The sequence below is a fragment of the Staphylococcus sp. GDY8P94P genome (assembly GCF_017892255.1).
Classification (GTDB): domain Bacteria; phylum Bacillota; class Bacilli; order Staphylococcales; family Staphylococcaceae; genus Staphylococcus; species Staphylococcus cohnii.
Genome location: NZ_JAESKU010000008.1, coordinates 1 through 461,373 on the forward strand (window position 1 = coordinate 1; position 461,373 = coordinate 461,373).

Genomic DNA, 461,373 nt, shown 5'->3' on the forward strand with positions numbered 1-461,373 from the left:
TCAGCCAATCGCTTAAGGGGAGCCGTTCTTATGGCCCTACAGGATGACTGGATGTAGTCTTCAAGAAAATACATCAATTTTGATAAGTAGAACTGGTAAAAACCTGGTATAGCCTTGTACACAGGAGTCTGGACTTGACTTAGAAAACCTAAAATTTTTATTATTTTAAAAAATAAAAAAAGGAATGAGTTAAAAAATCAACTTTAATAATTGATTTTTATACTCATTCCAAAATATAAAGCTTGTTCAAAGTATTCATTTACTTTAAAAACAAGCCATGTTTTCTGTATTCATTTGAAGTGACCTAATACACTATGAGCAATATTAGTATAAGCCATGTCTTCCATAGGTGGATTATGGAGTCCAGCCCGCATATCTCTATAGTAACGTTGTAATGGACGTTCCATTTCTAAACTCTTAGCACCCACTATTCGCATGGCAATATCTATCACTTCTAAACCTTGGTTCATCACCAACACTTTACTTGCTGAAGTTTCATTCCAAATTGGTATGTCTTGTTGCTGATTGTATAACGCTGCAGTACTCCATAAAAAGTGACGAGCTGATAATAGTAAGGATTCCATTTTACCGACATTTTGCTGTACGGTCGATATATCTCCAATCACACCATCAATACTTGCTGGGCTATAATTTTTTGCAAAATCAACAGCATAGTCTCTCGCTGCTTGTGCAATGCCTAAATAAGTACTAGGGATATGTAATATCCAACCATTAGGTTTTTTACCACTAGCACCTCTTATCTCAACAAAATTTTCTTCTGGAATGAAAACATCATTTAAAATCAAATCATGACTTTCAGTTGCACGCATACCCACCATATTCCAATTGTCTGCAATCTCAACACCAGGTGTATCTTCAGATATCAAGAAAAACCCAACCGTATCTATTTCTTCATAATAGGCACTTACAATAAAATGGCTTAACCTTCTACTCATTGAAGTAAATGTTTTGACCCCATTAATCACAAAACCTTTGTCTTTTTTTATTGCATGTGTAGCAGGTCTTGCCCCACGTGTAGGGCTGCCTGTTTCAGCTTCACTGACAGCTCTGTTAACTAATGCACCTTTTTTCACTGCTACTGCAAAGCGCTCTAGCATATCTTGTTCCCAAGCATGTTGTTCATATAATTGTCCAACAACGCTAAGGTGCCAACCAACTGAAAGTGCAGTTGCACCATCTATTGCTCCTAAATATGTCTGTAGTACAACCATATCTTCAACAGTCGCACCCTCACCACCATAAGCTTTAGGCAACGTTAATAGCGTATAACCTTCTTTTACCAACCAATCAATATTTTCATATGGAAATCTTGAATGTTTATCATTATACTCAGCTTTTTCTTTAAATTGTTCTTTTATTGAATCAAATTTATCTATCCATTTTTTTTGTATCTCTGTATGTATTAATGCAGAATAATTCACAGTGTCCACCTCATTTTAGACTTTTATCTATTAACCTTAGTGTAACACTCGCTTATAACGAATAAAAGCCTTTAAACTATCTAAAATCTTACTTTACCGATAAGGATTAATGTGATACTTTGTATTTATTGATATTCTGGGGGTTTAAAATGATTACAGTTGAACATTTAGTACATAAATATAAAGACCATACTGTTCTTAATGGCGTTAGCTTTTCACAAAATAAGGGTACTGTGACAGCTATTATAGGTCCAAGTGGATCAGGTAAAACGACACTGTTAAGAACATTGAACGCGTTAGCCATACCAAAATCAGGCACAATTCAAATTGATAACCAAAAATTTGTCGCCGATAAACATTCAAAAAAAGACATCTCACAGTTACGAAAGAAATCTGCGATGGTATTCCAAAACTATAATTTATTTAAAAACAAAACAATAATTGAAAATATTACAGTAGGTTTGATACATGGTAAAAAAATGCCCGCTAAGCAGGCAAATGAAATAGCCATCTCTTATTTAGAACGTTTTAATTTATTAAATCAAAAGGATAAATACCCTTCTCAACTATCTGGCGGTCAAAGTCAGCGTATAGGGATTATCCGTGCTTTAGCGCTTAATCCAGATGTATTACTATTAGATGAACCTACATCTGCATTAGATCCTGAATCAATTCAAGGAGTATTGTCGCTTATCAAGTCTATTGCACAAGAAGGGATGACCATGGTTATAGTCACTCATGAAATACAATTTGCTAAAGCGATTGCTGATCAAATTTTATTTATAGATGAAGGTAAAATATTAAAACAAGGTACACCACAATCTGTTTTAGCATCTTCAGATTCCAAAAGAATTAACCGTTTCTTAAACACCGTAGAAATGGAGCGTGACTTTTTATGAAAAATAATAAGTTACGCTTTTTAATGATTACACTTTTGATTACGGTATTATGCAGCGGATGTAGTCAAGTTCAAAAATCATCAAATCAGAATAAAAAAGAAGAAATCAAAGTAGCAATATCTGCAGAAGTTAATCCACCTTATTTGTATACAAATAAGCAAAATGAATTTGCTGGTTTAGATATAGACTATCTAAAACTACTAGAAAAAAAGTTACCTCAATACCAATTTAAATATGAAGTTGGTGAAGAAGAATCTAATCTTGTAGGTATTGGCGCTGGAAAGTTTGATATGGGTATTAATTGGTTTTTTAAAACACCTGAACGCGAAAAACAGTTTCTCTACCAAGACGTTCCTTATAGTTACGCCTTACCTTTGATTGTTGTTCACCAAAATAATTCTGATATACATGCACTTAATGACCTACCTGAAAAAAAATTAACACCGATGGCACCGAGTGGCGGGTTATATTCTATATTATCTCAGTATAATAATTCACATTCTCCAAAAATTGATATTGATACCATTCAAGAGCCTTCTAACGGGGATAATTTAAAAATGGTTAGTAATGCCAGACGTGATGCCATGATTTTAAATTGGAACACTTATAATGCAATTCAAAAACAAATCAATGCTGATGTCAAAATTGGTGGCATCATAAAAAAAGAATCATTGCATATCGTCTATAATAAAAAACATCAAAAATTACATGACGATATTGATGAAGCTACTCAAGAACTGATAGATGAAGGCAAATTACAGAAGCTTTCTGAAAAGTACTTTGATGTTAATGTATTTGATGATTTGGATGAAATAAACAAGCAAAAAGATAAATTGGAGGTACAATCATGACAAATTCTGTTGATTGGGTCGATTTATTTAGACAAGTTTTACAGCAATTACCCATAACATTATTAATCTTTATATTGTCACTTTTTTTCTCTTTAATACTGGGATGCTTCCTAGCAACAATTCGTATCAAAAAAGCGAAAATATTATCACCTATTGTCCGGATTTATCTGTCTTTTATTCGAAGTACGCCTTTAATTTTACAACTTTTTTTGGCATATTTTGCATTGCCACAATTATTATTATTCATCCAAATCGATATTAATCATTTCAGTAGACTGTTTTTTGTAATTTTAGCATTTACATTACATACAGGTGCTTACCTATCAGAGATTATACGGGCTGGATACCAATCAGTAGATTATAGTCAAATTGAAGCAGGACTTTCTGTCGGTTTATCTTATCCACGGATTTTAAAGGAAATTATTATTCCTCAAGCGTTGCGTAATAGCATCCCAAACTTGACGACACAAGTCATTGAACTGATCAAAGACACTTCTTTAGCTTTTACAATTGGGATTATTGATATGATGGGCCAAGTTAAATTAATTATTGGAAATAATTATGGACTAGGCATGTTAGAAGTTTATATCGTTATATCCATTATTTACTGGATTATCGCCCTTATCATACAAACTATATTTGCACTCATCAATAAACAAGCCCAAAAACCATATCGCATCTAAGGAGGCATTATTTTGTCATTTATACTTTATACTTTTTCAGAAGTACTTAAAGGTGTACCTAATACAATCATCATCTCAATTGTAGCAATGATCGTAGGTTTAATCATCGGCACTTTATTTGCCTTTATTCAAACCAAAAATATTCCATTAATCTCTCAACTTGTAGTGATATATAATTCTTTTTTTAGGAGTACACCGCTTATTGTTCAATTATTTATTATGTATTACGGCTTACCAAAATTAGTGATGTGGGGTAATGAAAAATTCACATTGACAATTAATCCTGATATTTTCTCACCGTTAATTATTGCCTTTATTGTTTTTTCGTTACATGCTGTTGCATATTTGTCAGAATCTATTAAAGGTGGATTACTTTCAGTCGACACTGACCAAATTGAAGCCGCTCAAACTGTAGGGCTTTCAACAATAAGAACGTACAAAGAAATTATACTACCGCAAGCATTCAGTTATGCACTTCCCAATATCGAAAATCAATTTATCATGCTTATCAAAGGGACTTCTTTGGCATTTGCGGTACAAGTTACTGAAATTATGGCAGTCAGTCATGTTATCGCTAATGAAGGTTACCGATTTATAACAGTATATAGTGTTGCTGCATTATTTTATTGGTTACTTGCCATTGTATTAGAATTGATATTTTCAAAAATAGAAAACCGTTCAACTCAATATATGTATGCAAAAACTTCAGCATAAATAACTTCAGCATAAATTACGAAATTGTATACTCATTTAGATTTGTCATTTTATCAATTTTCAATACTACGTTAACTTAGCTATACTTTTAAAGTTAATGTATGTAATACGAAGTGTCTTATTTGTTATAAGTAAATATATAAGTTAATCATATGTAATGTGAATATTTCAGGAGAGGCACTCGATATTCTGTTATACAAAACAACGACGCTATGTTGCTACTCTATAAGGATAAAAAACATAAACATGAAAAAAGCCCGTTAATACATTTTAATAATAATGTATTAACGGGCTTGATACTGAGATTGATATTTCAGTCTTATTCAAATTTTTGGATCTTAGCATTCCTAAATCATTAGACAACTACATTGCCAAACGTTCGGCATACTGTCTTTTTCTTTTATAATAATTTTTAACTTTTTTAGGCTTTGTACCGTTTTGTAATTCATCTTTAGTAATAATAGGATAATTTTTGAATACAATCGATCCTAAGTAACCACAAATAGCACTACCTATCGCACATAATAACGCAACAACTATCACAGTTAATGCATTATTAAAGCCAAACATCACCATTAAACCTGCAATTGGCGTAGCCGTACCTGTAGCTTCATTAACGAGTCCAAACATTGCGATAATTACGCCTGATACTGCACCGCCTATAAAATTAGTCGCATAGACAGGAATAGGATTTGCAGTAACAATATCTGCTTGTGATAATGGCTCAATAGCGACAGAAATCGTTGTTTTTCGATCACCAAACTTCATTCGCTTAAACAATACAAAATTCATAAATGATGACCCAAAAACTGCCAATGCTCCAATTGCCATAGGTGTACCTGTTAGTCCTAATAATGCAGTTAATGCCATCGAACTTAAAGGTGCAGTAGCTACAACTGTTATAATGCCACCTAGTACTATCCCCATTAGTACTGGGCTTGACGTTGTCGATTCTTTAATGATATTACCTATTTGCAATAATGTCGCATCTACAACAGGTGCTACACCGATTGCAATAATTCGTGTAATAGGTGCAATGATAATAATTGAACCTATTAAATCCAAACCATCCGGAAATTTTTGCTCTATCCATTTCATACCAAAGCTTGCTATGTAACCTGCGACAAAACCTGGTAGTAAATCCATGTTACCGCATGCAACTGCAATAACAAATGCGTATACAGGAGAAACACCCATTGCTAATGCAACCAAACCAGCAGCAGCAACACCACCTAAGCCGCCTGCCGCTTCACCTAACTGACCTAAAAATGGAATCCCTAGTAAATCCCCGCCAACATATTTATGAAATGCTTCCACTAAAAAAGAAGCTATTGCAGCATTTGCCAGGGCCCCCATTGCTTTTCCACCATTTGGAGCCTTACTAGTAAAAAGTGTAAACAAACATAAAACAATACCTAAAAATATAACCCCTAAAAGTAAATTCATAATAACACCCTTCTAATATTTGTATGCGCTTTCATTTAACAAATATTAGTATATCACATTTAAAGTTTTACTCAAATAATATTTTAGTTCAATATATAATTAATAAAAGAAAATTACACTTTTCAGAATATTCGTTTTTTTATATATGTAACACGGCTCATTTTCAAAAACAAGTTACTTAAGATAATCTTTTAATGTTTTTATCATATGTTCAATTTTTTGATGTTGTGCTTCATTTATATATACAACAACCGTACGTTCATCAATATCACTTCTCTTTTTACTCAAATAGCCCATTTTAATTAATTTTTGTAATGCCTTCGTTAAATAGTACGGTTTTAACTCTGAATATTGTGCGATTTCTTTCGCAGTAACTTCATAAGATTGACTTTCATGTATATAATTCAAAATAAATATTTCTTCATAATTTAATTTGTGATATTTTTTAGTTTCTTTGAAAAACTGCTTTCCTTTTTGATACAAAGTTATTAGTTCATTTAGTTCTTTTAATTTTTCCATAAAACCACTCCTTATGTTTTTTCATGATGTTAATATATTTCAAAGTGTGCCTATCTTTATGTAATATAATTTTATCCTATTTATGCTATTGAATTCAATATGGCTTACTATGAAAAATATTAGGAATTGCTACTATTTTTTTAATACCACTTTTTATTATTAAAATTTAGTGCTACATATATCCTTTTTGTTACTAAAAATTCATTAATACCTCTTATAAATTTTTAAAATTATTAGTATTTGACGTTAATTTAATAAATTGAACTCCACAAAAGCAAACTAAATATACTTTGAAATATCAATTACAAATATGGTTACATAAGACAACCAACTATATTTAAATCAACAAGTCTAACGTAATGCATCTATATGTAGCATATACTCATTTTAAACGCATAACTATTAAATAATCATTTTCAAATTGAACGATTCGCGTTTTACTATTTCTACTATCGCTATGTACAAGCGTTTCCTCACTTGACGTCTGCCGATAAATAAAAAACAACTTGAGACATTTATTAAAGTCCCAAGTTGTGTTAACTATCATTTTTACTTTTTCATTTAAAACGAAACGCTTTATTATATCAATATCCAGCTGGTATTTTAATGATTAATTATTTCTTTTTACAATCTAAAGTATCTAATAAGCTAAGTGTTGCTAATCCTGTTAAATCAAGTGCATGTTTTGCACCTGCTTTACCATGACCAGCTTCAAAGTGTTTATACGCTGCTACACCTAGCACTGTAATAGTTAATAGAGAAGCAATGCGTGATAGTCTTTTACTTGCAAAGCTTAATACGAAAAATATTGCACTTAATCCTTCTAAAGCACCAGCTAAAGGTACTGCATTTGCTGGCAAATTAAACACTTCAGTAAAGGTATCTTTCATAGATTTGTCACCTTTTAATTTAGGTTTTGCCGCACCATATAATTCTTTTGCTAATTTTAAATTTGTTAAATAACGTAATATCATTTTTACTCTCCTTCTATTTGTTTTCAAAATATTTATCTACAATAGGTTTTACCCGCTCACCTAATAATTTAATGGTGTTAATTGTATTTTCATGAGGCATTGAGCCCACAGGGGTATGCAACATAAAGCGAGATAAACCTAATGTTTCAACAGTTTCAATAATTTTATTAGCTACAGTTTCTGGACTACCAACATATAATGCCCCATGCGGTCCTGCTTCACGTATGAAGCTATTTTCATCATATAGTGGCCAGCCACGTTCTTTAGCTAATACATCATGGCTTGCTTTTACTGAAGGGAAAAATTCACGAAAAGCTTGTTCGTCCGTTTCAGCAATGTAACCCCAAGAATGTGTAGCAATCGGTAATTTACTCACATCGTGACCATAAGATTCAGCTATCGATTTATACATATCAATATTTCTACGGAATCTTTTAGGGTCACCGCCAATTATAGCATAAGTGATGGGTAATCCTAATGCTCCTGCTTTCAATGAAGATTCTGGCGTTCCACCAGTGGCTATAGCAATAGGTAAAACACCTTGCTCAACTCTAGGATACACACCTAAATTTTGTATGTTCGCTCTCAGTTGACCAGTCCAATTTACAATTTCATTTTGATTAATTTGCGTCAATAATTCAATCTTTTCATTAAATAGCTGTTCATAGTCATTTAAGTTATATCCGAATAATGGGAATGATTCTATAAATGAACCTCTTCCTACCATTATTTCAGCACGACCATTTGAAATTGCATTTAATGTTGAGAACCTTTCATAAACTCTTACAGGATCATCTGAGGATAATACAGTAACAGCACTACTCAATTTAATTTGCGTTGTATTTCTAGAAGCTGCAGCTAATACTGTAACTGGATCAGAAACAGCATAATCAGGTCGATGGTGTTCTCCTAATCCATAAACATCAAGACCATAACGATCTGCAATTTCAATTTCTTCTATTATATTCCTTATCCTCTGAGCATTACTAATTGCAGGTTCTTTACCTTTATCGGTGAAAATTTCACTATTATCAGCAAAAGATGTTAAGCCAATCTCAATTTTCATTCATTCACCTCGCTTATCAAGTATATTTTTTATACTCACTATCTTAAAACCTTTCAAATAAACTGTCAATATCATTGCTCATTAATATCACGCAAACATTTATATCAATTATTCTCAATTTTTTCAAAAATAAATAATCTTTCTTTTCAGAAAATAATATATTATTTAAATAACTAAATTTTAGCATTTATTAGCATTTGTAATTTTCTGTTATTTTACAGATTTGTAATAAATTAGAGTGCAATATTACACTTAAATGACCGTAAAATACGATGACAATGGGCATTTAAGACTATAAAAAGTTAATGTTTTTTGTTACATCTAATGATTAATTATTAGAGTTAAATTACAAAATGATAACATTGCACACAAATCGACCATTATCTGATAAAGTATTGCTTGTCGTTAAAACAACGAAAAAAACTATATTAAACTATTGTCATTTAGAGACTGAGATAATAAATTAAATGCTTTATAATTATTAGGAGGATATTTTACAATGAAAAAAATCGCTACAGCTACAATCGCTACTGCAGGAATCGCTACTTTTGCATTTGCACAAAACGAAGCAGATGCTGCTGAAAACAATAATGGTTATAACCCTAATGATCCAACTTCTTATAGCTATTCATATACTATAGATCAACAAGGTAATTACCACTATACTTGGCAAGGTAATTGGAATCCAAGTCAAGCTGACCAAGCTCATTCAAATAATAATGGTGCTACAAATAATGGTCAAAGCAGTAATTACGGTTCTACATATGGTAATTCAACTCAATCATATACAGCTAACAATACAACAGGTGGCGGTGGAGCTGCTTCAAACTCAACTTCAGATCGCAACATCAAAGTAACTACAACTAGTGCACCATCAAGTTCATCAAGTTCTATTTCAAGTACTTCAGGTTTTTCTAGCAACCTTTATACTTCTGGACAATGTACTTATTATGTATTTGATAAAGTTGGCGGTAAAATTGGTTCAACTTGGGGTAACGCTAACAACTGGGCAAGCGCTGCAGCTGCTTCAGGTTACACAGTAAACAACTCACCTTCACAAGGTTCAATCTTACAATCTTCAACTGGTGCTATGGGACATGTAGCATATGTTGAAAGTGTAAACAGTGACGGTTCAATCCGTGTATCTGAAATGAACTATGGCCAAGGTCCTGGTGTTGTTACTTCACGTACAATTTCAGCTAGCCAAGCTTCAAGCTATAACTACATTCACTAATAATCGTAAATATATAAGCGGGTAGGATACAAAATCACTGGCTAAAAATAAGCGCCAATTTCTATTGTAATAATATAGAAATTGGCGCTTTCTTATTTCACTTTTAGATATTGTTTCGATAACATAATGGCATTCATGATATATATTTGTACAATGTCTTCATTTAAAACGATTTTAAAATTGCTGACGACTCATGTGTTTTATGAAATGAAACTATTTTGACATTGAAGCATTCTACAATATAAGCAATAAAATAAAAAAAGTCTGGGACATCATTGATTCGTCCTAGACACTTTAAAATCATAAAACATTTATTCATCGAATAGTATCTCAATTTAGCAATTTCATTCATATCTATATTTTTGTAAATATAACATTACTATCATCATAGATTAAACTGAAGTATAGTCATGAAAATTTTCAATTAATACTTTATTTATTGATATGTAACGATACATATATCATGATTGTATTTTCCAGATAAATCGGTTTTATACTGTACCATCGCTACAATATACAATATAAAACCGACTATAAAATAGATAATAGAAGGATATTTAAAATCTTTACCTATATTGAAATATTGATGTATTCCTTAAATTAAAGTATTATCGCTACAATAAACACTATATTTAATACGGAACCACCTCATCCATAGTTTTGTTTAGCCGAATTATCTATCTCATAAACATATTATTATTAATTTCACTTAAATCTATCTAAAGCGTAGTCATATAAACAAGTTTAAAGTTTGAATATATGACTACGCTTTATTTTAGCATGTTGCTAATATATAATTTTTATCCTTCGCTAGCTTTAGCTTTTTTTATGCCAATACCACTAAAGCCATAAAATATCGCAAATAGGACACATAAATAACAAGGTACAGCCCAAATAAAGAACTGATCAACAGAAACACCTAATTGTTGAGTATAATAAATGCCAGACGTGCCCCATGGTATCAATGGTATAATCATTGTACCTGAATCTTCTAATGTTCTGGATAAATTTGAGCGATCCAAGCCCATTTTATTGTACATATCCATCATTAATACACCAACCATAATTATTACTACAGAAGCAACACCTGCAGCTAACACCATCATTAATCCACCTAAAACTGTGGCAAGAATTAAAGTACCCACTGAATTGATATTACTAGATATTTTCTTCAAGATCACATCTAAACATCCTGCTTTTTCCACTATACCAGCAAAGGCATAACCACAAAAAATAGTAACTACAATTTCAGTCATACTCATCATACCGCCCTGTTCTATTAAATTAACAGCTTTGTCGGATAATGAGCTGTGTAAATTGGGTACCATGCTTTTATTAAATCCATCAAAAGTGGCTTTAAAGCCATCTATCATATTAAACCCATTATTAAATGCGCCGATAACAATCGCACTTACACTGGAGATTAACATCGACGGCACCGTGGAAATTTTAAACAATAAACATACAATGATAATGATTAACGGTAACCATACAAAAAAGTTGATGTTATAAATCGTTGATAGTTCCTTAAGCATCGCATTAACTTGCGAAGTATTCGCGCTACCTTTAAATTGTAAACCAGCAAAATACCATACAATTAGTCCAATGATAGATGCTGGCACCGTTGTCCATATCATCGCTTTTATATGTGAGAAGATATTTACTTTAGTTACCAACGCTGCTAAATTGGTCGTGTCTGATAGTGGTGACATTTTATCACCAAATACTGCGCCTGCAATGATTGCACCTGCAGCCATCCCAGCTGGAATATTTAGTTGTGCACTTATCGCCATCAGTGCTATGCCTGCCGTAGATGCTGATCCCCATGCAGTTCCAGTAGCAACTGAGATAATTGCACAAATAATAAATGCTGATACTAAAAACAAATTAGGATTTAAAAACTCTAAACCATAATAAATCAGTGCAGGTACTGTTCCAGAATACATCCAAGTACCTACGATAATGCCTACAGATAATATAATAAATATCGCTGGCATTGCTGTTGCTAAGCGATTAGTTATGCCTTCTTCTAAATCTTTCCATTTTAAACCTACCCGTCTCGCGATAATTGCAGCATAAGCTGAAGAAAGAATAAGCAATGCTTGAATTGGAATATCAAACACAACAAAACCAGTAATTACAATAATAATCATCACTATGATTGTTGAAATTGATTCTAAAAAAGTTGGTTGTCTTTTCATACACATTTCCCCTTATTTATATGAATGAATATTATAATTAGTACAATCCTAACTTATCTTTTCCTAACTCATCTATCGTTAACCCCTCTTCAAAGAAGTCACGTTCTAATATTGTAGATGCAATAATAATAATCGCATCAATGTTAGGCGTTGGTACATCAATTTCCCGACCTAAACTTGACCAAAGTACTAAACCATGTGCAATATCTTCTGTTAAATAACGATTCTTCACATGATTAGGTCCCTTAATTTGAGAAAATACGGGACTCGTATTAAACAAACGGTTAAGTGGTTCATCCTCATCTTGTCTTTCTAAATAACCACGTTCAATTCGAGCTTCTTTTGCAGATGATAACTCAAATCCTAATTTACGTCCTAATGTTAGTCTTTCTAACTCTACTGCATGTAATAAGCGCACAGTATGTTTCGTAATCCCTTCTTCGTACAGTGCGAACGTGTCAGCATAATCAATTCTTCCTACATTTAATAACGTTGGCCCAGGATGAACTTCAGGGTTACCATTTTCTAAATTTGTTTTCCACAAGCTTTCTTCTTTGACAATATAAGGATACAATTTTTCTATTGTATCGAAGCTATCACTTAACTCTTCTTTATCATATGTTGAAAAATGTACTTTTCTAACATTTAAAGATAAATCGACACGCGCTGCCTCAAAATCGACACGTGTACCATAAGTTAATGTATTTACTTCAGCAAACTTAGGCATTACATCCATATGCATATCTTCTAGCACATTCATAAAACGTATTGATCCCATTGCAGCAGCAATATTAAAGAATATTAATTGATGTGCTTTGATAAATGGTGCCATAGTATGTGCATAATGTTCAATGAATGATGAAGGTATAACAACTTGTATAACTTCAGCACCTTCAAGTACGTATTCCATATCGTCACTTATGTCAGTAAATTTTACGAAGGTTTCCTCACCTTCATTATTAAATGTAAAACCACCTTGCTCAATGGCTTTATCAAATTTATCTATCGATTGATTTCTACAATATAATTTGACTTCATGTCCTTTGCTAACCATATCTAGTGCTGCAGTAACAGCACCATTACCTGATCCTACAATAGCTATCTTCATAAACACCCTTCTTTCTTTAAACATTGAATTTTTCGTGTTAAACATTACTCTCATGTATAACCTATTAAGAAAAATGATAAACACTGGTATACAACCTATTTAATTTTTTCAATTAAATACCTGCTTATGTGCATTTCTATATTTTAACAATATCGCAACATTGTAAACAGTCTTTTTTATAAAATTTTTCAAATAATGTACAACTCATTTTTGGTTTTGTTATAGTAATAGTAAGTTAAAAGGAGGAATAATAATGACTGAAGCATACTCAAATCGTGAAGTATTCAATCAAGAACCTAATAGCGATGCAAGATTGATGGCAACATTAATTTATGTACTTAGTTTTTTTACTACATTTTTAGCACCACTAATCATTTGGCTTATTAAACGTGAAGACTCAGCATTCGTTGATAGGGCAGGTAAAAATTATTTTAATTTCCTAATTTCATATGTTATTTGGTTAACCGTTTCAACTATTTTGATGTTCATTCTCATAGGATTCATTCTATTTCCTATCATCGCAATTTTAAACTTTATTTTTACAATTGTAGCAGCAGTAAAAGCGTATAATGGTGAAGATTATTTACCACCGTTATCTATTAGATTTTTCAAATAATTTTAATCAAAATTTTGTGATTCTTTACACTTAATGTAATATACAAATCCAATAGATGTGTAGTTGATGTACTTAAACCTTATACTTGCGCATTTTTTACCATATTACAACAATATTCCCTTTTGTAACCTCACGTGTTGTTTATTACAACAATATGTGAGGTCTTTTTAATTGTTTTACAAATACGTAACAATCCACACAAAGTGATGTTCTTCTGTTATTGTATAAATTGTCGTTGAAACTAACGCAGTAATTATAAAAATAAATTTTATTAAAATAATAGATGAATTAAATTTGGGAGGACTTTTTTATTATGAAAAAAATAGTAACAGCAACAACATTGACAGCAGGTATCGGCGCAGCAATTGTAGGTTTAGATCACGGAAATGAAGCAAATGCAGCTGAACAAACTACACAAGCTAACCAAAACACAACACAAGCTACATCAGGTTCAAGTGCAAACTTATACACTGCTGGACAATGTACTTGGTACGTATTTGATAAAACAGGTGGCGAAATTGGTTCTACATGGGGAAATGCAAATAATTGGGCTTCTGCAGCATCTTCAGCAGGATATACAGTTAACAATTCTCCAGAGGCAGGTTCTATCTTACAATCTAGTGAAGGTAGCATGGGCCACGTAGCATACGTTGAAAATGTAAACAGCGATGGTTCTGTAAATGTTTCTGAAATGAACTATAATGGTGGACCATTCTCAGTAAGTGAACGTACAATTTCAGCTGGCGAAGCTAGTTCATATAACTATATCCACCTTAACTAATATTGGCATTAAATAATTACTATTGGGAGACATACGTATAAAGTCATGTGCTTAAATGACGACTTTATACGTAAGATAAATATGATTATTAACGTTAAAAGAGCCAATAACAATTCTTTTCAATAATAAGTAGTAACTTATAAAACGTCTAAGACATTCTTTAATGTCTTAGACTTAGTCTGTCGACAGAGTCTCCGACTTTGTTGGCAGTTTTTTATGCACGCTTTCCGCGGGCACTGCCTTAGCCTGTAGTCTTCGGCTAGTGCTCTTCCCGCAGGAGTCGGCATACATCACTGCCAATATCACACTAAAATATTACTAATTCAGAGACTATTTTGTCTCATTGATTTGAATTTCTAAAAATTGAAATGAGAAAGCCACCTTTTTATAAAAGGTGGCTCAGACTGTCGACAAAGTCTCCGACTTTGTTGGCAGTTTTTTTATGCACGCTTTCCGCGGGCACTGCCTTAGCCTGTAGTCTTCAACTAGTGCTCTTCCCGCAGGAGTCGGCATACATCACTGCCAATATTATAATATATGTAAATTAAGCAGTGGTCGTGTTTATTATGATGAATAAATCAATTGATAAAGGAGATCAATATGAAATGGTTTCTATCTCTGATTTAGTCCTTAATAATCATTTATTACGTAAAGTCGATGTGATATTAGATTTAAAATTTGTGTATGAACTTATCGAAGACAAATATTGTCTTGATAATGGTAAACCATCAATAGCTTCAGTTGTTTTAGTGATAATATTGCTCATTCAAAGACTATTTGTTAACAAATCAATCAGGCAAGCGATTAAAGAAATAGAAACAAATGTAGCATATCAATGATATATAGAATATAGAATTTTTAAATAAAGTACCTCATTTTGGAACTTTTAATAAAATTATATACGTCGTTTTCATGATACAGATTTATTTGAACAAATATTTGAGAAAATAATAGAAATAGAAATGAGGTTTACATATTGCAGGCTCATTAAAAGTTTGAGAAAATAATAGCGTTTCATGCAAAAAGGAGGTTGAAGCAAATGCAGTGGCTTAAAGTTATCGTAGCAGGAATTATAGAAATATTATGGGTTACTGGATTAAACACTGCTGACTCATTCTTGAGTTGGGCTGGTACGATTATTATTTTAATATTGAGTTTCTATTTAGTCATTTCAGCTTGTAAATCGTTACCTGTTGGAACTGTTTATGCTGTATTTGTAGGTATTGGTGCAATTGGAACGGTACTGGTTGATATGATGTTTTTCGGAGACCATTTTAACATTGCGAAAATAGCATTAGTTTTCTTACTTGTAATTGGAATTATCGGTCTTAAATTAACTACAGAGGAGGCTGAACAATAATGGCATGGATCATACTATTTATGGCTGGTTTACTAGAAGTTGTTGGTGTCATTATTCTAAATGAAATTGCTCGTACTAAAAAGAAAGCATTCGTTGTGCTTTTAGCAGTTGCCTTTATTTGTAGTTTCAGCACACTTAAACTAGCGATGACAATGGGTATACCTATGGGTACTGCTTATGCTGTATGGAGCGGTATTGGTACAGGTGGTGGCACGCTAGCTGGCATGCTCATCTATAATGAATCTAAAAATATCAAACGTATTTTCTTTATTGTTATCATTGTTTTAGCAATTGTTGGTTTAAAAGTTGTTGGCTAAAATAACTTTTTAAATTAACGCAATATCTACGATAATAAAATAATCACTTTATTTTAGAACTATAATCATATGTAATATGTACTTTGTTATAATTGAGAGCAATGTAAAAGTTTGTTTACTTATATAAAATTTACTATACTTTAGGTAAAGGAAGTGATTATACATGGTAAAAGTTTTCATTGCAGGCCCAATACCAGAAGTTGGGTATAACTTGCTAAAAGAACAAGGTTATGAAGTCGATATGTATGAAGGCAAAGGAATTATTGATAAAGAAACATTGATCCAAGGCGTTAAAGATGCTGACGCTTTAATCAGCCTTCTATCTACGAATGTTGATAAAGATGTGATTGATGCAGGCTCAAACTTAAAAATCATCACAAACTATGGCGCTGGTTTCAATAACGTAGATGTTGAACACGCACGCCAAAAGCAAATTGATGTAACAAATACACCAAAAGCTTCAACAAACTCTACAGCAGAATTAACTTTCGCACTTGTATTAGCTGTAGCGAGACGTATTCCTGAAGGTGATAAATTATGTCGTACAACCGGATTTGACGGATGGGCACCATTATTCTTCCGTGGCAGAGAAGTTTCTGGTAAAACAATAGGAATCATTGGTTTAGGAGAAATTGGAAGCGCAGTGGCAAAACGTGCGAAAGCATTTGATATGAACGTACTTTACACAGGACCTCATCAAAAAGTTGATAAAGAACGTGAAATAGGCGCTAAATATGTTGATTTTGATACACTCTTACAGCACTCAGATTTTATTACAATTAATGCTGCATATAATCCTGATTTACATCATTTATTTGACACTGAACAATTCAAATTAATGAAACCAACAAGTTATCTCATTAATGCAGCTAGAGGCCCTATCGTAAATGAAGCCTCTTTAGTAGAAGCATTGAAAAATAAAGATATCGAAGGCGCAGCATTAGATGTGTTTGAATTTGAACCTGAAATTAATGATGAACTGAAATCTTTAGATAATGTTGTTATTACACCTCACATTGGTAATGCTACTTTTGAATCTCGTGATATGATGTCAAAAATTGTAGCTAATGACACAATAAGTAAACTTAATGGTGAGGAACCTAAATTTGTCGTTAATTAATCACTGATTATTTAACAAAATATAGACATTGATATATTCATTTTTGACTTATGTTTAAATGCCAGTTTCTATTGAAAACAGTTATAAACTCCTGCAATTAATGGGATTAAAATAAAAACACTTCCGTGCTATTTATTTGAATGAATAGCACGGAAGTGTTTTTTCTATTTGCAAGATTGTTTATGCAATAAAAATTAAGAGCAAATTAAATTTAATCAGATTGTTCTATATGACATAATTTAAGCATTGAAAATGACAAACTAGATTATCACCTTAGTAAAGTTAACAAAATAATAGTCAATTTAGATAAAAAGCCGTAAATGTATTTTTCTAAAATACATTTACGGCCTTTATGATATTGAGCGTTTTGTTCCAAATATATGTTTTACTTTTCTTTCGATTTATAAATAAATTTTGTCTGATTGGATAATAATCGATCAGGAAGGATTTGAGCAATTTTATTTCTCACTTTAACGACAAATTTATTTGTTCTTTGCGCAGTTTTCCCAATTTTTCTAGAGCGCTTCACTATTTTTTTTGTATGCTTCACACGTAATTTATCATAGCGTTCCAAAGCTAAATCAAAATCATATGATTGCACACAATTCGCAAGAACAATAGCGTCTTCCATTGCTTGACCAGCACCTTGCCCCATGTTAGGTGTCATTGCATGAGCAGCATCACCTAAAAGCACAACACGTTGATAAACAAATGATTTCAATGGGTTTAAATCATACATATCATGTAATAATACGTCTGTTTCACTTTGTTTATCTAAAACTTGTCTAACCTCATTAGGAAAATGATTAAATCTTGCCTGTAGATGTGGTTTCGCAAAAGCATGTATTTTAGTATCATGTGCTTTGGCAGAAATTGAAATAAACCAATAAGCCTGATTATTTAATAATGGCACAATACCCACTCTACCTTTTGTAGACCAAAATTCCTTAGCAATGTGGTTATCTTTTAAATCAATATCTTCAACTAAGCCTCTGAATACTGTGTATCCTTGATAGATTGGTTTACTATTTGGTACTAATGCTTGCCTTATATTTGAATGTATACCATCAGCGCCGATACATAAATCAAATGATTGTGAAGTTTGTTCAGAAAATTGTAAGGTCACTTTCAAGTCCCCATTTTCAATTCCTGTTACATTATGATTTGTGAAAATTACGCTATCAGGCACATAAGATTTAATCACATCTAATAAACTTTGGCGTGACATTGTTAAATTAACAGTGTTTTTTTTCAACTTAAGTTTTGATAATTGTTTGTCTTTTTCATCCCGAACTTCCATCACATCAATAACTTGTCCAATGTTTTTCAGTCCTTTTGCTAAATCATGACCATTTAGTTTTTCAATGACATTACCACCAATGCCAATACCAGCACCTAATTCAGATACTGTATCTTCTTTTTCAAATACACTTACATCATGACCTTGCTCTATTAATAAAGCTGCTGCAGTTAAACCACCTATACCTGCACCGACGATGGCTATTTTCATCTTTATTCACTCCAACTTTCCCTAATCTTTTAATATTATATTCACATTTGTATAATAACATAACAAAATGTAATGTAAGTTTCTAAAAATTGCGGTTGTAATCTTTGTTGATGTCACTACAAATAATAATCTTTGTTGATGTCATCTTTTTTAATGCCTAAATTTTTATAAAAATGTTTCATAAACCAAGCGATATTGTCATCCCAATCCACATCACTTGCATATTGATGCTCACCAGGTGTCTTAGGATTCCATCTCATTTGATAAAGTGATATTTGTTTATTATCAAAGTAATTTTTCCTTACAAATTGAGCACCACCCATAATTGCTTTTTCAGGGGATGTCCACGATTGTTTTTTTGCAAAGCTACTACCAGTATGTACTGCATTTTCATCAAATGCACCTATACCAAAAAAGTTATAATATCTTTCATCTCCATCTTTAATACCTTTTGCTAATTCTGATTTACCATTACCTGTTTCAACTAGGGCATGACTCACTAAATATAAAACATTAACATCATACTTATCTTGTGCCTTTAGGAAAGTTTTACCTTTCCCTTTTAATATACCTTTATTTTTTAAAATTTTATTTATCTCGTCTTCGGACATAGATACTTTTTCAGAAATATCCATATGATTTAAATCATCTTGATCACTATTAACTTCCATTGCTTTTTTCACATCTGCAGTAGAAGCTTTAATAAATTTACCTTCTTGTTCTTTCATATTTAATGCATCTGAGCTTACTTGTTTATCTACCGCTTCATTAAAAGTATGGGTCTTTTGTTTCTCAAATAAAGATGTTTCATTTACTATTAATAAAATCACAAATATAGCGATAATTAATATTAATAATATTAACGGTATACGTTGCTTAACACGCTCATTCATATTTTAAAATCTCCCTGCATTGCAATTTTATTGAGTTAATGTGAAATAGGCAAAAATAACCGCAATAAGAACGATTATAAAGGAAACGTTAATTGCAATACGCATGCCCTTTCGATTTCTAAATAATGTGTTGAAAATTACTAAGCTAATTGTCAAAGAAACAACAAACATTGTAATTGCCATCACAACATTTAAAGTAATTAAAAATATAATACCAATGACTAAAAATATATTTGAAATAATAGCCATGGTTTTAATTAATTTCGGATTAATAAGTCTCCACTCCTTGTAACTAAATTCTAAATCAATCATTCTATTCATTGAAATTGTATCATATTTACTTAATTTTCAATATGTCATTTATAATAGCAAAAAGCTCTTATGTGAATAAAATTCACAATAAGAGCTTTTTCATATAATATATGCACTTCATTTTATTATCTAGACATACCTCTGAGCATATTTAACATATAAGTTAAACTACGATTCATTTCATCATCTTTAAGTACACTCATTAAACCAGTAATAGATGTTTTTTGGTTTGGACTAGCTTGATTTGCAACACTTAAGCCTTTATTTACTTTATTTAACATAATGCTCAAATCGTTGACATTCAAATCACCTAAAAGGAAAACAAGTGATGCCATATTGGTAATCAATCCTGTGTATTGTTCTTTATTTAATTCAACTGCGAATTTATTAGCGATAACACCTCGACTATTGACGATACCTGATAGCGCATCTAGTATTTTGGCATCGTCTAACGTGCTAATAATATTAATAGCTTTCATGATACTATCTTTATTTGCTGCAATTGCATCGGTAACTTCTGCTAAACTTTCTTGTTTAATTTGTTCTTCAGACTTTTGCATGCGTTTAATTTTCGTTATTCTCTCAGCCATTATTTATTCACCTGACTTCCTGGGAAAGTGTAATCATCACGTTTCCATTTGTCTTCAACACGTACACTATACTGTGGTTGTCTTTGTTTATTTACTCGGAAGTTTGTTGGGTTCAATGGTGATTTTCCTCTGCGTGTTTTAACTTCCATACGACAACTTGTACGTTTATAAGAGGGTGTATCTGTATCTTTATCCACATCACTGTTTGTCAATAAGTTAATAGCGCCTTGATCGCCATTAATCATGGCATTGTTATTTAATGGAATATAAATTTCTTTGCCTTTCACTCGATCTGTTACATGTGCAATCAATTCAGCTTCACCACTGTCTGAAATCAACTTAACCTCTGCCCCTTCATGAATATCTCTTTCTTTTGCTAGTTCTGGAGATACCTCTACAAACGGTTGAGGAACTTTATATGCAAGTCCTGGTACTTTATATGTCATATTTCCTTCATGGAAATGCTCTAATAAACGTCCGTTGTTAACATGTAAATCGTATTCTTCATTAACTTTAAAGAAATTATCAAATGTTAAAGGATAGAAATTCGCTTTACCGTCTTCAAAGTTAAATCCATCTAAATACAATGTTGGTTGGTCTGTGCCGTCTTCAGCAACAGGCCATTGTAAACTATTATATCCATCTAATCTGTCATAATTAACACCTGAATAAGATGGTGTTAATTTAGCAATTTCATCCATAATTTGACTTGGGTGTGTGTAATTCCAATCATAACCTAATGTTCTAGCTACATCTTGGATAATGACCCAGTCTGGTTTTGATTCACCTTTAGGTTCAAGCGCTTGATATAAGCGTTGAATACGACGTTCAGTATTGGTGAAAGTACCCGTCTTCTCTAGTGATGGACATGCCGGTAGTACTACATCTGCATATGAAGCAGTGAAAGTGAAAAATTCATCTTGTACGACTAAAAAACCAACTTTTTCTAGTGCAGCTTGTACATAATTAATATTTGAATCAACGATACCTGTATCTTCACCATATAAATACAAAGCGTCAATTTCACCTGCATGAATGCCTTCCATCATTTGATGGTTATCTTTACCAGGAACACTTGGTAATGTTTCACCATATTCTCTTTCAAATTTAGCGCGGATTTCATCATCTGCCACTTTTTGGTAACCAGGGAATTGATCAGGCATACTTCCCATATCACTACATCCTTGTACGTTGTTGTGACCACGAAGCGGATATGCACCAGTACCTGGTTTTCTATAGTTACCAGTAGCTAATAATAAGTTGGATATTGCAGTAGACGTGTCACTACCAATATCTTGTTGTGTTACACCCATAGCCCAGGCAATTGACACTGTTTCAGCATTAACCATTTGATGCGCAAAATCAATGAGCGCTTCTTGCGAAATACCTGTTGTATCTTCGGCAAATGTCATCGTATATGGTGCTAAAGATTTATGATATTCATCGAAGCCATTTACCCATTCATCAACAAAAGCTTTATCATGTAGGTCGTTATCTATAATATATTTTGTCACAGCTGATAACCATACTAAATCAGTACCTGGTTTAGGTTGATAGAAGTTATCAGCTCTTTCAGCCATTTCATGTTTACGTATATCAAACACATTTAAAGTATTATTATATAATTTATGTCCACGTTTAATACGAGAAGCGATGACTGGGTGCGCTTCTGCAGTGTTTGTCCCTATTAAAACAACCATGTCAGCGATTTCAAGATCTTCGATTGAACCAGAGTCACCACCATGTCCTACTGTTCTAAATAATCCCTTGGTTGCAGGGGCTTGACAGTAACGAGAACAGTTATCCACGTTATTTGTACCAATCACTTGTCTCGCAAGTTTTTGCATTAAATATGATTCCTCATTTGTCGCTTTAGATGAAGAAATGAATGCTAGACCATCTGAGCCGTGAGAAGCTTTTACCTTGTTAAAGTTTTCAGAAATCACTTGCAGTGCTTCATCCCACTCTACTTCTTCGAATTGATTATTTTTGCGTACTAATGGTTTAGTTAATCTTTCTTCTGAATCAATATAATCCCAACCGAATTTACCTTTCACACATGTTGCAATCTTGTTTGCTGGAGATTCGTGTTGAGGTTGTACTTTCAATACTTCTCTACCTTTTGTCCAAACGTCAAATGAACAACCAACACCGCAATATGTACATACAGTCTTAGTTTTTTCGATGCGTTCTTCACGCATCGCTGCTTCTGAATCAGATACCGCAAATAGCGGCCCATAACCTGGTTCTGCTTTTTTAGTTAAATCAATCATCGCAGCAAGTGATCCTGGCTCTAAATCTGTCATATAGCCAGCGTTACCTTCCATATTGACTTCTAACATTGCGTTACAAGGACATACCGTCGCACACTGACCACACCCAACGCATGATGAATCATTTATTGTTGTATCATTATCCCAAATGACACGCGGTTGTTGACGTTCCCAATCAATCGTTAAAGTTTCGTTGACTTGGACATCTTGACAAACTTCAACACAGCGTCCACATAGAATACATTGGTCTGGATCATAACGATAGAATGGACCATAATCTTTTTCATATGGTTTTTCCTTGTATTCATATGTTTGATGTTCGAGACCCCACTGATCCATTGTATTATGAATTTCACAATCACCATTATTATAATCACATACTGTACAATAAAGCATATGTTTTTCTAAAATACGGTCTAAAGCTTCTTTTTGACTTGTTTGTACATTATCATTTTGTGTATTAACAATCATTGGTTTATCTATCGTCGTACTACAAGCTCGTTGCATCACACCGTCTATTTCTACTGTACACGTATCACAAGTTTCTATAGGACCAAGCGATTCGTTATAACATATAGAAGGTACAAACGTATCTTGTGATTTAATAAATTGTAGTAAGTTTGTGCCGGGTTCCACAAGATAATCTTTGCCATCTAATGTAATAATTAAATGTTCTTGCATACTATTCACCCCTATTAATTTTATAAAGCCCATGTTTATGAATCAAAGATGTTTGATAACATTCCATCCTAAAAGCCCCACACTTTTTGGTAATGTTATTTATATTGTATATGTAAATCAATAAAATGTTAAGGCTTTCCACTATTTTTCGCCTGCTTAATATAAATATTATTTTATAGTGCTAAACATTTTCGCTGAGTATTGATTATTTTAATGACAAAAACAAAAATACACGCAACCAATGTAATTGATTGCGTGTATTTATTAAATTAAATACCTAAATTATCTTTTATATCGCTTTCTATTTCAGATAACGAGCTTTGGCTAGGTATAAAGTAATAAAGCCCATCATCTTGTATACCGCCTTGACCTTCTAATTGATGACGGTGCACGTTATCGTTTGCATCTTTATAATTACCTCTAACTTTGTTTAACTCTCCTAAAGTCAAATCTGTTTTCACATTGTCTTCAACGTGATTCATCAACGAATTAAAATGTGTAACTGAACTGATACTCGTTAATTTGTTGGCTAGACCTTGTATCACTAATTGCTGACGCTCTTGTCTACCAAAGTCGCCACCAGCGCCTTCTTCTTTACGACTTCTTATAAACGCCATTGCTTCTTTTCCTTCCATATGAGACTTTTGTCCTTCATTAAATTGGAATCCATCATATGAGAAAGTAGCGTTACTAGTGACATCAATACCACCCACGGTATCTATCATATCTTTCATGCCGTCCATATCTACCGTTGCATAGTGATCTATTGGCACATTCAATAGTTTTTCTACTGACTTCACAGCCATGTCAGGCCCACCATAAGCATACGCATGATTAATTTTTTCAGTTGTACCTTTACCTACAATATCCGCTTGAGTGTCTCTAGGTATACTCACAATTTCAGAGGATTTCTTCTCAGGATTGATAGATAACACCATAATCGTATCACTACGTTGACCCCCACCTTCGGCATCCCTTTTAGCATCTGAATCTACGCCAAATAAAGCAATCGTAAAAGGATCTCCATTATTAAGATTAGCTTTTTCTTCTCTCAAAGATGATTTCTCTCTATCTAATGGGTTATGTATTGCCCCACCAACAGAAAATATTTTAAACCCTAAATAAACAACGGCTAAAATTGCTAAGATTAGCAATATACCCAAGAACCACAAAAATACTTTCGTGGGCAACCCCATTTTCTTTTTATTATATTTGTTAGAACGATTCACCTTTTTCATTCTCCATTCTATATTCGATTTTCTATTTCAGTTAATTATAAATTATATAGTAAACTTATTTAATGAACATGGTGCTTAAGACCTATTGTTAAATAATTAATATTTTTAAATAATTATTTTTGATATCCAGATCCTGAATTTAGAATCGTCAACATTTCTTTATGGCAAGCTTTGTTGCTAATAATAAAAGGTCCTGCTTTCGCAAAATCTAAAGTTGTATTATTTAATGTCGTCATTTTTAATCCCAATTCTTCAGCGAATAAAAACTGTGCAGCAATATCCCATGGTTTGGGATTAGTATTTACATGCGCACCAAATTGCCCTAAAATCACACGCACGGAATCTAAACCACATGAACCAATGAAACGATATCCAAAAGAAGCATCATTGAGTTCATGAATCGTATCATCATTCATCACCAATGTATTAAATGAAATAATTGCATCTTCTAATTGAATAGCTTCAGGCTGTTGCAATAAATTACCATTCATATATGCGCCTTGCCCTTTGATTGCTTTATAAAGCTTGCCGTGTGGATAATCATAAATATATGATAGTGTAGGTTCCCCATCGACAAAGTAGCCCAAAATAATACAATAATCTTCTTGTTGCTTAACCAAATTTGTAGTACCATCAATCGGATCCATGACCCATACATGTCCTTTTTTTGCTAAGATGTCATCATTTGATTTTTCTTCAGCGAAGAGTTGGTGGTTTGGAAAATGTTGCTGTAAAAATTGTTCAAAATTTTGTTGAATAGATTTATCTACATTGGTCACTAAATCAAATCGATTTTGTTTCGTTGAAGTAACCATTTCTTTGATTAACTGTGGAATAATATCATCTAATGTTGTTAGCCAATCTCTTACTAAATTATCAATGTTTAATAACGCTTCTTTATTCATTTGAGACCCCCTCTTTAAACGAATCAATAAATTTTTTTCATTTTAATTATTTAATATGTATAATTTGTTTTATTTTATCATATAAATATAATTACAGTAACAAACCTTTACCATTAATTATTGTTCAATATAGACTCAATACCATAAATAAAGGAATAGGACTGAAATCGAATTTATTTTAAAATCATTTCATTGCAATCATCCTGACAAAGATGAAATCCAATAAAACGATAAGAGGCTGAGACAATTAATTTGCCCCAGCCTCTAAATAGAAAGGAAAGTAAGTAATAAATATTGAAGATGTTTGCTTAGTAACTCGTACGAAAAAGATATTAACAAAACTATATGTAATAGCCTACCCCTTTGTTATCTTTTCGCTACCCCCTTGTTACTAATTATTATACTAACATAAACAATCAGAAAATGTAAGCGTTTTCTATAACTTTTTTTAAAACTTTATAAATGTCGTCATTGTCACTTTTATGCTATAATGAATGTAATATGTAATCATTTGGGAGGTGACTTTCTAATGAATAAACGCGAAAGGCAAAATAAATTGGTACAAGCAATACAGCAAAATAAGCAAATTACCGCTTCAGAACTTGCGATAGACTTAGATGTATCGAAACGTACGATTTTAAGAGATATTCAAGATTTAGAAGATCAAGGGGTAAAAATTCTAGCAAAACATGGCAAATTAGGCGGTTATCAACTTCAAGAAACGCCTAATAGTTATGAGCTCGAATTAACTGACAATCAACTTACTGCTTTATTCTTAGTATTGAATGAAAGTCAATCATATACAACACTTCCATATAAAGAAGAGATAAACGCAATTATAAAAAAATGTTTAAATTTACCTTATACGAAAATGAGACGTGCGCTTAAAAAGCTCGACCGGTATATAAAATTTAATCAACAAACACATGTTGACTTGCCACCCATCTTTTCAGAGGTTTTAATCTATTGCACTGAACGAAATGTGATGGCAATGGAGTATAATAAAGATGACGACATTATTACTGAAAATGTAATTTTTATCGGATTATTATGTACAGACGGATTATGGAAAGCAGTTATTTTTGAAATTGGTCTCGGTAAAACAAATGAAATACCTATTGTTGATATCCATGATATTTCATATTCTTTTGAGAAAAAAATAAAAACACAAGATATTACTATCAATAACTATCAACAGTTTTCAAATCCCACTGAGTCCTAAAAACTCAATGGGATTTTTTCAAAGGTTCATATTATGTATATAACGTAATAAGCGTAAAAATAAATGAAATTAAATTATTAAGCATGTGTATACTTACACTTGCTATTAATTTAAATCCTGATTTGATGTATACATATACCATAGCAATTGCTAAAATTATATAACTCCCTATTTCTAATGGAGATTCCGCTCCCATCACATGCATTAATGAAAATAGAATAGCTGAAATAATCCCCATAACAATAGCATTAAATTTCTTCCCTAGTTCACCTATCAGTAAATGTCTAAAAAATATTTCCTCCACTAATGGCGCTCCAATTACAATCAATAAAAATGTAAATGGCAAAAATGAAGGTTGATCAAACAAATTCATTAGTTCTAGCTCGTTTTGAGTTTCATTAAAACCAATGTCATCAGGTAACATTTGCATAGTCATATTATAAATTGCACTACAAATCATCATTATAATTGTTACTGTAATCAGAAATAAATAATGTTGCTTTATAAATGCTGTATTTTTCTTCAAATGCATTTTAAAGTCTTTACTATGTAAAAAATAAAAACTAAACACAGTGACAACATATGAGAGTAGTTGTATAACAACACTTAACTTTATCACTATTTTTTCTGTTAAATGATCTACATAAACGAAACTAAATAAAATACCAACCAATGTAAAAACAATCATACTTACAATTAAAATCGCAATCAGAGAAAAGTCTTTCCACACAATATCTTTAAAACGATATTTTGTTCTTTCCACTTTCAACAGCTCCCTTTAAAATCATTTTAAATTTTATATTGTATATCCTACCATTCTTAACAATTCCAGAAAATCATATTCATCATTTTAAATTTTATATGAAAGGATGCGTTTTATGTATAACTTAGAATATCATCAACTCGCTCAACACATTCATAAACTACTCAATTTAATTGAAACATATAAATTTGCCATCGTTACTCAAAATAAAAAGAAACAACAATACAAACAAGATATCCAACAATTTATTGAAGACGAGCTCATCCTATTCTCAGACATATCCTTACAACGCTTTTCTTTGCCACATTATAATTATTACCAATTCCTTTTAATACATGATCAGAACCCTATTGAAGAACTCACTATCGGCAATACAATTAAGTATCTTGATACCTTACAAAATCAATTATTAGAAACACACAAGTTATTACAAACATTTTTGTAATAATATTTCAAAATGATATTTTTTTAAATTTAAAATTGTAATACTTTTTCATGTATTGTAAAATGAAATCGATTACAGCAATATAGGAGTGATAACATGCATGGCTTTTCCATTTATTTAGGACAACCCATTGATAAATCGTATATTAGACGAATGATTGCTTTAGGATATACTACCATTTTCACATCTGTTCAAATTCCAGAGGAAGATGAAGCATCTAAATATCGCTATTTGGGAGAACTTTTAAATTATTTATCAGACAAACATCTTACGTATATGATTGATATCAATCCTTCATTGCTGAATCATTCTTTTTATGAATTCCTGCAATCATATCATCATGCTCAATTTATGATTCGTATTGATCACAGTACTTCTATAGAAATTATTAATGACATCATTCAACACGGTTTTGACTGTTGCTTAAATGCAAGCATACTTTCCGAATCACTACTTCAACAACTCTATGAAAAACTCGAAGACTTTACGCATTTATGTTACTGCCATAATTATTACCCACGTCCAGATACAGGTTTAACAACTAAATTTGTACATCATCAAAACTCACTAATTTTAAAGTATAATCCAAACGCAACAATTTACGGTTTTATCTCAGGTACAACAAAACGTGGACCTTTATTTAAAGGTTTACCAACTATAGAATCAACAAGAACACAACACCCTATTGAAAGCGCACAACTACTATTAGATCATCAGACAACGCAAATTTTGATTGGCGATTCTAAACTTAATACGCCACTCGACGAACAATTAATGAATGTATTATGCCATAGAACATTCACATTCACAGTTGATTTATTTGATATTCAAGCGACTACAATATTACAGCAAACGCACACTGTACGCCCAGACAACCCACAAGATGTAATTCGATCACAAGAAGCTAGACACTATTGTACAAGTGAAATGAATACTTTTAATACGACAAATCGAGACACGGGTACTGTGACAATTGATAATAAACTGAACGGACGCTACCAAGGAGAATTACAACTCTTGAAAGCTGACTTACCAGCGCATCCGCATGTTAATGTTATAGGTAAAATTTGTGAGTCTGAGCGCAGATTGGTTCATTGCATGAAGCCAAATGATACATTTAAATTTATTATTAAAACAAGGGAGTAGAAATTAATGAGTGATTTAACTACTGAATCCAGAAATAAAGCTACAATGCATTTAGATGAAATGTCTATTACAGAAATTCTTAAAACAATGAATGATGAAGACCAAAAGGTTCCTCAACAAATTAGAAAAATCATACCAGAATTAACTAAAGTCATAGAAATCACGACAAAACAATTTAGAGCTGGTGGTCGAATAATTTATATGGGTGCTGGAACGAGTGGAAGATTAGGTGTGCTTGATGCTGCTGAATGTGTCCCCACCTTCAATACGTCTCCAGATGAAGTGATTGGATTAATTGCAGGCGGTCAAAGAGCAATGACAGTTGCTGTTGAAGGTGCTGAAGATAGCACTTCTTTGGCAGAAGAAGATTTACATCATATTCACCTTAATGAAAAAGACGTTGTGATCGGTATTGCTGCAAGTGGTAATACACCTTATGTTATCGGAGGATTAAAATATGCAAATAGCATTGGTGCACATACCGTTTCGATTGCATGCAATACAAATACTAAAATAAGTAAAATAGCTACAAAAGCAATTGAAGTAAATGTAGGCCCTGAAGTATTAACAGGTTCCACTAGATTAAAATCAGGAACAGCACAAAAATTGATACTTAATATGATTTCAACTATCACAATGGTTGGTGCCGGTAAAGTATATGATAATCTCATGGTCGATGTAAAAGCTACAAACCAAAAATTAATTGACCGTTCTATACGCATCGTACAAGATATCTGCGACACATCATATCAACAATCTGAGAAGCTATATAATGCCGCAGATCATAACCTTAAAGTTGCTATCGTTATGCATATGTGTGATACATCAAAAGCAGACGCAATACAGCGTTTAGACAATAATAATCACATCGTTAAGCAAGCAATCAGAGATTAAACCAAGTACTTAAAATAATTTATGTATATTGGAGGGTTTTACGATGACTAAAGAACAAAAACTTGCAAAAAACATTGTAAATGCAGTTGGCGGTTTAGAGAACATGGAAAATGTTATAAATTGCATGACGCGCGTTAGAATTAAAGTGCACGATGAAAATAAAGTTGACTATGATAAATTAAAATCTACTGACGGCGTTATAGGTGTGGTCAAAGACGACCGTGTACAAGTTGTCGTTGGGCCTGGCACAGTTAATAAGGTAGCTGACCATATATCTGAAATGAGTGGTGTGCGTTTAGGTGAAACCATTTCACACCATGATAAAAATTATAAAGCTGAAACTGAAGCAAGAGCTAAAGAAAACAAGGCGGCTTTTCAAAGCAAACAAAAACGTGGTAAGTTCAATAAACTATTAAAAACAATCGCAAATATATTTATTCCATTGATTCCAGCATTTATTGGTGCAGGTTTAATTGGTGGTATTGGTGCAGTTTTAAGCAATTTACTTGCGGCCGAGGTCATATCTGGCCCCTGGATCACACAACTTGTCACTGTTTTTAATGTAATTAAAGATGGTATGTTAGCTTATTTAGCAATCTTCACGGGTATAAACGCTGCAAAAGAATTTGGTGCAACACCAGGTTTAGGTGGTGTTATTGGAGGGACAACGTTATTAACAGGTTTAACGGAAGAAAATATGATTACTAATATTTTCACAGGTGAACCTTTACAAGCAGGACAAGGTGGTATAATAGGTGTTATCTTTGCAGTTTGGTTATTAAGTCTCGTAGAAAAGAGATTACATAAAATTGTACCAAATGCCATAGATATCATCGTAACACCTACGATTACTTTGTTCGTTATCGGCTTATCAACAATCTTTATCATCATGCCATTAGCTGGCTTTGTTTCTGATGGTTTAGTATCCGTAGTCAATGGTGTTATTGATATCGGTGGCGTCTTTAGTGGCTTTATCATTGGTGCTTTCTTCCTACCATTAGTTATGTTAGGATTACATCATATATTTACGCCTATTCATATTGAGATGATAAATCAATCTGGTGCTACTTACTTATTACCTATTGCTGCCATGGCAGGGGCAGGACAAGTTGGTGCCGCATTAGCACTTTGGGTAAGATGTAAGAAAAATACTACTTTGAGAAATGCAATTAAAGGTGCACTTCCTGTTGGTTTCCTCGGTATTGGTGAACCTTTAATTTATGGGGTTACGTTACCTCTTGGTAGACCATTCTTTACAGCATGTATTGGTGGAGGTATTGGTGGCGCAGTAGTTGGTGGTATTGGACACATCGGTGCCAATGCTATTGGACCAAGTGGTATTTCATTGTTACCTTTGATTTCAGATCATATGTACTTAGGATATATTGCAGGATTAATCGCTGCTTACATCGGTGGTTTCCTCTTCACCTTCTTTTTAGGTACAACAAAATCAATGAGAGAATCTGATAACTTAGGTGGTTAAACTATGACCAACGTACTTTATAAAATTGATAATATCTATGAAACTTTTACAAAAAGTGAAAAGAAAATTGCTGATTTTATTTTAAATGAACCGCATCGTATTATTAATATGTCTGTCCAAGATCTTTCAAATGAAATTAATACAAGTACTGCTTCAATTGTACGTTTTAGCAAGAAAATCACAGAAAAAGGCTTTCAAGAACTTAAAATTACAATTTCACGTTATTTGCCTGAAGATGCAATTAACAATAATCATATGGAATTAATTGATAATGAATCAGTCGATATTATCAAATCTAAAATGTTAGCTAGAGCAACCGACACAATGAGTTGTGTTGCGTCACAAATTGAGCAACCTCATATCGATGACATCTGCGATACATTGAAACATGCGCGTACTATATTCTTATTTGGTTATGGCGCATCACTCGTCATTGTCACAGATTTATATCAAAAATTGTCTCGCATAGGTTTAAATGTGCGCTTAATACAAGAAACGCATTTATTAATGACTACTATGGCTACACATGATGAACAAGATTGTATTATTTTTGTGACCAACCAAGGTAGTCATAGTGAAATGCAATCTATGGCAAAAGTTGCTACCGACTATAATATACCTATCATTACGATCTCGAGTTCGAACAATAACCCTGTAGCTAAAATTTCTGATTATACTTTAATTTACGGTCAAACAGATGAAAATGAACTGCGCATGGCCGCAACAACATCTTTGTTTGCGCAACTTTTTACTGTAGATATTCTGTATTATCGATTTATTGCTTTAAATTATCAACGCTCATTGGATTCAATCACACAGTCAAAAATGGCACTTGATAATTACCGTAAACATTTATCTAAAATCCAATTTAAACACTAAAACAATGCTAACATCACTTTTTAAATAACATAATAAATAAGAACGACCTAGAAATCACGTTTTTATAAAGGATTTCTAGGTCGTTCTCTTTTTTTAATCTGAAGTTAACATTATTTTACATCATTTTGAAAAAAGTCGAAAATATTTTTGGCATTATCAGTATTATCAATATTTCCTTTAAATTTATCACTACCAGGACCATATGCATAAGTATTTACATCTTCTCCAGTATGGCCATTTGTAGTCCAACCAGTATGAGATTTGTCATTAATCGGTTTTTGTACAGCATCTTGAACTTTTTGTAATTGACTTTCATATGCTTTTTCGTCTTTTTTAAGATCTTTAAGTTTTTTAGCTTCCTCTTTTATTTTATCAATTTGATCTTGTGAAACTTCAAAACCATAGCCATCTTTAATCACTTTTTCCACATTTTTACCCTTACTGATTTCTTCAGTCATATATTTACCTGAATGTTTCATTTGGTGGATAGCATCTGGATTCCAAACATAATCCTTACCTTTCGCTATAGACATACCACCTGTAGAATGATCTGCAGTAGCTACCACAAGCGTATCTGGATTGTCTTTTGCATAATTCATAGCATATTCAAATGATTTTTCAAATCCAGACATTTCAGACATTACCCCTGTTACATCATTTGGATGGCCTGATTTATCAATAGAAGCGCCTTCTACCATTAAAAAGAACCCTTTGTCATTTTGTTTTAATTTATTTACAGCACTATCTGTCATATCCACTAATTTTGGATTTTTATCTGGTGCGTCTATCTGTAACGGCATATCATTATCTGCAAATAATCCTAATACCTGTTTATTTTTAGAGTTTTGTAGTTCATTTTTATTAGTAACTACATCGTAACCATCTTTTTTAAATTTATTTTTTAAGTTGCCGTTATCTTTACCAAAATACTCAGCGCCCCCGCCTAATAGTACATCTACTTTATGTTTGCCATTAATTTTGTCATTGTAAAATTGTTTAGCAATTTCATCCTTTTTATCACGATCATCTACATGTGAAGCGTATGCAGCAGGTGTAGCATCTGTGATTTCAGCAGTAGATACTAAACCAGTTGATTTACCATTTTCTTTAGCTTGTTCTAAAACCGTTTTAACATTATTTTTATTAGCGTCGACACCAATAGCACCATTATATGTTTTTTGTCCTGAACTAAATGCGGTTGCACCGGCTGCAGAATCAGTAACATTCTCTTTTGGATCATTTGGATTTGTACGCTGACTACCTATTAGATATTTATCAAAAGCAGTTTGATCCATTTCTTTAGTATCAGGATTGTCTGCAAAATAGCGATAAGCAGCATTATACGAAGGTCCCATACCATCACCAACTAAAAAGATGACGTTTTTAGGGTTTTTTGTATTGCCCATGTAAGCTACATCAGAATTCTGATTTGAATCTTTAGTCTCATCTTTTTTCCCAGCTGCATAAATCCCTTGTCCACTCCCTAATGATGAACCGGCAATAATTGTCCCTGCAATTGTAGCAGTAGCTAGTTTATTAAGTATTTTCATATAATAACTCCTTTAGATATGTATTATGACCTCAGCTTTATTCTAAAGCACGAGTTTTGAGTGAGTATTTTTATATTGTTAATTTTTTGTAAAACATTAGTGTAATCACATTTACGATATTGTCGATAACAAAATAAGCCATAAATGATACAAGTTAATATATCATTTATGGCTTTTTAAAAGTTGATTATAAAACGACCTACTGTTTTACGTTTTGTTTTACTATTTAAATTTGCTTATCATCACTTAATTTATGATAGCCCTTCAGGTAATAGAACAATGTCATACAACCTAAGAATACGATACCAATAACAACTGAAACAACTGTTTCTTTATTAAATAACATGCCTATTAACACCATGATAAAGAACGCCATTGTAATATAATTTGTTATTGCACCGCCTGGCATTTTAAACGGATGATTCTTGATTTCTTCACTGTGATTTTTTCTGAATCTTAAATGACTAATTAATATCATAAACCACGGTACCATACCTGGTAAAATTGAGGCACTGTATACATAAACAAAAATGCTGTCCGCGCCTTTAATGAATAAAGGCAAAATAACGTTCAATAATGCCCCAATTAAAATACCAATTGCTATTGCAGTTACTGTCCAAATAGGAACACCATTTTTCATAACTTTACGGAAAAACTTAGGTAACATTCCTTTTTGAGATAAGTTCAACGTCATTCGACTAGCACTAAATATACCAGAATTACATCCAGACATCGCTGCCGTTAAAACTACAAAGTTAATGAGTCCTGCTGCGAATGTAATACCTACTTTTGCAAATGTTGCAACGAATGGACTGCCGATATTTCCTAATTCATCCCAAGGATAAACAGTTACAATAACGAAGATAGCTCCGATATAGAATATTAATATACGCCATATAACACCATTAACCGCACTTTTAATATTTTTTTGCGGGTCTTTAGTTTCACCAGCAGTGATACCAATTAATTCAACACCTTGATAAGAACCAATTACAATAGAAAGTGCAAAGAAGAATCCTATCCAACCATTAGGCATAAAGCCACCATGTGACCATAAATTAGAGAGTCCAATAGCTTCTCCTCCATTACCAATGCCAAAGAATATCAAACCGAATCCTGCGATAATCATTAAAATAATTGTTACTACTTTGATCATTGCAAACCAAAATTCAAATTCACCAAATGCTTTAACTGATACTAAGTTAGCACCTGCCAACAATAATACTACAATAATACCTGGTATCCACTGTGGTAAATCAGGGAACCAATAATTCATATATTCTCCAACGGCGATAACTTCACTCATACCTACAACAACCCATTGGAAAATATTGCTCCATGCTGTCAGATAACCAGCAACTGGATTTATGTAATCACTTGCAAAGTTTGCAAATGAACCTGAGGTCGGATGTAAATATACCATTTCCCCCATAGCTCTCATCACTAAAAATAAAAACAGGCCTGCTATTAAATATGCAAATATTACTGAAGGTCCTGTCCACTTGATTGTACTTGTCGCCCCCATGAAGAGTCCGACACCAATTGTTCCACCAAGTGCTATCATCCGCATTTGACGTGCACCTAGTCCCCTTTGTAATTCGTTATTCTCATTCATCATTCAAACCCCATCTCATTCAAATATAAGTGATAATAATTCACTTATTATGACGCTATTATACTATAAATTCTAAAAATTAAAACAATTATTTTTCATTTATGTAAGCCCTTACATATGTTTTTATTTTAGATTATTTTGTGAGAAAACGCAATGTAAATTTTATTTTCGATATTATAGCGAACAATTAAATATTCATATTAGTTAATTAATCGGCAGTTTTTAATTAATAGAAAGTGAGGATAAAGTTTTGAATGAAAAAAACATAAAATGGGATAAAGTTTTTTATGGTAAAGCTTGGGTCCATCATGTCGTAGAGACAATTCGAGCCAAAGATATATTGCAAAGTTTTTATTTAAGACGCTATCTGCTACGTGCCATTATGGCTGGATTTATCTTAGGCGTGATAGCAGTTTTTGTCTTACTCATTAAAGGTTCATTAGCATCTGATGTGCCAATGGGTGTTACAAATTTAGTCGGTGCGATTGCATTCAGTTTTGCTTTAGTATTAATACTTTTTACAAATTCCGAATTATTAACAAGTAACTTCATGTATTTTACAGTAGGACTTTATTATCGAGTCATTTCGCCATTCCGCGTTTTTAAAATTTTTACACTTTGTTTTATTGGTAATGCTCTAGGTGGATTAATATTCTTTTTATTGATACGTTCCTCAGATATAATGACTCCTGAGATGATGCAACAATTAGAAGCTACAATCGACCATAAAACACTAACTGCAGGTTTTGTCGCCATTCTAATAAAAGGTATTTTTGCTAATTTCTTTATAAACATCTCCTTTGTAATAGCTATGCAAATAGACGATGTTCTAGCAAAAATGTTCGTCATGATGTTTGGTGTATCAATTTTCGCATTTATGGGTTATGAGCACGTTGTTTATAATACTGTATTATTCGCAGGCGGCCTCGTATATCAAAGTGACGTCCTTTCAGTCATACCAGCTTTAATCAATTTGCTTGGTGCAGGTATTGGCAATTATATCGGTGGTGGCTTAGTTATAGGCTTGTTCTATGCTTATTTAAATGATCATAAGCAATATCAAAACAACAAAATTCATTAACTGCAGCTTGAGTTATTGTAATTAAAAGTTGAAGTCTAGTATTTATGAAGTTATAGTTCCTAATTTTATATGATATAATGCTCAATAGATTTTATTATAAAGGAGTTCAATATGAATAAACATCTATTGAAACGAACAATCACAGTTTCAATTATATTTGGCATATTATTTTTCCTGATCAATTATTTTAGTGATAGTGATGTTTCTGCCAGAAATTTAGTGCTAAAAAGTTTACTTACGATTGTTGTATTCGGGATACTATATTACTTAATTTTTACTATTGTAAATTCACCAGAACAAAAATATAAATTTGGTATTACTTTACCTATTTCTCTACTAATTGCTATCATTATCAGTGCTATGTTTTCTGCTCTGAAAATCGGTATTATAACCGGCCTAATCATTGGTATAATAGCAGGTTATCTATGGGAATTTATAGATAATCATAAAAACGGTGGTGATAAATCGTGAGCATTTTCATTGGTATTATTGTTATCATTTTATTAAGCGTAAGTTTAATTCCTAATTTAAAAGCTGTAAAAAAATCTAAAGCTACTGGAGAAAAAAATCCACGTTTTGCAATTATGGTAGGTATTGATTCTATTTTACTCGTGTTAGTTATTGTGACACTAATACTTCAATTTTTAAAATAGTCTATCATTTTCATCTTATATTACAAAAACCCCTTATCGACACATTTTTTTCAATGTCAAAATAAGGGGTTTTAAATTAAAATTGATTTTGTAAAACAAGAAAATATAAAACCAAAGCTCCCAATAAGTAAACAAGACTTCCAACCATAAATGAGCGAAATTGTATCTTTAACGGAACTTTTTTATTAAAGATTGGACCTAAAACTAAATTTCCTATTGCTAAAACAATTGGACCACCTAAAAAAAATAGAATTAAATATCCATTCATACACTAGCCTCTACTTTTTTTCAAAATATTTTTCAATGATAGCTGTACCTGATAAATCTTTACCTACATAGGCTATGTTACTAAAATCTTGTTTTTCCGTCATATCATTCGTGTTTACAATCACATCTAAACCAGCATTTACCGCAGCGGTTGCCCCATTGACTGAGTCTTCTATGGCTAAACAATTAACTGGGTTATAATTTAATCTTTGAACTGCTGTTAAATATAGTTCAGGACTTGGCTTTATTTCTTCTACATCTTCTCTTCCAACAACAACATCGATATACGTATCTAACCCCAATTGCTCGAATGTGGGTTGAATATCGTTTCTAAAACTACTTGTCGCAATAGCCATTGGTATATGGCGCACTTTACAATAATCCATAAGTTGTTTCATATGCGTAACAATCGGTAAATGTATACTTGTTTCATTATGCTCTTGATAAATTGCTTCCTTGCGTTCCTGTCCGAGTTGAGCCTCCAAGTACTGGTGCAAATCTGAAGCCAATCCCCCGATGGATTGTCGATAAAAATCTAAACTAACTTCCTCCAAACCATAATGATTTAGATGTTTATTTATTATTTCAAACAAGTGTTTTTCTGTATCAATAATTGTTCCATCAAAATCAAATATCACTGCGCGATACATACAGTACCCTCCTCTAAAATAAACAAGATAAAATCAAATTATTGTCAGTGTATCATACTTTCCGTCCCTCTAGCCTGCCATCGCCTCAGATAAAATAAACTAAGATGAAAACACAAAAATATTAATGTTTTCATCTTAGTTATGAATTCCTTATTAATTTCAACCAAAAATCAGTTATATTTACCTTTTGTTCCAGTATTTTGCAAGAATTGGTCCTGTAATATTATGTATTAAGCTAAATACCGCCCCTGGCACTGCAGACAATGGATTAAAATGTACTGTGGCTAAAGAAACTGCTAATCCTGAGTTTTGCATACCTACTTCTATTGATACTGCTTTTTTATCCGGTCGATCTAATTTTAAGATTTTGGCAAATGTATAACCCAATACATATCCAATCAAATTATGAAGAATGACAACCGCAAAAATAAGTAAACCAGTGGCCAAAATTTGTGCTTTACTACTACCAACTACAGACGCAAGTATTAATGAAATAGCTACAACAGAAACAATTGGCAATGCAGTAGCAGTCGTATCAGCAAATTTCTTAAATACTTTTTGGAGTACAAAACCAATGATTATTGGTATTAAAATGACTTGAACTACTGACCAAAACATACTAATAAATGAAACTTGCAACCATTCATGCGCAAATAAATATATTAAAGCTGGTGTTAAAAATGGAGCTAGCAATGTTGAAACACTAGTAATAGCTACTGACAAAGCAACATTTGCATTTGCTAAGTAACTCATAACATTACTAGATGTACCACCCGGACAACATCCAACTAAAATCACACCAATAGCAATTTCTGGAGGCAAATGAAACAGTTTGACAATTAAAAATGCACTTAAAGGCATAATTGTATACTGCAATATCACACCGACAATTACTGATCTAGGTGCTTGAAATATAATTTTAAAATCTTTAGGATCTATAGTTAATCCCATACCTAGCATAACAATCCCTAGTAAATAAGGTACCCAACTACTTAAAGTAGCAAGTTGCGTTGGAAATATAAAACCAATGATAGCTGCAATAAGCATCCATACTAAGAACGTATTCGTTGCAAACTTACTTACTTTTGATAACATCTAAACACTTCCCTCTCTGTATTAATAAAGAAGAATGTATCATACTTTAAGCCTTGAAACAACAGAATTTTCTAAATATTATGAATTCAAAATTTGTAACTTTTAAAAAATTTTATACTTCGTTCTAAAGACCTAGTGTCTTCTTTTAAAAAGAGTGGTACAATTTAATAGAATTTAAAACATGTACAATTTTAAGTGCAGTAGAATATTATTTTTAATATACGCATGTCACTTTATATAGATATGGAGGTATAATATGTTTTTAGATAAAACTGAAACGTTTGTATTAAACATCAGTGGTTTAAATAAACGTCATATCCGCAAAAATTTGTTAAAACTTTTGAAACAAGTACACTTTTGTAAATCCTTCAAGTTTACTATTTTCAAAAATAATCATTTATATGCTTTAGAAGTGAATTTACCTAAGCAACAACTACCTTATTTAATTAGTTTTCTCAGTTTCCACAATTATTTAATCTATCAAATTTTAGAAAATAATCATGCACATGAACTATTAGACTTAGATCATTTACTATTATCATCTAAACGTTTCGAAATCGCTGTTGACGGCCTTCACGATGCTTTTATTAAAGATAAAGTTATCGATATTATGAATTTACTCAATCACACTGAAACTATTGTTTATACCTTCAATCGAAATACCATCAACGTTTCTTGTTCACCTACAGCATTCTCTAAATTAATTCACGCTATCGCAACACATAACATTGATATTTATAGTGCGACCTATCAACCACGTTTAATGCATAAAACTAGAATTTCTTAAAGCACACTCATGCACGTTATCACTAATATAAACAACAAACTCGATTTGTTTCTTTTCCACCGATAATTAATAAACATGAGTCTAAAGTATCAACATCTAAGACTCAATCATAAACGTCAATTTTTATTGTAATTATATAGAAATTGACGTTTTTGTGTTTTGTAATGAACCTTTTCTTTTGTATCTTGAGAAATATTTCAAACGATTTTGTACCGTGCTGACGCCCAGGGAAATGATATGAGTGAGAGACTACAGGCTCGAGCCATATCCCCAGGCAAGCATGCACGATCAAAATCGCAATTTATTCATATAAAAAGGACTAATCCATTTTTTTCATATGGATTAGTCCTTTTGTGAGCATAGTCTTATATGCAACTTTTTTATTAATTATTTTTTTCTTCAAATACTAAATTTTCAAATGCTTCTCTTACTTGAGGTACAGACATACCTACTACGACTTGCACATTTTTCCCACTTTTTACTAAACCATGTGCCATTTGTCTATGCGTAAAGTAATCACTATCTTCAACTTTATTGACATCATTCACTGTCAATCTTAGACGCGTCGTACAATTTGTGACATCTTTAATGTTTTCTTTTCCACCCAAACCTTCTAAATAATATATTGCTTTATCTTCAAACTCATTTGTTGAGCCAGTTTTTTTAGTACCTTCTGCTTTACCATCTTTGTTTTTATAATCATCTTTACTATATAATTTCATATCCTTGTCGTCTTTTTTACGTCCAGGAAGCGGAATATTAAATTTTATAATTAAAAACTTGAATAAAAAGAAATAAATTGCTGTAAAACCAAAACCAATTGCAATTTGTATCACATAAGTTAACCAATGATTTTGTGCCAAAGGTATCCAATTCGTAGCAAAGAAGTCTAATAACCCTCCGCCAAAATTACCTACTAAGCCAAAACCATACATTAACGTATCCATTGTTGCTGCTAAGATTGCATGTAAAACGAATAAATAAGGTGCTATAAATAAAAACGTAAACTCTAATGGTTCAGTAATGCCAACAACAATTGCTGTCAATGTTGCTGGAATTAACAATGCTGCAATTTTCTTTCTATTTTCTTTCTGTGTTGTTGCGTACATTGCTAAAGCAATACCAATTGAACCGAAGACTTTCCCGTTACCTTGTAACATAAAACCATACGGGAACAATTCTTTTAATGGCTCTTTACTTTTAGCAAATTCATTTACATGTTCAAACCATTCTGCTTTTAACCCATGATTCACAACAACAGGACCTACTTCTATTGGTGCATAAATAAAATGGTGTAATCCTGTTGGTATCAATACTCTTTCTAAGAAATGATACAACCATACACCTATATAACCAGACCCAATAATAAAACCTTGCAATGAAGAAATACCGTTTTGTACCGTTGGCCATACGATACAAGTAATTAAAGCAATCGGTAACATAACAAAAAATGAAATCGTTACTACAAATGTCAAACCTTGAAATACACCAAGCATTTCAGGTAATTTTTTACTATAAAATCGATTATGTATCCATGTCACAATGCTTGAAATAATAATACCGCCTAGAATATTAGTGTCTAATGTTTCTATACCAGCAATCGCTTTTAACCCCGTTACATTTTCCACACCTTTTTCCAAATTTGCTCCGAATGTATGTGGCCATTGCGTTAATATGGCATTGATAAAAGTATTAAACATTAAATATCCCATTAATGCTGCTAATGCTGCATGTCCAGGTGCTTTCTTGGCCAAGGATAAAGGTAGTCCAACAACAAACACCACTTCCATGTGATTAAATATTGTCCAACCACCAGACTCTATCACTGACCATATTTTGAACCAATTCGTACCTTCATCTGCAATACTCCCCATTATTGAAGGATTTTTAAATAGCGTCGCTAAACCGAGTACAATACCAAAAAATGCAAACATTAATACAGGTACAATCATTGCACTCCCAAATCTCTTTATTGCGTTCATATAAAATTCCCCCTTCTTTCTAAATTTCTGAAATTATCCATTTATAATTATAAAGTGTTTATCAATTCGAATGATTAAATATCAATTTATCTTTGATTTTATAGTAAACGCTTACATACAAACAATAGTTTGACGTTATTACGAACAATTTTGTACAATAAGATTATATTTTCAAAACATGAAAATATTTTCAAAAATTTGAGGTGAGACCATTGCTTTTAGATGAACGTATTAACAATAATTTTAATAAATTAAATGAAAATGACCTACAAATCGCTCATTTTATAAATACACATATATCAGAATGTAAAACAATGAAAATACAAGACCTAGCGGCTTATACACATGCATCAAATGCAAGTATCCATCGTTTCACTCGTAAGTTAGGATTTGATGGCTATAGTGATTTTAAATCATATTTAAAATTCGAATCTGAACAAGTTCATCAATTGCCTTCTGACTCTATGAATGCTTTTAAGCAAGAAATCGAAAACACCTTCACTTATTTAGAGCGTATTGATTACGACCTAGTTACAGACAAAATATATCAAGCTGAAACGGTATACTTATATGGCACAGGTTTAGCACAAATGAACGTTGCGCAAGAAGCTCAAAGAATTTTATTAACCATACATAAGAATATTATTGTGCTACACGATGTACATGAATTTAAAATGGTATTAAATAAAGCTTCTGATAATGATTTATTTTTTATTATTTCTTTATCCGGAGAGACAGATCATTTATCTGACATAACGAATTTATTGCAACTGCGTCAAAAATATTTTATTTCTATTACTACGCTCCAAGATAACACATTAGCTCAAAAAGCAAATTATAATATTTACGTTTCAAGTAATACTTTTTATTTAACAAATGGCATCGATTATTCCAGTTTTATCAGTTATCATATATTTTTTGAAACGGTACTGCGTAAGTTTAATGAGCGTAAACAATATGGTCAATTTACCCATAATAATTAATCTATAAAATAAAAGAAGGCTGGACAAATTAATTGTCTCAGCCTCTTAGTCCAACTACTTTTTTATTGAGTTCGGTTGAATTGATATAATGATTTTATTGTTCTTCTTCATATGCTTCTAGCGTTGTTTGAAGCTTATCAAATAGCATTTCAAAACCATGCGCAGTGGAATCATGATATTCCTTTTTCTTTTGCTTATACTCTAACGATGTCAGTCTACGTTCTCTAGGCACATAAGCCGTGTAACTAAAAATCATTTGTGTAATACCTGGTTCTCTTTCAAACATCTCAACTTCAATAGTATCTTCAGAGTCACTTAATTCAGGCATACCTATAGTCATAACAATATATTCATTTGGGTTCAATGTAACATATGAACCCTTTACTATATTTTCTTTTCCCTTACGTACATCAATAATTTCATAGCCACCGTTTTGTACAGCATCTATTTCTATTGATTTATTCGTTCGTTCTGTTGTCATAAACCATTGTTTAAGAAATCGTTGCTCGGTCCAAGCTTGATATACTAATTCAGGTTCAACTTTAAAAAGTCGTTCCAATTGAATTTCTACATTTTCATTTTCCACATTGTATCTAGCCATGATTGTTCACCTACTTTCACTCTTATTACTATTCTAACTCATTATACTAGACTTCTAAACAATAATGCTATGAAATCCAACTTCCCTTTATTTTCACTAAAAAGTGATAGCCTATTTATTTTATCGTTGTTAGTCAGAAAACGTCAAAATTTTACCCTTTTTTATTTAAAAAGTTTATTTTTAAATATCGTATTATTTATTAAAAACAGGGGAGTCAGTCTATATTCAATTGGTATAAACCGACGCCCCTCCTTATAATTAATTTTTTTTATTCAATTTTGGTAATCTAAAGAAGATTGCAATTAGTCCACAAATACCTAGAATTATAGGATAAATTGAATACGGCATTAATGAAACTGGCGAAATAGACGCCACACCTGCCGCTGCTATAACTTGCGGGCTATAAGGTAATAAGCCTTGGAAACAACTTGCAAACATATCTAAAATACTTGCAGATTTTCTTGGATCAATATCGTATTCGTCCGCTATATCTTTAGCCAAGGGCCCTGCCATTAAAATCGAAATTGTATTATTGGCAGTTGAAATATCAGCTGCACTTACAAGTCCTGCTATGCCTAATTCTGCACCACGTTTTGATTTAACCCTATTGCGTACAAAATTCAATAACCAAGTTATACCACCATTATGTTGTATCAATGCTACAAGTCCGCCAATTAATAGTGCAATAATTGCAATATCTTCCATGCCAACAATTCCTTTTGAAATCGAACTAAGCAAGCCTGACCAACTAAATGACCCATCAACTAAGCCAATAATAGCAGATAATACAGTGCCACCAATCAATACGATAATTACATTGATGCCTGCAAGCGCTAAAATCAGTACCAATAAGTATGGAATAACTTTAATAAAATTGTAATCATATGATTTTGTTGTATCTATCTGAGCACCATGAGTTAAAAACCATAGCGCTATAACAGTAAATATCGCGCCCGGTAATACAATTTTTATATTCACTTTAAACTTATCACTCATTTTAGTCTTTTGAGTACGTACTGCAGCAATTGTCGTATCAGAAATCATTGATAAATTATCACCAAACATTGCGCCACCTACTACAGTAGCCATTGTAATCGCTGCAGAGACATCCGTCGCCTGACTTAAACCAAAGCCAACCGGTGCTATTGCTGCAACTGTACCTACTGAAGTACCCATTGAAAGTGATACAAACATACAAATGATAAATAAACCGACGATAATTAAGTTCTCTGGTATGAAAGATAGTCCTAAATTAACAGTTGACTTGACTCCACCCATATCTTCTGTGGTTTGAGAAAATGCACCCGCAAGTAGAAATATTAACATCATCAAAATAATATTTGAATGTCCTGCACCTTTTGTAAACACATCTACTTTTTTATGAAATGTTTCTTTTCTATTCATCAATAAACCCACGATAGATGCAATAATGATTGCAACATTAAGTGGCATTATTGAAAAGTCACCAGTAATAACGCCCACACCTAAAAATATACCAACAAATATGATAAGCGGTACAAGCGCCCATGCATTACCTTTTTTATTTTCCGCCATACAAAACCAACTTTCTTTATCATTACTTTTATAATCAATCGTTTTATTTACTTACCATAAAAAATAAAAAACTCTTTTCTTGTAGAAGAAAAGAGTAAATCGTTACATCTTTAATCTTATCTTCTAGCACAATTTATGCTACTGGAATTGGCACACGCATCACCATGTTGCCGAAGTTTCAATGGGCCAGTCCCTCCACTTCTCTAGATAAGCTATTTTATTTATTTTATAACAGTACACTATCCATGCGACTTCGTCAATTATATATTTGCAGTATGAAATGATACTTTAACTCAAATATTATTCCGTTGGCCTAACAATTGTAAATGTATCACCGATTGATGCATAATCATTTCCGGCTAACCGGCACACGGCTTCTAGTGTTTGCGCATTTATCTTACTGTCCTCAAAATACACATCTTCATTAATATGAAACATCAATACCTCACCAATAATTAGATCTGACCCCTCTTCAGTATCTCCTAAAGGAATAATCCGCTCTAATTTACATTCCATACGTATTTTCGCTTGCTCAATGCCAGGTACAGATATAAGTTCCGAATCGACAAGGGTTAATTCTGTGCGATCTAATTCATTTTCTCTACGCTCCAATGGTGCAGCTGTGCGATTAATTTGTTCTACATTTGTTTCATCCGTAATATGCACTACAAAAGTTCCAGTCTCTTCAATATTAAGCGAAGTGTCTTTACGCTTGCCTTTTGAACGTCCTGTAGAAATCATAATCATCGGTGGTGCACTATTTACTACGTTAAAGAAACTGAACGGTGCCGCATTTAACTTGCCATTTTTATCTTGAGACGTAACAAATGCTATCGGTCTAGGTATGATACTGCCACTCAATAATTTATAGTTTTGCCTTTTAGACAATTGACTTGCTTTAAAATGTTTCACTGAAATTCACTTTCCCTTCATAAATAAAAAGTGGCTATGTCAATATGTTAGTGCGTAAAACGTTCATTTAAGCACTAATCACTTTGAAATAGCCATCTATCAAATTAATCTAATTGTGTACCACCTGTAACACCATATACTTGGCCGGTTGTGTAACTTGATTCATCAGCTGCTAAATGAACATAGACACCAGCTAATTCTACAGGTTGACCTGCTCTACCAAGCACTTCTTTTTGGCCAAATGTCGGAATTTTCGATTGTGGTTGTCCACCTGATATTTGAAGTGGTGACCAAAATGGTCCTGGTGCGACACAATTAACACGAATACCTTTAGCACCTAATTCTTCAGACAAGCTTTTAGTCAACGATATAATTGCAGCTTTTGACGCTGCATAATCATGTAAAATAGGACTAGGATTATAACCTTGTACAGATGATGTTGTCGTAATTGTAGCACCTGGTTCCAGATAATCGATTGCTTTTTGTACAGTCCAAAATATTGGATACACATTCGTTTCAAAAGTTTCAGCAAATGATGCTGTATCAAAGCCTTTAAGTGTTTCTCTGTATTGCTGATGACCAGCTACGAGTGTAACATTATCTAATCCACCTAATGCATGATGTGCTCGCTCTACTAACTCATAATTGAATTGTTCATTGCGTAAATCACCCGGTATTAGCACAGCTTTTTGTCCAGCCGATGCAATAACTTCTTTTACCTCTTCAGCATCCTCTTGTTCTGATGGCAAGTAATTAATCGCAACATCGGCACCTTCTTTAGCATAAGCTATCGCAGCAGCCCTACCTATAGCCGAATCTCCACCTGTTACCAACATCTTCAAACCTTTCAATCTACCATAACCAATATATGAAGTTTCTCCACAATCTGGTTTAGGGTTTAGATTTTTTTGTAAACCTGGAACTGCTTGCTCTTGTTTTGGAAAATCTGCATTTGAAAATTTCGTTCTAGGATCTTGAGACACCATGGCTTAATCCTCCTCAAAAATAATGATTATAATTATTTTTTACCCAAATTAAATCGTCCATAACATAAGCTATTACTTTAAGATTCATTTAATAGTTTCTGTACAAATGTTACAAAGTAATCTGGTACTTTTTCTAAAATACGTTCATCGGGATCGTATTTTGGATGATGTAAATCATACTCACTATTCGAGCCAATAAAGACAAATACACTTGGGTACTTATTGGCAAAACCAGAAAAATCTTCACCAATGGTTAATGGCTGTTCCATTATATTCACTTTATAACCCACTTGCTTAGCAATGTTGATTGCATCATCTGTTAATTTTTCGTCATTGATAACCGCACCTGGTAAACGGATATATTCTGTTTCAATTTCAACATCAAATACTTCTGCTAGTCCATTACCAATTTCTCTCAACCTTTTTTCAATGAATGTACGAATACGTTCATCAAAACTTCTCACTGTACCTTGTACATAAGCTTGATCTGCAATAACATTCCATGTGTTACCACAAGAGACTTCTCCTATCGTTACCACAGCATTATCAAAAGCAGATAAATTTCTGCTGACGATAGATTGAACGCTATTGATTAATTGACCTAACACCACGACTGGATCATTGCCTTGTTCAGGTTTTGCTGCATGCGCACCTTTACCTTTAATTTTAAATTCAAAACGATCTACAGAAGATGTCACAGCACCTGATTTCACTGCAAATGAACCTATATCCATAGTAGGATAATTATGATAACCTAGCACTGCTTTTGTACCATCAATGGCACTTGACTCAGCTAATTTAACAGCACCATAGCCTAGCTCTTCGGCAGGTTGAAAAATAAAACGTACTCTCCCTTTTAATTGACCTTCAATTTCTTTTAATCTTGTAGCTACTGCTAAAATACTGGCCATATGGATATCATGCCCACAAGCATGCATAATGCCTTCATTAGTTGATGTGAATTCATGTACAACTTCTTCATTGATTGGTAATGCATCAATATCTGATCTAACAGCAACAAATGAATCTCCTTGTCCTACTTCTGCAATCAAACCAGTTTCCAAAGGTATATCTAAAATTTTAATTTCATAACTCTCTAAAATACGTCTTAATCGTTTCGTTGTTTCATATTCATCATCCGACAATTCAGGAAACTGATGAAATGTACGTCTCCACTTTACATAATCTTCATATTGTGGCATTACATGTCACGTCCTTTCTAAATTTATAAAACGTTTTAAAAAATAATATAGTATTGTTACAATCACTACTCCGAGCGCTAAATTATTAGAAATTAGGATAAGCACCATCGTTAGTATTACGATGAAAGCGTTTATTAATGGCGCTTGGCGTATAAAAGGTATTGTGCGTCGATCAAATGTGTTCAGTGAAATGGTAATGAGTACAGTAGCTAAAACAGCCATTGGAATATGTCCTATAATTTCACCAAAAACAAATAAACTTACCAGTAAAAAACTACCGGTAACAAACGTCGAAATTCTAGAATTCGCACCCATTGTCACATTAAAACGTGATTGCCCAACAAGCGCACTTCCACCATAACCACCAAATAACCCTACTACAAAATTGGCTATACCTTGACCTATCGACTCACGATTTTTATCACTTGTTGTAGCGGTTACTTCATCCATCATACTTGCTGTTAAAGTCGTTTGAACAATTGCAACAATAGCCATCATCAACCCATATAACAACGCAGTTAAGAAGAAATTAACATTTAATATTTCAGTAGGAATACTTGGATAAGGTAGTTTAATATGTATTGAAGATAGATCATGCACATATTTAATATCAGGCTTTAATATCCACGAAAATATAGTCAATATTATGATTGATATTAACGGTGCAGGGATAATTTTGATATATCGATTGCCCAACCAAATAATTAAAAATGATACGATTGCAACAATATACGTTGTCATAGAAATCCCCAAGATATGCTTTAGCTGAGATGTGAATAATAGTATTCCTAAAGCATTCATAAATCCAATTACTACACCTGCTGGTATCAATTCTAACCATTTATTAATTTGAAAATATCCCAATATAACTTGAATAATCCCCATAAATAATGTAGCTAATATGACTGCTTGCATCCCATGACTTGCTGCTAAAGGTGTTACGACTAATGATACACCACTACTTGGTGCTGAAACCATCAAGGTTCTATTTCCAGTCAAGCTGAGTACGAGCATCATCAAACCAGTACTTAACATACCGATTGTTGGGGTCACGCCTGCTATAAATGAAAAAGCAATTGCTCCAGGCAACAATGCAAGTGCAAGTAATATACCTGTAAGCATATTCTGTACTATGTCGCCTTTCCATTGATCAATATATCCAGCGTTACTCACACTATACTTCACCCCCAACCCCTTTAATTACTATACTATCATAATTGTCAAAATATTTTATTAACTTGCCTTTTATGTACTCTTAGATTTTACGTTTAGGAAGTAGGTATATTACATAAATATATAAAATGAAAATAGAGCAAGGAACAAATCAATATTGTTGATTTCATTCCTCACTCTATCTAGTGTCAAAAGTCTTAATGATTCATTTTAATTACAGTTTCACTTTTAAAGTTTTACGCGATTATCAAATAGTACCTTGCCATCTTTAATCACTCTTTCTGCGTGATTAATACCATAATGATAAGGAATATATTCATGGTTCGGTGCATCCCAAATTACAATATTTGCTTTATCACCCTTATTGATGGTACCTGCATCAACATTAATCGCTTTAGCTGCATTCACTGTCACTGCATTCCAAATTTCATTTGGGGATAATTTTAATTTTAATGCTGCAATAGACATCACTAATTGTAAATTATTAGTCACACAACTACCTGGATTGAAGTCAGTAGCTATGGCAATAGCACCGTCGTTATCTAACATACCTCTCGCATCTGCATATGATTCCTTATCAAGGTAAAAAGTTGTACCTGGCAGTAATACCGCAACCGTATCACTATCTTTCAATTTTTGTTTGCCTTTTTCACTAGATGCTACTAAATGATCTGCAGAGATGGCATTTTCATCAATTGCAAGTTCTAAACCACCTAATGGATCAATTTCATCCGCATGAATTTTAACATCAAAGCCTTGTTTTTTAGCCGCTTCCATATAAGCTTTAGATTCATCTACAGTGAACACACCTGTTTCACAGAAAATATCAGCAAAGTCAGCATACGGTTTTACTTCTGGCAATAAATCTATCATTTCTTGTAAGAAAGCTTGGTTAGACTTCGCATCCTTTGGTACAGCATGTGGCCCAAGGAATGTATGTTTCATGTCTAAATTATATTTTTTTGCTAATCGATTCGAAACGCGCAATTGTTTAAGTTCATTTTCTTTATCTAATCCATAACCACTCTTACTTTCAACTGCTAAGACACCGTGTTGTAACATGGTTAATAGGTTTTTTTCCGCTTTTTCAAAAAGTTCGTCTTCTGTCGCTTGACGTGTAGCTTCTACAGTAGATAATATGCCGCCACCTTGTTCAAGTATTTCTAAATAAGAGACACCTTGACGTTTGAGTGACATCTCATGTTCACGTGAACCACCATGCACGAGATGCGTATGTGCTTCTACTAATGCAGGTGAAACGACTTTTCCTGAGGCATCTATTGTCTCATTTGCTTCATAAGCCTCAGAATGTTCACCAGCATAAACAATCTTGCCATCTTGCACAACTACTGTTCCATTTTCAATAATGCTTAAATCATCTAATTCTTTGCCTTTTAAAGGACGATTGGTAGCCTTCGGTAAAATTAGTTGTTTAATGTTTTGAATAATTAAGTCGTTCATTTTTTATCTCCTTTTCCCGTAATCATTGGAATGTGAATACCTTTTTCATTTGCTACATTAATCGCTGATTCATAACCTGCATCAGCATGTCTTACTACTCCCATACCCGGATCTGTAGTTAGTACTCGTCCTAACCGTTTGTCTGCCCTTTCTGAACCATCAGCAACAACTACCATGCCGGCATGTAATGAATAACCCATACCAACACCTCCACCATGATGGAATGAAATCCAAGATCCACCTGCTGCAGTATTGATTAACGCATTTAATATTGCCCAGTCTCCTACTGCATCTGAGCCATCCTTCATGCCTTCAGTCTCACGATTAGGACTAGCTACTGAACCTGAATCTAAATGATCTCTACCAATTACAATTGGTGCTGAAATTTCACCTTCACGTACAAGTCTATTTAATGCCAATCCCATTTTTGCACGTTCTCCATAACCTAACCATGCAATTCTTGAAGGTAATCCTTGAAATGCAATTTTCTCTTGTGCTAAATCTAGCCAACGGATAAGTTTTTCATTTTCAGGAAATAGCTTTCTCATTTCTTCATCTGCACGCTCAATGTCTTTAGGATCTCCGCTTAATGCTGCAAATCTAAATGGCCCCTTACCTTCACAGAATAATGGTCTGATATATGCTGGCACGAACCCAGGAAAATCAAAAGCATTTTTTAAGCCGTCATTATATGCGACTTGTCTTATATTATTGCCATAATCAAAAGCGACTGCACCTTGTTTTTGAAATTCTAACATCAACGAGACATGTTTATGCATTGATGCTTGAGATTCTTTTACGTATTGTTTTGGGTCTTTATTGCGTAGTGCACTTGCTTCTTGTAATGAATACCCTTGTGGCACATATCCATTTAAAGGATCGTGTGCACTCGTTTGATCCGTAATAATATCAATTCTAAATCCTTTATCTAAAATTGCTTGATGTACATCGACCGCATTACCAACCAATCCAATAGATAATGGTTTGCCCTGTTTGCGTGCGTCTTCCGCTAAAGTTAATGCTTCATCTAAATCTCGTGTCTTTACGTCACAATAACGTGTATCAATACGCTTATCAATGCGGGTTTCATCTACGTCAACTCCAATGACAACACCGCCATTCATTGTAACTGCTAATGGTTGTGCACCACCCATACCGCCAAGACCAGCAGTTAGTGTAATCGTCCCATTTAATTTGCCATTAAAATGCTGATTAGCGAGTTCACCAAATGTCTCATATGTACCTTGAACGATGCCTTGTGAACCTATGTAAATCCAACTACCCGCAGTCATTTGTCCGTACATCATTAATCCTTTTTGATCTAATTCATTAAAATGATCCCAGTTTGCCCATTCAGGTACTAATACAGAATTAGAAAGTAATACACGTGGTGCTTCTTCATGTGTTTTAAATACAGCAACTGGTTTACCTGATTGGACTAACATCGTTTCATCAGCTTCTAATGAACGCAATGTGGATTCAATCGCTTCAAATGCTTCCCAGTTTCGAGCTGCTTTACCTATGCCACCATAGACAACCAAATCTTCAGGTCTTTCTGCAACTTCAGGATCTAAATTATTATATAGCATTCGTAATACTGCTTCTTGTTCCCAACCTTTACATTCAATCTCTAAACCTTTTTTTGCTTTGATTTTTTTCATGAAAAATCTCTCCTTCATCGATTTTAATTCAACCTTTGTTTTGATATTTAAAATATCCATAATGCAAATGGAATTGTAATCAGTAGTGTTAGTACTACTCTTTCAAACCAAATAAGCACAAGTTTTCCTACTGAAATTTTAATTTCTGTAGATAATATGACTGGAACAACGCTTGAAAAAAAGATAATCGCTGAAACACTCATTACTGCTACTGTAAATCTTGTTGCTAAATCTGCTGATTGTGCAATTGCAGCTGGTAATAACATTTCAACAATTGAAATCGTTGAAGCCTGTGCTAATACCCCCACATTTTCTACTGGAAAAATGCTAATGAATGGATAAAAGATGTAAGAAATATATTCGATAACTGGTGTAAATTCTGCGATTACTAACCCTAGAAAACCTATTGACATGATAGAAGGTAAAATAGCTATAGTCATTACGACACCATCTCTTAAATTTTCAAATACATGCTCCATCAATGACTTTGACTGTTTCACAGCTAATTTTGCTTCTAACCAAGATTCTTTTAATAATGGCATATTTCTACGAATCTCTTTTTTATATGGCTGGTCTTTATATGTCGTATGCTTTTCAAATCTGATAGGTGGGAGTTGTACGGTAATAGCAGTAACAATAAATGTCACTACGAGTGTAAACCAAAAATATAAATTCCAATGCTGAATAATTCCTAATGTATTAGCTACAATAATCATAAACGTAGCGGAAACCGTAGAAAATCCTGTTGCTACAACTACTGCTTCTTTATGTGTGTAACTACCACTCTTGTAGACTTTGTTTGTTATCAGTAAGCCTATTGAATAACTACCAACAAATGATGCTACTGCATCGACCGCTGATTTTCCTGGCGTCTTAAATATTGGTCGCATTATCGGACGACAAATCACACCGATAAACTCTAACAAGCCGAAACCTACTAAAAATGATAAAAATATCGCTCCTATAGGAATTAAAACACTTAATGGTATTGCTAGCTTTTCGTATAAAAATGGTCCGATACTTTCTTTTAAAACAAAAGCAGGCCCTATATTGAAAACAACCATGAAAGCAATGAATACCCCTACCACTTTAAATAAACTAAAGATTATGTTTGTTTTCGATTCATTCCACCGTTGATTGAGAAATGGATGAATTGCACCTATAATAATTAAAATCAATACATAATATGGTAAGACAGGTTTCACGATTAGTGTGATCCATTGCACAATATGATCAATCATAATTGTTGATTGACCATGTATAGTCACAGGAACAAAGAAAAATATAATGCCAATCAAGCTATAAATAAAAAATCTCCACATGTACTTCACGCCCCTAACATGAAAGTACGACTCCCTCTATATCTAAAAGTATAATATGTTATTATATAGACTACCAATATCAATAAACTAATTATTAATAGTTTTAAACTATAAATACACGAATCATTTAGGAGTGACATTCATTTGAAAATTGTTCAACTAGAATATTTTATTGCCGTCGTTAAATATAATAGTTTTACAAAGGCTGCAAATTTTTTACATATAAGCCAACCGTCTTTAACGAATACAATTAAAAGAATAGAAGCAGATTTAGGTTATGATTTATTTTTAAGAACTACAAAGGATATTAAAATTACAGAAAAAGGTATCCATTTTTATAACTATGCCGTTCAACTCGTGCAAAGTTATCATCAAACGCTGGAAAAAATGTATGATTTAAAAATGGGGCATGCACCTAAAATAAAATTTTCTATTCTTGAATCGTCAAATCAATGGATCTCACAAGTAGTTGCTATGCATCAAAAGGAATATGCAGATCAAACATATCATGCTTCAGAAGTACATGATCAGAGCACCATATTAGAGCGACTTTTAAATTTTGAAAATCATCTAGGCCTAACAAATGAGCAGATTGTCCATGACGATATACACTCTGTCCCACTATATAAAGAATCTTATGTACTCATAACGCCTAAAAATACATTTCCGAATAGCAAAAAAGTTTCTATTAAATCTTTACCACTAATTTTACCTACAAAAGGTTCACAAGTACGCAAGCATTTAGATGACTATTTTAACCGTCTAAATATTCATCCAAATATTATTATTGAAGCCGACCGCTTTGAAGCTTCAACTAATTTCGTTCATCGAGGATTAGGTTATGCAGTCATACCACGTGTCTATTACCAATCTTTTAATGCACGAGATTTAGATGCAATTGAAATTAAGCCAACACTCAGTCGTACGATTTACATCAATTACTTAAAAAAAAGAAAGCACCCTGAACGAGTACTTTCCTTTATAGATTTATGTCTTTATTATTGGAATATTAAAGAATAAAATGATGTAAAAAATTAGCTGAGAGCTTTGCTGTACGATTATCGACATCATATTTAGGGTTGGTTTCAGCAATGCTAATCGTTGAGACTTTTTCATTTGGGATAATACGTTTGGCAAGTTCAAATACAATATGCGGAAATAGGCCTAATACTGCATTAGCACTTACACCTGGTGCGTATGCGCTATCGATAACATCCATACATATTGTGAACATAATAACGTCATGGTTGTGTATAAAACGTTCTACCTTATCTTTTACAGGAGGAGATATTTGATGTAATAATTCCTCGGCATAAACAAAGCCGATATCTTTTTCGTTTGCATAATCAAATAGGCCTTGTGTATTACCACCTTGTTGTATGCCTAATACTAAATAGTCTGCTTGATTATCTTGATCTAAAATCTGCCTAAAGCTCGTTCCAGAAGTAGACTGTGCTTCTGCTCTGGTATCAAAATGCGCATCAATATTAATAATACCTAAAGAAGCATCAGGATAAACTTCTCTTATACCTAAATACTGAGCATAAGCGATATCATGTCCGCCTCCCAATAAAAAGGTCTGTTTATGTCTTTGGATTGAGGTTGCAACATATTGTGCGAATTCTTTTTGGGTATCTTCTAAGTGATTGTGATCATGTTCTACATTACCATAATCATATATCTTGCAGTCACTCAACACAGGTAGATTGGCAAATGCTTTCTTAATTGCGTCGGGACCTTCTTTTGCACCTAATCTTCCTTTGTTCAATTCAACACCCTTGTCTACTGCGTAACCTAATAACCCCACACCTTGGCGTTTCTCACGATAGTCATCTTTGATATTCCTAAAATTTACAGTTTGAAAATGTCTAAATTGAGATGAATCTGTTTCACTATCGACTCTACCTGTCCATAAATCGCGCTGTGCTAATTTATACATAATTCTCCTCCTTTTAAAACAATATCCTCATATAAAAGTATACGCTTACATTGAATTCAATTCAATTTATGCTTTTATTTACCCAATATTCAGCTGCTTAATTTTTCAAATTACAATTAATTATTTCATTTAGATGTTAGTTTTGGCATTACTATTACATTTCAATGATAAATATCTAAATTTAATTTATTTCTGATTAATAAATATGTATAATTAGTGATAAATGATTTTCTGAACCCTATTGGAGGTTACATAATGAATAAACAACGTATATCAGGTTTTCAATGGGCAATAATGATTTTTATTTTCTTTATTATTGCTTATGCAGCTCCTATTATACTAAAAGATTTACAAAGTACTATTTCACTTAAAACTTTTGTCTTTGACTTAAGTGCTATAGCACCATTTATTGCTGCGCTTATTTGTATTATTGTTTTTAGTAATCGCAAGGCGCAGTTATCTGGTTTAAAACTAACAATAGATTTAAAAGTGATTGAACGAATTCTACTTGCATTTATATTACCTTTAGTTATTTTCTTAATCGCTATGGTAAGCTTCAACATCTTTGCAGATAGTTTTGTATTATTACAAGCAGAAGATTTATCAGTTTCTATAACTGCAATTATACTCGGACAGCTAGTGATGGCATTCTTAATAGAGTTCGGTTTCCGTTCTTATTTGCAAAACATTATAGAAACGAAAATGAATACATTTTTTGCATCAATTATTGTTGGTATATTATATTCTATTTGGAATATAAACATGGCATTTAGTCTTGAATATACTTTATATGGTTTATTATATACATTTGCATTCTCTATGATTATAGGTGAATTGATTCGTGCTACAAAAGGACGCACGATTTATATCGCAACGATATTCCATGCAGCAATGTCATTTGGTCTTGTTTTCTTATTTAATGAAGAGCTTGGCAGTGTTTTCGCAATGAAAGTAATTGCACTATCTACATCAGCTGTAGCAGTCGTTTACATTTTATTAAGTATTATTATTCGTGCGATACTTTATTTCTTTACGAAGCGTAGTTTAGATGAAGTCGATAGCAATAATTATTTAGACCACGTAAATGAATATTCAGAAGCACCTCAAGAAAAAGACAGCAGTGAAACATCCGATGATGTAACAACAAAAGCACAAGTTCATACAGAAGACGATGAGCACAGTGAATCTACTACTTCTCAAACTGAAGAGGCAACAGACAAACATGTAAATTCAGATGATGCTGACTCAAAAACATCAACTGAACTTATGGATGATACTGACACTCAAAATAATCACCAACCAACAAATCATGATGACAGTCGAAACAATATTATAGATGAAAACACACCACAAACACCGGAGAATAACGACGTTCAAGGAGAACATGAACATGTTGAAACACAGGTAAACGGTGCTGTTGAAAATTCTACTGAGAGAGCACAAACAGAAGCAACATCAACAGAACATGATAATGATCAAAATATTTCTGAGCCAAACACACCACAAAATAAAAAACGACAACGCTCACCTTTTAAACTTAAAAACAAACATGATCATCGTCGCTAATTAACAAAAAGCAGGTTATACTAACCGTATATTCAGATACCATGACTAAACCTCATGATTATCTTAATTTATACAGTTAGTTAACCTGCTTTTATTATATTTTAATATACCAAATTATTATTTATTTAAAATTTTAACACCTTTTTGTGTACCTATAATGACTTGATCTGTAACATCGATAAAATATCCAGTTTCTAAGACACCTACTAAATGAATTAAAAATTCATGCATAGCATAAGGATCGATAGATGAATTCAATGTAACATCAAGAATATAATTTCCATTATCAGTGATAAATGGGACATCATCCACCATCCGACGTACCACTTGCAAATTATCGTAAGCTGCAATTTTTTTAGAAACTAATAACCAATTAAATTTATCTACTTCTACAGGTAAATTAAACGTTTCACCTAAATATGATACACACTTAGATTCATCGACTAAAACAATAAATTTTTCCGCCATGGCATCAATCACTTTTTCTCTAAATAATGCGCCACCGCCACCTTTAATTAAATTCAAATTGTTGTCCACTTCGTCTGCACCATCAATTGCAACGTCTATTTTCTCAATATCATTGACATCCACTACTCGAATACCTAATTCTTTGGCGATATAAGCGGTTTTATTAGAAGTGCATACACCTGTAATATCAATCTGTTCATGGTTCAATTTCTCAGCTAATTTTGGGACAAGCAACTCTATTGTTGAACCAGAACCAATTCCAACTACCATACCGTCGCTGATTTGGCTTAACGCGTCATTAAATGTACTAATTTTCAACTGTTTCGTATCCATAATGCGTCCCCTTTACATAACTTACTCTCACCTTTATTGTACATGAGATTGAAAAAAATACATAGCTAAAAAATATGTATAAATTTTAAATTAATATATCTTCTTGCATAATCAAATATGTGCTTTACAATAATAATACATAACCAACAAGGGGGATTGTCATGATTTATGATTTAAAAGCGATTGCTACAGGAAAAATAGAAGATTTACCTTATAGTTCTAAAAGACCGATGCGTTCAGCACTTAACAAACAGCCTTTCACCGGTAGAATGTGGCTTTCAAAAACAGGTTTTTCTGAAGATGAGCAAGAATACAAAGGACATGGCGGTCCCAATAAAGCTGTGTGTTTATATAGTGAAAAAAATTATAATTTATGGAAAGATGATGTCTCGGTTTTACCAGAGTTTGCAATGTTTGGCGAAAATTTAACTGTCAAAGATTTGGATGAAAAAGACTTACATTTTGGTGATCAATTTCAATTAGGTGAAGCGATTATCGAAGTTTCAGAGATTAGAGAACCTTGTTGGAAAATACAAGAAAAGTATAAAATTCCTAACCTTATTAAACGTATGTCCAGTTCATGTAAAACTGGTTGTTACCTTAGAGTCGTTAAAGAAGGTTTCGTTAGCGACTCATCTCATCTTCAGCTCATAAAATACGGAGAGCAAGATTCCCTTTTATCTGTATTTGAACTCAATGATATTTATTACAATGATAATAAAAATGTTGCGCGCTTAGTCTATGCCTTAAAAAATCCTTATTTAACTGAAGAAAGACGACGCAAATTAGAAAAGTATCTAAAACGCGCTCAAAAATAAACCTCACAATATGCTAAAATACCATATTCCAATGCGTAATAAAAAAAAACAGATACCTGTACAACAAGCATCTGTAAATATTATACACTTATTAAACTCAGGTTAAGTAACTGACAAAATATGATATTCATACAGATTCACTAACCTGAGTATTTCTTTTAAACTATCTTCTATAGCACGATATTATAAAACGTCGGTTGCTTATTCACAAGTATCACTTGATTATTTTGCATTACTTTAAATCACTTCAATGTACTTGATTCAACCACAGTAATATTATTCTGCTTCCCCACCTGTTTTTTCAGCAATTTTATATGAAGTCTTAGAATAAAAAGGTTGATTCGCTTCTAATATTGATGGCGCATTTTCTCCATACAAATTAATATCATTGGGGATGCATTGCGTTTCTAATGTAAATCCTGAATGTGCTTTATAAATATTAAAGTCACTTTCCCATTCCGTAGTATCATTAAAAGTAAAAATCACGACATTAGGCATATCTGTCTCAACAGACAGTTGAAAATGCTTATTTTCAACTGTCATACCTTGCTCTCCAATTTGAAACGGATGATCCAGACCACCATATCTTTTCATTTGTGCTTGAATATCATGGTGTTCACTATTAAAAATATCTTTAAATTGAATTTGACTACGCTCAAACACACTTTCTAAATTTAATGGTTCTTGTTTTGTTACAAAATGATTATTGTCTAATAAGTGCATTTTTAATACTGAACTTGAGATGCTATGATTATCGATGACGTTATTGTCTCTGTTCAAATTAAAGTATACATGATTCATAGGATTAAAAATTGTTTTTTCGGTAGCTACAGCTTTATACTCAATTGTCCATTTGTGGTCAACATCATAAGTATGTATCACCTCTAAATTGATATTTCCTGGGAAATGATCATCTGACTGCTGAATTGTGGTAGAAAATACAATTTTCACTTGGCCTACTTGCTCAAATATTTCATAATCGAAATAACATTTATCTATACCTTTAAAGCCACCGTGAATATTATTTTCACCATCGTTTGTATCTAATCGGTACGTTGTACCATCTAAATGAAACTCAGCATTTGCTATACGTCCGCCATAACGACCTACAGTAGCACCAAAATAAAAAGGGTTTTGTTGATAGAATTCATCCGCTTCTACCACATTACCTAATACAATATTGTTATCATCATATTTCCATGACACGATACGGGCGCCATAGTTCGTGAAAACAATCTTAGTTGCTTCATTGTCTATTTTAATTAAGTCAATACCATTACTTTGTCTTTCTACTTTTGCAAACATCATCAATTACTCCCTTTCGAACCAAACATATTATTATTCACTTTAACTTTCAGCTTTATCTTGAATAAAACTTCAATCACAACTGTAACGAACATCATTCTTGCTTTATTAAACAAGATACAATATTCTCATCAGTTTAATAATGCATTATTTTTAAAGTGAATTGCACAGCATTTTAAATTAGCTTAGATAAATATGCGCTCAATATGTCCCCATTTACTGAGCAAAATACTTCATTCACTAATATTTAAAATTTTAAAACAGTTTACTACTTCCCTAGGTAGTTATCTTACTTTCCTATAGTGTAACAACTTAACCAAATCATTATCTATACTAATTATTAATTCTATCAAATATTATTTAAAATTGTGATGTTTTTTCTAGTTTTTTATAGATATGATTTATTTAGCATATTTAATGCACTTGCAAATCACGCTTCCAAGTATTTTTTATAAAAAAGTAGGGATGAAACCATTATGTTGTTTTAGTTTCACTCCCCTTCTCATATATTTTAATACACTACAAAAAGTTATTGGTTTATCTATAACTTATCTTAATGATTGTTAACACACTTTAATTTTTACTGAAGACACGTTTCATAGACTTTAACAAGCCTTTATCAAAACTTAATATTGTATCTTTATAACTTCTTACTGCAATATAAAGCAAGATAAATATTGTTAATATTGATAAACTCATACTTACTACAATTTCCCAAGTAGCTACGTCAGGTGTTGATGCACGTAAAAACATGATAAAGGGAGATAATAAAGGAATAAAACTTGCAACTTTTATGAGTGTCGTGTCAGGATTTATAACACCAAACATTGCCATATATAATGCAATGATACTAATCAAAGTCATCGGCATAAGTGATTGGTTAATATCTTCGATTCGTGCAGTAATCGAACCCAATATAGCGGCCAATATAATATAAGAAAGTATACCTAAAATAAGAGAAAGTATACCTACGATAATTAATTGTACTGTTAGATCATTAGGCTCAACATCAAATCCTTTAAGCATATCTCCAATATCAAATAGCAACACACTTATGATGCCTACAATAATGAAAATACTAATTTGTGTTAATGCCACAGCGATGACGCCACACAATTTTGCAAGTATGTGTGTTACTGGAGATATGCTTGTGATAATCATTTCAATGACACGTGAGGTCTTCTCAGTTGCAATTTCCATTGCCACTTGATTGGCATAATTTATGATTATGAAAAACATGAGCATAATGCCTGCATAAACGATAATCGTATTAAATGCTTTTTGTGACTCACTTAAATTTGTCTCGTTCGCACTATCTGAAAGCACTTGTGAGCTTACTTCACTTTGGGATTGCAATTGTTTTAGCTCATCTTCAGATAGATTTAAACTAGATGCCACAAGTTTGGTTTGAACGGCTGACAAAGTAGTTTGTAATTTTTGTTCATCTGTTTTTGACACGGTATCTTTACTTAAAATTTTACCAGTCAGTTTGTGATTATCATGCAAATCAATGACATACGCTTTATCTAACTTTTCATTTTTTACTTGTTGATGTGCTTGTGATTTAGTCACTTTTTTAAATTTCGCATCACTATCAAGGTGATTACTTTGTGCTTTAATCACTTTATATACTTGGTCCTGATTAACTACAATACCAATCTTATCAGGGCCATTATCAAATAGATCGACGATTTTATTAATATTAGCGGCTGCCAACATTAATACAACTACAATCGCAGTGAAAATCATAAATGATTTTGTTTTTACTTTACTTTTATACGTAAGTGAAAAAGTAGCCCAAAATTTATCCATTTGCATCACCTACTTTATCTATAAAAATCTCATTTAACGTTGGTTCTATAACTTGAAACCTTTTGACAAAACCATACTGAACTACAATATTATATATTTCTTCAGCAATCACTTCGTCTTCTATCAACGCTCTTATTTCCCTTTTATTACGTTCAACCTGGATAACACCAGTAATATCATCTATTTCTGACATCACATGATTTGTTTCAATTATAACGCTTTTATTGCCATGATTTGCTTTCACCTCATCAATTGGCCCAGAAACAACAAGTTCACCTTTATTCAAAATGCAAACATCATCACATAGTTCTTCTACATGTTCCATTCTATGAGAACTATAAATAATCGTCGTTCCTGCATCATTTAAATCTTTTACGGCTGATTTTAATAATTCAACATTAACTGGATCTAAACCACTAAAAGGTTCATCCAAGATTAATAATTCTGGATTATGTAACATACTTGCTAAGAGTTGAATTTTTTGCTGATTTCCTTTAGATAACGCTTCTATTTTCTTTTCTCTATTTTCTTCAATATCAAAACGATTTAACCAATAATCAATAGATTTGCTTATCTCTTTTGATTTCATCCCTTTTAATGTAGCTAGATATCTCAATTCATCTTCTACTTTCATTTTCGGATGTAACCCTCGTTCTTCAGGCAAATATCCTATTTTATCATATATTGATTGGTCAATTGCTTTATCTTTATATAAAATTTGCCCTTCTGTAATCGGCGTCAAACCAAGTATCATTCTAAAAGTTGTCGTCTTTCCTGCACCATTACGTCCTAAAAATCCTAGCATCTTTCCTGATTCTAAAGTTATCGATATGTCATTAACTGCTGTAAAATCCTTATATTTTTTTGTAACATTTGCTATTTTTAAGGACATGATAAGATTTCCCTCCCTTAAAGTCGAATGAATATATATTGATAATAACATTTCGCACCTTAAATATACATTTCAAATTGTATTTTAGCTTTTCAAGCTATTTATATGATGATTCATATCAACTCTAACTTCCATTATTATCTAAAAACGTTGTTATCTTTACAATGATTTTAGCAAGCACTATTATTAGATTAAATAAGTAATCAGAACTTATTAAAATGATTATTGGGAGGCAATGCCGCATGAGTTACAGTATTGGGATCGATTTTGGTACAGCATCTGGTCGTGTATTTCTCGTAGATACCTCCAATGGTGAGATTATTTCTAGCTACATAGAAGCATATCCTCATGGTACAATTTCAGGTTCATTGAACGGCCATGATTTACCGCATAATTATTTTTTACAAAACGCTGAAGATTACACAAATATATTAGAAAAAGGTGTTCAACACGTTTTATCAGAAAGTAAAATTGATCCATCAAATGTAATTGGTATGGGAATCGATTTCACAAGTTGTACGATTGTCTTTTTAGATGAACATTTCAAACCATTACATACACATGAATCATTAAAAGATGAACCACATGCTTATGTTAAGCTTTGGAAACACCATGGTGCTCATGAAGAAGCGACATTTATGAAAAAAATAAATGACACATATAACGCAAATTGGTTAGACTTTTATGGTCATAGTGTTAATAGTGAATGGATGATTCCAAAAATATTAGAGGTTAAACACAAAGCGCCAGAAATTTTAGCGCAAAGTGCATATATTATGGAGGCTGGAGATTATATTGTTAGTTTATTAACCAATCGCAATATTCGTTCAAATTGTGGCATAGGGTTCAAAGGTTTTTACAACGAAAAAGATGGCTTTAATTATTCGTTTTTTGAAGCAGTAGATAAAGACTTACCTTCAATTGTAAAAAATAAATGTGAGGCACCGGTGATAAATATTGGCGAAAGTGCAGGGGCTTTAACTACTTATTATCAAAAATTATGGGGGCTATCAGATAAAGTTCAAATTTCTCCTTATATTATAGATGCGCATTCAGGAGTACTCGGCGTTGGTGCAATCGAACAGGGTGAATTCACACCTGTTATAGGTACTAGCACTTGTCATCTCATGCTCGATGCTAAGCAAGTTGCAATTCCTGCGATTACAGGATCAGTCAAAGATGCAATTATCCCAGGTTTATATGCTTATGAAGCTGGTCAAGCTGCAGTTGGTGATTTATTTAGTTATTCAGCTAGTCAGGCCCCAGCGTCCATAGTAAAACAAGCTGAAAAAGAAGGTATTACTATATTAGAACACTTAGAAAATTTAGCTTCTGAGATACCAATTCATCAACAGCACGTAACCGTTTTAGATTGGCATAATGGGAATCGTAGTATATTAAGCAACAGTAACCTTACTGGTAGTATCTTTGGCTTAACGTTACAAACACCATTCGAAATGATTCATCGTGCTTATATTGAAGCAACGGCTTTTGGAACTAAGTTAATTATGCAACAATTTGAAGATAACCAAATACCGGTTAATACTGTTTATGCTGCTGGTGGTATACCAATTAAAAGCGAATTACTCGTAGATATATATACTAATGTCTTAAATAAAGAAGTCGTCGTTATGGATTCTTCCAATGCTACAGCATTAGGTGCAGCAATGTTAGGTGCAAATGTAGGTGGTGCTTATCAAACACTTGAAGAAACAGTACATCATATGAAACAACCTGTTTATTACCGTTTACAGCCTGATCCAAAAAAGGTAAAACAATATGAAGTACTTTTTCAACGCTACAAAGCTTTGCATGACGTATTAGGAAAACATTATCCAAATTTATCATATATTAATAATTAAACTTTATAAAAACCCAATTATGACAAAAAACAGTCTAACAGTTTGACTTGTCATAATTGGGTTTATTTTAACTATTGCTCTCTATACATGTCATCAATTTTAGTATATTGGTTTGCATATTTATGGCTTGGACCATATTTATTTGTTTTTCGTTCACTATCCAAGCAACTAACGACTAGCGCATAAATACCAAAACCTATATAGAATGCGTATATCAATACGATGAAAATCACACTTGCCATATGATTGAAATCTGAATCTAGTATAGCTATTACTGTAAATATGATATATGAAAACACTGAAATACCTAAATAAATAAGTGGTAGTAACATCGATCTACCTGTATCATGAAATCTTCTAATAAATATCGCCCAATTAGGTATTAAAGTAGCTAATCCGTACACAGCTATATATATCACACTGATAATAAGAAAAATTACGCTTATTATAATGGCCGTTTCAGATTGAGAAGCAGCAGCGCTAATTAATGCAATCAAACCAATGAAATATACAACAAACGCTGGTACTAGAAAAATCATATGCCATAAAACCATATACCAATATTCACTTCTGCGTGCACGGCCTTTGAAGTTAAAATAATTTTTCCAAAATAGTTTTAATGCTTCTCCAAATCCAATTTTTCTTTCCAAATTGCTCCCCCGTTTCAAGTACATTTGATATAATGTTCATTTAACTTTAATATAGTCATTGATACTTTAACTTATGAGTTTTTAATTTTTAGTAAACTTATAAGGTTATTCTATCAAAATTCCCACATGCTTGTAACACAATTTTACAATTTAATAAAAAATTTTTAAAAACATTTAATTTCGAAAACTATTATATGGAGGATTAATAAATGGATTTTTTACAACGTGATACAATCACTATCGCCAAAGATTTATTAGGTGTACGTGTCATTTTCGAAGATGATTTACATACATTTACTGGGTACATCGTTGAAACAGAAGCCTATGTTGGTGAAAAGGATCAAGCCGCTCACGGATTTAATGGCAAACGCACACCCAAAGTTGAATCATTATATAAACTTGGTGGCACTATTTATGCACATGTGATGCATACGCATTTACTCATCAACTTCGTAACACAATTAGAAGGTGTACCTGAAGGTGTCCTGATACGTGCTGTTGAACCAGAAGAGAATATTGAGGCTATGCGTTCAAATAGAAACAAAGATGGCTTTGAATTAACAAATGGCCCAGGAAAATGGACTAAAGCTTTTAATATACCGAGGCATTTGGATGGTTCACGATTAAATGAAGGCAATCTAAAAATAGATACTAAAAATCGTAAACATCCTAAACACATTGAGGAAACACCGAGAATTGGTATTCCTAATAAAGGTGAATGGACACATAAACCACTTCGCTTTATTGTTAAAGGCAATCCCTACGTTTCAAGAATTTCAAAACGTACTACCATACCACCACAAGATACATGGCGATAATAAAAGGGAAACAGAGATTAAAATTTAATATAATCTCTGCTTCCCTAAAATATTATTAAATTATAAACGCTCACTTTGAATGCCTAGTCTGCGATATTTCATTTTCACTTTCTAATAATCAATCTAATTAAAGCAAAAATTATTTAGAAAGATTTTTGTCTTTATCAAGTAAACCAAATTGTATCGTAATAACCGTACAAATGACAAATATCACAGGATAAAATGTGTATTGTAAAACTTCTATATAAGAAACATCTCCATATTGTTCAACCATTAACATACCACTATCATGGGGCAGTAGCATTAAGGCACAACATGCGAATATATCTAATAAGCTTGCCATACGTTTAGGCGGAACCTTATATTCATCTCCAATTTCTTTAGCGATAGGCGCAGAAATTAAAATTGCTAACGTATTATGTGATAAAGCAGCAGAAAGCACACCGGACATTAAACTAATCACATATTCTGCACTTTTTCGGCCTTTTGCTTTTTCTTTCATTGTTTTAATAATCCAATCAACACCGCCATAATAGCGAATTAACGCCACAAGTCCAGAAACTAAAAACGCCACAAGAAAAATAAGGAACATGCTTTCCATACCTTCACCAATAGCTTTTGTAAACTGGAATATGCCCAAATTGCCTTGAAGCAAACCAATGACACCTGCCATTATGATACCGATGATCAACACTAAAATCACATCTAAACCTACGATTGCTGCTATAAGTACAAATAAATACGGCAGTATATTTATAAAATTAAAACTTAAGTCACCTTCCACTTTACCTGTTCCACCCACAATTGCATATATAACTGCAGTAATAAGTGCAGCAGGTAGCGCAATCAACACATTCATCTTAAATTTATCTTTCATCTTAGCACCGACACCATTTGTAGCTGCAATCGTTGTATCTGAAATAATGGATAGGTTATCACCAAAATATGCACCTGCAATAACAGCGGCACCTGCTGATGCGACACTTAAATCAGCAGCTTGAGCTACAGCAACACCTACTAGAATAAAAGCAGCTTGCGCCCCCGTAGAAGTACCCAACGTTAGCGCAGCAAAACCACTCATAATGAATATACCAGGTATGAGTAGACTTGGCGGGATAACAGTAAGCCCCATATTCACCATCGCTGACTTACCGCCCATTTCCGATGTAACCGTAGAAAAAGCGCCTGCTAATAAGAGTATCAAGCCTAGATTAACAATACCTGAATTGCCTGCATGCGCTGTAAATATTTCTACCTTTTTAGAAAACTTCGTTTTTCTATCATAGCATGTCCAAGCAATAACGATGCCGATAAAAATAGCAACATGTCTTGGTAATTGATCAAACGCATCTTCTTTACCCATTATAGTAAAAGTGATGCCTACACCAATATATAACCCTAAAAATATGATTAATGGTAGAAGTGCTAAAACACCATATTGCTTATCACTTCTATTCAATTCCTGCATAACACTCCTCCTGATAAACCTAGTAATTTTATATGGCTTATAGTATATCAAAAAATGAGTAAACACAGAAATTTAAAATCTCGTCACGTCTCATGCTAAAAATAAAATGTGAGCATTAGTCAAAGCCAAATTGACTTATGCTCACACTCTGTTACTTAATAATTAATATTTCAAATTTAGTTGATTTCAGCATTACCTGTATCTGTTTTAATATGAATGAGATTTGATCCATTTCCTACTTGTTTGTTTTTAAACAAGTGATTGTTAATATCCAACTCTCCAACGTCACTATCAAATTCTATACGTGTATTGTTAGGCTGTTTATCCGTGTAATCCATTGCTATATCGCCCACATCCGTTTTCACTTTAATCGGCTTATCAGCTGGCATATCTTTGATATCAATTGATCCAGTATCAGCTTCGAACTCACCAGAATTAAATTGAGTCGTTGCCATATACATATCTGCAACATCAACTTCAGCAATTAAACGGTCAAATTTTGCATGACTAATATTCAATTTTCCAACATCTGCGTATAACTTAGCATAATCTGCTTTTATTTGATCAATCATAATCGAACCAGATTCAGTATTAACATTTAAATGGCTTAATGGTTTAGGTAATGTGATAATGACATCATTATTTTTAAAGTCCATAAATGTAATATCGACATTGCTGTCTAATGGTTTATCTTTCACATATAACGTACCGTTTTTTATAGTAGTATCCATATTTATTTTGTCGTTAGAACCTCGTGATTCAACTTTGAGTTGATCACCTTTTTTAAGTTTTAAATTACTATTGTTCAAATCTACATTGAGTTTTTTCACTTTATTTTCATCATATGCTTTATGATAATTCTCTGTGACTTCTTTCGACTTTTTACTTTCTACTTGAAATTGGTTTATCACGCCAATGCCACAAACAATCGTTACAATTAATCCTATTACAAAAAGACTAATCAATGTTTTCTTCATGAAATCCCACTCTTTTTCACAACACTTATATTCCACTTGAGATACTTCACACAAATTAAATAAAATGCTTTAGAAATTAAATACGTAATCACAAATAACATTAATCCCATTCCAAACAGTGCACCTACTGCATATACATCAAAAAGTAATACATTTTCAAATCCACTTAAAAATCCTTTCACTAATAACAATATTGGACTTAAAACGAATGAAATTGTCGTTACAATTAATGAAACAACGATGCTCAAAACGAAAATAAATGGTACTAAAATTACAAAGAAATTTAATATACTTAAACCCATCACTGCAAAAATGGCATTCCCAACGTCGCCAAATTTTTTACTGTCAGCAGCTTTTTCTACAGCAGCTGTCGCATTCATTTCTTTAGCTAAAGTTCTAGGATCACCTAGTTCTTTTGAAATTTGTGCTTCTGTTTTACCTTCCTTTAATCCACTATAAAAATGTGTTTCGTACTCATTTAAAATATCTTGTCGTTCTGCATCAGAATCATGTTTCAAATGTCTATGCAATTGTTTTAAAAATTCATTTTTAGTCATTCCATTCACTCTCCTTTATAAATACTTCTACAATATTCGAAAATGATCGCCATTCATGTAATAAGTCAACTAACCTGTCATTACCTTGGTCAGTCACTTTATAATATTTTCTTGCTGGACCCTCTGAAGAAGGTTGATAATACGTCGTGAGTTCACCATTTTTCACTAATCTTCGTAGCAATGGGTACACTGTTCCTTCTGCAATACTCATATGTCTCGAAATATTTTGAACGAGCGAGTAACCGTATTGGTCATTTCTTTTGATAATGAGCAGCACAATAAGCTCTAACGCACCCTTTTTAAATTGACTATTCATATGTTACCTCCTATGTAAATCCAGTACTATACATTACACAGTAGCTGTCGAAAAGAATATAACACAGACTACTATACATTGCAAGGTACTATGTTATATATAAGCAATGTATTCATTCTTCTAACATCTATTTTTGCGTATTAGACAAGAGAATGATTATCTGAAAATTACAAATAAAACAATCTCTATTTATTCTATTTAATATATAATTCCAAACTAGATTTATACTATTTAAATATGTATAATAAATAGCATGGAGTTTTGTAAGCACTTTCTTTATTGTCATTTTGCACATGACTCCATCTATATAACCAGACACATAGGATAGTTTCATTTGAAATTTAAGGGGGATTGAAAATGCTAGAGCTAGATGCAATTACTACTTTAGCAATCGCAAGTTTGTTATACCTTTTAGGTATATATATTGTTAACCATATTTCAATATTAAGAAGGCTTTGTATTCCTGCACCTGTTATCGGTGGTTTAATCTTCTCGATTTTAGTTGCAATATTACAATCTACAAATATCATAACAATCAAACTGGATTCTGAATTTATACAAAACTTCTTTATGCTTGCGTTCTTTACAACAATTGGATTAGGCGCTTCATTAAAGTTATTACGTTTGGGTGGGAAAGTACTTATTTTATATTTTATATTTTGTGGTTTTCTTGCAGTCTTCCAAAACCTTATTAGTATTTCATTAGCAAAAGTATTAAACATACCACCATTATTAGGCTTGACAGCAGGTTCTATGTCTATGGAAGGTGGTCATGGTAATGCTGCCGCCTATGGCCAAACCATACGCGATATGGGCTTTGATTCTGCATTAACCGCAGCTTTAGCAGCAGCAACATTAGGTCTTGTAGCTGGTGGTTTAGTAGGTGGCCCAGTAGTAAAATTTTTAATCACTAAATATAACTTAAAACCAGAACACGCAGAAGAAACTACGACAGACTATGGTAACGTAAAATCTAATGAATATTTACATAATCGCATGAACTCTACAACCATCTTTTTCTTACAATTTACGATTGTAACCATTTGTATGGCTATTGGCTCATATTTAGGAAATACATTCTCTGATTTAACAGGTATTAACATTCCTATATATGTTGGTGCAATGTTTGTTGCGGTAATTATTCGAAATATTTCTGAATATAATAATTTAAATCTTATTGATATGAAATTCGTGGATAAAATTAGCGACATATCACTAAGTCTATTCTTATCTATTGCTTTGATGAGTATACAACTTACAGAAATATATCAATTAGCTTTACCTTTAATTATTATCGTTTTAATACAAGTCGTGTTTATCGTGCTATTCTCTATATTTATCGTGTTCCGCGGTTTAGGAAAAAATTACGATGCTGCTGTAATGATTGGTGGCTTTATTGGTCATGGTCTTGGTGCAACCCCAAATGCTATGGCAAACCTAGATGTAATTACCAAGAAATTCGGAGCTTCACCAAAATCATATCTTGTCGTACCAATTGTGGGCGCATTTTTAATTGATTTGCTTGGTGTCCCAATCGTTACTACATTTATCAATCTATTCTAATGATATCATTTGATTTTTAACATAAGAAAACCTGAGACATAATGTCTCAGGTTTTTTCTATAATCATTTCATTTACGAAAATCAACACAGTAGTTAATGACCTAACCTACAAAAATGATTTCTTTATGAGATATTAATTAGAAATATCAATATTTCGCTGATCTATCCAAGATTGTAATTTAGGACCAAAGATCATTTTCGAACCTTTTAAATCATTTATTGTAGGTGCATTTAGCATCGTCATAATTTTTTTCATATGTTCAGTGAATTGTTCTGTATAGTTTAGTGTTTCTGTAATACCATATTGTTCAACTTGATTTAAAAATGGTCGCGACATACCAACTGCACTCGCGCCAAGCGCTAAACATTTCACAGCATCTAAAGGAGAGCGCACACCACCACTAGCAAGTATATCCATATCTTTTTGATAAGCAGTACTTTCTAATAATGATTCCACAGTCGTTTGTCCCCACATACTTAAATAGTCCATGTCCTTATATGCACGTCTTTCATTTTCAATATTTACAAAGTTCGTACCACCACGTCCACTCACATCTACATACCTAATACCAATTTCATATAAGTTTTTGATTGTTTCTTTACTCATACCAAACCCTACTTCTTTGACAATTACTGGAACATTTACCCGTTCCACAATTTGCGCAAGATTGTCCATCCATGTAGAAAAGGTTCTATTACCTTCAGGCATGACTAATTCTTGTGGTGCATTCACATGTACTTGTAATGCTTGAGCATCTAGCAATTTTACTGATTCGACAGCTTTATCAACAGGTACATCGGCACCCACGTTACTAAATATAATCCCCTCTGGGTTTGTGTCACGCACGACTGTAAAAGATGATGCCATATTAGTATTACGTAACGCTGCATGTGTAGAACCAACTGCCATTGCAATACCGTTTTCTCGAGCCACAATTGCCAATTTTTCATTAATTTGTTTCGTCCATTCACTGCCACCAGTCATCGCATTAATATAAAGTGGTTGACTAAGTGTAAAATCTTTAAGCGAATGCTCAAGATTAACATCACTTACATCTATACTCGGAATAGAATCATGTACAAATCTAATTTCATCAAAATCTGAGATTGTAGCATCCGTTTGTGCCATTGCAATCTCAACGTGCTCATTTTTTCTTTGTTCTCTTTTTAAATCGCTCATTATTTACTCCAATCCTCAATAGTTATTTTACTCAAGTCAGTTTAAAACTGTATTATTAATATAATACTATGTTATTAAAACCATTTTTCTTTTTTAAAATAAATCACACAACCTATACTAATACATAGCATAAGTGCTAAAACAAAATAATAACCATATTGCCATTTTAATTCTGGCATATTTATAAAATTCATACCATAAATACCTGTAATTAATGTCAATGGTAAAAAAACAACCGAGACCAAGGTAAGGACTTGCATAATCCGATTCATTTTATATGAAGCATATGATGTCAAATTATCTTTTATTTCATTTGTCATTTCTTGGCATATTTTCAAAATATTTTGTTGTTTAATCATATGATCATCAATATGTTGAAGATAAAGTTTATCCTTGTCATCTAATAATAATTGATTACTTTCTTTTAATTGATTAACTAATTCTGTCATTGGATAAATCACACGCTTTAATTTAATTAGCTCAGAACGTATTTTAAATACATTATCCATCGCAAATTTCATAGAACCATTCATATTTTCACTGTCTTCGAAGTCATACACCTTATCTTCGATGGCATAAACGAATTCAAAATAACGATCTACTAAACAATCTAACACCAAGATAAACATATATGTTGGGAGAATATTACGTATTGTTTGCGTTTTGAAAGTAGTTTCTATCTTCTTTAAAATATCAAATGGCTGATGATGGTATGTAATAAGCAAACGATCTTTTATAAAAATATTTAATGCTTTTGCACTAAAATTCTCGGAAGCTACATCATGAACAACTATATACTGATATGTGTCATATGCTTTGTATTTAGCTCTCGGTGTCCCGTTCACTGTATCATCAATTTCAAGTTTATTAAAGTTAAAACGTGTTTTTAAAAATGTATTTTCAGCCTCGGTTGGTTGGTTAAAATCACACCATATAAACTGCGCTGTTTCAGGAATGTCTTCTAAACAATTAACGCTTGCTAATGTATTTTCAGAAGATAAGTATCTAATTGTTATAGCCATAGGTCACCCCTATAATCAATTTTCTTTATTTTATCATGAAATACTATTTGTGTATGTTATATACAATTTTTAGTAAACTTAGGTTAGCTTAAATAATATAAATATGTCTATTTTAACAATTAAAGTTTTAAAGGAGATGTAACAATGAAAAATCCTTTCACAATTTCCAACAATGTGACACCCGATATGATTGACCATAACGGTCATGTACATGATGCGAATTATAATATGGTCTTCAGCGAAGCTATCAATCAATTTAATTATACACATGGTTTATCTTTAGAAGAACGTACCAAGTTAAATTACACACTATTCACTGTTGAAGAACAAACAGCTTATTTATCTGAACTAACTGAAGATGACACATTTACCATTACAATTTACATCTATGATTATAATGAAAAAAGCTTACATTTCTTTTCTGTTATGACGAACCAAGACGGCAGCAATATAGCAACAAATGAAGCAATGATGTTAGGGATTGATCGCACAATCAACAAAACAGCGCCATTCCCTCAATCATTTGCTGACCAAATTAGCAATTATTATGATAACCAACTATTAATCGAATGGCCAAAACAATTAGGTCATAAAATCGGTATCTCAAGATAAGGAGTGATAAATATGTCACAAGGATTAATCGACACAATCAAAGTGCAACTTTATGATTTAAATGATGATATGAAAGCTGCACTTAGTGAACTCAATCAAAACAAACAGCTGGTCATTAATGGACCTGATAGTCAATTGATTAAACGCGGTTTTGATATTAGTTACTACCAAGGTCAAAAACAAGCTATAGATACTATTACTTCATTAGTGGAACAAATTGATGTAGAAGCAGCTTTTATACAGCGTTACACAACTTTTGTTCAAAAAGAAACACAACTATATGAAAAATATCTCTCGAAATTTAACAATATGGATATACCAACGCAAGATTTTAACGACTTTATAGCGCAATACTATAAGCTAAAAGGGACACAATCTATATTAACTGTCCTTGATACAACAATGAATAATCACCATTAATTGACCGAATTATTTGAGCATATAAAAACAGAAGCAAGGCGATATCAACAAAATTATATTTGGTGTCTGCCCCGCCTCTGTTTTTAATTTTTCGTAGCCTTATCATCATTTTAAAAATCGAGTGTATGCTTCCACATTAACGTTTATCGTGAATTGTATTGACGATTTCTTTCACAACTTTATGCGATTCTCTAATAGGTAATAATGCGAATGCATTCACCATTTTTTTAAAAGTATACAGTTGAACTGGCTGACGCATATCTTCTAACATATAAGCCAATTTTTTCATATCTGGTAAGTAAATCTCTCTTCCACCACCAAATAAATATATGGGTGGTAAACCAAATAATTCTCCATTAATTGGTGATATCCTACTATCGTTTAATGGAAGATTTCCAGACCATACTTTCATAATTTTTTGTAAACCTTCTATATTTATAATGACATCTTTATCGATTAAATCATCTGTAATATTTTCATTATCCAATTGAGCATCTAGCATCGGTGAAAACAAATACAATTTAGCTGGTAAAGGTTGATTATTTGATTTTAACTGTTGCACAAAACTCAACGCCAATGCGCCTCCAGTTCCATCTCCCATCACAATAATATCTTCATTATTACATTCTGTTAATAATTGTTGGTACACTTTATGAATTGCAGCATAAGTATCCTCAACAAGATATTTGGGTGCTTTTGGATAAATTGGCAAAATAACTTCATTTAAAGTACTTAACGCAAGTTTATCCATAAATCTCCAGTGAAATGCAGAAGGTTGTAAAATATTATATCCACCGTGAATATATAATATTTTCTTTTGTTGACTGTGTCTAAAGCGAAATCTGAACACCTGCATATCATCCATCATTTGTTTTTCTAAGTCTGATTTTACATTTAAAGTTTCAGGTTGCTTGTGCTTTTTTTCATTCATCGTTAATCTTTTTTGTAAAAATTTTTCAAAGCTTTGTTGGTCATCAAATATAATTGAACGATGTGGCAATAAGTATTTATTAACAAATTTTGTTGTTAGTCTTGATTTCATTCATAATCATCCCTATCTTTTTTGTAACAAATTTTAGAATTATAGAATTTTTGTTTCAATTCAGCATTTAAAATAAATTATATGATAAAATAAAAATAATGACATAAAAACGAAGTTATAATAGATATTGAAGTTTAAAAGTATGACAATTCATACTAAAAATTAAATTATCCAACTTCATTGGTTAAAATGTAACAGTTATTACATATTATAACAAAATAAAAGTCATAAAATAACTAGATCCCCATCTAATGTAATGAAAGGAGTAAGTTATGACCGCAAACAATCACCAATTTAAAGATTTTGAACATACTTTAACGAGTGAAACAATGCAACGAGGCGCCCGTTATGGAAAAAAGAAAAAATCTTGGGTTAGCCTTATCATACAAGTTATCGTTTTAATTCTAGTTGCTATTTCAGGTTATAGTATGTTTAAGGAACCTATATTCAATTTAGTTTTTGTAGATAAAACGGTTAATTTTAAAGAATTAACAAATTTTCAAGAAACTATCAATAACTTAACGAATTTAAATATCAATGTTGAAAGTATCGATAACTTACAAACAAGCATTGATCGCTTGATACTTGTATTTTATGTATTTTTTATTTCCTGTATATTAAGTTTAATCTTAACTCTTTTTACGTTGTTTTTTAACAAAACGATATTGAAAATAGTTAACATGTTTATCATAGCGATCATGCTTGCAATTACTTTCGGTTTTTCTGCATTGATTAAAAATATTGCAACAAGAATTGCTGATTCAATGAATCAGTATTATATCACTGTTGATTCAACTCAAATATTAACAGAGTCAAATGCAATCCATAACGCTTTTATTTTATTAAGTTGTAGTATCGCTTTACTTTTAATTAGTTTATTTTTTAGAAATCGAAAACCTAGAATATAACTTCATTTAAACTTTATCAAAAAGCTGATACATATACTATCATTGATTACACCCGTAAATGAATGACTAAAAAAATTCATTTGCGGGCTTTTTTTGCCTCCACTTAATCGATTAGTGCATCGATTAAGTGGATTTTTGAACAAGCAATTTTTCAAAACTACAATCAATAGCATGTATATTATCTAATTAACTTGCGCATTTATAAAGACGATTTAGCTTCACTGATAATGTAAAATAAATCAACTTAGTACAAATTTTTGTCCTAATCGCTATAACTATATGAAAATATTAACTCAGACTGTATTAATAACAAAATAAGCGTCAATTTCTACGTAACTATTATAGAAATTGACGCTTATTCATTAGTCAGTGATGTTACTTCACTGATTTTTTTACTTATTCTTCATTTGAAATATAATGTGACTTGCCTTTTAAGAACAAGCTCAAAATAAATGCCAAAGCACTTAATAAAGTAGCTATTAAGAAAGCACTATTTACACCGTTAATAGAAGCTAGCTTTTGCACAAATTCTAAAACTTGTGAAGTTGCCATTTGTTCTCCACCCATTGCTTGAGCCATTTCTTGTAAACGGTCTTTAATAAATGGATTTGTTTTATCTAAATCTTGTGTATATGAGGCGATGTGTTGTGTTGTTTGTGTAGACATTACTGTAACCAGTAAAGCTGTACCAATTGAACCTGCCAATTGTCTCAATGTATTAGATAAAGCATTACCATGTGCTATGAGTCGTTGTGGCAATGCGTTCATACCAGCGGTCATTATTGGCATCATGATAAAACTCATACCAAATGAACGAATGATATAAATAACCATTAAGTGACCATACGTTGTATTCATGTTTAATTTTGTTAATTCCCACGTAGCATAGGTCATAATTGCTGTACCTACTAAAGCTAGTGGTTTAATACCAATCGTATCTAATAATTTTCCTGCGATCGGTCCCATGATACCCATTATTAAAGCACCTGGTAATAATAATAAACCTGATTGTACTGGGGTAAAGCCTCTAAAGTCTTGTAAATAAAGTGGTAATAAAATCATACCACCAAATAAACTCATCGTTACAATCATGTTAATAACGGTAGTTAATGTAAAACCTGAATATTTTAAAACTTCCATGCTTAGCATTGGCACACGCATTGTAAGCTCTCTAATTACAAAAGCAGTAATGAATATGACACCAAGAATAAGAGAGACTACAACAATTGGAGAACTCCAACTATTATTCCCTGCTTCACTGAAGCCGTATAATAGCGCACCAAAACCTATTGTACTAAATATGATGCCTGGAATATCTGCTTTAGGATTTGTAGTAACTTGATAAACTCTGAACCATATATAGGCGATTGCTAATGAAATAAGTCCTATGATGAACATACCATAGAACATCACGTTCCAATGATAATTTTCTACAATATAACCTGACAATGTCGGGCCTATAGCGGGAGCTAAAATCATTGCTATACCGAGTGTCCCCATAGCTGCGCCACGTTTTTCAGGCGGAAATATAGTCATAAATACATTTGTACCAAGTGGCATTAAGATACCTGCACCAATTGCTTGCAGTACACGGCCTACCATCATTATTGTAAATGAACCTGACATACTACAGACTAAGGAACCGATTGTGAACAATGCCATCGCTATTAAGAATAATTTACGATACGAATATTTATTAAATAAATAAGCACTGATTGGTATCAGAATACCATTCACAAGCATAAATCCTGTCATAAGCCACTGACCTGTATTTGCAGAAATATTAAAATCTGTGTTTATTTTAGGCAATGCAACATTTAATAACGTTTGGTTCAAAATAGCTATAAACATACCGAAAATCATCGCTATTAAAACTTTTCCTTGAGAAGTGCCTTTTCCAAACATAAATGAACTATGTTTAGCTTTCAGCTTTTCATTTACTTGTGCTTCTTCAGAATTCGGATTGATTTGTTCATGATCCGAATCATTTTGTGTTGATGATTCAGAAGCGTAACTATTAGCATTTGCATTTTCTGACTTTTCTTCTGTAGATTCACCTTTGTTTTGCTCTTGATTTTCTGTTGTTGCTTTATCGTCTTTAACTTTAAATTTAGATTGATAACTTTCGTTAGAAGCAATGCTTTCATACTTAGATTGTTCCATTTTTTGGGTGGATTTTTGCTTATTTCTTTTCACGAAAAAGAAATTAAGTCCACCGACAAGAATGAGCGCTATGACTACGTAAACAATAATGAAGGTCATTGTCATTTTAAGACCTCCTTAATTTTTATGAATTTTTACTTCAGCGTTCATTCCTGGAACAACATTTTTAGATGGTTTTGAATCTAGTGAAATTTTCACTGGTACCACTTGTGATACTTTTGTATAGTTGCCATCACTATTTGATGAAGGCATCATTGAAAAGCTTGAAGCAGTTGCTTTACCTACTTCTTCTACTTTACCTTTTAATTCAGCGTCTTCACCATCTAATTTAATATTTACATCTTTACCTTCTTCAACGTCTGCAATATCTTTTTCATCCACATTAGCAGTTATATAAGAATCATCTAAATTATAAGCGTAAGCGATTGGTGTGCCAGCTTGAGCCATTGAGCCTTCCATGCCATCAACTTTTACAATTGTGCCATCTTTAGGCATTTTAATACTCATATCTTGAGATTGACCACCTTCACCTTTAGCAGCAACCTCTGCAACTTTATCACCTTTGCTTAATTTTTCATTATTTTTAACATCAAGTGACTTGATTTCGCCAGAAGCTGGAGCTGACACCTTAATTTGTTCTCCATCCACTTTAGCATTATCTGTACTTACAAAAGATGTTGCTTGATTATAAAAATGGAATCCTACGACACCAATAATTACAAGCACAACAATGGTAATGACATTGATTAATACCATTTTCTTCATGATACTTTCCTCCTATTTGCATTTAAAATTCACCTTGTATATTATAAAAAGATGAAATTTAAAAGTATACCGACACTTAAATAAAATGTGTTGGGTACATTATTTATGTTCTATGAAGGAGTTATTATGAAACAAAATGCAAAACGAAAAATCATCCGTAATATGATTGCATTACTCGAGTTACATCCATTTGAAAATATAACTATCAAAATGTTATGTGCATATAGTGGTATAAATAGGACCACATTTTATGATTACTTCGTAAATAAATATGACCTTTTAGCTACAATACAATCACACCATATTCAAAAATATAAAACACTATTAGAAAATCTATACAAAAGTTCTGAAGAAATTGCGGATAATCACTCTAAACTATATCAATTTTTCAAAATCATTTTGCGTTATATCAAACGTCATTATGGCTATTTCCATGCTATTTTAGTCACATATCCTAATCGTGATTTATTTTTTGAGTATATGCATGCAACGCGGGACACTTATATTAAAATTTTGGACGACTATACCGATGTATTAAACAAAAAACAATTTGTAATATATGCACTAGGTGGTCAAATGGGCCTTGTTTATACTTGGATTAAAGAAGGTTGTAATCAGTCAGTTAAAGATTTAGCTCAAATTTTATTAGCTAATACAATTAAATTGAATCGTTAATAAATTATCTAATTAAAAAGACTACTAAATTTCTACAAAATAATAGAAATTTAATAGTCTCATTATACTAACTTATTCGAAGACATATATTAAAAAATTGATACTATAATAGTACAACATGATCTAGTATCTGTAGATCAACATGGTATACCAAAAGCAAATAGATTTTCACCAACCTCAATCACTCATACAAATAAATCAGAGTATGACAGTAATCTAATTTATTTAAACGGATGTCATTGTCACACCAAGATTTTACGCATATGCGCTTATGTTCGTTTCCTTGTTCTAAACACAAAGTAACTCATCACTTGCAGTAATATTAATAACAGACCCGCGATGATGATAATTGTGACATAAGGCACATAATTCCCTTCTCCCATTAAACCTACGAGCGGTGAGACCACCCCTCCTAGTAAGTATTGCATAAGTCCAAGTAAACTTGATGCACTCCCATTACCACCAGTACGTTCATCCATCGCAATAGAAAAACCAAGCGTTGCTACACCAGTAACTGGTGCAACAAGAATGATAAAACCTAAGAATAAAATCCATATTGAAAAATGGTTTAATAAAGTAATCGTTACACTTAAAATTCCTACTAATTGAATCAACGTCAAAATCCGTAATAATGTTTGTCGATTGATATAATCAACGAACTTACCAGTCAATTGACTTGAAACAATGAGACTAATACCAATAACTGCAAACATAATACTAAATTGTTGTGGTGACATACCATATACATGTTGCGTGATGAATGGAGAAGCTGAAATATAACTAAACAAGATGATAAATGTAACACCTTGAATCAACATTGGTAATACAAAACGTGGCGTTACTAATAATTGTTTAAAATTCTTAAATATAATTGCTATATGAGGACTGTCCCTATGTTCGATAGGTAATGATTCTGGTACTTTAAACATAGTCCCCAAAAACATAAGTATCCCAAATAAAGTTAGTATGACAAAAACCATATGCCAAGTGGAAAATGATAAGATCATGCCACCTAAAGCAGGTGCTAACACAGGTGCCACACCATTGACTAACATAAGTAAAGCTAAAAATTTTGTTAATTGTTTGCCACTGTACAAATCGCTAGAAATCGCCCTAGAAATAACTGCGCCTGCGCCTCCACAAAAACCTTGTACAAACCTTAAAATGATCATCCACCATATATTGTTTACAAAAATAATACCTATACTTGCTAATGTAAATAACAACATCGCAATCATAAGTGGTTGCTTACGTCCGATTGAATCAGAAAAAGGACCCGTAAATAAATTCCCAACGGCTAAACCTATCATAAATAAAGATAAAGTTAATTGTGAAGTTGAAGTTGTCGTATTAAAATCAGACTGAATTTGAGGTAAACCAGGTAAAAACATATCAATCGATAAGGCACCAATCGCAGTTAATGCACCTAGAATTAAAATAAAAATGAATGATTGCTTTTGTTGTTGATTATCCACCATTTTATAACTCCTTCAAAAATTACTTGAAATATCCAGTTCGACGATATTTACACTTGTTTATGTATTGTTAACTAACTTATTACAAATTATTAATTAATAAGCATTATTACTATTATAGCTTTAGCTCAAAAACAAAGAAAGTGTCAATTTCTATTAACTATTATAGAAATTGACACTTATTCATGAGTCGGTGTTGGCTTGTTTCCAGATTTCTCTGCTTAACCACTACTCCATATATTATAGTATTATCAGCAAGCATATCTTTATATTACTCTTCCGAATATTTCACAACTTTAAGGTTACTGGCATCATCATCGCCTTCAAGTTGGTAATCCACTTCGCCATATTGACCATTTTCTTTGACGGTTTGAGCTGTAATATAAAATGTTTCACCTTGTCTCACAATTTCAGTGATTTGTGGCTGAGGTAAATAAAATACAGCATTTTCTTTCACATTATTTTTTATAGATTTATAGTTATCAGTATTTTTTTTCAAATAAGATGAAACTAAATTAAAGTTACTTTGACTATGTGCATTATTCATTGCAGCAGTATAATTACCGAAAAAACGAGCCACCTTATTTCTGAAGCTATTTTCTTCTTTTTCTTTTTTATCTACATAGTCTTGAATTTCATCACCATCAAAGTTCAATGTTACATATGTTTTATCCTTCAAGTTATCCGTTTTAACAGTCGTTTCAGCTGATTTAAATGTCTTTTTCTTCGCTTCTCCTTCAGCAGAAACTGTTAATTCTTGTGTTTTTGGATATGGTCCTATTTCTTTATTATCAGCATAGTCATATGTTTTATCATTCACTTTCACTTTAACAGTATCTTTATCTATTTCAGATGCACCTTTCAAATCTAAGACGATATAAGCTTCATTAAAATCTTCTGATACATCAACTGTCTCATGATTACTATTATTAAAATTAAATTTGAGTTCACCGCTAAACTGTCCGTTAGCCATCTCTTTTTTAGACTCTATGACGTAATCACCTGGTATAAATTCACCGAGTACTGTCGTCTTATTCTTCTGTGCATGTACTGTTCTTTGTTTATCATTTGCTTTGAATTTGTAAGTTGTATCGTACTTAGGCTTTACAATCGCTTCTTTTGTAGGCGCTGTAAAACTCATATTATCAAATATCAAGTAACGTCGCCCATTTTTGCTGATACGCAAAACTTTTTCACCATTTTTTGCTGTTACAAAGTCTTCTTCACTAGTCTCATTTTTATTTAATGATTTTATTTTTTGCTTAATATCTTTCGTATATTCTTTCATGCCAACTTCTTTTTTTATATATTTAATATAAGCTTTTGCCTCATTTTCATCTACACTATTATTTTGCGTGCTTAATAAGGTTGATAATTTTTGAGTATCATTATTATCTACTGCGTTAATTAATATTTCCGATTGTGCTTCCGGCGAATTAAAATTTTTCAATAAGATAAATATAATAACCAGCAGGATAATGATAAAAGCTGCAATACCCCAGGGAATAATTTTCCTTGCTTTGCTATTAACAGTTTTTTTATTTTCTTTTGAAGTTCGAGTCATTTTTTCGTTACTAGTCGACTCTAAACGATAGCCACAATGACTACATCTTCGTTGTCCTATCCTTATGTTTTCCCCACATTTAGGGCACTTTTGCATTTTATCACCACGCTTAGTCCTTATTTTTTACATTATCCCGTTATTTTAACATAATATATTCATAAACTATACGGCTTTATCAAGCCATTTCCACCAATTTTTTGTAGTTTTTTAATTAAGTAAAATTCATTTTTACACTACTTTATTTCTATTATATGTACATGAATAAGTAAAAGATATACATCATTAGTCCAATGTCTTTTTACAATTCCTTTAATTTTTTCTTCAATCTTATATAGTTGTTCTTTTAATGAGGCGCTTCAAATAAATCATTTTTACATGGACACATCATTCTAGTTATTGAAATATGTTTTAATTAAACGCATTTTGCTTTACTTAAAAATATTATCATTGTTTTTACTATTAAACACTGTGTTTCAAATTGAAATTTTTTAATCTTTGATCAATAATTTCTAAAACATATCGTGCTTGTTCGATTTGTTCATCCGATAAGTCGTGTAATATATCACTGACAATTGTATTGATAATTTCCTTACTTTGTTTATTAAATTGTTTACCTTTTGCTGTTAATTTAATATATTTTAACCTTTGATCTGCATTTTCTTCAGCTTTCTCCCATTGCACTACTTCTGCTTGTATTAATTTTTTTATTCTCCGGCTAACGGCAGCTTTATTTACGCCTTGTCTTTCAGTTATTTCTGTTAATGTCATTGCTTTTTCGTTTTCTAACATTAATATAACATTGGCTTGCTCTTTTGATACGTTATAGTCTTCTCTTAGTTCTTTTAACAATTTAGCTAATAAAGTATTCACATCATTTATAAATTCACCCATAAAATCAATATGACTACTTAAATTTTTAACCATAACTTCTCGCACCTCTACTATTCTAGCTCACATAAGTAAACGTTATTTTTTTTATATTATGTTAATAATATCAATATTCGAGACGGTATAAAAGCAGAAATTTCTAACCGTTGCGTTTTTAATTTTTAAACCTAACTAAATTACAATCAACAATACCTATAAAATTTGATTAATTTTAAGAATTGCTCTACATTTAAAATATTATAAATTTTCGGGGTGAACCATGTATTCGTTGTCTTTAATTATAAGTTTATTTATTCTATGTGGTTTTATTGCTATGTATAAGAATTTAAAATTTACTACTAATTTAACTTTTTTTGTAATTCAAATCATTTTAGGCTACATTGTTATCATCTTACATGTAGGTAAGTCATCTTTACCTATTCCACTAATCATAACGATGTTTGTTGGTGTATTGCTTTTACACATCAAACATCATCATCTATTTAAACATAGTGTAAGCACACTTTTTTTGCGCCGTTTATACGCTATAACATATAAGGTATTACTGTTCATGATTGCTTGTGCTTATATTAGTCTAGTTCCTGTGGGCATCAATGTGATTTTTTATTGGTTAGCCGCTATTGCCTTTAGTGCATGTTTCACCTTCATTTGTTATGCACTTTGTGCCTCTGCCTTTTCAAATGTTACGTATAAACAAGATTTTGACGTCATATTGGTGTTGGGTGCAGGTATTTTTACAGAACAAGTAACACCTATGCTTGCTAAAAGATTGGACAAAGCTATAAGGTTATACCATTTACATCCAGGCGCACATATCATTGTTAGTGGTGGGCAAGGACCTGACGAACCAATTTCAGAAGCCTTGGCTATGTATCGATATTTAGTGCAAAGAAATATTAATCCTTCAGCAATCATACTTGAAGATCAATCGACGAGCACTTATGAGAATCTTAAATATACAAAAGTGCTCATTCAGCAATTATTTAAATATGAACCAAATATCATATGTGTCACTAGTCAATTTCATATTATGCGCGCTTTAAGGTTTGGACAAAAATTAAATCTCAATTTAAAAGGTGTCGGTAGTCATACACCTTATCATTTTTTTGAAATTGCATTAATTAGGGACTTTTTAGCCATCATGTACCAATATAAGCTTTTACTAACTTGTTTTTTTGCAGTGTTATTTTGGGCATGTATAATGGCATTGTGGCACATACCAACTATTTAAAATCATTAACTACGAAATAATGTGTGGATATTACATTCGATTGAATGTGCAATGCTATTCATAAAAAAAGGGAGTGAGACAGAAATCTAATTTTACTAAAAAGATTTCTATCCTACTCCCATTTAATTTGAAAACACGACTTTTATCATGTCACTTTTAAATATACTATCGATTAACAATGACACCATCATCTAATTCGATTACTCTGTCAGCATAATCAAATAGTCTTTTATCATGTGTAATCATAATACCTATCATATTTTTACTTTGAATTTGATTTTTAATCATATCTATGACTTCTGTAGCACGTTCGGCATCTAAGCTTGCAGTTGGCTCGTCAGCTAATATTATTTTAGGATTATTCATTAATGATCTCATGATGGCAACACGTTGCTTTTGTCCACCTGAAAGTGTGTGTGGAAATACGTTTAACTGTTCTGCTAAACCGATTTGTGTTAATAATTTTTCTGCTCTATCAGTGGCTTCTTTTTTAGCCATTCCCGCTTCTTTACCTATAGTTATTAACTGATCTTTAACTTTTAAATATGGTACTAAGTGTGAAGATTGAAATATAAATCCAATTTCATTTAATCTTAGTTCAGAAGCTTTTTTATCACTATCATATAAATGTTCACCATTATATAATATTTCTCCACTACTTTGTGACAATAATCCACCTAAAATAGTTAAAAGCGTCGTTTTACCAGAACCTGAGGCTCCATTTAAAATTATAAATTCTCCTTCATTCACTTCAAAATTGATCCCTTTTAGTACTTTAGTTTCGGAAGAGCCTTTACCAAAAGATTTTTTAATATCTTTAACTTGTAAACTCATTATTCTCCACCTCCTATAGCTTCAATAGGGTCTACTTTAAATAATTTAATAAATGATAGTGCTGCACCGACAATTGCAACAACTATGAAAATACCCACGACTAATAATATATTTGTAACAGTTACATGGAAAGGCATAGAAATTGGCATTACTAATGACAATCCACTGATTAACGCCACAGAAATAATAACTGCAATCATTGTAGTTATTAATATTTGAATGATTAATGCACTTAATAAATGTCTTGTCTTAATTCCAATTGCTTTTAAAATACCGATTTCAGGAATTTTTTGTATCGTCATAACATAGAAGAATGCACTAAGGACTATAGCAGAAATAACAAACAAGCTAACTATCATCATATTAAGTGGTGCTTGTTCTGCTTGATAACTTGGTATTTCACTTGTGATATCATCTTCTGTAAATACATCTATACCATTAATATCTTCTAATTTATTCATCTGTTTTTGTGACATATCTTTAATTGGATAAACAGTACTCACATTTTTATTCAATTCATCAAATCCATTATTATTCATCATAACCACTGAACTATGAGAATACATTGTGTCATCCAAAACACCTGAAACTTTTAACGTTTTACCGTCTTTAATTTTAATGTTGTCTCCAACATCTACCCCACTTGCAGTTAATTTACTATTAATTGCAATTTCATTGTCTTTTTTAGGATAATGCCCTTCTGACAATTTGGGTTTTTCATTTTTCACTGTATTCGTCATAACAACATCTTCTTCATCTTTATCAATTTTCAAAGTTTGAGATGCTATTTTTAAAGGTGACTGCCCGCTAATATCTTCAATCTTCTCTTGCTGTTCTGGTTTAATAATTGATTTTTCAATTTGTGGTGTTTTGTTATTTTGCATCACATATTTTTCAGCTTTCATATTGTCTAACATAGAAATATTTTCTCTTGCTAAACCTTGTGCCAACCCACTAATAAATAGAACCATAACGCCTAATAATAATATAATTAACATGATTAATATATAACGAAATTTATAATATTTTATTTCTTGCCATGCTAATTTCATAGTGATTCACTCCCTTTCAAGAACTTATATTTAAAGTTTAGTCTCTGTATATGAACTCAATATGAACTATGATTAACTTTTTGAAATATTTCCTATTTGTTAAGTTAAATTTTTCCATATATAATGTCTGTAAAATGATTAAGGAGATTTTGAGCATGACAACTTGTTTAATTGTCGATGATGACAGTAAAATTTTAGAATATGTTTCAAATTATATTTCACGAGAAGGATTAGATGTAGTAACACAATCAAGTGCTGAAAACGCATTGTCATATTTAGATACACATCAAGTTGATATTGCTATCGTAGATGTAATGATGTCTGGCATGAGTGGTTTTGAATTATGTAAAATTTTAAAAGAAGATTTTGAAATGCCAGTTATTATGTTAACAGCTAGAGACGCACTTAGTGATAAAGAACAAGCTTATTTAACTGGCACAGACGATTATGTTACCAAGCCATTTGAAGTGAAAGAACTTATCTTTAGAATAAAGGCCGTATTAAAACGCTATAATATAAATGCTAATAATGAGTTGAAAGTTGGAAATCTTACGCTTAATCAAGCTTATTTAGAGCTTCAATCTTCTACTAAATCAATGAACTTGCCAAATAAAGAGTTTCAACTCTTATTCTTACTTGCCTCGCATCCAAAACAAGTATTTAACCGTGATGATTTGATTGAAAAAATTTGGGGGTTTGATTATGAAGGTGATGAACGAACAGTTGACGTACACATTAAACGTTTGAGAAAACGTTTATCGAAACTAGGAGCTACTATTACAATTCATACAGTGCGTGGCTTAGGTTACAAGGTTGATGACAATGTTTAAATCACTATATTCACGTATTGCTATATATACAATCGTCATCTTACTATCAAGCGCTGTGCTTAGTTTCCTATTAACTAACGTCATTTATCATAATCATTTAAAAGAGAATAATGATGCTAAAATCATGAGAACATTAAAAGATGCAATTTCTTATGAAAAGCAATCTAAAATACAATTGCCAAAACCCTTTTTCGAACACCTTGGACAGATGAATTATCAAGTTATGACCGTATCAGAAAATGGTAAAAAAGCTTATTATGGTACTGCATTTAGAAAAGACAATGTTGACTCGAAAAATATTAAATCTGTCTTAAAGGGAAATGACTATCACGGGATAAGCAATTTACCATACAATCCTTTCATCACTGGATTCTTTGAAAATACTACTCAAAATACTGTTGGTGTGCAATTTCAATCCAATGGTCATAACTATGCAGTATTTATGAGACCAGACATTGGAAAAACATTTAGTGAATTTAGAATTTTCTTAGTCATATTAATTACACTATTATTAGTCATCTCAATCATTTGGGTTATTTCTTCAACTTACATGATTATTAAACCAATACAACAGTTAAAACAAGCGACTGAAAGATTAATGGAAGGCAATTTTGATGTGCCAATAGATATTAAGCGTAATGATGAATTCGGCACGTTGCAATACCGTTTTGATAAAATGAGACTTTCTTTAAAACAAGTAGATGACATGAGACAACACTTTGTTCAAAATGTTTCACATGAGATTAAAACACCCTTAACGCATATTCATCATTTACTTGATCAATTAAAATTTACAAAAAGTGCCACAGAACGAGAACAGTATATAGACGAAATATACCAAATTACAACGCAACTAAGTGAATTAACAAAAGAACTTTTATTGTTATCAGAAATTGATAATGGGGAGCATCTAGAATTAACTGATCATATCGAACTCAATAAGCTCATTAAACAGATTATACGTCATGAACAATTTGCGACGAACGAAAAAGAGTTAATTATTATGTCTGATTTAGCTAATATATCATTAATAGGAAATGAGCGACTATTAAATCAAGCATTTCAAAATTTAATAACTAATGCGATTAAATATTCAGAACAAGGTGGTACAATTGACATTACACTCACACATGATACTGATCACATTCGTTTTAATATAACTGATGATGGTCAAGGTATGACACCAGAAACTCAATCTCGTCTATTTGAACGTTTTTATAAAGCAAGCAATCATGATAATAGTAATGGCTTAGGCTTAGCAATTGCTAAAGCTATTTTTGAATTACACAATGGCACAATTGAAGTATCAAGTAAGAAATATGAAGGTACTACTTTCACTGTTAATATCAATAAATAACAAGCGTGTAAACGCCTAGAAAACCATATGTTTCAGAGGCCACGGGTTCGATGCTCGAACCATCATACAACATACTTGTGGTATACATGCACGATCAAAATTTCAAGATTTAAATATAAAGAAGCGCTAACCCGTAATGGATTAGCGCTTCTATTTTAAGTATGGAAATTTATCTCGCAAGAACTTCATTTAATAAAATGAGTACATCATACTTATTAATTAATTTTTAAGTTTTTAGTTATTTCTTTATTAATTTGAGTGTATAAAGCTTCATTTTCTGATAATTTCATACCAAATGAAGGCACTATTTCTTTAATTTTTTCTTCCCAATTGTTAAATTCATCTTTGTAACAACGTTGAAGTACATCAAACATGATGTCAACTGCAGTCGAAGCGCCTGGAGAAGCGCCTAAAAGTGCTGCTAAAGAACCATCTTCAGAAGTAATAACCTCAGTACCAAATTGTAAAGTACCTTTTCCTTTATCAGTATCTTTAATGACTTGTACACGTTGTCCTGCAACTACAATTTCCCAATTTTCACTTTTAGCATTTGGCACAAATTGACGTAAATCTTCCATTCTCTCCTCGTTTGACAGTGTTAGTTGAGAAATTAAATATTTAGTTAAGTTCATTTCTTTAATTCCTGCCGATAACATTGTTATAAGGTTGTTTGGTTTCACTGATTTTATTAAATCCATATTTGAACCTGTCTTTAGGAATTTTGGTGAAAAGCCAGCAAATGGTCCAAACAATAAGGTACGCTTGCCATCAATATAACGTGTGTCTAAATGTGGTACTGACATCGGTGGCGCACCAACAGCTGCTTTTCCATAAACTTTCGCAAGATGTTTTGAAGTAATAGCCTCGTCTCTACAAACTAAGAACAGACCACTTACTGGGAATCCACCAATATGTTTAGACTCCTTAATGCCTGTTTTTTGTAATAAAGGTAAACTCGCTCCACCGGCACCTATAAATACAAAGTCGCTATCTACTATTGTAACTTCATCCGTTTTCAAATCTTTCACTTTAACTTCCCAAGTTCCATCTTTACGTTGACTCAGATTTTCTACTTCATGTTCGTAATTAAGTTCTACGTTTTTATCTTCTAAATTAGAGAATAGTTTTTTTGTTAGCGCGCTAAAATTTACATCAGTCCCCGTTTTGTCATATGTAATAGCCATTGGTATATTTGATGTGCGCCCTTCCATAATCAACGGTGCCCATTCTAAAATTTGATCTTTGTCATCCGTAATTTCCATATTACTAAACAAAATATTTTTATTTAATCTTTCAACACGTCTTCTTAAAAAATCTACATTACGTACGCCCTGTACAAAGCTCATATGTGGCACAGGTTTAATAAAAGCTTCTGGTTTTGATAATTGACCTTGCTTAACAAGGTAATTCCAAAATTGTTTTGTAATTTGAAACTGTTCATTAATTTTAACAGCTTTAGTAATATCAATTGATCCATCTTTGTTTTCGTTTGTATAATTTAGTTCGCATAATGCAGAATGCCCTGTTCCTGCATTATTCCATGCATTCGAACTTTCTTCTGCTGGTGTAGATAATCTTTCAAACATTTTAATGTCTTTCTCAGGTGCAAGTTCTTTTAATAAAGTTCCTAGTGTTGCGCTCATGATACCGCCGCCAATTAATATGACATCTGTTTTGCTATGTTGTTTACTCATAACAAACACAGTCCCCCTTTTATATATGTTTATAGACACGTTATCTTTATCTAGGAAAGTCTCAACCATGATAAAGCGTTTTCTATAGTAAATGATTTAAATCTTAATCTACTATAATTATACGAAGTACTTAAAAAATAGCAGAATCTTTTGGTACACTTCTAATTATATACGTTATTGCCCTATGAAAAAAGGGCTTTCAGTAATTCTACTTAAATTATGTTAATACCTGTTAACTATCATTGCTATGATACGACTTAAATTACTATTTTAAATTTAAATATATTGAGCAAATTACATTGTGTCTCATATAACCTTCATTACTTTATCAATCACCTAAATTTCATGCTATAATAAATTCTAATTTAATTCTTATACTTTTGGAGGTATTCCAATGAAATCTATCACTTTTTTTACGCATAACTTATATGCTATGGGTGGTACCGTTAAATCTATTTCTCAATTAGCTAATGTTTTAGCTGAAAAAGGCCATCAAGTTGAAATCATTTCCGTTTTCAAAGGGGCTTCTAAACCTTATTTCAAGCTACATAAATCTATTAAAGTGCGTGCTTTAACAGACTATCAATTACAATTTTTTAATATTAAGGATATTTTTTTCAATAGAATCCACAAATATACCTCTTTTTCTAAACCAAAATTAATTTCTCAATATGAACCAGGACTATATCAGTTTTCACATTATATTGAAAACAAAATGATTAAAGCAATACGTAATGTTTCTACTGATATACTCATAGGTACACGCGCGAGTTTCAATATATTAATTGCTCACTATGGTTCACAAAATGTAGAGAAGATTGGTATGGAGCATATGAATTTTGAAGCACACAACATTGCTTTACAAAGAGAAATTGCAGATGCTTATCAATATTTAGATAAAGTAACCACACTAACAGAAAGTGATAAAAGTAAATATGAAGCTTTCATTCAAACTCCTGTTTATGTCATACCCAATATTTTAAATGAACCTCGCCTCTCAATATCAAAAGATAAAATCATCACTGCTGCAGGACGATTAGAATACGAGAAAGGATTCGATCTATTAATTCAAAGTATCATACCTATTCAACAAGAGGTCAGACGTTTTAAATATCAAATACACATCTATGGTGATGGAAAAGAACACGAACTCTTACAACAATTAATCATAGAGCATCAACTGGCAGATATCATAAAGCTTTATGGTTCAACTCAACAATTAAACGAAAAATTAGCTAAAAGTGATATTACAGTCATCCCCTCTCGTAATGAAGGTTTCGGAATGGTGATTTTAGAAGCAATGAATCAAAGTAATGTTGTGGTTAGCTTTAATGGTAACGCTGGCCCAGATGCACTGATACAAAATAACGTCAATGGATATTTAGTAGCACATGGAAATGTAGAAGATCTTTCTAATAAACTACTACGACTTATAAACCAAGAATTTAATAAACAAGCGATCATAGAAAATGGATACCAAACTGTTCAATCATTTTCATCAGATTCTGTCTACCATTACTTTCAAATGATGATAGCGTCGAAATAAAAAAGAAACTTTTAGTTTTTTCCATATGCCAGCTTTAGTACATTATTTCACTATGATTCCATTTATCAATTGATTTATTCACCATAACAAACAACGCCACTGTTAATTATTATATATTAAATATTGGTAGTGATTTGTCCGTCTCCTGTGGGAATATCACTAGCCGAAGACTACAAGCTAAGGCAGTGCCCACGGATAGTGGGCACAAAAAAACTGTCAACAAAGTCGGAAACTTTGTCGACAGCCTGAATGAAGCCATATGGCTTCTTTTTTTCTATCTTTATATTTAACTTCGTGTTTCGATATAATACCAAATCAAAGCAGCCTTAATTCTGCGTATTTACAGATAACTGACTAGCAAACATATCAATGCTGTTGTTTTAATGAATGATAAAGCTCAACATAAATGTCCATAAACATACAAAGATAATAAATGCAAAACTATAACGCAATGTCATTTTTAATAATTCCGATTCCTTACCTACCTGTTGTACAGATGCAGTTGCAATAGCAATGGACTGAGGTGAAATCAATTTAGCTGCTACACCACCAGCAGTATTGGCTGATACAAGTAATGCACCACTTGTACCAATATTATTAGCTACTGCTGCCTGTATCGGAGCAAATAACGTATTATTATTTGTCACAGAACCAGTTAAAAATACGCCGATCCAACCTAAAACAGGTGATAATAGAGGGAAGACTGATCCTGCCTTAGCAATACCTTCACCTAAAGCATTACTTAAACCTGCATAAGTCATTAATTTAGAAATAATTAAAATAATACAAATTGTAATAATAGGCAACCATAATTCTTTAAAAGTTAATTTTAACAAACGTGTTGCATCAAGCATATTCACTTGTTTTGACATCAATATAGTTATTAAAATTACTAATAAAATTGCTGTACCAGTTTGTCCAATGATATTGAGTGGCAATGTAATTGCTTTATCAGCAATAGCGCTATACGTACCTGGAAGTTGAATATTAAATACTAATGCACTCAATGCACCATTAGATGTGAACAGTCCTTTAAATTGTGGTGCGCTCCAAACCATAACCAATACTGTTAAAATCACAAATGGACTCCACGCATATATTAAAGTTTTAAAATTATGTTTTACAATAGTCTTAGGTTCTCCGCTATCTTTCAATCTAAATATATTTTTTGGTTGATGTTTTTTAGAATATACTGCTAAAGCTAACATTGATACTAACGGTGGGATAATATCAGCTAGTTCTGGTCCAATAAACACCGTGATCAAAGCTTGTAGTATGGTAAAAGTCCCACCAACAATAAGGATTGCTGGTAATGTTTCTTTAATACCTTTAAAACCATCAATAATCCATACTAATAAAAATGGTATAAACATATTCATAACCGATAAAGTTAAAGCCGACATTTGAGAAACCGCAAAACCTGTAACATCACCTGGCAAACCAAGTGTATCAATTACAGTGACAGGTAAACCAATAGCTCCAAAAGCACCAGCTGAAGCGTTGGCAATTAAACATAACATTGCAGCTTCTAAAGGCTTAAAGCCCAACTGAGTTAATAATAAAGCACATATCGCAATCGGTACACCAAAACCTGCTGCACCTTCTAAAAATCCATTAAATGCAAAACCTATGAGCAATAATTGGATACGATGGTCTTGAGATACACTCGCAATACTATCTTGAATCTTATCAAATTGCCCAGTTTCATTTGTAACTTTATATAACAAAACTGCCATAATTACAATATAACCAATTGGAATTACACCTTGGAAAAATCCTTCAATTGATGCACCTGTAGCGATATTCATAGGCAATTTGAATATCGTTATGGCAAGTATCAACGTAACGACTAATGTCGTAATTGAAGCGTATATCCCTTTCATTTTAAAAATGGTTAAACATAATAAAAATAAAATGATAGGGATAGCAGCCACAATACTGGATAATAATACATTGTTAAAGGGGTTAATACTTTCTACAAACATATATACTCACTTCCTATACTTAAAATAATTAATCATCCTTTTATTTGTGAATTATTTCACATAAATTATAACATCTACTTTAAGTAAAATACAATAATTTTCAAAAAATTAAAAGCCCAAAATTAAAGTTTTTTAATTTTCTAATAAACTCCAATTGAATATATATCAATTCAGGCGCTGTACGTCAGTAATGATATGAATATCAATGTTTCTTTTATCTATGACATATTAAATGATAAAATAGGGATAATAATATTTAAATAGAGGGATTATAAATGATAAAGCAAATAGAATTTTCAACGTGGGACCTTTTAGCTCAGCATCTTGAGAAAGCTACAGCGGAAGGATATTCTCATTTTGTATATATAGATCAAAATAGTGAGATTTATCAATCAATGTTAGAGGCAGTTACACTAAGACCCGTCACTATCGTTGCAGATTATACAATCAATCAGCAATATTTAAATGATTGCCGATATTTCGGTAAATCAGAAATCACTTTTAATGATTGGATGGATAATCTAAATCATTTTCCAAATATTATTTTTCATATAGAAACTGCTCAAAAAATAATAAACAAATATACAGTTAATAATATATTTGATTTAGCATTATTATCACTTTTACAAGATGATGTTGCTACAGATAGCCATGTTGTTTTTAATTTCAAACATACGTATACAACTAGTGATGCTGTTTGGAATTGCATTCAAGCGTTCACGCCATTAAACACTACTAAATTTAATTTAAACAAATTAGCCTTTGAACATAAACACACGTTACCATTTAAAAATAGTGAAACATTAGCACCTAATAATGATGATATTCGATTTACAGATAAAGTGCTTAAAAATACTAAATTCAAACTTCCACATTGGCTTTATAATTTAATTCAACATCATTACGAAAAAAAACATGATGAAATCAGTTATATTTACAAAAAAGATAAATCGAAAGTTAAAAATCATATTGTCTTTTTAGGTTTTGATTATGGGTTCCGAGGTAATTCTCGCTATTTATTTAATCATTTTGCAAAATATTTTTCTAAATTACCTATATTTTTTATAACTAATGATGTAAATGGACCTAATTTTATTGATCCAAATGATGCGAAAGCAAAAAGTCTTATCGAAACAGCAAGTGTGGTCATTTTAGAAAACGATATCCCCGACGATATCAAACCAAATGGTACAATTATACAACTGTGGCATGGCACACCTATAAAAAAACTATTTTTAGATAGTCATGAACCAAATGAAAATCTCAATATTTATAATTATCGCGCACGCAAATATAATAAATGGTTACAACAAGACTATTTCATCAGTGATTCCGGAGCCATTATGGAACATTTTAAATCTGCATTTCCACAACAACATACTCATTTATTAAATTGTGGTTATCCAAGAATTAGATATTTATTAGATAAACAATCTGATCAACCTTATATCTCATTCATTAAGAAAGAATTAAAGCTAGACCCTCAAAAACAAACATTACTTTACGTTCCTACATGGAAAGCAGCAAATGAAACAACCGATTTATTACCAATTAGTGATGGTTTATTAAATAAATATAACGTTATCTTTAAAGGACATGTCAACGATCAATCTAACTATATGCCTGAAAATGCTATCATTGCACCTTCACATATAGAAATTCAAGATTTGTTGTTAGTATCAGATACAGTATTGACAGACTATTCTTCAATTATTTTTGATGCACTCACGATTGATAAAACTGTCTGCCAATATACGCCTGATCACGAAAAATATGTTTGCGAACGTGGTGTTTATGAAGATGTTATGCATTCTCTTTCTACAGTTCGATATAGTGATTCAAAAGCACTTTTAAATGATTTAATCAGTCATCAAATGAAAGATATACACGATAATCCATTTATAAACAAAGACAATCATGCTTTTGAAACGATTTCCCATATTATTCAAAAGTCTATTAATTCCAACACATAAACTTAATAATCAAAAATACAATCAACGATTTGTTGCCGACTTTAAACTTCAAAGTTTTCATATTCCAATGTTAACTTTGGAGTTTTTTTAAATATAAAATGTGTTTTAAGTGATAACAATAGTAACATGAGTATATACTGCAAAGTTAAGCAAAAATAAAAAGAAGCAAGTTAGAAATCAATTTTTTTCAAATTCATTTCATCTACTTGCCTCTTTATCATATTAAGTATAAAACTTGCACTATTTTATGATTCTTTATTGTTGATATGCTGGGTCAACTACTCTAACAGTACCTTGTTGGTCAACTGTTACAATTGAATAACTACCCGGTTGTGCTTGATTTTGGAAACTAAAAATATAGCTATAATTGCCTTCACTACCTTCAATAGCGTAATCATTATAAGGATTAGATTGGCCATTTAACGCATTAACTTCTGCAGTTGCATTATCTAATGAATTTTGGAAATTAGGCAATGACTGTAAAGCTGTTTGTGGGTCAGTACTACCTGAAGTAATGTTTTGTGCAACAGGTACTGCATTTTGACCTTGATAAGGTGCCACATATTGAGAAGTTCCACTGTTATTTGTGTTACCCTCATTCGAACTGCTTGCACTATTAGAAGCTTGGTCTGCATTACTATTTGCATTACTTGCTGTACTATCATTGTTACTCGTATTGCTTGAATTATCACCATTATTTGAAGTACCGCTATTGTTAGCACTTTCATTGGAACCATTAGTCGAACTATCATTGGCATTGTCACTATTTCCAGAATTGCTACTGTCATCAGAGCTAGAACTAGAGTCAGAATTAGAGTCAGAGCTAGAGCTAGAACTAGAGTCAGAATTAGAGTCAGAGCTAGAACTAGAGTCAGAACCATTTTTATCAGCATCACTATCTGAGTTGCTGTCTGATTTGCTATCCGAATTTTCATCGGAACTATCATTGTCTTTTTTGTCATCACTCTTAGAATCTTTTGAGTCTTTTGATTTGTCATCGGAAGACTGTTTGTCTTTCGAGCTATCATCTTTATTACCACCATTGTCATCACTACCATTAGAACAAGCAGCAAGCGCTAATGTAAGTGTAAGAAAACCTGCTAATAACTTTTTCATATAATAAGCCTCCTTAGTTGTGTCTTTCTCATTGCCTAATTAAAAGTTATGTAATGTATTTAGCAATTAGGATGAATGAGAATTATTATGTTATTCACTATTATTATTAAAATAAACACCTTTTATCAAAACTTTTTTTGAAATAAATATAATTTTTACAAAAACTTAAAACTTTAGAACTTTAATTAAATAATTAGCTTTTATAATAGACAAACAGCGATTCAAAATAATTAAACAGATTAAAGAAAAAATGACTTTTTCAAAAGCTACTATATGTTTTTTTCCATAATTAAATCTGTATCTACCACGTTACCAGTATAAAATTCATGAGAACCTGTTATACGCAATCCTTGATTTTTATAGAAATTTAATGCTTTGTCATTATATTCCCATACGCCTAACCAAATTTTTGTCTTGTACAACTCGCGTGCTTTCTTAATTGCAAAATCAAAAACTTTTTTCCCTTTACCTCCACCTTGCGATTGAGGTAAAAAGTATATTCTTTGTATTTCTAAGTAGTCTTCCCCCATTGCTTCAGTTTGTGCATCATCTATATTCAATTTAAAATAACCTACAATTTCATTATTACTGAGATAAAAATATGTGAATGAATGTTTATTACGTAACTCTTCTTGTAACGTTTCCACATTATATGCCTGTTTAAAATAGATTTCAAAATCTTCCTCTGTATATCCACCATCTCTAAATGTATGTTTGAATGTCGCAATACTAATTTCTCTTAATTGGTGTACTTCCGATTCTTTTACTAATTCAATATTATCAGTCATACTTCATCGCCCCTTTTTATCATCTTGTCAATTAGTATACTAAAATGTTAAATATGTTACTATACGACTTAATATATTTATTTGACAACTTAAAGTATAGCGTTATGACATAAAATTCAAGTCCCCTAAAATTAAAACGCTTACTTTTAAATCAGTGCTTTTACGCTTATTGTGAAATTAACAATAACATGATAAAGTAGTTCTAGTTTTTTAATTGTTCATAAATATATACATAAGGGAGTGCCATAAGGCAATGACTAAAACATTTAAAGCTTTTGTGGTCAATGAACAAGACGGCAAAGTAACAAGCGAATTTAAAGATATGACAATAGATGAGCTTCCAGAAGGTGAAGTATTGATTAAAACAAAATATTCTGGAATTAATTATAAAGATGCACTAGCTACATTGGACAATTCAAAAATTGTTAGCAGTTATCCGATGGTGCCTGGCATAGATTTGGCAGGTGTTGTGGCTCACTCTGACACACATGCTTTTGAGCCAGGAGATGAGGTCATCGTTACTGGTTACGGTTTAGGGACAGACCATTTCGGAGGTTTTAGTGAATATGTGCGCGTAAAAGAAGAATGGATTGTACCTTTACCTAAAGATCTCACACTTGAAGAAGCTATGATATATGGGACAGCAGGTTACACAGCTGGTTTAGCAATTGAAAGATTAGAACATAATGGGCTATCAGTAGAAAAAGATCAAGTACTTGTGAGAGGTGCAACAGGTGGTGTAGGAACATTAGCGATAATGATGTTAAATGGAATTGGATACGATGTAATCGCTAGTACAGGTAAAACCGAAGCTACTGAAGCACTCAAAACGATAGGTGCAAAAGATGTTATATCTAGAATTACCAAAGAAGATAATAAACCTCTAGGTAAACGCACATGGCAAGCTGTTATCGATCCAGTTGGTGGCGACAGTTTTTCACAAGTTATTAAACAACTTAATTATAATGGTAGTGTTGCACTCATCGGCATGACAGGAGGCGCTACATTCGACAGTTCAGTCTTTCCTTTCATATTAAGAGGCGTAAACGTTATAGGTATTGACTCGGTATATACAGAAATGAGACAACGAAAACACATTTGGCGTCGTCTATCTAAAGATTTAAAACCAGACCAATTACATGATATAAAACATAATATAAAATTTAAAGATATTAAAAAAAGCATAGATGAAGTGATTCAACATAATAATTCTGGTAGAATTGTTATCGAATTTGACTCATAAGATGATTCTATAAACTCCGCACATCAAGCAAAAATGGATGTGCGGAGTTTTATTTGATATCAACTTATATAACTATACATTTTTATTTAAACTACAAAAATATTATAATTCATATAACTATATATCAATAGATAAATTTATTATACTTTAACATTTACAATTAAAATATGAAAGCGTATACTTATTATTATTGAATATTATCAGGAGGGTTTATATGGGAATCAAAGTGAATAAAAAGCTCATCTTTTTCCTTGGTGCATTGGGAGGATTACTCTATGGTTATGACATGGGAGTTATATCAGGTGCACTATTATTTATAAAAGATGATATACCGTTAAATAGTTTTACTGAAGGTCTTGTCGTTGCGTCTATGTTAGTCGGCGCTATATTTGGCTCCGGTGCGAGTGGACCTATGTCTGATAGGTTAGGTCGTAGACGCGTTGTATTTATTATCGCTATTATTTATATTGTCGGTGCATTAATTTTAGCCTTGGCACCATCAATGCCAGTATTAGTAATCGGTAGACTTGTTATCGGATTAGCTGTCGGTGGTTCAACAGCAATCGTACCAGTATATTTATCTGAAATGGCACCTACCGAACAACGTGGTTCGTTAAGTTCATTAAACCAATTAATGATTACAATTGGTATTTTATCTTCATATTTAATTAACTATGCTTTCACACCAATCGAAGGATGGAGATGGATGCTCGGTCTAGCAGTATTACCTTCACTCATTCTTTTAATCGGTGTGGCATTTATGCCTGAAAGCCCTAGATGGCTACTTGAACATAAAAGTGAAAAAGCTGCTCGTGATGTTATGAAATTAACGTTTAAAGAAAGCGAAATCGATAAAGAAATTGCCGATATGAAAGAAATAAATGCTATTTCTGAAAGCACTTGGAATGTTTTAAAATCACCTTGGTTACGACCAACACTTATCATTGGTAGTGTATTTGCTTTATTACAACAAATTATAGGTATTAACGCTATTATTTATTATGCACCAACGATATTTAGTAAAGCTGGTCTTGGTGATGCAACTTCTATATTAGGTACGGTTGGTATTGGTACTGTAAACGTCCTTATTACGATTGTAGCGATTATGATTATTGATAAAATAGATCGTAAGCGATTATTAGTAATTGGTAATATTGGTATGGTGGCATCACTATTAATCATGGCAATATTAGTTTGGACAATCGGTATTCAATCTTCTGCTTGGATTATGGTCGCTTGTCTAACACTTTTCATCATATTCTTTGGATTCACTTGGGGACCAGTACTTTGGGTTATGTTACCAGAATTATTCCCAATGCGTGCACGTGGTGCTGCAACAGGAATCGCTGCTTTAGTACTATCGATTGGTAGTTTACTAGTTGCGCAATTATTCCCTATTTTGACTGATGTTTTATCAGTAGAACAAGTATTCTTGATCTTCGCAGCTGTTGGTGTCTTCGCTTTAATCTTTGTCATTAAATACTTACCAGAAACACGTGGACGCAGTTTAGAAGAAATTGAAGCTGATTTGCGTTCTAGAACAAATGCAACAGATGTCAATGTTAAAGAGTCAAAATAAACACTATATTTCTAAATCACAACTAAAATGAGTTTTTATGATATTAAAAAATCCATTCTCAAAATAAGAGAGCTAATCCATCTTGGATTTGCTCAGACTGTCAACAAAGTCTCCGACTTTGTTGGCAGTTTTTTTGTGCACGCTTTCCGCGGGCACTGCCTTAGCCTGTAGTCTTCGGCTAGTGCGCTTCCCGCAGGAGTCGGCCCAAATACTGCCAATATCACACTAAAAATATTATTAATTCAGAGACTATTTTGTCTCAAATCAATGAGACAAACAATCAAAGAAGTTGTGAAAAGTAGATACTTTTCACTCCCAAGAAGCATTGGGGATTGAAACAAATAAATGAAGATTAACACAAGAAAAAGCTATATAAATAAACATTAGACATACCCTTCGCAAATTAATGCGAAGGGTTTGTTTACGTTCTGAGCTAATCCACCTTGGATTACTCTTTTTGTATCTTGCAAATTAATCGTGCATGCTTCCTTGGGATATGGTTCTACTCGTATCATTCCCCTGAGTGCTAACGCGTATAATTATCGCTAAAAAATGAAAACATTTAATATAAAATAAAAACACGTCAGTTACTATAATGATGATATAGAAATTGACGTGTACTTTCAGATATATCTATCTCCATGTCACTTCTTTGCATCTTAATATTTTTAAAAATATTTAGTATTTGATATACATACCACAAGAATGAGGTTCCGTAGTCGTAAATCCGAATTGTTCATATAATTTATCTGCCGGATAATCTGCCATTAAACTCACATAAGTACCATCTTCTGAAACAGATGAGATATATTTCATAATATCTGTCATTACCTGTTTACCATAACCCTGACCTTGATAACGTGGTTCTACTGCTATGTCAATAATTTGAAAAGCAGTACCTCCATCACCAATTACTCTTCCCATCGCTATTAATAAGTCGTCATCATATATTGTGACGTCAAAGCATGCATTTGATATCCCTTTTTCTGCCGCCTTTTGTGATTTTTCACTCAATCCAGCTTTTTTCCTCATATTTCTATAATCTTGTACCGTTGGTGCCTCATATTTTACTTTAACCATGTTGTGTCATCCCCCAAACTACAAAGCAAACATTTATAGCATAATCATATAAATGTGTTTATAAATATTTTTTCATCACTACTTTATTAGACTCTTTAAATGCATCATTATGACTAGATACATAACCTTCAGGATCCGCTTCAGGTTCAACATAAAGTTTAGCTAGATTAGCTGCGTTTGCTGCATCACTAAAAGCACTCGCGATTAAATGTGCTTTTGCTTCATGATAAATAATATCACCACAAGCATATAAACCTTCAATACTCGTTGCCGTGTTACCAAATCCTTTAATATTATATTCACTATGCATATCAACTTGAGTTGTAGACTGTTCTAACAATGTATTTTCTCTATCAAATCCATGACTGACAATAACTTCGTCGAAAGATCGTACCTCTTGTTCTCCTGTTTCAATGTTTTCTAATATTACTTGTTCTATACGTGACTGGGTTTCGTCACCTATTAATTGATAAATATGTGTGTTGGCTAACTTTTCCACTGCAAGTTTATTTAATATATCTTTCATTGCTTCATAACCTTTGATATCCGCTTTTCGATAAATTAATGTCACACTATTAGCATAACCACTTAAATCATTCGCCCAGTCTAGCGCAGAATTACCTGCACCTGAAATCAACACATCTTTGTCTTTAAAATGTTTTAAGGACTGAACTACATAATGTAAATTTGTTAATTGATATCTTTCTGCTCCCTTGATATCAAGTTGTTTTGGATTAATGATACCACCACCAATGGCGATGATGACAGATTTTGATTCATATACATTTCCTTTATTGGTCTCTACTTCAAAATGGCGTTCAGCCATTTTTCTAATATCTATAACGCGTTCCTCTAAATTTACTTTAGGATTAAAATGTAAACCTTGACTAACAGTATCTTGAATAATTTCATAACAAGGCTTCGGTGCCAATCCCCCGATATCCCAAATAATCTTTTCGGGATAAACGTGCATTTTACCACCTAGCTTATCTTGAATATCAATAATTCTTACATTCATCCCTCTTAATCCAGAATAAAAGCTCGCGAACAAACCGGCTGGTCCACCACCGATAATGATTACATCATCCATAATAATCCTCCTACATGTACTTCTTCTTAATACCTATTATCCTATTATTGATAATGCTTATCAATTAAAAAGGCAACTTTTTAATAAATAATTACTTTATATGTAAAATGATATAAAAAAAGACGATCAAATTCATAACGATCGTCTGCTATATATATAATTATATTTATTTAGAAAAATTTATTTATACAAATTATTTTTCTGTTTTTTTGACAATGGCGTTTTTAAGCAAGAAAAATAATAAAATAAAACCAGCTGTAATTACTGTATGTCCAATACCAGCATAGCCGGCAAATGATTCTGGAACTTTAAGTCCAATAACTTGGTATGTCCCTTTTGTAAACATCATGCCAATCGTCAATAATACACCTATATTATACACAATAAAGAACCAATTAAATAAATAGTAACTACTCAAATTAAATACCTTCGTTACCGGTAATAAAATGAGATGCATAAACATTCCTAATATTAACGTATGCGTATGTACTACAACCAATTGTGTATCACCTGTAAAGTCATAGGCAAGTGTTAATTCACGATAATAAAAACCACTAAGCAATCCTAAGATTGTATAAATTAAAAAAGCGTATAATATTCTGCGCATTCAAAATCCTCCTTAAAAATATTATAAAATAAATCTTCTTAAATTACAGTGACAATTCATCAAACTTCAAAAAAAGCTAGTAATCAGAATCTGATTACTAGCTCAATCACTTATACTTTATCTTTCTTTACGAGATTTTTTAAAAATTGCTATTAGCGCTAAAATAATGGCTACGATAGACACAACCCATAAAGCGATAGAATCATTAGCAGGTTGACTGTTTTCAGAATCAACATCAGCATTTTTTGATACTTTAGTTACAGGTGAAGGTTTTTCCGCGTCTTCATCTCCATCCCATTTAACGGTTTCTCCATCATCATAAGTTTGATAAGCATCCCACTTAAATTCGCCTTCTTTATCTGGATTTGCTACTTGTATAGGCAAATCAACGAATTCATTAGGTCCAATACCTTTTTCTTTAGCTATCCAAGTTATTTTTGTAATATTACCATCATCATCTTTAGTTAATTTATGGTCAAATGTTTCCTGTGGTGCTACACCTACAACGTTTACACCCTCAGGTACCTTTAACTCTATTTTTGTTGTATTTGCTTCTTTTTCTACTGGAACTCTTACATCATATTTTTCATAAGAACCTGGTTCACTCGTATCAGGGTTCATTGTCACATGGGCATCTGCACTTTTTGAAAATACTAAAACAGTAAAACAAACTACGAGGGCTAAAATAAATTGTTTTTTCATCTTTTAAGCTCCTATCCTGGAATATTTAATTGACTCATCATTACACCTGCTAATATAAGTAAGATACCTATACTTAATTCTATGATTAATGCATATCTATTTGTCTGACGATGCTTACCAAGCGCTCTAGTTGTTTGATAAAATCCTAGCGTCATCATCACAATTGTTAGCAGAACCTTAACAAGTAATAATACGGTCCATGTCTGAATGTTTTGCCATAGTGACAAGACATTCGTTTGATCTATTGACATCAGGACACCTGATATGACAATTAACATGACAGCGCTAATATTTACTTTTAATAAAAAAGGTCTCATTTGAATTACTTCAAATTGCTTTTTACCTAATACCATAATGGTCAAATAAATCAGTGCACCTAACCAAAATGATATACCTACAATGTGTATTACTCTGATGAAAATCGACCATATTGGTATAGACTGAGACCAAGCATGTCCTGACATACTAAGTGTAATTAATATTAGACTAGGGATAAATATGTACCAACTTGTTGCCATATTTTTCAAAGTGAAAAGTAATAGTAATATGATTACTGCAACCATCGTTAATATGAATGGTGTTTGCAATAAGGTGGTTTTTTGCAGACTTAACACATCTGACACAATATCAGAAGATAAAGTCATCATATAAATTAACACTGTGATAACGGAAGTCATAACCAATATTAAAACGGTTGGCAGTGTATACGTTTTTAAATTTAAATGAGGTAATCTTTGTCTTTTAGCTAAGGCGTTAACTAAATAAAAACCTGTAAGTGTAATCAATAGTCCTTCTAATATAAAGCGCGTAACTCCAAACCAAAAGTCTGCTTGTTCATAAAATGGTGGTGCCGTGTCGATGCCATTTGCTGTTTGTTTTCCAACTGAAAATTCAAAACTATCATTGATTTCATGCCCATCTGCAGACATTGTATGCCAATGAATGCTATGTGTTCCTTTATTTAAATTTTCAATTGGAAACGTCAATGTTTGTGAAGACCCTGTTGTACTTGGCTTTACTTCTGTAATTTCAGAACCTTTATCATCATAGATTTGTATACTTGAATATTTTGCATGGACTGGTTCATTAAATTGTAATGTTATTTCATTTGGTGCGTTATCAACCACACTGTTTTGCGTTGGTGTGACTTTTTCTAAAGTTGCATGTGCTGATACTTGCTGAGAAAAGATAACAACCCCAATTATCAACGAAATTATAAATATAACATAAGAAAACTTATGGATTTTAAATGTTAATTGCACTTTCATCCCCCTTTTCAAAAAGTTTATATTATCAATAATATTAAATGAAATATACATTCACAATATAAATTTGATTTTGTCATTTTTTGGACAAATAATTACAATTTAAATATTATTGTTTTAATTAATTAAAAACAAAATATTAGTTTATATTCCATTATTAAAAATATTTATAATGTATCGTTATTAAAATAACAAAGGACTAATCCGTCTGTCTGATACGGACTAGTCCTTTGTTTTATGAACGGGCTTTAAATCTCATATTCTTACCAAGAAACCAATGAATTAAACTAGAGTATAACTCATTGAAATTCATCTTGCTCAACTTGTACAATTTTATCTACTTTTCGTTGAGAGCCGCCTTCCCAACTTACATTCAAGTAAGCTTCAACATTCTTTTTAGCAACTTCTATACCGATTATTTGTGCACCCATTGTAAGTATTTGTGCATTGTTACTTAACTGGGCACGCTCTGCAGAATAATAGTCATGCGCCAAAGCAGCACGAATTCCTTTTAATTTGTTGGCAGTTATTGCCACGCCGATGCCAGTTCCACAAATAAGAACGCCACGTTCATTATCCCCTTGTTGAATACTTTTACCAACTTCAGCAGCAACATCTGGATAATCCGTTTCTGCACAATGATGACAACCAAAATCTTCTACTTCATGACCGAGTTTTTCTATATGAGCTTTCACTGCCTCTTTTAAATTGTAACCATTATGATCTGCACCTATTGCTATTTTCATGCTAACTCACTCCTCCTTATATATTTATCACTTAGCTTATACATATGATTTAAATGTATTTAACATCAGATACGCTGACATCGCACCAGGATCTACATGGCCTTGCGAACGATAGCCTAGCCTTTTGGAACGACCCTTATTAGAAACAATATCCTTTGTGCTTTCCATACCTTTCTTAGCTTCTAGAAGTGCAAGCGCAAATGCTTCCTTGAAATTAATATTTTGAGATTTAGATGATTCTAATGAGAGATAAAATGGTTCAAGTGTATCAATCATCGTTTTATCACCTATTTCAGCTTTACCTCTAGCCTTAATTCCTTTACTGAATGCAATCCAAAATTGGTATAAGTCTGTATCATTCAGTTCAGTTTTATTTTTTACTGCAACTGCTGCCTTTAAATAACCTGAAGCATATAAAGGGCCAACAGATGAACCTACAGCATCTAAAAAACTTTTACCCACAGCAACACTAATTTTTGCAATATCATTTTGTGCCTGTAATTCGTTGTGAATTGTATCTTTTACAGCTTGATAACCAATATTCATCGTCACACCATGATCGCCATCACCAATTTTTCTATCTAATTCACATAGGTTATCCTTTTGTTCTTCAAACAACTCAGCTAACGCTAGGATGAATGATTTATATGTTTCACTTGTTAATGTCATAATAAATTCCCCCTAGACTTCCTTAAAGTTTGGACAATCGACAGGATGATCTATGCATGACTTTAATGTCTCGTCCAATTTCATCAACGTCACTGAGAAACCACCCATTTCCATTGATGTAATAAAATTACCCACATATGATTTATATGTCTTAATATTGTTTTCACTTAATATTGCATCAACTTCTTTATTGATAATATATAACTCCATTTGTGAAGTCGCGCCTAAACCATTTACTAGGACAACTACTTCGTCGTCTGGTTGATAAAGTCCCTCTTTCAAAATATTTTTCATAATCACTTGGACGGTTTCTTGTGCTGTACGTATCGTCGTTTTTTCAATACCTGGTTCACCATGATGTCCTAATCCAATTTCCATCTCATTATCTTCAAGATCAAAACTTGGTTTGCCTGTTTGAGGTAAATAACAAGGGCTTAATCCAATACCCATAGAGCGTGTGTGATCATTAGCCAGTTGCGCAATACGACGGACTTCCTCTAAATTGTATCCAAAATCTGCAGCAGCGCCTGCTGCTTTATAAACCAGTAATTCACCTGCTATACCACGTCTCTCTTCAATTTCCTTCGCTGAAGCGACATCATCGTTTCCTATAACAACTGCAGTTTCAATATCATCTTCAACTTCTGTCATTTCGCTGGCCATCTCAAAATTCATTAAATCTCCTGCGTAGTTTCCATAAATATATAACACGCCATGACTATCATGAATTTCTCTGGTAACAGCTTGTATAGGAATTGGTGAAGGTGAAGCAAATATATTACCTATTGCCACACCATCAGCCATACCTTGGCCAACATAGCCGATAAAAGCCGGCTCATGTCCTGACCCTCCACCAATTAAGACACTCACTTTACGATTGGGGTGGCGTTTTTTACCAATTAGTGCTCTTTGATGTAAGTTTGAACGTTTAATATATTCGGGATAAGCAATTAAATATCCAGCCATTAGTTCATCTATGACATTATCAGGATTATTAATCATCTTTTTCATTTATAGTCTCTCCTTTTAACTGTCTATGCTTATCTATCATTTCGCTGTTTTAAGGTACAAGTACAATTTTCAGTGACTTATCGCCTTTTTTCATTAATTCGAATCCTTCTTCAAATTCTTGAAGTGGTAATTGATGGGTCACTACACCATCAGTAGGGTAGTCGCCATTCTGTATACCATTTATCACAAGAGGATAACAATAAGGTCCTAAGTGACTTCCCATTAAATCTAGTTCTTTACGATCAGAAATGATGCTCCAGTCAACAGTTACTGGATCGCCAAATACAGAAAACTCTACAAATCTACCTAACTTCCTAATGGCACTTAAACCTTGTTCAACAGATTTAGGATGACCTGTCGCTTCAATATAAGTATCACAACCATAACCTTCCGTCATATCTTTGATTTCTTTTACCACATCAACTTTAGCTGGATTCATCACAATGTCTGCACCAAATTGTTTCGCTAATTCTAAACGGTCATCTTTCATATCTAGTACAACCAGAGTTTCAGCTCCTGATTTTTTAGCTGCTCCTATCATACCTAGACCCAATGTTCCAGCACCTGATAATACAACGAAATCCCCTAATTTGATGTTTGCACGTTGTACTGCATGTAAACTACAAGCATATGGTTCAATAAGAATTGCTTTTTCTATCGGTAAGTCTTCAGGAACTTTATAATTTATTGCTTCCTTAGTGAATTTCATGTATTCAGCCATACCGCCATTTACATTATTTTGGAAACCATATAAGTCGTGTTTTTCACACATCCAATACTCGCCACGCTTACAAAATCTACATTCCCAACAAGGTACAATCTGTTCGGAAATAACACGATCACCTATTTCAAAATCAGTCACATCTTCGCCTTTTTCAACAATACGTGCAATAAACTCATGTCCAGGTATCATCGGTGCTTTAATATAAGAAGGTTGTGTTTCATCGCCCCAAAAACTTGGTGCGCCACCATATGCTTTAATATCTCCTGCACAAATGCCACATGCTTCAACTTTTACAATAATTTCTTTTGAATTCTCAATTATCGGTGTATCTACTGTTTCATATTTATAATCCCCTGGCGCATATGCTACAACTGCATTCATTTTGTCTGGATAATTTTTATTTGTCATTTTCAACAACCCCTTCTTTTATTAGAAAACGCTTTCATTTATAACTACAATTCTAATATATATTTTCATTTCTTTCAAATATTTTTTCGTTTATTTCCGTTTTGCTTTTGTTTTGTTATTTTTATAAAAAATTGTGTTAAACTAAATCATGAGCATAAGGAGGTTGCGAATCATATGAAAATGTATGCAGATGAACGACGAGAGCACATATATACTTATATAAAGTCACATAAAAGAGCTACTGTAAAACAGCTTTCAGATTACTTAAGCGTGACAGAAGCAACAGTTCGAAGTGATTTAAGACTTTTAGAAAGTGAAAATAAGGTTACACGCACACATGGCGGTGCAAAAGTAAATGATACGATGACTTCAAAGTTAAACTTTTCTTACCGCTTAACACAAAAACATCGTGAAAAACATAAGATAAGTGAGTTTGCACTAAATAAAATAGAACCACAACAATGCATACTCATAGACGCAAGTTCAACAACGTATGAACTTGCAAAATTAATATCTGAAACTACCATGGAACTTACTATTATTACAAATGGGTTGGAAAATGCAGTACTTTTAAAAGAAAATCCTAACTTAACAGTGCTCGTAGTTGGAGGGTTTGTTTCTCAAGATTCAAACGCGATTACCGGAAACATTGATTCACAAATTTTAGAAATGTACCATATTGATTACTTCTTTTTATCTGCAAATGGTTTTACCTTAGAAAATGGTTTAACTGATTTTTCATTACCTGAAGTTCAACTCAAAAAGCAGATGGTTCAAGAAAGTGAAAAAGTAATTGCTTTGATAGACCACAGTAAGTTTGATATCTCATCTACTTTATCATTCGCTAAAATCACTGACATTTCTGAAGTTATAACAGATGAAGCACCCAATAAAAAATGGTTACAACACACACCATTTAAATTAACTGTTGTTTAATAACAAAATTTCACAAAATAAAAAGCTGTACCAATTAGGAAAAACATTACTCACCTAATTGGTACAGCTTATTTTTTACTTAAAATACTTATCCAATCATTTTATATACCACCTGTCCATCCAACAGTAGTGAAGATATACAACACAATTGAACCTACGATAATCCAGATTAAAAATAATGGCGCCATAAACTTAAACCAAGAACTAAAATTAGCTTTTGCAATAGCAATCGCACCAACTGTCGCACCTAAAGTTGGTGTGATTAAATTGCCTAATCCCCCACCAAAAGATAGTGAAGTTAACAGTATTTGATCATTCACACCAAGCGTATGTGTAACAGGTTGTAATATTGGAATCATCACACTCATTAAACCTGAACCCGATGGTACTAAAAAGTTAAATACTGTTGCTACTAAAAATATTAATATTGAAACGACACCTGATGAAGAGCCATCAAGTTGTGTCGTCAATCCATTGACAATCGTACTTAAAATTTTACCCTTTTCAAGTATGACACTGATAGTATTTGCCATGATAATGGCAAAAGCTACAACTAACATTGGTTTTGCTCCTGCTAAAAATCCATCCACCATTTCACTAGATCGTTTACTTTTGACTAGATAAGCAAGCACAAAACTAATACCAAAAACAGTTATAAATACACCATTGCCATATTTCTCAGTCCAACTTAACATACCATTGCCTATCGCTAATACTATGGGTGTAAAAATCACTAATCCTACTACAACCAAATCTCTCCAATTAATTGTTCTATCTTTTAAATCAATTTCTGCAGTTGTTGTTTGTGTATCATTTTGTTGCCAAGATGTTGTGTTCATTAAACTTTTATTGGGTGATTTAATAACCCTTCTCGCATACCAGATAACATATAATAAAGTGACCAATAAAAACACTATGTACATAATTGCTCTACCGCCGTATCCAGAATATAAAGTGACCTCCGGATAAACGATTTGACCAATTTTAGCCATACCTGAAGGAGAAACTGAAAAGGCCATATACAAAGGTAGGAAGGTCATACCAAGGGCAATAATTGGATCTAATTTTAACCTATTCGCTAAAATTACACCGAGCGTGACAAAGACAATCATCTGATCGCCACCTACAAAAAATCCTATAAATGCCATTAAAGAAAATAATCCAATAATAAGAGGTAAAGCACCTGCATGTTCAAATCTATATATCATATAATTTGTTAACTTCGTCACTGAGTCCAATTGCAACATACCACCAATTGCCCCACCAACAAACAACAGTAAAGTTACAGTTTGAGCAGATTGTATACCGCCATTTAATATTAAGGTAATCGCATAAAACGGATTAACTGGATTTTGTGAAATAGCATGATAAGTTCCTTGTACAATCTCACCACTTTTTGTAGTATCAAATTCGCCAGCCGGAATGATATATGTCAATAAACATGCAAACATCATCATCATCAACATCATTAATAACACGTGTGGTAATTGGAATTTTCTTTTTTCTTTTATTTGCTCTTGTTCAACATCTACTTGCGAATGATGTGAAGTTGCACTATATTCAGACATTCTATTTCACTCCTTAAAATTCAATTAAATTAGTTATGCTCTACTTTTGTTCGACTATATCTATTTTCTTTAAAAGGAATACCAAGATGATCACGTAATGTACTACCTTCATAAGATTTTGAATAATAACCTTTTGACTCTAATATTGGTAACACTTCATTTAAAAATTCATCATATATTTCACCATAAACATGTGGACCAAAGATAAAGCCATCTGCTGCACCTTGTTCAAACCATTCAATTATCAATGCTGCTACTTCTTCATAAGTACCTGTAAATGGTGACTGTCTTACTGTTTCTTCTAGAGCAACTTCTCTTAACGTTAAATTTTGTGATTTTGCTCGCTCAGCAATCGCATCAGTCGTAGCACGAAAACTATTTTTCCCTACATCACCTAATTCTGGAAATGGTGCATCTAACTCATATTGACTAAAGTCATGATGATCATAATATCTTCCTAAGTAATCTAAAGCTTCCTCAATTGTCGCTAGTGATTTAAGCTCATTTAGTCGTCTTTCTACTTCGTCTTTATCTTTGCCAATGACTGGTGCTAACATTGGGTAAACTTTAACATGATCAGGGTCACGCTCAAATGCTTGGGCTTGGTTTTTAATACTGTCATAATTACTTTTCGCAATCTCAAGTGACTCACCTAGTGTAAAGACAGCATCAGCATATTTAGCTGCATAAGCTTGTCCCTTAGGAGAAGCTCCAGCTTGAAATATAACAGGTTGACCTTGTTCAGAACGACTTGCATTCAAAGGACCTTTGACTTGGAAATATTGACCTTTGTAATCTAATGTATGCATCTTACTTTTATCCACATATTCGCCTGACTCAACATCAAATGTAAATGCATCATCTTCATATGAATCCCATAAGCCTTGTACTACCTGGATATGTTCTTCAGCAATATCATATCGAATATCATGTTCTGGATGGTCTCCTTTGCTATAATTGTCAGCACTTCCAGCTAAAGGTGAAGTTACTACATTCCAACCTGCACGGCCTTTACTGATTTTATCAATGGTTGAAAGTTGTCTGGCCACTGTGAACGGCTCACTATATGAAGTTGAAATCGTACCTACTAATCCAATTTGACGTGTTATTGGCGCAAGTGCTGCTAAAAATGTTAATGGTTCATGTCTATCTAAAAAATGTGGTATTGATTTTTCATTGATATATAATCCGTCTGCTACAAAAACGAAACTAAAGCCAGCTTTTTCTGCTTTACGAGCAATATCAAGTTGAAAATCAAAATTTGTACTTGCATCACTTGGGACGTCATTTGATTTCCAAGCATGCATATGGCTACCAGGACCATTCAACATAATTCCAAAATCTATTTTTTTATTTGTCATTTTACCCCTGCTTTCAAATTCGTTTTCTCATATACACGTGCTAGTTGCTCTACTGTTTTTAATCTTAATGAGTGGTTTTGTACTGGCATATGAAACATAAATTCATCAACTTGATCATCTATATCTAATTCATGAATTTGTTGTTTTATGGACTCAGCTGTACCATTAAATACTTCTATTTGTTGTTCTTCAATTTCAAAGGTTCTTGAACTTTGCTTTTTAAAATCATCTATTTGATGTTCGCTTGACACCGTTAATTTTTGACCGTCATCAAAGTGCAAAACATAATTTGTGCGTCCCTCTTCAATTAACGCGCTTTCTGCTTCACTATTCGATACAACAGCAGCTAAGGCTATAATTATTTTCCCTTCAGGATAAAATGCTTTATATGTACGAATTGCTTTGTGTAAAAGATCATTATTAGAATTCAAAAAATATGCATAAATAAAACCGACTTTTTCTTCTGCTGCAAAGCGTGCTGACCGTTCACTTCCTCCCAAAAGAAAAACATGCGGTTTCTCAATCTCTTTATTACGAATCGTTGTTTTTAAATTTGAATACGGATTTTCTTCAGGAAAGTTTTCATTATTAAATTGATTTAAAAGATGAAATTTATCATTGAAAGACATAGGTGCATTTTTAATATCTTCTTGCAAAGCTTGTGTCGCTAAAGGAAAACCACCAGGTGCTTTGCCTATACCTAAATCTACTCTTCCCGGAGCAATTTGGCTCATAAAATGAAACTGTTCAATCACTTTGAATGGACTATAATGCTGTAACATAACCCCACCAGAACCAACATTTATTCGACTTGTTTGGTTTAATAAATGTGTAACTAATATTTCAGGGCTCGTACCAACGACCTCTTGTATATTATGATGCTCTGCAACAAAATATCTTGTATAATTCAGGCCTTCTGCTAATTGCGCTAGTTCAACAGTTCTATTTATCCCTTCACTAACTGTTTCATTGTGATCTATTGGACTTTGATCAAGTATGCTAATAGATGTCATAAACAATCCCCCAATCGATTTCTGAAAATTATATTAGTTACAATCTTAGGCTCACTCTATCATTTTGTCAAGTACCCTTATCGATTTACTAAGGATTAAAAATGTGTTCATTTTGATATGCCATTGTATTCCAAACTTTTGACAAATCATTTATCAATCGTACTGAAAAGTGCTATCTAAATACCTCTTATTTAATAAAAAAGAGCAGGATAATATCACTCTTTAGTAAAGTGATATTATCCTGCTCTAATTTGAAAGACTCGTCATAAAAGTGATTCTTGTTATGACATGCCTAATTAAATAATATTAATTTTTGCATAAATTGTGGTTACAATCATATTTTAATACGACCAACCTAAAGTATGTTCCACTTCATCATCTTCATTTTCAATATTGTCTATATCAATCATAGATTCTGAAATATTTCTAGAATGGTAACCAATACGTTCTAAGATAGCAATCATATCTAAATAAAGTAAGCCGCCTTCTAAAGAACATTCTCCCGAACTTAAACGCTTGATGTGTTTTTTTCTTAAATCATGTTCTAATGCATACGAATCATTACTCAAGCGAACGATTTCATCTTTTTTAACTCTGTCATATACGTTAAACATGTCAATTGTTTTTTCAAGTGACGCATCGACATGGTTATATAGCCTTTCAATACTTTGTTCTGCTTTTGCAGATATCTGAATTGATTCTGTTTCTTTTTTCTTTAAATCTAATAAATACGCTTCTGTTAAACTTGCTACTTTAATAAAAGTTCGATTAACATCGAATAACACAGACATTCTTTCTGCATCTTGTTTGGATATCTTCTTCTCTGAGATTTTTGTTAAATATTGCCTTACATTGTCATACATACTTTCGACAGCAGCATATTTTTGAAGTATATCTTTTTCTGTTTTATAGTCATAATGCTTAGCATGTCTGAACATATCAAATGTCATACGCCCTATATTTTGAATTTCATCTTGTGCTTCTTGTAACGCAATATTAGGTGCTCTGTTTATTAAATTTTTATCTAACATTCTTGGTTTATATTTTTCATTCAAATCTTCACCTGGTACTAACTTCGTCACAATCCATGCTAAGACGAAAATAAACGGTAATTGTATGATTGTGTTCGTCACATTAAATGTACCATGTGCAAATGCAATAACCATTTCAGGTTTTAAATTCATAACCCCTTGCATCCATTCAATAACTAGTTGATAGAGTGGCATAATTATTAAGAAAATAATAGCACCTATCACATTGAATAGTACATGGACAGCTGCAACACGTTTGGCAGCCAATGAACCTGCTAGACTGGCCAGCACCGCAGTGATTGTCGTACCAATATTATCACCTAAAAGTACAGGAAGTGCACCATGTAAACTAATTAAATCATTAGCGAAGAATCCTTGTAAAATACCAATTGTAGCACTTGAACTTTGTATAATAACTGTTAATAATGTTCCTGCTAACACACCATATATTGGGTTAGAAGACATATCTAACATAATTTGCTTGAACGAATCTAAGTTTGCTAAAGGTTTAACCGCACCACTCATTAATTCTAAACCATAGAATAATGCACCAAAACCAAATAAAATCATACCAACATTTTTCACTTTACGTTTTTGAATAAAGAAAATTAAAAATGCACCAATTGCTAAAATTGGTAGCGAATATTCACCGATATCAATACCTATAATAAATGCAGTAACTGTAGTACCAATATTCGCTCCCATAACTACTCCAATTGCTTGGCGCATAGTCATAAACCCTGCACTAACAAGTCCTATAGTAATTACTGTTGCGCCTGAGCTACTTTGAATTAATATCGTTACAATCATACCAGCCAAGACACCCATTAAAGGGTTACTTGTAAAAGTATTTAAAATGCTTCTTAATCTATCACCAGCTGCGGCTTGCAAACCGTCACCCATTTGTTTAATACCATATAGAAAAATACCTAATCCACCGATAAAGGTAAAAATTATCTCCATTACAGAAGAATCCATCGTTACACCTCTTTAAAATATTTGTAAACTATGTGAATTATAACTGATTTTTGTTAAGTTAATGTTAATTTATCATTAAAATTGCAAAGGATTTTCTCAACATTTCTGTAATCATATTTCACTGAAATATGCAAACCTTTCCAAATCCTATATCTACGCTGATTTAAAATATGCTATTTATAAATTACACAAATTTCTACCTTTAGCATATATTAAAATTAATGCAGAAAGATACTTGTCAACCGCTCTAATCTTCGCTAATATAATTAAGAATTTAATGAAGGGAAGATTTGTATTGTGATCACTGCTTATAAACATACTCAAACACAAGAAATAATAGCATCAACATTAGATGATGATGCTTCATGGATCAATGTTGTAGACCCAAATTGGGAAGAAATAGAACATTTAATAGATTTATACCATTTACCTGAAGATTTTATTAGAGACCCTCTAGATACTGAGGAAAGTTCTCGTGTTGAATACGATGAAGAAACGGGCTATTCCCTTATAATCCTTGACCTGCCAGTTGTTAATGATACAAATCTTAATGTACTCTCATTTATAACAATTCCTTTAGGTATAATAATTGGTAATAAGAAAATATTTACTGTATGTAATGTTGAAAATGAGTTTCTTGAAAAATTTAGCCATCAAAATCTAAATTTACATTTTCATAGCCGATTTGCGCTTAATATATTATTAACGATTGCAAATCATTATAATAGAAACCTTAGGTTATTAAATAAGACGAGGTTACGTATAGAACGTGATTTAAAAAATAATGTGACAAACAAGCAACTATATAATTTAATGGAAGTTGAAAAGAGCTTAGTTTATTTCTTAGCTGCTTTAAAAGGTAATGAAACTATAGTAAAAAAACTCTTTAGATTGCCTGCAATCAAACGTTTTGAAGAGGATGAAGATTTACTGGAAGACTTAGTCATAGAAAATAATCAAGCACTAGAAACCACAAGATTATATACTGACATATTAGAAAGTATTACTACTTCTTATGCATCACTACTTTCAAATGAAATGAATAATACAATGAAAACATTGACGCTATTTACCGTCTTTTTAACATTGCCAACTTTAGTATTCAGTTTTTTTGGTATGAATGTACCACTACCTATTGATGAACATAGTTATATCTCTTGGGTTATTGTAATCGGTATTTCATTAGTTATCGTTTCATTTGTGGGCGCATTTCTATGGAGAAAGCAAAAGTTTTGAAATAAGACGTACACGCAAGTCACCATATATTAAAAATGAGAATGCATGATCATTATGCTTAAAACAAAGGACGCTACCATTTGATATGGTAGCGTCCTTTGTTTTTTCAAATTGTTTTAACGACATCTAAAAATGAATACTAACTTACTTTAATTTGCTAATGACACTAACCTATAGACTTCATATCTTCTTTAGTAATATCATCATAATAATATTTTATTTTATAGATAAAATAATCTTTTAACCTATTTACGTTTGACAAAGTGTTTGAGGCTTGTTGCAAATGAATTAACCATGATCTAGCTGGACACTCAGTATCATAAAATTCTTTATGAATTCTCACTGTTTCTCTATTAACAGGTAATTGATATTTCTTTAAAATTGCAGCAGCTAACCAGAAACTAACTTCTTCCACCTTCATAAATGCACTATCCGTTAAGACGCCATTTATTTTAGACTGACATCTTTCGATACCAATATAATGCGTATTGGCGAATGTATTTCCACAGTGCCATTCAGTATATTGTGTCGGGTGAAACCAGTAGCAAGTGTCTTGATCAATGTAGACGCTCGCCCATCCTTTTTCTAATTCATTTTTTTTAATTCGATTATTTAACCATGCAATATAATTTTGGGCTGTATAATTTTCGGCATCATCGTGTAGAACGACACCTAAAATATCCTTTTTTAGTTCAGTGATTTTATCGTCTATTTTGTAATAATTAGAGTATATATGTTTCATAAATTCCCTTCTTTAATACTTAAATTTTTGTGTCAGAAGTTCGTTTAATTTATCTGCTTTAAATTTAATGATGTGCACAATTTAATTTTCTTAGTTGAATTAGGGCTTAAAATAAGAAAATAGTTATATTTAATATATTAATATTCACAACTATTTATTATATAATGTAATTTAGTCAATATAACAATACGTTATCAGGAGTTGCTAGATAGAATGGAACATGCCACATTATGTATCCACGATTTTTTAACTACAGATACTCAACGTTGTATCAACCAAGTCATACTATTATTTTCTTTAAATAGTAAATTGAATATCAATATCAATGGTAAACAAACTTCGATTGAAAACAATATCGCTATCATCAATCACAGTGATCTATTTTGTATCACTCACGCAGAACAACTTGTTGAACTAAAAATACCAATACAACAAATCATCCCGCTTAACCAATTATTTTTTAATTGTTACTATGATGCAAAAGCATTGAACGCTCAGGCGTATTTAAAGCAAATAATTTTAAGCATGATTGAAAAGTTAAACACCATAAATTCAACAGAATTACCTCAATTAACTGAGCTTATTTCTACCTTAGAGCATGAAGCTAAAAAAATATCTGAACATGTATATATACCAACAATTCATTGTGAAAATGAACTTTTAAATAAAATATCAGAATATATCCAAACTCACATTACACAACATATCATGTCCAAAGAAATTTCTTCAATTTTATATATATCTAGTTCATACATATCAATTTTATTTAAAAAATATTTAGGTATTAGTTTTAAACATTATATTACAAGTTTAAAAATTGCGCTTTCACTTGATGAACTTATTAATAGTAACAACACAATTTATCTTATTTCTGAAAATATGGGTTTCAATCATTATGCTAATTATACGCATCAATTTAAGTCATATCTCTGTTTAACACCGCTTGCGTATAGAAAGAAACTTAATATAATGCAGAACAAGCCAATTACGTTATTAACTACTGATATAAGTGGATACTCACACTATTTCAAAACTCACTTAAACAACCATACTCAAACGATTGATAATGAAATTATCAATTTAGATCACTTAGAGTACAATGACTTGGCAAAACAACCTACCATCTTTATTCATATTGATAACCTTATGGATATTATTCAAACAAATTTAAACCAAAAACTTAATTTTAGTGATCTTACAAACTGCTATTTACTTATAAATAATGTGAGTAATCTAGCATCAACTTCACTTAATTTAAATGGTATTGTCAATTTTATCGACGCAATTTTTTCAAACTGTATGGGTGTGGTTATTAGAATTAAATCCAAGCAAGAATATGAACAAATAGAACAGGCTATTTCTCAATTTATAATATTCAAACCTAAATATTATACTCATGATAATATGTATAACTTTATGATTCTCTTTGATTCAGAATACTTAAAGTTAAATGATATTAACCGCTTATACATCAAAGCTAGAAGTTTAAATATAAATATCAAATTAGCAATCAACGTTGAGGGGGTATTAACCCAAACTCAAAGTCTTAAACACACTTTTACGCTTTTACATAGATTTAATTTCGACTTTAATTTTATTGATGTAGAACGTAATGAATTACGCGCAATGTTGTTAAAGCATAGCCATCAATTCAATAACGTATCAAGTTATAGTGATTATTATAATAAATTCATCACACTCTCTAAGCTACAACCCAATAAATGTGTATATTCAAAACTTACTAAAAATCACTTCACTCAATATAATCAAAAAGCACCTTTAGGAATAACAGAAATTATGCAACATACAATACAATTGATTAAAAATGGTTCTGCTGTTGGCTATGAACTAATGGACAAAAGTATATCCGATGTTGCGTTAATGAACCAACATGGAATATATGAACCCATTGTTTATATATTCCAATTCTTAAAGCCATTTTATGGAAAAACAATACTAATACAACCCAATTATTTAATTGCAAAAGAAAAACAATGCACACATTTACTTTTATTCAATTCCAATACACATACAATGTCAAACAAGCGAAAGTTTACATTAAAACAACAAACAATTACTTCAAAATTAATTTTATTTATACGCACGTTAAATAGAGAACATGGTTTTATAGATTATGCATTACCACCTATATTTAATAATATTTTTATTGAACAAACGCTTTTAAAAAATATTGAACGATCAAATATGCCAAAGTCAGAATTACGACATACTACCTATCCTCACACACCTATAGAATTTGATATTGACCGTGATGAAGTAAAATACATTCGTTTATCACCCGCATGTAAATAATCATGTAGCTCATCCACGTTATTTAAAAAATAAGTACATATTAGCACAATTTAATTTAAAAGTTTTGTCATCGCTTATACTTCAATTGCATTATGCTAAAATTTCAGATATAACTGAATAAAAGGGTATATAAAGGAGAATCTAATTTTGAAAAATAAAATGTTTGCAATTGTTATTAGTGCCGTAATGGTTATCGTAGCTATTATCTTAGTTATTATGATGGTTTCAGGCGGCCAAAAAGAGACATACTTCGGCTACATGAAGAATAGTACAACTGCTGAAAAAGTAGTCAGTGAAAAAGACCATAAAGTAGAAGAAAATGTCAAAATACCTTCTAAATCAGGTTTCAACCCTAAAAAGGGTGATTTTGTAAAACTAATTAAATCTGAAGGTGAAGACACTTATAGTAAAATGGAAGTCGTTGATCACGATGACATTCCTCATGGTCTAATGATGAAGATTCATGATATGGACATGAAAGGTATGTAAAATAAGTAACTTCGAATAAAAATTCAGTCCCACAAGCTTTTATAGGAAATGCTTGTGGGGCTTTTTTTCGTCTTATATTATTACCCTAATCTAACATTATTTATAAAAAAGCACTGAATAGATTTATTTTCTATTCAGTGCAAAAATGTCAGAATTTCAATTTAGTTTATATAGATTTCAGGTATGCTTGACCTTTCTCTTTGTCATACGCATTTTCCCATTTTGCGATAACAATGGTAGATAATGCGTTACCTAATACATTCACACAAGTTCGTACCATGTCTAATAGTCTATCCACACCGATAATCAGTGCTAAACCTTCAGCCGGTAATCCCATTGTTGTCAATGTTGTAATAAGTACTACAATTGATACCCCTGGTACACCTGCCATACCTTTTGAAGCAACCATTAAAGTAACCATTAACATAATTTGTTGCCCAATTGACATATCGATGCCATACATCTGTGCAACGAATAAAGCAGCTATTGATTGATATAATGCAGATCCATCGAGGTTAAATGTATATCCAATAGGTACTACAAATGATGTAATGTCCTTTGGAGAACCAAAGTTTTCCATTTTTTTCATTATTATTGGTAGCACGGATTCTGAACTTGACGTTGAAAATGCTAATACGAGTTCATTTTTCAATATTTTAATAATAGAAAAAATACTAATTCCACATAATCTTGCTACAATACCTAATACCACGATAATAAAGAATATCATTGCGCCGATAACTACTAATAGTAATTTTAATAACGGTATTAATGCTGAAGCACCAAAAGTCATAATTGTCGTACAAATAAATGCGAATACACCAATAGGTGCTAATTTCAATATTTTATTAATCATCCAAAATACAGCTTCTAATGAACCACTTAAAACAGCTTTCACAGGTTCTGCTTTTTTGCCAATTGCTGATAAAGCAACACCAAAGAATACTGCAAAGAATATGATTGGTAGTAATTCACCTGAAGTCAATGCCTCAAAAAGATTTTGAGGCACTATGTTTACAATTGTATCGATAAAGTGATTTCCATATGTAGATGATTCAGCAGCTTTTGCTGATGATTCATATGTTGAAATATCACCTTTGGGTAATTTATCTGGATCTAAACCTTTCCCTGGTTTAAATATATTTGCAAAAAGTATGCCTAGTCCTATAGCTATTGTTGTTATAATTTCAAAATATAAAATTGTTTTAAAACCGTAACGCCCCACTGTTTTAGATTCACCTACATTTGATATAGATAATGCTAGTGAACAAAAAACAACTGGAATTACAATCATTTTTATTAAATTCAAGAAGACATCGCCAAAAGGCTTAATGTAATTTGCAATTTCGTCGTGTCCATAAAGTAATAGACCTACGATAACACCTAATACCAACGCGATAATAACTTGCATTGGTAAACTGATTCTTCTTATAATTGCCATGATGTTTCTCCCCTTCTTCTGACATTGCTTAATTATATCAAAATAATTTTTATATAGATATAAATTTTTTCAGCAAAAATAGTTGTTATTACACTTAATTTTTATTTTTACTCATTTTATATATATATAAGTAACATAATTATTTTGACAAATACACAAAATTGCAGTTAAAGACTATGATATGGCGTTATTAAACCTTACTACAAGCCTGATATAATGTTGTAATAGGATATAAAATCACTACTCTTTTAACTAATTTTATATTTGAGTAACATCAACAATCGCTATTAATTTTTATATTCATTTTACTTCAATTGTGTATGAATTATTATATTATACTGTCATTAATTCACATGTGATAATAAGTAAGACACTATGCTATTGTTTTTGAGTTTTAATATAGTAAAGCATATGTTAAAACACATACATTAAAATATATTTAATACAAAAATGGCTGATGCCATATGTATATACGGAATCAGCCAACATGATATTGATTTGCTTTAGTTTATAAAATGATAACATCACTAAATAATGAGTTATTTAATCTTTAGGTTTATATTTCTCTTTAAAAGCATTATGTTTTGCATCTTTTACATTTTTCTTAGTTTCTGGATCAAAACCTTGCACTAATATACCTTTATATGTACTAATTGGTTGCACAACATAAGTATGTTCCGAATCATCTTTAAACTTAATTTCTTTATAATATAACCCTTTTTTAGCACTATATAATGTTTTCTCTGTTTTAATTTTCTCAGTTAAATGGTTTTCATCCATGTAATTATCAACTAATTCTAAATTTTTGTGACCTTGATATGTTCTTAAACCAAAGAAAAAAGCTACGGCCAAAATTAACGAAATGATTAATAGTCCCAGTATTTTCAAAAACGTCTTCATTATTTATCTCCTTTTAAGTAAAAACAATCATAATAAATACTCTATTGTTAATCCTCATACTCTTAAATTTCTAGACTACTTATTAAAATTCATAATATTAGTATTATGAACGATAACAAATAAATTATAAAGTATTAATACCTTTTGTAACAAAATGTTCTTAAATTTCCACTTATTCACAATGATATATATTATAAAAATATTATGAATATGGACACAACAGTTCCTTGACAATGTACTTTGTTCATAATAAGGTTAAATTTCAAAAGGGGTGATTAAATGGAGGACAAAGTAAGTTACTTAGAAGAACAACTGTGCTTTCTATTTTACGTTTCTTCAAAAGAAATTATAAAAAAATATACTTCATATTTAAAAGAGCATGACCTAACATACACTGGTTATATAGTTATGCTCGCCATTAAAAAAAATGAAAAGATAAACATTAAAACACTTGGACAACGTGTTTATCTTGATTCCGGGACACTAACACCTTTACTTAAAAAATTAGAAAAAAAAGGTTATGTTAGTAGAACACGTGAAATTGATGATGAACGTAATTTACAAATTGCGCTTACAGAACAAGGTGCAAAAGTTCAGGATTCATTATCCCATGTGTCCAAAAAAGTTTTTAGTGAATTTGATATGGATATCGATGAAGCCATTCACTTAAAAGAAACACTACAAAATTTTGTAAATAAACATTTCACTAAAGAAATTTAATATATTAAGAGGTAAAGCTACGTTTAAAGTGTGTAATTTATTTATGCTAATTTAAACTTAAACTTGCCTCTATTTTTTTATTTTATTTAAAGTAATGATGATAAAAGTAATAATCACCCTTTTATCATCAGCTTTTGGTAGAACTGTACACATAAAGTGTTAAATACTATAGTTTGACTTTGACTTTCTTTGACTAATATATTATAATATAAATATAAGGTTAAAGGAGAGGTGAAAAATGATGCAAAATACACAAAATCTTTCTACAGATATACTAGAAAATTTATTAACTGAGCATCATGATTTTAAAGTAGATGTATATGAATCAAGTGATGCATATCAAGTCATTGCTGAACTACCAGGTTACAGTAAAGACAATATAGATATTCAATTTGATGAAAAGACATTGACGATCAGTGTTAAAAATACTTCTACAATAACTCAAAACCAAGATAATTACTTGATTAAAGAGCGCAATTCTAACAACCAAAATAGACAATTTATATTTAAAAACGTAGATGAACCAAATATTAAAGCTACGCTGAACCATGGTATATTAAATGTTACTTTACCTATTCATCATACAAAAAAACAAATTAATATTGATTAAATCGTAACAAAACAAATCATAATATAAGGAGAGATGCTTTATGGCATTCAATATGAAACCATTCGATAATTCATTTTTCGATGTAAATCCTAGTAATTTATTTAAAGATTTCGGACGTCAATTTTTTGATCAATTTCCAGGTGCTAATAGTATTAAAACAGATGTTAAAGAATTAGAAGATGTTTACATTGTGGAAGCAGAGTTACCAGGTATGGAAAAAGAAAATATTAATCTACAGTTTGAAGATAATATTTTAACAATAGAAGGTAAACAGTCATTTGAAAATAATAAAGAAGATGAAAATGGACGCATTATCCATCAAGAACGTAGCTTTAGTGATGTAAAACGTCAATATCAATTTGATAATGTCGATGAAAACGGCATTAAAGCATCTTATGAAAATGGCATGTTAAATGTCACTTTGCCTAAAAAAGAGAAAAAAGAGTCTTCCTCTTCTAACATTCAAATTGATTAACAATCAATTTGAAAAACAACACTTCATTTTTGAAATGTTGCTTCAGAAAGTAGATAAACCTTTCGCATTAATTTGCGAAGGGTTTATCTATTTTTTATTTATATAGTTTTTTCAAATATTTGTCTTCGACAAGTTCATATACAAAATTTAAATCTAATATCGCATCGACTTTACGTAATCAATGATTATTAAGGACTAATTCAGAGATAGAAATCATTTCATATTGATCTCTTTTATCAATTGATTTATTCATCAGAATAATCACGACCACTGCTTAATTTACATATATTATAATATTGGCAGTGATTTATGCCGACTCCTGCGGGAATAGCACTAGCCGAAGACTACAGGCTAAGGCAGTGCCCGCGGAAAGCGTGTATAAAAAGCTGCCAACAAAGTCGGAGATTTTGTCGACAGTCTGAAGTAAAACTTCATTTTTTTGTGAAATTTATAGTTTTAACTTACTTTTTTTAACATTTGCCCCATTGTTACTAATGCTATGATTCCAAATAACGCTAATAATAAAAATGCTAAGTGACTGCTACCTGATAGCATTGTGACATATGAAATAACAATCGGTGGAAAGAATCCACCCAATCCGCCCATCATAGAAACAATACCATTTGCAGTCCCTGCCTCTTTACTGAAATAGAAAGGCACAAGTTTAAAAATAAGTCCATTCCCCAAACCAGCGCAAACACTAATTAATAAACAACCTATCGTAAATAGTAAAATATGATTTGAAGATCCTAAAATAATTGCGCCAACAATCATCAATGTAAAATCTATCATTAATAACATCACCGCATTAAATTTATCGCCTAATATACCACCTAAAGGTCTCAAAAATGTTGCAAGTGCAATGAATACACCTGAACGTATACCTGCATCTACTTCACTAATACCAAATTGTTGCACTAAATAATTCGGCAAAAACAAACCAAATGCTACAAATGCACCAAAAGTAATGAAATACCAAAGTGATAAATAATATAATTTCAAATCTTTAAATAAACGCTTAGATTGTTCAACTAAAGGCACTTTTACTTTTTTCTCTTTCGGATCACCAAAAAAGAACATAAAAATAGCAAATAAAGCAATCACTACTAAATAACTTCTGACCGTCGTTTGCCATCCAATAATTGATGCGATTGGGGGCGCTAAAAAAGAAGAAATTGCAGTTCCGATATTACCCATGCCATAAATACCATTTGCTAAACCAACGCGTTCTTTAGGAAAATATTTAGGGATTGATGTTACACCAACAGAAAACACCGCACCTCCAACGCCTAAAAAGAATCCTGATGCCATGAGCATCCCTGTCCCTTGAGCCTGACTCAAAAAATAAATTGGAAATAATAAAATGATAAAACTACAGAAAAACACCCATTTAGCGCCTATTATGTTCGTTAAATAGCCAAAAGGCACTCTTAAAACAGAACCTAATATTACAGGTATGGCTAATATAATTGAAAGCTGATTTCCTGTTATATTAATATCTTGAGATATAAAAGGGATTAGCGGTGCAATAATGCTCCACGCCATAAAACCCACAACTAAACTTAAAGATTGTAAAGTTAATTGAAATCCACCACTAGCTTTGTTCATTACATTCACCTACATTTAATTTTTTATAATTAAGCCTAGTATTCTACAAGCGCCTACAATAATATTATTTATTATGAAGTATTAAGGACTAAATTATGAAAGGTAAAACCGGTGTAATATACGAATTTTTTGGAATATTAATATTTGTAGAATACTGGCTATATGGCTATTGTAAAATCTTTGTGAAATAATAAACATAAGGATTATCCCTTAAGTTCTCTAAAATTTCCCCTATTCTTTTTTCAATAATAAATTCAATTTAAATTTTAATTTGTGTAAAAGAAGAAACTATGTGAGGAGCTTAAAGCGGAAATGAGTTTTCAATCATCTTGATTCATGCCTAAGATGGCATGCAAATGAGGAGCAAAGTAACTTTTACTTCATCATTAAAATACTGTTCTATATCAATTTTTCTTTTATACTGAACACATGATTTGCAACGATTTAATAACGTGTGGATGCCTTGGGAATAATATGATAGATGGGCTACAAGCTCAGACAATGTAAATCATATCCCAAACAAGTATACACGCTCAAATTCACTACATTTTAATATAAAAAGGACTAATCCATATGCAAATGGATTAGTCCTTTATCTTGAGCATGAAATTTATATCTTATCCTCAGTTATCTGTTGTTTAACAATACATTATATCGTAAAAATTTGCATAGACTTATTAATAAATTATGACATTACCATATTATTTGTTGTCAGAAGTAACTCGATTAAAAGTCCACAAGTTTTTTCTTCATCGCATATTCTACTAATTCCGGTTTTGATTTTAAGTCTAATTTTTGCATAATATGTGTTTTATGTGCTTCTACTGTTTTTACAGATACAAATAATTTTTCTGCTATCTCTTTATTACCATAACCTTTTGCAATTAAAGGCAATATTTCTATTTCTCTTTTAGATAAAATTTTAAAAGGGTCTGATGTAGCCGTTTCGTCTTTGGAACTATTACTAATAAATTCATTCACTAAAGAAGTCGTTAATTTCATATCTACATATGTTTCACCCTGATATACAGTTCTTATTGCTAAAATGAGTTGTTCATCTGGCGCGTTTTTCAAGATATAACCTTTTGCGCCATTTTTTAATACATGAAATAAGTACTCTTCGTCATCGTACATTGTTAATATTAAGATTTTTGTTTCAGGAAAACTTTCTGCTATTTTACTAGTAGCAATCAGTCCTGACTCTCCTGGAGGCATACTCAAATCCATAATTAATACATCAGGTTTATGTTCCATTACTTTTTGATAAGCTTCTAAGCCATCAGCAGCTGTACCGACAACTTCCATATCATCTTGGTAATTTAGAATCATAGAAAATCCTGTTCTGACAACAGCATGATCATCTGCAATAACTATTCTCAAAATTTATTCTCCTTACTCCCTTAAATTGGAACTTCTAAAGTCACTATCGTACCTCTTCCAATTTGACTATCGACATTTACTTCAGCATTTACTAATTCTGCGCGTTCATACATACCATAAATACCTAATCCAGTACCTTGTGGCTGATCAGTTTTAATAAATCCTATGCCTCTATCAACGACTTCAGCTATTAACCTATTACGATTATAATGTAAGTCAATTTCAACTTTGTCCACATTGGCATACTTAATTGCATTAAATAATGCTTCTTGTACTACTCGATAAACAACCGTTTCTATTTCATTGTCAAAGCGTTGTGCATCTAGACTTGAATGATAAATAATCTCCATGCCGTAATTAGATTCAACTTGTTTGAAATATGTTTTGAATGCTGCATCTAATCCTAAATCATCCAAAGATGAAGGCCTCAATTCAACAGAAAGGTTACGTATATCATCAATGAGTTTGGACATAAGTCCTTCTATGTGTTTCGAATCAGCAACTAAATCTTGTATTTCTTGCTGATACTTTAACAACCTTAACTCAACATCAATATTCAGCATTTCTTGAACAACGCTATCATGTAGCTCTCTTGAAATACGTTTTCTTTCATTTTCTTGAGCAGAAATTGTTTTTTGCATCATTTTACGTTGATACATCTTATCATGACGTTCAATTTGTGGAGATACATTTTGCAATGTAAATACTTTGATATCATTTACCGGATCAATCGTTTGATACGTTGCAGTAAATGGTTCAATCGTACCTCGATTAGTTTTCATAAATACTTGAAAGCTTGTATTACCAACTTCTTCTGCTTCAAGAAAACAATTTTTGCAAGATTGTAAATCAAACTCATTAGTATATCCATCACATCGATTACAAATCACATTAGTCATATCTCGATAGTCCTCATCATTGGAAATGATATCTTTTGCAGCTTGATTCTTAGCAATAACTTTCCCCTTATTATCAACAAACACTATTTTTTCTCTTGTATTATTGAAATACTGCAATAATAATTCAGTCATATCTTCCATTTGATTTACTTGCACGATCATCACCTAATCTTCTTCTTTAAAAATTCCTAAAACATCAGCTATCGAAATGTCACCATGTGCTAAAGGTAATGGATTTCCATCCCTCTGACCTAATAACAAAACACCGTAAACTTGTCTGTTATACCACAAAGGTATAGCCACCATGGCAGTTAGTAATTCAGTTAAAACAATAGGATATTTATGTTTTTCTGAGGGTAATAAAATTTGATTTACATCTTCAATGATCATGCGTTTACCCGTTTTCATAACATTGCCCGCGAGTCCTTTACCTTTTCTTAAGACTATTAACTTATATCTATTATTTAAATTGCCAGAAACATAATGCCATTTAATCGGTGATACTTGATTTTCTTGCTCATAAAATGCTAAACCTGCAAAGTCAAAACCTTCTCTTGTACGTATTAAATTTAAAGCTGCTTGATAATCAATTTTTTTATTTAAAGGCAATGAACCCAATGCATGACCTCCTTTCACACCTTATGTTTACGATAAATGATATAACTTCTACTCACATATGTTAACGGTACGCTCCACACGTGAACCAGTCGCGTAAATGGCCACAATGCCATAATGGTAAAGCCTAACAACACGTGAATTTTAAATGTTATAGGTACATTAGCCATTAATGTTGCGTCAGGTGAAAAGACAAATAAATCTCTAAACCAAATAGATATTGATGTCCGATAATCAAAATCTGGTGTAACTGCATTGGTCACTAAAGTCGCATAACAACCCATGCAAACAATGATTAACAATAAAAAATTCACAATAATATCTGAGGCTGAGCTTAGTTTTCTAATGTTTTTCTGTGTAATGCGTCGTGTGGTTAACAACAGCATACCTATCAATGTTATTATACCAAATATGCTACCAATATACACTGCACCAATGTGATATAAGTGGTCATTAACACCTAACGTTCGTAACCAAGAAGCAGGTATGACTAAACCAACAAAATGTCCCATTGCTACTGGAATAATTCCCAGGTGAAACATTAAACTTCCCCATTGTAATCTTTTTTTCTCTATGAATTCACTTGATTTTGCAGTCCATGAAAATTTATCGAATTTAAATCTTGCAATATGTCCTAGGAAAAATATTGCAACACATAAATAAGGGAATATGACCCATAAAAATTGGTTAAACATTCGCTTTCACCTCATTTGTTGGCTCAATACATACTTTTAATGTCTCTCTTAACGCTTTAATTAAATAATAATAAGGACTATTTCGTTCTGCTAAATGATTTGCCATAGCATAAGTACCGTCTTCAATAATCATGATGACAAATTCAATGTTTCCTTTTGCTCTTGGATCATTTTGCCATTGTGCAACATATAAAAACTCTAGCATCAATGGTAAAAAATCAGATAGTTCATTGTCTGCCATTTTAAGTCCAAACATTTCATATAAAACTTTCAATTTCGCTAATAATTGTCCTCGTTCTTTTTGTGTATCAAATTTGTTATAAGTCATATACAAGGGGGCATTTTTATTAAAATCAAATGTATTAGAATATAATTGTTGAAATTCTAAAAATGTATACTCATGTACCTGCTGACGATATGTCATAAGATCCTTATAAGCTGGGTGTTGATTATGAATGATGCTTTCAAAAATATTAGAATGCAAAGTCATCTTTTTTGGAAATTCCAATTGTTGCGCAAAATATCCCAGTGTTTCTTGAAATGATTTAAACTGTTCTATGTTAATCACGGAATATCCCTCCATAGAAATTATCATTGTATATTGCTTGCCCTGACTTTTCAGAAGTCGTTCCTACTGGAACCCCACATCCTTCACAATTTGCACCAAAATACTCTCCACCGTAGCCTTGACTACCTTGTGCACGATACGTATCCATATACGCTTCCTTATGCGAAGTTGGAATTACAAATCTGTCTTCATGTTTTGCAATTGCTAATAAACGATACATATCTTTTGTTTGACGTTCAGTCAGACTCAATCTCGCTAATTTATCTTCATCAAAAGGTTTATTTGTCACTTGAGCCCTCATATAGCTTCGCATCATAGCCATTTTTTGCAATGCTGCTTTGACCGGTTCTGTCTTTCCAGCAGTAAATAAGCTAGCTAAATACTGTATTGGCAAACGCATTTCTTCTATTGCAGGGAATATCATATCTGGATTTCTATTAGCATCTATAGCGGTTTTACCTTCGAAATAACTCATGATTGGACTCAAAGGTGGGCAATACCATACCATAGGCATTGTACGATATTCTGGATGTAACGGAAATGCAAGTTTATATTCAATGGCTAATTTATATATAGGTGAATTTTGAGCTGCTTCTATCCATTCCATAGATACACCATCTTTTTGTGCTTGTTCAATGACACTTTCATCATATGGATTTAAAAATAAATCTAACTGTTTTTCATATAAATCTTGTTCGTTTTCGGCTGTAGCAGCTTCTTCAACTCTATCCGCGTCATATAACAGAACACCCAAATATCTCATACGTCCAGTACATGTTTCAGAACATACTGTCGGTAATCCCGCTTCAATTCTTGGGAAACAAAAAGTACATTTCTCTGCTTTATTTGTCTTCCAATTAAAGTATACTTTTTTGTATGGACAACCTGTCATGCAGTACCTCCAACCTCTACACGCTTCTTGGTCAACTAACACAATGCCATCTTCGTCGCGTTTATACATCGCTCCTGAGGGACATGAGGCAACACAGCTTGGATTCAAACAATGCTCACATAATCTTGGTAAATACATCATAAAAGTTTGATCGAATTTAAACTTAATGTCCTCTTCAATACGTTGAATATTTGGGTCTTCAGGCCCTGTAACATGACCACCTGCCAAATCATCTTCCCAATTTGGCCCCCACTTTAAATCTAATTTATCACCAGAAATAATGGAATGTGCTTTTGCTACTGGTAAATGATTTCCTGCTTTAGCCTGAGTTAAGTGTTCATAATTATATGTCCATGGTTCATAATAATCTTTAATTACAGGCATATCTGGATTATAGAAAATTTTACCAAGAGCAATTTTTGACCATTTACTACCAGACTTTAGTTCTAATTTACCTTTTTTGTTTAAAAACCAGCCACCTTTGTAATGTTCTTGGTCCTCCCATCTTTTTGGATAACCAATGCCTGGTTTTGTTTCAACATTATTAAACCACATATATTCTGCACCTGGACGGTTTGTCCAGGTACTTTTACAAGTCACACTGCACGTATGACATCCTATACATTTATCTAAATTCAATACCATTGCAACTTGTGCTTTAATCTTCAAGCCAGTCAACCTCCTTCAGTTTTCTCACTGCGACATAAACATCTCTTTGATTTCCTATTGGTCCATAATAATTAAAGTGATAACTGATCTGACCATAACCTCCAACAAGTTGTGTTGGTTTCAAATGAATGCGTGTAGGTGCATTATGAGAACCACCACGTGTGTCTGTCAGTTGAGACCCAGGTGTCTCAATGTGCTTATCCTGAGCATGATACATAAACATCGTTCCCCTAGGCATACGATGTGATACTACAGCTCTAGCTGTAACTACACCATTACGATTATAAACTTCTAGCCATTCATTATCTTGAATATCATGTGCTGCTGCATCCTCAGATGAAATCCATACCGTCGGACCACCTCTGAATAATGTCAACATATGTTGATTATCTTGATAAGTAGAGTGAATATTCCATTTACCGTGTGGCGTTAAGTACCGTAAGACAAGCGTACTTTCGTCTAACTGCACTTTCTTATCACGTGAACCAAAAACCATCGGCGGTAAAGTCGGCTTATAAACGGGTAGATTTTCACCAAATTGCTGAAAAATTTCATGATCAATATAATAACTTTGTCTCCCAGTTAGTGTTCTAAAAGGCACTAAACGTTCTATATTCGTAGTAAACGGAGAATACCTTTGACCATTTTTATTAGAACCAGGAAAAACAGCTGTTGGAATAACTTCCCTCGGTTGTGCGGTAATATTTAAAAATGTTATTTTTTCAGATGCACGTTCACTAGAAATATCTTTAAGTTTCATTCCTGTTTGTCGTTCCAAATCTGCATAAGATTTTTGTGATAATTTACCATTTGTAGCTGAAGATAGATTTAATACGACATCTGCAGCACGTCTTGCGGTATCTATTCTAGGAAGCTCATTTCTAATTGAATGTTCATCTTCATCATGCCACGTACCTACCATGCTTTTAAGTTCTTCATATTGCTCTGCCACAGTATAGCTCACACCATGTGCACCTATCTCAGCTTTTTCTAATAAAGGTCCTACCGTAACAAACTTGTCGTAGATTTTTGTATAATCCCTATCAACCACAGCAAATCCTGGCATAGTCTTTCCGGGAATTGCCTCTATTTCATTTTTAGTCCAATCTTTCACTTGACCATTCACATTAGAGATTTCTTGTGAAGTATCATGTGCTAGCGGTGTAGTTACAATATCTTTATAGAGGCCGTTTAAGTGTGTTTTAGCAGTTTCGGATAAGGTTTTACTTAATGTTTTAAAGATATCCCAATCTGAACGAGACTCCCATAAAGGATCAATGGCTGGATTAAACGGATGTACAAAAGGATGCATATCTGTCGAAGATAAATCGTGTTTTTCATACCAAGTTGCTGCAGGCAAGATAATATCCGAATATAACGGAGTAGAAGTCATTCTGAAATCCAATGATACGAGTAAATCTAGTTTGCCTTCTGTATCATCTCTCCATTTGATTTCTTCTGGTTTTGTATCTTCATTTGCTTCGGCCATCAAACCAGATTTAGCACCTAGTAAATGTTTCATAAAATATTCTTGCCCTTTTGCTGAGCTTGAAATTAAATTAGAGCGCCATAAAAACAAAGTTTTTGGATGATTTTCCTTAGCGTCTGGGTCTTCAATTGCAAATTTAGTTTCTCTTGATTTTACAGATGCTATTGCTCGTTTTAAAATTTCATCGTTATTAAATGCGCCATCATCTTTTGCTTCTTCTCCAAATAACAAACTATTTTTATCAAATTGTGGATAAGATGGTAGCCAACCTAATTTGGCTGCTAATACGTTATAATCTGCAGGATGTTGATGCTTGATATTTTCTGCTAAAGGTGACTTAATACTATCTACGTTTGATTCTTCATATTTCCATTGATCCGTAGCAAAATAAAACCAGCTTGTACCATTTTGTAAGCGTGGTGGTCCTTGCCAATCTTTAGCAAAAGCTATGGTATTCCATCCTTCAATTGGTCTACATTTCTCTTGACCTACGTAGTGCGCCCAACCGCCACCATTAACACCTTGGCATCCGCAGAGTAATACAAGATTCAAAATAGCGCGATATATCGTATCTGAGTTAAACCAATGATTTATGCCTGCACCCATAATAATCATTGATTTACCTTGTGTATCGATAGCATTCTGTGCAAATTCTCTGGCAACTTGTACCACCACATTGGCATTCACACTTGTCACTTTTTCTTGCCAAGCAGGTGTATAATACGAGGACGCATCGTTGTATCCTTGTGCTTCTAATTTATGTTCAAAACGTCGTATACCATATTGACTCGTCATCAAATCATACACAGTCGCAACATATTTTTGTTCACCGTTAGCTAATTCAATTTTCTTAGCAGCAATAGGTCTTTCAAAAACGCCATTCCCTTCATTATTGAAATAAGGAAATTGAATTTGTTTGATTTCATATTCATCTTCTGCAAGGCTTAGCGCTGGATCAACTTTAAATCCTTGTTCATCTTCTAGTTTAAGATTCCATTGTTTACCTTCTTCCCAGCGTTGACCCATTGTCCCATTAGGGACGGTTAAATGTTGTTGTATTTTATCGAAAATAACAGGTTTCCAGTCACCATTTGGTGTATCTACCCCTAAATCTTCTGCTCTTAAAAAGCGACCTGCTTTCAAACCATTAGCATCCTCATCTAACATAATAATGAATGGCATATCTGTATATTGTTTAGAATAGTTGATAAAATAAGCGTTAGGCTGATTCACATAATATTCTTGCAAAATCACATGTGTCATTGCTTGCGCAACTGCTGCATCTGTCCCAGGATGTGGTGCCAACCAATGATCTGCAAACTTTACATTTTCTGCATAATCAGGCGCAACAGAAATGACTTTCGTACCTTTATAACGTACTTCTGTCATAAAATGAGCATCTGGTGTTCTAGTTAATGGCACGTTAGATCCCCACATCATAATGTATGAAGCATTATACCAATCACTTGATTCTGGTACGTCTGTTTGTTCTCCCCAAATCTGCGGAGATGCTGGTGGTAAATCTGCGTACCAATCATAGAAACTGAGCATTTCTCCTCCCAATAAGCTAATGAAACGGGCACCAGAAGCATAACTCAGCATAGACATAGCAGGAATTGGTGTGAATCCTGCTATTCTATCAGGACCAAATTTTTTAATCGTATATATAATTTGAGCCGAAATTAGTTTGGAAACATCTTTCCAGTTCGTTCTTACAAGCCCACCCTTTCCTCGAGCCTGTTTGTATATCTTAGCTTTTTCTTCGTCTTCTACTATAGATGCCCATGCTGCAACAGTATTGTCATCATGCTTTTCTAATGCATCTATCCATAGTTCCCATAACTTACCACGAATATATGGATATCGAATTCTCAAGGGACTGTATTCATACCAAGAAAATGACGCACCACGCGGACAACCTCTCGGCTCAAATTCAGGCATATCTGGGCCACAACTTGGATAATCAATTTGTTGATTTTCCCAAGTAATCACTCCATTTTTAACAAACACTTTCCATGAACAAGACCCTGTACAGTTAACACCATGTGTTGTTCTCACTACTTTGTCATGACTCCAACGTTCGCGATACATCTTTTCCCATTCTCTACTTTTACTTTCAAGCACTGACCAATTACCATTGAATTTTTCAGTTGGTTTAAAAAATTTCATACCAAATTTCTTCATTTTATACATCCTCTCAACATCATTACAAATAAGAAATATATTCTATGAACATCTTTGTCGTAATTACTTTTCATTTCTTACTTAAATTGTACGTTTATTAAACCTTTCTATATATTAGGGATTTACCTAATTGAATATCAAAAAGCCCTAATTATTTCTAAAATTCATTTTAAATATGTAATATGCCACAGTTTATGGTAGATTTTTGTTAATACAAAAAAGAACTAATCCATTAAAAATATTTAACGGATTAGTTCCTTTATTTATAAAAATATTAAAATTTTAAAGGTATTGGCGTGCTGCTTAAAATTATGGTTCGAGTCTCATTATATAGTCAAGATATCAATGATTCTGAATCATATTAAGAAAAAACTTTCTAGTACAGCAAATTAAATTATTACATTAATTTAATATGTTCATCAAATAAATATTGTTCTTTAATATCGTTCATAAATTCAATCTGTGTTTTATGATAAATAGATGTATCTATAACATCAATCAAACAAAAATGACCTTCACTATAGAGCGATAATGCCTTTTCTAAAGCTGATTGATGTTCACCAGTAATCAAATAGCTTTTAGTTTGAGACTGACTTAAACTAGTAACACAAGGTAATTCAGCCATTAAATCTCCTACCAAAACGACACCTGGCATAAACGAACAACTTTGTGTTTCAATCAATTGGTCAATCGTTGTTACTGTACCTTGGATTAATTTCTCTTTATAAGTAGATACATTATATATCACTACAACTGGATAATCTTTCTTGGTTTGTTGATATATTTCATGCATAATCGTTTTTAAATTTCTAATACCCATATAAATGGCTAATGTGCCTCCTGATAATAATTTGTCCAATTCTACTTTATCAGTATGCATTTTACAAAAATGTCCTGTCGTATAAGTAACATGTGTAGCAATCTGACGAGCGGTAAGCCCTTGTTTCATGCTTGCAACAGCTGCACTAGCAGAAGTAATACCTGGTACGATTTCGCACTCAATGTTCTGTTTATTTAGCGCTGAGACTTCTTCATGTGTTCTTCCAAAAATAGCTGGATCTCCGCCCTTCAACCGTACAACGCAGTGATGTGAATAAGCTGCATCAACAAGCAATTTATTGATTTCCTCTTGTTGAATATGTTTATGGTAAGGTTTTTTTCCAACATCAATTATTTCTACACCTGGACTAACCATCTGAATGATAAATGGATTCACAAGGCGATCATATAATATAACATCTGCTTTTCGAATTAAACGTTCAGCTTTTCTCGTTAATAATTCCGGATTGCCGGGACCCGCACCGATAAGGTATACTTTTCCAACCTTATTCAAACCCATACATACACATCCCCATCCTGTACCTCTGTTCTGAACACCTCAACGCAACCTTCATCTGGCGCTTGTACTAAACCACTATTCAAGTCTATTTTTTGATCATGTAATGGACAAAAAACATAATCACCACTCATTGTCCCTTCTGAAAGTGGACCATCTTTGTGAGGACATCGATTTTGAATGGCATGAATACTACCTTCTTCCGTTAAAAAAATACCAATTTCTTTATTGTGTAATTTAATTTTTTTACCGACTAATGGTGTAAGTGTGTCTATTGACGTTACTTTAATCCTATTTTTAGCGCTCATATTTTACACCTTCTCCACTTCAAATATTTTTTGTTCTTTTTTACTATTTACAATCTCAGACCATGGCTCTTTTTCCACTGCGCATTTAGCTTCTAAAATTCGTGCATAAAGTACATCTTGTTTTGCTTTATCAAACAAAATACTACTCACATGTTCAAATCCTAATCGATTTAACCATGGTGCAGTACGTTCTGCATAGTTACCTGTTTCTCTATAATATTGCATCAATGCGCCACAAAGTTTTAATACTTCCGCTTCAGTTTCTACAGTTGTTAAATATTGTCCAATTGTAACTTCTGTACCGCCGTTACCACCAATAAAAATTTGATATCCATTTTCTACTCCAATAACACCAAAATCTTTAACACCTGATTCGACACAGCTTCTAGGACATCCTGAAACTCCCATCTTAAACTTGTGTGGTGTATCAATATATTCAAATGTTTCTTCTAAACGGATTCCTAATCTTGTCGTATTTTGTGTTCCAAATCTACAAAAAGCTTTACCAACACAACTCTTCACGGATCGAGTCTTTTTACCATATGCTGATGCTGAACGCATACCCAATTCTGACCAGATTTGTGGCAATAATTCTTTCTCAATGCCATAAAATCCAATACGTTGTGAACCAGTCACTTTGACTAGGGGTACGTTATATTTTTTAGCTACTTCACCTAGTTTTATAAGTTGCTCTGCATCAGTTACGCCACCTCTCATTTGAGGAATGACAGAGAAGGTGCCATCATTTTGGATATTAGCATGATAACGTTCATTCGCAAATCTTGATTCAATTTCATCAATATGTTCGAACGGATAAATCATATTAAGATAATAATTAATGGCAGGACGACATTTAGGACAACCATTTTTATCCTTAAAGTTTAGAACATGACGAACTTCTTTAGAAGTTTTAAGTGATTTCGCTCTAATTTGAGTTACAATTTGATCTCGTGTTAAATCTGTACATGCACATATGCCTGTAGGTTTAGCTGCAATAAAATCATCACCCAGTGTATGTTCAAGGATTTGCCCTATTTGTCCCTTACATTTCCCACAAGAATTACCAGCTTTTGTTAGTTGTGTCACTTCGTCAATACGCGTTAAACCATTTTGCTTTATCGCTTCAACAATAGTGCCTTTATTTACACCATTACAGCCACAAATAGTTTCGTCATCAGCCATTTCTGCGACATCAAAACTACTTGATTCTCCACCTTTGTGCAGCAATGATGCGATCGTGTAGTCTTGTATGGTTTCTTTTTTCTTCATCATATTAAAAAATCTAGAACCTTCTTCTATATCCCCATATAACACCGCACCAACGATATGACCTTCTTTAAGAAATACTTTTTTATAATGTTTATGCATGCTATCAAAGATTGCGACACCTTTTACTTCATCACTCTCATGTATCAGACCAGCACTATATAAATCGCATCCCGAAACTTTTAATGACGTAAATGTAGTAGAACCTTGGTATCCTTCAGTAGGATTATCAGTTAAATAATCTGCAAGTACTTTGCCTTGTTCATACAATGGTGCTACTAACCCATAAGTTTTCCCTTTATGTTCAGCACATTCTCCTACTGCATAAACATGCTTATCACTTGTCTGCATAAAATCATTTACAACGATCCCCTTATTGACTTCAAGTCCAGATGCTTGTGCCACTTGCGTGTATGGACGAATACCTACAGCCATAACCACTAAGTCTGCTTTTAAAATCGAACCGTCTGACAATTTGATGCCTGTTACATCTTGTTCACCTAAGATTTCTTCAGTACGTGCTTGCATCCTAAAGTGCATACCTTGTTTTTCTAAATCTGCTTTAAGCAATTCACCAGCTTTTTTATCTAACTGCATTTCCATCAACCATTTTGCAAGGTGAATTACAGTTACGTCCATACCTTGATCCATCAGTCCACGTGCACATTCTAAACCTAATAATCCACCACCTATAACGATGGCATGTTTTTTAGTCTGTGCAATCTCAATCATGCGTTCAGTATCTTCTATTGTTCTCCAACCTATTACACTATTAAATTGAGCTCCCGGTATTGGTAACACAAATGCACTTGAACCTGTTGCAAAAATACAAATATCATAGTTAAGATGCTTTCCTTTTTCTGTTACAATTTCATTGTTCTCACGATTCACTGATACGACAGGATCATTTACAATAAGCTTAATACCATATGACTCATACCATTCATAACTATTCATAATCGTTTCATCAACAGTCATTTTTTTCTGTAAAATATTCGAAAGCATAATTCTATTGTAATTAGGATAAGGTTCCTTACCGATAATCGTAAATTCATAACGTTCAGTATCTCTTTCTAATATTTCTTCTATCGTTCGTAGACCTGCCATTCCATTTCCAATCATAACTAACCTTTTTTTAGACATGATAATCCTCCTTATATACCTCTATCAAAAAATTTTCCACTGCATGAGATATTTTTTTAACTTTGTTATAATCATTGCCATCTGACCTGAATAAAATATTTATATTTTTATATTGAATTTCAGGCATATTATAAAAATCTGATTGTGTTTTATCTCCTGTGTGATTAACAAGCTGTGTTGGTCGTGAATCCTTTTTTATTTGGTTATTAACATGTGGGTCATTCGTAGCAATAATAATAATATCTGCCTTTTCAATATCATTTCGGTCATAACATTTTGTTATTAATTTCAAATTTGATTGTTTGGCTTGAAAAAACTCTGGCAAAAATGTCTGACTTACGATAGTTAATGAAGCTATTGATTCAGTCTTTAACTGTTGGAATTTTCGATAGGCAACCTTACCTCCACCTATAATTACAAGATGTTTATTCGCTAAATTAAGTTGGACTGGATACATTGCGATACACCTCCAATTGTGTAATTTGATCCTTGATTATCATTTCTAATATTGGATGAAAATTTAATGATTCAGTATATTCAATATGATTCGCCATACGCATTTTTGAAATTTTACTTTTCATTTTATTAACTAAATAACCATCATATAAAAAGATAGGAACAATCAATATGTTCTGTGTTTCTTCTAATATCTTAGGCAATATTTTTTGATAATTATATTCACCATATAGCGTCAACATATCAATTGATTTATTTACAATATTACATTGCTGAATTAGTTGCTTAAGTTGAACAATAGGTTGTTCATAGTTTTCACTACCATGTGCAATAAAAATCACTTTATTTATTGATGGTCTATTGAACATTGCCGCATTAATTTTTTCGTCAATAATGTTAATTAAATGAGGATGCGTACTTAGTGGTGGTGTAATACGGTATCTCATATGTGGAAACATTTCTTTAATATGCTGTAAGATTTCTGGGATATCTTTTAAATAATGTTTTGCTGAAAATAATAATAACGGTACAATATTAAATTCAAATTTACCTTGCTTTACTAAAGTCGAAATCACGTTATAGAAATCGTTCGTATCACTTTCTAAAAATGCGATTTGATAGTTGATATTACTATTTTTAAAAAGTTGAGATATAAAATATTTCAAAGCTTTATTCTGAACACCTCGTCTCATACCATGTACAACGAGAACATTTTTTCCCATAATGACGCCCTCCCTTTACCCTTGCATTGTAATATATTTCCATTAGTTTTTGTGAATATTTTCACATAAAACTATAAAAATAGGGAATTCCCTTAGATATAACCTAAAGGAATTCCCTATTTTATATATAATCAACTAAAATGGTGGTTGTCCTAATACTTCTTCATCAAAACGTTCTGGAATTAATACTTTTCTCATAATAACACCTAAATCACCATCGTTACTTTCATGTTCTGCGTATACTTCATAACCCCTTCTTTTGTATATATCTAATAGCCATGGATGCTTACGCGCAGATGTACCTAGCGTAACGGCAGGTACCTTAAGTGTGTCTCTAAGATATGTTTCTTCAACATATTTTAATAACTTGCCACCCAATCCTTGTCCATCATATGATGGTTTCGTAGCAAACCACCATACAAATGGGTAAATAGAAATGCGTCGTTGCGTCTCCCATGGATAACGTACAGTTATTGTCGAAATGATTTCTGCGTTATTTTCCAAGACAAAAGTCGTACCAGTTTGTAAATTCTTTTCGACCATTTCAACACTAGCGTTGACGGATGGCCAATCAATACCTAATTCTCTTAAAGGTGTAAAGGCTTCATACATTAATTTTTGCAATGCTTCAGCATCATCTATTTCAGCGATTCTAATATTATAATCAGACATTTTGTCACTCCTCAGCGTATCTTTTATAGCATTATTTGATTAAATTTAAAAGATTATTTACAGTAATACAATATGGTTTCTTGATAAATGAGTCAATTTTTTTGTTTTATATATAAAAATAAAAGACAATTTGATTTCATAGTAGAAACCGAATTGTCTTTTACTTTATCTTAATATTAGTTTCGCAAACTATCACGTTTGCCGTTTAAATAAGCATAAACTAATCCTACAAATATACCTCCACCAATATAGTTACCTATAAAAGCAAAGACAATATTTTTTAATACATGCACCCACACGACAGCATCAAAATTATAAAAGACCATACCAGCATATAAACCTGCATTAAATACTACGTGTTCATAGCCCATAAATACAAAGACAATAACACCACATGCAATGAAAAAAGCTTTAGATAAACTATCTTTAAATTGAATTGATACGTAAATACCAATGTTTATAAAAAAATTACAGAAAATGGCTTTTACTAATACTGCATACCATGTCGAATCTATGGTCTTACCATTTACAAGCGTTGTTAAACTGGTCACCATTTCCGTTGTCATTATAGGAGTAAATTTCATTAAACCAAATAAAATAAATCCTCCAATAATATTAAAAAAGAAACATACTAACATGATGATCAAAGCCTTATTCATGCCAATTAGCTTATAGTACCATCCAACTGTCAAATACATAAAATTACTCGTTAATAATTCTGAATGTGTCAATACGATCAATACCAAGGCCAAACTGAATGAAATGGCACCTAATAAGTTAATTAGTCCTTCATTTGCACCAACAAATTGTGTTTTTATTGCAAGCATAAAAACAGTCACAATGGCTAATAAAAATCCAGACATGATTGATTTTAATGCATAACGTCCGGGTGTTTGGTTAAACATGACATCCTTCATTTGAACTTGATTATTAATGTTTTTAATTGTTTCATCTGACATATATGTATCTTTTATGGCTTTATTATTCTCTATCAACATCGACACCCTTCCCTTTAAAATGTTTGGATCACAAAATTATAGATTAATTATATTGTTTTTTATTCAAATTTAATAGGTTATACGTCTATTTTACATAAAAAAACACTTTCGTATAAATTCTTTTTAAAATGAATTCAACGAAAGTGTCTTTATTTTACTCCAAATATTTAGGCGCAGTTCATAGTGGATTAACGCTTTTATTTGAACATCGATTCTGATAGCTTAAGCGCACTGCTCACTGTTGTTTTTTGAATTTTGTTAAAATGTGTAGGCCATATGCAAAAATACCATAGCCCGTTAAAGTACGTAATAACCATTTAAATATACTGCTACTCAAACATTTTTCATTTAAGATCATAGCTGGTACAAGCGTACTTATCGTATATAAACTTAATACTTTAATATAGCGTTTATTCAATACACTCACCTCTCTTCACTTTTATTATAACTAAAAGCTAAAGTGTGCAAGTGTTTCAATTCTTACATATCTATGACTTTTTGTTCTTTAAAAGCGTTTCTAAATTATCAAATGTGCTATTCATACCCGCTTCTACACCCATATCAAGTAGTTGTTGTGCTGATTTAGGATCTGGCAGTTCCGCAGTAGAAATAATACGCGTTGAGTCTTCATCTATTTGTTCTAATTGAATCACATTACGCATACTTGCCATATTTTTATCAATATTACCTTCTTTATCAGTAAAGTAATCGTTATAATCAATCAAATAAGGTGCTTTTACTTCATTATACTTTGTTAATGTATAACTCGTACCTTGGTCAGTATATATTGCAAAAAACGCTTGACCTCCAGTCACAATATTAAATTCGAACACTTCAGTTGTTGCGCCTTGAGGGTGGAACCATTTTTCAAATAAAGATTGTTCAGTATATGCTTTAAATATTTCTTCTACAGTTGCTTCAAAATCTCTTTTAAATATAATTTTGTTTTCATTCACTTCTATTCTCACTTAAAACGCTCCTTTTTATTCATCATTCATAATTACATAAGATGTAACTGTTTTAATTTTGGCATTTTTACGATTGCTTTCAAACTCAATAAAATCCGCGAAGTAAACTTCTGTGCCATCACTATTTAACTGAGTGCCATGCATTGCACCAAACTTTCCATGTGTTAAATTATGCGTCACTTCTATTCTTTTAATGTCTACTTTATGTGCTTCAATTTCATTATAAAATTCATCTAAACTGTTCAATTCAAAAGCACCGGGCACTTGCCATTTAAAATTTGACACAACTGTTTGTGATAACTTGTTTTTATCAGCTAATGCAGATCCTATTAGAAAATCTAACATGATTCGTCGTTTGGGCGCATTATCACACCCTAAATCTCCAACCATTTCAAATGGAAATTCTGAAGCTGTTTCATTTTTAAATGATAGACCTGCTTCTGTCAACGCATTCTCTAATATACCTATCGCTTTAGGTCCTACGCCATGAGTATCTAGTATCGTAGTTCGTTCATATTTTGATAATTGTTCTAAAGAATTTATGCCAATCGATGCTAATGCATTCGTTGCTGGACGACCTATTTTGGGTAACATTGTTGCCACTGTAATCCCCCTTTTTAATACTATATACCCACATAAAAATATTTTAAATTTTATATAACTAGAAAAAGGCCCAAGACAATTATATGTCTTGGACCTTTTTTATAGCTTTTATTATTAATCTTCTAACGCAAATTCAAGGCTTACTTGGAAGTTTATATCCTTACCAATCATTACGCCACCAGTTTCAAGTGGTTGGTTAAACGTAACACCATATTTTTCACGGTTAATTGTACCATTAGCAATGAAACCTGCTGTTGTAGCACCATTTAATGGGTTCTTACTTTGACCTTCATATGATAATTCAAAAGTTTCTTCTTCTGTTACATCTTTAATTGTTAAATTACCAGTAACTGATTTTCCATCTACTTTTGTTACATCAAATTTAATTTCAGGATAGTTTTCAACATCTAAGAAATCAGCACTTCTTAAGTGGTTATCACGATCACCAACTCGAGTGTCAATTGAATCTGCTTTGATTGTTAATCCACCTTTAATTGTGCTTAAATCATTTAAATCACCTTCAAGTGATGCTTCGAAGTCATTAAATCTACCTCTTATATTTGAAATCACTAGGTGTTTAACTGAAAATTCTACTACTGAATGTGCTGGATCAAAATTAAACTTTGTCATAAAAATTCATACCTCCAAATTTGTAACTTTCTATTGATACATTTATTATATCAGGTATATTTTATATATCAATGAAAAAGCTCATATTTGTGTTTCTATGAAAAATATTCCCGTAAAACAAAATTTTACTCATTTCGATGTAAAATATTTATATCATTTAAAACAATACATGGATTCAACTTTTAATGTGCCAACATTTCTTTTTTTATTTGTTCTTTAGTTAAATCTTTTGGATAATATGTTGGCCAATGATCTAATTCTTTCAATACTTTTTGTTTATTATCTCCCATAAATATATGGAAATGTTCTGCTTTTTTAGGTGCTATATTATGATCGCTAAATTGTACATATTTTGGTAACTCTTTATTTCCACCTACTAATTTAAATGAATATCTGACGCCTCTATTACCTTTTTCATATTTCAAGATATCTTTACCATCGTATTTGTATTGACCTTTTAATGTTTTGTCATCCTTTTTAAAAGTAATCGTATCCTGTGTAATATTAATATTACTAATATTTGTCTGATATCCTTTTTGATAATAATCTTTATATTCTTTTTCAGTCATTTGATTATCTTCGTTTGCTTTGTGTTTCATGACGTCATCTAAAGTACCATCTTTTAAAAATGGATAAACTGATTGCCAATGTCCTTGATAATCAGTTAATTTTCTATCTTTCACTTGATTATCTTTAAAATAGCCATCAGCGATTGCCTTTTCATACTTGTTATGCGTTTTTTCATCATCTGTTTTAATATTGTCATTTAATGCCATATCAAGATGTTTTATATTTTTTTCCATTAGGGATTGATATGTCAATGTTTTATCTTGTGCTTGTTCTTTTGATAACGACTCCATATTATTAAACTTCAACGGTTTTGCTTTTGTTTCTTTACGAATCGTATCAGTGACTTTATTAGAAACATTTGCTTCATACAAAATGAATTTGGCCCCTGAATCATTAATTTCTTTCACAATTTTTGCTAATGCTTTTTGGGACGGATCTTCAGCATTCATATTTTGTATACCTTTTTGGACAAATCCATATCTTTCTGAAAGATAACCAATAGATTCATGTGATATATATACGGTATTGCCTTGCTTATCTTCAGTAATGTTTTTCATTTTTTGATCTATTGACATCAAATCTTCTTTCAATTTTTTATAATTCTTTTCATAATAAGATTTGTGTTTAGGATCTTGCTTTATTAATTTATCTTTAATCTCTTTTGCAAATACTTGGTTAAATTTAGGGTCTAACCATACATGAGGGTCATAACCTCCGTGATGATGTCCATGATGATGTTCATGTTCCTCATGTTCTTCGTCGTGCTGATCAGTTAATAATTCGCTTTTATCAATTTCATCTCCTAATGATAACTTTTTATTATCCTTTTTAATTGTTGCTGCCACTTTTTTAGCAATAGGATCTAAATCGTCACCTGTATACAGGAACATATCTGCTTTACTCGCATTCATTATATCTTTTTGTGTTGGTTCATATGTATGTAAATCTGCACCACTAGGATAAATAGATTTAACTGAAACATACTTTCCGCCTATTTGATTGGCAAACGATTTTAATGGAAATACAGTGGTATTAATTTTTATCTTGTCGTTACCTTTTGATTCGTTTGACTTTGTAGCACTACAACCAATAACGATTAACGCTAATACAATGACAAATGACAGTATGTATATTGATTTTTTCATTCTTACTCCTCCTCAAATAGTAATGATTACGATTTAAAATTATAACCGTACTTTTTGAAATACGCAATACTTATTTCAGGTTTTTCGTAATTATTTCGATTTAAGAAGTTAAGATATCCTTTTTTTTATTAACTAAAAAAGCCCGTCACTGTTTTTTTCAGAAATTCAGTGACGAGCTTATGATATTATACTTTGTCTCTATGCCTTGAAAGTTAACTTTCTTCAAGTATTTTTTTATAATTCTTATATTTATATGGATCTTCTACTTTTTTTCCTGCTATAAAAACTGTGGGCGCTGTTTCAATATGGTTTTCTTTATATTGTTTATGATCTTGTTCGGCTGCTTTCCACGATTTACTTTCTTTAGTTTTATAGCTTGTTTTTATCTTTTCTTTTTTATCATTTGAAATTTCCAATTGGTTTATTTGTTGATCAACGAGTTGTTCGGTGATCCAATTTTCCTCTGATTTCGGCTGTTGCTTAAACATTAATTTTTGGAAATTTAAATATTGTTTAGGGGCATATTGTTTTACTGCATGACCTGCCCTTGAACCTATAATCGAATCCTTTCCTAAAAATGCCATATTAACAAACTGATAATCTACTTTTTTCGTATCAATATATTCTTTTTTTAATTTAGGCATAATATTTTCTTCTACTTTTTTACAATATGGGCACTTAAAATCACCGTATTCAATAATTTTAATCTTGCCATCTTTTCCATATTTGTCATCTTGATGTACATTTTGATTGTCATTCGAACAAGCGGAAACAAAAATTAATACTGCCATTAATAACAAACTTATCCAACGTTTCTTCATTTGTTAAAAACACACCTTCTTATCTTGTTTTATTCTTCTAGGTTCATATTTTCTTCTTTATAATCCGCATCATGGGCATGTGAATATGATTTTGAATTAAAGTTTTTTAAGTAATGTGCTTTATCATCAGTTATTTTATATGTATAAAAATGAACTTCATCATCATCTTTTAATGGTTTATAAGCAATAGTCACATATTTTCCTTTGTCATAAACATAGATATTCGCATTCTTTTTATCAAACTTAGATTCCACATCACCCTTTTGCTTATCAGCTAAAAGCTTTTGTTGTTTTTTCTGTTGATTCACTGCTTTGTCAATCTCATCAGCATATTTCCCACTACTACACCCAGCTATAATGATTATAGAAATGAACACCATCATCATTAATTTTTTCATATTTACACTCCTAATATTACTTATCATATCTAATATTATTCAACCATAACTCTTATCTTACAACGAAAATCTTTGATGTACTAGAACAATAACATTATTTTTATATTTATATAAAAACACTTCCGAAAAATTCATTAATAAATGAATTTAACGAAAGTGTCATATTTACCGTATGCAAATTAAATTTTCATCAATGCTACAACTTTATCCTAACTATAAATCAATTAATTTCATTTTCATCATATTAGTGCCACTTTGATTGCTAATGCACCGTAATTAAGTTCATCAGTTTGTGAATAAATTTGATATATAGCTGCTAATTTTTGAGAAAGTTGATCGTCTGTTTTCGCGCCAATTTCTTCATTAGTATATTGATTCATCAGTGACTGAAACGATGAAAACACTACAATTTCCTTAACTTGCACTTTTAATGTTTCTTCAGTCTTTATATTTTTGAATACAATATAATCGCCACTTTTAATTTCTTGTCTTTTTTCATCATTCAATCTAACTTCAATAGTCTTTACTTCGTTTTTCATTAATTGAAAAGGTTCGTTATTTAAATGCATCGAGTGTTCTATAATACATACGCTCCATTCATTATTATTATATTGATATCAAAGTATCATAATATTAATATCTTTTACAAGAAAATTTCGCATGACTTAACATGATGTTCAATTTTAATTATTTAGCATTTTCTTCCTCTAATTTAAGTTGTTTTTTGCTTTTCAACATAAATACACTTACTAAACTGATAATAGATATGATGACTGCAAACCAAAAAGCACCATGATATCCACTTAGCAATGCTTGATGCTGAATTTCTGCTGTCATTTGTTTTTGACTCATATCTTTAAAATCAGACATATTTGGTGTGTAATTCTTGGCAACTTGACTCATAATTGTGATCAAACCTGCTGTACCAATAGATGCAGATATTTGTTGTATAGTGTTTGTCATCGAAGAACCGTGTGCATTCATTTCCGGTGCTAGCTGATTCATTGTATGTGTCATTAATGGCATCAAACCAAGTGCGATACCAATCATACGAATGGCATATACTGTTGCTAATATCGCTGGTGAGGTATGTTCATCCATGATTACAAAATAAGAAGTTGTTACAACTACAATAAACATTCCAATAAATGCTAATATTTTAGCGCCATATTTCTCATAGAGTAAACCTGAAATCACTGACATAATCCCCATTACGATAGCTCCAGGTAATAAAATTAATCCTGATTGGAGTGCTGAGTCATTCATAATATTCTGTACAAACATTGGTAACACTGTTTCAGAACCAATCATTGAAATCATAGTAAAAGCCATTATGATAATACCTACAGCAAATTGACTATCTTTGAACACTGAAAAATCAAGGAGTGGATTTTCTAAACGTGTTTGACGGAAAATAAAAGCCGCAACTAAAATAATGCCACCTATAACAGTAGTCAATACGATTGGATCGTTCCAGCCATCACGGGAAATTGAACTTGTACCATAAAGCAAACCACCAAAACCGAACACGGATAAGATAATTGATAAAATATCAATACGTGTCTTTCGATTAGTACCGACATTCTTGACGAATTTAAGCGCACCTATAAAAGTAAGTGCAGCAATTGGCGCAACCACATGGAATAATGAACGCCAATCTAAATACTCTACTAAATAACCTGATAGTGTCGGTCCAATTGCCGGTGCTAAACCAATAACCAAACCAAATGTCCCCATATATTTACCTCTTTCATGAGGTTCAAATATATCTAATATTGTTGTCATCATCAGTGGCATCATAATACCAGAACCAAGTGCTTGAACAATTCGTGCACTTAATAAAACAGAAAAGTTTGGACTAAATCCTGCGATTAAAGTCCCTATAAAAAAGATAAATATTGCAGTTAAAAATACTTTTCTTGTTGAATATCTTTGAATTATCATTGCTGACAATGGAATAATTACACCATTAGTCAATAAAAAGGCTGTAGTAAGCCATTGTACTTGTGTGTAATCTATTTTAAAATCTTTCATTATGCTTGGTAATGCTGTTGTTAATAAGGTTTCATTTAATAATCCAAAAAACCCACCACACAACATCATCAAAATCATTATAATTTTCGTCTTTTGATCCATTTTTGTACTCCTGTATTCTATAATTTATCAACTCTTTTTAGTCGCATTTCTGCATTATACATATTTTAGTTTAATTTATCATTAAAAATACTTAAAATATTAGTTATATTTTAAACTTTTATTTTGTAAGATTTAAAAAATGTTACAAATCGTAATAATTACTATTTACATTCCAAGTTTTTTCTTACATAATATCTATAGATAAAGGAGGTCATCACCATGAAATTAGATTTACAAACAGCACGCCGTAATTTAAATAGTCCTAATATCAAAACACGCAAGCGTGCACGCAAAATTATCCAACAACATAAGCGCAATAAATAAAAATAGAAGTAATACTTCAAAACCAAATGTTTTTTATCTTTGGTTTTGTCATATCACTTCTAAGATGTGGCCTGATTCCTGAAAATATACATTTATATATTTCAGAATCAGCCATCATTTTATTTAAGTTATTTATTACTTTACTACGTCATTTCATTTTTTGTACAGTTATAAAAGTATTATAAGTAATATTTATCTATCACTTTTAAATCATCCGTTAAATCATATATTAAAGGTGCCCCTGTTTTGATTTCATATCCTACAATATCTTCATCTGATACATCTTCTATATACTTAATTAATGCACGCAATGAATTACCATGCGCAGAAACAAGCACAGTTTTTCCATCTAATAACTGTTGTGAGATTTGGTCGTTCCAATAAGGAATCACCCTAATTAAAGTATCTTTCAAACTTTCTGATTCAGGCATAACTCTTCTATCTAAATGTTCATATTTTCTATCATTTAAGTAATCTTTTCTTTGTTCATCACTTTGCGCAGGTGGTGCTATATCATATGAACGTCTCCATATATGTACTTGTTCTTCACCAAATTTTTCTCTAGCTTTATCTTTGTTTAAACCTTGTAATCCACCATAATGACGCTCATTTAAGCGCCAAGATTTAATAACTGGAATAAATAACTGTTGAGATTCATCTAATAAGTGAAACGTAGTTTTAATGGCGCGTTGCAATAAAGATGTAAAGACGATATCTATCTCTATACCCTGTTCTTTTAATTTTTTTCCCGACGTCACTGCCTCAGTTCTTCCCTGTTCTGATAAATCTACATCAGCCCAACCTGTAAATAGATTTTCAGCATTCCAAACACTTTGACCATGTCTGCATAAAATTAGTTTTGGCATAATATTCCTTCTTTCCATTGAATAAAATGATATTATCACTACTTTTACAAAAATATTACAGTGATACACAGATATAAATCCTGTTACGACAATACTTTATCTATAATTTCTCATGCCATACATTAAAATTATAACAATTTACACTTGATTTTGAAATGATTGTATTCATTTATTCATAAATGACTTTTTATTTTTATTTTTCTGTAACCTACCTATAAAAAAATGATGTTATAGTTGTAAACGTTGATGAACGGAGCAATACGATAGACAAACAAAAATATTTTAAAAACATCCATGCTAATTAACAAATACAATTTGAAACTATTTAAAACAAACAATTATTAGGAGGATTTTTCAAATGAAAAAATTATTATTAGCTTCATTCGCATCAGTAACAATCGCTACAGCTGGTGTTGGTTTAACTTCAAATACTTCTACAGCTGATGCTGCAGAAACTACTCAAGCAAACAATGACGTGTATAGTGAATTTATTGCTGCTGGTGGTACAAAAGCGCTTTGGGATAACATTGTAATGCCAGAATCAAGTGGAAATCCAGATGCGGTAAATGAATTAGGATATAGAGGTTTAGGACAAACGAAAGAAGCTTGGGGTACTGGATCTGTAACTGAACAAACAAAAGGTATGATCCAATACGCTGAAGATCGTTATGGCTCAATTGATGCAGCAATCGAATTCCGTATTGCAAATGGTTGGTGGTAAGACTAATTTTATACATTAACCCAAAATGTATGATAAAAAATAGGCTAGAAATCACTTTTTAAAAACGATGCTAACCTATTTCGCTATAAATTATTAAATTAAACATAGATGGTTTGAAGGAGTTAAAACATATATGCCCTTCAACCATCTTCTGACTTGCTTTATATTTTAAAAGTCCGAGACAAAAATGTCTCGGACTTTTTTATTCTAAAATAAGTTAATAAAATTTTAACTGAAACATATTATATTTGTATATCAATACTCATTAAATACCTTAATTCAAGTTATCATTTGATAGTTTATTAGTTTAATATAAATAAAAACCATGATAATAATCACAATCATATACTTTCTCGACATCGCATTTATTGTATTGACTGTGGTTCAGGATGTACATAAACTGAAGAAATGCCTTTGCTGTGCATATGTTGTTCTACTTTGTCGCAGATGTGATGTGCTTCTTCCAAAGATAAATCTGATTTTACTACAATCGTTACATCTACAAAAACACTACTTCCGTGGTAACGACCTTTAATATTTTGTACTTCGATTACATCTTCAATTTCTAACACATAATTTTTATAAGCTTCTAATTCTTGCTCATTAAAACCGTCACTTAATGTAAAAATTGATTCTTTAAAGATACCAAAACCAGTATATATAATGAGTAAGCCTAATATAATGGCTAATATCGTATCAATTACTGGAAATCCAAATTGTGTAAAAATTAAACCAATTGCAGTACCTAAACTCACTAACGCATCTGACAAATTATCTTTAGCTGCGGAGTTCAATGAACTACTTTTCGTACGATTAGCAATGCTTTGATTAATATAAAATACAACTAGCATAATCAAACCACTGATGACACTGACATAAATATTTATAATATTAGGGGTATGATGTTCATTTGTGAATAATTCAGGAACATTCTCTATAATGACTTGAATACCAACAAACATTATAATGAATGACACGAGTAATGATGAAATATTTTCAGATTTCAAATGTCCATATGGATGGTTTTGATCTGCAGGTTTAATAGAAATTTTCAAACCAATAATTACTGCCAAAGAAACAATAATATCCGTCATATTATTTAAACTATCTGCTTTTACAGCTGCAGAATTATATAAATACCCTACGATAAATTTAGTCACCGATAATATGATGTAGACGATTAAACTTAAAAAAGCACCTTTTTGCGCTGTTTCCAATTTTTCTTTTTGACTCATCTTACTTTCCACCTTCAGTATGATTGAATACTTATTATGACTCATCACAAACATATTTACAACGATTTTTATTCAAAAATTATTTAATATAAATAAACTAATTATTTTTTTAGCCAATCCTAATATTAATTATAAAATTGAGCAAAAATAAGAGACCAAGTTTGAATCAAATCATATTTTTGATTCTGAAACTTGCTCTCATAAAATAAATATATTTAAAATGTGGGTTTATTAAAAATTTTACTAATCTCTTAGGATATATTTAGAAAGGACAAATGTTATAGGTATTGTAATGATAAGCCCTGCAAAAGGTGCTATCACAGTTGATATACCAAACCATTGTACAAAAATATACAATAATAACGTTTGCATGCCCATATTGACAACTTGAGTTAATGGAAACTTTAAGAATTTACGCCAAGTTGGTGTCACTTTATAAACAAAGTAACAATTTAAATAGTAAGAAATGACAAAACTAATGATAAATCCACTGATATGACTAACTAAATAATTCACTTCTAATAACTTCAATAAACAAAGATAGACAATGTAATAATTTAAAGTATTCATACCGCCTACAATCACAAATTTAATCACTTCATAGTGTGTTTTAGTTAAATTCATTTTTTACTCCTTAGTAAAATCCCATATAATTTTATATGATTACTATCAAAAAACATATAATTAATGCGCTATATCTAGTATAATACTTTATCATATATATGTATGTTTTGTATTATATAAATAATTAAAAGTAGCTAAATTTAATTGCTCTATTTTTCTAAAATACATGGTAATTAACATATTAGTTTCATTTGTAATTACAAAACGAGATAACATGTTTATAATTAAACATTAGAGAGAATTTTAAAGGAGTTTCACACATGGACAAGATTTCAAACCGCCAACTACCAACTATGGTCATTATTGTGTTGGGTATCATGACTACATTTGGCCCTTTAACCATAGATATGTATGTGCCATCATTACCCAATGTGCAACATGACTTTAATACATCTGTATCTGAATCACAGCTTACTTTATCGTTTGCAATGATTGGTCTTGCTATTGGTCAATTTATTTTCGGTCCTTTGTCAGACGCATATGGACGCAAAAAAGTGGCATTATTTATCATTTCAATCTATGCACTAGCTTCTTTACTGGCGGTTTTCACTGCTTCCATGAGTATATTACTCACTTTGCGTCTAGTTCAAGGTTTAACTGGCGGAGGTGCTATAGTAATTGCTAAAGCTACTATGGGAGATCAACATGAAGGTAAAGCGTTAGCTAAAGGACTAGCATCTTTACTCGTAATCAACGGAATCATTACCATTATTGCACCAATCATAGGCGGCTATGCATTAACGATATCTAATTGGAAAGCAATATTTGTAATTTTGACAATCGTAAGTGTTATTATTTTATTTTTATCAATCCGCTATTTAGAAGAAACGCATACACCAAATCGAGCTAAACTCAATTTTAAAGTTATTTTTAAAGATTTTGCTCATTTATTAAAAAGACCTGCATTTATTATTCCAATGATTTTACAAGGTTTAACTTACGTAATGCTATTTAGTTTCTCATCTGCGGCACCGTTCATTACGCAAAAAATTTATGACATGACACCTCAACAATTTAGTTATTTGTTTGCCTTTAACGGTATTGGTCTTATTATTATGAGTCAACTTACAGCCAAACTTGTCGCATATATGAATAGATACTTTTTGCTAATTATTTTAACAATCATTCAATTAATGGGCGTTGTGCTAATTATTGTGACATTAATGCTTCATTTACCATTATGGGTATTAGTTATCGCATTCTTTTTAAATGTATGCCCTGTAACTGGTATCGGACCATTAAGTTTTGCATTAGCGATGGAATCTCGTACTGGCGGTAGTGGCAATGCCTCAAGTTTACTAGGTCTATTTCAATTTATACTTGGTGGTATCATGTCACCATTAGTGGGATTACAAGGTGAATACAGCATCTTACCATATACAATTATTTTGATTATTACTGCTGTACTAATCATTGTGTTAGAAATCGTGTTAAAGTCTATTCTTATAAATAAGCGAATAACATGAATCACTGTTAAAAAATACAATTCATACCGTTATCAATACTAACAAATGAATAAGTAGTGTATGAACTTGAATTCTCCCCTAATATAGAAGCCTCTAAATGCGTGTCCAAGCATACATTTAGAGGTTTCTTTATCTTAGGTTGCTTCAGCTTATCGATTTATAAAATTCTATAAACGCAAAAAACGTCCATTCCTATTTGAATTGTTATAGAGATGGACGTTTATGCATTACTAGCGATATTTTTTATATTTTAGTTTTAAAATTTATTCTTTACTATTTTATTGGGAACCAAATTTCAGTGATATAGTCGTTTGAATGTAGTTCACCTGGTTTATATAATTCAAAAAAAGGAGCACTCCGCAATTCATAATCTAAAGTATGTAAGATATTTCTATGAATAGTTTGCATTGCTTGTTTAATCGATTCCGGAACAGGGCCTTTAGCATCAAATACTAAATATCTACCCTCTACTAAATCAACTTGTTCCCACTCACTTTGCTGTTCATCACTTGTCACACCTATTAAATAATGCATTTCACCATTTTCTTTAGGTAAACAAACACCTAATAACCCCTCTAGATATTGATTGCTTTGTGATATCAAGCGATCTTTGTAGCCCATTACTTCAAATTCCATCCAAAACTTAAAAATATTTTCTTGTGCTTTTTGTCCAGTTGCATATTTCTTTTTTACCCCTACAACTGGTACTGGTCTTTCAGATAATGTTTCTATTCTATAATCCATGTTTTCAACCCCTTTCGCACATTATAACCAATTTCATAAAATTATATCTAATATTAACTATAATTCAAGCATCTTTGTAGGTACTTAAACTGATATAGATATATAATAAACGTATTAATTAATGTTAATCTTTCTTACTAATTGATACAGGAGTCTCTACCTATGAACAAAAAAATATTATCCGTTAAACCAATCAGTCAATTATTTCCGATTCCCATGATTATGGGATGCGAAGGCATTGCAAGTGCAATGATATTACAATTCAATAATCACAATATACCAGCAACACATATCATGAAACACTGGCCTAAACATGCGAATAATCCATACAAAGGCTATGTAGGTCATCACTTATGGGTGAAATGGGGTCACCATCAAACAATTTTCCCTACTGCCTTAGTACCTTATTTACAAACGTATGATAAACGTATTGTTAATAGTACTGGAAAATCACTAAATGCATTATGTGACATCATTGATAAAGACCAACCTGTCATCATTTATCACACTGTTTTAGGACAAAAACCTTTTAGCAAAACATTTAAAATTGATAATACACATCATCAACTAGTATCAAATATTCATGTTACAGTGCTTATTGGTTATGATGACAAGCATTATTATTATATCGATCCATTATGGTCTAATTTAGGAAAATCAATTGTTCTACCTGCTGTTTTTCCAAATAAATATCAAATTATAAAAATTAAAAAACAGAAATTAGAAAACAGTTATAATGCACCTGGGCGCATGAGTATTCATTTTCAAGAGTGATTAATTAATTTCTATTTTATGTAACGCATGGTTAATTTCCTGTTCTATATATGGTGTACGCCACTCTCGTTGATAACCTAGACACGGACAAATATATGTCACTCCATTTTCTTCAAAAGCATTTCGAAAATGAACATGCCCCATAATACTATATTTAATATCATATCGCGTATAAATTTCATCAAAATCTGAAGTACCTATAAATGCATTAAAATAATCAAATATTCTATGTGGCATTGGTACCGCAAATTTACGATGTGTCACGATATGTGTCATTAATATAATTTTTTTGTCTTTTACTTTTTCAATATCTTTCATCGCCTGTTTGGCAGCTATCATTGACAATTTTTTGTCTTCAATCTCCCAATCTATTTTCACTTTATCTTGCCATGTTGCACCATAATACTTCCTGCGCGCAATGCGTTCTAAAGAGAATTTAGAATGCGCATAAGTATAGTCATACCAGCCTGTATTACCTACAATCGCCCACTCATCATTAATGACATAAGGTTCATCAATTAAGCAATTATCCATTTCGATATAAGTATCTAAAATCTCAGAAGAAGTCGCGTCAGTATCCATTGACCAAAAGTCATGATTTCCTGGTATAAAGAGTACTTTTATCTTTGTTTGCATCTCGATTTCCTTCACAAATGATTGCGTTAATTTATAATGATTTGAAACGTCACCGGCAATAAGTAATAATTCAATTTTTTGTTGCTTAATAACTGCAACTAGTGCTTGCTCATAATCTTTAGGCGTCAGCTTATTATGTCTATCGATATGTAAATCTGAAATCATGCCTATTAACATATTTATCACTTTCCTCTTCTCTTTTAACAATTTCATTATGACATAACTTCAATTTATTCATTAAATGTTCAGCTTGTATTCATTTAAATATCACTCAATAAATGATTTGTCTTAATGCATGTATACGCTTCATATAAATGTTTTTTAAAACAAATTAAATAATATTTAAACATTGTATGCAATATGTTAAAGTTGCATTGTTCACAATTCGAGCAGGAGGAAATAATACATGAATAAAAAATGGATTGTTTTAATATTTCTACCTTTAATTTTAACTGCTTGTGATTATTCAAAACAAGAGGATAGAAATGGCTTATTTTATTATATATTTGTAAAACCTATTGATATGTTTTTGCATGGTTTAGGACAGTTATTTGGTAATAATTATGGCTTAGCAATCATCACGATTGTACTGACGATTCGCCTTATTTTGATGCCGTTTATGTTAATACAAGTTAAAAACATGCATCTGATGAGAGAAAAAACAAAAATAGTACAACCACAAATTGATAATATAAAACAACGCGTAAGTGATGCACAAACACAGGAAGAAAAGCGTGAAGCTAATAAGGCTTTGATGACTATTTATAAACGTTATGATATTAATCCAATTAATAGTGTTATCGGTTGTTTACCAATTTTAATACAATTGCCTATATTATTTGGTTTAATCGTGACACTTAAATTTCCTAGCAGTGGTGGAATAGATCAATTCCCCCATTTTTTATGGTTCAATTTAACAAAACCAGATCTATGGATATCATTAATTGCAGCTGTTATTTATTTCATACAACCTCTTGTAAATGCAATGCATTACCCTAAAAATCAGCGCAAAACATATTATATAATGATGATATTGTCACCTATTTTTATAACTTACATATCTTTACATTCTGCAGCAGCACTTGGTTTATATTGGACATTTAGTGGGTTATTTTTAATTTTACAAATGCATTTTGCCCATTCATATTACTCTAAACAAGCAAAACAAGAAGCTTTAAAATTAGAGCATTCTCTCGATAAAGCTAACACTGAACTAAACAATTAGTCATGTCGTTATATTGAATTTTGTAAAACTTTCATTTACCTGATTTGAATTCAAAAATTTCTTTTACGCATAATTAGATGCTATAATATTTACAATTTGATAAACAAAGGGGGAAGATGTATGGAATTTACGATAAGAACATTAACTGAAGCAGATAAATACGGTAAAGCACTTGTCCATTATGAAAGTTGGTTAGAAACTTATGATCATTTATCAAAAAATAATTACTTAGAAAACCTAGACAAAGTGCAGTTTATCAGGAAGTCTTATTTACACGATGTTCCAACATTAGTTGCGCTTGTTGAAAACGAAGTAGTAGGTTTCATATCTTATGGTAAAACAGAATCCTCATCTTCTTCTGACGACTGGAGCGAAATATTCGCACTTTATTTACTGGAATATTATCAGCGTCATATGATTGGTTATGCACTTACACAGCGCGCTTTGGAATTATCTTATCCTGATAATGTAACCCTATGGGTAGTCGAAGAAAATAAAAATGCAATCCATTTTTATGAACAAATTGGATTTAAAATGAGCAATGATAAACAAGCTACTTATTTCGGAAAAACTTATTATGAAGTTCGTATGAATTATTCAAGAAATGAGCATGATTATTAAAAAATCAATGAAACATAAGCACAGTTTTATGCGCTAAAAAAGCAGTGATACCAGCTATCATCATAGCATGTCACTGCTTTTTCATTTCAATGCACTATTCTATAAGTAACTTAATGTGTTTCACCTAAAGCAATTTTGATGTCCTCATCTGATTCTATAATCGCTTTGAGCGCAGCTTCCAAACCTTCTGCAATAGTTTGAATAGACATAGATGGTTTTTCAGGTTTATCTGTTACTTGTTGCGGAATAAAAGGCACATGTATAAAACCAAATTTAATGTTTGGAAATTGTGTTGCTTGTAAAAATCCAAGTTGATACAAAATATGATTACATACAAAGGTACCTGCTGTATTAGACAACCTCGCTGGTACACCTGCAGACTTAATTGCTTCTGTCATGCGTTTAACTGGTAAGTTTGAAAAATAAGCTGCATCACCTGATGATTGAATAACTTCATCTATCGGCTGATTACCCTCATTATCAGGTATACGTGCATCATCAATATTTATGCCTACACGTTCTGGCGTCAATTCAAATCTTCCACCAGCTTGTCCAATTGCTAATACAACATCATACTGTTCTTGTTTTAATTTATTAACTATAGTTTCTTTGCTTTTATTAAAAACTGTAGGTATTTCTAACTTCACAATCTGATGTGATTCAATTTCATTCGGCAATAATTTAACGGCTTCCAGTGCTGGATTAATCTTCTCTCCACCAAAAGGATCAAATCCTGTTACTAAAATTTTCATCATTAACATCCCCTTTTCATTTTATTTAAGACATACTTTTTATGCTTTAAAACGCCCAAACATACATTAATCCTATATGTACCAAAATTAATATAAGTGCAATTGGCGCTTGGGCTTTGATCACGCCGAATTCTCTTTTCATTTCTAATAACGCAACTGGTAAAGTATTAAAATTAGCTGCCATAGGTGTCAATAACGTACCACAAAATCCACCAGTCATAGCAAGCGCACCAGCTATAACAGGGTCCCCACCTTGAGCGATAACAAATGGGATACCGATACTCGCCGTGATAACTGTAAATGCAGCAAATGCATTACCCATTAACATTGTAAAAAGTACCATGCCAATGACATATGCAGCTGCACCTATAAGATGATTGCCCTCTGGTAAAAAAGAAGATATGCCTTTCGAAATGACGTCACCCACACCACTTACTGTAAAAAGTACACCTAGCGCAGCAAGAAATTGTGGCAATATACCAACTGTTCCAATTTGTTGTGTTAGACGGTCGCTATCGTAAAGTATATATTTACCATTTGGCTTAATGACGATATATGCGGCAAGTAAGCCTAATATCGAAGAAACACCTAAACCTATTGCCCCACCTAGTGGCGTCCAGTTAGAAACGATAATCGCCGCTACAGCTAAAACAATAGCTGGTATAAATAATTTATTCCCATATTTTTGTGAACCATCATTACCTTGCTCTTCGTTAACATCTATAATATTTTTAATAACCACTTGTTTACAAAGTGTCAGTATACCCATAACTATGATAAATATACCGTTGATAACATTGGGGATATATGGACCCGCAATAAATAAAATGGCTAATAAAATCCAAAATAAAGCTGTACCATATTTTTTGCTATTTGTTGATGCTTTTAACACGCGATATGCGGTATAAAGTAATTGTAAACCAATTAATATGTAAAATAGTTCTAAAATTTGATTTAATGTTTGCTCACTCATGTCTATCCACCTGCTTTTTACCGTATTTCCGATCTAAATATTTATCAAATCTGATATTATTTATCCACACAATGAAAAAGACAATAACAGCTATAGGTAATGACGCTAATACAAGATCAATGGCATTCACCTTAATATCTAAAGATTGAAACGTACCAACCATTAGCAATACACCTGCTGCCCCTACAAACAAATTTTGACCGAAGAAATTACCATAATTTTCCATCGCAGAAGTCTGCGCTTTAATCTTTTCGATATCTTTTTCGTCTACTTCATGTTCTTGCAAATTATAACGTGTTCTTAACGCACCCTGTACCATTGGATTAATCAATGGACGCACAAACTGTGGATGTCCGCCAATACGTATTGAAGCAACACCTGCTAACTCTCTAATGAATAAATATATGGTCATTAATCGCCCACTCGTAACTTTATTCACCTTACCAATCATATTCGAGGCTTGCTTTTTCAAACCAAATCGCTCAATTAACCCCACCATAGGTAATGTTAAAATAAAAAGTGTTACTAAACGATTATCGACAAAAGCTTTTCCTAATGTTTCAAGAATAACGTACAAATTCAAACCTGATACAAGTCCTGTCACTACAGCAGCGATTAAAATCACAGCAATCGTATCAATCTTGAATAAAAAGCCAAGTACTATAATTAAAATTCCAATCAATTTCAACCATTCCATGTTATCTCCTCCTTTCTTCTTTTATATTAAAGGTTTACTTTTTTTAATACAATGAATTTTCAGATAATATTTTTTGTAATTTTCTAAAATAAACAAAAAAAGTCTGAAACATCTAAAAATGTTTCAGACTATCAATGATATCGGCTTATAATCAATAAAAAACAAGTTTTATATTGATTTAATTTTATTAAAACAAGCGTATTCAACCTCAACTTATTTCTCCACTATCACATTAAACTTTTGGATACTACCATAAATTATACATATAAATATTTATTTCTCATTTGTTCATCCGAATTTAAAATGCTATAACCATTTTAAGTTAGCATCCGCTTCACTACGAGAAGGTAGTAATGTTTCAATAATTAGTATAATCGTACAAATCCATGCAATTACATTCAGTATAATAGCGATACTATTGATTTGAATCATATCAAATGAAATGTTTACAATAATGGACACAGCAATAAGAATAATGGCAGAAGTTCTTCTTCTTCCTGCATCATAAAACCGTCGCAAAGTTACAGCAAACATTGGTATAATCATCGCCAACACAAAAATCCCAACCAATACTGACAAAATTGTAGCAACAATAAAAGCACCTGAAATAAAAGCAATAACACCAATAATAGCTACTATAAATATACTAACAATATGAATCAGTACTGGTGTCCAGAACTCTAATCTATTAGATTTACTTTGAAAATCTATATATTTTTTCCAAAATTCTTTGTACGCCTCTATCATATTTGACACTCCATTTTTTCAATTAAGGTTATTTTAACATTTATAATTCATAATAGCGTAATAACTCACCCTCTAACAAGTAGTAACTATTTATCTACTTTAAATATATGATTTAACAACTTTTTCTAGTACTACAGGCAATTCTATTAATGCGCTCTGCTTATGCAATCGCTCACTCAATTTATGTGCGTCTTTACCGATTGGCCCTATCAACAATGTAGGTGCACTGATGGTTTTTATTGACTTAAAAGGAATGACATAAGTTCGATTGTAATTAGGTGTATTTTGTTCATATATAGCCATCTGTTCCATATCCCCATCAAACTTTAGATAACTTGTATCACTGATACCATTAAAATAATGAACTTGTTCACTGCTACGTTGAAATTGCTCGTTTAATGTATGTTTCACTAATGATATAGTTGATGCTACGCGTTTGTCATATGAAGCATTGACAGCAGGATAATAAGGTGAGGCAAAAAATGTCACTACAGCAGGAGCAATATTTTTACATATTTGCATCAACTTATCGGCAATATGAATATTCTGCAAATGCAACTCTGGCGTTTCTTGTAATGTTTGATCTATAATATTAACTATTGTTTTCTCACCATATTTTTTGATGGCGTATTGCTTAAGTTGCTCATATGTCAAAACATTAATTTTTTTATCAAATTGGTAATCCTCTGCCTCTAATACAGACAACCAATCTGATTCACAACGATCAACAGCAGTGATGACTGTATTTATAAATTCTCTAAAAACATCTTTAGGCGTTTTATTGAATAAAAAGAAATTAAATAATCCTATAGTTTTAAATGGCGTTTGTACATCATATGTATCTTTAATATCTTTCATCATTAATGTAACAGGTACTGGAGTGGATTCATTTTCAAAATACTCTTTTAACTGTGTATTATACTCTACTGCTTGTGTAATATAGCTCATCATAAAGTTAGCACTCATCCCTTCAAGAGGTTGGCCAACATGTGTTTCTTTTCCATAACACAGTACTGCTGGCATGATTTTACCAATTGAGCCAGAGTATATATAATGTTTTTCATCCGATGCAGCTTGCTGAAAAGTAGGTTCACTATTCAAATGTAATTGTATATCCAAATCGTAAGTAGCATTTAATTCCGCTAATTTTTCTACTGCTTTTCTCATACCAGAAGAATTTACTTCCTCGTCTGGAACCGTAACTAAAATAAGATTAATATCCCATTGCTCAATCGATGCTAATTCAATTAAAGACATATGTAGCATGAGACCTGCTTTCATATCCATGATGCCTCGACCAAATAAATAGTCTCCACTGTGTAGGTCTTGCACTGCGCCTTCATCCAAATAGTTTTGATTTTCTAAAAAGTATTGTTCTAATTTGTCAGGATTACAAGCTAAATCATGAGCTAAACCAAATTCTGATATGCCAACTGTATCATAATGACTTACGAGTACAATGGTTTTACCTGATTGAGAACCATGATAAAAGGCTATTAGTGCTTCTTTATCATCATCCGTCAATATTTTTTGTATTTGCTTAGGGTTAGTCTTAAAATAATCAAGCTGTAATAACAGTTGCTTTACCAGATTCGGAAATGTTTTTTCTCCCTGTGTATTCGTAATTGTTTGGTGATTTACAAGTTGTTTTAGTAAAGCTAAACGGTTTTGTTCATTTTGCCATAAAGTTTGCATCAATCCAAACCTCCTTGTAAGCGTTTACTAAATTATAATATGATTTTCTAATGATAACCAATAATATCACTATATATTCCGTACTAACTTACTCATACTATTAGCGTTTATTCCTCTGGTTTATGACTTATAGACCAATTTAAAAATGCACCCTTCAATGCTAGAGATTTAACCTGGCATTAAGGATGCATTTCATTTTGTTATTAATTTCATAAATCTTATTACTATATACTAATTGTTGAATTGTTTTTTCGGAACTAATATCCATACAAATATAAATGCAATGATTGCTAGTGCAGCATTAAACCATAGTCCATACATGGCACCAACATGAATATTAGCGCTAGTAGACATAATAGAAAATATTGTACCTGAAATTGCTACTCCAAATGAGTTACCAAGTGAAGATGCCATTTTATATACGCCTGATGCGACACCTACCTTATCTTCCGGCGCAGTAGTAACAGCTGTATCTGTTGAAGGTGTTGCATACATACCTAAGCCTACACCATAAATTAAGTAACCTAACACACAACTGATAACATAAACAGTCGTTGGTAAAAATGTGAAAGAGATTAATAGAATACCTATCGCATTAAGTCCTGCACCAATAAGCATAGGTTTTTTAGGACCTACCTCCTGAAGAATCTTTTCTCCAACGCGAATCATGATTAAAACAGCTATTAAATAAGTAATGGTCATCATCCCTGATTGAAACGATGTGAAATGTAATCCTGATTGAAAATAAGTATTCGCAACAATAAGTGTCCCTGCTACAGCATTTAATAAAAAGTTTGAAACTGTAGCACCACTGTATGCTTTGTGTTTAAAAAGTTTAAAATCTATCAAAGGGTTTTTAACTTTGTTTTCAAATAATACAAATACAATAATTGAAATGATGAATATCACAATTAACATCAAAATAAGTGGCGAAAAGAAACCATAATTTGAAGATTGTGTAATGATTAAATTGACACTCAGCATTGCAACTATTAATATAATTAGCCCTACAAAATCAAATTTGGCACGCTTTGATGACTCAGTTTGAACTGCTTTTGTTTCTGGTGTGTGTTTTATTAAATACATAGACACTAAAGCTACCATTATCGAAATAATAAATATAGATCTCCATCCAACAAATGTAGCCATGATACCACCAAAGAATGAGCAAATGCCAGTACCACCCCATGAACCAATAGACCAATAACTTAACGCGCGTTGTCGCCTTCTTCCAATATAGTATTCATTTATAATTGCTAATGTTGAAGGCATGATACATGCCGCAGATAATCCCTGTATTGCTCTCCCAAGTACAAGTAAAGGGACAAATCCCGGGATGATAATAAGTAATGATCCGAGAACGCTTAAAGTCAAACCGATATAAGTCATTTTAACTCTACCGTACCGATCAGCAAGACCTCCTGAACCTACAACAAACAAACCACATAAAAGTGCGGTTAAACTTACAGCTACATTAATTGTTCCATAACTAGCTGAGAAAGATGATTCTAATGCAGGAACGATATTAACGAGCGATTGAGCAAACAACCAAAATGTTATTACGCTTAAAAAAATACCTAAAAGAAGTCTGTTATCTCCTTCAAATGGTTGTTCTGATTCCATATAATTTTGCCTCCTAAATCCCCGTGAAACAACTATAATCATTATCAATGATTTAACGCTTCAAGCTTCAAAACATTTCCTCTTGCCTTATAATAATGATTACATAGTAAATATGACTTTTTAAAATTCAAAATTTTTTTTTGAAAAAGTCAATAAGATAAAAATAACATTTACTTCAATTTATTGCTAAAAAACAGCACGCAAAGTGTATTAAGTGTCTTTTTTTGATTATTCCACAAAATATATTGACACCTTTTAAAATTTCTAATCCTTTCTAAAAGAATAATTAATGCATTATCAAATATATGTATTATACTAGATAGACAAATTATCTATAAAGGTGTATGAGATGTTAAATTTATTTATTTTATTACTAGAACGTGTAGGTCTTATTATTATTATCGCTTATATATTAATGAATATTAATCATTTTAAAACAATGATGAACCAAAGAGATAAACGAAGTTCGCAATGGCAACTCATCATTATCTTCGGATGTTTCTCTATGATTTCAAACTTTACAGGCATACAAATTAACGGTAATGAAGTCGTTAATGGCAGTGTCTATAATCATTTAGATCCTGAAGCTTCTCTCGCAAATACGCGCGTGCTTACTATCGGCGTTTCAGGTTTAATTGGAGGACCATTCGTTGCTATTTTTGTAGCAATGATTTCAGGCATTTACCGTGTTTATATTGGTGGTGCAGATGCTTATATCTATCTAATTTCATCTATATTTATCGCACTAGTATCAGGTTATTTTGGTTATAGAGCAATGCGTGCACGACAGTATCCTACTATTGTTAAAGGTACGATCATTGGCGGTACTACAGAAGTTATTCAAATGATTTGTATCTTAATTTTTTCTGATAATACAGAGCATGCTTGGTCTTTAGTTAAACTCATTGCTTTACCTATGATTTCAATCAACTCAATCGGAACTGCAATTTTTTTATCAATTATATTATCAACAATTAAGCAAGAAGAAGAAACACGCGCAATACAAACACATGATGTCCTACAACTAGCAAATGAAACATTACCATTTTTCCGGTCAGGATTAAATGAACATTCTGCCAAACAAGCAGCTACCATTATTTTAAATCTTATGCGTGTTTCGGCAGTAGCTATCACCAATCGAAAAGATATATTAACGCATGTGGGTGCGGCGAGTGATCATCATGTTGCGCAAAAACAAATCATTACTAATCTTTCTAAACAAGCAATTCAAGCAGGTACTTTAAAAGAAGCATATTCAAGGGAAGATATTGGTTGTAATCACCCTGAATGCCCACTCGAAGCAGCCATTGTCGTTCCACTAAGCGTTAAGAATGATGTTGTTGGAACTTTAAAACTATATTTTACAAATAAGCATGATGTTTCTCATTCCGATAAACAATTAGCTTCTGGTCTTGCAGAGATTTTTTCTAGTCAACTTGAATTAGGACAAGCTGAAACACAAAGTGCTTTGGTTAGAGATGCTGAAATCAAATCACTACAAGCACAAGTAAATCCACACTTCTTTTTCAATGCCATCAACACAATTTCTGCCTTAGTCAGAATTGATAGTGAAAAGGCGAGAAAATTACTGTTACAACTCAGTCAATTTTTCCGTTCAAATTTGCAAGGTGCACGGAATAATACCATTTCACTTGAGAAGGAATTACAACAAGTCGAGGCTTATTTATCACTTGAACAAGCACGTTATCCAGATCGTTTTGATGTTTCATTTAATATTGAAGACTCATGTTATGGTGCGCTTGTTCCACCATTTGCGATACAAATACTTATAGAAAATGCAATCAAACATGCCTTTAAAAATCGTAAATATAACAATCGTATTATCGTAACTGCTTATAAAACAGAAGATGGATTATATATATCAGTTGAAGATAATGGCTCAGGCATCCCGGATGATAAAATTAATAACATAGGCAAAACACGTGTTTATTCGGATTTAGGCACAGGTAGCGCATTAGAAAATTTAAACCACAGATTAGAAGGCTTGTTTGGCATTACGGCTAAAATGCATATTCATTCTAGCAAAGACGGTACTAACGTGAGTTATATAATTCCATTTTATATAAGAGAGGAAGATAAACATTGAGAGCAATTATTGTAGATGATGAACCTTTAGCGCGTAACGAACTACATTACTTATTAAATGAAATTCGTACCTTTGAGGTAATCAATGAAGCAGAAAATGTTTCAGAGACATTAGAACTCTTACTTTATGATCATTATGATGTAATCTTTTTAGATATTAATTTAATGGAAGAGAGTGGACTAGATTTAGCTAATAAAATTAATAAAATGCAAAACCCACCACATATTATATTTGCTACAGCGCATGATACTTTCGCTGTTAAAGCATTTGAACTAGATGCAACGGATTATATTTTAAAGCCATTCGAACAAAAACGTATTGCCCAAGCTATTCACAAAGTTGAAATTGCACTAGATCATGACAGTTACAAACAAGCAACTGAAGTGATTCAGCATCCAAATGACACACAAAAAGATAATGCACCAACATCACAAATGGTATTACCTATTGAAGTAGATGAGCGTATTCATATCATTAATTTAGAAGATATTATTGCTATTTCTGTCAATAACGGTATTACCACAATCAATACCTTACAAGAAAATTATCATACAACTGAGCCACTTAATCATTACGAGAAAAAAATTGCAAACCCTTTGTTTATGAGAATTCACCGTGCCACTCTTGTTAATAAAGTACACATACAAACAATTGAACATTGGTTTAACTATACCTACCAACTCACTATGACAAATGCATTAAAATTCCAAGTTAGTCGTTCATATATGAAAACATTCAAGCAAGATATGGGATTAATTTGAGTGTCACGTCGTAATTAATGCAACTCAGCATATACGTTTCGTAATTCACCTTTAAAACGACTATCAGTAACCGTTTTCATATTATAATTAACTCAAGATTAATTCGGGAGGAAATACAATATGGAAACAAACATAAAACAAGCTGAGAAACAGCCAAACCATTCAAAAACATATAACTTTTTTCATCAAGTACTAGTGTTGGCAATCATCATGCTTTTATCAAATATCATCGAAAGTTTTATGCCTATTCCTATGCCAGCATCAGTGATAGGTCTAGTCTTATTATTTATTGCATTATGTACAGGGATTGTTAAACTTGGGGAAGTTGAAAAAGTTGGTACGACGCTAACAAATAATATTGGTTTCTTATTTGTACCTGCAGGTATATCAGTTATTAATTCATTAGGCGTATTAAGTCAGAGTCCTATTCTGATTATATTACTAATTATCATTTCTACAATCTTGTTATTACTATGCACAGGATTTTTCTCACAAATGCTAATTACGAAATCATTTATACCTAAGAAAAGAAAACCTAATCAGTTAGCGGAGGAAAAATTATGATAGATCATTTGGGCATTAACACACCTTATTTCGGAATTTTATTATCAATTATACCTTTTATCATAGCGACGATTTTATTCAAGAAGACAAATGGCTTCTTTTTATTCACCCCATTATTTGTCAGCATGGTCTTTGGTATTGCTTTCCTAAAATTAACAGGCATAGACTATGCCAATTATAAAATCGGTGGCGACATTATCAATTTCTTTTTAGAACCTGCAACTATCTGTTTTGCAATTCCATTATATAAACGACGCGATGTACTTAAGAAATATTGGAAACAGATACTTGGTGGCATTGCTTTTGGAACAACAGCTGCGTTGGTATTTATCTATTTCATTGCAAATGCTTTCCAATTTTCAAATGAAATCATTGCATCTATGTTACCACAAGGTGCTACAACTGCCATTGCATTACCAGTATCAGCTGATATTGGTGGTATCAAAGAATTAACATCACTAGCAGTTATCTTAAATGGTGTCATTATCTATGCTTTAGGTTCCAAACTCATTAAGTTATTTAACATTACAAACCCTATTGCTCGTGGACTAGCACTTGGTACAAGTGGTCATTCATTAGGAGTGTCATCCGCACAAGAATTTGGTGAGACAGAAGCTTCAATGGCCTCTATTTCACTTGTAATCGTAGGTGTTATCGTAGTCGTTGTCGCACCAATTTTAGCAACAGTTTTACTATAATATCTAAGCTCAAAACTAAAAACGCTTGAAACATAAACAAGTCGAGCTAAATGTTAAACGTCAATTTCTATATTTATAATAGAAATTGACGTTTTTTTAGTTTTACAAAACTTAGTTACTCGTTCCCCCTACTATTTCACTTCAGTTGTGTCTAATACATTTAATGTACACACCCGTTCAAACTCATTGTAAAGTGTCCTATTCATAGAATAAAATTTTAAACAATTATCAGAAAATTAAAATAATATACTTTTATATCCTTGTATTTTGATAAGAATTATTGTATTATACATTTATTATTAACATTGGAGGTTCTATTAAATGACATTATATTTACTCGAAGCAAATAATCTTGATTTCGCAAAGTCTAAAAAAGACTTAGAAGATAAAGCAGCAAAACTTACTACAGGTGAAGTACCAACATTGATTGAAGTTCAAGCAACAGAAGACTTAACACACGGCTATTTTATTGTAGAAGCTAACAATGACACAGAAGCTAAACAATTTCTTGAAGATGCATCTATCAATATTAATTTAGTTAAAGAAGTTCGCTTAGTAGGTAAAGATTTAGAAGAAGTTAAAAAAGGCGATGCACATGTTGATTACCTAGTTACGTGGAATATCCCAGAAGGTATTACAATGGACCAATATTTAGCGCGTAAAAAGAAAAATTCTGTCCACTATGAAGAAGTACCTGAAGTTCAATTCCAACGTACTTATGTATGTGAAGATATGTCAAAATGTATCTGCTTATATGATGCACCTGATGAAGATGCCGTTCGTCGTGCAAGAAAAGCTGTAGATACACCTATTGACGATATTGAAAAATTATAACTAAATCTTTTCTTTATAATTAAAATTTATAATTGCGCAGATTTAGTTAGCAAAAGTTATTTATAAGTATCAATGAAAACAGTCATACAAATTTGAACTGACGATTTGATCAAACTTATAAATAACCTTAAGACTATTCAAGGAGCGGCAATATGAAATCAAATGATACATTTTAGATTTCTACCGCTCTTTTTTTTATCAAAAAACTTACTAAATAGATAGGAATAATAGAGGTGTTGTCATGATTCGCATTAATCACATCCAACATCAATTTGGAGACCATCGTGTAATCGATGATTTCAATTTAAATATTGAAAAAGGCAAAATAATAACTTTTCTAGGTAAAAGTGGTTGTGGTAAATCTACCATGTTGAACATTATAGGCGGTTTTTTAACACCTTCATCAGGCACTGTTACAATTGAAGATCAATTAAAGCAAAATCCATCACCTGATTGTTTAATGATTTTTCAACATCATAATTTACTACCTTGGAAAAATATAAATGACAATATTCGTTTAGGATTAAATCATGAAATTAGTGATGATGAAATCAATAATTATTTAAAATATGTTGATTTAGATCATAAAGGGAAGACATTTCCTGAGCAATTATCTGGAGGAATGAAACAACGTGTGGCACTTTGTCGTGCCCAGGTACATCAACCAAAAGTCATATTGATGGATGAACCATTAGGCGCACTTGATGCTTTTACACGTTATAAATTACAAGATCAACTTGTACAACTCCAAAAACGTTCTACAGCTACGATAATTCTAGTTACGCATGACATCGATGAAGCCATTTATCTTTCTGACCACATTATCTTACTCGGAGATGGTTGTAATATTATAAGCCAATATTCAATTGAACAATCACATCCGAGAAATAGAAATGATAGTTATTTATTAACATTAAGAAATAACATTATGGAAAAATTCGCATTAAATCATCATCAAGCAGAACCCGAATATTACATATAAGGAGTTGTAACTATTGAAAAAAATAATCATCTTTCCAATAATTATAATCCTTATATTAAGTGCATGTAGTAATCAATCTGTTCAGAAGAATAATAACCATGGTCAAGATCAAAAGACATTAAAAATTGGTTACTTGCCAATTACACATTCTGCTAACTTAATGATGACTCAAAAAGTAAAAGCACAAGCCAAACATAATGGTTACAAATTAAAATTAATTAAGTTTAATAATTGGCCAGATCTTATGGATGCATTAAATAGCGGAAGGATTGATGGCGCATCAACTTTGATAGAATTAGCTATGAAATCCAAACAAAAAGGTGCTGATATTAAAGCAGTTGCGCTAGGACATCATGAAGGTAATGTCATTATGGGACAAAAAGGTGAAACAGTGAATGACTTTAGTAATGGGAGTCAATATCGTTTTGCTATCCCCCATCGTTATTCAACACATTACTTATTATTGGAAGAAATGAGAAAACAATTAAATTTAAATAATCAAACATTCAGTTATCATGAAATGGCTCCAGCAGAAATGCCAGCTGCACTTAATGAACATAGAATCTCTGGATATTCTGTGGCTGAACCTTTCGGCGCATTAGGAGAAAAGTTGGGCAGTGGAAAAACTTTAAAACATGGTAATGAAGTGATTCCCGATGCATACTGTTGTGCTTTAGTACTTAGAACTGACCTAATAAAAAATCAAAAACATGTTGCTCAAAGTTTTATCGCTGATTATAAAAAAGCTGGATATCAAATGGATGATAAATCAAAAAGCGTTGATATTATGTCTAAACACTTTAAACAAGACAAAAAAGTATTGACACAATCCGCAGAATGGACATCATATGGAGATTTATCTATTAAAAAAGATGGTTATCAAGAAATTACACATTTGGTCAACCAACATCAGTTATTTAAAACACCATCGTATAAATCATTCGTTGATCCAACACTATATAAGGAGGCATAGGCAGCATGTCAGTCAATTTAATTAAAAAGCAAACTTTACCTATACTAACATTCATACTTTTCTTATTTATTTGGCAATGCGTCATTTGGGTTGGGAATTATAAACCTATACTACTTCCAGGGCCGATCTTAGTAGCACAGAGTATTTGGCATTTTATTATTACCGGGGAAATATTCACACACTTGGGCATCAGTTTGTTTCGATTCTTCGTTGGATTTAGTATCGCAATTTTAATTGGTGTTCCGACAGGTTTTCTTTTAGGACGCAGTAGTTTATTGCACACTGCAATAGAACCATTATTTCAACTTATACGACCTATTTCACCTATTGCTTGGTCACCATTTGTCGTTTTATGGTTTGGCATTGGAAGTTTACCAGCAATGGCTATCATCTTTATCGCTGCTTTTTTCCCGATCGTATTTAGTACGATTAAAGGCGTTAGAAATGTTGAGCCTCAATACTTAAAAATAGCATCAAATATGAATTTAACTGGGTGGACATTGTACCGTAACATCTTATTCCCCGCTTCATTTAAACATATTATGGCTGGTATTCACATGGCAGTGGGAACAAGTTGGATTTTCTTAGTTTCAGGTGAAATGATTGGAGCCCAATCTGGTCTAGGATTTTTAATCGTAGATGCACGCAATATGTTAAATTTAGAAGATGTATTATCAGCTATTTTCTTTATTGGACTCTTTGGATTTATTATAGATAGAATTATTAGTTATTTAGAAAAATTAATTTTAATTAGATTTGGAGAATAAAGGAGTAATTTATATGACTTTACAAAAACGTATTGAAACAGAATTAGATCCCTATGTTATTGAAATTGACGAGGGAAGTTATTACCCAAGACCATTTATTCAAGGTTTATTTAAAGATGGCTATTTTTCTGAAAATGACTTAAAAAACAACTCAGAAGTTATTGAGGAAGTCTCAAAATCTTGTTTAACTACAGGCTTTTGTTTATGGTGCCAATTAGCTTTTTCAACATATTTACAAAACGCAAATCAACCACATTTAAATAAAACTTTACAAAAACAGTTGTTAAATGGAGAAATTTTAGGAGCAACAGGTTTATCTAACCCTATGAAATCTTTCAACGATTTGGAATCATTTAATTTATCACATCATTATAATGACAATACATTAATTATTAATGGTAAATTGCCTGCAATAAGTAATATTGCGTCCGATCATTATTTCGGAGCAATTTCTAAGGCAAATGATACAGATGAATTAGTCATGCTTATTGTAAAAGCCAACCAAGAAGGTATTACTTTAGATGAAAAATCAAATTTCTTAGGTGTCAATGGGTCAGCTACGTTTTCTATTGAAATGAATAACGTAGAGATTCCTGAATCACAAATTATAACAAAAGAAGCAAAAAGCTTTGCTTCTGCTATTCGACCACAATTTGTAGCTTTACAAATTCCTATAGCACTCGGCTCAATCAGAGATTCGTTAGATTTAATTCATAAATTTTCCGACGCACAAAATGGCATCAATAAATATTTAGAATTTGATATCAATGCATATGAACAACAATATAAACAACTTAAAAGCGCATTTTATCATATTATTGACAACAATCATCTGGACGATGATTTTGCCCAACTGATCAAAATTAAAAAAGAAGCTGGTTATCTATTATTAGAAGTAAACCAAGCTTCAATGGTCAACGGTGGTTCTAGAGCATACTCTCCACGTGCACCACAAGCACGTAAATTAAAAGAAGGATTCTTTTTTGCAGCACTTACACCTACATTGAGACATTTAGGAAAATTAGAGGAAGAATACCGCACTACAGCTCAGTAAACGTATATATAGAAAAATCAAAAAATCGAAGCAGCAGATTTATTATAGTTATCTATGCTTTTCAAAAACAAATGACTACATCAAAAATACGACAATATTACAAATTAATCACCTAGTACAGTACAAAAGGGCTAATCCCTATCAAGTGGATTAGCCCTTTTTATATTTAAACTGATTTCATCGTTCTGATTTTATTCATTATTTAAAGATGTTATTTACCATATACTATGCTTTAACTAACCAGTCCATAACACGTTTAATGGCAAAGTCCCAATAAGCATAATCATGCTCACCAGGTCCATCCTCAAAACAATATGAAATTTGCTTTTCATCTAGATATTTAATGAATTTTTTATTATCTTCATGTAGCGCATCTTCTGTACCACACATGATTAATAAATCTGGTATCTTTTTATCTTGTTGAATAGCCTGATCAACCAAATAATACGGATCCAGTTCATTATCTGTTGCGTTTTTAGAGACGCCTGCAATAGCTTCTCCGGAATAATCGTACCAATCATAATCCATAAACGCCTGAGCATCAAATACAGCCGATAAGGGACAAGCTTTAGCAAATCGATGTCCTTCAGCTAATGCAAACTTAATCGTTCCATAACCACCCATAGAATGACCTGCGATAAAATTATCTTCTCTCTTTTGTGACAGAGGTAAAATTTGATGCGCATAATCAAGTACTTCTAATACATAGTCATAATACTTATGACCAAAAACCATATTACTATAACCACTGTGATCTGCATTAGGCATAATAACTGCAAGTTGATGCTCATTCGCATAGCGCTCGATACTTGTATAACGCATATATGAAGTTTCATCACTGGATAATCCATGTAGTAATAAAAGCGTTTTTAATGGCTTAGGTTGCGTACTTTTTTTGAAATAACTTTCATCTTCTGGAAGAATCACCATAAAATGATGATGCATACCTATTGTTTTTGAATTATAATTAATCGATAATAATGCCAATGATTTCACGACCTTCTATTCATTAATACTTTGTGGTTTTTGTTTACTTCTTTTTTCTGCTTTATGCGATGGGTCTAAACGTTTTTCCAATAATCTTAAACCTACATCAATAATGATAGCAATTAATGCGATTGGAATCGCACCAGCTAAAATAAATGTTGTACCATCTGTAGCATTTGTACCTCGGATAACGATGTCACCTAATGTAGGTGCACCAATAAATGAACCGACTGCTACAACTCCAATTGCAACAACAAGTGCTATTCTTAATCCACCCAATATTACAGAGAGTGATAAAGGTAACTCAATCATTCTTAGCACTTGGTTTCGCGTCATACCCATACCTTTACCAGCATCTTTAATATTCGCATCAACACCCATGATACCTGTATAGGTATTTTTTATGATCGGTAATAGCGCATATAAAAATACTGTTACTACGACCGTAGTGGTACCCAATCCCATAACGAGCATGAGTATCGCTAACATTGCAATAACTGGAACGGTTTGAATAATATTAGCGATGGTAATAATAATGCCAGAAAATTTACTATATCGTGCAATCAGGATACCAATTGGAATACCAACAATAGATGCAAATAACACACCATAAACAGACATTAATAAATGTTTTAAAAATAAATCCCAAAGGTAGCCATAGTTGACTGAATAATATTCTACTAATTGTTGTAATAAATTACCTTCCATTAGCTTTGACCACCTTTCTTATCATTTTCAAAATAATTATGTTCTTTTAAGAAGTTCTCAGCAACTACTGCTGGTTCTTGTCCTTCACCATCTGCTTGATAATTAAGTTTTTGCATTTCAGATGTCGAAACTTTTTTGTCTAGTTTATTGATGATTGGTTTTAACTCTGGATGTTTATCTAACAATTCATTCGTAGCAACTGCACTCGCATCATATGGTGGGAAAAACTGTTTATCGTCTTTTAATACTTTTAAGTCATATGCTGCAATACGCCCATCTGTTGAATAACCTACAGCTACATCTAAATTATTAGAGTTTAATGCATCATATACTAAACCAATTTGCATTGGTCTGATAGTATCAAACTTAAAACCATATTCTTTTGTAAATCCAGGATAACCGTCACCTTCACGGTTTAGCCAAGAACTATCTACACCAAGTTTAAGTTCTGGATGTTTTTTCAAATCAGATACAGTTTCTAAATTATATTTTTCTGCTGTTTCTTTAGTGACCATAAACGCATAAGTGTTAGCAAAACCATAAGAGTTAAAGAACGTTTGATCGAATTTTTTTTGGAAACCATCTTGAGTTGCTTTCATAGCTTTTTTAGGGTCTTTAATCGGATCTTCATTTAACGCACCAGTTAAATCTGTGCCATTATACCTAGCACCTGACATATTCGCGTCACCATTTACTAATGCATTGTGCTGAATCGTACTCGATCCTAAATTATTAATTAATGTTGGCTTAATTTTGCCATTTGTATCGTGTTCTATTAATAGTCTCAGCATATGAGACATAATTTGTGATTCACTTGTTGCAAGTGCTGTGATTTTGACATCTTGTTCTGAACTGTTGCCACCTAATCCCGGTAAACTACATCCAGATAAGACCGTCAGACACAACACAAGCACAATAGCATATTGTTTCAATTTCTTCATAATGTCCTCCTCAAATTATCTGGATACTTTTAATCCCTTAGGTACAGCCCATCTTTCTACCAGTGATAGTAAGAAATCTACGATTAACGCCAAAGCAGTAACTAATACTGCTGCACTTACAATCATTAGTGGGTCATACAAGTTTAATCCATTAAATACAAAGTCACCTAAACCGCCTGCGCCTACATAACTGGCTAAAGTTGCCCAACTAATTACGTAAACAGAAGATAAACGAATACCTCCTAATATAAGCGGTAAGGCTAACGGTAATTCCACATCTTTCATTAATTGAAAGCGTGTCATACCCATACTTGTGCCTGCTTCTTTAATGTTGTCATCTATGTTTTGTACACCTAATACAGTATTGTTTAATATTGGTAATAATACATAAATAAATAATGCTACAATTGCAGGTAATTTACCCACACCAAAAATCGGAATCATTACTGCCAATACTGCTAATGTTGGTATCGTTTGTAACACACCAGCAATGGTCAGCACAACATTAGATGTTCTTTTCATTTTTGATAATAAAATACCTAATGGTACAGCGATGACGATAGCAATTAACAAAGCGATGATTGAGATATAGAAATGTTCAACTGTTTTTGATATCAGTTGCCCACCATACTGCTCTACAAAGTCTTTCATTACTTATCAGCTCCTACATTATCGGGCTCAACAATAGCATTTTTTTGTGCACTGACATTTTCATCTAATTCGCCCCAAATACTATCGTAAACGATATCGACTAAGTTTGCTCTCGTAACTAGTCCAATCAATGTCTCTTCATCACTATCTACAACTGGTACATTTCTTACATTTCGTTTTAAGATGGTACGCACTGTATCTTGTAATTTACTATCTACTCTTACTCTGTATATATCACGCTGCATCGTATCAATGAGTTCTTTATGAGCACGCAAACCTTGGTTAATATCTTCTATGTCTAAATATCCAAGTAATCTATCATTATTACCAACGACAAATAATGTATCGACACGTCGATCTCTCATAATTTTAACCGCTTCATTTAATGAATTATCCGCATGAACGGTTACTGGTCGTATCATTGCATCTTTTACAGTTCTCATATTTGGTCTATCTTGGATTAATCTGTTTTGACCGATAAAATCACGTACGAAATCGTTTGCAGGATGACGTAAAATATTATCTGGTGTATCAAATTGAACGACTTTTCCTTCAGACATAATACAAATTTTATCTGCCAATTTAATCGCTTCATCCATATCATGTGTGACAAAAATAAATGTTTTACCTAATTTTTGTTGCAGTTCTTTAACTAAATCTTGTAATGTATCTCTCGTAATTGGATCTAGCGCACCAAATGGTTCATCCATTAAAATGACGTCTTGTTCAGCTGCTAAAGCACGCACAACACCAATACGTTGTTGCTGTCCTCCAGACAGTTGTGAAGGATATCTATCTAAGTATTCTTCTGGTAAATCTACTAATTTTATCAATTCTTTAGCTTTTTTCTCTTTCTTTTCATCAGACCATTTTAATAATTTAGGTACTAAGACTATATTCTCTTTAATTGTCATATGAGGCATTAATCCAATTTGTTGTATCACATAACCAATTTTTCTACGTAATTCAACGGCATTCATTTTGCGAACATTTTTACCGTTGATTGCAATTTCACCTTCCGTAGCTTCAATCATTCTATTTATCATTCTTAAAGCAGTGGTCTTCCCACTCCCACTTGTACCGATAAATGCAATAAATTCACCAGATTCGATTTCCAATGAAATATTATCTACGGCTTTTTTTGTTCCACCATAGACTTTAGATAAGTTTTTTATACTTAACATGTGTTAATTCCTTTCTATATTTGTATTTTCATTTAATATTTCATTTATAAATATAGGGCTAACTGTGGATGTTATACAAATCCGAAAATAAGTAAAAACATGTAGCACAACTAGCCCTACTTTATTCATGTGTTGGTCAAAAATATCAATTTTGACTAATTTTTTCATCCTATATATTAAGATAACTCAACAAATGAAAATAAACAATTTATAACCGCAAGTTTTGTTAATTAAACTATTGAAATTAATTATCAATTCAATAGCTCAAAACAATGTTTTAAAAATATTATTTTCGTTTTATGCCAATTAATCGACCTAATTCTTTTGGCGCTTCATGAATCGTTCCAACTTTAGCATAATCATCTATAGCATTTTTTATTTGTTCAGGGAAAGCTGCTGGTCTTCCTATTGTAGTGTCCATTCCCATAAGCATTACTTCATATGTTGCGCAACGGTTATTTTGAGCATCTACTAAAGTCATAAAAACATGTAAACGCTTGGTATCATAATCATATAAGCTTACGTTGACAGTAATAAGTTCATCTACGTTTATTTCTTTTAAATACACCACATGATTTTCTAAAGTGAACACTGTATAATTCAATTTTTTAATTGTATTAATATCTAAACCTAATGATACCAGCCACGCATCTGTAGCATCACTAAATACTCGATTATACTCAGCATCATTCATGTGCTGATTATGATCTACCCAAATATCTTTAACCGTGGTTTGATATTGAAATTGAGACATATGATCCTCCATTTATTTAGAACTTTTTTTCATCGATGCAGTATCTTCAGGCCAATATGCTTCTGCTAACTTTTTCACTTTAACTAGGAATTCATTACGTTTTTGGTCTAGTTCTGACATTGTTTGTCCTTGGGAAGCTGTTTCACACCCATTTACTACACTGTCATATAAATCCTGTGTTAATTCAGGCGCAATTAATTTTGTCCATGGTTTTTTCAATGCTGGACCAAATTGTTTTAACATATGGCGCATGCCGCCTTCTCCTCCAGCAAGATGGAATGTCATAAATGGTCCGTATTGTGCATAGCGTAGTCCTGCTGCATGTGTAAATGCTTTATCTACTTCTTCAGTAGTCGCTATTCCTTCATTAACGATGTGTAGAGATTCTCTCCATAACGCTTCCATCAATCTATCCGCTATGTGTCCTTCAATTTCATGTCTGACATGTAGTACATCCATACCAATACTTTCGTATACTTTTTCTGCTTTTACTGTGACAGCTTCAGCTGTTTGTTTACCAGGCACAATCTCAACTAATGGTAAAATGTATACAGGATGGAACGGATGTGCAACAACTAAACGTTCAGGATGTTTTAAATTTTGTTGTAATTCTGAAGGCATAATACCAGAAGTACTAGAACCAATAATGGCATCCTGACGGGCATAGGTATCGATTTCTATTAATACCTGTGCTTTCAGATCTTCAATTTCTGGAACGTTTTCTTGAATATGATCTGCATCTTTAACAGCTTCTTCTAAACTTACCGTAAACGACAAATTATCTAAAGACGCGCCCTCTGCTAAACCTAATTGCTCAGCATATGGCCAATTTTGTTTCACTTGTTTTAACATTCTTTCATAAGCGCCTTCACTTGGATCTGTTGCGATTACTTCGTGCCCATGCGCTAAAATACGCGTAATCCAGCCACTACCTATAACGCCTGTACCTACAACTGCAAATTTCATTATTTGCCTCCTTTTGGATCTCTAAGTTGATATTGCTCACGCGCTTCAGCTGGCGTCATCGGTTCGATATCTAATTCTTTTAATATTTCTACTGCACGTTCAACAAGTTGTTCATTAGAGGCTTTTACGCCTTTTGATAAATACAAGTTATCTTCTAAACCTACACGGACATTTCCGCCACGTTTCGCCGCTTCTTCTACAGTTGGTAATTGCATTCTTCCAATTCCAAATGCTGACCAATGTGCATTTTCAGGAATACGTGTTTTAAAGTATTCAATTGTCTCTGCATCGTTTTCAGCACCCCATGGGATACCGAGACAGAATTGGAACATTGGTTCTCCTTCAATAAGACCTTCGTTAATTAATTGTTTTGCAAATGAAATGTGTCCACTATCAAAACATTCTAATTCAGGCTTTACACCTGCATCTTTTACTAATTGCGCTTGTTTTCTTAACCAATCAGCTGGACTTAAGTAAACAGCGTCACCCATATTCACACTACCACAATCAAGTGTGCACATTTCTGGTAATAATGCGCCAATTGCTTCATGTCTTTCTTCAGGTGTTTGCATATCTGAACCTTCACCTGCTGTATATGGATCTTCAAGGTTAGGAATAAAATCTCCGCCACCACCTGAAGTAATGTTAATAATAATATCTTCATCAGCTTCTCTTATTAATCTTACTGCTTCTTTAAAGAATTCAACATCATGGCTGATGCCGCCTGTTTCTGGGTCTCGCGCATGAATGTGTGCAACAGTAGCGCCTGCCTTTGCACATTTAATTGCTGAATCTGCAATTTCTTGAGGTGTTACAGGAACACTTTTATTTTTTTCTACAGTATCTCCAGCACCTGTTAAAGCTGCTGTTAGCATAACTTTTTTCATATATAAACCTCCAACAGAGTTTTGATCACAATTGATAGTGTACCAACCGGACGGTTTAGTTTCAACCCTTGAAACACCTAAAAAAAGGGATAAGTGATGATGTACCATCACTTATCCCTATATTATCAACGCTTTCAACGAATTAGAAATTTAATTATTTTTTTATAATTTTAATTTTTTCATGCATCTCTTAATTCAATTTGCGTGTTTTCTGTGTAAGATGTTAATCGTTCTAAAACTTTTGCTCTCATTGTTTCATCTAATGCATCTAATCCAAATATTTCCGATAACCACAAGCCATCCACTGCTAATCGTATAATTGTTGCATCGACTTTATCAATACCATCATTTTCAATTTTATCTTGCCAATCTTTATAGGTATCTTGTAGCGGCAACAATAAATTACTATTTATACCCTGTGCAGCTAGCATGCCAGAAGTAATTGATGCATTTTCTGAACGGTGTTCTCTAGTAGCTTCAATAAATGCGCGCAATAATTTGCCAACTTCTTGTGACTCATTTTTAACATGTTCATTCACATTATTTCGATACAACTCATCTGCATGATCCACAAGTCCTTGTATCAATGCGAATTTATTTTTAAAATGATACAGTAAACCGCCTTTACTAACACCAGCTTTTTTAGCAACTGCATCAAGTGTTAAATACTCACTACCTTGTTCATTTACGATAGCCGCTGCTGCTTCTAATAGTTGAATACGCTTAGACACTCTTGCCATATCTACACCTTCTCTTACAAAATATTACTTTGTTCATCTGCTATATCTATATTCGAGCAAACTATAAACGATAAATGATAAAGTTGCAACATTATTATAATTTTTACAAACTACGTTTTGTCCATTTTTACAGAAATACGAAGGTTTGGTTAAACAAAAATATGTTTCAAGTTTTTTGAAAATACGCTTAAAAGATTTTGATAATCACAGGCACTTTTGTTGTCATTGATATCCTAAGTTACACTAAAGCTAAAATTGGCTACTTATCATTCATGCCTTTACCTTCTAAGATATGATTGATATATTTTTCGACTCTATTTTCCCTTGTTGAAGCACGTTTAGCATCACCAATATAAAACATATACTGACGTTGTCTTCCTGGTGTTAAATTATTAAATGCTTCTTTTAACTCTGACGACGCTTCTAATTTATTTTTCAATTCTTCTGGCATATCGAAATCTTCCGTAGTTTTCATCGGTACTTTTTTACCTGATTTTTCTACTCTAATGGCTTCTTCAACATACCAAGCGATTTCCTCTTTACGTTGTTCTATTTCTTCTAAACTTTCAAATCTTAATTGTCTAGCAGCTTGAACATTTTTTGTTTGTTGAATTAAAGTATGATATGGATCTTCCATAATAGCGCCTTTTTCAAATAATAATGCACAATAATATTTAAAATCTTGAATGATAACTATATTTTTATTGTCCAAAGTATAACATGGATGCATCCATTTATAATCCTCTGTTAATTCTGTTTGACTGATTATATTTCTTAGTACTTTAAATGCATCTTGCCATTGATCTAAGCGCTCAATAAACGCATCTACTTTATCGTTTTTAATTGATTCACTCATAACATACCGCCTTTTATTTTAATTTTACTATAAACATATACATTTAATCTATACATTCTTTTATATTATGTTATATCCTAATTTCCTAAAATATAAAACGATTTGATGCTCTTCAGAATTTAAAATATTGCTTCAGCCCCTTTTAAAATTAGAACAATTATTTATTGGCATTTTTTACACGCACCTGAAAAAACGCTTCACTAGCATAATAATACAATTCAAAAAGCACATTTGTTTTACTTATAATTTAATATAAGTAAAATTATATAATTATTTATATATATAACTTATACACGCCTATTTTCTCTGTTACACTTATAATTAATCATTTTTTGAAGTGTGAACAATTTTTTGTTCAGTTTTTTTGTAAGCGCTTTAATACTTGGAGGGGATATTTTATGCAACAAGAGAGTGTTTGGCTAACAATTATGGGGTTAATTATTATTATTTCCATTGTTGGATTACTAATTGCTAAACGTATTAGTCCAGTTGTGGGTATGATTTTAATACCAAGTTTGGGTGCATTAATATTAGGTTACAATATTGGTGATTTAGTAAAATTTTTTAATAGTGGTTTAGATCAAGTTATCAACGTCGTCATCATGTTTATATTTGCAATTATATTCTTCGGTATCATGAGTGACGCTGGGTTATTTAAGCCGTTAGTAAAACGTTTGATTTTGCTTACTAGAGGTAATGTTGTAGTTGTCTGTATTGCAACTGCAATTATCGGAATATTCGCTCAACTTGATGGTGCTGGCGCAACAACATTTTTATTATCAATACCTGCATTATTGCCTTTGTATAAGGCGCTAAATATGAATCGTTATCTATTACTTTTATTGCTCGGACTGAGTGCATCGATTATGAACATGGTGCCATGGGGTGGCCCTATGGCTCGTACAGCTTCAGTGATTAATATTAAAAATGTAAACGAATTATGGTATGGTGTCATACCAGTTCAAATCATCGGTTTTGTTTTAGTTTTACTATTCGCTGTATTTTTGGGTTTTCGAGAAAAAGCAATCATACAACGTAAAATCAATTCAGGAGAAGTATCTAATACACAAGACGTAGATATACATAAATTGGTTGAAATATATGAACAAGATCAAGATATTAAATTTCCGATTCGTGGCGTTGCTGTTACTAAGCCTTGGATTAATTGGATCAACGTCATACTCACGCTTGCTATCATTGTAGCAATGCTAGCTAATATCGCACCGCCCGAATTTGCATTTATGATTGGTGTTGCGATTGCTTTAATTATTAATTTCCCAAATGTAGACGAACAAATGAGCAGACTTAAAGCACATGCGCCAAACGCACTTATGATGGCAGCCGTAATTATCGCTGCTGGTATGTTCTTAGGCGTATTGAATGAAACTGGTATGCTTGAAGCAATAGCAGTAAGCTTTATCCATATTATTCCAAATGCCGTTGGACCATACTTACACATTATTGTCGGTATCTTCGGTGTTCCACTAGATCTATTAACAAGTACGGATGCTTATTATTTCGCTATCTTACCTATTGTAGAACAAACAGCCGGTCAGTTTGGTGTATCGTCTGTATCAACAGCATATGCAATGTTAATTGGAAATATTATCGGTACGTTTGTCAGCCCATTTTCACCTGCGTTATGGTTAGCGATTGGGCTTGCCGAAGCAAATATGGGAACATATATTAAATATGCTTTCTTTTGGATATGGGGATTTGCCATCGTCATGTTAATTATCGCTATGTTCATCGGTGTAGTAACATTTTAATTTATGAACTGTGTTAATTTAGTAAAAACATTTGCACAAAAATGATTAATGGGAGTGGAACTGAAATTACATACATTTCATTGTTCCACTCCCATTTTTCATTTATATATAGCTTTATTTTGGAGTCATACATAATGATTGACCAATGCTCCAAATCACTATGCTTTATTGTACTTAGCGACATTTTTAAGGCTAATCACTAAAATAAATGCTACTAATGCAATTGCAGCTGAAAAATAAGTAGTTGCGTAAACATTTAAGTTCGATACTACTAATCCACCTACAATACCACCGATACCAATACCTGCGTTTAAACTAGACATATTCCAACTCATCACTTGACTCGTATCACCTTCAACATGCTCTATAATGCCACTTTGCACAGCTGGATTAGTACTCCATTGCATAATATTCCAGATAAAGATAATCATGAGTAACAAACCAGTTCCTGGTAAAAACATATTAAGCAGTAGCATCATAACAATAAACACAGCTGTCGCAATGACCAACCAACGTTTGCTTGTAAGTCTATCTGATAAAAAGCCACCCATTGATGTTCCGATTACTCCTGCAATACCATTGATTAATAATGCAATTGAAACAAATGATAATTGATGTCCACCGGAAAGGATTAAAGGATTAATATAAATGAAAGTAACCGAGTTGGCTACTAATAATAAAAACGTGATGCCCAAATATTTTGTAACTTCAACAGGTCTTAACACTTTGGAATAAGTATTTGAACGACTTGATCCTGTGTCTGTCTCAGTATTTGATGACAGATGATCACTTAGTTTTGGAATATAGATATACATTAAGATGCCTACGAACAAACTAATAATTACAATAAATAAAAACGTATATCTCCAACCAACTAAATCACCTATCACTGTCCCAATCGGCACACCAAAAACATTTGCACCGCTAAAGCCAGAATAGACAATACCGATCATTTTTCCTCGGTGTTGTGGTGCAGTTAATAATGCAGTTAAAGCTAATATTTTAACCACGATTAAAGCTGCAGCTGCAGATGATAAGATACGTCCAATAACTAAAATAGAAAAATTAGGCGCAATTGCAATAATAATATTGCCTACAACAAATGCAAACAGCGCCCATAATAAAACCATACGTGGTGAAAAACGATTCGTTAACTTAACTAAAATAGGTCCTGCTATTGCAAAAGTAATTGCATATAATGTAACTAATTGTCCGATAATTGCTTCAGAAACATGCAAATCACTACTCATCAAATTCATAATACCAGCAACCATCATTTCAACCATTCCAACAATAAATATACTTAGTATAAAGGTAAATATGCGCATGACTGACATAAATATCCTCCTCTCTTTTATGTGATTTCAAAATTCTATAACTGCTACATTATAAACCATTCGTCAATATATATGAATACTTAGCAATACATGTTCTTAAATTCATTTCAAAAAACAGGAAACAGAAGAGGCATCAAAAACCATTTTGATACCTCTTCACGTTCCCTGCCAATCTCAGCTTAAAATTTCGCATAAAATAGATTTGACTATAGAAATTAAAATAATGTTCATGATAACAAGCATGTATAAAATACGTTTAGCGATTGTCTTTAGGGATATGTCGCGCAATTAATTGATCTCGTTCATTAAAGAACTGACGATAACTTAAATATGTTGCAATCAACGCTGACATAATAGTGGCTGTCGTATGAATGAATACTACTAATAGCTGAAATTTTACAGCTTCCAATGGATCTACACCACCGATAATCAACCCTGTCATCATACCTGGTATCGAAACAATACCATACGTTTTTACTGAATCTATCGTTGGCACAATTGCCGTTTTGATACTTTCACGTATTGTTCCTTTGGAAGCGCGTTTTGGATTTGCACCTAATGCTAATTTGGCTTCGATTTGACTCATTTCTTTAACAAACTCACGATCTAAATTCTGATACGCAAGATTGATTGCAATCAAACCATTGCTTCCAAGCATCCCTGCAATTGGAATCACTTCATTAGGTTTGAATTCAATTGCGCCCGTGACTACAATACCCACTAATGGTAAGGCTACGCCAATAAAGATTGCGATAAAAGAAATCCAAAACACATGATGCATAACGGGTGAAGCTCTACTTATCGTATTCCATGATGCATTGATGATGATGATTAATACAAATAAAAGCAACAACCATGTTTGGTTTACATCAAATATAAAATGCAGTAAATAACCTAAAATAACTAATTGAACAACTGCTCTTAACGTTGCAATGAGTAAATCTTTAATGATATGCAACTTTTCTTTGTATGACACAATGATTGGAAAAAGAAGGAGTGTCGCAGTAAGCACTAATGCAGTGGTACTCATCATAATTCCTCCTCCTTCTCAATCTGTCCATCCACAATTCTAATGCGTTTTTGAAAATGTCTCATACTTTGATCATTACTATGTGTAATCCATAAAATTGTTATACCTTCATCTGCAAGTTTAAAGATTAAAGATTCAATTTTCTCACTATTATGTACGTCTAATGCACTTGTTGCTTCATCTAACAATAATACTTTGGGTTTATACATTAACTGTCTCGCTATCGTTACACGTTGACGTTCTCCACCAGAAAGATGATTTACGCTCGTATCAAAGCTATAATGACCTAACCCAACCGACTTCAAAAGTGATTTGGCTCTTTTACGATTGAACTTGTCATTTCTTATTTGTGCAGGGAAAGCTAAATTATCACCAATGGTACTATCAAACAAATCACTTTCTTGTAATAAATAGCTAATTTCCATTCGTAACTTTTCTGGATTAATATTTTCATATGCTTGATTATTAAAATATAGTTCTCCTTCTGTAGGACTTATCAAATTATTAATCAAACGTAACAATGTACTTTTGCCGCTTCCTGAAGGCCCAACAATCGCAATAGTTTCTCCAGCTTTGATTTTCAAATTAATACTGTTAATAATTTGTCGGTTATCTATCCGATATGAAACATTTCTGAGCTCTAACATTTTGAACCTCCTAAATAATATATAGGTTATACCCTATTACGACGATTTAATATCTTGTCATTATTTCGTTAAACCGTTTTATTCAAAAACATACGTTAAATATCATACACTAACATTATTTTAAAAATACAATCGCAATAAAAGAGATAAAATTGTTAAAAGCATGCAATGAAATTGATACAGCTAGGTTTCGCCCACTTTTCAAATACACAAACACCAATCCAATCGCAATAAAAATATAGCTTCCTATTTCAAATGGTGATGTAGCCCCTAATACATGAATACCTGCAAATAATATGACAGATAATACACTTGCAGCAGCATATGTGATTTTCTTACCTAATTCATGAATGATTAGATGTCTAAATAATAACTCTTCAATAATCGGCGTCAAAATAACAATATCTAAAAATAAAAACGGGAGCATCCAATTGTCTCGAAACAGCGCTTCTAAAATCAATTGATTTTGCGTTTCATTATACTGTAATGACTTAGGTAACAAAGTCATAAGCCAATCATATAAATTATTAAATACGAGGGTAAATATGTATACCATAAAAATAATCAAAATATATTTGCGTACTGCCTTAAACCTATCGATCGCAATTGCTGTAACATTTTCTTTAATATGCATTCCATAAAAACTTAATATGATACATATTTCAGCAATAACACCACCAAAAATCAGTATATTCATATCGCTCAAATGATATTTGCTACCTATGTTAAAAATGCCATATGATGCGATTAAAAGCAGCGCTAATATAAGCGGTATAAGATAATTGGCAATGATATAAATAGGGATTAACCAAAAGTCCCTTTTAACAATCTTCTGATGCTGCCAAATATTCTTTTTAGTTAGTTGTGTTGTTAATGGCTTATCAGTCATATGTCACCTTCCTTGTAGCTATTTAACCATAATATAACACAATGCTTTATCATTTTTATAAGTTGATTTACCTTTTCTTTTTGAAAAAAGAATAAATCATTCTGTCCCCATAACTATAGAACGCATTGTAAATTGTATAATTTGTTGTATTATATAACTATATCAAGGGGGAATGTTACATGACTATTTTGACTATTTTACAGTTCATCGTCAACGTAATCATTGTTGTTTGTTTAATAAGCGTACTTGTTTTAGGGGCGGTATTACTTTTTAAAGATAAACGACAAAAGCAACATAGTGTTTTACGCAATTATCCATTACTCGCACGCATTCGATATTTTGGAGAAAAAATAGGGCCTGAGTTACGTCAATATTTATTTTTAGCAGATACCAAGGGTAAACCTTTTTCTCGTAATGACTTCACGAATATTGTATTAGCTGGGAAATATAATTCGAGAATGACTAGTTTCGGTACACAAAAAGATTATGAAGATGGTTTTTACATTCAAAACACTATGTTTCCGTTGCAATCTAAAGAATTACATATTGAACAGGCACCGTTGATTTCATCATTCATTTATACAATTGAAAATGAAAGACTATTTAATCGTGATGAACACCGTACAAAAACAGAGATAGATCCATTCTATTTAACAGATGAAGATGCTATTATTTTGGGTTCTGAATTGGAACATCCTTTCAAACTTAAAAGACTGGTTGGTCAATCAGGAATGAGTTATGGCGCTTTAGGGAGTCATGCGATTACGGCGCTATCAAAAGGATTAGGACAAGCTGGAACATGGATGAATACAGGTGAAGGTGGATTATCAAAACATCATTTATCAGGTAATGCAGATATCATCTTCCAGATAGGGCCCGGTTTATTTGGTGTACGAGATGCGTCAGGGCAATTTGATATCAATGCTTTCCAAGAGTTAGCAAATAAAGATGCTGTTAAAGCTTTTGAAATCAAATTAGCACAAGGTGCAAAAACACGAGGCGGTCATATGCAAGGTAATAAAGTAACACAGGAAATAGCTGACATTCGTAATGTTGAACCTTGGAAGACGATTAACTCACCTAACCGCTTTGACTCTATTGATGATCCAACCGATTTATTAAACTGGGTTACACAATTACAAAAAGTTGGTCAAAAGCCTGTTGGATTTAAAATTGTAATCAGTAAAGTATCAGAAGTTGAAGCGCTCGCACAAACAATGATTGAAACAAATCAATTTCCGAATTTCATTACTATTGATGGAGGCGAAGGTGGCACTGGCGCAACATTTCAAGAATTGCAAGATGGCCTAGGTTTGCCTTTATTCACTGCTTTACCAATTTTAACTGGTGTACTCGAGAAGTATGGTATACGCAATCGAATTAAAGTGTTTGCATCAGGTAAACTTGTAACACCTGATAAAATTGCTATTGCATTAGGTCTAGGTGCTGATTTAGTCAATGTTGCACGCGGTATGATGATTAGTGTCGGATGTATTATGAGTAGACAATGTCACATGAACACATGTCCTGTAGGTGTCGCAACGACAGATCCAAAGCGTGAAAAAGGATTGATTATAGATGAAAAAAAATATCGCGTCACTAATTTTGTAACTAGCTTGCATGAAGGTTTATTTAATATTGCTGCCGCTGTAGGTGTAACCTCCCCGACTCAGATATCGAAAGAACATATTATTATCATAAAGAAAGATGGTAATATTCAATCCATACATGATTATAAATTAAAACTACTAAACTATAATTAACTGCAAATATTAAAGCAGACAAGCACACAAACATCTTTGGTTAAAAAATAAATTTTAACAACATCTAGAAAGATACATTGAACAGAAATCTAATTTTATTTTAAATTTTTTCGTCGCCCCACCGTGACAATAAGGACTAGAATTGAAAAAAGTATAAAATGATTACCTATAATGACAAAATGAAGGCATCTGGAACGAATCAATGATGTCCCCGACGCCTTCATTTTGCAAATATTTATCTCTCAATAGTTCCATTTTTAAATAGAACTATTCAATTGCTCTGTTAGCTTAGTTTCTATTGTTTCTTGTTTATCTTCAAGTGGCTTAAATTCAAATGAATTACCATTAATAAAAACGGTCGGAATGCCTTTAATCCCTCTTTCAAATGCTTCTTCATTGATTGCTAACGAACGATCGTCAGCTTCTTTACGTGGTACAAGATTATATTCTTCTTCCATTTTTGTTTCAATTGTTGCAAAGTTAACTTTCCATTGCGCTTGCGTATTATACAATTCACGAATAATGTCTAAAGTTTTTTCAGGTTGTTGGTAGTTTAAATATATATTTGCTACAGTTCCTTTTAATAATCCTTGTTTAGTTTTATCAAAATGTTTGATTGTATGTTGAACTTTCCCTTGATCAATCAATGGCTTTAATACAGTGTCTGCAGCGAAAAAGTAGTTTTTGCAATACGGACAAGCGAAATTGATAAATGATTCTACTTTTATAGGTGCTGATTCTGAGCCAATTGTTAAATAATTAATTTCTGTCATTGTCTATCCCTCCACTTTGTTTATAATTATATTGAATCATGGACAGTTAGTGAATGCACACGTTTAGTCTTACTAAATCATTCAATGCAAACTTCAGCTGTATATAATCTATTAAATTAATAAAACAAAGCTCAATCAATTAGTTTATAAAGTAGTTCATGATAAAATGAATATAAATATTTTTATTAGGGGGTATAACATGAACAATTCAATCAAATTATTAGAATCATTAACAAATGTTGACGGTATTGCAGGACATGAAAAAGCAGTAAAAACACTTATGCGTGATTATTTGTCACCGGTAAGTGATGAAATTGTTGAAGACAATCTGGGTGGTATTTTCGGTAAAAAAACTACATCTACTGGTAATAAGACATTAATGGTAGCAGGACATTTAGATGAAATCGGTTTTGTGGTTACTCAAATTGATAAAGATGGATTTTTAAAATTCACACCGATTGGTGGTTGGTGGAATCAAGTGATGTTATCTCAAAAAGTAACTGTCACAACTGATGAAGGTAAGAAAATCAGAGGTATTATCGGCTCCAAACCACCGCACGCCTTGTCACCGGAAGAACGTAAAAAAAATGTAGAAATTAAAGATATGTTTATTGATATTGGAGTTAAAAGTAAGAAAGAGGCTGAACAATTCGGCATCGAAATCGGCAATATGATCACACCATACAGTGAGTTTGAAACACTGGCAAATAGCAAGTACTTAACTGCTAAAGCTTTTGATAATCGTTACGGCTGTGCACTTGCTGTTGATGTTTTAAACAACCTAAAAAAAGAATCCATTGATATTAACTTAGTTTCAGGCGCAAACGTACAAGAAGAAGTGGGTCTTCGTGGTGCTAAAGTTGCAGCTAATAAGATCAAACCTGACTTAGCACTTGCTGTCGATGTTGCTGTTGCCTATGACACACCAGGTATGTCTGGTCAAACGAGTGAGACAGCTATTGGACAAGGACCTGTAGTCATTATTATGGATGCTTCAAATGTTGGTCATGTTGGTTTTATTAATCATATTAAAAAAGTAGCTAAAAAACATAATATAGATATCCAATTAGATTCTACGCCTGGTGGTGGTACAGATGCTGGAAGTATTCATGTTGCCAATGAAGGTGTTCCTACAGTTTCTATTGGGGTAGCTCTACGTTATATGCATTCAAATGTTTCTGTATTGCATACAGATGATTATAAAAATTCCGTAGCCTTAGTAACTGAAATCGTTAAATCTTTAAACGACGATGCAGTAGATAACATCATTTGGTAAACAACTCAAATATATAAAAATTAAAGCCGTAAACATGAGTAACATCACTTTGTTTACGGCTTTTTTATGATATTTAATAACAATTAATTTCAAATTATATCATTCTTAATATGAATTATTCCGTAGAGTTTTTCCAACGCGCATCACTTAACATTTCTCCCGGCCAAGTGTATGCCGTCACACCACCATCAATTGTAATGGTTTCACCTGTTATAAACGAACTGTCATCAGAAGCCAAGAAAGCAATGAGTTTACCTACTTCATCAGGTGTTCCCAAGCGTCCTAAAGGTGTAACCCACTTCTGATTTTCTCTAAATATTTGCCCTTGTTCATCTTCTTTGGTACCCGTCAATTTATCTACAAGTGGTGTTTCTATCGTACCTGGTGCGACTGCATTCGCTCTTATATGTTCACGTCCATATTCTATCGCTGTTGATCGAGTGAAATTGATGATACCTGCTTTTGCAGCGTTATATGCCGAACGATTTAAATCTGCAGCATTTCCAGAAAATGACGCCATATTAATGACGGAGCCACCGTTTGACATCATTAATGGTAAAAAGAATTTAGTCATTAGAAATGTCCCTCTTAAATCAACATTCATAATTCTATCAAACACATCAATTGGAAATTCATGAATACGTCCAGCACCATTATCAATACCAGCATTATTAAACAAAATATCAATGTGTTCATAATCTTCTTGAATAGATTGTGCCAGCCTTTCGACTGCATGTGCATCTGATACATCAACAATATATCCTGATGCTTTATTACCTGTCTGATTGATTGCTTTTACAGTATCATGTACAGAATCGGAAATATCAATAGCTAAAACATGTGCCCCTTCTTCAGCCAATATATGGGCAGAAGCAGATCCAATGCCAGTACTTGCGCCTGTTATTACAGCAATCTTATTTTCTAATCTTTTCATCTATAACATATCTCCTTTTATTTCTCTTCTTTTTAATTTAATTACTCTGTAATGCATTTCCTTTTTCAACCACTTTTAAAACCTTTATATAAAGCTTTCATAGATGCTTTTCTATAGAAATTCAAAATTTATCATACTCATTTCAAAATGAGTTTGTTATAATTTCGATAACTTATTGGGGAGGTAATAAAAATGGCGTCGAATATTAGAGAAAAACCGACAATGATAAATAAATTCTTGAACATTGTAGAAAAAATTGGAAATAAATTACCTGATCCAAGTATATTGTTTTTTCTAATGTGTCTTGGACTTGCAATCATTACGTGGATTGTTTCACTTTTTCACGTCACTGTAAAACATCCTGGTACAGGAAATACCATTGCTATCAAAAATATTTTAAGCAAAGATGGTATTTCTATGATATTAAATGATGCGATCAAAAACTTCTCTGAGTTTCCTGCGCTTGGTTTAGTATTGTCAGTGATGCTTGGGGTTGGCATAGCTGAAAGAACAGGTTATTTTGATAAATTAATGGTACAAATTGTTCATAAAGCACCGAAACAAATTATTGTACCAGTAATTATACTCATAGGTATTATTGGTAATGCTGCTGGTGATGCAGCACCAATTGTTTTGCCACCATTAACTGCTATGGTCTTCATTAAATTAGGATATCACCCTATTGCTGGGTTAGCGATGGCTTACGCATCAGCACTTGGTGGATTTTCTGCGAACGTCATGATAGGAATGTCAGATGCATTGCTTTATGCTTTTACAGAACCAGCAACAAAAATCGTTTCTGATAAAATCACAGTTAATGTAGCTATGAATTGGTACTTTATTGCAGCTAGTGTTGCTGTTTTATTACCAGCAGTTTATTGGGTGACAATGCGCTTTGTCATCCCACGTTTAGGATCATATGATGATACGCAGTCTAATATTAAAATTGATGATGACAATCACGGTCTAACGTCTAAAGAGAGTAAGGCTGTGTTTTGGGCAAATATAAGTTTTATCACAACGCTTATTTTACTTATCCTTATGGCAATACCACAAAATAGTTTCTTAAGAAATGCTAAAACTGGTAGTTTATTGAATGACTCCCCTATTATCAATGGCGTTGGGCTGATTATTTTGCTTATTTTTTTAGTGCCTGGTTTGGTATATGGCATAATAATGAAAGAATTTAACAGTTCGAAAGATTTAGGTAAAATGCTCTCTGATTCAATGGCTTCCATGGGATCTTTTATCGTTATCGTCTTTTTTGCAGCACAATTACTGGCATTTTTAGAATGGAGTAATTTAGGTATGATCGTAGCAGTAAAAGGTGCTGAGGTACTTCAAGGTCAAAACGGAATCGTCCTTATTTTAGGTGTGATTTTTTTAGGCGCGCTTATTAATTTATTAGTCGGTAGTGCATCTGCAAAGTGGGGAATACTTGCTCCTATATTTATTCCAATGTTGGTGATTGTTGGCTTTCATCCTGCATTCACACAAATGTTGTATAGAATCGGTGATTCAATTAGTAACCCTATTACACCAATGATGCCCTATTTGCCACTACTTTTATCTTATGCTCAAAAATATGATAAAAATATGAAGTTAGGCTCGTTATTATCTAGTTTAATGCCTTATACGATTATTCTGAGTATCGTATGGCCAATATTCATGATTATATGGTACCTGCTAGGCTGGCCATTAGGCCCAGGAGGACCTTTAAACGTCAAATAATATGACATAAACATGATTAAGTTTTAACCTATATAAACAACACAGTCATTGATTGAACAATATTTAATTGAAATATCACAAATCATGCTATTTATTGTAATATTAAAGATGAAAGTGGGTAAATAAACTTTATAATAACTATTTACCTCATATGTACAGGAGGAGATTATGGAACGAATCGGATTAATAGACATCGGATCAAATACAATTAGATTAGTTATTTTTGAGTTCGATGCTAAAACAGGATTAAATGAAATTTTAAATATCAAAACACCAGCACGCTTAAGTCAATATTTAACAGATGATTTAACGATGAACCAGGATGGTATCGAGGTGTTGACGACAACGTTACACAGCTTTAAAAGTGTCGCTAATAAATTTGAAGTCAACGAATTACATCCTGTTGCGACAGCTGCTATTAGACAATCTACGAATCAAAAAGAAATTATCAGCCATATTAAAAGTGAACTTAATATCAATATCAAAATTATTCCTGAACAGGAAGAAGCTTTTTATGGTTTTTATGCAATCACCCACACTACCGATGTAGAAAATGGTGTTTCTATCGATATCGGTGGTGGTTCTACAGAAGTTACTTTATTCAAAGATAAGACCATCATCGAGGCTCATAGTTTTCCATTCGGTGTTGTAACTTTAAAGCGAAAGTTCTTTGAAGATAAAGATCATAATGATAAATCTGCAATTAAGGCAATGGAAAAATTTTTATCTAAACAATTCGAACAACTGCCATGGTTGCAAGACCAAGAAATCGCTTTAGTCGGCATTGGTGGATCAGCGCGTAACGTTGCACGCATTCACCAGTCAGAACATTCCTATCCTATTGGCGGTGTTCATAACTATTCGATGTCTGAGGAAGATATGGATGAGGTATATAAAATCATTAAAAAAAGTTCACGCGATGACTTAAAAGATATTGATGGATTAAGTAGAGATCGTATAGACATCATACTTCCAGCAGTATCTGTATTCAAATCTTTATTTGAACAAATCAATGCAACCCACTTCACTTTCTCACGTAAAGGGTTACGTGAAGGCTATATAATGAAGCTGATATCTGAACGTCATCCCCAAGAATTTAAAAAAGAAAATATAAGAAAAGATGCATTATATCATTTGGCAAATGAATATAGCATCGAAGAATCTAGTGCAAAACAACGTGTTAAATTGGCTCAATCATTGTTGTCACAACTGATTGATTTAGATAAGATTCAAGTTACTAAAAAAGAACAAGAACTTTTTGCGGAAGGCGCATATTTATATTATTTAGGAAGATTTATTGACGCTGATTCTAGTTCACCACATACGTATTACATTATAGCTAATTCAATGATTGATGGTTTTCCACATGAAGATCGCGTCAAACTCGCAATGTTAGCAAGTTTTAAAAATAAATCACTTTTAAAATTTTATAGCCAAGAAACCGAATGGTTACGTGGCAAAGAATTGGACCATGTTCAATTTTTAGGCGGTATCATCAAATTTGTAAATGCGCTAAATATATCACATACCAGCCCAGTAGAAAGTGTTGAATTACAAGAAGAAGATGGCGCATATACTTTATATGTCCGTTACATTGGTGAACCGATTGCTGAAGAATATCAATCTCATAGACAGAAAAAGCATATCGAGAAAATTTTAAAAGAGAATCTTTCTATCATCTTTACAAAATCTTAAAATTCATATGATAAATTGTACGTAGCAAAATATGTTAACAAGACTACAATAAGGTGGAATTAGAATTATGCAAAAGAAATTGGGAGAGAGAGATTTAAATTTACCACAATATTATAATAATAGAGAGCTCAGTTGGTTAGATTTTAACTATCGTGTATTACAAGAAGCCGAAGATAAAAATAATCCTTTATTGGAACAGTTAAAATTTATTTCTATATTTAGTTCTAACTTGGATGAATTCTTTATGGTGCGCGTAGCTGGCCTGCAAGATCAAGTTAAAATGGGCTATGATAAACCTGAAAACAAAGCGCAACTCACACCGAAAGAACAACTTGAGCAAATTAAAATAAAAAATAAAAAGTATGTAGATTTACAATATGCACGTTATAACGAATTAGTAGAGCTGTTAAAACAACATCGTGTGGAAGTGACAAAACCTGAATCTTTACCAGAGTCTTTATTACCACAGTTAGAGCGTGAATTTAAAACGGGCATCCTACCTACATTAACACCATTAGGTATCGATGCTTATCATCCTTTCCCAAAATTAAACAATAAGAGTTTGAATATATTTGTAGATATTGATACAGATGATTCAATTAATTCAGCTATTGTACAAATACCATCATTAATTCCAAGATTTTATACATTAAATCAAGGTCAAACTCAATATATTGTAATGTTGGAAGATATTATCACATATTACATTAATGAATTGTTCACTGGCTATGAAGTGTTAAATACCTTCACCTTTAGAATCACTCGTAATGCCGATTTAACCATCCATGAAGATGGTGCCGAAGATTTGTTAATTGAAATAGAACGCTTTTTAAAAGAACGTAAACGAGGAACAGCAGTACGTTTAGAGATAGACGGAAGACACGCAACCTATGAAGATGTCGTTTGGATTATCAATCAGTTGGAAGTTCACGATAATGATGTTTATTTTGTAGATGGTCCATTAGATTTAACACTGCTATTCGATCTTGTAGACCATTTATCTAACAGTTTAAAACATTTAACATATAATAAGTATCTACCACAGCCACCTCAATCCTTGGGTAATGAAGACATTTTCAAGCTATCATTAAAACGTGATATTTTCTTCCATCATCCCTATGAATCATTTGAACCAATTGTAGATTTCATTCGTGACGCCGCAAATGATCCGAACACGATTGCTATTAAACAAACATTATATCGCGTAAGTAAAGATTCACCTATAATTAATAGTTTGAAAACTGCTGCAGAAAATGGCAAGCAAGTGACTGTTCTTGTTGAATTAAAGGCCCGTTTTGATGAGGAAAATAATGTTCACTGGGCAAGAATGTTAGAAGATGCAGGCTGTCATGTTATTTATGGTATGACATATCTGAAGACACATAGTAAAATTTCACTTGTGGTCAAACGAAACAATCATCAGCTTACGTCGTTTGTACACTTAGGCACTGGAAACTATAACGATAAAACAGCAAAATTATACACAGATATGGGGATTATCACAACAAATCAAGAAATAGCAGAAGACGCTATTAACTTCTTTAACTATCTAAGTGGATATACACTGAAACCTAAATATAATAAACTCATTGTAGCCCCATACGACATACGTGATGTATTCTTAGCTCGAATAGATAAAGAAATCATATCACATCGTGAAAACGGAAATGGAAAAATAATGATGAAGATGAATTCATTAACAGATAAAGATATTATTCTTAAATTATTTGAAGCTTCTCGTGCCGGTGTAAAAGTAAAATTAATTATCCGTGGTATTTGTTGCTTAAAACCAGGTATACCAGATGTCAGTGATAATATTGAAGTAGTAAGTATCGTTGGCCGTTTCCTTGAACATTCTCGTATCTATTATTTCCATAATAATGGTGATGAAAAAATCTATCTCTCTTCAGCTGATGCGATGACACGTAATATGATTAAACGTGTCGAGATCTTATTCCCTGTCGATGATAAAAACATTGCTAAACGTTTATTAGATTATATGAATTTACAATTATCAGATAATCAAAAGGGTCGTTATCAGGACCAACAAGGTTATTACCATTACATTCATAATAATTTATCACCATTAAATTCACAGGCTTATTTAATGAAAGAAGCGATAACATTTGGCCAAAAATTAAAAGAGGCTTCTACCATTCCACAACAAGTACCAATACAACATAAAAATAGATGGTTTTCTAAACTTAAAGATACGTTTAAACGTTGATAAAGTCCCACTTCTCAATTTATTGAGTTAGTGGGACTTTATGCATGAGCTACAGCTCAGGTAATCCTTAAATCCTAGTCATCTTTGCCGTTTTCAAACGACGTAACCATTTTTAAATATAATAGACCCATACCATTCTAATCCTATATTATTTTTGTATATAAGGTATATAACATCTTAAGTATCAAATTTTGCTATAATGATGACTAAATACAATCTAATTTATGAGGTGGTCATTTATGATAAATGTTGAAACATTAAAAAGTAGCTTTCCCCTACTCAATGACATGCAACAGTATAGGCCGATATTTTGGAAAAATCCAAATTTCCGTAATGATGAAACTTTACCATTTTCATTAGATGATATAGAAGACGCTGCAACAAGACTAGAACGTTTTAGCAGCTATATACGTAATGTTTTTCCTGAAACTGAAAAAGACCATGGCCTCATTGAATCACCACTAAAAGCAATTCCTTTTATGCAACAATCATTAGTTGACTCTGAACAACTTGAACAAAGTGGTAAATTATGGCTTAAATGTGATAGTCATCTTGCTATTTCAGGTTCTATCAAAGCAAGAGGTGGTATATATGAAGTTCTAAAACTAGCTGAATCTATCGCTATAAAAGAATGTGGTTTAAAATATACGGATAATTATAAAGTTTTATCTGAACCAAAATATAAAGCGTGCTTTCGTAAATATACCGTTGCTGTCGGTTCAACTGGTAACCTGGGTTTAAGTATTGGCATTATGAGCGCACAATTAGGCTTTCAAGTCATCGTACATATGTCTAGTGACGCGCGTCAGTGGAAGAAAGACTTACTTCGTTCACGTGGTGTTGAAGTTGTTGAACACCAATCCGATTATCAATACGCAGTTGCTGAAGGACGAAAAGCTGCAGAAAATGATCCTACTTGTCATTTCGTAGATGACGAGGGTTCTGCTGATCTATTCTTAGGTTATACTGTTGCTGCATTACGGTTAAAAACACAACTTAATAATGAAGGCATACAAGTAGACGCTCAACATCCTCTTTTTGTATATCTGCCTTGTGGTGTTGGAGGAGGCCCAGGTGGTGTTGCCTTTGGATTAAATCAAGTATTTGGTGACCATGTGTATTGTCTATTCGCTGAACCTACACATGCGCCATGCATGACATTAGGTATGATGACACAACTTCATGACCAAATAGCTGTAACAGATATTGGATTAGACGGCCGTACTGATGCAGATGGTCTTGCTGTTGCTAGACCTTCAAAACTCGTTGGTCATATAATGAATTCATTATTATATGGTGCTTTTACTGTAGAAGATCAACAAATGTACCAATATTTATATCAGCTAAGCCAAAAAGAACGTACCTTTGTCGAACCTTCTGCAGCATCTGGTTTCGCAGGTTTAAAAGCAGTGTTGGAACATGCTGATAAAAACCATTTTAATTTATCCGATGCAAATCATATCGTATGGGCAACTGGTGGCAATATGGTACCTAAGGAAGAAATGTTAAAGTATGTGGCTCAAGGCAAACAATCATAAACTTAAGCGATTTAGAATCACATCTGACCAGGCACTCGAATGATAATATTTAAATCATTCATATTTAAAGTTTCACCCTACTTTATGCGTTGTTCGACGTCTTCTCTAAATCAAATCATATATAATCTGCTATATAAATTGATGACGTTAAACATGAATGTAATGCTATTTTTTATCAATACAATGGACTTAAAGTGGTATCATCTAATACTATTTTCAATCTAAAACCTAAAGCAAAATTTTAGGTTTTATTTTTATACACATAAATATGATATAAAAGCCATTTTAATCACTTTGCAAAGATTATTTTCTGAATATTTATTGAATTCTAAAATCAACTGTGTTAAAGTATGTTTTATCAATTTACTTTAGTTCGGTAGAGAAACAAAGTATTTAATAAAGGATGGTCATTATATTATGGATACGAAAGCACTTATTAATAATAAAGAACAAGAACTAGCTTTTTTAAAACATTTTCAACAAGCAGATTTTAAACTTGTTGATTTTAGTTTTATAGAATCATTATCTTGGCAATCACTTACACCTGATGATTTACAACAAATGACGGAACGTAGTTTTTGGCAACATGACCATCATATTTTTGCTTTGCGTAATGATTTCACAGATCAATTATTACGTTACTACAGTAACTATCAACCTGAACAGCAACGTTTAGCATATACTGGTCCCATCGTCAGAAATAACGAAGTCTACACTCAGTTAGGTATCGAACATTACAACCCAACAATTACAGATATGCAAAACGATTTTAAAACGTTTTATAACTTTATTAAGTATACGTTGAATGATGATATCGACTTTGTCATTTTAGGGCATTATCAATTAATAGATTTATTATTAGCTGCTAACGAACAAAATCAAACTATATTAAACCTTATACAAGAACGTAATATTTCAGAGTTAACTGCACAGTTAGGACTTGCACATCCTGTGGTACAGTTACTCACAACTAAAACTACGGAACAACTTGATTTATTAACCCATTTATTTCCGCATGATCATCGTACTATCCAGTCATTACATCGGTGGGAGCAATGGTTTAAATCACAAAATATTACTGAAATTCACCTTGATATAACCCCTAGACCACCACGTTCTTATTACAAAGGATCATTCATGAAATGCCATTTAAAAAACAATAAAACTCAGCGTCTAACTGGTGGATTTTACAAAGGGAAATTAGAAGGCTTTGGACTCGGATTTATACTATAAAAAAGGAGTGAAAACCATGCTTACTGTCGCATTAGCAAAAGGTAGATTACTTAAAAGTTTTATTAATTATCTAAATGAAATAAAAGAAATTGAAATAGCATATGCGCTTGAACATAGAGAACGTCAATTACTTATAACAGTTAATGAAATACAATTTATTTTAGTCAAAGGTAGTGACGTACCAATATATGTTGAACAAGGCGTTGCAGATATTGGAATCGTCGGTAGTGATATTTTAGAAGAAGGCAATTATTTTATTAACAACTTACTAGATTTACCATTTGGCGAATGTCACTTTTCACTTGCTGCTAAACCAGAGGCCTATCAATTTAAAAAAGTAGCTACCTCATATACACAAACAGCACGTCAATATTTTGAAGCACAAGGTTTGGATGTTGAGCTTGTAAAACTATCTGGTTCAGTAGAATTGGCTTGTTTGGTTGATATGGTAGATGGCATTGTTGATATCGTTCAAACAGGGACTACCTTAAAGTCAAATGGCTTAATTGAAAAAGAGCAAATTAAAAACATCAATGCAAAGCTCATTACAAATAAAGCCTCATATTTTAAAAAATCAACTGAAATTGAAGATTTAATTAAAACTTTGGAGGTGTCTCTCATTGATTACAAATAAAGAAACATTTTTAAATAACTACCTGAATCAATCTGCACTAAATGAAGATTTATATCCAATCGTAAAAGAAATTTGTGATCAGGTGAAATTTCGAGGTGATGCTGCTTTAAAAGAATATAATTTACAATTAGATAAAGTAGAAACATCACAATTAGAAGTACCTAAAGAAGACTTATTTACTGCTTATCAACGCATTGACTCATCTACACGGGAAGCCCTCGAACAAAGTCATGACAGGATTAAAGCATATCAAACTTCTATTAAACAAGATCATAAACAAGTTCATTCAGAATGTTACGAATTATATCATGCGTTAGAGCGTGTAGGTGTCTACGTCCCTGGTGGAAAAGCTAGTTATCCCTCTACTGTGTTAATGACTGTAACACTTGCCAAAGTTGCAGGCGTTAAAAATATAGTGGCCGTTACGCCACCTCAACCTGAAGGTCTACCTGATATTGTACTTGCTGCTTGTTATATTGCTGGTGTTGATCAGGTTTACCAAGTTGGTGGTGCACAAAGTATCGCTGCACTTGCGTATGGTACTGAGACAATTCCTAAAGTGGATAAAATTGTTGGTCCTGGCAACCAATATGTTGCATATGCTAAAAAATATTTATTTGGTCAAGTTGGCATTGATCAAATTGCTGGTCCGAGTGAAATTGCGCTAATTATTGACCAAACAGCTGACATAGAGGCAATTACGTATGATGTATTTGCACAAGCAGAACACGATGAACTCGCTAGAACATTTGTCATCAGTGAGGATAAAGACTTGTTACAACAATTAGAAAATAACATCCAACACACAATGACACAAATCAAACGACAACCTATTGTTGATGCCAGTTTGAAACATAACCATTTCTTAATTTCAGTAGAAAACTTTACAGAAGCTTGTGATTTGATGAATCAAATTGCACCGGAACATGCATCTATACAAACACAATGTCCCCAAGACTATGTCAACCATGTGAAATATGTAGGCGCGCTCTTCTTGGGTCATTATTCTCCAGAAGTTATCGGGGATTATGTTGCTGGACCAAGCCATGTTTTACCTACAAATCAGACTGCACGTTTCACCAATGGTCTATCAGTGAATGATTTCTTAACGAGACATTCTGTTATCGATTTATCTCAACAAACATTTAATAATATTGAACAATCCGCACGTAAGTTAGCACATATCGAGCGTTTGTATAATCATGAAAAATCAATAGAAATTCGAACAACAAAGGAGCCACACAATGATTAGAATTAATAAAAATGAAAGTCCACTTAAACCATTATCTAATGAACAACTCGCTACAATTATTCAAAAAGCAGCATTCAATCTTTATCCTGATGATGAATATGAACGCTTCAAACAAGCTTATGCAGCTTTTCATAATATTTCACCTGACCAAGTCATTGCAGGTAATGGTTCTGATGAACTTATTCAAAAGTTAATGTTAATCATGCCAGAAGGCCCAGCTTTAACGCTAGACCCTGACTTTTTTATGTATCAAGCATATGCCAATCAAGTCGCTCGCCCTATTAAATTTGTACCAGCAAATTCAGATTTAACATTTGATTTAGAGACGATTTTAAAACGCATTGATGAAGTACAACCTGCATTCTTTATTATGAGCAATCCACATAATCCATCAGGCATACAATATAGTACGACATTTTTAATGGCTATCGCGGATAAGATGCAGACGCTTGGTGGCTACTTTATCATAGATGAAGCTTATTTAGATTTTGGTGAAGCTTATGATATTAAGATGCAACCGCATATTATTCAAATGCGCACGCTCTCAAAAGCATTTGGCATTGCTGGCCTAAGATTAGGTGTATTAATTGGCACTAAAGATACCATCAAACTCATCCAAAGCATCGAGCACCCGTATCCTCTGAATACAATTACGCTTCATATTGCGATTTATATGTTTGAAAATCAAGCAATGACTCGCGCGTTTGTAAAGCAACAACGACAGCTTGCTCACAAACTTAAAAATATGTTTCATGAACTTGTCTCAGATGTCATGGTAGTCTTCCCTTCTGCTACAAATTTCGTGTTAACAAAGGGAGAAGCTGCACAAAGTTTAGGCGCTTATATTAAGTCCAATGGTTTCCTTCCAAGATTATATGACGAACCAGAAATGTCTGACTATGTCCGATACTCTATTGCTACAGATGAACAATTAGATCAATTATTTGTACTTATTAAAAATTGGAGGTCACAATATGATAGTAAATAAAACACGCAATACAGCTGAAACACAATTAACTATTTCTCTAGCTGATGATCATCGTGAAAGTAATATCAATACAGGCGTTGGATTTTTGGATCATATGTTGACGCTCTTTACTTTTCACAGCCAATTATCCTTATCTATAGAAGCAAATGGAGATGTTCAAGTAGATGATCATCATGTAACCGAAGATATTGGTATTGTTCTCGGTCAGCTACTATTATCCTTAGTGAAGGAACGCAAATACTTTCAGCGTTATGGGTTTAGTTACATACCTATGGATGAAACACTTGCACGTACAGTCGTTGATATTAGTGGCCGACCTTATTTATCATTTAATGCACAATTCAGTAAAGAAAAAGTAGGTACGTTTGATACAGAACTCGTAGAGGAATTTTTCAGAGCACTTGTTATCAATTCTCGCCTAACAACACATATTGACTTAATTCGCGGTGGAAACACACATCATGAGATCGAAAGTATATTTAAATCTTTTGCTCGAGCGCTTAAAGATGCACTAGCATCGAATGACACGAATATCACCCCTTCATCTAAGGGCGTGATTGAATGATTGCAGTGATTGACTATGGTTTAGGGAACATTAAAAACATACAACGTGCGATTAATCGTTTAGGTTTTAATGCGATTTTAACGGATAGTCCCAACGATATTAAAGCAGCAGATGTCATCATATTACCTGGTGTAGGTCATTTTAAAGATGCTATGCAAGCGATTGAAAAACGGGGATTAAAATCCATTTTAAAAACGATAACAAATAAACCAATCATAGGCATTTGCCTAGGTATGCAGTTGCTATACGAACACAGCGCAGAAGGTGATGTAGATGGCTTACAACTTTTCCCAGGAAATATCATACCTATCCAAACATCTTATCCGGTGCCCCATTTAGGTTGGAACAATTTAATCAGCAACCTTACAGAATTAACACAGGATGTATATTTTGTACATTCATATCAAGCTGAAATGTCAGAACATGTTGTTGCGTATGCAGATTATGGCACATTGATTCCTGCAATTGTCCAATATAAAAATCTTATAGGCATTCAATTCCATCCAGAAAAAAGTGGTGAAGATGGTTTAGCAATACTTAATCAAGCTCTGAAAGGTGGTTTCTTAAATGATTAATATTTGGCCAGCCATTGATTTAATTAATGCAACGAGTGTGAGACTGACGGAAGGAAAATATGACTCAGAAGAAAAAATGACTCGCAGCGCTGAAGATAGTGTCGTTTATTATAACAAGTTTAAATGTGTAGAACGTATTCATATTGTCGATTTAATCGGTGCAAAGCAGCAAACATCTATTGAAAAGGACTATATCAAGCAACTGAGAAGCCTGACCAACAAACCGATGGAAGTCGGTGGTGGCATACGTAGTCTTGAAACAATTAATGCATATTTTGCTGATGGCATAGATTATTGTATTATTGGGACTAAAGGTATTCAAGATATTGAATGGTTGGCCAAAATGTCTCATCAATTTCCGTACAAATTATATCTATCGGTTGATGCTTATCAGCGTGAGATAAAAATAAATGGCTGGGAACAAGATGCACATTTAGATTTATTTGATTTCGTTCAGCAAATTGAATCACTACCTTTGGGTGGCATTATCTATACGGATATTTCGAAAGATGGACGCTTATCTGGTCCAAACTTTGAAATAACAACGCAACTTGTCGAAGCAACACAAAAACCTGTCATTGCTTCTGGTGGCATTCGTCATCAACAAGACTTAGAACAATTAGAAAAATCTGGTGTTTATGCAGCAATTGTTGGTAAAGCAGCACACAATCCTGCATTTTGGGAGGGATTATCATGATAAAAAAAAGAATTATCCCCTGTTTAGATGTGAAAGATGGGCGCGTTGTCAAAGGAATACAATTTAAAGGACTACGTGACCTTGGAAACCCTGTGGATTATGCACTTTATTACAATGAACAAGGCGCAGATGAATTAGTCTTTTTAGATATATCCCGCACTGAAGCTGGCCATGGGCTTATGTTAGATGTCATTGAGGAAACTGCTGAAAAATTGTTTATTCCACTTACTGTAGGTGGCGGTATCTCCACAATCGATGATATATCGCAGTTGCTAAATCATGGTGCTGATAAAGTGTCTCTAAACTCTAGTGCTCTAAAGAACCCTTCATTTATCCAAGAAGCCAGTGAAAAATTTGGAAGCCAATGTATTTGTATTGCTATAGATAGTAACTATGATACAGAATTAAACGATTATTTTTGCTATACTCATGGGGGAAAAAAACGTACAAATAAGCGTGTCTATGATTGGGTTCAAGAAGTAGAATCTTTAGGTGCAGGCGAACTATTAATAACGAGCATGACACACGATGGCATGAAAGAAGGCTTTGACGTCAACCATTTACATGAGATTGAACAACTTGTGCACATCCCTATTATTGCTTCTGGTGGCGGCGGCAATCCTGATCATTTTGTAGATTTATTCAAACAAACGAATGTTTCGGCAGGACTTGCTGCTAGCATACTTCATGACAAAGAAACCACAGTAAATGAAATCAAACAAACGATGGCTCAAGGAGGTATTCCAATAAGATGACACAACAACCTGATTTTAGTAAAGGGCTTATCCCCGCAATATTGCAAGATGTTCAGACAAAGCAAGTGCTTATGCTTGGCTATATGAATGAAGATGCTTACAACAAAACAATAGCTGATGGCATGGTTTGTTTTTATTCACGTTCTAAAGACCGCTTATGGACAAAAGGTGAAACATCTGGTCATACCCAAGCCGTTCAAAACATACACCTAGACTGTGATCAAGACACCTTATTGATAGATGTAATCCCTAATGGTCCAACTTGTCATACTGGAAGCCAGAGCTGTTTCAACACCACTGTTCCCTTCTATGTTCAACAGCTCGAAGACACAGTAACTTCAAGTGCTAAGTCAAATAAAGAAAATTCATACACACAATATTTATTGAATGAAGGTTTAGAAAAAATATCGAAAAAATTTGGTGAAGAAGCATTTGAAGTTGTAATCGGTGCTATGAAATCGAACCGCGACGAGGTAACAAATGAAACTGCTGATTTAATGTATCATCTCTTTGTGCTCTTGCATGCGTTGAATATCAAATTTGAAGATATAGAGGCAATTTTGGCAAAACGTCATCAAGTTTCTAATAACTTTAAAGGCGAAAGATCAGATATAAAAGATTGGTAAATTGCACTCACTGATTATTCAATAATTTTCTATATTAAGATATTTCCACCAATCTATAGCCACATAACAAAATTTAGGCTGAAACAGCTAATCGCTGTTTCAGCCTAAATTGTTTGATTCATTTTATTTTTATAAAAATAACACCATCAGATCTTCATCATAATACCGTTTGCCATCATAAAGTGCCTTAGGTTCTGTGCCATATCTTTGAAATCCTAATTTTTCATATAATTTAATAGCACTTAGATTTTCCGCAAGTACCGATAAACCTATAGTTTTAACTACACCTTGTTCACTGACAATATCTATCATTTTTTGAATTAATTGTTGTGTAAAGCCTCGTCTTCTATATTGTGGGTCGCAATATACACCGACTAAATTACCTCTGTGTTTAATTTTCTCTAAAGTTTCTCGATAAAAAGTTGCATAGCCAATCAATTTTTCACCATCAAATACACCCATTGTAAAATGTCTTTCATTCATCCCTATCCTATCTTCAAAACGTTCAATAGGCAAATGAATCTCGCGTTGATAAGTTGAAGCAAAACCTGTAGGATCAGTTTGTAGAGACTGTAAGCGCAATAAACGATACGCTTCTACATCACCTTTCTTAAGATATCTAAACTCCATGTTTTGCCTACTTTCAAAGTATATTTTCACTTTACCATTAACTTTATTTTAAACTAAATATAAGAAGGACGTATCAGACTGGTCTGACCGTAATTTCATTTACATTTACATGTGAAGGTTGTTGTAATGCATAAACTACCGCTTCAGCAATATCTTTGGGTTCTAGCTTTTTGCGCTCTCCCCAATCTTTCTGACCACTTAAAGGCGTATCTACCATACCCGGTGAAACGCTTGTCACTCGAACGCCAGTTTTAGCCAACTCTTTTTCTAATCCTTGCGTAATCGTGTGCACCGCAGCTTTCGTTGCACTGTATATAGTACTCATTTTCGTCACTTCAAAACCTGAGATAGAAGCAATGTTAATAATATGGCCACTAGATTGATCTAAAAATGTTGGTATGACAGCATTAATGCCATACAGTGTCCCTTTTACGTTTGTATCAATCATTGATTCCCAAGCCTTTACATCTCCATCAGTAACAGCAGAAGAAATCATTTGGCCGGCACTATTTACGAGTATATCCAAGCGACCGAAATGCTCTTTTGCATATGCTACTAAACGTTCAACTTCTTGTTGTTGTGTCACATCCGCTGTTAAAAATTCAATCTTCGCTTGATATTCATTTGAACGAATACGATTTACAACATCTTTAAGTCGTGTTTCATCACGACCAGCTAATAATAATTGTACACCATGACTAGATAGCTCCTCTGCTATGCTAGCACCAATGCCACTACTAGCACCAGTAACGATTGCAACTTTGTGCTCTAATTTAACCATCAAATCTTCCTTTCATCAAACGTATTTCATATTTTTATACCCTATCCACACAGATTATACCATGTGCCCTCCATCTTGAAACAATGAGTCAGCTCATGAATTTGCATACTTGTCATAAACAATAAATAATTATAGAGTGGGTATATAATACATAACTAACTTACCTTTTATAATTTAGGAGGATGACTTATGGACTTTCATGAAAGAATTAAAAATTTAAGAAATAATATAGATAGCACAAGTTTCGATTTTCGTTTTGAACAATTGTTTAATGAAGCAGAATGGCTCGGACTATCACTTAACCAGCGCCAACGATATGAGCGTGAATTTCGTAGATTTGTGAGCCAAAGTAAGCAATTACGTATCTCATATGCTTCACAAGATCACATTCGCATGCGCATGTATAACTCTGTTTATAACTATAATGAAATCAAACAAAACTTTAAATCATATGTTTAATAATGATGAGAAAAGCCCACATTACTGGACGAACAGTAACATAGGCTTTTCCACTTTGTAAGGGCTCTAAATAAATCATGAAAGGTGATACTAGGGAGAATAATATACATGAAGTTTTATGCACAACACACGATGAAATATGTGTGCACAAACTTCGATGCTACTAGATGAATACAGTGTATTAATTACTTACTAGTAGCTTTTTTCTAATCCATAGTTGTATAGTTTTTCTGCGTCAATATAAGCTATATAATCAATACTTCTGTATCCATCTTTAATGTCATTAATAATGCCTTGATTCACACCAGTATGTGTGTATATGTCATAACTACTTTCATTTGAAAAAATGACTTCTTCAATTACTTTTCTCATTTAATAATCACTCCGTATTTTTTCTTTCGCTAGGCATTGTTATCTTCTACACTCTTATCATAATCGAAAGTAATAGAATTTTAAAGTATTTTGTGATTAATTTCACAAAATACTCACTTTTAGCCTTTTTTAATATATTTCACATATTTTTAGATTGACAAATTGTTTAATTTTAAAAATGAATGCTTTTCTAAATATTCCGCATAGGCCAGTGAGAACTTTACGTTTAAGCTGTTTGTCTCTTCAATATTTTGCTTAATCGTTTATAGTAAGTAGTTCTGTAATATTTCAGCTAATCACTTTAGTGCAAACGCATTGAATTTAGCTTTTCTACAAACGCATGTGTTTGATTAATAATCGTATCTAACTGGTTTTTTTGAGCCCCTTTAGTTAATGCATTACCAATCCCAATAGCAAATGCACCGTTTTTATACCATTGATCTATATTTTCTAATGACACGCCACCATAAGGTATTATATTTATATTTGGAATGGTTCCATAGATGTTTTCCATAAAATTCACTCCTAATATATTTGCAGGATACAGTTTAATCACTTCTACTTCATATTGCATCGCTTGTATGATTTCATCTTTCGAACCGCATCTTGGCAAGTAAGGTATTTGGTATACATTACAAATATGCGCTATTTGGACATCTAAATGTGGAGTTGCTATATAGCGGGCACCATTTATAATCGCTACACGTGCTGTTACAGCATTTTGAATCGCACCTGCACCAACAATAATTGATTTATCAAATTTTTGCGTTAACGTTTTTATGGCTAATTCTCCATAAGGCGTGTTAAATGTTATTTCAATATTTTTGATACCACTCTCAATCATTTTTTCACTTTTCAATATAGCATCTTCACAAGTACATCCTTTCACTACTCCTATCAAGTAATTACGATGTAATTGTTCCAAAGTAAGCAATTTATCCATTAGCGCCTGTCCTTTCTACGTCATTTTATTTCATTGTAATTTTTATCTCATTTTCGTCAATGAATACTAAACGAACCTTTAATACGATGCTACATTTTATTCCGTTGACGGATTTGCTCAAACACTAGTTTCTATGTAGCATATTGGTGTTTTATTCACAAAACGAATGCCAGAGATGTTATACACCAAAGAAGGAACGTACGCACCTCTGATTACGTACTTCAATCAAATAGATAATAGTTTTATTAATAAAATAACTATTTTAGTAATAAAATGACATAAAACATTAACTTTGTGATTAAACTCACAAAGTTACACGAAATGTGCTAGTTTTTTTCTATTATGAATGCTAACTTTAATAGTATAAAGAAAGCGCTTTATTATATTCGTAAACTTTGCTTAAAATACAATCCTAAGTAAAGCGATGGTTATGATAAAGCACACATATTTTTAATTAAATAATCATTAAGATTGTAATTTAACTTGAGAGGAACAGATTAAATGATTGATTCTTTATCACTTTATAAACCTAGATTTAAAAAATTAATTTGTGTTGATTCTGACGGGTGTGCCATCGATTCGATGACTATAAAGCATGAGCGTGCGTTTGGTCCAGCTATTGTTGAAGAATGGCAATTACAAAATATAGAGTCCAAGCTATTAAAGCGCTGGAATGATATAAACTTATATGAAATCACTAGAGGCATTAATCGCTTTAAAGGGTTAGAACGTATGTTAAGTGAACTTGTTGAACAAGTCATTCAAATTGAGGGCTATGAACATATTAAGCATTGGGTACAAACAACAGATGCTTTCTCTAACCCAGCACTGGAAAAAGCCATATCAAACTATCCACAACAAATTGGATTACAAAAAGCATTATCTTGGTCACACCGTGTGAATGATATTATCAAAACCTTACCAAGTATTGGACCATTTAAATATGTACAAGCATCTCTAAAAAACGCTTCAACTTTTGCTGATATCGCAATAGTGTCATCAGCAAATTTGGCAGCAGTTGAATATGAATGGAACACATACAAATTAACAGACTATTTAAGTGGCATGTTTGCGCAAGAAGCAGGTACAAAAGAGCACTGTTTAGAGCACTTAAAACAATATTACAATTTAGAAGACATCATCATGTTAGGAGATGCCAAAGGAGACTTAGAAGCAGCAGAATCGCATAATATGTACTTTTATCCAATATTAGCAGGCCATGAAAATCAATCATGGCTAGACTTTAACAATAAATATTTAAAATTGTTTAAAAATGGTAAATTCAACCAATACACACACGACACTTTAAAACAAATATTTTTTAATAATTTTGAAGGAGAGGCATAAACTATGGTTAAAGTAGATTTGACAGCATCACCATATCATTTAAATGACAATCAAATAACATGGGTAGAAGAAACACTTGGCAAATTAACAGACGAAGAAAAAATTGGTCAATTATTTTTCAACTTATTTTCCTTAGAGGGTGGTAAAAAATTCTTTGATGCAGACTTAACTAATAAAGATATACTTGAACGTTATCACATTGGAGGCGCACGATATGAAGGTGGGAACAAAGAAGATGTTCAAAACTTACTCAATGATTTACAAAGACATACTAAAGTTCCCGTACTTGTAGCAGCAAACTGTGATTCTGGTGGAAATGGTGCATGTAAAGATGGTACTTATATCGCAAGTGCTGCACAATGTGAAGCTGCTCAAGATACAAAAGTTTCATATAATGCTGGTCTTGTATCAGCACGTGAATCATCCGCACTAGGTGTTCATATTAATTTCGATCCTTGTGTAGATATACTTAAAAATTGGCGCAACACAATCGTTAATACACGTGCATATGGCACAGATGCTGAAACAGTTATTAAATATTCAAGTGCATTTATTGACGGCTTTAATGCAGAACGCGATATGATTACATGTATCAAACATTTCCCCGGTGATGGTACGGAAGAACGTGACCAACATTTAGTGCTCGGCGTAAATGAACTATCTACCGAAGAATGGGACGATAGCTTCCGTAAAGTTTATCAACATCATATCGACCGTGGTGTACAAATGATAATGGCAGGACATATTGCACAACCTGCTTATTCTAAAAAATTAAATCCTAGTCTGGAAGATAAAGACATTTTGCCTGCAACACTTTCTTCTGAACTTATAACTGATTTACTAAAAGATGATATGCATTTTAACGGTTTAGTCGTTACCGACGCTAGTCATATGTTAGGTATGACTGCTTCTATGCGTCGTGAAGATTATGTTCCATTAGCCATTGCATCTGGCTGTGATATGTTCTTGTTCTTTAATGATTTAGAAGAAGATTACCAATTTATGCTCGATGGTTATAAAAACGGCGTCATAACAGAAGAGAGATTAAATGATGCCGTAAGACGTATCTTAGGTTTAAAAGCACAACTCAATCTACACATTAAACAAGAAGATGGTTCAATTATTCAACCACAAGAAGCATTAGATATCATCGGTTGTACAGAACATTTAGAAATGCGTGCAGAAGCAGCCGATATGGGGATCACACTTGTGAAAAACACTTTAAATCAGTTACCTATCCGACCTGAAACACATAAAAATATTATGCTTTATGTGATAGAAGGTGAAAAAGATGGTATCTATAAATCTGCTAATAACGTCACAGATGATATTATAAATGAACTTGAATCACGTGGATTCAATGTCACATTGAATGATGGTTCAACACGTATTAAAGGTAAAACATTAGAATATCGTGAAAAAGTAGATGCCGCGTTAGTATTTGCAAACATTATCGGTTATGCTGCAGAAAATAACTATCGTATTAAATGGGGTACTGCCATGAGTAATGAAATACCATGGTATGTACATGAAGTACCAACCGTATTTATTTCTACCAATTTCACCACTCATTTGCATGATGCAACAATGGTTAAAGCTTATATAAACGCTTATCATTCTAATAAAGAAACAATTAAACAGACCATTGATAAAATCATGGGAGAAAGTGAATTTAAAGGGCAATATAATGATTTAGTTTGGACAGATAAATGGCAAGCAAAATTATAAATGAACCACGTTTTACAATATAATCTATCGTTATAAAACCCATGCTCAAACAAAGGACTAATCCTTATCAAATAAGGATTAGTCCTTTTTATTTTGCAGTGCTTTTGTTTTAAATCGTATGTATTTACTTGGAGATGCATGGTTGAGCTTGTTTTCTCTCACATACTTCATTGTTATGGTGTTAACATGATACAAAATCGTAATGAATAGAAATGTTTAGAATAGCATCATTAAACACTTTCGTCTTATTTAATATCTGCCCTTAAGCCAAATAAAGGAACTAATTTATAATATAACTCGCTTACCATTACAAGAAAATTTTTATATTAATATTGGTATAGGTTAATATCACTTTCTATAAATTAAAAATAACCCTAAAGCTTGGTATCGGCTTCAGGGTAAATATACTTGTCATTGTTCTTATATAATTATGATTTATAACCAAAATTAGGAATATTTTCCCAACGTTTCTTAAAGTAATGTGCTACCGCTTTAGGACGACGTTCACGCGTGAATATTCCTTTTTTGTTTCCTTGAACACGTATAATCTCGGTAGAAGTTTCAAAATCTGCAAAATTCCATGTCTGTTCACCAATAAATTGTGGATATTGATCAATGACTTCATGATTTGCTTCATAATAACGAATTTGGTACTCTTCTGTAAATAATTCGTCATTTAATGAATGCATGCCAGCTACAGTGTCTGCACCATATTCTGTAAACATAATTGGCTTGTGCGGCTGTTTTTCACTCCAACCATCTAACTCAGTTCGTAAAGCTTCTTTAGCGGCTTCCAAGTCACCTGTTTGTGTATACCAACCATAATATCTGTTCAGACATAATACATCTACTAAATCTTGAACTTGGCAATTATCTGGTTGTGACATTAAAATAGTTACGATGGTTACAGGTCTGTTTTGTGGATCGCAAGAACGTGCTAAGTTGATTAATGGCTCAAAGTATTCTTTTGCGCCTTCTTCAGTAGAAGCTGGTTCATTAGCTATTGACCACATAACTACACATGCATGGTTTTTATCTCGAGCAATCAAATCTTTGATTACGGATTCATGTGCTTTTTTCGTGCCAATTTCTTTAAATGTATTTCTTGCCTCAACTCCAGATAATATGGTACTAAAGTTTAAGTGCACACCAACAGCAGTTGTTTCATCTATGACAACAATACCTTGTTCATCTGCCAATCGCATCATTTCTTCAGAATAAGGGTAATGTGAAGTTCTGAATGAGTTACCGCCAATCCATTTAATAAGATTGAAATCCATAACATTCGTTACTTCGTTTAATCCTCGGCCATTATAGTAGGTATCTTCATGCTTACCAAACCCTTTAAAATAAAATGGTTGTTCATTGATTAAAAATTGTCCCTGCTTCACTTCTACAGAACGTACACCAAAACGTTCAGCATAGCTGTCTACAACTTGGTTATTATCTATTAACGTTACTTCTAAATGATACAAATAAGCATTCAGTGGTTGCCATAAATGAGGCTGTTCTATCTTAATAGAACCATTAGCACCAGAAGTTTCTGCTACAACCTCTCCCGCTTCATCTATCAATTTAACTAAAATATCATCCACCGACTCATTGATAGAAATATTATAATTGATGTCTGCTACATCATTTTTAACCTCCGGAACAATTTCAATATCTTCAATAAATATTTGTGGTGTTGTGTAAATTTTTACAGGTCTATGCAAACCAGCATAATTAAAAAAGTCAAAATTAGGTTTATTTCTTTTAATCAAATTGCCGTCTTTGTCCGTTGTTTCGCTATAATTACCAACAGGTAACGTCGTTTCGTCTAATATATTATTTACACATACAGTTAAGCGATGTTGCCCTGAACTGAATTTTTGCCCTAATTCCACTTCAAAAGGTAAAAATCCCCCTTGATGTGATGTGACTTCTTGACCATCAATATATACTGTTGCTTTATGTGTAGCAGAACCAAATCTCAATACAATTCGTTCATCTGATAGTACTTTAGGTATCGTAAACATTCTTTCATACCATACGTTCCCTACATGATTTCGTATGTTAGCAGTTACGCCTTGATCATTATATGAACCTGGCACTGCCATAACTAAATCAGTGTCTAAAGGTTTCGTTACATCGATTTGATCATGGTTCTCTTCTAATTTGAATTGCCAAACACCGTTTAAGTCTATAATACTTCTCTGTTCGTTTGTTACTGGATATAGCATATAAATGCTCCTCTCATAAAATGAAATACAAAATAATTATAATTCCTCTCTAAGTGCCAACTCTTTAACAATTTGTTTATGTTTCTGATCTGTTAATGGGTATGCAAAGAAGAAAAGTATCACCGCAATTAAACAAATGACTGCGGGTACCACAAAGAATAATATTTTTAAACCGAATATTGTATCCGGCGTTTGTGCCGCATTAGGTACATAACCAATAATCGTTAATGCCATACCTGGTATAAAACCTGCTAAGCCTTGTGATATTTTTCTAGTAAAGCTATAACTTGCATAAATAATACCTTCAGATCTAAGTCCTGATTGCCATTGTCCGTATTCTACAACATCAGCTATAAATGCCCATGTTACTGTATTAGGAATAACCAAGAATAATTGTGCAATCGTGTTAATGATTAAGAACGGAATAATTTGCTCTGAAAATAATGAAAAGTTTACGATTTGGAAAATAATAAAACCACTTACGCCTATGACTGCCGTCATTTTTTTACCTACTTTTTTACTTAAGAAAGTAGTAAGGAATAATGCTGGTATTAAAACAATAAAATTCAATGTACTTACAATACCTATTAAATTATCGAAACCAAGTACATTTTTGTAATAGTAAAGTTGTGCACCTTGTTGTAAAAATAAAGCAGTAATCGTTAACAATGTATAAATTGCTAAAATAATAAATGGTCTATTTTTCAGTAAATTAAAAAACGCTTTACGTCCCAAACCTTTTACTTGTGGACGTTCTATTGTATGACGCTCTTTAACTCCTTTATAGCACAACATATGTAGTGTCACACCTGCAATTGCAAGTATACCTACTGCAATCGGATAGCCAATCGCATGATTCGGAAATAAACTTACTAAAGGAATAATAACTATACCCGAAATAAACATAGCACCTTGTGAACCTAAATTACGGAATACTGATAGTTGCGTACGATCATCTGCATTAATTGTCATTGAAGCAGACAATGAACCATAAGGTATATTAACGACAGAATAAGCAGCATTAAAGAGTAAATATGTTCCAAATGCCCATATAATTTTACCAGTCTCACTGATATCAGGTGAAATAAAGGTTAAGACAGTCAATATTGCCAAAGGAATACTTCCATATAATATAAATGGTCTAAATTTGCCTCGTTTTGAAAAATTTTTCTGATTATCAACAAGGGTACCTACACCCGTGTCTACAAATGCATCGAAAAATTTAGCAACTAAAAATACTAGCCCACCTATAGCAGAGGGAATTCCCAAAATTTCTGTATAAAAAAGCAATAAATAAATTTGCCCCATATCAAACATTAATCCGTTCCCTAAATCCCCAAAACCATAAGCTAATTTTTCTTTAAATTTCAATTTCGGTGATTCAATTTCATTAAACTTTTTCAATTTCGTATTTGCCGGTTTTAATCTGGCTGTAACCATAAGGATTACCTCTTTCCACTATCGAAACAACATTTGTGCACCTCATCTTTGTAGTTTCATAGTATGTTTTATTGAATGTGGCCATCAATCATTACATTATCCATAGAATTGAAAGCGTTTTCTTCCATGCATAAAAATTTTTACCCTATAAAATAGATTCGCTTATTATTTTCACGTGCATACACCCTTAACACTTTTGATAGAGCTCTTACTTTTATTATATTTTTATAATAGCAACAGTCAACAAAAAATAACAACGTTGTTAAAAAACAAAACACTTTTCTCTTTTATGTTATTCTTTTTCAACTATTGCTAAAGTCTGTAATAACGCCAGTTCAAATTGATACAATACTTTACTACATACGATTAAGCTAAAAATCACAAATTCAGTCTAAATTTAATGTGAATTGGTAATATTTCAATTAATTTTAGAGGATATTATGATTTTTTTGATATTTTCCTAATTTTATTTACAATTTTTATATTGAATATTTAATTTTCTGATTTTTTATACTATATCAACTAATAAAATTCTTTATGTTCAGTCCGATATTTCAATGGTGTCTTACCATATTGCTTTTTAAAGCATTGTGCGAAATAACTCTGTTCCCTGAAACCGACATATTTTGCAACTTCCGCTACAGTCATTTTTGTCCGTGCTATTAAGTCACGTCCTTTTTTTATTCTTAACGATGTAATAAATTGAGATAAAGATTGATGACATTCTTGATTAAAAATTCTTGATAGGTAGCTAGGTGCCAAATCAACATAATTCGCTAACTCTTCTAACGTTAAATTACTATCTAAGTTTCTTTCAATATATTGAATCACTTTACTTACTTTAGGGCTAAAGGCATTCGCTTTTATTTTCATAGCTCTTTCTGCGTATTCCTTAACGATTGCATACGTTAATTCTTCTAGTACTTCTACATCCAGTGTCCGATCAATCATCGCAGCATATTTAGCGGATATTTCATCAATATGTATGAGACTCACACCAGCTTTTTCTCCAGCTTTGCGGCATAAAGTATTGATTAAATATGCTTTATATTGCTCATTTGATAGATCATCCTTCACTCGACGTAAACCAGTCACAGACAAACTCATCTTTTTTAAAATAGATAATGCTTCTTCAACATTTCCGTTTTCTACCGCAGTCAACAATTGATTTTCTAAATTATATCTATACTCTATTTCTTGTAGTGTGTAATCACTTTGAAGCTTAGAATCAGCTAAAAATGCTTCATTTGCATGAAAACTGAAGTCAATATCCACCGTTTCATAGACGATGTTTCTATTCTTCAAAAAACGAATTGCTAAACGACACATTTTTTGCGCTTTAACATGATGACATATCGGAATTTTAAGTAAATATTGTTTCAATGTGGGCAACTTAGAAATTTTAATATTTAAATTAAGTAACATCTCATTACATTGTCGCTCATTGGGTCGTTTATCCATATAAGGCCCAATAATATAAATCTTTCTATATTTTTTAAATTTAAAAATCAAAAAGCTAACATTAAAACTATTTTTATAATGGTAAATTTTGTTACTCTGCATATGCACAATAAAATGTTTTAACTCATTTTTATATTGTTTTCTAGTAGTATTCATAAACGGTGTCTTAATATGGTTACTAATTGCTTTTATGTCGTCCATATCATAACCTTCCAACTGAATACCTAATAATTGTATAGCATGCATTTGCAATATTTCTAGCGTTTCATTTTTCATAAAAAAAACACCCCATTCCTTATATTTTTATTATATCTAAATATTAAGGAATAGAGTATCAAATGAATAAAAAATATTTAATTTGTTTTTTAGATTTTATATATTTAGACCTACAAGACGCTTCATGGCCATATATCTATTGTTTATGTTTCTTACCGAATTTTAATTTAAACGGTGCATAAAATAGGACAAAGATAAGTACCAAACCTAAATAACCGATTAAAGGATAAAAGATTGCTACTAGATCCGTAAATCCAACAAAACTTAAGCAAAGCCCTACTAGGATTGCAAGCGTATAAAATATTTTAAAACGTATAGAATCAACTACGGTGAAACGTGTGGCAAAGGCATAAAACATGCCCAACCCTGTATTGAAAATCATGCCAAAGATCACAAGTGCCATGATGATACCTAGGATTGGTGATATATGATTTACAATACCTAACATTGGCATTTCCATATTACCGACAATATTGATTTGTGTAAAAATTGCTAAATGACTTAACACAATCATAGCGCCTAAAATCAGACCACCTAATAAACCACCAATTGCTGCCACTTTCGAATTTTTTTCTGCTCCCCCCATAACAATAGCCATTGATGCACCTACTGCAGTATTAAACGAAGCATAATTGATGCCTGCAACAAACCAATTAGGCAATGTTGAAGGTTTTGCATCTGAAATTGTATTTAATTCTGAAAAAGGTACATTCGTAGTCATGAAACTATAAACCGAAATAATTAATATAAACACAATTAAAAATGGCGTGATATTACCAATAACTTTCACTACACCTTCTACCTTCAACATACCTGCAAGTATGATTAGTATGGTCATTAGTAATGTACCAACGATCGATGGTACGCCGAATTGTTGATTTAAATTTGACCCAGCACCTGCAATCATCACTACACCAACACCAAACAAAGTAAAGATAATGACTAAATCAATAATCCATCCCAATAATTTTCCAAATAGTGATTCACCAGTAATATTATGTATAACTACTTTGTGTGAGTCTGTATCAAACTTGCTCCCTAACCAAACTAACATCATCCCAACATAAGCAAACAATGCCGTGGTAATGATAGCACCCAAAGTACCCAAAATACCAAAACTAGTAAAATATTGCAGCACTTCTTGTCCAGAAGCAAAGCCAGCCCCAACGATGACACCGATAAAAGCACTAGCAATCAGTAATATTCTTTTCATCATTTTACCCCCTTATTGAATCTACTATATACAACTCAAGTAAAATTTCAATCATAATATCTATGATTACTTTACATTTGTTATATGAAATACTTAAAACCATTATAGTTACTTAATTTTATCATTTTATCCATAAGTTATGTTGAAATACCTTAAAGAAGTATTATAGCGCTAGCTCATATTTTGATTGATTGTATTAAGTAGTAAATAAAAAAGACAGGTAGTTGAAATCAAATATATTCCGTTTGATTTCATCTACCTGTCTATTAAGCATACAGTTTGTTGCACATATGATTGATAACGAATTATTATTATTACCTTTAAGCTAGCCTTTTACTAACAATTATATAGATATAAATGACATATATTTTTAAAATTAATAATTAAAAGCCATCTACTGACAATATGAAATGAGGTTGGGCGAATCCATTATGTCTCAGCCTCTTTATAATCATATGCCATTGAGTCACACTCAATGATATATATGCTTCTATGTTATTTTATTATACAAAGATACTTAGTATAAGGATGAATACTAATCCTGAAACTGAAATAACCGTTTCAAGTAATGACCATGTTAGAAATGTTTCTTTAACAGTTAATCCAAAGTATTCTTTAAACATCCAGAAACCTGCATCATTCACGTGAGACAAGATAACACTTCCTGCTCCAATAGCTAATACTACTAATGCAACATTTACATCTGATGATTGTAGTAATGGTAATACAATACCTGTTGATGAAATAGCTGCTACTGTAGATGAGCCTAATGCAATTCTTAAAACAGCTGCAACTACCCATGCGAGTAATATAGGAGACATTTCAGTGCCTTCAAACAATTTAGCTATAGTGTCACCAACACCACCATCTATAAGTACTTGTTTGAACGTACCGCCACCACCTATAATCAAAATCATCATTCCAATAGGATAGATCGCGTTTGATACAGAATCCATGATTTCAGCATTTTTTCTACCTTGTCTTACACCCATTGTTATAATCGCAAATAGCACAGCAATTAACATCGCTGTACCAGCAGTACCAATAAAGTAAATGAATGATTCAAAGCCATTCGTCGCTTCTTCATTACCTGTCACTAACTGAACAATTGTAGAAAGTAACATAAGAATAACTGGTGAAATTGCTGTGAGTAAACTGATGCCAAATCCAGGCATTTCAGACTCTGAAAATTCTTTTTGTGCGCCTAAAGCTGATATATCCCCTTCGCGTTGATAAGCAGTTGGCGTAAGCTTTTGTGCCACTTTATTAAATAATGGACCTGCAATAATAGTAACAGGTATGGCTATGATAATACCGTAAAGTAACACATGACCTAAATTAGCTTGTAGTTCTTTAGCAATGACAACTGGTCCTGGATGTGGCGGTAAGAAACCATGAGTCACAGATAGTGCTACAACCATAGGAAGTCCTAGTTTTAATTGTGAGACATTAGCACGTTTTGCAATCGTAAATACTAATGGGATTAATAGTACTAATCCTACTTCAAAGAATAACGCTATACCTACAATAAAGGCTGCAATTAGCATTGCCCATTGGACATGTTTATGTCCAAACTTTTTAATAAGTGTATCAGCAATACGTGTAGCGCCTCCACCATCTGCCAATAGTTTACCTAAAATCGCACCTAAGCCAAAAATTAAAGCGATATGACCTAAAGTACTTCCCATACCGTTTTCAATGGTTTCTATAATTTTATCTAAAGGCATACCTAGTAAAATAGCAGTGACAATAGATGTAATAATCAATGATATAAATGTATTTAACTTCAAGAAAATAATCAGTGATAGTAATACGACGATACCTATAACCACTGTAATTAACGGCCAAATTGTTTCAAACATAATTGTTCTCCCCTTCAACATTTAGCATAACCGTTCATAATTTCAAAAGGTATTACCTTCATCATGATAACGCTTACTTAAATGTCTAAAAATTTAATTTTTTTAACTTGAATGAATATACAGCTATAAATGAAAATTGCATATTTTTATTTATAGCTTGTCATTCACTCAATTTGTATCAACAGTATCTATGCTTTATCTTTAACCATATGTTCACGCTGAAACGTAGCGATTTCAGCATAGCGCTCTTCTAAAGAACGACTTAAATTGATGAAAATTGATATTAGTTTTTGATAAACATTCACATTATCTGGATTTGGATGGTGTTGATTTGTTGTACCTACCATCTCTTCAATAATGGAAAAATCTTCAATTTCACCAAGTGCTTTCATACCAAGTACACAAGCACCTAAACATGAGCTTTCATAACTCTCTGGGACGATTAAATCCGTATCAAAGATATCCGCCATCATTTGGCGCCACATTTCACTCTTAGCAAAACCACCCGTTGCTTTAATTGTTGACGGTGTTTCATTCATTACTTCAATTAGTGCGAGATAGACTGTATAAAGGTTATATAGCACGCCTTCTAATGCTGCTCGAATCATATGTTCTTTCTGGTGAGCTAAGGTTAATCCAAAGAATGAGCCTCTTGCGTCTGCATTCCACAATGGTGCACGTTCACCTGCTAAATACGGATGGAATATCAACCCATCTGCACCTGGTTTGACACGATTAGCAATTTTAGTCAGTACATCATAAGGATCAACGCCCAAACGTTTTGCTGTTTCCACTTCACTTGCCAACAATTCATCACGCAACCATCGTAATACCACACCACCATTATTCACTGGTCCTCCAATGACATAATGATCTTCAGTCAAAACATAACAGAAAATTCTTCCCTTATAATCTGTTCGTGGCTTATCTATTACGGTTCTTATTGCACCAGAAGTTCCAATTGTTACAGCAACTTCACCTTTTTTAAACGCATTTACACCTAGGTTTGACAATACGCCATCACTAGCGCCTACCACAATTGGTGTATTTTCGTCTATGCCCATTAAAGTTGCATAGCGACGTTTCATCCCTTTTAATATATGTGTTGTCGGCACAATTTCAGGCAATTGAGATGATTGAATACCTAACAATGCTAATGCTTCTTGATCCCAGTCTAGATTTTCTAGATTGAACATACCGGTAGATGAAGCCATCGATTGATCAATTACATATGTCTCAAATAACTGATAAAAAATATACGTTTTAATGTCTGCAAACATCGCTGTTTGATTGTATATTTCTTGTTGTTCATGTTTCATCCAAAATATTTTAGATAAAGGTGACATTGGATGAATCGGTGTACCTGTTCTACTGTATATCGCATCACCGTCATACTTGTCTTTAATCATTTCTGCATATTTAGTCGCGCGATTATCTGCCCATGTCAAATTCTCAGTTAATCGTTGATGACTAGCATTCATTGAAATCAAACTATGCATCTGAGCGCTAAATGAAATTAATTTCAAATCGTTTTTATGAATATTCGCTTCTCTCATAACATATTTAATTGTCATCAGTACTGCATCAAATAACTCATCAGGGTTTTCTTCTGACACTTCTACATTTGGTGTATGCAAAGGATAACCAATATTATGTTTCATAATAAACTGCCCTTTTTCATCATAAAGCACAGCTTTCGTACTTGTCGTACCTATATCAACGCCTATCATGTATTTCATGGTTTTGCCTCCTATTTATACCTCTTGCTTGACAGTTATTATTTCATCCAAAAACTATCTATATCTTCGCCAACATCGTCAAAGTTCAAATGAAATGCTTCTCTTAGTTTTGTTGCATTTTGCGCTGCAACTGCATCGATAAACACTTCATGATTATGATGGATTCGTTCAAAATCCACTGGGTTTTCATTCATGCGCTTGCGCATAGATAATAAAATAAGCGCTTCCATTACTGGCCTTAAATTATTCCAAAATGTTTTTAAATATTGATGTTTTGAAGCTAATATCGTCACTTCATGAAATTTCATGTCGTGTTCTGTAAATGCCTCAGCGTCTTCAAATTTAACAGCAACTTTCATCATTTCTAGTTGTTTTCGCATTTCTTTAACTATTTGCTTATGATTATCTTTTTTTATCTTATTAAAAGCGAATGATTCTAACATAATTCTTAAATCATACAGTTCTTTTTTTTCATTATCTTTAAAAGGTAAGACATAGGCACCCATACGTTCTAAATGAATTAACTGATCTTGTTTTAATAATTTAAATGCATCTCTTACTGGAGAACGACTCACATTAAATTCTTGAGCAATTTGGTTTTCAGTTAACAATGTGTCTGGTGTAATCATCCCATCAACAATCCTTAAGCGTATTTCTGAAGCAATCATTTCACCTTTAGAAACACCTTCAAGCCATTGTTCTGGATAAATATATTCCAACCGACTTCACCTCTCCACTTAATCGATATACTTGTATACAAGTATAGTAATATACATTCCGCTTGATTGCAAGCGCTTGCAATTGTATAGATATCCTTTTAATTCCATAAAAAAGCGGCATGCCAAGTTTTCACTAGACATACCGAAATTTTCTATTTTAATGGTTTTATATTTTTACCGCGATACACAATGATGTGTTTGATGACAATACGGACATTGTAATTTTCTGGTTTTAGGTGTATGTGTAGCAAACATCCACGTCGCCAATTTAGGTTTGAATATTTGTTGACAATTCGGGCATAAATAATTCACGCGTTGATATATCGCTTTTGTCATAACCCCAGCATAAGCCACTAAAATAGGTAATGTTACTAAAAATGGCACCCATTTTTTTAGTAATATACTAGCCATGATTGATGTATACTGTATTATGATGGCTGGACTTAATTTATATAGTAGCGACATGTATAATGCCGTGCCCCGCTGATTTTGAATGGTATATTTATGTGTGTTAACCAACTTTTCAATCGGCGCTTGCGTATTGTCACTGATACTGTTTTCCAGTTGTTTGATTTCATAAGCAGTAAGCTTCATTTTATCAATTTCTTCAGTAATCTCAGATCTCTTTTGATATAACATGAATTTTACTGCTTGTAATTTTTTGTCTTCAGTTAATAGCTTTTTTATATCTTTTAACGAAAATCCCATCGATTTCAATATTAAGATAATTTCTAAATTTACTTTGCTTTGTTCATCAAATAGACGTCTACCATTACTTGATGATGGTACCGATTGTAACAATCCTTTCTTATCATAATACTGAATTGTTCTTACTGTTACATTGCAATGTTTAGCTAGTTCTCCTGTTTGATATAGTGTCATAAAATAACCTCCTTGACGTTAATCATACATGGTGACCTAACGTAACGAGCAAGTGTAACAATCGTTTTTAGTGCGGGATATTTGTTCGTGCCTCTAATTATCAAAAATTTCGGAATGAATATTTTGCATTTTACTTTCAACAGTTGTAATTTCATTGGCACATTGTTTTAAAACTTCTCTATAGTCCTCTGTATTTTTATTATTTTTGTAACGTATTTTGTGTTCTAAACTCGCCCACATATCCATACCTATTGTTCTAATTTGAATTTCTACTGGTACTTTTTCTACAGAATTCGCTAAAAATACTGGTATTGAGACTACAATATGCAAACTTCTATAACCGTTATCTTTCGGATTCATAATATAATCTTTTCTTTTTAATAACTGCACATCTGCTTGTTTTAACAATAATTCTTCAATGACATAAATATCATCTATATAATTACAAATAACTCTTATACCTGCAATATCGTATATATATGTTTTCGCTGATGCTGTGTTGATTTGGTAACCTTTTCTATCTAATTTTTTAATCAGACTTCTCATTTCCTTAACACGACGTTCCATGTGATGAATTGGATTGTGTTTATATAATTGTTGAAAATGATCGTCTAAAATATCGAGCTTAGTGCTAATTTCTTTTAGTGCAGAAGAATAGAGTTGCTCTAAAGCAACAAAATCAATGACCATTTCGAATGCTTCTTCGTAATTATTTATATAAGTTAAACTCTCTTTAAATTCTTCTTTCAAATCATCCATATTCAGCGTTGGTTTACGTTCAATGTACATAAATCGTACCTCCAATAATTCTTCTCTCTTCAAACATTATAGCTAAATTAAAAGGATACTTGAAATAATACAGTAGATATTTACAATGCATTACACGATTCAGAAGTTATTTGTGTGATGGCAATGACATTTTTGGTTTTGGTTATTTCAGCTCACAAAAATCCATAGTTGCCTAACATTAGGGAATAGGCAACTATTTCAATTGCGTGACACTTTTTTATTTATATAAAAAACTTTTAACTTCGTCTTCACAATGATTTTCTACGCTATTCATTCATTTTATGTTCAATAATTTGAGTCCTTCTATTATCAGCAATATTACGCGCCCGCTTCATAGCATCTGCTTTTTTATCAAAGCTATCTGTAGCTTGTTTGGCACCATCAGATTTTATTTTCCATTCTTCATTCTCATAATAGACATGAACATCTTTGTGATTTAATTGTGGGTTCGCAGATTGATCACGTTCATGTACCGTGATTTTTTTATTTTTTAGCGCTTTCAATTCATCTTCAGTCGCATTCTCATACCAATTTTCAGCTTGTTTGGTAGCGATTGGAATCGCATTTTCCTCTTGATATCCATCTTTAAGCATCGCATTTCCAATGTCGATTGCTTTTTTTCTTTCCAATTTTTCCATATTTTTCCAACTTTGCGGATAATCTTCCATTGTCCAAGGCATGTGATAAAACCTCCATCTTCATAACTTATATTAATTCTCTTTTACCACCTTTTCCCTTTAACAAACTAAATAAATTCACAAAAAATAATATAATTATTTAAGTTAACCATGATTTGTTCTTTAATTGAAAGGGAATGATGAGTAAGAATCAGTGTTAAGTAAAAGGAGGTTTAACTAACATGAATCTATCTATTGGATTAATCCCTTCTCCTGATATGCCTCATAAATTAATTAATAAAATTTATTCAGAACTTCCAAAAGATTTCACAAAACATGTAGATAATGGCGTGGAATGGCAATTCGACATACATGTTGCATCTATGATTGGGACTGCAGAACATATGGATAAAGTTTTGGATATTGCATCCAATATGAAACAGCAAAAAAATTGGGATTATACAATTTGTATTACGGATTTACCTAACTTTTCTAAAAATAAAAGTGCATTATATGATATTGATTTTGATACTAAAACAGCGCTTTTATCATTACCAGCGTTAGGAACAGTTAAGTTAAAAGAGAAATTAAGACAATGCTTAATATTTATTGTTGAATACTTGCATTCTTCTGGTAGAAACAAAAGCACTTTAAACTTTAAACATTTTAAATTAACTCAATTTAAAGAAGTTATTCCTAAGGACCATAATGAAAATCATAGATCTCGCATTATCGCCAAATCTACATTTTTAGGTTGGCTCCATTTAATTTGCGGCATGACTTTTGCCAATGAACCTTGGTCTGCAATTTTTGATTTCAAAAAAATCATTTCTGTTTCATTTGCCACAGGAACTTATATTGCAATATTTTCTACACCTTGGGATATCAGTCTAGATTATAGTTATTGGCGGTTTATTTTACTGATGCTACTCTCTGTATTAGGCATGGTTGGTTGGTTAATTTATTCTTATAAATTATGGGAAAGACCTAGTGCTAATACACAAAAACTTTATCGCTTTATTTATAACATTACGACTTTTACAACCTTATTGACCATTACCTTTTTAAATTTTATAGTACTATATATTTTACTATCTTTAAGTACAATACTATTTGTACCGCCGGAGTTATTTTCAAATTGGACATCGTTAAACAGTAAGCATCCAACTATTTTAAACTATATTAATTTAATTTGGTTTATTACATCATTAGGTATTCTTGCTGGAGCTATGGGATCCACTGTTGAAAACGCTGAAAAAATTAAACGCGTGACTTATTCTTTCAGACAATACTATAGATCTAAATCATTGGAACAAGAAGATGAAGACAGCTCTAGTGCCTATGCTAAAGCTGATTACTACGAAGGCGAAAAACAATCACATCACGAGGAGGGATTAAATGAACACAACAACAGCTAAAATAGGTATCATTGCTGCACCGGGAGTAACTGAAAAAATTGCTCGTAACCTTGAAATTGAGTTACCTAATATTCTTAGTGAGCGATATGATCATTCAGTTAAATGGGAAATCGATACAATTATTGATCCTTTAACTGGTTCAGCTGAAAGCGTCCAACAAATTTTTAGTAAAATAGCTGATTATCAAGAACATAATCATTGGCATTTTACAATCGGACTCACTGACCTACCGATGATTGAACAACAAAAAGTAGTTGCCTTTGATATCAATAGACAAAATGGTGCTAGTTTAATTTCTATCCCTGCTTATGGATGGCGCCCAATTAAAAAAAGAATTCAAAACTCTATATTGGCTATTTTAACAGCAATAGATGAATTTAAGCGTTCAGAAAAAAGTAATAATAACGAACATGCAATGCCACTAATGAATGCACAGTTTCCTTTAACCAATTTACAATCTCGAACTGTTTATTTTGAAAATACTACCTCTCAACATACACAATACTATGTGTCTTCAAGATCAAAAGGTATATTTCGTCTGGTTAGTGGCATGACATTTGCGAATAACCCATTTAATATGTTAAAAAGCTTAAGTAATGTTGTGGCAATTGCATTCACTACTGGTGCTTTCGGAATTATCTTTACGACTATGTGGAATTTAAGCTTTGTATATTCTGAGTGGCGCTTGTTATTAATGATGCTTGTAGCCATATTTGGTATGATGATTTGGATGATTATTGCACATAATTTATGGGAGTCCAAAAAAGAGAGCACGAATAAGCAGATTACCACCTTATATAACTTAACTACAACGATGACTTTAACTGTTTCTGTTATGATTTATTATGTCATCTTATTCTCGCTCTTTTTGGTCGCAAGTTTAATCGTACTCCCATCGGACTATTTAGGCCAAGCATTACAATTTAAGACATCTGCAAGCTTAATAACTTACATAAATTTAGCTTGGTTTGCTGCATCAATTTCGACAGTAGCAGGTGCAATAGGTGTTGGTCTAAATAATGAAACACTCATACTTGAAAGTACTTATGGATATAGACAAAAACAACGATACAAGCAATTACACAAAGAACAACAGCAACAAGAACAACAACAAAGAAAAGCGCAAGCAGATATACAGGAAAAAAGACAAGAAGAAGAACAAAAAGTTAGAAAACAACAAGATTCCAACTAGATATAAAAAGTAGAAATATTTATTATGCTACTATTAATTTTTCAAATTTATAGCGACTTCACAAAAACTACATTAAATTATAAGATTTAAATATAAAACAAGCCAATGTCATCGATTTTAACTATCGTGATATTGGCTTATATTGTATTATTCATAAGATAATTTAATTGCTTGTCTAGCATTTTGACAATTATGTTGAATACTCATTAAAGAAGTTCTAATGTGCGTGTATTGTGGTAAAGTTGTAATTTCTTGAACATTGATATTAGAACCAATTTCAAAATGTTTTGCTATATTTTCAAATACTAATAAATATTCTCCCATGGTTTCATCATCAATATGGTAACGTTTCTCATTACTTAACGCTCTCGTCAGCATAAAGCTAATTTCTTCTAATGCATATATACTAGGATAATAATATTGTATAACCATTTTATTACTAAATACTTCACCATTCGCACTGTTATATATTTGTTTCATATTATTTAGTTGGACACTTAAATGCAACATTTTTGTTTTATCACGTTCTCTGGATGAGTATTTGTTGCTTGAAAACAAGTAATGAAATAACACCGCTTCATTACGTGCCACTGTGGCAAGCGTGCCCGGTAACATTGAAGATGCAGTCTTTCTACCTATTACAAGTAACAAAATAACGGCAATAATAATACCAACAATCACATCGATAATTCTTGGAAGTGCTATTAAAATTGAAAGATGGTTTGATGCTAAGCCATTTAATAATATAACTTGGATTGTGATAAATATAACTGCAAATGAATAATTTGCACCTACAAACATTTCTGTTACCCCTGCTGCAACCGCAAGGAGTATGATAGCGATAGGTACAGGTGGCGTAGATAATAATATTAATGACAGTACAAGCACACCAATAATCGTACCAATGCCTCTTGATCCTGCACGTTCAAAGCTGTGTAATGTTGTTGAGCCCAATAATACTGTATGTGTACTAAGCGGAATCCAATATGCTTTGTCAAAATCAAACATCAATGTGATAAAAATTGCAATTGCCATGATAACGATATAGCGGATTGTATTTCTAAAGACAAATGAATCTATTGTCAAATTTGTAACTAAGCGATGACCGTAAATAGGTACACGTATATCTACTTCGTGTTCCAGCTGTGCATCATTTGCATTCATAATAGCATCAACTTTAAATATATTATCTACAAGTTTTTGATAAGCTTCATCAATATCAACTTGTTGTGTCCATGTTTTATTTGTCTTACCTTGCGTATATACTAAATTGATAACATAGTCCACCATCAATTTAATATCTTGAGGTAAAGGGCGCACATTTTTTTCATTTAATTCCAGTAATTCTGAATGTATACCTTGCGCAATATTATGTAACAAGATTAACCGCTGGAATTGCGGTGACTTTTGAGATTTGGCAGAACTTGCAGTGATGAGCTGGTTATCTGTATTTCTAAAAGCCGTCACCGCAAACCGAGATGCTTTTGAAAATGCTTTTGGATCATCAAAATTATAAACTAACTGTTTTATAATATTATAGTCATTTTTAATTGATTTAACTTCAGCTGATTCTTTTGAAAGTAAAATCACAACAATTACTACAAATGTTGCTAATAAACCTCCAATAAATACTGCAATACCTCTTGTTATTGCTTCATCTGGAGCAACTGGTAAATTGATTGGCAAACTGAATGCCACAATGAAAAAAGTTGACGAAGGTCCAGGAATATTTAATGAACTAAATACATAATATGGTACTACTGCTACAATCAATAACAAAATTCCAAATATGATTGGTTGATTGACAGTCAACGTACCTAACATCATCGATATTGCAAATACGATTGATGTAAAGAATACCGTACGAAGTTTAGATTTTGCCGTACCGCCAAACACATAAATATGTGCTAACGTACCTGTTGAAATTAATAGACCGATTGAAAAATAACCGACTAAATAGCCAATCATTAAAGGCAAAAACATTAATATAGCCTGTCTAATACCTTTAGCAACATCGATTTTCATTGCATTAAATTTTGTGAGTGACTTTAAATATTTAATCAATGGCGGTTCACATCTCCTTTTCATTTTATTTTAGCAATGATATAGCGTATGAAATAATAGCAAAACATAAAAAAGACGGGTGTTAGAAATCTAAAATTTATATTTCGATTTCATAGTCCCGTCCCCGTTAAGGTCATTTTATTTTGTGAAAAGCTTATTATACATAGATTTAAATATGAATACACTGTTGCTATACAATATTATAGATATTTAATTTATCCTTCAGCTCACTTTAACGAATACATGTATCTACAAATGGGAAGTTAATTGTAAAATTGTTCATTTCACAAATTTTGGTTGAGAAATCATATACATTTTATTTAACGATTACTAAACTATTTTAACACTTTTATTGAATTCTGCTAGAGCATTTCCTACAAATCGTTTAAATGAAAATGTTAAATCATGACTATATTCTGCTATAACTCGTATTTTTATTCTGATTGTTTGATATCTTCATGCACTGTAGAATAATCAATATCAGATTCTAAAAATGTTGCGTTATTTACTGGGAAATGTTGTTCAAGTGTTTCAATATTGCTTATTTCTACATCGCCATGATTCATTTCAAAATCTAAAACATGCCCGCCTACTGTTTTATCTCTATCTACAAAATGCAAATGGAAACCTCCAGCAGCTATGCCATGAAAAAGTGTTGGTGCATAAAAACCTACTATTGTACCGTCAATTTGGTCATAATGATATTCAGGTTGTTGTTTAGCAGATTCAATTAATTTAGTATATGGCTTTTCTTGCTTTGGCATCATTCTGACATGTACATTTTCAAATTTCCCAGATATTTTAACTGCAAAAAATAAATTTTCACTGGCAGCGTGGCTTTTTGTTTTATTTAATAAATTTTCAGAATCGGTAATGTGTCTCACATCAAAGCTTACATCTGGTTTGAATGGTGTCACAGTAGAAAAAGGTGTCATTTCACTACCATCCAACTGTTTGAAATTACCATGAGCATCAGCATGATAAGCGACACCATCTAATATAATAACTTCACCGTCTGATCCTGTTAACGTGCCGATACCTAAATCACCATGTTTTAAAATTTCATTCATTTCCATAGTGCCTTCTAATAATCCAGCCATCAAAGTACCAAGCGTGCCATGTTGATATAGCATGATATTTTCTCTCCTTATATCAATATTAATTTTAAATATTTCGCTCTTTACAATTATTTACAACATATTATTATACAATATAATTGCATTTTTCAATATCTTTGTGCTCACATAGTGTTATGCGAACCCTGAATATTTATCGATATCAATCTTATATGCTTATTTTAAAATTATGATAAAAATAAACTTTGATTTCACTAATTATATACATTCAAGTACTAAATAAGTAAACACAAACTTCGATTCGCCAAGATGATGCCCACAAGTTCAATCCTTACGCTACAATATTTCAAAAAAATGAAAGCGTCCTTTTCTATTCAATTGAATTAGAAATGGACGCTTATGCGTTATTCACAGATGATTATCTTCTATTGGCTTATTTTCATAATTATTTAATTGAAGCAACTTCTATTTTAGGCGCTTCAAGTAAATAATTTTCTATTTCTTTAAAAAATGTTTGAAAATGTTCAGATTGATTATGTGCTTCCAAAGCAGCTTCATCTTTATATTTTTCTATAAAAGCAAAAGTTTGAGGTTCATTCGTATTTTCAAAGTGATCATAATATAATGCGCCTTCTTCTTTATTTGCTGCAATGACTAAACGTTCAACCTCTGCTAAATAATTTTCTCTATGCTCCACTTTAATCTTCATTACTGCAGTTACTAGAATCATGTATAACCTCCTGTGATAATCGTTTTTGCAAAACTAATTTTTAGAGATATTAAAGTTCTTCTTTTTCAATGATTAGCGGTTGATCTGGTTTAACAAAAAACCACATAATTATTGCAAATACTACTGGGATAATAACTAATTCTAACGTCACTGTCCAGCCAACAATATCAACCATCATACCTGCTAATAAAGGACTCAGTAATGCACCGATATTTCCCCATAAATTCATCCATCCAGATACTGAACCAGAGAAATTACGTCCTAAATCTGTAGCTGCTGCCCAACTCATTCCTGTAGCAATTCCTATTCCGCCTAAACATAATGACAGCCATAGCACATTTGTTACTAAATTGTTTGTTTGAATTGACATGAATAATGAGATACAAAATACCACAAACCCAATAATCGCAATAGACGCTCTCGCAACAAATCTTGATTTTCCATTTTGTAATAATTTATCAGAGATAGCACCGCCACATAATATTAACAAGAACATAGCAATCCAAGGTGCGCCCGCTGCCCAAGCCATATCAGGATCAGTTAATTTAACATTATATTGTTCGGTTAGATATGTAGGTAACCATATTAAGAATAGTGACACAACAAAATATTGTGCTGCCAATGCATAAAAGCTAAATCTTCTTAGGAAAATATTCCACGGAGCGTTACTTTTTTCTGTTTTAATGATATCACGATTTTCCATAATATATCTTTTTTCTGCTTCATTAACCATTTTATGTTGTTCCGGTAAATCTTTTGAAATAATAATCCATAATAATGCAATGACGATACCAATAGCACCAAAAATATAAAATACAGCTTGCCATCCAAACATATTAACGATAGCAATCGTAACTACAGGTGCAATCACTGGCCCAAAATATGAACCTGCCAACAATGCACTCGAAGCACGCCCTTTTTCACCTTTCGCAAACCAAAATGAGTTAAACACTGCATTCGAAGGATACATAGGTGCTTCACCTATACCAAATAAAAAACGTACAGCATACAATAAACCATGATTTTTAACAACACCAGTTAAAATCGTGAAAGCACTCCACCATACGAGCGCGACTGTCAACATTTTTTTAGATCCAAACTTTTCTGCCAAAAAGCCTGAAGGTACTTGCATCAACGCATAACCTAACGAGAAAAATGATGCTAATAAACCAAACTGTGTTTTTGTCAAATGTAAATCTTCCATCATAGGTCCTGCAATAATTGAAATATTCGATCTATCCATATAAGCAATTACACCTATAATAAAAAACGCAATAGCAAAATACCATCTTATATTTGTTCTTTTTTGTTCCATTTTTTTTACCCACACTCTCTCCCTATATCACTAGTCATCATATGACCTATTGTGTTTCTAGATATTACCACAATATGAAATCGCTTACAATAACTTTTTTCATTTTTTTATAACACGCTGTAAATTCGTGTGATCAACATACAGCGTTTATGTGACAAATATTGGGAGCATTTCTATTTCTACTTTTAAAAATCTTAGGTATTAGCTATCACATTAGTTAAACTATGTTCCTCATAGGCATATAGTTTAGTGTGACTTTACCGCAATAAATCATTTAATTACTTTTGTGCCACCTTAAAATATGCATTAAGCATTAATTTAGATTATAATACAGAAGTAATTATAAAATATCATCACGTTTTATTATGAAAAGGAGCAACATTTATCACTATGGAACAAATACTGACAAACTTTATAAATGCTTGGGGTTATACTGCAATCGCAATATTAATCCTACTAGAAAATATATTACCTTTTATTCCATCTGAAATTATTTTGACATTTGCTGGGCTTATGACAGTTAAATCTGATTTATCTATACCTTTACTTTTTATCATATCTACCATTTCATCATTAATCGGTTTAATCATACTTTATTACATCAGTAGCATTGTCTCCGAAGCACGTTTATATCGTTTTGTAGATAAATATGGAAAATGGATCAAACTCAAAGGAAAAGATATCGCTCGCGCTAATGAATGGTTTAAAAAATATGGTGCAGTTGCAGTCTTTGTTTGTCGTTTTATTCCTGTTTTACGTGTATTAATCACTATACCAGCAGGCATTAATAGAATGAATATTTTTGTATTTACCATCCTTTCGTTGATAGGTACTACAATTTGGAACATTGCACTCATTTTCTTAGGTAGCATGTTGAGCAACAGTTTTGATATGTTAATGAATGGCTTACACACTTATTCATATATTATGTATGTCATCATCGCTATAGCTGTGATATATCTCTTTATTCGAATCTACAAAAAAAACCGCACACATCAATAAATGTATGCTTTGAAGTAGTTAGAAAACTTTTACAACACATGGTCATATGACTTATATCTATCTTAGCAATCAGACAAAATCCAAACGGGTTTTTGTCTGATTTTTTTTATAAAAAAAAGACTAACTTCCCCCTTCGAAGTTAGCCTTTCACGAACTTTAATTTCTCCCTAAACTTTTGAGCAGAAAATTTTCTATTATTTATGTGCTCATTGAATATTTATATAATTAAAATACTACCCCTTTATCAAACTACACTGATAACGATTAATTATTACCTTTTACTATTTGACGAACTTCTTCTAAATCGCCTTCTACATCAATTTGAGGTTTCTTCGTCATTTTACTAACTAAAATTGTAACAATTAAACTTGTTAAAAATCCTGGAACAATCTCATATAAATTAAAGAAATCATTAATTTCACCTAATGGTTTAACAAACGCAATCCAAACAATTACAACAATTGCACCTGATACCATTCCGCTGACTGCACCAGTACGACTTAAACCTTTCCAATATAAACTCATTAATACAAGTGGTCCAAATGCAGCACCAAAACCTGCCCAAGCGTTACCTACAAGATTCAAAATTGTATCATTAGGTGACCATGCAATTATAATTGATACAATTGCAACTAAAATAACTGACATACGTCCAACAAAAACGAATTCTTTTTCATGTTTTTTTGCTGCTTCCTCACCACGGAACAATTTATAAAAATCTTCGGTTAGTGAACTTGATGTCACCAATAGTTGTGACGAAATCGTACTCATAATAGCCGCTAAAATAGCTGCAAGTAAGAAACCACCAACAAGTGGATGGAACAATATTTGACCCATTAATATAAACAATGTTTCTGGATCCTCAAGTGTTACTCCACCGCGATTGACAAATGTAATACCTACAAGGCCAACTCCAACTGCACCTAACAAGCTAATTGCCATCCAACCTATACCAAAACGTCTTGCTGTCGGTAATTGCTTCACTGATTTAATAGACATAAAACGTACAATAATATGTGGCTGTCCAAAATAACCTAAGCCCCAAGCAAAGAATGATATGATACCAATGACTGTTGTACCTTTAAATAAATCAAGGTTTGTCGGTTTCAAATCTGCCGCTTGCGATAAAGTATCCAACCCACTTAATTGCATCATTGCTACTACTGGTACCATTACCATAGCAATTAACATGATTACCCCTTGGAAAAAGTCTGTTAAGGACACGGCTAAATAGCCGCCAAAGAAAGTATATGCAATTACAATAATAGCAACTAATAATAATCCAAAATGATAGTTTAAGCCAAATGCACTATCAAATAATTTACCGCCTGCGACCATTCCGGAATGTGTATAAAGTGTAAAGAACACGACAATAATACCACCTGATATAATTTTGATCACATTCGATTGATCATCTAAACGATTTCTAAAGAAATCAGGTAATGTTATAGCATCTCCAGCTTTTTCTGTATACACACGTAACCGTGGAGCCACAACGAGATAATTTATGTATGCACCAATTGTCAGACCAATTGCCAACCAAGCAGCTGATAATCCTGTCGTATAAACTTCACCAGGCAGCCCCATAATCATCCAACCACTCATATCCGAGGCCCCAGCTGATAATGCTGTAACATATGGTCCTATGCTTCTACCGCCTAACATATATTCACTGATATTACCTGTCGCTTGTTTATAGCCGTAATATCCAATGACTAATAACACAACAAAATAAGCACCAAGCATAATATATGTCTGCCAGTTTGGATTTACTTGACTCGATAACGATGCTCCCAATGTAAACATAAAATAAACTCCCTTTATATAATTTTGTTACATGCACTTATTATACAAAAGTTAAAAATTTTTTAAACCGCTATTTTAAAAATAATTTTTATAAATGTATTTCAAAACGCCTATAACACGCTTTGAACAATTGTTATTAAGCTATTTTTATCGTTTGAAATAATATGTGTATTTTTATAATTACAGGGTTAAATAATCATTTTTTAAATTCAAAAAAATGTATGTTTCCTGCAATATTTACATTTATATGCGATTTAATGTATTTGAGTAACATCATTATTTATAAGAATTTTATCGCTTTTTTGACAAAAAAATGAAGTCATTTATATTAATTAAAATATAGTCTAAATAATATAATCAATACTAGACACCCACCCCAAAATTAATGCTACAATATTACACATACAATGGAAACGTTTTACTAAATATAATGAGTAACAAAACTACCTAATTGGAGTGACATAAATAATGCATGATGCAACAGAAAAAAGCGTAAAAGAAAAATATTTAGATTTATTATCTCAACAATTTAATAACAGAGAGGAATTAGCAACTGAAATTATAAATCTTGAATCTATTTTAGAACTTCCTAAAGGCACGGAACATTTCGTCAGTGACCTACATGGTGAATTCCATGCATTTCAGCATGTATTAAGGAATGGTTCAGGAAATGTTCGATCTAAAATCAGTGATATATTTCAAGATACATTAACACGCCAAGAAATAAATGAGTTTTCAGCACTTGTATATTATCCAGAGGAAAAATTAAAATTAATTAAAAATAGTTTCACCTCAAAAGAGCGTTTAGATGAATGGTATATCACAACGATTAATCGTCTTATCAAATTAATAACTTATGCTTCTTCTAAATATACACGCACGAAATTACGCAAAACTTTACCTAAAAATTATATTTTTATAATAGAAGAACTGTTATATAAAAGTAATAAATATAATAATAAACATTCGTATTATCAAACTTTAATGAATCAAATTATTGAACTCGAACAATCAGATGACCTGATTATCGGCCTGTCCTTTACAATTCAACATCTTGTAGTGAACCACTTACATGTTGTAGGCGATATTTATGATCGTGGTCCAGAACCTGATAAAATCATGGACACTTTAATTGACTATCCTTCCGTTGATGTGCAATGGGGAAATCACGATGTCTTGTGGATTGGTGCCTATGCTGGTTCTAAAGTTTGTTTAGCAAATTTACTCAGAATTTGTGCACGTTATGATAATTTAGATATTATAGAAGATGCTTATGGTATTAATTTACGTCCTTTATTGACACTTGCTGAAAAGTATTATTCAGGTGACAATCCCGCTTTCAAACCTAAAAATGCTGAAGGACTGTCTCAATCTGAAATAGAGCAAATCACTAAAATCCATCAGGCAATCGCCATCATTCAATTTAAATTGGAAGCGCCTATCATTAAGCGCAGACCTAATTTTGAAATGGAAGAACGCTTAGTATTAGAGAGTATCGACTATGAAAATAATACAGCAACACTTTATGGTAAAACTTACACTTTAGAAAATACTTGCTTCCAAACTATCGATCCAAACAACCCTAACGCATTAACTGAAGACGAACACGAGGTAATAGAAAAATTATTATTGTCAGTACAACAATCAGAAAAATTAAAACGACATATGACATTTTTAATGCAAAAAGGCAAACTTTATCTCCCTTATAATGGCAATCTACTTATACATGGTTGTATACCTGTGGATGAAAATGGCGAAATGGAATCTATGATTATTGATGGTGAAAAATGCTATGGCAGAGATTTACTTGATCATTTTGAACACTTTGTAAGAGAAGCATTCGACCATAAAGATATACATGATGATTTAGCAACTGATCTCGTCTGGTATTTATGGACAGGTAAATATTCATCATTATTTGGAAAAAGAGCAATGACAACATTTGAACGTTATTATATTAATGATAAATCAGCACACAAAGAAACTAAAAACCCTTATTATTATTTACGCGAAGACGTAAATATGTGCAAAAAAATGTTGAAAGATTTCGGTTTAGACCCAGAAGAAGGACATATCATCAATGGTCATACACCAGTCAAAGAAATTGATGGTGAAAATCCAATCAAAGCGGAAGGAAAAATGATTGTTATCGACGGTGGATTTTCAAAAGCCTACCAATCTACAACTGGAATTGCTGGCTATACTTTACTCTATAATTCTTTTGGAATGCAGCTTGTGGCACACCAACACTTTAATTCGAAAAAACACGTCTTACTGAATGGGGCAGACGAGCTTTCTATACGCCGTGTAGTAGACAAAGAATTAAAACGTAAAAAAATACGTGATACCAATACTGGCAAAGACATACAAGAAAAAATTGATGTTTTAAAAGTATTAATGCATGATCGCTTCGTCAATTAATTTTATCAATCACTTTTTCATAAGGTGCTATTCACGTGATGCTATTATCGTGTGACTTAAAATTCAAAAAACAATAGCTCAGCAAACACTACTATGTTTCATAAAAATAAAAGAAACGTCAATTTTTATGGGCACCGTCCCCTAAAATTGTAAACCTAATAAAAATGCTATTTTCTAGGCTGCTAACTCCCTAAATTCCACAGGGAATTAGCAGCCTAATTTTTATTAAATGCTAACCGTTTAATTATTTTCACTTCACTTGTTCAACCATATTATCGTTTTCGTTCTTTCAAAAAATACATATGTATATTCGATATAAACTTTTCCATTTATTTCTATTTTCTTTTAAGATAAAATAAATCATTGTGATGTTTATTAAATAAGTATGTTCACCATATGAATGGCAAGAAAGGATTCCAACTATATGTCTAATTTAAAAGAAAGTATCGCGGTCGCTTTTGCGTTTGTAGGTGTTGTTGTGGGCGCTGGCTTTGCAACTGGACAAGAAATTTTTCAATTTTTTACGAGTAATGGTAGATACAGTGTTTTAGGCGTTATTATAACCGGACTTATCATTACTATCGCCGGTGTACTTGTATTAAATACAGGATATCGATTGCGTTCTCACAGCCATACCGAGCCCATAAAGTATTATCTTCCTCGAACAATTGCAACAATTTTTGATATTATATTAACTCTGTTTTTACTTGCATTAGCAATGATTATGACAGCTGGTGGAGTTTCAACGATTCATGAAAGTTTTGGTATACCATATGCCATTAGCGCTTTAATTTTAGTAATTATTATATTGGCTACTTTGTTCTTAAAATTCGACCGTTTAATAACTGTTTTAGGCATGGTCACACCATTTTTAGTCATTATTGTCTCATTGATTGCTATTTATTATTTCACTACTGGAAGCTTTGATTTTAACTCAGCATCACAATACGCCAATAGTGGCAATCGGACAGATAGATGGTGGTGGTTTGATGCAATTAACTATGGCAGTTTACAAATTGCAGCTGCGTTTAGTTTTCTTTCTGTAATGGGAGGACGCATGAAATCTGAGAAGGCAACATATTTGGGCGGTATTTTAGGTGGCATCATTATAACGTTTTTATTATTAATGTTGAACCTTGGAATGGTAACAGAATTCACAAACATAATAAACGTATCATTACCGTCGTTATTATTGGCAAACCATATTTCACCTGTGATTGGTCATTTTATGGCAATTATCATGATATTAGTTATTTATAATACGGTTGTGGGCTTAATGTATGCATTTGCTTCTCGTTTCACAGAACCATACCAACAAAACTATTATATATTAATTATAATTATCGCAATCATTACATTTGCTACTACATTTATTGGCTTTATTGAGTTAATTGGAAAAGTATTTCCATTAATGGGTCTCTTCGGTTTTATTTTGTTAATACCTATATTAATTAAAGGCATCTTTTATAAATCTCATTCATCATAATAAAAATCCCTAGACAAGTGTTTCAATATTATGTTCATTTAATCAGATGTGATCAAAATATTGAATGAGTCTAGGGGTATTCTATTTTGTTAGCAACGCCTTTTATATAAAACGCTAAGCAAACTGATATTGGTTAATCTTTTAATAATGATTGGCCCGCAATGATACCTTCTCGTGTGAGTTCATGACTGTTTACCCATAGTTCCTTAACTGTTGCACCTCTTTGTTTAAATATATCAATAACATTTTGACTATCCTGAACAGAAACAATTGGGTCATTTTCACCCATTGATAATAATACCTTGGTATAAGATAAATCTTTATCATTTATTGAATCTAAAGGATATAAAGGTGCATACAGTAACGCTTTGTTAAATGAAATATCAGGGTGTAACATCATGCTTATAGCTATATTAGAACCATTAGAGAAACCTACTGGGACAGCCTTAGCTAAATCAAAATGATAAGTTGCAGCCGCTTCTTTTAAAAATTGAATTAAATTGTTTGTTCTATATTTCAAATCTTCAACATCATATTGACCTTCACCATATCTCTTGAAGAAACGATTCATACCATTTTCCGATACTTCACCTCTTACACTTAATACATTATAGCTAGGGTTTAACGCTTGCGCTAAAGGTAAAAGATCATTTTCATCGCCACCAGTACCATGCAATAGGATAAAAGTTGGTCCGTTTAAATCACCTTTTTTAAAGATGTGTTCCATTATTCATCATCTCCTTTTAAAATAGTTATATTCGAATGGGTGGTAATAAATTCAATAATGCTTCTCTGCGTTCTTCATATTGTGGTGGTAACATAAGATGTGTACCCAAATCTTCAAATCGTTCATCTATCGTGAATCCAGGTCCTTCAGTAGCAAACTCAAAAATAATGCCGCCACGTTCTTTCATGTAAATAGCATTGAAATAATTACGATCTTTAATGTCAGTTACATGATAGCCTTTGTCTTTCATTTTCATTTGCCAAGCTTTGTGAGCATCATCATTAGGTACTGACCACGCAATATGATGTACTACACCGACGCCCCATCGTACACGGACATTGGCTACCTCTTTTCTAACTATCACGTGATGTTGCCATTCACCCTTAGTTTTTAGGTGAACATGATGATCGTTTTCACTTACTAGCTCTATACCCATATCCTCATTCAATGTTCGTACTGTTTGATGTGGCTCAGTTGATAACATGCTAACACCATGAAAACCTAAAATATTTCCTCCATTATCATATGAATGCCCTTCATCGGCTTCCACAAGTGCTAATGGCAACTCATGTATATCTGAAAATTCGACCGTAGCTTTATCAAATAATTGTGTTCTCACTGTCTCTATCCCATGTGATTGTAAATGTGTTTCCCAATGTTCCAATGATCCATTAGGCACCCGAAATGCTATACGTTGAACCTGACCAGAACCTATCCGTCCTTTATAATTGTTAGGCCAATTAAAAAATGTCAGTATCGTTCCATTATCTACATTGCCATTTGCAAAATATAGATGATACGTGGAAGGATCATCAAAATTCACTGTTTTCTTAATTAATTTTAAATTGAGTATATCTCTATAAAATTGAATATTCTCTTCTGGATTACCTACAATCGCCGAAATGTGATGAATATGACTGATATCTTCCATAAAATAACCACCTTCTCATTTTGTAATTTCAAGGTTTAAACAATCTTTCATTTTTAATGCGAACGTTTTGTGTCAAACGGACGTATTTCTGATTCAATATAATCACGTTGTTCTTCTAAGAATGGTGGTAATGCAAGACTTTCGCCCAATGTTTCATATGGCTCATCTCCCATAAATCCAGGGCCGTCAGTAGAAACTTCAATCAAAATATGGCCAATACGTGCATATAATGCTTCAAAATAAAATCTGTCTACTAACCCAGAATTCCCTATACCATACTGTTCATATTTTTCTAACCACTTAGATATTGCCTCATGATCTTTTAATCTGAATGAAACATGATGCACCTCTCCATAACCTTGTCTCGCTTCTGGACCAGTTGTATCTTTTCTTAAAAATACTTGACCTCCATTGCCACCTTCGCCTACTTCTAATACTGCAACGTTTTCTTCCTCTATAATCGTTGTCATATCAAATATATTTTCTAAAATCTTTTTAAAATCTTCAAAATAACTAACTGTTATTTCAATCGGACCTAAACCATAAATTGCTTTATCTGTTGGTACTGGACCTTCTTTCCAAGGTTGTCCAGGTGCCACGCCTTTATTATTTTCATCCGAAATTAATTGGTAACTTTGTCCATCTGATTCTTCAAATGGTAATACTTTTTTACCAAATAGTGTTTGAATGCCTTCATGTTTAATATTATATTCATTAAATCTTTGTTCATAATATGCTAACGCTGCATCATCAGGCACACGAAATGACGGACGTGTAATTGAATTGGTACCAGAATGCCCTTTGGGAACATTAGGAAAATCAAAAAATGTCATATCAGTACCAGGAGAACCTACATCATCTGCAAAGAATGTATGATAAGTATATATATCATCTTGATTTACAGTCTTTTTAACAAGTCTCATTCCTAATACTTCAGTAAAAAATTTATAATTTCGTTCAGCATCATCTGTGATTGCTGTTACATGGTGTATTCCTAATAATTGATTGTTTGTCATAATAAAACTCCTTTTTCATTATATTTATCTCGATTTCGAAGTAATTTTGAGTAAAATTTTTAAGTGCTACGACTTATTAATAGGTTGAGCACTTAATTTTTTTAAAGCTAGTTGTAATATTGTTAATTCTTCGTTTGAAAGTATTGAGAAAGTTGATTGTAACGTAGCCGCATGTTCTGGAAATATATCATTCATTAATGCTTGACCTTCGTCAGTTATTGAAGCATTGGTTACGCGTTTATCTTGTACATTTCGAATTCTTACTACATATCCTTTGGCTTCTAACTTATCAACGACATATGTGATACTGCTACTCGCAATTAAAACTCTGTCACCAATACGCTGTATCGGCTGGTCGCCTTTATTATATAATAACTCTAAAACTGCAAACTCCGTTATATTCAAGCCGTAACGTTGGATATCATTTCTTACGATTTGTTCTAAATGATCTACGGTTCGATTTAAACCAATAAAAGTATTCAACGACTCTTTAGTACGATTCATTGCATCACCAACTTCCAATTTATTTCGAATTCGAGATAAATTATAATATCTCTTCAGACATAAGTCAACAAATAAGGTATAAAAAATATACTTATTATTAAAATGGCAACAACATTAAAAGTACTTAACATTATTTCTCAACCAGTTTCTTTCTCTCTTATAAGTGGTATATATCATAATGTGGAGGTGTCATAATGAATAAATTATTTATTAACAATCAATTTGTAGAAAGTGAGTCTAATGACACAATGAATGTCATTAATCCTGCGACAGAAGAAATCATAGACACAATTACATTTGCGACGGAAAATGAAGTTAATTCTGCTGTGGAAAAATCTAAACAAGCACAATTAGAATGGGAAAAAGTCCCTCAGCCAACACGGGCAGACCATGTGAAAATGTTAATCCCTTTATTAGAAGAACATAAAGATAAAATTGCAAAATTATATGTTCAAGAACAAGGGAAAACTCTCATTTCTGCAATCGGTGAAATAGACAAGGCAATACACTTTATAGACTATATGACAAGTCAAAGTATGAATAGCAAAGGTGAAGTCATTCAAAATAGTCGCGAAAATGAAACGATACAATTAACAAAAAAACCTATTGGCGTAACTGCAGGTATCGTTCCATGGAATGCACCTATCATGGTCTTAATGAGAAAAGTCATTCCTGCTGTAATCACAGGTTGTTCTGTAGTAATTAAACCAAGTGAGGAAACATCATTAGTCACTCTAAAAATTGCAGAGTTGTTTCGCCAATCAACGATCCCTGCAGGTCTCATTCAAATTATCCCTGGTAAAGGAGAAACTGTCGGTACACAATTAGCAGAGCATCCAGATATACAATTAATATCAATTACAGGTAGTATGCGTGCTGGTAAATCTGTTTATGCCAAGAGTGCTCAAACGGTTAAAAAAGTTAATCTTGAACTCGGCGGCAATGCGCCTGTAATAGTGACACCAAATGCGAATTTAGATAAGGCCGTTGATTACATTGTTACTGCTAGAATTAATAACGCAGGACAAGTATGTACTTGCCCTGAACGAATCTTTGTACACCATGATATCCATGAAACGTTCATTAATAAGCTAAAAGACAAAATGGAAACTTTAAATGTAGGAGATCCATTTGATGATCAAACTGATTTCGGTGCAATTATCAATCAAAAACAATTAGATAGCATCGATGAAAAAGTTCAAAATGCAATTCATAGCGGTGCTAAATTAATTACAGGTGGTAACATAATTGATCGTTCCGGTTATTTTTATGAACCAACGATTTTAGATCAAGTAAGTCCAGACGACGAAGCTTTCAAAGAAGAAATTTTCGGACCTGTACTACCTATCGTACAATATTCTGACTTTGAAGAAACTATTGAACAAGCCAATCATACAAACGCTGGTTTATCTTCTTATATATTTTCAGAAGATTTAAAAGAAGTAATGATAGCCACTGAACGTCTTAAATTTGGTGAAGTTTATGCAAATTGTGAAGCAGAAGAAGTTGTGAATGGATATCATGCTGGTTGGAGAGAATCAGGTCTCGGAGGCGCTGACGGTATTCGTGGACTTGAAGAATATTACAATACAACAGTGTCTTACATTAGATATGATTAAAAGTGTTAAATGTTTAAAAATACACAACATGTTTAAATGACTAAATGCATGTTAAGCAAACTGTAACAGCAATTTCTTTTACAAAAATAAAATAGTCTGGGACATTAAGTTCTTGGACAAGTTAAAAAGGCATTTCTATCGAAATAATATAGAAATTGCCTTTTTCATTTTGTGTTTGTTTTTGTGACAGCCACATCATTCGGATACGATGATTAAGCAGTTTTTCTATTTTACGACCATAGCATACGGATTGTGTGTAGGCATATAGCATAATTTTTAATATCATTTTAGGATGATATGATGTAACACCACGATGATGTTTGAATTCATCGAATACATTTTCAGAGATTGCTTCAACGATTTCATTAACATGTCGTGACAAATACATATAAATGCGACGTATTTTGGCGAGACGCTTGAGGGAACAGGACAACCTGAAGTCTACAGGTTGAGCTGTTCTCTAAGAAAGCGAGCCAACAATATGAAGTATTAAATAAAAAAGAAGCAATCAGATGGATTAAATTAAATCATCTGATTGCTATTTTTCTGGTATTTATGTCCCAATCTCTTTAATCATTATATGGATAGTTCGAAATTTTTCATCAAATATGTTATCTGACGTTTAGGATTTAGTACAAAATATTGTTATCCTGACATCAATATGATTGTAATTACTGATTAAGTGCTCTATTTAATGATTTCATATTTTCTTTCATTAAAGATTGATAAGTAATCTGTTTATCCTTTACTTCTTCTTTTGATAAGGTTGCCATATTATGAAATTTTAGCGGGGTTGTATTAGATTCCTTTTGAATAACATCTGTAACTTTAGAAGTGATATTTTGTTCATATAATACATAAGGTTGTTTAGTTTTATCTATATTCTGAACGATATTCATTAGTTCACGTTGACTAGGTTCTTCATTATTCATGCCACTAACACCTCGCTGATTAAACTGATAGCGATTTGCTAGATAACCTATAGAGTCATGAGAAATTACGACTGTATCACGTTTAGGATGTTGTGTAATCCGCTTCATCTCATTATCAATTTCGTCGATATCTTTGATCAAATGATTGTAGTTACGCGTGTAATACGTTTTGTGTTTAGGATCCTTCTCGATTAAATCATTTTTAATCACCTTAGCAAATTTTTTATTCAACACAGGATCTAGCCATACATGTGGGTCTTGTTCCCCATGATCATGACCTTCATGATGATTGTGATTGTCATGTTCATCATGGTTTTCATGTTCATCATGTTCTTCGTGATTTGCAATTAAATCATGGTGACTAAGATGTGCAGCAACAGGTAATTTCAAGTTATCATTATTAATTGAACGTGCAATTTTCTTAGCCACGGGATCCATTTCTTCATTTGAATAGATAAACAAATCACTTTTAGCGATATTAATCATTTCTTTTTGTGTAGGTTCAAAAGAATGCATGTCAGCACCGGGGGGATAAATCGAATCAACATCTACATATTTGCCCCCGATTTGATCAGTAAAACTTTGGAATGCAAATGCTGTCGTATATATTTTTAATTTATTATTCGAACTGACGTCTTTTTTTTCAGAATTTATATTTCCGCATGCACTTAACAATACGATAAATATACAGGTCAGAATAAGTAACATAATTTTTTTCAAAAAACGCCCCTCCAAATCGAAATTATTCCGTTAAAACTATAAACTTATTTTCACATTTTTTCAATGGTTTTTTGTTATTCGACAATATTTAATGACATCATTGATGATTAAAATACGTGCTTATTTTTAATATTTGTTTAACTTAAGGTGAAATGTGATATTTAATATATATGACGTTAATAACATGGAGGTGTTAGAATGGCGGAAATTAAACAAGGTACGAATAAGTTTTATATAGGCGATAACGAAGACAATCCACAAGCAGAGATTACATTTCAACCTCAAGGTGATAATCAAATAACTATTGATCATACAGGCGTACCAGATGAGCTTGGTGGCCAAGGTTTAGGTTCTCAACTTGTAAAATCAGTTGTTGACTATGCACGAGACAACAATTTAAAAGTCTCTGCGACATGTCCTTTTGCTAAATCAGTTATTGAGAAAAAACCAGAATTCCAAGATGTTTATGCAGGTTAATTGCTTGCCTACAAACTTCTTTAAGTTCCAAAATAAATTTGGATATAAACAGCTCAAGCTAAATCACAAATATGAATGAGTCTGGGACGAATCAATGATGTCCCAGACTCTTTTTTTCTTTTTATTTTTCGGATCCATATTCTATTCTAATGAAATTCAAACCCGCTTTTATAAATATAGCAATTGAATCTACATCAATTGTTCTTTGACTGAAGACCTTAGTTTTGATTGTTTAGCTGCATTTAAACCTTAAAATAACAGCAATTCGCGCACTTTATTATTTTTGTACTAAAATACATGATTTATCCATTTTGCAATACATACATATTATAATAAATACCATTTTTTTGAATTAGTGTTTCATGTGTCCCTTGCTCTACAATTTCTCCATGATTTAATACAAGTATTTTATCAGCATCTTGAATCGTAGATAGTCTGTGCGCAATGGCTAAAGTTGTTCTTCCTTTTCTCATTGTATTCAAAGATTGTTGTATTTGTTCTTCCGTTTCAGAATCAATATTTGCTGTCGCTTCATCTAAAATAAGTATTTTGCGATTGGTCGCAATTGTTCTTGCAAATGCTATCAATTGTCGCTCACCACTTGAAAATGAACTTCCTTTTTCAATTACTCTATGTTGATATTGATCTGACAACTTTTCAATAAAATGGTGTGCATGAACAAATTCTGCAGCTTTCTTTACTTGTTCAAATGTCATCGTTGGGTGGTACAATTTAATATTAGATGCTACAGTGCCATAAAATATAAATGCATCTTGAAGTACGAGTCCTATTTTCTGCTTTAATTCTAGTTTCGGTATTGTTTTAATTGAATGCCCATCCACTTCAATACTACCTCGCTCAAATTCATAAAAACGCATAAACAAATTGATGATGGAACTCTTTCCTGAACCTGTATGACCAACAAGCGCTACCATTTCCCCCGGATTAACGGTAAAATTAATGTTTTTAAGTACGTCTGTCTCACCATCATAGCTAAAACTCACTTCTTTAAATTCAATCTTTCCTTTGTCAATTGTATTTGATGGCACAGGTTGTTGTTCAGGCTCATACGTTTCATCGTCAATTAAAGTAAATACCCTACTCGCTGAAACCAAAGCTTGTTGTAAAATATTTAAATTTTGACTTACTTGGTTGATTGGTTCAAAAAATCGTTCCATATATTGCACAAATGCAAATACAACACCAGCTGTAATACCTGTTGTAAAACTGATGATACCAAAATAACCTAAAATCATAACTAGAGCAAAAATAGCTAGTGAACTTATTGCAGGTCTCAATAATAAGCTATCAAGTTTCACTGTTTTTAACATATATTGATAATGTTCATCATTGATATGATTGAATTCTTTGTTTAACCTTTTTTCTTGATTAAATGCCTGTATTATCTTCATACCTTCTATAGATTCTGCTAACTTTGTATTTAAATCGGACAATTTTTGTCTCGACTTTGTAAATAAAACAGCTGAGTATTTCCGATAACTCGCAAGTATGAGTATGATAACTGGTAAAAACACCAATGAAATTAAAGCTAATTTCATCTCTAAAATAAACATCATAATATAACTAGAGATCATCATGAAAATAGCTATAAGAAATGTTGAAAAAACGCCTATAATCATATCAACAATTGTCTCTGTATCATTTGTTAACCTAGATACAATACTGCCGCCTGACACCTTATCAAAATACTTCATTCCCAATTTCCCTAATTTATTAAAAGCGTCAATCCTTAATTGTTGTATCACTTTAAAAGCAAGATATTGAAAAAGATATTGACTTAAATACATTGTTACTGCACCTATTATTTGAATGCTGATAAAGATTATAATAAGCCAAATCATTGCTTGCTGAGGAAAGATACGTGGCGTAAGGTAATCATCGATAAATACCTTTACCAAATAGGGTGTTAACATACTTGCTATGGTAGATATTGTTAATGTTAAAAACGCTAAAGCAATAATCCCTTTATAAGGGGTCGTATACTTAAATAACCTAATCAAAGACTGGGCTTGGTCTTTCGCAGTTAAATTAACTTTTTCAGCCATTAGTATCGTCCCCTTTCGTTAAGTCATCTAAATTACGCGTGAGCTTTTGTTGTAAAGCTTGAGCTCGATATGTTTCGTAATACCATCCTTTTTGGTTCATCAAAGTAGTATGTGTACCTTTTTCAACAATTGTTCCTTGATCCATCACAATTATTTTATCCGCTTGTTTCACAGCGCTCATCCGATGTGCAGTAATGATATTCGTTTTTCCTTTTCTTAATTTTTCTAAATTGTTTAGTATCACTTCTTCGGTTTGAGCATCCACTGCAGAAAGAGAGTCATCAAGTATTAATACTTCTGGATTTATTAATAACGCTCTCGCAATTGATATTCTTTGTTTTTGTCCGCCTGACAATGATACGCCTCTTTCACCTACAACAGTTTGATATTGATAAGGGAAAGATAAAATATCCTCATGAATATAACTTGCTTTACTTGCTGCAAATATCTGATTGTCATCTATTTTTTCATTACTAAATGCAATATTATTTCGAATGGTAGTAGAAAATAGAAAGTGTTCCTGTGGTACATACCCAAACTGATCTCTTAAATATTGTACATTATAATCTCGAATAGGATGGTCACCATATTTGATTTCATTCGGTTCCTTTGTATCAAACTCTCTAAGTAACAATCTAATTAATGTGCTTTTCCCTGATCCAGTTCTACCAACTATGCCAACAGTAGAACCTTTACTCACTTCAAAATGCACATCATAAATGCCTTCTTCCGAATTTCCCGGGAAATTAAATTGTTTAATATTAAATTCAATATCCCCATATGGTCTTGTATTAAGTTTATAATCTGTATCTATATCATTAGGGGTGTTTCCTATTTCTTCAATTCGTTCATAAGATGCCTTTGCCCTTTGAACGATATTAAAAAATAATCCTAGTGCTAGTAATGGCCAAACAAGCATGCCTAAATAAGTCGTAAATGTAATCAGTTGACCAAGTGTGATTGTATTATTGAAAACTAATTTTGCACCAAATAAAATTGATAAAAAGTAACTCATTCCTATAACTAATGTAATTGTTGGGTCAAACAATGCATCAATTTTTGAAACTTTTAAATTTTTATTTACTACATCATCACTTAAATCTTTAAAATCTTGTTGATCACTAGCCTCATAACCAAATGTCTTAGTGACTTTAATACCAGCCACGCTTTCTTGTGTCTTATCATTCAATCTACTAAACGCTGCTTGAGCTTTTTTAAATCCTTTACTAAGTAATGAACCATAAAAACTTGTTAACAACACCATAAAAGGCAGTGGTATCATTGCAATCAGTGTTAATTTCCAGCTTACTGTTACAGCCATTGTGATAACTACGGTTCCACCAGTTATCAAAGAATCTGCAATCATTAATATCCCTGCGCCTGCAGCATTTTGCACTGCTCTGATATCATTGGTTGCATGTGCCATCAAATCACCAGTTCTTCTATTTTGATAAAAGATAGCACTCATAACTGTATATTTTTTATATAAATACGTTCTTAATGTTTGGCCTAGTTTTTGACTTGTCCCAAATATCGATAATCTCCAAATATATCTTAATACATAAGTCAAAATCGCGACCAACACTAATATAGAAAGATAAATTATTAATAATTTCGGTGTTAATTTATTAGCCACCATATAGTCAATCGTCTTACCGATAATCTGTGGTGGTAAAATTTCAATCACAGCAATCAAAAATAATGTGCTCAAACCTATAATATAACTACCTTTATGCTGTCTGAAAAACCACCCTAATTTCCAAAAGACTTGCATACACTCACCCACTTCATCATCCAAATTGTTTATGTTCACATATTACCACATGTTGTTAAATGTAAATATAGTAGTGATTTTAAACGTTGTGTAATTCTAAATAGCGAGACAAGTAAATTGACTTGGTATACTTTTTATATTAACTTATAGTTATAAATCACAACTGACTATAAAGGAGCAAAATGATGACTTTTCACGATAAAGCAGCAATTCAAGTAACAAATATCACCTTAAATGTTAAAAATTTAAAAACAATGTTGGAATTCTATTCACACATTTTAGGACTTAAAGTTGTATCAAAAGATGATACTTCTGCTATTTTACAAGTTGGTTTGAGCGACCATACTATTACATTAAATGAAATTCAAGAGGGACGTCAGCCTTCCTTAAGAGAAGCAGGCTTATTTCACATAGCAATTCTACTACCTGAACGCGTAGATTTAGCTAATTTCTTATTTCATATTTCACAATCAAACATTCCGATTGGTGGCGGTGACCATCTTGTGAGTGAAGCTTTATACCTTAATGATCCAGAAGGAAATGGCATTGAAGTTTATTACGACAGACCTGAATCTGAATGGTTGTGGGAAAATGACAAAGTGAAAATGGATACGTTACAAGTAGATACAGCTGATTTACTTAATCAAAGAACAGAGATAGGTTGGGATAAAATACCAAATAATGCAAAGATTGGGCATATGCATTTGAAAACATCTGACTTAGCAGTAGCTAGACATTTTTACATTGATAAGTTAGGGCTTCAACATATTTCCGATTTTCCTCAAGCTCTGTTTATGTCATCTAAATATTATCACCATCATATTGCAGTAAATACTTGGCAATCCAGCTTACCGAGAATTGAAAATGATAACAGCTATGGATTAGCCCACATCGATATTTATAAACCAAACAATGAAGTTGAAGAAACTTTTTTAATAGACGGTTTAAATATTACTTTACACAATCAAATGTCATTAATAGCTGATAAAGTATAAGGCTAAAACATCACGCACAGTATAATAACTCAACATGCTATTAAAGTTTATAATAATAAAAACGTCAATTTCTATTATAATTATAGAAATTGACGTTTTTTTATTTAAGTCAAGACATTAATGTCATGGTTTTCTTTTGTACGAACTTTAAATATTTTAGTCATGGTCGTTCTTATTATTCAACCCATTCTACAACATGAGATTGAGGTTGACGCACTTTTTCTTTTGCTTCAGTTTCTCTATAACCAAATGCAACCATTACGGATGGTGCAAAATGCGTTTCATCCATCAAGCCTTCATCAATTAAAAATTGCGTTACAGCATCTAAATCAAATCCTTCCATCGGACAAGAATCAATATTTAATAATGCCGCACTCGTCATCATATTACCTAATGCAATGTATGTTTGTTTTTTAGCCCATTCCAACAATGTTTGTGCATTATCATTAATATGGAAACTTGTTTGGAAATTATCGAATTTTTCTTCCGTAGCAGGTATACTATCTTCGCTGTATTGCTTAATATCTCGAATCATATGTTGTACAAATGGTGATTTAGAAGTTACATTTTTACGTGCCAATATAATTACGAAATGGCTTGCTGTATCTAACTGCCCTTTTGCACCCCAACTTATTTCTTTTAACTTATTTCTAATTTCTGAATTTTGTATTACGATAAATTTCCAAGGTTCTAATCCCAGAGAGCTCGGGGACAGTCTACCCGCTTCTAAGATAGTGTCAAATTCACTTTCATTTATCTTTTTATTTGAATCAAACCTTTTTGTTGCATGTCTAAAATTAAACGCATTTATAATTGTTTGTTGCATATCATTCATTTCTTGTTTGCCATCCTTTCCATTTGTATCTTATACCTTTTAGTATAGGATAGGTTGTTACATGGATTAAAATAAAATGTTTAAGCTTAATACCGAATTAAGATATAAGATATTACTTATTCATTTTAAGCACTTGATCTTCAATAATAGATAAAACACCTTGCTTATCATTTGATGGTGCTACATAATTTGCAATTTCGAATAATGTTTCATCTTCACAATTTTCCATCACATAACTATATGTTGCTAATTGCAACATATCTAAATCATTATTTGCGTCTCCAAATGCCATGAGCTCGTCTTCCGTTAATCCCCATTTTTTTAATAATCTAGCTAATGCATTTCCTTTGGTCATACCTGGAATGATAATATCGATACTATCTCGACCACTTGATACAAGTGACAAATCTTGTGAAAAGCGTTTTGACAAATCCTTATCAAGTGTAGGATGTGTTGCTCTATCTATATTTAAAGCGATTTTTACATATTCGTCTTCTGGTAAATTTTGTAAGGATTCAATTTCTTTTAATTGTCGATAATAAAAATGTGCATCTTTTTTAAATGATTGCTCATTGTCTTTTAATATGTAAGCACTTTTCAATCCACAAACAATTATTTCGTTGATACCACGGGTGATATTTAAATAATTAACAATATTACGGAAAACATCTTTTTCAAATGCTTGGTAATCATATAACGTATTGCCTTCATAAATAACCGCGCCATTTTCAGCAACAAAAAACATAGCTTTATCTCCGAAAATAGATTTTAATTTTGCGTATTGATTACCACTTGCTGCTATAAATTTAATATTTTCATTTTTCAATTGTTGAAATATCCGATTAAATCTTTCTTGATCATATTGTTTTTTTGAATCTAAAAATGTACCATCCATATCTACTGCGATTGCTTTTATCATACTTATCATCCCCTCAAATGCTCTGCTTATATCTGTAATTCATTATATCCATATTCATCGCTAAATTAAAATAAATAAATTGAATTATATCCTTTAAGTTGTGAATAATCTAATTTTTAAAGTTTTAAATAAAAATAGGCAGAATAGAAAGCACATACGCAATATGCTTGATTCTATCTGCCTTGAATAACGTATTCATTTTCTAAAAATTATCTTAGCTTAACATTGGAAAAAATCTGTTCTATGACAGTTCAATGTACGATTCATTTTACCTAACTTTATAAAGCTTTAGCCTTCTTGATTGTCTTCTTTCATACGAACAATAGAAACATAATTAGATTTTTCTTTAATATCATAGATTGTTAAACCTGTAATATCTTTTGGTTTACCTGGCACGATAATACTTATGATATAAGAGAAAATAAATGCTACTATAAACGAAATAATAGATACATAGAATGGTGAATTGCCGCCACCCATTCCGTTAAAGATATAAGCAAAAATAATTCCAAATATTAATCCCATCAGTACACCGAACGTATTGGTACGACGTGTGAATATACCAACCGCAAATACACCAGCCAATGGTACTCCTACTAAACCAGTAATTAACAAGAATAAATCCCAAAGGTCGTTAGAATCTGCTGCAATTAGATAAATAGACATACCGAATCCAAATAATCCCGAAAGGATAATTATCCATCTAGCAAATCCAACTTCACTTTTTTCATCTTTCTTGCCAAAGAATCTGTGCTTAATATCAACAGAAATACAAGCCGAAATTGAATTCAAACTTGAAGAAATGGTTGATTGTGCCGCTGCAAATATGGCTGCTATTAATAGTCCAGCAACAAATGGTGGCATTTCAGTAAGTATAAAGTATGGTACTACAGAAGAAGTATTAAACCCTTTAGGCAATGCACTTTCATGACTATAAAATGAGTACATCATTGTTCCCATACCGTAGAATAACGGCGCCGATATTAAAGCTAAGGCCCCATTCGTCCATAAAGATTTTTTTGTTTCTGATATAGAATCTGATGCTTGATAACGTTGTACCACATCTTGACTTGCTGTATATTGATGCAAGTTGTTAAAAATGTTCCCTAAAAAGATGATAGGAATTGCTGCGGCTGCAGTATTAAATTTCCAGTTATCAGCACTAATGATTTTTTTATGTTCTAATGCATCACTTACAACAGTCCCCATTCCCCCTTGAATGTGGACTACACCTAAAATAATGATTGCTGCTGCGCCACCTAATAGAATGACGCCTTGAATGAAATCACTCCATACAACACCTTCAAAACCGCCAAGGAATGTATAAAGAATACACAAAATACCAACCAAACTTGCCACTACATATGGATTCATATCTGATACAGAAGTTATCGCTAATGTAGGTAAATAGATAACAATGGCTACTCTCCCAATATGGAATAACACAAATAACAATGAACCGATAACACGAATACTAGGTCCAAAACGCGCCTCTAAATATTCATAAGCAGACGTCACCTTTAATTTTTTAAAAAAAGGTACATAAAAGTATATAAGTAAAGGAATAATTGCTACAATCGCAATATTACCTGCAATATATGACCAGTCTGTCAAAAAAGCCTTTTCTGGCGTAGACATAAAAGTTATCGCACTTAAAATTGTGGCATAAATAGAGAACCCTACTGCCCATGAAGGCAAACGACCACTAGCCGTAAAGAAGCTATCTGTACTTTGGCTTGCGCGTTTGGTAAAATATGCACCGACTAAAAGCATAACTAAAAGGTAAATAACTACTGCCACCCAGTTCCATATACCAAAACCAACTTGTTCCATTTAATTCATCCCCTTATACGGTAACCTATAAATCGTATTTGTTAATTAATGATTCTAATTTAGCTCTGTTGTTTTCATTGAACGGTTTGAACGGACGTTTTGGTAATCCACCATCAATACCACGTGTCGCTAAAATTTCTTTCAATGTAGAATAAATGCCCATAGACAGCACATTTTCAATAATGTCGTTAGTATCATGCTGAATTTGATAAGCTTCATCAATTTGACCACTTTTAGCTTTTTCAAAAATTTGTCTTGCGCGTCTACCATTGACATTATATGTAGAGCCAATTGAGCCATCTACACCAGAAATAGCCGCTTGTACTAACATTTCATCAAAACCAGAAAGTATTAATTTATCTGGATACGCTTTGCGAATACGTTCTAATAAGAAAAAGTTAGGAGCAGTATATTTCACACCGACCACTTTTTCATGATTAAATAATTCACCAAATTGTTCTATAGAAATGTTAACGCCAGTTAAATCTGGAATTGCATAAATAATCAAATTATTTTGTGTCGCTTCAATTAATTCAAAATAGTAATCTTTGATTTCTTCAAATGAAAATGGATAATAGAATGGTGTAACTGCAGAAATTGCATCATACCCTAATTCAGTTGCATATTTACCTAGCTCTATTGCTTCATTTAAATCTAATGATCCAACTTGAGCGATCAATTTTACATTCTCATTCACTGCCTCTTTAGCAACTTTAAAAACTTGTTTCTTTTGCTCTTTATTTAATTAAGAAGTTTTCGCCTGAGCTGCCATTAACATAAAGTCCATCTAATCCTTCAGTTTCAATGGCATTTTGTGCAATTTGCGCCAATCCTTCCTCTTTAACCTGACCATCCTCATCAAATGGTACTAATAATGCTGCATATAAACCTTTTAAATTCTCTTCCATTTTATAACCCTCCATCTATATATTTAAGTTATTATTTTTAATCATTTATATAAACATATAATGCTTTAAAAAATATCTTTTATTTATTCTATTTACAGTTCGAATTGTAAACGCTATCATAGAGTGTGGCAATAGCTTTTTGAAAAAAATGCATCATTTTATAATGATATACGTGAAAAATTTTTTCAATATTGATTTTCTTGTAGAAATTAAGGAGGGTGCAAATATGCATCAATATAAGATTGCTATTGATATTGGGGGAACAGAAATTAAGGCTGCTGTGGTAGATCAATCATTAAATTTTATAGAGTACATCAAAACACCTACCCCAAATAACATCGATACGTTTATTAGGGATAAAGTTTATGAGCTTGTAATGATGTTGCAGAAATCTTATCAAATCGACCCACTTTATGTTGGTATTTCTAGCGCAGGCGTTATAGATGAACAGCGCGGTATAGTTGAATACGCTGGGCCAACAATTCCCAATTATAAGGGAACTGACTTCAAATCTTTGCTTGAACCGTTAAATGCTCAGGTGAATGTATTTAATGATGTCAATGCAGCATTATTAGGAGAACTGGCTTTCCATGATTACAGCTCACAAAATATTTTTTGCTTAACTCTGGGAACAGGAATTGGTGGCGCTTTTTATAACAAATACGCGCAACTATACAATGGCGAAAGAAATTGCGCTAATGAAATTGGTTATTTGCTTTATGATAGAAAAACAAACAAAACCTTTGAACAACGTGCCTCAACAACTGCCTTAAAAGCACTCATGTTAGAAAAAGGGTTTATTCATCAAGACAATGTGCCAAAATTATTTGAACTAGCAGATCAACAAGATACGCTTGCACTAGCCATACTCAATCAATGGAGTGATTCCATCGCAGAAGGCATCGCTCAAATACAAATCATTTATGATCCTGGGTTAATACTGATCGGTGGCGGTGTTTCGTCACAAGGTCAAAATTTATTAAAATACATCATACCAAAAGTCGAATGTTATTTACCTGAACAATACGGTCATGCTCAAATACAAACAACAAGTACACAGAATCACGCTGCACTATACGGAGCAGTCTCTAGATTTTAAAAGTTTTTGTCATCATTTTGTTGTCATAATAATGAAAGTTACTCCGTTTTAAAAGGCAAAACTATAAAAAACGCCAAATTCTAAATTATCCCAATAGAATTTGGCGTTTATGTTTTAATCAAAAATATTTATTTTCACAATGATTCTATTCATTTAATACTACTTTTTTAGTATGTTGATATACATTATGCATATACGTATCGTCCAATAATAAGTAACTGACGATATCTATTAAAAATAATGTAGCTATTTGAGTATTGATAAATTGGGTGTCTTTATTCCTAGATTGATCAGTAGTAATAAGCACTAAATCCGCACACGCTGTAATTGGACTTCCTTCATAATTTGTTATCACTACGACATATGCACCACGTTCATGTGCAACTTTAGCTGCAGCGATAAGCTCTGTAGTTTCGCCACTATTTGAAATTGCAACAAATGTATCGGAAGTTGATAATAAAGAAGCAAATATTTTCATTTGATGTGCATCTGTAGACACATTCCCTTTCAACCCCATTCTCATCATACGATAGTAAAATTCAGTAGCTGATAATCCAGAACTACCAAGTCCTGCATAAATAATTTGCCGACTACGAATAATTTGGTTTACAAAACTTTGAATTTTTTCATCAGAAATAAATTCTCCTGTTTGTTGAATAATATTTTGATGATATTTATGAATACGTTGAATTAATGGACTATTTTCTATTACTCTTTCTGACATTTCTTGCTGTAAATTAAACTTCAAATCTTGAAAGTTCTCGTAATTTAATTTATTACTAAACCTTGTGATTGTTGCAGGTGAAGTACCAATCGCATATGCTAATGAATTAATTGTTGAAAATGTGTCGTCAAAGTCATTGTTTTGAATATATGCTACGATTTGTTTATCTGTTTTGGTAAATAAATGATGATAACGTTGAACGCGATTTTCGAATTTCATTTTGTGCATCCTCCCATCCCAATATTAGCTATATTATAAATGAAAATGTTTTTCATAACAATGAAATATATTGATTATTATTTTCTTGGTGTTATATTAAAAATATAAATCTATTAGATAATAAAGTATTTTATTAAATCTACTAAAGTTACGGAGTGTATAATTATGTTACCACAAGGATTAATTGTCTCATGTCAAGCCTTGGAAAATGAGCCATTACATTCATCTTTTATCATGTCAAAAATGGCTTTAGCTGCATACGAAGGTGGGGCTGTAGGCATTAGAGCAAATTCTAAAGAAGATATTATTGCTATAAAACAAGAAGTGAATTTACCTGTCATCGGTATTGTAAAAAGAGATTATGCAAATTCTGATGTTTTTATCACTGCAACACGTAAAGAAGTCGATGAATTACTAGAAAGTAAATGTGAAGTCATTGCTCTTGATGCCACAAAGCAAGCACGTCCTAAAGAATCACTTAAAGAACTTGTTTCATATATACGTCAGCATGCACCAAATATAGAAATCATGGCTGATATTTCTACACTTGAAGAAGCACAATATGCTGATAAATTAGGTTTTGATTACATAGGAACTACCCTTCGTGGCTATACTGGTTATACAAAAGGACATATTTTGTATGAAGATAATTTCCAATTTTTAAAAGATGTGCTATCACATGTTCATGCGAAAGTCATAGCTGAAGGAAATGTCATCACACCTGAAATGTTTAAACAAGTTACAGAATTAAATGTTCACTGTACAGTCGTCGGCGGTGCGATTACACGCCCTAAAGAAATCACTAAAAGATTTATTCAAGCAATTGAAAATTAATAATTTAAAAAACCCGTATTCAAATACATGGTTCCTACATGGTTAATGAATATGGGTTTTTATATAATTTTTTATTTAGTATGCTATAGTTCCTCGGCAACAAATATTTTTCTATCTTCCCACTCACCTGTTTGCTCATTGTAATTATCACATGTAATTAATGTTAACTGCTTCTTATTCGATGCTTGTTCATCTAGCACTTCGACTTCATCTGGTTTCACATCATAAATTTTAGTAATCTTATACGTTCTTCGTTCATCTCCAACTTTAAAATAAACTTTACTTCCTTTTTTTGTTTCAGGTAACTTAGAAAACTGATAATCCGAATGACCCGTTAATGTATGACCTGCAATTGCGATATTTTGATCCTCTAATGTTTCGTTTGATTCCACAAAACTTACGCCTCTATCTAATTGTTTGGGCGTGGCAGGTCCTGGATAAACAGGTGTTTTAATATCTGCATCAGGGATTGATAAATATCCTGCCATTTTTGTCTTATCTTTAGGCATTTCTACTTTCTCATTTTCAGAGGTTTTAGATTGTTTGTCATAATGTTCTATTTTATTTTCATTGTCTTTTTGTGCAAAGTAATTATCAATTTTTGGTTTTATAAATAAATAAATCGCTATTATGATGAGTGCTACACCAATTAGTGTGACAAGCCTACTTCCCCATTTTTTCATGTAACGAATACTCCTTTTTCTAAATCAAAATATTCATTGTAAGTATAGCACAACTCATTATCTAACAACGTTAATTTCTCCATAAAACCTTTTATAGTTTTAAAAATTTCATAATGTGGTAGATACTAAAGTATTCAATATATATAAAGGATGTGTTTGTATGTCAGTATTTTCAGATGATGAACGTGTAAAAATATTATCTGACATTATTGAAATTCAATCTGTGAATGAAAATGAACTTGATGTCGCACATTATTTACAGGATTTATTTAATAAATACGGAATTCAAACCAACATTGAAAAACTTGAAGGTGAAACTATGAGAGCTAACTTAGTGGCAGAAATTGGTGATGGCAAACCTGTTGTTGGTGTTTCAGGACATATGGATGTTGTCACTACGGGTGATGAAAATTTATGGAATTATGATCCATTTAAGCTCACAGAAGATGATCAAGGTAGATTACATGGACGTGGCGCTGCAGATATGAAATCTGGATTAGCTGCTTTAGCAATTAGTTTAATAGAAATTAAAGAAGCTGGTACATTAAATCAAGGTACAATCAGATTTATGGCGACTGCTGGAGAAGAAGTAACGAGTGATGGCGCTGCTTTATTACATGAAAAAGGTTATATGGATGACGTCGAAGCTTTATTAATTGCAGAACCTTCACAAGATGGCATTGTTTATACACATAAAGGTACAATGGATATTCAAGTTATATCCAAAGGTAAATCTTCACACAGCTCAATGCCTGAATTAGGTTATAATGCAATTAATCCTTTGGTTGATTTTATTCATTATTTAAACAAAGCTTATAACAAAGTAGATGTTAAAAGTGAATTACTCGGTACCCCAACAATGAATTCAACAATTATCTCCGGTGGTGATCAAGTCAACTCAATACCAGCTTATGCTGAATCATTGTTTAATATGCGTACTATACCAGATTACGATAATAATAAATTTGAAGCACTATTTAACAGTATAAAAGATCAAGTTAAACAAGAAAGTGACGCTGATATTACTGTTAATCCTTATGTAAATCGTGACCCTGTATATACTAAAGGGGATAATGAATTCTTAAAATTGGCTAAATCTTTAGGTGATTCTTATTTTGATAGAAACCTAGAAGTAACTTCTTCTACTGCAACTACAGACGCATCATATTTAATGAAGGATAAAGATGAACGTTTCTCATTTGTAATGTATGGTCCAGGCGAAACTGGCCAAGCACATCAAGTTGATGAATATGTTTATAAAGATACTTATCTAGCTTTTATAGATTTATATAGCCAATTATTACCACAATATTTAAATACTTCTAAATAAAATAACAAAACACATAATGTAACTACCATGAGCTCAATAAGTAAAGGCTAAAATATAAACCTCATACTCAAATAAAGGACGAATCCATATGAAGTGGATTCGTCCTTTTAGACAAATTTGACCGTAGCATGCTTGCTTGAAATATGATGTATGATAATCCGAGCGTGTACGCCATCTTTTCATCCAAGTCACTAAGACTTTTGGTTTCTTGTAATCATTATGGATGAACATGAATATTTATTTTTTCATCTCTAACCAATTAATTAATTCATTTAAATTATTAACTGTTATTGTAGGATTCTGTCCATTATAATCAAAATGTTCTTTTTGTCTATTCACCCAAACCGTATCAAAGCCAAAATTTGTTGCTCCAGTTACATCCCAAGAATTAGAAGAAACAAACAATATTTCTTCTCTTTTCAAATGATTATATTTCAAAATCAATGCATAACTTGCAGGGCTTGGTTTATATTGCTTAATTTCATTAACACTCATAACCGTATTGATATCTTCACTTAATTCAGAGTTATCAATCAATGGTCTAAGCATATTATCGTTTCCATTGGATAGTATGCCTACATTGATATTCATGCTGTTCAGCTGGGCAAGTACTTTAGGTACTTCGTGAAAATATTCTAAATTTAAAAAAGCATCAAACAAACGATTTATATCTTCTCGATCATATTTTATTTTGTGCTCATCCATTGTGTAACGTAAAGCTTCTTTTGTTAATTCATCAAATGGGATATATCGTTGCATAATTTGTTTTAAAAACATGTGATTTAATTGCGTTTTTCTCCACAGTTTAGAAATAGATGTTGCTTGTTCATCATCAAATTGGGTCATACCTTTTTTTAAAGAGGACATGTCAAAAAGTGTTCCATAAACATCAAAAATAATTGCTTTATACATTTTAAACCTCCTATTCAAAACACACATTTACTATTCTTTATCACGTTTCAACAAAGTCAAACAGTTTCTTATCATTTTTGTAAAATGATAAAGGTCATTGAAAGGTGATGCATTCTATCATTTATTAATTTTTTGTAAATTTTTTAATTATAGCTTTATTATACTACAAAACGGTTATAGAACAGTAAGAAGGGAGGCTGGTTGTTATGAGAAGAATGTTTCTATTAGATTTATTAAACCTCTTTTTTATCGCCACAGGTTATATGTTGATGATTACTTTAATTTTATTTTCATTTGACTTCTTACAAATACAAACAACCGGTTCAGTATTTTTAGAATCATTGAGCGCTATTACCATTTTTCAATTTTTTAGCAATCCTATTTTCAATGGTTTATTCACTTTGTTTTTAATCATCTTTTTCCTATTATTTCTGTACAAAGCATTTGAACTTTATCAAAAAGAAAAGTAAATATCATTGTTATTCAATCATTCAAAGCTCAATTTTATATTATTACAGTAAAGTAACTATTTTTTATTTATAACGCGTATCATCTAACTATTTTAATTTTTATGAATTTTATATTGTAACAATACATTTTAAGTTATATAATATTCTAAGAGAATGTTTCATGCTATATCTCTAGGCTTTTATTGCCATCTATCATCATAGTTATATTCCATTCCCAGAATTAAACTTTATGCACCCATTAACACAAATGATATCGCACTGCATTCTCAACAAATGTGCAAAAATTGCTCATTTGAAAAGAGATCTAAAATCACTTTCAGGCAGTGATTTTAGATCTTCTTATAATGCGCTTACTTTAATTTTCCATTAGGATAAACCATAACTTTTAATGAACCACTTTTGTTTGTTCTCGCTCTTTCCATAGCCTCTTGTGCATTTTCTAAATCATATGAATCGGTAAACATTGTATTTAAATTTGCTGCAGTTGAAGATAACATTTCAATGCCCATTGGATAAGTATTAGCATATCTAAAAATACCTACAACATTGATTTCATGATTAGCAATAAACGGTATATTTAATTCAATGTTTTCTTGTTGAGGCAAGCCAACTATTGCTAAAGTTCCTCCATTGTTCAAGGCCGCTAATGCATTTTGTAGTGCAGTAGGATTGCCTGCAGTTTCAAAAGCATAATCTACACCTCTATGATTTGTTATTTCATTGATACGAGTTATAACATCCTCTTCTTTAATATTTATAGCATGTGTTGCACCGAGTTCTAATGCTTCATCCAATCTTATTCGTTCAAGATCTGACACGATAATTTTTGTAGCTCCAAAAGCTTTTGCTGCTACGACAGCCATCAACCCCACTGGGCCCATGCCCATAATTACTACTGTAGAACCTGGTTGAACGTTCGCACGTTTACATGCTTGTACACCGACTGAGAATGGTTCATTTAATGTTGCTTCTTCATATGATAACGCATCAGGAATATGAAATAGAAACCCTTCAGGATGACTTATATATTGACTAAAAGCGCCGTCAATAGGAGGTGTGGCTAAAAACTTAACGTCTGGACATAAGTTATATTTACCAGATTTACAGTATTCACACTCTCCACATGGAACACCAGGTTCAATAGCAACTCTATCTCCAGGTTTAAAATTTGTTACTTCTGGACCAATATCAGCAACAATTCCCGAACATTCATGTCCTAAAATTAGTGGTTTTTCAACTACAAATTCTCCTACACGACCGTGTTCATAATAATGAACATCTGAACCACAAACACCTACTGCCTTCACTTTTACTAAAACATCTGTCGGTCCTAACTTAGGTACATCTACTTCTTTAAGTTCCATCTCAAATGGTTTATTTAATATTGAAATATTCATTGTTTCTGGAATATTATTACTCATTTTAAATTCCTCCTAAAAGTTAATTAATCTTTAATAAGCTCTCTGTCATCGTTTTTGTCTGTGCGTATATATTCTTATAAACTTCAAAATACTGCTTATATTTTTTATGATTTTCTTTATTAGGTTTATATGTCTCTCCTAATGCTATAAATGTTTCAGCACAAGCTTCCATTGTATTGAACCAGCCTAAACCATATGCAGCGAGCATCGCTGCACCTACACCTGGTCCTTCTTCATATTTCAATGCAGTGACTTGAGTATTGAAAATATCGGCTTGCATTTGTAACCAAAATCTGTTTTTTGCACCTCCACCAATTGAAATAATTTCATCAATTTGCCTACCGTTTTCTCTCATATATACAATAGATTCATACAGTGAATAAGTAATACCTTCGACTGTAGCTCGTGCAAAATCCGCTTCTTCTGTATTACTATTTATGCCAATAAAACTTCCTCTAATATATGCATCACCATGTGGTGTCCGCTCTCCTTGAATATATGGTGAAAACAATAACCCATTTGCTCCAATTGTAGATTTCTCAGCAAAATTCAAGATTTCATCAAAAGAATATGCTTTAAAAAGCATTTCTTTTAACCAATTTAAACTATGACCTGCACTTAACGTAACGCCCATTGCATATGACATATTAGGCATGGCATGTTTAAAGAAATGAATATTGTGGCCATAATCTACTTCATTGTTTGAAGTACACGATAAAATCACACCTGAAGTTCCTATACTACATAACGTTTGACCTTCTTTTATAACACCAGAACCTAGTGCACCACATGCGTTATCTGCGCCACCTGCAAAAACAGCAATATCTTCGGTAATGTTAAGTTCATTTTTTACAATTTCTGTAACGTTACCGACGTAGCTATGCGACTGTACTAACGGTGGATATATATCACCAAAGCTCAACTTATCACCTATTTCTTTTTCCCAGTTATTTGTTTTAGGATTGAAGAGAAGCGTACCTGCTGCATCACTATATTCCATAGCAATATGACCTGTTAATCGATAGCGTACATAATCTTTAGGCAGCAAAAACACAGATAATTGTTGCCAATAATCCGGCTCATTCTGTTTCATCCATAAAAGTTTAGGTAATGTAAAACCTTCGAGTATAGGATTATTTAAAAGCGTTTTTCCAAATTTATTTTCTAGTTCTTCGCATTGTTTAGTAGTTCTAGTGTCATTCCATAATATTGCATTTCTAATAGGTTTGTATGATTTATCCAATGGTACTAAACCGTGCATTTGTCCAGAAAATGAAAGACCGCTAATACGTATATTTGCCATTGCATCTTTATTTATCAATTTTTTTATACCTTCTTTTACTGTATCAACCCACGATTCAGGATCCTGTTCATTATAACCAGCATATGGTTGACTCAATTTCAAAGGAATACTTGACTGTTCAATAACATGACCACATTTATTCACAGCGATAATTTTCACTGAACTCGTACCTAAATCTACACCAAGTACAACATTTTCCACTTTACCTCTCCCTTTCTTAATAATTTTCAACTTGTGTGTTTAATGTTCTAACTTTATCGTCTCCAAAGCCAGGTTGGTGAACTTTAATATAATAAGTGATTGCTGCACCTACGAAATAACAAATTGCAAAAGCCCATACAACGCCCACTTCATTAAATAATGGTAAAATAAGCGTAGCAATTAATGGTGCAATAAAATTACTCAATCCTGCCGCAAGATTATGTGAAGAAAGTGTAGCACCAATATGATCGGGCTCTAAGGCTGTAAAAATCGCAAAAATAGGAACAAATGCTGATTGAGTGATACCAAATAATACTGCACATAAAATTGCGATTGCAAACACATCACCACTTAGAATTGGTAAGTAATAGAATAATAATGTCGTGATGCCACAACCAATACAACCGAATAACATTACTTGGCGTTTCCAACCAATTTTATCAGCGATAATACCCCAAACTACATCTCCAACGATACATGTCACATGCATTGTCCCCCATGTCCATAACCATTGTTGCATTGAAAAACCAATAGTTTCCGTAAATAATACTGGGAAGATAATAACTAACCCAAATAATGATAATTGATTGATGATACGTACGATAAAAACTTTAATAATGTCTGGATTTTTATACACGACGCCGATATCTTTTAATACTTTAGTATATCTTTGTTTAACTGAAAGCGTTATATTCGGTTTTACATCGCGTTTTCCTACAACTATAAATGCGATTAAACCGCCGATAAAAATCCATATTAAAGACATCCATAATGTTCCATTAAAACCTATAAATGGAATAGTGAAACTAGGCAAATAAGTACCAATTACTCCCATACCTACTGAGAACATTGCCCAAAACCAACCTATTGCTGTGGCTAGTCTTGCTTTATCAGTAATATAGGTCACCCATACTAAGAAACCATATAAAAACAAAGGATAACCCAATCCTCTAATACCGTATAACACTAACATCATGGGTAAATTTTCCATTCCTATTCCAAACAGTAAAAAAAGCACATGGAAAATCAGCCATATCACCGTTCCTAAAGCCATTATTTTCCTAGGACCGTAAACATCAGATAAAACAGCCGCTAGCCATGACCCCACAACTACCATCACACCATAAACTGTAAAAACTAAAGAAGCCTGACCACTAGAAAAGCCGATATCAACAATATTTTTTGATAAAAATGCCTGTTCAATACCATCTCCTGTCATAAAAATAAATATAGCTATAAGTGCAATAAAAATAATTTTCGGAATACCCATCCATGTTTTTGGACTATCTTTAGAAATTGTAACGTTATCCAAAATATTTCCCCCTTATTTAAAAAATGATTAAAATAAACTTAAACGTTTAAGTTTTAGTGATTAAGTTAACGGGATTAAAATCAAATGATTTTAAAAACCCGTCTTGCTTAAATAATCTATATAACTATAGCTTTTCAACTGTATATAACCATAACAAGCATCAACAGCTATTAGATTAAGAATATGTTTTCAAGTTTTAATCATAATGTCTTATCCTCAGCAAATGAACATGATTCACGGATAATTAATTTCGTATCTAGTTTTACCGAAGAAACATTTTCCCCTTGAATTAGATGATTGATCATTTCTCCAGCGACACGACCTATCTCTTTTGTAGGTTGTGAAATGACTGATAATTTCGGAGTATAAATTTCATTCCAATAACTATCATCAAAACCAATTATAATTACATCTTTAGAGATTTTTTTGCCACTCTCTTTTATTGCTTGTAACGCACCTAATAACAATAAATGATTAGTTGCCACAATGGCTTGAACATGTTTATTAATTAATGATTTCGTCGCATGATAGCCGCTATCAATTTGCGCATCCGTGCCCAGTTGCTGATTACTATAATAAATAATTTGTTCATCTAACTTTATATTATTTTTCTTCAACGCTTGTTCATAACCCAATTTTCTCTCTGAGGTTGTGCTAATATCAGGATTTGCTAACAATAACCCTATATTTTTACAGGTACTATCAATAATTCTTTGAGTTGCATTAAACGCTGCTTTTTTGTTATCTACGCTTATAGAAGGTAAATCTGCGCCATCTATTTTTCTATCTATTGTCAAGATAGGTGTTTGCTTCCACTCTTTCTTTAACTTCAATTTAGATTTTACAGGCACTAATATAATAGCGCTTACATTTTGTGCGATAAACGTTTCTATTAAGGCTTGTTGCTTTAGTTCATTTTCCTCTGACGACACAACAGCTACATGTAATTGATGTTTTTGACATTCGTTATTTAATTCTGTCAGTATTTCTGTGAAAAAGGGATTTTGATCAGGTACAATGAAAACAATTAAATTAGATTGTCCAGTTTTTAAACTTCTTGCAAATTGGTTTGGTTCATAGTGCAGTTTATCAATTGCATCTAATACTCTTTGCCTCGTCTTTTTTCCTAATTCAGTACTTTTGTTATTTAAAACATTGGAAACGGTCGCAATAGATACATCAGCAACTTTTGCTACATCATGTAGTGTAGGTTTGTTTTTTACCATATCCCCCACCTTAAACGTTTAAGTTATTTGTTTCGACATATTCTTGTCAGCTAAATTCATTATATATATTTATAATAATAAATGCAAACGCTATCATAAATTTTGGAAATTTTTCATTATCGCGTAATTTGAATGGACACTAATCATTTTATTACTTCAAAGGGTGTTTTATTTTCCAAAATAAAGATTTTGCAATTTACCCTTATATTCAAAATACGAATTATTAATTCTTACTATCATTTTAATAAACTTTATTTGTAACCTAACTATTTTGTATGCGTCAGTTGTACAATAACGTTAATAATTTAATTGTGAGTGTCACATAATAAAGTAAAGGTGATCTTTGTGATAAGTTCTCTATCAATAAAAAATCATTATATGACTGAATTAGCGAGATGCATAAATGAAATCATTATCTTAATTCCTATAAATAAGTCGTGTAAAATAAATTTAAATGGATCGATGATAACCATTGCCCATGCTTGTATAATTAATAATGCAGATTTATATCAATATATTGATATTGAAAATCTAATAGAACTTAAAATACCACTCCCTTTATTTATAGAAAAGGATAAATCCATCGTTAACGCCTTTTTTGATATCAAACAAGTTAAATATATAGAGCAATTTCGTAACTTAATTTTGCAAAAATTACATAATCACATTCAAAATCGAAAATACATGCATCTTTATATATCAAATATTATTGAATTTTTACTTAAAGAAGCAAAAGTCCATTTAGATGATCAATATCTACCAACTTTGTATACCAAGCATCCTTTAGTTCAACGTCTGACTCAATACATACATAAACATATCAATGAACCTTTAACTACAAAGCAAGTGTCTAAAGCTTTTTATATATCACAATCGTATATATCTATTTTATTTTCCAAAATATTAAATATGAATTTCAAACAATATACAAGTTCTCTTAAAATTGCATTATCCCTATTTGATTTATTAGAAAAGGAACAAAGTATTTACGATGTCGCATTAAAATATAGTTACACTAACGTTAGTACATATTCTAAAAACTTCAAATTTTATGTAAAAATGCCACCAAAATACTATATTCATCAATTCAGGAAAAATGATTTGAATTCACCGTACCAAGTTTCTTTAAGCACATCTAACTTAACTAAGATTATCAACAAAATGTATAACTTTTCTCATAATCAACATATTTCGTCTAATCAAATCGTTTTGGATAAACTGAAGTATACTCACAAATTTAATGTGACACGTACTTTTATCACATTTGAAGATTTACATAAGTTAATTTCATTTAATCGCTCAAATTTTTCAATTAAAATACTATCGCTAATTTCAAAGCCAAATTTAATTTTACTTCACACTAATTTCGATGATTTAAACAAATTAGATTATCACAACGTCTTTGAAGCGATCAAGCAATTGCTTATCAAAGGTTTTGAAATAACTTTAAAAGTTGACAACCCGCCTTTTTCGCAAACAATTGATTATCAAATCATCAAAATATTAAATTTATTAACACTACTTAATGATAATATTTCAAATGTTAGTTTGCTTGTTGAGACAAATCATAAAACGTTTAAAAATGATCAAAGATTAATTGAAAACTTTAAACAACAATTTCCCACTTTGAAATGTGCGGTAAATGTTAGATACATCCTAGAAAATAGTGGGAATTTTGCAAGGTTCCAAAAAATATTGGTACATTGAATGCAGATTATTATTTTATTGATACTGATTGCTACTTACTAAAAAGCATACTATCAAAAAATTGGTTCAACTCTGATAATACTTTTGATACCCGTCAGCTCATCATGCTATTTTTAAACCAATTACATCCATCTATTGCTAAAAAGATAATTTTTAATAATGTCACGCACTCTAATTTAAAACATTACTATAAAGCAATGTCCGTATCACCACATATTTTACTTATGCATTTATTAACTGAATTCCAAACATTAATTGGTGGCTTTGCATTTCCATATTTTTCTGAAGATGATGACCAATTTATGTTGGTTAACCATAATTGTAGTACGATGCCAATTGTTCACGTTTTCAGTTTATTAAAACCTTTTTTTAATTTGCATATCGCTAAATTGCCTTACGGTTTAATTGGAAAATCTAAGCACCACTTTCACATACTATTATTTAATACTTTAAATTATTCAACACAAAAATCTGACCTGGTTGCAAATATCGTTCATAATTACATCACCGATTTTCCAGTTTACACTCGAGTACTTAATGAAAATCACGGTCTCATATCACAGTTAATCCCAAATAATCTTGACTTAAGTTATATTGATTCCAAAATTCTCGAACAAATCAACAATGCAAATATTCCTCTTTCTAAGTTAACGATGCATAGTTATCATAATTTATTGACGATTAAAGTTTCAGAATCAGAAATAAAATATATCATGTTTCCGATTCACTCTTGATGAACAAAATGATTCGAAAGCAAAGTAAAAGAGACTGTGACATAAATCCCCATTCTCAAAATAAGTGGGCAAATCCTTAACAATGGATTTGTCCTCTTTATATTTAAAATCTTCCGATTTTGACCGTGCATGCTTGCCTGGGGTATGGCTCGAGCCTGTAGTCTCTCACTCATACTATTCCCCCGGGCGTCAGCACGTTACAAAATCAGTACAATTTGCATTTTTATTCAAAAAATAAGGCCCTTTCGTATAATTTAATAAACACTACTAAACCAAATTAACGAGGTGCCTTATGTATAAAGATTATAACATGACTCAAATTATACGAATGTGATGATTGTTTAAAATGTCCACTTAAAAATTTATGTATGAAAAAATAATTCAAAAACGAATAAGAAGATAATGAAGCATTTTAATTGGGAATATTTTAAATCTCAAATTAATCAACAGCTTTCAGAACCAGAGACTAAAAAAATCTACAGTCAAAGAAAAATTGATGTAGAACCAGTTTTTGGATTCATGAAGGCTATTTTGGGTTTCACTCGAATGCCAGTTCGAGGGATAGAGAAAGGCAAAAGAGAATTAGGATTTGTCCTAATGGCATTAAATTTAAGAAAAATAAAGAAAACAACAAATTTCTACATATTTCAATAGAAATTATCGTTTTCTGTTTAGTCAGATACATTTATATCCCGAACTCGTTTACTCATTTATAATATTTAAATTTTTTATTTTTTAAACGATATTAAAAAATGATTGCAAATATCCAACAGTATCTTCATTAATCTCATATTGTTTTTTAACTTTACCTTTTTCCAAATGAAGCACTTCATCTGCACATGAAAGTAACATTTCATAATCATGAGTTATAACTAACACAGTATGCCCTTCATTTGCTAATTTATTAATGATTGTACTCATTTCACGCATATGATGACCATCTAGACCGCTAGAAGGCTCATCAAAAATCAGAATATCTCGTTTCGTTTCTACTGCGCTAGCAATAGCTAAACGCTGCTTCTCTCCTCCAGATAGCGATAAAGGATGTCTATCAAAATGTTCAGATATATTGTAGTTTTGCAAACATCGCTTTATTGTCTCATCATCTAAAGTTGGATTACTCAACCTCAGTTCTTCTTCCACACTTTCAGCAAACAATTGATTATTAACATCTTGAAATACCAAATAAGTATCTACTAGGCTTTGTTGTGTCTTTATCCTCTTTTCTCCAGTATCAATAAAGCCTTTAAATTTTTTCTCGACACCTGTTAAACAACGTGCAAATGTTGATTTACCTGAGCCATTATGACCAATAATCGCTGTCACTTTGCCCTTACTAATATTGACATCATCTATATTTAAAGCTAATTTCTGTCTTCTTTTATATTTAAAATAATAATTTTGCAAATTTAAGTATCCCAATTTATTATTACGTTTAGCTTTTACATTCAATTGTTCTAAATGAATGTTTCTTAATCCTAGAGTTGCTAATTGTTTATTTGATAAAGCATTAAATTGTTCGTTTTCATAAATTTCACTTATTTTCCCATCTTTCATTATAATAAAGCGATCTGCTACTTCAGTTAAATAATGTAAACGGTGTTCGGCAATGATAATTGTTTTACCTTCATTTTTCCAAATTTTGATCATTTGTTGTATTTTAAAAATGGTATTAAAATCTAAATTTGACGAAGGTTCGTCTAAAATAATCAATTCATGACCATATACTTGAATAGCACTACAAGCCAGCATTTGTTTTTCGCCACCTGACAAATTAAATATGTCCCTATCTAAAAGGTGTTTAAAATTAAATTGTTCAGCAGCTTCTTTGATTCGTGTCATAATCTGACTGGGTGATATACCATAATTCTCAAGTTCAAATGCAAGTTCACTTGTCGTATTCAAACAAAAAAATTGTGACCTTGGGTTTTGGAAAACAGAGCCACTTTGTTGTGTTAACTCATAAACATCTTGCTGTTGTGCATCTTTATGATTTATTAAAATTTGGCCGTCTATGTCTCCCTTATAAAAGTTAGGAATAATACCATTAAGCAACCTCGTTAAGGTAGTTTTTCCACAGCCTGAAGTCCCAGTTAAACAAATAACCTCACCATCTTCAATAGTAAGGTTAATATTATTTAATATCTTGCTTTTGCTTTCTTCGTATTTAAAAGACACATCTTTTAATTGAATCATATTCTACCCTCACATTACATAATAAATGATACAAAGTAACAGTAATAATATTAATAACAACCAATCTAACCAACGAATTTTAAGGGAAATAATTGATGTACGTCTATGCGTTAAATTCAAACCGCGTGTAATTGAAGCAATTGTTAATTCGTTACCAATTTTCACAACACTGTTTAGTAATGGGACAACACGATATTCAACATATTGTATTGGATGTATAAAGGCGATTTTCAAAGATATACCTCTCATTTTCATAGCATCCTTTATAGCAGCTGACTCTTCTCTAATTGTTGGCAAAAACCTAAACATAACGGCAATCGGGATCGTGATTTTTCTTGATAATTTCATCCGTTCTAATCCTGTTATTAACACTTCAATTTGTGTAGTTTTAAAAATATAATAGCCCATTGCAAGTGAAGGTAAAAAGCGTGTTATGATGCCCGAAGGTACAAAAATCAATAATGTGGCAACTTGGTTACCACCAATCGTTACAAATGCTTCTCCATACCACGCTATCACAGTTAAAATCAAAATGAATAACCCTATTGTATATTTCTTAATACATAATAATAGTAATGCTGGAACAAGTATTATTATTGCTCTTAAATACACTTCAACACCTGTAACGCCACCTGTTAATGCAACTAGTGATATCATCAAGATTAACGCAATTTTAATTCTTGGGTCTAAATTTAATAAATAGGTCTGTGGGATAGTTTGACTATACATTTTAAATCATACCTGTACGTTTGAAATGTTTTTTTAAAATTAATTTTGCTATATAAACGCCAATCCATGCACCAATTATTGTAGTAATAATAATAACTGGTATCATTTCAACAGAAAATAAAGTGGCGACAGTATTCTGATATTCAATACCGTATTTGTCTTGAATAAAAGATAAATATGAATTTCTCATAAAGTAAAATGGTATAAATGTACCAATAGGCCAAAAGGAAAAGAGAATATACCCTAAACAATTGTATTTCCAGCTTTTATAGTGTTTCATGGCCATTAAGCCATCTGCAATTAATATAACAGGTATACTAAATATCAACGCAATCCATGGATGCCCCATTATAGCTAAAATAAGACTTACAATCGTACCGCATATCGTCAATGCACCAAATTTTCGAACTTTTGATATCAGTAATATAATAGGTATGCCACCTACTAAACCAACCATTGCAGGAAGCAATAACATGAATATAGGTATAATACTAAAATGCCAGGAGGTGCTATAAAAATAAAATATATTGCCGTAAAGAGTCCTATATTTATTAAATCTTTAACTTCTATCTTACTATTATTCATCTAAAACTCCCTCTTTACACATAACGATAAATATTAATATTACAAGTAGACATAACTAAGCTATAACATCATTGTAGACTCAAGATACTATAATTGAAAATAATTATCAATTACATCGTATTGCATAGCTCCTATTATTTATATTATAAACGAAAAACTTCTCAAAAACTAACTTTCCATTTCACATTTAGATATTCATTTATTCTTATTTTTCACAAAAATCAATACGTCATTTCTAAAAGCAAAGATAATACATTTTGTCATCATACAATCCATTCCTCAAGATTATATGTGTCATATTACACTTTTTAAGTGTTATTCAACTTTAAATTTTCAGAATATATTTACAATTCCGAATTTTCTTAGTATATTCATACGTACCACTACTTCATTTCATTTTTAAAAATTATTGAAGTAAACGAAAAATATTTAATAACACCTTTCTCTTTAAACAACGGGATATGAAGTAAAAGGTGTGTATTTAATTTGTATAACTATTAAACCGACTTATATTAAGTAATACATGGGAGGATTGAAAATTATGGAGAAAATGGAGAGAGCTGCACAATTAATCAATGAAGATAGTAAGTATTTTGCGAAACCGGGAAGAATAAAATACTATCCATTAGCTATTTCTCATGGCTATGGCGCAACACTCGTTGATATGGATGGCAATACATATATCGATTTACTTGCGAGTGCTAGTTCACAAAATGTAGGACATGCACCTCAACCAGTGTCAGATGCTATTAAATCACAAGTAGATAAATTCATACACTATACGCCTGCTTATATGTATCATGAACCTTTAGTTAAACTTGCTAAGAAACTCTGTGAAATTGCACCAGGGGATTATGAAAAACGTGTACTTTTCGGACTTTCTGGTTCAGATGCAAACGACGGCATCGTTAAACTTGCAAGAGCGTATACAGGAAGACCTTATATCATCAGTTTCGTTAATGCTTATCACGGTTCTACATATGGGTCATTATCGATGTCTGCCATAAGTTTAAACATGAGAAAAAAGTATGGCCCAATGTTACCAGGATTCTATCATATTCCATTCCCTGATAGATACAGAGGTATGTTTGGGAGTCCAAACGCTAACACTGTCGATGAATATCTTGCGCCACTTAAAGAAATGTTTGAAAAATATGTACCTGCTGATGAAGTAGCTTGTATCGTGATTGAAACGATACAAGGTGATGGTGGATTATTGGAACCAGTCGATGGTTACTTTAAAGCTTTACAAGATTTATGTAAAGCTCACGGCATATTATTAGCAGTGGATGATATCCAACAAGGACTTGGTCGTACTGGTGAATGGAGTTCAGTTTCACATTATCATATTGAACCAGATTTGATTACATTTGGAAAATCGTTAGCAGGCGGTCTGCCTATGTCTGCAATTGTAGGTCGTGCTGAAATAATGGATACATTAGAAGCACCAGCACATTTATTTACAACTGGCGCTAATCCAGTAAGCTGTGAAGCGGCATTAGCTACAATTGGTATGATAGAGGATGAAAATTTACTTCAAGCGAGTACAGATAAAGGTGAGTATGTACGTAACCGTATGGATTCATGGATTGAACGATTTGATGCTGTTGGAGATGTTAGAGGTAAAGGGTTATCTATCGGCATAGATATCGTTTCTGATAAAGAAAATAAGACACGTGATGCGGAAGCCGCATTAAAAATTTGCAATCGCTGTTTTGATAATGGTGTTGTTATTATTGCAGTAGCTGGAAACGTACTCCGTTTCCAACCTCCGTTAGTCATAACGTATAACCAACTTGATACAGCATTAAATGTCTTAGAATCTGCGATTGAAGATTTAGCATCTGGAAAATTAGACAATTACGACATTGCTGGTCAAGGTTGGTAAAATTGGAGGGATCAATGATGCAACAACAAATAAAACTCACAAATGTTATAAAACTTAGCGGTGCTTACATCGCTTATCTCATAGGTTCTGGTTTTGCAACTGGACAAGAAGTTATGCAATTTTTTGCATCCTTTGGCATATATGGTATATTCGGAGCTTTAGTTAGCGCATTATTATTCTGTCTACTTGGCTCCACCTTAATGATGAAAGGATTTGATCTTCAATTAAAACAGCCAGGCAGAATATTTAAGTATTATTGCGGCAACATCTTGGGTACGCTGATTGAATATTTTACAATTATTTTTATTTTTAGCATTGTTGTCATCATGATTGCTGGTACAGGAGCTGTAGTAGCAGAACAATTCCATCTCCCAAATCTAGTCGGTGTACTAGGTATGGGCATTGTCGCAATGATTACAGTTATTTTAGGATTACAAAAGTTAGTCGATATTATTGGTACCGTTGGACCGATTATTGTCATCTTAACAATTGGTATTTGCTTAATTGTTTTCTTCTCAAATATCGGTAGTTTATCTAATATGCTCTATTTACCAGAAAGCGCTAAAAATTTACAACCAACAACACATTGGTGGCAATCTGGCGGATTATTTTTCTGTTACAACATCTTAGCAGGCAGTATCTTCTTTTCACAACTTGGTCAACAATCAAATAGTAGAAAAGAAGCTGGTATTACTGGAATTGTTGGAGGCTCTGTGTTGATGTTAACAGTAATTGTAATGATTATTGCGCTATTAGTGCATTCTGATCATGTATTTGAATTAGAGGTTCCTGTACTTTATTTAGGTAATACGATTGCGCCGTTTATAGCATTTATATTTTCAGTATGTATTTTATTAGGGATTTATTCTACAACTGCACCAATGTATTGGTTAGTTAAAAATGAATTTATGAAGATTTTCCCATCAAAACTTAGCGTTCCTGTAACAGTTGTGTTAGGTATTATTTTTATAATTTGTGGTACATTACCTTTTGGAGAATTAGTATCCATTATATATCCATTTGTAGGTTATATAGGAGCAATTGTTGTAGTTATCATTTTTGTGCGTACGTTATATAATAATTTCGTCAATAAACGTAGTACATAAATGACAGCCGTTAAAATTCAATAAAAAAAGTCCAAGACATTAATTTGTGCCTTGGACTTTTTTATTGAGTTTATTGAAAACAGACTATCTATTCCCCACATCATGACCGATTTCTACTGTTTTATCATTTTTATTATAAAGCGCAGCTTGTACACTTCCAAAGTTAGGATCATTACGTTTTTCTTCAATTTCAAAACCTAAACTTTTGAAAATGTCTATATCTTGCTGGTCAGTAGCATTTTCATAAAAGATTTTGCCTCCATCGTTATAAAAACGCGGTTTATTGATAGATTCTTGTAGCGTACCATCGTTACGTAAGTAATCAATAATCACCTCATTTAATGTAGTCGGAATTTTGTTACCACCTGGCGTTCCTATACCCATATAATAATCAGGACCAACTACGATGCTCGGTGAAGCAAATGAACGTGGTTGCTTGTGTTTCGCACCATAATTTGGACTAGATGGATTAGAAGAGAAGTTGCTCAATGAATTATTCATATAGAACCCTTCTTTCATATACTTTCCTGAACCAAAGAAGCTTGCTAATGTATTCGTTGTACTTGTCAATTGTCCATTTTTATCAACTACTACAAAGTGTGTTGTACTTGTATTATCGATGTTATTGGTATTAAAATTACTTTCAAAATTAATTTCATTTAATCTACCTAACAAGTAATCTTGTGAAAGATATTCATCATAATCTTCATCTTGTCCATTTACAATATCCCTATTTCGATACATTAAATCTCTAGATTTTAATATACCAGTAATATAATCTAGACGATTACCTTGAGCTGCTTGATTATTTGTAGCTTCGTCAATTTCTAAACCTTGAAGCATCAATGATCCTCCTAAAGGATTTGAAGCCGCATAAACTTTATTATTTAAGTAATCTGTACTCACTGGCTCTTTTTTCTCCGTTTTATAACTTTGAAAATCTTTTTCTGTTAGTTTGTCATCCGTTTGCTTAGTGACACTTTTACCAACTTTATCATAGAAATAATTAGGACCATTGTCTCTAATACCTTTTAATGTTTTAGCTAAAGCTGGTTGTTTAATGACATCACCTTCTCTTTTTGTTTGCTCTCCTTCAAAGAAAGGTGAATCTCTATCTACGTCCGAACCATATAGTTTCAAACTTCTTTCTAGTTCTGAATCAACTTCAAAACCTTCTTCAGCTAAAGGAATAACATAGTTCATGATTTTCTTTCTATCCATTTTCCCCGCTTCTTTATGTGCATCTTCAAGACCTCGAACGAAACCTGGCACACCGATTTTATCTTTTTGTTTGTAATTAAAGGAAGAAATATCTTTATATTGCCATTGTTTCGGCGCAACATTTTCTTGACCATCGTAAGCCAGCATTGCACCTCCACCACCTAGACCTGATGAGTGTGGTTCAGTGACAGCAAGCGCATATGAGACACCGATTGAAGCATCAACTGCATTACCGCCATCTTGCAAAATTTTCTCTCCAACACGTGTAGCAATCGGATTATTGGAAGCTACACCGTAATTTTTATCCGATATGTCTTGTTGATGATCTGCAATTTTATTCTCATATAAATCATCTTTATTATAATTATCCTTTTTCGTAATCATATAAAATGTGAAGGATATGATAATAGTAAGGAGTAATATTACGATGAGCGTTTTTTTATTGTAAATACTCATAGCTAAGCTCCTTTAGACAAATATTGATGGTGTGAAGATTTAAGTTCATTTTGTTCATAATAGTCTAAACCTTCATTCGCTCTAGCGAATACAATTAGTAAGAATATTATCAATACAACTGAAATGATTGTAATACTTACCCAATGGTCTTTAATGTTCATAAATATAACCTCCATTCTCTTTTTTAAGATTAATGTTGTCACCTTTTATATTGTTTAATAATTTAGTTTCTTCAATTTTGTTGGGTGTAGATTTAGTCAATTTACCACCCACTGTTTTTATTGGGGTGATCATAAACCTAGAATTTTTACCATTCCAATTTTGTTGGACAGCTAAGCCTTGTTTATTCTTTGATAAGAAACCTTCTGAGGTGACATTACCTAAACTATAAAAAATGCTAGCGTCTTTATAATTTTCAATTTCCTGAACAACTGTATTATGTCCGACGATGACATCAGCACCCGCATCTACTAAAGAGTGTGCATATTTTTTTTGTCTTGTTGTTACTGACCTTTCATCAGTTATCCCCCAGTCCACATTAACTACTACATAATCATTTTTTTCTTTCAATTTTTTTATTAATGGAACATAGATATTGGGTTCCAAGCTGATGGACGTAGTATTTTTCAATGGATCTGTGTAATCAGACTCAACGTCTGTAAAGGAAACCTTTGCTACTTTCTTACCTTTCACCGTTTGTTGTACTGTTTTACTGTTAATAGGATTAGAACCATTACCAGTTAAAAAATTATAACCATTTTGTGCTTCAACAGCTCTACTAAAATCTCTTGCTGTAATATTATCAGTGACTTGATTTATGATATTTAAACTTTTAATATTTAAACCTTTTAAAAACATTACATTTTCTAAATTTTTAGTAATATTTGTTTTTCTATCATCCGAAAATTTGGTTAGTTTCAAACTTGCTGTTGAATAATCACTGTTTTTTAACATGTCTTCAACGGCGCTAAAGGTATCATTAATATTGTTTTTTCTCGTATGACTATTTAATTCCACATTACCTAGATATGTTAGTTTAATTTCATCTTTTCCTTTATTCATAGCTTTAACAGGCTCAAAATCCTGATGCTTCAACACAAATACTAACAAAATCAACGCTATAATTAATATCAAGCCGGTATATATGGAATTCCTTCTTTTATGGCGTTTTGTCCATTTCAAAACACGCTCATCGATAGAGAATCGTTTAGATTGCTTCATATATCTGCTCCTTACTAATTAATAAAGCTATAAAAGAATAAAACAATGTATGTAATACATGTTAGTAACATACATGTAGATAAAGTAATTACAACACCTTGTTTTTGTATAGTATTTGCAATGATACCTGGTATTACGACACCAATACCGGACATTTCTACCATCTCAAACGGGGTTAAGGGGTAAATTAAGTCAAATATAAATTTTAATACCATTCCAGTTAATATCATTGCAGCAAATTTCCTACGCCCGTAGAGAATGACAAAGCGACTAATACCATGGTTCACAATAAAATATGTAATGCAACTAATGATTAGTACAGATAGTAGCATGATTGGTTGATCAAATATGAGAGCTAGATATCCTGGTACAACTAATCCAGCAGGACTAATACCGAATTTCTCGGCAAAAATGAGGCTTAAAACAATCCCCACGAATAATGAAAAATATAACTCTGAACCTATCATATTAATGTATCCCTTCTATATATTGTGCGATTTCTTTTCCTGGTCCATGAATATTACCAACACAGAAAATCAAAGCATTGTGTGATTCTGCATAAAGCGCACGTTCAACTTCATTTATATTTTTACCTTCAAAATTCAAATATTTTTTATCAGGTAATTCTCTCATTACTTCCGTAACCATTTGAGTACTTTTTCCGGTACAAATTAATGTATCGAACGGTACATCTTTTATGAAATTCTCTGCAAATTGTCGAGTTCTATCTACCCTGTCTGAACGACAATTTAAGATAATCACGATTCTTTGATATGGGTAATTATATGACTCTACTTTATTTAAAATGGCTTTAGTAGACTGTGGCTCATTTGCTGCAAAAGCATTCACATACACATTAGTTGTATTATTTGCATTAAAGTATTTAACTTCTACAGCACCTACATCAGGTGGTGCATTTAACATGCCCCTTAAGGCAGTATCTCTGTCGATACCTAATGCTTCAGCTACACCCATTGCAATTGCTACATTATCCGGAAAGACAATATATCCAAATTCTCGTAAATATGATTCTGGTACTTCTTCCTTATCAACAACAATTAATTTTGTTTTACGCCGTTTAGCTACTTTAGCAAAAAATTTAGTATAATCATCTTTCATTACGACGAGATGACCTTTGTATGGAATAGTTGCTGTAAATGCTTGAGCAACCTCATCTAACGTTGGCCCTAACACATCCATATGATCTTCCATTACATTAACAATGACGCCAATATTCGCTTTCACTAAATCTTTTTGGAATGTAATTTGATAGTCTGGATTAACTGCCATACACTCATTAACTAATGCATTAGCTCTTTGCTTCACAACTTTTCTGACGATATCACGTTGTTCACCTATATTTGCACCTTGAGGTTTTCTATATACAGGATATTCTCTTGGTGTAAACCAATACATCATGCGTGCATCTGTACCAGTTGTTTTACCAATCACGCGGTATTTATCTTCCCGCAAAATACTGTAAATCAAGCGTGTAATCGTTGATTTACCTCTAATACCATTTATATTAATACGTATAGGAATCTTTTCTAATCTGTCAGAATGTCTTCGTTTTTCGACAATTCCTAGCCATAGAATTACGCCTATACAAATTATGATTAGTAGCAAACTCTGTCCCTCTTTTCATCTGCGTATTTATTAAATGCGTGCAAAGATCATTAATCTAGTGAAAATATCTAGCACAAAAAATGGCCTTTGTGTATAAACAAATCTTTATACCTTTCAATACTGACATGCTACCACGTAGTTGTTGATTTTATATAAAGTCTATAAATTAACTGTTAATTGAATGTAAAATTATATTAAAGGTTAAATGAAATACTTTCATATCAACGTTAATCCTTTTTCTTCAATAAAAAAATTTAAGTAAAAAATATTATAAAAATTTTTTCATCAATTAATAATAAAGGCTGAAAATATGAAATATAATATTTACTTGAAATTTACACATTATTAAAATTCGAATGTTATCTTAAGGGTGAAAGGAATTAAAGATACTTTAGGAGGATGGACATGAGCAAACCTGTAAAGCTAACTGTTTCACTTTATCTCATTATTGTTGCACTCATAACTTGTGGTTATTTAATCATGATTTTAGTAGGTAGCTTCCAAGGTAATGATATGCGTGGTGCAGTACTTGATACAGATAATACAAGACATATTGAAAATGTAGATGAGACCAACAATACTTCAAAACCTTCTGAACCATCTACACAAGAAAACCGCTCTATCCCTAAACATTTGCAATCAAAACACGTGGCTCAACCAACAATCAATCAATATAACACTATAAAAACATGGTCTTTAGATAATGACGCATCTAAAAACCATGTTTAATTTTTTGTCACCTATTTTTGACAATTTGTTCAAAATCTAGTTATTATGTATTTTTTACAAAGGGGTATAATTTCAAAGCGTCTGAATTTTCAGATATAATAAAGATATTAGTTTTCTTATTATATCTGAAATGAGGTTTTTATTATGAGTAAATTTACTGATCAAGAAAAAATTCAAATATTAGAAGACTTGATTAGCATTAAATCAGTTAATGACAATGAAATCGAAGTTTGTGAATATCTGCAAAAGTTATTAGCAGAACATGACATAAAATCCGACATCATTAAAATTAACGACAGTCGCGCAAATTTAGTTGCTGAAATCGGTAAAGATGGTCCAGTATTAGGTATCTCCGGTCATATGGATGTTGTCTCTGCGGGCGATGAAAGTAAATGGACGTATGATCCATTCAAACTTACTGAAGTTGATGGTAAACTTTACGGACGTGGCTCAGCTGATATGAAATCAGGTTTAGCAGCATTAGTAATCAGTATGATAGATATTCATGATCAAAACTTATTACAACACGGAAAAATTCGTTTACTAGCAACTGCTGGTGAAGAAATTGTAGGTGAAGGCGCAAAAGCTTTTCAAGATAAAGGATATATGAATGATGTTGATGCACTAGTGATTGCTGAACCTTCTCAAGATCGAATTATTTATGCACATAAAGGATCAATGGATATTCGCGTCACTTCTCGTGGCAAGGCTTCACACAGTTCTATGCCTCAACTTGGTTTCAATGCAATTTCACCATTAGTAAAATTTGTTTATAAAGCTGATGAAGGCTTTGAAAAATTCACTAAAAGTAATGATTTATTAGGCAATGCAATTATGAATGCCACAATTTTCAACGGTGGTAATCAGGTGAATTCCATTCCTGAACATGCTGAGTCTGAATTTAATATTCGTACGATTCCTGAGCATGATAACGAACAGTTCATCTCATATTTCAACGAAATCTTAAAACAAGTCGAAACTGAACAAACGGATATCGATATTGACACATACATGTCTAGACCACCTGTTTATACTACAGGACAAAACCAATTAGCTGAACTTGCTGTTGAAATGGGAGAAAAATATTTAAATACTACATTACCAACTGAAGCTTCACCTGGTGTTACCGACGCGTCTGATTTACTAGTAGACAAAGATGAAAACTTTTCATTTATCATGTATGGCCCTGGGGCTGTAAGCCAAGCACACCAAGTAGATGAACACGTGGAAAAAGATAAATATCTGACATTTGTTGATTTATTTACAGATTTCTTCTCTACTTACTTAAATAATTCAAACGAAGTATGATTGTAAATCGATTATAAATACCATTTTGATAAAATAGTATAAAATCAAATGAACATGGGACATAAAGTTCTTGGACAAGTAAAAAAAGACAATTTCTATTGAAATAATATAGAAATTGTCTTTTTCATTATTATTTTGATTATAGTTAGCTCGTTGATCTACTACTTTCTTATATCAAGTGCCATTAATACAACGCCAAGTTCGCTTTTGATCCGTTTGTTTTCCTAACCTATACTACATTTTTCGTGTTCAATAATGTGACGTATTTTGGGGAGACTCTTGAGGGAACAGGGCAGTCTGAAACTGTCCCCAAAGAAAGCGAGCCAACAATACGAAATATTGCATAAAAAAGAAGCACTCAGATGAATTGAATTAAATCATCTGAGTGCTATTTTTTTGAAATTTATGTTCCAGACTCTCTATCGCGTTAAAACATGATTATATCAGTCTATAATTTTTTTCAACTTATTGATAAATTGTGCTCTTTCAGGAATTGGGAAGATAGGATGAATATGAAATAGCTGGTATCCTGGGATAAAGTTATGATGAATACCTTGAGCATTTAACACTTGCGATAATTTAACCGCGTCAGGATAAAGCGTTTCTTTTGTACCAATTGAAATGGTTATTTTTCCTAATCCATTGAATGATCCGTAAATTGGCGAAACTCTCCAATCCGTTAATGACAGTTCACCAGCCCATAGACTAATTAAATATTTACTGCCCTCAACACCTAACATGGGATCAATTTTTTCATAATTGTAAACTTCAGGATGACTAAATGTACCGTCCAGTACTGGTGAAATCATCACAATATCACTTGGCTGTGACATATTCACTGTTTTTAAATACTGTGCAAAAGATAATGCAATTTGGCCTCCAGCCGAATCGCCCATGATAACAACACGCTCTGAACTCACCTTTTGTTCTAATTCACGTCTATAAATCTCTTCTAGTAATTCAAAAGTTTCCTTATATGTTGCATGTGGAATTTTAGGATATATTGGCATTATTACTTTTGCATCAAAGGCTGTTGCCAACATATCTATATATTCAAAATGATATGGCAGTGGATCTTGGAACCACGCTCCACCGTGAATGTATATCACTACTTTTTGTTGACGATCTTCTTTATCATTCACAATATAATTGGTTACATTGTGAATTTTTTTAGTATAAACAGCATTGTCAAAGTTATAATTCGTACCTTCGTACTCGCCTTGTGTTTGTTCTTTAACAAATTCAAGCGCTTTTTGCGCGTTTGCTTTCTTTTCAAATGGTTGTTTCATCTTTGTTGCTCTAATCATTATTTCATACAAAAAGCTTTTATAACTACGTTTTTCTAAAAGCTTGGCGTATAAATATGAAGCTATCACACTAACACTTGCAATGGTTAATATTCTTTTTAGCATTTCATATTACCTCCAATGAACAATTACTTCGTGACTTGGTTAGTATCAACAATAAACTAAACTATATATTGTGCTCCATCCATAAGTTTAATAAACACTTAAACATTAACACCTCACACAAGCCTACCATGCTCAAATATGTTGTGTGACAAGTGCGCTTCACACATCAAAATATAGCAAATAATCCTTTTAAGAAAATGCTATAAAACGCCTTTTTGATACAATTCTCCAAAACTAGAGCGAAGTTGAATTATCGTTAACTCATTTTATTAATATGTATTGTACATTTCATTACGAAATGATGTAATGTTAATTTGTATTAAGTTAGCTCTCGAGTATAGCTGAATCTATTGAAAATGATTGATTTATCATCATTGACATATATAATTCATCATAAAAATGATGGTCCATATAAATAGATTCATGTTTGATACCTTCAATTTTGAATCCTAATTTCTCATAAAATTTAACTGCCGGAGTATTAGTTGTAATGACAGTTAATTCTAGTCTTCTTAACCCTTTACGCTCAGCCCATTTTATTGTTTCTTGAAACATCTTTGTTGCTAACCCTTGATGGTGTTTTTCATTTATCACACCGGTCACAATATAACCGATATGCTTAATTTTCGCTAATCTACTAATATGTACAGATAAATATCCTAGAATGTCATTTTCATCAGTTTTAACACCAATATAGAAATTGTGTTTAATATCATCAACAAGTCTATCTTTATTAAAACTTCTTTCATCAGGTAAATAGAGCATGTATTGTGTCTCTTGATCAATCTTTTTCATGCAAGTATACAGCGCTTCAGCTTCATTCGGACATATTCTTTCTATGCGCATAAATACTCCTCCTCAATTCAATAGATTAATCTTATCATACATTATTTTTATTATATATGATACTTGTGATTTAATTTACCTCATTTTTATTTTAGACAATTTACTTTTAATTATAAGGTTTTTAAATTGAAACATCCTATTATTAGTATTACTTTTATGTTAATAAACTAACAACAGGATGTCTAATTACTTATAATGCACAACTATTTCATATTCATTTATGATTTTAAACTTTCATACATTATGGATAATTGGTGTTCTATTTGTTGCATATCAATAAATCTACCTTGACGATGCATTTCTTTACCGTTGAGAAAGATCAAATCAACCGGTACTGTAAAGATAGATAATTCACCAGCTATTTCTTCTACATTACTTTGATTAACCACACCTAATGGTATGTCTGGGAATTCACGCAACATGTCCTCAATTTGTGGCAATACCGCATGACAAACACTGCAATTATCTCTCATTACATGAATGACTACGAGCGGATGTTTGTTAATAAATGAATGATATTCATCCATGGAACTTAATGTTTGAGTCATATAGAACACCCTCCTTAATTATAAAGTGTTTAATATTATGCACCATATATAGTATACTTCGCAATTTATATGCTTTTGACTACAAAATGTGTACGTAATCCTCATATCTAAATATATTTACAAATCATTATTGAAATTTGGCAGTAATCGTTGAATACGTGTTCTAGTTTCCTCTGTATAACCTTGTAGTCCACCTGTATGAATAAACAAAATTGTTTGTTGATCATCATATTTTCCTTCTTGAATTTCTTTAACCATACCTCTAAAAGCTTTTCCTGTGTAGGTTGGATCTAAAACAATACCTTCTTGTTGTGCAATATCAATATAAAATGCTAATTCTTCATCTGTTGCTTGTGCATAACCTAATCCAATATAACTATCATTAATGGTAATTGTATCGAATGTATCTATGTTTTCATCTAAATGATTAATGATTGTTTGCACTTTATTTTTAAAGGCTGCTGCACTTTCATTGACTGCATAACCAATTATCTTTGTCGGTAGGTTGTGACTGTGTTTACCAAACCATAAACCTGCATATGTGCCACCTGAGCCTACAGCTACATTAATAGAGTCAAAATGACAACCTAATTCAGCCTCTTGTTCTATAACCTCTTCAAAAGCATTGATATAACCATGCGTACCTATCCAATCTGATGCGCCAGTTGGTATCATAAAAGGTGTTTTGTTTTTACTTTCTAGTGTATGACTCAATTGTGCCATCGCTATTTCTCGAGACTGATCGTCGTCAATCACATGTACATGTGCACCAAGCATAGCATCTAAGAATAAATTACCTTCAAAAGATTTCATTGTACCTTCTAACACGAGATGACATTCAATTTGATATTTTGCGCATAGTGCTGCTGTTGCTCTGGCATGATTAGATGTGATTGCACCTGTTGTAATAATCGTATCATAGCCATGATCAATTATATATTGTATCGTATACTCTAACTTTCTTACTTTATTCCCTGATATTTCAGTGCCAGTATAATCATCTCTTTTAATATAAATTTCTTTGCCTAAACGTTTACTTAAGTGTTCTAACTTATGAATAGGCGTGGGTAAGTTGGCGACATCTAACTTTCTATTTAACATTATTTTTAACCTCCTGCGTCAATATTTCTTACACGTCCGGAATAAATACACTTGCCTCGCTATCTCTAGGATAATAATAACCATTTGGTATCGTTTGCAACTCAATTAAACTTCCCCATGGAGTTTTAACATATACCGTACGATTACCAGCTGTATCTTCATATTTTGTATTACTGTGAGGTTCAGAGATAGGTTCTCCCCCAGCTTGTTTGATTTTATTAAGGGATGCTTCAAAATCATCCACGTAAAATGAAATATGTGTATAACCTATGTCTTGTAAATTTACAGCGTTTTTTTGATTTGCATATACAAATTCAAACATCTCTATATTGGGGCCATCATTGAACACCATCATTCTCTTTTTAACAATTTCAGCACCATTCTCCAGTCCTAATACATGTTCAACAAATTGGCCACCTCTAGGTTCATCCATTTTAGTTTGGCTATCATAAGCAATACGACCATCTAAAGCCTCTTTAAAGAAAGCCGTTGCTATTTCAATATCAGGTACAGTTAAACCAATATGATTAATACCTCTAGCCATCAAGTCGTAATCCTCCTTATATATCCTTTTCGTCTGTTTCATATCATAGCTAATATCAGTCAATACAATAAGTTTACTAACAATTGCTTGTGACTTGGACACACCGGATACTGTTAAGCATGTGCTATACAGGCAATCAATCTAGCATTTAATGACTTTCAGCCAAGTCAAAATGATTTTTCAATAAAATATATCGATTCATATCTTGATAATTTTCACCATCATACATGTCCTGAATATCAGTTGCGACAAAATGAAAACCTGCATTTTTAGCAACTTTATTACTAGCAATATTTCTTACGTCTGCAATAATCGTGAGTTTATTCAATTCTAAAATTTCAAATGCATAATGACATATAAACACAACACTTTCCGTCGCAATTCGCTTACCTGTATATCCTTTCGCCATCCAATAACCTATTTCTGCTTTTTTATTTTTTAAATCGATTTTATGTAAATCTATTGTGCCAATCAATTCATCTTCATAATAGATTAGAAATAATTGACCTTTACTTTCAGCTTGATGTTGTATCATCATTTTTAAATATGATTTTTCCGCATCTACAGTGAGATCTTCAGTAATGAAATCTAAAAATCGTGATAAATGCGTAAAATTTTCTTGAATGGTTTCAAATAATGATTCAGCCATTTTAAGATCTGGTGGTCTTAATGAAACGTTCGGCAGTATTTCTATAAACGGTCTATATTGCATTGTCTCACCTTCTTTAATTATGTCTTATATCATATCTTATTTGTAATTTCTGAATATTTCAACATTTTAATGATTAGACATAAAAAATAGGAGTGCCTCAGATATCTAATTAATACTTTAATATCTGAGACTACTCCTAATAACATGAAGTTCAAGTTAGCTAAATGACTTAGCAAATTATTACTTAATAACCTATTATTAAGGCAATAGACATACCAATACAACATATGATTACCCATACTAAAATTAATTTCCAAGCAAATTTAAGCCACTGAGTATAAGATATCTTTCCAACAGCTAAAGCACCCATTAAAATTGCAGAAGTTGGAAATAAGACATTACTGATTGAATCTCCATATTGAAACGCAAGTACAGTAATTTGTCTATTGATATGTAATAAGTCAGAGATTGGTACCATTAATGGCATAGTAGTTAATGCTTGTCCAGAACCTGATGGTATAAAGAAATTCAAAAAGAATTGTAAGATAAACATCGCGATGATAACTGCCGAGGAAGGTACATCTGTAAGCAAGGTTGTCATACCATGTACGATGGTATCTATTACTTGGCCATTTTCTAAAATGACAATAATACCTTTAGCAAAGCCAACAATCATTGCGCCAAACAAAATATCTTTCATACCTTCTATCATGGCTTCAAATGTACCGTTGACGCCCAATCCTCCTATGACACCTGCAAGTAAACCTGCCAATAAGAAGTTAGCACTCATCTCGTTAAAGGACCAACCATAATTAAAAATACCAAACACATTTAATACGATCGCTGCAACAATGAGTAGTAAACCAACTTTCTGTCGCTTCGTAAAACGTGGCGTATCCATCGCTTCCGTAGATTGTCCTTCAACTTTTTCCAGTTCGTATACAATACTTTTCGACATATCTTGTTTCACTTTACGTGCATATATCATCACTGTTGTAATAGCTGCCAACAAGATAAAGATATAAATAATCGAACGCAACCCCCAACCTGAAAATAATGGTAACTCCGCTACAGATTGTGCAACACCTACAGTAAATGGGTTTAACATACCACCAATAAAGCCACTTGCTGCTCCAAGTATAACCATTGCTGCTCCAGTCAACGCATCATATCCTAATGTTCTCGCTATAATAATTCCAATAGGAACAAAGATAATCGTTTCTTCTGCTAATCCAATTGAAAAACCTAATATAGAAAATATCGTCATAGTCAATGGAATCATTAGTACTTTATAAGATCCTAATGTGTTCATTGCTTTATTCACACCATTTTCAAATGCGCCTGTTTTATGGACAATACCAAATGCGCCACCCACTAAGAAAATGTAAAATACAATTTCAGCGCCACTCTGTAATCCTTCTGGAATTGCTCGAAATATATCAAAAAACGAAACGCCATGTTGTGACACTTCTTGATATGAACCAGATATAACTAATGTTTGTCCATCTTTTTTTTCACGTGCATATTCCCCAGCTGGTATTAAATATGTAAGTAAACTTGCCACAACAATGATAAATAATAACAATGCATATGTATGTGGTGTTTTAAATGTTATCTTTTTAAAAATTGATTTGAACATTTTAAATATCCCCCATTAAATGGTTTTTAATTGAAAAAAATCATAATCTAAAAAATAACCTGATCAATCAATTTAATAAATTACTGTTATAATAATACACTTTATAGATATTATGCTGAATTTTCAATCTATTTTTAAATATCTTTAACTAAATCATAAAATATTATGATTTTAAACGTGCATAGCTTGCCTGAGATATGATTCGAGCCTGTAGTCTCTCGCTCATATCTTTTCCCTAGGCGTCAGCACGTTACAAAATCACGATGGGAGATATTTAGTACAAATGAAAAATATTTTGACTTAAATCCATTCAAGCTAATCATTTCATGTTGCAGCTATTTTATATCTTTTAAAATATTATGTTTTTAAACGTGCATGCTTGCCTGAGATATGATTCGAGTCTGTAGTCTCTCGCTCATATCATTCCTCTAGATTTCAGCACACTATGACATCATTTTAATTTATTAGGTTTCGATTCAAGACGAACGTGATGCAAAACTTCACAAAGCAAAGAAAACGCCAATTTCTATAATATTTCAATAGAAATTGGCGTTTATTTTTAGTCAGAGAAATTAAAGTCTCTAATTTTTTACTTATATCAACTTAGAAGAAACGTTTAACAGCTGTTGACATTGGAGGAATTTCATCTAAATCTAATTTTTTATCTTCAGTAATAGATCTGTATGCCCATTTACCGTAATTAATTGCTTCGTCTTTAACAATTTTACCAGGTAATGGCGCAGCATTTGGATCAACATAAACGTTGACAATTGTTGGTCTATCTTGAGCCATTGCTTCTTCTACAACTTCATCAATTCTATTAGGATCTTTAAGCGTATAACCAACGCCACCGCAACTTTCCGCAAATTGTGCTAAGTCTATATCAGTGAAGTTGATTGCATATTCTAATTCACCAGCAGCTTGTTGTTCATATTTAATGAATGATAGTTCTTGGTTATTTAAAACAAATATAGTCATTGGTAAATCATATTGTACTGCTGTTGCAAAGTCTTGCATTACCATTTCAAACGCACCATCGCCTGCTATACCCACTACTTGACGGTTAGGGTAAGCACGTTTTGCTGCTAATGCACCTGGTAATGCACAGCCCATCGTACCTAACCAACTAGAAACGATGAATTTATTATTCACTGTTAGATCTAAATAACGTGTTGACCATACAGTAGATGTACCGACATCGATTGAGAAAATCGCGTCATCTGTTCTCACTTGGTTGATTGCATCCATTAGACGTTCTGGACGGATTGGTGAACTTTCATCTGCTTTATCTTTATCCATCCAAGAATCCCAAGTTGCTTTTCTTTCTAATGTTTTATTTAAGAAATCACGATTTTTCACGTGTTTGGCACTATCTGTTAATTGTTGCAATGCTAATTTACTATCACCAATTATACCTGCATTCACGTCGAAACGATGTCCAATATTTTCTGGATTTGTATCGATTTGAATTGCTTTGATATTTTTCTTAGGTAAATAGTCAACATAAGGATAGTTTGTACCTACCATTATTAGTAAATCAGCGTCTTGAATCGTTTGATAAGACACTTTAGTACCAATTTTACCTAAGTTACCCAAATTATATGGGTGAGCATCTGCTAAAATACCTTTAGCAGGTAAAGTAATGATTGACGGAATTTTAACCGCTTCAATAAATTCTTGCACTTCGTCTTTAGCATGTTTAGCACCAGTACCGATAATCAAAACCGGACGTTTACTTTTATTAATAAGCTTAGTGGCTTTTTTAATGCTACGTGGTTTTGGTGCAACACGTGCTGGTGGTGCAGTGTCCACTGGTGTATTTGTTGTATCTTTCACTTTGTTTGTCAATAGGTTATTTGGCAGAATTAAGACTGCAACACCTTTTTTCTCATAAGCCGTACGGATTGCTTCATTAACAATGCCGAATATATCTTTATCATTCTCAGAGATTTGACAGTTATAAACAGCTACATCGTCTACCATTTTGCTAATATCTGTTTCTTGGAATGCTTTTGTTCCTAAAGCTGTACTATCTGTTTGTCCTGCTAAAATAAGTTGAGGAACATTATCCATTTTCGCATCATACATACCATTAAGTAAGTGAACGACCCCTGGACCACCGATACTTAATGCAACTCCAATTTTACCAGTCAATTTTGTATGACTTGCAGCTGCTAAACTTGCTACTTCTTCATGACGTACATGAACAAATTCAATATTATCTCTTTCAGTTCTTAAACTATCTACTACCGCATCTATAGAATCTCCTGGGATACCATATAAGTGGTCTATCTCCCATGCTTGTAATGCTTTTACTAATGCTTCATTTGCTTTAATTTTTGCCATTGTAAAAATTGCTCCTTCCAAATTTTAACGATTTATTTTTACCCTAAAATAGTTAATACTGTGTTTTAACACTACGCTTAATATAAAAAGATTATGAGTATCGGGAGAACGATTGAACTTAATAATGCAGTCAAAATCATACCAATTGAACTAAACGCACCTGCTTCTAAATCAATATCAAGTGCTTGAGCTGTACCAAAAGCATGTGATGCGTTACCAAATGTTAAACCTTTTGCAATAGAAGTTTTAAATCTTCCAAATTTAATCAAATACGCACCTAAAATGCTCCCGATTAAACCAGTTGCTACGATAAATAACACTGCTATTGCATCCACACCACCCATTTGGTGAGATACTTGAATACCTACAGCAGCTGTAATTGATCTTGGTAACATCGTAACAATAACTTCTTTTGAATAACCAAACATTTTTAATATGACATAAACAAATGCAAAGTTCAAAATTACTGCTGTAATCACACTACTAAATATAATTTTACCATTAGCTAATATTTTATGACGATTTTGATATAGTGGATACGCTAATGTTACCACTGTACAATTCAACAGTTGGTGTATCCACTTTCCACCGACCATATATTGTTTATAATCTAAGTTAAATAACAATAATACAACGATAATTCCAATTGATGATATAAGTGCAGGGTTTAAAAATGGGCTCCGGTATTGAAACTGTAATTTTTTTGCTCCAACGTACATAAAAACTGTCAGTAGAATCATTAACAATGCTTTTAGAAGTACCATCTAATCTTGACCATTCCCGTATTGTTCAGCTTTAACCATTTTTTCAGCAATAAACCCTGAAATTAAAGCAACACAACATGTGCCTAGAACAATCATGATAAAGAATAAAATAAAATTAAAATTGATCATATTAGCGACATCCATAATACCTACGACAGATGGAACAAAGAAAAATACCATGGTAGCTAAGAAAAATTTAGAGCCTTCTTCTACCCATTTTGTTGGAATAATTTTAAATTGTAGTAATAAGAAAAATAATATTAATCCAACGATACTACCTGCAATCGGAATATCAAAAATCATTTGAATTTTATTACCAATAAAAGTAATACCCATAATAATTAATGCTTGAAACATAATTTTGATTATCTTTAGCGCTACCTGCAATACTCATCACCCTTTTTATTACTTTTGAACTGCTGACTATTTTTAACTACTTTGTTGATTACATGACTAAGTATAACGCGCCATTAAATATAATAAAAATATTGTTTTTTCATAATAACAATTACTTTTTTCTATGAAAGCGATTTTACATATTCCAATTAGCTATAGTTAATAAAACAAATCAACTATTTTACTATGTGTCCTTTTCAAATGATTTCATAGCATAGCTTTTACAACTAAAAATAGTGGGAACAGGATTGGAATCAAAACATCCGTTTGATTGCGCAATCTACTCCCACCAATACCTAAAATTACTCTACGCTATGGTTGAAATTTCTATTATTAACACACAATTGATTCAATCGTTTTATTCAAATGTTGTTTCATTATCACATAATATGAATACTAACCTACGTCTTTATAAACGTTGTTTCATAAAATCTATCCATTGTCTGGTTGCATAACTTAAATATTTATCTCGTTTCCATATCACACCTAATTCCCAACTCATGCCTGGATCCTCAAGTGTTATATTTTTAAAGTCACTGTTTAATAATCCCACTATATTCTCTGGTAAAATACTTACACCTAAATGAGCATTTAAAAGATTTTCAATAAAGTTCCATTGTGAAATCTTGGATATTGTATTAGGTATATAACCTGCATTTTTTGCCGCTTCGATAATCTTATCATTCAAGTAAAAATCTTCATTAAAAAGTATAAAATCTTCGTCTTTTAGCATGCTCATTTTCACTTGTTGATATTGAGCAAGACGATGTTCTTTATTCAAAACTAATTTCAACTCTTCTTGATATAATGGCAAGGAATGGAAAATAGATTGGTCTACTGGTAATGTTGTAATTCCTATATCTATTTCATCATTAATTAATTGATGTTCAATCATTTTGCCACCGTTTTCCACTAAGTTATACGTTACATTAGGATACTGCTGATGGAATTCACCTAAAATATGAATAAACTTATTCATATTCATGACTGCAGACAAACCAATGCTAATATGACCTGTTTCTAAACCTAATAAACTATTAATTTCTTTAGGCAGATCTTTGTATAATGATAAGATTTCTTTACTTTTATGATAAAAAACTGAGCCAGCATCCGTTAGGACAAGTTGACGTTTGCTTCGATCAAACAATGGCATATTCAATTCTTTTTCAATGTCTTTAATTGCTTTACTTATCGTTGGCTGAGCGATATACAATGATTTAGATGCATTTGTCATACCTTGTTGGTTTACTACTTCTACAAAATACTTCATATGTTTAATATCCATATGCATGCTCCTCTATACTTAACTTCAATGTGTATATCCTAGTATACGGTTATATACTATTTTTTCAATCTTTTTAGTTTATGCATTATTTAATGTATTGAAATGATTAGGATTATTGAAAAATCATCCTGATATGTATAATCAATTTCTATGCTCATTTTCACTATAAAAAAGAGAAACCAAATATCACACTTGATTTCCCCTCTTTTTATAGTAAATGATAGATTTTCATAAACTCCGCTAAATTAAGCTAAGTTAGCATTGTCTGTATTTCCTTCATCTGAATCTTTTAATTTAATTATTTTAAACCCAATAAATCCAAAAATAACTGAAATTATAGGAACTGTATAATTCACAATAGCAAATGGTGCATATTCCATTACCGATACGCCTAACGTAGATGCGATAAATACACCACATGTATTCCAAGGTACGAATACTGAAGTTAATGTTCCACCATCTTCTAATGCCCTAGATAGGTTCTTAGGATGTAAGCCTTTGTCTTTAAAAGCACTCGCATACATTCTAGAAGGTACAATAATAGATATGTATTGTTCTGAACATGTAAAGTTAGTGCCGATACAAGAAATAATCACTGATGCAATCAATGAACCAGTTGTTCTCGCTACTTTTAAAATCACCGAAATTAATGCAGATAGCATACCCGAATATTCCAATACGCCACCAAAAGTCATCGCTACTAAAGTCAATGAAATCGTATAAAACATTGATTCTAAACCGCCACGATTAAACAGTTCATCTACAAGTTTATTACCTGATTCAATCGTATATCCTGTTTGCAAAGCAGTCAGCGCTTCCGTTATGCTTCCACCTTGTACAAAAATTTGAGCAAAAAATCCAAATATAATGCCGACACAAATTGCTGGAATAGCTGGAACTTTGAACGTTACTAATACAATAACTACTAAAGGTACTAACAACAACCATGGTGTAATCACAAAATTATCTTGCATAGTGTTAAGAATTGCATCGATACGCTTCGTATCAAAATTTTTATTACCATACTGCATACCAATAAAGAAAAATGCAATTAACGCAATAATCACAGCTGGAATTGTGGTATAGAACATATGTTTAATATGCTCAAATAATTCAACACCAGATAATCCTGAAGCAAGATTTGTCGTATCTGATAATGGGCTCATCTTATCACCAAAATAAGCACCACAAATGACTGCACCAGCGACCATGCCTGGAGAAATACCCATACTAACACCAATACCCATTGATGCAACACCAACAGTAGCCATTGTCGACCAACTACTACCGATAGCTAACGCTACGACACCACATAATATAACTACAACTGCTAAAAAATAACGAGGGTCTATTAACTGAAGCCCATAAAATATCATTGTTGCTACGACACCGCTACCAATCCATGAGCCAATAACTAAACCTACAAGTATAATAATAACAATCGCTGGCAAAGCATGCCGTATGCCCTTGTACATCATTTCTTCTACTTCACTAAATTCATATCCATGCAACATAGTCACAATGATAGCGACCGCAGTACCAATCATTAGAGGAATATGAGGTTCTTTTTCTAATACAGCCACAGTTATTAACATCGTAATAATCATAATTGACAATGTAACGACCGCCGACGTAACACCTAGTGGCTTCTTTAAATCATGTTTTTCTTCGTTATGCTTATCTTTTGGCTTTAAAATAACAAACACCTACCTTTGTTATTTTATATCATACTTAAAAATGTATGCGCTTTCAATAGTGTATTTATAAATTTTTAATGAATTTTATCTCAATTAATTTATTGTTATACTTAAAATCAGCGTCATTACTCGACTTACTCTCCTGTCTGTAAACTTCAAATAATGATTTAAATTCTTTGATTTTTACAACAATAAAATATAAATGCGATTAACAAAGGTGGTATATACTAAAAAAGTCTAGACGACATTGCTTCGTCCTAGACTTTTTCATATTGTCTGTAATTGAGTTAGTAGTGCTTATGCATGAAGTGAAGTTCAGGTAATCATTTTATACTTTCTTCAATATTCGTCATCTTTGCCAAGCTGAGATGACGAAATTATTTTAATAAAATTAGATTTCTATCCGCGCTCTAAAGCATTTTTATGAGGCATATTTACTGAAATTGATAGCTATGATGACCTCTTGCAAAGCCTTTCGCCGTATAAATCCAAGAACCTCCGCCTTGTTCAATATCATTAGCACAAATCACTAACTGATCCGTCCCTGGGATAAATGCTGGATGGGTTGAACGAAGCATATGCCCTTGATCACGACCCGGGATTAAAATTTGTCCAATAGGATAACCTTTTTTATTAAACACTAATACTCTGCCCTGTCCATACATTGCTACGTATAAATTATCATCACTGTCTATACAACATGAATCTGGCCCTTCGTGTCCAGTAAAATGGTAAGGTATAGAAGCGCCAAATGGTGCAATGGTTACACCGTCTTCTAGTAAATCAATACGATGTAATCGGTTCGCATTTGTTTCAGTTACCCAAAGTGTTTTTTCGTCAGTACTTAAAGCTACGCCATTGGCAACAGCTAAATTTTGAAGCACAGGTGTTATGGATTTATAATCTGGCGCAACATAATATACGCCACCTTTAAGATTCGTAGAGTATCCTCTAAAATCAGTAAAATAAAATCCACCTTTACTATCAAACACTAAATCATCTACACAATATTCTGTGTCAATGTCTGACACAATCGTCTCTTCTGCTTCTCCCTCAGCATTAACTGCAAACACGCCGCCTGAACGCTCAAAGTCACCCAAATAACAAACAAATAATCTTCCATCCTTGTGGATTTTAACAGCTGCAGGATTTTCTTTATGTGATGTAAAAAGCTGAGTTACTTTTTTGTCTGGCAAAGTCACATGAAAAACAGTTCCCCCAAACACTTCGCAAAGTGTTAAATCACCATTTCTATCAAAGCATAAACCTTCTAATTGTAATCCTTCATCTGAAATTTCCAACCAAGGTTCTGCAGTTATTGTTTGTAGACTTTGTTCCGATGCTAAAATTGGCACCACAGAATGATTCTTGTGATCATATGATAATGCCGGTAGATTATTCCCCATCATACTCCCTCTTTTCTTTTAATCTTTTCTTTCGAGCTTGTAATTTATATTATATGGAACTCAAATCACAAAATAAAATATTTATATTTTAATTCAAAGTCATTTATTGCGCAAAAAGACGGAGTAATGAAAACAATGAGTCATTACTCCATCAATCATATTAAATATTTTAAAGTCTCAATGATACCTATCAAAAATATAATTCAATCGCTAATATGCTTCTCTAATTTGATTGAGAATCTGTTCTGCCATAGCTGCATTTGCGCTCGGTTTTTCTTTTAACAGTTCAGCGACTCTAGCGATTTCATCACCTTGCGCACCCACAACAATTGCTAATGATTTATATTGTAAACTCATATGACCTTTTTGAATACCTTCCGAAACCAGTGCACGACATGCTGCAAAGTTTTGAGCTAAACCAACTGCAGCTACAACATGACCAAGTTCTTGTGCTGAATCAACTTTCATTAAATCTAAAGCAGCTCGAGCAATAGGTAAGACACGTGTACCTCCACCAACTGTTGCCAGTGTCATTGGCACCTCAATCGTACCAATTAATTTTTGGCGTGTTACATCATATTGCCAAGTAGCTATACCTCGATACTGTCCATCTTTACTCGCATATGCGTGAGCACTAGCTTCAGCACCACGCGTATCATTACCTGTAGCTAAGACAACTGCGTGAATGCCATTCATCACACCCTTGTTATGCGTCGCTGCACGATGAATATCTACTTGCGCTAACACAGATGCTCTTTCCATTCTACGTGCTACTTCGGCACCGTCACGTCCACCTTTGGATAGTGATTGAATATCTATCTCACCTTGTACTTTAACAACAGAAGCAGTGGCGTGATTAGATAGAATACTCATTAATATATCTACATCTTCAAGTTCCGTTTTTAAATATGCAGAAATCCCCTCTAATATTGTATTTAACATGTTAGCACCCATTGCATCTTTTGTATCTACAAATACTTTGAGCGATAATAACTCCGCTTCTGGAAAAGTATCTATTTCAATTCGACGGTAACCGCCACCTCTTTCAATAATACTAGGATAAGACTCATCTGCAATTTGCTTAATCTTCGGCTCAAGATCTTTAATATTTTGAGATAAACGTTGTGTATCCTTTACGTTATCAAAAACAATTTGTCCAATCATTAATCGCTCACTAGCTACGACATGAAACCCACCTGTTTCGTTGACTAACTTTGCACCATAGCTTGCAGCTGCAACAACAGAGGGTTCTTCAACCATCATTGGAACAACATATGATTTGTCGTCTACAATAATTTCAGGTAGTAACCCGACAGGCAACGCACCTTGACCAATCACATTTTCAATTAAACTGTTGGCAATTTCTTCTGGAATTAAAGGATGTGTTAATAACATATCGTGATTATCTTTATTCAACCAACCATAATCAAGTAGACAATCTAACTTCTCCTCACGTGATAAATGGCGAAAATCTTTACCTAAAGGTAACATTAGGCATCCCCCTTTTCTACATATAATGCGATACCTAAACCGCCACCAATACATGCAGTTGCAATCCCGTTTCGTTTATTTTCTTGTGATAAGATATTTACTAAAGTAGTCACCAATCGTGTACCACTTGCACCTATTGGATGACCTAAAGCAATGGCACCACCATATAAGTTAAGCTTATCAGGATGTATCTCTAAATTGTTTTTAACCGGTATACTTTGAGCAGCAAATGCTTCTGTCATTTCCACAACGTCAATATCCTCCATGTCTTTCTTGGATTTTGTTAATAATTCCGTCACTGCATGATACGGCGCGTACCCCATATAGGTAGGATCACAGCCAATTTCCGCGTGTTCACCTAATGTTGCAATAATTTCAAAGCCTTCTTGCCTTGCATAATCCGCATCCATCAAAATAATTGTTGATGCGCCATCATTGATACTTGAAGCATTCCCACCTGTGACAGTGCCATCTTCTTTAAATATTGTTTTTAAAGTACTTAATTTTTCAATACTACTATTGCCACGAATGCCTTCATCTACCGTCATTAATTCGCCTTCATTATCTGTTAATGTAACAATTTCATTATCAAATTTACCTGCTTCTGAAGCTTGCGCTGCTTTATGTTGTGAATCGTTCGCAAACGCATCTTGTTGTTCTCGTGTGACATTATATTTTTCCGCTATTTTCTCTGCTGTAACACCCATTGGTACATTTAGAAATGCATCAGTTAAACCGTCATGCATAAAACTTTCAACTGGTGTTGTTTCTTCATCAAATAGTATTTTGGGCGCATTTGTCATACTTTCAATACCTCCAACAGCTACTACTTTTGCTTCTCCTAATTGGATTTGTTGCTTGCCAAGTATGATAGATTTTAACCCAGAACCACAAACTTCGTTAATCGTCATCGCAGGTGTTGTATTAGGCACACCAGCATTGATACTAACTTGTCGTGCAGGATTTTGGCCACTTCCAGCCTGAAGTACATTGCCATAAATGACTTGCTCTATCATTTCAGGTTTGAGATTAATGGCTGACATAGCAGCCTCTAACGTTTTTGTACCTAATTCTACTGCAGTATAATTACTTAATTTACCTCTGAATTTTCCTATAGGTGTCCGCTTGGCACTTACGATTGCTATTTTTTTCATTATTATTCTCCTTTTGAGCATATTGTAAATAATTGTCTTTTATACATATGATTTGATATGATACAATTGCTTATTTATTAAAAGAAAGGTGTCGATACACTTTATGACAGTTGGTATTGATCAAATCAATTTTTATGTTCCAAATTTTTATGTAGACATGGCTAAACTTGCCGAATCTCGTCAAGTTGACCCAAATAAATTTCTTATTGGCATTGGGCAAAATGAAATGGCAGTTAGCCCAATGAGCCAAGATATTGTAACTATGGGTGCCAATGCTGCCAAAGAAATCATCACTGAAGATGATAAAAAACAAATTAGTATGGTTATTGTTGCTACTGAATCTGCTATAGATTCTGCTAAAGCATCTGCGGTTCAAATACATAATCTATTAGGTATTCAACCATTCGCGCGTTGTATTGAAATGAAAGAAGCTTGTTACGCTGCTACGCCTGCTATTCAATTAGCGAAAGATTATATTGCCAGCCGCCCTAACGAAAAAGTTTTAGTTATTGCTAGTGATACTGCTCGCTATGGTCTAGAATCTGGCGGTGAGCCAACGCAAGGCGCAGGTGCAGTTGCTATGATGATAACACAAAACCCACGTATTCTTGAACTAAATGATGACGCAGTCGCATTTACAGAAGATGTATACGATTTTTGGCGTCCAAGTGGACAACCGTACCCGTTAGTGGATGGTGCATTATCAAAAGATGCCTATATCCACTCATTCCAAGAAAGTTGGAATGAATATGCACGTAGATATAATACTACATTAGATACATTTAAATCATTATGTTTCCACGTACCATTTACTAAAATGGGTAAAAAAGCACTCGATTCTATCTTAACAGAAGATATCAACACAGAAACTAAAGAACGATTAACTACAGGGTATGACGCAGCAACTTATTACAATCGTTATGTAGGTAATATTTATACTGGGTCATTGTACTTAAGTCTAATTTCATTGTTAGAAACACATACTGAATTAAACGCTGGTGATACAATTGGTTTGTTCAGCTATGGTTCAGGTTCTGTTGGTGAATTCTTTAGTGGTAAATTAGTCGAAGGCTATCAAGATGCACTTGATATAGAAAAACATAAAGATCTATTAAATCATCGTACAGAAATCTCTGTTGACACATATGAAACATTTTTCAAACGTTTCGACAACCTTGAATTTGATCATGATATAGAGTTAGCAAATGAAACAAAAGGTATTTTCTATCTCGAAAGCATCAGTGATCATATTCGTAATTATAATACATTAAATTAAGTTTCAATTCACTTAATCTTACCTCACTTCATTTAGTATGATTGGTGACATAGAAAATGGTATATGTATCTAAAAAACTTTATCTAAAATCGAAGGTTAAATACAATTCCAAATATTCAAGCCCGTAAATGAATTTTTTGATATTCAATTACGGGTTTTTTTATATAAAATAAAGAGGATGACTTTTAATTCACTTACATAAAAGCCATCCTCTTTTATTATGTTAAACACATTATGATTAGATTACCTATGAGATTTAACCACGGTTCGTTTCGTCTAAATCTTGCGTTTCAATATCTCTTTTGGGTTGTAACGATAACCCTAAATATTTACGTTCTTCATTTCCATCTTTATATAAGGAAATCATCATTAAGATAACTACAAAACTAAACGGTAATGCTGAAATAATTGCCGCAGATTGCAGTGCATCTAATCCAGTGTCACCACCAGCCAATAATAGTACATACGCGATAGCTGCTAATGCAAGTCCCCAAACAATTTTTATAAATCCTGACGGATTCAATGTACCATATGCAGTTTGCATACCTAAAACAAAGGTTGCAGAGTCTGCAGAAGTGATAAAGAATGAAGCGATTAATGCTAACGCAATAATTGATAGTATAAATCCAAATGGCAACTCGTTAAATATACCGAATAATTGCGTTTCTGGTGGCATTTTAAATATCTCGCTATGAGATTGCCCTACGTCTATACCAGTTACACCAAATGCACTAAACCAAATAATACTAATCACAACTGGTACACCTAATACGGCAATTACAAATTCGCGAATACTACGACCTTTAGAGATTCTCGCAATAAATATACCAACAAATGGACTCCAGCTCATCCACCAGCCCCAATAATAAATTGTCCAGCTTTTCAACCACTCAGCTTTTTGTTCATTTAATGGTGCTACATCTAAACTATTAAAAATAAGTGAATTAAGGTAATCACCAGTACCACTTGTCATCATATTTAATATCAGTACGGTTGGTCCTACAATAAAAATAACAATAAGTAATAATGCTGCTAAAAACATATTTAAATTACTTAAATATTGGATACCTTTACTCAAGCCACTCCACGCACTATATAAAAATAACACTGTAACTACAGCAATAATAATTCCTTGAACAACAGCATTATTCGGCACACCAAATAAATAATTTAAACCACCGTTTATTTGTATTGCGCCTACACCTAAAGAAACTGCTACACCAATAATAGTAGCAAACACCGCTAAAACATCTACTACGACACCAATTGGGCCATCCACTCTATCACCCAACACTGGTCTTAGCGTTCTAGAAATTAAGCCATTTTCTCCTTTACGAAATTGAGAATATGCCAAGCCTAATGCCACTACACCGTATACTGCCCAAGGATGAAATCCATAATCAATAAATGAGGATCTAAAGGCTTGTGCCATTGCTTCCTTTGTTTCAGGATCTGCTGTTGGCGGCGCTAAATAATGTGATATCGGTTCTGAAGAACCATAAAATACGAGACCTATGCCCATACCTGCACTGAATAACATCGCTAACCAAGATACCGTGTGAAATTCCGGTTTATCTGTTGGTTTACCTAATTTCAATTTCCCAATAGGGCTGAAGACTAAAAATACACAAAAACCTAAAATTACTGTATACAGTAACATATAATACCAGCCAAACGTTTTTGTTACCCAAGAAGAAATAACGCCAGTAATTTCTCCAAATTTAGCTGGAAAGATAGCTCCAATAACTACTAATAAGCCTACGACTAGTGCCGAATAGATAAACACACTAGAAAACGACTTTTTTGTATTATCCAAATTTTCCACCCCTCTAATAATAATAAAAAGACGTTTTATAGGATAACACACTGAGTAAGAGAAACAACTTTATATTTTTAGGAAATTTTATTGATAAAAAATACAAAATGTATAAAATAATAATATTTACTTACAATAATTTTCAGTCAGGAAACTATGTTATATTTACGGTTTTGTACTATGTTTCGGTCTATAAAGTGTTTGCATATCTACTTTTTCCAGTTTCAATAACTCAATTTTAGTATCAATGCCACCACCGTAACCAGTAAGACTACCGTTTTTGCCAACTACTCTATGACATGGAATTATAATAGAAATCGGGTTTGTACCAACAGCACCACCCACTGCTTGTGAAGACATATTTGGTTTATTTCTTTTAATACCTATTTCTTTAGCAATATCACCATAAGTGACAGTCTCTCCATATGGTATTTTCAATAAAACATCCCAAACTTGCTCCCTGAATTCGGTTCCTATAGGTTTTAGTGCAAAATCTATTTTAGGATTATTTCCAGAAAAATATTTATCAAGCCAAATAATCGCTTTTTCAAAAATTGGTAAGTCTGCTTCTGTTAACGATTCATCATAATTTGATTCAAAATCATCATGTTTAGGTAACCACAATCCTGTAATTGCTTCGCCATCCGACGTTAGTGCAACCCGACCAATTGGTGATTCATAATATGTCTTATAGTGCATCGTATCACTTCTTTCTAGTATATTTTGTAATTATCATAATCCTTTTAAATTTTAATGTAAAATAGATCTTGATACTTCTTCATAATAGAAAGCCCTCGTAAGTAAATACATAGCTTCTTAGTTACTGCGTACCAAAAAGCGCAATTACTACATTGGACTCAATTTACCATGATATATTTATTTCCACCTGACCACTCAATTCACTTGCTTTATGATAAAGGACAAGAGAAAAATCTAATTTTATGCAAATAAATTTCGTCGTCCTATACCAACAAAGAGGACTAGTATTTAAAAAATTTAAAATGATGACCCGAGCTGAAGTTCATTCATAAGCCCTATTAATTCAATAAATTGAGTAGTGGCGTTAATTTTCACTTAACCCATCTACTGACAATATAAATGAGCCTGGAACAAATCAATGATGTCCCAGACTCAACGTAACTATGAATAAAAGAAATGTCTTCACTATTTAACTTTCCGTGTTGGTATAACGATTGCACTTGCTAAAACACCACATAATACTAAACAAGTCCCTACTATGAAGCCTACACCTGCAGCAATATGCATGTTTTGACCACTCTGAATAATACCAGTAAAAATAGAAGTCATAATTGCAATACCAAATGCACCACCTAATGTAGAGCCCATTTTAAAAATACCTGAAGCGACACCAACTTTTTCTGGTGGTGTCGTGGAAACCGCTGTACTTAAAGCTGGTGTAGCAAATAATCCTGTACCACCACCAAAAAACACAGCGCCAATTAGCGCTACAACAACATAAATAGCAGTATCAAAAAATGTCAAACTAAACATTAATACACCTAAACCAGTAAATATTGGTCCAATAATCATCGCACGTTTGGCACCAAATCTTTTTATACTTTTCTCACCTAAGCGAATGACAAGCAATAACGAAATTAAATAAGGCAATGTTAACAATCCTGCTTGGAAAGCTGTTAATTTCAAACCACTTTGTACGTACATATTTAATAAGGCAATTACTCCAACGCCAGTATTTAATAAGAAATTAGCTAAAACAGCACCAATATAAGGTCTATTTTTAAATAAATCTAAATCAATAAATGGCACCTTTTTGACTCGTTCTACTTTAAAAAATATGTATATACAAATTAAAAATATGACAAATAACATTACTGTTACAGCATTTAGCCATCCTATTTTATAACCCTGTGTAATTACAAAGCTAATACTACCAATCATAATAATAAAAATAATTAAACCTATATAATCAAACGGGCTCGCTTCCGCTTTATTAATGCGACTTTCTGGTAATTCACGCAATAAAACTAAAGCCAAGATTGATAATATAATCGATAATATGAAAATGGATTGCCAAAAAATAAATGTAGCCATTGCACCTGCAAAAAAGGAAGATAAGCCAGTACCACCAAATGCACCGATTGACCAAAAACTGAGTGCTTTTTGTCTATCATCTCCATCAAAAAAGTCATTCACTATAGATATTGTGGCTGGCATGATAATCGCTGCAGAAAAGCCCTGTACAATTCTACCAAGTAGTAGCATCACAATATTTCCAGAAACAATCAACATCAGCGAACCGATAATACTCAACACTAAAGCAATTCTAGTTAATTTCACTTTACCAAATTTATCTGATATATTCCCAGCCACTACCATAAATACACCTGTCACAAATGATGTTAAACTCACTGAAATATTTACGATATCTGGACTCGCATCAAAAGTAGTTTGTATTTTAGGCCCAATATTCAAAAAAGATTGAGCAAATAACCAATATGTTAATATAGATAAAACAATACCAGTTAACAACATGCTACCTGAGACTTTTTCTGTCTTCATTGTCATAAAAGCATCCCCTATTTCAAATAATGATAATGATGAATCCATTCGTTCATCATTTTATAAATTTGAATACTATAATGAGTTATAATACAATTTATAAAAATTCATATACCTAAAATATTATCACTATTTTATAGAAAATTGGGATGTTACCCTCTAATTATTATGAATTTTCTGATAATTAAATTTAAAAAACTTAATTTTTTCTTAAAATTGACAATATCAAAATAATTTTTTGATCGCTTTAGCAAAATATCTTTTGAAGTACGTTACATTGTGTTGGCCTCTTTTATTGATAGTATAATAGAGTAATGCCTTCTCAGAAATCATTAATTCACTTAATATATCTACAGCTAATTCTGTTTGAACAAACATTTCTTGTTTAATGCTAAGCTGTTGCTGTCCTTCAAGCTCTCCTACATACCAATAAATTTGTTTGTCCTCTTTAATAATCGTTTGTTGTTTCATAAATGCCACAAATCCTGGATACCATACTGAAGGTGATATTAATATATAACGGCCAAAACTTTCTGGACTTTTAAATAATGTATACAAAGAAAGTAATCCGCCTAATGAAGCACCAGCTATACCGATATCTTCAGTTCTTTGAGATATATTAAAACATTTTCTTAAATAAGGAAGCAAATGCTTAGTTATCCATAAAATATAAGCATCTGCTTCCCCTCTATAATTAATCCCATCTACGACTGCTCCCCATGGGCTATATTCCTGATTTCTATTGTTGGGAAGCACTCCGACAAATATAATATCTCGCTCAACATCTTTAAATAACGCGTCTCCATCTTGCACTAATATCAGCGGATAGCCACTTTCTTTCTTTTCATCATATGCTTTGGGCAATTTCACAAAAATCACATGTTCTTGAAAATGAATCTTAAATGTTTTAACATTCATTTTAATCACCACCTTCTTAGCAGTTCAAAAACACCACGCTTTAACTAGAGAAATTAAATAATTTTATTTTATTTTTCTTAGCATACTCTAATGCTAAAATTTCTAAAATATTGATAAAAGCTAAATTATCTTTAACTTTAATATATTGAAACTTTAACTTTTTTTCATTTGCTTTAATGTTTTTCATTTCCGCTTCATCTAAACCGTGATGTTCTATATAAGCCTTTCTAAATTTTGTAGTTCCAGTGTCTGAAGCTGAATTAAATTGTCCTAATTTATCATATAAATCTTTTTGCGTAAATTTAAAACCAGTCATAAATCCACCAGCTTGTCCTACAAATATTGGTGTTTTATTTTCAAAAATCACAAAAACACCTTTTTGTTCTGCAACTTTACTTCTACTTTCATTATCAAAAGCAAGCGCATTTGCTTTATCATACTTAAATAATTTTTTTAATTGCTTATTATAGTCTTCTAACAAAGTATTTATTTTTTTCTCGCCATTCAATGTAATCATTCCTTTCTTTTTTCATTTAACATATACACCAAATGACCTCATATTAAACCTTTAGTTATCATACGTACTTTTTTGTATTAATGAAATAGCTCAAAAGTCTTCATCGTAGTTTTATTTTTTCTATATATGCTTGTTTTTCATACAACGAAAAACGTGCGTATACAGATGGTTTATCATGTAATAAACTCCGTATGCGCACACTTTTAATCTCAAATTTTAATTGGCTTTAAATAATATTGTAAACTCGTGTATGCCACAGTAAACACATGGTAACATTCACAAATGAACACAAATATTTTATTTAAGATAATTTAATACTGTTAATCCTACAGCTTCTGCAGAAACTCGCATTGAACTTTCACTGATATTAAATTTAGGATGATGGTGCGGATGAATATCACCGTTTTCTGGTGCAGCTCCAGCATAAATAAATGTGCCAGGAATTGCCTTAGCGTAGTAAGCAAAATCTTCTGAAGGCGGTTGTGGCTCACATCTTTCAACACTTGAAATTGCATCAGTATCCGCTTCTTGTATAGTATCTACAACAAATTTTGTGAATTCAGGATCATTGTACAAGGCTGGATAATCATCATGGTAGTCTAATTCACATGTGACACCAAACATTGCTTCCAATCCTTCGGACAAACGTGTCACTTCTTTTTTAATTGTATTTTTAGTATCATCGGTTAACGCGCGTACGTCACCTTCTATTTCAATACTATCTTTAATCACATTGAATTGTCCTTTACCATCAAATGAACCTATTGTAACAACACCCGTTTCAAACGGATTTAATCGTCTTGAAACAATCGTCTGTAATGCATTCACAAAGTATGCACCTGCTACAATACTATCATTTGCTGTATGTGGAGACGACCCATGACCACCTTGACCATTGACTTTAAGCTTAAAGAAATCACGTCCAGTTTGCACGTTACCTTCTCTGTAATAGATATTACCTGCAGGCATATGACTCATGACATGAACACCCAATACATGATCAACACCATCTAAAACACCGTCTTTAATCATTGCTTGTGCACCACCAGGAGGTACTTCTTCAGCTGGTTGATGTATGACAACAACTTTACCATTAAATTGATCTTTTATTTCAATAAGTGTTTCTGCAAGAATTAACATATATGCCGTATGTGCATCATGCCCACATGCATGCATGACACCATCATTTTTCGAAGCAAATGCTAGGCCTGTATCTTCTTGAATTGGTAAAGCATCAAAATCAGCACGAATTGCGATTGTCTTGCCTGGTTTACCACTATCAATAGTAACTTTCAAACCATTTGGACCCACATTCGTTTCAACTTTACAATCTTTACCTTCATAAAATGCTTCTATATATTTAGGTGTTTCTTTCTCACAAAAAGATAGTTCTGGGTGTTGATGTAAGTAACGACGTATTTCTATCATACGTGTTTCTTTTTCTTTCAATGTTTCAATCAATTGTTTCATTATAATCATTCCTCCAATGAAATATACGATACCTTAATGCCATTATATACTTTTCAAATGACAACGTTGTATTAATGAATTATGCTCTATTTTGCTTCTTAAACGATGGCACAGCTAGAAGAATAATGACGAATGAAAGCAATGCCATTAATACGTTTAACCATAAACCAGCCATCGCACCAAACTTCACATTTGTAGCTTCTGTAACAACGCCATATAAAGCTCCTGATAAAGCTATACCAAATGCGCCACCCAATGAGGAACCCATTTTATAAATACCTGAAGCTACACCAACTTTATCTTCAGGAGAATTAGATATCGCCATATCTGTAGAAGGTGTTGCATAAAAACCTAAACCTAATCCATAGAGTAAATAACCAATAATACATACAACGACATATAGCGCACTAGGTAAAAATGTAAATGATATTAAAATAATACCAACCATATTAAACGTTGTACCTAACAACATAGGTTTTTTAGCCCCTACTTTTTGTAAAACTTTTTCACCGACTCTAATCATCAACAATACAGTAACCAAATATGTAATCGATAAAAGTCCTGTTTGGAATGCGTTGAAACCTATACCTTTTTGAACGAATGTATTGGCTACAAGCAAAGCACCTGCAACACCATTTAGTAAGAAATTGGATAATGTCGCCCCTGTATAAGCTTTGTTTTTAAATAATTTAAAATCAATTAATGGATTATGTTTTTTATTTTCAACTATTACAAAAGCTATGGTTGTGATAATAAATACAATAACTAGTCCTATTATTATAGGTGAAAGCATGCCAAATGTACCACTTTGAGTGATTACGACGTTAATACTTAACATCATAATTACAAAAAGCATCAACCCAGTAAAATCAAATTTCAAGTTTGTTGTATTATCAGATTTGGTTTCCGGTGTGCCTTTTATTAATAACATTGCAACTAAGGCAATAATAATAGATAAAATAAAAATCCATCTCCAACCAATAAAAGTTGAAACCATACCACCGAATAGAGATGCTAATCCTGATCCACCCCATGAACCAATCGACCAATAACTCAGTGCACGCTGTCTATCTTTACCTTCAAAATAAGTCTTCATAATTGCTAAAGTTGAGGGCATAATCGCTGCTGCTGATAAACCTTGAATTACTCTTCCTATAATGAGCAATATCGGCAGGTTACTAATTATAATCAATAAAGAACCAATGATACTTAACCATAAACCAATATATGTTATTCTCACACGCCCTACTTTATCTGCTAAGCTTCCAGCACCAACAACAAACATTCCTGAGAATAGTGCTGTAATACTAACAGCAATACTTATTGTGCCAATATTACTATTAAATGATTGTTGTAACGTAGGAACTACGTTTAATAAAGATTGCGCAAATAACCAAAAAGTGACAACTCCTAATACAATACCTAATATTAATTTGTTGTCACCTTGATAACTCTTCGTATTTCCCTGTTGAGTCATTTGTTCATCCTCCTAAAATATTTTTAAAATGACAAATAGGGAAGATTAGCTTAGTTGGAAAATGTACTTATTATCGACATTTTCAATAAATGATACTTGCTATCCTCTCTATAAAATATAGTAGTAGGATATATTTTGTTAAAATATATAATAATTGTGGTTTTTAGTATCGATTATTTTCTAAATAACAATTGTAGTTTTAAATGACAAAAATGAACTATATTATTTTTGTCATTTTGTACCAAACTGCAAATGAATAAGCTGATTATTTTATCGCCAAACATACGACACAGCGATATATCAATTTTTATGTCACTCTACAACTACAATTAAAAGTATTTTTTAAATTCAATCATTTGTATTGCATTGGTTTGTAATTTCAAATGATAAGAAATCGTATCTACGACATCCACTTCGCTGACATCTAACTTAGGGTAAGAGATTCTGTTAACATAATTGATTGTCTCTGTATCCATGCCATGTTGTGTATTGTACTGCTGCCAAACTTGATAAAGTGCACCATTATTTCTATCTAATGTTAAATGCTTTATTTTATACGAGCCAGTGGTGGCATTTGATATATTGAGTTGGTACTTTTTATGACTTAAATAATCTGTTTGTTCATTTGTTGTATAATACGGATTATAATGTTCTGCATCCCACACTACGATTTGAAAATGGTCCCTCTGCCCTACAACCATGCAGTCTTCGTTTTTAAAAAGCACTTGGTTAAATAACTTTTTAAAAAACATACTTGTAAAAAATGCAGGCCTTTTCCCATCAAATTGATGATATAAATCAATACCATTTAATTCGGAGGTAATCTCATTTGAATTATATTGATGGTGTAATTCATGATTAAGCCAGTAGCCAATTGCTTGTATTTGAGGATTTATATCAATCAACTGTTCAAAAATGATACCTGCTCTAAAATATTCACCATTTGTAAGACTTGTATTACCTGTTAATGTGTTCCAATTAAGCAACACAACCGAAACATCTTTCCCCTTTATATTGAACACATCAGTAATCTTATTGTACTGTTCTATGATATGTCGTTTAGCTAAATCATACTGTTTACTTTCAATTGAATTGAAATTGATAATATCATTTTGATTTGCACTAAACGCTATACTATTAATACTTTCACTTGATTTATCCAAAATTTGTTTAGCAGTTGCCAATTCATTGACATCAGTGATGTCCGTATTAAGTATAATCTGAGTATGCTCAAAATATTCTTTAAATAACCTTATTATTTTTAATAGTACATTGGCTTTTTTACCCTTCAAGTAAATGACTAATTTAAATTGTTTTCTATTCGGCACTGTATTATAAATATGCTCTAATAAAAATCTTAATTCGTTTGTATATTGTACAAATTGTGATGTTAATGTTGGAGGATCGATTTCAATTCCTAAACCAATGTGATGTTCAAATAAAAAACTTAAGCATTCATCTACTTTCATATATGGATGTATAGTAGGAATAAGTTCATCACTTTCAATAACTTTATTTTCAATATAGCCTTTTAAAATAGGATCTTTGATAAGCACATGGCCCAAACCTAAAAATTGTTGTACTTCTATCAGTTGTTTTCTGTATCTTTGAAAAAGTAATGTATCAAGGCTACCTATTTGAATCACATGATCATAATCTGACAAATCGTGTGTTTGATTGTAATTCAGCGTAATATCAATGACTTTTTGATTATAAGGAGATTGAATCATAGTACCAAGCGTTTGTTGGATATAAGTATTTAAATAGTATAGATACATTTGGTAGTTTTCCGATTCAATTGTTGTTTTGGCAGTGTCCACAATATCTCCAACCTGATACCTTTTTCTATATTGCGAAGGCGTTAATTTGGTGTCTAATTTAAAATATTTCAGCAGCATATTAGAGTTACTAAAACCATTTTTCAAGGCAATGTGAGTAATAGCATCATTTGTTTGTACTAAGTCGTTTTTACAATGTTCAATTCTAATATGATTAACATAATGATTGAAACCAATTCCCATATGTTTTGTAAATAACTTTGACAAATATGTGTGACTTAAATGCACCTTCTCAGCCACCTCACTTAACGTGATTGGTTTGGTGAAATTTCTTTCAATATATTTACATACAAAATCTAAGCGGTGATCATTAACATCATGTTCATGATTTATATTTTCATAAGCTGGCAAATATCTTACAATCATAAACATTAAGTCAATTAACAGTTGTTCCATATATAATCTATAAAACTTCCCTTTTCGAATATAGACGATACCTATCTTAGCCACAACATTCAGAATTTGTTGGTATATAACTTTTTGCAATGTCTGTGGATTTAAAATATATATTTTGTCATTGTAATCACTAATATATTGCTTTAAATACGATTCTTTCAAATGAATGGCGGTATATAAGGTATCTTCCTCTTCTATAAGTCGATAGCGCTCTCTATGATTGATAATAAAAACATCGCCTGCTTGAAATTTATGAATACTAGTCCCACTGACGAATTTCAACTTATTTTTTAACACGAGAACGATACGTACACCATCATTAAAATTAAACACTGAATTATTGTTGTGATTAAATTCGATATTATAAATTTTTTCCATAGCACACCTCTTTATTAAAATATATTTTAATAAAATAAATGTGTATTTGCTATTTTGTTTTTTAATTTGTCGTTAATTAGACATAAAGGAGTGCGTCTCCAAATATACTATAATATTGGCAGTGATTTATGCCGACTCCTGCGGGAATAGCACTAGCCGAAGACTACAGGCTAAGGTAGTGCCCGCGGAAAGCGTGCATAAAAAAACTGCCAACAAAGTCGGAGACTTTGTCGACAGTCTGAGACTAATCCGTAGTTGTACGGATTAGTCTTTTGCTTTAAATATGTGTGTTACATACTAAAACTTTTATTTTTTATTAATTGTTTTTTCAATTAATTCATTCAAATGACGAATATTTTCACTTTGTTGCGCTAGTAGCTTAACAATTTCATCATCTTCACTACCAAACGAATTTTCGTTTTTGTTATCAACACGAGTTGAAATGGCCGGTGATTTATCACTTTCATTTTGCGACTGTGTTAAATCTTTTTTATATGATTTTAAAGCTTCATATAAAAATGCGCGTTGCGTTGTTTGTTGTGCAATTTCGTTATATAGCATTTTCGTTTTTTGATCCACAGATATTGTATTATTTTCTTCATTATATGCGTTTTGTTGTTTGCGGATGCTAAATGTACGATCATAGCTATCATTACCTGCAGACTGATTGATATGTGCATAATTAGATGCCGGCATCTCGCCCTGTAGAGCATGCCCTTCAATATCTACATGTGGTAATATTCGATTTAACCATGCTGGCATATACCAAGATGCTTTGCCAAATAATTGTGTTAATGCAGGAATCAATAATAAACGTACGATAAATGCATCAAACAATATACCAAAGGCAAGTGATAATCCCATAGATTTAATCATCACATCATCTTGGAAGACGAATGCAATAAACACACTAAACATAATAAGTGCTGCAGCAACAACGACTGGACCACTTTCTTTAATACCTACTTTTATCGCGTGTTCATTATTACCTGTTTTACTATACTCTTCATGAATACGGGACATAAGGAATACTTCGTAATCCATCGCCAGACCAAAGAGCAAGCCAATTGTAATAACCGGTAAGAATGCTAGTAATGGTCCCGTTGTATCTACGCCAAATAGTTCAGACATAAATCCTTCTTGCATTACTAAAGTAGTAAAGCCTAATGTTGCCACTAAAGAAAGTACGAAACCTAGAACTGCTTTTAGTGGAATAATGATAGAACGGAAGACAACCATTAATAGTACGAACGCTAATGCTACGATAACACCAGCAAATAATGGAATAGCTTCATTTAGTTTTTGCGACATATCTATATTAATTACACTTTGTCCAGATACTTCGGTTTTGAAATTATATTTGTCTCTAGCATCATCATTATAATCTCTTAAATCATGAACTAAATCATTAGTAGATTTAGCATTTGGACCTTTATCAGGAATTACCGCTACTAATGCATAATCTTTACTTTTGCTCAATTGTGGCGGTGCAACCATCTTCACATTATCCATATCATTAATATCTTTACTCAAACTTTGTAAATCTTTTTGCAACGCTTCAGGATTATCATTTTGATCTTTCACATTTACAAGCATTGCAATTTGACCATTATATCCTTCTCCAAATTTATCAGATACAATATCATAGGCCTTTTTCTGAGTCGTATCCGCTGGTTTCATACCATCATCTGGTATACCTAGACGCATATCATTAATCGGTATAGCAGCTACGACTAAAATAATAAGTCCAATCAGTACTGCTGCAAGTGGTTTACCAACTACGAATTTAGACCATTTCGTATCTACATCTCCTGCAAACTCTGTTTTTGTTTGTTTAGGATGAATTTGTTTATGGAAAATACTGATCAATGCTGGTAATAAAGTTAATGCACTAATCACTGCGACAAATACACTAATTGCAGAAGCAAAGCCCATCACGGCTAAGAAATCTATACCAACAAGTGACAAGCCACAAACGGCAATAATAACTGTAACACCAGCAAAGATAACTGCACTGCCTGCAGTACCTACTGCTAAACCTATTGCCTTAATGTGATTGGGCTCACTTTTAACAATTTGCCGATATCTAAATAAAATAAATAGTGCATAATCAATACCTACCGCTAAACCAATCATGACTGCTAATGTTAAAGTCACATTTGGAATATCAAATGCATAGGTTAATAATGATATGATACCTACGCCAGTACCTAAACCAAGTAAAGCACTAATAATCGGCATACCTGCTGCGATAAACGAACCAAACGTAATTAGAAGTACAACAAATGCTACAATAATTCCGATTAATTCAGAAGAACCACCAACTTCAGTAGATTCCATACCTGTACCCATTAGTTCCACTTGTACGTTATGATCATCTTCTAATTTTTCAACTTGATCTTTCACTTTATCTTTTGAATTTTCTTTTAATGACGTTGCAGACACATCATAATTAATATCAGCGATTGCTGTAGATTTGTCCTCACTGATTTGTTTATTGTCATAAGGATCTGAGATATTTTTAATATCTTCATCATCATCCTTAATATCTTTCAATGTATCTTTGATATCTTTAGTCATATCTTGCTTCACTATGCCATTATCTGAATCACTTTTAAAGACTACTCTAATTTGAGCTTTCTCACTATCTTGTCCAAATTCGTCTTCTATTTTGTCATTCGTATCTAATGACTGTAAGCCATTCATTGTTATATCATTATCAAATTTAGGCGAACTTATTGTAAGCGGTATAATAATTGCTGCAAGAATAATCACCCAAGCAACTACACTCCACCATTTGTGCTTTGCAACAAATGAACCTAATTTGTATAAAAATTTTGCCAAACTATTGCCTCCTCAATTAAACAACGTTATAGTTTATACATATACTGTAGATTATTTCTATTGACATCTTATAATGATTTACCCTATTTAAAAAAGAACTAAATATGCAATTCCGTATACTTAAACTACAGATTAGGAGAATTGTAGAATGAATGAAAAAGATTTGCGTGTAATCAAAACAAAGCGGGCACTATCTCAAAGCTTATATGCATTATTAGAAAAATATGCATTTTCAACTATTTCAGTAAATCAAATTTGCAATGAAGCGTTGGTTCATCGCACAACTTTTTATAAGCATTTTTATGATAAATATGATTTACTTATTTATTTAATGACCTACTTAACCAAAGATTACTTTTCAACAGATATTAAAGAACGTATCAACAACCCTTTTACTAGCTTGGATCAATCCGTCACACACATTGACGATTTTAGTAAAATAAAGCATAAACAAGAAGATGATAAAGAATTTGAACGTACGGTTCAGAATCATTTTATTCGTATACTACAAAATGATATTAAAGCAAACGAACATCGGATAACGGTTGACCAAAGCGTTCCAATAGATTTAGTATTTTATGTTTACGGTGCTACTTTATATGGTTTTATGGAATGGATGCGTGAACATAGTAACAATATGTCACCTCAAGCCATTGATGCACTTTTTCATAAAATGATTAATATTCAAGTTAATGATGAATAAAAAATTAGCACATCAATAATTTTGACGAATTGCATCAACGTTAATTTAATTTTTAGTAAGTATTTAATACAATAGTATGAAAAGTGAGTATTACAAAGTAATTCTAAGCAAACTAAACTTGCTTACCGTGCAGTTCCTTAAATATGGTAAGTAGGCAATATGATATATAAAAAGCCCGTAAATGAATTTCAGAAAATTCATTTACGGGCTTTTTGATACTAGGATGATTTCCTAGTCATTTTTTATAATTAAAACATTTCTGAAACAACTTTTTGTTCTAAGAAGTGCAATAGATAGTCTGGGCTACCTGTTTTTGCATCTGTACCAGACATTTTAAAGCCACCGAAAGGATGGTAGCCAACGACTGCTGCAGTACAACCACGATTTAGATATAAGTTACCAACGTCATATTCTTTAACAGCTTCAATCCAGTTTTCACGGTTATTCGTAATAACTGCGCCTGTTAATCCATAATCTGTGTCATTAGCAATTTCTAATAACTCATTAAAATCTTTTCCTTTTACAAAACCAACAACAGGTCCAAATATTTCTTCTTGCATGATTTGATCGCTTGATTTAAGACCAGAGAAAATTGTAGGTTCAACAAAGTAACCTGTAGCACCATCAGTACCACCACCTTGTTCTAACTTACCTTCTTTTTTACCAATTTCGATATAATTTTTAATTTTATCAAATTGTTTTTGATTTATAACTGGTCCCATGTATGTGTTGTTTTCTGTATTTCCTAAAGTTAAATCTTGTGTAAGTTTAACAGCTTTTTCTAAAACTTCATCATATACATCTTTATGGACGATTGCGCGTGAACAAGCAGAACATTTTTGACCTGAGAAGCCAAACGCTGATGAAACAATCGATTCAGCTGCCAAGTCTGTATCTATATCTTTATCAACTACAATCGCATCTTTACCGCCCATCTCAGCGATAACACGTTTTAAAAATTGTTGTCCTTCTTGAACTTTTGCAGCTCTTTCAAAGATGCGTGTACCTGTCGCACGTGAACCTGTAAACGTCACAAAGTGCGTGTGCACACTATCAACAAGATAGTCGCCAATTTCTTTTGGATCACCAGGAACAAAGTTCACAACACCTTTTGGTAAACCTGCTTCTTCTAATACTTCCATTAATTTATACGCTGTTAACGGCGTATCTTCTGCAGGTTTTAAAAGAACTGTATTACCAGCAACAACTGGTGCTAAAGTAGTACCCGCCATAATTGCAAATGGGAAGTTCCATGGTGGGATTGTTACCCCAGTACCAATTGGTTTATAAAAATATTGATTGTGTTCTCCTTCTCTATCTAATACTGGTTTACCATCTGCGAGTTCCATCATTGATCTAGCATAATATTCGATGAAATCAATACCTTCAGCTGCGTCACCAACTGCTTCGTCCCATGGTTTACCAGCTTCATACACCATCACTGCCGATATTTCTTCTTTGCGTCGTCTAATAATTGCTGCAACTCTAATTAAAAATTCGGCACGATCTCTGTGTGTCCATCGTTTCCAAGATTTATAAGCTTCATTAGCCGCATCAAAAGCTTTATCTACTTCTTTTGTTGTAGCTTTTGATACTTCAGCAATAACTTCAGAAGTGTTTGCAGGATTGATAGATTGAAATGTATCCTTAGTAAAAATTTTCTCCCCATTAATCACTAACGGAAGTTTTTGATTTAATTCACCTTTAACTTTCTTTAATGCTTCTTTGAATGATTCGACATTGCTATTATCAGTAAAGTCAATGCCTGGTTCATTTGTATAGTTGACAACCATTTTTTCTACCCCCATGTAAGTTTGTAAATAGAAAACTAAAATGGAAAACTTCCATTCTTATTTTTATTGTATAGGTATCACACAACAAATGCAATCGCTTACAAAAACTTTTGTGAAAATAAATCGCATTTTATATCTATCTTTTTAACGATTTTACTTCTCTTTTTTCAATATTGCTCAAATTACTTTAAAAGAACACTTTCTTTAACTTCTTTATACATATAATTATGAACTTAAAGAAAGTGTATGATTCATATGATGACGATTTAAAATTGTTTCTAAGTTCATCTAATTCATTGTTAAATGACCATTTTTATCATGACAACGAACAATATTTAATTTTTATGTACTTTTTTTCTTTTATTATGTTTATGTGGTTTTTTAACTAACAGTATAATACCTGCAATTAACCATAACAAAGCCGTAATAATATTTAATGTAAACACACTGACAATAGCAAGTAATATAAATATCACACCTGCTGTTTTTGGTATTTTATTCATTAATAATACAAAAATTAATGCTAAGATTGTCGTTACAATAACTAAACCTAAAGCAACAATAAATAATTGGCTTATATGATCTAACAATTGTGAAGTTTCTGTTTGAGTTAAATTATTGCTAATAGCTTCTTGATTTTCAAAAGAGTCCATTAATGAACGCTTAAAACTTAGATCATTTAAAAATGGTGCAGCAATAGCCATTAAAAAAATTAGTACAAATTGTATGAAAATTCCTAGCCAAACTAGTACTTTTTCTAATGTACGTTTCATATGCAACCTCCTTAGCAATTTATAAATTTTCATATTTTCTATACCCATAAAAATATGAATCATGCAACTTAATCAATATAATAATTTTTATCAGAATTTTCAATGAATAGTGTCATTGCAATAGGGTAATTTCTTAATATAAATTAAAACAAAGGGATGATTTAATACTATTATGAATGACAAGAATGCACACGCCAGAAAGAAAAAACATAGAAATCTTGTTTATATGATATCTGTTGCAATTATTGTACTTATCACATTAATAGCAGGTATTTTCCCTAAAAATTTTGGGAGTCATGCACAACAAGTCTACGATTATATAGCAAATAGTTTTGGGTGGCTATTTTTAGTAATTATTTTTATTTTAGATATATTTTTAATTGCTTTAGCCATTTCACGTTACGGTCGTTTTAAATTGGGTGACGATAATGAAGAGCCTGAATTTTCTATGATGTCTTGGATTGGAATGCTCTTTTCTGCAGGTTTGGGTGTCGGCATTGTATTTTGGGGTGTAGCAGAACCATTAACCCATTATTTACATTCGCCATTTCCTGGTAAAACGCCTGACGCCTCTGCAGAATCCGCTCGTGTTGCTATGGGCTATACTTTTTTCCATTGGGGTATTTCTCAATGGTCTATCTTCGCAATTGCCGGTTTAACAGTGGCGTACTTCCAATTTAGAAAAAAACGTGATGGTCTTATTTCAACCGCAATGGAACCTGTATTTGGTGAATCTTATAAACGACCATATAGAAATATAATAGATGTATTAGCAATCATAGCTACAGTAATGGGGATAGCCACATCTATTGGCTTAGGTATTATGCAAATTAGTGGAGGTCTTCAACATGTCTTTAATGTCCCTAACAATAATGTCACTAAAATATCAATCACTATTTTAATGGTAGGTATCTTTTTAACGTCAGCAATTACTGGCTTAAATAGAGGGGTAAAATGGTTAAGTAATATCAATATTGGCTTAGGTGCAATATTACTTATCTTCATGTTTATTTTTGGTGATTTTAAATTTATTTTAGAATCTTATACATTAGCAATAGGTGATTATTTACGTCATTTTATTGAATATAGTTTACGTATCAGCCCTTATACTGGCGATAATAGCTGGATACAACAATGGACTGTTTTCTATTGGGCATGGGTTATTTCATGGTCGCCATTTATAGGAGGTTTCGTAGCTCGGGTATCTCGTGGAAGAACGATTAGAGAATTCGTCGTTGGTGTATTAATTATCCCACCTTTAATTTCGTTTACTTGGATAGCTGGATTTGGTGGTACAGCAGTGAAAATAGCATTAAATGGTAACGACAACATTGCAAACATTGTCGACAAGGATTATACTGTTGCACTTTTTGAATTATTATCCAAGTTTCCTATCGCTGACATCACAAGTGCATTAGCAATTGCACTCATCTTTATATTTATCATCACGAGCGCTGATTCTACCACACATATTGTTGCAGGTATGGCAACTGGTGGGATCGCCAACCCTAAAATCAAACATAAAATTATTTGGGGGATATTAATTGGTGCTATATCTGTTTCTATGACAATTGCAGGCGGTTTGACAAGTTTACAAACTGCATCTGTTGTTACAGGTCTACCATTCTCAATTATTTTATTACTCATGATTTTTTCTTTAATGCGCGCATTAAGAAGAGAACCAACTGAACACTTTAAAATGACTTACATCAATGATGATAAAGATTATTCTATACCGTTAGAAGAACGTGAAACAAATGATTTAGAAACTGATGCTGATGCTTCAGTAGAAGAAAATGAATCAAATCACAATGCTGCGAAAAATAAAAACCATGATGCAGATACCAAAGACAAAGATGATTAATTGACCATGTTGTTCGAAATTATCAAACTAGCTCAATCATTAATGTTTATACGTGTTTAAAAAATCTCAACTGGATAGCGGCGTAGTATTGAAATTAACGATATTTCGATTTCAATACTACGTCTGTTTTTATTTTTTCTAAATATTCCGAACAATTTGTACTACTTATATGTTGATTTTTGCTAAAATATATCTAAGAAGCTAATTTAAGGGGATGAACACATAATGAATTTACAAAACCAACACCCGAGTACTTTAAGAAAAATGATAAGTAAAGGTGAACTCACTGGTCATACAAGTGGAATGGCTAAAGGTTATGTCCAAGCCAATGTAGTCATATTACCCTCTGCCTATGCATATGATTTTTTAAAATTCTGTTTTAGAAATCCTAAGACATGTCCGCTTTTAGATGTATCAGAAATAGGATCAACTTCTTTTCCTACTTATGGTAAAGATGCTAACATCACAAATGAAGTAGCACAATATAAAGTATACCGTTATGGAGAATTAGTGGAGTCTCCTACTGACATAGCTCATTTATTTAATGATGACATGGTGAGTTTTTTGATTGGCTGCAGTTTTACTTTTGAGCATGCTTTGTTGGATGCTGGTTTATCAATTCGTCACATTGAAGAAGAGCACAATGTTCCAATGTATATAACAAATATTCCAGCCGCATCAAGTGGTCATTTCTCAGGAAATATCACTGTAAGTATGAGGCCGATGACCATGCAACAAGCTATAAAAGCAACAGAAATTACAACCCATTTTAAAAATGTTCACGGTACGCCAATTCATATAGGTAATCCATCAGAAATTGGCATCGAAAACATAACAAACCCTGATTTTGGCGAGCCTGTCACGATTAAAGAAAATGAAGTCCCTGTATTTTGGGGCTGTGGAGTTACTCCACAATCTGTTGCGTTAGATGCTAAGCCAGAATTGATGATTACACATGCACCTGGACATATGTTTATCACTGATGTCCCAGATAGTCAGCTAAGTAATTAATATAAACTTGAACTTGTTTAAACACATATTTTTAATGTTATAAAAATAAAAACACAGCAAAATGGCATCCATTTAATATTGATGGATGCCATTTTGCTACTTTTTCATTTATATAATTGACTTTATGTTAAGTGTAAAATACATACGATGGTTTTAAATTGATCTTTCATATCGTTTATCTATTACTCAGTATTATCGTGCTTCTATCTCTTCTTTCGAAACGACTGGATAATTTTTAAACCAAACAGAACAAACATAACCTACGATTAAACCTATAATACCTACAATAGCACCATATATAATGATTTTTATCGGGTTATTGAAACCGAACATAACAAGGAAACCTGCGAGCGGTGTAGCTGTACCTGTAGCATCATTAATCATACCAGATGTTGCTATAACCGCACCTGCTAAAGCTCCCCCAATAAAGTTGGCAGTATAAACGGGCACTGGATTTGCAGATACAACATCTGCTTGTGATAATGGTTCAATACAAACCGCAATTCTAGATTTGCGATCTCCAAGTTTTAGTTTATTAAACATCGTACCATTAATGAAAGATGACGCAAATGAAACCATTGCCGCAATTGCCATTGGCATTCCGGTTAAACCTAATAATGCAGTCAACGCCATGGAACTTAATGGTGCTGTCCCAACTACTGTAATGACGCCACCAAGTATAAGCCCCATAATAATCGGGTTAATTTCTGTGGAACTTTGGATAATGTCTCCAATTTTCAATAATGAATTATTTACTAATGGCGTGATTACAGTAGCTACTAACCTTGCTAGTGGCGCTATAATCAAAATGCCTACTATTAAATCTATGCCGTCTGGCACTTTATGTTCTGCAAACTTCATTAAATAACCAATTGCATAACCAGCAACAAACCCTGGTATTAAATCTAAACCACCACAAGCTGCTGCAATAACCAAAGCATAAACAGGTGAAACACCTATTGCTAAAGCAACTAAACCAGCAGCTGCCACGCCGCCTAGTCCACCAGCAGCATCACCAAGATCTCCTAAAAATTTAATGCCAAATAGATCTCCGCCAACATATTTATGAAAAGCTTCTACTAAAAATGTTGCTATCGCTGCATTGGCTAATGCTCCCATCGCACGCATGCCATTAGGAGCACGATATGTAAATAATGTAAATAACACTAAGACAACGATTAAAAACAAGGTTCCTATTAAAATGTCCATGAATAATTCTCCTCTTTCTTTGAACTACTCACTCTTTAAACTTGTGAAATAAATAGTTCAATCCTTTCTATATATGGATGCTAAAGCTACTTGCAACAAATAAATATTAAATTATTTGTAATTAACAAAATATAAACTTTTCAATTTCCATATTTATACATTCTAACACAAATTTTTATTATATTCCGAACAATTTTATTATTTTCTATTTAAGCTCCGCTGAACATTTTTTAAAACAAATTTAATTTGTTTTAAAATTTCACACAATAGTATTTTATTTATCTTGTAGCAAATAAAAAGGAGCAGTAACATCATCCGTTGCAAACGTTGATTCATGTTACTAACTCCTATTAAAAAAGTTCAATATATAATTTAAGCTCATAAAGTCGCTTAGTTGTTATCAATCGTTTTTATTGGTTTTGCCGGTGAACCTATTGCAACTACATTCTCTGGAATATCTTTAGATACAATACTTCCAGCGCCAATAACTGTGCCATTACCAATTGTAACTCCAGGTAAAACTATAACATTTGCGCCAATCCAAACATTATCTCCTATATGTATTGGTAGCGCTTGTTCCAATCCTTGGTTTCTAACTTGATAGTCTAAGGGATGTATCGCAGTGTAAAAACCACATTTCGGTCCAATAAATACATGATTGCCCACGAAGATTTTACCACCATCCATGAAATAACAGTCATGATTAATAAACACCTGCTCACCTAAAAAAAGGTTATAACCATAATCAACATAAAATGGACTTAATAATTCTAAGTGATGTGGTTCAGCATGTAACAATGCTTTCAAAATTGTTTGGCGTCTCTCTTTATTACTGGGTTTAGTTTGGTTTAATTCAAAGCATAAATCTTTTGCTATATTTCTTTCTTTGTCCAAATTTGCATCATAGTTTGCATCATACCATTGTCCAGCTAACATTTTTTCTTTTTCACTCAAATTTCATCCCTCACTCGTCTTCACTAATTTATCAGATTAACTATATCATTTCGTCGTGATATTTCTAAATAAATGCCTTTTCACTAAGCGATATAAGAAAGCCATTGGTACATTAACGTTCCAGCATAATTACCAATCACATAACCTAATGTGCCTACAATTAATATAGGTCCGACTAAATCAGTCCAACCTTTACCTATCGCTAATGCTGCTGCAGTAGTGGGCCCTCCAGCGGTTGCATTACTTGCTAATAATATCTCTTCTATATTGAATTTTAACAACTTGCCTAACAACAAGCTTAGCCCTAAGTTAAATATTAAAATAATCATTACAAAGATAAACAACAGCGGTGCCGTTTTAACAATCGTAACAAATGAAGCCGGTGTACCTATGACAACAAAGAAAATATAAATTAAAAATGTTCCAATTTCAGAAGCACCTGCTAACTTTTCAAAGAAATCTCCCCAAATGGCAACAATGACAAGTGTTAAAGTTGTAAGCAAAAGATAGAAATCTCCAAAAAATGACACAAGTATAGTTAAGACCAAATTACTTTGAGGTACGACTTGTTGTATGAATTCAGAAAGTTTAAAACTGATCGCAACGATTGCGATTGCTGCAGCGATTGAAAATGCAATATCTAATAATTGAATTTTTTTAGGTTGCCAAAATGATGCTTGCGATGCTGGTGAATGATCACTTTTATAATGTGTATTAAAGTGTTTTTAATAAACGGTATCGATGGAATCGCAATTAATAGCAGAAAATATAATGCCATTACACTATTGTCTGCGACAACTGTGGATGAAACCATTTCTCCAGGTGTTTTTAATTTGGAACTCAAAGCAGCAAAATTTACGCCGCCACCAATGTAGCTTCCGGTCATCATTGCACCTATTTTAGATAAATAAGGTACTGAATGATTTAATATGATAAAAGCTACAGTTGTTCCAATCATGGTCCCTACTGATGCAATTAAAAAAATAAACAACAATCGTCGACTTTCTTTCCAAATTTTTAATATATTCGAACTAAAAAGTAGTAATGGTATAGATAAAGGAACAATATAATCCCACACCGTATCATAAACTGGCGCACTCGTCGGTATAACTTTAAAGTTAGAAAGTATCATCGCGCCTACCAGTGCAATAATCGCCCCTGATATCGTACTTGCCCATTGATAGCGTTGTTCTAAAAAGATACTTACTGTGGCCCACACTATAATAATTGCCCATAATACCCATGTATCATCTTTACCTACCAGTGTCCCCAATATCATAAAATCACTCCCTTTATATCTTAAATGCACAAGTTTAAACTTATTCTAACAATAAACCACTCTTTTTTTACAATTTTCTGAAAAATAAATTGTCATTACTTTTCCAAATTGATATTCTAACTAATGCAAGGGTACAAACAAGGGGGATTTTTTATGAAACAAAAAATTGGTTTGATCCTAGGACCGTTGCTTTTCTTGATATTTTATTTTATTCCTGGACTTACTGGTCTAGATGACGCTCCTAGGGCTGTACTTGCTGTAACACTATTTGTTGCCACATGGTGGATTACAGAAGCGATTCCTATCCCAGCAACGTCACTCATTCCACTCATTTTATTACCTTTAAGTGGTGGAACAGATGAGCAAGTGGCTGCAAGCGCTTATGCTGATCCGATAGTCTTTATGTATATGGGTGGTTTCATCATTGCTTTGGCAATTGAAAAATGGAACTTACATAAACGTATTGCAATGACGATTATTGCTATGATGGGATCTAATAGCAATCGTATTATTTTAGGTACCATGATTGCAACAGCATTTATATCGATGTGGATTTCTAATGCTGCAACAGCTTTAATGATGCTACCTATTGCATTAGCTTTAATACATGAAATTCAAAGCGCACAATTTTTAAAACCAGAGTCAGCACATAAATTCAGTAAAGCATTATTGCTTACAGTCGCTTATTCCGCTTCTATTGGTGGTCTCGCAACTTTAATTGGTTCAGTACCAAATGCAGTGTTTGCAGCAATCGCTGCTTCAAGCTTAAATAGAACAGTTTCTTTTGCACAATGGATGATTTTCGCTTTACCTTTAACAATTATATTGCTTATCATATTATACTTGTTAATGACAAAATGGCTCTTTAAAATTGAAGATGCAGATAAAATTTCTTCTGACTTTGCCAAAAAATCATTACGTGATTTAGGACCCATGAGTTTAGAAGAAAAATTAACTGGTGTTGTATTTCTATTTGTCAGTGTCTTATGGATCTGTGGTAGTCTTCTTCCAGCTAGTCTTCACTTATCTGATACCATTATTTCAATGACAGGCGCAGTGCTCTTATTTTTAATTCCTGCTAAGTCTCACAAAGGTGGATTACTTATTTGGGATGATATGAGCAAACTCCCTTGGGGTATTTTACTATTGTTTGGTGGAGGCCTTTCATTAGCTGCTGCTTTTGAAGACTCTGGTTTAACAAAATGGTTTGGAGGTATGCTGGGTGTTGTAAAACCTTTACCCCTCATTTTAATTGTTATCGTGCTTACAACTGGCATCTTATTCCTTACTGAAGTGATGTCTAATACAGCTGTTTCAAATATGTTAATGCCAATCAGTATTGGTTTTGCTGCAGCTATCAGCCAAGACCCTTTCATAATTATGGGTATCGTTGCAGTATCTTCGACTTGTGCTTTCATGTTGCCCATTTCAACACCACCAAATGCAGCTGTATTCAGTTCTGATGAATTAGAAATGAAAGATATGGTAAAAGCTGGATTTATATTAAATTTATTCACTATTATTGTTATATCATTATTTGTTTATTTCTGGTTACCGATTGCTTTTGGTCTCTAATTACAGTCGATAATTATATATTTTCATAAGCACGTCGTATACAACTAAGGTACGATGATATATAAATACTATGGACGCATGTCACAGTCTGAATTTTCATATATAATATATGTATTATCATTAAAAGGAGTCATTACTTATGAAAACAATCATCAAAGGTGCAATAGCTGTCCTCTTGATTTTAGGTGTTGTAAAAACATTTCAAGATCACGATATCGTAGCAGAAACTACAAATTATTATCAACAATTTAAAGAAGGAGAAATACTACAAAATATTGAAAATGTTAACTTTGACTCTTTGAAAAATATAAATGTCGATGACTTCATTCCTTCAGATTTCTTTTAGCAGTTTAGAACGTATGCATCAAACTTGATACCTTAGTTATAAATAAAAGGAATGTTTTTAGATTTATCTACTCGTGTAGTCTATCAACTTTCAAAACATGACTAGATCAAAACATTCTATGTTAAATATCATATGAACAATTCACGCTCAACTTTAAAAGACTTTACACATATTGCAAAACTACTTTCATTTTTCATATGGTTTTACAATCACTATAAAATATAACGAAACACTTTCATTAAATTCATGTTATTAAATGAATTTATATGAAAGTGTTTTTTATTAAAATAACTAGAAAGCACTATCAAAGTGTATATCTTTATGGAATATCAAATGATCATGCCTAATTACATATTTTCAATTTTGTTAAAAGAGAAAACGTCATACATGCATCACTAATTTAATGGTGTAAGCTTTGCAATCAATGTTATAGAAAAATATATTATTACGTTAAACCATCATAGCTAAGATGCCAACTATGCTTAAGAAGTAATATAATCACCACCATTTACATGAATGACTTGTCCTGTAATGTAAGAACTATCTGCATAAGACGCTAAAAATACGTATGATGGTGCAAGTTCTGCAGGTTGTCCACGACGACCCATAGGTGTTTCTCCACCTTGATGTGCTACTTTTTCATCTGAAAATGTAGCAGGTATTAAAGGTGTATATATAGGGCCAGGTGCAACAGCATTTACGCGTACGCCTTGTTCTATCAGACTCGTCGCTAATGATCTCGTAAACGCAACGATTGCCCCTTTAGTTGCTGAATAATCTATGAGATGCGCTGATCCTCTATAAGCGGTAACACTAGTAGTATTGATAATGGCATCGCCGTTTTTTAAATGAGTCGCTGCTGCTTGAGATAAAAACATCATGCCAAAAATATTAGTTTCAAACGTTTCTTTCACTTGCTCTGGCGTAATTTCTTGAAAACTATCTTGCGGAAATTGAACACCTCCATTATTCACTAAAATATTTAAGCCATCAAAATCTTTAACCACTTGATCAATTAATTTTTGAGATTCTGATACTACCTTTAAATCATGTGCATAAGCTTTAGCTTTCACGCCTATCTCTCTCAAATCATCCACTACTTTTTGAGCATCTTCATGTTCATCATAGTAACCAATGGCAACGTTCGCCCCTTCTTTTGCAAATAACATCGCTACAGAACGTCCAATACCAGAATCACCACCAGTAATTAGAGCAACTTTACCTGTTAATTTGCCACCACTTTTATATCCTTCCATTTCCGTTATAGGTTGTGGATCCATATCTTTTTGGATACCTGGTTGTTTATTTTGTGTATATCCTTTAATTTGCTTATGAAATTCTAATAAATTCATCATTATACCCCCATGTGTAATAATTCTATCGTGTACTACATACCACAAATAGACAACAACAAACATATTTAAAAAATGCTGTGAATAACGTCATATGTTCATAACTTAATCCACAGCATTTTATTTAAAATGATTTATTAAATTTTATATTGTTTAAATTGAGTGTTTTACTATTCGACTTGAATGTATAAAAGACATAATTGCAAATATACAATACACAATTGAATATACAATCATAACAATATAAACAGGTGTCATACTCGTTGCATTATAGAGTCCCATAAAAGCTTTTGCTGCAAAATATGCATGCATCAGTGATACAACTAAAGGTAAGCCAAAGTTGAAAATAACTTTTAAGCCTAGTCCTTTCAACATATCTTGATGCGTATAACCAATTTTTCTTAAAATACGAAAACTCGGTATTTCATCTTCAGTTTCGTCCATTTGTTTAATATAGATGATACATCCTGCTGCTACTAAAAATGCTAAACCTAAAAATGAAGTTACAAATAATAAAATACCGACACTCTCGTTCATTTCCTGCTTTATCATACCTTGTGATTGGATGCTTGGTTCAATCGATTGTGCAATTTTCGTTGCTTTAGTCAAATCTGTATGATGTTTCAAATCATAACCATATTGCTTATTCGTCTCATTACTACCCTGTTTAATTTCCTCATATTTGTCAGAGCTCACGAGTAATACAGGACCGCCATAACTTATTTCACTCATAAATGTCGCTTTGCTACTATCACCAATTACCTTAAATGTTTCTTTATCTCTATTCTTCAACTGAATCTCTTTATTTAAGTCATATTTTACTATTCCATTACCGGCTGCTAAATTAATCAATTTCGCTTTATTTCCAGTCACTGCTTTATCGTTAAAGTATTGGTTACTCGTTACAAATAAGCTATCCATGCGCCCCATATTGGATTTTTGAAATACTTGATCTTTTAATATGTCACCACGCACTACTTCTTTATAATCTTTTGTCACATCTATATCTGCTTGTTTTAATTTACTTTCAAATTGTTTTGCTTGTTTACTATCTGTAAAATTTAAATCATGCGGTGCCATTAACTCTGTATTTTCATTCATCGTTGATTTACTAATCGCACCAAAGCATAATACTGTTACGGTTACTGCTGAAATAGTTGCAATAATTGTTAATGATAATGCATTTTTCTTCATTCTATGCATGATAGATGATGTAAACACTACATCAGTGATTGACACGTTACCTCTTTTTGAACGTTTTAACGTTTTAAATATAAGTGAAACAGAACTGCGGAAAAATAAATATGCACCTAATACCGTTAACAATAAAATGATAAATGGTGAATAGATGATCATATTGATGAACTTCCCAAACATTTCTGTAGAGATATAATAGCCAATACCAATCATCACAATACCTAATACACCAAAAATAATTTCCATCATAGTAATTTGAGACTTGGTTGCTTCCGTGCGTGCATTGTCATTCATCATCATTAAAATACTGCGTTTACGTAAAAATATAAAACTTTGTATTAGTATGAGTACAAATGACACAACAATAAGCATCAACGTTTGCATTACAGCTGGCAATTGAAACGCTAATGATACGCTCATATTAATGTCTAATACTTTGAGCACAATCATCAACAGTAATTTCGAACCAAATATACCTATAAGCATACCAATCACACTCGTTAATAACAGCATCATCGCTTGCTCAATGGCTAACATTCTCATGATGTTATTTCTTGTTAAACCAATCAATTGATACAGTGCAAATTCACTGGTTCTACGTTTAATAAAAAGTTGATTCGCATACATTAAAAATATAACAATAATAAAGAATAAAAATACTGCACCAATTTCTGAACCTTTTTGAATTGTCTTTAATGATTGTTCATTATTAATACTGTCGGTGTATTTTAAAGTTACAAAACTAAAATATAAAACGATACTGACAATTAAAGAAAATAAATACATGGCATAATGTCTAATATTTTTCCTTAAATTCTTGATGACGATTTGATTAAAATTCATTTGTCACACCACCTAAGGCAGTTTGCATGTGAATGATATTTTTATAAAATGCTTGATTGCTATCCTCACCTTGGTATATTTCAGAATGTATATCCCCATCTTTCAGCATAATGACACGATTTGAATAACTTGCTGCAACAGGATCGTGTGTGACCATAACGATAGTAGCATTTGTTTTTTGGTTTAACTCTTCCAAACGATTCAATAGATCTTGTGCACTTTTTGAATCTAACGCACCTGTTGGTTCATCTGCAAAAATAATAGCTGGTTTATGTACTGAAGCTCTTGCTGCAGCAGTACGTTGTTGTTGTCCTCCAGATATTTCATTTGGATATTTATGACCCAATTCACTAATACCTAATGCTTGAGTGACTTCATCATAATTTTGTTCTTTTTCTTGTTTAGATAATTTTTGAATAGATAGTGGTAACATAATATTTTCTTTAACAGTTAATGTATTAAGTACACTATAATTTTGGAAAATAAAACCTATTTCTTTTTTACGGAAGTCTGCTAATGCTTTATTACTCATTTTATTAATTTGATGACCATTAATTTCCACTGTACCACTCGTTATATAATCAATGGAACTGATCACATTAAGTAATGTCGTTTTACCAGAACCTGATGGTCCCATGATTGTTACAAATTCACCTTTTTCAATTGTAAAATCTATACCTTTTAGTACTTCTTGCTTTCTATGTTTATTGCCATAATTTTTCGTTAATCCTTCAACTTTTAGAATAGACATGTATTACACTCCTTCAATCACTTTACTTTTATTTATATTTTTATCATAGCGAATTTATTTAATTTCCTCGTTTGATTTTACTAACAAATACATCATTTCAAATAACAAAACTGTCACATTTTTATTTCGTAATAAATTATAATTTTTGAATTTTTTTGTCATAAAGTACTATAAACTTTTTTTATGCTATGTGCTATACTATTAAAATTGACTTTTAATAAAGGAGCACAAATTATGCTAAATAAATTAAAGAGAGAATGGCTCACTGCACCAGGAACAAATATATTAGCAGGCATTGTTGTAGCACTTGCATTAATTCCTGAAGCAATTTCATTCTCTATTATTGCAGGGGTAGATCCAATGGTCGGTTTATATGCATCATTTATCATCGCTGTCGTCATTTCATTTGTTGGAGGTAGACCCGCAATGATATCCGCTGCTACAGGTGCTGTCGCTTTAGTCATTGTGCCATTAGTACGCGATCATGGTATACAATATTTACTTGCTGCAACCATTTTAATGGGCATCATTCAAATCATCTTTGGTCTATTAAAAATAGGTAGACTGATGAAATTCATTCCAAACTCTGTGATGATTGGGTTTGTGAATGCACTAGCTATAATGATATTTATGACACAACTTAAACATATCTTTGGTATTTCATTACCTACATATTTATTTGTAATCATCACATTATTAATTATTTATTTATTACCTCGTGTATTCAATCGTATACCTGCACCATTAATTGCTATCGTCGTATTAACGATCGTCTATTTAGTTACTGGTGTAGATGTTAAAACAGTTGGAGATTTAGGCGAAATCAAAAAAAGTTTACCGCATTTATTAATCCCTGATGTACCATTTAACATGGAAACTTTTAAAATTATATTTCCTTATTCCATATCAATGGCAATTGTAGGTCTTGTAGAAAGTTTATTAACGTCACGCATCGTCGATCAAGCGACTGATAGTTATAGTAACAAAAACCAAGAAGCTCGTGGACAAGGTATCGCAAACTTTATCACAGGCTTTTTTGGTGCAATGGGTGGTTGTGCTATGATTGGGCAGTCGGTTATTAATGTGCGTTCAGGTGCAACCACACGCCTTTCCACATTTACAGCGGGTGTGTTTTTAATCATCTTGATTATGGTCTTTGGTGACTGGGTTGTTGAAATTCCAATGCCAATTTTGGCCGGCATCATGGTGATGGTTTCTGTAGGTACATTTAATTGGCAATCATTTAAATTTATACAAAAAGCCCCACGTTCTGATGCATTTGTGATGATGCTAACGGTAGTTATCGTATTGTTCACAAGTAACCTAGCGCTCGGCGTCATCGTTGGCGTTATTGTCAGTGCATTATGTTTTGCTACAAAGATATCCAACGTCTCTGCTCAATATGAGGAACGCGATCATCACATCTATTATAAAATTGAAGGTCAAATTTTCTTTGTATCTATCGATTCCTTAATGAACCAATTAGATTTAGAAATAAGAGATAAAACAATTTATCTCGATTTTAGCCAAGCACATTTATGGGATGATTCAGCTGTCAATGCAGTAGATACCTTGATAGAAAATTATAAAAAGAAAAACAATATGATTTATGTACAACATCTTAATAAAGACAGCCGTAAAATTGTTTCTGAACTCAGCAAAGTTAATCAGCATCATCTAATATAACTTTGATTTAAATCATAAGCTAACATCACTTGTTACATACATACTGATGTTAGCTTATTTTATTCCAAACAAACACATTGACTTTCATACCTATAGGGGGTATATTAAATTTAACAGATGACATACAAATAACGATTCATTATAAATCTATGAAGCAAAAGGAGGCATTCACTGAGATGGATAACAACAAAAAAACGACATTAGGCATTATAGGCATGACTTGTGCTGCATGTGCGAACCGCATCGAAAAGAATTTAAATAAAATGGAAGATGTCAAAGCAAATGTCAATGTTACAACTGAGAAAGCAACGATTGAATATAATTCAGATAATACTTCACTAGATGCTTTAACTCAAAAAATTAAAGATACAGGTTATGATGTTGTCACTGAAAAAGCTGATTTAGATGTCATTGGTATGACTTGCGCCGCATGTTCAAATCGTATTGAAAAAGTACTTAACCGCACTGACGGTGTTGAACAAGCAAACGTCAACCTCACAACCGAAAATGCAACGATTAATTATAATCCAGAAATGACATCTATAGATGAATTGATAAAAAAAATACAAAACATCGGCTATGATGCAAAAACCAAAGCGGCCCCTTCAGAAAAAAATTCACGAAAAGCACAAGAGTTAAAAGGAAAACGAAACAAATTAATTGTTTCAGCCATACTTTCTTTACCTTTATTATTGACGATGTTTATCCATTTATTCGGACTACCATTACCTAGTTTCTTAATGAATCCTTGGTTTCAATTCATATTAGCTACACCTGTTCAATTTATTATTGGTTGGCAGTTCTATGTAGGTGCTTATAAAAATCTGCGAAATGGTTCAGCCAATATGGATGTATTAGTCACGTTAGGTACGAGTGCCGCATTCTTTTATAGTATTTATGAAATGATAAAATGGTTGAACCATACAAATGATACACCTCATCTGTATTTTGAAACGAGCGCTGTATTAATAACACTTATCTTATTCGGTAAATATTTAGAAAGCCGTGCCAAAACACAAACTACAAATGCTTTAAGTGAATTGTTAAGTTTACAAGCAAAAGAAGCACGCATAATCAGAAATGGCAAAGAACAAATGGTGCCACTAAGTGAAGTTGTTGTCGGAGATTATATACAAGTAAAACCAGGAGAAAAAATACCAGTAGATGGACATATAATCAAAGGTATGACTGCGATAGACGAATCTATGTTAACTGGTGAATCTATCCCTGTTGAAAAAACAGTAAACGATAATGTGATAGGATCAACGATGAATAAAAATGGTACCATTACAATAGAAGCAACGAAAGTAGGAAAAGACACTGCATTATCTTCTATTATTAAAGTAGTTGAAGATGCTCAAGGTTCTAAAGCACCTATACAGCGTTTAGCTGATACGATTTCTGGCTACTTTGTCCCTATTGTCGTAGGTATTGCTATACTCACATTTATCATTTGGATTGCTTTTGTTCAAACTGGTCAATTCGAACCTGCACTTGTAGCAGCAATCGCTGTATTAGTGATAGCTTGTCCATGTGCATTAGGTCTCGCAACACCTACTTCAATTATGGTAGGTACTGGCAAGGCTGCTGAAAATGGTATTTTATTTAAAGGTGGCGAGCACATTGAACGTACACACCAAATTGATACAGTCGTTCTTGATAAAACAGGAACCATCACAAACGGTAAACCAATTGTGACGGACTTTGATGGTAATGATGAAACACTACAACTTTTAGCGAGTGCAGAAAAAGATTCTGAACATCCACTAGCTGAAGCAATCGTCAGTTATGCAAATGATAAAGGTATCAATTTATTAGAAACAGCATCATTTGAAGCAGTGCCAGGACACGGAATTCAAGCAATGATCCATAACCAAGACGTATTGGTCGGCACACGTAAATTCATGAAAGATGCTCATATTGATGTTTCAAAGTATGAAGATAATTTAGTCAAATATGAATACGAAGGTAAAACGGCAATGCTCATTGCTATTAATCAAACACTACAAGGTGTGATTGCCGTCGCTGATACAGTCAAAGATTCTGCCAATGAAGCGATTCAACAATTGCACGAATTAGGTATTTCCGTAACAATGCTTACAGGAGATAACGCGCGAACAGCACAAGCAATTGCGAAACAAGTAGGTATAGACGCTGTAATTGCAGAAGTATTACCAGAAGAAAAAGCTTCAAAAATCAAAGAACTTCAGGATAATGATAAAATTGTTGCTATGGTTGGAGATGGCGTTAATGACGCACCGGCGCTTGTTCAAGCTGATATCGGTATTGCTATTGGAACAGGTACAGAAGTAGCAATAGAGGCAGCTGATGTTACAATTTTAGGTGGAGAATTATTATTAATTCCTAAAGCAATCAAAGCTAGTAATTCAACGATAAGTAATATCAGACAAAACTTATTTTGGGCATTCGGCTATAACGTTGCTGGTATTCCTATCGCAGCTTTAGGTTTACTTGCACCTTGGGTAGCTGGCGCAGCAATGGCATTAAGCTCAGTAAGTGTGGTAACAAATTCTCTCAGATTGAAACGAATGAAATTATAACGCAACTTTGTAATAATAATAATAATAAACATCCTTGATTTAAGGAGGTGATTCCTATGGCAACAGAAACAATTAAAGTTGATGGCATGAGCTGTGATCATTGTAAACATGCAGTAGAATCTGCACTTACAAATCTAGATGGCGTATCAACGGCTGATGTGAACCTTGATGCTGGTAATGTTGAAGTTGATTTTGACGATAATAAAGTTACAATGACAAGTATGAAAGATGCTATCGAAGATCAAGGCTATGATGCTAAATAACCTGCACATTCAAAAAATGAGGGCTGAGACGAAATCAAACGTCTTAGCCCTATTTTTATATTACATATTTAATTAACACGAAGCTTACTATCACCAGTATATATTACCTCTAATGTTGCATCTAGCGCATCTACAATAAGATTTTTTACAGCTGCATCTGTATAAAAAGCAATATGTGGAGATAGAATGACATCTTGTCGTTCTATCAATTCAACTAATATTGCATCATCTAATTGTGTATTGCGTTGATCACTTGGGAATAACCCTTTCTCACCTTCATAAGTATCTAATGCTGCACCTATTATTTTTCCACTATTTAATGCATCTATAAGGGCTTTTGTATCAACAATCGTACCGCGCGCACAATTAATAAACACGGCACCTGTTTTCATTTCTGTAAATACTGCCTCATTAAACAAATATGTATTTTCCTTTGTCGCTGGAATATGTACAGTTACAATATCTGCATCTTTAATCGCCTCACTCATACTTTCTTTATATGTTAAATACGCTTCACATGAGACTTGAGGTTCAATATCATATGCTACTACTTCTGAACCAAAACCTTCTGCAAAAATCTTACCTACAATAGAACCAATACGACCTGTACCAATAACTGCAACTTTTAAATCTTTTATAGAACGTGACAAAATACTCGGTTGCCATCTAAAATCATATGCTGCAGTTTTATTTTGTATATCATTAAAATTTCTAATTAAATTTAATGCTTGAGACACAGTATATTCAGCGATAGAATGCGGAGAATAAGAAGGTACATTGGTTATAACTAGTTCATATTGCTTAGCTAACTCAAGATTATAACTATCAAAGCCAGCACTTCTCTGAGCAATTTGCTTAATACCATAATCATGTAATTTCTGATAAACTACTTCATCTAATTCAATTTGTTGTGACAACGATACCCCATCAAAACCTTTAACACGATCTACTGTTTCCAAAGATAATATGTCACTATCTAAATCTACTTTCACCTGATTTTTTTCTGACCATTCATTAATAAAAGGGATATCTTCTTCTCTGACACCAAAAAGTTTAATGCTTTTCATTGATCATTTCACTCCTATTCTGCTTCATATAAATGTTTTAATGATTGAATGCGCTCTGCCGCTTCCATTAAGCTATCATCATCCACTGCTAATGAAATACGTACATAGTTCTGCCCATGTTCACCAAATGGAATACCTGGCGCAACTAAAATGGACTTTTCTTTTAATAAATATGTTTCAAACGTTTCACCATCATAATGTTTAGGTGTTTTTAACCATAAAAATATGCCACCATTCATCGGTTCAAAAGGGATACCTGCTTCATTCAATTTAGCTGTAAACTTATCTCTTCGGACTTTAAATATTTCATTTTGACTCACAAGGAAATCATCATAATGATTTAAAGCAAATGTAGCCGCATCTTGCAGTGCACCAAACATACCAGCATGCGTATGTGTTTGATATTTTTTCAATGCTTGTATCATATCTTTATTCCCTACAGCAAAACCAACTCTAAAACCTGACATATTATATCCTTTTGATAAAGAAAACACTTCTATTGCTAAGTCTTTAGCACCCTTTGATTGTAAAATACTTGGATTTTTATAATCAAAGCCAAATGCACTGTAGGCAAAATCATGAACAATTTTAGTTTTTGTGCCTTGAAATTGTGCAATTGCTTTATCAAATACATCTTTTGTAGCAACTGAACCTGTAGGGTTATTTGGATAAGTTAGATAAACTAAGCGTGTATTTAATAAGACGTCTTTATCTATCATATGCCATTGTGGTAAATAATAAGGTGGCTTTAACACAAGTGGTTGTGGCTTAGCATCTGCCAACAATACACCTGCTAAATAATCTGTATAACCTGGATCGGGAAGCAGCACATTTTCACCCGGATTAACGATACATGTAGGCAAAGCGACTAAGCCGTTTTTCGTACCATATAGAATACAGACTTCTTCATCTTTATCTAATTCAACATCATATTGTCTTTTATAAAAATCGACGATTGCTTGTTTAAATGTTTCTTTCCCATGAAAAGCGACATATTTTTGATTTTCAGGTTTATAGATGGCTTCTGCGTAACAATCAAGGATACCTTTAGGCGTTGCGCCATCAGGTATACCTACGGCCATATTAATCAACGGTAATGGCCCGGGCTCTATTTTACGTCCCATCGTTTTACCAAAGTAACTATCCGGAATTTGTGATAACCGATCTGATATTACCATTAAAAGTCCTCCTTAAAATAAAAAACTATATGCCTCATAAGTGACATATAGCTCTCACATGACACTTATCTATCAAGTATTTCACTTGTTGAATGTAGCACAGTACTTATGATAATAGATAAGTCTGTTGCTGAAGTCTCAACGGGTCAAGTCCCTCCACTTCTCTGGATAAGTCACTTTATAATTAAATTAATATTAATTTTATCAGAATATTCTAACATGTCAATATAAAAAAAGAGTGCCTCAAGCGAGTCACTCTTATCTATATCACCAAACACAACACCTTCAGTGCTATAGATTTTACCACCAACCGTGGCTTTTACGGAATTCTAACGCTGCTGCTTCAGAACCGTAACGTTGTTTAGCGTAGTTTAACATACCTTTAGTTTGATCAGCTACTGAACCAGTACCCCATGATTCCTTAGTTTGACCTAAGCCTCTATATCCTGCTGGGTTAACCGCATTTGGATTACCACTTGATTCAGGCATTACAATTGAATTCCACATAGCTTCTGATCCACCAGCAGCTAAGAATTGTGCTTTAACTGATCCACCAGTTGAAGCCGCAGATACTTGAGCTGTTTTATATGTTTGTGTAGCTGCACTTGTTTGTGCTGTTTTAACATTTGTAGTTGCTGAAGCTTTTGGTGCTTCTACTGCTGCTGGAGCAGTATATGATTGTTGTGAACGTACGTCACTTGCTGATTTTTCATTTGTGTTGACACTTACTTCTGAACTTACATCTTGTGTAGTGTTAGGTGTTGAAGCTTGCGCACCAACTGCATGGTATTCCCATGACCATGTGTTACCGTCAGATGTGAATGTAAACTCGTTACCATCTAGTACAAAATTGTAGTTATATGCACCAGCGTGTAATGGTTTTTGATCTAATTCAGCTGAACCATTTAATGCTAATTCTGCTAAATGTGCTTTGTCGATGTTTTGTTCTGAAGCGTGAGCTTGATTGTTGTCAGATGCTGCTGCATATCCTGTTACGCCTAATGCTACTGCTAATGATGATGCTAAAATTGATTTTTTCATAATAAAATAAATCCTCCAAATTTAATTTTTAATAAAATATATTTTCGATAATTTTTTTGTCGTATTTGCTAAAATTCTTTAAATTTTATGTTTTGTTTTTTGACCATAGTTAATATACCATATATTTTTATCAATCATATTACACTTACATAACAAAACTTTACAAAAATTGTTCTGATTTGTAACATTGCAATCTTTTGTAATTGCTTTATACAACATTCTCAAATAATCAATTTTGTTTTTATTATTTATAATTATTGATATAAAAGAATGTTATCTCTTGATTTGCTTCATTTTTTATATAGTCTGAAAAATTACAAACAACCTTATTGTTACATAACTGTAACAATATATTTCGATACATTTTTTATATATTGGGGTCATACTTGCAAATTATTTTGTGCAAAATTAAAAAGGCCTTTGATTTGAGGCCTTTTTAATCTTTTCACTTATATATTGATAATGCGCATTTTTAATATATTACAATAAGCAAATCTATATCTTCACTTATTTTATGCTAGGAACTTAAATACTTCTTTATCATATAATTTCAAAACTTTCATATAGAATATATGAATTAAGAAACCTATCATAAACGGAACGACAAAAAATGCGATAAATACATATAATAGATTAAGTAGTAATGGGGCTTCCATATGTTTAAATGCGCTGATGGGACCTACCAACCCAATAATACCAAAACCAGCAGATTCTTTGGTACCAGCAATACCTAACAACGCGCCAAAAAATCCAGTGATAATCGCATTGGTGAAGATGGGTAATAAAATAATAGGGTGCCGAACCATATTGGGAATCATCATTTTAACACCACCCAAAAATATTGTAATAGGTACGCCTGATCTGTTTATTTTCATCGTACCTGCGACGAGAACACCTTCACATGCTACAATGCCTAATGAGGCTGAACCTGCTGCTAAACCACTAATACCAATGGCTAGTGCTGTCGCCACGGTAGAAATTGGTGAAATAATTATAAAACTAAAGACAAGTGCAATAAGCATTGACATAATTATGGGTTGTAATTCTGTAAATGTATTAACTAAGTTACCAATACCAGTCGTAATTAATTGTATGTATGGCAATAACGTCAAACCAATCAAACCTGAAATAACACCAACGATTGTCGGTAAAATAATCAATGTCAGACTACCAAAACGTTCACCGATTACCAATATTAAAAATACCGCAACTGCTGCTGTTATCATTGTATTAATCAAGTCTCCCACGCCGGCAAGTACCCACACGCCATCTTTAAATTGTGCCACACCACTTCCGACAAAAGCCGAACTAGCAACTACAGCTGTCGCTAAAGGCGTTAAACTAAAGCGCATCGCAATCAAAGCTCCTACCAATAGCGGAACTGTAAATTGAATACCTAAAACAACCTGTAATAAAGATTCAAAAACGGCATATTTCGGCGCTAAAAGTTTAAATATCTCACCTAAAATAGCATTAGGTATGAGCCCAGCAACAATTGCAATTGCTACGCCAGATAATACATTATTAATAAATTGTTTCGGACTTACTTTGATCATTGTGTGCCTCCTATGTTGTGATAAATAAAATATATCACATTATCGCAATTTTCAGAATATTTATTTTTGTACATTCTATATAAAAATACAGTTAATCATATCGTTACAATTTCCAATTCATTCCTATGTCCACTAAACCCAAAAATGGCACAAAAAAACAGATAGACGTCCATTGCTTTTTAATGAACTTGTCTATCCGTAGACTGTCATTGCTTTTTAAAATAATATTTAGCGATAATGTCGAAAGTAATTGTTATGTTCCAATACACACGTCGTGTTTGTTAAATCATATTGTTAAAAACATTTTATTTTGCTTCCATTAATTCACGCGTCAATACGAGACCTTGCGTTGCATTCTCAAAAAATTCTAGTTTTTGAAGTGTGTTTTCTTCTGGTAAGTGTTGCTCAAATTGTTCCCATATCCAAAAGGCAATGTTTTCGGCTGTTGTATTCATAGATGGTAATGTTTCATTAACAAGTTGACCATCCAAATAAATTGCGATTTGTTTATTATATATTTTATCGACTTCATTAAAATCTAATGCCAATCCAGTATCGTTTATTTTAGATAAAATTTCAATATTGAACTTATAGTGTTGATTGGCTAAGTCTTTGTGCGCTGTTTGACTAAAATATATTCGATTATCACAAGTAAATTCATAATAATTTTTAATAAGTACTGCATTACTACGATATTTAAATTGTTCAGGTGGTTGAACTTGATCAAAATTTGTCATATTAATATCTCCTTTTTCAATATTATATTTATTTATACCCCTTAAGTTAAAATATATGAGTTCTAATGTTTTTAATATTACATTTTAGGCTATAGAAAAATAATTGGAATTATTATGAGTAAAGGAGCTTTTTATGACTATTCAAATACAACGTATTTATGAAAAACCACTTAAAGAAGGCATACGCATACTTGTAGACCGCGTTTGGCCACGAGGAATCTCAAAAGACCAAGCTAATTTAGATCATTGGCTAAAAAACATTGCACCAACATCCGATTTAAGAAAATGGTTTAATCACGACCCTCAACTTTACGCTGCATTTAAAGAAAAATACGAGAAAGAATTGCGTGAAAATAACGATCAAAAAGAAGCTTTTAATGAATTACAAGATATTGTTGCTAACAGTAAACAAGATGTCATTTTGCTTTATGGTGCAAAAGATGAAAAACATAATCAAGCGGTTGTGCTACAACAATTATTACAATAAGGTGTGAATATGATGGCTCAATGGCATATCGACATAAATGATTCACCTGTCCAGACACTCATGCGCCAAGACGAGACCCTTGCAAAACTCATAAGACAAATTGGCAATATAGAAATAACACTGCGTCCTAATCCGCTAAAATCGTTAATTCGTTCTATCATTGGACAGCAAATTACAAATACTGCCGCTTCAGCAATTTTCCAAAGATTCTCGGAAGCAATCCACAATCAATGGACTGTTGCATCGGTGTTAAATTTATCAGAAGTACAAATGAAACACATAGGTCTTTCTAAAACTAAAATAAACTATATTCAAAATTTGGTATCGCATATAGAACAAAATAAACTTGATTTTACTCATTTATATGAATTAGATGATGAAACTGTAAAACAAGTTTTAACACAGGTCAAAGGTATTGGTCGTTGGACATCAGAAATATTTTTAATATTTACATTAAAGCGTGACAATATACTGCCTATTTTGGATGTGGGGTTACAGAGAGCTGCTCAATGGCTTTACCAAACTTCAAACGCTGAAAGAAAAAACCAACTCTCTCTATGTGCAAAACGATGGCATCCATATGCTTCATATGGGGCGTTTTATTTATGGGAAGCAATTCATCAAAATTTATTAAATTACGACTCTATTGACTTACTTTTAGACGAATCATCTTGGTAATACGTTGGCTTAATATTTTAATTATAACTAAAATTATTCTATATTACGCTACGCTATCACTACGATAACATCGCATTATTAGGATAAAGCATGAATGGAATAATACATTTTCTCAACAATTATTTCTTATACAGACTCTCTTCACCATTAGGTAACGATTCTATAAATTTTCTAGGGTTTTCCGCATACTCATTTCCAACGGCACCTTTCATTCTTTGAAAATGAAGATGCGGCCCTGAAGTTTGAGAACCAGTATTACCAGAAAGTGCAATGATTTTTCCAGCTTTAACTTTTTCACCGGGTTCCACTTTAAATTCATTTAAATGCATATACCATTGATGATGTACACCATCTTCTTCCATAATCTGCACTACTTTGCCACCTAAATCATTTTCAAAAGTTCTGGTTACTTTACCATCTGTCGCTGCAGTTACTGGCGTGTTTTTAGCTATGCCATAATCAATGCCATAGTGTTTACCGTCGAAGTCATTATATTTATAATCACCAAAAGATTCAGTCTCTCTACTTATATTAAAAATGCTTCTATCTGTCTTTCCACTATCTTTATTTCCATCATTTTGTTGTACTAAATTTTCTCTTACATATCGTTGTACAGCATCTATATTTGTTAACAAAAGTATTAACGGCACTAATACAATAACTAATAATAGTATCGTTTTAAATGTATTTTTCACTATCCGATTCACCTTTTAAATTATGATATTAATATCATAATAAATGCTTTTATCTGTATTTTGCTAATTATTCAACTTAAAATCATCTCATACTTTCGTATTAAATAACTGTAATGAAAATATATATATACAACTTTTGCAACATAGGTTTACTCAATTCAAACACGAAGAAAACGCCAATTTCTATATTGCTGCGCTAGAAATTGACGTTTATTTTTAGTACCAAATACTTATATTCCATACTTTTCTTTATCGTATTAACAGAATTCAAAAAAACTTATCCCTAAGCTCTTATAAATGTTACAAATCAATATTTTCAAAATTTAGAGAACAATGGCTATCCATAATTCAGCTTACACATTATAACTTTCTAACATATGTTCCATCAAAGTCCAAACACGTTCAACATCTACAGCCGTAGCAAAATATGCATTTTTTTCTTTGTTTGTGACATTGTTTAAGTCAACTGACATTGTACCGTAAGTGAGCGAACTTTGATGTTCTATGTCGATATGTGTCTGCTGCATAGTAAATAAGTCAGGTTGCAATAAGTATAAAATCGTACACGCATCATGAATAGGGCCACCATCCATATTAAAATGTGTTTTATAAGTAGATTTGAAAAATTCTAGTAGTTCAACAACAAATTGAGATATTTTATTATCAATACTATTAAACCTTTGAATTACTTCATCTGTTGCTAAGACCTGATGAGTCACATCTAACCCAAAAACATTTATGTTAATCCCACTTTCAAATACTCGTTTAGCAGCTTCTGCATCCACCCAAATATTAAATTCAGCGGTAGGCGTCCAATTTCCGAAAGTGCCCCCTCCCATAATGGTAATAGAGTCAATTGATTGAGCAATACTAGGGTCTTTGATTAGTGCAGTCGCAACATTTGTAAGTGGACCTGTTGCAACAATCGTTACAGGATCAGCGCTTTGTTTTAATGTCTTAATAATTACATCTGCAGCGTGATATTGCGTTGGTTTCAATGATGGCACTTCAGGTAACTTAGGTCCATCTAATCCCGAATCCCCGTGAATTTCCGAAGCGAAGGAAGCAGGTTTTATGAGTGGACGCGAAGCACCTACAGATACTTCAATATCTCGCCTTCCCATAACTTCTAATACATTAAGTGCATTTTTGGTGTTTTTTTCAACTGCTTGGTTTCCTGCTACAGTGGTCACGGCCAATATATCAAGTGTACTATATTTCGCACCTGCTAGAATTAAAGCTATCGCATCATCATGACCTGGATCACAATCCATGATTATCTTTTTAGTCATTTAACACACTCCAATCGTCTTATGTATATAAAATATGAATAAAATCAATTTTATCTCAGTATTATTTTGTAGTAAATATTTTATCATTTAGCATCACTACGCTAATTACAACGTCATCGTTTCATTTATTAAACTTTATTTTTTTACTACTGTTAAACCTATCATACTACTTTTCTAATGATTTCGCTTTTTATTTTCCGAAAATTCACATAATTTTATAGAAATATCACATTTTTTGTATGAATTGTGTTTGCTGCAATTAAAAAAACTGGTAAGTTAGTATCATTACACAACTTGAGGTGGTCTGAAATGCGAGCAATTTTAATTGGTATATTAGCTGCTTTCTTTTTTTCTATTACATTCATACTAAATCATGCAATGTCTAACGAAGGTGGCAGTTGGCTTTTTAGTGCGTCACTACGCTTTATTTTTATGTTTCCTTTTTTGTTAATGATGGTTATTTGGAACCGTAAAGGGCGTCATCATATTATTTTATTGCATATTAAGCAAAATTTTTTCAGGTGGTTATTGTGGAGTTCGCTTGGTTTTGTCTTTTTTTATGTACCCATAACTTTTGTATCAAATTATAGCCCAGGTTGGCTTATTTCGGCGACATGGCAATTAACCATTATTTGCGGACTTTTTACAGCTCCATTTTTCTACACATATATACAACAAGGTCAATCCACAATCAAAATGAGAGAACGTATCCCATGGCGTTCACTAGCTACATCTAGCATTATGATATTAGGTGTTATCATTGTACAAATTCCGCACATTTCGAATATAGAATTACATATTTTCCTATTATCTGTCATACCGTTGATGATTGCAGCATTTTGTTATCCCTTAGGTAATCGTAAAATGATGGTGCTTGTTGGCAACGATTTAAATACGATCGAAAGGATATATGGCATGACCTTAGTCACCTTACCATTATGGTTGATCATTTTTCTGATTGGAGTAGCTACTCAGGGGCTACCTTCTTCAAATCAAATCACGCAAACCTTTTTAGTTGCGATTTTCTCTGGTATCATAGCAACAACATTATTCTTCTATGCAACGAATATAGTGAAACATAACCAAACTAAGTTAGCTGCTGTTGAAGCGACACAAGCGATGGAAATCGTTTTTACATTAATTGGCGAAATGTTACTTTTAGGCTTAGCGTTACCAAATATATTAAGTATTGTCGGTATTATAATCATCACATTAGGTATCATTATTTATTGTTTTTTAAATAGCAAAATAAATGATCATAAAATAGAATTGAAATAAAATCAAAGCCAGTTATGTTTATTGACAACTTGTTCGTAAAGCAAGATAATTTGTCTAATGATAAAAACAAATATAGAGGTGTAATTAATTGACTCATACTCATATAGATCCCCGTATTATAAGAACAAAAAAATTATTAATGGACGCTTTTCGTGAGATTGCAAAAGAAAAAAAGTTAGTATCAATTACGGTTAAAGACATTACTGAACGCGCCACTGTCAATCGCGCTACCTTTTATGCTCATTTTTACGATAAATATGACATCATGGATTATACATTGTCCGAAACAATCTTGAAAAATTTAAATCAATCACTCAATATGGTTGCAGAATTAAATGAAAAAGCACTATGCCAATGTTTTATTACAATTACTAGTTATATCCAAGATACTCATGAGGAGTGTCGTCTAAATAGTGAAGCATATGGGGAAATTGTCGAGAAAAGAGTTAAAGAAGAATTAGAAGATATTTTTTTAAAATTAATGTCTGATGAACACAAAGATATAGATAGAGAGACACTTGCTACAAGTGCACGTTTTCTATCATGGGGATTATACGGCATTGCTAAACATTGGTTCCATTCGAGTAATTTACCTGCTGAATCATACATCAACAAGTCATTACCTTTCATAACATCTCAACTATCAAATCAAAAATAATTCGCACAATGCGATTGTACAATGAAAATAATTATGGTTTAATCATTCATATAACCCCTCGTTAAAGTTTAGGTTATCTTAACTTTTTAAACGAGGGGCTTAATCTATTTAAGTAAAATAAATGTTTAGACATTATGATCATTGATAAATTGCAATACTTCGCCAGTAATCGCTACTGCATTATTGCTTTCGCCTTCTATCCCGCCGTAATGTAGACCGATTAATTCATTATTTGTATTGAAAACAGGTGAGCCTGAATTTCCACCAAATGTGCTGGCACTATATGTTAATATACTGTCATTATTACTTATGACTTCACCCGAACTTTCCCACATCGTTGCTAAAGGTTTATCACCTGGATAACCTGTAACTGTTATTGGATCATTACTAGACACAGTACTAGTTTCACCAATTGTGGCAGGTGTCACAAGATCTCCAACTGATTGCCTTTCACTGTTTCTATTAAAATGAACTAGTACTAAGTCAGCATCTCCTGGATAGGCTACCACTTCTTTTTCTGTAAATGTACCATACGGAAAACTCTTTTCATTTTCAGCAGCAGGTGCAAATGATAGCTTTCCATTACCGTTATTTACTACATGTTTATTCGTCAATACTGTATTTTTACCAACAACCGCACCAGTAGCGATTGTTTCTCCTTTTTCTATGTAGCCGATGGATTGGTAATGACCAGATTGCGTGTTTTCAATTTGATGTCTATTTTCACCTGGTAGCATGACTCTTGGTGTGGCAGTACCTATTTGATTGCTCTCATTAGTCTGTTGCGAACTTTTCAAAGTATCATTTTGATTTTGTGCTTGTGCCTCAGCATTGATAGCGCTTGATAAAAATAATAGCGTGCCAATAATGATGGTGACTAATATGTTTTTCAACAAAACCTACCTCCTATTAAAAAATATTACTTTTTAAATTTACAGAATTTTAAGATTTTAATCAATTATTATTTAGTCCATAAATTATGTAATTTAAACAACATATTGCTCACTTTGTCGCTTATGCAATGAATTTATAAACATGTTGTTTGCATTATAATAAATCATGCCATATAATCTATCTAAACAACAAGTGTTACTTAGTTTACAGTCGTTGTTTAATTTAATTGAAGAGGAGGGATAGACGTGACAACAATTCAAACACACAATGGTTTTCAAAGAACTTTTCAACAGGAACATTTAACTTTAGGATTAATGTTACCCTTTGATGATTCTGAAAATATCGCATTGCCAATTGATCAACAAATAGCATTAGTTCAATATGCTGAAAAACTTGGATTCACAAGCTTATTTGTGCGAGATAATCCTTTATATAGTCCGCACCTTGGTAATGTAACGACAAACTACGATCCGTTTGTGTTTTTAACTTTCATCGCTGCTAACACATCCAAAATCGCTCTCGGAACATCTAGTATTGTTGCGACATTACGTCATCCTGTGCATATAGCTAAAGCATCTGCCTCTCTTGATTTAATATCAAACGAGCGATTGTTATTAGGGATTGCTACTGGAGATCGTCAATTTGAATTTCCAACTTTTAAAATCAATCCAAATGATCTAAGTCAACATTTTCAATCAGCTGTGTCATCTTTAAAAGAATTATGGCAATCATCACCACAAACATCAAATACTTTATTTGAACTGTACGAAGATTCTGGCTTACAAGTATTACCAAAACATAAGCATATTCCTATGTTCGCAACAGGATACGCCAAACAACATATGGATTGGTTAAAAACACATGTGGATGGTTGGTTATTTTATCCTCAACCTTTCCAACAACAAAAAGCTTTATTACATCAATGGCATCAAAATGATACATTCAAACCCTTTATGCACCCTTTGGTAATTGATTTATCAATTAATCCGAATGAACTTGTAAAGCCGATTAAAGGTGGGTATCGTCTAGGAAGAAACACTTTGTTAAACATCCTAAAAGCGTATGAACGTATCGGAACCAATCATATCATGTTGCAGTTTATAACCAACGACAGAACTTATAAAGAAATATTATCAGAGGTGGGTAATGAAATTATTCCACACTTTCCACCTCGACATTTACAGGAGGACAAAATTTATGAAACTACTAGATAGAATTAACCAATTAGCAAACAAAGAAAAAGTGCAGCCTTTGACTGTAGAAGAAAAACAAGAGCAACACGTGTTAAGACAAGAATATCTTCAAATGATTCGCGGCCAAGTCGTTAACACATTTTCTACTTTAAAAGTTGTAGACCCTTTAGGTGAAGATGTTACACCTGATAAAGTTTATAAATTGCGTGAAGAAATGGGCACACTAAATTTAGATTAATAAGAAACCCGTCAAGCAAATGATACTTGACGGGTTTTCTATATAACCATTAAATTGAAATGTGTTAATGATTCTGTTCATCATATTATATTTTATACTTATAAGAGTTGATGCTTTCCAACACATTTTTAAGCTGAAATATTAGTAATGAAAGCAATGTGTAACATAACTATATAACAACAAAGAAGCATCTTTTCTACGTTTAACTATTTAATATGTTTTCCATGGATCGATCTACACTGCCCGCATACATACTTCCAAATTTCAGTAAATGCACCATTAATAAATACAAACGATAAAATTCTAGTCGTTCATTGGCACCTTTACTTAAAGGATAATGCTTATTATAGGAATCATAAAAAGTTTGAGTAAAGCCACCAAACACAGTAGTTATACCTAAATCAAATTCTCTATCACCATATAGTGGTGCCGGATCAAACAATGCTGGTTGACCATTTTCTAAAAACATATAATTACCACCCCACAAATCACCGTGCAATAATGAGGGTTTACTTGTATGGTCACTCAACGCACTTACAATGACTTCCCGCACGCTATGATAAGTTTGTACATCTTCCTCTATCCATAAACCTTGATCTACCAATCTATCTTTCAAATGATCTAAACGACGTTCAACAAATATGGTCGTCCAACTATCAGACCAATCATTGTCGAATGATACATCACCACCTTCATAAGGTAAATCAAAACCAAACTTGCCATCTGGCTGCTGTTGTTGATGCATTTTAGCTACCAATTCTCCAAGTTCAGCTTGGCTACCTTGGTTTCCTTCATTTAAAAAACTTAGCAAAAGATAGGCATCTCCATCGATTTCGCCACTATCAATGACTATCGGCGCAGTAATTCCAGCTTTTTCAAACAAATTGAGGCCAGCAACTTCTGCATCAAAAAAGGCTTTACTTCTCTGACGTTGTACTAATAAAAAATATGGCTTTTGAGATGTTTCTACGCGATAGGCTTCGTTAACGTCTCCACCGCTTACTGGTGCAATAGACTGTATATTATCTAATGGTAATTGTGATTGCCATTGTTTTTTCATAAAAATATCCCTCCATTATTCCATCACATCATTGTACTATTACCGTTTTATTTAAAATTTAATCAAAATCAGGGTCTTCTCTAATAATTTGAAGGTTATATTAATATTTCTTATTTATACTAGGCATATGAATACTAAAATGCTAGTCTATTAAAGACATATATTTTCATCTACTACTAATTTAAACAAATGGAGCGATGACAACATGTATAAGTTAATTAAACCTATTTTATTTCAATTAGACCCTGAAAAAGCACACGGGATGACGATTAATGCCCTTAAAATCCCTCAAAAGTACACTAAATTGTTGCCAATACTCGAAAAATTATTTCATTATAGACACCCTATATTATCTCAAAGCATCAAAGGTGTACATTTTGAAAATCCAATCGGATTAGCTGCAGGATTTGATAAATCTTGTGAAGTTCCAAAAGCACTAGATAAAGTAGGATTTGGATCGTTAGAATTAGGGGGCGTAACACCTAAACCACAGCCTGGCAATCCTAAACCACGCATGTATCGATTAATAGAAGACCACGCGCTAATCAACCGTATGGGATTTAATAATTTAGGTATGAACAAAGCGTTGAGTAATCTAAGAAAGTTTAGTTACCATACGCCTATTGGCTTAAATGTTGGGGTAAATAAAGCAACGCCATATGAAGCACGTTACCAAGATTATATAAAAGTTATCGACACATTTAAAAATGACGTCACATTTTTCACCGTTAATATCAGTTCTCCTAATACGGAAAATCTACAAAGTTTTCATGATAAAAATGAATTTTCTCAATTATGTGCTGCTATACAAAATTATAAGGCACAACATGAGCTTAACGTACCTATTTTTATAAAATTGACATCTGACCTTAGTACAGAAAGTTTGTCTCGAATGCTCAAACCTATAACACAAACGTTTGATGGCATCATTTTAGCGAATACTACGCAAAAACGTGAACAATTACATTCCGTTAATCAAACAGAAACTGGCGGGTTAAGTGGAAAACCGTTATTTAAGCGAAATTTAAAACTGATTGCACATGCCTATAAAGAAACGCAAGGTCAGTTTTTAATCATTGGTACTGGTGGCATTTTCGAAGTGAATGACGTCATCAAAATGTTACGTCATGGCGCATCTCTGGTTCAAATTTATAGTTCACTCGTATTTGAAGGACCTGGATTAACTAAAACTATGAACAAACAGCTTGCACAATATTTACTAAGCAATGGATACAAACATATCGATGATATCATAGGATTAGATGTGTAAAATATTTTAGTTTTTCTAATCGAATCATTTATTGTAAAATATTAATTGTGGAATTATGATGATTTTTTATTATATAGGGTAAACAATTATTGAAGGGGGCGCTACAATGTATAAAAATATATTATTAGCATATGATTTTGATAATTCTTTTAATAACGTTCCTAAAGAATTACAAAATTTAACTACCGGCGTTGACAATGCAAAAATCACTATTTTCAACGTTATACCTGAAGGTGATTTACAAACTTCGGTTCGCTATGATGGCAAACATTTTGAAGAATTAGCTGAAGAAAAAGGTAATGAGATATCACCTTTTGTTGAGAAATTAGAATCACTCGGCTTAAAAATTCAAGTGAAGTTTCGTTCTGGCTACATTAAACAAGAAATATTAAGTGAAATCGAAGAAAACAGCTATGATATCATCGTTATGAGTAATAAACGGGCCAAACCAGACATAAAAAATGTACTGGGAAATGTTACTCATAAAATCGCTAATAGCGCAAATATTCCCGTACTTATTATAAAATAATTTAACATCATTAATAAAACTCATTATTCTATTAAGGAATAATGAGTTTTTTGTCGTTATTTTAGTTTGTCATATCGTTATCTTGTTTTAAATATCGCTCGATGACTTGTAACACACCTGATTCATCATTGGAAGGCGCTCTATAATTTGCGACATCAGCCACTTCAGGACTACATTCAGCCATTGCATAACTATTTGGAGTCAAAGCTAACATTTCTATATCATTATTTGCATCTCCAAAAGCTAGCAATTCTTGTGGTGGTATATCCCATTTATCTAAAAGTGTTTTAATCGCTACACCTTTATTCACTTTAGGTAATATTAAATCCAAACTATCATTTCCACTTGTAACTGGCTTTATTTCTTCACCATATTGTGCTTTCAAACCTTTCATTACTTCATCTAAAAGTAATGGATCTTTAATTCTAAGCGCAATCTTAACAAATTCATCTTGCTCAATCGTTTTAAAGTCAGGGACTTTCATTATATTAAAATAATATTTATATAAAAATGATAAAAAGTCATTACTCACATCTTCTAATACATAAGCACTTTTGACTCCGCTTAACACAATATCTTCAATATGATAATGATTAATAATCAAATTTAAAACGTCAAATACCAATTGTTGATCAAAATATTCAGCTGCTTCTAATTTGTTATTTTGATACGTAACTGCACCATTTTCAGCTATATACGTTATCTGATGATCCTTACCTGAAAAAAATGAACGTAATTGTGCATATTGGTTACCACTAGCAATGATAAATTTTATATCTCTTTCCATCATGCTTTCAAAAATTCTATTGAAATAAGCTTCATCAAAGGTATTATCCGATTTAAAAAAGGTACCGTCTTTATCTACTGCTATTGCTTTTATCAAATGTTACACCTTCCATTCCTGTACAAATCATTAAAAGATGGGTTATATAATAAGTCATTACATCACAATGACATTGAACAAATGGCCATCTATATCACTAAATAAGGCCCCGTAATACCCCTCATGTTCCGTGCCTGTTTCTAGTATTTTTCCGCCTGCTTGTTCAACCAACGAAACTAACGTATCAACTTCTGGTTTTGTTGAAACTGAAAGTGACACTAATGCTTCATTGTTACCTATAGATGAAAGTCTAGAAACTTTTTCAAATTGCTTTTTTTCTATCAGCATAATGATTTGGCCATCTTTGGTTTGAATACCTCGCATTTTATTCATCATATCTTTATGTTTTTTGATTATAAATCCTATCGTATCATAAAATTTTTCACTTGCTTCCAAATCTTGTACTGGTAAATTGAGCCATGCAGCATTAATTTCCATTAGCCATCCTCTCCCTTTTCAAATTTTCCAACGTATTACACACTTATAGTAAAACATAAATCACTTTTAAAAACATGACTTTATCATTTTCTATTTCAATAACACAAAGCTTCAAAATGTTTATTTTAGTTTTCAATTACGGTAGACTCTAACCATTCTCATCCATGTTTGTCAAAGCGCTGATACTCTTTAAATTAACTTGTTTTAATAATTGATCGTAAGTATTTAGTGCTTTCTGAGTTACTTTTTCTCCATAACCAGTTAGGTAAATGTACATGGCGCGTTGGTCTTCTACACATTCCTGTCTATATACAAGTGGCGTCTCTGTATTTTCCATTCTTACAATAAGTCTAGACATCGCACTTTGACTTAAGTCAACCACTTTAATCAAATCATTGATTTTGTATTTTTTATGCTCTGACTTATAAATTTCATATAATACATAAAATTCTTTAATACTTAGATGATATTGATCTTTCAATTTTCTTTCAATCATCGCTTCAATATAATGTATATATTTAGTCATTTTAATCCAATTATCCACTTTTTGTTCTTTTTTCATTGTATATCTCCCCACTCATCATACGTTTGAAAGTTGCTTTAGCTCATTTATTAATTAATTCTGAAATGATGTTGTACAAAAACATTATTTCTAAGTGTTGCACTTTTTTATACGACTACCTATATAAATACTATGTTTCTATAATTTATATTATTTAATATCCTAAACATTTCGGCATCTACTTTATAGTTTAAAGGATAAAAATGTCTAACTAAAGACGAGATGCTCCCAATTCCTGCTTTTTTATTCATCAACAACATATAATTATAATATTGTTTATCTTGAGCATAATACAAAAAACCATTTTAGTGTACTAACAACTAATACTAATAAAATAAGTTCAATTCTATTAGTGTTTCAACTGTTAATAGTGACTAAAATGGTTTTAATTTGTTAAATTAACACGATTTATGTTTATTGTTTTTTCAATAATTGCTCTTTCAAATCTTTACGTTCATACTCTAAAGAGTAAGGATCATTTAACCAATAAATGCCCTCATCCACTTTAATTGTATGTCCATTTTTGACAGCCTCAGTACTTTTCCATAAATCTTTATTTTCAAAAGATAATTGAGTTCCTTTAGCGACTGGTGTAACGACATAATCACCTGCCATATCTGGAATTTCTTCTTCAGATATATCAGCTAAATCATTTTTCTCAGTAGCTTTTTCAACATTTTCTGGCATTTTTAAGCCAAACGCATCATACAGTACTTCACTACCATGACCGTATGTCTTACCGAGTGCATATACTTTTTTATCAAAATCTTTGATAATTGAAACAGTTGTGTCTTCACCAATAGCCTCTTTTATTGTTTTACCATCATTTTTTGTCTTTTTCTCCCATTCATCAATCCAGGCATTTGCTTGTTTTTCTTTACCTATTATTTTTCCTAGCTCTTGATGTTGCTCTTTGTAATCATGTTTCAAATAATCAAAAGCAATTGTGGGAGCAATTTTATTTAATTTTTTTAAATTTTTATCAGTATTATAAGTAATAATTAAATCTGGTTTTAACTTTGCGACACTTTCCACATTCTCTGCGTCTACTTTTTTAACGTCTTTAAATTTATCCTTTAATACTTTGCTATCATCCACGATGTTAGCTACACCTACTATGTTCCCATCAAGTTGTTTTAAACCACCTGCATAAGTTGCACCAAGTACGACAATACGTTTTGGCTTTTTAGGTATTTTTACTTTATCTCCTGAATCTTGAACATACGTCTTTGTTTCTTTCTTGCTTTTTGATGACTCATTATCAGATTGATTACCACATGCTGCTAATACCAAAATAAGTGCAAGTAATGGTAATAATAATTTTTTCATTCCTAAATATCCCCTTTTCATATGTTTACAATTTAAACTGAGCTTAATTATATATTATACTTCATTTATATTAAACGAACCACAAATAATTGTTAATTGTGCATGAATGATTACTCAACTTAATATATAGAAAGTAGCGCTTTGGTATAATGGTGGCGTTCTTCTGAAAATAAATATGCAATCGGAAAATCATCGACAATTTCTCCATCTTTCATAACAACAATTCGCTCAACAAATTGATTTAAAAAAGCAATATCATGAGAAATCATAATGATGCCTTTGTTTGTTTGATCATGGTAGTCTTTCAAAACTTTTATCATTCTTTGTTCAGCTATCACATCTAAACTAGCAGTTATTTCATCGCAAATTAACATATCCGGTGCTAGCATTAATGTACGTATTGTGTTAAATCGTTGTAACTGTCCACCACTTAACTCGTCTGGAAACTTTTGTAATAATGATTCTTCTAAATGCATATATGACATTAAATATTTAAGATTTGCGCGAATATCTGCTGTTGATTGTGAACCTTTATAATATCGTATTGGTTCTTCTAGTGCGGTTTGTATTTTGAATTTGGGATTAAAACTATCGTATGCATGTTGAAATATCGGAAGCATACTTAGTCCTTGTGTTGAATAATGACCTTGATAATTGGTTAATAATCCTAACATTACATGAGCCAACGTCGTTTTACCAGAACCACTTTCACCAACAATGCCAACTTTTTCATTTGAAGCTATCGTTAAATTAATATTTTTTAAAATAGGAGCATTTTTATAAGCAAAGTTTATATGTTGCAACTTAATCATTTATGTCATCCTTCCTTAACTGACTACGCGCATCAAACAATTTAAGACTGTATGGTTTTACATTTCCATCCTTAAATGCTTGAACATGATTAAAGTCTATGACTTTGCCATGTTGAATGACGCTAATCCAATCACTAAAATCAAGCACGTGAGATAAATTATGTGTAATCATCAATAAGGTCACTTTATGAACTTCTGCTAAGTGCTTGATTAAATGCATCACATTATAACCTGTGATTGCATCTAATGACGCTGTCGGTTCATCGGCAATAATAACGCTTGGATTTAACATTAAAACACTGGCGATTTGAACCCTTGCAAGCTGACCACCTGATAAATTAAATCTATAACGTGTCATCACTGCTTCTGAATCTAAATCTACCCATTTAAGTGCTTGCTTTACAAATTTATTAGCTGTAGTTTTATCTACCTTATAATGCATTTTATAAATACCAAGCAATTGCTTACCTAATTTTGTGTGATCATTAAAACTATGTGTATAATCCTGAGATATAAAACCAATTTCTTTTCCTAGTAAATTGCTTACACCATTGATTGATTGTCCTTTGTAAACTAATGAATCAAAATGTGTTGTCAACATACTAGGAACTTGTTGTACGAGTGCTTTTGCAGTTAAACTTTTGCCAGAACCACTTTCACCTACCAAAACATTCACTTTACTTTTTCGTAATGTTAAATCAAGGTGGTCTAGGAGTCTTTGACCATTGGTATCTGTGATAGTTAAGTTTGTAATTTCTAAAAGGTTATTATTAGCCATCAGCATCACGCTTTCTTTTTAAAAGTCTATCTCTCAATGCATCACCAGTTAAATTAAATAATAAAATAGTTAATGTGATTAAAAATGCGGGTACAATTAATAACAATGGGTATGAACTGATATAATCTCTACCTGCATTTAACATTGCTCCCCACTCTGGAGAAGGTGGCTGTGCACCTAAACCTAAGAATGATAACGAAGAAATATAAAGTATAATTTTCCCAAAATCTACAGTCATTAAAACAATCACAGAAGGCATCACTTGTAGGGAAAAATGTTTTAAAATAATGCGATGTTTTGGTACATTAAATAGCTTAGCCATTTGAATATATGGTTTACTTATTTCACCACTTACAATTGAACGTGTGAGTCGTGTGTAAGTCATCCATTTGATAATCGTAATTGCTATCACTAAATTCCATATACTCGGTTTAAAGAAGCTTGCCATAGCAATCATTAACACAAATTCTGGAATACTCAATCCTATGTCGATAACACGCATAATAATCGTATCAACAAGACCTTTTTTATAACCTGCTAAAAGCCCCAGTGGCACACCAATTATTACGGTAATCAACAAAGTGATTAAACTGATGATCAATGTATATCTTGCACCGACAATCACTCTTGCTAGTAAATCTCGGCCATAATCATCCGTACCTAGCCAATGTGTGCTACTAGGAAGCTCTAGTGTATGATTCAAATGTACCTCTAATGCACTATCTGTTGAAATAAAAAATTGGGCTACGATGAGTAATAATACATAAATACCAAACACATAAAAAATAAAATTCCCTTTATTCTTATGTCTCATTCAATATCACCATCCTGGCCCTGACGTTTTAATGTATCATTTATTTTGTTAAAACGACGTTTAGGATCGATCCATAAAAGTAACAAATCACTAATCGTATTGGCCAACACCACAAAGCATCCAATCATGATAACAGCACCTTGTACTACTGGATAGTCCCTCGCTCTAATACTATCTACAAGAAAGTGACCAAGTCCTGGTATCCCAAATAAATTTTCTATCACTACCGTACCACCAATCAAACTACCAACAGACATACCTAATACAGTAATCACGGGAATAATAGCTGGCTTAAACAAGTCTTTCCATAAGATGTAGTGCTCTGACATGCCTCTCAGTCTAGCCGCTTCTACTTCTTTAGATTGATATAGTTCAACTAAAGTTGAACGCATTAACCTTACATAATATGCACTCATGCCAATACTTAATGCGATTACAGGCAATATATAACCGGCGATCGAGTCTAAACCTGACGAAGGCAGTATATTTAATTGTTGTGCAAATATATAAATTAATATCGTTCCTAAAAAGAAGGAAGGCACACTCACCGTAAATGAAGTCAATATTCTTATCCAAGTATCTATCCATGTATGATATCGTTTTGCTGCTAATATCCCCAAAGGAATAGCAACTAGAAATACGATAACAATCGTTAATACTGCAATGATTAACGTTGGAGGTGTGTAAAAAATCAATTCTTTAATCACAGGCTCTCCAGTTTGATAACTTGTACCGAAGTTTAACTGTATTATCTGACCTAACCATTGAAAATATTGCATTACCGGGGAATGATTGAGTCCTAATCGTTCTTTCGTAGCTTCAATTTGTTCACTTGAAACATTCGCTACATCTAAGTGCAAAACTTTATCAACAGGGTCTCCAGGCGTGAGTTTCATTAATATAAAAGTGATAGTAGAAAGGACAAACAATACAATGATCATTTGTCCAATTCTAGAAAGTATCTGTTTTAATATCATTCTTTTTTATCAACCTTATAGTCAATAAGATAAATACCTTCTGGTGTTGAAGTTAAATTCTCTACATCCTTATTTATTCCAACGATATTATCGTTATAAGAAATATAACTGTTTGCAATGTCATCACTTGTAATATCAATGATTTGATTGGTAATGCGATTTCGTTCTTCTTTATTCACTGTTTTATTTAACTCATCTATTAATGCTGTGACCTTATGATTATCATAACCCCCTGCATTAATTGCACCTTTTGGTTTATAAGCTTGGTTAAAGAAATAACCTGTATCTCCTCTAGGGATTGTACCGAAGCTGTATAGTGAGGCATCCCATTGTTCTTTATCTTTTAAATACCCTTGAATGTCATCCACATTGCGTAATTGGATATCAATATTTGCTTTTTTAGCATCTGACTGAATCACTTGTGCAATTTTAGGTAATTCGGGACGACCATTATACGTAGATATCGTCAATTTTAATGGATGTGCTTCACTGTATCCAGCATCTTTCATTATTTTCTTAGCTTCCGCAATATCTTGTTTTTGCACATCTTTATTTTCTATAAAGTCGAGTTTATTGTTGAATGGTCCAGTTGCAGGTGTTGCATAACCTTTTGAAACATTATCTGTAATACGCTTGCGATCAATGACTTTATCTAAGGCTTCACGAACCTGCTTTGTCATTTTGTCACTCGTGTGATTATATAATAACAATCCAGTTCTAAAACCAGAGACAGATGAAATTTTTGTCTTATCACTCTCTTTTAATGATTTAACTTTTTCAACTGGTACATCTGTAATGACATCTGCTTTTCCAGAATCTAAATCACTCGTCCGTGCATTGCCGTCTTCTTGATATGTAACATTGACGTGGTCTAGTTTAGGTTTGCCTTGCCAATAATCTTTATTTCGGTCCAATTGAATTTTCTGTGATTGTTTATAATCTTTGATTTGATATGGACCAGTGCCTACAGGGGTTTTATTGATATCTCCTTTAGCTTTAGTATCATAAATAGCTGAGAATGGGCTAGCTAATTCTGAAATGAGCTCAGGATATGCGGATTTAGTTGTGATTTGCAACTTTTGTCCATCCACTTTGATATCTTTAATTGGTAGTGAACCTTTGACTAAATCACTTTTTTGAATACTTTCCTCCAAGCTAGCTTTAACCGCTTCGCCTGTCACCTTTTTACCGTTTTGGAATTTAATATTATCTTTTAATGTTAAATCTAATTGAGTCGGTGATGTTTGATCATAAGATTTAACTAACAACTTTTGAACTTTGCCATCAGATGTCGCTTTAAATAATGATTCTGCAGCACCTATTTTTACAGGTACATCCGTTTCATATGGTGCGACAGATGTCGTTTTCAAAGGTAACTCTACGTCTAAAGTTTTGCCTTTAGACTCGTTGTTAGAGCCACTACAACCAGCCAAAATCACTGCTGCAGAAGCTAATACTGTGATGATTTTTTTCATAAATATACCTCTTTTCAACAATTTTTATTAAATAATAAACGCATAATCAAAGTTCATCCTCTTTCATTATACTTAGTTTGTACATTTAATTAAACTGCATGCCTCAGTGGTTACTTATTTTTGTACACGCATACGATTGCCTGCGAATAACATAATCCATGTAGCAATAATAAACGGTAAAGTAAAGACAGGTAATCCAAATGGTGTTAGTAATGTAATCATGCCTGCATGTATAACCACTGTCAGTAAAACACCAAGTACAATACTCATATACCTTGGAATTCTAGTTTTAAATGCCACGCCTAAACTAGACGTAGATCCACAAACTTATGAAGTATTTGTCGATGGTAAGAAAATAACAAGTGAACCAGCTACTGAGTTGCCACTAACGCAACGTTATTTCTTATTCTAGGAGGATAAAGTATGATCATCGAAGAAATTAAAGGTAATATTGCAAATCTTGCACAAAATGAAAAAAACAAACACGTTGAAAAAGTTTACCTTGAAAATTCTGACTTAGTGAAACGTATTCAACGTGTTACAACAGATCATGGTAATGAAATTGGCATTCGCTTAAAACAGCCAATCGATTTACAATACGGTGATATTCTATATCAAGACGATACAAATATGATTATTGTAGACGTCAATTCAGAAGATTTATTAGTTATCAAGCCACGTACATTACAAGAAATGGGTGACATTGCTCATCAATTGGGCAATCGACACTTACCAGCACAATTCACAGAAACAGAGATGCTTGTACAATATGACTATCTCGTCGAGGATTTATTGAAAGACTTAGGCATACCCTACAGCCATGAAGATAGAAAAGTAAACCAAGCATTCAGACATATAGGTCATTCACATGATTGATCATGCACATTTACGCTTATTTCAATTTTGTGATTCTCAATTTCCGACTGGCGCTTTCAGTCACTCATTCGGACTTGAAACATATATCCAAAGAGATATTGTCCATGATGAAGCATCTTTTAAACAATGGCTTGAATTATTCTTAAATGAACAACTTTCGTTTGCTGACGGCTTAACGATGCGCTTAGTCTACGATGCACTAAATCATCATAACACTGAAAAAATTTTGTATTTAGATCGCATTCTTTTTGTACAAAACTTACCTAAAGAAACCAGACAAGGGGCAAAACAAATGGGTAATCGCATGGTCAAACTAGCAGCAGAACTTTACGATAGTGAATGGATAAAGTGGTATCAAACGCAAAACAAAAATAAAAAAGCAAAATTGCATCCGGCGATTTGTTTTACTATGCTTGGTCATTATTTAGGTGTCGATATTGAAATGATTATCGATTACTATTTATATCAAAATGTATCGAGTTTAACACAAAACGCAGTTCGTGCGATTCCTTTAGGACAAACTGCTGGTCAAAGGATCGTCCATGAAATGATTCCCTTTATGAAAGAAACAAGAAATCATATTATGACATTAGAAGAGTCACAATTGGGTATCACTGCACCCGGATTAGAAATCAACCAGATGGAACATGAGAACGTAAATGTAAGAATATTCATATCTTAGGAGGGCATTTTCAATGACAGAGACAGTTAAAATAGGTGTCGGTGGCCCTGTAGGTGCAGGGAAAACACAACTTATTGAAAAATTAGTGAAACAATTATCTAAAGAATTTAGCATAGGTGTCATCACCAACGATATTTATACAAAAGAAGATGAAAAGATTTTAGTTAATTCAGGCGTGTTACCTGCAGATCGCATTATCGGTGTTGAAACAGGTGGCTGCCCACATACAGCAATTCGTGAAGATGCTTCAATGAACTTTGCTGCTATCGATGAATTAAAAGAACGCAATGAAGATATCGATTTAATCTTTATCGAATCTGGTGGCGACAACCTTGCTGCGACTTTCAGTCCAGAGTTAGTCGATTTTTCTATATATATTATCGACGTTGCTCAAGGGGAAAAAATCCCTCGCAAAGGCGGACAAGGCATGATTAAATCTGATTTCTTTGTAATTAACAAGACTGATTTGGCTCCGTATGTCGGCGCTTCATTAGAACGTATGGCTGAAGATACTGAAACATTCCGAGGCAAAAGACCATTTGCATTTACTAATCTTAAAACAGATGAAGGCTTAGATAAGGTTATCGAATGGATAGATCAGGATGTCTTTCTTAAAGGTTTAGCTTAATGGCAAATGCACAGCAAAAATGGACTGGCGTATTAGATTTAACTGTTTTTAATAATGGTAGAAAATCTGTTGCGCGTGATATCTTTTTTGAGAAGGCATTAAAAGTCATACGCCCAGTCTACTTAAACGGCTCAGATATACCTACATTTTATATTGTAAATGTAGGTGGTGGTTATTTAGATGGTGACCGTTACAAAATGGATTTCACAGCAGAAGAAAATGCAAATGTAACTTTAACTTCACAAGGTGCGACAAAAATCTATAAAACATTAAATGATCATGTCGAACAATATCAAAGTTTTAACATTAAAGACAATGCTTATATTGAATATGTCGGCGATCCTATTATCGCCTTTGAAAACGCTAAGTTTTTCCAACATAATACGTTTAATTTGAGTGCTAGTGGTTCACTATTCTATACAGATATACTGACACCCGGTTATTCAAAAGAAGATAAAGCCTTCACATATACGTATATGCATCTACTTAATGAAATTTATGTTGAAAATGAACTCGTAACATTTGATAATTTGTTACTTGATCCAACTAAAAATAAAGTTGATGGCTTAGGATATATGGAAGACTATACACATTTAGGTTCATGCTATTTCATACATCCTGAAGTCAATCAAACTTTTATAGATGACGTTTATGCTTACATCAAGCATTATCATAAACTATATCATTGTCGTTTTGGTATTACGCAATTACCAACGCATGGTTTCAGCATTCGAATCTTATCAAATAAAACACAAATTATCGAGCGCATTTTAAATGCTGTTCAAACGTACGTTGCACAGCATATCTTTAACAGAGAAGTCAATTTCTTAAGAAAATATTAAATTTAATCATGTTGTATATTATGAAATAGCAATTCCAACCTTAAAGAGCATGAAACATACAGTTTCAACTCAATAAAAAGAATTTAGACAAACCCTGTGCAAATTAATGCGTAGGGTTTGTTTATTTTTATTTATATAGTTATTTTTCAAATAGCAGTGGTCTATCAGACCATTTCCATCACTATTTAATTTACATATATTATAATATTGGCAGTGATTTATGCCGACTCCTGCGGGAATAGCACTAGCCGAAGACTACAGGCTAAGGCAGTGCCCGCGGAAAGCGTGCACAAAGAAACTGCCAACAAAGTCAAAGACTTTGTCGACAGTCTGGAAGTACTTATAATGTAATAACAACTTTCATACCATTTACTTTAAATAATATTTAGCAACCATACGATACTAATGACTAACAATAAAATTGTCGCAATATAAATCGCTAACTTTTGCCCTTTTTTTAATGATTTTTCTTCATGCGTAAATAAGCTAAATAATGACCCATCTTTCCCCATTAGCAGTGCAATAGAATAAATCAGTAATATAATCGCTATAATTAATACGATTAATGCAACATAAACCATTTGAGATTGGCTCCTTTCGGATTTCAATAGTTATTATTTCTTATCCGTACATTTTATCTTAATATTTACGCTACAAAAAATATATAGTTATTTCTAAATGATGTTTTACAAATCTTGTAATGATTCACCTTGTTTTTTTATTCTTCTCACCTTAAATGGTGCATAAATTAATACGATTATAATAATGATGCCCATATAACCTATTACCGGATAGAAAAATGTCATTAAATCTGTAAAACCTGCAAAACTAATTGCAAAACCAATTAAAGTAAATATCGTATAAAATATTTTAAATTGCTTCGTCTCAATTTCAGTAAAACGTGTAGCTAATGAATAAAACATACCTAAACATGTATTAAAAATCATTAAATAAATAACAATTGACATAAACACGCCTAAAATAGGTGAAATATCATTGACTAGTCCCAACATTGGTAACGGTAAGTGGCCAACTGTTTCAATCTTAGAAAAAATTGCCAAATGGCTAATCATAATCATTAACCCTAAGACAATACCACCGGCTAAACCACCCCATGCAGCAACTTTACTATTTTTCTCATTACCTCCCATAACAATTGACATTGATGCACCTAATCCTACATTAAGCGAAACATAATTCACACCTGCGATAAACCAATGAGGAACAGCAGATGTATGACTTTTAGCCAATGTATCTAATTCGCTAAACGAACCTGACATCGTAAACAAACAATATATAGCAACAATAACAATACAGATAATCAATAAAGGTGTAATATTACCAATTACTTTAACAACGTTATCCACACGCAACATACCAAATACGAGTACTAATATAACCATAAGTGCAGTACCGTACACAGCAGGTATGCCAAATTGTTGTTCAAAATTTGAACCTCCACCTGCAAGCATAACGACACCAAATCCAAATAATGCAATAATGAGCACAATGTCTACTAACCAAGCAATGACTTTGCCAAACATTGTACCACCAGTCAATTTATGTATCACGTCGTTATGCCCTTCAGCTTTAAATATACTGCCTAACCATACTAGCATCATACCTACATAGGCAAATAACACGGTAGAAACAATACCCGCGAGTATGCCCACCGTTCCAAAGCTAGTAAAATACTGTAGTATTTCTTGCCCTGAAGCAAAACCTGCACCCACGATAATACCGATGAATGCACTACCTATTAAAAATATCCTTTTCATATAAATCCCCTTCGCTAAAGTTACATTGAATTTCATTTATAAGCTTTCGCAAACGCTTATAATATCACTTCACTCGCATGCATCTTTGATATTGGCAAAGGATGCGCAAGTTTCAAATATGTTTGTGAATTTAACATATTATTTTCACAGGACCTTAATCCTGTACCCTTTTATCCTTACCATCCAAACCTTAGTACGATACTGAAATTTGTTTGAATTCAAAATTTCTGTACCTTTTATTTTAAATTTATAAATAAAGATATAAACTCAAAACATCCGAAATGCAAGCGTTTACATTTTTATGATAACTTACTTGAATTCGTTTATCAATTCCACATTTTCAATAAGTAATATTGAATTATGTACAGATTCAATCAAATTACTAACTTAAAATGTTTAATATTGTTACAATAATATAGGCTACTATTAAATTTATACTTTAGGAGTGATTTTGTGGCAGAGGAATACATTTATAAAAACACCGTGCAACCATCTTGGATAGATAACAATAACCATATGCATGATGCACAATATTATTCCATTTTCAGTGATGTCGTCGTTGGATTTTTCGAATCAGTCGACTTATATGTTTCTTATCGACAAACACATGAAATTACTATTTTTAGTTTGGAGGCACACATTTCCTTTTTAAAAGAACTCGTCTTAGATGATGACTTTTACGTTAAAGTACATATTTATGATTATGATGCGAAAAGAGTACATTTATTTCTGACAATGTACAATGATAATGATGAGCGCATTGCTACATATGAAGTGATCATGATAGGCGTTAGTAAAGTTACACGTCGTAGCATGGCATTCCCACAGCCTATTCTAGAGAAAATACAAGCAGCCTTTAATATGCAAAAGCCATTTAACGCGCCTTCACAACTAGGTCATGTTATTGGCATACCTAGAAAATAGCAAACATAAAAGTAGAACGGAAATCCAACATTCATTTCTGTTCTACTTTCATTATTTTAATTGAACTTTTATGTTATTTTGCTGTAAACATGTAGTAAAGACTTTCCTTTGTAAATAATAAATGGTTTTCATACACATCGTCATGTTTATAATTTAAATCAATTAAATAACCAATATTTAAATTGATCGTTTGAGCAATTAAACTACGTACAAAAAACTCCGCTTCAACATGCCGCATTTCATTGCAACTTATCATCTTATTGATCATTGGTTTCAAATGAGAAACTAAACGCTTATTAAATACTTCTAACAACACCGACTGAAATGTTTTACTTGTCATCGCTTCATTAAAGAATACTTTTAACAGCATTCTATTTTCATAAATAAATTTAGAACGATTGTCTACAAATGTATTTATAAATGATTCCAAGTTGCTTGAGCGATGCAATTCACTTAAGAACTCCTCTGCTACAGTAGGCGCTATGTTATCTTTTATAATAGGCACCAGGCCTGCATAGAGTAATGATTCTTTATTTTTAAACTGTTTATATACTGTACCTTCAGCAACACCTGCCCGCTTAGCAATATCACTTGTACTTGTTTGCTTATAACCTTTTTCACTAAAAAGTATAAGAGCACTTTCAATCACTAAACGTTGCTTTTCAGTTAAATGCTCTAATTTAGGTACAATTTCTTCCACGATATCTTTAATATTTCGATTCATGTATGATACCACCTATATTTAAACTTTTCTATAACGCTTCATTCCTAAAATATTCAATATTAGTAATACTACAAAAATACCCAATAATACACCCAAGTTGATATAAATATCCTGCACACCAAATCCTTTTATCATTACATCTTGCATAGCTTGTCCGGTATAAAATAATGGCATCAAATGTGCAAAGTATTGTAAGCCTATATTCATCGATGATATTGGTATTAAACCTGCAAATAATACTTGCGGTACGATTACAAGTGGTATAAATTGAATCATTTGAAATTCTGAAGATGCAAAAGTAGACAACAGTATGCCAAACGTTAAAGCTACGAGTGCTGTTAATACTGTTGTAGCTAGAACTAACCAAATCGATCCCTCAACAGCTATATTTAATACATATATGGCATAAATAACTACTACAAACGTTTGAATAACACTAAAAATACCATATCCCATAATATAGCCATAAATAATATGGCTTCGCTTAATAGGAGAAGATAATAATCGTTCTAGCGTTCCTGAGGTTCTCTCTTTTAATAAACCGATGCCAGAAATTAAAAATGTGAAGAAGAAGACGAAAAATCCTATTAAAATTGGATTAATCGTATCAAAATATGTAGCATCTTTATCCCCATATAAATAATGTGTATTAATTTTTATCGGTTCACGATTCTCGGTCATACTTTGACCTGTATTAGCATTGTCAGGTATTTGCGATTGAACTTGCTCTAATGCTTTTTTTAATGATTTCGTATTTTCTTTCATTTGACTCATATTATGATTGGTTAACCACTTTTGGTTTGTAGAAGCCATGACTCCCTTATCTGTAGGATTATCATTAGCAAAAGTGACTTCTAACTCATGATTTTGCATGTGTATAAACCCAGTCAAATTATCTTCTTTTATCTTGTCATCTATATTGTTATGATTTTTAAAATTTTCAATCGTGATGTCTTGTGATTGTAATTCTTGTTTCAGTGATTCAGGAATATCATGAACACCTACCTTCACACCATTTGAGTTGTCTGAAACTGTAAATATATAATACAGTAGCGTTAATATTAACAACGGTGCTACTAGCAATAACATCAACGTACGTATGTCTCTGATTGTTTGTTTGAAAATTCGTTTAGTAATATAAAATGCATTCATATTTAGTCCTCCATTTTCAAAAACACTTCTTCAATTGATTCAGATTGATACTGGGTTTTAATATCTTACGGTGAGCCCATTGCAATAATTTCACCATGGTTCATAAGTAATAGTCTGTCACAGCGTGTAGCTTCATCTAACACATGTGTTGTGACAAGAATACTTTTTCCTTCTGATTTTGCCGCATCCAAATCTTTCCATACCGCTTGTCTAAGTTTAGGATCAATACCAACGGTAGGTTCATCTAGTATTAATATTTTAGGATCTTGTAAAAAACTAATAGCCAATGACAACCTGCGTTTCATGCCTCCAGAATATGTCGATACCTTTTTATCTAATGCCTCTTGAAGTTTCACCATATTACTACATATTTCCACACGTTTCTTGATGTCTTTTCTTTTTTTTATGTATATACTGCCAAAAAATTCTAAGTTTTCTCTCCCCGTCAAGTCAGTATAAAGTGCATCACTTTGAGCCATATATCCAATATCACCTAAAATTTTTCTATTGGGCATTTCAACGTCATCTATCGTTACCCAACCTACATCAATACGCTCCATACCTAACATACATTGAATTAATGTTGTTTTACCAGTTCCAGATGGACCAATTAAACCGACGATTTCACCTTTTTCAAAAGCAACATTTATATCTTTTAATACTTGTTTATCACCAAAAGATTTACTTAAATTATTCACTTCAATCATCTTTACACCTCACCTCACTAATAGTGAGTGAATACTCACTTTATTGTTATATTACACTTTGATATACTAAATGTAAAATCATATTATTTTTATAGCTTTTTGACATTTTGCTATTTAACTGTTAATTCCAAGTAGAACGGTCATTCTATTTAGAAAGTGTGAGACGATTGTCACAAAAGCGACAAGATATATTATCAACTGCTGAACGATTATTTTATGAATATGGGTTTCGTGGTATATCTGGTGCAATTATTGACAAACGGGGGGCTTCGTTATGCATTTAATTTAGGTGTTATTGCACTTGCCCTCGCAACAATTGCCCTTGCTTTCACGCCAAAAATTTGGATCATACCATTTATATCAGCTTCATTATTTGGCTTAAGCTATATATTCTTAACTGGTGTACTTTTGGTTTGGGGAATTAAACTATTTGTTAAAAATGCCTCTTTAGGCATCGGCATCCCCTTTTTAATGTTAGCTATTGGACAAGTTATAGGGTCTTCATTAGCAGGTTTATTCATTGATATGTTCAATTTTATGTATACATTCATTATTTACGGTTTAATTGGTTTCATCCCCCTATTCATTTATCCTAAAGTCGAAGTTCTAGAAAGCAAACTACCTGATGGAGATTACAGTCAACTTCAACAACAAAACGCTGAAATTTTAAATCATGAAAGTATGAATGACACACACAATCAATATACACATCATCAACATTACTAATATATGGATGAAATTGCCTAGGAAATAATGATCGTAAACAAGAAAAAAAGACTTTGTTTATAAACTTCCCCCACTAATTTTGTTATTTGTTAATACTAGTGGGGATACATTATTGCTATAACTGTAAACTTAATCCTTACTTTTTTAGTAAGAATACTTGAAAATAAAAAGTTGCTCTTGTATAGTGTTAATTATCAGAAAATTCAAATATATATAGGAGGGACAATGTATGTCTCAAAATAATTGGCATTTAGATACTTTATCAATCCATGCCGGTCAAGTAGTAGATGAATTCTCAAAATCACGAGCAGTACCAATTTATCAGACCTCAAGTTACGTATTCGATGATACTGAACATGCAAGAAAACTTTTTTCTTTAGAGGAACCTGGAAACATATATACCAGAATTATGAATCCTACACAAAATGTTTTTGAAGAACGCCTTGCTGCACTTGAAGGTGGTGTGGGTGCCTTAGCCACATCTTCTGGACAAGCTGCGATTCACTTAGCATTGTTAAATATTGTTGAAAGTGGCGATGAGATAGTAGCATCTTCAAACCTTTATGGTGGCACCTATAACTTATTTAATGTCACTTTCAAAAAACTAGGTATTAAAGTACACTTTGTTGATCCAAGTGACCCCGAAAATTTCAAAGCAGCCCTAACAGATAAAACCAAAGCAGTTTATGCCGAAACGATTGGTAACCCTAGAATAGATGTCTTGGATATTGAAAAAGTTGCTCATATTGCGCATGAACATGAGATACCTTTAATTGTTGATAATACTTTCCCAACCCCTTATTTATTGCGTCCATTTGAATATGGTGCTGATATTGTAATACACTCAGCTACAAAATTTATAGGCGGACATGGTACTTCCATCGGTGGTATCATTGTCGATAGTGGTAAATTTAATTGGAATAATGGAAAGTTCCCTGGGTTAGTCGAACCAGATCCAAGTTATCATGGCGTTTCATACGCAAATGATGTAGGTGAAGCTGCTTATATTACAAAAGCACGCGTGCAATTATTACGCGATCTTGGTTCTGCTGTGTCACCATTTAATGTACATGAATTTTTAATTGGTTTAGAAACATTACACCTTCGTTTAGAACGTCATTCAGAAAATGCACTTAAAGTTGCCCAATATCTAGAGAAACATCCTAAAATTTCCTGGGTGAATTATCCCGGCTTAGAAAGTAATGCATATCATGATCTAGCCGAAAAATATTTACCTAATGGCCAAGGTGCAATTTTAACTTTTGGTGTAGATGGTTCAGTTGAAGATATTGCAAAATTTGTTGAATCTTTAAATTTATTCTCACATTTAGCAAACGTAGGCGATTCAAAATCGTTAGTTATTCATCCTGCTAGTACGACTCATTTACAACTGTCACCTGAAGAACAAAAAGCATCTGGAGTTTTACCAGAATTAGTAAGATTATCGATTGGTACTGAAAACATTGAAGATATCATTTCAGATCTTGATCAGGGATTACAAGTCTTATAAAAATAAATACATTGCTTTTAGTGCAGGAAACAGAAATCAATATCATTCAAAACGATTATATCGTTTCTTTTAATAAAGTTGATTAGTGAATATTCATTTGAACTAAAGCTTATACAAAGTCCCACTAACTCAACTAATATGAGCAGTGGGACTTTAATTGCCAACAAAATATTAAAAAAATTGAGACAGCTGTTTTTCTTCAGCAGCATAATGTTGTATTTGTAAAGCATACAAATACAACAAATTTTTTATGTACATACTTTTCTTATTTAAATCCTGTAAACCTTTGAACTTCAGTTTGCTAAGCATCCATGTTTTAGACACCTCGCAATGGTGACCTCAGACAACCCGAAGACTAACGCTAGCTATACACACTATTTTTTTATTCTGTAAATTTAATAAATTCTCTTTGAAATTACATATTAATATTGGGATAATAATGATATTATTTATCAAGTCGGAGGTACGCTTTTGGACAACTACAAAGATAAAGTAACAATGAATGTGATATTGCTTGCTGGTAAAATTTTATTATCATCTGGCGCAGAAGTTTCTCGTGTTGAAGATACAATGAGACGAATAGCCATTTGTATGGGCTATTATAATAGTCAAGGGTATGTCATTAATGTATTTATCAATTTTTCATTAAGTGAAGAACACGATACTCGAATTTTACGCATTGATAAAAACAGTACTAATTTACTTAAAATATTTCAAGTTAACAATATTTCACGTAAACTCACAGACAATCAACTTTCTATAGAAGAAGCATTTGAAGCGTTGAAAAATATTGATCGATCTAATTTAAGTATTCCATTATGGAAAAAAGTGATCGCTGCAGGTATTATTTCGTTAAGTTTTTTATACTTACAAGGTGGTGCTTGGTCTGATGCGATTACTACGATTATTGCTGGTGCCATAGGTTTTCTAATCGTTGAGTATATGCAAAGTAAATCACTAACTATGTTTATACCTGAGTTTGTAGGTTCATTTATTCTAGGTGCTATCGTTATATTTGGATCAGAATTGTTTCAAGTCAATAAATCTTTTGGGCCAGCTATGATTGCATCCGTTATGCCAATTGTACCTGGTGTACTGATAACGACTGCGATACAAGACTTGTTTAGCAGGCATATGTTAATGTTCACAGCAAAATTTTTAGAAGCGCTCGTTATTGCCTTTGCAATTGGTTCAGGTATTGCGATTGCTTACTTAATTTTTTAGGAGGTCACATGATGACAATTTTATTTACTTTTTTATGTAGCTTTAGCGCATCATACTTTTTTAATGTGATATACGATGCCCCTAAAAAATTATTTTTTCCAGCTGGATTTGCAGGTTCAATGGGCTATTTTGTCAGCTACATTTTAGAACAATCCTTTGAAATGGATAGTATATATTCCAGTTTGCTTGGAAGCTTAACTTTAGGTTTACTTGCACATATCATGAGTCGTATTTTCAAAGCGCCCGTTGTACTTTTTATGATTCCTGGCATCATTCCACTTGTCCCAGGGAGTATCGCTTTTAGAGCAACACAGCAATTGGTTACTTTAAATTTCACAGATGCTACCAATACCTTTATACGAGCGATTTTAATTGCAGGTTCTATTGCATTAGGTCTATTGCTTTCTGATCAATTATCTAAAACATTAAACATACGAAAATATATTTTAATTAAACGCAACAGACTATAAATCCACTTCATCATTTTAGTCATCAAAAAATAGCGAGCATCTGAAACTTCCATTTAATCACTTCAGGTACTCGCTATTTTTATAAATCAGCAAACTTTTTTATTGTTCATTTACATAATAAAGGCCCGTTAGCACATTTGATGCCAAATCACTTACTTTAATATGAAATGGTTTATTTTGGATTAAATGATGCCTTTGTGCATATACTTCAATGTTTTCTTTATACGGTAATGCACTTTGTGTAACACCACCACCAAGAATAATATGATATACATTAAATATATTAAATAAATTCGTACACAGTTGTTGTGTTAGTAACACTACTTCATCCATCATATTATTGATATTTTCATTTTCTTTATTCATATAGATGTCGATTGCTTCTCTAGTACTTACTGTTCTTTGTAAAATATCGCTCGCTTTACGACTGATTGCTAAGCCTGACAGTTCATTTTCAACACATCCAAACTGATGGCACACTGGACATTGATAATCGCTATTATTTTTAATAATAGTATGACCAATTTCTCCAAAATTACCATCGACGCCTGTAACGAGTTGACCATTTCTTATATATGCCATGCCTATACCTGTGCTAATTGTTAAGTATATGACATCTTCTGCATCTGTTTTTAAATATTGATATTCCGCTAATATTGCTGCATCAGTATCATTTACGAAATGTGGTTGAAATGCACTATGCTGCTTTATGTAATCACCAACATTAAAACCAATATACTTCTGTAGATTAGGCGGATTCAAAAACAATCCTTCTGTATAATCACAAGGTCCTGGCATCGCAATGTTTAACGTACTTTGTGCTACATCATTATATTTTTTGCTGAATTCATTCGCTATATTAATAATTTTTGTAAATTCTACCTCTGGATGATTGACATCTGTCTCGAATTTTTGACTATCGATCACTGATAAATCGCGGTCTATAAGCCCTACAATGGTTTTCGTGCCACCTATATCTGCACATATTTTCAACATATCCATACACTCCATCATTCATATTATTGCTTCAATTATAGATAAAAGAGGTGTAGATTAAATTAATTTGCATTGGTACAAATCAATTCCTCTCACCTCTTAAACATTATACATAACTTATGATTATTGTCATATTACCGTTAAATGTTATGTCATGATCTTCTGCCGTCAATATAAAATGTGTTCCTTTTTCTAGGATGTACACTTCATCATTCGTTTTCACATTACCATTACCTTCAACAATGGAAACAAGACAATACGTGCTTGATTTTTCATAATTTAACTCACCATCGATCATCCAACGTTCAACCGTGAAGAAATCATTTGATACAAATTGCGTATATGTTTGTCCTTGTACTACTTCTTGTTTAGGTGTTGTATTAGGTGAAGTAGCATCAAGATTGATTACTGCTTTACTTTGTTCTAAATGTAACTCACGTTGGTTACCATTGGTATCTGTGCGTTCATAATCATAAATTCTGTATGTTGTATCAGAAGATTGTTGTGTTTCTAGTATTAAAATTCCTTCACCGATAGCATGCACTGTACCTGCAGGCACATAGAAAAAATCTCCAGCTTTCACTTTAACTTTATGAAATAGCTCATCAAATTGTTGTTGGTCTATCATATCATTTAGTTCAATTTGGTTTTTAGCATTAACACCATAAATAATTTCAGCATCTTCTTGTGCGTCTAATATATACCAACACTCTGTTTTACCATATTCACCTTCATGTTTTTGGGCATAAGCATTATCTGGATGAACTTGTACTGATAATTTATCATTTGCATCTAATATTTTAGTTAACAATGGAAATTTAGTGTTCCCTGAGGCACCAAAGAGTGCTTTATCTTCATTCCACACTTCTTCTAACGTCTTACCTTGATGCCTTCCATTTTCTATTATATTTGTACCATTTGGATGCGCTGAAATTGCCCAACATTCTCCTGTATACGCACTCGGAATATGATAATTAAATCTTTTTAGAGCTGTCCCACCCCATATACGTTCTTGAAATACAGGTTTTAAAAATAATGGCATTGCATGATACCTCCACTTAAATATCTTTTAATATATTATAAATCTGTTTACTATTTGTTGCATTTATTAAATTTTGTCTAGTCTCATCATCCATCAAAGTTCTCGATAATCTTTGTAATAATTTAAGATGTGTGTCACTACTATCACTTGGTACAGTAATTAAGAATATCAATTGAGGTAATGTTCCATCTAAACTTTCCCATTTCACACCTTGCTTATTATTCATAACTGCAACAATTGGTGTTTTAACCGCATCTGATTTTGCATGCGGAATGGCTACGTTCATCCCAATAGCTGTCGTTGATTCCATCTCTCTCTTTAAGACATCAGATTTTAATTGTGATTGATCTGTAATATAACCTTGTTCATTTAAATATTCTATTAATTGATCTATCGCTTCATCTCTGGATAAAGTTTGTTCTGAAATATGAATGACTTCTTCACTAAATACACTTTGTTCTTCTAATGCTTGATTATCCGTCTTAGATGCACTATTTTTTGCTGTTTCATCTTCATTTTCTGATTGATCCATGCCAATTTCAATATTGTTCGTATCAACTGCAAGTGATGGTGTTTGTCTTCTTAAGATTAAAACAACACTCATTGTAACGATACTACCAATGATTACTGCTATAAAGAACCACAATATTTGATCAATACCGCCCAGCACTGCAACAATTGGACCACCGTGCGCAACTCTGTCACCTACACCGCCAATTGCAGCAATTACAGCTGCTACCATCGCACCAATCATATTAGACGGTATAATTCTTAACGGATCTTGTGCGGCAAATGGTATAGCACCTTCCGTAATACCGAACAATCCCATGGTAAATGATGCTTTACCCATTTCAATTTCACCTTTATTAAACTTACGCTTATTAATAAATGTAGCCAATCCTAAACCAATAGGAGGTGTACATACAGCAACTGCAACCATTCCCATAACAGCATAGTTACCTTCTGCGATTAATGCTGAACCAAATAAAAATGCTACTTTATTTACTGGACCACCCATATCAAAAGCAATCATTGCACCAACAATTAATGCTAAAATAACAATATTTGTCCCTTGCATACTCTTTAACCAAGTTGTTAAACCTTCGAAAATACTCGCAATTGGTGCGCCAATCAAGAATATAAAAATTAATCCTACAATCAATGAAGAGATGATTGGAATAATAATGATTGGCATAATAGGTGCCATCGCTTTAGGTACTTTAATATTTTTTATCCATTTTGCAATATAGCCTGCGATAAATCCTGCAACAATACCACCTAAAAAGCCTGCTCCTGCATCACTGCCATAAAAGCTACCGTCTGCTGCGATTGCACCACCGATCATACCAGGTACTAAACCAGGTTTGTCTGCAATACTAACTGCGATATAGCCAGCTAATATTGGAACCATAAAACTAAATGCTAAAGAACCAATATTTTCAATAGATTTCCAAAAAGAATCATCTGGTATGACTAAACCTTTCGATGAAGCCTCCCCACCTAAAGTTAAGGCAATGGCCATCAATAAACCACCAACTACAATGAAAGGTACCATAAATGATACACCATTCATTAAATGTTGATAGACCATTTGCATCCCACTTTTTTGATCTTGTTCATCATCTTTTTGATTCGTATCCCCGTTACGATCATGATGAATATGTCCATCTTTATCAATAATACGTTGAATTAATTCTTTTGGTTTATGAATACCTTCACGAACACTTTCATTTATGATTAATTTCCCATCAAAACGTGACAAATCTACTTGTCTATCTGCTGCAATGATAATGCCATCCGCTTCCCTAATTTCTTTTGATGTTAAAACATTTTCTGCCCCAACGCCACCTTGAGTTTCTACTTTTATATCTACACCCATTTCTTGAGCTGCTTGTTCTAACTTTTCTTGTGCCATATAAGTATGCGCTATACCATTTGGGCACGATGTAATCGCTAATATTTTCATCATTTCATCCTCCTCACATCCAATTGTAAACGTTTTCTAAAATAGATAAAAAGAATAATTGCCGTTGCTAGTGGCAATTATTCTTTGATTAAATTTATAATGTATTGTTTTAGATGCTGTGTTTCCATAGTCATAAGATGATCGACATCATACTCATTTAAATCAGCGATCACATGTATTATTTTCTTCATTGCTGAAATTTCAGAATTAGCAATTGCTAAAAAGAATACTAATTTAACTTTATTTTGTTTCCATAGTAACCCATGAGGACATTTAAAGATAATGACTTGTGAACGCAACACCTTTTCAGGGTCACCATGTGGCATACTAATACCATTCCCTATATATGTTGAAGCATATTTTTCACGTTCCAATGCACTCTTCATATAACTTTCCGTAATAGCGTGTTGATTCATTAAAAGCGATTGTGCTTTTTCAAAAATATGGGTTACAGTTACGTCATCTGTCATCTTTTGAACACCAAATTGAATTGCAGATATTTCATCCTGTTTTAACACAGGATTTCTTTTACTATTAATAAATAATTTAATTTGTTTTATGTCATTATCTGAAAGCAAAGGGGATACCTCTATCACGTGTAATGTATCTGGTAAATCCTTGGTATTAATTGGATGCGTAGTAATCAGCATATCAATATTTGAAAAGTCGTAATGAGACACCCGCTCTAATTTTAAAGTATCAACAATATTTATATGATCATCTAAATTCGCAATTTTCACTTCCAGCAAATTAGATATTCCTAAACCATAATAACAAGTTATCACAATATTAATTTCATCTTTTTTATTACGGTCAATGGACGATTGAAAATGTAATGCTAAAAAGGCAATCTCATCTTCTACTAAGTTTAGATTTGAATCTTTCTCCAGGTATTTTACAGTTTCATACAATGCATTAAAAACAAAAGGATAATATTTTTTAATCTCATCAGTTAATGGATTATTGATATATACATTTTTAGCAATACGCAAATACGCTCTACTAAAGTGTGCTTGAATATTTTCGCGTAAAATATTGTCTTGGGTAAAATTGATACCAACTATTTTTTCCATGTGCTTAATCATGCGTGCTACATAGCTTTCGATAAAGAGTGTTTCTATTCCCAACTCATATTTATTAAAATAATAGCTAATAAAAAAAGAAAATAACTTAGCAGTATCTTTAGATAAACCATAAGCTAATTTATGATTGATATCCTCTATACATTGCATTGCTATTTCTTCTGCCTCTTTATTTACCACCCATGAATCTTCGCTTGTTTTTTTCCTTTTTATAATAATAATCAAATGAATAAGTAATTGTTGAATACGCATATCAGAAGTAAACAGATGATGTTGTTCTAATCTGTTTTTAATAATAAAACAGATAGATTTAATGTGCGCTTGAGGTATTTCATTAAGTATAAAAGCTTCTACTGTCTTTTCCTTATTAGATAATTGATTTAAATGTAATATCGCATTTCTGATATTCATTTCATTACCTATTATGGTAATACCTTTTTTCTTAATGACATCAACATCAATATCAAAAGACGCACACCAAGCTTTTATTCTATTTATATAATCATAAGCTTCCGTTTTTGTTATCACAAATTCTGATTCTATTTGATCAATTGTATTTGGTTTTTGATACATTAATAATTCGTAACCGAGTTTCATTAATTTTTCATTTTCTTTCGTTAAAAACGAATGTACCAATGTCTCTAATTCAGCCTCATCGTAATGGTCACCATTGAGTTTATACCCTTTACCTTTAACACTTGTAATCAAATGATTTATAATTTCGTTATTAATGTATTTAATATCATTTCTCACTGTTCTATTTGAAACATTTAAATAACTTGCTATTTCATCTGCGCTTAGATAATGATTACTGTTATTTAGCAATAACCTAATGAGTTTAGCATGTCTTACCAACATGATTGCACCGCGCTTTCTAATCGTTTGAATTTTTATTAAATTCAATATTAATATTTAAATACATTGTAGCCATACCCTCACATTAAAGCAAGAAGTCACACTAAGATATCTTTGATGAAATGATGAAATAATGAAATAATGAAATAATGAAACAAAAATGCGAGTACAAAATAAAAAAATGACAATTTCTATATAAAATCTAGAAATTGCCATTTTTTGCTATGAGATACTTATGTTTCTCACTCTATATTAAATGAGCTTATTTTTGCGCTATATTAATTGTTTGTCTGATATATTGATATGCTTCAATGAACTGTTGTTCTTCCTGTTCATCCAATGCTATAGGATACCTTTGGATAATGCCATACCGATCAACTAATGTCGGTAAACTATACGCCCCATCATCTAGCCCATATTCCTGACTGATTGATGTTAATGGCATAATTGTACGCTGGTTTAAAGCAATCGATTGTATCAAAGCAGTCGTCACCTTGGAAATAGCTGCATTGGTCCACCCTTTTTGATAAAAAACATCCATTGAAACTTCATTTATAATAGACGTTATATGTGCCTTATCAATCGCTGGTGATTGACTTAAAGCTTCATACTCTGATAATTCCATACCGTGAATACGTACTTTGCTCCATACAGGCACTGCATACTGACCATGTTCACCAATAACAAAGGCTTCAACATTTTTAGGATCAATTTGGTAATGCTGAGCAACAATGGTTTTGAATCTTGAACTTTCTAATGCTGTACCCGTCCCAATTATTTTATGCGATGGATAATTGACTTGATTAGCAAAATACACCATCGAATCTACTGGATTAGAAATTAAAATAATAATTGCTTCTTGTGTAACTTCAGCAATTTGCTTCATCACATTTTTTATAATGTCATGGTTATCTTGTGCCAATAATGTTCGGTCGCCATCGTTTTTATCTGTTTGTATACTTGCGGCAATAACTATAAAATCTGCGTCAGCTAAATCTTGGTACGCGCCTGCTTTAATTCTCACATGACTTGTATTAAACAGTCCTTGTGAATGATTATGATCAAGCGCTTCACCACTTGCAACTTCTTCTTTGCTATCAATCAATACAATTTCTGAAAATAAATTCAAATACTGAACGTCTGTCAATACTTGACTGCCTACTCTACCAAGTCCAACAATTCCTAACTTAGACATGTCTAACCATACCTCCTCTGTTTGTTAAAACTTATATTCATAAATCAATGTTTTTTATTTTTCATAAGGTATAACATCTTCATTATATTCTTTTTTAATAAACTTTTTCATATCTTCAGATTGTAAAACTTTTAGTAATGTTTGATACTTTTTATCATCTTTATGACCTTTTTGAACTGCAACAATATTGGCAAATGGTGATGATTTACCTTCTATTGCAATAGCGTCTTTGTGTGGCGTTAAACCATTATCAATCGCGTAATTAGAATTCATGATTACAGCTGCGCCTTCTTTACTTTTATAAGTTTTAGGTAAAAATTCTGCCCCTTGTTTATTGTTAAACTTGAGATTCTTTTTGTTTTCTACAATATCTTCAAATTTGGCATCTTCAATTTTGACACCTTTCTTAATTTTTATTAACCCTTTATCTACGAAAAATGATAAGAAACGTCCTTCTTCAGCTGGATTATTAGAAACATAAATTGTAGAACCATTCGGGATGTCTTTGATATCTTTATATTTTTTACTATATACACCCATTGGTGTCGTAAATACTTTCCCTACTTCTTCAATATTATAATTATGGTCTTCTCTTTCAGCCTTTAAATAAGGCACATGTTGAAAGAAGTTTGCGTCCACGTCACCTTTATCTAAGAGTTTATTAGGTACTTTATAATCATTAACAACTTTAATTTCTAAATCATACCCTTTTTTCTTCATTTCCTCTTTCGCATGTTTTAGAACTTCACCATGAGGTGCTGGTGATGTAGCAATTGTGATCTTTTTATTCTCTTTATCTTTGGACGAACCACAAGCTACAAGTATTACAGCAAAACATAATAAAACAGTTAAACTAATGACCTTTTTCATAACATCTCTCCTTAACTTTATCTAAAAATAAAATTCACTCATTATGTAAAAAAATACTTTCTCTTAATAAAATAAAGAGAAAGTATGCACCTTCTCTTATCTTCGAAAGTAATCATTGTTACTTTCTGTGAATTAGCACCATTTCGTTAAACGATGGTTGCTGGGCTTCATCGGGCACGTCCCTCCGCCTCTCTAAATAAGAGTCAATCATATGTATTTGAGTTGTATTAATCCTAGCATTCCACTCATGTTTAGTCAATGAAATTTTAGAAAATTCTAATTTATTAATGATTAATCTAATATTAATAAAATTGTTCCATGTGAAACGAATACATTTACACTAAAAGTAGTGAATATTTAGTAACTCAGCTACTTAAACTAAGTAGACTTTTAAAATTACTAAACATAATAAAAAAACGTCAATTCCATTAGAAATTGACGTTTTTGCATACATTTTTTATAATCTTTTCTAACCATCATTGAATATGATTTTCAAAAAATATTATATTTTTATACAGAAAAACTTAGTCTTGGAACAAATGCTTCAAAATGAATACGTTCTTCTGGAATTTCAAGTGCTTGTAAATTTAACATCATTGAATTCAGGAATGAACTTCCACCACAAATATAAATTTCTGTTTCATCATCAAGATATGCATCTAGATCTTTTTTTTCTATATAACCATCCTCATCACGTAAATGAGCATGGAATATACTTTTCTCTGATTTTGCGTTAATTGATTTAAGTGTATCTTCAAAAGCAATATTATCGCTATCTGAAGTTACCTGAATAAATGTAGCATTTGCATTAGATTCAACTGCTTCTCTATACATTGAAACAAGAGGTGTTACACCTACGCCAGAACCTAAGAGTAATTGCTTTTTATCTTTATTTACTAAACCAAAACCACCCACTGGTGCAGATAACTCTAATGTATCTCCAATTTTAACTTCGTCATGTAAAATCGTTGAAACTTCACCTTCATGTTCTTCTGTAAAATCTTTTCTTACACCAAATGTTAAATAATCACGATTTCCATCTACAATGGAATAATGTCTTTTAGCCTGATAAGGTAATTTCTTATTTGAAATATTTACAGTAATATACTGACCTGGTGTGAATTGGCTTAAATCAATACCCTCTGATTGAATCGTAAATGATTTAATGATTTCTGTTTCTTTTTGAATATCAGTGACTTCAAACGGTTTAAATCCTTCCCAAGCCATTTGGCTATAGACTTCTTTTTCTAAGCCAATAAATGCGTCTGCGATTGCTTGATAAGCTTTAATCCATGTTTGGATAATTTCACTATCATCAGTCAATCCAGTTACTTCTTGAATCGCCCAAATTAAATTTTCACCTACAATCGGATAATGTTCAGGTTGAACTTGTAACGCACAATGTTTGTAGACCACTGGCATGATAACCGGAACAATTGGAGATAAATCATCAATATTATCAGCTGCAGCTAAGACAGCCATAGCTAGTGCTGAAGATTGTAAACCTTTTTTCTGGTTCGTTTGGTTAAATACGTTTTTTAATTCTGGATGCTCTTCAAATAACCTTTTATAAAAAATAGAAGTAATATTTTGTCCCTCATCTTTTAGAAGTGGCACTGTTTCTTTAATTATTTTGATTTCTTCATTCGTTAACATATAATCTCTCCTTAGTAGTAATTTAAGATAGATTAAGACAAAATAATTATATTAAATCACCTTATTCAAATAAATTACTAACATTTTTATTATCGTTTTAAGATATTAATGAAAACCTATCTTTAGCATACTATTTAAATTATTTTTGTAAAATCAAGTGTTTGGAAAAGAATGTTATGACTATAAAATCAGAGCATATTTGCGGTTCTAGTATTCGTATATTAATAGATCGCATTGGGTCTAATGGTATTTTTAAAGAAGAAACTAATTTAGATTGTTGGATATATGATATTGCCTTTCAAAAGAATTATGATAAAAAAGGTCTAAAGAAAATAAAAATAGCACAAAATAACAGTACTATGACCTAGTTATTTTGTGCTAAAAATGAATAACATATGCAAGCAGTTGTTTTAAAAGAATGACTTAAAAAGTCATTTTTCAAACACCTTGTAATAAAAAATCTATGCCACTTAAGTGTGACCAAGCTATATGATATATATTCTTAATTTTAACTTGTTTTCTATTCTTTTTAATTGGTGTATCTTCTTTTATATTTTTTACAGGAGCCTTGTTTTTAATAGGTTTTATTGGACCACCAGATGCTTTCGAGTTAAACATTACACATTTGCCCTTTAAATCTCTTATCCATCCATTTTCAAACCAACCTAAATGACTCCCATTAAAACCATATACTTTATTACATTGAAAATAAACGACTGCCTTACCATTAAAAAGATAAATATGGATATTATCTTCGGTATAGGCTGTAGCATTACCATTTTTGTCGTAAAAGTTCATTTTAAACCTTCTTTAAAACTTATTTTTATAGTTAAAAATATATTTTACCATTGAAAAATTCATTATAGCTATAGCTAAAATAATGTTGTGAGTATTTGAAAGTTAACTTTAAAACCATTTTTATTTTAAATGCAATCCACCACTCACAGGGAAGTAATGTCCTGTGTAAAAGCCATCATCGTCATTCACAAAAAAGTTAACTGCACGAACAACATCTTCTGGTTTAGCTATTCTTTTAGCAGGTGTTATTTCGGCAATACGCTTAATAATCTTGGTTTGTGATTTAGTTCGATCTGTTTCTATCATACCTGGACCAACAACATTCGAAGTGATACCATATTCACTCATTTCAAGTGCTACATATTTTGAAAAAGTACTTATTGCAGCTCTAGAACTACCATGATGAGCTACGTTATTTGACGGTTTTTCACTAGATAATGATCCTATATAAATAATGCGACCATAATGATTTTGTTTCATAGTACCCAAAACGGCTTTTGTCATATTAAAGGCTGCGCCCATATCTTCATTTAAATTTTTAGACATATCTTCCCAAGTCATGTCTTCAATTGACATTGGTCTAAATAATGGACCTGCATTGTTTACCAAAATATCAACAGTACCAAATGATTTTAATGCTTCATTAACTACACGCTGCGAGCCATCAATGGTTGTAACGTCAGCTTGTACGATAATGGCGTTGGAACCTAAATCTTTAATTTTTTCTTGGACATCTTGAACACTTTTTTCATCATTTAAATAATTCAAAACAATATTGACACCTTTTTCTGCTAAATTTATAGCAATAGCAGCACCTAGTCCTCTACCGGATCCTGTAACAATCGCAACTTGATTATTTATAGACATATTTTGTACTCCTTTAACTTAAATATTGTATTCATTACCCATAGATATAGATATTCTGTTCCATGTATTAATTTGTGCAATTGTAAATATTAAATCAGCATATTCCTTTTCACTGTATTTTTTACGAACACGATTATAAAGCTCATCTGGAACTTTATGATTAGAAATTAACGTAACATGTTCAGCTAATTCAAGCGCTAATTTTTCATCGTCACTGTATATATTAGTATCTTCCCAAGCATTTAATAAATAAATTTTCTTTTCGTCTATACCTCGTTTTCTAGCATCTGTAGTGTGCATGTTTAAACAAAATGCACAACCATTTATTTGAGAAACTCTTATTTTTATTAATTCTTGCAACTTGTTATCAATTGTATTTTTTTTCAATAATTTTTCCATTTCATACATTAGTTCAATATTATCTGAGGCAATTTCTTCATAATTCATTCGTAAACTCATCTTATACACTCCTTATTTTTTAATATAATTGATAAATACGTCTGTCATAATACTTAAATCTGTTTCTGTTAATTTTCTCTCTATTAGTTCTACTATATTTTGTAAATTTGCTTCATCATCTTTATTAAAACGATGAATCGTTGGTGCATCTATATCTAACACGCCAATTACCGTATTATCTGCAAATATAGGTAATACGATTTCTGATTTACTGTTTGAATCACAAAATATATGATTTGGATATTCGTAAACGTCTTCTACATTTATTAAATTACGCTGTGTTACAGCATCTCCGCATACACCAGATTCCAATTTTAAATGTGAACAAGCTGGTTGTCCTTGAAAAGGACCTAATAATAATTCTTCATTTTTTATAAAATAAAAGCCTAGCCAATTTACATTTGGTAAATTTGAATAAAGTAAAGATGAGATATTAGAAAAAATGGTAATAGGTTCTACTTCATCTTCTATTAAAGCTACTAATTGCTTAGCTAAACTGCCATAGTTTGTGGATTTATTAGTCATTATGATTACTCCTAATTTTATGCTTTATTTTTTATAAGATAATCTTGTACTTCTTTTTTATTCTTATAACCATTAGTGAAAAATACAGCCTGTGGTTTATCTAATTGATCATAATATGTGATTGAAAATATTCCATTTTCAATGTTTCCTTCAATTTCACTTCTATTCCAATTATTTATATGACCCAAATATTCAAAAGAGTCATTATATTGATCAGACCAAAAATAAGGAATCACTTTAAATGGTGAAGTGTTATTATTAATTATATTTTTAGCTAAATTCTTGCCTTGGTTAAATGCATTCTCCCAATGTTTAACATTGATTAATTGATTGTCATAAGGCCAAACCGCACAATCTCCAATCGCATAAACATCTTGAATGTTCGTTTGACCATATTCATTTACAATATAGCCTTGATTATTTGTATTTAATTTTTCTACACCTTGATTTCTTATTTCTTCAAAAAATGTACCAATACCTGCTATCAAGATATTGCATTTAATTTCTCTGTTATTAGCAGTTGTAATCTTTTTAACAGTATCTTTTCCTTCAATTTCTTTAATAGTGTCGTTTGTAATAAAATTAATACCATTTTTTTCATGAAGTTGTTTAATATATTTAGCAGCTTGATTACCAATAATTTTACTCAATGGATATTCAGATCTTGAAATTAAAGTTACCTTATGGCTTAAATTTTTTAAACTCGCTGCTAGTTCTAATCCAATAAATCCTCCACCCAGAATAACAATATCTTGTTTTTCTTTGCTTACTTTCTCTTTAATGCTCAATGCATCTAAAAAGTTAGATAAATAATGAATGTTCAAGTTTTGATTTGAATAATTTAATTTCTTATTTTTTACACCAGTAGCTAATACGAGTTTGTCATAATTTATAATTTTATTACTTTCTGTAAGTAACTGTTTTTTATCTGTGTCTATATTTATAATTTTAGTATTTAAGACAATTTTTATATTATTGTCATCATAAAAATTCTCTTTTTCTAATAAAGGTATAGCAGTATTTTCATTGTCTTGCATCCATTCTTTCGTCAAAGGGGGTTTATCATATGGCAATCGTTCTTCGCTTTCAACAATTTTAATGCCACCTTGATACCCTTTTTTTCTTAATTCTTTTGCTGCAAATATACCTGCTATAGACCCACCTACAATTACAACATTATCATCCATAATTAAAGCACCTCTTTATAAATTATATTTGTTGATAACATCATGATTACCTGTCACAGAGATTGTTGCACCTGTTATATAACTTGATTTTTCTTCACAAAGGAAATTAATAACACGAGAAATATCTTCACCATATTCTTTTCTTGGAATTTCAAACTGAGATAAGTCATTTCTTTTATGCTCAGCAATATTTTTTTCTTTGTCATCACCTAAGATATCGCCTGGACAAACTGTATTAAATGTTATTCCGAAACGCGCTTCTTCTTTTGATAGAGTTTGTGTTAATGATATAACACCTGTTTTTGCAGCCGCATATGCCCCTCGATATATCCAACCTGGTATATTTTGACTTTGTTCAAAACCAAATGTTATAACTCTCCCCCATTTATTCTTCCTCATAATAGGAATGACTTCTTTAACTAAAATGAAAAAACTTTTTAAATTACCATCAACCATAGCATTCCATTCTTCATAGGAAGTATCAATGATGGTTTTCTTACCTTTAATAAATGGGCCTGCATTATGAATTAAAATATCTAAGCGCCCCATAGTAGACATAATTGTTTGAATCATATTTTTTACATCATTTATTTTTGATACGTCTGCTTGGATTGCTATAACATTCACACCGAATTTATGCTTAATTTCATCAACCAATTTTTGTGCTTCTGCCTTGCTTTTACGATAATTAATAACTATATCAATTTCATTAGCAGCTAAATCAAGCGCTGTCTTCTTACCTAAACCTTTTGCACTACCAGTAATTAAGGCTACTCTTCTACACATAATTACACACCTTATTCTAATTATTTATTGATTAGAGTTAAAAATTCATTTCTTGTATTATAATTTTTATGAAATAATCCGTGTACAGCTGAAGTGATTGTAGAAGATTGTTCTTTTTTGATACCTCGACTACACATACACATATGTTTGGCTTCAATCACTACCATGACACCTCTAGGTTCTAACACCTCATTGATTGCTTGTGCAATTTGAGTTGTTAATCTTTCTTGAACTTGAAATCTTCTCGCATATCCTTCGACTACTCTAGCAATTTTTGATAATCCAGTTACCTTTTCATTAGGTATATAACCAACATGAACAACACCATAAAATGGTGCAAAGTGATGTTCACACATTGAATAGAATTCTATATCCTTGACCAAAACCATGTCGTCTTGTTTAACATCAAACGTTTTTGCTAAATGTGTTTTAGGATCTTCATTATACCCTTCTGTATATTCTAAAAAAGCTTTAATAAAACGATAAGGGGTATCGATGAGACCATCTCTATCAGGATCATCTCCACATAATTCTATGATGTTTCTCACACTTTCCATTGCAAGATTCATCTGTCTTTTTTTCTCTTCAACATTATTGTCAAAATTACTTGAGATAAGATCATTTACTTTTTCTTCCAAATCTATATCTTCCATATCTACACCACTTTTTAATTATTATTTATGATCACAAATTGCTTGCTTAAGCTTGCCTTTATTATTTATCTAAATAATAGCAAAAACAAACGTTCTGCTTAATAAAATATATATTTTCAAATAATTGATTAACATTGAAAATAAATTATTCGGGTAATAATTTAATAACTGGTTAAATATATAATATCGTTTAAATTTATTTTTTGACGGTTAATGGAGGAATTATGATGAAAAATATAGGCATTATTGGAGGTCTTGGGCCTGAATCAACAGTGGACTATTACCAATCTTTTATTCATAAATATCAAGACAGAAAAAACAGTAAAAAAACACTACCCGAATTATTTATTAATAGCATTAATATGTATAATGTTTTTGAATATATTAACAATAATCAATTGGAAGATTTGGCGAACTATGTAGGAAATGCAGCAAAAAAATTAGAAGATATTGGTGCAGATTTTATAATTATAGCTGCAAACACGCCACATATAGTATTTAATGAAATTGAAAAAATGGTAAATGTACCAATGATCAGTATCGTAGATGCAACATATGAATGCGCAGATGAAGAAAACTTACAATCATTAGGTCTTTTAGGAACTAAATTTACAATGGAACATGATTTTTTCAAAAAACAATTCACCAAAAATAATAAGCATGTTGTCGTACCTAATGAGAATGAACAACAACTAATACACCAAAAAATTGTTGATGAATTGGAAAATGGTATTGTAAATCAAGAAACTAAAGAAGACTTTCTAAAAATCATCAGTCGAATGACAAAAGAAGACAATATTGATGGTTTAATTTTAGGATGTACAGAATTACAAATGCTTTTTGATAAAAATGATTTTAATATTCCAATTTTAGAAACAATGGATATTCATGTAAATAAAATGGTTGAGGAGGTTTTTAAATGAGAGAATTAATTGGTCAATGTGAAAATTGCCATAAAGATGTTTTTTGTTTAAATGGTTTTTTAAATGGCGTGCATAAAAATAATCATTTGTATTGTTTTGAATGTATTGATACTGTCAAATAATTATTTAATTAAACACTTTTTCAAATACTTGTGATGTCAATAAAACATGATTAAATATGATTAATAACAAAGTATATTCATCGCATCAATTTGATAAATTAAAACGTAAAATGGCTAATTTCTCCAGAATTCTTAAAAGTATTGCACCTAACGATTCATAGCGTTAATATTTTAGCCTACTATCAATAATAAGTTGAAATCTCGATAATTAAGAAATAGTATTAAATCTTTACAATCAGCCTAATATTAGACTTTAAAATTATTAAGCGACTTCTGAATAATAAGAAGTCGCTTTTAACATGTCGCATGATAACCTTATGAATTTTTATAGAACCGTAATTTCTATTGTAATAATAACGTTTACTTTACTGTTATGCATTTTTCAGTTAGTTGAGTTGCTGATTTTATATTCATTGCTGTTAAGACAAAATCAACTTCTTGTTCAACTTGATTTATTACTCAAACATGACCGCTAGGTGGTGCTCAAATAATTTTTATAAAATCCCAGAAACTAAATTTATATCATTTTTCTTTGACTTTAGTTTTTAAGTTATATCATAAATAAATTGTTCTGTTAGCTCCCATTTTTTATCTGCCACATGTTCAACAAATCTTGTATCATGTGAGGTAAATAAGATGATTCCTGGGTATTTATTCATAAACACTTCTAATGCTTCTAAAGTTTTAATGTCTAAAAAATTAGTTGGTTCATCTAAAATTAACATATTCGCTTTCGTTGAAAATAATACTGCTAACGATAATTTCGTTCTTTCCCCACCACTCAAAACATTACAAGAACGCTCAAGTGCTTCATTTAAACCCAAGTTATTTAAAATTGCTCTACTGAATGATTCTGATGAATCCGTTTCATCCATTAAATATTGCAATAATGAAACGTCACGCATGTCTTCATAAGCAAGTTGACGATAGTATGCCATTTGCACTTTAGGAGAACAATCGATTCCCTCTATTTGGTGGTAAATAGCTTCAAGTAAAGTTGTCTTACCTACACCATTTGCACCTACGAGTGCTATATTTTTTCCATATGGTATTTGGAAACGTACTTGTGTTAGCAGTTTTTGACTTCCTTTAACCAATATTAGATTTTGTGCAATGATTGGATAATTATTATGGATATCATAAATTTTATTTTGTGGAAAATTGAATTCATGATAACTTTGTGGTTTTTCAACTTCTTCCAAATGTTCCATTCTTTTTTCAATATGCTTAGCTTGTTTTTGAGCAGCCTTCTCAACCGTGCCTTTTTGTTTTGATGCACTTAAACGATCTGGTGCTATACTTTTATTTTTTTGTTTTGATGATGCTTGTGCCATTTGTTGCGCCTGATTTCGTTTAGCTTTACTGGCTTGGGACAATCTTTGTTTTTCACTTATATACTGTTCATATTGACGTTGTTGTTCTAACTGTTCTTGTTCATATTGATTTTGATACTGTGTGTAATTACCTTTAAACACTCTTATTGTGCCATCTTCTTGTATATCCCAAATTGTGTCAGCAATTTGGTCTATAAGTGCTCTATCATGACTTACTATAATTAAAGTACCATAATAATATTTTAAAATATTATTCAGATAATCTTTACCAATTTTATCCAAGTGATTTGTAGGTTCATCTAAAAGTAATATCGGACTATAATTTGATATGACATTAGCCAATTTATATTTTGCTTTTTCACCACCACTCATACTGTCGGTTGTATGCATAGGGATATGAAGTTCACTCATTAAACTACCGTCTAATGTGTTAAAATCATTTTCCACATTCATGTTAAGCTGTTCAAAATATTGAATTTCGCCATCCGTTTCAACCGTTCCAGATTCTGGTTTTGTTTTTTGAGCAATCATATTCAGTAATGTGGTTTTGCCAGTACCATTACCTCCAATAAGTGCTATTTTTTCAAATTGATAAGCATAAAGATCTTCAATATTAAGGGATCGAAAATCTGTCAGCTTATGTTTAATTTGGTTAAATTTAATTGTATATTTTTCCATTTTTATACACTCCTCGTATATTTAAAGGACGTGTACGCAAAAAATGAGACAGGCTACTCCCGTCTCATTCACATCACACTTTCAAATATCTAAAGTTTATTACGAAGTTTTAGTATTTAAAAGTGCTTATTATTCCTATCAAAGGATAAAAAATGACATACGTCACCCTATGAGTGTGTATTGCGGACAAGCCTTTTTGAATTAATTTAATTTTGTATTCAAAAAGGGTTATCTGAGTCTCATAGAAGCAGTCATTTTAATCCTCCTCGCTTAATAAAGTACTATCAAGATAACATTTCATTGCTCTTTTTACAATATCTAACTAAGAATAAGGCTCATGAACAATCATCAACACGATTAAACGTACTGTCCAGTCGATTACAGAAACTGGCATGCTATTAAGGTGATAAATATTATATATTATAAGGACATTGTTGTGATGCCGTTTTCTCTTTTCTTATTCGTTATGATTTTTTTCTTTTTTAGGCGGCCACACAAAATATGAAATACTAATAATTAAGTCTATAATAATGACAATTGTCCAAATATGAATAACACCATCCATGGCTTCTGTACGACTTTTATCATTAATTAAATAAACAAGTAAATGTAAAATTCCTGTACCTATAATATAAGAAAGTAAATGTTTCAACCAACTTTTAAAATATTTTTTAGAATAAGCTAAACCATCAAGTTTATAAGGTTTGGGACCTTGTTTCATTACATAATATCTAAATCTATCATCTGCCCAATTTATTATACTCTTCCCAAATACAAGAGATACTGAAATATAAACTGCAGCTATAGCATGCGGCATTTCAGCTGTTGCACCATTCATGAGATCTACTACTGTTGTTATAAGCAATATTAAATCTATAACAGGTGTAAGTGCTAGGAAGAAAAAACCTAGTTTTTGTTGTTTTAAGATATATCTTGTTACCAAACCAAGTAATATTACAACCCAAAAGGCAATTTCACAAAAAATTATAAGCCAAACGATAAAATTCATGGGCTGTCCTCCTTTATTGCGTTAATCTAACTATTTCTTCATCTACAATTGTTTGAATATCATCGTTTGAAATTCCGTTTGGGTTAAGTAATTTATGCAACGCCAAACCGTCAATTAATGCGTGTAATTTCATAGAATTAAGATGAATATTCAAATTATCCTTCAACAAATGCTCGTTTTTTAATAATGTCAAAACACTATTACATAATTGATCTATCCCATCATCAAGTGTACTTTGGCCATATTCATGTATGTCATATCGAAATGCCATCCATACTTCCATATCAGCTAATCTCTCTTGATCTAATGGTAATACCGATAATAAACTTGCTTTTGCTTTGTCTATTGTATTAAAGTTTTCGGACTTAAATATTATTTCAATTCTCCTCCTTACTTTTAATTCCACTGTAGACATTACATCGTTTAATAACTCTGAATGATTTGGAAAATAATATCTAATCTGTCCAGGTGTCATTTCAGCTAATTTCGCAATTTGTCTTACAGTAGATCCCTTAACCCCATTTTCTACAATTGAGTCGAAAGCGTATTGAATGATTTGTTCTTTCTTCTTTTCATGATTTATTATTTTTGGCATGTTCTCAGTCTAACATATTTTAATACAAGTGTGTTAAATAAAATCTGCACCATCAAAACAGACAAATGTCACTTTATTTGCTTAATGAGAAGTCCCATCACTATAAAGAAATAGGGCTTATTGTATAATTTTATCTACAACTTGTGATACCTAAAGTTCTTTACCATACATATCAAAATAATTGGTATCTTCCACAATAATTAAATCTTTTGAATCTAATGCGCATTTATTGGCGTTTTCGTTTTATTATTCAGATTTATAAATAATAAACAACATTATTGTTTTGATTTTAATGAAACCTTTTAGCTCTCCCTAATAGACACCTTAACGCTATGTTTTATTCAATGTTGTGTAATTAATTAAGAAATAGAAAAAGCCTTAACCATATCAGTGTTAAGACTTTTACAATAAAAATATACATTAATAGTATCTCATACCAATGTTTAGTTTATGCCACATTCTAAAAAATATCTAAATCTAGTTTATTGGATTCATTCCATCTTTCCATGTTTTATATATTAATTTCCCACCTTGCATTTTAAACTTTTCATTGCTCACACCGCGTTCAAAAGGTGCTGCAGTTTCTATATTAATATTAGGTGTTACGTTTAATAAGTTAGCATACCAGTCAGCCCAAACATTACCTTTTACAGGATCATCATCTGCTACATTATAAATACCCGAATCAAAGTTTAAGGCCTGTATCGCGGTTTCAATCGCATCATCTATATGAATAAATGATTGAATCCCTTCTGTGATTGAAACTTCATTATTCATAAATTGCTTATAAATCATGCCATCTTTGCCATACCAAGTACCTGGCCCATATAATAATCCATAACGTAAAATGACGTAATTTTTTATTCGAGCGGTTTCTTTTCTAATCCTTCAACGCCGTCTACTGTGATTTTACGATCACCTATAGACTCGTAATCTAAAGGTGTATCCTCAGTTGCTAACCCATGACCACTTTCATATGCGAAGGCAATGCTTTGTGATTGGATATGTTCCACACCATGCAGAATTGCTGCATCAACAAGATTTTTTGTACCTTCTATTCTAACTTTTGTGTTGGCTGACATATCAACTTGTTTTAAATCAGTAATTTCATTCATAATAATGTCTGGTTTGAAATCACCAATACTACTTTCTATCGTTTCATATTCTAAAACATTACCAATATATGCTTTAATACCTGCATTAACTAGTTTTTCTTCACCCTTTTTAGACGTTGTTAATCCAGCTACTTCATAGCCTTCTTCTAATAATCGTTTGGTTAATTTCGTACCAATAAGCCCTGTAGCACCAGTTACAAATACTTTTGTCATCATAATCCACCTTTGTTAATCACAATTTATAGTTATTTTTATGTTTCTTGACTGAATTTTATATACCTTTCAAGGTGACGATACACGTGACATTGAAAAGATTATGAAACATCTAAAGTCATGTTCATTATAAATATCAAATTGATGTATGTGCATTGTTCTATATTTCAAAAATTTGGTATATAACAATCATCACTTTCACTCAATGATTCATTTATTAAATATACCCACAGAGCGTTTAACAATAAACAATGGACTACGGTGAATATCGCTTATTTTGCAACTAACCAGACAATCCATTAAAGGATCATCAAAAATTTAATGCCCTTAATTTTTCCATTCATTTCCGATGCGTAACTTTGAACTTTTAGTGGTATATAAATAGCAATATGAATCATTACATAGATTAAGGAGTGTTTGAGATGCGTATTTTAGTCTTAGGAGCAGGTGGAATTGGAGGCTACTTTGGTGGTCGTTTAGTAGAGAACCATAAAAATGTCACTTTTTTAGTAAGGCCGAAAAGAAAATCTTATTTGGAAAGGAATGGCTTAGTCATCCATAGCCACAATGGTGATTATAGTTTCACCCCACAATTGATTACTAGAGAAGATAATGCTGAACCTTTTGATGTGATTTTACTATCTTCAAAATCATATCATCTTGAGCAAGCAATCGATGACTTGAAACCATTTGTTGGGGATTATACAGTGATTATTCCGCTGTTAAACGGTGTTGCACATATTCCAAAATTACAAGCTGTTTTTGGTAAAAATAAAATTATGGGTGGTTATTGCATCATTGAAACTTCATTAAATGCCACTGGTGAAGTCGTACAAACAAGTGATTTCGATAAACTTTTCTTTGGAGAATTAGATGGCACAAATAGTGAAAGAGCTAAATTAATAGAAGATACTTTCGCTAATACAAAATCTGAATTTATTTTAACTTCAGATATCGAACGTGGTATGTGGCAAAAATATCTAATGATTACAGTGTTATCAAGTGTAACTACAATGATGCATGCGCCAATCGGACCAATACGTGATAGTGAAGGTGGCACTGATTTTATCAAATCATTATATGAAGAAGTTTCGTCCATTATGAGAAGCCACCAAGTCCCGATTGATAAAACAATCGTCGATAAATATATGAAAGGACTTTCTAAGCTATCTTACCATTTCAAAACATCCATGCAGCGTGATATGGAGAAAGGCTTAAATATTGAAGCCGATCACTTACAAGGCTATTTGCTGAATTTAGCCGAAGAACACCAATTAGATGCACCACTGCTTTATGCTTCATATCAAAATCATAAAGTTTATAAAGAAATGCTTCAATAAAATCTTAAACGTAAGCTAAAATTTATATGGAGGCATACAAATGACATTAAATACCTACGCACACCCTTTTGATATCGCAACAAACTTAAAACCACAAGAAACTGGCGTTTATCATGGACATACTTCTTCTGATTATGCCAATATGGTTGGCCCTTTTGGTGGTGTGATTGCATCAACATTATTACGAGCAATTATAGAACATCCCGATTGTCTTGGTAACCCAGTTTCATTTACTGTTAATTACGCAGCACCTGTCAAAGATGGATCATTTACCATAAATGCAAATCCAGTAAGAACCAATCGCTCTACACAACATTGGTATGTCGAACTGCGCCAACATAACAATATAGTCATTACAGCGACTGCAGTTACCGCAAAGAAAAGAGATACATGGTCTTCAACCGAATTAAACATGCCAGAAGTCCCAAATGCAGAAAATGTAGACAGTTTATCATTAACAAAAGTTCCACCCTGGGTGAATCATTATGATATTAAAATAATAAAAGGTGTACCTAGAACTTACACTAAGTCAAATCATGCAGATTCAGTTACATTACAATGGATGAAAGACAAACCAAATAGACCGTTAGATTATTTATCTCTTGCCTCAATGTGTGATGCTTTTTTTCCAAGAATATATGTCCGTCGTGAAAAAGTTGTCCCAATAGGTACAGTCTCTCTTACTGTGTACTTTCATTCGGACGCGGTAGCATTAGCACAGCACAGCAATAATCACGTATTAGGACATACGCGCGCACATAATTTTAATGATGGTTTTTATGACCAAACTGGCGAAATTTGGAGTTCTGATGGAGAATTATTAGCTACGACAACTCAACTTGTTTATTATAAAGAATAAGACAATACAAAAAACCTAGGCCTATGATTTTGCATAGCCTAGGTTTTTTATGATTACTGTTCTTTCATCGCTTTTTGATTCGAACGTTTTTGTAGTAAAATTGACACCACACCGACAACAACAATTAAACCAACAATGCCAATGATGCCCATATATTTCGCTACATTACCAAGCACGACACCCACTACTAAGAAATCTGTGTCTGAGAATGTAGTAGCAGCACCGCCTAATTCACCTAAGAATGGCAAGAATAATAATGGTAAGAACGTGATTAATAATCCATTTAATGCAGATCCAGCAATCGCACCTCTAATACCTCCGCGTGCGTTACCAAAGACGCCTGCTGTAGCACCTAAGAAGAAGTGTGCCACCACACCTGGAAGTATCACGACACCACCAAATAAGAATAAGATGAACATCCCAATCACACCTACAATAAAGCTGACAAAGAAGCCAATTAACACAGCATTTTGTGCATAAGGGAAGACTATCGGACAGTCTAATGCAGGTTTCGTATTTGGAACTAACTTTTCAGATATACCTTTAAATGCAGGTACGATTTCTGCAAGAATTAAGCGAACACCCGTTAAGATAATGAACACACCAGCTGCAAACGTAACACCCTGAATAAGTGAAAACACAATAAAGTTTTGTCCATCGCTGATTTCTGAGTGCACGAAAGTAGGTGTAGCAAACAATGATGCTACAAAGTAAAGCAATGTCATTGTTAAAGAAATACTAATCGTACTTTCTCTTAAAAAGCTTAACCCTTTAGGAAAATTGATATCTTCAGTCGATTTTGATTTACTTTTAAATAATTTACCTATTTCTCCAGCAGCCCAATAACTCAATGTACCAAAATGACCCAAAGCGACTTGGTCATTTCCAGTTATTTTTTTCATTGTAGGCTGTGCTAGTGCAGGTAGTATTGCCATAATTAAACCTAAAATAATCGCTCCAATAATCACCGTTAATGTACCTGTCACATGACCAACTGACAATAATATTGCTAAAAATGCGGCCATATAAAATGTATGGTGACCAGTTAAGAAAATATATTTCAAGTTAGTAATGCGTGCAATAATGATATTCACAATCATCCCAAACACCATGATTAATGCTGCAGTCGTACCATATTGCTCCAAAGCGATTGATATAATCGCTTCATTATTAGGCACAACACCCTGTACACCAAAAGCATGTTGGAAAATCTTGCCAAATGGTTCTAATGATTGCGTTACTACATTAGCACCCGCACTTAAAACTAAAAATCCTAGAATCGTCTTTATGGTACCTGATGTGATATCAGTTGCCGACTTTTTCTGGACAATTAATCCAATAAATGCAATTAAGGCAACTAATATCGCAGGTTGACTTAAAATATCGACGATAAAATCAAGAATTGGCTTCATAATCTTACCTCCTTATTAATGATTAAAGTATATTTAAATCTTTTAATTTTTCATCTAGTTTTTGCTGTAATTCTTCTTTATCTAATATATTATCTAATACAATGACATCACCTAATTTTTGGGTATTTTCTTCTAAATCTCTCCCACAAATAAATAAGTCTGCCATATCGGGACTCGCGCTCATAACATCACTATGTTCAACTTTTATATCTGATGGTGCATTTAAATTTTTAAGTGCTTCTTGTGCATTCATTTCAACCATAAAACTACTTCCTAATCCGTGCCCACATACTACTAAAATTTTCATTGTCATCATTCTCCTTTAAATATATTTATAATTTCACTTGATGTTTGTGCATTTAATAAATTTTTTACTGTCTGTTGATTGCCTAATGTCGTAGCTAAACTTCTCAATACTTCTAAGTGTCCTTCATTGTCAATAGCACTTAATACAAAAACCAATGAGGCATAGTGCCCCTCTTCTGAAAAGTTAATATGTTGATTTAGCTTTAACAAACTCAAACCTATCTTTTTCACATTATTATTCGGCCGAGCATGTGCAATTGCTATTTCTGGAGCAATCACTATATAAGGACCTAATTTTTCTACACTACGAATCATGTCATCAATATAATCTTGTTGAAAATAACCTTGTTCCTGTAAAGGACTTGCAGCTATATTAATTGCCTCACGCCAACTTTCAACATGTTCAAGTACTTGCACTTTGTCTGATGATATAATTTCTAAAGTCATTTTTTCCCTCCTTAATGTTGACTCACTTCATTTATACATTGCATAATTGCTTCAATATTTCCAGAAAGTAATATCTTTCTAGTTTTGTCATCCATAATCAGCTCACTAAGTTGTCTCAGGGCATTTAAATGAATTTGTGGTTGAGCGGTTGCTAATGTAATAATGATATAAACAGGATCATATTGTTCATGACCAAAATAAATACCTTTTTGATAGTGTGTAATACTAAAACCTACTGTCCCTTTAACGTGAGTTGGTTTCGCATGAATTAAAGCAATATGGGGACTTATAACCATATAAGGTCCAAATGCATCTAATTGTTCAATAATTTCATCGGCATAAATACAATCAACAATTTGAGCATCAACCAAAGTTTCAATACTTTGCCTAATGGCATCATTTCTATAAAGTGAAGGTTGTTGTGTTAAAATTCTATTTTCTGGTAAGACTTCTTTCAAAGTAGGCCCTAAACCTTTGATATCATGCACATATTGTTCTCTTGAATTATTGATGATTGTGTTAATTTGTTGTCGATCATTTTTATCTAAAAATGGCGAAACATTAAGTATAGGTATCGACGCATGTTCAAACGGTACTGTTGATATGATATAGTCAACGCCTTCATGTTTTAATAATGTTTCGTCAATTTCGTAGATTGAATAAGCATCTACAATTTCAAGTTCAGGATAAATATGGCGCATTCTACTTCTCAATAATTGTGAAGTACCAATACCAGAACCACAAAGTAGCACTACTTTTATAGCATTTGTAGTAATTGCAGAAATACGTTCAATCGCTGAAGCAAAGTGTAACGTAATGTATGCAAGCTCATCTTTGTTAAAGCAAATATGATAATTCTCTTCAACGCCCCAAATATGATTGCGTAATCTTTCTACGATGTGATGATATTGTTGTAAGATTTCTTCTGCTAGAGGATTGTTATGCGTCATATCAAATTTTAATCGGTGAATAGCTGGTCTCAGATGAACAATTAAACCATTTAATAATTTAGTATCGTTAATTAAATCTATACCTAAGTCACCACTCATACGTTCTATCAATTGTTCGGTTAGAATTTCTAAGTCATCGATTGTTTCGTGCTTTTGATTCATCTCTGAAGTTTTAGCACCTAACAAATGTAAGGTAATAAAACCTGCTTCACTTTTAGGGAATTGTATATCTAGCTTTTCTTCCAAAGATGCTTTTATGAGTAATGCCACACGAAAATGGTCCGTTTCTGCCAATTTGTTATATTCCATTTCAGGTATTTCAAAAACAAATTTTTCTTTAGTTCGATGTATTGCAATTAAAATATGATAAATTAATCCATCAATCGCACTTTGTACTAACTGATAATCCGCTTCAAATAATACCGACACTACCGTGAATCGAATCGTTTCTAAAGCTTTGTTCGAAAATAACTTATGCCCTATTTGATGTGTATGATTTTGAAAATATTCATGGACACGTGTCGCATATGCTTTGCGGTAATTTGTTTCCTCACCTTGTATGATAAATCCTTTATTTTTAATATATTCTAACTTTAAATCATAAGAAGATAACCAAGTTTGTACATTTTTCAGATCTTCAACGATTGTTCTACGTGTAACGGATACCATATCGGCCAACGTTTTAGAAGATGTTGGTGTATTAGATTCAAACAACTTTAATATGATATAACGTATTCTTTCTTCTTTAGAATAATGTATTGAAGTCGCCATATATTTTGGAACAATATCATTCAAGGGCATTTTAGATTTAATCATTATACCTGCATTTTTATTTCTAGAAATAGTTAAATCCAAGCGTTGTGCCATACTTTCTATATATTCTAAATCGTACTGTATCGTCCTTTCTGAAACATTGAATTGGATAGCTAAATGATGAATGGTTATGAACATTTCACGTTCAAGTAAGAATGTTAATATATGATGCTGTCTCTTGCTTAACACATGGGCAACCTCCTTACATATTTATTGTAACCGCTTACTCGTACTTTTAGATGTGTAATCTCTTTCGTCTCATAATCCGAAAAGTTGCACATCTAACATAAACAATCACTTTTTCAAATTATAATTTATTGAATAATCATTTTATATAAAAAAATATCGATTAAATATAAAAAAAGAGAATCCAACGTTAATGTGTTGCATCCTCTCCTCTATATCTTCATTTTTTGATATCCAATAACTTATAAGTAGTTACTTCAAATGAGTTATTACTGCTAAACCGTTCTAACCACAAATAAAATACTTTTTGGTATATTTAATAATCTAAAATAAACCAATTAATATTTGAAAACTAGAATTTATATATTGTAATTTTATTAGCGATTAATAGAACGCGCAATCATTGACAACGTGTGTCTTTCTCCACGCAATGCTTTACTTAATTCAAATATATTTTCCACAGGTGCTAAACCGCAGAAACTACCATCACCAATATGTTGAATATCCACACCACATATTTTATTTCGAATGGCAAAATCTCTAATAGTACTTGGATCAGCGCTTTCTTGACTCGTACCAATTGCTGACATGACAAGTCCTCCTTCACGATGAACTTCTTTGACAATGTCTTTAAGTTGCGTTTCATCGAAACCTGGCACTGTACCCACAGCAGGTACTAGTATAATATCAGCACCCGCTTCAAGAAATTTCCTTACATATTCTCTTGTAATCACAGGTTCATCTACACCTGAACTATGCATTTTCCCAGCGATAATCAAACCAGAAAAATGATTTTTTGTATTTTGGATTGCTTCAACTATTTTCTTATTAGATACACCAGTTGCAGGGTTTCCAGTCATACATATAAAATCCACCCCTAATGCTTCAAGTACTTGAACCGTTTCAGGACTTGCTTGACGTCCTTCTGCAATTTCTAAGTGTTGATCATACATATTTGTTCCGTCATCAACAGGTTCTAAGTTCACGCCAATGGGTCTACCAACGAATTGTTTTAATGTTTCGATAACCTGTTCATGTTCTTCTATATTTTTAACTTTTGGATGAAACGCATCAAAGCCATTTAGTAAAATCAAATCAGCGCCAAACGCACGCGCTATTTCAGCATTAGTAATATCTGGTACGACAGGCGTTTCTGTTACTATATTTTCAGATAAAACCACCCGTCCAGCACTAGCTTTAATACTCTGTTTCAATTCTTCACCTGTCATTGCTAGTAGTTCTGAAGCATTATTACTCAATAATCGCTTAACCATTTGGATTCCACTCCTTAATATATACTTTAGTTGCCATTTTATTTATTATAACTACATTATATAATAATGATGTTCTTTTCCTTCGTAATAACTACACAAGATTCCTCTACAATTCATTATACACACCCTCTACTTATTATTATTCTTTTTTAAATAAAAAACTACTTCTATATACATTTACAATCTTTTGAATTTTAATTTAGTTAATTTTCAAAACAGTAGTGTGTCGTAAATATAAATGTGATATTATATTTTAATATACATATTACAAGGGGGAAGCTTTATGCAGTGTCCAAAATGTGGAAATCCTATTGAAGCATCAGATTTATTTTGTGGAGAGTGTGGTACAAAATTATCTCATCAAACGAATACAACGAACGAAACTAAAAACAAACCGAACTACACATCTGAACTAGATTCAACGCAATCTAATGCAACACAAACATCAACACAATATTCAACACAGTCTAATCCTAAAACCGAGCAGTTTTCAAAGTATTCTTCAGACATTTTCAATGAAGCTAAAACGTTCTTTTCAACTGCTTTTAGACATCCGGATAAAGAACTTGTGAGTCCCCACTTTTTTTCTTACAAAACACTTTTCAGTATAATTGTAGCGGGATTACTTTTATCCATCATATTACTAACAATACTGATACCTGCAGAAGTAGCATATTTCATGTCAAGTAAAGCAAGTGTTGTGTTTAACATTTCACTTTTCTTATTAATTGCAATTGCAGTACTATTTGGAATCACTTATGCACTAATCAAAATATTAAATATTAATTCGACGTTACATAAAGTATTTTCAGATTTCGTTTTAGTTAACACCCTATCTGTCATTACACTTTTACTTGGTTTACTATTTTTAGCAATTCATGTTCCAAGTTTTGCAATATTCCTTATCATTATTGCTATATTATTCACTTTAATTGCACCAATATATTTAATTACGAAATATAGTCACAACCAACTTATACGTATGCCTGTCATTTATTCTATATTCATCTATATCATCATTTTGGGAATCATTTTACGTATTATAGTGGAAAGTACTGTTTCTAATACATTAAGTGATTTAAGTTCATTTTTTAATACAGGTTATTAAGGAGGATGTTTCAAATGAAGTATTGTAGTAATTGTGGTGCTGAAATTAAACCAGGTCAACGCGTCTGTACCCAATGTGGGACGCCTGTTCAACAAAGAACAACTAATCAATCACCTAACCATAAATCAAAATGGCCTCTATTTATTATTATTGCAGTGATATTAGTCATTATTATCGCTTTGTTTGTGGCTTATAAAATAATAGACACGCAACTATCACCTACAAAACAAGCAGAAACCATTGCTAAAGATTTAAAAAACAAAGACACAGATCGTCTAGCTAGCCATTTAAAATCAAATGGTGAAGCAATTTCTAAAGATGAAGCTAAGGCTATTTATAAATATATTGACGAAACCGATAGCGTAGATCGTGTTGCTGATGAACTACAAAGTAGTGCAAAAAATATCAAAGAAAACAAATTAAACGAACAAACTGTCACTGTTGGCGATACTTCTCTAATCAATATCACCGAAGATGGGAAAAAATGGGGTATATTTAAAAATTACATTTTTAATGTTAATGAGGAACCTGTTTCTATTACTTCAGAAGAAGACACGACACTATCTTACAAACTTAATGACAAAACAACGCAAGTTAAGTTAAAACAAGGTAAGACGAAAACACTTGATGATTTTCCAATCGGCATATATGACTTAAAAGCAACGCAAAAGGTTGATAACAAAAAATTCGATGGTGTCATTCATATCGATATGTCAGAAAGTAATAGTGCAGATCTGCAATTCAAACAAAAACGTTTTACAGTTAGTATCGATTCATCTTTTGCAGATTCCGATTCACTTAAACTTTATATAAATGGTAATGAACAATCAGATTTTGATGAATATGAATCTATCACTTACGGCCCTTATGCACCTGATGAAAAAGTTGAAGTTTATGCTACCACTGAAGTTGAAGGTAAACAATTCAAATCTAGTGTAGAAAATGTTTCAAGTCCAAATGATGACGAAGATGAAATAGATGTAGCTTTAACATTTGACGATGATGCAATAAGCGATTATGAAGATAAAATGATTGAAAAAGAAGCAGATTCTGATGACGACGATAATAGTACTTCCAATTCTGATGAAAAAGTAACACGTGATAATGTTATTGATAAAGTCGAATCTTATGAAGGGAGTACTTTGGATACAGATAATTACACTTATAAAGAACCCGAAAAAACTGGAGACGGTTGGGGATTCTCTTTTACAGATAAAGACGGAGAACTAGCAGGTTCTTATAAAATTGATGAGGATGGTTACGTTACTGAATATGACGAAGACGGTGAAGAAGTCGATTCAGGATATTAACAAACCACAAATAGTAATCCAACTTGTTACTTGAAACGTGGCCATTATATTGCATAATTACTTAAACACACTATTTAAAGGAGTGGGATTGAAATCTAATTTTATTAAAAAGATTTCTGTCCCACTTTTTAATTTTTACCTTTGTTAAAGTAAAACAAAATATCATCAAATGCATCACCTCAGTCTAAATGATGATGTTTTATTTTATAAAATTAAGTAATATATATGAAAGACCATTAAAACAAGCAATGTTTATACTACTAGAGTTGGGTAATTTAAAAGTAAGCAATTAATATCTAAATATATTTGAAGGTGAAAAAAATGGCTATAACAACTCTTTCAATGATTATCCTAAAATTTTAAAAATTGAAGATGATGGAAAAATTATTGCGTTAGACAAATATGGGAACGTTAATACGGATTTAAATATTCATACTGTGAATGACCAGCAACAACAAGATACCTTCGGAACAATCTTATACAATCCCTATCGTCGTACTGAAAAAAATAGCGAATCTTATAATGACAATAAGTACAATGATTACAAGTCAGAAACAAGCTACAATCAGCGAGATCGCGAACGTGAATTGCAGTTATTAGAAGAAAATAAAAAATCAAAGCGCAAACAATTTTGGCTAGGTTTAGGTATGGTGGTTTTATTAGTTATCATTGTCATCTTTGCAGTTAGTACTTTTATGAATGGTAGCAATGATGATCAACAAACTGCAAATGAATCAAGTGAACAATCCACCGCCAATCAAAATCAATCGAATGATACTCAAGGCGATAATGTCAATTTTGAACGTCAGAACAATCAAGTTAAAGATGATATTCAATCAATAAAAACAGATATTTCAAACTCTAATGAAGCAACAGATTCTAAATTACAAGCATTACAAGATAAGATTGATAGTTTAAAACAAGAAGCTGATTCTAATAAAACAAATCATTTAGCTGATAAATATCAAACTACGATAGATGATTTAAAACAGGCAAAAACCGAAAAAGATAATGGTAATACTGATAAAATGCAAGAAGAATTGGATAAAGTAAATAGTAAGCTAAATGATATAAAATCTAAATTTTCTTCTTTGTTTAATAAAGATGAAGAAACAAATAATGACAACGCTGAAAGTTAGCATGTAAAATTAATATGTGTTTTCAAAAAATATAAAATATAGATGATATTCTCAAAATAAAAAACTGTCGACTAAGAGCTCACCTTGTCGACAGTTTTTTATTTATGTTCACTTGCTGTATGACATGTCTATCTATTACCTTAATCTCTCGCTTCCCTAGCTTTTTACTAGTTATAAAACTATTAAATATATATCTTTTTATAAACACCCCCATTTCTATTTAATTTCATTAACGTTTAAAATATACTTTCCACAATTCAAACATAAAATTATTGAGGTTCAATTATTAATTGAAAAAAATTTTCATTCAAACTAATTTAATAAATTACACGAATTATAAAAAGCCATAAAACTCCTGATTTCCAGCAATATGTAGCATATTCAAATTGATATTTCGCAGTTATATAGATATTACAATTTTACGAACTATTATATGTAAGCGTATACAATTCAGAATATTCATTCTATTATCTTATCAACTTAAACAAATGTTTAATTTGTAAACTTAAGTTTAATTTTGCATAAAGGAGGTTGCTATATGAATAAAAATGAACAAGCAGTTTTAAATCGTATTCAGGAAAATCCATTCATTTCACAACAAGAATTAGCACAGTCCATTGGATTATCTAGGCCAGCAGTTGCAAATATTATATCCGGACTTATTCGTAAAGAATATGTTTTAGGAAAAGCATATGTTTTAAATGAAGATTATCCAATTGTGTGCATTGGCGCTGCGAACTTAGACAGAAAATTTTATGTTCATAGCGACTTACAATTAGAAACGTCTAATCCTGTTACCTCAACGAGATCTATAGGTGGTGTTGCGCGCAACATTGCTGAGAATCTAGGCCGTATGGGAGAAACAGTCGCATTTTTATCTGTGAGTGGCAATGATAGTGAGTGGGATATGATTCATAAATTATCAACGCCATTCATGAATTTAGACCACGTTCAACAAATTGAAAATGCTAACACTGGTTCCTATACTGCATTAATCAATAGCGACGGTAATATGGAATATGGCTTAGCAGATATGGAGGTCTATGATTATATCACTCCAGAATTTTTAATTAAGCGTACACACTTATTAATAAAAGCAAAATGTATCATCGCAGACCTCAATATTTCAAAAAGTGCAATGGATTTTTTATGTGCCTATTCAGAAAAACATAGTATTAAATTAATAGTGATTCCAGTTTCATCCCCAAAAATGAAAAACATGCCTGATTCGTTACATGCTATCGATTGGCTCATTATCAATAGAGATGAAACAGAAACTTATTTAAATATGAACATACAAGACACTGATGATTTGCGTAAAGCTGCACAGAAATGGAATCAGTTGGGTGTTTCAAATGTCGTTATTACAAACGGTGTAAAAGAACTTATTTTTAGAAATAATGACGAAGAAGTAATTAAACCTGTCATACCTTCTAAGCATGTCGTTGACGTAACAGGTGCTGGTGACGCTTTCTCTAGTGCAGTCATTTTCAGTTGGTTAAATGATCTAGATACCGAAAGCATACTGACAGCAGGCATGATTAATTCTCGTAAAACAATTGAAACAGAATATACAGTGAGGCAAAACTTAGATAAAAAACAATTATTTAGAGATTTGGAGGACTATAAAAATGAAGCAATATATTGAATTTTCCACAGAAGTAGCACAAGCTAAAGCAGACAAGAAGCCCATCGTAGCCTTAGAATCAACAATTATTTCACATGGTATGCCATACCCGCAAAATGTAGAAATGGCTACGACTGTTGAAAATATCATACGTGAATATGGCGCTATTCCAGCAACAATTGCATTAATTGATGGAAAGATTAAAATTGGACTGGAAAATGATGAACTAGAATTACTTGCTAAAAGTGATAATGTCGCAAAAGTTTCACGTCGTGATTTTGCAGAAGTACTCGCTACTAAACAGATTGGCGCAACTACTGTTGCATCAACAATGATGAGTGCAGAATTAGCAGAAATTCAATTCTTTGTAACTGGTGGTATTGGTGGTGTACATAGGGGCGTTGAAAACACTATGGATATATCAGCAGACTTAGAAGAATTAGGTAAAACAAATGTAACAGTAATATGTGCAGGTGCTAAATCTATTCTAGATTTACCAAAAACAATGGAATATCTTGAAACAAAAGGTGTACCAGTAATTGGTTACCAAACAGATGAATTACCAGCATTCTTCACAAGACAAAGCGGTATTAAATTAAACAGTTCTTCTGAAAACCCAGACGACATCGCACGTATTTGTAAAATTAAAAATGATTTAAATATTGAAGGCGGTGTTGTCATCGTTAATCCAGTTCCGAAAGAAGATGAACTACCAAAATCATATATTGATGGCCTTATTGAAGAAGCAGTTAAAGAAGCAGAAACGCAAGGTATTAGTGGTAAAGATTCTACGCCATTTTTACTCAGTAAAATTGTCGAAAAGTCTGAAGGCAAGAGTTTAAATACAAATATCAAACTAGTTGAAAACAATGCGGTACTTGGAGCTAAAATTGCAGTTGCTTTCAATAAATTGTAGGTGATACTTATGTCAATCATATTTGCCATTACTGGTATACTTTTTGCGTTATTCATCGCTTTTTTATTTAGCTATAACAGAAAGGCGATTGATTTCAAAAAACCAGTAATTATGTTAATCGTTCAAATCGTCATTGTATTATTCATGATGAATACGACTATTGGTTTAACGATATTAACAACACTAGGTTCATTTTTTGAAGAATTAATCAATATTAGTAAAGCTGGTATCGAGTTTGTCTTCGGCGGTTTACAAAACAAAGGTGCTTCAACTTTCTTTATTACAGTGTTACTACCTTTAGTATTTATTTCAGTACTAATCGGTGTATTAAACTATTTTAAAATTCTTCCGTTTATCATTAAATATGTTGGTATTATTATCAATAAAATCACACGTATGGGCCGTCTCGAAAGTTACTTTGCAATCTCAACTTCGATGTTAGGACAGCCAGAAGTTTATTTAACTATTAAAGAAATGATTCCTAAATTATCTAAAGAGAAATTATATACAATTACCACTTCTGGTATGAGTGCAGTCAGTATGGCTATGTTAGGTTCATATATGCAAATGATTGAACCTAAATATGTTGTTACTGCCGTTATGCTCAATATTTTCAGTGCATTAATTATCGCAAGTGTCATCAATCCATATCAATCAGATGATAGTGATGTGGAGATTTCCAACTCATCCACAGTTAAAAGCAATTCAAATAGTGATGAAACAAAGCCGAAAAAGGTTCCATTTTTCCAAATGATTGGTGATAGTGCTACGGATGGTTTTAAAATTGCCGTAAGTGTTGCTATTATGTTACTTGCATTTATCTCTTTGATGGAAGCAGTCACAGTGTTATTTAATTTTGTTGGTTTAGATTTCAAACAATTAATCGGCTTTATTTTTGCACCGATTGCTTTTATTATAGGTGTACCTTGGAACGAAGCAGTTCAAGCTGGATCACTGATGGCAACTAAATTAATCACTAATGAATTTGTTGCTATGTTAGACTTCCAAAAATTAGCTGGAGATTTAACACAACGTACACAAGGTATCATTTCTGTCTATCTTGTTAGTTTTGCTAATTTTGGTACTGTGGGCATTATCGTTGGTGCTATCAAAGGATTTAGTGATACACAAGGTAATAAGGTGGCTTCGTTTGCCCTACGCTTGCTGCTAGCTGCTAGGTTCTACACTTGCTTCAATTATTTCAGCATCAATCGTTGGTTTAGTATTATAGTATTTTAAAAAAAGTATGTACAGAAATCAAATTCACTTAAAATGATTTCGTCGTCCATTCCAGTAATTAAATAATAAAAGGCTGAGACAATTCAATTTGTCTCAGCCTCTTTCAATATTTATTAGTTAGAGAAACCTAAGATGAAGTCAGCGCCTTTAGCTAATGCGTCCGCAATGCTAGTTCCCATTGTCACCCAGTCAGCACTTAAACCTGCTTTTACAGCTTCACTGATTGCGTTTACGAAATCAGACATTTAACACACCTCATTCCTCGATATATTATTTGTTAAAGGTTGATTACCTTTAACTAAATTATAATAAAAAATATTAATATTGTTGTAAATATTTCTTGGTTTGTAGTTTTTTATGCCTAAGTGTTATTACAATACTTAATTTTTACAATTAATGTTTCCTAGTTGTCATTCAGTGATAAAGTTTTATATTATTTTTATAACGACAGAAATGATGCGTCTGGGACATAAATCCTAGAAAAATAGCCCTCAGATGATTTAATTCAATTCATCTGAGGGCTTCTTTTTTATTCAATACTTCGTATTATTGGCTCGCTTTCTTAAGGGATAGCTTCAGTCTATAGTCTTCAGCTTGTCCTGTTACCTCAAGCGTCTCGCCAAAACACAACGTATTCAAATATCTTTATGACAAATGCCTTTCTAATCGCTGAACTTTATCTTGATCTAAAGCTTCGAATACTTCATTATCTACAATTACATCAACATGAGGGTGTTGATGTAATATAGATGCTGGTAATGCTTCAGATATATCCCCCTCTATTAATTGTGAAATGGCTTCTTTTTTATTTCTGCCCATCGCTAACAAAATAATACGTTTCGCACGCATAATGGATGCCAGTCCCATAGAAATTGCTTGCTTAGGAACTTCTTCTATTGAATCAAAATAACGACTATTTGCATTAATCGTTGAAGAAGATAAATCTACAACTCTTGTGACACTTTCAAACGACGAACCAGGCTCATTAAATCCTATATGTCCGTTTTCACCTATACCTAAAATTTGTATATCTGCAGGGCCTTTGTCTTTTAAATATTGTTCATACATTAAGCATTCTTGTTCTAAATTATCGGTATCTCCTTGTGGTATAAATATATTTTCTTTATGCCACGTTTGATGATATTTAAATAACTGTTGGTACATATATGCGTGATAACTTTGTTCATTGTCTGCGCTTAAACCCACATATTCATCCAAATTGAATGTCACTATTTGATCGATTTGCAAATTATTATTATTAATCAATGTTTTTAAATACTTGTAAACATCTGTCATAGTATTTCCTGTAGCAAGCCCCAATACTGAATCCGGTTTTAATTTCATTTGTTTTAACAGTTCAATCGCAACATATTGACTTGCAAGTTGCCGGTTCTCTAAATTTAAAATATACATAAACTCACCAATCACTTTCTACATATTACCTCTGTTTAATGATAAATTGAATATTTTATTAATTACACTTGCTCGCTTTCTAGCAATTCTTCTACTTCATTTTTTATCGTTGTAACATGTGGCCCATAAACAATTTGTACACCATTACCTTTCTGAATAATACCTCTAGCTTCGGTAGAATTAAGCACTTGTTTATTTACAGGTTCATCCGACTTTAACGTCACTCTTAGTCTTGTAGCACAACAATCGACAATATCTATATTTTCTTTACCGCCTAAACCTTTGATGATTGTTTTAGCACGTTCTGTCGTTTCAACGGTTTCTGTAGTTGCTTCCGCTTCTCTACCAGGTGTTTTAAAATTGAATTTTTTAATTAAAAAGCTAAAAATAACATAATATAAAATAAACCAAATTATGCCAATTGGTATCACCCATAAAAAATTCGTCTTAGCGTTACCTTGCAAAACGCCGAATAATAAAAAGTCTATAAATCCACCACTGAATGTTTGACCTATCGTAATATTAAATATGTCCGCCATCATAAAAGCTAAACCATCTAAAAATGCATGTATCACATATAAAACAGGTGCAACAAATAAAAAGCTGAACTCTAGCGGTTCTGTAATACCTGTTAAAAATGAAGTTAAAGCAGCCGATAACATTAAACCACCAACGACTTTTTTATGTTGCGGTTTAGCAGTATGATAAATTGCTAAAGCTGCACCACATAGGCCAAACATCATTGTAATAAATCGCCCTGACATATAACGCGAAACACCTGAATAGTATTTCGTTACGTCTGGGTCACCTAGTTGAGCAAAGAAAATATTTTGAGTACCTTGAACAAGGTGACCTTTGACTTCTAATGAGCCACCTAATGCAGTTTGCCAAAACGGTAAATAGAAAATATGATGTAAACCAAATGGTCCCAACAGTCTTAATATAAATCCAAAGAAAAAAGTACCAATGACACCCGTTTTATCTACGATACCTCCAACGCCAAATATCCATCCTTGCACTGTTGGCCAAACAAAGAACATGATAACCCCGAGTATGATTGCAGAGATTGCTGTAATAATTGGCACAAAACGAGATCCTCCAAAGAAACCTAAATACGACGGAAGTGATATCTTGTGATATTTATTATGTAAAAGCGCTGTCATAACACCTGTTATAATTCCCCCAAACACGCCCGTTTCTACTGTTTGAATTCCAAGAACCATACTTTGTCCTTCTTCTGCCAAATTGCCTTTTGCTAACGTATCTGTAATGATCAACAACCCATTCATCGAAGCGTTCATAATCAGGAATCCTAGCATTGCTGCTAATCCTGCAGTACCTTTATCACTTCTAGCTAATCCTATAGCAACACCTATAGCAAAAATTACTGGTAAATTTTGAAATACAATATTACCTGCAGATGACATAAGGACAAATATATTTTGTAATAAAGTAATATCCAACACAGGATATGCTTTAATTGTATTCGGATTACTTAATGCCCCACCGATTCCCAACAATAATCCAGCTGCTGGTAATATAGCGATAGGCAACATAAATGATTTACCAAATTGTTGCGCCTTTTCAAACAATTTACTCATAGTTATCACCCTCCTAATTACCATAAATATACAATCAAAGAAAATATTAATCAATATAAATTGCTATTATGAAAAACTTTTTCATAAAAATAGATAACTATTTTTATTTTAAATACAAAAAACCTCACAAAATCACTTTACTTTGTGAGGTTCTATATTTATTCAATTATGATATGACGCTAAAAAATATCTCCTAATGTTCCAGCCATAATTGCTTTGATTGAATGTAATCTATTTTCCGCTTGTTCAAATATAACAGCATGTTCACCTTTAAATACATCATCTGTTATCTCCATTTCAGTTAATCCATGGGTCTTATAAATTTGTTGTCCCACTTTTGTATGCACATCATGAAAAGCTGGCAAACAATGTAATACAATAACATCCGGATTCATTGTATTGACAAGCATAGCTTCATTAATTTGATATGGAAGTAATTTTTCAATACGCTGTGTTTGAACTGATTCATCTTCTCCCATTGAAAACCAAACATCTGTATATATTGCATCTGTTTTATAAACTGCTTGTTGAATATTATCCGTAATTAAAATATTACTATGAGATTGTATTGCATAACTTTTAGCTAGTTGCTGAATATCTTGATCAGGCTGTAGCGATTGAGGGGCTGCAATATGGATATTCATACCTAATATTGCACCGGTAACTAATAAATCATGCGCCACATTATTTCTTGCATCACCGACATAAGTCAGTGTCTTACCTTGTAATGTACCTAGGTGTTCTTTTAATGTATAAAAGTCTGCAATCATTTGAGTAGGATGCCATTCGTTTGTTAAACCATTCCATACTGGAACTTTGGCATGTTGCGCTATACTTTCTACATCTTTTTGATAAAAACCTCTAAATTCAATACCATCATACATACTACCTAATACTTTTGCTGTATCCTCTGTTGATTCTTTGACACCTAAGTGAATTTCACCTTGACCAAAATAATCTGGAAATGCACCTAAATCATTAGCTGCTACGCTAAATGCTGAACGTGTTCTTGTAGATGGTTTTTCAAATAATAAAGCAATATTCTTACCTTTAAGATAAGGGTGTGGGATACCACGCTTTTTCTTTTCTTTTAATTCTCCGGTAAAGTCAATCAATGTTACTAGTTCATCTGCAGTAAAGTCACTCGTTTTCAAAAAGCTCTTACCTTTTAACAATGCTAGTTTTTTTAAATCTGTTGTGTACGCCCCAATTTCATCACTCCAATATTTTTATAAGATTTATATACATATTAAACTTAAATAGAGTTATTTTCAAGTATAAATATACCTTTTTTTGTATATTTTTAAATATTTTATAAAATCAACAACATGTAAGCTACTTTAAAAACATATCTATATACAATCACGACCTCATTTGCAACGGTTAAGCAAGCAAATTTTCTGACAATAAACAGCGTGGCAATCATTTAACTAAGTTGTGCTTTCTTACACTATATTTTAATGATATATAGTAAATTAATGATGTAATCGCTAGCTCATTGGAGGTGAATATATATGTTAGATTTACTATTTGCCACTATTAAGCAAATTGCTGCTCATTTTGTTTCTGGTGGTTTCCAAGAAAAATAATTCCCTTTATCCCACATCATCTCAAAATCATTGCATAATCATCCTTTAAAAATGAATAAAAATAGGCATACAATATCAAAATCCATCATTTTGAAACTGTATGCCCGTTTTTTATTATTTACTAATTCCAAATTCATACTATTAGGTATATCATGCACCAAACCAAGTACTTACTTTTTCATAGCTTCTATATAGATGATTTACGCTATGATGCAAAATTTTTTGCTTTCCTACGTTCTCTTTCTTCTGGGGTTTTTAAAAAACGTGTCATGATTGCACTAGCAACATATAATCCAAAAATTAAGTACATCATGCCTTTCACACCAATACTGTCATAAAACAATGCCACTAATCCTGGTCCTGCAAATACACAAAGTCCAGCTCCTAAATTTAAAATTGCCATTGCAGGCCCTTTATCTCCATCATGAACTAATGAAGGAACAAGCGCAGAAATAGGGACAAAGCCTGCTAAACACATGCCCCATAAAAATCCTACAGCACCGACAATAAAGACATTACCTGTAAATAATTCAGGGACAAAATACAACCCTAACGTAAATATCGCGCATCCCACGCCACCAATATAGGAAATTGTATTTTTCCAGCCAATTTTATCACTCAACGCACCAAAAATTAGATTGAAAATAATATTAGCAATAAAAATTGTCCCCCAAATATTTAACCAAGTTGTAGTTGCAATACCTTTGGAAGCTAAATAAATCGGCAAGAATAATGGAAAAGCATACTGCGCTGCTTGGTTAATGACTCTAACAACACATGCCACTGCAACACGCGGTTCTCTTTTTAGTATCGTTATACCTGCAAGCACCTCACTAAAGTGTTCTTTAAAGCCGTGGCCTTTTTCTTCAATAATAAACTGATCTCTATTTACAAACACTGCTAAAAATGTTCCTATTAACACCCAAATGATCGCAGTCCATAATGTAAAGAAATGTCCAAATAACTGAATCGCAAATGAAGAATAAAATGATCCTAGAACACTAAGCCCTCCTGTAAACACAAACCAAAACCATCCTACTGCAGCGCCTAAACGTTTTTGCGGAGAACGATAAGCAACCCAAACCAAAAAAGAATAAGCAAATAACGGATAGCCAAAACCTCTTATTGCATAAGAAGGAATCATGATATTGTAGTTCATCGTTGGAATTGCCAAACCAACGAATATTGCATGACCTATGATATATAACCCAGTCCCTAACAGCATTACTTTTCTTGGACCAATAATTTCTACCAAGACACCTGATAACCAAGAACCAATGGCTATCGTCACACCATAGCACGTTGTCAAAATCGCTGTTTGTTGCACGGACAGACCATGATCATGTAAATAAGGACTAATCCATGCTAACTCCAGACCATCCCCCATCATAAATATTAATACACCAACATATCCCCAAAATAACGTTGGAGGCATGCCCATTTTAGTTAATTTATCACTCATATTACGCACCCCTTATAAATCAATCGTTAATATTAGAATTGATTTAAATATTTTCTTCCAGTTTTTGTGACTATTGTTTTGTAAACGCTTTCAAATATTATCATTATATTATTATATTTTTTCTAATAACGCAAATTTATTTTCGTTTATTTTCGTTTTAAGACATAAATGAATAAAATCAATAAATATAGGCTGTTAAAGTTAAAGAAAAAATATTTGCATAACACTTAATTTTTTAAAATTAAAAATATATTTTTTATACATGATTGAAAATTTATTTGTAAACGTTTACAATGAAAGTTATTTAAACATCATATGACTAGATGATTATTAAATTTTTATGAGGGAGTTTTATATAAAATGATGTTATTAGTTGCTTTCAGTGCAGTAATCGTACCTTTTTTATTTCTCGTACTCTTACGTATGTCTGCTTTAAAAGGAATGATTATTAGCGCTATCGTTGTTACAATTTTAGGGATATTTGTATGGGGGATGCAAGGTAATGTCGTTATTGCTTCAATACTTCAAGGTACACATAAAACATTAACGATACTTTACATTTTATTCGGGGCACTCGTTTTACTTAATACACTACGTCAGACAGGTGCTGTAAACCGTATAAATGCAGGATTCAAAAAAATTTCACCAGATATGCGTGTCCAAGTAATTATTGTCGCTTTCTTATTTGGTTCACTTATTGAAGGTGCTTCAGGTTTTGGTACACCAGCAATGGTTACGGCACCTTTAATGGTTGCTTTAGGTTTTAGACCTATGATTGCTGTTGTTACAGCTTTAATTGCCGACAGTATTGCCGTGTCTTTCGGAGCTGTAGGTACACCAGTTATTGTTGGGTTGAGTACTTTAAAAGAAGCAAATCAATCTTTTTTCCAGTCTACAGCTGAACAAATAACTGTATTAGATTTATTAAGTGGTATTTTCATACCTATTATCGTAATCGCTACAATGGTGATTTTCTTTGGAAAAAACAAGAAACTAAAATCTATTATTGAAATTTTACCGTGGCTAGCTTTAATAGGTATTGTATATGCCGTGTCTGCCTTTGTATATGCACATGTATTCGGTGCAGAATTTGTCGCTATATTAGGATCATTAACTGGACTTGTAGTAGCAGTCTTAACTGCAAGTAAAGGGTGGCTATTACCTAAAACAGTGTGGAGAGATGGCTCAGATGACACATACGAAGCAGATAGTACGGAACATTCTATGAGTTTACTAACTGCTTGGGCACCTTATGTAATGGTTGTTATCTTACTTCTATTAACGAGAACCGTGCCAAGTATTGAATACTTCACAACACGTGTCCTTGATTTTTCTTGGAATAATATTTTGAATTTCTCTGAAATATCATCTGAATGGCAATTTCTTTATTCACCTGGGACGATTTTATTATTATCTGCAGTTTTCGCAATTATAGTTCAAAGAAAATCTATTAAGGATTTTGGTAATGCAAGTTTAACGTCTCTATCCACAATAAAAATCACTGGTATTACACTTATTGCTACGCTCGCTATGGTGCATGTTTTTATTAACTCTGGTATGAATGCACATGATTTAATTAGTATGCCAGAATACATCGCCAAAAATATGGCCAACACTTTAGGTCCTATTTGGCTATTTGTCGCACCATTCTTAGGTGCTTTAGGTTCATTTATTACAGGTAGTGCAACTGTTTCAACGTTGACCTTCTCGCCTATTCAATTAAATATCGCCAACTCTATTGGTGGAGATCCATTTATTGTATTAGCTGCACAAATTATTGGCGCAGCTGCTGGTAATATGATTTGTGTACACAATGTAGTAGCAGTGTGTGCAGTGGTTGATATGCCAGGTAAAGAAGGTAGTGTCATAAGAAAAACATTAGGACCTGCACTTCTGTATTGTATTTTAGTTGGTATTAGCGCTTATATTATCTCATTATTATTCACTTAGTATAAGCAAGTCTGATATACAAACATCTTGAACTAACAAATCGGAGTGAAATTTTGAAATCAAATTGATTTAAAACCATTTTGTCATCCCACTCTGACAAAAAAGGCTGAGACAAGTTGAATTGTCTCAGCCTTTTCTTTTTATGAAATTTCATCAATCGCTATATTACTGAGTCTGAGGTATTAATTACATTATGTTTTACTGCAATATAAACCTTATAGTTAAAATGCAATCATTACTTTTGAAGATAATTTTGAATTTGCTGCTATTTTAAATGCTTCTTTATATTCTTCAATATTATATATTTGAGTCACAACATTTCCTATACTTTCATTTTTTTCTAATACTTTTAATGCATCCACTATTTCACTATTAAATCTATAACACCCTCGATACGTAGCTTGTTTAATATTAATAGGACTTAAATTTATCGGTGCATCCTGATCTTGTAAATTACCAACTTGGATAATAATCCCACCAATATCAACTGCTTTAAAAGCAGTTGATATCGCTGGTGTCGCGCCTGAACATTCTAATACAACATCAAATTGATCTTCAGGAACTTCATGCTCCGTTATATTTAATGTTTGGATATCTCCCATTTCTTTCGCACGTGATAATGGTTCTGCTAGCATATCTGTAATTGTGACACTGTCTGCACCTAATGTGTACGCAGCCCCTGCAGCAAGTAAACCAATCGGACCTGCCCCGGAAACTAGTACAGATTTATCTTTAACACCACCGGCTAGATTAATCGCATGCATGCCCACACTAAGCGGTTCCGCTAATGCACCTAACTTCAGTGATACGTTTTTGGGTAAGGCTATCACTTGTGATTGGTCTACTAACATTTTTTCAACCATTGCACCTTGTTTATGAGGTAAATATCTAGCTGAGCCTAAATATGAACCGTTTGGCCAAACTTCAGGATGATTAGACAATCTATCAATTTTCTCACCATATGTGGCCGGATGTACAGTGACTTCAGTTCCTTTGGGTAAAGTTGTACCTTGATATACCATATCTTCGAGTAATATACCACTGAGTTCGTGACCTGGTATTAATGGTTCACGTATTACTGCTGTTCCACTAGTACCATCTGCTAGATAATGTAAATCCGAACCACAAATACCTACATATTTCACTTCAATTAACACTTTAGATTTATCATTGTGACTTTGAATGGTTTCAACATCTTTTAGTTCGATATCTTCTTTGCCATTAATAAATACTGCTTTCATAATAAATAATACTCCTTTCACCTTATATAATCATATTTAATATTAATACAAATGCTAACCCACAAATGGAAATCGCTGTTTCTAGTACTGACCAAGTTAAAAATGTTTCTTTCACTGTTAACCCAAAATATTCTTTGAAAATCCAGAATCCTGTATCGTTAACATGTGAAAAGATAATACTTCCCGAACCAATTGCAAGTGTTACTAATGCTAAATTTGCATCTGTTGCTTGTAGCAGTGGTAGTACGATACCAGTCGTAGAGATGGCTGCTACTGTAGCTGAACCTTGTGCAATACGTAGTAAAGACGAAACAATCCAAGCTAATAATATTGGGGACATACTAGAACCAATAAACATATGCTCAATTGTCTTTCCAACACCGCCATCTATTAAAATTTCTTTAAATGAACCACCTGCACCTAAAATCAATATCATCATACCTATCGGAATAATTGCAGAAGAAGCACTATCCATAACTTGCTTCATTGTTCTTCTTCGGCGCATACCCATAGAATATATCGCGAATAATAGTGAGATTAACATTGCTACAGGTGCATTACCTATAAAATACACAACACTTTCAAATTGATTTGTAGCACCGTCTTGGTGTCCTGTAATCATTTGCACAATCGTTGAAAGCAACATTAATATTACGGGTAATAAAGCTGTGAAAACACTAATACCAAAACCCGGTTTATACTTTTCATTTATTGCAACTTCAGAAATAATATTTGACATGTCCACTTTTTTAGAAAAAGCACTTGGTGATAACTTAGGTAACATATGTACTAAAAAGCCGCCTACAATCACAACTGTAGGAATAGCAATAATAATTCCATATAATAATACTTCTCCTAAATTCGCATTCAATTCTTTAGCAATAACCACTGGTCCTGGATGTGGTGGTAAAAAACCATGTGTCACTGATAATGCGATTGCCATTGGGATTCCTATCTTCATATGTGATACGCCTAAACGCTTAGCAATTGTAAATGCTAATGGAATCAACAATACTAATCCTACTTCAAAAAACAATGCAATACCTATAATAAATGATGCTAAAATCATTGCCCATTTGATATATTTTTCCCCAAATTTATCAATAAGCGTGTCAGCAATACGATTCGCACCGCCACCATCAGCAATAAGCTTTCCTAAAATGGCACCTAAACCAAATATAATAGCAACACTACCTAAAGTGTTACCCATCCCTTTCTCTACTGTTTCAATAATGTTATCTAGTGGCATTCCCAAAATAATACCTGTAAAAATAGATGTCACGATTAAAGAAATAAATGCATTTATTTTAAATTGAATAATTAAAAATAAAAGTAAAAGAACACCTAATACAACACCTATTAGTGGCCAAAATTCCCCAAACACTAAAACACTCCCCTTCTTTATTGACAATTTATAAGCAATTCAACTTGAATTTCTATGTTTATTCCATATTATGGAATAGTATATTGCATTAAGGAATTAACTTATATTATAATTACATTATGAAAGCGTTGTCAATAAAATAAGAAAACGTTGTTATTTTTAGGAGGAAAATTATGTCAAATGTTCAATCGCTTGATCGTTCACTAAATCTATTAGAATTAATCTCAAAACATAGTCCAATATCATTAAATCAACTCGTGTCTTTGAGTGGCCTATCCAAGACAACGATACATCGCTTGGTACAATCTTTAATCGAAAATGACTATGTTAAGAAAGACCATTTAACACACCAATACGAACTCACCTATAAGTTATTTCAACTCGGATATGCTAGTATACAAAATATTGATTATTTAAATATCGCTAAAAGTTTAATAAGTAAACTTGCAATTGATGTTGGAGAAACTTGTCATTTAGTGTTAGAGGATAAAGATGAAGTTTTATATGTTGAAAAATTCATACCTAACGAAGCTCAACAATCTATGTCTTCGAAGATCGGGTTACGCTCACCTATGTATTGTACAGCAGTTGGCAAAGCGATTTTATCGACTTATAACGATGACACTATACATAAAATATGGCAAACAACAACAGTCAAAGCATACACGGAAAATACCATCATACATTTCGATAATCTAATGGATGAAATAAATATAATACGTCAACAAGGCTATGCTGAAGATAAAGAAGAAAATGAAAAAGGAATATTTTGTATTGGCGCTTATTTTGTGAATTTTAGAAATGAAGTTCAAGGTGCCATAAGTTTATCTTTTCCAACATCCCAATTAGATAAAAAAGAATTTTTTGTAAAACAATTAAAAGCAACTGCGCATTCTATTTCCAAACACTTAGGCTTTATTGTTACTTAAAGCGTATTATTTCATATAAAATTCTTATTATTATCATATTGATTATTATTTTGATAAAGTACAAGTAAATTATTTCTTATATTTATATGTTAAACATGAGGATTGGGTGGGGTTCGTTTATGAAAATTGAAAACATTAAATTATTCACTTCAGAGTTTGAAGAGACATTCCAATTTTATGAAGAAATTTTAGAATGTCCTGTTCGTATGATTAGTCGGGAAGCTTTTACAGTTGAAATTGGAGAGACTCATTTGTGTTTTCAACAAACAGACGATGATGTCCAACCATTTTACCACTTTGCAATTGACATTCCATACAACCATTTTTATGACATGAAACAGCATTATCAAAATATATTATTTCTATTGATGGAAGATGGTAAACATACGACTTATTTCGAATCTTTTGTTGCACATTCATTTTACTTTCAAGATCCATCAGGGAATGTCGTTGAACTCATTGCACGCATTTCTAATATTACGGATGACCCTGAATTTTCAAGAATTAGTGAGATTGGGTTCGTTTGTAATGAAACGACGGAAGTCTTTGAAGCATTATCAAAATATCATTTAAATACATATGAAAATCAAACATTTTTACCAGATGATTTAAATTTTATCGGCGATCATTATGATGACAGTTTTATTTTACTGACGCCGGAAGATAATAAATGGTTATTCTCTGATCAATTTTCTGAAGCCCATCCCATGTGCATTCAAACAAATGAATTTAAGTTAACCTTAGATAACCAAGCTCAGTGGCATATAAATGAACTATAAAAAATAATAAGCACACAATATCAATTTACAAGTTTTGATACTGTGTGCTTATTTTTTATTACTGTTATATTATGGTTGATAATACGTTTATCGTAACTTTTAATATAATCCGTATCCCAAATACATTTATTCTTTAACTTGTGATTTGTCGCTGACAAATTTCTTTAAAGTTTTATTTAAGCCATCCTTCGCTTCTTGATCATAACCATAGCTACCATCTTCGTTTTGTGTGATGTGCTTATCTAATATAAATCTACCTTTATGAATTGTATCCGCACCTAGTTCTTTAATCACTGGATCAAGACTGTATTGGATTGCCAATACATGCGCAAATGTGCCACCTAAAGCTAATGGTAGTACTGTTTTACCAGTAAATGCTCCACGTGGTAATAAGTCTAAGTATGTTTTTACGATACCTGAGTAAGCTGCTTTAAATACTGGAGATACTATAATAATACCATCTGCATCTTCTATCGTTTTATGCGTAGTATTTATTGATTCATTAGAGAAATCTGCAGTAATTAAAGCCTCAGCATCTAATTGATGTACATGGATGACATTTGTTTCGATGCCCTCAGCATTCAAATATGATTCCGCATAATCTATAATACCTGTGAGTCTTGATTTAAGTTTATTGCCTCCAGCAATAATTGCTACTTTTGCCAATATGATTATCCCCTTTCTATATAAATTTTTCATATATATAACTGTCATTTTCATTCTTAACTAATTTAAAAAATATATGAAAAAATAAAATAATTTGGAACCAAATTCCACTTCTTTAGCGTATCATCAAATACGGGCAAAATCATAGGAAATGATTTGAAATATTACAATAATTATTTTGCATTCCTTTCGTTTTATATTCGATAATGCATTCATTAATGCCACAATAAATGTATACATTTAATTTATAATATTGATTATGCATTTCCTTGGAAATAATGATGTTTTATTCAAAGGTATATGTTGCATTACCTAAACCCATTTATAAATTACTGCTTCTACCATTGCTTCACAAATTGTTATGACATTTAACTTTCTAATTGATGTATTACTTATATTTCTAACACATACTTAATTTTCAATATCACACGTCGAAATGTGTAATCATACAAGTACAGTTTATTTTGTGTTCATTATTAAAGATTTTACAATATAAATAATTTTGTTATATTCTTTTTTAAAAAATCGTTTCGCTTTAAAAATCATTTTTTCTAGATGTATACTTAATTTAGTCATACAAAGGAGTGATACACAATGAGTACATTTTCTAATAAAGAAAAAGTACAAATCCTATCAGATATTGTTGCAATTGAAACAGTAAATGATAACGAGATTGAAGTTTGTAATTATTTAGAGCAATTATTTTCGAATTATGGGATTGAATCAAAAATCCAAAAAATTGATGAACGACGTGCTAATCTTATTGCTGAAATAGGTGAAGGAAATCCAGTAATTGGTATCTCAGGTCACATGGACGTGGTTTCTGCGGGTAATAAATCTCAATGGACATACGATCCGTTTTCACTTACTGAGGATGATGGATTTTTATATGGCCGTGGTGCAGCAGATATGAAATCTGGACTTGCTGCGTTAGCAATTGCACTTATTGATATTAAACAATCTCAAGCACTGCAACATGGTCGTATTAGATTTTTAGCAACTAGTGGTGAAGAAATGGAACAACTTGGTTCCCAAACTTTATATGAACATGGTTATATGGACGACGTTGATGCATTACTTATAGCAGAACCTTGCCAAGATATCATGGTATACGCACATAAAGGTTCTATGGATTATCGTATAACTTCCTATGGTAAATCAGCGCACAGCTCTATGCCGGTAATGGGCATAAATGCGATAAAACCATTGATCTCATTTATACAAGATATCGATGACGCTTATGCTAGAATTTCCAAAGAAGTACAGGGAAAAGCATTAGATTTCACAAAATTTATTGATAGAATTAAACCTTCATTGCCTGCAACAACAGCGCTTGAAGATGTAGAATCTGCACTGCAAGGTTTAGTTATAAGTAATACATTAATTAAAGGTGGGGTACAAGTTAACTCTGTCCCTGAAGAGGCTGATGCAGATTTTAATATTCGTACAATTCCAGAATATGATAACGCACAAGTAAAAGCATTATTCTCAAACACAATTAAAAGTCATAATGATAAAGGGGCAAATTTATCAAGCAACTTATATTTAGACCTAGATCCAGTACTTACTACTGGTGATAATAGCTTAATTAATACTGCTCAGACTATAGCTAAACCTCTATTTAATAAGGACTTTATTGCCTCTCCAATCGGTGGCGTTACAGATGCTTCAAACTTATTAAAAAATAAAGATGAAAGTTTCCCATTCTTAGTATTTGGCCCTGGTATTAAACCACATCAAATTGATGAATGTGTAGAAAAAGATATGTATTTAAAATTCATTGATTTTTACAGTGAACTTTTAACAACTTATTCTAAAAATCTCTAGTTTTGATTTAATTAAATCATCTTTAGCTATATAAAAAAGCTCAGAACATAGTAAATGTCTGGGCTTTTTTATATATAATAGGACACGAGATGACAGATCTGTAAACTTACTTTTAAAACTTCATCCTTGTCTGAGTGGGACAAAAGCTTCACTTTTAAAAAATTGTGTATATGCCACTCATGGTAAATATTATTTACGGATTGTAGTGCCTACATTATGGCCATGTTGCAGTTTTTGAATAATATGTGCTTCATTCCCTGCAGCAATAACCACTTTTTGGCATCCCATTTCTATTGCTTTTACAGCGTCTTGTACTTTAGGTATCATTCCACCATATATTAATTTTTGTTCAATATATGTTTCGATGTTTTTCGCATTCAGTGACGGTTGTACTTTTTCGTTGATTAAAACGCCCGGAATATCGCTCAATAAATAAATTGGTGCCTGTAAAGCTTGCGCAAGTTTGTACGCCAATGTATCGGCGTTAACATTATAAACTTGAGACGTCGTCTGATTAGCACCTATAGATGCGATGACTGGTAGAAAAGATTGAGTTAACGTTGCGATAACACTTGTATCTATATGAATAGGTTCGCCAACAAAACCATATTTTAGATCTAATGGTTTAATATCAAATAATTGAGCATCTATGCCATTCATACCAATACTTTGAACACCAAATTGATTGATTTTATTGACTAAACTAGGATTCACTTGTCCAATTAATGTTTGAGTCGTAACAGAAAGCACATCGTCAGTAGTAACTCTCAAACCATCTTTAAATTTTGATTCTACTTTTTGTAATTCTAAAGATTGATTTATAAAAGGGCCTCCTCCATGGACGATTATCGGATTATAACCTTGATTTTTTAATGCAACAATATCTTCAATTGTAGAATCATGCATATCCGTCAAAGTGCTTCCACCTATTTTAATTACAATGTAATCCATATCAAACACCTCTTAAGTTCTATACGACGCATTTATGCGCACATATTCATATGATAAGTCACAACCATAAGCGGTAGCTTCTCCTTCTCCATCACCTACAGTAGCCTCTATAACGATGTTATCTGCTTCCAATTGTTGTTTTAAATAAGCTTCATCAAATGCCACCGACATGCCTTGTTTAACCACAGAAACTTGACATAATTTCACATTGGTTGCATTAGGGTCTATATATTTCGATGCATACCCCATCGCTGTTACAATTCTTCCAAAATTTGCATCTTCACCATGAATTGCTGTTTTAACTAAGTTAGATGAAACAATGCTTTTCGCCATTTTTCTAGCCTCATGAATATCTATTGCACCTTTAACCTTAGCTGTCACCAATTTTGTAGCGCCTTCACCATCTTTTGCAATCGACTGAGCCAAATAACGTGCAACATAATTGATAGCATAAACAAATTTTTGCCACTCAGGATGATTTTCATCTAACGAATGATGATTAGCTTGACCATTTGCCATACATAAGACCATGTTATTCGTACTAGAATCACCATCAACGGTTATCATATTAAAAGAGTGATCTGTAGTTTGACTTAAACATTGATTCAATGCCTTACTATCAACTTTTGCATCTGTCGTTATAAAACCTAGCATAGTCGCCATGTTAGGATGTATCATTCCAGATCCTTTTGCAGTGCCACCAATTGTCACTGTTTGATTATCTATGTCTACTTTTACAGACAAATGTTTCGTGGTAGTATCTGTCGTTAAAATCGATTGATTAAAATATTCACTCTGATTAAACGAATCTTGTAAAACATGATCGACGCCATGTTTTATTTTATCCATAGGTAAAAACGAACCAATAACCCCTGTCGAAGCAATACCAACATGATGTGGTTCTATGTTTAATCGTTCAGCTACCCAACTTTGCGTATCTTTCGCATCTTGTATACCTCTATCTCCAGTGCATGAATTCGCATTTGCTGAATTAACTACAACTGCCTGCAATGTTTGATTTATGCTGATACTATCTTCAGTTACTTTAAGAGGTGCCGCTTTGAAACGATTAAGGGTATATACACCTGCTGCAGTTGCTTCTGTCGTAGAATAAATCCAACCAAAATCTTTTTTCTTTCTTCTTAAACCAGCATGAAAACCACCACAATGGTGATCCTACATCACCATTAATATCTACAGTAATTTGATTGAGTGTATCTATTGTTTCAATATCTTTCATCTCATCTCTCCTTTCGGATCTTATTAAGGATAAATTGGTAACTGATTCAAACCAGTTGCCTCATCTAAACCATAAAGTAAATTTAAATTTTGGATTGCTTGACCACTAGCACCTTTAACTAAATTATCTATCACTGATACGATGACAGCTCTTTGATTTTTTTCATCTACATATAGACCTATATCGCAAAAATTACTACCATACACTTCTTTTGTTTTAGGGTATTCTCCTAAGTCTCTAATTCTTATAAATGGTTTCTGTTCATAATCATTTTTATAAATAGCATGTAAATGCTCAGCTGTCGTATTTTCGTTTAACTTCACATAAATTGTAGATAAAATACCTCTTGTCATCGGTACTAAATGCGGCGTAAACATCACATTACACTTTGTTCCTGCAATTTTAGATATATACTGTTCTATCTCTGGTTTATGTTTGTGGTTTCCAATTGCATAAGCACTAAAATTTTCATTCATTTCAGCGTAATGCACATGTTGTGCTAATGAACGGCCTGCTCCTGAAACACCCGTTTTTGAATCAATAATAATTGATTGAATATCGATTACATTTTGAGCAATCAGAGGATGTAAAGCTAATAAAATAGAAGTAGGAAAACAACCAGGATTTGCTATCAAATTTGTGCGTTGTGGATCTATTTCACTCCACTCTGCAATACTATAAAACGCCTTATCTAAAAGTGCTTGTTCTGCAGCTGCTTCACCATAAAATGTTTGATATAGATTTCTATCTGTCAGCCTAAAATCCCCTGACAAATCAATCACTTTAATACCTTTATTAATTAAATTTGGTGCTAAATGTTTGCTGACATTGGAAGGTGTTGCAAAAAATATAACATCACAAGACGTCGCTTGTTCATTTAATTCAGTATAATTAAGTGCGATATGGTTTAAATGTGGAAATGTTTTACTGATTGGTTCATCAATCTTAGAATGTGAAAATACATATTTAATTACGACGTTAGGATGATGTTGTATTAAACGTATAAGTTCTACAGCACCATAACCGCTTCCGCCTACTATTCCAACTGTTATCATCTGTTTCATACCTTTCTGAATATTCGGAATTTTTAATGTGCTATTTATTTTTTTCAAGCACTTCTTTAATCACTTCAGCAATTTGGTTAATCTCATCTTCACTAATAACTAACGGTGGTGCAATTCTAATAACATTGCCTTGTGTTTCTTTACACAACACACCTTTTTCTATCATTTCCAAGCAATAGGGCTGCGCTTGTTCTGTTAATTCAATACCGATAAATAACCCTCTCCCTCTGACATCATCAATGATTGGACTATCAATAAGTTGTAAATGGTTCAGCAATGTTTGGCCTAATTCAGCGGAACGTTCAATTAAGTTTTCGTCTAGCAAAACATCTATAGCTGCCATCGATACTGCGCATGCAAGTGGATTACCGCCAAATGTAGAACCATGTGTGCCGGGTGTTAAGACATTCATGATTGTCTCATTTGCTAAGATAGCTGAAATAGGATAAAGTCCACCGCCCAACGATTTACCGAGTAAATAAATATCAGGCTCTACACCTTCCCATTCCATAGCAAACATCTTGCCTGTCCTACCTAGTCCAACCTGTATTTCATCGGCGATGAATAAAATATTATGTTGATTACATAAATTACGCACTTCTTGAATAAAATAGTTTGGAGGAATATTCACGCCACCTTCACCTTGAATCGGTTCTAAAATAATGGCCGATGTATTATCATTAATCAATACTTTCAAATGTTCAATGTCTCCAAATTCTATATAATTAATATTATCTAGCAATGGGCCAAACCCATCTTTGTAGTTATCTTGGGCAGATAAAGATAAAGACCCTAATGTACGACCATGAAAGTTACCTTTCATAGCAATGATTTCACTTTCATTTTCTTTAATACCTTTGACATCTGAGCCCCATTTTCGTGCTATTTTAATTGCTGTTTCCACAGCTTCAGTCCCAGTATTCATAGGTAGTACTTTGTCTTTGTTTGCTAACTTGCAAATTTTTTCTTCCCATTGTCCTAAGTTATCACTATATAAGGCACGTGATACCATAGTTATTTGCTCGCTTTGTGCTTGAAATGCTTCAATAATTTTCGGATGACAATGTCCTTGATTTACTACTGAAAATCCTGCTATACAATCAATATATCGCTTACCTTCAACATCCCATACTTGTGCACCTTTACCTTTGGCTAATGCTAATTTCAAAGGACTATAATTATTTGAACTATATTGATCTGTTAATTCGAATAACGCATTCATTAAATACACCAACCTTATTATTATTCTAATATTTGTATTAATATTCATGAATATTACACTTTTAAATATAATAAGTCAAAGGTTTATTTAAATAATTTTTTATAAAAATATATTTAAAGGCTTTAAAACAAGCAAAAAAGCATCTATCAAAATTATAAAATTTTAATAGATGCACATAAATCATTGTATACAATTTGCATATCATCATTTGATGTTTAAGATAATATTCGTACCTACCATTCAAATTATACATTCAATCGTTTTAACAATTGCGGTAAAGGATATATTTAAGTGAAATGCCACATTAAATAAATAACAAAGGGGTATAAAGCGGAAAAAATCACCATTTTTTATTCCGCTCATACTATTGTTACTTTACATAAATAAATCCATGATTAATACAATGACCAAACCTACAATTGAAGATGTAAATAATAAAAGTCCCCAAGTTTTAAATGTATCTTTAATCGTTATATTAAAATATTCTTTAAATAACCAAAATGATGCATCATTCACATGCGTAATCGTGTTACTACCAGCAGCAGTTGCTAAAACCATCAATACTGGATTAACATTAAATGTAGGAATTAATGGCCCTACAATTCCAGCTGCAGTTATTGCTGACACCACGCCTTGTCCTGTAGCAATACGAATAAGTGCTGTAATTAACCACGCCATGATAAGTGGTGAAATATTTGTATTTTGCATTATTCCCGCAATATAATCACCTACATTTGCTTTTAAAATGATTTCTTTAAATGCACCACCAGCACCAACAATAAATATAATCGTTGCTACACCTTTCAACCCACTTTCAAAAGATTTCATCAATTCATCCATCTTTTTACCTTTTCTTAATCCAAAGACAACAATTGATGTAAGAATTGCGATTATAAGACTAATTTCTGCACTCCCAAAAAATGATACAATTTCATGCCATAAAGTGTCTTTAGTTATAAACATACTTAATATTGTTGAAAGTGAAATTAAAATAGCAGGAATTAATGGTATTAATAAACTCATTCCAAAACTAGGCATTTCACTTTCACTAAATTCTTTATTTTTCTGTAACAATGGTGGCACAGGATAATTTAAATTTTTCATCATTTTTGGCAAAAGAATACCTGCAATTATCACGCCAGGAATAAAGACAACCATTCCTAAAATGTATACCATTCCCATATCAGCATGATAAGCATCTACCAATGCAGTTGGACCTGCTTGAGGTGGAAATAGACAATGAGAAAGTGTCGTTGCGGCAACCATAGTAATAGCCAATTTCATAAATGGTATTTTAGCTTCAACCGCAATACTGATCACTAAAGGGGCTAAAATCATAAAGGCGACTTCATAAAATACGGAAATACCAAAGACAGCGCCAATAATAATCAATGCCCAATGTACATGCTTTGCACCGAATTTATTAATTAACGTAGTAGCTATTCGCTGAGCCGCGCCTGAGTCGACCATTAACTTACCTAAAATTGCACCAAATCCAATAATAAGCGCGAGACTACCTAACGTTGAACCTAATCCTTCTTTAACTGTATCTAATATTACCATCGGCTTCATACCGTTCAATAAGCCAACAGCAATAGCTGCAAAAATCAAAGAAAAAATACTGTTAACCTTTAATTTAATATTTAAGAATAATAATAACGCTACGCCAATAATAAGTGATATTATCGGTAAATGCTCACTCACAAATGACAATTTAAGTCCCCCAGTCAAACCAATTTTCTGAAAACGTATTCATAAACACATATTATACACCCTTTATTTCAAAATAACAACGTTGTTATTTTGAAGGTTTAAGCTTCATAAAAATTAAGAAGCACTTGCAAAGCAAATGGTTGAAATTTACCTTGCGCGTGCTTTTTTAGGAGTGAATGGTCAAATTATCTTGAAACTAAAGTTAATTCTGATAACTTTCAAATTGCCACTGTTTATCTGATAATACTTTTTTATAAAAAGGATCGACACCTATGACTTTAATACCATCAGCCAGTGCCTCTACTTCATCTAAATGATGTGTTGTTAATATAATCAAACAATTTCGCTTCATTTGATTGAGTAAATTATGAATATCAAACCTTGATTTCAAATCTATACCTACCGTAGGTTCGTCTAATATGAGAACTTGTGGGTTGTTCAATAAACCAATTAATACATTAACTTTACGTTTCGTACCTCCAGATAGGCGAGAAACAGTAACATTCAAATCATCGATATTTAATTGTTCCATATATTTTGTGATTAGCGCGTCCGATATTGCGTTTTTACATAAAGCTTTAAAACAATTGATGTTTTCTGCGACAGTCATATGCTCAAATAACGCAATATCTTGTGGTACATATCCAATCATTGCTTGTAATTGCTTTTTAGATAACCTTTTTCCAAAGTACGTAATTTCACCATGATCGGGTTGTTCTAACCCCGAAAGCATTCTTAATAATGTCGATTTGCCAGCTCCGTTTTCGCCTAGTAGCACAGTTAATTGTTGATTTTCTAACTTCATATTTAGAGATTGAAAAATTGTTTTATTATGATATTTCTTCTGCACATGTTTTAATGCTATCATCCCATCACTCCTAAATTTGTATAAAGACATAAATCACACTCACGACAAGCGCATATATAAACGTCATAAATAACCTATGACTCAGTGTGTTAATTTTAAATAATAGATACGCAACACCTGCTTCAAATAATACAATGATGAAAAGTGATTTTAAATAAAATATCCATGATAGTGACTGATGAAACAATAATGCGCTTATAATTAATATCATTAGCAACAAAATTGCATGTATAAGTATGTATGCAACATACAATCTTAACTGACTAAATTGTATCAAAAAAATTCTAATCAACGGGCCGTTCTGTTTTAACCTTTGGTGCAAAATAATTTGCACACTACTGATACACAACAATATCGCAAAAATAACACTCAATGATATAGAAGTTTCTGAATGTGACTTCACAAAATAATGTGCAATTTGCGATTGAGGTGTCTTGTCATGCAATATTTTATTCACTCTAGTCAAGGATGTACGATCACCATTATCATCTAGATGACTTTTAACGATGTTAGGTATCTGTTGTTCATATAATGACATACTTATAATTTCTAAAGTAATATCACCAATAAAATCATCTCTTCCATACAATAAAATGGTTTCTTTCAAACGATTGTCATGTAACTGTTGACTGTAATTTTTCGGTATTTGTAAACTTACAATCGCTTCTTTTCTTTCTATATATTCATCCAAATATGTTTCTTCTGTTGGCACTTCGATTTTAGTAATGTATTCGTTACTTGTGATGCTTTTGATTAAGCCTTTTGAAGCTGCTGATTGATCTAAATCTTGTACTGCAACAGGAATTTGAAATGATTTATTTAGCGTTTTATATACACCCCAGATAGCAATTAAAGAGATTAATAAGATACAGATAAAGGCTAAATGTTGTTTCCACTGTTTTTTAACAACTATGAAGAAATAGGGTTGAATCATGAGCGATACCTCCCAATCACTATCAAGACTAAGATAAAAATTGATATAAATAGACTACTATAAAAAGTTACTGGTACATCTAAAATATAATTATTCAATACAATTTCTAGCATTTGATTTGTTACAAAACTAAACGGTAAGTAATCAACCATACCCAAAATAGAATGTTTAAAATAAATTGTTGGTATCGTCATCCCTGATAATACAATAATCAATGTATTCAATATAATTTTTAGTGCATAGTTCATCCATTTAAAAGCAATTAAATCAATAATGGTTAACCAAATAATAATCATCAAGACATAGTAACTAAGTTGAATTACAATCGTTAACCAATTATAACTTTCAAATTGATTAGGTATGGATTTAATCAACCAAAGCGCACCGAAAAATGTCCATAATCCTGTATAAAATAGCGTGAATATACTTCTTATCAACGTTAATTTTTCAAACGAAAAATGATGCATGCTTAACCTTGACCACAACGCCGTCGTTTGGTTCATTTTTAAAATGGTAAATAATGACAAAGCGAAAATATAAATAGACACTAAATAAGTCGTGATTACATAGTAACTTACACTGTCATATATATGTATAGGTTCATAATCAAATGCACCAGTACGGTTTATTCCCGTAAACAATAGATCTGTTAATAACATCAATGTATGATCTTTATCATTATGTGATGACAATGTTGTATAACTTAGACCACCACCCATCGATAGCATGAGTCTTTGATATACTGAATCTGTTAACTGATTAATAACTAGACTTTTTGTAGATTGCTTATCATATGTATGTATTGAAATGGGCAAACTTCCATTTTTATAAAAATCATGTGTCATACCTTTTTCAAAAACATAATAACCCTCTAAAGTTTTATTTTTTAACTTTTTTTCAGCTACTTTTTGATTATACTTTTTTATGCTAATATCTTTCCCCAAATTGGCACCGTCACCTAGCGATTTCAATATGATTTGCGTTTCTGGAGACCGATCTTTATCAACAACACCAATTCTAAATTTCTCATTATCTTGATTTAATTGTTGAATCACTATTAAAGTAGCAAATAACCCTATAACTATAATTAATAAATATAATAGTAAATACCATTTTTTTAATAAAAAAGAGTGGTAAATGCGAAACAATTGTAATGTTTTCATTTTACCACTCTCCTTTTAGTTATTTTTTAAAATCTTTTGCTAAATCTTTAACGATACCTTCTGCTTTTTTAGAAATTTCCTTTTGTAATTTTTTCAAATCACTATCAGACAATTCATTTAGATCTTTAGCGCCTGATTTTTCAAATTTAATATCGTCTTTAAGTTTTGTCTCACCTTTGATATTAAATGTTACTGGTTGATATTGAACGTCTGTCGTTAATTCGAAATCTTGTTTTTGGGTATTATTTTTCACGTCGGTTTCTAAATTATTATTATATTCAAATTCAGTTTTGCGATAATTTGCATCGACGCTCACTTTACCTTTATCTGTACGTTTGTCACCATCTTGAGTTTCATTGTTTGATAGTTTTATCGTAGATTTCTTGTAACTTTCATTAGCTCCAATAGTATAATTATCTTTATATTTATCATCGTCTTTTGTTGATTTACCTTTCAATGATAACTCTGTATCATCTGCAGTAATTTTATAATTCATAGCTAATTTGTCATCATCAATTTGATTCGTTCCTGTTAATTTTACCTCTGAATCATTTTTATCTTTAGCAGTTAATTCACGTTTTAAAATCAGATTATCTTCTTCCCAAATCACAGATTTAATACTTGGAAAATCATTTTTATCTTGATCTTTCACTTCTTGTATAGCTTCATCGATTTTATCTTCATAATCTTCTGTTTTGAATTGATCTTCTGCAATTTTTTTAATATCTTTATCTTTCTTAGCTTTTTCCAAAACTGATTTCACGATTGCTTTTGTTTCGCCTTTGCTAAGTTTCAATGTTACTTTTTTAACATCTTTTTCATCACCATCTACATCAATCGTAGCATTTTCTTTTTCAAAATTATCTTTGTCTAATTTATCTATGACAACATCTGTATATTTACTACTTATTTTTTCTATATCTTTTTGTGAAATTTGAGACCCTGATAATAATGCGTTTAAGTTTAATGTATCATTTGTCAATACACTCTCTTTACCTGTTGTACTTGATGTATCTCCAGTTATTTTTTCATAAACGTCTACAAGTTCGTCATTTTTAGCTTTGTAAATATCGTTAAACAATGGTGATGCATAATATTGGTTATCTTTGTCTGCAGACCATTGAAACTTCCCAATTTCATTGTCAGCTATCGTTGGATTTAAAGCTAAAACTGATTTTTCTTTTTTAGGATCGTGTCCCACTGTCAATCCTATTTCAGAAGCATCCGCGACAGATTTAGGAATACCTGATGATTCTAATAAACTTTTTGGAACATCAGCATTTGCCTTTAAATCGATTAAATATGATTCATCTTTCATTTTATCTTGAAATTTAAATTCATTTTCAAATCGATCATTAGCATATTCTTGAAATTGGTTAGCTGTTTCCTTTTCACTCAATAAATATGTGTTTTTAGGTGTGTTTTTGGTAATAAAGTAATAAGCGGCGCCCCCAATACCGGCAATTAAAAGCACACCAATTACAACTGAGATAATAATTTTTACTGTTTTAGACATACCCTTCAACCTCCCATTAACTTTGATTGTTTTAATAATACCATAAAAGGCTTAATAATAATTTATTTATTTGATTTTTCTTTTATTTTTTACTTGCGCTTTAAATTAATTACTAAACATTTTTAATATATGTAATATATCATTACATCCAATCAATTGTGCACACAATACATATATAATTGATATTTTACATCTGTTCTTAATTTGTAATATATTCATAATCAACGAATTACAATATGAAAATAAAGTGAGCCTCAAAGATTACTTTCATCAGCAATCTTTGAGGCTCAATCTTAAGCTCTAAATTTTAAAATGTATAATTGAAAAACTGTGATTTCAGTCACTCTATGTTGTGCTATTTTTTTCATGTTTAACTTCTTTTTCCCACCATAATGCATCTTTTGGATTTTGAATCACATCTTCGTAATCTTCCTGTGATTCTACATTAGGATATGATCCTCTTAAAGATTTATTAGATGTTGATTTGAACATTGTTACAAAGATAATTAGTCCAACAATATTTATAAACATTAAATAGTAGGAAGGTGCAATTTGTTGGCCAGTTGTTTCTACTAGTGTAGAAAGGATAAACGGTGTTAGACCACCAAAAATAGCAGCACCTATATTATACACAAGCGATAGTGTACGCAATCTAACTTTAGTATGGAACATACTTGGTAACACTGAAGGCATAACACCTTCAAATGTTGACATAAATAGTGCAATGATAAATAAACCTAAGATTACTAAAGGCAACATTGGTATACTCATTAACCAAAAAGCTAACACTGAGAATAAACTGAAGCCTACTAAACCAAATATAATCGTCCGTTTATTTCCAATTTTATCACTATACCATCCGAAGAAAAATACGGCTGGTATCATGAGTAACATGGTAATCGTACTTAATATTGAGCCCATCGTTCCACCTAAATTAATCGTCGTATTCAAGAACGAAGGCATATATGACAATACCATGTAATTAGCTACATTTAAGAAAGCTACACCTGTAAAACAAACGACAACATCTTTCCAGTAATATTTAAAGATATCTAAATATGAATATTCTAATTCTTTTTGTTCTTCTAGTGTAGACTCATAAGCTGGACTTTCGTCAAGACTTGAACGAAGTATAATACCTACAATACCTAATGGTGCTGCTATGATAAATGGAATTCTCCATCCCCATTCAGCCATCTGTTGATCATTCAACAAACTATACATTGTACCAGCAAGTATTGCAGCTAATATATTCCCTGCAAGTGTTCCTACTTCAAGTCCACTACCTAATTTACCTCTTGTTTTATCTGGAGATGTTTCAGCAATATAAGTCATTGCTCCTGCATATTCACCACCAGTGGAGAATGATTGAATCATTCGAACTACTAATAAGAGTATTGGTGCCCAAATTCCAATTTGTTCTTGCGTTGGTAACAAACCTAGCATTAATGTAGAGGCAGCCATCAATAAAATGGTTGTAGATAAAACGATTTTTCTACCATATTTATCTCCCAAATGACTAAAAAATATTCCTCCAATTGGTCTTACAATAAATGCAAAAGCAAAGACAGCAAAGGTTGATACAATTTGCATTTCTTGTGGTAAATTACCAAAGAAATTCGCACTGATAACCACTGCCAATTGTGCATACAATCCAAAATCAAACCATTCGATTGCGTTACCTATCCCCGTTGCTACTACACCTTTTTTAGCTTGATTCGAATCTACATGATTCACTTTTTCTTTTTTAAACTTCACAAATAAAAACACCCCTTATTTATTTCCATAGATATAACATAACCTTTACGCGTATATATAAACACTTTCATTCTTTATTTTCAGAATTTTCCTACTCAATGACTATTAATATAGCGTTCTTAAGATTTATGAACTTTTGTTGAATGAACTATTTCTAATAACTGAGTTTGGTATAATGATTTAAAATCATTAAATTCGGAGGATTACATTTATGAAAAAAGTTTATTTTAACCATGACGGTGGTGTAGATGATTTAGTCTCACTTTTTTTATTAATTCAAATGGAAGAAGTTGATTTGATTGGTGTCAGTGCAATTGGCGCTGATAGCTACGTAGAACCAGCTGTGAGTGCTTCACAAAAAATTATAAATCGTTTTTCATCAACGCCTATCCATGTAGCAGCATCGAAAGAACGCGGCAAAAACCCATTTCCTAAAGATTGGCGTATGCATGCATTCTTTATGGATGCTTTACCTATACTGAATGAACCTACTTCGCAACACTCCAAATTGCTAAAACATGCAGCATATGAAGATATTATCGAAAAAGTAAGCGCAAGCGATGAAAAAGTCACTTTATTATTTACTGGACCGCTTACGGATTTAGCTAAAGCTATCACTATCGAACCAAAACTCGTAAATAACATTGAACGCTTAGTATGGATGGGAGGCACATTTTTAGATAAAGGTAATGTTGAAGAACCCGAACATGACGGTACAGCTGAATGGAATGCATTTTGGGATCCTGAAGCAGTTAAAACTATTTTTGATTCAACGCTAAAAATTGATATGGTCGCTTTAGAAAGTACAAATCAAGTACCTATGACTTGGGATATCAGACAAATGTGGGCAAATGAGCGTGCGTATACCGGTGTTGATTTTTTAGGTGTAAGTTATGCTGCAGTACCTCCGCTCACACATTTCCAAACAAATTCTACATATTTCTTATGGGATGTCTTAACAACTGCTTACATAGGCAAACCAGACTTGGTAAAACAACACGATGTTAAAACTTCTGTTCATGTTGATGGCCCTAGTCAAGGAAGTACATATATCGATGAAGAAAACGGCCGATTAGTTTCTGTGGTACATCATGTTGAACATGATAGTTTCTTTAATTACATCACAAATTTAGCTAAGCAAGTAAAATAAATATATGTAAATCAAAGAAGAAGCATAATCAAAATATGTGAATTGATTATACTTCTTCTTTTTGCTTTAAAATATATGCTTTGATTTTATAAACAGTTAATAATCAGAAACTTTCTTCTGTTAAAAATGCAGGATCGATATGTGCTTTAGTGATTTCCTCTAAACGTTGTACGTTAACGTCACCTTGCTTTGTTTGATTTAACCCATGCCTATGAGCTAATTCATTATTATATTGATTCAATGGATACATTTTAAAATTTTGTTTCTTATTTTTATACAACGTAGGTTCCAGCTCATAATGTGTTACCAGTGATTTCCATTTAACCTGATTAATTTTAGTTTGTTTTGGAGACTTTTCAATATTGAACGTTAAATTGCCTCCCAGTATATTGTTTTCATCACCTGTTGCCTGGCCATTCAAAAAATTTCCCAGGGAATAAGCCACTAGTGTTTTATGATTATCTTTACCTTTAACCCACTCCACAGGTTGAATGACATGGGGGTGTGTCCCAATCACTACATCTACCCCAGCGTCCGCAAACACTTTCGCAAATTTCTTTTGTGTTTTGTTTGGGTTATGTTTGCCTTCATTACCCCAATGCGCTGAAACGATGATAAAATCACCTTGTTTTTTGGCCTTAGCCACATCCTTTTTAATTTGTTTTTCATCGAAATAGTTAATGTAATATGGTTTATCAGATTGAATATCATTCGTGCCATATGTATAACTCAATAACGCTATATTAATATCGTTTTTATTCATGATTTGAATTTTATCTCTATTGTTTTGCGAATTGTATGTCCCAAAATATTCAATATCATCAAATTGATTCCAAAGTGCAATTTCATTCATAAGTCCGCTCGTTCCTTGATCTAATGCATGATTATTAGCACCGTTCACTAAATTGAACCCTGTGTCGGATAAATCTTTTGCTATTGCTTCTGGCGTATTAAACCGCTTAAACCCAGACAAACCTTTACTATCTCCACCAATGGGAGATTCTTGATTTATATAAGCTATATCTGAAGCTTCAATATCTTTTTTTTAAATGACTATACATTGGTTTGAAATCAAAATTCCCATTGTTCACCGAAGCATCATTATATACTTCTGGATGAATTAAATTATCTCCCACTGCATAAAATGAAACATTATGGTTCAAATGCTTAATATTTAATAAACAGCAGGCACTAACTACGATAAAACATAAAAACAATAAAGGAAGTAAAACTTTATATCTCATCACCTAAAACCCCTTCAATACAATATAAATTGTTGAAATGTTTTTCAAATTATAAATTCAATCGCTTTATATATTTATAAACTATTTATAGCATAACAAACTTTAAAAAATTAAGCTTTTATTATATATATTAAAATGAAATTTATATTGCGTAGTAAGCAATTTAAAAATAAACACGCGAAACCAAATAGCGTTCGCGTGCTTATTCTTGAGTATCAAATTTTTCGTCTAAACTCTTTTTGTCTTTATTAACTTATAATTTTAATCTTTTTAAAAATGCAAATTCATATTTAGACAACATTACTTATCAATAATGATTTGTCTATTATCTAAATTATAACTAATAATTAGACGAATTTTATCAAAACTATAATTTTTAAACATATTTTGTAACAGTTTCTGCTGACAATCTGTATGAGTCATGTCCAGGATTTTTAGCCTTTCCAATTGCAACAATCATTACTGGTTCAAAGCGTTCTGGGTCTAAATCGAATGCTTCAGCAATTTGATCTTTTTCAAAACCACCAATTGGATTTGTGTCATAACCATAAGATCTAGCAACGAGCATAAATTGCATTGCTGCTAAACTACTATCAATTTTAATAATATCATTCATTTCTGAACGATTTAAACTTTTATATAAGGGCAATATTTTTCCCAACATTTCAACCTTTACTTCTTCAGGCATATAACCATTTAAAACTGCATTATGATAAATATCTTCTCCATATTCATAATTTTGCATGTCGCCAAATATAATAACCATAGCTGCGGATGTATCATTTTGGCGTGTATTAAAACGAACAAGTGGTTTCAATTTTTCTTTCCCTGCTTCACTTTCAACCACTAAAAATCTCCACGGTTGCATATTCACAGATGATGGCGCTTTTGTTGCTTTTTGTATCATCTCATCCATTTCTGATCTAGGAATTTTAACTTGCTCATCAAACACTTTTACAGATTTTCTATTTAATACAACATCTTCAAAATCATTATTTTTCATTTCAAAATTCTCCTTAGTCTTTTTTACAAAATCAAATTATACGCAATTTGTTATATTTTACAAATCATCTGTTTAAAAATTTAATGATTTTTAAACTTCGAGAACAACATTACTTTGACTCATGAATTTCGTATAATGAAGTTTTTGATTTATTAAAACAATGAATAAACTAAGAAAAATATTTTTTATCAATAAGTCATATATAGTATAATTGAGATTAAACAATAGTTGATGTTTTGAATATATATTTATATTGTAGTAAAATAAATAAATCCGTTTTAACTCACAAACGGTGAACTTGTTTTTAAAAAAACACCCTATTATTTTGAACATTAGCAGACGATGTGTGCTATTCAAATAATAAATAGAGTTAATGGAAAAAGAGGTAAAATAATGAAATCTGTATCTGTTATTGTAACTTATTATAATTCAGAAGATTATATTGAAAAATGCTTAAACAGCTTAAAAAATCAAAGGTTCCAGGATTTTGAATTAATATTAGTTAACGATGGTTCAACTGATAATTCAAAATCTATTGCAACTGAAACAATCAAAGATTGGAACATCTCAATTAAAGAAATTGATTTAACTCAAAACTATGGGCATGCTTACGCAAGAAATATCGCGTTAGAAGCAGTAACATCACCTTATTTTATATTTATAGATTCTGATGATTATCTTGCATCATATGCGCTCGCTTTTTATATGAAACATTTAAATCAATACGATGCTTTAATTGCACCTATTCATTCTTTCACTTTAGATGTACCACAATACGTTGACCAAAATTTAGTGAAAGTGCAATATTTAAACACTAAAACAAAATCAAATCAGTTTCTGCGTAAACATTCTGTTTGTAACATCGTTTTTAAAACAGCCATCATACGTGGACATAATATTAAATTCAATGAAGATTTAGATATCTTTATCGATTGGTCTTTCGTCTTAGAATTCATTAAATATTCTAATGGTTTTGTAAGAATCAGTAGATTTCCTTTCTATATTAAAGGAGAAATCTATGATCCTTTCGAAAAACCGACTTTATCAACTCAAGATTTCAATATTATTTTTAATGACTATGTATATAGCTTTTCAGACGCTGTAAAACGTGCGCCTTTAAAAGAAAATAAGAAATTCATAAAAACTAAAATGAAGAATTTATATAGAGATTCTTTTGAACCATCATTAAGAAAAACACCAGAAAGATATGAATCAAATAGCGAACTTTTACCAAAAGTCACTAGGCAGTTAATGACTACAATATTCAAGAGTGAAAAACCATTATTTATTTTAGAATCATTAATGCTTATGTTTAATAAGAAAACACCAGCATTTAAAGTTAATAGATTTAGAAAGCGTGCTCGCTTAGCCAAAAATGTTGTTTTACGTCGGAAAAATAAAAATCGTTCATTATATCAACTTACAGATAATGAAAACAAAGTTAAGCCGAATACGATCATTTTTGAAGCTTTTGGTGGTAAAAATTATAGTGACAGTCCAAAATATATCTATGAATATATGATGAAATACCATCCAAACTATGAATTTATTTGGGTCTTCAGAAAACCTGATCAAGTATATTTACCAGGACCTGCTAAAAAAGTTAAAAAAGGTTCACAAGCATATTATGAAGCATATGCTAGCGCTAAATACTGGGTAACAAATGCAAGGCTGCCTTTATACTTGAATAAAAAAGCTAATCAAGTTTATATTCAAACTTGGCATGGAACACCTTTAAAACGTTTAGCAAATGATATGAAAGTCATCCGTATGCCTGGAACAACAACTGATAACTATAAACGTAATTTCAAGGAAGAAACAAGCAGATGGGATTATCTTATCTCTCCAAACGCTTATTCATCTAAGATATTTGAAACTGCTTTTTGGATGCCACCAGAAAAAATACTTGAAATTGGTTATCCTAGAAATGATGTCTTAGTTAATCGTGCAAATGATCAAGCTTACATTCAAGAAATCAAAGAAAACTTAAACTTGCCTGAAGACAAAAAAGTAATTATGTACGCACCAACTTGGCGTGATGATGAATTTGTCAAAAAAGGAAAATATTTATTCGACTTAAAAATCGATTTAAATAACTTGCAAGAAAAAATTGGTGATGACTATGTTATTCTATTAAGAATGCATTACCTTATCGCTAACGCATTAGATTTAAGAGGTTATGAAGATTTTGCAATTGATGTATCAAATTATAGTGATATCTCGGAATTATATCTAATTTCTGACTGCTTAATTACAGATTATTCTTCAGTAATGTTTGATTATGGTGTGCTAAAAAGACCTCAAATCTTCTTTGCTTATGACCTAGATAAATATGCCAAAGATTTGAGAGGCTTCTATTTAGATTATCACAAAGATTTACTGGGACCTATTTATCAAGATGCTCATAAACTAGCAGAGGACTTACAACACTTAGATCAAATTGAAAATGACTATAAATCTGAAATTAATAAGTTTTATAACGATTTTTGTTCAATTGAAAATGGTAATGCTTCTAAAGCAATCGCTGATTTGATTACCAAAAATCAATAAATATTGAATGATGCAAAGCGCATGGATATACATGCTTATGCTCAAAATAAGAGGGCAAATCCTTAACAATGGATTTGTCCTCTTTATATTTAAAATATTATGATTTTGATCGTGCATGCTTGCCTGGGGATATGGCTCGAGCCTGTAGTCTCTCGCTCATATCATTTCCCCGGGCGTCAGCACAATGCAAAATCGTTTGGAATATTTATCAAGATACAAAAGCAAAGGCTCATTCGAAACAATTCATTACCTCTAATATATGGATGAAGTTCTTATTTTATAAAATTAATAACATGAATTAGCCAGAAATCATAAGTAATAAAGAATTGGACCTTTTGATATAAGAATAATATGCGATTTTGACCGTGAATACTTGCCTGGGGGGCTTGAGCCTGTAGTCTCTCACTCATACTATTCCCCCGGGCAACAGCACGTTAAAAAATCACTGTAACTAATGCGCTATAGTATCAAGTAAACACATTTTCGTCTAAGCGCATTAAGTTTCATAAATTAAAGAGAACGCCATTTTACAACAGTTGGTCTCGATTCAACATATTAAACATAAACATCCCTTTCTCATTCATAATGAATGAAAAAGGGATGTGCTATATAGTGTCTTAACTTATAAATTATTTTACTGTTCCTGCATCTTTATCATGTACACCATGACGATAATAATCAATATGTTCAGGTTCTAATAGTTTTTTACCTCTGATTACATCAGCAGCTCTTTCAGCTATCATTAATACTGGAGAATGGATATTACCGTTTGTCGTGCGTGGCATAACTGAAGCATCTACAACACGTAAGTTTTCCATACCATGTACTTTAAATGTATCAGGATCTACTACTGACATTTCATCAGATTTTGGTCCCATTCTACAACTACAAGATGGATGCAATGCTGTTTCTCCATCACGTTTTACCCATTCGATAATTTCTTCATCTGTTTGAACTTCAGGTCCTGGTGAAATTTCTCCACCATTGAAAGGATCTAAAGCTTTTTGAGACAAGATATTTCTAGCGACCTTAATTGCTTCTACCCATTCACGTTTATCTTCTTCAGTAGATAAGTAATTAAAGACAAAATCAGGTTTTTCAAATGGGTCTTTAGATTTGATCTTCAAGTGACCGCGTGAATTAGAGTACATTGGACCAACATGCACTTGGTAACCATGTGCTGTTGGTGCTTTAGTGCCATCATATCTTACTGCAATTGGTAAGAAGTGGAACATTAGATTTGGGTAATCTACTTCATTGTTAGAACGCACGAAGCCTCCACCTTCAAAATGATTGGATGCAGCAGCACCTTTACGACCTAATATCCATTGCAAACCAATAAATGGCATTTTCAATTTATTTAAACTTGGTTGCATTGATACAGGTTGTTTACATGCATGTTGTACATATACTTCTAAATGATCTTCAAAGTTTTCCCCAACACCTGGTAAATGTAAACGAGGTTCGATTCCTACAGAACGTAAATGTTCTGAATCGCCAATACCTGATAATTGTAATAATTGTGGTGAATTAATTGCACCACCTGATAAAATAACTTCTTTAGCATTAACTGTATGTTCTTTACCATTTTTCTTGAATGTAACACCAGTTACTTTATTTCCATCAAAATTTAATTTAGTAACAAAAGCGCGTGTTTGTACGTCTAAATTTTTACGTTTCATAGCTGGATGTAAATAAGCTCTTGAAGCTGAAACACGACGACCATTATGAACTTGGCTATCAAAAGGACCAAATCCTTCTTGTCGGAAACCATTAACATCTGGTGTTTTATTATACCCCGCTTCTACACCTGCATTGAAAAATGCTTGGAATAGTGGATTTGTTGCTGGACCTCTTCTTAACTTAATCGGACCATGATGGCCACGGTATGGATCATCTTTACTTGAACCAAATGTTGTTTCTAAACGCTTAAAGTATGGTAAACAATGTGCAAAATCCCAATTCTCCATACCTTCAGGTTTTGCCCATTTTTCATAGTCCATTGGGTTACCTCTTTGATAAATCATGCCGTTAATAGAACTTGAACCGCCAAGCACTTTACCACGGGCATGACCTACTTTTCTACCATCCATATGTGGTTCTTCATTAGTTTCATAAATCCAGTCATATAGCTTATTGCCTGCTGGATACATTAAAGCAGCTGGCATTTGGATTAATAAATCCCAAGGGTAATCGCTGCGTCCTGCTTCAAGTACAAGTACATTATTAGATACATCTTCACTAATTCTCGCACCTAATACTGATCCGGCACTGCCGCCTCCGATAATAATATAATCATACGCTTCTCTCATTTTTATAGCCTCCTGATATATATTTCTAAGATTTTTAGTTAATTTTAGTGATTAACGTTACGCTTTACCGAACCAATTCACAGGCTCTGGATTTGTATTACGAAGGATATGTTTCTCAACTTGATACTCTGCTAGACCTTCTTTTCCAAGTTCTCTACCAATACCTGACTGTTTATATCCACCCCATGGTGCTTGTGCAAAATATGGATGGAAATCGTTAATCCAAACTGTGCCCATTCTTAATTGATTAACGACACGTTCTGCTTTACCAACATCGTTAGTAAATACACCGCCAGCTAGTCCATAAATAGAATCGTTAGCTAGTGTGATTGCCTGCTCTTCTGTATCAAAACCTTCGATTGTTACAACAGGGCCAAACACTTCTTCTTGAACGATGCGCATTGAAGTATCGCAATCAGTAATCACTGTTGGTTCAAAGAATAAGCCATCTTGTAAGTCTTCACGTTCTGGTCGTTTACCACCTATTGCAATAGTGGCATTTTCTGATTTAGCTACTTCCATATATTTCTCTATTTTTTCTCTATGTTCTACAGAGATTACTGGACCCATTTCAGTTTCTGGGTTAAAGCCATCGCCTAATTTAATGTTTTTGATTCTCTCAATTAATGCTTGTTCAAATTGGTTTTTAATTTTGTTATCTACTAAAATTCTGGCACCTGCTGAACAAACTTGTCCTGCATGGAAAAAGCCACCATTTAGTGCCTGATCAACTGCAAGCTCAAAGTCTGCATCACCGAATATAATATTAGGATTTTTACCACCTAGTTCTAAAGCAACATTCGTTACATGATCTGCCGCTTGTTTCATAATGTGTTTACCTGTCTGAATACCACCTGTAAATGATACTAAATCGACATCTTTATGCGCTGATAATGGTTCTCCTACTTCAGAACCCTTACCTAATACTAGGTTAATAACGCCTTTAGGGAAGCCAACTTCTTCCATCAATTCAAACACACGGATTGTTGTTAATGGTGTAATTTCACTTGGTTTCATTACTAAAGAACAACCAGTCGCTAATGCTGGCGCAATTTTCCAAGATGCTTGAAGTAAAGGATAATTCCAAGGTGTGATTTGTGTTACTACACCAACTGGCTCTTTAACGACTTTACTTTCTGTATTTGGGATTGGAGAATCAATAATTTCTCCCCCATCTTTATCTGCTAACCCAGCGAAAAAGTTAAATACATTCGCAATATCGTCCATATCAGCATAAGACTCTTCTAATGTCTTACCTGTATCTAACGTTTCAAGTTTCGCTAATTCTTCACGATGCGTTTCAATTAAATTAGCTATTGCTCTAACTTTCTTACCTCTATTTTCACTTGTTTCATTAGCCCATGTTCCTTCTTCAAAAGCGCGTCTTGCTGCTAAAATTGCACGTTCACTATCTTCTGCAGTTCCTTCTGCTACTTCAAGAATAACTGCTTGATTATATGGATTAATAATCTCTCTCGTTTGCTTATTTGAGCTTTCCACCCATTCTCCATCTATATATTGAAGACGAGATAAATGATCTACAAGTTCCATTAAAATTACCTCCGTTAAGTTTGTTAAATTTTTATTTAACGAATTTTATGAACTTTATGTTATCATAGTAGTTGAAAAAGTGTCAAATGTGTTTAAATATGATAGGGGTTTATACATGCATCTTTTGAGTATGGAATGTAAACTATAGGAACTCACTATTTATTTTTCACTTAACTATATATGGACTTGAACGGAGGTGGACAATTGGTACATTCGACCAACCCTGATTATCAATTAGAGGAAGCTAAGGATATCGTTATTAATGCTATAGGCGAAACCATGGATTTATACGGCATCAATAGAAGTGTAGGAAACTTATTTGGAACAATGCTTTTTGAAGACAGTATGACACTTGATGAAATGAGAGAACAGTTACAAATGAGCAAACCCAGCATGAGTGCTGGTGTTAAAAGACTTCAAGAATTTGATATTGTTAAGCAACAATTCACACGTGGTAGTAGAAAACAACATTTTGTCGCTGAAAAGGATTTCTTTAATTTCTTTAGTAATTTCTTTTCACGCAAATGGCGTCGGGAGATTGTTATTAATTCAGAAGGCGTTCACGATGCAGTAGCTATACTTGATAAGATTATTGATAACAGTAAAGCAGACGAAGCTACAAAATCGGAAGCAGAGGAAGTTAAACAACAATTACTTGATACTTTGCCTTATTATGAATGGCTAGACAATTTAAGTAATGCATTAGAATCTGGTGAAATATTTAAATATTTCCCAATTCCAGAAAAAAAAGACTAACAAAAAGCTGAGACAGTTCTTATGTCTCAGCTTTAAGTATGTGCTCATACGCATTGAAATACCGTGAATAAACTCACTTTTCAATGTTTGATTAATAGCTAGTTATTATAAAAAAGCGCACTAAAATCTTACCGTAAAATAAGATTTTGGTGCGCTTGTTATTTTTTTATTTATCATTTTCTCTACGTTCTCTTACTTGTGTTATGCGTAACGAACGTCTTTCTACTTCTCTATATTTTTCTGCTCTATCTTCAAGTTTCAATCTATCTTCGGACAATGTCCTTAAGAATGAAATCATCATCATGACAAATATGGCCAACAGAGGGACACTTGCCAATAAAGAAGCTGTTTTTAAGACTTCTAAAGCTCGTTCCCCACCTACTAACATCAATCCAAATGGTAATAGACATAGAGCAAAAGCCCAGTATAATCTATTTGCTTTTAATGGCTCGCCTATAACTTTCTTTTGAGAAGCCGCAGCCAATATATAAGAACCTGAATCAAATGTTGTTGCTAAGAATAAGAATGCAGATAACAAGAATAGCACGATGATTAAATTAGAGAACGGCAATTGATGCATCACTTCTATAATAGTAGCCTCTGTGCCATGCGTATTTAGGAAATGTATCACATCAAATGAACCAGTGATTTGTAAATAAACTGCATAGTTACCAAAGATACCAAAGAACAGTGCACATCCTAACGTTCCATAAATGATTGTACCAAGCACAATTTCTTTAAGTGTACGCCCTTTAGAAATACGTGCAATAAACAATCCTATAAATGGCGCATATACAATCCACCATGACCAATAGAAAATCGTCCATTGTTGTGGAAAATTCGTTTCTTTACGACCACCTATACCACCAAATGGTTCAATCCATGTAGCCATTTGGAAAAAGTTTTTAATCATGTTACCCATACCTGTAATAGAGGTTTCCATGATGAATACCGTTGGTCCAACAATAAATACAAAGCCTAGTAATACAAAAGATAGAATAACATTTGCATCACTTAAAACTTTAATTCCTTTTTTCAAACCAGAGTAAGAACTATATGCAAAGACAGCTGTAATTGTGAATAGAATAATACTACGCATCAACATACTGTCTCCTATACCTGTTAATTTTTCTATACCTGCAGAAATCATTGGTACGCCAAGTGCTAGTGACGTAGCTGCGCCACCAAGTAGACCAAAGATAAATAGAATATCAACTATTTTTCCTATAATGCCATCTGTCTGACCTTTTAAGATCGGACGCATTGTTTGACTGATTTTGTAAACTGGTTTTTTCTTGATAAAAACAAGATAACCAATTGCCAATGCTGGCAGTACAAATGTAGCCCAAGCAATTGGACCCCAATGGAACATGCCATACATAGTAGCGTAATTCAATGCACTATCCGTCATTCCTTTACCGCCATGTGGTGGATCTTGATAATAGAATGCCCATTCAATAACGCCCCAGTATAAGATATCTGAAGCAATTCCGGCACAAAACAGCATAGCTGCCCAACTAAAATTATTAAATTCTGGCTTATCTGTCGCTTCACCAAGCGTTACATTGCCATATTTACCAAATGCGATGTAGAGTACAAATATTAACGTTGCAAGTCCAATCAATAAATATACTGAGCCGAGTGTACTCGACACGACATCATTTAAATGCGTTATTATGTCCTGACTGGCCTTAGGAAAAACCATCATCGGAATAACTGCAATAAGTAATATCAAGGAAGACCCTATAAAGGTCGTCCAATCCATTACTTTTACTCTTTCTTTTTTCACAATAGACACCCCTTATTGTTAGTAAAATATGTAAAAAATTTGCTAATTAGTATAATTTTTTAGCAAAACCATTTATTAAATTACAAACATGAGCCTAACGAACTTTTAATAATAATGCAAATTACATTCAAAAATCACAAACTCAAAAGATGAATAAATATATAATTTTTATAACATCCACAGTCTTGAAATTCGTTCTAATCACAGTGTTAAGTTTAAATTTAACGAAATTAACAAATGGAACAAACTTTCTTTTTGTATTATTATTCATAATTAATGTATTAATATTAGTTTTATATTTTTTCGAAAAGTTGTTATTTTCTTTTTGATATCACAAATTTAATACGTTTTTAAGTTGTGATAGATTTTAATTTTGTTAGAATACTATTGTCTGTTATCAATATTTGACAAAGGAGTTTATATCATGTGGCATTATTATAAATTGTATTGGCAAAATGCGTTTGATTTTAAAGGGCGTGCCAGAAGAAAAGAATTGTGGTTTCCATTTTTGGTCAATGTGTTAATCTCCATCCTATTGGCTATACTATTAGATCATATTTTCAAAATACCTATGTCGATGAGTGACGCTATTAGCGCTTTATTTACAATTATTATCTTTATTCCAGATTTTTCAGTAGCTACAAGACGCATGCATGATATTGGCCGAACAATGACTTTTCCAATTATATTTAGTATCTTTTTCATATTATTTTTTATTGGTTCATATACCACATATGGAGAAGGCATATTTTTCAATATTTTAGAAGGCATTGCCAGTATTATTTTCTTCATTTTAAATATCGTCGCATTCTTTTACATGATTACTGACAGTGACAAAACAGGTAATCAATACGGTCTACCACGTAAGTAAATAGAATATACGCACATAAAGAACGGGACAGAAATCATGTTTTACGATCAATTCCTGTCCCGTTTTTCTTTTTACAAAACTATTAATCCCATACTTTTCGACTAAAATAGCTTATAATCCATATATAATATATTTATAATAAATGAGGTATTTATCATGAACAAAAATAAAATAATTAATTATTGGAATAAGCGTGCGCCATCCTTCAGTCAAGATAAACAAGCAGAACTAAAAAGTGTGCACGCAGAAAGATGGTTAGCTGAGATAAATCAGATTATAACAATTAAACCTGGTATGAAAATCTTAGACATTGGCACAGGAGCAGGTTTTCTGGCAATACTATGCCAACAACAAGGCGCAGAAGTTACTGGCATTGACCTTTCCCCTGAAATGATTCAATCTGCAAAGCAAAATGCTTTATGTTTTAATATGAATGTCAATTTTCAAGTCATGGATGCTGAGCATTTACACTTTGACGACGCGTGTTTTGACCTAGTCATTTCTAGAAATGTCACTTGGTTATTGCCAGATACAAAAGCTGCCTACCAAGAATGGTTACGTGTTTTAAAACCAAATGCTACACTCATTAATATCGATGGAGATTATGGAAAAGATGCATTTACTGATTATAGTAATATACCAATTCACCACGCACATCATGCTTTAGAAGACACGATGTTAGCGGAGAGTGAAAATATAAAGCAAAGTATTTCAATTAATCACTACAACCGCCCTCGATACGATTTAAATATCCTAAAGCAAATAAATACGAAGTCCATTCATGTAGATACGACTATTTATCAACGTATTTATCAAACGCAAGATGAATTTTATAATCCAACACCTATATTTTTAATAGCAATAACGAAATAATATGTAACAATGAATAATAAAACATCGCTTACCCTATCAAAATATGAATAATTCGTTTCACTTAGAGCCTACAACTTGCGTTGGCATCTATTTTTTATCATACTATATATGAATAAAAGTAAAAGGAGTGGTAAGAATGAATAAAGAACAATTTGATAAAGTAAAAAATGGCAAAGGTTTCATTGCTGCGTTAGACCAAAGTGGTGGAAGTACCCCTAAAGCATTACGTGACTACGGTGTAACTGAAGACCAATATAACAGTGAAGATGAAATGTTTAAACTTGTGCATGATATGCGTACACGAATTGTTTCATCACCTTCATTCAGTTCTGATAAAATCATCGGTGCAATTCTTTTCGAACAAACAATGGATCGTGAAGTAGATGGTAAACATACTGGTGACTATTTAGCTGATAAAGGTGTCGTTCCTTTCTTAAAAGTCGATAAAGGTTTAGCTGAAGAACAAAACGGCGTACAGTTAATGAAGCCAATTCCAGACTTAGATAAATTATTAAGCCGTGCAAATGACCATAAAATTTTTGGTACAAAAATGCGTTCAAATATTTTAGAATTTAATAAAACTGGTATTGATCAAGTCGTACAACAACAATTCGAAATCGGAAAACAAATCATCTCTGCCGGTTTAGTCCCAATTATTGAACCAGAAGTGAATATCAATGCTGATAACAAAGCAGAGATTGAATCATATTTAGCAAGTGCAATCTTAGCAGAGTTAAATAAATTAAATGACGATGAACTCGTAATGCTAAAATTAACAATCCCAACTAAAGCAAACCAATATCAAGAATTAATCGCACACCCTAATGTGGTTCGTGTCGTTGCTTTATCTGGTGGTTATAGCAGAGAGCATGCTAACGAAGTTTTAAAACAAAACAAAGACTTAATTGCTAGTTTCTCTCGTGCATTAATCAATGACTTAAATGTCAATCAATCAGATGAAGAATTTGATAAAATTTTAGCAGATACAATCGACTCTATCTATGATGCATCAGTAAACAAAGCTTAATGACTAATCAGTAATAGCTTTATATTTCCCAGGAAAAGTAGCTAAACATAAATAACATTTAACACACACTGACCTTTAAAAGTTAGTGTGTGTTTTTATATAGTAATGTTTAAATGCAGTTGTATCACGATTTACAAATTCAAACTATATTGATTGTCTTCTATACGCAATCTAACGTACACATATGTCATTTATCAAAATAGCGAGTACTTTATTAAAAAAATGTTTGCACCCCGAATCTATACCTTATTTCATCAATTCTTTCTTAGTAAGTAAAATCGATGTAACTTTATGAGAAATCGCTAAATAGTCTAGCCATAAATAGCAACAAACTATATAATTATATTAATTTGCTAATTACCAATGATTTTAAGGGGAGGAAATATGAAAAATTATTTACATAGATGGATCATTGAAGCGCTAAGCTATATGGCTTTAGGTTTATTTGGCTCTTTGATTATCGGCTTAATTTTAGAAACGCTTGGAGAACAAACATTACTACCACAATTAAATCTGACATTTCTATCAGAAGTTGGTAAAGTAGCAATGTCCATGACTGGTGCTGCTATTGGTGTGGCGATTGCTTACGGTTTAGGCGCAAAACCACTTGTTACATTTTCTTGTGTTATTGTTGGTACCTTAGGTTATACGACTTTTGATGGGGGTCCAGTAGGCGCTTATATTGCTACAGTAATCGTTGTTGAACTGAGTAGATTATATGCTGGAAAAACTAAAATCGATATTATTTTATCTCCACTACTAACGATATTAATTGGTGGCTTTATCGCAAAAGCTTTCGGACCAGCATTAAATCAATTTATGACAAGCTTAGGTAAAATTATTATTGTATCTACAGAGCAACAACCTTTCATCATGGGCATCTTAGTTGCTGTTATCTTTGGTTTAGCTTTAACTGCACCGATATCTAGCGCAGCATTAGCGTTGATGTTAGACTTAAACGGTCTCGCTGCAGGGGCGGCAACAATCGGATGCACTTCACAAATGATTGGTTTTGCAGTTACCGGTTATAAAGATAATGGTTGGGGTGGCGTGCTTTCAGTAGGTATTGGCACAAGTATGCTGCAAGTCCCTAATATCATTAAGCATCCAATGATTTTACTACCACCTACTGTTACCAGTGCAATTGTCGCACCTATTATGACAACGTTCTTTCCTATGACGAATAACGCTGCAGGTGCTGGTATGGGGACGAGTGGATTCATCGGTCAAATTATGACTATCAATACAATGGGTGGTTCTATACAGACTTGGTGCTTAATCATTACTTTCCATATTTTATTGCCAGCCATCATTAGTTTCCTTCTTTATAAACTTTGTTTAAAAAAACAATGGATAAGTCCTGGCGACCAACTCATTCACATTGCAAAGTAGAAATGATATTCAAAATAAGACAAAACCTGAGACGCATAAATGTCTCAGGCTTTGCTTTATTTTGATTAATTTAATTATGTTTATATTTCACTCATCATTTTCATGCGTAAACTTTGCCAAAGTCAACATAACTATTTTAAACAATAACGTTGTGATCATGGCTTTATTTCATTCTACTCTTTATCCACATGTGCATTTACAGGTACATTCGTAGTAGATTTTCTTGTTTGTGTTATATATAAAATCGCTGCTATAATATACCAAGCCAATACGATAAGCCATTCAGAAGGCCATGCCAACGATGACGGCATGCCAGGTAAATAAATGACTATAAACAAAATGCTTAAAATAATAGCTATACTACCAACGAGTTTGCCATTTTTAATACGATAAGGTCTAGCTAAATCAGGTTGTACTTTACGCAACTTCATAAATGAAATTGCTACGAGTAAATACCCTAATACCACACCAATACCGCCAGCATTAACAATCCATACAAGTGCTGCTCTACCTAAAAGTGGCGCAACGAACGCTAATACACCAAGAAACAGAATACCGTGTGTAGGTGTTTTATACTTAGGATGAATAAATGCGAACCATTTAGGAATCATGTGATTTTTTGCCATAGCATACAAAATTCTACTACCGCCAATGATAAAAGCATTCCAACTTGTAATTATACCAGCTACACCGCCTAATACAAGTAAGACACCAAATCCACTATGACCAAATAAGTTGGCCATTGCATCTGCTGTTGCCAAATTACTGTTGCTTAAAGCTTTAGGTGATAAGCCTGTTGCCACACCAAAAACAATGAGCAAATAAAAAATTACAGAGGCGATAATTGATAATATTAAAATACCACCGATTTTTTTCGCAGGTGCTTTAACTTCTTCTGCGATTTGTGGAATGACATCAAAACCAACAAATAGAAATGGAATCATCATTAAGACAGACATTGTTCCACTAACGCCATTTTCAAATGGTTGTAAATTGTTGAAATTACCATTAAATCCCGCTCCAAATACAAGTAATAAACCAACACCTACAATAAAAATTGTAAAAACAGTTTGCATAATTGCTGCAGGTTTGACACCAAAATAATTAAGTGAAGTTAAAATGACACTTCCAATTGAGCCAATGATAACCCATGTAAAATATACATCCCAACCTGCGATATTCCACATCAATCCTTGATGTCGAAATGGAATGACATAGTCAATCACGGTAGGCAATGCAACCGCTTCAAATGTAATTACAGAGACATAGCCAAATAACACGGACCAACCTGATATAAAGGCAATTCCTGGAGTGAAGGCTTTTTTAACAAATACAAAGCCTCCACCAGTTTCTGGAATTGCAGCAGCTAATTCTGCATATGTAAGTCCGATAACAATGACTAAAAATCCACCGAGTAAAAATGCCACAATACTTCCTATAAAACCTGCTGTTGATACCCATTCTCCTGACAATACGACCCAGCCCCATCCAAGCATAGCGCCAATTGCCAAAAATAAGACATCAGCAATATTCATCGTCTTATTAAATTGAGATTTCATTTTACATACCCCATAACATTCATTGAATTAAAAGTGAATGAGCTTAAATTTTTAATATTATCTTCAATCTAATCATCACTTTCTTGTTCGTTTAAATTCATAAGTTTTGCTTTATTTACAACTAGTACTGCTTCACTTGCACTTTAAATACCTATGGATAAATATTTTGTTTCTAAATATGGCTCTATACCTTCAGTGCCACCTTCTCTACCATAGCCACTTTCTTTCAAGCCACCAAATGGCGCATGGGCAGCTGAAGGGCCACCATCATTCCATCCAACAACACCGTATTCTAATTCATTATAAAGTTTTAGCCCTGTACGATAATCATTTGTAAAGAAATAAGAAGCTAAACCAAATTCTGTATCGTTTGCCATTTTTATTGCTTCTTCTAAATCTTCATAAACCATAACTGGTGCAACAGGTCCAAAAGTTTCTTCATGCATTACTTTCATATCTAAATTCACATTAGAGATAACAACTGGTTTCAGGAAATTTCCTTTTAACGCTTGTATATCATCCACTGTCCGTGATAATTTCCCACCTTTAGCTTGTGCATCTGTGATATGTGTCATTACTTTTTCAACTGCAGCCTTATCAATTAACGGGCCAATTTTAACGTCCTCTTGAAAACCGTCACCGACAGCTAGTTCATTAACTTTTTCAATCAAGCGCGTTGTGTATTGATCAGCAATATCTTGATGTACAAAGATACGATTTGCACAGATACATGTTTGACCAGCATTTCTAAATTTAGAAGCAATGGTGCCATCTACGGCCGCTTCAATATCAGCATCTTTATGCACAATTAAAGGTGCTAAACCACCTAGCTCCATCGTTACATTTTTTACACTTTGCGCGGATTGTTCAATCAGTGATTTTCCTACAGCAGTCGATCCGGTAAATGTCACTTTATTAATCAATTTATGAGATGTGAAGATATCACCTGCATCTTTACCAGACGCAATAATATAAGATATTGCACCTTCAGGTATACCTGCTTCATGTGCAAGCGCAACAAGTTTAATGGTTGTTAATGGTGTTTTGACAGCAGGTTTACAAATAATCGTACATCCAGCTGCCAATGCAGGCGCCATTTTCCTCGTTATCATCGCTGCCGGGAAATTCCAAGGTGTAATTGCACCTACGACACCTACTGGAAATTTATCAATCATTATCTTTTTAGATGGTGTGTTTGCTGGTATTGTACGTCCATATACTCGCTTAGCTTCTTCTGCATACCACTTAACATAAGCATTAGCATAGATGACTTCCCCTTTGGCTTCTGCTAGTGGTTTTCCACCCTCAAGTGTAATCAGTTCCGCAAGTTCATCCTGATGTTCATCAATGAGATTCGCCCATTGATACAATTTTGCTGAACGTTCGTGTGCATCCACTAATTTCCATTCTTCAAATGCTTTATGTGCACGATCAATTTTTGAATTAATTTCATCATGATTCGTGTAATTCAAACGTTCTATAACTTCATTTGTAGAAGGATTATAAACTTCTAATTGACCCATTTTTATTCTCTCCTTTACATTTATTTTTGTTATGAGGTATGACTTATCTATACCCTCTATTTAAAAATAAAATTTTAAGCGTTTGTATGTGCTTCTGTTATGTCCACATTTTTAAAAGTCTCAGATAATATTTCTAATCCTTGTTGTAATTCATCGTCAGAAATTACAAGCGGTGTTAAGAAACGTAAAACATTACCTTTAATACCAGCAGATAATAATAACAAACCATTTTCATTTGCCGTTTGAATAATTTTTCCAGTTAATGCTTTATTGGGTTCGCCAGTTTGATCATCGATGATTTCGCAGGCTACCATAGCTCCAAGTCTACGAATGTTTGTGATAAATGAATGTTGCTCTGCGCTGTGATATAAGAAATCTTCAAGTTGTTGTCCAATTTTTTCTGCTTTATTGTTTAAATCTTCCTCTTCAATGATTTCAATGACTTTTAAAGCAGCTTCACATGCTAAAGGATTACCAGCATATGTGCCACCTAGTTCCCCTGGAGATGCACTATCTATGATTTGCGTTTTGCCAACTACACCACTTAAAGGAAATCCTGCAGCTAATGATTTAGACACCGTTATTAAATCAGGTTCTATGTCAAAATGTTCAATCGCAAATGTTTTTCCTGTTCGAGCAAAACCTGTTTGAATTTCATCCGCCACAAAAATAATGTCGTGGTCTTCACATATTTTTTTAACTGCTTTGACGAATTTTTTATCCGGAATAATAAAACCACCTTCTCCTTGAACAGGTTCCATCACGATACAAGCTACTTCACTAGGATCTACAGTTTCAACAAAGAAATCATGTAACTTATTAATCATTTGATCAATATAAGCTGTTTCGGATAAAGATTCGGATTTTTCTGAAACATTAGGATATGGTGCTTGGTAAACTTCTGGTGCAAAAGGACCAAATCCAAGTTTATAAGGTCTCACTTTACTTGTCATAGACATTGTTAAATTTGTACGGCCATGAAAGCCTCTTACAAAAGATACAACTGATTGCCTTCCAGTGTGTTTTCTAGCAATTTTTACAGCATTCTCTACAGCTTCTGCACCTGAATTTAGTAAAATCACTTTTTTATCAAAATCACCCGGCGTAATTTCAGTTAATTTTTGTGCTAAGTTGAGATAACTTTTATACATGATGACATTGAAACCAGGATGTATAAACTTGTCCAATTGTTCTTTTAAATGTTTGGTTATCTTAGGATGTGTGTGTCCAACATTTAATGTACCAATAGCTCCCGCGAAATCAATGAAACGTTCACCGTCTACATCTGTGATTGTAGCACCTTGTGCATAATCTGCCACATGCAGATTGCCGTTTCCAACACCACGTGCTACATATTTATCACGTTGTTTTTTATAGCTTTCGAATTGATTTGTCATCAATAACCCCTCCTCTTTGTCCCCACGTAAGACGCATGGTTTTCTAAAATTTAAGGGATTATTGGTATAGTGTAAAGTACCAGTTATGATAATTTAATGGAACCAGATTATCCCCTTACAACTTCTTTTAATCTCTGGACTGCCTGGGGAATCTGATCTTGTTTGATTTTTGAAAAGCCTATGATAAGCGTTTTATATGAATTATTTTTTTCAAGCGCTTTCACGGAAAATCGATTTAACGTATAAAGCTCAAGTTTCATTTCTTTAGCACGCGTTTCAATTTCTTGGTAAGAAAATGGTGTGTTAACTTCTACAATAAAATGCAAACCAGCTTGTGTATCTTTAATTCGAATGTCATTTTTAAAGCTATTTGATAAGTGTGTGATGAGTGCTTCTCGTTTTTTTCCATATATCTGATGCATCTTTTTCACATATTTTTCATAATAACCTTCTTTGATCATTAAATTTAGTGTAAGTGCATGAATCGTTGAAAAATCAGGAATCATATTTAAATTAAGGCAATCAAATTTCTTCACTAAATTTATAGGCAAAATCATATAACTCATGCGTAATCCTGGCATCAAAGTTTTTGAAAAAGTACCTAGGTAAATCACGCGTTCATTTTTATCAAAACTAAACAGTGAAGGTATATTATCTGTTTCATATTTGAATTCACTATCATAATCATCTTCTATGATATAACTTTGCGTTTGACTTGCCCAATTCAGTAGGTCAATACGACGCGATACAGGCATGATTATACCCATTGGAAATTGGTGTGAAGGTGTCACTATTGTGGCATCAGGTTGAGCTTGTTTAATTTCTTCAATAGATATCCCTTTACGGTCTAAAGCAATCGGTTTTAACTGCGCAGATGTTTGATTGATTAGTGTTCTAAATCTTGAGTATCCAGGGTTTTCCACTGCTATTGTGATTTCATCTGGCAATAATTGAATTAATTTGGTTAACAATGTATTAGTTCCAGAACCAATGACAATTTGTTCCGGATGACATTGGATACCCCTTTGATAAGACACTAATTTAGCAATCGATTGTCTTAACTCTATTGGACCTTTAATTTGAGGTATCGAAGACAATTCATAATCATAATTTTGAAATACACGTTTAACGAGTTTGGTCCATATTTCTACAGGAAATGCTGAAATATCGGTACTCATATGTGAAAATGAATAATCATATGTAGCTTCAATATGATGTTCTTGCACATCCAGAGATATTTGCGCGTTTGGATCGATAATCAATTTTTCTAAAGGCTCAATAAAATAGCCCTTTCGCTCTTCAGTATAAATATAGCCTTCAGCCAATAATTGTTCATATGCTGCTTTTACACTATTCACACTAATGTTTAAATGTTGAGCCATATCCCTTTTTGAAGGCAACTTTTCATGACTCTCATATTTGAATGCGAGGATATCCTCTTTTAATTGTCTATATAATTGACGATAAATAAATTGACCACTTTCCCGTTGCATTCAATCTCCCCCATTTCACTTCATCCATTCTCCTGTTATTTCATATCACTCATTATAATGAAAACGAGGACGGTATTGAAATCAAAGCATAAATTTGATTTCATATTCCGCCCTCGTCAGACTAATCTTATGATTTTAAAAAAACAATATGTTATTGAAACTTCAATAGCACAATCAATTGCTACATTGATAAATCCATGCAATCGTATGCACTGTCACTTCAATGTGCTTTATATTTTTATAGAATTGGTGACGCTAATTTAGCAATTGATTGTTTGAATTTAATCCAATTTGATCGTTGTTCATAGCGTTCCTCTGTCAATTCCTCAGATACTTTCATATCTTCTATAAAAGCAGCTTTAAGCTCTTTAACAATATTTTCATCATACATAAATGCATTAATTTCGAAATTTAATTCAAAACTACGTATATCCATGTTCGATGAACCTACACTTGCG

Annotated in this window: 412 protein-coding genes, 13 pseudogenes and 3 riboswitches (1 of these 428 only partly in view); of the genes and pseudogenes, 148 read left to right on the forward strand and 277 right to left on the reverse strand. The window is 32.4% G+C overall.

Annotation, left to right across the window (positions count from 1 at the left end; translation table 11 throughout):
* Positions 1 to 290 precede the first annotated feature (290 nt).
* Positions 291 to 1,442, reverse strand: coding sequence for an acyl-CoA dehydrogenase family protein (locus tag KA926_RS04465; protein WP_210143653.1), 1,152 nt, complete (start codon positions 1,440 to 1,442; stop codon positions 291 to 293).
* Between the two features lie 149 nt (positions 1,443 to 1,591).
* Here KA926_RS04465 and KA926_RS04470 point away from each other — a divergent pair, with 149 nt between their 5' ends.
* The 4 genes from KA926_RS04470 to KA926_RS04485 are packed head-to-tail and all read left to right on the forward strand — an operon-like array spanning position 1,592 to position 4,589.
* Complete coding sequence (locus KA926_RS04470) at positions 1,592 to 2,341, forward strand: amino acid ABC transporter ATP-binding protein (protein WP_210143654.1); 750 nt, start codon at positions 1,592 to 1,594, stop codon at positions 2,339 to 2,341.
* Complete coding sequence (locus KA926_RS04475; RefSeq protein WP_210143655.1) at positions 2,338 to 3,192, forward strand: amino acid ABC transporter substrate-binding protein; 855 nt, start codon at positions 2,338 to 2,340, stop codon at positions 3,190 to 3,192. The genes KA926_RS04470 and KA926_RS04475 overlap by 4 nt, the downstream gene beginning before the upstream one ends.
* Positions 3,189 to 3,875 carry an amino acid ABC transporter permease gene (locus KA926_RS04480; protein ID WP_210143656.1) on the forward strand — a complete coding sequence of 229 codons (687 nt, stop codon included), beginning with the start codon at positions 3,189 to 3,191 and terminating at the stop codon, positions 3,873 to 3,875. Before KA926_RS04475 ends, KA926_RS04480 begins: the two co-directional genes overlap by 4 nt.
* A gap of 12 nt (positions 3,876 to 3,887) precedes the next feature.
* The gene (locus KA926_RS04485) at positions 3,888 to 4,589 is read left to right on the forward strand and encodes an amino acid ABC transporter permease (RefSeq protein ID WP_210143657.1); all 702 of its coding nucleotides are present in this window, start codon (positions 3,888 to 3,890) and stop codon (positions 4,587 to 4,589) included.
* 363 nt (positions 4,590 to 4,952) lie between these two features.
* Here the strand turns inward: KA926_RS04485 and KA926_RS04490 are convergent, their stop codons facing one another.
* From KA926_RS04490 to KA926_RS04505, 4 genes are all read right to left on the reverse strand, one after another.
* The gene (locus KA926_RS04490; RefSeq protein ID WP_210143658.1) at positions 4,953 to 6,035 is read right to left on the reverse strand and encodes a PTS sugar transporter subunit IIC; all 1,083 of its coding nucleotides are present in this window, start codon (positions 6,033 to 6,035) and stop codon (positions 4,953 to 4,955) included.
* 174 nt (positions 6,036 to 6,209) lie between these two features.
* On the reverse strand, positions 6,210 to 6,554 hold the full coding sequence (locus KA926_RS04495) for a transcriptional regulator, SarA/Rot family (RefSeq protein ID WP_210143659.1): 345 nt from the start codon (positions 6,552 to 6,554) through the stop codon (positions 6,210 to 6,212).
* Between the two features lie 614 nt (positions 6,555 to 7,168).
* Positions 7,169 to 7,528 (reverse strand): DoxX family protein, encoded by a 360-nt coding sequence (locus tag KA926_RS04500; RefSeq protein WP_210143660.1) that lies wholly within the window; start codon positions 7,526 to 7,528, stop codon positions 7,169 to 7,171.
* 13 nt (positions 7,529 to 7,541) lie between these two features.
* Positions 7,542 to 8,594 carry an LLM class flavin-dependent oxidoreductase gene (locus tag KA926_RS04505; protein ID WP_210143661.1) on the reverse strand — a complete coding sequence of 351 codons (1,053 nt, stop codon included), beginning with the start codon at positions 8,592 to 8,594 and terminating at the stop codon, positions 7,542 to 7,544.
* 499 nt (positions 8,595 to 9,093) lie between these two features.
* Here KA926_RS04505 and KA926_RS04510 point away from each other — a divergent pair, with 499 nt between their 5' ends.
* The gene (locus tag KA926_RS04510) at positions 9,094 to 9,828 is read left to right on the forward strand and encodes a CHAP domain-containing protein (RefSeq protein WP_210143662.1); all 735 of its coding nucleotides are present in this window, start codon (positions 9,094 to 9,096) and stop codon (positions 9,826 to 9,828) included.
* 800 nt (positions 9,829 to 10,628) lie between these two features.
* On the opposite strand, the gene nhaC (KA926_RS04515) is transcribed toward KA926_RS04510, so the two are convergent.
* Together nhaC (KA926_RS04515) and KA926_RS04520 are read right to left on the reverse strand one after the other, a co-directional pair.
* Entirely contained in the window at positions 10,629 to 12,029 is a 1,401-nt protein-coding gene (gene nhaC, locus KA926_RS04515) for a Na+/H+ antiporter NhaC (protein WP_210143663.1), read from the reverse strand.
* A 37-nt stretch (positions 12,030 to 12,066) separates the two neighbouring features.
* Complete coding sequence (locus tag KA926_RS04520; protein WP_210136937.1) at positions 12,067 to 13,137, reverse strand: NAD/NADP-dependent octopine/nopaline dehydrogenase family protein; 1,071 nt, start codon at positions 13,135 to 13,137, stop codon at positions 12,067 to 12,069.
* A gap of 253 nt (positions 13,138 to 13,390) precedes the next feature.
* Between KA926_RS04520 and KA926_RS04525 the strand changes: the two genes are divergently transcribed.
* From KA926_RS04525 to KA926_RS04550, 6 genes are all read left to right on the forward strand, one after another.
* Entirely contained in the window at positions 13,391 to 13,753 is a 363-nt protein-coding gene (locus KA926_RS04525) for a DUF4870 domain-containing protein (RefSeq protein WP_019468321.1), read from the forward strand.
* Positions 13,754 to 14,066: 313 nt separating this feature from the next.
* A complete protein-coding gene (locus tag KA926_RS04530) occupies positions 14,067 to 14,534 on the forward strand; it encodes a CHAP domain-containing protein (RefSeq protein ID WP_019468322.1) in 468 nt (155 codons plus the stop codon).
* Between the two features lie 566 nt (positions 14,535 to 15,100).
* The gene (locus KA926_RS04535) at positions 15,101 to 15,373 is read left to right on the forward strand and encodes a transposase (RefSeq protein WP_210144081.1); all 273 of its coding nucleotides are present in this window, start codon (positions 15,101 to 15,103) and stop codon (positions 15,371 to 15,373) included.
* Positions 15,374 to 15,573: 200 nt separating this feature from the next.
* Positions 15,574 to 15,894 carry a DMT family transporter gene (locus KA926_RS04540; protein ID WP_210143664.1) on the forward strand — a complete coding sequence of 107 codons (321 nt, stop codon included), beginning with the start codon at positions 15,574 to 15,576 and terminating at the stop codon, positions 15,892 to 15,894.
* Positions 15,894 to 16,211: a DMT family transporter gene (locus tag KA926_RS04545; protein ID WP_210143665.1), complete on the forward strand. Its 318-nt coding sequence runs from the start codon at positions 15,894 to 15,896 to the stop codon at positions 16,209 to 16,211. Before KA926_RS04540 ends, KA926_RS04545 begins: the two co-directional genes overlap by 1 nt.
* Positions 16,212 to 16,374: 163 nt before the next feature.
* Positions 16,375 to 17,331 (forward strand): 2-hydroxyacid dehydrogenase family protein, encoded by a 957-nt coding sequence (locus tag KA926_RS04550; RefSeq protein WP_154409423.1) that lies wholly within the window; start codon positions 16,375 to 16,377, stop codon positions 17,329 to 17,331.
* Between the two features lie 385 nt (positions 17,332 to 17,716).
* Here the strand turns inward: KA926_RS04550 and KA926_RS04555 are convergent, their stop codons facing one another.
* The 7 genes from KA926_RS04555 to KA926_RS04585 form a co-directional block, all read right to left on the reverse strand.
* Complete coding sequence (locus tag KA926_RS04555; protein ID WP_210143666.1) at positions 17,717 to 18,841, reverse strand: FAD-dependent monooxygenase; 1,125 nt, start codon at positions 18,839 to 18,841, stop codon at positions 17,717 to 17,719.
* A 116-nt stretch (positions 18,842 to 18,957) separates the two neighbouring features.
* Positions 18,958 to 19,734 (reverse strand): N-acetylglucosaminidase, encoded by a 777-nt coding sequence (locus KA926_RS04560; protein ID WP_210143667.1) that lies wholly within the window; start codon positions 19,732 to 19,734, stop codon positions 18,958 to 18,960.
* A 27-nt stretch (positions 19,735 to 19,761) separates the two neighbouring features.
* Positions 19,762 to 20,046: a hypothetical protein gene (locus tag KA926_RS04565; protein WP_181187396.1), complete on the reverse strand. Its 285-nt coding sequence runs from the start codon at positions 20,044 to 20,046 to the stop codon at positions 19,762 to 19,764.
* Between the two features lie 125 nt (positions 20,047 to 20,171).
* Entirely contained in the window at positions 20,172 to 20,636 is a 465-nt protein-coding gene (locus KA926_RS04570; protein WP_107505042.1) for a helical membrane plugin domain-containing protein, read from the reverse strand.
* Complete coding sequence (fdhF, locus tag KA926_RS04575; protein ID WP_210143668.1) at positions 20,636 to 23,590, reverse strand: formate dehydrogenase subunit alpha; 2,955 nt, start codon at positions 23,588 to 23,590, stop codon at positions 20,636 to 20,638. Before fdhF ends, KA926_RS04570 begins: the two co-directional genes overlap by 1 nt.
* Positions 23,591 to 23,859: 269 nt before the next feature.
* A complete protein-coding gene (locus KA926_RS04580) occupies positions 23,860 to 24,819 on the reverse strand; it encodes an LCP family glycopolymer transferase (protein WP_348634176.1) in 960 nt (319 codons plus the stop codon).
* A gap of 122 nt (positions 24,820 to 24,941) precedes the next feature.
* Positions 24,942 to 25,733, reverse strand: a complete 792-nt coding sequence (locus KA926_RS04585; RefSeq protein WP_210143669.1) for an inositol monophosphatase family protein — start codon at positions 25,731 to 25,733, stop codon at positions 24,942 to 24,944.
* 529 nt (positions 25,734 to 26,262) lie between these two features.
* Here KA926_RS04585 and KA926_RS04590 point away from each other — a divergent pair.
* Complete coding sequence (locus KA926_RS04590) at positions 26,263 to 26,955, forward strand: helix-turn-helix transcriptional regulator (protein WP_210143670.1); 693 nt, start codon at positions 26,263 to 26,265, stop codon at positions 26,953 to 26,955.
* A 31-nt stretch (positions 26,956 to 26,986) separates the two neighbouring features.
* On the opposite strand, the gene KA926_RS04595 is transcribed toward KA926_RS04590, so the two are convergent.
* Positions 26,987 to 27,718 carry a CPBP family intramembrane glutamic endopeptidase gene (locus KA926_RS04595; RefSeq protein WP_210143671.1) on the reverse strand — a complete coding sequence of 244 codons (732 nt, stop codon included), beginning with the start codon at positions 27,716 to 27,718 and terminating at the stop codon, positions 26,987 to 26,989.
* Between the two features lie 115 nt (positions 27,719 to 27,833).
* Here KA926_RS04595 and KA926_RS04600 point away from each other — a divergent pair, with 115 nt between their 5' ends.
* From KA926_RS04600 to KA926_RS04620, 5 genes are all read left to right on the forward strand, one after another.
* Positions 27,834 to 28,163, forward strand: coding sequence for a hypothetical protein (locus KA926_RS04600; protein ID WP_019468335.1), 330 nt, complete (start codon positions 27,834 to 27,836; stop codon positions 28,161 to 28,163).
* 96 nt (positions 28,164 to 28,259) lie between these two features.
* Positions 28,260 to 29,309, forward strand: coding sequence for a MupG family TIM beta-alpha barrel fold protein (locus KA926_RS04605; protein WP_210143672.1), 1,050 nt, complete (start codon positions 28,260 to 28,262; stop codon positions 29,307 to 29,309).
* 6 nt (positions 29,310 to 29,315) lie between these two features.
* A complete protein-coding gene (gene murQ / locus KA926_RS04610) occupies positions 29,316 to 30,203 on the forward strand; it encodes an N-acetylmuramic acid 6-phosphate etherase (protein ID WP_210143673.1) in 888 nt (295 codons plus the stop codon).
* A 43-nt stretch (positions 30,204 to 30,246) separates the two neighbouring features.
* Positions 30,247 to 31,686, forward strand: coding sequence for a PTS transporter subunit EIIC (locus tag KA926_RS04615; protein ID WP_210143674.1), 1,440 nt, complete (start codon positions 30,247 to 30,249; stop codon positions 31,684 to 31,686).
* 3 nt (positions 31,687 to 31,689) lie between these two features.
* The gene (locus tag KA926_RS04620) at positions 31,690 to 32,565 is read left to right on the forward strand and encodes a MurR/RpiR family transcriptional regulator (RefSeq protein WP_107385089.1); all 876 of its coding nucleotides are present in this window, start codon (positions 31,690 to 31,692) and stop codon (positions 32,563 to 32,565) included.
* A gap of 110 nt (positions 32,566 to 32,675) precedes the next feature.
* Here KA926_RS04620 and KA926_RS04625 read toward each other — a convergent pair whose 3' ends face one another.
* Positions 32,676 to 34,115, reverse strand: a complete 1,440-nt coding sequence (locus tag KA926_RS04625; RefSeq protein ID WP_210143675.1) for an alkaline phosphatase — start codon at positions 34,113 to 34,115, stop codon at positions 32,676 to 32,678.
* Between the two features lie 226 nt (positions 34,116 to 34,341).
* Positions 34,342 to 35,730 (reverse strand): amino acid permease, encoded by a 1,389-nt coding sequence (locus KA926_RS04630; RefSeq protein ID WP_210143676.1) that lies wholly within the window; start codon positions 35,728 to 35,730, stop codon positions 34,342 to 34,344.
* Between the two features lie 250 nt (positions 35,731 to 35,980).
* Between KA926_RS04630 and KA926_RS04635 the strand changes: the two genes are divergently transcribed.
* The 3 genes from KA926_RS04635 (at position 35,981) to KA926_RS04645 (ending at position 37,464) form a co-directional block, all read left to right on the forward strand.
* A complete protein-coding gene (locus KA926_RS04635; protein WP_210143677.1) occupies positions 35,981 to 36,811 on the forward strand; it encodes a formate/nitrite transporter family protein in 831 nt (276 codons plus the stop codon).
* 111 nt (positions 36,812 to 36,922) lie between these two features.
* Positions 36,923 to 37,282, forward strand: a complete 360-nt coding sequence (locus tag KA926_RS04640; RefSeq protein ID WP_210143678.1) for an SND2/TMEM208 family protein — start codon at positions 36,923 to 36,925, stop codon at positions 37,280 to 37,282.
* Positions 37,279 to 37,464, forward strand: coding sequence for a hypothetical protein (locus tag KA926_RS04645; RefSeq protein ID WP_210143679.1), 186 nt, complete (start codon positions 37,279 to 37,281; stop codon positions 37,462 to 37,464). Before KA926_RS04640 ends, KA926_RS04645 begins: the two co-directional genes overlap by 4 nt.
* A 76-nt stretch (positions 37,465 to 37,540) precedes the next feature.
* On the opposite strand, the gene KA926_RS04650 is transcribed toward KA926_RS04645, so the two are convergent.
* The 3 genes from KA926_RS04650 to KA926_RS04660 form a co-directional block, all read right to left on the reverse strand.
* A complete protein-coding gene (locus KA926_RS04650; RefSeq protein WP_107385268.1) occupies positions 37,541 to 37,732 on the reverse strand; it encodes a hypothetical protein in 192 nt (63 codons plus the stop codon).
* Between the two features lie 10 nt (positions 37,733 to 37,742).
* Entirely contained in the window at positions 37,743 to 38,381 is a 639-nt protein-coding gene (locus KA926_RS04655) for an HAD family hydrolase (RefSeq protein ID WP_210143680.1), read from the reverse strand.
* A 180-nt stretch (positions 38,382 to 38,561) separates the two neighbouring features.
* Positions 38,562 to 39,476 carry a bile acid:sodium symporter family protein gene (locus tag KA926_RS04660; protein WP_107385270.1) on the reverse strand — a complete coding sequence of 305 codons (915 nt, stop codon included), beginning with the start codon at positions 39,474 to 39,476 and terminating at the stop codon, positions 38,562 to 38,564.
* A gap of 256 nt (positions 39,477 to 39,732) precedes the next feature.
* Between KA926_RS04660 and KA926_RS04665 the strand changes: the two genes are divergently transcribed.
* A complete protein-coding gene (locus tag KA926_RS04665) occupies positions 39,733 to 40,263 on the forward strand; it encodes a hypothetical protein (RefSeq protein WP_210143681.1) in 531 nt (176 codons plus the stop codon).
* A gap of 383 nt (positions 40,264 to 40,646) precedes the next feature.
* Here KA926_RS04665 and KA926_RS04670 read toward each other — a convergent pair whose 3' ends face one another.
* Positions 40,647 to 42,245 carry an alpha-glucoside-specific PTS transporter subunit IIBC gene (locus KA926_RS04670; RefSeq protein ID WP_210143682.1) on the reverse strand — a complete coding sequence of 533 codons (1,599 nt, stop codon included), beginning with the start codon at positions 42,243 to 42,245 and terminating at the stop codon, positions 40,647 to 40,649.
* Positions 42,246 to 42,457: 212 nt separating this feature from the next.
* Here KA926_RS04670 and KA926_RS04675 point away from each other — a divergent pair, with 212 nt between their 5' ends.
* Positions 42,458 to 43,228 carry a MurR/RpiR family transcriptional regulator gene (locus KA926_RS04675; RefSeq protein WP_107504905.1) on the forward strand — a complete coding sequence of 257 codons (771 nt, stop codon included), beginning with the start codon at positions 42,458 to 42,460 and terminating at the stop codon, positions 43,226 to 43,228.
* 94 nt (positions 43,229 to 43,322) lie between these two features.
* Here the strand turns inward: KA926_RS04675 and KA926_RS04680 are convergent, their stop codons facing one another.
* The 9 genes from KA926_RS04680 to KA926_RS04720 all read right to left on the reverse strand — a co-directional run bounded on the left by KA926_RS04680 (position 43,323) and on the right by KA926_RS04720 (position 54,100).
* Complete coding sequence (locus KA926_RS04680) at positions 43,323 to 43,829, reverse strand: SRPBCC family protein (protein ID WP_210143683.1); 507 nt, start codon at positions 43,827 to 43,829, stop codon at positions 43,323 to 43,325.
* A gap of 258 nt (positions 43,830 to 44,087) precedes the next feature.
* The gene (locus KA926_RS04685; RefSeq protein WP_210143684.1) at positions 44,088 to 45,383 is read right to left on the reverse strand and encodes a Na+/H+ antiporter NhaC family protein; all 1,296 of its coding nucleotides are present in this window, start codon (positions 45,381 to 45,383) and stop codon (positions 44,088 to 44,090) included.
* Between the two features lie 113 nt (positions 45,384 to 45,496).
* Positions 45,497 to 45,597, reverse strand: a riboswitch (SAM riboswitch).
* Between the two features lie 86 nt (positions 45,598 to 45,683).
* The gene (locus KA926_RS04690; RefSeq protein ID WP_210143685.1) at positions 45,684 to 46,295 is read right to left on the reverse strand and encodes a flavin reductase family protein; all 612 of its coding nucleotides are present in this window, start codon (positions 46,293 to 46,295) and stop codon (positions 45,684 to 45,686) included.
* Positions 46,296 to 46,399: 104 nt separating this feature from the next.
* Positions 46,400 to 47,281, reverse strand: coding sequence for an SDR family oxidoreductase (locus KA926_RS04695; protein ID WP_210143686.1), 882 nt, complete (start codon positions 47,279 to 47,281; stop codon positions 46,400 to 46,402).
* A 77-nt stretch (positions 47,282 to 47,358) separates the two neighbouring features.
* Positions 47,359 to 48,483, reverse strand: coding sequence for an amidohydrolase (locus KA926_RS04700; RefSeq protein ID WP_210143687.1), 1,125 nt, complete (start codon positions 48,481 to 48,483; stop codon positions 47,359 to 47,361).
* Positions 48,484 to 48,489: 6 nt separating this feature from the next.
* Complete coding sequence (locus KA926_RS04705) at positions 48,490 to 49,656, reverse strand: SulP family inorganic anion transporter (RefSeq protein WP_348634177.1); 1,167 nt, start codon at positions 49,654 to 49,656, stop codon at positions 48,490 to 48,492.
* Positions 49,657 to 49,884: 228 nt separating this feature from the next.
* Positions 49,885 to 51,117, reverse strand: coding sequence for an imidazolonepropionase (gene hutI / locus KA926_RS04710; protein WP_210143688.1), 1,233 nt, complete (start codon positions 51,115 to 51,117; stop codon positions 49,885 to 49,887).
* Positions 51,114 to 52,778, reverse strand: a complete 1,665-nt coding sequence (gene hutU / locus KA926_RS04715; protein WP_210143689.1) for a urocanate hydratase — start codon at positions 52,776 to 52,778, stop codon at positions 51,114 to 51,116. The genes hutI and hutU overlap by 4 nt, the downstream gene beginning before the upstream one ends.
* A 47-nt stretch (positions 52,779 to 52,825) precedes the next feature.
* Positions 52,826 to 54,100 (reverse strand): YjiH family protein, encoded by a 1,275-nt coding sequence (locus KA926_RS04720; protein ID WP_107504901.1) that lies wholly within the window; start codon positions 54,098 to 54,100, stop codon positions 52,826 to 52,828.
* 144 nt (positions 54,101 to 54,244) lie between these two features.
* Here KA926_RS04720 and KA926_RS04725 point away from each other — a divergent pair, with 144 nt between their 5' ends.
* A complete protein-coding gene (locus tag KA926_RS04725; protein WP_210143690.1) occupies positions 54,245 to 55,120 on the forward strand; it encodes a LysR family transcriptional regulator in 876 nt (291 codons plus the stop codon).
* On the opposite strand, the gene hutG is transcribed toward KA926_RS04725, so the two are convergent.
* Entirely contained in the window at positions 55,110 to 56,039 is a 930-nt protein-coding gene (hutG, locus tag KA926_RS04730; protein WP_210143691.1) for a formimidoylglutamase, read from the reverse strand. The genes KA926_RS04725 and hutG overlap by 11 nt on opposite strands.
* A 255-nt stretch (positions 56,040 to 56,294) precedes the next feature.
* Between hutG and sdpC the strand changes: the two genes are divergently transcribed.
* Positions 56,295 to 57,605 carry a peptidoglycan release complex CPBP-like subunit SdpC gene (gene sdpC, locus KA926_RS04735; protein WP_210143692.1) on the forward strand — a complete coding sequence of 437 codons (1,311 nt, stop codon included), beginning with the start codon at positions 56,295 to 56,297 and terminating at the stop codon, positions 57,603 to 57,605.
* 117 nt (positions 57,606 to 57,722) lie between these two features.
* Here the strand turns inward: sdpC and KA926_RS04740 are convergent, their stop codons facing one another.
* A complete protein-coding gene (locus tag KA926_RS04740) occupies positions 57,723 to 58,409 on the reverse strand; it encodes a ribose 5-phosphate isomerase A (protein ID WP_210144067.1) in 687 nt (228 codons plus the stop codon).
* Between the two features lie 158 nt (positions 58,410 to 58,567).
* Here KA926_RS04740 and KA926_RS04745 point away from each other — a divergent pair, with 158 nt between their 5' ends.
* Positions 58,568 to 59,224: an MOSC domain-containing protein gene (locus tag KA926_RS04745; RefSeq protein WP_210143693.1), complete on the forward strand. Its 657-nt coding sequence runs from the start codon at positions 58,568 to 58,570 to the stop codon at positions 59,222 to 59,224.
* 276 nt (positions 59,225 to 59,500) lie between these two features.
* Here KA926_RS04745 and KA926_RS04750 read toward each other — a convergent pair whose 3' ends face one another.
* From KA926_RS04750 to KA926_RS04760, 3 genes are all read right to left on the reverse strand, one after another.
* Positions 59,501 to 60,529, reverse strand: a complete 1,029-nt coding sequence (locus KA926_RS04750) for an aldose epimerase family protein (RefSeq protein ID WP_210143694.1) — start codon at positions 60,527 to 60,529, stop codon at positions 59,501 to 59,503.
* A 573-nt stretch (positions 60,530 to 61,102) separates the two neighbouring features.
* Entirely contained in the window at positions 61,103 to 62,341 is a 1,239-nt protein-coding gene (locus KA926_RS04755; RefSeq protein ID WP_210143695.1) for an ABC transporter permease, read from the reverse strand.
* Positions 62,334 to 63,233, reverse strand: a complete 900-nt coding sequence (locus KA926_RS04760; RefSeq protein ID WP_210143696.1) for an ABC transporter ATP-binding protein — start codon at positions 63,231 to 63,233, stop codon at positions 62,334 to 62,336. The genes KA926_RS04755 and KA926_RS04760 overlap by 8 nt, the downstream gene beginning before the upstream one ends.
* Positions 63,234 to 63,475: 242 nt before the next feature.
* Between KA926_RS04760 and KA926_RS04765 the strand changes: the two genes are divergently transcribed.
* Positions 63,476 to 65,095, forward strand: a complete 1,620-nt coding sequence (locus KA926_RS04765) for a ribulokinase (protein WP_107505084.1) — start codon at positions 63,476 to 63,478, stop codon at positions 65,093 to 65,095.
* Positions 65,096 to 65,166: 71 nt separating this feature from the next.
* Here KA926_RS04765 and KA926_RS04770 read toward each other — a convergent pair whose 3' ends face one another.
* Complete coding sequence (locus KA926_RS04770; RefSeq protein ID WP_210143697.1) at positions 65,167 to 65,745, reverse strand: DUF805 domain-containing protein; 579 nt, start codon at positions 65,743 to 65,745, stop codon at positions 65,167 to 65,169.
* 209 nt (positions 65,746 to 65,954) lie between these two features.
* Here KA926_RS04770 and KA926_RS04775 point away from each other — a divergent pair, with 209 nt between their 5' ends.
* Positions 65,955 to 66,563 carry a DNA-3-methyladenine glycosylase gene (locus KA926_RS04775; RefSeq protein ID WP_210143698.1) on the forward strand — a complete coding sequence of 203 codons (609 nt, stop codon included), beginning with the start codon at positions 65,955 to 65,957 and terminating at the stop codon, positions 66,561 to 66,563.
* A 139-nt stretch (positions 66,564 to 66,702) separates the two neighbouring features.
* On the opposite strand, the gene KA926_RS04780 is transcribed toward KA926_RS04775, so the two are convergent.
* From KA926_RS04780 to KA926_RS04795, 4 genes are all read right to left on the reverse strand, one after another.
* Positions 66,703 to 68,031 (reverse strand): Na+/H+ antiporter NhaC family protein, encoded by a 1,329-nt coding sequence (locus KA926_RS04780; protein ID WP_210143699.1) that lies wholly within the window; start codon positions 68,029 to 68,031, stop codon positions 66,703 to 66,705.
* 176 nt (positions 68,032 to 68,207) lie between these two features.
* Positions 68,208 to 69,008 (reverse strand): DUF4097 family beta strand repeat-containing protein, encoded by an 801-nt coding sequence (locus KA926_RS04785; RefSeq protein ID WP_210143700.1) that lies wholly within the window; start codon positions 69,006 to 69,008, stop codon positions 68,208 to 68,210.
* The gene (locus KA926_RS04790) at positions 69,005 to 69,565 is read right to left on the reverse strand and encodes an HAAS signaling domain-containing protein (RefSeq protein WP_210143701.1); all 561 of its coding nucleotides are present in this window, start codon (positions 69,563 to 69,565) and stop codon (positions 69,005 to 69,007) included. The genes KA926_RS04785 and KA926_RS04790 overlap by 4 nt, the downstream gene beginning before the upstream one ends.
* Positions 69,558 to 69,881, reverse strand: coding sequence for a PadR family transcriptional regulator (locus KA926_RS04795; protein WP_210143702.1), 324 nt, complete (start codon positions 69,879 to 69,881; stop codon positions 69,558 to 69,560). The genes KA926_RS04790 and KA926_RS04795 overlap by 8 nt, the downstream gene beginning before the upstream one ends.
* 357 nt (positions 69,882 to 70,238) lie before the next feature.
* On the opposite strand from KA926_RS04795, the gene gltS reads away from it, so the two are divergent.
* Positions 70,239 to 71,444: a sodium/glutamate symporter gene (gltS, locus tag KA926_RS04800; RefSeq protein WP_210143703.1), complete on the forward strand. Its 1,206-nt coding sequence runs from the start codon at positions 70,239 to 70,241 to the stop codon at positions 71,442 to 71,444.
* A gap of 133 nt (positions 71,445 to 71,577) precedes the next feature.
* Here gltS and fni read toward each other — a convergent pair whose 3' ends face one another.
* On the reverse strand, positions 71,578 to 72,624 hold the full coding sequence (fni, locus tag KA926_RS04805; RefSeq protein ID WP_210143704.1) for a type 2 isopentenyl-diphosphate Delta-isomerase: 1,047 nt from the start codon (positions 72,622 to 72,624) through the stop codon (positions 71,578 to 71,580).
* Positions 72,625 to 72,698: 74 nt separating this feature from the next.
* Complete coding sequence (corA, locus tag KA926_RS04810; protein WP_210143705.1) at positions 72,699 to 73,646, reverse strand: magnesium/cobalt transporter CorA; 948 nt, start codon at positions 73,644 to 73,646, stop codon at positions 72,699 to 72,701.
* A gap of 144 nt (positions 73,647 to 73,790) precedes the next feature.
* Between corA and KA926_RS04815 the strand changes: the two genes are divergently transcribed.
* The gene (locus tag KA926_RS04815) at positions 73,791 to 74,258 is read left to right on the forward strand and encodes a thioesterase family protein (protein WP_210143706.1); all 468 of its coding nucleotides are present in this window, start codon (positions 73,791 to 73,793) and stop codon (positions 74,256 to 74,258) included.
* Positions 74,259 to 74,270: 12 nt separating this feature from the next.
* Positions 74,271 to 74,678, forward strand: coding sequence for a hypothetical protein (locus tag KA926_RS04820; RefSeq protein WP_210143707.1), 408 nt, complete (start codon positions 74,271 to 74,273; stop codon positions 74,676 to 74,678).
* 136 nt (positions 74,679 to 74,814) lie between these two features.
* On the opposite strand, the gene KA926_RS04825 is transcribed toward KA926_RS04820, so the two are convergent.
* Complete coding sequence (locus KA926_RS04825; RefSeq protein WP_210143708.1) at positions 74,815 to 75,720, reverse strand: alpha/beta hydrolase fold domain-containing protein; 906 nt, start codon at positions 75,718 to 75,720, stop codon at positions 74,815 to 74,817.
* A 272-nt stretch (positions 75,721 to 75,992) separates the two neighbouring features.
* Between KA926_RS04825 and KA926_RS04830 the strand changes: the two genes are divergently transcribed.
* On the forward strand, positions 75,993 to 76,628 hold the full coding sequence (locus tag KA926_RS04830; protein ID WP_210143709.1) for a hypothetical protein: 636 nt from the start codon (positions 75,993 to 75,995) through the stop codon (positions 76,626 to 76,628).
* Between the two features lie 396 nt (positions 76,629 to 77,024).
* On the opposite strand, the gene KA926_RS04835 is transcribed toward KA926_RS04830, so the two are convergent.
* Together KA926_RS04835 and KA926_RS04840 are read right to left on the reverse strand one after the other, a co-directional pair.
* Positions 77,025 to 78,896: a DHA2 family efflux MFS transporter permease subunit gene (locus tag KA926_RS04835; RefSeq protein ID WP_210143710.1), complete on the reverse strand. Its 1,872-nt coding sequence runs from the start codon at positions 78,894 to 78,896 to the stop codon at positions 77,025 to 77,027.
* Between the two features lie 12 nt (positions 78,897 to 78,908).
* The gene (locus tag KA926_RS04840; RefSeq protein WP_107385104.1) at positions 78,909 to 79,556 is read right to left on the reverse strand and encodes an HlyD family secretion protein; all 648 of its coding nucleotides are present in this window, start codon (positions 79,554 to 79,556) and stop codon (positions 78,909 to 78,911) included.
* 126 nt (positions 79,557 to 79,682) lie between these two features.
* On the opposite strand from KA926_RS04840, the gene KA926_RS04845 reads away from it, so the two are divergent.
* On the forward strand, positions 79,683 to 80,231 hold the full coding sequence (locus tag KA926_RS04845) for a TetR/AcrR family transcriptional regulator (RefSeq protein WP_210143711.1): 549 nt from the start codon (positions 79,683 to 79,685) through the stop codon (positions 80,229 to 80,231).
* Positions 80,232 to 80,500: 269 nt separating this feature from the next.
* Here the strand turns inward: KA926_RS04845 and KA926_RS04850 are convergent, their stop codons facing one another.
* From KA926_RS04850 to KA926_RS04860, 3 genes are all read right to left on the reverse strand, one after another.
* The gene (locus KA926_RS04850) at positions 80,501 to 81,709 is read right to left on the reverse strand and encodes a putative multidrug effflux MFS transporter TcaB (protein WP_210143712.1); all 1,209 of its coding nucleotides are present in this window, start codon (positions 81,707 to 81,709) and stop codon (positions 80,501 to 80,503) included.
* A 268-nt stretch (positions 81,710 to 81,977) separates the two neighbouring features.
* A complete protein-coding gene (locus KA926_RS04855; RefSeq protein WP_210143713.1) occupies positions 81,978 to 83,366 on the reverse strand; it encodes a membrane-associated protein TcaA in 1,389 nt (462 codons plus the stop codon).
* A 363-nt stretch (positions 83,367 to 83,729) separates the two neighbouring features.
* The gene (locus KA926_RS04860) at positions 83,730 to 84,194 is read right to left on the reverse strand and encodes a MarR family transcriptional regulator TcaR (protein ID WP_107385132.1); all 465 of its coding nucleotides are present in this window, start codon (positions 84,192 to 84,194) and stop codon (positions 83,730 to 83,732) included.
* Between the two features lie 223 nt (positions 84,195 to 84,417).
* Here KA926_RS04860 and KA926_RS04865 point away from each other — a divergent pair, with 223 nt between their 5' ends.
* On the forward strand, positions 84,418 to 85,389 hold the full coding sequence (locus KA926_RS04865; protein ID WP_210143714.1) for a YdcF family protein: 972 nt from the start codon (positions 84,418 to 84,420) through the stop codon (positions 85,387 to 85,389).
* Between the two features lie 165 nt (positions 85,390 to 85,554).
* Here KA926_RS04865 and KA926_RS04870 read toward each other — a convergent pair whose 3' ends face one another.
* Positions 85,555 to 86,223: an ABC transporter ATP-binding protein gene (locus KA926_RS04870; protein ID WP_119535752.1), complete on the reverse strand. Its 669-nt coding sequence runs from the start codon at positions 86,221 to 86,223 to the stop codon at positions 85,555 to 85,557.
* Positions 86,223 to 87,275 (reverse strand): ABC transporter permease, encoded by a 1,053-nt coding sequence (locus tag KA926_RS04875; protein WP_107385695.1) that lies wholly within the window; start codon positions 87,273 to 87,275, stop codon positions 86,223 to 86,225. The genes KA926_RS04870 and KA926_RS04875 overlap by 1 nt, the downstream gene beginning before the upstream one ends.
* Positions 87,276 to 87,430: 155 nt before the next feature.
* On the opposite strand from KA926_RS04875, the gene KA926_RS04880 reads away from it, so the two are divergent.
* Both KA926_RS04880 and KA926_RS04885 read left to right on the forward strand, forming a co-directional pair.
* On the forward strand, positions 87,431 to 88,105 hold the full coding sequence (locus KA926_RS04880; protein ID WP_107385696.1) for a response regulator transcription factor: 675 nt from the start codon (positions 87,431 to 87,433) through the stop codon (positions 88,103 to 88,105).
* A complete protein-coding gene (locus tag KA926_RS04885) occupies positions 88,098 to 89,462 on the forward strand; it encodes a sensor histidine kinase (RefSeq protein ID WP_107385137.1) in 1,365 nt (454 codons plus the stop codon). Before KA926_RS04880 ends, KA926_RS04885 begins: the two co-directional genes overlap by 8 nt.
* Before the next feature lie 215 nt (positions 89,463 to 89,677).
* Here the strand turns inward: KA926_RS04885 and mqo are convergent, their stop codons facing one another.
* Positions 89,678 to 91,156, reverse strand: a complete 1,479-nt coding sequence (mqo, locus tag KA926_RS04890) for a malate dehydrogenase (quinone) (protein WP_107385138.1) — start codon at positions 91,154 to 91,156, stop codon at positions 89,678 to 89,680.
* Between the two features lie 394 nt (positions 91,157 to 91,550).
* Here mqo and KA926_RS04895 point away from each other — a divergent pair, with 394 nt between their 5' ends.
* Complete coding sequence (locus KA926_RS04895; RefSeq protein ID WP_210143715.1) at positions 91,551 to 92,702, forward strand: glycosyltransferase family 4 protein; 1,152 nt, start codon at positions 91,551 to 91,553, stop codon at positions 92,700 to 92,702.
* Between the two features lie 380 nt (positions 92,703 to 93,082).
* Here KA926_RS04895 and KA926_RS04900 read toward each other — a convergent pair whose 3' ends face one another.
* Positions 93,083 to 94,687 carry an L-lactate permease gene (locus KA926_RS04900; RefSeq protein WP_107385698.1) on the reverse strand — a complete coding sequence of 535 codons (1,605 nt, stop codon included), beginning with the start codon at positions 94,685 to 94,687 and terminating at the stop codon, positions 93,083 to 93,085.
* A 275-nt stretch (positions 94,688 to 94,962) separates the two neighbouring features.
* Here KA926_RS04900 and KA926_RS04905 point away from each other — a divergent pair, with 275 nt between their 5' ends.
* Entirely contained in the window at positions 94,963 to 96,660 is a 1,698-nt protein-coding gene (locus KA926_RS04905) for a CDP-glycerol glycerophosphotransferase family protein (RefSeq protein WP_107384983.1), read from the forward strand.
* 255 nt (positions 96,661 to 96,915) lie between these two features.
* Here the strand turns inward: KA926_RS04905 and KA926_RS04910 are convergent, their stop codons facing one another.
* The gene (locus KA926_RS04910) at positions 96,916 to 97,776 is read right to left on the reverse strand and encodes a hypothetical protein (RefSeq protein ID WP_210143716.1); all 861 of its coding nucleotides are present in this window, start codon (positions 97,774 to 97,776) and stop codon (positions 96,916 to 96,918) included.
* A gap of 269 nt (positions 97,777 to 98,045) precedes the next feature.
* Positions 98,046 to 98,564, reverse strand: coding sequence for a GNAT family N-acetyltransferase (locus tag KA926_RS04915; protein WP_107384985.1), 519 nt, complete (start codon positions 98,562 to 98,564; stop codon positions 98,046 to 98,048).
* Positions 98,565 to 98,817: 253 nt separating this feature from the next.
* Here KA926_RS04915 and KA926_RS04920 point away from each other — a divergent pair, with 253 nt between their 5' ends.
* Positions 98,818 to 99,807, forward strand: a complete 990-nt coding sequence (locus tag KA926_RS04920; RefSeq protein ID WP_107384986.1) for an acrylyl-CoA reductase family protein — start codon at positions 98,818 to 98,820, stop codon at positions 99,805 to 99,807.
* Between the two features lie 214 nt (positions 99,808 to 100,021).
* The gene (gene glcP, locus KA926_RS04925) at positions 100,022 to 101,386 is read left to right on the forward strand and encodes a glucose transporter GlcP (protein WP_154409439.1); all 1,365 of its coding nucleotides are present in this window, start codon (positions 100,022 to 100,024) and stop codon (positions 101,384 to 101,386) included.
* Positions 101,387 to 102,064: 678 nt separating this feature from the next.
* Here the strand turns inward: glcP and KA926_RS04930 are convergent.
* From KA926_RS04930 to KA926_RS04970, 9 genes are all read right to left on the reverse strand, one after another.
* The gene (locus KA926_RS04930) at positions 102,065 to 102,466 is read right to left on the reverse strand and encodes a GNAT family N-acetyltransferase (RefSeq protein ID WP_107384987.1); all 402 of its coding nucleotides are present in this window, start codon (positions 102,464 to 102,466) and stop codon (positions 102,065 to 102,067) included.
* A 58-nt stretch (positions 102,467 to 102,524) separates the two neighbouring features.
* A complete protein-coding gene (locus KA926_RS04935; protein ID WP_107385700.1) occupies positions 102,525 to 103,556 on the reverse strand; it encodes an NAD(P)/FAD-dependent oxidoreductase in 1,032 nt (343 codons plus the stop codon).
* A gap of 193 nt (positions 103,557 to 103,749) precedes the next feature.
* Entirely contained in the window at positions 103,750 to 104,163 is a 414-nt protein-coding gene (locus tag KA926_RS04940; protein ID WP_107384989.1) for a DUF2871 domain-containing protein, read from the reverse strand.
* Between the two features lie 117 nt (positions 104,164 to 104,280).
* On the reverse strand, positions 104,281 to 104,865 hold the full coding sequence (locus tag KA926_RS04945) for a YcnI family copper-binding membrane protein (protein ID WP_107384990.1): 585 nt from the start codon (positions 104,863 to 104,865) through the stop codon (positions 104,281 to 104,283).
* Positions 104,866 to 104,876: 11 nt separating this feature from the next.
* Positions 104,877 to 106,127, reverse strand: coding sequence for a copper resistance CopC/CopD family protein (locus tag KA926_RS04950; protein ID WP_107384991.1), 1,251 nt, complete (start codon positions 106,125 to 106,127; stop codon positions 104,877 to 104,879).
* A gap of 302 nt (positions 106,128 to 106,429) precedes the next feature.
* Positions 106,430 to 106,876, reverse strand: a complete 447-nt coding sequence (rpiB, locus tag KA926_RS04955) for a ribose 5-phosphate isomerase B (protein ID WP_107384823.1) — start codon at positions 106,874 to 106,876, stop codon at positions 106,430 to 106,432.
* A gap of 36 nt (positions 106,877 to 106,912) precedes the next feature.
* Positions 106,913 to 107,545 carry a dihydroxyacetone kinase subunit DhaL gene (gene dhaL / locus KA926_RS04960; RefSeq protein WP_107384824.1) on the reverse strand — a complete coding sequence of 211 codons (633 nt, stop codon included), beginning with the start codon at positions 107,543 to 107,545 and terminating at the stop codon, positions 106,913 to 106,915.
* 12 nt (positions 107,546 to 107,557) lie between these two features.
* Positions 107,558 to 108,556, reverse strand: coding sequence for a dihydroxyacetone kinase subunit DhaK (locus tag KA926_RS04965; RefSeq protein ID WP_107384825.1), 999 nt, complete (start codon positions 108,554 to 108,556; stop codon positions 107,558 to 107,560).
* 49 nt (positions 108,557 to 108,605) lie between these two features.
* Positions 108,606 to 109,688 (reverse strand): MDR/zinc-dependent alcohol dehydrogenase-like family protein, encoded by a 1,083-nt coding sequence (locus KA926_RS04970; RefSeq protein WP_107385701.1) that lies wholly within the window; start codon positions 109,686 to 109,688, stop codon positions 108,606 to 108,608.
* A 174-nt stretch (positions 109,689 to 109,862) separates the two neighbouring features.
* On the opposite strand from KA926_RS04970, the gene KA926_RS04975 reads away from it, so the two are divergent.
* Positions 109,863 to 110,624, forward strand: coding sequence for a DeoR/GlpR family DNA-binding transcription regulator (locus tag KA926_RS04975; RefSeq protein WP_107384827.1), 762 nt, complete (start codon positions 109,863 to 109,865; stop codon positions 110,622 to 110,624).
* Positions 110,625 to 110,725: 101 nt separating this feature from the next.
* Here KA926_RS04975 and KA926_RS04980 read toward each other — a convergent pair whose 3' ends face one another.
* The 4 genes from KA926_RS04980 to KA926_RS04995 form a co-directional block, all read right to left on the reverse strand.
* Positions 110,726 to 112,192 carry a Na+/H+ antiporter NhaC family protein gene (locus tag KA926_RS04980; RefSeq protein ID WP_107384828.1) on the reverse strand — a complete coding sequence of 489 codons (1,467 nt, stop codon included), beginning with the start codon at positions 112,190 to 112,192 and terminating at the stop codon, positions 110,726 to 110,728.
* 29 nt (positions 112,193 to 112,221) lie between these two features.
* Entirely contained in the window at positions 112,222 to 113,553 is a 1,332-nt protein-coding gene (locus KA926_RS04985) for an LLM class flavin-dependent oxidoreductase (protein WP_107384829.1), read from the reverse strand.
* Positions 113,550 to 114,566 (reverse strand): MsnO8 family LLM class oxidoreductase, encoded by a 1,017-nt coding sequence (locus KA926_RS04990; RefSeq protein ID WP_107384830.1) that lies wholly within the window; start codon positions 114,564 to 114,566, stop codon positions 113,550 to 113,552. Before KA926_RS04990 ends, KA926_RS04985 begins: the two co-directional genes overlap by 4 nt.
* 341 nt (positions 114,567 to 114,907) lie before the next feature.
* Positions 114,908 to 116,575, reverse strand: coding sequence for a Na/Pi cotransporter family protein (locus tag KA926_RS04995; RefSeq protein WP_210143717.1), 1,668 nt, complete (start codon positions 116,573 to 116,575; stop codon positions 114,908 to 114,910).
* Positions 116,576 to 116,872: 297 nt separating this feature from the next.
* Between KA926_RS04995 and KA926_RS05000 the strand changes: the two genes are divergently transcribed.
* A complete protein-coding gene (locus KA926_RS05000) occupies positions 116,873 to 117,811 on the forward strand; it encodes a magnesium transporter CorA family protein (RefSeq protein WP_107384832.1) in 939 nt (312 codons plus the stop codon).
* Between the two features lie 166 nt (positions 117,812 to 117,977).
* Here KA926_RS05000 and KA926_RS05005 read toward each other — a convergent pair whose 3' ends face one another.
* Positions 117,978 to 118,553: a peptidoglycan recognition protein family protein gene (locus tag KA926_RS05005; RefSeq protein ID WP_107385703.1), complete on the reverse strand. Its 576-nt coding sequence runs from the start codon at positions 118,551 to 118,553 to the stop codon at positions 117,978 to 117,980.
* A gap of 213 nt (positions 118,554 to 118,766) precedes the next feature.
* Here KA926_RS05005 and rsp point away from each other — a divergent pair, with 213 nt between their 5' ends.
* Positions 118,767 to 120,866: an AraC family transcriptional regulator Rsp gene (gene rsp / locus KA926_RS05010; protein ID WP_210143718.1), complete on the forward strand. Its 2,100-nt coding sequence runs from the start codon at positions 118,767 to 118,769 to the stop codon at positions 120,864 to 120,866.
* A 147-nt stretch (positions 120,867 to 121,013) separates the two neighbouring features.
* A complete protein-coding gene (locus tag KA926_RS05015; protein WP_107384834.1) occupies positions 121,014 to 121,355 on the forward strand; it encodes a DUF4889 domain-containing protein in 342 nt (113 codons plus the stop codon).
* Positions 121,356 to 121,521: 166 nt separating this feature from the next.
* Here the strand turns inward: KA926_RS05015 and KA926_RS05020 are convergent, their stop codons facing one another.
* A complete protein-coding gene (locus KA926_RS05020; RefSeq protein ID WP_019468836.1) occupies positions 121,522 to 122,796 on the reverse strand; it encodes a cation:dicarboxylate symporter family transporter in 1,275 nt (424 codons plus the stop codon).
* Between the two features lie 543 nt (positions 122,797 to 123,339).
* On the reverse strand, positions 123,340 to 123,696 hold the full coding sequence (locus KA926_RS05025) for a DUF3139 domain-containing protein (protein WP_107385348.1): 357 nt from the start codon (positions 123,694 to 123,696) through the stop codon (positions 123,340 to 123,342).
* A gap of 279 nt (positions 123,697 to 123,975) precedes the next feature.
* Here KA926_RS05025 and KA926_RS05030 point away from each other — a divergent pair, with 279 nt between their 5' ends.
* From KA926_RS05030 to KA926_RS05040, 3 genes are all read left to right on the forward strand, one after another.
* Complete coding sequence (locus KA926_RS05030) at positions 123,976 to 124,416, forward strand: MarR family winged helix-turn-helix transcriptional regulator (protein ID WP_107385347.1); 441 nt, start codon at positions 123,976 to 123,978, stop codon at positions 124,414 to 124,416.
* Between the two features lie 238 nt (positions 124,417 to 124,654).
* Positions 124,655 to 125,026: an Hsp20 family protein gene (locus tag KA926_RS05035; protein ID WP_107385346.1), complete on the forward strand. Its 372-nt coding sequence runs from the start codon at positions 124,655 to 124,657 to the stop codon at positions 125,024 to 125,026.
* 40 nt (positions 125,027 to 125,066) lie between these two features.
* Positions 125,067 to 125,501 (forward strand): Hsp20/alpha crystallin family protein, encoded by a 435-nt coding sequence (locus KA926_RS05040; RefSeq protein WP_210143719.1) that lies wholly within the window; start codon positions 125,067 to 125,069, stop codon positions 125,499 to 125,501.
* 115 nt (positions 125,502 to 125,616) lie between these two features.
* Here the strand turns inward: KA926_RS05040 and KA926_RS14175 are convergent.
* The 25 genes and pseudogenes from KA926_RS14175 to KA926_RS05160 form a co-directional block, all read right to left on the reverse strand.
* Positions 125,617 to 125,757, reverse strand: a pseudogene (locus KA926_RS14175) (IS5/IS1182 family transposase); the annotation flags it as partial.
* A 200-nt stretch (positions 125,758 to 125,957) separates the two neighbouring features.
* Positions 125,958 to 127,109, reverse strand: a complete 1,152-nt coding sequence (locus KA926_RS05045) for a nitrate/nitrite transporter (RefSeq protein ID WP_107384343.1) — start codon at positions 127,107 to 127,109, stop codon at positions 125,958 to 125,960.
* Positions 127,110 to 127,835: 726 nt separating this feature from the next.
* Complete coding sequence (gene nreC, locus KA926_RS05050) at positions 127,836 to 128,489, reverse strand: nitrate respiration regulation response regulator NreC (protein ID WP_107384344.1); 654 nt, start codon at positions 128,487 to 128,489, stop codon at positions 127,836 to 127,838.
* Between the two features lie 20 nt (positions 128,490 to 128,509).
* Positions 128,510 to 129,550 carry a sensor histidine kinase gene (locus KA926_RS05055; protein ID WP_181187372.1) on the reverse strand — a complete coding sequence of 347 codons (1,041 nt, stop codon included), beginning with the start codon at positions 129,548 to 129,550 and terminating at the stop codon, positions 128,510 to 128,512.
* A 3-nt stretch (positions 129,551 to 129,553) separates the two neighbouring features.
* A complete protein-coding gene (gene nreA / locus KA926_RS05060) occupies positions 129,554 to 130,006 on the reverse strand; it encodes a nitrate respiration regulation accessory nitrate sensor NreA (RefSeq protein ID WP_107384345.1) in 453 nt (150 codons plus the stop codon).
* Between the two features lie 14 nt (positions 130,007 to 130,020).
* Positions 130,021 to 130,698: a respiratory nitrate reductase subunit gamma gene (gene narI / locus KA926_RS05065; RefSeq protein WP_107384346.1), complete on the reverse strand. Its 678-nt coding sequence runs from the start codon at positions 130,696 to 130,698 to the stop codon at positions 130,021 to 130,023.
* The gene (gene narJ, locus KA926_RS05070; protein WP_107384347.1) at positions 130,691 to 131,266 is read right to left on the reverse strand and encodes a nitrate reductase molybdenum cofactor assembly chaperone; all 576 of its coding nucleotides are present in this window, start codon (positions 131,264 to 131,266) and stop codon (positions 130,691 to 130,693) included. The genes narI and narJ overlap by 8 nt, the downstream gene beginning before the upstream one ends.
* On the reverse strand, positions 131,259 to 132,827 hold the full coding sequence (gene narH / locus KA926_RS05075) for a nitrate reductase subunit beta (protein WP_107384348.1): 1,569 nt from the start codon (positions 132,825 to 132,827) through the stop codon (positions 131,259 to 131,261). The genes narJ and narH overlap by 8 nt, the downstream gene beginning before the upstream one ends.
* Positions 132,817 to 136,500, reverse strand: coding sequence for a nitrate reductase subunit alpha (locus KA926_RS05080; RefSeq protein ID WP_107385704.1), 3,684 nt, complete (start codon positions 136,498 to 136,500; stop codon positions 132,817 to 132,819). Before KA926_RS05080 ends, narH begins: the two co-directional genes overlap by 11 nt.
* A 397-nt stretch (positions 136,501 to 136,897) precedes the next feature.
* Positions 136,898 to 137,839 (reverse strand): uroporphyrinogen-III C-methyltransferase, encoded by a 942-nt coding sequence (gene cobA / locus KA926_RS05085; RefSeq protein ID WP_107384350.1) that lies wholly within the window; start codon positions 137,837 to 137,839, stop codon positions 136,898 to 136,900.
* Positions 137,830 to 138,144 (reverse strand): nitrite reductase small subunit NirD, encoded by a 315-nt coding sequence (nirD, locus tag KA926_RS05090; protein ID WP_107384351.1) that lies wholly within the window; start codon positions 138,142 to 138,144, stop codon positions 137,830 to 137,832. The genes cobA and nirD overlap by 10 nt, the downstream gene beginning before the upstream one ends.
* A gap of 3 nt (positions 138,145 to 138,147) precedes the next feature.
* Positions 138,148 to 140,553, reverse strand: a complete 2,406-nt coding sequence (gene nirB / locus KA926_RS05095; RefSeq protein ID WP_210143720.1) for a nitrite reductase large subunit NirB — start codon at positions 140,551 to 140,553, stop codon at positions 138,148 to 138,150.
* Positions 140,546 to 141,010 (reverse strand): precorrin-2 dehydrogenase/sirohydrochlorin ferrochelatase family protein, encoded by a 465-nt coding sequence (locus tag KA926_RS05100; RefSeq protein ID WP_107384353.1) that lies wholly within the window; start codon positions 141,008 to 141,010, stop codon positions 140,546 to 140,548. The genes nirB and KA926_RS05100 overlap by 8 nt, the downstream gene beginning before the upstream one ends.
* Complete coding sequence (locus KA926_RS05105; protein ID WP_210143721.1) at positions 140,991 to 141,731, reverse strand: sirohydrochlorin chelatase; 741 nt, start codon at positions 141,729 to 141,731, stop codon at positions 140,991 to 140,993. The genes KA926_RS05100 and KA926_RS05105 overlap by 20 nt, the downstream gene beginning before the upstream one ends.
* Before the next feature lie 135 nt (positions 141,732 to 141,866).
* Positions 141,867 to 142,403 carry a GNAT family N-acetyltransferase gene (locus KA926_RS05110; RefSeq protein WP_107384355.1) on the reverse strand — a complete coding sequence of 179 codons (537 nt, stop codon included), beginning with the start codon at positions 142,401 to 142,403 and terminating at the stop codon, positions 141,867 to 141,869.
* A 176-nt stretch (positions 142,404 to 142,579) separates the two neighbouring features.
* Entirely contained in the window at positions 142,580 to 143,401 is an 822-nt protein-coding gene (locus tag KA926_RS05115) for a formate/nitrite transporter family protein (RefSeq protein ID WP_419110015.1), read from the reverse strand.
* A gap of 235 nt (positions 143,402 to 143,636) precedes the next feature.
* Positions 143,637 to 143,819 carry a hypothetical protein gene (locus KA926_RS05120; RefSeq protein ID WP_107384356.1) on the reverse strand — a complete coding sequence of 61 codons (183 nt, stop codon included), beginning with the start codon at positions 143,817 to 143,819 and terminating at the stop codon, positions 143,637 to 143,639.
* 70 nt (positions 143,820 to 143,889) lie between these two features.
* On the reverse strand, positions 143,890 to 144,369 hold the full coding sequence (locus tag KA926_RS05125; protein WP_210143722.1) for an SRPBCC family protein: 480 nt from the start codon (positions 144,367 to 144,369) through the stop codon (positions 143,890 to 143,892).
* 15 nt (positions 144,370 to 144,384) lie between these two features.
* Entirely contained in the window at positions 144,385 to 144,963 is a 579-nt protein-coding gene (locus KA926_RS05130) for a helix-hairpin-helix domain-containing protein (protein ID WP_213014036.1), read from the reverse strand.
* Between the two features lie 123 nt (positions 144,964 to 145,086).
* Positions 145,087 to 145,602 (reverse strand): YceI family protein, encoded by a 516-nt coding sequence (locus tag KA926_RS05135; RefSeq protein ID WP_107384359.1) that lies wholly within the window; start codon positions 145,600 to 145,602, stop codon positions 145,087 to 145,089.
* Positions 145,603 to 145,784: 182 nt separating this feature from the next.
* A complete protein-coding gene (gene adcA / locus KA926_RS05140) occupies positions 145,785 to 147,317 on the reverse strand; it encodes a zinc ABC transporter substrate-binding lipoprotein AdcA (RefSeq protein ID WP_210143723.1) in 1,533 nt (510 codons plus the stop codon).
* Positions 147,318 to 147,529: 212 nt separating this feature from the next.
* Entirely contained in the window at positions 147,530 to 148,138 is a 609-nt protein-coding gene (locus tag KA926_RS05145; protein WP_107384361.1) for a DsbA family protein, read from the reverse strand.
* Positions 148,139 to 148,167: 29 nt separating this feature from the next.
* A complete protein-coding gene (locus KA926_RS05150) occupies positions 148,168 to 148,536 on the reverse strand; it encodes a cystatin-like fold lipoprotein (RefSeq protein ID WP_107384362.1) in 369 nt (122 codons plus the stop codon).
* 239 nt (positions 148,537 to 148,775) lie between these two features.
* Positions 148,776 to 149,105 (reverse strand): ASCH domain-containing protein, encoded by a 330-nt coding sequence (locus KA926_RS05155; RefSeq protein WP_107384363.1) that lies wholly within the window; start codon positions 149,103 to 149,105, stop codon positions 148,776 to 148,778.
* Positions 149,106 to 149,223: 118 nt separating this feature from the next.
* A complete protein-coding gene (locus tag KA926_RS05160) occupies positions 149,224 to 150,672 on the reverse strand; it encodes an MDR family MFS transporter (protein WP_107384364.1) in 1,449 nt (482 codons plus the stop codon).
* A gap of 219 nt (positions 150,673 to 150,891) precedes the next feature.
* Between KA926_RS05160 and KA926_RS05165 the strand changes: the two genes are divergently transcribed.
* Positions 150,892 to 150,996 carry a putative metal homeostasis protein gene (locus KA926_RS05165; protein WP_017722768.1) on the forward strand — a complete coding sequence of 35 codons (105 nt, stop codon included), beginning with the start codon at positions 150,892 to 150,894 and terminating at the stop codon, positions 150,994 to 150,996.
* A gap of 179 nt (positions 150,997 to 151,175) precedes the next feature.
* Here the strand turns inward: KA926_RS05165 and KA926_RS05170 are convergent, their stop codons facing one another.
* Positions 151,176 to 151,862, reverse strand: a complete 687-nt coding sequence (locus KA926_RS05170; RefSeq protein ID WP_107384365.1) for a 2,3-diphosphoglycerate-dependent phosphoglycerate mutase — start codon at positions 151,860 to 151,862, stop codon at positions 151,176 to 151,178.
* Positions 151,863 to 152,220: 358 nt separating this feature from the next.
* Here KA926_RS05170 and KA926_RS05175 point away from each other — a divergent pair, with 358 nt between their 5' ends.
* Positions 152,221 to 152,583 (forward strand): aggregation-promoting factor C-terminal-like domain-containing protein, encoded by a 363-nt coding sequence (locus KA926_RS05175; RefSeq protein ID WP_107384366.1) that lies wholly within the window; start codon positions 152,221 to 152,223, stop codon positions 152,581 to 152,583.
* A 365-nt stretch (positions 152,584 to 152,948) separates the two neighbouring features.
* On the opposite strand, the gene KA926_RS05180 is transcribed toward KA926_RS05175, so the two are convergent.
* Together KA926_RS05180 and KA926_RS05185 are read right to left on the reverse strand one after the other, a co-directional pair.
* Entirely contained in the window at positions 152,949 to 153,818 is an 870-nt protein-coding gene (locus tag KA926_RS05180) for a cation diffusion facilitator family transporter (protein ID WP_107385373.1), read from the reverse strand.
* Between the two features lie 243 nt (positions 153,819 to 154,061).
* Positions 154,062 to 154,442, reverse strand: a complete 381-nt coding sequence (locus KA926_RS05185; protein WP_107386458.1) for a GtrA family protein — start codon at positions 154,440 to 154,442, stop codon at positions 154,062 to 154,064.
* Positions 154,443 to 154,702: 260 nt separating this feature from the next.
* Between KA926_RS05185 and KA926_RS05190 the strand changes: the two genes are divergently transcribed.
* Positions 154,703 to 155,908, forward strand: a complete 1,206-nt coding sequence (locus tag KA926_RS05190; protein WP_107384804.1) for a putative multidrug effflux MFS transporter TcaB — start codon at positions 154,703 to 154,705, stop codon at positions 155,906 to 155,908.
* 273 nt (positions 155,909 to 156,181) lie between these two features.
* Here KA926_RS05190 and KA926_RS05195 read toward each other — a convergent pair whose 3' ends face one another.
* A complete protein-coding gene (locus KA926_RS05195; protein WP_210143724.1) occupies positions 156,182 to 156,652 on the reverse strand; it encodes a GyrI-like domain-containing protein in 471 nt (156 codons plus the stop codon).
* 162 nt (positions 156,653 to 156,814) lie between these two features.
* On the opposite strand from KA926_RS05195, the gene KA926_RS05200 reads away from it, so the two are divergent.
* Positions 156,815 to 157,426, forward strand: coding sequence for a C39 family peptidase (locus KA926_RS05200; RefSeq protein WP_107384802.1), 612 nt, complete (start codon positions 156,815 to 156,817; stop codon positions 157,424 to 157,426).
* Here KA926_RS05200 and KA926_RS05205 read toward each other — a convergent pair whose 3' ends face one another.
* The gene (locus KA926_RS05205; protein WP_107384801.1) at positions 157,427 to 158,239 is read right to left on the reverse strand and encodes a metallophosphoesterase; all 813 of its coding nucleotides are present in this window, start codon (positions 158,237 to 158,239) and stop codon (positions 157,427 to 157,429) included.
* Between the two features lie 229 nt (positions 158,240 to 158,468).
* Between KA926_RS05205 and yidC the strand changes: the two genes are divergently transcribed.
* A complete protein-coding gene (yidC, locus tag KA926_RS05210) occupies positions 158,469 to 159,287 on the forward strand; it encodes a membrane protein insertase YidC (protein ID WP_107384800.1) in 819 nt (272 codons plus the stop codon).
* 120 nt (positions 159,288 to 159,407) lie between these two features.
* Positions 159,408 to 159,908, forward strand: a complete 501-nt coding sequence (locus tag KA926_RS05215; protein WP_210143725.1) for a GNAT family N-acetyltransferase — start codon at positions 159,408 to 159,410, stop codon at positions 159,906 to 159,908.
* Between the two features lie 110 nt (positions 159,909 to 160,018).
* On the opposite strand, the gene pcp is transcribed toward KA926_RS05215, so the two are convergent.
* The 6 genes from pcp to KA926_RS05245 form a co-directional block, all read right to left on the reverse strand.
* Entirely contained in the window at positions 160,019 to 160,660 is a 642-nt protein-coding gene (gene pcp / locus KA926_RS05220; protein ID WP_107384798.1) for a pyroglutamyl-peptidase I, read from the reverse strand.
* 46 nt (positions 160,661 to 160,706) lie between these two features.
* Entirely contained in the window at positions 160,707 to 161,633 is a 927-nt protein-coding gene (locus tag KA926_RS05225; RefSeq protein ID WP_107384797.1) for a DUF979 domain-containing protein, read from the reverse strand.
* Entirely contained in the window at positions 161,626 to 162,330 is a 705-nt protein-coding gene (locus KA926_RS05230; protein ID WP_107384796.1) for a DUF969 domain-containing protein, read from the reverse strand. Before KA926_RS05230 ends, KA926_RS05225 begins: the two co-directional genes overlap by 8 nt.
* A 306-nt stretch (positions 162,331 to 162,636) precedes the next feature.
* The gene (locus KA926_RS05235; protein WP_107384795.1) at positions 162,637 to 163,077 is read right to left on the reverse strand and encodes a DUF805 domain-containing protein; all 441 of its coding nucleotides are present in this window, start codon (positions 163,075 to 163,077) and stop codon (positions 162,637 to 162,639) included.
* A gap of 99 nt (positions 163,078 to 163,176) precedes the next feature.
* Positions 163,177 to 164,772 (reverse strand): M20/M25/M40 family metallo-hydrolase, encoded by a 1,596-nt coding sequence (locus KA926_RS05240; protein WP_181187366.1) that lies wholly within the window; start codon positions 164,770 to 164,772, stop codon positions 163,177 to 163,179.
* Positions 164,773 to 165,003: 231 nt separating this feature from the next.
* A complete protein-coding gene (locus KA926_RS05245) occupies positions 165,004 to 166,395 on the reverse strand; it encodes an MFS transporter (protein WP_107386345.1) in 1,392 nt (463 codons plus the stop codon).
* A gap of 349 nt (positions 166,396 to 166,744) precedes the next feature.
* Here KA926_RS05245 and KA926_RS05250 point away from each other — a divergent pair, with 349 nt between their 5' ends.
* The 9 genes from KA926_RS05250 to KA926_RS05290 all read left to right on the forward strand — a co-directional run bounded on the left by KA926_RS05250 (position 166,745) and on the right by KA926_RS05290 (position 175,135).
* Positions 166,745 to 168,502: a sensor histidine kinase gene (locus tag KA926_RS05250; protein ID WP_107384792.1), complete on the forward strand. Its 1,758-nt coding sequence runs from the start codon at positions 166,745 to 166,747 to the stop codon at positions 168,500 to 168,502.
* Positions 168,499 to 169,263, forward strand: a complete 765-nt coding sequence (locus KA926_RS05255) for a response regulator transcription factor LytR (RefSeq protein ID WP_107384791.1) — start codon at positions 168,499 to 168,501, stop codon at positions 169,261 to 169,263. The genes KA926_RS05250 and KA926_RS05255 overlap by 4 nt, the downstream gene beginning before the upstream one ends.
* A 120-nt stretch (positions 169,264 to 169,383) precedes the next feature.
* The gene (gene lrgA, locus KA926_RS05260; RefSeq protein WP_107384790.1) at positions 169,384 to 169,827 is read left to right on the forward strand and encodes an antiholin-like murein hydrolase modulator LrgA; all 444 of its coding nucleotides are present in this window, start codon (positions 169,384 to 169,386) and stop codon (positions 169,825 to 169,827) included.
* The gene (gene lrgB, locus KA926_RS05265) at positions 169,824 to 170,525 is read left to right on the forward strand and encodes an antiholin-like protein LrgB (protein ID WP_107384789.1); all 702 of its coding nucleotides are present in this window, start codon (positions 169,824 to 169,826) and stop codon (positions 170,523 to 170,525) included. The genes lrgA and lrgB overlap by 4 nt, the downstream gene beginning before the upstream one ends.
* Positions 170,526 to 170,846: 321 nt before the next feature.
* Positions 170,847 to 171,359, forward strand: coding sequence for a DUF4242 domain-containing protein (locus KA926_RS05270; protein ID WP_107384788.1), 513 nt, complete (start codon positions 170,847 to 170,849; stop codon positions 171,357 to 171,359).
* Positions 171,360 to 171,600: 241 nt separating this feature from the next.
* Complete coding sequence (locus KA926_RS05275; protein WP_107384082.1) at positions 171,601 to 172,341, forward strand: ABC transporter ATP-binding protein; 741 nt, start codon at positions 171,601 to 171,603, stop codon at positions 172,339 to 172,341.
* 13 nt (positions 172,342 to 172,354) lie between these two features.
* On the forward strand, positions 172,355 to 173,314 hold the full coding sequence (locus tag KA926_RS05280) for an ABC transporter substrate-binding protein (protein ID WP_107384083.1): 960 nt from the start codon (positions 172,355 to 172,357) through the stop codon (positions 173,312 to 173,314).
* A 5-nt stretch (positions 173,315 to 173,319) separates the two neighbouring features.
* The gene (locus tag KA926_RS05285) at positions 173,320 to 174,081 is read left to right on the forward strand and encodes an ABC transporter permease (RefSeq protein WP_107384084.1); all 762 of its coding nucleotides are present in this window, start codon (positions 173,320 to 173,322) and stop codon (positions 174,079 to 174,081) included.
* A gap of 13 nt (positions 174,082 to 174,094) precedes the next feature.
* Entirely contained in the window at positions 174,095 to 175,135 is a 1,041-nt protein-coding gene (locus KA926_RS05290) for an acyl-CoA dehydrogenase family protein (protein WP_107384085.1), read from the forward strand.
* A 225-nt stretch (positions 175,136 to 175,360) separates the two neighbouring features.
* Here KA926_RS05290 and KA926_RS05295 read toward each other — a convergent pair whose 3' ends face one another.
* The 10 genes from KA926_RS05295 to KA926_RS05340 form a co-directional block, all read right to left on the reverse strand.
* A complete protein-coding gene (locus tag KA926_RS05295) occupies positions 175,361 to 176,122 on the reverse strand; it encodes an alpha/beta hydrolase (RefSeq protein WP_107384086.1) in 762 nt (253 codons plus the stop codon).
* A gap of 15 nt (positions 176,123 to 176,137) precedes the next feature.
* Positions 176,138 to 176,830 (reverse strand): ABC transporter permease, encoded by a 693-nt coding sequence (locus KA926_RS05300; protein ID WP_107384087.1) that lies wholly within the window; start codon positions 176,828 to 176,830, stop codon positions 176,138 to 176,140.
* Positions 176,830 to 177,771 carry an osmoprotectant ABC transporter substrate-binding protein gene (locus KA926_RS05305; RefSeq protein ID WP_107386343.1) on the reverse strand — a complete coding sequence of 314 codons (942 nt, stop codon included), beginning with the start codon at positions 177,769 to 177,771 and terminating at the stop codon, positions 176,830 to 176,832. The genes KA926_RS05300 and KA926_RS05305 overlap by 1 nt, the downstream gene beginning before the upstream one ends.
* A 15-nt stretch (positions 177,772 to 177,786) precedes the next feature.
* Positions 177,787 to 178,422 (reverse strand): ABC transporter permease, encoded by a 636-nt coding sequence (locus KA926_RS05310; protein ID WP_107386342.1) that lies wholly within the window; start codon positions 178,420 to 178,422, stop codon positions 177,787 to 177,789.
* Positions 178,422 to 179,606 carry a betaine/proline/choline family ABC transporter ATP-binding protein gene (locus KA926_RS05315; protein WP_107384090.1) on the reverse strand — a complete coding sequence of 395 codons (1,185 nt, stop codon included), beginning with the start codon at positions 179,604 to 179,606 and terminating at the stop codon, positions 178,422 to 178,424. The genes KA926_RS05310 and KA926_RS05315 overlap by 1 nt, the downstream gene beginning before the upstream one ends.
* 286 nt (positions 179,607 to 179,892) lie before the next feature.
* On the reverse strand, positions 179,893 to 180,360 hold the full coding sequence (locus KA926_RS05320; RefSeq protein WP_107384091.1) for a thioesterase family protein: 468 nt from the start codon (positions 180,358 to 180,360) through the stop codon (positions 179,893 to 179,895).
* A 12-nt stretch (positions 180,361 to 180,372) separates the two neighbouring features.
* Positions 180,373 to 181,326, reverse strand: a complete 954-nt coding sequence (locus tag KA926_RS05325; RefSeq protein ID WP_107384092.1) for a 3-hydroxyacyl-CoA dehydrogenase NAD-binding domain-containing protein — start codon at positions 181,324 to 181,326, stop codon at positions 180,373 to 180,375.
* Entirely contained in the window at positions 181,326 to 182,213 is an 888-nt protein-coding gene (locus KA926_RS05330) for a beta-keto acid cleavage family enzyme (protein ID WP_107384093.1), read from the reverse strand. Before KA926_RS05330 ends, KA926_RS05325 begins: the two co-directional genes overlap by 1 nt.
* A 179-nt stretch (positions 182,214 to 182,392) precedes the next feature.
* A complete protein-coding gene (locus tag KA926_RS05335; RefSeq protein WP_107384094.1) occupies positions 182,393 to 182,953 on the reverse strand; it encodes a TetR/AcrR family transcriptional regulator in 561 nt (186 codons plus the stop codon).
* 259 nt (positions 182,954 to 183,212) lie between these two features.
* Positions 183,213 to 183,809, reverse strand: a complete 597-nt coding sequence (locus tag KA926_RS05340; RefSeq protein ID WP_107384095.1) for a YdeI/OmpD-associated family protein — start codon at positions 183,807 to 183,809, stop codon at positions 183,213 to 183,215.
* Positions 183,810 to 184,207: 398 nt separating this feature from the next.
* Between KA926_RS05340 and KA926_RS05345 the strand changes: the two genes are divergently transcribed.
* Positions 184,208 to 185,578, forward strand: coding sequence for a CitMHS family transporter (locus KA926_RS05345; protein WP_107384096.1), 1,371 nt, complete (start codon positions 184,208 to 184,210; stop codon positions 185,576 to 185,578).
* A 158-nt stretch (positions 185,579 to 185,736) separates the two neighbouring features.
* On the opposite strand, the gene KA926_RS05350 is transcribed toward KA926_RS05345, so the two are convergent.
* The 4 genes from KA926_RS05350 to KA926_RS05365 form a co-directional block, all read right to left on the reverse strand.
* Positions 185,737 to 186,915, reverse strand: a complete 1,179-nt coding sequence (locus KA926_RS05350) for an MFS transporter (protein WP_107384097.1) — start codon at positions 186,913 to 186,915, stop codon at positions 185,737 to 185,739.
* Between the two features lie 256 nt (positions 186,916 to 187,171).
* Positions 187,172 to 187,945: an ABC transporter permease gene (locus KA926_RS05355; protein ID WP_107384117.1), complete on the reverse strand. Its 774-nt coding sequence runs from the start codon at positions 187,943 to 187,945 to the stop codon at positions 187,172 to 187,174.
* Positions 187,945 to 188,592 (reverse strand): ABC transporter ATP-binding protein, encoded by a 648-nt coding sequence (locus KA926_RS05360; protein WP_107384098.1) that lies wholly within the window; start codon positions 188,590 to 188,592, stop codon positions 187,945 to 187,947. Before KA926_RS05360 ends, KA926_RS05355 begins: the two co-directional genes overlap by 1 nt.
* A gap of 115 nt (positions 188,593 to 188,707) precedes the next feature.
* Positions 188,708 to 189,481, reverse strand: a complete 774-nt coding sequence (locus tag KA926_RS05365; protein ID WP_107384099.1) for a CPBP family intramembrane glutamic endopeptidase — start codon at positions 189,479 to 189,481, stop codon at positions 188,708 to 188,710.
* Positions 189,482 to 189,660: 179 nt separating this feature from the next.
* On the opposite strand from KA926_RS05365, the gene KA926_RS05370 reads away from it, so the two are divergent.
* Positions 189,661 to 191,244 (forward strand): FMN-binding glutamate synthase family protein, encoded by a 1,584-nt coding sequence (locus tag KA926_RS05370; protein WP_107384100.1) that lies wholly within the window; start codon positions 189,661 to 189,663, stop codon positions 191,242 to 191,244.
* Between the two features lie 257 nt (positions 191,245 to 191,501).
* Here the strand turns inward: KA926_RS05370 and KA926_RS05375 are convergent, their stop codons facing one another.
* Positions 191,502 to 192,017, reverse strand: a complete 516-nt coding sequence (locus KA926_RS05375; RefSeq protein ID WP_107384101.1) for a thioredoxin domain-containing protein — start codon at positions 192,015 to 192,017, stop codon at positions 191,502 to 191,504.
* Positions 192,018 to 192,216: 199 nt separating this feature from the next.
* Here KA926_RS05375 and KA926_RS05380 point away from each other — a divergent pair, with 199 nt between their 5' ends.
* A complete protein-coding gene (locus KA926_RS05380; RefSeq protein WP_107384102.1) occupies positions 192,217 to 193,293 on the forward strand; it encodes a M42 family metallopeptidase in 1,077 nt (358 codons plus the stop codon).
* A gap of 115 nt (positions 193,294 to 193,408) precedes the next feature.
* Here KA926_RS05380 and KA926_RS05385 read toward each other — a convergent pair whose 3' ends face one another.
* On the reverse strand, positions 193,409 to 194,227 hold the full coding sequence (locus KA926_RS05385; RefSeq protein ID WP_107384103.1) for an SDR family oxidoreductase: 819 nt from the start codon (positions 194,225 to 194,227) through the stop codon (positions 193,409 to 193,411).
* Positions 194,228 to 194,419: 192 nt separating this feature from the next.
* Here KA926_RS05385 and KA926_RS05390 point away from each other — a divergent pair, with 192 nt between their 5' ends.
* From KA926_RS05390 to hisIE, 13 genes are all read left to right on the forward strand, one after another.
* Positions 194,420 to 195,958, forward strand: coding sequence for an AbgT family transporter (locus KA926_RS05390; RefSeq protein ID WP_107384104.1), 1,539 nt, complete (start codon positions 194,420 to 194,422; stop codon positions 195,956 to 195,958).
* A 165-nt stretch (positions 195,959 to 196,123) separates the two neighbouring features.
* Positions 196,124 to 197,653 (forward strand): exopolyphosphatase, encoded by a 1,530-nt coding sequence (ppx, locus tag KA926_RS05395; RefSeq protein ID WP_182478551.1) that lies wholly within the window; start codon positions 196,124 to 196,126, stop codon positions 197,651 to 197,653.
* 67 nt (positions 197,654 to 197,720) lie between these two features.
* On the forward strand, positions 197,721 to 199,880 hold the full coding sequence (locus KA926_RS05400; RefSeq protein ID WP_107386254.1) for an RNA degradosome polyphosphate kinase: 2,160 nt from the start codon (positions 197,721 to 197,723) through the stop codon (positions 199,878 to 199,880).
* A 239-nt stretch (positions 199,881 to 200,119) separates the two neighbouring features.
* Positions 200,120 to 201,418: a D-serine ammonia-lyase gene (locus tag KA926_RS05405; RefSeq protein WP_210143726.1), complete on the forward strand. Its 1,299-nt coding sequence runs from the start codon at positions 200,120 to 200,122 to the stop codon at positions 201,416 to 201,418.
* A 417-nt stretch (positions 201,419 to 201,835) separates the two neighbouring features.
* Positions 201,836 to 202,651, forward strand: coding sequence for an ATP phosphoribosyltransferase regulatory subunit (locus tag KA926_RS05410; protein WP_107384108.1), 816 nt, complete (start codon positions 201,836 to 201,838; stop codon positions 202,649 to 202,651).
* A gap of 16 nt (positions 202,652 to 202,667) precedes the next feature.
* Complete coding sequence (gene hisG / locus KA926_RS05415; RefSeq protein ID WP_107384109.1) at positions 202,668 to 203,285, forward strand: ATP phosphoribosyltransferase; 618 nt, start codon at positions 202,668 to 202,670, stop codon at positions 203,283 to 203,285.
* Positions 203,275 to 204,537 carry a histidinol dehydrogenase gene (gene hisD, locus KA926_RS05420; RefSeq protein ID WP_233422628.1) on the forward strand — a complete coding sequence of 421 codons (1,263 nt, stop codon included), beginning with the start codon at positions 203,275 to 203,277 and terminating at the stop codon, positions 204,535 to 204,537. Before hisG ends, hisD begins: the two co-directional genes overlap by 11 nt.
* Complete coding sequence (locus KA926_RS05425) at positions 204,530 to 205,525, forward strand: pyridoxal phosphate-dependent aminotransferase (RefSeq protein WP_107384111.1); 996 nt, start codon at positions 204,530 to 204,532, stop codon at positions 205,523 to 205,525. Before hisD ends, KA926_RS05425 begins: the two co-directional genes overlap by 8 nt.
* Positions 205,512 to 206,090, forward strand: a complete 579-nt coding sequence (hisB, locus tag KA926_RS05430) for an imidazoleglycerol-phosphate dehydratase HisB (RefSeq protein WP_107384112.1) — start codon at positions 205,512 to 205,514, stop codon at positions 206,088 to 206,090. Before KA926_RS05425 ends, hisB begins: the two co-directional genes overlap by 14 nt.
* Positions 206,087 to 206,665 carry an imidazole glycerol phosphate synthase subunit HisH gene (gene hisH, locus KA926_RS05435; protein ID WP_107384113.1) on the forward strand — a complete coding sequence of 193 codons (579 nt, stop codon included), beginning with the start codon at positions 206,087 to 206,089 and terminating at the stop codon, positions 206,663 to 206,665. Before hisB ends, hisH begins: the two co-directional genes overlap by 4 nt.
* Positions 206,658 to 207,362: a 1-(5-phosphoribosyl)-5-((5-phosphoribosylamino)methylideneamino)imidazole-4-carboxamide isomerase gene (gene hisA, locus KA926_RS05440; protein ID WP_107384114.1), complete on the forward strand. Its 705-nt coding sequence runs from the start codon at positions 206,658 to 206,660 to the stop codon at positions 207,360 to 207,362. The genes hisH and hisA overlap by 8 nt, the downstream gene beginning before the upstream one ends.
* A complete protein-coding gene (gene hisF, locus KA926_RS05445) occupies positions 207,359 to 208,117 on the forward strand; it encodes an imidazole glycerol phosphate synthase subunit HisF (RefSeq protein WP_107385952.1) in 759 nt (252 codons plus the stop codon). Before hisA ends, hisF begins: the two co-directional genes overlap by 4 nt.
* Entirely contained in the window at positions 208,114 to 208,743 is a 630-nt protein-coding gene (hisIE, locus tag KA926_RS05450; RefSeq protein ID WP_107384116.1) for a bifunctional phosphoribosyl-AMP cyclohydrolase/phosphoribosyl-ATP diphosphatase HisIE, read from the forward strand. The genes hisF and hisIE overlap by 4 nt, the downstream gene beginning before the upstream one ends.
* Positions 208,744 to 208,872: 129 nt before the next feature.
* On the opposite strand, the gene KA926_RS05455 is transcribed toward hisIE, so the two are convergent.
* On the reverse strand, positions 208,873 to 209,373 hold the full coding sequence (locus KA926_RS05455) for a GNAT family N-acetyltransferase (protein WP_107384279.1): 501 nt from the start codon (positions 209,371 to 209,373) through the stop codon (positions 208,873 to 208,875).
* 73 nt (positions 209,374 to 209,446) lie between these two features.
* Entirely contained in the window at positions 209,447 to 210,154 is a 708-nt protein-coding gene (locus tag KA926_RS05460) for an SDR family oxidoreductase (RefSeq protein WP_107384278.1), read from the reverse strand.
* A 189-nt stretch (positions 210,155 to 210,343) separates the two neighbouring features.
* On the opposite strand from KA926_RS05460, the gene KA926_RS05465 reads away from it, so the two are divergent.
* Entirely contained in the window at positions 210,344 to 210,613 is a 270-nt protein-coding gene (locus KA926_RS05465) for a DUF1413 domain-containing protein (RefSeq protein WP_107384277.1), read from the forward strand.
* Between the two features lie 192 nt (positions 210,614 to 210,805).
* Here KA926_RS05465 and KA926_RS05470 read toward each other — a convergent pair whose 3' ends face one another.
* Positions 210,806 to 210,985, reverse strand: coding sequence for a hypothetical protein (locus KA926_RS05470; protein WP_107384276.1), 180 nt, complete (start codon positions 210,983 to 210,985; stop codon positions 210,806 to 210,808).
* Positions 210,986 to 211,286: 301 nt separating this feature from the next.
* Positions 211,287 to 211,928 carry a beta/alpha barrel domain-containing protein gene (locus tag KA926_RS05475; RefSeq protein ID WP_107384275.1) on the reverse strand — a complete coding sequence of 214 codons (642 nt, stop codon included), beginning with the start codon at positions 211,926 to 211,928 and terminating at the stop codon, positions 211,287 to 211,289.
* Between the two features lie 501 nt (positions 211,929 to 212,429).
* Between KA926_RS05475 and KA926_RS05480 the strand changes: the two genes are divergently transcribed.
* A complete protein-coding gene (locus KA926_RS05480; RefSeq protein ID WP_210143727.1) occupies positions 212,430 to 213,275 on the forward strand; it encodes an HAD hydrolase-like protein in 846 nt (281 codons plus the stop codon).
* A 3-nt stretch (positions 213,276 to 213,278) separates the two neighbouring features.
* On the forward strand, positions 213,279 to 215,003 hold the full coding sequence (locus tag KA926_RS05485) for a glycoside hydrolase family 3 protein (RefSeq protein ID WP_107385954.1): 1,725 nt from the start codon (positions 213,279 to 213,281) through the stop codon (positions 215,001 to 215,003).
* Positions 215,004 to 215,431: 428 nt separating this feature from the next.
* On the opposite strand, the gene uidA is transcribed toward KA926_RS05485, so the two are convergent.
* The 10 genes from uidA to KA926_RS05535 all read right to left on the reverse strand — a co-directional run bounded on the left by uidA (position 215,432) and on the right by KA926_RS05535 (position 228,286).
* A complete protein-coding gene (uidA, locus tag KA926_RS05490) occupies positions 215,432 to 217,225 on the reverse strand; it encodes a beta-glucuronidase (RefSeq protein WP_107384272.1) in 1,794 nt (597 codons plus the stop codon).
* A 36-nt stretch (positions 217,226 to 217,261) separates the two neighbouring features.
* Positions 217,262 to 218,665, reverse strand: a complete 1,404-nt coding sequence (locus KA926_RS05495; protein WP_210143728.1) for an MFS transporter — start codon at positions 218,663 to 218,665, stop codon at positions 217,262 to 217,264.
* Between the two features lie 522 nt (positions 218,666 to 219,187).
* Positions 219,188 to 220,402: a helix-turn-helix domain-containing protein gene (locus KA926_RS05500; protein ID WP_107385956.1), complete on the reverse strand. Its 1,215-nt coding sequence runs from the start codon at positions 220,400 to 220,402 to the stop codon at positions 219,188 to 219,190.
* A 136-nt stretch (positions 220,403 to 220,538) separates the two neighbouring features.
* Positions 220,539 to 221,615 carry a YkvI family membrane protein gene (locus tag KA926_RS05505; RefSeq protein ID WP_107384270.1) on the reverse strand — a complete coding sequence of 359 codons (1,077 nt, stop codon included), beginning with the start codon at positions 221,613 to 221,615 and terminating at the stop codon, positions 220,539 to 220,541.
* Between the two features lie 503 nt (positions 221,616 to 222,118).
* The gene (locus KA926_RS05510) at positions 222,119 to 223,477 is read right to left on the reverse strand and encodes a gluconate:H+ symporter (RefSeq protein WP_107384269.1); all 1,359 of its coding nucleotides are present in this window, start codon (positions 223,475 to 223,477) and stop codon (positions 222,119 to 222,121) included.
* A 188-nt stretch (positions 223,478 to 223,665) separates the two neighbouring features.
* A complete protein-coding gene (gene gntK / locus KA926_RS05515; protein WP_107385957.1) occupies positions 223,666 to 225,216 on the reverse strand; it encodes a gluconokinase in 1,551 nt (516 codons plus the stop codon).
* Between the two features lie 38 nt (positions 225,217 to 225,254).
* Positions 225,255 to 225,935, reverse strand: a complete 681-nt coding sequence (locus KA926_RS05520) for a GntR family transcriptional regulator (RefSeq protein WP_107384267.1) — start codon at positions 225,933 to 225,935, stop codon at positions 225,255 to 225,257.
* A 174-nt stretch (positions 225,936 to 226,109) separates the two neighbouring features.
* On the reverse strand, positions 226,110 to 226,817 hold the full coding sequence (locus KA926_RS05525) for a MerR family transcriptional regulator (protein WP_107384266.1): 708 nt from the start codon (positions 226,815 to 226,817) through the stop codon (positions 226,110 to 226,112).
* Positions 226,818 to 226,910: 93 nt separating this feature from the next.
* The gene (locus KA926_RS05530; RefSeq protein WP_210143729.1) at positions 226,911 to 227,606 is read right to left on the reverse strand and encodes a GTP pyrophosphokinase; all 696 of its coding nucleotides are present in this window, start codon (positions 227,604 to 227,606) and stop codon (positions 226,911 to 226,913) included.
* A gap of 266 nt (positions 227,607 to 227,872) precedes the next feature.
* Positions 227,873 to 228,286: a DUF2188 domain-containing protein gene (locus KA926_RS05535; protein ID WP_107384264.1), complete on the reverse strand. Its 414-nt coding sequence runs from the start codon at positions 228,284 to 228,286 to the stop codon at positions 227,873 to 227,875.
* A 179-nt stretch (positions 228,287 to 228,465) separates the two neighbouring features.
* Between KA926_RS05535 and KA926_RS05540 the strand changes: the two genes are divergently transcribed.
* Positions 228,466 to 229,641 carry a hypothetical protein gene (locus KA926_RS05540; protein ID WP_107384263.1) on the forward strand — a complete coding sequence of 392 codons (1,176 nt, stop codon included), beginning with the start codon at positions 228,466 to 228,468 and terminating at the stop codon, positions 229,639 to 229,641.
* Entirely contained in the window at positions 229,622 to 230,833 is a 1,212-nt protein-coding gene (locus tag KA926_RS05545) for a 5,10-methylene-tetrahydrofolate dehydrogenase (RefSeq protein WP_181187355.1), read from the forward strand. Before KA926_RS05540 ends, KA926_RS05545 begins: the two co-directional genes overlap by 20 nt.
* Before the next feature lie 147 nt (positions 230,834 to 230,980).
* Here the strand turns inward: KA926_RS05545 and KA926_RS05550 are convergent, their stop codons facing one another.
* The 4 genes from KA926_RS05550 to KA926_RS05565 all read right to left on the reverse strand — a co-directional run bounded on the left by KA926_RS05550 (position 230,981) and on the right by KA926_RS05565 (position 236,018).
* Positions 230,981 to 232,897 carry an FUSC family protein gene (locus KA926_RS05550; RefSeq protein WP_210143730.1) on the reverse strand — a complete coding sequence of 639 codons (1,917 nt, stop codon included), beginning with the start codon at positions 232,895 to 232,897 and terminating at the stop codon, positions 230,981 to 230,983.
* A gap of 434 nt (positions 232,898 to 233,331) precedes the next feature.
* Positions 233,332 to 234,030: an acetolactate decarboxylase gene (gene budA, locus KA926_RS05555; RefSeq protein WP_107384260.1), complete on the reverse strand. Its 699-nt coding sequence runs from the start codon at positions 234,028 to 234,030 to the stop codon at positions 233,332 to 233,334.
* 388 nt (positions 234,031 to 234,418) lie between these two features.
* On the reverse strand, positions 234,419 to 234,703 hold the full coding sequence (locus KA926_RS05560) for a putative quinol monooxygenase (RefSeq protein WP_107384259.1): 285 nt from the start codon (positions 234,701 to 234,703) through the stop codon (positions 234,419 to 234,421).
* Positions 234,704 to 234,752: 49 nt separating this feature from the next.
* Complete coding sequence (locus KA926_RS05565; RefSeq protein ID WP_150822030.1) at positions 234,753 to 236,018, reverse strand: pyruvate MFS transporter; 1,266 nt, start codon at positions 236,016 to 236,018, stop codon at positions 234,753 to 234,755.
* Between the two features lie 390 nt (positions 236,019 to 236,408).
* Between KA926_RS05565 and uptA the strand changes: the two genes are divergently transcribed.
* Positions 236,409 to 237,020, forward strand: a complete 612-nt coding sequence (gene uptA, locus KA926_RS05570) for an undecaprenyl phosphate transporter UptA (protein WP_107385963.1) — start codon at positions 236,409 to 236,411, stop codon at positions 237,018 to 237,020.
* A gap of 264 nt (positions 237,021 to 237,284) precedes the next feature.
* Here uptA and putP read toward each other — a convergent pair whose 3' ends face one another.
* Positions 237,285 to 238,826 carry a sodium/proline symporter PutP gene (gene putP, locus KA926_RS05575; RefSeq protein WP_107384256.1) on the reverse strand — a complete coding sequence of 514 codons (1,542 nt, stop codon included), beginning with the start codon at positions 238,824 to 238,826 and terminating at the stop codon, positions 237,285 to 237,287.
* Between the two features lie 468 nt (positions 238,827 to 239,294).
* Here putP and KA926_RS05580 point away from each other — a divergent pair, with 468 nt between their 5' ends.
* Positions 239,295 to 241,247, forward strand: coding sequence for a fructose-1,6-bisphosphatase (locus tag KA926_RS05580; protein WP_181187354.1), 1,953 nt, complete (start codon positions 239,295 to 239,297; stop codon positions 241,245 to 241,247).
* A gap of 424 nt (positions 241,248 to 241,671) precedes the next feature.
* Entirely contained in the window at positions 241,672 to 242,733 is a 1,062-nt protein-coding gene (locus KA926_RS05585) for a YkvI family membrane protein (protein WP_107384211.1), read from the forward strand.
* Between the two features lie 133 nt (positions 242,734 to 242,866).
* Here KA926_RS05585 and mhqD read toward each other — a convergent pair whose 3' ends face one another.
* From mhqD to KA926_RS05605, 4 genes are all read right to left on the reverse strand, one after another.
* Positions 242,867 to 243,460 (reverse strand): methylhydroquinone degradation carboxylesterase MhqD, encoded by a 594-nt coding sequence (gene mhqD / locus KA926_RS05590; RefSeq protein WP_107384212.1) that lies wholly within the window; start codon positions 243,458 to 243,460, stop codon positions 242,867 to 242,869.
* Between the two features lie 25 nt (positions 243,461 to 243,485).
* Positions 243,486 to 244,391 carry a VOC family protein gene (locus KA926_RS05595; RefSeq protein ID WP_107384213.1) on the reverse strand — a complete coding sequence of 302 codons (906 nt, stop codon included), beginning with the start codon at positions 244,389 to 244,391 and terminating at the stop codon, positions 243,486 to 243,488.
* A 53-nt stretch (positions 244,392 to 244,444) separates the two neighbouring features.
* Positions 244,445 to 245,407, reverse strand: a complete 963-nt coding sequence (mhqE, locus tag KA926_RS05600; protein ID WP_107384214.1) for a ring-cleaving dioxygenase MhqE — start codon at positions 245,405 to 245,407, stop codon at positions 244,445 to 244,447.
* A 66-nt stretch (positions 245,408 to 245,473) separates the two neighbouring features.
* Positions 245,474 to 245,911 carry a MarR family winged helix-turn-helix transcriptional regulator gene (locus tag KA926_RS05605; protein ID WP_107384233.1) on the reverse strand — a complete coding sequence of 146 codons (438 nt, stop codon included), beginning with the start codon at positions 245,909 to 245,911 and terminating at the stop codon, positions 245,474 to 245,476.
* Between the two features lie 191 nt (positions 245,912 to 246,102).
* Between KA926_RS05605 and aldA the strand changes: the two genes are divergently transcribed.
* Complete coding sequence (gene aldA / locus KA926_RS05610) at positions 246,103 to 247,530, forward strand: aldehyde dehydrogenase (protein WP_210144068.1); 1,428 nt, start codon at positions 246,103 to 246,105, stop codon at positions 247,528 to 247,530.
* A 160-nt stretch (positions 247,531 to 247,690) separates the two neighbouring features.
* Here aldA and KA926_RS05615 read toward each other — a convergent pair.
* Positions 247,691 to 247,912 (reverse strand): annotated as a pseudogene (locus KA926_RS05615) (transposase); the annotation flags it as partial.
* A gap of 289 nt (positions 247,913 to 248,201) precedes the next feature.
* The gene (locus tag KA926_RS05620; RefSeq protein WP_181187352.1) at positions 248,202 to 249,182 is read right to left on the reverse strand and encodes a metal ABC transporter solute-binding protein, Zn/Mn family; all 981 of its coding nucleotides are present in this window, start codon (positions 249,180 to 249,182) and stop codon (positions 248,202 to 248,204) included.
* Between the two features lie 198 nt (positions 249,183 to 249,380).
* Here KA926_RS05620 and KA926_RS05625 point away from each other — a divergent pair, with 198 nt between their 5' ends.
* Positions 249,381 to 249,659, forward strand: a complete 279-nt coding sequence (locus tag KA926_RS05625; protein ID WP_107384216.1) for a GNAT family N-acetyltransferase — start codon at positions 249,381 to 249,383, stop codon at positions 249,657 to 249,659.
* 302 nt (positions 249,660 to 249,961) lie between these two features.
* Here KA926_RS05625 and KA926_RS05630 read toward each other — a convergent pair whose 3' ends face one another.
* Together KA926_RS05630 and KA926_RS05635 are read right to left on the reverse strand one after the other, a co-directional pair.
* Complete coding sequence (locus KA926_RS05630) at positions 249,962 to 251,725, reverse strand: ABC transporter ATP-binding protein (protein WP_107384217.1); 1,764 nt, start codon at positions 251,723 to 251,725, stop codon at positions 249,962 to 249,964.
* The gene (locus KA926_RS05635; protein WP_107504917.1) at positions 251,718 to 253,499 is read right to left on the reverse strand and encodes an ABC transporter ATP-binding protein; all 1,782 of its coding nucleotides are present in this window, start codon (positions 253,497 to 253,499) and stop codon (positions 251,718 to 251,720) included. The genes KA926_RS05630 and KA926_RS05635 overlap by 8 nt, the downstream gene beginning before the upstream one ends.
* A gap of 185 nt (positions 253,500 to 253,684) precedes the next feature.
* Between KA926_RS05635 and KA926_RS05640 the strand changes: the two genes are divergently transcribed.
* Entirely contained in the window at positions 253,685 to 254,494 is an 810-nt protein-coding gene (locus KA926_RS05640) for a VOC family protein (RefSeq protein ID WP_107384219.1), read from the forward strand.
* A 175-nt stretch (positions 254,495 to 254,669) separates the two neighbouring features.
* On the opposite strand, the gene KA926_RS05645 is transcribed toward KA926_RS05640, so the two are convergent.
* From KA926_RS05645 to KA926_RS05660, 4 genes and pseudogenes are all read right to left on the reverse strand, one after another.
* Positions 254,670 to 255,329 (reverse strand): NAD(P)H-dependent oxidoreductase, encoded by a 660-nt coding sequence (locus tag KA926_RS05645; protein ID WP_107386190.1) that lies wholly within the window; start codon positions 255,327 to 255,329, stop codon positions 254,670 to 254,672.
* A 112-nt stretch (positions 255,330 to 255,441) separates the two neighbouring features.
* Positions 255,442 to 256,248: a Cof-type HAD-IIB family hydrolase gene (locus tag KA926_RS05650; RefSeq protein ID WP_107384221.1), complete on the reverse strand. Its 807-nt coding sequence runs from the start codon at positions 256,246 to 256,248 to the stop codon at positions 255,442 to 255,444.
* 288 nt (positions 256,249 to 256,536) lie between these two features.
* Positions 256,537 to 258,081: a sodium:solute symporter family protein gene (locus KA926_RS05655; protein WP_210143731.1), complete on the reverse strand. Its 1,545-nt coding sequence runs from the start codon at positions 258,079 to 258,081 to the stop codon at positions 256,537 to 256,539.
* A 25-nt stretch (positions 258,082 to 258,106) separates the two neighbouring features.
* Positions 258,107 to 258,989 (reverse strand): annotated as a pseudogene (locus tag KA926_RS05660) (N-acetylneuraminate lyase).
* Between the two features lie 226 nt (positions 258,990 to 259,215).
* On the opposite strand from KA926_RS05660, the gene KA926_RS05665 reads away from it, so the two are divergent.
* Positions 259,216 to 260,088, forward strand: a complete 873-nt coding sequence (locus KA926_RS05665; protein WP_210143732.1) for an ROK family protein — start codon at positions 259,216 to 259,218, stop codon at positions 260,086 to 260,088.
* Positions 260,089 to 260,233: 145 nt separating this feature from the next.
* Here KA926_RS05665 and KA926_RS05670 read toward each other — a convergent pair whose 3' ends face one another.
* Positions 260,234 to 261,031, reverse strand: coding sequence for a MurR/RpiR family transcriptional regulator (locus KA926_RS05670; protein ID WP_107384225.1), 798 nt, complete (start codon positions 261,029 to 261,031; stop codon positions 260,234 to 260,236).
* A 165-nt stretch (positions 261,032 to 261,196) separates the two neighbouring features.
* Between KA926_RS05670 and KA926_RS05675 the strand changes: the two genes are divergently transcribed.
* Positions 261,197 to 261,865, forward strand: a complete 669-nt coding sequence (locus KA926_RS05675) for an N-acetylmannosamine-6-phosphate 2-epimerase (protein WP_107384226.1) — start codon at positions 261,197 to 261,199, stop codon at positions 261,863 to 261,865.
* An 83-nt stretch (positions 261,866 to 261,948) separates the two neighbouring features.
* Here KA926_RS05675 and srtA read toward each other — a convergent pair whose 3' ends face one another.
* Complete coding sequence (gene srtA / locus KA926_RS05680) at positions 261,949 to 262,548, reverse strand: class A sortase SrtA (RefSeq protein ID WP_210143733.1); 600 nt, start codon at positions 262,546 to 262,548, stop codon at positions 261,949 to 261,951.
* Between the two features lie 160 nt (positions 262,549 to 262,708).
* Here srtA and KA926_RS05685 point away from each other — a divergent pair, with 160 nt between their 5' ends.
* Complete coding sequence (locus KA926_RS05685; RefSeq protein WP_210143734.1) at positions 262,709 to 263,878, forward strand: ArgE/DapE family deacylase; 1,170 nt, start codon at positions 262,709 to 262,711, stop codon at positions 263,876 to 263,878.
* Between the two features lie 237 nt (positions 263,879 to 264,115).
* Here KA926_RS05685 and KA926_RS05690 read toward each other — a convergent pair whose 3' ends face one another.
* Positions 264,116 to 264,790, reverse strand: coding sequence for a haloacid dehalogenase type II (locus tag KA926_RS05690; RefSeq protein WP_107384229.1), 675 nt, complete (start codon positions 264,788 to 264,790; stop codon positions 264,116 to 264,118).
* 206 nt (positions 264,791 to 264,996) lie between these two features.
* Between KA926_RS05690 and KA926_RS05695 the strand changes: the two genes are divergently transcribed.
* On the forward strand, positions 264,997 to 265,260 hold the full coding sequence (locus tag KA926_RS05695) for a hypothetical protein (RefSeq protein WP_210143735.1): 264 nt from the start codon (positions 264,997 to 264,999) through the stop codon (positions 265,258 to 265,260).
* A gap of 350 nt (positions 265,261 to 265,610) precedes the next feature.
* On the opposite strand, the gene KA926_RS05700 is transcribed toward KA926_RS05695, so the two are convergent.
* The 4 genes from KA926_RS05700 to KA926_RS05715 form a co-directional block, all read right to left on the reverse strand.
* On the reverse strand, positions 265,611 to 266,681 hold the full coding sequence (locus tag KA926_RS05700) for an NAD(P)-dependent alcohol dehydrogenase (protein WP_107384231.1): 1,071 nt from the start codon (positions 266,679 to 266,681) through the stop codon (positions 265,611 to 265,613).
* 19 nt (positions 266,682 to 266,700) lie between these two features.
* Positions 266,701 to 268,185, reverse strand: coding sequence for a xylulokinase (gene xylB / locus KA926_RS05705; RefSeq protein WP_107384235.1), 1,485 nt, complete (start codon positions 268,183 to 268,185; stop codon positions 266,701 to 266,703).
* 16 nt (positions 268,186 to 268,201) lie between these two features.
* On the reverse strand, positions 268,202 to 269,497 hold the full coding sequence (locus KA926_RS05710; protein WP_224395352.1) for an MFS transporter: 1,296 nt from the start codon (positions 269,495 to 269,497) through the stop codon (positions 268,202 to 268,204).
* 200 nt (positions 269,498 to 269,697) lie between these two features.
* The gene (locus KA926_RS05715; RefSeq protein ID WP_107384232.1) at positions 269,698 to 270,723 is read right to left on the reverse strand and encodes a LacI family DNA-binding transcriptional regulator; all 1,026 of its coding nucleotides are present in this window, start codon (positions 270,721 to 270,723) and stop codon (positions 269,698 to 269,700) included.
* A gap of 345 nt (positions 270,724 to 271,068) precedes the next feature.
* Between KA926_RS05715 and KA926_RS05720 the strand changes: the two genes are divergently transcribed.
* The 3 genes and pseudogenes from KA926_RS05720 to KA926_RS05730 form a co-directional block, all read left to right on the forward strand.
* Positions 271,069 to 272,430, forward strand: coding sequence for a helix-turn-helix domain-containing protein (locus tag KA926_RS05720; protein WP_210123557.1), 1,362 nt, complete (start codon positions 271,069 to 271,071; stop codon positions 272,428 to 272,430).
* Between the two features lie 104 nt (positions 272,431 to 272,534).
* Entirely contained in the window at positions 272,535 to 273,164 is a 630-nt protein-coding gene (locus tag KA926_RS05725; protein ID WP_181187348.1) for a hypothetical protein, read from the forward strand.
* A 317-nt stretch (positions 273,165 to 273,481) separates the two neighbouring features.
* Positions 273,482 to 273,880 (forward strand): annotated as a pseudogene (locus KA926_RS05730) (transposase); the annotation flags it as partial.
* A 19-nt stretch (positions 273,881 to 273,899) separates the two neighbouring features.
* On the opposite strand, the gene KA926_RS05735 reads toward KA926_RS05730, so the two are convergent.
* From KA926_RS05735 to KA926_RS05745, 3 genes are read right to left on the reverse strand one after another with little or no spacing between them, the layout of a single operon-like run.
* The gene (locus tag KA926_RS05735) at positions 273,900 to 275,360 is read right to left on the reverse strand and encodes an ABC transporter ATP-binding protein (protein WP_107384011.1); all 1,461 of its coding nucleotides are present in this window, start codon (positions 275,358 to 275,360) and stop codon (positions 273,900 to 273,902) included.
* Positions 275,361 to 275,369: 9 nt separating this feature from the next.
* Positions 275,370 to 276,089 carry an energy-coupling factor transporter transmembrane component T gene (locus tag KA926_RS05740; RefSeq protein ID WP_107384010.1) on the reverse strand — a complete coding sequence of 240 codons (720 nt, stop codon included), beginning with the start codon at positions 276,087 to 276,089 and terminating at the stop codon, positions 275,370 to 275,372.
* Position 276,090: 1 nt separating this feature from the next.
* Positions 276,091 to 276,546 (reverse strand): MptD family putative ECF transporter S component, encoded by a 456-nt coding sequence (locus KA926_RS05745; RefSeq protein WP_245335832.1) that lies wholly within the window; start codon positions 276,544 to 276,546, stop codon positions 276,091 to 276,093.
* 678 nt (positions 276,547 to 277,224) lie between these two features.
* On the opposite strand from KA926_RS05745, the gene KA926_RS05750 reads away from it, so the two are divergent.
* Positions 277,225 to 278,562: an aspartate aminotransferase family protein gene (locus KA926_RS05750; RefSeq protein WP_107384013.1), complete on the forward strand. Its 1,338-nt coding sequence runs from the start codon at positions 277,225 to 277,227 to the stop codon at positions 278,560 to 278,562.
* 17 nt (positions 278,563 to 278,579) lie between these two features.
* Positions 278,580 to 279,668, forward strand: coding sequence for a YkvI family membrane protein (locus KA926_RS05755; protein WP_107384008.1), 1,089 nt, complete (start codon positions 278,580 to 278,582; stop codon positions 279,666 to 279,668).
* 84 nt (positions 279,669 to 279,752) lie between these two features.
* Here KA926_RS05755 and KA926_RS05760 read toward each other — a convergent pair whose 3' ends face one another.
* Genes KA926_RS05760 through pgsB form a run of 5 tightly spaced genes read right to left on the reverse strand, consistent with a single transcriptional unit; the run spans position 279,753 to position 284,192 of the window.
* Positions 279,753 to 281,345 carry a gamma-glutamyltransferase gene (locus KA926_RS05760; protein ID WP_210143736.1) on the reverse strand — a complete coding sequence of 531 codons (1,593 nt, stop codon included), beginning with the start codon at positions 281,343 to 281,345 and terminating at the stop codon, positions 279,753 to 279,755.
* Between the two features lie 2 nt (positions 281,346 to 281,347).
* On the reverse strand, positions 281,348 to 281,506 hold the full coding sequence (locus KA926_RS05765; protein WP_210143737.1) for a hypothetical protein: 159 nt from the start codon (positions 281,504 to 281,506) through the stop codon (positions 281,348 to 281,350).
* A complete protein-coding gene (locus KA926_RS05770) occupies positions 281,496 to 282,566 on the reverse strand; it encodes a CapA family protein (protein WP_210143738.1) in 1,071 nt (356 codons plus the stop codon). The genes KA926_RS05765 and KA926_RS05770 overlap by 11 nt, the downstream gene beginning before the upstream one ends.
* 14 nt (positions 282,567 to 282,580) lie before the next feature.
* The gene (gene pgsC / locus KA926_RS05775; protein WP_046206761.1) at positions 282,581 to 283,033 is read right to left on the reverse strand and encodes a poly-gamma-glutamate biosynthesis protein PgsC; all 453 of its coding nucleotides are present in this window, start codon (positions 283,031 to 283,033) and stop codon (positions 282,581 to 282,583) included.
* Between the two features lies 1 nt (position 283,034).
* Positions 283,035 to 284,192, reverse strand: a complete 1,158-nt coding sequence (gene pgsB, locus KA926_RS05780) for a poly-gamma-glutamate synthase PgsB (protein WP_019470028.1) — start codon at positions 284,190 to 284,192, stop codon at positions 283,035 to 283,037.
* A 405-nt stretch (positions 284,193 to 284,597) separates the two neighbouring features.
* On the opposite strand from pgsB, the gene KA926_RS05785 reads away from it, so the two are divergent.
* Together KA926_RS05785 and KA926_RS05790 are read left to right on the forward strand one after the other, a co-directional pair.
* Positions 284,598 to 284,921: a hypothetical protein gene (locus tag KA926_RS05785; RefSeq protein ID WP_107384004.1), complete on the forward strand. Its 324-nt coding sequence runs from the start codon at positions 284,598 to 284,600 to the stop codon at positions 284,919 to 284,921.
* A 144-nt stretch (positions 284,922 to 285,065) separates the two neighbouring features.
* On the forward strand, positions 285,066 to 286,229 hold the full coding sequence (locus KA926_RS05790; RefSeq protein WP_107384003.1) for an ArgE/DapE family deacylase: 1,164 nt from the start codon (positions 285,066 to 285,068) through the stop codon (positions 286,227 to 286,229).
* On the opposite strand, the pseudogene KA926_RS13905 reads toward KA926_RS05790, so the two are convergent.
* The 16 genes and pseudogenes from KA926_RS13905 to KA926_RS05865 all read right to left on the reverse strand — a co-directional run.
* Positions 286,215 to 286,444 (reverse strand): annotated as a pseudogene (locus KA926_RS13905) (hypothetical protein); the annotation flags it as partial. The gene KA926_RS05790 and the pseudogene KA926_RS13905 sit on opposite strands and share 15 nt — an antisense overlap.
* A 228-nt stretch (positions 286,445 to 286,672) precedes the next feature.
* Positions 286,673 to 287,641 carry an alpha/beta hydrolase fold domain-containing protein gene (locus tag KA926_RS05795; protein ID WP_107384002.1) on the reverse strand — a complete coding sequence of 323 codons (969 nt, stop codon included), beginning with the start codon at positions 287,639 to 287,641 and terminating at the stop codon, positions 286,673 to 286,675.
* 324 nt (positions 287,642 to 287,965) lie between these two features.
* Positions 287,966 to 288,487, reverse strand: a complete 522-nt coding sequence (locus tag KA926_RS05800; RefSeq protein WP_107384001.1) for a GNAT family N-acetyltransferase — start codon at positions 288,485 to 288,487, stop codon at positions 287,966 to 287,968.
* Positions 288,488 to 288,705: 218 nt separating this feature from the next.
* On the reverse strand, positions 288,706 to 289,035 hold the full coding sequence (locus KA926_RS05805; protein WP_107384000.1) for a thioredoxin family protein: 330 nt from the start codon (positions 289,033 to 289,035) through the stop codon (positions 288,706 to 288,708).
* Between the two features lie 117 nt (positions 289,036 to 289,152).
* Positions 289,153 to 290,136, reverse strand: coding sequence for a D-cysteine desulfhydrase family protein (locus KA926_RS05810; RefSeq protein WP_107383999.1), 984 nt, complete (start codon positions 290,134 to 290,136; stop codon positions 289,153 to 289,155).
* Between the two features lie 28 nt (positions 290,137 to 290,164).
* Positions 290,165 to 290,680, reverse strand: coding sequence for a VOC family protein (locus tag KA926_RS05815; RefSeq protein WP_107383998.1), 516 nt, complete (start codon positions 290,678 to 290,680; stop codon positions 290,165 to 290,167).
* Positions 290,681 to 290,828: 148 nt separating this feature from the next.
* The gene (locus KA926_RS05820) at positions 290,829 to 291,392 is read right to left on the reverse strand and encodes a GNAT family N-acetyltransferase (RefSeq protein WP_107383997.1); all 564 of its coding nucleotides are present in this window, start codon (positions 291,390 to 291,392) and stop codon (positions 290,829 to 290,831) included.
* A gap of 184 nt (positions 291,393 to 291,576) precedes the next feature.
* The gene (locus tag KA926_RS05825; RefSeq protein ID WP_107505103.1) at positions 291,577 to 292,971 is read right to left on the reverse strand and encodes a YfcC family protein; all 1,395 of its coding nucleotides are present in this window, start codon (positions 292,969 to 292,971) and stop codon (positions 291,577 to 291,579) included.
* A gap of 603 nt (positions 292,972 to 293,574) precedes the next feature.
* Positions 293,575 to 295,317 (reverse strand): pyruvate oxidase, encoded by a 1,743-nt coding sequence (locus KA926_RS05830; RefSeq protein ID WP_210143739.1) that lies wholly within the window; start codon positions 295,315 to 295,317, stop codon positions 293,575 to 293,577.
* Positions 295,318 to 295,394: 77 nt separating this feature from the next.
* The gene (locus KA926_RS05835; protein WP_107383994.1) at positions 295,395 to 296,081 is read right to left on the reverse strand and encodes an LrgB family protein; all 687 of its coding nucleotides are present in this window, start codon (positions 296,079 to 296,081) and stop codon (positions 295,395 to 295,397) included.
* Positions 296,082 to 296,468, reverse strand: a complete 387-nt coding sequence (locus tag KA926_RS05840) for a CidA/LrgA family protein (protein WP_019470016.1) — start codon at positions 296,466 to 296,468, stop codon at positions 296,082 to 296,084.
* 418 nt (positions 296,469 to 296,886) lie between these two features.
* On the reverse strand, positions 296,887 to 297,762 hold the full coding sequence (cidR, locus tag KA926_RS05845) for a cidABC operon transcriptional activator CidR (RefSeq protein WP_107383993.1): 876 nt from the start codon (positions 297,760 to 297,762) through the stop codon (positions 296,887 to 296,889).
* Between the two features lie 245 nt (positions 297,763 to 298,007).
* Positions 298,008 to 299,468: a Na+/H+ antiporter NhaC gene (gene nhaC / locus KA926_RS05850; RefSeq protein WP_107383992.1), complete on the reverse strand. Its 1,461-nt coding sequence runs from the start codon at positions 299,466 to 299,468 to the stop codon at positions 298,008 to 298,010.
* Positions 299,469 to 299,893: 425 nt separating this feature from the next.
* Positions 299,894 to 300,868 (reverse strand): SMP-30/gluconolactonase/LRE family protein, encoded by a 975-nt coding sequence (locus KA926_RS05855; protein WP_210143740.1) that lies wholly within the window; start codon positions 300,866 to 300,868, stop codon positions 299,894 to 299,896.
* 207 nt (positions 300,869 to 301,075) lie between these two features.
* Complete coding sequence (locus tag KA926_RS05860) at positions 301,076 to 302,356, reverse strand: hydroxymethylglutaryl-CoA reductase, degradative (protein ID WP_107383990.1); 1,281 nt, start codon at positions 302,354 to 302,356, stop codon at positions 301,076 to 301,078.
* The gene (locus KA926_RS05865) at positions 302,356 to 303,510 is read right to left on the reverse strand and encodes a thiolase family protein (RefSeq protein WP_210123553.1); all 1,155 of its coding nucleotides are present in this window, start codon (positions 303,508 to 303,510) and stop codon (positions 302,356 to 302,358) included. The genes KA926_RS05860 and KA926_RS05865 overlap by 1 nt, the downstream gene beginning before the upstream one ends.
* A 103-nt stretch (positions 303,511 to 303,613) precedes the next feature.
* Here KA926_RS05865 and KA926_RS05870 point away from each other — a divergent pair, with 103 nt between their 5' ends.
* Complete coding sequence (locus KA926_RS05870) at positions 303,614 to 304,786, forward strand: hydroxymethylglutaryl-CoA synthase (RefSeq protein WP_107383988.1); 1,173 nt, start codon at positions 303,614 to 303,616, stop codon at positions 304,784 to 304,786.
* Positions 304,787 to 305,042: 256 nt separating this feature from the next.
* On the opposite strand, the gene KA926_RS05875 is transcribed toward KA926_RS05870, so the two are convergent.
* The 9 genes from KA926_RS05875 to KA926_RS05915 all read right to left on the reverse strand — a co-directional run bounded on the left by KA926_RS05875 (position 305,043) and on the right by KA926_RS05915 (position 318,981).
* Positions 305,043 to 306,602, reverse strand: coding sequence for a BCCT family transporter (locus KA926_RS05875; RefSeq protein WP_107383987.1), 1,560 nt, complete (start codon positions 306,600 to 306,602; stop codon positions 305,043 to 305,045).
* 165 nt (positions 306,603 to 306,767) lie between these two features.
* On the reverse strand, positions 306,768 to 307,301 hold the full coding sequence (locus tag KA926_RS05880) for a methylated-DNA--[protein]-cysteine S-methyltransferase (RefSeq protein ID WP_107383986.1): 534 nt from the start codon (positions 307,299 to 307,301) through the stop codon (positions 306,768 to 306,770).
* A 465-nt stretch (positions 307,302 to 307,766) separates the two neighbouring features.
* Positions 307,767 to 309,143 (reverse strand): MFS transporter, encoded by a 1,377-nt coding sequence (locus KA926_RS05885; RefSeq protein WP_432576171.1) that lies wholly within the window; start codon positions 309,141 to 309,143, stop codon positions 307,767 to 307,769.
* Positions 309,144 to 309,368: 225 nt separating this feature from the next.
* Entirely contained in the window at positions 309,369 to 310,061 is a 693-nt protein-coding gene (locus KA926_RS05890) for an alpha/beta hydrolase (RefSeq protein WP_107383984.1), read from the reverse strand.
* 40 nt (positions 310,062 to 310,101) lie between these two features.
* On the reverse strand, positions 310,102 to 310,569 hold the full coding sequence (locus KA926_RS05895) for a hypothetical protein (protein WP_107383983.1): 468 nt from the start codon (positions 310,567 to 310,569) through the stop codon (positions 310,102 to 310,104).
* A gap of 306 nt (positions 310,570 to 310,875) precedes the next feature.
* The gene (locus KA926_RS05900; RefSeq protein ID WP_107384012.1) at positions 310,876 to 312,051 is read right to left on the reverse strand and encodes a M20 family metallopeptidase; all 1,176 of its coding nucleotides are present in this window, start codon (positions 312,049 to 312,051) and stop codon (positions 310,876 to 310,878) included.
* A 76-nt stretch (positions 312,052 to 312,127) separates the two neighbouring features.
* Positions 312,128 to 313,525, reverse strand: coding sequence for an MFS transporter (locus KA926_RS05905; RefSeq protein ID WP_210143741.1), 1,398 nt, complete (start codon positions 313,523 to 313,525; stop codon positions 312,128 to 312,130).
* Between the two features lie 329 nt (positions 313,526 to 313,854).
* Positions 313,855 to 316,137: a transcriptional regulator AryK gene (aryK, locus tag KA926_RS05910; protein WP_210143742.1), complete on the reverse strand. Its 2,283-nt coding sequence runs from the start codon at positions 316,135 to 316,137 to the stop codon at positions 313,855 to 313,857.
* Positions 316,138 to 316,443: 306 nt separating this feature from the next.
* Positions 316,444 to 318,981: an MMPL family transporter gene (locus tag KA926_RS05915; protein ID WP_107524400.1), complete on the reverse strand. Its 2,538-nt coding sequence runs from the start codon at positions 318,979 to 318,981 to the stop codon at positions 316,444 to 316,446.
* A 148-nt stretch (positions 318,982 to 319,129) separates the two neighbouring features.
* Here KA926_RS05915 and KA926_RS05920 point away from each other — a divergent pair, with 148 nt between their 5' ends.
* Positions 319,130 to 319,684: a TetR/AcrR family transcriptional regulator gene (locus KA926_RS05920; protein ID WP_107384328.1), complete on the forward strand. Its 555-nt coding sequence runs from the start codon at positions 319,130 to 319,132 to the stop codon at positions 319,682 to 319,684.
* Between the two features lie 248 nt (positions 319,685 to 319,932).
* On the opposite strand, the gene pruA is transcribed toward KA926_RS05920, so the two are convergent.
* Both pruA and KA926_RS05930 read right to left on the reverse strand, forming a co-directional pair.
* Positions 319,933 to 321,477: an L-glutamate gamma-semialdehyde dehydrogenase gene (pruA, locus tag KA926_RS05925; RefSeq protein ID WP_019470000.1), complete on the reverse strand. Its 1,545-nt coding sequence runs from the start codon at positions 321,475 to 321,477 to the stop codon at positions 319,933 to 319,935.
* A gap of 335 nt (positions 321,478 to 321,812) precedes the next feature.
* Complete coding sequence (locus KA926_RS05930; protein WP_181187342.1) at positions 321,813 to 322,250, reverse strand: DUF4064 domain-containing protein; 438 nt, start codon at positions 322,248 to 322,250, stop codon at positions 321,813 to 321,815.
* Positions 322,251 to 322,422: 172 nt separating this feature from the next.
* On the opposite strand from KA926_RS05930, the gene KA926_RS05935 reads away from it, so the two are divergent.
* Positions 322,423 to 324,114, forward strand: coding sequence for a BCCT family transporter (locus KA926_RS05935; RefSeq protein ID WP_107384330.1), 1,692 nt, complete (start codon positions 322,423 to 322,425; stop codon positions 324,112 to 324,114).
* Positions 324,115 to 324,339: 225 nt separating this feature from the next.
* A complete protein-coding gene (locus KA926_RS05940; RefSeq protein ID WP_210143743.1) occupies positions 324,340 to 325,125 on the forward strand; it encodes a putative hydro-lyase in 786 nt (261 codons plus the stop codon).
* 192 nt (positions 325,126 to 325,317) lie between these two features.
* On the opposite strand, the gene KA926_RS05945 is transcribed toward KA926_RS05940, so the two are convergent.
* From KA926_RS05945 to KA926_RS05955, 3 genes and pseudogenes are all read right to left on the reverse strand, one after another.
* Positions 325,318 to 326,334, reverse strand: coding sequence for a PTS sugar transporter subunit IIC (locus KA926_RS05945; RefSeq protein WP_019469996.1), 1,017 nt, complete (start codon positions 326,332 to 326,334; stop codon positions 325,318 to 325,320).
* A gap of 390 nt (positions 326,335 to 326,724) precedes the next feature.
* Positions 326,725 to 327,288, reverse strand: coding sequence for a sugar O-acetyltransferase (locus tag KA926_RS05950; protein ID WP_107384332.1), 564 nt, complete (start codon positions 327,286 to 327,288; stop codon positions 326,725 to 326,727).
* An 83-nt stretch (positions 327,289 to 327,371) separates the two neighbouring features.
* A pseudogene (locus KA926_RS05955) lies at positions 327,372 to 328,567 on the reverse strand (DUF819 family protein).
* A 153-nt stretch (positions 328,568 to 328,720) separates the two neighbouring features.
* Between KA926_RS05955 and KA926_RS05960 the strand changes: the two are divergent.
* Together KA926_RS05960 and KA926_RS05965 are read left to right on the forward strand one after the other, a co-directional pair.
* Positions 328,721 to 330,142, forward strand: a complete 1,422-nt coding sequence (locus tag KA926_RS05960; protein ID WP_210143744.1) for an SLC13 family permease — start codon at positions 328,721 to 328,723, stop codon at positions 330,140 to 330,142.
* A gap of 139 nt (positions 330,143 to 330,281) precedes the next feature.
* On the forward strand, positions 330,282 to 330,488 hold the full coding sequence (locus KA926_RS05965) for a hypothetical protein (RefSeq protein ID WP_019469992.1): 207 nt from the start codon (positions 330,282 to 330,284) through the stop codon (positions 330,486 to 330,488).
* A 482-nt stretch (positions 330,489 to 330,970) separates the two neighbouring features.
* Here KA926_RS05965 and KA926_RS05970 read toward each other — a convergent pair whose 3' ends face one another.
* The 3 genes from KA926_RS05970 to KA926_RS05980 form a co-directional block, all read right to left on the reverse strand.
* A complete protein-coding gene (locus KA926_RS05970) occupies positions 330,971 to 331,840 on the reverse strand; it encodes an SDR family oxidoreductase (RefSeq protein WP_210143745.1) in 870 nt (289 codons plus the stop codon).
* 153 nt (positions 331,841 to 331,993) lie between these two features.
* Positions 331,994 to 333,880 (reverse strand): FtsX-like permease family protein, encoded by a 1,887-nt coding sequence (locus KA926_RS05975; RefSeq protein ID WP_210143746.1) that lies wholly within the window; start codon positions 333,878 to 333,880, stop codon positions 331,994 to 331,996.
* Positions 333,870 to 334,631: an ABC transporter ATP-binding protein gene (locus KA926_RS05980; RefSeq protein ID WP_107384336.1), complete on the reverse strand. Its 762-nt coding sequence runs from the start codon at positions 334,629 to 334,631 to the stop codon at positions 333,870 to 333,872. Before KA926_RS05980 ends, KA926_RS05975 begins: the two co-directional genes overlap by 11 nt.
* 234 nt (positions 334,632 to 334,865) lie before the next feature.
* Here KA926_RS05980 and KA926_RS05985 point away from each other — a divergent pair, with 234 nt between their 5' ends.
* From KA926_RS05985 to copZ, 3 genes are all read left to right on the forward strand, one after another.
* Positions 334,866 to 336,317: a SulP family inorganic anion transporter gene (locus KA926_RS05985; protein WP_210143747.1), complete on the forward strand. Its 1,452-nt coding sequence runs from the start codon at positions 334,866 to 334,868 to the stop codon at positions 336,315 to 336,317.
* Between the two features lie 176 nt (positions 336,318 to 336,493).
* Positions 336,494 to 338,878, forward strand: a complete 2,385-nt coding sequence (locus tag KA926_RS05990; RefSeq protein ID WP_210143748.1) for a heavy metal translocating P-type ATPase — start codon at positions 336,494 to 336,496, stop codon at positions 338,876 to 338,878.
* Between the two features lie 56 nt (positions 338,879 to 338,934).
* A complete protein-coding gene (gene copZ, locus KA926_RS05995) occupies positions 338,935 to 339,141 on the forward strand; it encodes a copper chaperone CopZ (RefSeq protein WP_019469986.1) in 207 nt (68 codons plus the stop codon).
* Positions 339,142 to 339,209: 68 nt separating this feature from the next.
* Here copZ and KA926_RS06000 read toward each other — a convergent pair whose 3' ends face one another.
* The 5 genes from KA926_RS06000 to KA926_RS06020 all read right to left on the reverse strand — a co-directional run bounded on the left by KA926_RS06000 (position 339,210) and on the right by KA926_RS06020 (position 344,720).
* Positions 339,210 to 340,208 carry a D-lactate dehydrogenase gene (locus tag KA926_RS06000; RefSeq protein WP_210143749.1) on the reverse strand — a complete coding sequence of 333 codons (999 nt, stop codon included), beginning with the start codon at positions 340,206 to 340,208 and terminating at the stop codon, positions 339,210 to 339,212.
* Positions 340,209 to 340,222: 14 nt separating this feature from the next.
* A complete protein-coding gene (locus tag KA926_RS06005) occupies positions 340,223 to 341,386 on the reverse strand; it encodes an aminotransferase class I/II-fold pyridoxal phosphate-dependent enzyme (protein ID WP_210143750.1) in 1,164 nt (387 codons plus the stop codon).
* A gap of 62 nt (positions 341,387 to 341,448) precedes the next feature.
* Positions 341,449 to 341,561: riboswitch (SAM riboswitch) on the reverse strand.
* A 125-nt stretch (positions 341,562 to 341,686) separates the two neighbouring features.
* On the reverse strand, positions 341,687 to 342,427 hold the full coding sequence (locus KA926_RS06010) for an aggregation-promoting factor C-terminal-like domain-containing protein (RefSeq protein WP_210143751.1): 741 nt from the start codon (positions 342,425 to 342,427) through the stop codon (positions 341,687 to 341,689).
* Between the two features lie 512 nt (positions 342,428 to 342,939).
* Positions 342,940 to 343,983: a PTS sugar transporter subunit IIC gene (locus KA926_RS06015; protein ID WP_210143753.1), complete on the reverse strand. Its 1,044-nt coding sequence runs from the start codon at positions 343,981 to 343,983 to the stop codon at positions 342,940 to 342,942.
* A gap of 305 nt (positions 343,984 to 344,288) precedes the next feature.
* The gene (locus KA926_RS06020) at positions 344,289 to 344,720 is read right to left on the reverse strand and encodes a 6-carboxytetrahydropterin synthase (protein ID WP_210143755.1); all 432 of its coding nucleotides are present in this window, start codon (positions 344,718 to 344,720) and stop codon (positions 344,289 to 344,291) included.
* Positions 344,721 to 344,853: 133 nt separating this feature from the next.
* On the opposite strand from KA926_RS06020, the gene KA926_RS06025 reads away from it, so the two are divergent.
* Together KA926_RS06025 and KA926_RS06030 are read left to right on the forward strand one after the other, a co-directional pair.
* Positions 344,854 to 345,207, forward strand: a complete 354-nt coding sequence (locus KA926_RS06025; protein WP_210143757.1) for a DUF488 domain-containing protein — start codon at positions 344,854 to 344,856, stop codon at positions 345,205 to 345,207.
* A gap of 12 nt (positions 345,208 to 345,219) precedes the next feature.
* Positions 345,220 to 345,885 carry a DNA-3-methyladenine glycosylase family protein gene (locus tag KA926_RS06030; RefSeq protein WP_210143759.1) on the forward strand — a complete coding sequence of 222 codons (666 nt, stop codon included), beginning with the start codon at positions 345,220 to 345,222 and terminating at the stop codon, positions 345,883 to 345,885.
* A gap of 119 nt (positions 345,886 to 346,004) precedes the next feature.
* Here the strand turns inward: KA926_RS06030 and KA926_RS06035 are convergent, their stop codons facing one another.
* A complete protein-coding gene (locus KA926_RS06035; protein ID WP_210143761.1) occupies positions 346,005 to 346,580 on the reverse strand; it encodes a M23 family metallopeptidase in 576 nt (191 codons plus the stop codon).
* Positions 346,581 to 346,933: 353 nt separating this feature from the next.
* Positions 346,934 to 347,872 carry a nucleoside hydrolase gene (locus tag KA926_RS06040; protein ID WP_210143762.1) on the reverse strand — a complete coding sequence of 313 codons (939 nt, stop codon included), beginning with the start codon at positions 347,870 to 347,872 and terminating at the stop codon, positions 346,934 to 346,936.
* 309 nt (positions 347,873 to 348,181) lie between these two features.
* Here KA926_RS06040 and KA926_RS06045 point away from each other — a divergent pair, with 309 nt between their 5' ends.
* The gene (locus tag KA926_RS06045) at positions 348,182 to 349,150 is read left to right on the forward strand and encodes a DMT family transporter (protein WP_210143764.1); all 969 of its coding nucleotides are present in this window, start codon (positions 348,182 to 348,184) and stop codon (positions 349,148 to 349,150) included.
* Positions 349,151 to 349,238: 88 nt separating this feature from the next.
* On the forward strand, positions 349,239 to 349,808 hold the full coding sequence (locus tag KA926_RS06050; protein WP_210143766.1) for a TetR/AcrR family transcriptional regulator: 570 nt from the start codon (positions 349,239 to 349,241) through the stop codon (positions 349,806 to 349,808).
* A 125-nt stretch (positions 349,809 to 349,933) separates the two neighbouring features.
* On the opposite strand, the gene KA926_RS06055 is transcribed toward KA926_RS06050, so the two are convergent.
* Positions 349,934 to 350,701 (reverse strand): trypsin-like serine peptidase, encoded by a 768-nt coding sequence (locus KA926_RS06055; protein ID WP_210143768.1) that lies wholly within the window; start codon positions 350,699 to 350,701, stop codon positions 349,934 to 349,936.
* Between the two features lie 246 nt (positions 350,702 to 350,947).
* Between KA926_RS06055 and KA926_RS06060 the strand changes: the two genes are divergently transcribed.
* Together KA926_RS06060 and KA926_RS06065 are read left to right on the forward strand one after the other, a co-directional pair.
* Complete coding sequence (locus KA926_RS06060; protein ID WP_210143770.1) at positions 350,948 to 351,916, forward strand: LLM class oxidoreductase; 969 nt, start codon at positions 350,948 to 350,950, stop codon at positions 351,914 to 351,916.
* Positions 351,900 to 352,133, forward strand: coding sequence for a DUF896 domain-containing protein (locus KA926_RS06065; protein WP_210143772.1), 234 nt, complete (start codon positions 351,900 to 351,902; stop codon positions 352,131 to 352,133). The genes KA926_RS06060 and KA926_RS06065 overlap by 17 nt, the downstream gene beginning before the upstream one ends.
* A 202-nt stretch (positions 352,134 to 352,335) precedes the next feature.
* On the opposite strand, the gene KA926_RS06070 is transcribed toward KA926_RS06065, so the two are convergent.
* A complete protein-coding gene (locus tag KA926_RS06070) occupies positions 352,336 to 353,193 on the reverse strand; it encodes a fructosamine kinase family protein (protein WP_210143773.1) in 858 nt (285 codons plus the stop codon).
* A 205-nt stretch (positions 353,194 to 353,398) separates the two neighbouring features.
* Here KA926_RS06070 and KA926_RS06075 point away from each other — a divergent pair, with 205 nt between their 5' ends.
* Both KA926_RS06075 and KA926_RS06080 read left to right on the forward strand, forming a co-directional pair.
* Complete coding sequence (locus tag KA926_RS06075) at positions 353,399 to 354,463, forward strand: quinone-dependent dihydroorotate dehydrogenase (protein WP_210143774.1); 1,065 nt, start codon at positions 353,399 to 353,401, stop codon at positions 354,461 to 354,463.
* A gap of 106 nt (positions 354,464 to 354,569) precedes the next feature.
* Positions 354,570 to 354,992, forward strand: a complete 423-nt coding sequence (locus tag KA926_RS06080; RefSeq protein WP_210137067.1) for a universal stress protein — start codon at positions 354,570 to 354,572, stop codon at positions 354,990 to 354,992.
* Between the two features lie 61 nt (positions 354,993 to 355,053).
* Here KA926_RS06080 and KA926_RS06085 read toward each other — a convergent pair whose 3' ends face one another.
* From KA926_RS06085 to KA926_RS06130, 10 genes and pseudogenes are all read right to left on the reverse strand, one after another.
* On the reverse strand, positions 355,054 to 355,875 hold the full coding sequence (locus tag KA926_RS06085) for a Cof-type HAD-IIB family hydrolase (RefSeq protein WP_210143776.1): 822 nt from the start codon (positions 355,873 to 355,875) through the stop codon (positions 355,054 to 355,056).
* A 57-nt stretch (positions 355,876 to 355,932) separates the two neighbouring features.
* A complete protein-coding gene (locus KA926_RS06090; protein WP_210143778.1) occupies positions 355,933 to 356,313 on the reverse strand; it encodes a VOC family protein in 381 nt (126 codons plus the stop codon).
* Positions 356,314 to 356,461: 148 nt separating this feature from the next.
* Positions 356,462 to 356,875 carry a MarR family winged helix-turn-helix transcriptional regulator gene (locus KA926_RS06095; protein ID WP_210143782.1) on the reverse strand — a complete coding sequence of 138 codons (414 nt, stop codon included), beginning with the start codon at positions 356,873 to 356,875 and terminating at the stop codon, positions 356,462 to 356,464.
* A gap of 414 nt (positions 356,876 to 357,289) precedes the next feature.
* Positions 357,290 to 358,204: an ABC transporter substrate-binding protein gene (locus tag KA926_RS06100; RefSeq protein ID WP_019469965.1), complete on the reverse strand. Its 915-nt coding sequence runs from the start codon at positions 358,202 to 358,204 to the stop codon at positions 357,290 to 357,292.
* 119 nt (positions 358,205 to 358,323) lie between these two features.
* Positions 358,324 to 359,016, reverse strand: coding sequence for an ABC transporter ATP-binding protein (locus KA926_RS06105; protein ID WP_183076606.1), 693 nt, complete (start codon positions 359,014 to 359,016; stop codon positions 358,324 to 358,326).
* A complete protein-coding gene (locus KA926_RS06110) occupies positions 359,009 to 359,794 on the reverse strand; it encodes an ATP-binding cassette domain-containing protein (RefSeq protein WP_210143784.1) in 786 nt (261 codons plus the stop codon). The genes KA926_RS06105 and KA926_RS06110 overlap by 8 nt, the downstream gene beginning before the upstream one ends.
* The gene (gene nikC, locus KA926_RS06115) at positions 359,787 to 360,608 is read right to left on the reverse strand and encodes a nickel transporter permease (protein ID WP_210143786.1); all 822 of its coding nucleotides are present in this window, start codon (positions 360,606 to 360,608) and stop codon (positions 359,787 to 359,789) included. The genes KA926_RS06110 and nikC overlap by 8 nt, the downstream gene beginning before the upstream one ends.
* Positions 360,605 to 361,585 carry a nickel ABC transporter permease gene (gene nikB / locus KA926_RS06120; RefSeq protein WP_210143788.1) on the reverse strand — a complete coding sequence of 327 codons (981 nt, stop codon included), beginning with the start codon at positions 361,583 to 361,585 and terminating at the stop codon, positions 360,605 to 360,607. The genes nikC and nikB overlap by 4 nt, the downstream gene beginning before the upstream one ends.
* The gene (gene nikA / locus KA926_RS06125) at positions 361,582 to 363,060 is read right to left on the reverse strand and encodes a nickel ABC transporter substrate-binding protein (protein ID WP_210143790.1); all 1,479 of its coding nucleotides are present in this window, start codon (positions 363,058 to 363,060) and stop codon (positions 361,582 to 361,584) included. The genes nikB and nikA overlap by 4 nt, the downstream gene beginning before the upstream one ends.
* 114 nt (positions 363,061 to 363,174) lie before the next feature.
* Positions 363,175 to 363,369 (reverse strand): annotated as a pseudogene (locus KA926_RS06130) (urea transporter); the annotation flags it as partial.
* Here KA926_RS06130 and KA926_RS13910 point away from each other — a divergent pair.
* From KA926_RS13910 to KA926_RS06155, 5 genes and pseudogenes are all read left to right on the forward strand, one after another.
* Positions 363,353 to 363,472: pseudogene (locus tag KA926_RS13910) on the forward strand (hypothetical protein); the annotation flags it as partial. The pseudogenes KA926_RS06130 and KA926_RS13910 overlap by 17 nt on opposite strands.
* Before the next feature lie 11 nt (positions 363,473 to 363,483).
* Positions 363,484 to 363,936 (forward strand): urease accessory protein UreE, encoded by a 453-nt coding sequence (gene ureE / locus KA926_RS06140; protein WP_107385732.1) that lies wholly within the window; start codon positions 363,484 to 363,486, stop codon positions 363,934 to 363,936.
* Positions 363,929 to 364,618, forward strand: a complete 690-nt coding sequence (locus KA926_RS06145; RefSeq protein WP_210143791.1) for an urease accessory protein UreF — start codon at positions 363,929 to 363,931, stop codon at positions 364,616 to 364,618. Before ureE ends, KA926_RS06145 begins: the two co-directional genes overlap by 8 nt.
* A gap of 13 nt (positions 364,619 to 364,631) precedes the next feature.
* On the forward strand, positions 364,632 to 365,246 hold the full coding sequence (gene ureG / locus KA926_RS06150) for an urease accessory protein UreG (protein WP_107385730.1): 615 nt from the start codon (positions 364,632 to 364,634) through the stop codon (positions 365,244 to 365,246).
* The gene (locus tag KA926_RS06155; RefSeq protein ID WP_210143793.1) at positions 365,246 to 366,088 is read left to right on the forward strand and encodes an urease accessory protein UreD; all 843 of its coding nucleotides are present in this window, start codon (positions 365,246 to 365,248) and stop codon (positions 366,086 to 366,088) included. Before ureG ends, KA926_RS06155 begins: the two co-directional genes overlap by 1 nt.
* A 374-nt stretch (positions 366,089 to 366,462) precedes the next feature.
* On the opposite strand, the gene KA926_RS06160 is transcribed toward KA926_RS06155, so the two are convergent.
* On the reverse strand, positions 366,463 to 366,669 hold the full coding sequence (locus KA926_RS06160) for a hypothetical protein (RefSeq protein WP_019469950.1): 207 nt from the start codon (positions 366,667 to 366,669) through the stop codon (positions 366,463 to 366,465).
* Positions 366,670 to 366,774: 105 nt separating this feature from the next.
* Positions 366,775 to 367,866 (reverse strand): YkvI family membrane protein, encoded by a 1,092-nt coding sequence (locus KA926_RS06165; RefSeq protein WP_210143795.1) that lies wholly within the window; start codon positions 367,864 to 367,866, stop codon positions 366,775 to 366,777.
* A 453-nt stretch (positions 367,867 to 368,319) separates the two neighbouring features.
* On the opposite strand from KA926_RS06165, the gene KA926_RS06170 reads away from it, so the two are divergent.
* On the forward strand, positions 368,320 to 368,790 hold the full coding sequence (locus KA926_RS06170) for a thioesterase family protein (RefSeq protein ID WP_019469948.1): 471 nt from the start codon (positions 368,320 to 368,322) through the stop codon (positions 368,788 to 368,790).
* Positions 368,791 to 368,863: 73 nt separating this feature from the next.
* Here the strand turns inward: KA926_RS06170 and KA926_RS06175 are convergent, their stop codons facing one another.
* The 3 genes and pseudogenes from KA926_RS06175 to KA926_RS06185 form a co-directional block, all read right to left on the reverse strand.
* Positions 368,864 to 369,514: a TetR/AcrR family transcriptional regulator gene (locus KA926_RS06175; RefSeq protein WP_210143797.1), complete on the reverse strand. Its 651-nt coding sequence runs from the start codon at positions 369,512 to 369,514 to the stop codon at positions 368,864 to 368,866.
* A gap of 18 nt (positions 369,515 to 369,532) precedes the next feature.
* Complete coding sequence (locus KA926_RS06180) at positions 369,533 to 370,666, reverse strand: ABC transporter permease (protein WP_210143799.1); 1,134 nt, start codon at positions 370,664 to 370,666, stop codon at positions 369,533 to 369,535.
* 68 nt (positions 370,667 to 370,734) lie between these two features.
* A pseudogene (locus tag KA926_RS06185) lies at positions 370,735 to 371,373 on the reverse strand (ABC transporter ATP-binding protein); the annotation flags it as partial.
* Positions 371,374 to 371,589: 216 nt separating this feature from the next.
* Here KA926_RS06185 and KA926_RS06190 point away from each other — a divergent pair.
* From KA926_RS06190 to KA926_RS06205, 4 genes are all read left to right on the forward strand, one after another.
* Positions 371,590 to 372,099, forward strand: a complete 510-nt coding sequence (locus KA926_RS06190) for a hypothetical protein (protein ID WP_245335834.1) — start codon at positions 371,590 to 371,592, stop codon at positions 372,097 to 372,099.
* 229 nt (positions 372,100 to 372,328) lie between these two features.
* Positions 372,329 to 373,609 carry a homocysteine synthase gene (locus KA926_RS06195; RefSeq protein WP_210143801.1) on the forward strand — a complete coding sequence of 427 codons (1,281 nt, stop codon included), beginning with the start codon at positions 372,329 to 372,331 and terminating at the stop codon, positions 373,607 to 373,609.
* 471 nt (positions 373,610 to 374,080) lie between these two features.
* Entirely contained in the window at positions 374,081 to 374,833 is a 753-nt protein-coding gene (locus KA926_RS06200; protein ID WP_210143803.1) for a threonine/serine exporter family protein, read from the forward strand.
* 11 nt (positions 374,834 to 374,844) lie between these two features.
* On the forward strand, positions 374,845 to 375,303 hold the full coding sequence (locus KA926_RS06205; RefSeq protein ID WP_046206676.1) for a threonine/serine exporter family protein: 459 nt from the start codon (positions 374,845 to 374,847) through the stop codon (positions 375,301 to 375,303).
* Between the two features lie 99 nt (positions 375,304 to 375,402).
* On the opposite strand, the gene KA926_RS06210 is transcribed toward KA926_RS06205, so the two are convergent.
* The 7 genes from KA926_RS06210 to KA926_RS06240 all read right to left on the reverse strand — a co-directional run bounded on the left by KA926_RS06210 (position 375,403) and on the right by KA926_RS06240 (position 384,965).
* Positions 375,403 to 376,299, reverse strand: coding sequence for an ROK family protein (locus tag KA926_RS06210; protein WP_210143805.1), 897 nt, complete (start codon positions 376,297 to 376,299; stop codon positions 375,403 to 375,405).
* A 106-nt stretch (positions 376,300 to 376,405) separates the two neighbouring features.
* Positions 376,406 to 377,341, reverse strand: coding sequence for a mannose-6-phosphate isomerase, class I (manA, locus tag KA926_RS06215; protein WP_210143807.1), 936 nt, complete (start codon positions 377,339 to 377,341; stop codon positions 376,406 to 376,408).
* A 16-nt stretch (positions 377,342 to 377,357) separates the two neighbouring features.
* The gene (locus tag KA926_RS06220) at positions 377,358 to 379,307 is read right to left on the reverse strand and encodes a PTS fructose transporter subunit IIABC (protein WP_210144070.1); all 1,950 of its coding nucleotides are present in this window, start codon (positions 379,305 to 379,307) and stop codon (positions 377,358 to 377,360) included.
* Positions 379,308 to 379,384: 77 nt separating this feature from the next.
* Positions 379,385 to 381,247: a BglG family transcription antiterminator gene (locus KA926_RS06225; RefSeq protein ID WP_210143809.1), complete on the reverse strand. Its 1,863-nt coding sequence runs from the start codon at positions 381,245 to 381,247 to the stop codon at positions 379,385 to 379,387.
* Between the two features lie 259 nt (positions 381,248 to 381,506).
* Positions 381,507 to 382,439 (reverse strand): lactate/malate family dehydrogenase, encoded by a 933-nt coding sequence (locus tag KA926_RS06230; protein ID WP_210143811.1) that lies wholly within the window; start codon positions 382,437 to 382,439, stop codon positions 381,507 to 381,509.
* Between the two features lie 54 nt (positions 382,440 to 382,493).
* The gene (locus KA926_RS06235) at positions 382,494 to 383,309 is read right to left on the reverse strand and encodes a MetQ/NlpA family ABC transporter substrate-binding protein (protein ID WP_210143812.1); all 816 of its coding nucleotides are present in this window, start codon (positions 383,307 to 383,309) and stop codon (positions 382,494 to 382,496) included.
* A gap of 93 nt (positions 383,310 to 383,402) precedes the next feature.
* Positions 383,403 to 383,512: riboswitch (SAM riboswitch) on the reverse strand.
* Between the two features lie 307 nt (positions 383,513 to 383,819).
* Positions 383,820 to 384,965, reverse strand: a complete 1,146-nt coding sequence (locus KA926_RS06240) for a globin domain-containing protein (RefSeq protein ID WP_210143814.1) — start codon at positions 384,963 to 384,965, stop codon at positions 383,820 to 383,822.
* A 176-nt stretch (positions 384,966 to 385,141) separates the two neighbouring features.
* Here KA926_RS06240 and KA926_RS06245 point away from each other — a divergent pair, with 176 nt between their 5' ends.
* The gene (locus KA926_RS06245; RefSeq protein ID WP_210143816.1) at positions 385,142 to 385,333 is read left to right on the forward strand and encodes a DUF488 family protein; all 192 of its coding nucleotides are present in this window, start codon (positions 385,142 to 385,144) and stop codon (positions 385,331 to 385,333) included.
* 70 nt (positions 385,334 to 385,403) lie between these two features.
* Here the strand turns inward: KA926_RS06245 and KA926_RS06250 are convergent, their stop codons facing one another.
* The 7 genes from KA926_RS06250 to folE form a co-directional block, all read right to left on the reverse strand.
* Positions 385,404 to 385,763 carry a 4-fold beta flower protein gene (locus KA926_RS06250; RefSeq protein ID WP_210143818.1) on the reverse strand — a complete coding sequence of 120 codons (360 nt, stop codon included), beginning with the start codon at positions 385,761 to 385,763 and terminating at the stop codon, positions 385,404 to 385,406.
* A 120-nt stretch (positions 385,764 to 385,883) separates the two neighbouring features.
* Complete coding sequence (locus KA926_RS06255; protein WP_210143819.1) at positions 385,884 to 386,630, reverse strand: SDR family NAD(P)-dependent oxidoreductase; 747 nt, start codon at positions 386,628 to 386,630, stop codon at positions 385,884 to 385,886.
* 18 nt (positions 386,631 to 386,648) lie between these two features.
* The gene (locus KA926_RS06260) at positions 386,649 to 387,089 is read right to left on the reverse strand and encodes a carboxymuconolactone decarboxylase family protein (RefSeq protein WP_210143821.1); all 441 of its coding nucleotides are present in this window, start codon (positions 387,087 to 387,089) and stop codon (positions 386,649 to 386,651) included.
* 12 nt (positions 387,090 to 387,101) lie between these two features.
* Positions 387,102 to 387,614, reverse strand: a complete 513-nt coding sequence (locus KA926_RS06265; protein WP_245335835.1) for a GAF domain-containing protein — start codon at positions 387,612 to 387,614, stop codon at positions 387,102 to 387,104.
* Positions 387,615 to 387,631: 17 nt separating this feature from the next.
* Positions 387,632 to 388,801: an NAD(P)/FAD-dependent oxidoreductase gene (locus tag KA926_RS06270; protein WP_210143822.1), complete on the reverse strand. Its 1,170-nt coding sequence runs from the start codon at positions 388,799 to 388,801 to the stop codon at positions 387,632 to 387,634.
* 15 nt (positions 388,802 to 388,816) lie between these two features.
* Positions 388,817 to 389,587, reverse strand: a complete 771-nt coding sequence (locus KA926_RS06275; protein WP_210143823.1) for an SDR family oxidoreductase — start codon at positions 389,585 to 389,587, stop codon at positions 388,817 to 388,819.
* Between the two features lie 20 nt (positions 389,588 to 389,607).
* Positions 389,608 to 390,240, reverse strand: a complete 633-nt coding sequence (gene folE, locus KA926_RS06280; protein WP_210143825.1) for a GTP cyclohydrolase I FolE — start codon at positions 390,238 to 390,240, stop codon at positions 389,608 to 389,610.
* Positions 390,241 to 390,467: 227 nt separating this feature from the next.
* Here folE and KA926_RS06285 point away from each other — a divergent pair, with 227 nt between their 5' ends.
* Both KA926_RS06285 and KA926_RS14050 read left to right on the forward strand, forming a co-directional pair.
* Complete coding sequence (locus KA926_RS06285; protein ID WP_210143827.1) at positions 390,468 to 391,163, forward strand: aspartate/glutamate racemase family protein; 696 nt, start codon at positions 390,468 to 390,470, stop codon at positions 391,161 to 391,163.
* A complete protein-coding gene (locus KA926_RS14050; RefSeq protein WP_258230511.1) occupies positions 391,160 to 391,285 on the forward strand; it encodes a hypothetical protein in 126 nt (41 codons plus the stop codon). Before KA926_RS06285 ends, KA926_RS14050 begins: the two co-directional genes overlap by 4 nt.
* Positions 391,286 to 391,830: 545 nt before the next feature.
* Here the strand turns inward: KA926_RS14050 and msr(A) are convergent.
* The 4 genes and pseudogenes from msr(A) to KA926_RS06305 form a co-directional block, all read right to left on the reverse strand.
* The gene (gene msr(A) / locus KA926_RS06290) at positions 391,831 to 393,297 is read right to left on the reverse strand and encodes an ABC-F type ribosomal protection protein Msr(A) (protein ID WP_210143828.1); all 1,467 of its coding nucleotides are present in this window, start codon (positions 393,295 to 393,297) and stop codon (positions 391,831 to 391,833) included.
* A 457-nt stretch (positions 393,298 to 393,754) separates the two neighbouring features.
* Positions 393,755 to 394,306 carry a hypothetical protein gene (locus KA926_RS06295; protein ID WP_210143830.1) on the reverse strand — a complete coding sequence of 184 codons (552 nt, stop codon included), beginning with the start codon at positions 394,304 to 394,306 and terminating at the stop codon, positions 393,755 to 393,757.
* A 13-nt stretch (positions 394,307 to 394,319) separates the two neighbouring features.
* Complete coding sequence (locus tag KA926_RS06300; RefSeq protein WP_210143832.1) at positions 394,320 to 394,901, reverse strand: TetR/AcrR family transcriptional regulator; 582 nt, start codon at positions 394,899 to 394,901, stop codon at positions 394,320 to 394,322.
* Between the two features lie 477 nt (positions 394,902 to 395,378).
* Positions 395,379 to 396,229, reverse strand: a pseudogene (locus KA926_RS06305) (NAD-dependent epimerase/dehydratase family protein).
* Positions 396,230 to 396,651: 422 nt separating this feature from the next.
* Between KA926_RS06305 and panE the strand changes: the two are divergent.
* Complete coding sequence (panE, locus tag KA926_RS06310; RefSeq protein ID WP_210143833.1) at positions 396,652 to 397,569, forward strand: 2-dehydropantoate 2-reductase; 918 nt, start codon at positions 396,652 to 396,654, stop codon at positions 397,567 to 397,569.
* A gap of 40 nt (positions 397,570 to 397,609) precedes the next feature.
* Positions 397,610 to 398,428 (forward strand): acyl-CoA thioesterase, encoded by an 819-nt coding sequence (locus tag KA926_RS06315; RefSeq protein WP_210143835.1) that lies wholly within the window; start codon positions 397,610 to 397,612, stop codon positions 398,426 to 398,428.
* Positions 398,429 to 398,481: 53 nt separating this feature from the next.
* Here the strand turns inward: KA926_RS06315 and KA926_RS06320 are convergent, their stop codons facing one another.
* From KA926_RS06320 to KA926_RS06340, 5 genes are all read right to left on the reverse strand, one after another.
* Positions 398,482 to 399,840: a PTS ascorbate transporter subunit IIC gene (locus KA926_RS06320; RefSeq protein ID WP_107385710.1), complete on the reverse strand. Its 1,359-nt coding sequence runs from the start codon at positions 399,838 to 399,840 to the stop codon at positions 398,482 to 398,484.
* Positions 399,841 to 399,862: 22 nt separating this feature from the next.
* Positions 399,863 to 400,147, reverse strand: a complete 285-nt coding sequence (locus KA926_RS06325) for a PTS sugar transporter subunit IIB (RefSeq protein WP_107383531.1) — start codon at positions 400,145 to 400,147, stop codon at positions 399,863 to 399,865.
* A gap of 5 nt (positions 400,148 to 400,152) precedes the next feature.
* The gene (locus KA926_RS06330; protein ID WP_210143836.1) at positions 400,153 to 400,593 is read right to left on the reverse strand and encodes a PTS sugar transporter subunit IIA; all 441 of its coding nucleotides are present in this window, start codon (positions 400,591 to 400,593) and stop codon (positions 400,153 to 400,155) included.
* A gap of 11 nt (positions 400,594 to 400,604) precedes the next feature.
* A complete protein-coding gene (locus KA926_RS06335) occupies positions 400,605 to 402,545 on the reverse strand; it encodes a BglG family transcription antiterminator (protein WP_210143838.1) in 1,941 nt (646 codons plus the stop codon).
* Positions 402,546 to 402,919: 374 nt separating this feature from the next.
* Positions 402,920 to 403,816 carry a DUF7916 family protein gene (locus KA926_RS06340; RefSeq protein ID WP_210143840.1) on the reverse strand — a complete coding sequence of 299 codons (897 nt, stop codon included), beginning with the start codon at positions 403,814 to 403,816 and terminating at the stop codon, positions 402,920 to 402,922.
* 283 nt (positions 403,817 to 404,099) lie between these two features.
* Between KA926_RS06340 and KA926_RS06345 the strand changes: the two genes are divergently transcribed.
* The 6 genes and pseudogenes from KA926_RS06345 (at position 404,100) to KA926_RS06370 (ending at position 411,147) form a co-directional block, all read left to right on the forward strand.
* Positions 404,100 to 404,924, forward strand: coding sequence for a zinc ribbon domain-containing protein (locus KA926_RS06345; protein ID WP_210143842.1), 825 nt, complete (start codon positions 404,100 to 404,102; stop codon positions 404,922 to 404,924).
* A gap of 14 nt (positions 404,925 to 404,938) precedes the next feature.
* On the forward strand, positions 404,939 to 406,234 hold the full coding sequence (locus tag KA926_RS06350; RefSeq protein WP_210143844.1) for a TcaA second domain-containing protein: 1,296 nt from the start codon (positions 404,939 to 404,941) through the stop codon (positions 406,232 to 406,234).
* 437 nt (positions 406,235 to 406,671) lie between these two features.
* Positions 406,672 to 407,373 carry a hypothetical protein gene (locus KA926_RS06355; RefSeq protein ID WP_245335836.1) on the forward strand — a complete coding sequence of 234 codons (702 nt, stop codon included), beginning with the start codon at positions 406,672 to 406,674 and terminating at the stop codon, positions 407,371 to 407,373.
* Between the two features lie 538 nt (positions 407,374 to 407,911).
* Positions 407,912 to 409,021 (forward strand): carbohydrate kinase, encoded by a 1,110-nt coding sequence (locus KA926_RS06360; RefSeq protein ID WP_107505238.1) that lies wholly within the window; start codon positions 407,912 to 407,914, stop codon positions 409,019 to 409,021.
* Complete coding sequence (locus KA926_RS06365) at positions 409,005 to 409,916, forward strand: pseudouridine-5'-phosphate glycosidase (RefSeq protein WP_119535607.1); 912 nt, start codon at positions 409,005 to 409,007, stop codon at positions 409,914 to 409,916. Before KA926_RS06360 ends, KA926_RS06365 begins: the two co-directional genes overlap by 17 nt.
* A gap of 9 nt (positions 409,917 to 409,925) precedes the next feature.
* Positions 409,926 to 411,147: pseudogene (locus KA926_RS06370) on the forward strand (NupC/NupG family nucleoside CNT transporter).
* Positions 411,148 to 411,268: 121 nt separating this feature from the next.
* Here the strand turns inward: KA926_RS06370 and KA926_RS06375 are convergent.
* The 5 genes from KA926_RS06375 to KA926_RS06395 all read right to left on the reverse strand — a co-directional run bounded on the left by KA926_RS06375 (position 411,269) and on the right by KA926_RS06395 (position 417,220).
* Positions 411,269 to 411,400: a beta-class phenol-soluble modulin gene (locus tag KA926_RS06375; protein WP_210143845.1), complete on the reverse strand. Its 132-nt coding sequence runs from the start codon at positions 411,398 to 411,400 to the stop codon at positions 411,269 to 411,271.
* A gap of 400 nt (positions 411,401 to 411,800) precedes the next feature.
* Positions 411,801 to 412,568 (reverse strand): glucosamine-6-phosphate deaminase, encoded by a 768-nt coding sequence (gene nagB / locus KA926_RS06380; protein WP_210143847.1) that lies wholly within the window; start codon positions 412,566 to 412,568, stop codon positions 411,801 to 411,803.
* A 62-nt stretch (positions 412,569 to 412,630) separates the two neighbouring features.
* Entirely contained in the window at positions 412,631 to 414,169 is a 1,539-nt protein-coding gene (locus KA926_RS06385) for a PTS transporter subunit EIIC (protein WP_210143849.1), read from the reverse strand.
* Positions 414,170 to 414,348: 179 nt separating this feature from the next.
* Complete coding sequence (gene argF / locus KA926_RS06390) at positions 414,349 to 415,380, reverse strand: ornithine carbamoyltransferase (protein WP_210144075.1); 1,032 nt, start codon at positions 415,378 to 415,380, stop codon at positions 414,349 to 414,351.
* Between the two features lie 583 nt (positions 415,381 to 415,963).
* Positions 415,964 to 417,220: an MFS transporter gene (locus tag KA926_RS06395; RefSeq protein ID WP_210143850.1), complete on the reverse strand. Its 1,257-nt coding sequence runs from the start codon at positions 417,218 to 417,220 to the stop codon at positions 415,964 to 415,966.
* 360 nt (positions 417,221 to 417,580) lie between these two features.
* Between KA926_RS06395 and KA926_RS06400 the strand changes: the two genes are divergently transcribed.
* Positions 417,581 to 419,170 (forward strand): L-lactate permease, encoded by a 1,590-nt coding sequence (locus KA926_RS06400; RefSeq protein WP_210143851.1) that lies wholly within the window; start codon positions 417,581 to 417,583, stop codon positions 419,168 to 419,170.
* Positions 419,171 to 419,391: 221 nt separating this feature from the next.
* Here KA926_RS06400 and KA926_RS06405 read toward each other — a convergent pair whose 3' ends face one another.
* On the reverse strand, positions 419,392 to 420,411 hold the full coding sequence (locus KA926_RS06405; RefSeq protein WP_210143852.1) for a zinc-binding dehydrogenase: 1,020 nt from the start codon (positions 420,409 to 420,411) through the stop codon (positions 419,392 to 419,394).
* A 22-nt stretch (positions 420,412 to 420,433) separates the two neighbouring features.
* Complete coding sequence (locus tag KA926_RS06410; protein WP_210143853.1) at positions 420,434 to 421,795, reverse strand: gluconate:H+ symporter; 1,362 nt, start codon at positions 421,793 to 421,795, stop codon at positions 420,434 to 420,436.
* A gap of 173 nt (positions 421,796 to 421,968) precedes the next feature.
* On the opposite strand from KA926_RS06410, the gene KA926_RS06415 reads away from it, so the two are divergent.
* Positions 421,969 to 422,724: an IclR family transcriptional regulator gene (locus KA926_RS06415; RefSeq protein ID WP_210143855.1), complete on the forward strand. Its 756-nt coding sequence runs from the start codon at positions 421,969 to 421,971 to the stop codon at positions 422,722 to 422,724.
* A 119-nt stretch (positions 422,725 to 422,843) separates the two neighbouring features.
* A complete protein-coding gene (locus tag KA926_RS06420) occupies positions 422,844 to 423,503 on the forward strand; it encodes a hypothetical protein (protein ID WP_210143857.1) in 660 nt (219 codons plus the stop codon).
* Between the two features lie 126 nt (positions 423,504 to 423,629).
* On the opposite strand, the gene ssuE is transcribed toward KA926_RS06420, so the two are convergent.
* Positions 423,630 to 424,169 carry an NADPH-dependent FMN reductase gene (gene ssuE, locus KA926_RS06425; RefSeq protein WP_019469028.1) on the reverse strand — a complete coding sequence of 180 codons (540 nt, stop codon included), beginning with the start codon at positions 424,167 to 424,169 and terminating at the stop codon, positions 423,630 to 423,632.
* A 594-nt stretch (positions 424,170 to 424,763) separates the two neighbouring features.
* Between ssuE and KA926_RS06430 the strand changes: the two genes are divergently transcribed.
* Entirely contained in the window at positions 424,764 to 425,996 is a 1,233-nt protein-coding gene (locus KA926_RS06430) for an ArgE/DapE family deacylase (RefSeq protein WP_210143859.1), read from the forward strand.
* Positions 425,997 to 426,185: 189 nt separating this feature from the next.
* Here KA926_RS06430 and argB read toward each other — a convergent pair whose 3' ends face one another.
* The 10 genes and pseudogenes from argB to KA926_RS06480 form a co-directional block, all read right to left on the reverse strand.
* Positions 426,186 to 426,947 carry an acetylglutamate kinase gene (gene argB / locus KA926_RS06435; protein ID WP_210143861.1) on the reverse strand — a complete coding sequence of 254 codons (762 nt, stop codon included), beginning with the start codon at positions 426,945 to 426,947 and terminating at the stop codon, positions 426,186 to 426,188.
* Positions 426,948 to 426,959: 12 nt separating this feature from the next.
* A pseudogene (gene argJ, locus KA926_RS06440) lies at positions 426,960 to 428,187 on the reverse strand (bifunctional glutamate N-acetyltransferase/amino-acid acetyltransferase ArgJ).
* A gap of 23 nt (positions 428,188 to 428,210) precedes the next feature.
* A complete protein-coding gene (gene argC / locus KA926_RS06445) occupies positions 428,211 to 429,242 on the reverse strand; it encodes an N-acetyl-gamma-glutamyl-phosphate reductase (protein ID WP_210143863.1) in 1,032 nt (343 codons plus the stop codon).
* A 40-nt stretch (positions 429,243 to 429,282) separates the two neighbouring features.
* Positions 429,283 to 430,473: an ornithine--oxo-acid transaminase gene (gene rocD / locus KA926_RS06450; RefSeq protein WP_210143864.1), complete on the reverse strand. Its 1,191-nt coding sequence runs from the start codon at positions 430,471 to 430,473 to the stop codon at positions 429,283 to 429,285.
* Between the two features lie 375 nt (positions 430,474 to 430,848).
* Entirely contained in the window at positions 430,849 to 432,186 is a 1,338-nt protein-coding gene (locus KA926_RS06455) for a gluconate:H+ symporter (RefSeq protein WP_210143866.1), read from the reverse strand.
* Between the two features lie 202 nt (positions 432,187 to 432,388).
* The gene (locus KA926_RS06460; RefSeq protein ID WP_210143868.1) at positions 432,389 to 433,054 is read right to left on the reverse strand and encodes an ABC transporter ATP-binding protein; all 666 of its coding nucleotides are present in this window, start codon (positions 433,052 to 433,054) and stop codon (positions 432,389 to 432,391) included.
* A 10-nt stretch (positions 433,055 to 433,064) separates the two neighbouring features.
* On the reverse strand, positions 433,065 to 433,988 hold the full coding sequence (locus tag KA926_RS06465) for an ABC transporter permease (protein ID WP_210143870.1): 924 nt from the start codon (positions 433,986 to 433,988) through the stop codon (positions 433,065 to 433,067).
* Entirely contained in the window at positions 433,985 to 435,151 is a 1,167-nt protein-coding gene (locus tag KA926_RS06470; protein WP_210143871.1) for an ABC transporter permease, read from the reverse strand. The genes KA926_RS06465 and KA926_RS06470 overlap by 4 nt, the downstream gene beginning before the upstream one ends.
* 19 nt (positions 435,152 to 435,170) lie before the next feature.
* Positions 435,171 to 436,667, reverse strand: a complete 1,497-nt coding sequence (locus KA926_RS06475; protein ID WP_210143873.1) for a flagellar basal body-associated FliL family protein — start codon at positions 436,665 to 436,667, stop codon at positions 435,171 to 435,173.
* Between the two features lie 345 nt (positions 436,668 to 437,012).
* Entirely contained in the window at positions 437,013 to 438,425 is a 1,413-nt protein-coding gene (locus tag KA926_RS06480) for an MFS transporter (RefSeq protein WP_210143875.1), read from the reverse strand.
* A gap of 211 nt (positions 438,426 to 438,636) precedes the next feature.
* On the opposite strand from KA926_RS06480, the gene KA926_RS06485 reads away from it, so the two are divergent.
* Complete coding sequence (locus tag KA926_RS06485) at positions 438,637 to 439,575, forward strand: nucleoside hydrolase (RefSeq protein ID WP_119536015.1); 939 nt, start codon at positions 438,637 to 438,639, stop codon at positions 439,573 to 439,575.
* 103 nt (positions 439,576 to 439,678) lie between these two features.
* On the opposite strand, the pseudogene KA926_RS06490 reads toward KA926_RS06485, so the two are convergent.
* Positions 439,679 to 440,819, reverse strand: a pseudogene (locus KA926_RS06490) (CapA family protein).
* A gap of 376 nt (positions 440,820 to 441,195) precedes the next feature.
* On the reverse strand, positions 441,196 to 441,822 hold the full coding sequence (locus KA926_RS06495; protein ID WP_107385389.1) for a nitroreductase family protein: 627 nt from the start codon (positions 441,820 to 441,822) through the stop codon (positions 441,196 to 441,198).
* 393 nt (positions 441,823 to 442,215) lie between these two features.
* On the opposite strand from KA926_RS06495, the gene KA926_RS06500 reads away from it, so the two are divergent.
* The gene (locus KA926_RS06500) at positions 442,216 to 444,372 is read left to right on the forward strand and encodes a bifunctional glycosyltransferase family 2 protein/CDP-glycerol:glycerophosphate glycerophosphotransferase (protein WP_210143876.1); all 2,157 of its coding nucleotides are present in this window, start codon (positions 442,216 to 442,218) and stop codon (positions 444,370 to 444,372) included.
* Positions 444,373 to 444,644: 272 nt separating this feature from the next.
* On the opposite strand, the gene KA926_RS06505 is transcribed toward KA926_RS06500, so the two are convergent.
* The 3 genes from KA926_RS06505 to betB all read right to left on the reverse strand — a co-directional run bounded on the left by KA926_RS06505 (position 444,645) and on the right by betB (position 448,235).
* Complete coding sequence (locus tag KA926_RS06505) at positions 444,645 to 444,782, reverse strand: hypothetical protein (protein ID WP_210143878.1); 138 nt, start codon at positions 444,780 to 444,782, stop codon at positions 444,645 to 444,647.
* A gap of 219 nt (positions 444,783 to 445,001) precedes the next feature.
* Positions 445,002 to 446,684 (reverse strand): choline dehydrogenase, encoded by a 1,683-nt coding sequence (gene betA / locus KA926_RS06510; RefSeq protein ID WP_107383834.1) that lies wholly within the window; start codon positions 446,682 to 446,684, stop codon positions 445,002 to 445,004.
* A 57-nt stretch (positions 446,685 to 446,741) separates the two neighbouring features.
* Positions 446,742 to 448,235, reverse strand: a complete 1,494-nt coding sequence (gene betB, locus KA926_RS06515) for a betaine-aldehyde dehydrogenase (RefSeq protein WP_107385780.1) — start codon at positions 448,233 to 448,235, stop codon at positions 446,742 to 446,744.
* A 204-nt stretch (positions 448,236 to 448,439) separates the two neighbouring features.
* Here betB and cudC point away from each other — a divergent pair, with 204 nt between their 5' ends.
* A complete protein-coding gene (gene cudC / locus KA926_RS06520; RefSeq protein WP_107383832.1) occupies positions 448,440 to 448,991 on the forward strand; it encodes a choline uptake/conversion transcriptional regulator CudC in 552 nt (183 codons plus the stop codon).
* Between the two features lie 166 nt (positions 448,992 to 449,157).
* On the opposite strand, the gene KA926_RS06525 is transcribed toward cudC, so the two are convergent.
* Positions 449,158 to 450,780 carry a BCCT family transporter gene (locus KA926_RS06525; protein ID WP_210143880.1) on the reverse strand — a complete coding sequence of 541 codons (1,623 nt, stop codon included), beginning with the start codon at positions 450,778 to 450,780 and terminating at the stop codon, positions 449,158 to 449,160.
* 424 nt (positions 450,781 to 451,204) lie between these two features.
* Here KA926_RS06525 and KA926_RS06530 point away from each other — a divergent pair, with 424 nt between their 5' ends.
* From KA926_RS06530 to KA926_RS06545, 4 genes are all read left to right on the forward strand, one after another.
* Positions 451,205 to 451,651 carry a DUF805 domain-containing protein gene (locus KA926_RS06530; protein ID WP_210143881.1) on the forward strand — a complete coding sequence of 149 codons (447 nt, stop codon included), beginning with the start codon at positions 451,205 to 451,207 and terminating at the stop codon, positions 451,649 to 451,651.
* A gap of 156 nt (positions 451,652 to 451,807) precedes the next feature.
* Positions 451,808 to 452,524, forward strand: a complete 717-nt coding sequence (locus KA926_RS06535) for a class I SAM-dependent methyltransferase (protein WP_210143883.1) — start codon at positions 451,808 to 451,810, stop codon at positions 452,522 to 452,524.
* Positions 452,525 to 452,660: 136 nt separating this feature from the next.
* On the forward strand, positions 452,661 to 453,551 hold the full coding sequence (locus KA926_RS06540) for a fructose bisphosphate aldolase (RefSeq protein WP_210143885.1): 891 nt from the start codon (positions 452,661 to 452,663) through the stop codon (positions 453,549 to 453,551).
* 384 nt (positions 453,552 to 453,935) lie between these two features.
* Positions 453,936 to 454,943: a PTS sugar transporter subunit IIC gene (locus KA926_RS06545; protein WP_210143887.1), complete on the forward strand. Its 1,008-nt coding sequence runs from the start codon at positions 453,936 to 453,938 to the stop codon at positions 454,941 to 454,943.
* Between the two features lie 173 nt (positions 454,944 to 455,116).
* Here the strand turns inward: KA926_RS06545 and KA926_RS06550 are convergent, their stop codons facing one another.
* From KA926_RS06550 to cls, 5 genes are all read right to left on the reverse strand, one after another.
* A complete protein-coding gene (locus KA926_RS06550) occupies positions 455,117 to 456,502 on the reverse strand; it encodes an APC family permease (protein WP_210143888.1) in 1,386 nt (461 codons plus the stop codon).
* Between the two features lie 143 nt (positions 456,503 to 456,645).
* Complete coding sequence (locus tag KA926_RS06555) at positions 456,646 to 458,025, reverse strand: NAD-dependent succinate-semialdehyde dehydrogenase (RefSeq protein WP_210143890.1); 1,380 nt, start codon at positions 458,023 to 458,025, stop codon at positions 456,646 to 456,648.
* A 74-nt stretch (positions 458,026 to 458,099) separates the two neighbouring features.
* The gene (gene gabT, locus KA926_RS06560; protein ID WP_210143892.1) at positions 458,100 to 459,422 is read right to left on the reverse strand and encodes a 4-aminobutyrate--2-oxoglutarate transaminase; all 1,323 of its coding nucleotides are present in this window, start codon (positions 459,420 to 459,422) and stop codon (positions 458,100 to 458,102) included.
* A 107-nt stretch (positions 459,423 to 459,529) separates the two neighbouring features.
* The gene (gene gabR / locus KA926_RS06565) at positions 459,530 to 460,915 is read right to left on the reverse strand and encodes a MocR-like transcriptional regulator GabR (RefSeq protein ID WP_210143893.1); all 1,386 of its coding nucleotides are present in this window, start codon (positions 460,913 to 460,915) and stop codon (positions 459,530 to 459,532) included.
* A gap of 238 nt (positions 460,916 to 461,153) precedes the next feature.
* Positions 461,154 to 461,373 carry the 3' end of a cardiolipin synthase gene (gene cls / locus KA926_RS06570; RefSeq protein ID WP_210143895.1) on the reverse strand. Its footprint extends 1,265 nt past the window's final position, so the window shows 220 of its 1,485 coding nt (coding positions 1,266–1,485); its start codon lies off the right edge, out of view; the stop codon is at positions 461,154 to 461,156.

Coding starts and splice junctions, on each gene's coding strand:
- KA926_RS05630 (WP_107384217.1), bottom strand. CDS start 251,725: ATGGCTGAAAAAGTTAATTTAACTGCGAAAGACCAAGCCCAGTCTTTG.
- fni (WP_210143704.1), bottom strand. CDS start 72,624: ATGAGCGATTTAAAAAGAGAACAAAGAAAAAATGAGCACGTTGAGATT.
- KA926_RS05975 (WP_210143746.1), bottom strand. CDS start 333,880: ATGAATTTTAATCAAATCGTCATCAAGAATTTAAGGAAAAATATTAGA.
- KA926_RS05805 (WP_107384000.1), bottom strand. CDS start 289,035: ATGACTCAAACATTAAGTTCCATGGATGAATATCATTCATTTATTAAC.
- KA926_RS05360 (WP_107384098.1), bottom strand. CDS start 188,592: ATGTTAGAGCTCAGAAATGTTTCATATCGGATAGATAACCGACAAATT.
- KA926_RS04720 (WP_107504901.1), bottom strand. CDS start 54,100: ATGTGGAGATTTTTTATTTATAGCTTGATTGGCATTATATTTTTCTTT.
- KA926_RS05195 (WP_210143724.1), bottom strand. CDS start 156,652: ATGGATTATAGAATAGAAACATTATCTGAAAGACCAGTACCAGTTGTA.
- KA926_RS04525 (WP_019468321.1), top strand. CDS start 13,391: ATGACTGAAGCATACTCAAATCGTGAAGTATTCAATCAAGAACCTAAT.
- hutI (WP_210143688.1), bottom strand. CDS start 51,117: ATGAACGACTTAATTATTCAAAACATTAAACAACTAATTTTACCGAAG.
- nhaC (WP_210143663.1), bottom strand. CDS start 12,029: ATGAAAAGACAACCAACTTTTTTAGAATCAATTTCAACAATCATAGTG.
- KA926_RS05585 (WP_107384211.1), top strand. CDS start 241,672: ATGTCTAATTTAAAAGAAAGTATCGCGGTCGCTTTTGCGTTTGTAGGT.
- KA926_RS04495 (WP_210143659.1), bottom strand. CDS start 6,554: ATGGAAAAATTAAAAGAACTAAATGAACTAATAACTTTGTATCAAAAA.
- KA926_RS04875 (WP_107385695.1), bottom strand. CDS start 87,275: ATGAAATTAGCATGGCAAGAAATAAAATATTATAAATTTCGTTATATA.
- KA926_RS05545 (WP_181187355.1), top strand. CDS start 229,622: ATGAACACAACAACAGCTAAAATAGGTATCATTGCTGCACCGGGAGTA.
- KA926_RS05815 (WP_107383998.1), bottom strand. CDS start 290,680: ATGGCTAGAGGTATTAATCATATTGGTTTAACTGTACCTGATATTGAA.
- murQ (WP_210143673.1), top strand. CDS start 29,316: ATGAGTGATTTAACTACTGAATCCAGAAATAAAGCTACAATGCATTTA.
- KA926_RS05855 (WP_210143740.1), bottom strand. CDS start 300,868: ATGATGGGGAATAATCTACCGGCATTATCATATGATCACAAGAATCAT.
- KA926_RS05225 (WP_107384797.1), bottom strand. CDS start 161,633: ATGAGTGAGCAAACATTAAATCAAATTTTAGAACTATTTTACATATTA.
- KA926_RS04945 (WP_107384990.1), bottom strand. CDS start 104,865: ATGAAAAAACAATTTATTTTAGCCCTCGTAGTTTGTTTTACTGTTTTA.
- KA926_RS05535 (WP_107384264.1), bottom strand. CDS start 228,286: ATGCCTTGGACAATGGAAGATTATCCGCAAAGTTGGAAAAATATGGAA.
- KA926_RS04470 (WP_210143654.1), top strand. CDS start 1,592: ATGATTACAGTTGAACATTTAGTACATAAATATAAAGACCATACTGTT.
- KA926_RS04510 (WP_210143662.1), top strand. CDS start 9,094: ATGAAAAAAATCGCTACAGCTACAATCGCTACTGCAGGAATCGCTACT.
- KA926_RS05700 (WP_107384231.1), bottom strand. CDS start 266,681: ATGAGTAATAATATTCCAGAAACAATGAATATTTCAATATTAAATAAA.
- KA926_RS06020 (WP_210143755.1), bottom strand. CDS start 344,720: ATGACAAATTTTGATCAAGTTCAACCACCTGAACAATTTAAATATCGT.
- KA926_RS06550 (WP_210143888.1), bottom strand. CDS start 456,502: ATGAAATCTCAATTTAATAAGACGATGAATATTGCTGATGTCTTATTT.
- KA926_RS04915 (WP_107384985.1), bottom strand. CDS start 98,564: ATGACTGATAATATTGAATTAGTAAAAGAATCGGAAGTACACCAATTA.
- KA926_RS06245 (WP_210143816.1), top strand. CDS start 385,142: ATGACTATAAAATCAGAGCATATTTGCGGTTCTAGTATTCGTATATTA.
- KA926_RS04505 (WP_210143661.1), bottom strand. CDS start 8,594: ATGAAAATTGAGATTGGCTTAACATCTTTTGCTGATAATAGTGAAATT.
- KA926_RS05325 (WP_107384092.1), bottom strand. CDS start 181,326: ATGAAATTTGCAGTTGTAGGTACAGGCGTTATAGGTAGTGGCTGGATT.
- uidA (WP_107384272.1), bottom strand. CDS start 217,225: ATGCTATATCCAGTAACAAACGAACAGAGAAGTATTATAGACTTAAAC.
- KA926_RS06405 (WP_210143852.1), bottom strand. CDS start 420,411: ATGAAAGCAGTATTTATTAATGGCAAAGAAGATATCGAACTAAAAGAT.
- KA926_RS05790 (WP_107384003.1), top strand. CDS start 285,066: ATGAGTAAATTTACTGATCAAGAAAAAATTCAAATATTAGAAGACTTG.
- KA926_RS04995 (WP_210143717.1), bottom strand. CDS start 116,575: ATGGATTCTTCTGTAATGGAGATAATTTTTACCTTTATCGGTGGATTA.
- KA926_RS04700 (WP_210143687.1), bottom strand. CDS start 48,483: ATGCCACAATATGAAGATTATGTAAAGTGGAGACGTACATTTCATCAG.
- KA926_RS05340 (WP_107384095.1), bottom strand. CDS start 183,809: ATGAGTGAATCAATTAAAAACGATAAAGTAGATGCGTTTATTGAGCGC.
- KA926_RS04820 (WP_210143707.1), top strand. CDS start 74,271: ATGTCACAAGGATTAATCGACACAATCAAAGTGCAACTTTATGATTTA.
- gltS (WP_210143703.1), top strand. CDS start 70,239: ATGCTAGAGCTAGATGCAATTACTACTTTAGCAATCGCAAGTTTGTTA.
- hisA (WP_107384114.1), top strand. CDS start 206,658: ATGATTAATATTTGGCCAGCCATTGATTTAATTAATGCAACGAGTGTG.
- KA926_RS05880 (WP_107383986.1), bottom strand. CDS start 307,301: ATGCACTATAAGACATATTATGAATCACCAATTGGTCGGGTTGCACTA.
- KA926_RS04760 (WP_210143696.1), bottom strand. CDS start 63,233: ATGTCCTTAAAAATAGCAAATGTTACAAAAAAATATAAGGATTTTACA.
- KA926_RS04555 (WP_210143666.1), bottom strand. CDS start 18,841: ATGAAAATAGCCATCGTCGGTGCAGGTATAGGTGGTTTAACTGCAGCA.
- KA926_RS04990 (WP_107384830.1), bottom strand. CDS start 114,566: ATGACATCTATTAGCATACTTGATCAAAGTCCAATAGATCACAATGAA.
- KA926_RS05110 (WP_107384355.1), bottom strand. CDS start 142,403: ATGTCTGATTATAATATTAGAATCGCTGAAATAGATGATGCTGAAGCA.
- KA926_RS05675 (WP_107384226.1), top strand. CDS start 261,197: ATGTTACCACAAGGATTAATTGTCTCATGTCAAGCCTTGGAAAATGAG.
- KA926_RS04650 (WP_107385268.1), bottom strand. CDS start 37,732: ATGAATGGATATTTAATTCTATTTTTTTTAGGTGGTCCAATTGTTTTA.
- manA (WP_210143807.1), bottom strand. CDS start 377,341: ATGCCATTATTTTTAAAACCTGTATTTCAAGAACGTATATGGGGTGGG.
- KA926_RS06295 (WP_210143830.1), bottom strand. CDS start 394,306: ATGAATTTTATCGTTTGGCTTATAATTTTTTGTGAAATTGCCTTTTGG.
- KA926_RS06195 (WP_210143801.1), top strand. CDS start 372,329: ATGTCTCAAAATAATTGGCATTTAGATACTTTATCAATCCATGCCGGT.
- KA926_RS06225 (WP_210143809.1), bottom strand. CDS start 381,247: ATGTTGGTAAGACATGCTAAACTCATTAGGTTATTGCTAAATAACAGT.
- KA926_RS05055 (WP_181187372.1), bottom strand. CDS start 129,550: ATGATCGTGCAAGTAAATCAAATGGAAGATATGACTGAATTATTATTG.
- KA926_RS04935 (WP_107385700.1), bottom strand. CDS start 103,556: ATGGATGATGTAATCATTATCGGTGGTGGACCAGCCGGTTTGTTCGCG.
- KA926_RS05965 (WP_019469992.1), top strand. CDS start 330,282: ATGAAAACAATCATCAAAGGTGCAATAGCTGTCCTCTTGATTTTAGGT.
- KA926_RS05685 (WP_210143734.1), top strand. CDS start 262,709: ATGTCAGTATTTTCAGATGATGAACGTGTAAAAATATTATCTGACATT.
- KA926_RS05370 (WP_107384100.1), top strand. CDS start 189,661: ATGACTATTTTGACTATTTTACAGTTCATCGTCAACGTAATCATTGTT.
- putP (WP_107384256.1), bottom strand. CDS start 238,826: ATGTTTACATTGGGAGCATCGTTATCGAGTCAAGTAAATCCAAACTGG.
- KA926_RS05410 (WP_107384108.1), top strand. CDS start 201,836: ATGGATACGAAAGCACTTATTAATAATAAAGAACAAGAACTAGCTTTT.
- KA926_RS05865 (WP_210123553.1), bottom strand. CDS start 303,510: ATGAAAAAAATAGCAATCGTAAGTGCCAAGCGGACACCTATAGGAAAA.
- KA926_RS05105 (WP_210143721.1), bottom strand. CDS start 141,731: ATGGGAAAAAATGTTCTCGTTGTACATGGTATGAGACGAGGTGTTCAG.
- KA926_RS06540 (WP_210143885.1), top strand. CDS start 452,661: ATGAATAAAGAACAATTTGATAAAGTAAAAAATGGCAAAGGTTTCATT.
- KA926_RS05750 (WP_107384013.1), top strand. CDS start 277,225: ATGGAGAGAGCTGCACAATTAATCAATGAAGATAGTAAGTATTTTGCG.
- KA926_RS05665 (WP_210143732.1), top strand. CDS start 259,216: ATGCATCAATATAAGATTGCTATTGATATTGGGGGAACAGAAATTAAG.
- KA926_RS05240 (WP_181187366.1), bottom strand. CDS start 164,772: ATGCAAACTTTATGGCAAAATGAACAAAACCGTTTAGCTTTACTAAAA.
- KA926_RS05385 (WP_107384103.1), bottom strand. CDS start 194,227: ATGAAAAGATTAGAAAATAAGATTGCTGTAATAACAGGCGCAAGTACT.
- KA926_RS05245 (WP_107386345.1), bottom strand. CDS start 166,395: ATGGAATCAGAACAACCATTTGAAGGAGATAACAGACTTCTTTTAGGT.
- KA926_RS05315 (WP_107384090.1), bottom strand. CDS start 179,606: ATGTTAAGTATAAAAAACTTATCTAAAGTCTATGGTGGAACAAAAAAA.
- KA926_RS04825 (WP_210143708.1), bottom strand. CDS start 75,720: ATGAAATCAAGACTAACAACAAAATTTGTTAATAAATACTTATTGCCA.
- KA926_RS05375 (WP_107384101.1), bottom strand. CDS start 192,017: ATGACAGAAATTAATTATTTAACAATTGGCTCAGAATCAGCACCTATA.
- KA926_RS06350 (WP_210143844.1), top strand. CDS start 404,939: ATGAAGTATTGTAGTAATTGTGGTGCTGAAATTAAACCAGGTCAACGC.
- KA926_RS04480 (WP_210143656.1), top strand. CDS start 3,189: ATGACAAATTCTGTTGATTGGGTCGATTTATTTAGACAAGTTTTACAG.
- lrgB (WP_107384789.1), top strand. CDS start 169,824: ATGATAGATCATTTGGGCATTAACACACCTTATTTCGGAATTTTATTA.
- KA926_RS04855 (WP_210143713.1), bottom strand. CDS start 83,366: ATGCAAAAGTGCCCTAAATGTGGGGAAAACATAAGGATAGGACAACGA.
- KA926_RS06070 (WP_210143773.1), bottom strand. CDS start 353,193: ATGAAAAAACAATGGCAATCACAATTACCATTAGATAATATACAGTCT.
- KA926_RS05810 (WP_107383999.1), bottom strand. CDS start 290,136: ATGTTAAATAGAAAGTTAGATGTCGCCAACTTACCCACGCCTATTCAT.
- KA926_RS05935 (WP_107384330.1), top strand. CDS start 322,423: ATGAATGACAAGAATGCACACGCCAGAAAGAAAAAACATAGAAATCTT.
- KA926_RS04920 (WP_107384986.1), top strand. CDS start 98,818: ATGACTAAAACATTTAAAGCTTTTGTGGTCAATGAACAAGACGGCAAA.
- KA926_RS05040 (WP_210143719.1), top strand. CDS start 125,067: ATGGCATTCAATATGAAACCATTCGATAATTCATTTTTCGATGTAAAT.
- KA926_RS04745 (WP_210143693.1), top strand. CDS start 58,568: ATGATTTATGATTTAAAAGCGATTGCTACAGGAAAAATAGAAGATTTA.
- KA926_RS04865 (WP_210143714.1), top strand. CDS start 84,418: ATGTATTCGTTGTCTTTAATTATAAGTTTATTTATTCTATGTGGTTTT.
- cobA (WP_107384350.1), bottom strand. CDS start 137,839: ATGGGTTTGAATAAGGTTGGAAAAGTATACCTTATCGGTGCGGGTCCC.
- KA926_RS06545 (WP_210143887.1), top strand. CDS start 453,936: ATGAAAAATTATTTACATAGATGGATCATTGAAGCGCTAAGCTATATG.
- KA926_RS04905 (WP_107384983.1), top strand. CDS start 94,963: ATGATAAAGCAAATAGAATTTTCAACGTGGGACCTTTTAGCTCAGCAT.
- KA926_RS05605 (WP_107384233.1), bottom strand. CDS start 245,911: ATGAATCGTACTAAAGAGTCGTTGAATACTTTTATTGGTTTAAATCGA.
- KA926_RS05825 (WP_107505103.1), bottom strand. CDS start 292,971: ATGTTCAAATCAATTTTTAAAAAGATAACATTTAAAACACCACATACA.
- KA926_RS04655 (WP_210143680.1), bottom strand. CDS start 38,381: ATGTATCGCGCAGTGATATTTGATTTTGATGGAACAATTATTGATACA.
- nirB (WP_210143720.1), bottom strand. CDS start 140,553: ATGTCTAAAAAAAGGTTAGTTATGATTGGAAATGGAATGGCAGGTCTA.
- KA926_RS04545 (WP_210143665.1), top strand. CDS start 15,894: ATGGCATGGATCATACTATTTATGGCTGGTTTACTAGAAGTTGTTGGT.
- KA926_RS05180 (WP_107385373.1), bottom strand. CDS start 153,818: ATGAGTCAAAAAGAAAAATTGGAAACAGCGCAAAAAGGTGCTTTTTTA.
- KA926_RS05335 (WP_107384094.1), bottom strand. CDS start 182,953: ATGGCAAGAGTGTCTAAGCGTATTCAACTATTAGAAGCAGCAGCGGCT.
- KA926_RS05980 (WP_107384336.1), bottom strand. CDS start 334,631: ATGTCTATTCTAAAAGTTGAAGGATTAACGAAAAATTATGGCAATAAA.
- KA926_RS06465 (WP_210143870.1), bottom strand. CDS start 433,988: ATGATTCAACCCTATTTCTTCATAGTTGTTAAAAAACAGTGGAAACAA.
- KA926_RS04695 (WP_210143686.1), bottom strand. CDS start 47,281: ATGGTGTCTCAAGATCCTAGAACGAAATTTTCAAATGCAGATTTTCCA.
- dhaL (WP_107384824.1), bottom strand. CDS start 107,545: ATGACATTAACAAGTGAAACATATAAATCATTCATCCTAGCGTTAGCT.
- KA926_RS04585 (WP_210143669.1), bottom strand. CDS start 25,733: ATGAATAAAGAAGCGTTATTAAACATTGATAATTTAGTAAGAGATTGG.
- KA926_RS04870 (WP_119535752.1), bottom strand. CDS start 86,223: ATGAGTTTACAAGTTAAAGATATTAAAAAATCTTTTGGTAAAGGCTCT.
- KA926_RS06415 (WP_210143855.1), top strand. CDS start 421,969: ATGTCAAATGTTCAATCGCTTGATCGTTCACTAAATCTATTAGAATTA.
- KA926_RS05715 (WP_107384232.1), bottom strand. CDS start 270,723: ATGGTAAAAAACAAACCTACACTACATGATGTAGCAAAAGTTGCTGAT.
- cidR (WP_107383993.1), bottom strand. CDS start 297,762: ATGGATATTAAACATATGAAGTATTTTGTAGAAGTAGTAAACCAACAA.
- KA926_RS04560 (WP_210143667.1), bottom strand. CDS start 19,734: ATGAATGAGCGTGTTAAGCAACGTATACCGTTAATATTATTAATATTA.
- KA926_RS04835 (WP_210143710.1), bottom strand. CDS start 78,896: ATGACAATGACCTTCATTATTGTTTACGTAGTCATAGCGCTCATTCTT.
- KA926_RS05635 (WP_107504917.1), bottom strand. CDS start 253,499: ATGCAAGTCTTTTGGAAATTAGGGTGGTTTTTCAGACAGCATAAAGGT.
- KA926_RS05985 (WP_210143747.1), top strand. CDS start 334,866: ATGCTAAATAAATTAAAGAGAGAATGGCTCACTGCACCAGGAACAAAT.
- KA926_RS06365 (WP_119535607.1), top strand. CDS start 409,005: ATGAAGCAATATATTGAATTTTCCACAGAAGTAGCACAAGCTAAAGCA.
- KA926_RS04615 (WP_210143674.1), top strand. CDS start 30,247: ATGACTAAAGAACAAAAACTTGCAAAAAACATTGTAAATGCAGTTGGC.
- KA926_RS06105 (WP_183076606.1), bottom strand. CDS start 359,016: ATGATTAAGTTGCAACATATAAACTTTGCTTATAAAAATGCTCCTATT.
- KA926_RS05905 (WP_210143741.1), bottom strand. CDS start 313,525: ATGACTCAACAGGGAAATACGAAGAGTTATCAAGGTGACAACAAATTA.
- KA926_RS05400 (WP_107386254.1), top strand. CDS start 197,721: ATGCAAAAGAAATTGGGAGAGAGAGATTTAAATTTACCACAATATTAT.
- KA926_RS05390 (WP_107384104.1), top strand. CDS start 194,420: ATGGCGTCGAATATTAGAGAAAAACCGACAATGATAAATAAATTCTTG.
- KA926_RS05795 (WP_107384002.1), bottom strand. CDS start 287,641: ATGCTAAAAAGAATATTAACCATTGCAAGTGTTAGTGTGATAGCTTCA.
- KA926_RS06160 (WP_019469950.1), bottom strand. CDS start 366,669: ATGGTTTATGTTGCATTAATCGTATTAATTATAGCGATTATATTACTG.
- KA926_RS05735 (WP_107384011.1), bottom strand. CDS start 275,360: ATGATTCAATTAAAAGATGTGTCTTTTAAATACGAAGAAAGCAAAAGC.
- KA926_RS05890 (WP_107383984.1), bottom strand. CDS start 310,061: ATGAATGTTAAAACATTTAAGATTCATTTTCAAGAACATGTGATTTTT.
- KA926_RS05320 (WP_107384091.1), bottom strand. CDS start 180,360: ATGTCTCAATTTCAATATCAAACCACGGTTAAAGATATTTGGGTAGAT.
- KA926_RS06470 (WP_210143871.1), bottom strand. CDS start 435,151: ATGAAAACATTACAATTGTTTCGCATTTACCACTCTTTTTTATTAAAA.
- KA926_RS05835 (WP_107383994.1), bottom strand. CDS start 296,081: ATGGTACTTCTAAAAGCATTGTTAATGATTCTACTGACAGTTTTTATG.
- KA926_RS06095 (WP_210143782.1), bottom strand. CDS start 356,875: ATGAAAAAAGAACAAAAAGTGGATAATTGGATTAAAATGACTAAATAT.
- KA926_RS05670 (WP_107384225.1), bottom strand. CDS start 261,031: ATGAAATTCGAAAATCGCGTTCAACGTTATCATCATTTATTTACCAAA.
- hutG (WP_210143691.1), bottom strand. CDS start 56,039: ATGTATAAATTAGCACAGCGCGATTTATGGACAGGTAGAGTCGATAGT.
- KA926_RS05275 (WP_107384082.1), top strand. CDS start 171,601: ATGATTCGCATTAATCACATCCAACATCAATTTGGAGACCATCGTGTA.
- KA926_RS05470 (WP_107384276.1), bottom strand. CDS start 210,985: ATGAGAAAAGTAATTGAAGAAGTCATTTTTTCAAATGAAAGTAGTTAT.
- KA926_RS05155 (WP_107384363.1), bottom strand. CDS start 149,105: ATGCATTTAAATAACGAACCTTTTCAATTAATGAAAAACGAAGTAAAG.
- KA926_RS05475 (WP_107384275.1), bottom strand. CDS start 211,928: ATGGATAAATTGCTTACTTTGGAACAATTACATCGTAATTACTTGATA.
- corA (WP_210143705.1), bottom strand. CDS start 73,646: ATGGCTATAACAATTAGATACTTATCTTCTGAAAATACATTAGCAAGC.
- KA926_RS05655 (WP_210143731.1), bottom strand. CDS start 258,081: ATGGAACAAGTTGGTTTTGGTATATGGAACTGGGTGGCAGTAGTTATT.
- argB (WP_210143861.1), bottom strand. CDS start 426,947: ATGGATTACATTGTAATTAAAATAGGTGGAAGCACTTTGACGGATATG.
- KA926_RS06025 (WP_210143757.1), top strand. CDS start 344,854: ATGACTATTCAAATACAACGTATTTATGAAAAACCACTTAAAGAAGGC.
- KA926_RS04895 (WP_210143715.1), top strand. CDS start 91,551: ATGAAATCTATCACTTTTTTTACGCATAACTTATATGCTATGGGTGGT.
- KA926_RS06385 (WP_210143849.1), bottom strand. CDS start 414,169: ATGAGTAAATTGTTTGAAAAGGCGCAACAATTTGGTAAATCATTTATG.
- KA926_RS05740 (WP_107384010.1), bottom strand. CDS start 276,089: ATGTATAGTCAAACTATCCCACAGACCTATTTATTAAATTTAGACCCA.
- KA926_RS06165 (WP_210143795.1), bottom strand. CDS start 367,866: ATGAAAAGGATATTTTTAATAGGTAGTGCATTCATCGGTATTATCGTG.
- KA926_RS05690 (WP_107384229.1), bottom strand. CDS start 264,790: ATGTATAAAGCAATTATTTTTGATGTTTATGGAACACTTTTTGACATG.
- KA926_RS06110 (WP_210143784.1), bottom strand. CDS start 359,794: ATGGCTAATAATAACCTTTTAGAAATTACAAACTTAACTATCACAGAT.
- hisIE (WP_107384116.1), top strand. CDS start 208,114: ATGACACAACAACCTGATTTTAGTAAAGGGCTTATCCCCGCAATATTG.
- KA926_RS04590 (WP_210143670.1), top strand. CDS start 26,263: ATGAATAAACGCGAAAGGCAAAATAAATTGGTACAAGCAATACAGCAA.
- aryK (WP_210143742.1), bottom strand. CDS start 316,137: ATGGAAAAAATTTATAATATCGAATTTAATCACAACAATAATTCAGTG.
- KA926_RS04565 (WP_181187396.1), bottom strand. CDS start 20,046: ATGATTGATTTAGAATTTAGTTACAAGGAGTGGAGACTTATTAATCCG.
- KA926_RS06065 (WP_210143772.1), top strand. CDS start 351,900: ATGAAACTACTAGATAGAATTAACCAATTAGCAAACAAAGAAAAAGTG.
- KA926_RS05455 (WP_107384279.1), bottom strand. CDS start 209,373: ATGGAGTTTAGATATCTTAAGAAAGGTGATGTAGAAGCGTATCGTTTA.
- KA926_RS05305 (WP_107386343.1), bottom strand. CDS start 177,771: ATGAAGAAATTGAAACAATATGCTATTGTGCTTGTGTTGTGTCTGACG.
- KA926_RS05175 (WP_107384366.1), top strand. CDS start 152,221: ATGAAAAAATTATTATTAGCTTCATTCGCATCAGTAACAATCGCTACA.
- KA926_RS05035 (WP_107385346.1), top strand. CDS start 124,655: ATGATGCAAAATACACAAAATCTTTCTACAGATATACTAGAAAATTTA.
- KA926_RS05250 (WP_107384792.1), top strand. CDS start 166,745: ATGTTAAATTTATTTATTTTATTACTAGAACGTGTAGGTCTTATTATT.
- KA926_RS06255 (WP_210143819.1), bottom strand. CDS start 386,630: ATGTCTATAAATAATCAAGTTGCGATTGTTACAGGATCCGGTAGAGGA.
- mhqD (WP_107384212.1), bottom strand. CDS start 243,460: ATGGAACACATCTTTAAAAAAGGTGATTTAAACGGACCAACTTTTATC.
- KA926_RS04830 (WP_210143709.1), top strand. CDS start 75,993: ATGACCGCAAACAATCACCAATTTAAAGATTTTGAACATACTTTAACG.
- KA926_RS06375 (WP_210143845.1), bottom strand. CDS start 411,400: ATGTCTGATTTCGTAAACGCAATCAGTGAAGCTGTAAAAGCAGGTTTA.
- KA926_RS04625 (WP_210143675.1), bottom strand. CDS start 34,115: ATGAAAATACTTAATAAACTAGCTACTGCTACAATTGCAGGGACAATT.
- KA926_RS04965 (WP_107384825.1), bottom strand. CDS start 108,556: ATGAAAAAGATGATTAATAATCCTGATAATGTCATAGATGAACTAATG.
- KA926_RS04550 (WP_154409423.1), top strand. CDS start 16,375: ATGGTAAAAGTTTTCATTGCAGGCCCAATACCAGAAGTTGGGTATAAC.
- KA926_RS05510 (WP_107384269.1), bottom strand. CDS start 223,477: ATGTTTGAAACAATTTGGCCGTTAATTACAGTGGTTATAGGTATCGTC.
- KA926_RS04900 (WP_107385698.1), bottom strand. CDS start 94,687: ATGTTTGTAGAAAGTATTAACCCCTTTAACAATGTATTATTATCCAGT.
- KA926_RS05560 (WP_107384259.1), bottom strand. CDS start 234,703: ATGATTCTAGTAACTGCAGTAATGAAGATTAAAGTGGAGCATAGAGAA.
- KA926_RS04475 (WP_210143655.1), top strand. CDS start 2,338: ATGAAAAATAATAAGTTACGCTTTTTAATGATTACACTTTTGATTACG.
- KA926_RS05505 (WP_107384270.1), bottom strand. CDS start 221,615: ATGAAAAGAATATTACTGATTGCTAGTGCTTTTATCGGTGTCATCGTT.
- KA926_RS06040 (WP_210143762.1), bottom strand. CDS start 347,872: ATGACTAAAAAGATAATCATGGATTGTGATCCAGGTCATGATGATGCG.
- KA926_RS05785 (WP_107384004.1), top strand. CDS start 284,598: ATGAGCAAACCTGTAAAGCTAACTGTTTCACTTTATCTCATTATTGTT.
- mqo (WP_107385138.1), bottom strand. CDS start 91,156: ATGAGTAAACAACATAGCAAAACAGATGTCATATTAATTGGCGGCGGT.
- KA926_RS05150 (WP_107384362.1), bottom strand. CDS start 148,536: ATGAAAAAATTAATGATGATGGTGTTCATTTCTATAATCATTATAGCT.
- KA926_RS05885 (WP_432576171.1), bottom strand. CDS start 309,143: ATGAAGACAGAAAAAGTCTCAGGTAGCATGTTGTTAACTGGTATTGTT.
- KA926_RS04985 (WP_107384829.1), bottom strand. CDS start 113,553: ATGACAAATAAAAAAATAGATTTTGGAATTATGTTGAATGGTCCTGGT.
- KA926_RS05345 (WP_107384096.1), top strand. CDS start 184,208: ATGCAACAAGAGAGTGTTTGGCTAACAATTATGGGGTTAATTATTATT.
- folE (WP_210143825.1), bottom strand. CDS start 390,240: ATGGAAGATATAGATTTGGAAGAAAAAGTAAATGATCTTATCTCAAGT.
- KA926_RS05495 (WP_210143728.1), bottom strand. CDS start 218,665: ATGGTTACAGCCAGATTAAAACCGGCAAATACGAAATTGAAAAAGTTT.
- KA926_RS05215 (WP_210143725.1), top strand. CDS start 159,408: ATGGAATTTACGATAAGAACATTAACTGAAGCAGATAAATACGGTAAA.
- uptA (WP_107385963.1), top strand. CDS start 236,409: ATGGAACAAATACTGACAAACTTTATAAATGCTTGGGGTTATACTGCA.
- KA926_RS04940 (WP_107384989.1), bottom strand. CDS start 104,163: ATGCGCAGAATATTATACGCTTTTTTAATTTATACAATCTTAGGATTG.
- KA926_RS04850 (WP_210143712.1), bottom strand. CDS start 81,709: ATGGTGGATAATCAACAACAAAAGCAATCATTCATTTTTATTTTAATT.
- KA926_RS05100 (WP_107384353.1), bottom strand. CDS start 141,010: ATGTATCCAGTCCAACTTAATTTAGCGAATAAACATCTTGTAATTATA.
- KA926_RS05580 (WP_181187354.1), top strand. CDS start 239,295: ATGCATGATGCAACAGAAAAAAGCGTAAAAGAAAAATATTTAGATTTA.
- copZ (WP_019469986.1), top strand. CDS start 338,935: ATGGCAACAGAAACAATTAAAGTTGATGGCATGAGCTGTGATCATTGT.
- KA926_RS05820 (WP_107383997.1), bottom strand. CDS start 291,392: ATGCAATATAGACCGTTTATAGAAATACTGCCGAACGTTTCATTAAGA.
- KA926_RS04490 (WP_210143658.1), bottom strand. CDS start 6,035: ATGAATTTACTTTTAGGGGTTATATTTTTAGGTATTGTTTTATGTTTG.
- KA926_RS05530 (WP_210143729.1), bottom strand. CDS start 227,606: ATGTACATTGAACGTAAACCAACGCTGAATATGGATGATTTGAAAGAA.
- KA926_RS04570 (WP_107505042.1), bottom strand. CDS start 20,636: ATGGCTGAGAGAATAACGAAAATTAAACGCATGCAAAAGTCTGAAGAA.
- KA926_RS06395 (WP_210143850.1), bottom strand. CDS start 417,220: ATGAGTGATAAATTAACTAAAATGGGCATGCCTCCAACGTTATTTTGG.
- KA926_RS06250 (WP_210143818.1), bottom strand. CDS start 385,763: ATGAACTTTTACGACAAAAATGGTAATGCTACAGCCTATACCGAAGAT.
- KA926_RS05650 (WP_107384221.1), bottom strand. CDS start 256,248: ATGATAAAAGCAATCGCAGTAGATATGGATGGTACATTTTTAGATTCA.
- KA926_RS04845 (WP_210143711.1), top strand. CDS start 79,683: ATGAAACAAAATGCAAAACGAAAAATCATCCGTAATATGATTGCATTA.
- rpiB (WP_107384823.1), bottom strand. CDS start 106,876: ATGAAAATAGCAATAGGTGCAGATCATAATGGTTACAATTTAAAAGAG.
- KA926_RS04665 (WP_210143681.1), top strand. CDS start 39,733: ATGTTTTTAGATAAAACTGAAACGTTTGTATTAAACATCAGTGGTTTA.
- KA926_RS04880 (WP_107385696.1), top strand. CDS start 87,431: ATGACAACTTGTTTAATTGTCGATGATGACAGTAAAATTTTAGAATAT.
- KA926_RS05800 (WP_107384001.1), bottom strand. CDS start 288,487: ATGCGCATAGAAAGAATATGTCCGAATGAAGCTGAAGCGCTGTATACT.
- KA926_RS06340 (WP_210143840.1), bottom strand. CDS start 403,816: ATGGTTAAGCGATTATTGAGTAATAATGCTTCAGAACTACTAGCAATG.
- KA926_RS05640 (WP_107384219.1), top strand. CDS start 253,685: ATGACTTTTCACGATAAAGCAGCAATTCAAGTAACAAATATCACCTTA.
- KA926_RS05005 (WP_107385703.1), bottom strand. CDS start 118,553: ATGAAACATATATACTCTAATTATTACAAAATAGACGATAAAATCACT.
- KA926_RS04630 (WP_210143676.1), bottom strand. CDS start 35,730: ATGAATGAGAATAACGAATTACAAAGGGGACTAGGTGCACGTCAAATG.
- KA926_RS04840 (WP_107385104.1), bottom strand. CDS start 79,556: ATGAAGAAAATGGTATTAATCAATGTCATTACCATTGTTGTGCTTGTA.
- KA926_RS05080 (WP_107385704.1), bottom strand. CDS start 136,500: ATGAAGAAATTTGGTATGAAATTTTTTAAACCAACTGAAAAATTCAAT.
- KA926_RS06460 (WP_210143868.1), bottom strand. CDS start 433,054: ATGATAGCATTAAAACATGTGCAGAAGAAATATCATAATAAAACAATT.
- KA926_RS05990 (WP_210143748.1), top strand. CDS start 336,494: ATGGATAACAACAAAAAAACGACATTAGGCATTATAGGCATGACTTGT.
- KA926_RS05645 (WP_107386190.1), bottom strand. CDS start 255,329: ATGAATGATATGCAACAAACAATTATAAATGCGTTTAATTTTAGACAT.
- nikB (WP_210143788.1), bottom strand. CDS start 361,585: ATGATATTAAAACAGATACTTTCTAGAATTGGACAAATGATCATTGTA.
- KA926_RS05860 (WP_107383990.1), bottom strand. CDS start 302,356: ATGTTACCTTTAGGTAAAGATTTTCGCCATTTATCACGTGAGGAGAAG.
- KA926_RS04680 (WP_210143683.1), bottom strand. CDS start 43,829: ATGGCTAGATACAATGTGGAAAATGAAAATGTAGAAATTCAATTGGAA.
- KA926_RS05565 (WP_150822030.1), bottom strand. CDS start 236,018: ATGGAACAAAAAAGAACAAATATAAGATGGTATTTTGCTATTGCGTTT.
- KA926_RS05230 (WP_107384796.1), bottom strand. CDS start 162,330: ATGGAATGGTTGAAATTGATTGGAATTTTAATTATAGTACTTGGCTTT.
- KA926_RS06285 (WP_210143827.1), top strand. CDS start 390,468: ATGAAAAATATAGGCATTATTGGAGGTCTTGGGCCTGAATCAACAGTG.
- KA926_RS06155 (WP_210143793.1), top strand. CDS start 365,246: ATGGCAAATGCACAGCAAAAATGGACTGGCGTATTAGATTTAACTGTT.
- KA926_RS05970 (WP_210143745.1), bottom strand. CDS start 331,840: ATGAATTTATTAGAATTTCATAAGCAAATTAAAGGATATACACAAAAT.
- KA926_RS05310 (WP_107386342.1), bottom strand. CDS start 178,422: ATGAAAGACTTTGTAGAGCAGTATGGTGGGCAACTGATATCAAAAACA.
- KA926_RS06330 (WP_210143836.1), bottom strand. CDS start 400,593: ATGACTTTAGAAATTATATCATCAGACAAAGTGCAAGTACTTGAACAT.
- KA926_RS06235 (WP_210143812.1), bottom strand. CDS start 383,309: ATGAAAAAGGTCATTAGTTTAACTGTTTTATTATGTTTTGCTGTAATA.
- KA926_RS04975 (WP_107384827.1), top strand. CDS start 109,863: ATGAAAATGTATGCAGATGAACGACGAGAGCACATATATACTTATATA.
- KA926_RS04685 (WP_210143684.1), bottom strand. CDS start 45,383: ATGGCGGAAAATAAAAAAGGTAATGCATGGGCGCTTGTACCGCTTATC.
- KA926_RS06090 (WP_210143778.1), bottom strand. CDS start 356,313: ATGGAAATTAATGCTGCATGGCTCAATTTACCAGTACAAGATTTGGAA.
- KA926_RS04775 (WP_210143698.1), top strand. CDS start 65,955: ATGGATTTTTTACAACGTGATACAATCACTATCGCCAAAGATTTATTA.
- betA (WP_107383834.1), bottom strand. CDS start 446,684: ATGAGAGAAGCGTATGATTATATTATTATCGGAGGCGGCAGTGCCGGA.
- KA926_RS06300 (WP_210143832.1), bottom strand. CDS start 394,901: ATGCCAAAAATAATAAATCATGAAAAGAAGAAAGAACAAATCATTCAA.
- KA926_RS05405 (WP_210143726.1), top strand. CDS start 200,120: ATGATAAATGTTGAAACATTAAAAAGTAGCTTTCCCCTACTCAATGAC.
- KA926_RS06260 (WP_210143821.1), bottom strand. CDS start 387,089: ATGAGTTTACGAATGAATTATGAAGAAATTGCCTCAGATAATATTGAA.
- KA926_RS04620 (WP_107385089.1), top strand. CDS start 31,690: ATGACCAACGTACTTTATAAAATTGATAATATCTATGAAACTTTTACA.
- betB (WP_107385780.1), bottom strand. CDS start 448,235: ATGGAACTTGTAGATCATTTATCTCGTCTTCAATATATAGATGGAGAA.
- pruA (WP_019470000.1), bottom strand. CDS start 321,477: ATGGTTGTCAACTATACAAATGAACCAGGCATTGACTTTACTGATAAT.
- KA926_RS05165 (WP_017722768.1), top strand. CDS start 150,892: ATGAAATTAGATTTACAAACAGCACGCCGTAATTTAAATAGTCCTAAT.
- KA926_RS05160 (WP_107384364.1), bottom strand. CDS start 150,672: ATGGATCAAAAGACGAAAATTATAATGATTTTGATGATGTTGTGTGGT.
- KA926_RS05960 (WP_210143744.1), top strand. CDS start 328,721: ATGAAACAAAAAATTGGTTTGATCCTAGGACCGTTGCTTTTCTTGATA.
- nagB (WP_210143847.1), bottom strand. CDS start 412,568: ATGTATATTTTAAATTTAGAGAACCGGCAACTTGCAAGTCAATATGTT.
- KA926_RS06005 (WP_210143750.1), bottom strand. CDS start 341,386: ATGGTAATATCAGATCGGTTATCACAAATTCCGGATAGTTACTTTGGT.
- pgsC (WP_046206761.1), bottom strand. CDS start 283,033: ATGATAGGTTCAGAGTTATATTTTTCATTATTCGTGGGGATTGTTTTA.
- KA926_RS06205 (WP_046206676.1), top strand. CDS start 374,845: ATGACAATTTTATTTACTTTTTTATGTAGCTTTAGCGCATCATACTTT.
- KA926_RS05500 (WP_107385956.1), bottom strand. CDS start 220,402: ATGAAAAATGAAACGCTAGAAATATTGCAAATGCATGCTATACAATTA.
- KA926_RS05380 (WP_107384102.1), top strand. CDS start 192,217: ATGAACAATTCAATCAAATTATTAGAATCATTAACAAATGTTGACGGT.
- KA926_RS05540 (WP_107384263.1), top strand. CDS start 228,466: ATGAATCTATCTATTGGATTAATCCCTTCTCCTGATATGCCTCATAAA.
- nikA (WP_210143790.1), bottom strand. CDS start 363,060: ATGAAAAAAATCATCACAGTATTAGCTTCTGCAGCAGTGATTTTGGCT.
- nikC (WP_210143786.1), bottom strand. CDS start 360,608: ATGAGACATAAGAATAAAGGGAATTTTATTTTTTATGTGTTTGGTATT.
- KA926_RS06505 (WP_210143878.1), bottom strand. CDS start 444,782: ATGAGTGAGAGACTACAGGCTCAAGCCCCCCAGGCAAGTATTCACGGT.
- fdhF (WP_210143668.1), bottom strand. CDS start 23,590: ATGCAAGAACATTTAATTATTACATTAGATGGCAAAGATTATCTTGTG.
- KA926_RS05425 (WP_107384111.1), top strand. CDS start 204,530: ATGATTAGAATTAATAAAAATGAAAGTCCACTTAAACCATTATCTAAT.
- KA926_RS05940 (WP_210143743.1), top strand. CDS start 324,340: ATGAATTTACAAAACCAACACCCGAGTACTTTAAGAAAAATGATAAGT.
- KA926_RS04605 (WP_210143672.1), top strand. CDS start 28,260: ATGCATGGCTTTTCCATTTATTTAGGACAACCCATTGATAAATCGTAT.
- KA926_RS06275 (WP_210143823.1), bottom strand. CDS start 389,587: ATGTGTAGAAGAGTAGCCTTAATTACTGGTAGTGCAAAAGGTTTAGGT.
- rsp (WP_210143718.1), top strand. CDS start 118,767: ATGGAACATGCCACATTATGTATCCACGATTTTTTAACTACAGATACT.
- glcP (WP_154409439.1), top strand. CDS start 100,022: ATGGGAATCAAAGTGAATAAAAAGCTCATCTTTTTCCTTGGTGCATTG.
- lrgA (WP_107384790.1), top strand. CDS start 169,384: ATGGAAACAAACATAAAACAAGCTGAGAAACAGCCAAACCATTCAAAA.
- KA926_RS04885 (WP_107385137.1), top strand. CDS start 88,098: ATGTTTAAATCACTATATTCACGTATTGCTATATATACAATCGTCATC.
- KA926_RS06420 (WP_210143857.1), top strand. CDS start 422,844: ATGAAAATTGAAAACATTAAATTATTCACTTCAGAGTTTGAAGAGACA.
- KA926_RS05930 (WP_181187342.1), bottom strand. CDS start 322,250: ATGAAACGTACATTAGAAAAAGTACTAGTTTGGCTAGGAATTTTCATA.
- KA926_RS04750 (WP_210143694.1), bottom strand. CDS start 60,529: ATGTTTGCAAAAGTAGAAAGACAAAGTAATGGTATTGACTTAATTAAA.
- KA926_RS05030 (WP_107385347.1), top strand. CDS start 123,976: ATGGAGGACAAAGTAAGTTACTTAGAAGAACAACTGTGCTTTCTATTT.
- KA926_RS05025 (WP_107385348.1), bottom strand. CDS start 123,696: ATGAAGACGTTTTTGAAAATACTGGGACTATTAATCATTTCGTTAATT.
- KA926_RS04755 (WP_210143695.1), bottom strand. CDS start 62,341: ATGGATAAATTTTGGGCTACTTTTTCACTTACGTATAAAAGTAAAGTA.
- KA926_RS06500 (WP_210143876.1), top strand. CDS start 442,216: ATGAAATCTGTATCTGTTATTGTAACTTATTATAATTCAGAAGATTAT.
- KA926_RS05020 (WP_019468836.1), bottom strand. CDS start 122,796: ATGGCAATTATAAGAAGAATCAGTTTACCAATGCAAGTTATTATCGCG.
- yidC (WP_107384800.1), top strand. CDS start 158,469: ATGAATAAAAAATGGATTGTTTTAATATTTCTACCTTTAATTTTAACT.
- KA926_RS04860 (WP_107385132.1), bottom strand. CDS start 84,194: ATGGTTAAAAATTTAAGTAGTCATATTGATTTTATGGGTGAATTTATA.
- KA926_RS05300 (WP_107384087.1), bottom strand. CDS start 176,830: ATGGAAGGTAATTTATTACAACAATTAGTAGAATATTATTCAGTCAAC.
- KA926_RS05235 (WP_107384795.1), bottom strand. CDS start 163,077: ATGATAGAGGCGTACAAAGAATTTTGGAAAAAATATATAGATTTTCAA.
- KA926_RS06345 (WP_210143842.1), top strand. CDS start 404,100: ATGCAGTGTCCAAAATGTGGAAATCCTATTGAAGCATCAGATTTATTT.
- nirD (WP_107384351.1), bottom strand. CDS start 138,144: ATGAGCGCTAAAAATAGGATTAAAGTAACGTCAATAGACACACTTACA.
- KA926_RS05755 (WP_107384008.1), top strand. CDS start 278,580: ATGCAACAACAAATAAAACTCACAAATGTTATAAAACTTAGCGGTGCT.
- mhqE (WP_107384214.1), bottom strand. CDS start 245,407: ATGACAAACAATCAATTATTAGGAATACACCATGTAACAGCAATCACA.
- KA926_RS04790 (WP_210143701.1), bottom strand. CDS start 69,565: ATGACTAAAAATGAATTTTTAAAACAATTGCATAGACATTTGAAACAT.
- KA926_RS05045 (WP_107384343.1), bottom strand. CDS start 127,109: ATGAACAAAGCTAGTGGTGGATTTCAATTAACTTTACAATCTTTAAGT.
- hisH (WP_107384113.1), top strand. CDS start 206,087: ATGATTGCAGTGATTGACTATGGTTTAGGGAACATTAAAAACATACAA.
- KA926_RS04765 (WP_107505084.1), top strand. CDS start 63,476: ATGAGTTACAGTATTGGGATCGATTTTGGTACAGCATCTGGTCGTGTA.
- gabT (WP_210143892.1), bottom strand. CDS start 459,422: ATGACAAATCAATTCGAAAGCTATAAAAAACAACGTGATAAATATGTA.
- KA926_RS06495 (WP_107385389.1), bottom strand. CDS start 441,822: ATGAAAAATAATGATTTTGAAGATGTTGTATTAAATAGAAAATCTGTA.
- adcA (WP_210143723.1), bottom strand. CDS start 147,317: ATGAAAAAATCAATATACATACTGTCATTTGTCATTGTATTAGCGTTA.
- rocD (WP_210143864.1), bottom strand. CDS start 430,473: ATGAATGCGTTATTCGAATTAACAGATCAATATAGTTCAAATAATTAT.
- KA926_RS05465 (WP_107384277.1), top strand. CDS start 210,344: ATGGACTTTCATGAAAGAATTAAAAATTTAAGAAATAATATAGATAGC.
- KA926_RS05770 (WP_210143738.1), bottom strand. CDS start 282,566: ATGAAGCAATCTAAACGATTCTCTATCGATGAGCGTGTTTTGAAATGG.
- KA926_RS04660 (WP_107385270.1), bottom strand. CDS start 39,476: ATGTTATCAAAAGTAAGTAAGTTTGCAACGAATACGTTCTTAGTATGG.
- hisF (WP_107385952.1), top strand. CDS start 207,359: ATGATAAAAAAAAGAATTATCCCCTGTTTAGATGTGAAAGATGGGCGC.
- KA926_RS05285 (WP_107384084.1), top strand. CDS start 173,320: ATGTCAGTCAATTTAATTAAAAAGCAAACTTTACCTATACTAACATTC.
- KA926_RS05115 (WP_419110015.1), bottom strand. CDS start 143,401: ATGTTGATAGAGAATAATAAAGCCATAAAAGATACATATATGTCAGAT.
- gntK (WP_107385957.1), bottom strand. CDS start 225,216: ATGAAATACATGATAGGCGTTGATATAGGTACGACAAGTACGAAAGCT.
- KA926_RS05365 (WP_107384099.1), bottom strand. CDS start 189,481: ATGACTGATAAGCCATTAACAACACAACTAACTAAAAAGAATATTTGG.
- KA926_RS04640 (WP_210143678.1), top strand. CDS start 36,923: ATGAATAAACATCTATTGAAACGAACAATCACAGTTTCAATTATATTT.
- KA926_RS06175 (WP_210143797.1), bottom strand. CDS start 369,514: ATGAATCGAAATATTAAAGATATCGTGGAAGAAATTGTACCTAAATTA.
- KA926_RS05290 (WP_107384085.1), top strand. CDS start 174,095: ATGACTTTACAAAAACGTATTGAAACAGAATTAGATCCCTATGTTATT.
- KA926_RS06010 (WP_210143751.1), bottom strand. CDS start 342,427: ATGAAAAAATCAATTTTAGCATCATCATTAGCAGTAGCATTAGGCGTA.
- hisG (WP_107384109.1), top strand. CDS start 202,668: ATGCTTACTGTCGCATTAGCAAAAGGTAGATTACTTAAAAGTTTTATT.
- narI (WP_107384346.1), bottom strand. CDS start 130,698: ATGTTTAACCAATTTTTATGGGTCATATTCCCTTATTTATGTGTTGCA.
- KA926_RS06265 (WP_245335835.1), bottom strand. CDS start 387,614: ATGACTAATAAATCCACAAACTATGGCAGTTTAGCTAAGCAATTAGTA.
- KA926_RS04785 (WP_210143700.1), bottom strand. CDS start 69,008: ATGAAGAAAACATTGATTAGTCTTTTTGTAATAGGATTAATTGTAACG.
- KA926_RS05185 (WP_107386458.1), bottom strand. CDS start 154,442: ATGAATTTAACTAAAACACACTATGAAGTGATTAAATTTGTGATTGTA.
- sdpC (WP_210143692.1), top strand. CDS start 56,295: ATGAATAAACAACGTATATCAGGTTTTCAATGGGCAATAATGATTTTT.
- KA926_RS05480 (WP_210143727.1), top strand. CDS start 212,430: ATGATTGATTCTTTATCACTTTATAAACCTAGATTTAAAAAATTAATT.
- KA926_RS04540 (WP_210143664.1), top strand. CDS start 15,574: ATGCAGTGGCTTAAAGTTATCGTAGCAGGAATTATAGAAATATTATGG.
- KA926_RS06075 (WP_210143774.1), top strand. CDS start 353,399: ATGTATAAGTTAATTAAACCTATTTTATTTCAATTAGACCCTGAAAAA.
- KA926_RS05330 (WP_107384093.1), bottom strand. CDS start 182,213: ATGAAAAAAGTTATGCTAACAGCAGCTTTAACAGGTGCTGGAGATACT.
- KA926_RS05870 (WP_107383988.1), top strand. CDS start 303,614: ATGACAGTTGGTATTGATCAAATCAATTTTTATGTTCCAAATTTTTAT.
- KA926_RS05135 (WP_107384359.1), bottom strand. CDS start 145,602: ATGACAAAGTTTAATTTTGATCCAGCACATTCAGTAGTAGAATTTTCA.
- KA926_RS05130 (WP_213014036.1), bottom strand. CDS start 144,963: ATGTTACCCAAAATAGGTCGTCCAGCAACGAATGCATTAGCATCGATT.
- hutU (WP_210143689.1), bottom strand. CDS start 52,778: ATGAAAAAAATCAAAGCAAAAAAAGGTTTAGAGATTGAATGTAAAGGT.
- KA926_RS04530 (WP_019468322.1), top strand. CDS start 14,067: ATGAAAAAAATAGTAACAGCAACAACATTGACAGCAGGTATCGGCGCA.
- gabR (WP_210143893.1), bottom strand. CDS start 460,915: ATGCAACGGGAAAGTGGTCAATTTATTTATCGTCAATTATATAGACAA.
- KA926_RS04600 (WP_019468335.1), top strand. CDS start 27,834: ATGTATAACTTAGAATATCATCAACTCGCTCAACACATTCATAAACTA.
- KA926_RS05920 (WP_107384328.1), top strand. CDS start 319,130: ATGAATGAAAAAGATTTGCGTGTAATCAAAACAAAGCGGGCACTATCT.
- KA926_RS04780 (WP_210143699.1), bottom strand. CDS start 68,031: ATGCAGGAATTGAATAGAAGTGATAAGCAATATGGTGTTTTAGCACTT.
- argC (WP_210143863.1), bottom strand. CDS start 429,242: ATGATAACAGTTGGAATAGTAGGCGGAAGCGGTTATGGTGCTGTAGAA.
- KA926_RS06015 (WP_210143753.1), bottom strand. CDS start 343,983: ATGATCAAAGTAAGTCCGAAACAATTTATTAATAATGTATTATCTGGC.
- KA926_RS05200 (WP_107384802.1), top strand. CDS start 156,815: ATGAACAAAAAAATATTATCCGTTAAACCAATCAGTCAATTATTTCCG.
- KA926_RS06315 (WP_210143835.1), top strand. CDS start 397,610: ATGACATTAAATACCTACGCACACCCTTTTGATATCGCAACAAACTTA.
- KA926_RS06530 (WP_210143881.1), top strand. CDS start 451,205: ATGTGGCATTATTATAAATTGTATTGGCAAAATGCGTTTGATTTTAAA.
- KA926_RS06080 (WP_210137067.1), top strand. CDS start 354,570: ATGTATAAAAATATATTATTAGCATATGATTTTGATAATTCTTTTAAT.
- KA926_RS06320 (WP_107385710.1), bottom strand. CDS start 399,840: ATGAAGCCAATTCTTGATTTTATCGTCGATATTTTAAGTCAACCTGCG.
- KA926_RS04520 (WP_210136937.1), bottom strand. CDS start 13,137: ATGAAGATAGCTATTGTAGGATCAGGTAATGGTGCTGTTACTGCAGCA.
- KA926_RS04910 (WP_210143716.1), bottom strand. CDS start 97,776: ATGAAAAAGTTATTAGCAGGTTTTCTTACACTTACATTAGCGCTTGCT.
- KA926_RS05595 (WP_107384213.1), bottom strand. CDS start 244,391: ATGGAAGATATCAGTCATATTCATCACATTTCGGCGATTGTAGGTAAT.
- KA926_RS05205 (WP_107384801.1), bottom strand. CDS start 158,239: ATGTTAATAGGCATGATTTCAGATTTACATATCGATAGACATAATAAG.
- KA926_RS04535 (WP_210144081.1), top strand. CDS start 15,101: ATGATGAATAAATCAATTGATAAAGGAGATCAATATGAAATGGTTTCT.
- KA926_RS06145 (WP_210143791.1), top strand. CDS start 363,929: ATGATTGATCATGCACATTTACGCTTATTTCAATTTTGTGATTCTCAA.
- srtA (WP_210143733.1), bottom strand. CDS start 262,548: ATGAAAAAATGGGGAAGTAGGCTTGTCACACTAATTGGTGTAGCACTC.
- KA926_RS06430 (WP_210143859.1), top strand. CDS start 424,764: ATGAGTACATTTTCTAATAAAGAAAAAGTACAAATCCTATCAGATATT.
- KA926_RS05350 (WP_107384097.1), bottom strand. CDS start 186,915: ATGTCAGTCATGCGCATATTTACCTTTATACTAAGTATATTTATTGTT.
- KA926_RS14050 (WP_258230511.1), top strand. CDS start 391,160: ATGAGAGAATTAATTGGTCAATGTGAAAATTGCCATAAAGATGTTTTT.
- ureG (WP_107385730.1), top strand. CDS start 364,632: ATGACAGAGACAGTTAAAATAGGTGTCGGTGGCCCTGTAGGTGCAGGG.
- KA926_RS05745 (WP_245335832.1), bottom strand. CDS start 276,546: ATGGTTGGTTTAGTAGGTGGCATACCTATTATATTACTGATATCAAAA.
- KA926_RS05760 (WP_210143736.1), bottom strand. CDS start 281,345: ATGAGTATTTACAATAAAAAAACGCTCATCGTAATATTACTCCTTACT.
- KA926_RS05355 (WP_107384117.1), bottom strand. CDS start 187,945: ATGAGTACCACTGCATTAGTGCTTACTGCGACACTCCTTCTTTTTCCA.
- KA926_RS06270 (WP_210143822.1), bottom strand. CDS start 388,801: ATGGATGATAATGTTGTAATTGTAGGTGGGTCTATAGCAGGTATATTT.
- KA926_RS06400 (WP_210143851.1), top strand. CDS start 417,581: ATGATGTTATTAGTTGCTTTCAGTGCAGTAATCGTACCTTTTTTATTT.
- KA926_RS04970 (WP_107385701.1), bottom strand. CDS start 109,688: ATGACAAATAAAAATTATCCAGACAAAATGAATGCAGTTGTAGCATAT.
- KA926_RS06325 (WP_107383531.1), bottom strand. CDS start 400,147: ATGAAAATTTTAGTAGTATGTGGGCACGGATTAGGAAGTAGTTTTATG.
- pcp (WP_107384798.1), bottom strand. CDS start 160,660: ATGAAAATTTTAGTAACAGGATTTGATCCTTTTGGTGGAGAGAAGATT.
- budA (WP_107384260.1), bottom strand. CDS start 234,030: ATGCTATATCAACATGGCACGCTTGGTACTTTGATGGCTGGATTATTA.
- KA926_RS05270 (WP_107384788.1), top strand. CDS start 170,847: ATGACATTATATTTACTCGAAGCAAATAATCTTGATTTCGCAAAGTCT.
- KA926_RS04795 (WP_210143702.1), bottom strand. CDS start 69,881: ATGAATAGTCAATTTAAAAAGGGTGCGTTAGAGCTTATTGTGCTGCTC.
- KA926_RS04670 (WP_210143682.1), bottom strand. CDS start 42,245: ATGAACGCAATAAAGAGATTTGGGAGTGCAATGATTGTACCTGTATTA.
- panE (WP_210143833.1), top strand. CDS start 396,652: ATGCGTATTTTAGTCTTAGGAGCAGGTGGAATTGGAGGCTACTTTGGT.
- KA926_RS06220 (WP_210144070.1), bottom strand. CDS start 379,307: ATGAAAATATTAGCGATTACATCGTGCCCAAATGGTATAGCGCATACT.
- KA926_RS06045 (WP_210143764.1), top strand. CDS start 348,182: ATGCGAGCAATTTTAATTGGTATATTAGCTGCTTTCTTTTTTTCTATT.
- KA926_RS05945 (WP_019469996.1), bottom strand. CDS start 326,334: ATGGACATTTTAATAGGAACCTTGTTTTTAATCGTTGTCTTAGTGTTA.
- KA926_RS06190 (WP_245335834.1), top strand. CDS start 371,590: ATGAATATGGGTTTCGTGGTATATCTGGTGCAATTATTGACAAACGGG.
- KA926_RS05695 (WP_210143735.1), top strand. CDS start 264,997: ATGAGAAGAATGTTTCTATTAGATTTATTAAACCTCTTTTTTATCGCC.
- KA926_RS05170 (WP_107384365.1), bottom strand. CDS start 151,862: ATGCCAAAACTAATTTTATGCAGACATGGTCAAAGTGTTTGGAATGCT.
- KA926_RS06555 (WP_210143890.1), bottom strand. CDS start 458,025: ATGGGTCAATTAGAAGTTTATAATCCTTCTACAAATGAAGTTATAGAA.
- KA926_RS05830 (WP_210143739.1), bottom strand. CDS start 295,317: ATGGCAAAAATTAAAGCAAATGAAGCATTAGTAAAAGCATTACAAGCA.
- KA926_RS06230 (WP_210143811.1), bottom strand. CDS start 382,439: ATGTCTAAGTTAGGAATTGTTGGACTTGGTAGAGTAGGCAGTCAAGTA.
- KA926_RS06535 (WP_210143883.1), top strand. CDS start 451,808: ATGAACAAAAATAAAATAATTAATTATTGGAATAAGCGTGCGCCATCC.
- KA926_RS05725 (WP_181187348.1), top strand. CDS start 272,535: ATGCTATTTTTAAACCAATTACATCCATCTATTGCTAAAAAGATAATT.
- KA926_RS06180 (WP_210143799.1), bottom strand. CDS start 370,666: ATGAATGCATTTTATATTACTAAACGAATTTTCAAACAAACAATCAGA.
- KA926_RS06240 (WP_210143814.1), bottom strand. CDS start 384,965: ATGTTAACGAATGAAGAAATCAAAATAATTAAAGAAACAGTGCCACTT.
- KA926_RS06485 (WP_119536015.1), top strand. CDS start 438,637: ATGAAAAAAGTTTATTTTAACCATGACGGTGGTGTAGATGATTTAGTC.
- KA926_RS05190 (WP_107384804.1), top strand. CDS start 154,703: ATGGACAAGATTTCAAACCGCCAACTACCAACTATGGTCATTATTGTG.
- KA926_RS06475 (WP_210143873.1), bottom strand. CDS start 436,667: ATGTCTAAAACAGTAAAAATTATTATCTCAGTTGTAATTGGTGTGCTT.
- KA926_RS04500 (WP_210143660.1), bottom strand. CDS start 7,528: ATGATATTACGTTATTTAACAAATTTAAAATTAGCAAAAGAATTATAT.
- KA926_RS05525 (WP_107384266.1), bottom strand. CDS start 226,817: ATGACACTATATCAAACAGGAGAACTAGCTAAACATTGCAATGTAACA.
- hisB (WP_107384112.1), top strand. CDS start 205,512: ATGATAGTAAATAAAACACGCAATACAGCTGAAACACAATTAACTATT.
- KA926_RS05145 (WP_107384361.1), bottom strand. CDS start 148,138: ATGAAGAAACGTTGGATAAGTTTGTTATTAATGGCAGTATTAATTTTT.
- KA926_RS05485 (WP_107385954.1), top strand. CDS start 213,279: ATGGTTAAAGTAGATTTGACAGCATCACCATATCATTTAAATGACAAT.
- KA926_RS05460 (WP_107384278.1), bottom strand. CDS start 210,154: ATGGTTAAATTAGAGCACAAAGTTGCAATCGTTACTGGTGCTAGTAGT.
- KA926_RS04980 (WP_107384828.1), bottom strand. CDS start 112,192: ATGTCTGAATATAGTGCAACTTCACATCATTCGCAAGTAGATGTTGAA.
- ureE (WP_107385732.1), top strand. CDS start 363,484: ATGATCATCGAAGAAATTAAAGGTAATATTGCAAATCTTGCACAAAAT.
- KA926_RS05765 (WP_210143737.1), bottom strand. CDS start 281,506: ATGAACATTAAAGACCATTGGGTAAGTATTACAATCATTTCAGTTGTA.
- KA926_RS05625 (WP_107384216.1), top strand. CDS start 249,381: ATGGCGGAAATTAAACAAGGTACGAATAAGTTTTATATAGGCGATAAC.
- KA926_RS04930 (WP_107384987.1), bottom strand. CDS start 102,466: ATGGTTAAAGTAAAATATGAGGCACCAACGGTACAAGATTATAGAAAT.
- KA926_RS06360 (WP_107505238.1), top strand. CDS start 407,912: ATGAATAAAAATGAACAAGCAGTTTTAAATCGTATTCAGGAAAATCCA.
- KA926_RS06210 (WP_210143805.1), bottom strand. CDS start 376,299: ATGTTGAAAATATGTGCAGATATAGGTGGCACGAAAACCATTGTAGGG.
- KA926_RS04815 (WP_210143706.1), top strand. CDS start 73,791: ATGAAAAATCCTTTCACAATTTCCAACAATGTGACACCCGATATGATT.
- KA926_RS06100 (WP_019469965.1), bottom strand. CDS start 358,204: ATGAAAAAATTATTATTACCATTACTTGCACTTATTTTGGTATTAGCA.
- KA926_RS06030 (WP_210143759.1), top strand. CDS start 345,220: ATGGCTCAATGGCATATCGACATAAATGATTCACCTGTCCAGACACTC.
- KA926_RS06000 (WP_210143749.1), bottom strand. CDS start 340,208: ATGAAAAGCATTAAACTTTTTGGTGTCAGAGAAGAAGATATCCCTTTT.